At 63.6% G+C, this 454,282-nt stretch carries 423 protein-coding genes, 2 tRNA genes and 16 pseudogenes (2 of these 441 only partly in view); 242 read left to right on the top strand and 199 right to left on the bottom strand.

Going from position 1 to position 454,282, the window contains the following annotated elements; translation table 11 throughout:
* From ACVISU_RS10830 to ACVISU_RS10820, 3 genes are all read right to left on the bottom strand, one after another.
* Positions 1-1,352, bottom strand: the 5' portion of a protein-coding gene (locus ACVISU_RS10830) for a flavin-containing monooxygenase (protein ID WP_456706944.1). It extends 151 nt beyond the left edge of the window; 1,352 of the gene's 1,503 nt are visible here — the first part of the coding sequence; its start codon is at positions 1,350-1,352; its stop codon lies off the left edge, out of view.
* 71 nt (positions 1,353-1,423) lie between these two features.
* A complete protein-coding gene (locus tag ACVISU_RS10825) occupies positions 1,424-2,266 on the bottom strand; it encodes an AAA family ATPase (RefSeq protein WP_050406807.1) in 843 nt (280 codons plus the stop codon).
* 105 nt (positions 2,267-2,371) lie between these two features.
* A complete protein-coding gene (locus tag ACVISU_RS10820; protein WP_050406808.1) occupies positions 2,372-2,617 on the bottom strand; it encodes a GlsB/YeaQ/YmgE family stress response membrane protein in 246 nt (81 codons plus the stop codon).
* Between the two features lie 284 nt (positions 2,618-2,901).
* Between ACVISU_RS10820 and ACVISU_RS10815 the strand changes: the two genes are divergently transcribed.
* The 3 genes from ACVISU_RS10815 to sseA are packed head-to-tail and all read left to right on the top strand — an operon-like array spanning position 2,902 to position 5,434.
* On the top strand, positions 2,902-4,077 hold the full coding sequence (locus ACVISU_RS10815) for a vWA domain-containing protein (RefSeq protein WP_456710801.1): 1,176 nt from the start codon (positions 2,902-2,904) through the stop codon (positions 4,075-4,077).
* Positions 4,078-4,132: 55 nt separating this feature from the next.
* A complete protein-coding gene (locus ACVISU_RS10810) occupies positions 4,133-4,546 on the top strand; it encodes a rhodanese-like domain-containing protein (protein WP_050406810.1) in 414 nt (137 codons plus the stop codon).
* 30 nt (positions 4,547-4,576) lie between these two features.
* On the top strand, positions 4,577-5,434 hold the full coding sequence (gene sseA, locus ACVISU_RS10805) for a 3-mercaptopyruvate sulfurtransferase (protein WP_456706943.1): 858 nt from the start codon (positions 4,577-4,579) through the stop codon (positions 5,432-5,434).
* Positions 5,435-5,444: 10 nt separating this feature from the next.
* Here the strand turns inward: sseA and ACVISU_RS10800 are convergent, their stop codons facing one another.
* Positions 5,445-6,296 carry a hypothetical protein gene (locus ACVISU_RS10800; protein WP_456706942.1) on the bottom strand — a complete coding sequence of 284 codons (852 nt, stop codon included), beginning with the start codon at positions 6,294-6,296 and terminating at the stop codon, positions 5,445-5,447.
* 332 nt (positions 6,297-6,628) lie between these two features.
* Here ACVISU_RS10800 and ACVISU_RS10795 point away from each other — a divergent pair, with 332 nt between their 5' ends.
* Together ACVISU_RS10795 and ACVISU_RS10790 are read left to right on the top strand one after the other, a co-directional pair.
* Positions 6,629-7,864 carry a L,D-transpeptidase family protein gene (locus ACVISU_RS10795; RefSeq protein ID WP_456706941.1) on the top strand — a complete coding sequence of 412 codons (1,236 nt, stop codon included), beginning with the start codon at positions 6,629-6,631 and terminating at the stop codon, positions 7,862-7,864.
* Between the two features lie 364 nt (positions 7,865-8,228).
* Entirely contained in the window at positions 8,229-8,708 is a 480-nt protein-coding gene (locus ACVISU_RS10790) for a hypothetical protein (protein ID WP_456706940.1), read from the top strand.
* 9 nt (positions 8,709-8,717) lie between these two features.
* Here ACVISU_RS10790 and ACVISU_RS10785 read toward each other — a convergent pair whose 3' ends face one another.
* On the bottom strand, positions 8,718-9,680 hold the full coding sequence (locus ACVISU_RS10785) for a D-2-hydroxyacid dehydrogenase family protein (RefSeq protein WP_456706939.1): 963 nt from the start codon (positions 9,678-9,680) through the stop codon (positions 8,718-8,720).
* Between the two features lie 141 nt (positions 9,681-9,821).
* The gene (locus ACVISU_RS10780; protein ID WP_456706938.1) at positions 9,822-10,064 is read right to left on the bottom strand and encodes a hypothetical protein; all 243 of its coding nucleotides are present in this window, start codon (positions 10,062-10,064) and stop codon (positions 9,822-9,824) included.
* Positions 10,065-10,336: 272 nt separating this feature from the next.
* Between ACVISU_RS10780 and ettA the strand changes: the two genes are divergently transcribed.
* Positions 10,337-11,986: an energy-dependent translational throttle protein EttA gene (ettA, locus tag ACVISU_RS10775; RefSeq protein ID WP_050406816.1), complete on the top strand. Its 1,650-nt coding sequence runs from the start codon at positions 10,337-10,339 to the stop codon at positions 11,984-11,986.
* 165 nt (positions 11,987-12,151) lie between these two features.
* On the top strand, positions 12,152-12,736 hold the full coding sequence (locus ACVISU_RS10770) for a TIGR00645 family protein (protein WP_050406817.1): 585 nt from the start codon (positions 12,152-12,154) through the stop codon (positions 12,734-12,736).
* 18 nt (positions 12,737-12,754) lie between these two features.
* On the opposite strand, the gene ACVISU_RS10765 is transcribed toward ACVISU_RS10770, so the two are convergent.
* Together ACVISU_RS10765 and ACVISU_RS10760 are read right to left on the bottom strand one after the other, a co-directional pair.
* Positions 12,755-13,222, bottom strand: coding sequence for a hypothetical protein (locus ACVISU_RS10765; protein WP_456706937.1), 468 nt, complete (start codon positions 13,220-13,222; stop codon positions 12,755-12,757).
* Positions 13,182-13,931, bottom strand: a complete 750-nt coding sequence (locus ACVISU_RS10760) for a toll/interleukin-1 receptor domain-containing protein (RefSeq protein WP_456706936.1) — start codon at positions 13,929-13,931, stop codon at positions 13,182-13,184. Before ACVISU_RS10760 ends, ACVISU_RS10765 begins: the two co-directional genes overlap by 41 nt.
* Between ACVISU_RS10760 and ACVISU_RS10755 the strand changes: the two genes are divergently transcribed.
* Complete coding sequence (locus ACVISU_RS10755) at positions 13,930-15,189, top strand: lytic murein transglycosylase (RefSeq protein WP_456706935.1); 1,260 nt, start codon at positions 13,930-13,932, stop codon at positions 15,187-15,189. The genes ACVISU_RS10760 and ACVISU_RS10755 overlap by 2 nt on opposite strands.
* A 155-nt stretch (positions 15,190-15,344) precedes the next feature.
* Here the strand turns inward: ACVISU_RS10755 and ACVISU_RS10750 are convergent, their stop codons facing one another.
* On the bottom strand, positions 15,345-15,629 hold the full coding sequence (locus ACVISU_RS10750; RefSeq protein ID WP_050406820.1) for a hypothetical protein: 285 nt from the start codon (positions 15,627-15,629) through the stop codon (positions 15,345-15,347).
* A 236-nt stretch (positions 15,630-15,865) separates the two neighbouring features.
* A complete protein-coding gene (locus ACVISU_RS10745) occupies positions 15,866-16,171 on the bottom strand; it encodes a hypothetical protein (RefSeq protein ID WP_063695720.1) in 306 nt (101 codons plus the stop codon).
* Between the two features lie 378 nt (positions 16,172-16,549).
* Here ACVISU_RS10745 and ACVISU_RS10740 point away from each other — a divergent pair, with 378 nt between their 5' ends.
* Both ACVISU_RS10740 and bfr read left to right on the top strand, forming a co-directional pair.
* Positions 16,550-16,822: a (2Fe-2S)-binding protein gene (locus ACVISU_RS10740; protein WP_050406846.1), complete on the top strand. Its 273-nt coding sequence runs from the start codon at positions 16,550-16,552 to the stop codon at positions 16,820-16,822.
* Positions 16,823-17,023: 201 nt separating this feature from the next.
* On the top strand, positions 17,024-17,512 hold the full coding sequence (bfr, locus tag ACVISU_RS10735) for a bacterioferritin (protein WP_163155403.1): 489 nt from the start codon (positions 17,024-17,026) through the stop codon (positions 17,510-17,512).
* A gap of 95 nt (positions 17,513-17,607) precedes the next feature.
* Here the strand turns inward: bfr and ACVISU_RS10730 are convergent, their stop codons facing one another.
* The 6 genes and pseudogenes from ACVISU_RS10730 to ACVISU_RS10705 form a co-directional block, all read right to left on the bottom strand.
* On the bottom strand, positions 17,608-18,012 hold the full coding sequence (locus ACVISU_RS10730; protein ID WP_083992409.1) for a hypothetical protein: 405 nt from the start codon (positions 18,010-18,012) through the stop codon (positions 17,608-17,610).
* A gap of 178 nt (positions 18,013-18,190) precedes the next feature.
* The gene (locus ACVISU_RS10725; protein WP_456706934.1) at positions 18,191-18,544 is read right to left on the bottom strand and encodes a hypothetical protein; all 354 of its coding nucleotides are present in this window, start codon (positions 18,542-18,544) and stop codon (positions 18,191-18,193) included.
* 267 nt (positions 18,545-18,811) lie between these two features.
* Positions 18,812-19,360 (bottom strand): hypothetical protein, encoded by a 549-nt coding sequence (locus tag ACVISU_RS10720; protein WP_157113757.1) that lies wholly within the window; start codon positions 19,358-19,360, stop codon positions 18,812-18,814.
* A 9-nt stretch (positions 19,361-19,369) separates the two neighbouring features.
* On the bottom strand, positions 19,370-19,966 hold the full coding sequence (locus ACVISU_RS10715; protein ID WP_456706933.1) for a hypothetical protein: 597 nt from the start codon (positions 19,964-19,966) through the stop codon (positions 19,370-19,372).
* 126 nt (positions 19,967-20,092) lie between these two features.
* Positions 20,093-20,455 (bottom strand): annotated as a pseudogene (locus tag ACVISU_RS10710) (alpha/beta fold hydrolase); the annotation flags it as partial.
* Positions 20,456-20,586: 131 nt separating this feature from the next.
* The gene (locus ACVISU_RS10705) at positions 20,587-20,832 is read right to left on the bottom strand and encodes a DUF2188 domain-containing protein (RefSeq protein ID WP_016840968.1); all 246 of its coding nucleotides are present in this window, start codon (positions 20,830-20,832) and stop codon (positions 20,587-20,589) included.
* A 119-nt stretch (positions 20,833-20,951) separates the two neighbouring features.
* Between ACVISU_RS10705 and ACVISU_RS10700 the strand changes: the two genes are divergently transcribed.
* Together ACVISU_RS10700 and ACVISU_RS10695 are read left to right on the top strand one after the other, a co-directional pair.
* Positions 20,952-21,218, top strand: coding sequence for a DUF2277 domain-containing protein (locus ACVISU_RS10700; protein WP_050406827.1), 267 nt, complete (start codon positions 20,952-20,954; stop codon positions 21,216-21,218).
* Positions 21,219-21,404: 186 nt separating this feature from the next.
* Positions 21,405-21,632, top strand: a complete 228-nt coding sequence (locus ACVISU_RS10695; protein ID WP_050406828.1) for a hypothetical protein — start codon at positions 21,405-21,407, stop codon at positions 21,630-21,632.
* A 56-nt stretch (positions 21,633-21,688) separates the two neighbouring features.
* Here the strand turns inward: ACVISU_RS10695 and ACVISU_RS10690 are convergent, their stop codons facing one another.
* On the bottom strand, positions 21,689-22,213 hold the full coding sequence (locus ACVISU_RS10690) for a collagen-like protein (RefSeq protein WP_050406829.1): 525 nt from the start codon (positions 22,211-22,213) through the stop codon (positions 21,689-21,691).
* A gap of 129 nt (positions 22,214-22,342) precedes the next feature.
* Between ACVISU_RS10690 and ACVISU_RS10685 the strand changes: the two genes are divergently transcribed.
* Positions 22,343-23,317, top strand: a complete 975-nt coding sequence (locus tag ACVISU_RS10685) for a hypothetical protein (protein ID WP_456706932.1) — start codon at positions 22,343-22,345, stop codon at positions 23,315-23,317.
* Between the two features lie 280 nt (positions 23,318-23,597).
* Here ACVISU_RS10685 and ACVISU_RS10680 read toward each other — a convergent pair whose 3' ends face one another.
* Together ACVISU_RS10680 and ACVISU_RS10675 are read right to left on the bottom strand one after the other, a co-directional pair.
* Entirely contained in the window at positions 23,598-23,858 is a 261-nt protein-coding gene (locus tag ACVISU_RS10680; protein WP_021076090.1) for a helix-turn-helix domain-containing protein, read from the bottom strand.
* A gap of 170 nt (positions 23,859-24,028) precedes the next feature.
* On the bottom strand, positions 24,029-24,796 hold the full coding sequence (locus ACVISU_RS10675; RefSeq protein ID WP_456706931.1) for an SDR family NAD(P)-dependent oxidoreductase: 768 nt from the start codon (positions 24,794-24,796) through the stop codon (positions 24,029-24,031).
* 124 nt (positions 24,797-24,920) lie between these two features.
* Here ACVISU_RS10675 and ACVISU_RS10670 point away from each other — a divergent pair, with 124 nt between their 5' ends.
* Entirely contained in the window at positions 24,921-25,394 is a 474-nt protein-coding gene (locus tag ACVISU_RS10670) for a hypothetical protein (protein ID WP_456706930.1), read from the top strand.
* 84 nt (positions 25,395-25,478) lie between these two features.
* Here the strand turns inward: ACVISU_RS10670 and ACVISU_RS10665 are convergent, their stop codons facing one another.
* Entirely contained in the window at positions 25,479-25,733 is a 255-nt protein-coding gene (locus ACVISU_RS10665) for a hypothetical protein (protein WP_050406832.1), read from the bottom strand.
* Positions 25,734-25,998: 265 nt separating this feature from the next.
* Here ACVISU_RS10665 and ACVISU_RS10660 point away from each other — a divergent pair, with 265 nt between their 5' ends.
* Entirely contained in the window at positions 25,999-26,439 is a 441-nt protein-coding gene (locus ACVISU_RS10660) for a hypothetical protein (RefSeq protein WP_456706929.1), read from the top strand.
* Between the two features lie 1,016 nt (positions 26,440-27,455).
* On the opposite strand, the gene ACVISU_RS10655 is transcribed toward ACVISU_RS10660, so the two are convergent.
* The gene (locus ACVISU_RS10655) at positions 27,456-28,004 is read right to left on the bottom strand and encodes a fasciclin domain-containing protein (protein WP_456706928.1); all 549 of its coding nucleotides are present in this window, start codon (positions 28,002-28,004) and stop codon (positions 27,456-27,458) included.
* 305 nt (positions 28,005-28,309) lie between these two features.
* Between ACVISU_RS10655 and ACVISU_RS10650 the strand changes: the two genes are divergently transcribed.
* Positions 28,310-28,726, top strand: coding sequence for a TspO/MBR family protein (locus ACVISU_RS10650; RefSeq protein ID WP_456710800.1), 417 nt, complete (start codon positions 28,310-28,312; stop codon positions 28,724-28,726).
* A gap of 6 nt (positions 28,727-28,732) precedes the next feature.
* Here ACVISU_RS10650 and ACVISU_RS10645 read toward each other — a convergent pair whose 3' ends face one another.
* The 5 genes from ACVISU_RS10645 to ACVISU_RS10625 form a co-directional block, all read right to left on the bottom strand.
* Entirely contained in the window at positions 28,733-29,071 is a 339-nt protein-coding gene (locus tag ACVISU_RS10645) for a hypothetical protein (protein ID WP_244522235.1), read from the bottom strand.
* A 458-nt stretch (positions 29,072-29,529) separates the two neighbouring features.
* On the bottom strand, positions 29,530-30,111 hold the full coding sequence (locus tag ACVISU_RS10640; protein WP_050406836.1) for an NUDIX hydrolase: 582 nt from the start codon (positions 30,109-30,111) through the stop codon (positions 29,530-29,532).
* A gap of 19 nt (positions 30,112-30,130) precedes the next feature.
* Positions 30,131-30,571 (bottom strand): GNAT family acetyltransferase, encoded by a 441-nt coding sequence (locus ACVISU_RS10635; protein ID WP_456706927.1) that lies wholly within the window; start codon positions 30,569-30,571, stop codon positions 30,131-30,133.
* 14 nt (positions 30,572-30,585) lie between these two features.
* Complete coding sequence (locus tag ACVISU_RS10630; RefSeq protein ID WP_456706926.1) at positions 30,586-32,013, bottom strand: FAD-binding oxidoreductase; 1,428 nt, start codon at positions 32,011-32,013, stop codon at positions 30,586-30,588.
* A gap of 102 nt (positions 32,014-32,115) precedes the next feature.
* Positions 32,116-33,102 (bottom strand): L-threonylcarbamoyladenylate synthase, encoded by a 987-nt coding sequence (locus tag ACVISU_RS10625; RefSeq protein ID WP_456706925.1) that lies wholly within the window; start codon positions 33,100-33,102, stop codon positions 32,116-32,118.
* Positions 33,103-33,180: 78 nt separating this feature from the next.
* Here ACVISU_RS10625 and ACVISU_RS10620 point away from each other — a divergent pair.
* Positions 33,181-33,257: transfer RNA gene (locus tag ACVISU_RS10620), tRNA-Pro, on the top strand.
* A 135-nt stretch (positions 33,258-33,392) separates the two neighbouring features.
* Here the strand turns inward: ACVISU_RS10620 and ACVISU_RS10615 are convergent.
* Positions 33,393-33,824, bottom strand: a pseudogene (locus ACVISU_RS10615) (site-specific integrase); the annotation flags it as partial.
* A gap of 54 nt (positions 33,825-33,878) precedes the next feature.
* On the opposite strand from ACVISU_RS10615, the gene ACVISU_RS10610 reads away from it, so the two are divergent.
* Complete coding sequence (locus ACVISU_RS10610; RefSeq protein WP_456706924.1) at positions 33,879-34,301, top strand: hypothetical protein; 423 nt, start codon at positions 33,879-33,881, stop codon at positions 34,299-34,301.
* On the opposite strand, the gene ACVISU_RS10605 is transcribed toward ACVISU_RS10610, so the two are convergent.
* Positions 34,298-34,672: an excisionase gene (locus tag ACVISU_RS10605; RefSeq protein WP_456706923.1), complete on the bottom strand. Its 375-nt coding sequence runs from the start codon at positions 34,670-34,672 to the stop codon at positions 34,298-34,300. The two genes, ACVISU_RS10610 and ACVISU_RS10605, sit on opposite strands and share 4 nt — an antisense overlap.
* A 975-nt stretch (positions 34,673-35,647) precedes the next feature.
* On the opposite strand from ACVISU_RS10605, the gene ACVISU_RS10600 reads away from it, so the two are divergent.
* Complete coding sequence (locus tag ACVISU_RS10600; protein ID WP_163155369.1) at positions 35,648-35,971, top strand: DUF736 domain-containing protein; 324 nt, start codon at positions 35,648-35,650, stop codon at positions 35,969-35,971.
* Positions 35,972-36,132: 161 nt separating this feature from the next.
* Here ACVISU_RS10600 and ACVISU_RS10595 read toward each other — a convergent pair whose 3' ends face one another.
* Positions 36,133-36,768, bottom strand: coding sequence for an Lrp/AsnC family transcriptional regulator (locus ACVISU_RS10595; protein WP_456706922.1), 636 nt, complete (start codon positions 36,766-36,768; stop codon positions 36,133-36,135).
* 312 nt (positions 36,769-37,080) lie between these two features.
* Positions 37,081-38,487, bottom strand: coding sequence for a helix-turn-helix domain-containing protein (locus tag ACVISU_RS10590; protein WP_456706921.1), 1,407 nt, complete (start codon positions 38,485-38,487; stop codon positions 37,081-37,083).
* 132 nt (positions 38,488-38,619) lie between these two features.
* On the opposite strand from ACVISU_RS10590, the gene ACVISU_RS10585 reads away from it, so the two are divergent.
* The 15 genes from ACVISU_RS10585 (at position 38,620) to ACVISU_RS10515 (ending at position 54,396) form a co-directional block, all read left to right on the top strand.
* On the top strand, positions 38,620-40,149 hold the full coding sequence (locus ACVISU_RS10585) for an acyl-CoA carboxylase subunit beta (protein WP_456710799.1): 1,530 nt from the start codon (positions 38,620-38,622) through the stop codon (positions 40,147-40,149).
* A gap of 2 nt (positions 40,150-40,151) precedes the next feature.
* Entirely contained in the window at positions 40,152-42,167 is a 2,016-nt protein-coding gene (locus ACVISU_RS10580; protein ID WP_456706920.1) for an acetyl-CoA carboxylase biotin carboxylase subunit, read from the top strand.
* A 105-nt stretch (positions 42,168-42,272) separates the two neighbouring features.
* A complete protein-coding gene (locus ACVISU_RS10575; RefSeq protein ID WP_456706919.1) occupies positions 42,273-42,665 on the top strand; it encodes a hypothetical protein in 393 nt (130 codons plus the stop codon).
* Between the two features lie 84 nt (positions 42,666-42,749).
* The gene (locus ACVISU_RS10570; protein ID WP_456706918.1) at positions 42,750-43,109 is read left to right on the top strand and encodes a VOC family protein; all 360 of its coding nucleotides are present in this window, start codon (positions 42,750-42,752) and stop codon (positions 43,107-43,109) included.
* 46 nt (positions 43,110-43,155) lie between these two features.
* Complete coding sequence (locus ACVISU_RS10565; RefSeq protein WP_456706917.1) at positions 43,156-43,683, top strand: flavin reductase family protein; 528 nt, start codon at positions 43,156-43,158, stop codon at positions 43,681-43,683.
* Between the two features lie 299 nt (positions 43,684-43,982).
* Positions 43,983-44,852 (top strand): branched-chain amino acid ABC transporter permease, encoded by an 870-nt coding sequence (locus ACVISU_RS10560; RefSeq protein WP_456706916.1) that lies wholly within the window; start codon positions 43,983-43,985, stop codon positions 44,850-44,852.
* Complete coding sequence (locus ACVISU_RS10555; RefSeq protein WP_456706915.1) at positions 44,836-45,867, top strand: branched-chain amino acid ABC transporter permease; 1,032 nt, start codon at positions 44,836-44,838, stop codon at positions 45,865-45,867. The genes ACVISU_RS10560 and ACVISU_RS10555 overlap by 17 nt, the downstream gene beginning before the upstream one ends.
* Entirely contained in the window at positions 45,864-46,589 is a 726-nt protein-coding gene (locus tag ACVISU_RS10550; RefSeq protein WP_456706914.1) for an ABC transporter ATP-binding protein, read from the top strand. Before ACVISU_RS10555 ends, ACVISU_RS10550 begins: the two co-directional genes overlap by 4 nt.
* A gap of 55 nt (positions 46,590-46,644) precedes the next feature.
* Entirely contained in the window at positions 46,645-47,301 is a 657-nt protein-coding gene (locus ACVISU_RS10545; protein WP_456706913.1) for an ABC transporter ATP-binding protein, read from the top strand.
* Between the two features lie 162 nt (positions 47,302-47,463).
* The gene (locus ACVISU_RS10540) at positions 47,464-48,231 is read left to right on the top strand and encodes an enoyl-CoA hydratase/isomerase family protein (RefSeq protein ID WP_456706912.1); all 768 of its coding nucleotides are present in this window, start codon (positions 47,464-47,466) and stop codon (positions 48,229-48,231) included.
* A complete protein-coding gene (locus tag ACVISU_RS10535) occupies positions 48,232-49,014 on the top strand; it encodes a creatininase family protein (protein WP_456706911.1) in 783 nt (260 codons plus the stop codon).
* Between the two features lie 200 nt (positions 49,015-49,214).
* On the top strand, positions 49,215-50,345 hold the full coding sequence (locus ACVISU_RS10530) for an LLM class flavin-dependent oxidoreductase (protein ID WP_456706910.1): 1,131 nt from the start codon (positions 49,215-49,217) through the stop codon (positions 50,343-50,345).
* A 78-nt stretch (positions 50,346-50,423) separates the two neighbouring features.
* Positions 50,424-51,152: an enoyl-CoA hydratase/isomerase family protein gene (locus tag ACVISU_RS10525; protein WP_229191023.1), complete on the top strand. Its 729-nt coding sequence runs from the start codon at positions 50,424-50,426 to the stop codon at positions 51,150-51,152.
* Between the two features lies 1 nt (position 51,153).
* Positions 51,154-53,025: an AMP-dependent synthetase/ligase gene (locus ACVISU_RS10520; RefSeq protein WP_456706909.1), complete on the top strand. Its 1,872-nt coding sequence runs from the start codon at positions 51,154-51,156 to the stop codon at positions 53,023-53,025.
* A gap of 138 nt (positions 53,026-53,163) precedes the next feature.
* The gene (locus ACVISU_RS10515) at positions 53,164-54,396 is read left to right on the top strand and encodes an ABC transporter substrate-binding protein (protein WP_456706908.1); all 1,233 of its coding nucleotides are present in this window, start codon (positions 53,164-53,166) and stop codon (positions 54,394-54,396) included.
* 64 nt (positions 54,397-54,460) lie between these two features.
* On the opposite strand, the gene ACVISU_RS10510 is transcribed toward ACVISU_RS10515, so the two are convergent.
* Together ACVISU_RS10510 and ACVISU_RS10505 are read right to left on the bottom strand one after the other, a co-directional pair.
* Positions 54,461-55,324, bottom strand: coding sequence for an AraC family transcriptional regulator (locus ACVISU_RS10510; protein WP_456706907.1), 864 nt, complete (start codon positions 55,322-55,324; stop codon positions 54,461-54,463).
* A 1,249-nt stretch (positions 55,325-56,573) separates the two neighbouring features.
* Positions 56,574-57,041: a MarR family winged helix-turn-helix transcriptional regulator gene (locus ACVISU_RS10505; RefSeq protein ID WP_456706906.1), complete on the bottom strand. Its 468-nt coding sequence runs from the start codon at positions 57,039-57,041 to the stop codon at positions 56,574-56,576.
* 262 nt (positions 57,042-57,303) lie between these two features.
* Here ACVISU_RS10505 and ACVISU_RS10500 point away from each other — a divergent pair, with 262 nt between their 5' ends.
* From ACVISU_RS10500 to ACVISU_RS10460, 9 genes are all read left to right on the top strand, one after another.
* Positions 57,304-59,562 carry a xanthine dehydrogenase family protein molybdopterin-binding subunit gene (locus ACVISU_RS10500; RefSeq protein ID WP_456706905.1) on the top strand — a complete coding sequence of 753 codons (2,259 nt, stop codon included), beginning with the start codon at positions 57,304-57,306 and terminating at the stop codon, positions 59,560-59,562.
* Positions 59,563-59,566: 4 nt separating this feature from the next.
* Positions 59,567-60,016 carry a CoxG family protein gene (locus ACVISU_RS10495; RefSeq protein ID WP_456706904.1) on the top strand — a complete coding sequence of 150 codons (450 nt, stop codon included), beginning with the start codon at positions 59,567-59,569 and terminating at the stop codon, positions 60,014-60,016.
* A gap of 2 nt (positions 60,017-60,018) precedes the next feature.
* A complete protein-coding gene (locus ACVISU_RS10490; protein ID WP_456706903.1) occupies positions 60,019-60,894 on the top strand; it encodes an FAD binding domain-containing protein in 876 nt (291 codons plus the stop codon).
* Positions 60,891-61,370: a (2Fe-2S)-binding protein gene (locus ACVISU_RS10485; protein ID WP_456706902.1), complete on the top strand. Its 480-nt coding sequence runs from the start codon at positions 60,891-60,893 to the stop codon at positions 61,368-61,370. The genes ACVISU_RS10490 and ACVISU_RS10485 overlap by 4 nt, the downstream gene beginning before the upstream one ends.
* A gap of 38 nt (positions 61,371-61,408) precedes the next feature.
* Entirely contained in the window at positions 61,409-62,620 is a 1,212-nt protein-coding gene (locus ACVISU_RS10480; protein ID WP_456706901.1) for an FAD-dependent monooxygenase, read from the top strand.
* Positions 62,621-62,651: 31 nt separating this feature from the next.
* Entirely contained in the window at positions 62,652-63,368 is a 717-nt protein-coding gene (locus ACVISU_RS10475; protein ID WP_456706900.1) for an isochorismatase family protein, read from the top strand.
* Complete coding sequence (locus ACVISU_RS10470; RefSeq protein ID WP_456706899.1) at positions 63,365-64,177, top strand: alpha/beta fold hydrolase; 813 nt, start codon at positions 63,365-63,367, stop codon at positions 64,175-64,177. Before ACVISU_RS10475 ends, ACVISU_RS10470 begins: the two co-directional genes overlap by 4 nt.
* A gap of 60 nt (positions 64,178-64,237) precedes the next feature.
* On the top strand, positions 64,238-65,290 hold the full coding sequence (locus tag ACVISU_RS10465) for a leucyl aminopeptidase (RefSeq protein ID WP_456706898.1): 1,053 nt from the start codon (positions 64,238-64,240) through the stop codon (positions 65,288-65,290).
* A gap of 111 nt (positions 65,291-65,401) precedes the next feature.
* Entirely contained in the window at positions 65,402-66,751 is a 1,350-nt protein-coding gene (locus tag ACVISU_RS10460) for an MFS transporter (protein WP_456706897.1), read from the top strand.
* A gap of 330 nt (positions 66,752-67,081) precedes the next feature.
* Here ACVISU_RS10460 and dinB read toward each other — a convergent pair whose 3' ends face one another.
* The 4 genes and pseudogenes from dinB to ACVISU_RS10440 all read right to left on the bottom strand — a co-directional run bounded on the left by dinB (position 67,082) and on the right by ACVISU_RS10440 (position 69,596).
* Complete coding sequence (gene dinB, locus ACVISU_RS10455; RefSeq protein ID WP_456706896.1) at positions 67,082-68,185, bottom strand: DNA polymerase IV; 1,104 nt, start codon at positions 68,183-68,185, stop codon at positions 67,082-67,084.
* Positions 68,182-68,907 (bottom strand): SOS response-associated peptidase, encoded by a 726-nt coding sequence (locus ACVISU_RS10450; RefSeq protein ID WP_456706895.1) that lies wholly within the window; start codon positions 68,905-68,907, stop codon positions 68,182-68,184. The genes dinB and ACVISU_RS10450 overlap by 4 nt, the downstream gene beginning before the upstream one ends.
* Positions 68,908-68,910: 3 nt before the next feature.
* Positions 68,911-69,360, bottom strand: a pseudogene (locus ACVISU_RS10445) (hypothetical protein).
* A gap of 44 nt (positions 69,361-69,404) precedes the next feature.
* Positions 69,405-69,596, bottom strand: a complete 192-nt coding sequence (locus ACVISU_RS10440) for a hypothetical protein (RefSeq protein WP_456711001.1) — start codon at positions 69,594-69,596, stop codon at positions 69,405-69,407.
* A 172-nt stretch (positions 69,597-69,768) separates the two neighbouring features.
* On the opposite strand from ACVISU_RS10440, the gene ku (ACVISU_RS10435) reads away from it, so the two are divergent.
* Positions 69,769-70,698, top strand: a complete 930-nt coding sequence (gene ku, locus ACVISU_RS10435; RefSeq protein WP_456706894.1) for a non-homologous end joining protein Ku — start codon at positions 69,769-69,771, stop codon at positions 70,696-70,698.
* 134 nt (positions 70,699-70,832) lie between these two features.
* Here the strand turns inward: ku (ACVISU_RS10435) and ACVISU_RS10430 are convergent, their stop codons facing one another.
* The gene (locus ACVISU_RS10430) at positions 70,833-71,909 is read right to left on the bottom strand and encodes a PHP domain-containing protein (RefSeq protein WP_456706893.1); all 1,077 of its coding nucleotides are present in this window, start codon (positions 71,907-71,909) and stop codon (positions 70,833-70,835) included.
* A 244-nt stretch (positions 71,910-72,153) separates the two neighbouring features.
* Positions 72,154-72,453, bottom strand: a pseudogene (locus ACVISU_RS10425) (DNA polymerase/3'-5' exonuclease PolX); the annotation flags it as partial.
* Between the two features lie 527 nt (positions 72,454-72,980).
* Between ACVISU_RS10425 and ACVISU_RS10420 the strand changes: the two are divergent.
* Together ACVISU_RS10420 and ACVISU_RS10415 are read left to right on the top strand one after the other, a co-directional pair.
* Positions 72,981-73,478 carry an NUDIX domain-containing protein gene (locus tag ACVISU_RS10420; protein WP_456706892.1) on the top strand — a complete coding sequence of 166 codons (498 nt, stop codon included), beginning with the start codon at positions 72,981-72,983 and terminating at the stop codon, positions 73,476-73,478.
* Entirely contained in the window at positions 73,478-73,942 is a 465-nt protein-coding gene (locus ACVISU_RS10415) for a metallophosphoesterase family protein (RefSeq protein WP_456706891.1), read from the top strand. Before ACVISU_RS10420 ends, ACVISU_RS10415 begins: the two co-directional genes overlap by 1 nt.
* 21 nt (positions 73,943-73,963) lie before the next feature.
* Here the strand turns inward: ACVISU_RS10415 and ACVISU_RS10410 are convergent, their stop codons facing one another.
* Both ACVISU_RS10410 and ligD (ACVISU_RS10405) read right to left on the bottom strand, forming a co-directional pair.
* Entirely contained in the window at positions 73,964-74,527 is a 564-nt protein-coding gene (locus tag ACVISU_RS10410; protein WP_456706890.1) for an MOSC domain-containing protein, read from the bottom strand.
* A 261-nt stretch (positions 74,528-74,788) separates the two neighbouring features.
* Positions 74,789-75,736 (bottom strand): non-homologous end-joining DNA ligase, encoded by a 948-nt coding sequence (gene ligD / locus ACVISU_RS10405; protein ID WP_456710798.1) that lies wholly within the window; start codon positions 75,734-75,736, stop codon positions 74,789-74,791.
* A 143-nt stretch (positions 75,737-75,879) separates the two neighbouring features.
* On the opposite strand from ligD (ACVISU_RS10405), the gene ACVISU_RS10400 reads away from it, so the two are divergent.
* A complete protein-coding gene (locus ACVISU_RS10400) occupies positions 75,880-76,482 on the top strand; it encodes a cell envelope biogenesis protein TolA (RefSeq protein ID WP_456706889.1) in 603 nt (200 codons plus the stop codon).
* Positions 76,483-76,564: 82 nt separating this feature from the next.
* On the opposite strand, the gene ACVISU_RS10395 is transcribed toward ACVISU_RS10400, so the two are convergent.
* Both ACVISU_RS10395 and ligD (ACVISU_RS10390) read right to left on the bottom strand, forming a co-directional pair.
* Entirely contained in the window at positions 76,565-76,768 is a 204-nt protein-coding gene (locus ACVISU_RS10395; protein ID WP_456706888.1) for a hypothetical protein, read from the bottom strand.
* A 340-nt stretch (positions 76,769-77,108) separates the two neighbouring features.
* Complete coding sequence (gene ligD, locus ACVISU_RS10390; protein WP_456706887.1) at positions 77,109-78,029, bottom strand: non-homologous end-joining DNA ligase; 921 nt, start codon at positions 78,027-78,029, stop codon at positions 77,109-77,111.
* 103 nt (positions 78,030-78,132) lie between these two features.
* Between ligD (ACVISU_RS10390) and ACVISU_RS10385 the strand changes: the two genes are divergently transcribed.
* On the top strand, positions 78,133-78,321 hold the full coding sequence (locus ACVISU_RS10385) for a DUF3606 domain-containing protein (RefSeq protein WP_456706886.1): 189 nt from the start codon (positions 78,133-78,135) through the stop codon (positions 78,319-78,321).
* A 25-nt stretch (positions 78,322-78,346) separates the two neighbouring features.
* Here the strand turns inward: ACVISU_RS10385 and ACVISU_RS10380 are convergent, their stop codons facing one another.
* Positions 78,347-78,625, bottom strand: a complete 279-nt coding sequence (locus tag ACVISU_RS10380; RefSeq protein WP_456706885.1) for a hypothetical protein — start codon at positions 78,623-78,625, stop codon at positions 78,347-78,349.
* Positions 78,626-79,552: 927 nt separating this feature from the next.
* On the opposite strand from ACVISU_RS10380, the gene ACVISU_RS10375 reads away from it, so the two are divergent.
* The 4 genes from ACVISU_RS10375 (at position 79,553) to ACVISU_RS10360 (ending at position 84,523) form a co-directional block, all read left to right on the top strand.
* Entirely contained in the window at positions 79,553-81,565 is a 2,013-nt protein-coding gene (locus ACVISU_RS10375; protein WP_456706884.1) for a ParB/RepB/Spo0J family partition protein, read from the top strand.
* A gap of 717 nt (positions 81,566-82,282) precedes the next feature.
* Entirely contained in the window at positions 82,283-82,594 is a 312-nt protein-coding gene (locus ACVISU_RS10370; RefSeq protein ID WP_456706883.1) for a DUF736 domain-containing protein, read from the top strand.
* Positions 82,595-82,642: 48 nt separating this feature from the next.
* Positions 82,643-82,870, top strand: coding sequence for a hypothetical protein (locus ACVISU_RS10365; protein WP_456706882.1), 228 nt, complete (start codon positions 82,643-82,645; stop codon positions 82,868-82,870).
* Between the two features lie 594 nt (positions 82,871-83,464).
* On the top strand, positions 83,465-84,523 hold the full coding sequence (locus ACVISU_RS10360; RefSeq protein WP_456706881.1) for a serine hydrolase domain-containing protein: 1,059 nt from the start codon (positions 83,465-83,467) through the stop codon (positions 84,521-84,523).
* Positions 84,524-84,891: 368 nt separating this feature from the next.
* On the opposite strand, the gene ACVISU_RS10355 is transcribed toward ACVISU_RS10360, so the two are convergent.
* A complete protein-coding gene (locus tag ACVISU_RS10355; RefSeq protein WP_456706880.1) occupies positions 84,892-85,302 on the bottom strand; it encodes a hypothetical protein in 411 nt (136 codons plus the stop codon).
* A gap of 97 nt (positions 85,303-85,399) precedes the next feature.
* Here ACVISU_RS10355 and ACVISU_RS10350 point away from each other — a divergent pair, with 97 nt between their 5' ends.
* Together ACVISU_RS10350 and ACVISU_RS10345 are read left to right on the top strand one after the other, a co-directional pair.
* On the top strand, positions 85,400-85,612 hold the full coding sequence (locus ACVISU_RS10350) for a helix-turn-helix domain-containing protein (protein ID WP_456710797.1): 213 nt from the start codon (positions 85,400-85,402) through the stop codon (positions 85,610-85,612).
* Positions 85,613-86,265: 653 nt separating this feature from the next.
* Positions 86,266-86,778: a hypothetical protein gene (locus tag ACVISU_RS10345; protein ID WP_456706879.1), complete on the top strand. Its 513-nt coding sequence runs from the start codon at positions 86,266-86,268 to the stop codon at positions 86,776-86,778.
* Between the two features lie 1,475 nt (positions 86,779-88,253).
* Here ACVISU_RS10345 and ACVISU_RS10340 read toward each other — a convergent pair.
* Entirely contained in the window at positions 88,254-88,382 is a 129-nt protein-coding gene (locus tag ACVISU_RS10340) for a DUF3072 domain-containing protein (protein WP_456706878.1), read from the bottom strand.
* Positions 88,383-88,470: 88 nt separating this feature from the next.
* On the opposite strand from ACVISU_RS10340, the gene ACVISU_RS10335 reads away from it, so the two are divergent.
* Positions 88,471-88,701 (top strand): hypothetical protein, encoded by a 231-nt coding sequence (locus tag ACVISU_RS10335; protein ID WP_456706877.1) that lies wholly within the window; start codon positions 88,471-88,473, stop codon positions 88,699-88,701.
* A 400-nt stretch (positions 88,702-89,101) separates the two neighbouring features.
* On the opposite strand, the gene ACVISU_RS10330 is transcribed toward ACVISU_RS10335, so the two are convergent.
* From ACVISU_RS10330 to ACVISU_RS10285, 10 genes and pseudogenes are all read right to left on the bottom strand, one after another.
* The gene (locus ACVISU_RS10330) at positions 89,102-89,287 is read right to left on the bottom strand and encodes a hypothetical protein (RefSeq protein WP_456706876.1); all 186 of its coding nucleotides are present in this window, start codon (positions 89,285-89,287) and stop codon (positions 89,102-89,104) included.
* Complete coding sequence (locus ACVISU_RS10325; RefSeq protein ID WP_456706875.1) at positions 89,284-89,481, bottom strand: hypothetical protein; 198 nt, start codon at positions 89,479-89,481, stop codon at positions 89,284-89,286. The genes ACVISU_RS10330 and ACVISU_RS10325 overlap by 4 nt, the downstream gene beginning before the upstream one ends.
* Before the next feature lie 60 nt (positions 89,482-89,541).
* Positions 89,542-90,003, bottom strand: coding sequence for a hypothetical protein (locus ACVISU_RS10320; protein WP_456706874.1), 462 nt, complete (start codon positions 90,001-90,003; stop codon positions 89,542-89,544).
* Between the two features lie 789 nt (positions 90,004-90,792).
* Positions 90,793-91,014: pseudogene (locus ACVISU_RS10315) on the bottom strand (DUF3606 domain-containing protein); the annotation flags it as partial.
* A 1,339-nt stretch (positions 91,015-92,353) separates the two neighbouring features.
* Entirely contained in the window at positions 92,354-93,532 is a 1,179-nt protein-coding gene (locus tag ACVISU_RS10310; RefSeq protein WP_456706873.1) for a DUF2252 family protein, read from the bottom strand.
* Positions 93,533-93,924: 392 nt separating this feature from the next.
* The gene (locus ACVISU_RS10305; RefSeq protein ID WP_456706872.1) at positions 93,925-94,128 is read right to left on the bottom strand and encodes a DUF3606 domain-containing protein; all 204 of its coding nucleotides are present in this window, start codon (positions 94,126-94,128) and stop codon (positions 93,925-93,927) included.
* A 513-nt stretch (positions 94,129-94,641) separates the two neighbouring features.
* Entirely contained in the window at positions 94,642-94,857 is a 216-nt protein-coding gene (locus ACVISU_RS10300) for a hypothetical protein (RefSeq protein ID WP_456706871.1), read from the bottom strand.
* 469 nt (positions 94,858-95,326) lie between these two features.
* The gene (locus ACVISU_RS10295; RefSeq protein WP_456706870.1) at positions 95,327-95,560 is read right to left on the bottom strand and encodes a hypothetical protein; all 234 of its coding nucleotides are present in this window, start codon (positions 95,558-95,560) and stop codon (positions 95,327-95,329) included.
* Positions 95,561-95,775: 215 nt separating this feature from the next.
* The gene (locus ACVISU_RS10290) at positions 95,776-96,198 is read right to left on the bottom strand and encodes a zinc ribbon domain-containing protein (protein WP_456706869.1); all 423 of its coding nucleotides are present in this window, start codon (positions 96,196-96,198) and stop codon (positions 95,776-95,778) included.
* Between the two features lie 32 nt (positions 96,199-96,230).
* The gene (locus tag ACVISU_RS10285) at positions 96,231-96,740 is read right to left on the bottom strand and encodes a recombinase family protein (protein WP_456706868.1); all 510 of its coding nucleotides are present in this window, start codon (positions 96,738-96,740) and stop codon (positions 96,231-96,233) included.
* A 29-nt stretch (positions 96,741-96,769) separates the two neighbouring features.
* Here ACVISU_RS10285 and ACVISU_RS10280 point away from each other — a divergent pair, with 29 nt between their 5' ends.
* From ACVISU_RS10280 to ACVISU_RS10260, 5 genes are all read left to right on the top strand, one after another.
* Positions 96,770-96,943: a helix-turn-helix domain-containing protein gene (locus ACVISU_RS10280; protein ID WP_456710796.1), complete on the top strand. Its 174-nt coding sequence runs from the start codon at positions 96,770-96,772 to the stop codon at positions 96,941-96,943.
* 202 nt (positions 96,944-97,145) lie between these two features.
* Entirely contained in the window at positions 97,146-97,796 is a 651-nt protein-coding gene (locus tag ACVISU_RS10275; protein WP_456706867.1) for a helix-turn-helix domain-containing protein, read from the top strand.
* A gap of 137 nt (positions 97,797-97,933) precedes the next feature.
* Positions 97,934-98,197: a hypothetical protein gene (locus ACVISU_RS10270; protein WP_456706866.1), complete on the top strand. Its 264-nt coding sequence runs from the start codon at positions 97,934-97,936 to the stop codon at positions 98,195-98,197.
* A gap of 353 nt (positions 98,198-98,550) precedes the next feature.
* Entirely contained in the window at positions 98,551-100,914 is a 2,364-nt protein-coding gene (locus ACVISU_RS10265) for a PAS domain S-box protein (RefSeq protein ID WP_456706865.1), read from the top strand.
* Positions 100,915-101,146: 232 nt separating this feature from the next.
* Positions 101,147-102,490 (top strand): sensor histidine kinase, encoded by a 1,344-nt coding sequence (locus tag ACVISU_RS10260; RefSeq protein ID WP_456706864.1) that lies wholly within the window; start codon positions 101,147-101,149, stop codon positions 102,488-102,490.
* Between the two features lie 145 nt (positions 102,491-102,635).
* Here the strand turns inward: ACVISU_RS10260 and ACVISU_RS10255 are convergent, their stop codons facing one another.
* Positions 102,636-103,574, bottom strand: a complete 939-nt coding sequence (locus tag ACVISU_RS10255; protein WP_456706863.1) for an FAD-dependent oxidoreductase — start codon at positions 103,572-103,574, stop codon at positions 102,636-102,638.
* Positions 103,575-103,959: 385 nt separating this feature from the next.
* Between ACVISU_RS10255 and ACVISU_RS10250 the strand changes: the two genes are divergently transcribed.
* Positions 103,960-104,175, top strand: a complete 216-nt coding sequence (locus ACVISU_RS10250) for a DUF6894 family protein (RefSeq protein ID WP_456706862.1) — start codon at positions 103,960-103,962, stop codon at positions 104,173-104,175.
* Between the two features lie 258 nt (positions 104,176-104,433).
* Here ACVISU_RS10250 and ACVISU_RS10245 read toward each other — a convergent pair whose 3' ends face one another.
* Both ACVISU_RS10245 and ACVISU_RS10240 read right to left on the bottom strand, forming a co-directional pair.
* Entirely contained in the window at positions 104,434-104,823 is a 390-nt protein-coding gene (locus ACVISU_RS10245) for a PRC-barrel domain-containing protein (protein WP_456706861.1), read from the bottom strand.
* A gap of 14 nt (positions 104,824-104,837) precedes the next feature.
* Positions 104,838-105,062, bottom strand: coding sequence for a hypothetical protein (locus tag ACVISU_RS10240; protein ID WP_456710795.1), 225 nt, complete (start codon positions 105,060-105,062; stop codon positions 104,838-104,840).
* A gap of 638 nt (positions 105,063-105,700) precedes the next feature.
* Here ACVISU_RS10240 and ACVISU_RS10235 point away from each other — a divergent pair.
* Together ACVISU_RS10235 and ACVISU_RS10230 are read left to right on the top strand one after the other, a co-directional pair.
* Positions 105,701-105,886, top strand: coding sequence for a hypothetical protein (locus tag ACVISU_RS10235; protein WP_456706860.1), 186 nt, complete (start codon positions 105,701-105,703; stop codon positions 105,884-105,886).
* Between the two features lie 838 nt (positions 105,887-106,724).
* A complete protein-coding gene (locus tag ACVISU_RS10230) occupies positions 106,725-106,910 on the top strand; it encodes a hypothetical protein (RefSeq protein ID WP_456706859.1) in 186 nt (61 codons plus the stop codon).
* Between the two features lie 214 nt (positions 106,911-107,124).
* Here ACVISU_RS10230 and ACVISU_RS10225 read toward each other — a convergent pair whose 3' ends face one another.
* The 4 genes from ACVISU_RS10225 to ACVISU_RS10210 all read right to left on the bottom strand — a co-directional run bounded on the left by ACVISU_RS10225 (position 107,125) and on the right by ACVISU_RS10210 (position 109,403).
* On the bottom strand, positions 107,125-107,472 hold the full coding sequence (locus ACVISU_RS10225; RefSeq protein WP_456706858.1) for a hypothetical protein: 348 nt from the start codon (positions 107,470-107,472) through the stop codon (positions 107,125-107,127).
* Between the two features lie 303 nt (positions 107,473-107,775).
* On the bottom strand, positions 107,776-108,048 hold the full coding sequence (locus ACVISU_RS10220) for a hypothetical protein (protein WP_456706857.1): 273 nt from the start codon (positions 108,046-108,048) through the stop codon (positions 107,776-107,778).
* Positions 108,049-108,441: 393 nt separating this feature from the next.
* A complete protein-coding gene (locus tag ACVISU_RS10215) occupies positions 108,442-109,071 on the bottom strand; it encodes a hypothetical protein (protein WP_456706856.1) in 630 nt (209 codons plus the stop codon).
* An 11-nt stretch (positions 109,072-109,082) separates the two neighbouring features.
* Complete coding sequence (locus tag ACVISU_RS10210) at positions 109,083-109,403, bottom strand: hypothetical protein (protein WP_456706855.1); 321 nt, start codon at positions 109,401-109,403, stop codon at positions 109,083-109,085.
* A 105-nt stretch (positions 109,404-109,508) separates the two neighbouring features.
* Here ACVISU_RS10210 and ACVISU_RS10205 point away from each other — a divergent pair, with 105 nt between their 5' ends.
* The 4 genes and pseudogenes from ACVISU_RS10205 to ACVISU_RS10190 all read left to right on the top strand — a co-directional run bounded on the left by ACVISU_RS10205 (position 109,509) and on the right by ACVISU_RS10190 (position 111,736).
* Positions 109,509-109,865, top strand: a complete 357-nt coding sequence (locus tag ACVISU_RS10205) for a hypothetical protein (protein WP_456706854.1) — start codon at positions 109,509-109,511, stop codon at positions 109,863-109,865.
* A 204-nt stretch (positions 109,866-110,069) separates the two neighbouring features.
* Positions 110,070-110,270 (top strand): hypothetical protein, encoded by a 201-nt coding sequence (locus tag ACVISU_RS10200; protein WP_456706853.1) that lies wholly within the window; start codon positions 110,070-110,072, stop codon positions 110,268-110,270.
* Positions 110,271-110,285: 15 nt separating this feature from the next.
* A pseudogene (locus ACVISU_RS10195) lies at positions 110,286-110,702 on the top strand (hypothetical protein); the annotation flags it as partial.
* A gap of 209 nt (positions 110,703-110,911) precedes the next feature.
* The gene (locus ACVISU_RS10190; protein ID WP_456706852.1) at positions 110,912-111,736 is read left to right on the top strand and encodes a ribonuclease HII; all 825 of its coding nucleotides are present in this window, start codon (positions 110,912-110,914) and stop codon (positions 111,734-111,736) included.
* Between the two features lie 24 nt (positions 111,737-111,760).
* On the opposite strand, the gene ACVISU_RS10185 is transcribed toward ACVISU_RS10190, so the two are convergent.
* The 4 genes and pseudogenes from ACVISU_RS10185 to ACVISU_RS10170 form a co-directional block, all read right to left on the bottom strand.
* Positions 111,761-111,922, bottom strand: coding sequence for an ATP dependent DNA ligase (locus ACVISU_RS10185; RefSeq protein WP_456706851.1), 162 nt, complete (start codon positions 111,920-111,922; stop codon positions 111,761-111,763).
* Between the two features lie 52 nt (positions 111,923-111,974).
* Positions 111,975-112,671: pseudogene (locus ACVISU_RS10180) on the bottom strand (ATP-dependent DNA ligase); the annotation flags it as partial.
* A 1,011-nt stretch (positions 112,672-113,682) separates the two neighbouring features.
* On the bottom strand, positions 113,683-114,237 hold the full coding sequence (locus ACVISU_RS10175) for an alpha-amylase family glycosyl hydrolase (RefSeq protein WP_456706850.1): 555 nt from the start codon (positions 114,235-114,237) through the stop codon (positions 113,683-113,685).
* A gap of 168 nt (positions 114,238-114,405) precedes the next feature.
* A pseudogene (locus ACVISU_RS10170) lies at positions 114,406-115,265 on the bottom strand (alpha-amylase family glycosyl hydrolase).
* Between the two features lie 537 nt (positions 115,266-115,802).
* Here ACVISU_RS10170 and ACVISU_RS10165 point away from each other — a divergent pair.
* From ACVISU_RS10165 to ACVISU_RS10155, 3 genes are all read left to right on the top strand, one after another.
* Complete coding sequence (locus ACVISU_RS10165; protein WP_456710794.1) at positions 115,803-116,297, top strand: ferritin-like domain-containing protein; 495 nt, start codon at positions 115,803-115,805, stop codon at positions 116,295-116,297.
* Positions 116,298-116,400: 103 nt separating this feature from the next.
* Complete coding sequence (locus ACVISU_RS10160) at positions 116,401-116,625, top strand: hypothetical protein (RefSeq protein ID WP_456706849.1); 225 nt, start codon at positions 116,401-116,403, stop codon at positions 116,623-116,625.
* An 834-nt stretch (positions 116,626-117,459) separates the two neighbouring features.
* Complete coding sequence (locus ACVISU_RS10155; protein ID WP_456706848.1) at positions 117,460-117,918, top strand: hypothetical protein; 459 nt, start codon at positions 117,460-117,462, stop codon at positions 117,916-117,918.
* Positions 117,919-117,949: 31 nt separating this feature from the next.
* Here the strand turns inward: ACVISU_RS10155 and ku (ACVISU_RS10150) are convergent.
* Positions 117,950-118,797 (bottom strand): annotated as a pseudogene (gene ku, locus ACVISU_RS10150) (non-homologous end joining protein Ku).
* A 68-nt stretch (positions 118,798-118,865) separates the two neighbouring features.
* The gene (locus ACVISU_RS10145) at positions 118,866-119,141 is read right to left on the bottom strand and encodes a hypothetical protein (RefSeq protein ID WP_456706847.1); all 276 of its coding nucleotides are present in this window, start codon (positions 119,139-119,141) and stop codon (positions 118,866-118,868) included.
* A gap of 177 nt (positions 119,142-119,318) precedes the next feature.
* Here ACVISU_RS10145 and ACVISU_RS10140 point away from each other — a divergent pair.
* Positions 119,319-119,536: pseudogene (locus ACVISU_RS10140) on the top strand (DUF3606 domain-containing protein); the annotation flags it as partial.
* 60 nt (positions 119,537-119,596) lie between these two features.
* Here ACVISU_RS10140 and ACVISU_RS10135 read toward each other — a convergent pair.
* The 7 genes from ACVISU_RS10135 to ligD (ACVISU_RS10105) form a co-directional block, all read right to left on the bottom strand.
* Positions 119,597-119,833, bottom strand: coding sequence for a hypothetical protein (locus ACVISU_RS10135; RefSeq protein ID WP_456706846.1), 237 nt, complete (start codon positions 119,831-119,833; stop codon positions 119,597-119,599).
* Positions 119,834-120,483: 650 nt separating this feature from the next.
* Complete coding sequence (locus tag ACVISU_RS10130) at positions 120,484-120,675, bottom strand: hypothetical protein (protein WP_456706845.1); 192 nt, start codon at positions 120,673-120,675, stop codon at positions 120,484-120,486.
* Between the two features lie 122 nt (positions 120,676-120,797).
* Positions 120,798-121,025 (bottom strand): hypothetical protein, encoded by a 228-nt coding sequence (locus ACVISU_RS10125; protein ID WP_456706844.1) that lies wholly within the window; start codon positions 121,023-121,025, stop codon positions 120,798-120,800.
* Between the two features lie 401 nt (positions 121,026-121,426).
* Positions 121,427-121,612 (bottom strand): hypothetical protein, encoded by a 186-nt coding sequence (locus ACVISU_RS10120; RefSeq protein WP_456706843.1) that lies wholly within the window; start codon positions 121,610-121,612, stop codon positions 121,427-121,429.
* A gap of 127 nt (positions 121,613-121,739) precedes the next feature.
* Positions 121,740-121,922, bottom strand: a complete 183-nt coding sequence (locus tag ACVISU_RS10115; RefSeq protein ID WP_456706842.1) for a hypothetical protein — start codon at positions 121,920-121,922, stop codon at positions 121,740-121,742.
* Positions 121,923-122,106: 184 nt separating this feature from the next.
* Entirely contained in the window at positions 122,107-122,772 is a 666-nt protein-coding gene (locus tag ACVISU_RS10110) for an SOS response-associated peptidase (RefSeq protein WP_456706841.1), read from the bottom strand.
* Between the two features lie 217 nt (positions 122,773-122,989).
* On the bottom strand, positions 122,990-123,913 hold the full coding sequence (gene ligD, locus ACVISU_RS10105) for a non-homologous end-joining DNA ligase (protein WP_456706840.1): 924 nt from the start codon (positions 123,911-123,913) through the stop codon (positions 122,990-122,992).
* A 169-nt stretch (positions 123,914-124,082) separates the two neighbouring features.
* On the opposite strand from ligD (ACVISU_RS10105), the gene ACVISU_RS10100 reads away from it, so the two are divergent.
* Positions 124,083-124,307, top strand: coding sequence for a hypothetical protein (locus ACVISU_RS10100; protein WP_456706839.1), 225 nt, complete (start codon positions 124,083-124,085; stop codon positions 124,305-124,307).
* Between the two features lie 221 nt (positions 124,308-124,528).
* Here ACVISU_RS10100 and ACVISU_RS10095 read toward each other — a convergent pair whose 3' ends face one another.
* Positions 124,529-124,783, bottom strand: coding sequence for a hypothetical protein (locus tag ACVISU_RS10095; RefSeq protein ID WP_456706838.1), 255 nt, complete (start codon positions 124,781-124,783; stop codon positions 124,529-124,531).
* 817 nt (positions 124,784-125,600) lie between these two features.
* Here ACVISU_RS10095 and ACVISU_RS10090 point away from each other — a divergent pair.
* The 3 genes from ACVISU_RS10090 (at position 125,601) to ACVISU_RS10080 (ending at position 126,836) form a co-directional block, all read left to right on the top strand.
* The gene (locus ACVISU_RS10090; protein WP_456706837.1) at positions 125,601-125,762 is read left to right on the top strand and encodes a DUF2934 domain-containing protein; all 162 of its coding nucleotides are present in this window, start codon (positions 125,601-125,603) and stop codon (positions 125,760-125,762) included.
* 314 nt (positions 125,763-126,076) lie between these two features.
* Positions 126,077-126,280, top strand: a complete 204-nt coding sequence (locus tag ACVISU_RS10085; RefSeq protein ID WP_456706836.1) for a hypothetical protein — start codon at positions 126,077-126,079, stop codon at positions 126,278-126,280.
* 304 nt (positions 126,281-126,584) lie between these two features.
* Positions 126,585-126,836, top strand: coding sequence for a hypothetical protein (locus ACVISU_RS10080; protein ID WP_456706835.1), 252 nt, complete (start codon positions 126,585-126,587; stop codon positions 126,834-126,836).
* Positions 126,837-128,523: 1,687 nt separating this feature from the next.
* Here the strand turns inward: ACVISU_RS10080 and ACVISU_RS10075 are convergent.
* Together ACVISU_RS10075 and ACVISU_RS10070 are read right to left on the bottom strand one after the other, a co-directional pair.
* Positions 128,524-128,892: pseudogene (locus ACVISU_RS10075) on the bottom strand (SOS response-associated peptidase family protein); the annotation flags it as partial.
* 868 nt (positions 128,893-129,760) lie between these two features.
* Positions 129,761-131,044 (bottom strand): ATP-binding protein, encoded by a 1,284-nt coding sequence (locus ACVISU_RS10070; RefSeq protein ID WP_456706834.1) that lies wholly within the window; start codon positions 131,042-131,044, stop codon positions 129,761-129,763.
* Between the two features lie 133 nt (positions 131,045-131,177).
* On the opposite strand from ACVISU_RS10070, the gene ACVISU_RS10065 reads away from it, so the two are divergent.
* Positions 131,178-131,822: a response regulator transcription factor gene (locus tag ACVISU_RS10065; protein WP_456706833.1), complete on the top strand. Its 645-nt coding sequence runs from the start codon at positions 131,178-131,180 to the stop codon at positions 131,820-131,822.
* A gap of 2,057 nt (positions 131,823-133,879) precedes the next feature.
* Positions 133,880-134,311 (top strand): annotated as a pseudogene (locus tag ACVISU_RS10060) (Ku protein); the annotation flags it as partial.
* 743 nt (positions 134,312-135,054) lie between these two features.
* On the opposite strand, the gene ACVISU_RS10055 reads toward ACVISU_RS10060, so the two are convergent.
* Positions 135,055-135,330, bottom strand: a complete 276-nt coding sequence (locus tag ACVISU_RS10055; RefSeq protein ID WP_456706832.1) for a hypothetical protein — start codon at positions 135,328-135,330, stop codon at positions 135,055-135,057.
* Positions 135,331-136,040: 710 nt separating this feature from the next.
* Here ACVISU_RS10055 and ACVISU_RS10050 point away from each other — a divergent pair.
* Positions 136,041-136,244, top strand: coding sequence for a cold-shock protein (locus ACVISU_RS10050; RefSeq protein ID WP_456706831.1), 204 nt, complete (start codon positions 136,041-136,043; stop codon positions 136,242-136,244).
* Between the two features lie 145 nt (positions 136,245-136,389).
* Here ACVISU_RS10050 and ACVISU_RS10045 read toward each other — a convergent pair whose 3' ends face one another.
* Complete coding sequence (locus ACVISU_RS10045) at positions 136,390-136,545, bottom strand: hypothetical protein (protein ID WP_456706830.1); 156 nt, start codon at positions 136,543-136,545, stop codon at positions 136,390-136,392.
* A gap of 79 nt (positions 136,546-136,624) precedes the next feature.
* On the opposite strand from ACVISU_RS10045, the gene ACVISU_RS10040 reads away from it, so the two are divergent.
* On the top strand, positions 136,625-136,852 hold the full coding sequence (locus ACVISU_RS10040) for a hypothetical protein (RefSeq protein ID WP_456706829.1): 228 nt from the start codon (positions 136,625-136,627) through the stop codon (positions 136,850-136,852).
* 556 nt (positions 136,853-137,408) lie between these two features.
* On the opposite strand, the gene ACVISU_RS10035 is transcribed toward ACVISU_RS10040, so the two are convergent.
* The 4 genes from ACVISU_RS10035 to ACVISU_RS10020 all read right to left on the bottom strand — a co-directional run bounded on the left by ACVISU_RS10035 (position 137,409) and on the right by ACVISU_RS10020 (position 138,665).
* Positions 137,409-137,681, bottom strand: a complete 273-nt coding sequence (locus ACVISU_RS10035; protein ID WP_456706828.1) for a hypothetical protein — start codon at positions 137,679-137,681, stop codon at positions 137,409-137,411.
* On the bottom strand, positions 137,678-137,908 hold the full coding sequence (locus tag ACVISU_RS10030; RefSeq protein ID WP_456706827.1) for a hypothetical protein: 231 nt from the start codon (positions 137,906-137,908) through the stop codon (positions 137,678-137,680). The genes ACVISU_RS10035 and ACVISU_RS10030 overlap by 4 nt, the downstream gene beginning before the upstream one ends.
* Positions 137,909-138,223: 315 nt before the next feature.
* On the bottom strand, positions 138,224-138,445 hold the full coding sequence (locus ACVISU_RS10025) for a hypothetical protein (RefSeq protein ID WP_456706826.1): 222 nt from the start codon (positions 138,443-138,445) through the stop codon (positions 138,224-138,226).
* Between the two features lie 97 nt (positions 138,446-138,542).
* The gene (locus ACVISU_RS10020; RefSeq protein WP_456706825.1) at positions 138,543-138,665 is read right to left on the bottom strand and encodes a hypothetical protein; all 123 of its coding nucleotides are present in this window, start codon (positions 138,663-138,665) and stop codon (positions 138,543-138,545) included.
* A 411-nt stretch (positions 138,666-139,076) separates the two neighbouring features.
* Between ACVISU_RS10020 and ACVISU_RS10015 the strand changes: the two genes are divergently transcribed.
* A complete protein-coding gene (locus ACVISU_RS10015; RefSeq protein ID WP_157113680.1) occupies positions 139,077-139,241 on the top strand; it encodes a hypothetical protein in 165 nt (54 codons plus the stop codon).
* A gap of 690 nt (positions 139,242-139,931) precedes the next feature.
* On the opposite strand, the gene ACVISU_RS10010 is transcribed toward ACVISU_RS10015, so the two are convergent.
* Positions 139,932-141,764: an outer membrane protein assembly factor BamB family protein gene (locus tag ACVISU_RS10010; RefSeq protein WP_456706824.1), complete on the bottom strand. Its 1,833-nt coding sequence runs from the start codon at positions 141,762-141,764 to the stop codon at positions 139,932-139,934.
* Positions 141,765-142,034: 270 nt separating this feature from the next.
* On the opposite strand from ACVISU_RS10010, the gene ACVISU_RS10005 reads away from it, so the two are divergent.
* From ACVISU_RS10005 to ACVISU_RS09995, 3 genes are all read left to right on the top strand, one after another.
* On the top strand, positions 142,035-143,609 hold the full coding sequence (locus ACVISU_RS10005; protein WP_456706823.1) for a sugar ABC transporter ATP-binding protein: 1,575 nt from the start codon (positions 142,035-142,037) through the stop codon (positions 143,607-143,609).
* On the top strand, positions 143,606-144,598 hold the full coding sequence (locus ACVISU_RS10000) for an ABC transporter permease (protein WP_050401562.1): 993 nt from the start codon (positions 143,606-143,608) through the stop codon (positions 144,596-144,598). The genes ACVISU_RS10005 and ACVISU_RS10000 overlap by 4 nt, the downstream gene beginning before the upstream one ends.
* A 74-nt stretch (positions 144,599-144,672) precedes the next feature.
* Entirely contained in the window at positions 144,673-145,824 is a 1,152-nt protein-coding gene (locus ACVISU_RS09995; RefSeq protein WP_456706822.1) for a substrate-binding domain-containing protein, read from the top strand.
* Positions 145,825-145,904: 80 nt separating this feature from the next.
* Here the strand turns inward: ACVISU_RS09995 and ACVISU_RS09990 are convergent, their stop codons facing one another.
* Entirely contained in the window at positions 145,905-146,699 is a 795-nt protein-coding gene (locus ACVISU_RS09990; protein WP_050401560.1) for a DeoR/GlpR family DNA-binding transcription regulator, read from the bottom strand.
* A 350-nt stretch (positions 146,700-147,049) separates the two neighbouring features.
* On the opposite strand from ACVISU_RS09990, the gene deoC reads away from it, so the two are divergent.
* The 9 genes from deoC to serA all read left to right on the top strand — a co-directional run bounded on the left by deoC (position 147,050) and on the right by serA (position 158,014).
* A complete protein-coding gene (deoC, locus tag ACVISU_RS09985; protein ID WP_456706821.1) occupies positions 147,050-147,967 on the top strand; it encodes a deoxyribose-phosphate aldolase in 918 nt (305 codons plus the stop codon).
* Positions 147,968-147,977: 10 nt separating this feature from the next.
* The gene (locus tag ACVISU_RS09980; protein ID WP_456706820.1) at positions 147,978-150,365 is read left to right on the top strand and encodes an aldehyde dehydrogenase family protein; all 2,388 of its coding nucleotides are present in this window, start codon (positions 147,978-147,980) and stop codon (positions 150,363-150,365) included.
* 81 nt (positions 150,366-150,446) lie between these two features.
* Positions 150,447-150,902 carry an RbsD/FucU family protein gene (locus ACVISU_RS09975; RefSeq protein WP_050401557.1) on the top strand — a complete coding sequence of 152 codons (456 nt, stop codon included), beginning with the start codon at positions 150,447-150,449 and terminating at the stop codon, positions 150,900-150,902.
* A 4-nt stretch (positions 150,903-150,906) separates the two neighbouring features.
* Positions 150,907-151,830: a ribokinase gene (locus ACVISU_RS09970; RefSeq protein WP_456706819.1), complete on the top strand. Its 924-nt coding sequence runs from the start codon at positions 150,907-150,909 to the stop codon at positions 151,828-151,830.
* Positions 151,831-151,837: 7 nt separating this feature from the next.
* Positions 151,838-152,713 (top strand): carbohydrate ABC transporter permease, encoded by an 876-nt coding sequence (locus ACVISU_RS09965; protein WP_456706818.1) that lies wholly within the window; start codon positions 151,838-151,840, stop codon positions 152,711-152,713.
* A complete protein-coding gene (locus tag ACVISU_RS09960) occupies positions 152,710-153,747 on the top strand; it encodes a carbohydrate ABC transporter permease (protein WP_456706817.1) in 1,038 nt (345 codons plus the stop codon). The genes ACVISU_RS09965 and ACVISU_RS09960 overlap by 4 nt, the downstream gene beginning before the upstream one ends.
* 31 nt (positions 153,748-153,778) lie before the next feature.
* On the top strand, positions 153,779-155,236 hold the full coding sequence (locus tag ACVISU_RS09955; RefSeq protein WP_456710793.1) for an extracellular solute-binding protein: 1,458 nt from the start codon (positions 153,779-153,781) through the stop codon (positions 155,234-155,236).
* Between the two features lie 80 nt (positions 155,237-155,316).
* On the top strand, positions 155,317-156,408 hold the full coding sequence (locus ACVISU_RS09950; RefSeq protein ID WP_456706816.1) for an ABC transporter ATP-binding protein: 1,092 nt from the start codon (positions 155,317-155,319) through the stop codon (positions 156,406-156,408).
* A 352-nt stretch (positions 156,409-156,760) separates the two neighbouring features.
* A complete protein-coding gene (gene serA, locus ACVISU_RS09945; protein ID WP_050401552.1) occupies positions 156,761-158,014 on the top strand; it encodes a phosphoglycerate dehydrogenase in 1,254 nt (417 codons plus the stop codon).
* Positions 158,015-158,023: 9 nt separating this feature from the next.
* Here serA and ACVISU_RS09940 read toward each other — a convergent pair whose 3' ends face one another.
* Positions 158,024-159,460, bottom strand: coding sequence for a helix-turn-helix domain-containing protein (locus tag ACVISU_RS09940; RefSeq protein ID WP_050401551.1), 1,437 nt, complete (start codon positions 159,458-159,460; stop codon positions 158,024-158,026).
* A gap of 145 nt (positions 159,461-159,605) precedes the next feature.
* Here ACVISU_RS09940 and ACVISU_RS09935 point away from each other — a divergent pair, with 145 nt between their 5' ends.
* The gene (locus tag ACVISU_RS09935; RefSeq protein ID WP_456706815.1) at positions 159,606-161,243 is read left to right on the top strand and encodes an isocitrate lyase; all 1,638 of its coding nucleotides are present in this window, start codon (positions 159,606-159,608) and stop codon (positions 161,241-161,243) included.
* Between the two features lie 213 nt (positions 161,244-161,456).
* Positions 161,457-161,984, top strand: coding sequence for a DUF4269 domain-containing protein (locus ACVISU_RS09930; protein WP_050401549.1), 528 nt, complete (start codon positions 161,457-161,459; stop codon positions 161,982-161,984).
* Positions 161,985-161,993: 9 nt separating this feature from the next.
* On the opposite strand, the gene ACVISU_RS09925 is transcribed toward ACVISU_RS09930, so the two are convergent.
* The 7 genes from ACVISU_RS09925 to ACVISU_RS09895 form a co-directional block, all read right to left on the bottom strand.
* Positions 161,994-163,202: a PepSY-associated TM helix domain-containing protein gene (locus ACVISU_RS09925; RefSeq protein WP_456706814.1), complete on the bottom strand. Its 1,209-nt coding sequence runs from the start codon at positions 163,200-163,202 to the stop codon at positions 161,994-161,996.
* Positions 163,195-164,223, bottom strand: coding sequence for an extracellular solute-binding protein (locus tag ACVISU_RS09920; protein ID WP_456706813.1), 1,029 nt, complete (start codon positions 164,221-164,223; stop codon positions 163,195-163,197). Before ACVISU_RS09920 ends, ACVISU_RS09925 begins: the two co-directional genes overlap by 8 nt.
* A gap of 1 nt (position 164,224) precedes the next feature.
* Positions 164,225-166,555: a TonB-dependent siderophore receptor gene (locus tag ACVISU_RS09915; RefSeq protein ID WP_456710792.1), complete on the bottom strand. Its 2,331-nt coding sequence runs from the start codon at positions 166,553-166,555 to the stop codon at positions 164,225-164,227.
* A 280-nt stretch (positions 166,556-166,835) separates the two neighbouring features.
* The gene (locus ACVISU_RS09910; RefSeq protein ID WP_172803656.1) at positions 166,836-167,141 is read right to left on the bottom strand and encodes a hypothetical protein; all 306 of its coding nucleotides are present in this window, start codon (positions 167,139-167,141) and stop codon (positions 166,836-166,838) included.
* Between the two features lie 139 nt (positions 167,142-167,280).
* Positions 167,281-168,207 (bottom strand): acyl-CoA thioesterase, encoded by a 927-nt coding sequence (locus ACVISU_RS09905; RefSeq protein WP_456706812.1) that lies wholly within the window; start codon positions 168,205-168,207, stop codon positions 167,281-167,283.
* A gap of 5 nt (positions 168,208-168,212) precedes the next feature.
* Positions 168,213-169,328 (bottom strand): hypothetical protein, encoded by a 1,116-nt coding sequence (locus ACVISU_RS09900; protein ID WP_456706811.1) that lies wholly within the window; start codon positions 169,326-169,328, stop codon positions 168,213-168,215.
* A 54-nt stretch (positions 169,329-169,382) separates the two neighbouring features.
* Complete coding sequence (locus tag ACVISU_RS09895) at positions 169,383-170,606, bottom strand: ABC transporter substrate-binding protein (protein WP_456706810.1); 1,224 nt, start codon at positions 170,604-170,606, stop codon at positions 169,383-169,385.
* 205 nt (positions 170,607-170,811) lie between these two features.
* Between ACVISU_RS09895 and ACVISU_RS09890 the strand changes: the two genes are divergently transcribed.
* The 9 genes from ACVISU_RS09890 (at position 170,812) to ACVISU_RS09850 (ending at position 179,558) form a co-directional block, all read left to right on the top strand.
* On the top strand, positions 170,812-172,365 hold the full coding sequence (locus tag ACVISU_RS09890) for an acyl-CoA synthetase (RefSeq protein ID WP_456706809.1): 1,554 nt from the start codon (positions 170,812-170,814) through the stop codon (positions 172,363-172,365).
* On the top strand, positions 172,365-173,432 hold the full coding sequence (locus ACVISU_RS09885; protein ID WP_456706808.1) for a phosphotransferase family protein: 1,068 nt from the start codon (positions 172,365-172,367) through the stop codon (positions 173,430-173,432). The genes ACVISU_RS09890 and ACVISU_RS09885 overlap by 1 nt, the downstream gene beginning before the upstream one ends.
* The gene (locus tag ACVISU_RS09880) at positions 173,429-173,929 is read left to right on the top strand and encodes a hypothetical protein (RefSeq protein WP_456706807.1); all 501 of its coding nucleotides are present in this window, start codon (positions 173,429-173,431) and stop codon (positions 173,927-173,929) included. The genes ACVISU_RS09885 and ACVISU_RS09880 overlap by 4 nt, the downstream gene beginning before the upstream one ends.
* A gap of 186 nt (positions 173,930-174,115) precedes the next feature.
* Positions 174,116-175,375, top strand: a complete 1,260-nt coding sequence (locus tag ACVISU_RS09875) for an aromatic ring-hydroxylating oxygenase subunit alpha (RefSeq protein ID WP_456706806.1) — start codon at positions 174,116-174,118, stop codon at positions 175,373-175,375.
* A complete protein-coding gene (locus ACVISU_RS09870; RefSeq protein WP_050401537.1) occupies positions 175,375-175,872 on the top strand; it encodes an aromatic-ring-hydroxylating dioxygenase subunit beta in 498 nt (165 codons plus the stop codon). Before ACVISU_RS09875 ends, ACVISU_RS09870 begins: the two co-directional genes overlap by 1 nt.
* Positions 175,873-175,885: 13 nt before the next feature.
* Positions 175,886-176,680: an enoyl-CoA hydratase/isomerase family protein gene (locus ACVISU_RS09865; protein WP_456706805.1), complete on the top strand. Its 795-nt coding sequence runs from the start codon at positions 175,886-175,888 to the stop codon at positions 176,678-176,680.
* A gap of 1 nt (position 176,681) precedes the next feature.
* Positions 176,682-177,431 (top strand): SDR family NAD(P)-dependent oxidoreductase, encoded by a 750-nt coding sequence (locus ACVISU_RS09860; protein WP_456706804.1) that lies wholly within the window; start codon positions 176,682-176,684, stop codon positions 177,429-177,431.
* Position 177,432: 1 nt separating this feature from the next.
* Positions 177,433-178,368, top strand: a complete 936-nt coding sequence (locus ACVISU_RS09855) for an alpha/beta hydrolase (RefSeq protein ID WP_456706803.1) — start codon at positions 177,433-177,435, stop codon at positions 178,366-178,368.
* Positions 178,365-179,558 carry an acyl-CoA dehydrogenase family protein gene (locus tag ACVISU_RS09850; protein ID WP_083992345.1) on the top strand — a complete coding sequence of 398 codons (1,194 nt, stop codon included), beginning with the start codon at positions 178,365-178,367 and terminating at the stop codon, positions 179,556-179,558. The genes ACVISU_RS09855 and ACVISU_RS09850 overlap by 4 nt, the downstream gene beginning before the upstream one ends.
* Before the next feature lie 9 nt (positions 179,559-179,567).
* On the opposite strand, the gene ACVISU_RS09845 is transcribed toward ACVISU_RS09850, so the two are convergent.
* Genes ACVISU_RS09845 through ACVISU_RS09810 form a run of 8 tightly spaced genes read right to left on the bottom strand, consistent with a single transcriptional unit; the run spans position 179,568 to position 188,325 of the window.
* A complete protein-coding gene (locus ACVISU_RS09845; RefSeq protein ID WP_456706802.1) occupies positions 179,568-180,314 on the bottom strand; it encodes an NAD(P)H-dependent oxidoreductase in 747 nt (248 codons plus the stop codon).
* A gap of 4 nt (positions 180,315-180,318) precedes the next feature.
* Complete coding sequence (locus ACVISU_RS09840; protein ID WP_456706801.1) at positions 180,319-181,479, bottom strand: ABC transporter substrate-binding protein; 1,161 nt, start codon at positions 181,477-181,479, stop codon at positions 180,319-180,321.
* A 34-nt stretch (positions 181,480-181,513) separates the two neighbouring features.
* Complete coding sequence (locus tag ACVISU_RS09835; RefSeq protein ID WP_456706800.1) at positions 181,514-182,560, bottom strand: branched-chain amino acid ABC transporter permease; 1,047 nt, start codon at positions 182,558-182,560, stop codon at positions 181,514-181,516.
* Complete coding sequence (locus ACVISU_RS09830; RefSeq protein ID WP_456706799.1) at positions 182,560-183,432, bottom strand: branched-chain amino acid ABC transporter permease; 873 nt, start codon at positions 183,430-183,432, stop codon at positions 182,560-182,562. The genes ACVISU_RS09835 and ACVISU_RS09830 overlap by 1 nt, the downstream gene beginning before the upstream one ends.
* Positions 183,433-185,367, bottom strand: coding sequence for an AMP-dependent synthetase/ligase (locus tag ACVISU_RS09825; RefSeq protein WP_456706798.1), 1,935 nt, complete (start codon positions 185,365-185,367; stop codon positions 183,433-183,435). It lies immediately after the preceding gene.
* Positions 185,367-186,158, bottom strand: a complete 792-nt coding sequence (locus tag ACVISU_RS09820) for an ABC transporter ATP-binding protein (RefSeq protein ID WP_050401617.1) — start codon at positions 186,156-186,158, stop codon at positions 185,367-185,369. The genes ACVISU_RS09825 and ACVISU_RS09820 overlap by 1 nt, the downstream gene beginning before the upstream one ends.
* On the bottom strand, positions 186,155-187,009 hold the full coding sequence (locus ACVISU_RS09815; RefSeq protein WP_456706797.1) for an ABC transporter ATP-binding protein: 855 nt from the start codon (positions 187,007-187,009) through the stop codon (positions 186,155-186,157). The genes ACVISU_RS09820 and ACVISU_RS09815 overlap by 4 nt, the downstream gene beginning before the upstream one ends.
* 5 nt (positions 187,010-187,014) lie before the next feature.
* On the bottom strand, positions 187,015-188,325 hold the full coding sequence (locus tag ACVISU_RS09810) for a phytoene desaturase family protein (RefSeq protein WP_456706796.1): 1,311 nt from the start codon (positions 188,323-188,325) through the stop codon (positions 187,015-187,017).
* A gap of 251 nt (positions 188,326-188,576) precedes the next feature.
* On the opposite strand from ACVISU_RS09810, the gene ACVISU_RS09805 reads away from it, so the two are divergent.
* The 4 genes from ACVISU_RS09805 (at position 188,577) to ACVISU_RS09790 (ending at position 192,039) form a co-directional block, all read left to right on the top strand.
* Entirely contained in the window at positions 188,577-189,212 is a 636-nt protein-coding gene (locus ACVISU_RS09805; protein WP_050401527.1) for a TetR/AcrR family transcriptional regulator, read from the top strand.
* A 164-nt stretch (positions 189,213-189,376) separates the two neighbouring features.
* Entirely contained in the window at positions 189,377-189,865 is a 489-nt protein-coding gene (locus tag ACVISU_RS09800; protein WP_050401526.1) for a DUF417 family protein, read from the top strand.
* 530 nt (positions 189,866-190,395) lie between these two features.
* A complete protein-coding gene (locus tag ACVISU_RS09795) occupies positions 190,396-191,541 on the top strand; it encodes a serine hydrolase (protein ID WP_456706795.1) in 1,146 nt (381 codons plus the stop codon).
* A gap of 150 nt (positions 191,542-191,691) precedes the next feature.
* Positions 191,692-192,039, top strand: a complete 348-nt coding sequence (locus tag ACVISU_RS09790; RefSeq protein ID WP_456706794.1) for a hypothetical protein — start codon at positions 191,692-191,694, stop codon at positions 192,037-192,039.
* 7 nt (positions 192,040-192,046) lie between these two features.
* Here ACVISU_RS09790 and glgA read toward each other — a convergent pair whose 3' ends face one another.
* Together glgA and glgC are read right to left on the bottom strand one after the other, a co-directional pair.
* The gene (gene glgA / locus ACVISU_RS09785; protein ID WP_456706793.1) at positions 192,047-193,501 is read right to left on the bottom strand and encodes a glycogen synthase GlgA; all 1,455 of its coding nucleotides are present in this window, start codon (positions 193,499-193,501) and stop codon (positions 192,047-192,049) included.
* Positions 193,498-194,766, bottom strand: a complete 1,269-nt coding sequence (gene glgC, locus ACVISU_RS09780) for a glucose-1-phosphate adenylyltransferase (protein ID WP_050401523.1) — start codon at positions 194,764-194,766, stop codon at positions 193,498-193,500. The genes glgA and glgC overlap by 4 nt, the downstream gene beginning before the upstream one ends.
* 238 nt (positions 194,767-195,004) lie before the next feature.
* On the opposite strand from glgC, the gene ACVISU_RS09775 reads away from it, so the two are divergent.
* Positions 195,005-196,237 carry a rhodanese-like domain-containing protein gene (locus ACVISU_RS09775; RefSeq protein ID WP_050401522.1) on the top strand — a complete coding sequence of 411 codons (1,233 nt, stop codon included), beginning with the start codon at positions 195,005-195,007 and terminating at the stop codon, positions 196,235-196,237.
* A gap of 270 nt (positions 196,238-196,507) precedes the next feature.
* Here ACVISU_RS09775 and ACVISU_RS09770 read toward each other — a convergent pair whose 3' ends face one another.
* Both ACVISU_RS09770 and ACVISU_RS09765 read right to left on the bottom strand, forming a co-directional pair.
* The gene (locus ACVISU_RS09770) at positions 196,508-197,719 is read right to left on the bottom strand and encodes a serine hydrolase domain-containing protein (RefSeq protein ID WP_456710791.1); all 1,212 of its coding nucleotides are present in this window, start codon (positions 197,717-197,719) and stop codon (positions 196,508-196,510) included.
* Between the two features lie 176 nt (positions 197,720-197,895).
* Positions 197,896-199,272 (bottom strand): aminotransferase-like domain-containing protein, encoded by a 1,377-nt coding sequence (locus ACVISU_RS09765; protein ID WP_050401521.1) that lies wholly within the window; start codon positions 199,270-199,272, stop codon positions 197,896-197,898.
* Between the two features lie 96 nt (positions 199,273-199,368).
* On the opposite strand from ACVISU_RS09765, the gene ACVISU_RS09760 reads away from it, so the two are divergent.
* The gene (locus ACVISU_RS09760) at positions 199,369-199,788 is read left to right on the top strand and encodes a DUF983 domain-containing protein (RefSeq protein WP_050401520.1); all 420 of its coding nucleotides are present in this window, start codon (positions 199,369-199,371) and stop codon (positions 199,786-199,788) included.
* 106 nt (positions 199,789-199,894) lie between these two features.
* On the opposite strand, the gene ACVISU_RS09755 is transcribed toward ACVISU_RS09760, so the two are convergent.
* Positions 199,895-201,094, bottom strand: a complete 1,200-nt coding sequence (locus tag ACVISU_RS09755) for a multidrug effflux MFS transporter (RefSeq protein WP_430641594.1) — start codon at positions 201,092-201,094, stop codon at positions 199,895-199,897.
* 305 nt (positions 201,095-201,399) lie between these two features.
* Between ACVISU_RS09755 and ACVISU_RS09750 the strand changes: the two genes are divergently transcribed.
* Positions 201,400-202,734 carry an MFS transporter gene (locus ACVISU_RS09750; protein WP_050401518.1) on the top strand — a complete coding sequence of 445 codons (1,335 nt, stop codon included), beginning with the start codon at positions 201,400-201,402 and terminating at the stop codon, positions 202,732-202,734.
* 168 nt (positions 202,735-202,902) lie between these two features.
* Here ACVISU_RS09750 and ACVISU_RS09745 read toward each other — a convergent pair whose 3' ends face one another.
* From ACVISU_RS09745 to ACVISU_RS09730, 4 genes are all read right to left on the bottom strand, one after another.
* Positions 202,903-203,535, bottom strand: a complete 633-nt coding sequence (locus ACVISU_RS09745) for an aspartate/glutamate racemase family protein (RefSeq protein WP_050401517.1) — start codon at positions 203,533-203,535, stop codon at positions 202,903-202,905.
* A gap of 245 nt (positions 203,536-203,780) precedes the next feature.
* Positions 203,781-204,791 (bottom strand): amino acid ABC transporter substrate-binding protein, encoded by a 1,011-nt coding sequence (locus tag ACVISU_RS09740; protein ID WP_050401516.1) that lies wholly within the window; start codon positions 204,789-204,791, stop codon positions 203,781-203,783.
* Between the two features lie 12 nt (positions 204,792-204,803).
* Entirely contained in the window at positions 204,804-206,153 is a 1,350-nt protein-coding gene (locus ACVISU_RS09735; RefSeq protein ID WP_456706792.1) for an aspartate aminotransferase family protein, read from the bottom strand.
* Between the two features lie 5 nt (positions 206,154-206,158).
* Positions 206,159-207,034: a MurR/RpiR family transcriptional regulator gene (locus ACVISU_RS09730; protein ID WP_456706791.1), complete on the bottom strand. Its 876-nt coding sequence runs from the start codon at positions 207,032-207,034 to the stop codon at positions 206,159-206,161.
* Between the two features lie 108 nt (positions 207,035-207,142).
* Between ACVISU_RS09730 and ACVISU_RS09725 the strand changes: the two genes are divergently transcribed.
* Together ACVISU_RS09725 and ACVISU_RS09720 are read left to right on the top strand one after the other, a co-directional pair.
* The gene (locus ACVISU_RS09725) at positions 207,143-208,330 is read left to right on the top strand and encodes an amino acid ABC transporter permease (RefSeq protein ID WP_456706790.1); all 1,188 of its coding nucleotides are present in this window, start codon (positions 207,143-207,145) and stop codon (positions 208,328-208,330) included.
* 1 nt (position 208,331) lies between these two features.
* Entirely contained in the window at positions 208,332-209,453 is a 1,122-nt protein-coding gene (locus ACVISU_RS09720; RefSeq protein ID WP_050401512.1) for an amino acid ABC transporter permease, read from the top strand.
* Between the two features lie 302 nt (positions 209,454-209,755).
* Here ACVISU_RS09720 and ACVISU_RS09715 read toward each other — a convergent pair whose 3' ends face one another.
* The gene (locus tag ACVISU_RS09715) at positions 209,756-210,298 is read right to left on the bottom strand and encodes a hypothetical protein (RefSeq protein ID WP_456706789.1); all 543 of its coding nucleotides are present in this window, start codon (positions 210,296-210,298) and stop codon (positions 209,756-209,758) included.
* Between the two features lie 93 nt (positions 210,299-210,391).
* Here ACVISU_RS09715 and ACVISU_RS09710 point away from each other — a divergent pair, with 93 nt between their 5' ends.
* The 12 genes from ACVISU_RS09710 to hemC all read left to right on the top strand — a co-directional run bounded on the left by ACVISU_RS09710 (position 210,392) and on the right by hemC (position 223,495).
* Positions 210,392-211,186: a FadR/GntR family transcriptional regulator gene (locus tag ACVISU_RS09710; protein WP_050401510.1), complete on the top strand. Its 795-nt coding sequence runs from the start codon at positions 210,392-210,394 to the stop codon at positions 211,184-211,186.
* 43 nt (positions 211,187-211,229) lie between these two features.
* Complete coding sequence (locus tag ACVISU_RS09705; RefSeq protein WP_456706788.1) at positions 211,230-212,648, top strand: amidase family protein; 1,419 nt, start codon at positions 211,230-211,232, stop codon at positions 212,646-212,648.
* A gap of 41 nt (positions 212,649-212,689) precedes the next feature.
* Positions 212,690-214,135 carry an amidase family protein gene (locus ACVISU_RS09700; protein WP_456706787.1) on the top strand — a complete coding sequence of 482 codons (1,446 nt, stop codon included), beginning with the start codon at positions 212,690-212,692 and terminating at the stop codon, positions 214,133-214,135.
* A gap of 201 nt (positions 214,136-214,336) precedes the next feature.
* Entirely contained in the window at positions 214,337-215,557 is a 1,221-nt protein-coding gene (locus ACVISU_RS09695) for an ABC transporter substrate-binding protein (protein WP_456706786.1), read from the top strand.
* A 497-nt stretch (positions 215,558-216,054) separates the two neighbouring features.
* Positions 216,055-216,807 (top strand): 2-amino-5-chloromuconate deaminase CnbZ, encoded by a 753-nt coding sequence (cnbZ, locus tag ACVISU_RS09690; protein ID WP_456706785.1) that lies wholly within the window; start codon positions 216,055-216,057, stop codon positions 216,805-216,807.
* A 124-nt stretch (positions 216,808-216,931) separates the two neighbouring features.
* Positions 216,932-218,524: an FAD-dependent oxidoreductase gene (locus ACVISU_RS09685; RefSeq protein WP_456706784.1), complete on the top strand. Its 1,593-nt coding sequence runs from the start codon at positions 216,932-216,934 to the stop codon at positions 218,522-218,524.
* A complete protein-coding gene (locus ACVISU_RS09680; RefSeq protein WP_456706783.1) occupies positions 218,521-218,931 on the top strand; it encodes a c-type cytochrome in 411 nt (136 codons plus the stop codon). The genes ACVISU_RS09685 and ACVISU_RS09680 overlap by 4 nt, the downstream gene beginning before the upstream one ends.
* 19 nt (positions 218,932-218,950) lie before the next feature.
* Positions 218,951-219,439, top strand: a complete 489-nt coding sequence (locus tag ACVISU_RS09675; RefSeq protein WP_050401504.1) for a Rid family hydrolase — start codon at positions 218,951-218,953, stop codon at positions 219,437-219,439.
* 127 nt (positions 219,440-219,566) lie between these two features.
* A complete protein-coding gene (locus ACVISU_RS09670; RefSeq protein WP_456706782.1) occupies positions 219,567-220,982 on the top strand; it encodes a M20/M25/M40 family metallo-hydrolase in 1,416 nt (471 codons plus the stop codon).
* Entirely contained in the window at positions 220,982-221,800 is an 819-nt protein-coding gene (locus tag ACVISU_RS09665; RefSeq protein WP_456706781.1) for an aspartate dehydrogenase, read from the top strand. The genes ACVISU_RS09670 and ACVISU_RS09665 overlap by 1 nt, the downstream gene beginning before the upstream one ends.
* Entirely contained in the window at positions 221,800-222,420 is a 621-nt protein-coding gene (pncA, locus tag ACVISU_RS09660; RefSeq protein WP_456710790.1) for a bifunctional nicotinamidase/pyrazinamidase, read from the top strand. Before ACVISU_RS09665 ends, pncA begins: the two co-directional genes overlap by 1 nt.
* A 103-nt stretch (positions 222,421-222,523) precedes the next feature.
* Positions 222,524-223,495: a hydroxymethylbilane synthase gene (hemC, locus tag ACVISU_RS09655; protein ID WP_456710789.1), complete on the top strand. Its 972-nt coding sequence runs from the start codon at positions 222,524-222,526 to the stop codon at positions 223,493-223,495.
* Between the two features lie 26 nt (positions 223,496-223,521).
* Here hemC and ACVISU_RS09650 read toward each other — a convergent pair whose 3' ends face one another.
* Complete coding sequence (locus tag ACVISU_RS09650; RefSeq protein ID WP_456706780.1) at positions 223,522-224,310, bottom strand: crotonase/enoyl-CoA hydratase family protein; 789 nt, start codon at positions 224,308-224,310, stop codon at positions 223,522-223,524.
* Between the two features lie 32 nt (positions 224,311-224,342).
* Entirely contained in the window at positions 224,343-225,473 is a 1,131-nt protein-coding gene (locus ACVISU_RS09645; RefSeq protein WP_456706779.1) for an aromatic ring-hydroxylating oxygenase subunit alpha, read from the bottom strand.
* A gap of 167 nt (positions 225,474-225,640) precedes the next feature.
* Between ACVISU_RS09645 and ACVISU_RS09640 the strand changes: the two genes are divergently transcribed.
* A complete protein-coding gene (locus ACVISU_RS09640) occupies positions 225,641-226,591 on the top strand; it encodes a LysR substrate-binding domain-containing protein (RefSeq protein WP_456706778.1) in 951 nt (316 codons plus the stop codon).
* Here the strand turns inward: ACVISU_RS09640 and ACVISU_RS09635 are convergent.
* From ACVISU_RS09635 to ACVISU_RS09625, 3 genes are read right to left on the bottom strand one after another with little or no spacing between them, the layout of a single operon-like run.
* Entirely contained in the window at positions 226,588-227,280 is a 693-nt protein-coding gene (locus ACVISU_RS09635) for a DUF1045 domain-containing protein (RefSeq protein ID WP_456706777.1), read from the bottom strand. The two genes, ACVISU_RS09640 and ACVISU_RS09635, sit on opposite strands and share 4 nt — an antisense overlap.
* A gap of 20 nt (positions 227,281-227,300) precedes the next feature.
* The gene (locus ACVISU_RS09630) at positions 227,301-228,473 is read right to left on the bottom strand and encodes an alpha-D-ribose 1-methylphosphonate 5-triphosphate diphosphatase (protein ID WP_456706776.1); all 1,173 of its coding nucleotides are present in this window, start codon (positions 228,471-228,473) and stop codon (positions 227,301-227,303) included.
* Entirely contained in the window at positions 228,470-229,135 is a 666-nt protein-coding gene (locus ACVISU_RS09625; protein ID WP_456706775.1) for a chloramphenicol acetyltransferase, read from the bottom strand. Before ACVISU_RS09625 ends, ACVISU_RS09630 begins: the two co-directional genes overlap by 4 nt.
* 211 nt (positions 229,136-229,346) lie before the next feature.
* Here ACVISU_RS09625 and phnC point away from each other — a divergent pair, with 211 nt between their 5' ends.
* The 4 genes from phnC (at position 229,347) to phnE (ACVISU_RS09605) (ending at position 232,983) form a co-directional block, all read left to right on the top strand.
* A complete protein-coding gene (phnC, locus tag ACVISU_RS09620) occupies positions 229,347-230,162 on the top strand; it encodes a phosphonate ABC transporter ATP-binding protein (protein ID WP_063695643.1) in 816 nt (271 codons plus the stop codon).
* 76 nt (positions 230,163-230,238) lie between these two features.
* On the top strand, positions 230,239-231,171 hold the full coding sequence (gene phnD / locus ACVISU_RS09615; RefSeq protein WP_456706774.1) for a phosphonate ABC transporter substrate-binding protein: 933 nt from the start codon (positions 230,239-230,241) through the stop codon (positions 231,169-231,171).
* Positions 231,172-231,253: 82 nt separating this feature from the next.
* Positions 231,254-232,138, top strand: coding sequence for a phosphonate ABC transporter, permease protein PhnE (gene phnE, locus ACVISU_RS09610; RefSeq protein WP_456706773.1), 885 nt, complete (start codon positions 231,254-231,256; stop codon positions 232,136-232,138).
* A complete protein-coding gene (gene phnE / locus ACVISU_RS09605; protein ID WP_456706772.1) occupies positions 232,135-232,983 on the top strand; it encodes a phosphonate ABC transporter, permease protein PhnE in 849 nt (282 codons plus the stop codon). Before phnE (ACVISU_RS09610) ends, phnE (ACVISU_RS09605) begins: the two co-directional genes overlap by 4 nt.
* Positions 232,984-233,223: 240 nt before the next feature.
* On the opposite strand, the gene phnF is transcribed toward phnE (ACVISU_RS09605), so the two are convergent.
* Positions 233,224-233,949 (bottom strand): phosphonate metabolism transcriptional regulator PhnF, encoded by a 726-nt coding sequence (gene phnF, locus ACVISU_RS09600; RefSeq protein ID WP_456706771.1) that lies wholly within the window; start codon positions 233,947-233,949, stop codon positions 233,224-233,226.
* 104 nt (positions 233,950-234,053) lie between these two features.
* On the opposite strand from phnF, the gene phnG reads away from it, so the two are divergent.
* Genes phnG through ACVISU_RS09555 form a run of 9 tightly spaced genes read left to right on the top strand, consistent with a single transcriptional unit; the run spans position 234,054 to position 241,018 of the window.
* A complete protein-coding gene (phnG, locus tag ACVISU_RS09595; protein ID WP_456706770.1) occupies positions 234,054-234,515 on the top strand; it encodes a phosphonate C-P lyase system protein PhnG in 462 nt (153 codons plus the stop codon).
* Positions 234,516-234,519: 4 nt separating this feature from the next.
* Entirely contained in the window at positions 234,520-235,128 is a 609-nt protein-coding gene (gene phnH / locus ACVISU_RS09590; protein ID WP_050401489.1) for a phosphonate C-P lyase system protein PhnH, read from the top strand.
* A gap of 3 nt (positions 235,129-235,131) precedes the next feature.
* Positions 235,132-236,235: a carbon-phosphorus lyase complex subunit PhnI gene (locus ACVISU_RS09585; RefSeq protein WP_456706769.1), complete on the top strand. Its 1,104-nt coding sequence runs from the start codon at positions 235,132-235,134 to the stop codon at positions 236,233-236,235.
* A complete protein-coding gene (locus tag ACVISU_RS09580) occupies positions 236,232-237,116 on the top strand; it encodes an alpha-D-ribose 1-methylphosphonate 5-phosphate C-P-lyase PhnJ (protein ID WP_063695642.1) in 885 nt (294 codons plus the stop codon). The genes ACVISU_RS09585 and ACVISU_RS09580 overlap by 4 nt, the downstream gene beginning before the upstream one ends.
* Positions 237,109-237,906: a phosphonate C-P lyase system protein PhnK gene (gene phnK / locus ACVISU_RS09575; protein ID WP_456706768.1), complete on the top strand. Its 798-nt coding sequence runs from the start codon at positions 237,109-237,111 to the stop codon at positions 237,904-237,906. Before ACVISU_RS09580 ends, phnK begins: the two co-directional genes overlap by 8 nt.
* Positions 237,907-237,914: 8 nt before the next feature.
* Entirely contained in the window at positions 237,915-238,613 is a 699-nt protein-coding gene (gene phnL, locus ACVISU_RS09570; protein WP_050401486.1) for a phosphonate C-P lyase system protein PhnL, read from the top strand.
* A gap of 13 nt (positions 238,614-238,626) precedes the next feature.
* The gene (locus ACVISU_RS09565) at positions 238,627-239,781 is read left to right on the top strand and encodes an alpha-D-ribose 1-methylphosphonate 5-triphosphate diphosphatase (RefSeq protein WP_456706767.1); all 1,155 of its coding nucleotides are present in this window, start codon (positions 238,627-238,629) and stop codon (positions 239,779-239,781) included.
* A complete protein-coding gene (gene phnN, locus ACVISU_RS09560) occupies positions 239,778-240,371 on the top strand; it encodes a phosphonate metabolism protein/1,5-bisphosphokinase (PRPP-forming) PhnN (RefSeq protein ID WP_456706766.1) in 594 nt (197 codons plus the stop codon). The genes ACVISU_RS09565 and phnN overlap by 4 nt, the downstream gene beginning before the upstream one ends.
* Before the next feature lie 35 nt (positions 240,372-240,406).
* Positions 240,407-241,018, top strand: a complete 612-nt coding sequence (locus ACVISU_RS09555) for a pyridoxamine 5'-phosphate oxidase family protein (RefSeq protein WP_456706765.1) — start codon at positions 240,407-240,409, stop codon at positions 241,016-241,018.
* Positions 241,019-241,043: 25 nt separating this feature from the next.
* Here ACVISU_RS09555 and ACVISU_RS09550 read toward each other — a convergent pair.
* Together ACVISU_RS09550 and ACVISU_RS09545 are read right to left on the bottom strand one after the other, a co-directional pair.
* Positions 241,044-242,769: pseudogene (locus ACVISU_RS09550) on the bottom strand (SulP family inorganic anion transporter).
* A 53-nt stretch (positions 242,770-242,822) separates the two neighbouring features.
* Positions 242,823-243,422, bottom strand: a complete 600-nt coding sequence (locus tag ACVISU_RS09545) for a TetR/AcrR family transcriptional regulator (protein WP_050401481.1) — start codon at positions 243,420-243,422, stop codon at positions 242,823-242,825.
* A 204-nt stretch (positions 243,423-243,626) separates the two neighbouring features.
* On the opposite strand from ACVISU_RS09545, the gene ACVISU_RS09540 reads away from it, so the two are divergent.
* Positions 243,627-244,871, top strand: a complete 1,245-nt coding sequence (locus ACVISU_RS09540; RefSeq protein WP_050401480.1) for an efflux RND transporter periplasmic adaptor subunit — start codon at positions 243,627-243,629, stop codon at positions 244,869-244,871.
* A gap of 23 nt (positions 244,872-244,894) precedes the next feature.
* Positions 244,895-248,077 (top strand): efflux RND transporter permease subunit, encoded by a 3,183-nt coding sequence (locus tag ACVISU_RS09535; RefSeq protein ID WP_456706764.1) that lies wholly within the window; start codon positions 244,895-244,897, stop codon positions 248,075-248,077.
* Between the two features lie 134 nt (positions 248,078-248,211).
* Here the strand turns inward: ACVISU_RS09535 and ACVISU_RS09530 are convergent, their stop codons facing one another.
* The 4 genes from ACVISU_RS09530 to ACVISU_RS09515 form a co-directional block, all read right to left on the bottom strand.
* Complete coding sequence (locus tag ACVISU_RS09530; protein ID WP_050401479.1) at positions 248,212-248,430, bottom strand: hypothetical protein; 219 nt, start codon at positions 248,428-248,430, stop codon at positions 248,212-248,214.
* Positions 248,431-248,670: 240 nt separating this feature from the next.
* The gene (locus ACVISU_RS09525) at positions 248,671-249,471 is read right to left on the bottom strand and encodes an SDR family NAD(P)-dependent oxidoreductase (RefSeq protein WP_456706763.1); all 801 of its coding nucleotides are present in this window, start codon (positions 249,469-249,471) and stop codon (positions 248,671-248,673) included.
* Position 249,472: 1 nt separating this feature from the next.
* Entirely contained in the window at positions 249,473-250,027 is a 555-nt protein-coding gene (locus ACVISU_RS09520; protein WP_456706762.1) for a carboxymuconolactone decarboxylase family protein, read from the bottom strand.
* A 47-nt stretch (positions 250,028-250,074) separates the two neighbouring features.
* The gene (locus ACVISU_RS09515; RefSeq protein WP_456706761.1) at positions 250,075-251,025 is read right to left on the bottom strand and encodes a hypothetical protein; all 951 of its coding nucleotides are present in this window, start codon (positions 251,023-251,025) and stop codon (positions 250,075-250,077) included.
* A 203-nt stretch (positions 251,026-251,228) separates the two neighbouring features.
* On the opposite strand from ACVISU_RS09515, the gene ACVISU_RS09510 reads away from it, so the two are divergent.
* From ACVISU_RS09510 to ACVISU_RS09495, 4 genes are all read left to right on the top strand, one after another.
* Positions 251,229-254,702, top strand: coding sequence for an indolepyruvate ferredoxin oxidoreductase family protein (locus tag ACVISU_RS09510; protein ID WP_456706760.1), 3,474 nt, complete (start codon positions 251,229-251,231; stop codon positions 254,700-254,702).
* A gap of 237 nt (positions 254,703-254,939) precedes the next feature.
* The gene (locus tag ACVISU_RS09505; protein ID WP_456710788.1) at positions 254,940-255,305 is read left to right on the top strand and encodes a hypothetical protein; all 366 of its coding nucleotides are present in this window, start codon (positions 254,940-254,942) and stop codon (positions 255,303-255,305) included.
* 178 nt (positions 255,306-255,483) lie between these two features.
* Entirely contained in the window at positions 255,484-257,064 is a 1,581-nt protein-coding gene (locus tag ACVISU_RS09500; RefSeq protein WP_456706759.1) for an alkaline phosphatase D family protein, read from the top strand.
* A gap of 164 nt (positions 257,065-257,228) precedes the next feature.
* Positions 257,229-258,047, top strand: a complete 819-nt coding sequence (locus tag ACVISU_RS09495; protein WP_456706758.1) for an aldo/keto reductase — start codon at positions 257,229-257,231, stop codon at positions 258,045-258,047.
* A 92-nt stretch (positions 258,048-258,139) separates the two neighbouring features.
* Here ACVISU_RS09495 and ACVISU_RS09490 read toward each other — a convergent pair whose 3' ends face one another.
* Complete coding sequence (locus ACVISU_RS09490; protein ID WP_456706757.1) at positions 258,140-258,355, bottom strand: hypothetical protein; 216 nt, start codon at positions 258,353-258,355, stop codon at positions 258,140-258,142.
* Between the two features lie 228 nt (positions 258,356-258,583).
* Between ACVISU_RS09490 and ACVISU_RS09485 the strand changes: the two genes are divergently transcribed.
* From ACVISU_RS09485 to hpaD, 3 genes are read left to right on the top strand one after another with little or no spacing between them, the layout of a single operon-like run.
* The gene (locus ACVISU_RS09485; protein ID WP_456706756.1) at positions 258,584-259,864 is read left to right on the top strand and encodes an amidohydrolase family protein; all 1,281 of its coding nucleotides are present in this window, start codon (positions 258,584-258,586) and stop codon (positions 259,862-259,864) included.
* Positions 259,865-260,227, top strand: coding sequence for a helix-turn-helix domain-containing protein (locus ACVISU_RS09480; RefSeq protein WP_456706755.1), 363 nt, complete (start codon positions 259,865-259,867; stop codon positions 260,225-260,227).
* A gap of 23 nt (positions 260,228-260,250) precedes the next feature.
* Positions 260,251-261,105: a 3,4-dihydroxyphenylacetate 2,3-dioxygenase gene (hpaD, locus tag ACVISU_RS09475; RefSeq protein ID WP_050401611.1), complete on the top strand. Its 855-nt coding sequence runs from the start codon at positions 260,251-260,253 to the stop codon at positions 261,103-261,105.
* A gap of 111 nt (positions 261,106-261,216) precedes the next feature.
* Here hpaD and ACVISU_RS09470 read toward each other — a convergent pair whose 3' ends face one another.
* A complete protein-coding gene (locus ACVISU_RS09470) occupies positions 261,217-262,455 on the bottom strand; it encodes an aminotransferase-like domain-containing protein (protein ID WP_456706754.1) in 1,239 nt (412 codons plus the stop codon).
* A 61-nt stretch (positions 262,456-262,516) separates the two neighbouring features.
* The gene (locus tag ACVISU_RS09465) at positions 262,517-263,059 is read right to left on the bottom strand and encodes a DUF3124 domain-containing protein (RefSeq protein WP_430641591.1); all 543 of its coding nucleotides are present in this window, start codon (positions 263,057-263,059) and stop codon (positions 262,517-262,519) included.
* 59 nt (positions 263,060-263,118) lie between these two features.
* On the opposite strand from ACVISU_RS09465, the gene ACVISU_RS09460 reads away from it, so the two are divergent.
* The 4 genes from ACVISU_RS09460 (at position 263,119) to ACVISU_RS09445 (ending at position 268,504) form a co-directional block, all read left to right on the top strand.
* Positions 263,119-264,852, top strand: coding sequence for a cation:proton antiporter domain-containing protein (locus ACVISU_RS09460; protein ID WP_456706753.1), 1,734 nt, complete (start codon positions 263,119-263,121; stop codon positions 264,850-264,852).
* A 121-nt stretch (positions 264,853-264,973) separates the two neighbouring features.
* Complete coding sequence (ribB, locus tag ACVISU_RS09455; protein ID WP_050402376.1) at positions 264,974-266,050, top strand: 3,4-dihydroxy-2-butanone-4-phosphate synthase; 1,077 nt, start codon at positions 264,974-264,976, stop codon at positions 266,048-266,050.
* A 190-nt stretch (positions 266,051-266,240) separates the two neighbouring features.
* Positions 266,241-267,455 (top strand): acyl-CoA dehydrogenase, encoded by a 1,215-nt coding sequence (locus tag ACVISU_RS09450; RefSeq protein WP_050402375.1) that lies wholly within the window; start codon positions 266,241-266,243, stop codon positions 267,453-267,455.
* Between the two features lie 131 nt (positions 267,456-267,586).
* Positions 267,587-268,504, top strand: a complete 918-nt coding sequence (locus ACVISU_RS09445; protein WP_456706752.1) for an MBL fold metallo-hydrolase — start codon at positions 267,587-267,589, stop codon at positions 268,502-268,504.
* Between the two features lie 113 nt (positions 268,505-268,617).
* Here ACVISU_RS09445 and ACVISU_RS09440 read toward each other — a convergent pair whose 3' ends face one another.
* Both ACVISU_RS09440 and ACVISU_RS09435 read right to left on the bottom strand, forming a co-directional pair.
* Complete coding sequence (locus ACVISU_RS09440) at positions 268,618-269,475, bottom strand: DUF1499 domain-containing protein (protein WP_456706751.1); 858 nt, start codon at positions 269,473-269,475, stop codon at positions 268,618-268,620.
* A 310-nt stretch (positions 269,476-269,785) separates the two neighbouring features.
* Positions 269,786-271,414, bottom strand: coding sequence for a fatty-acid--CoA ligase (locus ACVISU_RS09435; RefSeq protein WP_050402373.1), 1,629 nt, complete (start codon positions 271,412-271,414; stop codon positions 269,786-269,788).
* 76 nt (positions 271,415-271,490) lie between these two features.
* Between ACVISU_RS09435 and ACVISU_RS09430 the strand changes: the two genes are divergently transcribed.
* Positions 271,491-272,681 carry an extensin family protein gene (locus ACVISU_RS09430; protein ID WP_456706750.1) on the top strand — a complete coding sequence of 397 codons (1,191 nt, stop codon included), beginning with the start codon at positions 271,491-271,493 and terminating at the stop codon, positions 272,679-272,681.
* Positions 272,682-272,704: 23 nt separating this feature from the next.
* Here the strand turns inward: ACVISU_RS09430 and ACVISU_RS09425 are convergent, their stop codons facing one another.
* Entirely contained in the window at positions 272,705-273,382 is a 678-nt protein-coding gene (locus ACVISU_RS09425) for a L,D-transpeptidase (RefSeq protein WP_050402387.1), read from the bottom strand.
* Positions 273,383-273,745: 363 nt separating this feature from the next.
* On the opposite strand from ACVISU_RS09425, the gene ACVISU_RS09420 reads away from it, so the two are divergent.
* Complete coding sequence (locus tag ACVISU_RS09420) at positions 273,746-274,723, top strand: magnesium transporter CorA family protein (protein ID WP_456706749.1); 978 nt, start codon at positions 273,746-273,748, stop codon at positions 274,721-274,723.
* Positions 274,724-274,852: 129 nt separating this feature from the next.
* Positions 274,853-275,074 (top strand): hypothetical protein, encoded by a 222-nt coding sequence (locus ACVISU_RS09415; protein ID WP_223969861.1) that lies wholly within the window; start codon positions 274,853-274,855, stop codon positions 275,072-275,074.
* Positions 275,075-275,210: 136 nt separating this feature from the next.
* On the opposite strand, the gene ACVISU_RS09410 is transcribed toward ACVISU_RS09415, so the two are convergent.
* Positions 275,211-275,963: an SDR family NAD(P)-dependent oxidoreductase gene (locus ACVISU_RS09410; protein ID WP_050402369.1), complete on the bottom strand. Its 753-nt coding sequence runs from the start codon at positions 275,961-275,963 to the stop codon at positions 275,211-275,213.
* A gap of 147 nt (positions 275,964-276,110) precedes the next feature.
* Positions 276,111-276,752, bottom strand: coding sequence for a pyridoxamine 5'-phosphate oxidase (gene pdxH / locus ACVISU_RS09405; RefSeq protein WP_063695639.1), 642 nt, complete (start codon positions 276,750-276,752; stop codon positions 276,111-276,113).
* 108 nt (positions 276,753-276,860) lie between these two features.
* On the opposite strand from pdxH, the gene ACVISU_RS09400 reads away from it, so the two are divergent.
* Both ACVISU_RS09400 and ACVISU_RS09395 read left to right on the top strand, forming a co-directional pair.
* Complete coding sequence (locus ACVISU_RS09400) at positions 276,861-277,268, top strand: RT0821/Lpp0805 family surface protein (RefSeq protein WP_050402386.1); 408 nt, start codon at positions 276,861-276,863, stop codon at positions 277,266-277,268.
* A gap of 211 nt (positions 277,269-277,479) precedes the next feature.
* Positions 277,480-278,439 (top strand): DnaJ C-terminal domain-containing protein, encoded by a 960-nt coding sequence (locus ACVISU_RS09395; protein ID WP_456706748.1) that lies wholly within the window; start codon positions 277,480-277,482, stop codon positions 278,437-278,439.
* Positions 278,440-278,828: 389 nt separating this feature from the next.
* Here the strand turns inward: ACVISU_RS09395 and ACVISU_RS09390 are convergent, their stop codons facing one another.
* Both ACVISU_RS09390 and ACVISU_RS09385 read right to left on the bottom strand, forming a co-directional pair.
* On the bottom strand, positions 278,829-279,593 hold the full coding sequence (locus tag ACVISU_RS09390; protein WP_456706747.1) for an anti-sigma factor family protein: 765 nt from the start codon (positions 279,591-279,593) through the stop codon (positions 278,829-278,831).
* Positions 279,594-279,660: 67 nt separating this feature from the next.
* Positions 279,661-280,149, bottom strand: a complete 489-nt coding sequence (locus tag ACVISU_RS09385; RefSeq protein WP_050402366.1) for a sigma-70 family RNA polymerase sigma factor — start codon at positions 280,147-280,149, stop codon at positions 279,661-279,663.
* A gap of 174 nt (positions 280,150-280,323) precedes the next feature.
* Between ACVISU_RS09385 and ACVISU_RS09380 the strand changes: the two genes are divergently transcribed.
* The 4 genes from ACVISU_RS09380 to ACVISU_RS09365 all read left to right on the top strand — a co-directional run bounded on the left by ACVISU_RS09380 (position 280,324) and on the right by ACVISU_RS09365 (position 284,228).
* Positions 280,324-280,923 (top strand): histidine phosphatase family protein, encoded by a 600-nt coding sequence (locus ACVISU_RS09380; RefSeq protein ID WP_456706746.1) that lies wholly within the window; start codon positions 280,324-280,326, stop codon positions 280,921-280,923.
* A gap of 75 nt (positions 280,924-280,998) precedes the next feature.
* A complete protein-coding gene (aroC, locus tag ACVISU_RS09375; RefSeq protein WP_456706745.1) occupies positions 280,999-282,087 on the top strand; it encodes a chorismate synthase in 1,089 nt (362 codons plus the stop codon).
* Between the two features lie 50 nt (positions 282,088-282,137).
* On the top strand, positions 282,138-283,331 hold the full coding sequence (locus ACVISU_RS09370) for an adenylate/guanylate cyclase domain-containing protein (RefSeq protein ID WP_050402364.1): 1,194 nt from the start codon (positions 282,138-282,140) through the stop codon (positions 283,329-283,331).
* A 12-nt stretch (positions 283,332-283,343) separates the two neighbouring features.
* The gene (locus ACVISU_RS09365; protein WP_456706744.1) at positions 283,344-284,228 is read left to right on the top strand and encodes a DMT family transporter; all 885 of its coding nucleotides are present in this window, start codon (positions 283,344-283,346) and stop codon (positions 284,226-284,228) included.
* Between the two features lie 6 nt (positions 284,229-284,234).
* On the opposite strand, the gene clpS is transcribed toward ACVISU_RS09365, so the two are convergent.
* Positions 284,235-284,540, bottom strand: coding sequence for an ATP-dependent Clp protease adapter ClpS (gene clpS / locus ACVISU_RS09360; RefSeq protein ID WP_050402363.1), 306 nt, complete (start codon positions 284,538-284,540; stop codon positions 284,235-284,237).
* 288 nt (positions 284,541-284,828) lie between these two features.
* On the opposite strand from clpS, the gene ACVISU_RS09355 reads away from it, so the two are divergent.
* A complete protein-coding gene (locus tag ACVISU_RS09355) occupies positions 284,829-285,677 on the top strand; it encodes a DUF1194 domain-containing protein (RefSeq protein ID WP_456706743.1) in 849 nt (282 codons plus the stop codon).
* Between the two features lie 96 nt (positions 285,678-285,773).
* Here the strand turns inward: ACVISU_RS09355 and ACVISU_RS09350 are convergent, their stop codons facing one another.
* The 9 genes from ACVISU_RS09350 to ACVISU_RS09310 all read right to left on the bottom strand — a co-directional run bounded on the left by ACVISU_RS09350 (position 285,774) and on the right by ACVISU_RS09310 (position 295,779).
* On the bottom strand, positions 285,774-286,598 hold the full coding sequence (locus tag ACVISU_RS09350) for a nucleotidyltransferase domain-containing protein (protein WP_456706742.1): 825 nt from the start codon (positions 286,596-286,598) through the stop codon (positions 285,774-285,776).
* Between the two features lie 53 nt (positions 286,599-286,651).
* Positions 286,652-287,893, bottom strand: coding sequence for a class I SAM-dependent RNA methyltransferase (locus ACVISU_RS09345; RefSeq protein ID WP_456706741.1), 1,242 nt, complete (start codon positions 287,891-287,893; stop codon positions 286,652-286,654).
* Complete coding sequence (locus ACVISU_RS09340; protein WP_456706740.1) at positions 287,886-288,659, bottom strand: TlyA family RNA methyltransferase; 774 nt, start codon at positions 288,657-288,659, stop codon at positions 287,886-287,888. Before ACVISU_RS09340 ends, ACVISU_RS09345 begins: the two co-directional genes overlap by 8 nt.
* A complete protein-coding gene (locus ACVISU_RS09335) occupies positions 288,656-289,219 on the bottom strand; it encodes a nucleoside 2-deoxyribosyltransferase (RefSeq protein ID WP_050402359.1) in 564 nt (187 codons plus the stop codon). The genes ACVISU_RS09340 and ACVISU_RS09335 overlap by 4 nt, the downstream gene beginning before the upstream one ends.
* A gap of 36 nt (positions 289,220-289,255) precedes the next feature.
* Positions 289,256-291,184, bottom strand: coding sequence for a 1-deoxy-D-xylulose-5-phosphate synthase (gene dxs / locus ACVISU_RS09330; protein WP_456706739.1), 1,929 nt, complete (start codon positions 291,182-291,184; stop codon positions 289,256-289,258).
* A 571-nt stretch (positions 291,185-291,755) separates the two neighbouring features.
* Positions 291,756-292,007, bottom strand: coding sequence for an exodeoxyribonuclease VII small subunit (locus tag ACVISU_RS09325; protein WP_050402357.1), 252 nt, complete (start codon positions 292,005-292,007; stop codon positions 291,756-291,758).
* Positions 292,008-292,132: 125 nt separating this feature from the next.
* The gene (locus ACVISU_RS09320; protein ID WP_456706738.1) at positions 292,133-293,059 is read right to left on the bottom strand and encodes a histone deacetylase family protein; all 927 of its coding nucleotides are present in this window, start codon (positions 293,057-293,059) and stop codon (positions 292,133-292,135) included.
* A 211-nt stretch (positions 293,060-293,270) separates the two neighbouring features.
* Positions 293,271-294,941 carry a bifunctional metallophosphatase/5'-nucleotidase gene (locus tag ACVISU_RS09315; RefSeq protein ID WP_456706737.1) on the bottom strand — a complete coding sequence of 557 codons (1,671 nt, stop codon included), beginning with the start codon at positions 294,939-294,941 and terminating at the stop codon, positions 293,271-293,273.
* A gap of 76 nt (positions 294,942-295,017) precedes the next feature.
* A complete protein-coding gene (locus ACVISU_RS09310) occupies positions 295,018-295,779 on the bottom strand; it encodes a crotonase/enoyl-CoA hydratase family protein (RefSeq protein WP_456710787.1) in 762 nt (253 codons plus the stop codon).
* Between the two features lie 402 nt (positions 295,780-296,181).
* Between ACVISU_RS09310 and paoA the strand changes: the two genes are divergently transcribed.
* From paoA to paoC, 3 genes are read left to right on the top strand one after another with little or no spacing between them, the layout of a single operon-like run.
* Positions 296,182-296,823 (top strand): aldehyde dehydrogenase iron-sulfur subunit PaoA, encoded by a 642-nt coding sequence (gene paoA, locus ACVISU_RS09305; protein ID WP_456710786.1) that lies wholly within the window; start codon positions 296,182-296,184, stop codon positions 296,821-296,823.
* Complete coding sequence (locus ACVISU_RS09300) at positions 296,820-297,770, top strand: FAD binding domain-containing protein (protein ID WP_456706736.1); 951 nt, start codon at positions 296,820-296,822, stop codon at positions 297,768-297,770. Before paoA ends, ACVISU_RS09300 begins: the two co-directional genes overlap by 4 nt.
* Before the next feature lie 15 nt (positions 297,771-297,785).
* The gene (paoC, locus tag ACVISU_RS09295; RefSeq protein ID WP_456706735.1) at positions 297,786-299,993 is read left to right on the top strand and encodes an aldehyde oxidoreductase molybdenum-binding subunit PaoC; all 2,208 of its coding nucleotides are present in this window, start codon (positions 297,786-297,788) and stop codon (positions 299,991-299,993) included.
* A 194-nt stretch (positions 299,994-300,187) separates the two neighbouring features.
* Here the strand turns inward: paoC and ACVISU_RS09290 are convergent, their stop codons facing one another.
* From ACVISU_RS09290 to ACVISU_RS09280, 3 genes are all read right to left on the bottom strand, one after another.
* Positions 300,188-300,916: an alpha/beta fold hydrolase gene (locus ACVISU_RS09290; protein WP_456706734.1), complete on the bottom strand. Its 729-nt coding sequence runs from the start codon at positions 300,914-300,916 to the stop codon at positions 300,188-300,190.
* A gap of 147 nt (positions 300,917-301,063) precedes the next feature.
* Positions 301,064-301,627, bottom strand: a complete 564-nt coding sequence (locus ACVISU_RS09285; RefSeq protein WP_456710785.1) for a DinB family protein — start codon at positions 301,625-301,627, stop codon at positions 301,064-301,066.
* Positions 301,628-301,635: 8 nt separating this feature from the next.
* Positions 301,636-302,538, bottom strand: a complete 903-nt coding sequence (locus ACVISU_RS09280) for a LysR substrate-binding domain-containing protein (protein WP_456706733.1) — start codon at positions 302,536-302,538, stop codon at positions 301,636-301,638.
* 185 nt (positions 302,539-302,723) lie between these two features.
* On the opposite strand from ACVISU_RS09280, the gene ACVISU_RS09275 reads away from it, so the two are divergent.
* The 3 genes from ACVISU_RS09275 to ACVISU_RS09265 all read left to right on the top strand — a co-directional run bounded on the left by ACVISU_RS09275 (position 302,724) and on the right by ACVISU_RS09265 (position 304,545).
* Positions 302,724-303,392: a hypothetical protein gene (locus ACVISU_RS09275; protein ID WP_456706732.1), complete on the top strand. Its 669-nt coding sequence runs from the start codon at positions 302,724-302,726 to the stop codon at positions 303,390-303,392.
* A 26-nt stretch (positions 303,393-303,418) separates the two neighbouring features.
* A complete protein-coding gene (locus ACVISU_RS09270; RefSeq protein ID WP_456706731.1) occupies positions 303,419-303,607 on the top strand; it encodes a hypothetical protein in 189 nt (62 codons plus the stop codon).
* Between the two features lie 245 nt (positions 303,608-303,852).
* Positions 303,853-304,545 carry a VOC family protein gene (locus ACVISU_RS09265; protein WP_456706730.1) on the top strand — a complete coding sequence of 231 codons (693 nt, stop codon included), beginning with the start codon at positions 303,853-303,855 and terminating at the stop codon, positions 304,543-304,545.
* Positions 304,546-304,631: 86 nt separating this feature from the next.
* Here ACVISU_RS09265 and ACVISU_RS09260 read toward each other — a convergent pair whose 3' ends face one another.
* The gene (locus ACVISU_RS09260; RefSeq protein WP_456706729.1) at positions 304,632-306,410 is read right to left on the bottom strand and encodes an acyl-CoA dehydrogenase; all 1,779 of its coding nucleotides are present in this window, start codon (positions 306,408-306,410) and stop codon (positions 304,632-304,634) included.
* Positions 306,411-306,631: 221 nt separating this feature from the next.
* On the opposite strand from ACVISU_RS09260, the gene ACVISU_RS09255 reads away from it, so the two are divergent.
* Positions 306,632-306,706 (top strand) — tRNA-Gln (locus tag ACVISU_RS09255).
* A gap of 445 nt (positions 306,707-307,151) precedes the next feature.
* Here the strand turns inward: ACVISU_RS09255 and ACVISU_RS09250 are convergent.
* Positions 307,152-307,457 carry a hypothetical protein gene (locus ACVISU_RS09250; RefSeq protein WP_456706728.1) on the bottom strand — a complete coding sequence of 102 codons (306 nt, stop codon included), beginning with the start codon at positions 307,455-307,457 and terminating at the stop codon, positions 307,152-307,154.
* 410 nt (positions 307,458-307,867) lie between these two features.
* On the opposite strand from ACVISU_RS09250, the gene ACVISU_RS09245 reads away from it, so the two are divergent.
* The 6 genes and pseudogenes from ACVISU_RS09245 to ACVISU_RS09220 form a co-directional block, all read left to right on the top strand.
* Positions 307,868-308,554: a TonB C-terminal domain-containing protein gene (locus ACVISU_RS09245; RefSeq protein WP_456706727.1), complete on the top strand. Its 687-nt coding sequence runs from the start codon at positions 307,868-307,870 to the stop codon at positions 308,552-308,554.
* Positions 308,551-309,093, top strand: coding sequence for an RNA polymerase sigma factor (locus ACVISU_RS09240; RefSeq protein ID WP_050402345.1), 543 nt, complete (start codon positions 308,551-308,553; stop codon positions 309,091-309,093). The genes ACVISU_RS09245 and ACVISU_RS09240 overlap by 4 nt, the downstream gene beginning before the upstream one ends.
* A 62-nt stretch (positions 309,094-309,155) precedes the next feature.
* Positions 309,156-310,136: a FecR family protein gene (locus ACVISU_RS09235; RefSeq protein WP_456706726.1), complete on the top strand. Its 981-nt coding sequence runs from the start codon at positions 309,156-309,158 to the stop codon at positions 310,134-310,136.
* A 196-nt stretch (positions 310,137-310,332) separates the two neighbouring features.
* Positions 310,333-314,226: a two-partner secretion domain-containing protein gene (locus tag ACVISU_RS09230; protein ID WP_456706725.1), complete on the top strand. Its 3,894-nt coding sequence runs from the start codon at positions 310,333-310,335 to the stop codon at positions 314,224-314,226.
* 10 nt (positions 314,227-314,236) lie between these two features.
* Positions 314,237-322,459, top strand: a complete 8,223-nt coding sequence (locus tag ACVISU_RS09225; RefSeq protein ID WP_456710784.1) for a filamentous haemagglutinin family protein — start codon at positions 314,237-314,239, stop codon at positions 322,457-322,459.
* Between the two features lie 778 nt (positions 322,460-323,237).
* Positions 323,238-323,800, top strand: a pseudogene (locus ACVISU_RS09220) (ArdC family protein); the annotation flags it as partial.
* Between the two features lie 158 nt (positions 323,801-323,958).
* Here ACVISU_RS09220 and ACVISU_RS09215 read toward each other — a convergent pair.
* On the bottom strand, positions 323,959-324,861 hold the full coding sequence (locus ACVISU_RS09215) for a LysR substrate-binding domain-containing protein (RefSeq protein ID WP_050404173.1): 903 nt from the start codon (positions 324,859-324,861) through the stop codon (positions 323,959-323,961).
* Between the two features lie 113 nt (positions 324,862-324,974).
* On the opposite strand from ACVISU_RS09215, the gene metC reads away from it, so the two are divergent.
* Genes metC through ACVISU_RS09190 form a run of 5 tightly spaced genes read left to right on the top strand, consistent with a single transcriptional unit; the run spans position 324,975 to position 329,480 of the window.
* Positions 324,975-326,180 carry a cystathionine beta-lyase gene (gene metC / locus ACVISU_RS09210; protein WP_456706724.1) on the top strand — a complete coding sequence of 402 codons (1,206 nt, stop codon included), beginning with the start codon at positions 324,975-324,977 and terminating at the stop codon, positions 326,178-326,180.
* Between the two features lie 28 nt (positions 326,181-326,208).
* The gene (locus tag ACVISU_RS09205; RefSeq protein ID WP_050404175.1) at positions 326,209-327,048 is read left to right on the top strand and encodes a transporter substrate-binding domain-containing protein; all 840 of its coding nucleotides are present in this window, start codon (positions 326,209-326,211) and stop codon (positions 327,046-327,048) included.
* Complete coding sequence (locus ACVISU_RS09200; protein WP_456706723.1) at positions 327,048-327,692, top strand: amino acid ABC transporter permease; 645 nt, start codon at positions 327,048-327,050, stop codon at positions 327,690-327,692. Before ACVISU_RS09205 ends, ACVISU_RS09200 begins: the two co-directional genes overlap by 1 nt.
* Positions 327,692-328,462 (top strand): amino acid ABC transporter ATP-binding protein, encoded by a 771-nt coding sequence (locus ACVISU_RS09195; protein ID WP_456706722.1) that lies wholly within the window; start codon positions 327,692-327,694, stop codon positions 328,460-328,462. The genes ACVISU_RS09200 and ACVISU_RS09195 overlap by 1 nt, the downstream gene beginning before the upstream one ends.
* 10 nt (positions 328,463-328,472) lie before the next feature.
* On the top strand, positions 328,473-329,480 hold the full coding sequence (locus ACVISU_RS09190; protein WP_456706721.1) for a succinylglutamate desuccinylase/aspartoacylase family protein: 1,008 nt from the start codon (positions 328,473-328,475) through the stop codon (positions 329,478-329,480).
* A 733-nt stretch (positions 329,481-330,213) separates the two neighbouring features.
* Here the strand turns inward: ACVISU_RS09190 and aspT (ACVISU_RS09185) are convergent.
* Entirely contained in the window at positions 330,214-331,908 is a 1,695-nt protein-coding gene (gene aspT, locus ACVISU_RS09185; RefSeq protein ID WP_456706720.1) for an aspartate-alanine antiporter, read from the bottom strand.
* Positions 331,909-331,923: 15 nt separating this feature from the next.
* Positions 331,924-333,615 carry an aspartate-alanine antiporter gene (gene aspT / locus ACVISU_RS09180; RefSeq protein ID WP_456706719.1) on the bottom strand — a complete coding sequence of 564 codons (1,692 nt, stop codon included), beginning with the start codon at positions 333,613-333,615 and terminating at the stop codon, positions 331,924-331,926.
* 335 nt (positions 333,616-333,950) lie between these two features.
* Here aspT (ACVISU_RS09180) and aspD point away from each other — a divergent pair, with 335 nt between their 5' ends.
* The 3 genes from aspD to ACVISU_RS09165 all read left to right on the top strand — a co-directional run bounded on the left by aspD (position 333,951) and on the right by ACVISU_RS09165 (position 336,364).
* Positions 333,951-335,582, top strand: a complete 1,632-nt coding sequence (aspD, locus tag ACVISU_RS09175; RefSeq protein ID WP_050404181.1) for an aspartate 4-decarboxylase — start codon at positions 333,951-333,953, stop codon at positions 335,580-335,582.
* 196 nt (positions 335,583-335,778) lie between these two features.
* Positions 335,779-335,967, top strand: coding sequence for a hypothetical protein (locus tag ACVISU_RS09170; protein WP_050404182.1), 189 nt, complete (start codon positions 335,779-335,781; stop codon positions 335,965-335,967).
* Positions 335,968-336,046: 79 nt separating this feature from the next.
* Complete coding sequence (locus ACVISU_RS09165) at positions 336,047-336,364, top strand: hypothetical protein (RefSeq protein ID WP_050404183.1); 318 nt, start codon at positions 336,047-336,049, stop codon at positions 336,362-336,364.
* Positions 336,365-336,400: 36 nt separating this feature from the next.
* Here the strand turns inward: ACVISU_RS09165 and ACVISU_RS09160 are convergent, their stop codons facing one another.
* Positions 336,401-336,796 (bottom strand): hypothetical protein, encoded by a 396-nt coding sequence (locus tag ACVISU_RS09160; RefSeq protein ID WP_456706718.1) that lies wholly within the window; start codon positions 336,794-336,796, stop codon positions 336,401-336,403.
* Between the two features lie 162 nt (positions 336,797-336,958).
* Here ACVISU_RS09160 and ACVISU_RS09155 point away from each other — a divergent pair, with 162 nt between their 5' ends.
* Positions 336,959-338,038: an AI-2E family transporter gene (locus ACVISU_RS09155; RefSeq protein ID WP_050404185.1), complete on the top strand. Its 1,080-nt coding sequence runs from the start codon at positions 336,959-336,961 to the stop codon at positions 338,036-338,038.
* Positions 338,035-338,469 carry a potassium channel family protein gene (locus ACVISU_RS09150; RefSeq protein ID WP_456706717.1) on the top strand — a complete coding sequence of 145 codons (435 nt, stop codon included), beginning with the start codon at positions 338,035-338,037 and terminating at the stop codon, positions 338,467-338,469. Before ACVISU_RS09155 ends, ACVISU_RS09150 begins: the two co-directional genes overlap by 4 nt.
* A gap of 8 nt (positions 338,470-338,477) precedes the next feature.
* On the opposite strand, the gene ACVISU_RS09145 is transcribed toward ACVISU_RS09150, so the two are convergent.
* Entirely contained in the window at positions 338,478-339,146 is a 669-nt protein-coding gene (locus tag ACVISU_RS09145) for a helix-turn-helix domain-containing protein (protein ID WP_456706716.1), read from the bottom strand.
* 244 nt (positions 339,147-339,390) lie between these two features.
* On the opposite strand from ACVISU_RS09145, the gene ACVISU_RS09140 reads away from it, so the two are divergent.
* The 3 genes from ACVISU_RS09140 (at position 339,391) to ACVISU_RS09130 (ending at position 342,493) form a co-directional block, all read left to right on the top strand.
* A complete protein-coding gene (locus ACVISU_RS09140) occupies positions 339,391-341,235 on the top strand; it encodes a sensor histidine kinase (RefSeq protein ID WP_456706715.1) in 1,845 nt (614 codons plus the stop codon).
* A gap of 67 nt (positions 341,236-341,302) precedes the next feature.
* Positions 341,303-341,935 (top strand): response regulator transcription factor, encoded by a 633-nt coding sequence (locus tag ACVISU_RS09135; protein ID WP_456706714.1) that lies wholly within the window; start codon positions 341,303-341,305, stop codon positions 341,933-341,935.
* A gap of 54 nt (positions 341,936-341,989) precedes the next feature.
* Complete coding sequence (locus tag ACVISU_RS09130; RefSeq protein ID WP_456706713.1) at positions 341,990-342,493, top strand: response regulator; 504 nt, start codon at positions 341,990-341,992, stop codon at positions 342,491-342,493.
* 16 nt (positions 342,494-342,509) lie between these two features.
* Here the strand turns inward: ACVISU_RS09130 and ACVISU_RS09125 are convergent, their stop codons facing one another.
* Both ACVISU_RS09125 and ACVISU_RS09120 read right to left on the bottom strand, forming a co-directional pair.
* A complete protein-coding gene (locus ACVISU_RS09125; RefSeq protein WP_456706712.1) occupies positions 342,510-343,070 on the bottom strand; it encodes an invasion associated locus B family protein in 561 nt (186 codons plus the stop codon).
* Positions 343,071-343,124: 54 nt separating this feature from the next.
* A complete protein-coding gene (locus ACVISU_RS09120; RefSeq protein WP_050404190.1) occupies positions 343,125-344,012 on the bottom strand; it encodes an alpha/beta hydrolase family protein in 888 nt (295 codons plus the stop codon).
* Positions 344,013-344,174: 162 nt separating this feature from the next.
* Between ACVISU_RS09120 and ACVISU_RS09115 the strand changes: the two genes are divergently transcribed.
* The 3 genes from ACVISU_RS09115 to ACVISU_RS09105 all read left to right on the top strand — a co-directional run bounded on the left by ACVISU_RS09115 (position 344,175) and on the right by ACVISU_RS09105 (position 349,314).
* The gene (locus ACVISU_RS09115; protein ID WP_456706711.1) at positions 344,175-345,869 is read left to right on the top strand and encodes a SulP family inorganic anion transporter; all 1,695 of its coding nucleotides are present in this window, start codon (positions 344,175-344,177) and stop codon (positions 345,867-345,869) included.
* A gap of 175 nt (positions 345,870-346,044) precedes the next feature.
* Positions 346,045-348,795 carry a decarboxylase gene (locus tag ACVISU_RS09110; RefSeq protein WP_456706710.1) on the top strand — a complete coding sequence of 917 codons (2,751 nt, stop codon included), beginning with the start codon at positions 346,045-346,047 and terminating at the stop codon, positions 348,793-348,795.
* Between the two features lie 84 nt (positions 348,796-348,879).
* On the top strand, positions 348,880-349,314 hold the full coding sequence (locus ACVISU_RS09105; RefSeq protein WP_456706709.1) for a hypothetical protein: 435 nt from the start codon (positions 348,880-348,882) through the stop codon (positions 349,312-349,314).
* A gap of 39 nt (positions 349,315-349,353) precedes the next feature.
* Here ACVISU_RS09105 and ppk2 read toward each other — a convergent pair whose 3' ends face one another.
* Both ppk2 and ACVISU_RS09095 read right to left on the bottom strand, forming a co-directional pair.
* Positions 349,354-350,154 carry a polyphosphate kinase 2 gene (gene ppk2, locus ACVISU_RS09100; RefSeq protein WP_050404193.1) on the bottom strand — a complete coding sequence of 267 codons (801 nt, stop codon included), beginning with the start codon at positions 350,152-350,154 and terminating at the stop codon, positions 349,354-349,356.
* Between the two features lie 25 nt (positions 350,155-350,179).
* The gene (locus ACVISU_RS09095; RefSeq protein WP_456706708.1) at positions 350,180-350,632 is read right to left on the bottom strand and encodes a hypothetical protein; all 453 of its coding nucleotides are present in this window, start codon (positions 350,630-350,632) and stop codon (positions 350,180-350,182) included.
* A gap of 155 nt (positions 350,633-350,787) precedes the next feature.
* On the opposite strand from ACVISU_RS09095, the gene ACVISU_RS09090 reads away from it, so the two are divergent.
* The 7 genes from ACVISU_RS09090 to ACVISU_RS09060 all read left to right on the top strand — a co-directional run bounded on the left by ACVISU_RS09090 (position 350,788) and on the right by ACVISU_RS09060 (position 357,450).
* Positions 350,788-351,231: a hypothetical protein gene (locus ACVISU_RS09090; RefSeq protein WP_456706707.1), complete on the top strand. Its 444-nt coding sequence runs from the start codon at positions 350,788-350,790 to the stop codon at positions 351,229-351,231.
* Positions 351,224-352,456 carry an HlyD family secretion protein gene (locus ACVISU_RS09085; RefSeq protein WP_456706706.1) on the top strand — a complete coding sequence of 411 codons (1,233 nt, stop codon included), beginning with the start codon at positions 351,224-351,226 and terminating at the stop codon, positions 352,454-352,456. Before ACVISU_RS09090 ends, ACVISU_RS09085 begins: the two co-directional genes overlap by 8 nt.
* A 24-nt stretch (positions 352,457-352,480) precedes the next feature.
* Positions 352,481-352,894 (top strand): hypothetical protein, encoded by a 414-nt coding sequence (locus ACVISU_RS09080; protein WP_456706705.1) that lies wholly within the window; start codon positions 352,481-352,483, stop codon positions 352,892-352,894.
* 150 nt (positions 352,895-353,044) lie between these two features.
* Positions 353,045-354,310 (top strand): TAXI family TRAP transporter solute-binding subunit, encoded by a 1,266-nt coding sequence (locus ACVISU_RS09075; protein WP_456710783.1) that lies wholly within the window; start codon positions 353,045-353,047, stop codon positions 354,308-354,310.
* An 86-nt stretch (positions 354,311-354,396) separates the two neighbouring features.
* On the top strand, positions 354,397-356,070 hold the full coding sequence (locus ACVISU_RS09070) for a DUF3300 domain-containing protein (RefSeq protein ID WP_456706704.1): 1,674 nt from the start codon (positions 354,397-354,399) through the stop codon (positions 356,068-356,070).
* Entirely contained in the window at positions 356,067-356,999 is a 933-nt protein-coding gene (locus tag ACVISU_RS09065) for a DUF2950 domain-containing protein (RefSeq protein WP_050404198.1), read from the top strand. Before ACVISU_RS09070 ends, ACVISU_RS09065 begins: the two co-directional genes overlap by 4 nt.
* Positions 357,000-357,027: 28 nt before the next feature.
* Positions 357,028-357,450, top strand: a complete 423-nt coding sequence (locus ACVISU_RS09060) for a hypothetical protein (protein WP_456706703.1) — start codon at positions 357,028-357,030, stop codon at positions 357,448-357,450.
* A 337-nt stretch (positions 357,451-357,787) separates the two neighbouring features.
* Here the strand turns inward: ACVISU_RS09060 and ACVISU_RS09055 are convergent, their stop codons facing one another.
* Positions 357,788-357,916: a hypothetical protein gene (locus ACVISU_RS09055; RefSeq protein ID WP_456706702.1), complete on the bottom strand. Its 129-nt coding sequence runs from the start codon at positions 357,914-357,916 to the stop codon at positions 357,788-357,790.
* 144 nt (positions 357,917-358,060) lie between these two features.
* On the opposite strand from ACVISU_RS09055, the gene ACVISU_RS09050 reads away from it, so the two are divergent.
* The 3 genes from ACVISU_RS09050 (at position 358,061) to ACVISU_RS09040 (ending at position 364,693) form a co-directional block, all read left to right on the top strand.
* Positions 358,061-360,913, top strand: a complete 2,853-nt coding sequence (locus ACVISU_RS09050; RefSeq protein WP_456706701.1) for a DEAD/DEAH box helicase — start codon at positions 358,061-358,063, stop codon at positions 360,911-360,913.
* 784 nt (positions 360,914-361,697) lie between these two features.
* A complete protein-coding gene (locus ACVISU_RS09045; protein ID WP_456706700.1) occupies positions 361,698-363,248 on the top strand; it encodes a porin in 1,551 nt (516 codons plus the stop codon).
* Positions 363,249-363,982: 734 nt separating this feature from the next.
* Positions 363,983-364,693, top strand: a complete 711-nt coding sequence (locus ACVISU_RS09040) for a hypothetical protein (RefSeq protein ID WP_456706699.1) — start codon at positions 363,983-363,985, stop codon at positions 364,691-364,693.
* A gap of 27 nt (positions 364,694-364,720) precedes the next feature.
* Here ACVISU_RS09040 and ACVISU_RS09035 read toward each other — a convergent pair whose 3' ends face one another.
* Positions 364,721-365,503, bottom strand: coding sequence for a tetratricopeptide repeat protein (locus tag ACVISU_RS09035; protein WP_050404201.1), 783 nt, complete (start codon positions 365,501-365,503; stop codon positions 364,721-364,723).
* Positions 365,504-365,806: 303 nt separating this feature from the next.
* Positions 365,807-366,841 (bottom strand): LLM class flavin-dependent oxidoreductase, encoded by a 1,035-nt coding sequence (locus tag ACVISU_RS09030; protein WP_456706698.1) that lies wholly within the window; start codon positions 366,839-366,841, stop codon positions 365,807-365,809.
* Between the two features lie 116 nt (positions 366,842-366,957).
* Between ACVISU_RS09030 and ACVISU_RS09025 the strand changes: the two genes are divergently transcribed.
* A complete protein-coding gene (locus ACVISU_RS09025; protein ID WP_456706697.1) occupies positions 366,958-367,080 on the top strand; it encodes a hypothetical protein in 123 nt (40 codons plus the stop codon).
* Positions 367,081-367,084: 4 nt separating this feature from the next.
* Here the strand turns inward: ACVISU_RS09025 and ACVISU_RS09020 are convergent, their stop codons facing one another.
* The 3 genes from ACVISU_RS09020 to ACVISU_RS09010 form a co-directional block, all read right to left on the bottom strand.
* Positions 367,085-368,008 (bottom strand): glutathione S-transferase family protein, encoded by a 924-nt coding sequence (locus tag ACVISU_RS09020; protein ID WP_456706696.1) that lies wholly within the window; start codon positions 368,006-368,008, stop codon positions 367,085-367,087.
* 108 nt (positions 368,009-368,116) lie between these two features.
* Positions 368,117-368,875, bottom strand: coding sequence for an SDR family NAD(P)-dependent oxidoreductase (locus tag ACVISU_RS09015; protein WP_456706695.1), 759 nt, complete (start codon positions 368,873-368,875; stop codon positions 368,117-368,119).
* A 37-nt stretch (positions 368,876-368,912) separates the two neighbouring features.
* A complete protein-coding gene (locus ACVISU_RS09010; protein ID WP_456706694.1) occupies positions 368,913-369,509 on the bottom strand; it encodes a TetR/AcrR family transcriptional regulator in 597 nt (198 codons plus the stop codon).
* A gap of 78 nt (positions 369,510-369,587) precedes the next feature.
* Here ACVISU_RS09010 and ACVISU_RS09005 point away from each other — a divergent pair, with 78 nt between their 5' ends.
* Both ACVISU_RS09005 and ACVISU_RS09000 read left to right on the top strand, forming a co-directional pair.
* Entirely contained in the window at positions 369,588-370,376 is a 789-nt protein-coding gene (locus tag ACVISU_RS09005; RefSeq protein WP_050404205.1) for a crotonase/enoyl-CoA hydratase family protein, read from the top strand.
* Between the two features lie 51 nt (positions 370,377-370,427).
* Positions 370,428-371,435 (top strand): division plane positioning ATPase MipZ, encoded by a 1,008-nt coding sequence (locus ACVISU_RS09000; protein WP_456706693.1) that lies wholly within the window; start codon positions 370,428-370,430, stop codon positions 371,433-371,435.
* A 21-nt stretch (positions 371,436-371,456) separates the two neighbouring features.
* On the opposite strand, the gene ACVISU_RS08995 is transcribed toward ACVISU_RS09000, so the two are convergent.
* The 4 genes from ACVISU_RS08995 to ACVISU_RS08980 form a co-directional block, all read right to left on the bottom strand.
* Positions 371,457-372,908, bottom strand: coding sequence for a hypothetical protein (locus tag ACVISU_RS08995; RefSeq protein ID WP_456706692.1), 1,452 nt, complete (start codon positions 372,906-372,908; stop codon positions 371,457-371,459).
* A gap of 117 nt (positions 372,909-373,025) precedes the next feature.
* Positions 373,026-373,880 carry a sugar phosphate isomerase/epimerase family protein gene (locus ACVISU_RS08990; RefSeq protein WP_456706691.1) on the bottom strand — a complete coding sequence of 285 codons (855 nt, stop codon included), beginning with the start codon at positions 373,878-373,880 and terminating at the stop codon, positions 373,026-373,028.
* A 3-nt stretch (positions 373,881-373,883) separates the two neighbouring features.
* The gene (locus tag ACVISU_RS08985) at positions 373,884-375,230 is read right to left on the bottom strand and encodes an MFS transporter (protein ID WP_456706690.1); all 1,347 of its coding nucleotides are present in this window, start codon (positions 375,228-375,230) and stop codon (positions 373,884-373,886) included.
* 125 nt (positions 375,231-375,355) lie between these two features.
* The gene (locus ACVISU_RS08980) at positions 375,356-376,228 is read right to left on the bottom strand and encodes a phytanoyl-CoA dioxygenase family protein (protein ID WP_050404209.1); all 873 of its coding nucleotides are present in this window, start codon (positions 376,226-376,228) and stop codon (positions 375,356-375,358) included.
* 99 nt (positions 376,229-376,327) lie between these two features.
* Here ACVISU_RS08980 and ACVISU_RS08975 point away from each other — a divergent pair, with 99 nt between their 5' ends.
* On the top strand, positions 376,328-377,338 hold the full coding sequence (locus ACVISU_RS08975; protein ID WP_456706689.1) for a LacI family DNA-binding transcriptional regulator: 1,011 nt from the start codon (positions 376,328-376,330) through the stop codon (positions 377,336-377,338).
* 183 nt (positions 377,339-377,521) lie between these two features.
* Here the strand turns inward: ACVISU_RS08975 and ACVISU_RS08970 are convergent, their stop codons facing one another.
* The 8 genes from ACVISU_RS08970 to ACVISU_RS08935 all read right to left on the bottom strand — a co-directional run bounded on the left by ACVISU_RS08970 (position 377,522) and on the right by ACVISU_RS08935 (position 385,916).
* The gene (locus tag ACVISU_RS08970) at positions 377,522-378,055 is read right to left on the bottom strand and encodes an NADH-quinone oxidoreductase subunit B family protein (RefSeq protein WP_050404211.1); all 534 of its coding nucleotides are present in this window, start codon (positions 378,053-378,055) and stop codon (positions 377,522-377,524) included.
* Positions 378,056-378,067: 12 nt separating this feature from the next.
* On the bottom strand, positions 378,068-379,579 hold the full coding sequence (locus ACVISU_RS08965; protein WP_456706688.1) for a hydrogenase large subunit: 1,512 nt from the start codon (positions 379,577-379,579) through the stop codon (positions 378,068-378,070).
* A gap of 16 nt (positions 379,580-379,595) precedes the next feature.
* On the bottom strand, positions 379,596-381,044 hold the full coding sequence (locus ACVISU_RS08960; protein WP_456706687.1) for a hydrogenase 4 subunit F: 1,449 nt from the start codon (positions 381,042-381,044) through the stop codon (positions 379,596-379,598).
* On the bottom strand, positions 381,041-381,703 hold the full coding sequence (locus ACVISU_RS08955; RefSeq protein WP_050404214.1) for a hydrogenase-4 component E: 663 nt from the start codon (positions 381,701-381,703) through the stop codon (positions 381,041-381,043). Before ACVISU_RS08955 ends, ACVISU_RS08960 begins: the two co-directional genes overlap by 4 nt.
* The gene (locus ACVISU_RS08950) at positions 381,703-382,659 is read right to left on the bottom strand and encodes a respiratory chain complex I subunit 1 family protein (RefSeq protein WP_050404215.1); all 957 of its coding nucleotides are present in this window, start codon (positions 382,657-382,659) and stop codon (positions 381,703-381,705) included. The genes ACVISU_RS08955 and ACVISU_RS08950 overlap by 1 nt, the downstream gene beginning before the upstream one ends.
* Complete coding sequence (hyfB, locus tag ACVISU_RS08945; protein ID WP_456706686.1) at positions 382,650-384,665, bottom strand: hydrogenase 4 subunit B; 2,016 nt, start codon at positions 384,663-384,665, stop codon at positions 382,650-382,652. Before hyfB ends, ACVISU_RS08950 begins: the two co-directional genes overlap by 10 nt.
* Positions 384,662-384,934: a helix-turn-helix domain-containing protein gene (locus ACVISU_RS08940; RefSeq protein WP_050404217.1), complete on the bottom strand. Its 273-nt coding sequence runs from the start codon at positions 384,932-384,934 to the stop codon at positions 384,662-384,664. The genes hyfB and ACVISU_RS08940 overlap by 4 nt, the downstream gene beginning before the upstream one ends.
* 154 nt (positions 384,935-385,088) lie before the next feature.
* A complete protein-coding gene (locus tag ACVISU_RS08935) occupies positions 385,089-385,916 on the bottom strand; it encodes a CHAD domain-containing protein (RefSeq protein WP_456706685.1) in 828 nt (275 codons plus the stop codon).
* 376 nt (positions 385,917-386,292) lie between these two features.
* Between ACVISU_RS08935 and ACVISU_RS08930 the strand changes: the two genes are divergently transcribed.
* The 3 genes from ACVISU_RS08930 (at position 386,293) to ACVISU_RS08920 (ending at position 388,569) form a co-directional block, all read left to right on the top strand.
* Positions 386,293-386,727 carry a MarR family winged helix-turn-helix transcriptional regulator gene (locus tag ACVISU_RS08930; protein ID WP_050404219.1) on the top strand — a complete coding sequence of 145 codons (435 nt, stop codon included), beginning with the start codon at positions 386,293-386,295 and terminating at the stop codon, positions 386,725-386,727.
* Positions 386,728-386,804: 77 nt separating this feature from the next.
* Positions 386,805-387,572, top strand: coding sequence for an enoyl-CoA hydratase-related protein (locus ACVISU_RS08925; RefSeq protein ID WP_456706684.1), 768 nt, complete (start codon positions 386,805-386,807; stop codon positions 387,570-387,572).
* Between the two features lie 106 nt (positions 387,573-387,678).
* Complete coding sequence (locus tag ACVISU_RS08920) at positions 387,679-388,569, top strand: aldose 1-epimerase family protein (RefSeq protein WP_456706683.1); 891 nt, start codon at positions 387,679-387,681, stop codon at positions 388,567-388,569.
* 21 nt (positions 388,570-388,590) lie between these two features.
* On the opposite strand, the gene ACVISU_RS08915 is transcribed toward ACVISU_RS08920, so the two are convergent.
* Both ACVISU_RS08915 and ACVISU_RS08910 read right to left on the bottom strand, forming a co-directional pair.
* On the bottom strand, positions 388,591-388,794 hold the full coding sequence (locus tag ACVISU_RS08915) for a hypothetical protein (protein WP_456706682.1): 204 nt from the start codon (positions 388,792-388,794) through the stop codon (positions 388,591-388,593).
* Between the two features lie 132 nt (positions 388,795-388,926).
* Positions 388,927-389,661 (bottom strand): SDR family NAD(P)-dependent oxidoreductase, encoded by a 735-nt coding sequence (locus ACVISU_RS08910; protein WP_456706681.1) that lies wholly within the window; start codon positions 389,659-389,661, stop codon positions 388,927-388,929.
* A 200-nt stretch (positions 389,662-389,861) separates the two neighbouring features.
* On the opposite strand from ACVISU_RS08910, the gene ACVISU_RS08905 reads away from it, so the two are divergent.
* From ACVISU_RS08905 to ACVISU_RS08895, 3 genes are all read left to right on the top strand, one after another.
* Positions 389,862-390,275 (top strand): DUF3830 family protein, encoded by a 414-nt coding sequence (locus ACVISU_RS08905; RefSeq protein ID WP_021077459.1) that lies wholly within the window; start codon positions 389,862-389,864, stop codon positions 390,273-390,275.
* 1 nt (position 390,276) lies between these two features.
* Positions 390,277-391,215 carry an allantoinase PuuE gene (puuE, locus tag ACVISU_RS08900; protein ID WP_050404221.1) on the top strand — a complete coding sequence of 313 codons (939 nt, stop codon included), beginning with the start codon at positions 390,277-390,279 and terminating at the stop codon, positions 391,213-391,215.
* A 139-nt stretch (positions 391,216-391,354) separates the two neighbouring features.
* Positions 391,355-392,497: a mechanosensitive ion channel family protein gene (locus tag ACVISU_RS08895; protein ID WP_456706680.1), complete on the top strand. Its 1,143-nt coding sequence runs from the start codon at positions 391,355-391,357 to the stop codon at positions 392,495-392,497.
* Between the two features lie 13 nt (positions 392,498-392,510).
* Here ACVISU_RS08895 and ACVISU_RS08890 read toward each other — a convergent pair whose 3' ends face one another.
* From ACVISU_RS08890 to ACVISU_RS08870, 5 genes are read right to left on the bottom strand one after another with little or no spacing between them, the layout of a single operon-like run.
* On the bottom strand, positions 392,511-394,043 hold the full coding sequence (locus tag ACVISU_RS08890; RefSeq protein ID WP_083992309.1) for an ABC transporter ATP-binding protein: 1,533 nt from the start codon (positions 394,041-394,043) through the stop codon (positions 392,511-392,513).
* Complete coding sequence (biuH, locus tag ACVISU_RS08885) at positions 394,040-394,723, bottom strand: biuret amidohydrolase (RefSeq protein ID WP_456706679.1); 684 nt, start codon at positions 394,721-394,723, stop codon at positions 394,040-394,042. The genes ACVISU_RS08890 and biuH overlap by 4 nt, the downstream gene beginning before the upstream one ends.
* 18 nt (positions 394,724-394,741) lie before the next feature.
* Positions 394,742-395,668, bottom strand: coding sequence for an ABC transporter permease (locus ACVISU_RS08880; protein WP_063695580.1), 927 nt, complete (start codon positions 395,666-395,668; stop codon positions 394,742-394,744).
* Between the two features lies 1 nt (position 395,669).
* Positions 395,670-396,779, bottom strand: coding sequence for an ABC transporter permease (locus tag ACVISU_RS08875; protein WP_456706678.1), 1,110 nt, complete (start codon positions 396,777-396,779; stop codon positions 395,670-395,672).
* Positions 396,776-397,885 carry a BMP family ABC transporter substrate-binding protein gene (locus ACVISU_RS08870; RefSeq protein WP_456706677.1) on the bottom strand — a complete coding sequence of 370 codons (1,110 nt, stop codon included), beginning with the start codon at positions 397,883-397,885 and terminating at the stop codon, positions 396,776-396,778. The genes ACVISU_RS08875 and ACVISU_RS08870 overlap by 4 nt, the downstream gene beginning before the upstream one ends.
* Positions 397,886-398,256: 371 nt before the next feature.
* Between ACVISU_RS08870 and ACVISU_RS08865 the strand changes: the two genes are divergently transcribed.
* The 3 genes from ACVISU_RS08865 (at position 398,257) to ACVISU_RS08855 (ending at position 401,287) form a co-directional block, all read left to right on the top strand.
* A complete protein-coding gene (locus ACVISU_RS08865; RefSeq protein ID WP_456706676.1) occupies positions 398,257-399,528 on the top strand; it encodes an allantoate amidohydrolase in 1,272 nt (423 codons plus the stop codon).
* A 149-nt stretch (positions 399,529-399,677) separates the two neighbouring features.
* Positions 399,678-400,916, top strand: coding sequence for an ATP-binding protein (locus ACVISU_RS08860; RefSeq protein ID WP_456706675.1), 1,239 nt, complete (start codon positions 399,678-399,680; stop codon positions 400,914-400,916).
* 149 nt (positions 400,917-401,065) lie between these two features.
* Positions 401,066-401,287 carry a hypothetical protein gene (locus tag ACVISU_RS08855; protein WP_050404228.1) on the top strand — a complete coding sequence of 74 codons (222 nt, stop codon included), beginning with the start codon at positions 401,066-401,068 and terminating at the stop codon, positions 401,285-401,287.
* On the opposite strand, the gene ACVISU_RS08850 is transcribed toward ACVISU_RS08855, so the two are convergent.
* A complete protein-coding gene (locus ACVISU_RS08850; RefSeq protein WP_456706674.1) occupies positions 401,235-402,206 on the bottom strand; it encodes a LysR substrate-binding domain-containing protein in 972 nt (323 codons plus the stop codon). The genes ACVISU_RS08855 and ACVISU_RS08850 overlap by 53 nt on opposite strands.
* Before the next feature lie 86 nt (positions 402,207-402,292).
* On the opposite strand from ACVISU_RS08850, the gene ACVISU_RS08845 reads away from it, so the two are divergent.
* Positions 402,293-403,375, top strand: a complete 1,083-nt coding sequence (locus ACVISU_RS08845; protein ID WP_050404230.1) for a YeiH family protein — start codon at positions 402,293-402,295, stop codon at positions 403,373-403,375.
* Positions 403,376-403,388: 13 nt separating this feature from the next.
* On the opposite strand, the gene ACVISU_RS08840 is transcribed toward ACVISU_RS08845, so the two are convergent.
* Complete coding sequence (locus ACVISU_RS08840; RefSeq protein WP_050404231.1) at positions 403,389-404,402, bottom strand: formamidase; 1,014 nt, start codon at positions 404,400-404,402, stop codon at positions 403,389-403,391.
* Positions 404,403-404,696: 294 nt separating this feature from the next.
* Here ACVISU_RS08840 and ACVISU_RS08835 point away from each other — a divergent pair, with 294 nt between their 5' ends.
* Complete coding sequence (locus tag ACVISU_RS08835) at positions 404,697-405,374, top strand: cysteine hydrolase family protein (RefSeq protein WP_456706673.1); 678 nt, start codon at positions 404,697-404,699, stop codon at positions 405,372-405,374.
* Positions 405,375-406,009: 635 nt separating this feature from the next.
* Here ACVISU_RS08835 and ACVISU_RS08830 read toward each other — a convergent pair.
* Positions 406,010-407,698: an aspartate:alanine exchanger family transporter gene (locus ACVISU_RS08830; protein ID WP_456706672.1), complete on the bottom strand. Its 1,689-nt coding sequence runs from the start codon at positions 407,696-407,698 to the stop codon at positions 406,010-406,012.
* Positions 407,699-408,229: 531 nt separating this feature from the next.
* On the opposite strand from ACVISU_RS08830, the pseudogene ACVISU_RS08825 reads away from it, so the two are divergent.
* Positions 408,230-408,397, top strand: a pseudogene (locus ACVISU_RS08825) (cysteine hydrolase); the annotation flags it as partial.
* Positions 408,398-408,758: 361 nt separating this feature from the next.
* Here the strand turns inward: ACVISU_RS08825 and ACVISU_RS08820 are convergent.
* The 4 genes from ACVISU_RS08820 to ACVISU_RS08805 form a co-directional block, all read right to left on the bottom strand.
* Positions 408,759-409,583 carry a carbohydrate ABC transporter permease gene (locus ACVISU_RS08820; protein WP_050404234.1) on the bottom strand — a complete coding sequence of 275 codons (825 nt, stop codon included), beginning with the start codon at positions 409,581-409,583 and terminating at the stop codon, positions 408,759-408,761.
* Positions 409,580-410,518 (bottom strand): carbohydrate ABC transporter permease, encoded by a 939-nt coding sequence (locus ACVISU_RS08815; RefSeq protein WP_050404235.1) that lies wholly within the window; start codon positions 410,516-410,518, stop codon positions 409,580-409,582. Before ACVISU_RS08815 ends, ACVISU_RS08820 begins: the two co-directional genes overlap by 4 nt.
* Positions 410,515-411,837: an ABC transporter substrate-binding protein gene (locus tag ACVISU_RS08810; protein ID WP_456706671.1), complete on the bottom strand. Its 1,323-nt coding sequence runs from the start codon at positions 411,835-411,837 to the stop codon at positions 410,515-410,517. The genes ACVISU_RS08815 and ACVISU_RS08810 overlap by 4 nt, the downstream gene beginning before the upstream one ends.
* Positions 411,838-411,953: 116 nt before the next feature.
* Positions 411,954-412,808 (bottom strand): VOC family protein, encoded by an 855-nt coding sequence (locus ACVISU_RS08805; protein WP_456706670.1) that lies wholly within the window; start codon positions 412,806-412,808, stop codon positions 411,954-411,956.
* A 78-nt stretch (positions 412,809-412,886) separates the two neighbouring features.
* Here ACVISU_RS08805 and ACVISU_RS08800 point away from each other — a divergent pair, with 78 nt between their 5' ends.
* Positions 412,887-414,260, top strand: coding sequence for an NAD(P)/FAD-dependent oxidoreductase (locus tag ACVISU_RS08800; protein ID WP_456710782.1), 1,374 nt, complete (start codon positions 412,887-412,889; stop codon positions 414,258-414,260).
* A gap of 9 nt (positions 414,261-414,269) precedes the next feature.
* Here ACVISU_RS08800 and ACVISU_RS08795 read toward each other — a convergent pair whose 3' ends face one another.
* The 4 genes from ACVISU_RS08795 to ACVISU_RS08780 all read right to left on the bottom strand — a co-directional run bounded on the left by ACVISU_RS08795 (position 414,270) and on the right by ACVISU_RS08780 (position 419,459).
* Entirely contained in the window at positions 414,270-415,895 is a 1,626-nt protein-coding gene (locus ACVISU_RS08795; protein WP_456706669.1) for an ABC transporter ATP-binding protein, read from the bottom strand.
* A complete protein-coding gene (locus ACVISU_RS08790; protein ID WP_050404238.1) occupies positions 415,892-416,722 on the bottom strand; it encodes an ABC transporter permease in 831 nt (276 codons plus the stop codon). Before ACVISU_RS08790 ends, ACVISU_RS08795 begins: the two co-directional genes overlap by 4 nt.
* 2 nt (positions 416,723-416,724) lie before the next feature.
* Positions 416,725-417,702, bottom strand: a complete 978-nt coding sequence (locus ACVISU_RS08785) for an ABC transporter permease (RefSeq protein ID WP_456706668.1) — start codon at positions 417,700-417,702, stop codon at positions 416,725-416,727.
* Between the two features lie 143 nt (positions 417,703-417,845).
* Complete coding sequence (locus tag ACVISU_RS08780) at positions 417,846-419,459, bottom strand: ABC transporter substrate-binding protein (RefSeq protein ID WP_050404240.1); 1,614 nt, start codon at positions 419,457-419,459, stop codon at positions 417,846-417,848.
* Positions 419,460-419,893: 434 nt separating this feature from the next.
* On the opposite strand from ACVISU_RS08780, the gene ACVISU_RS08775 reads away from it, so the two are divergent.
* Positions 419,894-420,193 carry an HU family DNA-binding protein gene (locus ACVISU_RS08775; protein ID WP_021077434.1) on the top strand — a complete coding sequence of 100 codons (300 nt, stop codon included), beginning with the start codon at positions 419,894-419,896 and terminating at the stop codon, positions 420,191-420,193.
* 121 nt (positions 420,194-420,314) lie between these two features.
* Here ACVISU_RS08775 and ACVISU_RS08770 read toward each other — a convergent pair whose 3' ends face one another.
* Both ACVISU_RS08770 and ACVISU_RS08765 read right to left on the bottom strand, forming a co-directional pair.
* A complete protein-coding gene (locus ACVISU_RS08770) occupies positions 420,315-421,094 on the bottom strand; it encodes an SDR family oxidoreductase (RefSeq protein ID WP_050404241.1) in 780 nt (259 codons plus the stop codon).
* 324 nt (positions 421,095-421,418) lie between these two features.
* Positions 421,419-422,405 carry an ABC transporter substrate-binding protein gene (locus tag ACVISU_RS08765; RefSeq protein ID WP_456706667.1) on the bottom strand — a complete coding sequence of 329 codons (987 nt, stop codon included), beginning with the start codon at positions 422,403-422,405 and terminating at the stop codon, positions 421,419-421,421.
* A gap of 473 nt (positions 422,406-422,878) precedes the next feature.
* Between ACVISU_RS08765 and ACVISU_RS08760 the strand changes: the two genes are divergently transcribed.
* The 11 genes from ACVISU_RS08760 (at position 422,879) to ACVISU_RS08710 (ending at position 436,726) form a co-directional block, all read left to right on the top strand.
* Entirely contained in the window at positions 422,879-423,973 is a 1,095-nt protein-coding gene (locus ACVISU_RS08760; protein ID WP_456706666.1) for an ABC transporter substrate-binding protein, read from the top strand.
* On the top strand, positions 423,951-424,967 hold the full coding sequence (locus tag ACVISU_RS08755; protein ID WP_456706665.1) for an ABC transporter permease: 1,017 nt from the start codon (positions 423,951-423,953) through the stop codon (positions 424,965-424,967). Before ACVISU_RS08760 ends, ACVISU_RS08755 begins: the two co-directional genes overlap by 23 nt.
* The gene (locus ACVISU_RS08750) at positions 424,961-425,758 is read left to right on the top strand and encodes an ABC transporter ATP-binding protein (protein WP_456706664.1); all 798 of its coding nucleotides are present in this window, start codon (positions 424,961-424,963) and stop codon (positions 425,756-425,758) included. The genes ACVISU_RS08755 and ACVISU_RS08750 overlap by 7 nt, the downstream gene beginning before the upstream one ends.
* Positions 425,752-426,924: an acyl-CoA dehydrogenase family protein gene (locus ACVISU_RS08745; RefSeq protein WP_456706663.1), complete on the top strand. Its 1,173-nt coding sequence runs from the start codon at positions 425,752-425,754 to the stop codon at positions 426,922-426,924. Before ACVISU_RS08750 ends, ACVISU_RS08745 begins: the two co-directional genes overlap by 7 nt.
* Positions 426,925-426,957: 33 nt before the next feature.
* On the top strand, positions 426,958-428,052 hold the full coding sequence (locus ACVISU_RS08740) for an LLM class flavin-dependent oxidoreductase (protein WP_050404245.1): 1,095 nt from the start codon (positions 426,958-426,960) through the stop codon (positions 428,050-428,052).
* Complete coding sequence (locus ACVISU_RS08735; RefSeq protein WP_050404246.1) at positions 428,049-428,990, top strand: ABC transporter substrate-binding protein; 942 nt, start codon at positions 428,049-428,051, stop codon at positions 428,988-428,990. The genes ACVISU_RS08740 and ACVISU_RS08735 overlap by 4 nt, the downstream gene beginning before the upstream one ends.
* 399 nt (positions 428,991-429,389) lie before the next feature.
* Positions 429,390-430,235 (top strand): CmcJ/NvfI family oxidoreductase, encoded by an 846-nt coding sequence (locus tag ACVISU_RS08730; RefSeq protein WP_456706662.1) that lies wholly within the window; start codon positions 429,390-429,392, stop codon positions 430,233-430,235.
* A 157-nt stretch (positions 430,236-430,392) separates the two neighbouring features.
* A complete protein-coding gene (locus ACVISU_RS08725; RefSeq protein WP_456706661.1) occupies positions 430,393-431,652 on the top strand; it encodes an MFS transporter in 1,260 nt (419 codons plus the stop codon).
* Positions 431,653-431,681: 29 nt separating this feature from the next.
* The gene (locus ACVISU_RS08720; protein ID WP_456706660.1) at positions 431,682-433,340 is read left to right on the top strand and encodes a hydantoinase B/oxoprolinase family protein; all 1,659 of its coding nucleotides are present in this window, start codon (positions 431,682-431,684) and stop codon (positions 433,338-433,340) included.
* Between the two features lie 7 nt (positions 433,341-433,347).
* Positions 433,348-435,387, top strand: coding sequence for a hydantoinase/oxoprolinase family protein (locus ACVISU_RS08715; protein WP_456706659.1), 2,040 nt, complete (start codon positions 433,348-433,350; stop codon positions 435,385-435,387).
* Positions 435,388-435,493: 106 nt separating this feature from the next.
* Positions 435,494-436,726, top strand: coding sequence for an ABC transporter substrate-binding protein (locus tag ACVISU_RS08710; protein WP_456706658.1), 1,233 nt, complete (start codon positions 435,494-435,496; stop codon positions 436,724-436,726).
* Between the two features lie 177 nt (positions 436,727-436,903).
* Here the strand turns inward: ACVISU_RS08710 and ACVISU_RS08705 are convergent, their stop codons facing one another.
* Complete coding sequence (locus ACVISU_RS08705) at positions 436,904-438,118, bottom strand: mandelate racemase/muconate lactonizing enzyme family protein (RefSeq protein ID WP_456706657.1); 1,215 nt, start codon at positions 438,116-438,118, stop codon at positions 436,904-436,906.
* Positions 438,119-438,454: 336 nt separating this feature from the next.
* Positions 438,455-439,696 carry an amidohydrolase family protein gene (locus tag ACVISU_RS08700; RefSeq protein ID WP_456706656.1) on the bottom strand — a complete coding sequence of 414 codons (1,242 nt, stop codon included), beginning with the start codon at positions 439,694-439,696 and terminating at the stop codon, positions 438,455-438,457.
* A gap of 154 nt (positions 439,697-439,850) precedes the next feature.
* On the opposite strand from ACVISU_RS08700, the gene ACVISU_RS08695 reads away from it, so the two are divergent.
* A complete protein-coding gene (locus ACVISU_RS08695) occupies positions 439,851-440,270 on the top strand; it encodes a nuclear transport factor 2 family protein (RefSeq protein WP_456706655.1) in 420 nt (139 codons plus the stop codon).
* A gap of 117 nt (positions 440,271-440,387) precedes the next feature.
* On the opposite strand, the gene ACVISU_RS08690 is transcribed toward ACVISU_RS08695, so the two are convergent.
* A complete protein-coding gene (locus ACVISU_RS08690; RefSeq protein WP_456706654.1) occupies positions 440,388-441,146 on the bottom strand; it encodes a GntR family transcriptional regulator in 759 nt (252 codons plus the stop codon).
* 203 nt (positions 441,147-441,349) lie between these two features.
* Between ACVISU_RS08690 and ACVISU_RS08685 the strand changes: the two genes are divergently transcribed.
* The 12 genes and pseudogenes from ACVISU_RS08685 to ACVISU_RS08630 all read left to right on the top strand — a co-directional run.
* Complete coding sequence (locus ACVISU_RS08685; RefSeq protein WP_456706653.1) at positions 441,350-442,204, top strand: ABC transporter ATP-binding protein; 855 nt, start codon at positions 441,350-441,352, stop codon at positions 442,202-442,204.
* A gap of 2 nt (positions 442,205-442,206) precedes the next feature.
* Positions 442,207-442,983 (top strand): ABC transporter permease, encoded by a 777-nt coding sequence (locus ACVISU_RS08680; protein WP_050405874.1) that lies wholly within the window; start codon positions 442,207-442,209, stop codon positions 442,981-442,983.
* 42 nt (positions 442,984-443,025) lie between these two features.
* Complete coding sequence (locus ACVISU_RS08675; RefSeq protein ID WP_456706652.1) at positions 443,026-444,051, top strand: ABC transporter substrate-binding protein; 1,026 nt, start codon at positions 443,026-443,028, stop codon at positions 444,049-444,051.
* A 94-nt stretch (positions 444,052-444,145) separates the two neighbouring features.
* Positions 444,146-445,361, top strand: a pseudogene (locus ACVISU_RS08670) (amidohydrolase family protein); the annotation flags it as partial.
* Positions 445,362-445,406: 45 nt separating this feature from the next.
* A complete protein-coding gene (locus ACVISU_RS08665; protein ID WP_456711000.1) occupies positions 445,407-445,631 on the top strand; it encodes a hypothetical protein in 225 nt (74 codons plus the stop codon).
* A gap of 176 nt (positions 445,632-445,807) precedes the next feature.
* The gene (locus ACVISU_RS08660; protein WP_456706651.1) at positions 445,808-448,231 is read left to right on the top strand and encodes a CaiB/BaiF CoA transferase family protein; all 2,424 of its coding nucleotides are present in this window, start codon (positions 445,808-445,810) and stop codon (positions 448,229-448,231) included.
* Positions 448,231-449,307: an ABC transporter ATP-binding protein gene (locus tag ACVISU_RS08655; protein WP_456706650.1), complete on the top strand. Its 1,077-nt coding sequence runs from the start codon at positions 448,231-448,233 to the stop codon at positions 449,305-449,307. Before ACVISU_RS08660 ends, ACVISU_RS08655 begins: the two co-directional genes overlap by 1 nt.
* Positions 449,304-450,326, top strand: coding sequence for an ABC transporter ATP-binding protein (locus ACVISU_RS08650; protein ID WP_456706649.1), 1,023 nt, complete (start codon positions 449,304-449,306; stop codon positions 450,324-450,326). The genes ACVISU_RS08655 and ACVISU_RS08650 overlap by 4 nt, the downstream gene beginning before the upstream one ends.
* The gene (locus ACVISU_RS08645; RefSeq protein WP_456706648.1) at positions 450,323-451,870 is read left to right on the top strand and encodes an ABC transporter substrate-binding protein; all 1,548 of its coding nucleotides are present in this window, start codon (positions 450,323-450,325) and stop codon (positions 451,868-451,870) included. The genes ACVISU_RS08650 and ACVISU_RS08645 overlap by 4 nt, the downstream gene beginning before the upstream one ends.
* 3 nt (positions 451,871-451,873) lie before the next feature.
* Complete coding sequence (locus ACVISU_RS08640) at positions 451,874-452,830, top strand: ABC transporter permease (protein ID WP_456706647.1); 957 nt, start codon at positions 451,874-451,876, stop codon at positions 452,828-452,830.
* Complete coding sequence (locus ACVISU_RS08635) at positions 452,827-453,711, top strand: ABC transporter permease (RefSeq protein ID WP_456706646.1); 885 nt, start codon at positions 452,827-452,829, stop codon at positions 453,709-453,711. The genes ACVISU_RS08640 and ACVISU_RS08635 overlap by 4 nt, the downstream gene beginning before the upstream one ends.
* A 17-nt stretch (positions 453,712-453,728) precedes the next feature.
* Positions 453,729-454,282, top strand: partial view of a carboxyl transferase domain-containing protein gene (locus tag ACVISU_RS08630; protein WP_456706645.1) — the 5' portion only. Its footprint extends 2,749 nt past the window's final position; 554 of the gene's 3,303 nt are visible here — the first part of the coding sequence; its start codon is at positions 453,729-453,731; its stop codon lies beyond the right edge, outside the window.

Here is a 454,282-nt window from a genome sequence, read left to right as displayed (position 1 = left end):
TCCGGATCGATCCACGGCAGCAGCGGCATGTTATGGTCTTCGGGGCGCAGCGCCGGCGTCACCTTCTTCGCGCCGGTCGCCTTCATGTGCTTGAGCATGCGGCAGACGAAGTCGCCGACCAGGTCGACGCGCAGGGTCCAGCTGGCGCGGAAATAGCCGAACACCCAGACGAGGTTCGGCACACCGGTGAACATCATGCCGCGATAGGTCACGGTATCCTTGAAGTCGAGCGGCTTGCCGTCGATCGCGAAGTCGATGCCGCCATTGGCGGAGAGGTGGAAGCCGGTCGCGGTGATGATGATGTCGGCTTCGAGCTCCTTGCCGGATTTGAGCAGGATGCCCTTCTCGGTGAAGCGGTCGATCTCGTCGGTGACGACGGAGGCCTTGCCGCTCTTGATGGCCTGGAACAGATCGGCATCAGGGACGAAGGCGATGCGCTGCCGCCACGGCCGGTAGCTCGGCGTGAAATGCGTGGCGATATCGTAGTCCTTGCCGAGAACGGCCTCGACCGCGGCCAGCAAGTCCTTCTTGGCCCCCTCGGGGTCGGCGAAGGTGCGCTTGGTGAAGGCGTCCTGCTCGAACAGGATCTTGCGCCTGACGATCTCGTGGATCCAGGCCTCGTCGACCTGCAGCCGGCGCAGCTCCTCGGCGATCTCGATCGCGTTGCGGCCGGTCCGGAAATAGGTCGGCGAACGCTGCAGCATGGTGACATGGCCGGCGTCATTGGCCATCGCCGGAATCAATGTCGCAGCGGTCGCGCCGGAGCCGATCACGATGACGCGCTTGCCCTTGTAGGCGAGGTCGTCGGGCCAGGTCTGCGGATGCACCACCGTGCCCTTGAACTTCGCCATGTCGGTCCATTCGGGCGTATAGCCCGCGTCGTGGCGGTAATAGCCTTGGCACATCCAGAAGAAGTTGGTGGTGAAGCGCAGCCGCTCGCCGGTATCGATCCGCGTCGCGTCGATGGTCCAGAGATTGGTCTCGTTCGACCAGTTCGCGGCGGTGATGGTGTGGCGATAGCGGATGTGGCGGGCGAGATCGTTCTCGTCGATCACCTCGCCCATGTATTTCAGGATCTCGGCTGCGCTCGCGATCGGCGCGCTGGTCCACGGCTTGAAGCGATAGCCGAAGGTGTGCAGGTCGCTGTCGGAGCGGATGCCGGGATAGCGGTGGGTCGACCAGGTGCCGCCGAAGGTCTTCTGCGTCTCCAGCACCACGAAGCTGGTGCCCGGGCATTGCGTGGTGAGGTGGTAGGCGGCGCCGACGCCGGAGATGCCGGCGCCTGCGATCAGGACGTCGAAATGCTCTGTGGTGACGGGCTCGGCGGCGCGGATTTGGGTCTGGACGTTCATCTTCCCTGGTCTTCTTCTTGGTTGGAGCGGTCAGCAAAACGCCGGAGCGGATGCCCCGGCGTTTGCATGAACTAGACTTCGCGGCGGCTGAGGAACGCCAGCCGCTCGAACAGGTGCACGTCCTGTTCGTTCTTGAGCAGCGCGCCATGCAGCGGCGGGATCAGCTTGCGCGGATCGCGCTCCCTGAGCATCTCGGGCGTGATGTCCTCGTTCAAGAGCAGCTTGAGCCAGTCGAGCAGCTCGGAGGTCGAGGGCTTCTTCTTCAGGCCCGGCACCTCGCGGACCTCGAAGAAGATGCGCAGCGCCTCTTCCACCAGCCGCTTCTTGATGCCGGGGAAGTGCACGTCGACGATCTTGCCCATCGTGTCGGCGTCGGGGAACTTGATGTAGTGGAAGAAGCAGCGGCGCAGGAACGCGTCCGGCAGTTCCTTCTCGTTGTTCGACGTGATCATCACGATCGGGCGCAGCTTCGCCTTGATGGTCTCGCCGGTCTCGTAGACGTGGAATTCCATGCGGTCGAGTTCGAGCAAGAGGTCGTTGGGGAATTCGATGTCGGCCTTGTCGATCTCGTCGATCAGCAGCACCGGGCGCTTCTCGTTGGTGAAGGCCTCCCACAGCTTGCCGCGCTTGATGTAGTTCTTGATGTCGGACACGCGCGCGTCGCCGAGCTGGCTGTCGCGCAGGCGCGACACCGCGTCGTATTCGTAAAGGCCCTGCTGCGCCTTGGTGGTCGACTTGATGTGCCAGGTCAGAAGCGGCGCATCGATCGCCTTGGCGACTTCCTCGGCCAGCACGGTCTTGCCGGTGCCGGGCTCGCCTTTCACCAGCAGCGGGCGCTCGAGCACGATGGCGGCATTGACGGCGACCTTGAGGTCATCGGTGGCGACGTAGTCCTTGGTACCCGTGAATTTCATCTATCTGGTTGCCTTGCTTCGTTCGTCGGCCGCATGGTTCTCCACTTCGGCCTCAACATGAAACGACCGCCTTCGCAGCGGCCGTCGGGAATGCAAATTGTTCGATCAGGCTCGCCTGATCAGCGACAGGATCACCAGCACGACAACAGCACCGATGGTCGCGTTGACGATGTCGCGGATTGCGCTGCTGCCGAGGCTGACGCCAAGGCGGGGCAACAGCCAGCTTGCGACCAGCGCGCCGATGATGCCGACGACGATGTTGCCGATCAGACCGAAGCCCGCGCCGCGCACGATCAGCCCAGCGAGCCAGCCGGCAATCGCACCGATCACCAGTGCCGCAATGATGCCCATTCAAACGTCCTGCCCAATGTCTTGTCAGGCGCAATTGTAATTGAAAAAGCCGGGCGGTCTAGGGCGGATTCCGCAGCGCAGCGGTACCCTGAACGGCGCGGCACGCATGGAATGTCGACCGTCATGTTTCCGTCACGCGGAATGACCGCTGCACGGATACGCGGCGGGCGTCGTTGAATGGACCCCGCGGGACGCGGCGCAGGGGACCAAATCAGGGCGGATCGCCGGTCCCGGCATGGCTCGGCCCCTTGACGCCACCGGCCCCGCGGGCGATCTAGGTGAGTATGTTCCTGCAGTTCTTCACATCGCTGCGCGACGCCCAGGTCCCCGTGACGCTGCGGGAATATCTGACCTTGATGGAAGCGCTTGACGCCGATCTCGCCGAACAGACCGTCGAGAACTTCTACTATTTGTCGCGCGCCGCCCTGGTGAAGGACGAGCGCAATCTCGACAAGTTCGACCGCGTGTTCGGCACCGTGTTCAAGGGGCTCGAGAGCCTGCTCGACGCCATGGGCAAGGCGGAGATCCCCGAGGAGTGGCTGAAGAAGCTCGCCGAGAAGTATCTCACCGAGGAAGAGAAGAAGCAGATCGAGGCCATGGGCTGGGACAAGCTCATGGAGACCTTGAAGAAGCGCCTCGAGGAACAGAAGGGCCGTCACCAGGGCGGCAGCAAATGGATCGGCACCGCCGGCACCTCGCCGTTCGGCGCCCACGGCTATAATCCCGAGGGCGTGCGGATCGGCCAGGAGAAGAACCGCAACAACCGCGCCGTCAAGGTGTGGGACAAGCGCGAGTTCAAGGATCTCGACGGCAATGTCGAGCTCGGCATCCGCAACATCAAGGTCGCGCTGCGGCGGCTGCGCAAGTTCGCGCGCACCGGCGCGCCCGACGAACTCGACCTCGACACCACGATCAAGGAGACCGCCAACCACGGCTATCTCGACGTGCACATGCGGCCCGAGCGGCGCAACGCGGTCAAGGTGCTGGTGTTCTTCGATATCGGCGGCTCGATGGATTCGCATATCGAGCAGGTCGAGGAGCTGTTCTCGGCCGCCAAGAGCGAATTCAAGCACATGGAGTATTTCTACTTCCACAACTGCCTCTATGAAGGCGTCTGGAAGCTGAACAAGCGGCGCTTCACCGATCGCACGCCGACCTGGGACGTGCTGCACAAGTACCCGCACGACTACAAGGTGGTGTTCGTCGGCGACGCCTCGATGTCGCCTTACGAGATCATGGTGCCCGGCGGCTCGGTCGAGCATGTCAACGAGGAGGCCGGCTCGGTCTGGCTCGACCGCATCACCCGCACCTATCCGCATGCGGTGTGGCTCAATCCGGTGGCACAGAAGCACTGGGACTATTCGGAATCGACCACCATCATCCGCCGCCTGTTCTCCGAGCGCATGTATCCGATCACGATCGAGGGGCTGGAGAACGCAATGCGGGAGCTGGTGCGCTAACCGCACAAGGCGTCGCGCGCCGGCGGGCGTGCCAACAACATCCAGGGAGAGCCCCATGCCCCAGAACATCCATCGCGGCATCAAGGTGATGATCGACGAGGCCAATGCCGAGATCGAGACCATCAGCGCGGCCGATGCGATCACGCTGATCGGCAAGAACGACGTCGTGATCGTCGACATCCGCGATCCCCGCGAGATCGAGCGCGACGGCAAGATTCCCGGCGCATTCTCCTGCACCCGCGGCATGCTCGAGTTCTGGATCGATCCGAACAGCCCCTACGCCAAGCCGATCTTCCAGGAAGACAAGAAGTTCATCTTCCACTGCGCCGGCGGCATGCGCTCGGCGCTCGCCGCCAAGACCGCGAAGGACATGGGCCTGAAGCCGGTCGCCCATATGGGCGGCGGCTTCGCCGCCTGGCGCGAGGCCGGCGGTCCGATCGAGGCGTGGGAGCCGAAGAAGAAGGGCTGAAATGCCTTTCGCCCGCAAGGACATCAGATCATGACCGCAACCGACGATCCGCTCGTTTCGACCGAATGGCTGGCTGCGCATCTCGGCGACGCCAACGTCAAGGTGCTCGACGCGACCTTCAAGCTGCCCGGCGTGCTGCCGCTGCCGAAGGACGATTATCTCGCCGCGCATCTGCCCGGCGCGGTGTTCTTCGACGTCGATGCCGTGTCGGATCACTCCAATCCGCTGCCGCACATGTTTCCGAGCGCCGAACAGTTCGGCCGCGACGTCGGCGCGCTCGGCGTCAGCAATGCCGACACTGTCGTGATCTATGATGCCGGCGGCTGGGTCGCGGCACCGCGCGCCTGGTGGATGTTCCTGTCCTATGGCCATCGCAACGTGCGTATCCTCAACGGCGGCCTGAAGAAGTGGCGCGCCGAGGGCAGGGCGGTCGAGAGCGGCGAGGTGAAGCCGAAGCCCGCGACTTTCAAGGCGAGCTACGATCCGAGGCGTGTGCGCAGCATCGAGCAGATGATCGCCAATGTCGAAAGCCGTGCCGAGCAGGTGATCGATGCGCGCGCCGCCGAGCGCTTCGAGGGCCGCGCGGCCGAGCCGCGGCCGGGTATCCGCGCCGGCCACATCCCGGGCGCCCGCAACGTGCCCTACAACCAATTGTTCGATGCCGCGAGCGGCGAGATGAAGCCGCTCGACGATCTGCGCAAGTCGTTCAGCGGTGCCGGCGTCAAGCTCGACGCACCGATCGTGACGAGCTGCGGCTCGGGCGTCTCGGCCGGCGTGCTCACGCTGGCGCTCTACCGGCTCGGTGTCACCGACACCGCGCTCTATGACGGCTCGTGGTCGGAATGGGGACAGGCGAGCGGCCCGCCGATCGCGACGGGGCCGGCCTAAAGCTGCAGGATCAACGCCGCGTAAGCGGCACCGGGATCGTGTTGCCGAACGGGTCGAGCTGCTGCTGCTGAACCGCCTGCCGGACCGGCGCCGCGCGGACGACGCGCCGCCGCTGCTTGCGATGCGCCGGCTTGCTGGCCGCGCGGCGCTCCGGCTTCTTCGCCTCACCGACCTTCGGCGCCCCCGGCGCTTCGACGACGACTTCGGGGCCGCCCAGCGTTGCGATCCTGGTCGCGGCTGCGATCGCCTCGGGTGACGGCGGCGGCGCCGGCTCCGGCACAGCTATCGCAGGTGCCGGTGCTGCGAGCGCAGGTTCATTGGGTGTGGCTGGCGGATCGGCCACCGCGGCGACCTTGGGCTCGGTTGGCTCCGGTGTCGCTTCCGCGGAAGCCGGCGCCGGCTGCGATGCGGGCGAGGGATCCGCAGCGAGGGCCTGGGGAGCGGCTTCGGCGGACTGCGCTGGCGCTGGCGGCTCCGCGGCCTGAGGTTCCGGCTTGGGCTTGGGCGGCACGGTCGGGGACGAGTCTTCCACCTGCACCGTGGCGATCTTCGCCGGCTCGGCAGGTGGCGCGGCTTCGACGGAAGCAACCGGCTCGGATGCGGCAACTGGCTCGGACGGCATCGAGGGCGCCGGGGCGTCGGCCGCGGTCTTGTCCGCCGGCGACTCGACCCGAACCATCGCGAGCACCGGCGGTGTCTCCGGTTGTTGCACGAATTGCGGCTCGGGCGGGGCCCGGCGGGCGGGAATGCTGGCGAATTCCTCATGCGCCGCGCGAAACAGCGCGGCTGCGCCTAGCCCGAACACCAGAAGCGACGTGGCCAGCACGATCGCGGCGAACAAGAAACGAAGGCCGGGGAGCATGGGCGCGGGTTCCCCCTTCTGCGGGAGGGTCTCTGGTGTCGAGGGAACGCGGTGACCACACTAATAAGAAAGCCGGCGTCGCGAGAGCGAATCAGGCCGATTCGAAGATATCGCAACCCTCCGAGACTGTTTGTTACAAAATGCGCGTGATTGATGACTTTGGGCAGGTGGACAGACATTCCCGACCCATGAGACATCTTTGCCGCAGCGTTGATGCCAAATCACAAAAGCCCGAAATGGCCCGGATTTCGCGGATTTGTCTTGAATGCGCCGCTATCTTCCTGCATTGGGCCGTTAACAGTCCGGTGTGGCTTGGGGACTATAATAGAGCAATGATGATCAACCGCATTCTGACGATTTGCGCTGCCGCGGCTCTCGGCGTGGCAGGAACCTCGTTCGCGCATGCGCAGCAGGGTTATCCGGCCCCGCAGGGCACGGCCTATTCGACCGCCCCCCAGCCCTATCCGCCGGGTAGCATGCCGGACTTCGATGCGCTCAATGACGACGACGGGCAGGATTCGGCGGCGCTGCCGCCGCCCGGCCCAGTGATGTCGCCGAACGACCCGCGCTATGGCCGCCCATCGACCTATTCCGATCGCGGTGCGCCGACTGGTCCCGTGATGTCGCCGGACGATCCGCGCTACGGCCGTCCGATGAACGCTCCCCCGGTCTATTCCGACCGCGGCGCGCCGACCGGTCCGGTGATGTCTCCCGATGATCCGCGCTATGGCCGTCCGATGGGGCCGCCGCCGGTGATCTACGGCGACCGTCCGGGCGCGCAGCAAGCCAATCGCGACAACGGTGTTCCGGCCGCCGGCGTGTCCTATGGTGACGACCGCGGCGGGATGCGTCCGCCCGAAGGCGTGACCGGAGCCGTGCCGCGGCAGCAGGCGCCGGTCGATGCCAATGGCAAGCCGGTGCAGATCGCGGCGCTGCCGCCTGACGAGCAGCCGGAAGACGGCACGGCGCAACTGGCCCCCAATCTGCGTCGCCAGGAAGTGGCGTTCGCCACCAAGGAACCGGCCGGCACGATCGTGGTCGATACGCCGAACACTTACCTCTATTACATCCTGGGCAATGGCCGGGCGATCCGCTACGGCGTCCGCGTCGGGCGCGACGGCTTCACCTGGACCGGCGTGCAGAAGATCACCCGCAAGGCCGAATGGCCGGATTGGCATCCGCCGACCGAGATGATCGAGCGTCAGCCCTATCTGCCGCGCTTCATGGCCGGCGGACCCGGCAACCCGCTCGGCGCCCGCGCGATGTATCTCGGCTCGACCGTGTACCGCATTCACGGCACCAACCAGCCGTCGACCATCGGCAAGTTCGTCTCGTCGGGCTGCATCGGCATGCTGAACGACGACGTCTCGGACCTGTTCGAGCGCGCCAAGGTCGGCACCCGCGTGGTCGTGCTGCCCGGTGGCCCGCCGCCGGGAACGACAACGGCTTCCGCAGCGCCGCCGCCCAATCCGATGGCCCCCGCGCCGACACAGGCTCAGGCCGCGCCGCTGCCCGGCACGCAGCCGACCTCGGTGCAGCCGCTGCCCGCGCCGGTCACGGTGCGCTAGGCCGACCGGCAAACCCGTCATTGAAAAAGGCGCGCGAACAGCGCGCCTTTTTTGTTGCAACAAGCCAGCCTGTTCCGACGTTGTCGCGGTGAGTCAATGCGATGCTGGAATCCCGCCTGGTCTATCCTCCGCTGAACACGCCGAAGCCGGTTGCCGATGACGTGTGGATCGTCGACGGACCGGTGATCCGGTTCGGTCCGCGCGGGCTCAGGATGCCGTTTCCGACCCGCGCCACGATCCTACGTCTGCCGGGCGCGCAGCTCTTCATTCACTCGCCGACGCCGCTCGTGGATGAACTCAAGGCCGAGATCGCGCGGCTGGGTACGCCGAGCTGGATCATCGGGCCGAACCGCCTGCACTATTGGTGGTACCCGAGTGGCATGCGGCCTATCCCGACGCGCGCGTCTTTCTCGCGCGGGGAATCGCGGAGCAGGCCGGCGACCGGCTCGCGCTTGATGGTGAGCCGCTCGAGGCGCGATCTGGCTATCCGTGGGACGAGTGGATCGCGACGCTCCCGGTGGCCGGCAGCTATATGACCGAGGTCGTGTTCTTCCATCTGAAATCGCGGACCCTGCTGCTGACCGACCTGATCGAGAACTTTGAAGCCGAACGGATTGGTTCGCCGTTGATGCGACTGCTGACCTGGATCGGCGGCGTGCGCGATCCGGACGGCAGCACGCCGCGCGACATGCGATTGACCTTCCGGCGTGACAAGGCGGCGCTGAAGGCGGCCGTCGCCTGCATGCTCGGATGGGACCCGGAACGGATCATCCTCGCCCATGGCCGCTGGTATGAACGAAACGGCCGCGCCGAGCTTGAGCGCGCGTTCCGCTGGGCCAAGTAGGGCTTCGGCTCAGGCCAGCCGCCGCGGCGGCTCGCTGCCTTTGGTGAAGGCATCAATGCACGCGACCATCTGCTGATAATGCGCCTGCAGGCTCTCGCGCGTCGCGTAGCCGAGATGCGGCGTGATCACGACATTGTCGAGCTTGCGGAGCGGATGATCCGATGGCAGCGGCTCGACCGAGAACACGTCGATGCCGGCGCCGGCGATCTTCTTCTCGCGCAGCGCCGCGAGCAGGGCGTCCTCGTCGACGATCGGCCCGCGCGCGGTGTTGACGAGATAGGCCGACGGCTTCATGCGGGCGAGATCGGCGGCGCCGACCAGCCCGCGCGAGCGCGGGCTCAGCACGACGTGGATGGTGATGATGTCTGATGTCGCGAACAACTCGTCCTTGCTGGCGTAGCCGACGCCGGCCTCCTTGCACTTCTCCGGCGTCAAATTGGGACTCCAGGCGATCACGTTCATGCCGAACGCCTTGGCCATGCCGGCGACCTTGCTGCCGAGCTTGCCGAGGCCGATGACGCCGAGCGTCTTGCCCTCGATCTCGGTGCCGGCAAAGCTCTGCCACGCCTCGCCGGCATGCATCCGCGCATTCTCGCGGCCGATGCCGCGGGTCAATTCCAGGATCAGGCCGATGGTCAGGGGCGCGGTGGGATCGCGGCTATATTGAGTGCCGCACAGCACCACCTTGCGCGCCTTGGCGGCCTCCATGTCGATCCCGGCGTTGCGCATGCCCGACGTGATCAGGAGCTTCAGCCTGGGCAACGCGTCGAGCAGGCTCTTGGGGAACGGCGTGCGCTCGCGCATCGCGCAGATGATCTCGAAATCCTTCAACTTGGCCGCGGCTTCCGCCTCGCTCGCGAACGGCTGGTCGAACACGGTGACCTCGACGCGGTCCTCGACCTGTGGCCAGTCGGCCAGCGAGCGCGCGATGTCGAAATAGTCGTCGAGGATTGCACAGCGGAGCCGCGTCATCGGAAGTCCATTCAGGGTGAGGGCGACGGCGGAAAATCAACCGTCGGAGAGCCCCGGATGGTCGCGCGCAATCGGCAGGTGCGCAAGCGGGCGCGGTTTCAAAAAGCGGCGATTGCCGCGCCGCTCAGGATTGCTTGCGGCTCAGGATGGCTTGCGTGCCTTCGCGGTGCGGATGTCGGCGAGCATCGAGCGGACCGCCGGCGACAGCGCCATCTGCTTGGCACGGCAGGCCGGACCCGGGCCGCGCATATAGTGCAGTTCCGGCCGGTAGGGATTGAAAGCCCTGGCAACGAAGGCCCGCCAGAAGGCGCTGAATTCGGCGAACAGCGTCGCCTCGCGTTTGGTCGTCGGACGCGAAAGAGGGGCTGAAATGATGGTAGCCATGGTGTGGCCTCAACTGTTCTGGTCGCGGTTCTGCCGCGAAAATCGCCGTTTTCCGGCGTTGAGAACGAGTTTTGGCCTGATTTATTAAAAGATAGTTTCAATTGTCGTGATTCGGCGCGCGCATGGTGTCGAACCGGTATCACCCGTGGCGAATGGACGGAACGTGGTGAACGGATGGAAAACGCACCCCCCGCGGTTGCGCTTTCGGGGGCCGGCCGTTACATCGGCGGCAGCAAAATTTCCACAAATCGGATCAATTCCAGGGACAGCGGATGGCTCGCCAGTTCATCTATTTCATGCAGGGTCTGACCAAGGCGTACCCGACCCGCAAGGTGCTCGATAACATCCATCTGAGCTTCTACCCGGACGCCAAGATCGGCGTGCTCGGCGTCAACGGCTCGGGCAAATCGACGCTGCTCAAGATCATGGCCGGCCTCGACAAGGAATATAGCGGCGAGGCCTGGGTCGCCGAGGGCGCCCGCGTCGGCTATCTCGAGCAGGAGCCGCAGCTCGATCCCAAGCTCTCGGTTCGTGAAAACGTCATGCAGGGCGTCGCCAAGCAGAAGGCGATCCTCGACCGCTACAACGAGCTCGCCGTCAATTACTCGGACGAGACCGCCGACGAGATGACAAAACTGCAGGACGAGATCGAGGCACAGGGCCTGTGGGATCTCGACAGCAAGGTCGACCAGGCGATGGATGCGCTGCGCTGCCCGCCCGACGATGCCGATGTCACAAAACTGTCGGGCGGTGAACGCCGCCGCGTCGCGCTGTGCCGGCTGCTGCTCGACCAGCCCGAATTGCTGCTGCTGGACGAACCGACCAACCATCTCGACGCCGAATCTGTGTCATGGCTGGAAGGCCATCTGCGCAACTATCCCGGCGCGATCCTGATCGTGACCCACGACCGCTACTTCCTCGACAACGTCACCGGCTGGATCCTCGAGCTCGACCGCGGTCGCGGCATACCATACGAGGGCAATTATTCGTCCTGGCTGGTGCAGAAGCAGAAGCGGCTCGAGCAGGAAGGCCGCGAGGACGCCGCGCACCAGAAGACGCTGGCGCGCGAGCAGGAATGGGTGGCGTCCTCGCCGAAGGCCCGCCAGGCCAAGTCGAAGGCGCGCTACCAGCGCTATGAGGAGCTGCTCAAGCAGGCGAGCGAGAAGCAGACCCAGACCGCGCAGATCATCATCCCGGTGGCCGAGCGGCTCGGCGCCAACGTTGTCGACTTCGAGGGCCTCAGCAAGGGTTTTGGCGATCGGCTGCTGATCGACGATCTCAGCTTCAAGCTGCCGCCCGGCGGCATCGTCGGCGTGATCGGCGCCAACGGCGCCGGCAAGACCACCCTGTTCAAGATGATCACCAAGCAGGAGATGCCCGACAAGGGTACCATCACGGTCGGCGAGACCGTGCATCTCGGCTATGTCGACCAGTCGCGTGACGCGCTCGATGGCAAGAAGACGGTGTGGGAAGAAATCTCCGGCGGCAACGAGCTGATCCTGCTCGGCAAGAAGGAAGTCAACTCGCGCGGCTACTGCTCGGCGTTCAACTTCAAGGGCGCCGACCAGCAGAAGAAGGTCGGCGCGCTGTCGGGCGGTGAACGCAACCGCGTCCATCTCGCCAAGATGCTGAAGTCGGGCGCCAACGTGCTGCTGCTCGACGAACCGACCAACGACCTCGACGTCGACACGCTGCGCGCGCTGGAAGAGGCGCTGGAGGATTTTGCCGGTTGCGCCGTCATCATCAGCCACGATCGCTGGTTCCTCGACCGCATCGCGACCCACATCCTGGCCTTCGAGGGCGACAGCCATGTCGAATGGTTCGAGGGCAACTTCCAGGACTACGAAAAGGACAAGATGCGCCGGCTCGGCCAGGACAGCATCATTCCGCACCGCGTGAAGTACAAGAAGCTGACGCGGTGATCGATTCAAGCGGTCGAGCGCGGCCATCGCGGCGCGTTCGACCGCTCCTCGTTGCAGGATCGTGACGGCATCGCGGCGCAATCTGCGGCCAGTTGTCGCTTTTCAAGCGCACGGGAATGCGTAGATAGAGCGCTCCGCAATTCTCAATTTCGCGAGCCCTCCAACATGTCCGCACTATCAGACGCGCGCGCCCCCCTGAAGGGCCGGTCGCTGCGTCCCGTTCCCATGCTGATCTTCGGATCGCGCTGGCTGCAATTGCCGCTCTATGTCGGCCTCATCATCGCCCAGGGCGTCTATGTCGTGCTGTTCCTGAAGGAGTTGTGGCACCTGTTCGCCCATGCCTTCGATTTCAGCGAGCAACAGATCATGCTGGCCGTGCTCGGCCTGATCGACGTCGTGATGATCTCGAACCTGCTGGTGATGGTGATCGTCGGCGGCTACGAGACCTTCGTGTCGCGGCTCAATCTGCAGGGACATCCGGACGAGCCGGAATGGCTCAGCCACGTCAATGCCAGCGTGCTGAAGATCAAGCTGGCGATGGCCATCATCGGCATCTCCTCGATCCATCTGCTGCGCACCTTCATCGAGGCCGGTGCGCTGTCGTCCGGCAAGGGCACCTACACCGAGACCGGCGTAATGTGGCAGACCATCATCCACTGCGTCTTCATCCTGTCTGCGATCGGCATCGCCATCGTCGACAAGCTGTCGAACGACTCGATCGAGGGCGCCAAGCAGCAGGGTGGGCATTAGGCGATAGCACGCGCGGCGTCAGCGCGCCGCGCGTGAGCCGAACAAGGCCGGCGCGGATCTGCCAAGCCATTCGGGGATCTGCGCCGCACCGCGCGGAAATCCGCGGGCCAGGGCAAGGATGAACGCGGTCTGCCAGACGCCGAACAGCACCAGCCAGCCGAGCAGGGTCGGCAGCCTGATGATTGCACCGTAAATGGTGCCGGCCGCGATGGCGGCGATCCAGGTCACCACGACGCTGTCGATCCGCCTGAACGCCGGGTTGGTCAGCAGCACGCCGAGAATGGTGATCGCGCCGCCGACCGCGCCGCCGATGCCGCCGATCAGATAACCCATCAGCGGGTTGTTGCCGAGCGTTTCCGTGATCTGGGCCGGGCTCGCGGCGTTGCCGTCGGCCGGGACGGTCTTCGCGTACTGGCCGAGCGCCTGCAGCGTGATGGCGCTGGCATCATATGCCGCGATCCATGCCGCGGTCGTGATTGCGACCACCAGCGCCAGCTGGAACCGGTCCCTGGCGCCGGAACACGACGTTGCACGTCGCGATCGCCGCGCCGAAGATCACCCCGGGCAGGATCGTGATCCCGCCCGCGTCGGAGACGACGAAAGAGTATTGCAGGACGTTGAGCGCGTAGGTCGTGACCAGGCTGCACACGATGGCGGACGCGAGCGCCAGCACGACAAAGGGCAAGTTCGGCCGGTCGCCCGACTGCTCGTCCTTGGCCGCCAGCATGCGGTCCACGGCGGCCCGCGTCTCGGCCGCGGCGCTGCCCTGCGGCTCGAGGATCGTGACCGCCTTGAGATAGTTCGGGACCTGGTCGAGCGGGGTCGGCGCCATCATCACCGGCAGCACGCGGTTGCTCGGGTTCGGCCATTTCCCCTTGGCAAAGGCGAGCTCGCTCAAGGTGTAGCGTCCCTTGGTCACCGATTCCGGACTGATCAGGAACACCATAAAATCGCTGCTTTCGATGGCTTTTTCGACCCGCGCATCGAAGCTGTCGCCCGGCGGGAGATCGTCGTGCGAAAAGAAAACGTCATGGTCGCAATTGCGCAGGGACTGAGCGATGTTGTCAGCCTGCGATTCCAGTTCGGAGGGAAATGACAAAAATATGCGCATGGCAAAACTTACCACCCAGAATTGAATTCTGACATTGCCGAATCCACGTTGCAATGCCTGTTTCCGCGAGGTGAGATCGATCATGAAATCGATCACGAAGTCGATCACGAAATGGCCAGCCACTATCGTCGCATGCGCGGTGCTGCTGCTGTGTGCGCCGCTGCAGCGGCCCGCATTCGCCGCCGACGCTGCGTTCACCCAGTTCATCGCCTCGCTGTGGCCGGAGGCCAAGGCGGCGGGCGTGTCGCGCGAAACCTTCGATCGCGAGACCCGCGGGCTCGAGCCCGACTACAAGCTGCCGGACCTGATCCTGCCCGGGCGTCCCAAGACCGGCGCGCCGGCGCAGGCCGAGTTCGTGCAGGTGCCGGCCGACTACATTAAGGAAGCCTCGATCGCCCGGCTCGCCGCGGAGGGGCAGCGGCTGTTGCAGAAGTATCGTCCGTCGCTCGATGCGATCGAGAAGCGGTTCGGCGTTCCCGCGACCATCGTGCTGGCGATCTGGGGCCGCGAGACCGACTACGGCCGCTATTCGCTGCCCTACGACACGCTCCGCGTGGTGGCGACGCAGGCCTATGTTGGCCGCCGCAAGGATCAGTACCGCACCGAGTTCATCCTCGCGCTGAAGATCCTCAGTGAGGGCGCCGTGACGCGCAAGGAGCTGCGCTCATCCTGGGCGGGCGCGACCGGCTACACCCAGTTCCTGCCGTCGGAGTATTACAAGCACGGCGTCGACCTCGACGGCGACGGCAAGGTCGACATCTGGCATTCGGTGCCGGATGCGCTCGCCTCCGCCGCGCAACAGCTCGTCAACAAGGGCTGGCAGCCCGGCGTGCGCTGGGCCTACGAGGTCACGGCACCCGCCAATGCCGACTGCACGATGGGCGTGCCCGAGGTGACAAAGCCGATCAGCCAGTGGCTGCGGGCGGGCTTCGTGCCGGTGCGCGGCGCGAGGCTCAGCGCCACCGAGCAGGCGCAATCGGCCTCGCTGCTGCAGCCTGAAGGCATCTACGGTCCGGCCTTCCTGACCACGCCGAACTACTTCGTGATCAAGGAGTACAATTTCTCCGATCTCTACGTGCTGTTCGTCGGCCATCTCGCCGACCGCATGACGAGCCCGCAGCCATTCGCGACGCCATGGGCGGCGTCGAAGCAGCTGCGCTCGGCCGATGTCGAGGCGATGCAGCAGCAGCTGACGAAGATCGGACTGTACAAGGACAAGCTCGACGGCAAGGCCGGGATGCAGACCCGTGCCGCGCTCGGCGCCTATCAGAAGCAGGCCGGGCTGAAGGTCGATTGCTGGCCGAGCGAGGCGGTGCTGCGCGCGATGAACGGGCAGCGCTAGCGCATGATCCGGAAAAGTGCGCAGCGGTTTTCCGATAAGATCATGCGCAAACAAAGGGCTCTCTAAGGACGACCGCCAGGACTGCTTCGCGGCAGAAAACAAAAACCCGGCCGCAAGGCCGGGTTTTCGAGTGTGATGCTGATAGCGTCGATCGATCAGTCGCAAACCTGGATGCGACGGAAGCGCCAGCCGTAGCCGTCCCAGAAGCGCTCACGAACCCAGCGGCACGGAGCTTCTTCGACGTAGGTCGGGGCCGGTGCAACATAGACCGGGGCGGGACGGGCGCCTGCGATCGCGCCGCCCAGCAGGGCGCCGCCGATCAGGCCGCCGGCAACGCCGGCCGCGACGGCGCCGCCGTCACCAGCCTTGGCAGCCGGAGCAACCGCCAGCGAACCGGCAAGCGTGGTAACGGCGACGAGGGCAGCTAAAGTCTTCTTCATGTCTTTGGCTCTCCTGGAAGATGGTGGCGTCGTGGTCCGGCGCCGGGTTTAGGTGACTCACACGCTGATCTCGAACTGCTGTCTTGCTAAACAGCGCAGAACAGTCAACCGAAAGTAAACGTCCGCAGGCTCATCGCGCAGAAAAGCGGTTTTTTCTGGCCTATTACAGCAGACGTCCCGGAGAAACAGTCGGTTTTCCGGGACATCTGGTTCGAATTAATCGAGATGAACGGCGATCAATCGCAAACGCGGACGCGGCGAACACGCCAAGTGTAGCCGTCCCAGAACCGCTGGCGCTGCCAGAAGCAATCGGGACCGTAGCCGGGCTCGGCGACATAGGCCGGACCGGGCGCGTAGTAGCCATAGCCCGGACCGTAATAGCCATTCTGCGAAGCGATCGCGCCGCCGACGATGGCGCCACCGATCAATCCCGCAGCGACGCCGGCGGCGACACCGCGTTGTGCCTGGGCGGGGGCGGGCACCGCCACGGCCGATGCCGCCAGAGTGGCGGCGGCGCAAAGCGCCAGCAATGTCTTCTTCATGACCTCACCTTTCTCACGGGAGCAGGGACAGCGTGCGTAGGCGATCTGTCTCGCCCTTGAGGGTTCCATATTCCGCTTGAATGATCAATGAACGACGCCGCCGTATTCGCGTCCAAATGCTTGCAGCTTTTGGCATATCTTGCAACGCACAAGCTCGTAGCCGCAGTGAACCGGTACGTGTGGCGACGGCAGCCTGGATTGGACCGGCCCGACCGGTTTCTCATTTCCGAAAGGAGGGGTCGACCGATTTAGATTCATTCCAATATGAATCCCGCATCAGTTTGGAATTGCTACAAGAACGGCTTTTTCCTTTTGCATCCGGCCGGGGCCGACAATATCCATATTGGCGAGCATCACCCGTTGGACCCGCCTCCTCTGATGATTGTCTGTTCCTGTAACGTCCTCAGCGACCACGATGTCCGCAATGCCGTCAATGGCGGCGGGTCTGTGACACGAAACGCAAAGCAGGTGTATGGCTGCCTCGGCTGTAGCGCCGAATGTGGCCGCTGCGCGCGCACCATCAAGGCGATCATCGACGAGGCGCTTGGCCCCTGCGCCAAGGCCTGCTGCTCCGGTTGCCCGCACAGCACCCATCCGCACGCCGCCAATGAAGACGCCGAGCCGGCCGAATTCGCGCTCGCGGCCTGCTAGGCCACTTTCGGTTCTCATCAAAAGAGAACCGAAGCTTTCCCGCTTTCTTCACGCGATCCGGCTGCCACGCCGCTGGAAATACCCCAAATCCGGTTATCCACGCGCTGCTTCCGCGAAGGGTTGCTCTCTCCGGTAATCTGACTTAGAAGCGTTCTAAACTTAAGCGCTGGCCGGTTTCGGCCACGACAGGCGGAGTGGATCATGCAAGGCGACCCGAAGGTCATCGATTATCTGAACAAGGGGTTGCGCAGCGAACTGACCGCCATCAACCAGTACTGGCTGCACTACCGGATGCTCAACAATTGGGGCCTCCTGGAGATGGCCAAGGTCTGGCGCAAGGAGTCCATCGAGGAGATGGAGCACGCCGACAAATTCGTCGACCGCATCCTGTTCCTCGACGGCTTCCCGAACCTGCAGGTGCTCGATCCGCTGAAGATCGGCCAGGACGTCAAGGAGATCATCGAGTGCGACCTGGCCGCCGAGATCGGCGCCCGCACGCTCTACCAGGAGGCGGCGACCTACTGCCACGGCGTCAAGGACTATGTCAGCCGCGACCTGTTCGAGCGGCTGATGAAGGACGAGGAAGACCACATCGATTTCCTCGAGACCCAGCTCGACCTGATCAAGCGCATCGGTCTTGAGCTCTACACCCAGAAACACGTCGGTCATCTGAAGGGCGAGGAGTCCTGATCGGCTCCTTCGCGCTCGGAAGAGTGGCTTTCAAAATGCGAGAGGCCGTCCTTGCGGGCGGCCTCTTCGTTTCGCGATCAGGATGGAGTGATCGGTCAATAGCAGCGGATGATGTTGATGGTGCGATCGCCGTCGCGGCCGGGCACCGTCACGCTCTCGGTGGGGCAGCTCGACACGTAGGGCCGATCCGACGGCACCACGGCCGGCGGATAGCGATGCGCCCAATCCCAGGGCACGTCCTGGGTGTAGGTGTAGCGAACGTCGTTCGATGCCGGCGCCGGCGCCGGGACCTCGGCGGCGAACGGAACGCCGGCAACGGCGTCCTCGTAATATCCGCTCGTCCCCGGCAACACGATGCCGGGCACCCGCACATGATGACGGAAGGCCGGGTGATGCGCGGAAAACGTGCCGCGCGGCGCCGTTCCGGATCTCGCATAGGTCTCGGTCGAGGAAGCGAGCAGCAGCGCTGCAACGCCAAGGGAAGCGATCAGGGACGCCATTAGCGCCCCATATGTTCGATACGCCATCCTTCGAAAGCACATGGCACGCACCAATCGATTGCGGAGCATTCTGCAGACGCTAGGCCGCGCCCGAGGGCGCCCGCAAACTCATCCTTAATTATTGGTTAAAAAGTAAGGTTAACAGAAGGTATCTGTTTCAAATTGGCGCGACTGCGCCTCAGACCGCATCCGCCGGAACGAAGCAGCTGATGATGATGTTGCCGCGGTGGTGCACGTACCACACCACCGCCTCGCCGACCGGGTTGCCGCGATCGCGGATGATCGCGCGCTCCGGCACCATCATCCATTCGCCCTCGATCGGCACCCAGTAGGCGCCGCCGCGAACGTCATAGCTCGTGCGATGGCCGTCGGAGATATCGCAGCACGGCACGCCGTTCGGGGCGATCACGCTCTTGAACCAGGCGCGGATATCTGATGGCACGTTGTCGTATTGGCCGTTGTCGAACGCCAGCGCTGCGCCCGCCATCATGGCGAGCCACGCAAGCACCGCGCCATGCGTGAGTCTTCGCATTGCATCCCTCCGCGACAGCCTTGTGCGTGATGCGCGCGCATCGTCTCGCGCGCGAATCCGATGTTGGCGCGATTAGGCACGATCCGCACACGAGATGCATGCTCAAAGAATGAGCGAGCAGCGCCGTTGTCCGTGATGCAGTGCGGAATCGCCGCTCAGGCCGGCTTGTTCGCGCGCGCCTTCTTCGCAGGCTTTGCCGCGATATTGTCCCGGGCCATTGTGAGCGCGCTGCTCTCATTCGCTCGGCATATCACGTCCGAGCTGCGGTCACACGCCGGTCAGATCGTAGAATGCAGCGATCAGACGGGTGATCTCGGTGGAGTTTGCGATCACCAGCGCGAGATCATCCTTTTCGGCCTTGCCGGACTGAATCCGCTCCAGGGCTTCGCTCGATTGCCTGACGATCGCGGCGATCCTGCGCAACAGGTCCTCGCGCGTAACGATCTTGCTCAGGTCGGTGCCGGTGTATTTCTGCAGGGTCCGCAACCTGGTCTGGTCGAAAGGCTGCTTGAATGCACGAGATCCAGCCTGATCGACCAGAATCTTGTAGGAGGCGTCATATCCCTCCTTCGCCGAGTTCAGCGCGCGCCGGACCGCTTCTGGATTTTGCTCGGCGATCCCGCCGAGAACGCCGTTGCCGGCCGCACAGTTCGCTCGCGCCAGGTTTGAGATCGGCTGGGCGACCTGCCTGTCCTGATCGGCTTGTCGTCCCTTGCTGATCAAATCTTCGACGGTGTCGGCGAACGCGATGCGGCTGGCGCCGGTGCAGCAGACAACCACCATGATTGCGAGAGTAGCTATCCTTCGCACCAGCATCGTCGCCTCCTACTGAATCTTGTTCTGTTCGCAGATCTTTTCGACTGCCGGCAGCTTGACTCCGCTGAGTGCGAAGCCTTCCTTGCGAAACTTCGGGCAGGCTTGGGTTGCGATCGCGCGCCAGGATTCCGCGGAAATGCCACCGTGCCGGTAGAGATCGTAGATGTTGGAGAATTTTGCGTCGTACAGTCCGGCATAGGATTGCATCTTGTCGGACGGCGCATCGATCACGGCGCGGAAGAAATCCGTATAGTCCGACTGCATCTTGTAATCATTGTTGGTCCGATAGAAGTCGATCGCATTCATGATCTGAACGATCGCGATGCCGGCCCCGATGGCTGCAACGAAGAGGGCCAGCCAAGGCACGGCGCGGTCCTGAGGGCGCGCCAATGCCAGCCTGAGCGCGTCGATCTCGCGCGTCAGGCCGCCGTTCTGCAACTGTGTTTCCTTCAGCACGGCCTGCTGTGTCACGGCGACCGGATCGACGAGCACCGTGCCATCAGGCGCCGTCTCGCTGGACAAGCGTCCATCGGCAATCATCGCATCCAGATCGGCAATCGAAAAAGGGCTGGTCTGGGCAGCCTGGTCCCTGGAAATGCCGGGCATCGTTGCTCCGAAACGCGGCTACTGGGCAATGCAGTCATTATACTTATGATGGCATTTTATGTAAAGACAACGATAGGAAGAACGACGGTCCGGGCTGCAAATTGCGGCTGCCGGCCGTATGCTCTCTTACATCGTACGTTGCGGCGCGCTCTGCAGCAGCTCGAGCAATTGCCTGGCATAGTATCTTGCATCGCCGGTCGTGAAGTGGCCGCGCGTCTCGCTGCTCGCCGGGATCAGATAGACCTTGCCATTCTTGATCCGCTTCACCGCCCCCTCGGTGACGCCGGTCTTCGGCGGATTGCGCTCGCCGTCGGCCGCGTTGATCGCAAGCACGCTGGCCTCGATCTTCTCCAGTCCCGCCGGCGGATCGTAATCGTGCGAGGCCTCCCATTGATAGATGTAGTCGTTGGCGTCTGCGGTGACCGGCAATGCCAGCTGGTCATCGACCATCCTGTCGGCTTGCGGCGCTGACGGCGCCGGCGCCTGGTAGCATGCTTGAACCGCCGTCGCTGCGGCGAAGGCCGCTGCCGGGTGCAAACGGGCGATGCCCGCCGAGCAGCTCAGGCAATGCGCACCTGCTCGCATCGCCTTGCGGGCCAGCTCGGCCTGCTGCTGCCCTGCTAGCGTCCGTCCTCGACCTCGGTCTCCGGGCGATCGTTGCCGGAGGCGGTTTCGGTCAGCCATTTGCCGTCCGACGTCTCGTACTGGATCGCCTCGGTGCGCCCCGGAACGCGCTGCTCGTTAGCGGCGCGCCGGGCGGCGGCAAGCGCCGCGGCATGGGTTGGAAACGGCTCCGAGAACACCCCGTTGACGGTATAGGCCCAGCCGCCATCGTGCTGGACGACCTTGTAGATCACGTGGCTCATCCGGAACCTCGTTCGCGCCGTGGACGATGAGGCTGCCAGAATAGACCACGATGTCGTATTTTGCAGCAGCCGATCGTCTTTGAGACACGAGCCCCGAAATGCGGGCAAGGGAGACCGATATGTGCCGTAATATCAAGACGCTGTTCAACTTCGAGCCGCCTGCCACCGAGGACGAGATCCACGCCTCGGCGTTGCAATTCGTGCGCAAATTGTCCGGCTTCAACAAGCCGTCGCAGTCCAATGAGGCCGCCTTCAATCTTGCCGTGACCGAGGTCTCGGACGCCGCCCGCAGGCTGCTGATCTCGCTGCACACCACGGCGCCGGCGCGTGATCGCGAGGTGGAGGCGGAAAAGGCGAGGGAGCGTTCGCGGCTGCGGTTCGGCTAAAGCGCGATGAGATGGGGTTGAATCGTGATCGCGCTTTAGCTTCTTGTTTGCGCATGATCTTTTCGGAAAACCGCCTCACACTTTTCCGGATCATGCTCTAGGACGAGCCATACCGTGACGCAGGTCACGGTGAGGCGCTGCGCTCCCGGGGATCATGGCCGTTCACCCCGACCCGGGAGCACCGCCATGAAGCCCGCCGCCCCGCTCACTTTGTGTTCGATTGCGTTCGCCGTGCTCTGGACCTGCGGCATGCTGTGGTCGAGCGGCACGATCGACCTCACCAACGTCATTATCCTGTCGGCCTGCGGGGCGTTCGCGGGTGTTGCCTGGCATTACGCGATGCGCTGGGTCTTCCAGCTCATGCAGCTCGGCCGGCCTTCCGACCCTCCGGCCAATCCGGGCGCGGAGCGCTGAACGTCAAGCGCGACGCGGACAGCGCCGGCCGGGTCGTGGCGTGGTGACAAGACGGGTTACTTCTTGTCCTTCTTGCGGTGCTTCTTCTTTTTCTTGCGATCGTCGTCCTCGTCGTCATCATCAGCGAAATCGATCGCGTCGTCGAGGGCGATCGCTTCCGCTGCCGCGCGTTCGGCGGCATCGCGTTCGGCGAGCTCTGCGGCTTCACGCTCCTTGGTGCGCTTGTAGTCTTCCCAGGCGTCGAAGATCAGGTGCAGCCACGGCATCACCTGCTCGATCGACGGCAATTGGCCGGGCGGGCCGGCTTCACCGCGCGGGCCGGCCGGGCCCTGCGGGCCCTGTGGACCAGCTTCGCCGCGCGGACCCTGCACGCCAGCCTTGCCTTGCGCCCCCGGCTTGCCCTGGGGGCCTGCCTTACCGACCGGGCCTTGCTTGCCCTGAGGACCCGGCTTGCCGCGCGCACCTTCCGGCCCCGGGCGTCCCGGATGTCCCTGAGGACCGGGCTTTCCCGGCTCGCCTTGACGGCCCTGCGGCCCCTGCGCTCCTCGTGCCCCCCGGCGGGAAACTGTCTCGTCAGCCACTGATATGCTCCGTCGCGATGTGAAGCCGCTTGTAACAGAGGTTGGACGACGGCTTCAATTCTGCCCGGCGGCGCCGATGCAAGCGATCAACAGTCATAATTCGATGCGAAGATCGTGACGGAGGACGCGTTGCGGTTTCTGAACGGCAGGTACGGCGCAGCATCGCAACCGCTCGACATCGTCGTGGCACGCCAACACGTGCGCGACGACGCAGCCCTTCGCGGCACGGGTGTGCTCGAGCTCTATGAGGAGCTGTTCCCGCCAACCGAGCGCGACAGCTCCGAAGACATCGTGCGCTGGGTGCTGTCGGACGATGTCGGAGAGCGGCGACAGTTCAGCGTCGGCAGTCAGGCAATCTCATATCGTCTCGACTCGCGCTGCTTCATCCTGCGCGCCGGCGGGCACGCGATCGGGCTCGGCTTCTTCACCTACGATCACGCAAGCGACCTGATCTTCTGCAATTACGTCGGTGTTGCGAAGGCGTGGCGCGGCGGCGGCCTGGCGCGCGCGTTCTATCGCCAGATGATCGTCATGCTCGATGCGCTGTTTCCGCGCAACATCGGCGTGGTGCTCGAGGTCGAGCCGTTCGATCGCGATCGCGTGGCTGCGATCGTCGGCGACCTCGAGCGGGCGGGCAGGCGAGAGCTTGCTGCGGACGAGCAGGACGAGATCCGCCGGTTGCTGCGCGTGAGCTGGTACGACAAGCTCGACCATGCCGTGTTCTGCGACGCGCGGACCACGCAGCCACTGCTGTGCCGCTCACCATGCCTCGATCCCTGCCTGCCGTCATCGCATTGGGCAGGAGGCGAAGAAAATTACTGGCTGATGTGGCAGGCGCGGGCCGGCGTGCCCTCCGCAAAGAGGCCCGCAAGTGAGTTCTGGCAAGTTGCCGTCACCGCGATCTACATCGAGATCCTCGCAAAGTCCCTCGTCGATGACGATCCGAACGGACGCCGCGACTATTGGGACTATGCGACCACGCTGGTGGCCGAGACGCTGCAACGGACAGCGACGACCGACGTGCATTTCGCGCGCTGCCTCGGTGAGGAGGACGGCGCGTTGTTGTCGCGCTGGCGGCGTCTTGCCATCGACCTGCCGATCTGAGCTAGAGCATGATCCGGAAAAGTGCGAAGCGGTTTTCCCTCGCGACAAACGCGGAACGCGTTTGCGCGGAGATCATGCTCAAACGACAAGCTGAAGCGCGATGACGATTCAACACAATCGCATCGCGCTTTAGGTCTACTGCGTCACAACCGGTCCATCCCCTCATCCTAAGAGGAGCCCGCGAAGCGGGGCGTCTCGAAGTACGAGGCCACCGGCCGGGCCTCATGGTTCGACACGCGCTTCGCGCTCCTCACCGTGAGGGATTCCTGACACAGCAGAACTAGGCCGCGGCGTGCTCGCTGTGCGGCACGTCGATGCCGTCGGCCGAATATTCCCGGATCTTGTTCCGCAAGGTCCGGACCGACAGTCCGAGCACGCGCGCGGCACGGGTGCGGTTGCCGTCGCAGCGCGCGAGCGTTTGCAGCACCAGTTCCCGCTCGACCTCATCGACGGTCGCACCGATCAGCAATGGAACGATTTCATTTGGAGCCAGCGACGGCAGCAGCGCTTCCGGCGACGGTACGGTGGACGCGTAAGACATGAACTCCTCCCGATCAACGCCCGCCTCGTCGATGAGGCGGAGACATCGAGAAACCAACTACCCCGTAGATCCACGGTGTGCCGGTTTGGTTAACAAGACCTTAACGCGCCGCTAACTCCCTGCTTTGTAAGCAAAATACCCAGAAATCGCCACGATTGCGGTTCCATCGGTCACAATGTCCGGTAACCGCCATCCACCATCACGATTGATCCCGAGACATAGGCCGACAGGTCCGAGGCGAGGAAGATCGCAGGCCCGACGATGTCTTCCGGCTTGCCGGCGCGGCCGAGCGGGGTGTGATCCATGAAGACCTTCACGAGGTCGGGATTGGTGGCGCGCACCTTCTCGTTCAGCGGCGTTTCGATGAAGCCGGGGCCGATCGCGTTGACGCGCACGCCGTCCTTGCCGAGCTCGGCGGCAAGCGCCTTGGTGAACCCGAGCACGCCGTGCTTGGAGGCGGTGTAGGCCGGCGAGCTCGGCGTGCGCAGATGCACGAAGGACTGGATCGAGCCGATGTTGACGATGCGTCCCTTGTTCTTGCGCAGCGGTGCGAGGAAGGAATGCGTCACGTTGAAGACGCCGGTGAGATTGATCGAGATGATGTCTTCCCAATCCTTGATCACGGCCTCGTCGGTTCCGAGCATGCCGTTGCGGCGCGCGATGCCGGCATTGTTGACCAGGATCGAGACGGAGCCAACCTTGTCGGCGACCTGCTTCGCCATCGCGACGCAGGCGTCGCGATCGGTCACGTCGAGCGCAAAGCTCTCAGCCTTGCCGCCGGCGTTGCGGATCTCCTTGGCCGCTTCGGCCGCCGCATCGCCGTTCATGTCGAGCAGCACCACGCGCGCGCCCTCTCGGCCATAGCCCAGAGCGATGGCGCGCCCGATGCCCGAGCCTGCGCCGGTGATGACGGCGATGTGATTGTCGAGAAGGGCCATGGCGTTTCCTCGTTCTGATTTGTAAGCGTTGTCGACAACACTATTCAAAACTGCCCCAACCGAAACGCCAAGCCGCGTTTGCGCGTTGCTGTCATCCGGATTCGGATGACAGTACGGACCGATCATGGACCCGCATATCAGACACTGGAAAGTTGCGATCGAGCGCTTCTGCGCGTCGCCCGATCCCGACTATCGCGAGATGGTCAGGCTGATCGCCGAGATCGCCACGACCGACATCGACGACACGCTGCGGCATGCGGCCGCACAGGTGCTGCCGATCCTGCGCCACGCGGCGCTGAAATCAGCCGACCGCCGCACCAGATCGATGGCGATGCGCCGTCTCGGCATCGTTAGCGATGCGTTGCACATGCTGTCTGCGCCGCAGTTCGGCCGGCGTGGTTTGACGCCGAAGGCGCTGACGCAGGAAGAGCGCTACCGGCAATTGCTTGGCCTGCCGTTCGGTCGCCGCCTCGCCGCGAACGAGGTCCATCAGGCGTTCAAGCGCGCGGCCAAGACGGTGCATCCTGATGGCGGCGGCAACGGCGCGGCGTTCCTCGAACTCGCCGCCGCGCGTGACGCGCTGATCAAGCATCACTGACGTCAGATCACGTGATACCTGACAGCACAAGGGCGGACGCCGCGCTGCTGCCGCGTGCCCGCCCTCTGCGCGATCGGGAATCGCTCAGAACGAGCAGGTGCCGTTGTTGAGGAGACCGGTCTTGTAGCTGAACGCGGCGTCGAAGGTCGGCAGCTCCTCGCTGACGACGGCGAAATTCGCCGGCCATGGCGTGGTCGGGATGCTCTGGTCCCAGATCTGGCAGAAGCCGGTGTCCTGCCAGCGGATCAGATGATAGGGCGTGGCGCTGGCCGGGCTTGCCGCGGCAAGCACGGACACGGTGGCGGCAATGACGGCACAGGCAATCGCAAGACGACGCATGGGAAATCTCCGGTTTGAATATGTGAATGCTCGGCGGGGAAATCCCGGAGCTCAGGGGTCGATCGCCCCGGACATGCAGTGAGTGTGGCAACCCCGGGACCAGGTTCAACACCGTTTGCGCGGACATTTCCGTCACCGATGGGCGCCTGTTGTGCCAAATTGCGCCTGACGACGCGCTTGCTACAGTCGGCGCGTCGCGATTCGTGCCGCCTCGCGACACGCGCAAATCGACGTGAACCAATCGACGATCCTGGGGAAACCGCACATGAAATTTTCATCCACCCTTCGCGCCGCGCTGGTCGCACTGCTGGCCTTCACGGGCCTCGCGTTCTCCACTGCCGCGCGCGCCGACAGCGGCTTCGTGACGCTCACGATCTACAAGGCCGGATGGTTCATCGGCGGCTCCGGCGGCAGCGGCGTGCTGACGTTCCGCGGCCGCTCCTATCGGCTGTCCACCGGTGGTCTCGACTACGGCCTGGTGTTCGGCGGCTCCAAGACCGTGCTGCGCGGCCGCGTCAGCAACATCAACCGTCCGTCCGACGTCGCCGGCGTCTACGGCGCGGCGGGCGCCGGGCTTGCCCTCGGCCGCGGCGCCCGTGCGATCGTGCTGACCAATCAGAAGGGCGCCGTGCTCGAGCTGACCGGCCACCAGGTCGGCCTGATGGCCAACGCCGATCTGAGCGGGCTTGCGATCACGATGCAGTAGGGTTGACGGTGTGGAGCGGGGCCAGCGACAGCTGATCGTCGAGCCCAGCCCACATCTGCAGCTTGGGTGGACGCGATCCATCTCCGTCACCCCCGCGCAATGGCATTGCCATTGCGCGGGATGACGGGACTTGTGGAACTGGTACCGTGACAGCGGCGAATGCCCGGGCAGGCCGGGCCCGGGCAGTCGCCGATCATCTCCCAAGCCGTTCCATGCATTTTCCGGTATCTGTCTCGCGTCCCAGGAACAAGTGTTCACTTTGTAACTTAAGACTCGTGCGTCACGGGACGGGTCTGATGAGTGCAATAAGGTCGCAAAGCGAGGAGATGGAAAAGCTGCCGGCCAAGCTGTGCCGCTGCGGCAGGCAGCCGGAGCTGGTCCGGACCATGCTCAGCGTGCAGACCGGCCGCCAAGTCCGCATGTTCGAATGCAGATGCGGTGAACGCACGTGGGACGATTAGGGCGGCTTCGATTGGGCGGCCTCTCCACGAGGCGAACGACAGATCGGCTGACCGCCCGACGGACGCCGGGTACCGGCCGAAAAGCCACAGGCCGAAACAAAGCGGCCAATTCTTAGGAACGGTTGCGGGTCGGGAAAATTAACCGAGCGTGGATGCGTTCCCGGCCCCCAAGTTGGCGCATTCACTTTCAGTCCCGGCGCTCCTCCCCGGAGTGCCGGGACTTATTATTTGCTGTTTGGCAACGGCTTCGCCGACGAGCAGCTCGTCGACCGCGCAAAAGCGTGGCGCCGCTAAGCCACGCGGACGGCGCATTGCCTTCATGCCGCGGCGTGCACTGCGCCTGGATCACCGCCCGCTGATAAAATTCAAAGCAGGTGGTAAAGCCTTCCGACGCATCGTTCCAGCACGAGGAGGCTGCCGGGCAGGGCGGCCAATGGTGTCCGCATCGTTCCTGTCCGTCGATCGCTCTGTTGCTGAGTTGCGGTGACGGTGCACTCAACGTCGCGTTCGCGGTCTAGTGCGCCGTCACTGCAATAACGATCACTCCGACAGACCTCAGCTTGCCGGCATCAGCACCGAATTGACGACGTGAATGACGCCGTTCGACTGGTTGACGTCCGGGATTGTCACGGTCGCTGCGCCGCCTTTGGCGTCGACGATCATCACCTTGCCGCCGGTCTTCCGTACCCTCAGCGGCTCGCCCTCGACGGTGATCAGGGTCTGTCCGTCCATCAGCTGATCGGCGTTCAGCTTGCCGGGAACGACATGGTACGTCAAAATCCTGGTGAGCGTCGCCTTGTTCTCGGGCCTCACGAGTGTCTCGACCGTCCCCTTGGGAAGCTTGCGGAACGCTGCATTGGTCGGTGCGAACACGGTAAAAGGTCCCGGTCCCGACAGCGTGTCGACAAGCCCTGCAGCCTTGACCGCCGCGACCAGCGTCGTGTGATCCTTCGAATTTACGGCGTTGGCGACGATCGTCTTCGACGGATACATCGCAGCGCCTCCGACCATCACGGTCTTTTCCTTGGCCGAGGCTTCAGGCAATGGACCTGCAAACGCGATCAGCACGGCAGTCGCGGCAGAGCCAAGCACGGAAAGTTTCATGTGAGCGTCTCCATTCGTGAGGTCGGGCATTGCCCGTTTGCAATCGATGCGATGTGTACGAGGCGCGCCACAGTCGAATGACGGTGGACCATCGCGCGAAAATCAGGACGCAGATCGCGCCTTGACTTCACGTGGAACGCTGCCTGAATGCTCCCGGATCACCGTTCGCAGATAAATTGCGAAACGGGTGATCCAGCCTCATCGAGCCTTCGTTTCACCAGCACGGAATCGTCGGGAAGGGCAGTCATGATGTCTGGCATCGTGATACATCGCTCATGAGGTTTGGAAGGCTGGTCTTGTTCGTCGTGGCAGTGCTCGGGGCCGGTTTTGCCATGGGGTATCTGAACAGGCCCGATGTCTGGTACGCAGCCCTGAACAAGGCTGCGTTCAATCCGCCCAACTGGGTGTTCGCTCCGGCTTGGTCGATCATCTACTTGTTGATCGCCATCGCGGGCTGGCGTGTTTGGGAGCGGGCTTTGCGCATCAGCCGGCGAATCTGGTTGACGCAACTGGCTCTGAACTTCGCCTGGTCGCCGATATTCTTCAGCTTGCACCGGCCCCTCACGGCGCTTGCCGTCATCCTTGCCTTGTTGTCCGCAATCGTCATCTTCCAGGTCACGACGTGGAAGGCAGACAAGGTCAGTGCCCTTCTCTTCGCCCCTTACGCATGCTGGGTGGCGTTCGCCTCGCTGCTGAATGTCGAGATCGTCCGCCTGAATTAGCGGATGTCACACTTCCCTGGCGCACCGAAGCCACTCCGTGTAGGCCTCGCCCCAGCTGGGCGGGCGGCCATGATAGAAATGATGGACACGCCCGGTGCCGAGCGACCTGTGGCTCACCATCGCCCTTCGATGCGCGCCGTCCCTGATGTAAGCCCGCATGCTGTTCTCGTCTGTCCACACCGTGACTGTGTGGTAATAGCCGTTCGCGACCCTTGCCGACACGGAAACGTTGCCCGGCGCCCGGCGTGCCTGCGCCAGGCATCTGAGCGTATGCCACCAGAACGGCACCAGCTTGATCCGACTGGCCGGCTTGAACCCCGTAACGGAGACGAAAACCCCGATCATCGATCATCCGTGAGCACGATCCCGATGCGGCCGACATGCGGGCAGCGGCGAATACAGCATGGGAACCGATGCAGATACGCCTTGGATCGGTGTTTGGATCACCAGGTCCTGCAAAGCCGCCGGGATCTCACGGCATCGATACAGGCCGGTGCCGTATTAAGGTGGCATCCCATTGGCGATCTAGAGCTTTGTCGAGCGAAGTGACCACCGGCTTCCGTGAAGAAAAGCCCGTCGAGACAAGATTCTAGAGCCCCGTCCGATTGCATCGGAACGGAAATGGCTCCAGGGGCCAGCGCGCGACCGGGTGATTTCGGAATATTGGAAATGTATCCGTGAGTTGCCCGACGTGTCAAGTCGAGCGCCGGCCCATTGCCGGCTACTGTGCATGGGGTTGTTTTCGATATTTTGTCTAGCTGATGGCGTGAGCCGCCTCGGTCCACGCAGGGACGGCGCAGCGTTCACCTGAACAAATGCAGCGCTGCGTATTGCAGCAGCATGATGGTCTTGCCGTCGACGATGCGACCATCGCCGATCATGGCGAGCGCATCGTCGATCGCAAGCTCCAGCACCTCGATGTCCTCGCCCTCGTCGGCGAGTCCGCCGCCATCGCTGACGCGCATCGCGGCGTCGTATTCGGCGACGAAGAAATGCAGCTTCTCGGTCACCGCACCCGGCGTCATGAAGGCTTCGAACACCTTGCGCACATGTGCGAGCCGGTAGCCGGTCTCTTCCTCCGCCTCGGCGCGGATGCGCGCCTCCGGCGCGGCGTCGTCGAGCATGCCGGCGGCGGCCTCGATCAGGAGATCGTCATAGCCGTTGGCGAACGCGGGATAGCGGAACTGGCGCACCAGCACCACGGTGCGGGTCTTCAGATTGTAGGGCAACAGCGCCGCGCCGTTTCCGCGGTCATAGACCTCGCGCACCTGGGTCTGCCATTCGCCATTGCTGCGGCGGTAATCGAAGGTCGCGCTCTTCAGCTCGTAGCGGCGTTTCGACAGCAGCTCGACGTCCTTGACGCGGACGCGGTCGGCGATGCTCATGCGTCGATCCTCAGTTCTATCACGGAATAGCTTCGCGACCGTCGAGCCATTTGGCCAGCATCACCGAGGTCGATTCCTCATAGCCGAGCGATTGATAGAAGCCGCCCGCCTTGGCGTTCTCGCGACGCACCAGCAATTGCAGCTTCGGCACGCCGGCATTGCGCAGCCAGTCCTCGGCGGCCGCCATGATGGCGCGGCCAAGCCCTTTGCCCTGGCAGTTGGGATCGACGGCGACGTAATAGACCCAGCCGCGATGGCCGTCATGGCCGACCATCGCAGTTGCGACGATCGTGCCCGAGCTGTGGCCGACCAGGATGGCGGAGCTTGGCCCGCGCCGTGCCAGCGCGATGTCGGCGGCCGGATCGTTCCAAGGCCGGGTCAGGCCGCACGCCTGCCACAGCGCGACGACAGCGCCGACGTCGGCGTCGGTGATCTCTGCAATGGCGAGGGAGGCGGGCATTGTCGCCTGCACGGTCACAGCACCTTGCCCGGGTTCATGATGCCGAGCGGATCGAGCATCGCCTTGACCTGCCGCATCAGCTCGATCGCGACCTTGTCCTTGACGTCAGGCAGCTCGTCGCGCTTGAGCACGCCGATGCCATGCTCGGCCGAGATCGAGCCGCCCATCCGCAGCACGATCTCGAACACCACGGCGTTGACGTCGTGCCAGCGCGCCAGGAAGTCGGCCGCGTTGGCGCCGACCGGCTGGCTGATATTGTAGTGGATGTTGCCGTCGCCGAGATGGCCGAACGGCACCGGCCGCGCCCCCGGGATCAGCTTCACGACCGCCGCGTTGGCCTCTTCGATGAAGGCGGGCACGGCCGCGACCGGCACCGAGATGTCGTGCTTGATCGAGCCGCCTTCCGGCTTCTGCGCTGCCGACATCTCGTCGCGCAGCTTCCAGAACGCCTGGCGCTGGCTCAGATTGGCGGCGATGACGGCGTCGTCGACGATGCCGTCTTCCATGCCCTGGGCGAGGATCGCCTCCAGCGCATCGCGGGCGTCGTCGCGCGACGACGACAATTCCATCAGCACGTACCAGGGATGCTTGCTCTCCAGCGGATCGCGGATGTCGATGCCGTGGCGGATCGAGAAGTCGACCGCGATGTCGGCGAGCAATTCGAAACTCGTCAGGCTGCCGGCCGCCTCGTTGCGCGAGATCGACAGCAGCTTCAATGCCGCCGCGGGCGATTTCAGGCCGACATAGGCGGTCTCGACCGCGCGCGGCTTCGGAAACAGCTTCAAGGTTGCCGCGGTGATGATGCCGAGCGTGCCTTCGGCGCCGATGAAGAGGTTGCGCAGATCGTAGCCGGTGTTGTCCTTCTTCAGCTTCGACAAGGCGTTGAGTACGCGGCCATCCGCGAGCACGACCTCGACGCCGAGCGCCATCTCGCGCGCCACGCCATAGGCGAGCGCGCCGGTGCCGCCGGCATTGGTCGAGAGGTTGCCGCCGATGGTGCAGCTGCCCTCGGCACCGAGCGACAGCGGGAACAGCCGGTCGACGTCGGCTGCCTTCTGCTGCGCGATCTGCAGCACGACGCCGGCCTCGCAGGTCATGGTGTTGGATTCGACATCGATGTCGCGGATCTTGTCGAGGCGCCGCAGCGACACCACGACCTCGCCATTGTGCGGCGTCTGGCCGCCGACGAGGCCCGTGTTGCCGCCCTGCGGCACCAGCGCGATCCGGTGCTCGCTCGCAAGCTTGCAGATCGCGGCGACTTCGGCGGTCGAGCCCGGCCGCAGCACCAGCGGCGAGCGGCCGTGAAACAGGTCGCGCTCCTCGGTGACGTAAGGCGCGATGTCGGCGGTATCGGTCACGGCATATTTGTCGCCGACGATGGCGCGGAATCTTGCAAGCAATTCGGGCGGAAGCGGCGGCACCGCTGATTGGACGGTGTTCATTTCTTCTTGGTCTTTCACTCAGTCGGGATCTTTATTGTGGCATGACCGCGGCGCAAACGCCTGGGGTCTGTCGCGCGGACAACCGGCTGGCACATTTCCGGATCAACGTCCAACCGCTGCGCGGCGCAGCCGGTCGTTGATGGCTTCGCCGAGCCCGTCCTCGGGTATGGGCATCACTGCGATAGCATCCGCGTTTCTCTTGTCGAGCGTGCGAAGGTAGCCGAACAGATTGGCAGCGGCCTCGGCCAGATCGCCGCGCTCGGACAGGTTCATCTCGACGGAGGCGCATTCGCGCCGCGCGACCTTGACCGGTCCGAACGACAGCAAGGCTTCGCCGACATGGACATCGATGGCATTGAGCCGCACCGGCGTCCGCGGCGCATAATGCGAGGCGAGCATGCCCGGGGCGATCGGCTGAGCGTCGCTTTCGGCATCCTGCGGCGGCGATCGCAAGGGATGGCCGAGCACGCGCTCGATCTCGGCGCGCGTCAGCCCGCCCGGCCGCAGCAGCACCGGATCGGAGAAGCAGCCGACGATGGTGGATTCGACGCCGACCTCGACGGGGCCGCCATCGACGATCATGTCGATCCGGCCCGCCAGATCGCCGTTCACATGCTCGGCCGTGGTGGGCGAGACGTGGCCGGAGAGATTGGCCGACGGTGCTACCACAGCACCGCCGAAGGCCTTGATGATATCGCGCGCCACCTTGTGGGCCGGAATGCGGATCGCGACCGTATCGAGCCCGGCGGTCGCGAGTTCGGCGACCGGGCAGGAGAGCGCCTTCGGCAGCACCAGGGTCAGGGGACCGGGCCAGAATGCTTCCGCCAGTCGTAACGCCTGCCCGTCGAACAGGGCGATCCGGCGCGCGGCGCCGAGATCGGCGACATGGGCGATCAGCGGATTGAAGGCCGGCCGGCCCTTGGCCTGATAGAGCCGGGCGATCGCGGCGGCGTTGCCGGCGTCGGCGCCGAGGCCATAAACCGTCTCGGTCGGAAACGCCACCAGGCCGCCCTCGGCCAGAACCCCGGCCGCGGTCGCCGTGGCGGCGGCGCCGGCGGGCAAAACGTGCGTTTTCAGGCCTGTATCCACTGTGACTCAATTCCTCAATTGGTTGCCTTTGGTCCCTTGCGGTCCCCGAAACCCGACGCTATAAGCCGGCCTCCTAGTCGGAGTGTGGCTCAGCCCGGTAGAGCACTGCGTTCGGGACGCAGGGGTCGCAGGTTCGAATCCTGCCACTCCGACCAGATTTCCTTAGGTTTTTTCTTCTCATCGGTGGCTGTTCCCAAGTCAACCACCGATTTGACCACCGAAACATACCGCGCTTTCTGGCCAATGGCTGCCGCCGCCCCGTGCAAATGATCGGGATGGTGATGGCCATAGGTTTCCTGCAGGACCTCCGCCGACATGCCGAGGAACCCGGCTGCCTCCCAAATCGGCACGCCGCGCTGCATCAACCAGGTCGCTGCCGTGTGGCGCAACGTGTGCGGAGTGACTTTCCCGGGTAACCTGGCCAGATCCACGGCAGATTTGAAGCCTTTCTTCACGGAAGCGACCGGCTTGCCATTGAACTCGACGAAGCAGGTGTTGATCAGCTTCCGGTCTTGCCAACGACGCAAATGAGCCAATAGCCGGGGTGGGAGCGGGGCTGGCGTCTGACGCTTCTTGGTAGCTCGCTTCCCGATCGGCCTTCGGTAGAAGATACCACGCTCGAGATCGACGTACGAGTGTCCAAGCTCGGGGTAAGGCGATGCCGCCGCGATTGCCCCGGCCCTGGTGCCGGTGTAGAGGCCGATCAGGATAAATCTGGCCACGTGTCGCAGCGGCCGGCGGTCTGTCCGGACCGGGTTGCCCCTTGAGCTGCCGGCATGGACGGTCTGCTTTTCGCGATAGCGCCAACATTGCCAAATCAGGGCCGCCGCCTCGCTGCGTGTCAGCCATCGGTCGCGTGCCTCACCTTTTGCCGGGAGGGATACGCGAACCGTGCCGCGGTGAAATCCCTCCTTTGCATGATGGTTGATCGCGGCACGAAAAGTCTCGAGGTCACGACGCGCGCCGCCCCGGCTGCCGCGATGTTTGACGTAACCGGCACAGGTTTGCGCGTTGACTGCCGCCAGCTTCTTGCCGCCCCAGAAGTCATTAAGCCGGTCGATCCTCGCTTCGATTTCAAACTGATCACCGGGCTCGCCGATATCGGTCAGATAGATCGACAGCACGTCGGCGCAATCGATGTCGTCGATATCTCGTCGGCTGCGCTCCGGTTGGTATTTTTGCGCGATGTAGTCTGCTAGCGCTTGCTCTGCTTTCTGCGGAGGCTTTGTTTCAGACGCGCTCGCAATGCATCCTGTGGCGATATGCCGGTCGCCGTCTTTGATAATCCAAACGGACTGGGCGACGAGGTCGCCTCCGCGATACCGTGCTTTGCGTCTGTAGAGCCGGGCTCCTTTGCTTGGACGCGGCATAATTCCCTCATTCTCTCTATATGAAAGAGTGTCGTGTAATCCTTGCCTGCAATGCGCTCGATGACGAGCCTTCCGCGAGAACTCTCTCTGCGCAACCCGGAGGCGGTCATCGAACCATCGGGAAATGCCACGGCCGCTGCTACAGAAAGCCGAAGCGGATCATGCAGACCAACAGCTTCGCGGTGCTTTGTGTCGATCATGTCAGCGGCATCGCGAAATCGCGAACGCATTGACGATGATCGGGCCTTAGGCGAGTGACATTCTTGTTTCTCTGATTGTTTAGAGCGTGTGTTTGTCTCGGGGGTGACGGGAGCCGGACATGTTATCCTGCATTGATCAAAGGTGCGGCCCTGATCAGCGTTGCCGCTTTTGATCAGCCGCCCCGTGGTGCTGGACGTCTCGGGATTGTCAGAGCCCATCGGCACATACAATCAACCCGTGGACGGCAACTCAATTGCGACGAGCCGCAGTTTGGGCCGACATGAGCGGGCAGGAAGAATGCCTGGGACGGAAGCGCCAGCGTTAGCTTAGGTGCGGATATCGATCACTTTTGCGAAGGGCCTCATTTTCACGTTGTTCGTTTCGGCTAAATTTCAATTGGTCAATCTTTGCTACCGTCAACGGTGCGGGCGAAACAGGCTCGACGAAGTTGGCCGCTGACCTGGCTATGCGCAGCGATTCACACGCCGGCCGATAGGTCTATCCGGTTCAACAATATGCGGCGCTTACTGGGCCGGGGCAGTCCACCCGTACGCAATCGCAGAATGGGTTCCTTGAACCCAATTGCGGGCTCGACACGGCTTGCTAGATTCTATCGGGTTGGATGTTTTGTCGCTACTGGTAGATTCGACAGGTGGGGCTCGGCCTGACGGCCCCATGGGTGCTCTTCGGTTCGGGATCCCGGTGCGCTCGATGTCTGTCTTGCCGCTGCTTCGGGGACGATTTCCCTGCTCATGGCTGTACGACCTATGGCAACCGTCCCGCCGTCCGAAACCCTCGCATGCTTCTTTTTTCCCCGCCGGCAAGCCGGCTCCTCGCGGCCGCTTCGCTGCAAAAAAGGCGCGAGCTCGGGTGCGCCGCTGACGCTTCGCCCCAGGGGTTCGGCGGCGTTCCGGCCGCCATGACGGTCTCGCCATCGCAGGGGATCCGCCCTGCGGCAGCGAAGGAGACAGACCATGACTGCGATCGGATTCGTCACCCGCAACGACAACGGCGGCTTTAGGGGCGAGCTCAAGACCTTGTCCATCCGAGCCCACATCGACATCGTTCCCAACAGCGCCAAGTCGACTGAGGCTCAGCCGGACTTCCGCATCCTCGCCCAGGGCGTTGAGATCGGAGCCGGCTGGATTCGGCGTGGCGAAAGCAGCGGCAAGGACTACGTCAGCCTGTCACTTGCGGCACCTGAACTCGGGTCTCGCAAGCTCTACGCCAACCTTGGCCGAGCCGTCGGCTTGGGCGACGACAACGGCTTTTTCCTGATCTGGAATCCCGGCGACTAGCCCGGGATCTTGGGCTCCCGCACCTCGCGCGGGAGCCTTTCTCCAGCGGCCAGCTTAAGCGTGCGCGATCGAACGCCGAACGGCATTCGATGTTTGTGCGTTGGGCAAAAAAGCACGAACAACGAGCGCAAGGTCGAGACTGTTCTCCTGCGCGGCTTTGCCTAAGGAAGGCTTGAGGGGTACTGCCCGTCACCCCGCGAAATCCGCGAAGTCTCGAGATTCATGCCGCCATCGATCCTCGCCTGGGGCGAGGCGTCGTAATGCTGTTTGGCGGGCCTGTCGAGGCGCCTGGAAGAGCTGCACGGCTTGACCTGAACTGGCCGGTTCGTGTCGATAGGGAGCACCGTCTTGTGGGAAATCCGCTTCAGGGCCAGGTTCGAGCGAATGCTCGAAACGCCGGTTATGCGGGAGAGCTTGTTTACGATGAGATCCTCGAGAGCCTCGATATCAGACACCATAACACGAAGAAGATAATCGTTGTCGCCGGTCATGAGATAACATTCCATCACCTCGCCAAGGCGATCGATTGAACGCGTAAAGCTCTCGAGTGATGGCTGGGCCTGCCTTTCAAGCTTTACTTGTATGAATGCTGTAACGCCGATGCCGAGAACTGCGGGATCCAGCACCGCAATTCGCCGGTCAATGACCCCGAGTTTTTCGAGCGTTCGAACTCGAGCGAGACACGGAGACGGTGAGAGATTGACGCGGGAAGCGAGTTCAACGTTGGTCAAACTTGCGTTCTGCTGCAGTTCATTCAAGATCTTTATGTCGATCCTGTCCAAAGCCGTCGTCGTCATTTCATTCTCCCATGGGCAAGCATTCGTCGTCCCATCGAGGCCCGGCCCCTCGCGTTATTCCGCGAGGTGACATCTCGATGAAACAAATGCTATCTCTCGCCCGGGCGTGTAGAATTTCGATAAAATGACGACTTGTATCGAAAAACGGTCAATCTGATCTTGCCGCCCGAACATGTGGCCCGCGCGCAGTTGGCGGCTGCCGTCGTGATGAGCAACGCGATTGCAATCTGTGCACTGATCCGGTCGCGGGAACTGAACCGGTCCCAGCCCAGCCCGCGGTCATTGGAGGGCCCGGCTTTGTCGTCGACGAATCTAGCCGGGTAATTGGTAGGGCAGTATGTCCCTGCGATCGCGGTCTATTCTCAATCTGCTCTTGAGCGGCGGGATCGCGCGTTGAGGACAGTTGGTCCGTTCGCAGATTCGACAAGAAATTCCGATCGGATCGAAAGTGCCTTTGCTTGTGAGCTCAAGCCCGTCTGCATATACGAAATCTTTTGCATAGGAGACTTCGCATCCCAGCGCGATGGCATAGCGCGGGCGAGGAGAGCCGAAGCCGCCCCGGCCTTTCGAAAGTTCGGTTGCGATGCAAAGAAATCGAATGCCGTCCGGTGTCTCGGCGAGTTGCCGAATGATTTGGCTTGGGGCCTCGAATGCCTGGTGCGCATTCCAGAGCGGGCAGGCGGCTCCGTAGCGTGCAAATTGCAGTTTTGCCGCGCTGTGGCGTTTGGTGATGTTCCCGGCGCGGTCCAATCGGGCGAAGAAAACGGGCACCCCCTTCGAGCCCTGCCGTTGAAGCGTCGACAGGCGATGAGCAACCTGCTCCAGGCTTGCGCCGAACCTGGTCGCGAGCAATTCGAGATCGTGCCGCAGCTCTCGAGCGGATTGCAGGAATCGTTGGTACGGTAGAACGAGGGCGCCCGCAAAATAGTTTCGCAATCCGGCGGCGCACACGTTTCGGGCATCGACTGATCGAAATGTAGCTTTATCTGCAATCTGACCAATCCGCTCTTCTTGTTCGAGAGCTGCGATTTGCAGGGCGATCTGGAAGGTCCGGGTTGGTGTCGGCAGATATTGGCTCAGAAACAGCGTGCGCGATGCGCGATCGAATTGCCGCAATGAAGTCTCGTTCGGGCCGCTCTGGCGAATCCGTACGCCATGTTTCGCTTCCAGGTAGCTGATCAACGCGGTCGTCGGGTTGCTGTCGGGAATATTCAGCCGGTCGGCAAGAGCCTCGGCAGCGGTATCCAACTCATCGACGTAATTGTCGACCAGGTGAAAAAAATCGCGAACTTCCTCATAAGCCGTCGGTTCTCCCGCCAGGTTGGCGATCTGGCTATCCAGGCTGGCGAGTTGCTCGCTGTTGCGCCGATATGCCTGATGCGCGTTCAGGAGCGCTTGAGCAAAACCGGGAGCGTTCTGAACCACCAGCTTCAACTCTTGTATGCTGGGCGCGTAGGAGGCGAAGATCGGATCAGCCAATGACTCGGCCAGCATCGAAATGACTTTGTCGCTGTCGTTGAGCGACAAAGAGCTCAGGTCGACCTGAAATTTTTCGGCAAGCAGCACCAGCACGGAGGCCGAGACCGGCCGCTGATTGTTCTCGATCTGGTTCAGGTAACTGAGCGAGATTCCCAGCCGCTCCGCGAATGCCGCCTGGGTGAGCATTTTGCTCTCCCTTACCTCGCGGAATCTGCGGCCGATATAAAGCTTTCCTGCCATTTGCAACTTCGCAATTTGCTGTTTTCATTTCTGTAACATGTGCAAATGTGCGTCTTCAAGCCTTCTCGGGCCTCGGATCGCTTGTGTATGGCGGGGTAAGACCTGCTCGCGGACCCACCGGGGTGTTGTGTGATCTCCACAATTGAAGCTCTTGAAGAACGTCGCGCCGGCGCCAAATTGGGCGGCGGCGAAAAGCGAATCGAGGCGCAGCACGCCCGCGGCAAGCTGACGGCCCGCGAGCGGATCGAGCTGTTGCTGGACAAGGGCTCGTTCGAGGAATTCGACATGTTCGTCGAGCACCGCTCGATCGAGTTCGGCATGGAGAAGAGCAAGATCCCCGGCGACGGCGTCGTCACCGGCTGGGGCACCGTCAACGGCCGCAAGACCTTCGTGTTCGCCAAGGACTTCACGGTGTTCGGCGGCTCGCTCTCCGAAACGCACGCGCTGAAGATCACAAAACTTCAGGACATGGCGATGAAGGCGAGGGCGCCGATCATCGGCCTCTATGACGCCGGCGGCGCGCGCATCCAGGAGGGTGTCGCGGCCTTGGCCGGCTATTCCTATGTGTTCCGCCGCAACGTCATTGCGTCAGGCGTGATCCCGCAGATCTCCGTCATCATGGGCCCCTGCGCCGGCGGCGACGTCTATTCGCCCGCGATGACCGACTTCATCTTCATGGTGAAGAACACCAGCTACATGTTCGTCACCGGCCCCGACGTGGTGAAGACCGTCACCAACGAGGTGGTGACCGCGGAGGAACTCGGCGGCGCCTCGGTGCACGCGACGCGCTCCTCGATCGCCGACGGCGCCTTCGAGAACGACGTCGACGCGCTGTTGCAGATGCGCCGGCTGATCGACTTCCTGCCGTCGAATAATTCGGATGGCGTGCCGGAATGGCCGAGCTTCGATTCCATCGAGCGGGTCGACAATTCGCTCGACACGCTGATCCCCGACAATCCGAACAAGCCCTACGACATGAAGGAGCTGATCCTGAAGGTCGTCGACGAGGGCGACTTCTTCGAGATATCGGAGACCTTCGCCAAGAACATCGTCACCGGCTTCGGCCGCATCGCCGGCCGCACGGTCGGCTTCGTCGCCAACCAGCCGATGGTGCTGGCGGGCGTGCTCGACTCGGATGCTTCGCGCAAGGCCGCGCGCTTCGTGCGGTTCTGCGACGCCTTCAACATCCCGATCGTCACCTTCGTCGACGTGCCGGGGTTCCTGCCGGGCACCGCGCAGGAATATGGCGGCCTGATCAAGCACGGCGCCAAGCTGCTGTTCGCCTATTCGCAGTGCACGGTGCCGCTCGTCACCATCATCACCCGCAAGGCCTATGGCGGCGCCTTCGACGTGATGGCCTCGAAGGAGATCGGCGCCGACATGAACTACGCCTGGCCGACCGCCCAGATCGCGGTGATGGGCGCCAAGGGCGCGGTCGAGATCATCTTCCGCTCCGACATCGGCGACCCCGACAAGATCGCGGCGCGAACCAAGGAATACGAAGACCGCTTCCTGTCCCCCTTCATCGCCGCCGAGCGCGGCTACATCGACGACGTCATCATGCCGCATTCAACAAGAAAGCGGATCGCGCGGGCGCTGGCGATGCTCAGCGATAAGAAGGTCGAGATCCCCGCGAAGAAACACGACAACCTGCCTCTGTGATCATGTTCAAGAAAATCCTGATCGCCAACCGCGGCGAGATCGCCTGCCGGGTCATCAAGACTGCGCGCCGTATGGGAATTGAGACGGTCGCCGTCTACTCCGAGGCCGACCGCGACGCGCTGCATGTCGAGATGGCCGACGAGGCCGCGCTGATCGGCCCGCCCGCTGCGGCCGAGAGCTATCTTCTGATCGACAAGATCGTCGAGGCCTGCCGCAAGACCGGCGCGCAGGCGGTGCACCCAGGCTACGGCTTCCTGTCCGAGCGCGAGGCGTTTCCGCGTGCATTGGAAGCCGCCGGCATCGTCTTCATCGGCCCCAACCCCGGCGCCATCGCCGCGATGGGCGACAAGATCGAATCCAAGAAGGCCGCTGCGAAGGCGAAAGTCTCGACCGTGCCGGGCCATCTCGGCGTCATCGAGGACGACAAGCACGCCGTCCAGATCGCCGACGAGATCGGCTATCCCGTGATGATCAAGGCCTCGGCCGGCGGCGGCGGCAAGGGCATGCGCATCGCGCATTCCAAGGCCGAGGTCGCCGAGGGCTTCAACCTCGCCAAGGCCGAGGCGAAGTCGTCGTTCGGCGACGACCGCGTGTTCATCGAGAAATTCATCGTCGATCCTCGGCACATCGAGATCCAGGTGCTCGGCGACAAGCATGGCAATGTGATCTATCTCGGCGAGCGCGAGTGCTCGATCCAGCGCCGCAACCAGAAGGTCATCGAGGAGGCGCCGTCGCCGCTGCTCGACGAGACCACCCGCTGCAAGATGGGCGAGCAGGCGGTCGCGCTGGCCAAGGCGGTTAACTACGATTCGGCCGGCACAGTGGAATTCGTCGCCGGCCAGGACAAGAGCTTCTACTTCCTGGAGATGAACACCCGCCTGCAGGTCGAGCATCCCGTCACCGAGCTGATCACCGGCATCGACCTCGTCGAGCAGATGATCCGCGTCGCGGCCGGCGAAAGGCTCGCGATCGCGCAGAAGGACGTCACGCTGACCGGCTGGGCGGTGGAATCCCGCGTCTATGCCGAGGATCCGTTCCGCAACTTCCTGCCCTCGATCGGCCGCCTGGTGAAGTACCGTCCGCCGGCCGAGGCCAGCCATGACGGCATCACCATCCGCAATGACACCGGCGTGCAGGAAGGCGGCGAGATCTCGATCCATTACGATCCGATGATCGCCAAGCTCGTTACCCACGCGCCGTCGCGCGCGGCGGCGATCGAGGCGCAGGCGACCGCGCTCGACGCGTTCTATGTCGACGGTATCAGGCACAACATTCCGTTCCTGTCGGCGCTGATGAACCATCCGCGCTGGCGCGAGGGCCGGCTCTCGACCGGCTTCATCGCGGAAGAATTCCCGAAGGGATTTTCCGCGCGTGCCCCCGAGGGCGAGATCGCGCGGCGTCTCGCGGCAGTCGGTGCCGCGATCGATCACGTGCTGGGCGAACGCAAGCGGCAGATATCCGGCCAGATGGGCGGCCGCGTGGTGCAGCGCGAGCGCCGCCGCGCGGTATGGCTCGACCGAGCCGAGATCGCGCTCGATGTCGCGCGCGAGGACGACGCCATCGCGGTGCGCTTCATCGGCACCGACGGGTTGCCGGGCAATCCGCACAATCTGGTGTCCAGCTGGGCGCCGGGCGAGCCGGTCTGGCAAGGTGCCATCGACGGCAATTTCGTCGCCGTCCAGGTGCGGGCCATCAACAACGGCTTCCGTCTCGCGCATCAGGGTTTTGAGGTGCCGGTCTATGTCTTCACCGAGACCGAAGCGACCTCGGCGCGGCTGATGCCGCTGGTCTCGGCCGCCGACACTGGCAAGAAGTTGCTGTGCCCGATGCCGGGTCTCGTGGTGTCGATCGCGGTGACCGAGGGGCAGGAGGTCAAGGCCGGCGAGACGCTCGCGGTCGTGGAAGCCATGAAGATGCAGAACGTGCTGCGCGCCGAGCGCGATGGCACGGTCAAGAAGATCCACGCCGCCGCCGGCGCCACGCTCGCAGTCGATGCGCTGATCCTGGAGTTCGCCTGACAATAGGGATCGCGATCTTCGCATTCTACCGTAAGGAGATGTCGGCAACCCAAGGCGGAAAAAGGGCGACCGCCCTCATATGCAACGGGCTGCGGGCGATCAAGGTTGACCAATTTCTTGCCTGCATCTGGCTTTCAGTCAGCGCCACATCAACGCGTAGCGCAGTTCCACGATACGAGAAAGCTTGTTCGCATATGCGCGAATGCGCCGGCAGGGTCCAATAAAGGAAAAATCGGTTATCGGATAACTCGCGAGCTGCGCAAGCGCTCAGCGGCGGCGGGTTCACACGTATTCAACGGATCAGCGTCAGGCAAATCGCAATCGGCGCAAGCGATGCTACGCGCTCGAACGCTCTGCCGAAAAAACGGCAGGGTTGCGAATGACGCCATGAATCGTCTCTCGTCGTCGCATGCGCTGGAAATTAAACAAGCCGGCCTGGATAGTCTGCAGCATATTATGCTGATGGGCGATGCGCGCGGTGAAATCTTCGAACATTAATGCCGACCGGGCGGCGCAAGTATCATCATACAAGCGTGGCCGGAGGTCACGGATTGATGGTGCGCTCGGAATTGAAAGCAAGCGATGAAGCTCAAGCACATCTATCTTACCGCGCAGGAACCTGAAGCGTTAGCCCGCTTCTATGAAGCGCTTGGACTGGCGATCCGCTTTGCCGACGGCGCCAAATGGATTCAATTCGCCGGAGAGAAGGCCGCCTTCTGCATCGCAGGCCCCGGAGAGTCGGCCTCCGAAGGGGCTCGGAACGCGGTCGTCGTATTTGAAGTGGATGATCTGGAGCTGACACTCGATCGGGCTCGCGCCCTGGGAGCCGAGATTTTCAGCGAAGTGCGGGACATGGGGGCGCATGGTCGTGTGGCTTGCTTGAAGGATCCGCAAAACAACACGATCCAGCTCTTTCAAGCGTCGAAGAAGCAGGGCGGCTAGCCGGCTCCGGGCAACTCGGTTCGAGTATTTGCGGGAATCCATCACCATGAACTTCCGAGTGTCACCGATGCCAAACCAACCATCCCCGGTGTTCAGCAGCGCGGAATTCCGGAGCGCAATGCGCCACGTGCCCGGTGCGGTATCTATCGTGACGACGGGTGTGCGACCGGGCAGACACGGTTTGACGTTGACGGCCGGGTGCTCATTGTCAACCGAACCATCGAGCGTGCTCGTTTGCGTCAACAAGACCGCCGGGGGCCACGACACAATAAAGCAGAGCGGATCATTTTGCTGGAACATTCTCACGGCGGATCACGCTGAACTCGCAAAGAAGTTTGCCGGGCAAGACGGAAGCAAGGGCGACATACGCTTTGCTGACGGTTTGTGGCGTCAGCTCACGACAGGTGCGCCGAGCCTCATCGAGGCAATTTGCAGCTTCGACTGTCGCGTCTCCGGTTCGTACGATGCCGGCAGCCATACGATCTTCGTCGGCGAAGTTGTTGCCCAAACGACCAACCTCGATCGCGAGCCGCTTGTCTACGTAAACGGTGAATTCACCGTACCGAAGCATTAGAGGGTCCGGCGCATGGGCTGCCGAATGAGTGTCGCACTCAGTGAGAATAGCGCCCGGACGCCGACCGCGAATGCGAAGCAAAGGCTCAGGTCATAGGGTCCGGCGGCCAAGAGGATATCTGTCGCAAACGCAGGAGAAATACCAATGCGGGGGAACAAGTTCGCTGACCAGATCAGGTCGGAATTTTGCGCCGGGGTGGTCTCGATCCCGTCCGAGCGCGGCCAGCCGCGGCTAGCAGTCCGTCTGAGTGTTGCGGTGTCCAATACCCGGCATTCGCTCGCGCCAGTCAGTGGTTGCTGATGCTCTCGCTCTGGCTCAATGTTCTTGCGAGCGGCATTCTGCTCGGTCTCGTTTACGGCCTCGTCGCATTGGGCCTCACCATTATATTCGGCGTCATGCGCGTCGTAAATTTTGCTCACGGCGAGATGGTCGTGTTCGGTGTCTACATCGGCTACTGGACGGTTCGCCTGTGGAACGTGCCAATCATCGTGGCGGCAGCTATCGCTGCGGTCGTGATGTTCGTCTTCGGATATCTGTTGGAAGCGCTGATTGTAAGTCGGTTCGTAAACCGGCCGCATCACTATCAATTCATTGTTTTCATCGGCCTGTCGTTGCTCTTTAGCGGAACCCAGTTGGTCGCGTTCGGGCCGGATCCGCGTCCAACTGCCTCGCAGCTGTCGTTTCAGACCGTGTCTCTCGGCCTTGTGACGCTCGACCTGGCGAGAGTGCAGGCGGCAGCGACCGCCGGGCTGCTTATAGCTCTGCTCGGAGCTTATCTGAAGTTCTCCTCGTTCGGCCGCTCGCTGCGGGCGGCGGCGGACAATCGTTTGGGCGGCCTCATCGTTGGACTGAACATTCCACGAGTCTATGCGGTTACCTTTGGCATCGGGGCAGCTTGCGCAGGGGTCGCCGGCGCCCTGATATCTCCCCTGTTCGACGCTCAACCATATCTCGCCGTCGATTTCACTCTCCTTGCTTTCGTGACGGTCATCGTGGGCGGGCTTGGCAGCTTTGGCGGAGCACTCCTCGGAGGTCTGGTGATCGGCGTTGCCGAGGCAATCGCGGCGTTGATGTTCACGCCTTCGATGAAGACGGCGCTTCCTTACGCGCTGCTGATCATCATCCTGGTTTTCCGTCCGAGGGGGTTTTTTGGTGCAAAAGAAATTTGACCGTGGGCTGGAAAGGACACGGTGGCTTGCTGGGATAGCGGTCTTCGCTGTCCTGGGATTGGTCGGGACGCTGGCAAATCCGTACGTCATCTCGCTGATGACGATCGTATTGTTGTTCACCTTCCTCGGACAGTCCTGGAACCTGATGCTTGGGATCGGCGGGCAGCTATCGATCGGTCACGCACTTTTTGTCGGGCTGGGAGCCTATTCCGTCGGTGTCCTCTACGTAAAGTACGGCATTTCGCCTTGGGTCGGGCTCTTGACCGGAATGATCCTCGCCGGATCCGTTGGCGCGTCGATCGCCTGGTTGAGCTTTCGGTTCGAGGTTCGCGGTATCTATTTCGCGCTGCTCACGATTGCCGCCGCCGAGTTCGCCAGGATCATGTTCAGTGGCTGGGAGTTCGTGGGCGCAATGCAGGGATTGTTCTTTCCTGCGCCAACAGGCGGGATTGAGATCTCCATGCTTCGCGGCGATGCCCGCTTCTACTACTTCGTCGCGCTTGCACTGGCGGCGTTGGGAATAATCGGAACCGAATTCATTTCACGATCCTACCTCGGATACGTATGGCGGGCGATGCGCGACGACGAATCGGCCGCACGCGCGCTCGGCGTCCGGACGTTCCAGCACAAGATTCTCGTGATCTCGCTATCGGCTGCAACGGCCGCCGCCGGCGGCGGCGTTCTGGCGCTCGTGCAAGGGTCGATATTCCCGGACTCAATCATGGGGATGGGGCTATCGGTAGACGTCCTGATAGGGCCCGTAGTCGGGGGGCTGGGGACCACGTTCGGTCCGCTGGTCGGGTCGCTCGCCGCGATTCCGCTCAATCACTTGATGAGCGCGCTCGGCGACAGTCTCCGGATCCCGGGACTGAACAATATTACCTACGGTGTTGTCCTGATCTCGGTCGTCTGGTTCCTGCCAGACGGCATCTGGCCGGCGATTGCGCGCTTTTGCAAAGCTATCCAGGCGCCACCCACGGCATGGCTGTGGCAGTCCCGAAAGGTCGAAGAATGACAGCCCTGCTTGAGGTCGAGAACCTGTCCCGATCGTTCGGAGGCCTGGTCGCGGTGAAGGATGTAAGCTTCTCACTTCGAGCGGGGCGGATCACAGCGCTGATCGGACCGAATGGAGCGGGAAAGACGACATGCTTCAACCTGGTCGCTGGTGCCCTGAAGCCGACCGGCGGCCGGGTGCTGTTCGAAGGCCGCCAGATCGACAATTCGCCACCCGAGACTGTTTGCAGGATGGGTATCGCGCGAACATTTCAGATCGTGCGGCCGATGCGTGACATGTCGGTGCTTGAGAATGCCATGATCGGAGCCTTCAGCTGGACCAGAAACGTAAGCGAGGCCAGATCGAAGGCGTACGAGTCACTTGAAAGCGTTGGTCTGGCCGCCAAGGCCCATGCAAGGACGGATCAATTAACGCTGCCGGACCGGAAAATGCTGGAAACGGCCAAGGCGCTGTCGACCCGGCCCAAATTGCTGTTGCTGGACGAGGTTATGGCGGGTCTGAGACCGACTGAAGCTGCGGGTATCGTAGGCGTACTGCAGAAGCTTGCCGAAGGTGGATTGACGATCCTCCTTGTCGAGCACGTCATGCGCATCGTGATGGAAGTTGCCTCGCATGTGGTGGTGTTGCATCACGGCGCCAAGATCGCAGAGGGACCTCCCGGAGAGGTGGTTGCAGATCCGAAAGTCCTCGAGAGCTACCTGGGGGCAGGCTTCCATGCTTAGTGGTGCGCTTTTGACGATCGACGGACTTTGTGTCGCGTACGATGGATCCTGCGCTTTGAACGGCGTCTCCCTGCAGATCCACAAAGGCGAATTGATCTGCGTCGTTGGCGCGAACGGTGCGGGGAAGACCTCACTCATCAGATCAATCTCGGGCATCGTTCGGTCGTCGAGCGGTGCCATCAAAATGAACGGTGTTGATATCACCGGGATGCCGCCATGGGAGATCTGCGAGCGCGGCATTGCCCAGGTCGCGGAAGGTCGGCAGATATTCGGAAGTCTTTCTGTGGAAGAAAACCTGCTCCTCGGAGGGGCGCTGAAGCGCGCGAAGGGCGGGCAGTCCGAAACGCTCGACTTCGTTTATCAATTGTTTGAAAAGCTTCGTGAGCGCCAGGGGCAATTGGGCGGTACGCTATCGGGCGGCGAGCAGCAGATGCTGGCTATCGGCCGTGCAATCATGTCAAAGCCCGAGGTCGTCATGTTTGACGAGCCTTCCATCGGGCTGTCGCCCGCGCTGACGGACGTCATGTTTCGTGTGGTGAAGTCCCTGCACGAGCAGGGAGCCACGGTCCTGCTGGTAGAGCAGAATGTGGCGAAATCGCTTGCGTTGGCCAGTCGCGGCTACGTTCTGGAGAACGGCTCAATCGTGCTCCACGGATCCAGCGACGAGTTGCTGAACAATCCCGAGATTCAGCGCGCTTATCTTGGACTGTAACGGTCCTGTGGCGCGACCAGCCCGTCATCCGAAAAGGCGGCCGAACGGTCGCGGCAGAAGATGCCGCGAAATAGCCCGGGCGCGACCATTTGTGTCGAGCAGCGGCGTCGGGGAAGGGGTGTCCCGCAACCAATTCCACAAGGCCTCGCCTAGGCTATTTCCATGGAAGCCGATGACGCCATTCTGATCGAACGCGACCGCGATGTGGTCACCATGACCATGAACAGGCCGCCGGCAAACGCACTGAACAACGCGCTTGTTAGCCGGCTGCTGGACACGTTTCGCGCATTGTCTCGCGAGGCGTCGCCGCCGGGCATTGTCCTGACCGGCCAGGGCGAGCGCTTCTTCAGCGCGGGCGGAGACATAAAGGAGGTCGCCGGCATCGAAATATCGCGGCCTCGGATGAGGAGCTTCCACGCGCTTCTTTGCGAGATGGAGAGATACCCCGCGCCCTTCGTGTGTGCCGTGCGTGGATACGCCGTTGGCGGGGCCTTGGAGTTCCTTCTTCACGCCGACTACGTCGTAGCGAACCATGAATGCAAAGTCGGGTTCCCGGAAATCAACCACGGCCTGTTGCCTGCAGCCAAGGGAATCCGGAAGGCAGTGCAGAAGCTTGGGCTTCGTGAGGCGCAGGCATTGCTCTACTGGGGCGACTTGACCGACGCCAAAAAGGCACTCCAAATTGGGGCGATCAACGAGATCGCAAGCACCGCGGAAGTGATGGTGAGAGCCGGGGAGGTATGCAGGCATCTTCGTGGAAAGGAGCGCAAGCTGTTTACGGCGATCAAGCGTTCGCTGAACCTGACGGGCCAAATGGACGATGCTGCGCTCGAGGCGGTGACGATCGAGGATCTTGCGGCCTATCTGGTAGACGATAGTTCGGCACAGGCGCGTTCGCTCTTCCTGTCGAAACAGCCGAGGAAAGCGTGAATGACCGCACCGGCATTGCCTGATGAGCTCCGTCTTGAACTGCTGAGCTTCGAACAGGTATCGGCTGCCCTTGCTGCGGGGGCATCGACCGTCCTGATACCCTGCGGAGCTGTGGAGCAACATGGACCGCACCTTCCGCTCTGCATGGATGCGGATCATGCAGACGCCATCGCGGCAAGCCTGGCGCGGCAGCTGGGACGTACCCTGATCGCTCCCACCATCAAGGTCGGCTGTTCAGCCCATCATCTGGTCTTCCCGGGGACGATCTCCATTCGTCCGGAGACGTTCGAATCGATCTGCCTGGATTATTGCACAAGTCTCGCGAGGCACGGCTTCAGGCGCATTCTGCTGTTCTCAGGCCATATCGGGAATTTTCCCGCGCTCCAGGAGATGCTTCCCCGGCTGAGGAGCGCCGTTCCGGTAGACGTCGAGATCGACGCGTACTGCGATGCCGTTGCCTGGATCGAGAGATGGCGAAGCGCCGTCGAGCAAGCGGGTGGTGACCCGAATGCTGTTGGAGGACATGCCGATATCGCGGAGACGTCGCTCATGATGTTGCTCCGCCCCGACAGCGTCAGGCTCGATCGGTTCGAGGTCGGGCATCTCGGTGCGCTATCCGAGGAGCAGCTTCAGGCAATGTGGAGAAACGGGATCAAGTCCGTCACGGCCAACGGCATCATCGGCAACCCGTTCGGCTCGACGGCGGGGATCGGCGAGCGATGTCTCGCGGCGATAACAGATCTTCTGGCTGTCTCGTTTGGAAGCCAAAGCAACGCCGTCTGAATCTCTCGTGCTCCTCCTCAGATGGACGCCGAGAATGATTGTCGCGCCACGTTCAGCGGCGTTGGCTGCGAAAGGGCAGGCGTTGACTGCTCACAGCACAAAATTTGGAAAGTCATCTAACTGCGTGGCGCATTCGAACAAAAATGTTGCCGCGCCCATGAAATGCTTCGCCATCTTGACACTCCATGAGGATCCAGAAGATGGCACTTACGTTCGGGTTTTGGTCGGAGCAAGAAACCCAGGTCGGGCAGAGCTATGCCCGCCGGCTCCATGAACTCGTGGACGAGGTGCGTCTGGCCGAAAAGGTCGGATTCGACTGCGTCGCGCTTTCCGAGCAGCACGTTGCGCTCGGCGGCATCTCGAGCTCCGCGCCGGAGGTCGTCTACGGGTACCTTGCAGCCGTTACGTCGCGCGTGAAGCTGAGGTCAGCGGTGACGCTGATGCCCCAGAAGATCAATCATGCCTTGCGATCGGCGGAGCGATTGGCAGTAACCGACATCCTGTCGCATGGCCGCATGGAATTCTACGCCGGCCGGGCCAACACGACCATCGCCATGCGCGCCTTCAACGTTGATCCGAGCGAAACTCTCGCTCAGATGGAGGAAGGCATCGCGCTCCTGAAGAAATCGATGCGCGAAGATATCTTCACCTTCGAAGGCAAGTACTATCAGATCCCGCCGCGGATGCTGGTGCCCAAGCCGATACAGAAGCCGCATCCGGTGATCGGCATCGCTGCGACCAGCGAGCGGAGCCACAGCTGGGCCGGATCCGAAGGCCTCGCCGTCATGAGTAACTGCATCTACCAGGGATGGGAGGTCCAGGAAAAGCTTCTAAACACTTACCGTCGCGGCTGGAAGCGTGACGAGCAAGGTCCGCTCGATCGGCCGCGCATCGGCATTCCGCTTTTCTTCGGCATCGGGTCAACCGATCAGAAAGCGAAGGACGATTACGCTGAGCCCCTCATGCACTATGCGAGGATTTCGACTGACGCCTATCCCCGTCTCGCAAAGCTCGCCGACGACTATGCGTATATGAGCGAGAGCGTGCCAGCCATGGAGCGCGCGGGAAAGGACTGGGACTACTTGCTCAACCACTCCGCGACAACGGTCTGCGGAAGCCCGGACACCGTCATTCGTCAGATCGAGAAGTTTCAGGCGATGGGCGTCGACGAGGTGCTTCTCCATCTCGACTCCGTCGATCACGAGAAGATCATGCAAGCGATCGACATGTGCGGCCGCTATGTGATCCCCCACTTCAACGATAGGAACAATGTCGTCCGGCCTACGGAAGATATTCTCGGACAGATCCGCGCCATGCGACCGCAGAAGTAAGCCAACCGGAACAAATGGAAGATAGCCATGTCGAAGCAGAACTACAAATATCTGATCGTCGAGAAGCGGCCGAGCGGTGTGGCCATCGTCACGATGAACCGGCCGGAGATCCTCAATGCGATCAATTGGGATATGCACAGCGAGCTCGAACGGGTCTTCGTCGAGCTGGACGAGGACAAGGCGGTCCGCGCGATCGTTCTGACGGGGGCGGGGCGGGGGTTCTGTTCGGGCGGCGATCAGAAAACGCTCGACAAGAGTCCGATCCCGTCGCCGACCCGGGGCGGACGCCATCTGATCCGGAACATGCTGGAGGTCGAGGCGCCGATCATCGCCGCGGTCAACGGCGTCGCGGTCGGTCTCGGGGCAACTCTCGCCTTGTTCTGCGATGTCATATTCGCCAGTCCGGCCGCGAGGTTTGCCGATACGCATGTTACCGCAGGCGTGGTCGCGGGCGATGGCGGCGCGGTGATGTGGCCACTGCTGATGGGACCCGTCCGGGCGAAGCACTACCTGATGACCGGTGACTTCATCTCCGCGGAAAAGGCCGCGTCCATCGGCATGATCAACGAGGTGATTTCGAACAGGGACGTCAAGGATGCTGCAATCGAGTACGCAGAGATGCTCGCGAGCGGCCCAAGAGAATCTATCATCTGGACCAAGTATTGCGTGAACAAGATCATCAAGCAGTACGCGCATCTGCTCCTTGACACCTCGACCGCCCTCGAGACGATCACCTTTGCCGCGCCCGACCGGCGCGATGCCGTGGCCGCCTTCGCTGAAAAGCGCAAGCGCTTCGCGGAGCGTTGAGGTGAGCGCCGAGGGTTTTGCGTCAGGCGCCCAACTCGCCGACGTGACCATTCCGCAGCTCCTGAGCCGGCGGAGGGTGGAGCTTTCTGACGAGATCGCGTTCAAGCAAAAACGTCGCGGTGAGTGGATTGCCACGACCTGGAAGCAGTATTCGGACGAGGTGGCCAAGTTGGCGGCGACTCTGCAAAAGGCTGGATTCGAACGCGGCGATCGCGCGGCGATCATGGGGGATGTGTCCCAGGAATGGCTTCTTGCGGACATGGCGATCATTTGTGCCGGCGGCATCATGGTCGGCGTCTACTTCACCTCATCGGCGGAGGAGGTCGGCTATTATCTGGGCGACTCCGGAACGTCGTTCATGTTCGTTGGCAGTGAACATCAGCTCGGTACCGTCCTTGCATCGGGCCATGCTGACCAGTTGAAAAGAATCATCGTGCTCGATCCCGCGTGGAAGAAGACAGGCGGGCCGGCGAACGTCGTCTCTCTTCATGACTTCTGGAGCGAAACATCGATTGACGCCGACATCTTTCTTAAGGAGCAGGTCGCAAAAGCAAAGGCGAGCGACCTGACCAGCATCGGATACACGTCCGGCACGACGGGATTTCCGAAGGGAGCGATGCTGACCCATCTGTCGCTGCTTGCTGGTGCGCACAGCGTAACCCTGTTCACGTCGAAGTTGCGCTCCGATGTCCACCGTGTCGTCGTGCACCTGCCGATGTCACACACGGTGGCACGCGCACAGGCAACGACACTGCCTCTGCTCATCCGCCTGGTGCCGTATTTCGGCGAGAACAGCGCAGAGTTCGCTCAAACCGTCAAGGAAGTGAAGCCGACCTACTTCATGGCTCCGCCGCGGTTCTTCCAGCGGTATGCCACCCAGATCCTCAGCAAGGTTCACGCCGGGTCCGAGAAGCAGAAGCAGGACTATCAGCTCGCGATGACTATCGCCCGCAAGGCCCTTGATGATCGTCAGGCCGGAGGCGTGCCGGACCCGTTCATTTCCGGCCTCTTTGCCGTGTGCCAGCAACAGGTCTTCCGTCCGCTGCTTGGTGAGGTCGGGTTCGAGGAACTCACGGTCGCATACACCTCGTCCGCGGCGATGCCTCCCGAGCTGATGTCGCTGTGGCAGCTATGGGGATTGCAGCTGAAGGAATGTTACGGACAGACGGAACTGGTCGGCGCCAATCTGGTGCAGATGGCGGAATGGCCGGAAGCTGGCACCGTGGGCGTACCCCTGCGGGATCCGGCTTGGGAGACCGCTGTTCTCGAAGACGGGGAAATGATTGTCAGGGGACCCGGACTTTTTGTCGGTTACTGGAATAAGCCGGAAGAAACCAAATCCGCTCTGCGCGATGGCTGGCTCTACACCGGAGACATCGTGGATGTCGATTCGACGGGCCTCTTCAGGCTGGTCGATCGAAAAAAGGAGATCATCAACACTTCCAATGGAAAATCCATCAGCCCGACGCAGATCGAAAACGAGCTCAGGCGCAGCCCGTTTATCTCTGAGGCGGCTGTGCTTGGAGAAGGAAAGAAGTACCTCACCGCGCTGATCGAGGTGAACGCGACCGCGACGATGGATTGGGCCAGATCGCACGGTCTTCGCGTCGAGCGGTACTCGGAACTGGCAAGCTCCGAAATCGTGGTGCGGATGATCGAAGCAGAGATCGGCAAGGCGAATGGCAGGCTTGCCAGGGCCGAGCAGATCAAGGCGTTCCGGATATTGCCGGAAGAGCTTTCTCCCGAGAACGGCATGATGACGCCGACTCGAAAGAAGCGTCGGAAGCAGATCATGGAGAGGTATCGGTCGTTGATCGATACGCTTTATGACGAGAGCGAAGACAACCTCGTCAAGGCGGAAGTCAAACCCTGAGCCAAACTACGCAGTCGGCGCATCTCGTGAAGCGCCGAGCGCGAGTGCTTGTCCTGGCGCGATAGCGCCTCATTGTTCGTCGAGCGCGGCTGTCAGACCGCATCCGGTATTCTTGCAGCCAACCAAAGGGGAAACTACATGAGAAAGCATATCGAAAGCGGTTTGACCCGTCGGTCCTTGATCGGTAGCGGAATTGGCGCCGCAGTCGGACTCGCATCGTGGCAGTCAAGAGCGGCCAGCCCGGCCAAGGTCCGCGTCGGCGCAATCAATCCGAGCAGTGGCGTCCTGGCGTTTCCGGGGCAGGCTTGCCTACGCGGCATCGATGTCGGTGCGAAGTTCGCAAAGGAGAAGTTCGGTATAGAGCTGGAAATCATCCACGCGGACACGCAAAGCCGGCCGGAAAACGGACGGATTGCCGCCGAGAACCTGATCAGGCAGGGGTGCACGGTACTTATCGGCGCGTGGGATTCCGGAGCAACCATCTCCGCGCTTCAGGCCGCCGAGGCCGCAAAAGTGCCTATGGTCGTTCACATCGCGAGCGCGACCCAGGTGACCTCTCAAGGATTCACCGAGGTGTTCAGGTACTACCCGACGTCGCTGACCATCGTCAGGAAGTCGCTCATGGAGCTGAAGTCCATCCTGTCCTCGATCAAGGACGCTCCAACAAGCGCCGCCGTCATGCACCTCAACAATACGATGGGACAGTCGACCGCGGCGAGCATCGATCAGGCCTGGAAGGAGGTCGAAGTGCCCCTCAGGATTGCCGAGTATATTCCATACGATGAAAGAGCCAAGGATCTCTCGGTCGAGGTTGCAAAAGCCAAAGCGTCAGGCGCGGACGCGTTGGTCTCCGTGACCCGCGTCAACGACGCCATCATGATCATTCGGGAATGCACCAAGCAGGGGTGGAATCCCAAAATGATCTTCTCCCCCAACTCGAATGGCGCGCAGGACAAAGCGTATTATGACGCGTTGGGCAAGTACGGCGACGGCGCGATACTCTCGACCCTGTGGTACAATCCGAAGGCGCCTGACGCCGCGGCGATCCTGAAGAGATTTGCGTCCGATTATCCAAATGACTGGGTCGACGGGAATTCAGGCTGTGCCTTCGAAGCTGTTCAGATTGTTGCGGACGCCGTAAGCCGCGCCGGTTCTTCCGAATCCGCTGCGATCCACGCCGCGCTAAAAGCAACGGACATGACGCCTATCCTGATGTCCAGCGGCAAGATCAAGTTCGACGCCAATGGCCAGAATATGGGCAGCGACGTGACCATGCTTCAAGGGCAGAACGGGAAGCCTCGCGTGGTGGCGCCGCAGTCGGTCGCCGAAGCTTCGCTCCAATACCCTCTCGTACCTTTCAACACGCGATAGGAGACGCCGCGAGCTGCGGCCCCAGCTTGCGATGTTGGGAGCCAGGGCTGCCGGGCGAGAGTCTTCAAGCCGAGGGCTCACGGCCGACGAAGCTGGATCGCTCGGCAAGGAAGCGGCGCGGACTCTTGCCCATCGCCTTCTTGAACATGGTTATGAAGGCGCTGGGGGTTTCATAGCCCAGATCGAGCGAGACGGCCTGAACGGAATATCCCGCAGACAGCCTCTGCAGCGCGACGAGGATGTGAAGGCGCTGTCGCCAGCGTCCAAACGTCATCCCGGTTTCCTTCAAGACCAGGCGAGCGAAGGTCCGGACACTCATCGCATATCTGGTCGCCAATTCGTCGATCGTGCTGCGATCGCCGGGGTCATTGAGCAGCGATGCCGCGAGATGCTGAAGCCGGCTGTCGGTGGAGATGGGCAAGTACATCTGTTCGGTGGACATCTGCACCAATTCGTCGAGCAGCACGCGTCCGAGCCGGCTGGTCGGCCCCTCGACTGGATACAGGGGAGGAAAAACGGAGAGCCGATGGATCAGTTCACGGACGAGCGATGATATCGTGAACGTGCAGCACGTGCTCGGAAGCGTACTCGCCTGCGGATCGATGAAGACGACGTAGACCTTTCCATTGTCCGAGACGCAATTGCTATGCATGACGCCTGCCGGTATCCACACGGCACCCTGCGGCGGAACGATCCATAGTCCGCCGGGGGCACGACACATCACCGATCCATGTGAAGCGACAACGAGTTGCCCTTTCTTGTGTGAGTGGAGCGGAAGCTCGTCATTGTCTTCACCGGTTTCGATGCAGAATGAGGTGATCGGCCGATCGAACTGATCCGGATCAATCGGATCGTAGTTGATCCGAAGCTCGGGCAAATTCATTCTGGCAAAACCAGGATCCATTTCGGACGTGGACAACATGCTCATCGAATTCGCTCGCTACTGGCTACGGCTCCCGCAATTCAGGAGGCGGAGATAAGGGGCGCGCCTGGAGTCCGGGCGACGATAGCGCTCCGGGAAATGCTCGTCACCGAAAAGTAACGCGAGGATGCAAGAATCTGATCCTGCGGGTTAGCCTCGTTCCTTCCCGGATGGTGACTGTCACGGCCGCTCATCGACTGGCTCCGCGATGGGGAAAACAACCGGAAGGCTCAACGCAGGGAGCTGCTGCGACAAGACACGTCTCACGGCGCCAGACCGCAACCCCCGCCCCGACGGTGGAAAATGCCGCGTTCCCGCGCCAATTGGGTCCACCGATCGCGCTTGTCCGCAGGGGTATTCGCCGGAAAATGCCGCGACCCCCGATGCTACCATTTCGCAGAAAGCTGGCACGGGCGTGTTGCCGATTGGAAGGCGAGAGCCAGGCCCGCGCAGGCCGTGACGTCGAAAGACAGAAGGCCGCGCCGTGCGATCGTTCGGGGGCAGTTGAATATGGTGGAGGATAATCGAACTGTCTTCTGCATATCCTTGAGCGCTCAGGAGCTGGAGTTCGCGGTAGCATGCCGTGACTTTGTTCTGCAGAAGAAACCCGAACTCAGATCGTCCATCGTTTTAGCGGACAATATGCTTTCGATCGCTGACCAGCCACATGTCCGGCAGGCATTCATGGAATTGGGCCTGGCTAGATTCGTCCGCGTTCTGCGGCTCGCGATCGTGGGTAAAGCGATCGCGGTCAGGAGAGCACCCAGATTGCTGTTCGATCTCGCACGCTTCAGGACAAAAATTGTCCGGGCCCTGCGCAGGCGCGCGGGATAGCCGCTCAGGGATCGGCGTCGATCGATCGTGCGATGCAGGCGACATTCGGTAGATGGCCGGTGATGGGCTCCATCAATTGTTTTGATCGTGCCTTCATCGGCTACGACCCAACTGGCCTTCGGTCCATGCAGCATGGCGCGCCGATCTGGCTCATCCCGGCCTTGTCACGCGAAAATGCCGGAAGCTAGCGCAGTTCCGCCTTCTTCAGCACAAAATGCCGGCCGGCATACCGGATAGTTCTGTCGCGGAGATCGTTCGTTGGGCTGTCTTCGATCGAGATCCGCGTTCGGCGTTTGCGAAGGATCCACATCCTTCGCGTCCTCCCTGGACTTGGCCCGGCTCGTGCCGGGCCATTTTTTTGCCCGGCGGCGGCTGAAGCGCTTACGGGATCAGCTTGTCGGCCGGCTCAGCGCTGTGGGGCTCAGCGGCGTATGATTTTCTTCAAGATCTCGGTCAGGGTCCGAAATTCTTCCCTCGTCAACGGGGCAAATGTCTCGCCGGAAATCTCAGCAATGGTCTCGATCGCAGCGTCCGCCGTCCGCCTCCCTTTATCCGTTAGTTCGATCTGCCGTCGTCGTGGATCCAGAGGATCCTTGGAGCTCTTGATCAGCCCGCGCGATTTGAGGCGATTGATGACGCCAGTGATCGTTGCTGAATCATAGTGGATCAGTCGGCCCAGGTGATTTTGAGAACATGATCCGACTTCCCTCAGTTTCGCCAGCGTCGAGAATTGGGGCGGGGTTAGTTCTTCGATCATTTTCGCGACAAAGATCGATGTGTGGGTACGGAGCGCGACGCGCAACAGGAATCCTGGTGCATCGTCCAACCTGTAAGACTGTGCGGTCTCTTTCGGCTTCTCCGTCGGAGCCGTCTTGGTTTTCGGTTGCACGATTTTCGTCCTCTTGCGGCACGTGGCCGTGGCTCGGCTTGAACAAAGCTGGATGGCTTCATTTGTGTACATTCGTTGCCCCTAAGAATCCATGCCGTCTGACCGCGAGCCCTATCCGTCCGGCGGATAGGGGTATCACTCGTATACGAGTGTAGCGCTTGCATACGAGTGATAATTGGGGTAGAGGTTGGGGATCGCCCCCTGGGAGGAGCCGCGCAGGCTTCCTGACCATCGGCTGTGACCTCGCACCCCGGATCCGAGCATGTCGGTGACTGACAGTATGAGTGCCGTACGACCCGACCTCATCGAGAAGGTTACGGGGCGGGCAGAATACGTTACCGACCTCGTGATCCCGGGGATGCTGCACGGCTTTGTGGTTCGTTCGCCGGCTCCTCACGCGCGCATCTCGTCGATTGACGTGAGCGTCGCCAGGTCCGTAGCAGGGGTCGTCGACGTGCTCATCGGAGCGGATGTCGTCTCGTTGGGTTGCTGGGGTGTCGTGCTCAAGGACCGGCCGATCATGGCAATCGACCGGGTGCGGTATGTGGGCGAGCCGGTCGCCGTCGTGATCGCTGAGACTATCGAGATCGCCGAAGCCGCCGCGGAGCTTGTCGACGTCGCGTACGACGAACTCCCGCACGCAACGACCATCCGTGAAGCGATGATGGCGGATGCGCCGCTCATCCATGAGCATCACGAAAACCTCGAAGACTTCTACTTCAAGGGCGGCGCCCGGCCGACACCGGGCAGCAACATCTTCCACACTTACAGGAACAACGTCGGAGATGTTGAAGCTGCGGAGGCGGTCGCGGCGCACGTTCACGAGGACCACTTCACGTTTCCGGCAATCTCGCATTTCGCGATGGAGCCGCATGCGGTCATCGCCGACTTCCGGGGAGACTTTCTGACGGTCTGGGCAGGTGCGCAGACGCCGACCGCGGTTCAGAAGGTGCTCTCCAGGCTGTTTGGCCTGGCGCTGGCCAAGGTCCGCGTGATCGTCCCGTTCCTTGGCGGGGGATTCGGCGGCAAGGCATCCGTCAAGATCGAACCATTGGTCGCCGCCGCGTCCTGGAAGGTGCGCCGCCCGGTTCGGGTGGCTCAATCCATAGCTGAATCGATGCTCACCTGCCGAAGGCTCGGCGCTGACATCACGATTCGCACCGCGGTCGATGCCAATGGACGGATCCTCGCGAAGAGCGCCAGGCTTCTGCTCGACGGCGGAGCGTATTCAGATACGGGCTCAGCAGTCGCCACGAAATCGGCGAACCGCATCATGGGCCCATACGTGGTGCCGAACATGCGGCTCGAAGCATGTGCGGTTTACACGAACACCGTCCCTGGCGCGGCGTTCCGCTCAATCGGTGGCCCACAGGCGGTTTGGGCCAAGGAATCGCACATGGACAATGTGGCTGCGGCAATCGGCATGGACCCGACCGAGTTCCGCATGCTGAACCTGGCCTCCCGTGGCGAGCGCATCCGCCCCGACCTGCGCGCGCTCGACATGGACATGAGCGAGTTGATCGGCCGGGTGAGGCGGTCGTTCGCGCCGGACGCGCAACCCTCCAACCGCAAGGCGCAAGGATTGGCACTTGCCGCAACCGATCCGGCGAATACGCCGACCAGCAACGCGATTGTGCGTCTCAAGATCGATGGGTCGATTCTCGTTGCGGTCTCCAGCATCGAGGTTGGTCAGGGTGCGCACGCGACGATGGCCCAAATCGCGGCGCAGACATTGAAGCAGAAGATGTCTGCGGTCACCGTCCTGCGCTCGGATACAGCGGTCGCCCCTTACGACTGGGGTACCGGCGCGAGCCGCTCGACCGTCGTCGTCGGCCTCTCTGTCGAGAGCGCCGCTCTCGACGCAGCCGATCAGATCCTCGACATGGTTGCAGAGGTCTGGGAGCTTCCCCGCGCCGGCCTGTCACTCGTCGAGGGAGGCGTCTCGACCGGTCCAGACGTTCTCACTTTCCATCAGATATTTCACCGCAGCCTGGGTGTCGATTCGGGAGAAGTCGTCGGCCGCGGCGCCATCACGCCGCGCTCGAAGAAAGGCTCCCTGGCGGAGTCACCTCTGTTCTGGGAGACAGCCGCGGGTCTCGCAGAGATCGTGGTCGATGAGGAAACCGGCGAGATCCGTGTGCCTCGGTACGCCAGCGCCGCCGACGTCGGCCGTGTGATCAATCGCCTCGCTGCGGAAGGTCAGGATGAGGGCGCTGCTGTCATGGGGCTCGGTCACGCGCTTCACGAGGCGCTCGAGTTCGAGGACGGGCAACCCGTCAACGCGACGCCGATCGATTATTCGATCCCGCGGATCACCGACGTGCCGCCCTCGTTCGACACGATACTTGTCGAAAACGGCGACGGCCCCGGGCCTGGCGGCGCCAAAGGAATGGGCGAGGGAGCGATCCTGCCGGTCGCACCGGCGATCGCCAACGCGCTGTTCGCCGCCTACGGCGTCCGAATAACCGATCTGCCGATGACACCCGAAAAAGTGTGGCGCGCACTCCGGAAGAGGAACTGAATTCATGGAATTCAACATGTCAATGGCGGTGCCGGCGACCCCGGCGCAGCTTTGGAGCACGCTGCTCGACGTTCCACGCATATCGAGCTGCATTCCCGGGTGCGAAAGCGTCGAGGAAATCCAGCGGCTTGCAACCTACAAAGCGACCGTCAAGCAGAAGATCGGTCCTTTCAAGCTCGAAGTGCCGGCTGACATCATCGTTGAATCGATTACCGAGCCGTCTCACGTGCGTACCCGCGCTACGGGCCGCGACAAGATCACAGGAACGCGGCTGGCCGTTGTCCTCGACGTGACCGTCACGCAGGCCGGTTCTGGGTCCACATTTGCCGTGGACGCGAAAGTCGACGTGCAGGGCCGGCTTGCGAGCATGGGGTTCGGCATCATCAAGCGCCGGGTCGATCAGAACTTCGAAGAGTTCGAGAGGCGGCTCAAAGAAATGCTGGGCGCGGCCTGATCATGCTGCCGTCACCCTTCCAATTCGAGCGGCCTTCGACGATTGCCGATGCCGTGCGTGCCGTCGGCGATTCCGGGGACGGTATGTTCTACGCCGGCGGGACCGAATTGCTGCTCGCGCTGAAAATGCGCGTCATCCGTACAGACCGCCTCATCGACATCAAGGGTATCCCCGGGCTCGATTGCATTGCCGTCAACGGCATGAACGAGATCGAGATCGGCGCGCGCTGCACGCACAGAAAGATCAGCGGCAATCCCGTTATCCACAAGCAGGTGCCGGCGCTCGCGTCGCTCTGCGCCGAGGTCGCAAACATCAGGGTCCGGAACGTTGGAACAATCGGCGGCAATCTCTGCTTCGGAGAGCCTCACGCCGATCCGCCGACGATGCTCGCCGCTCTCAACGCACGGCTGGTGCTCGAGGGATCCCGGGGGACGCGTGAAGTTCACGCTGATGATTTCATCCGAAGCGAAATGGAAACGGTGCGCGAGCCTGACGAGCTGCTGAGAGTGATCGTGTTCCCGCGGCCCGCGGGACCCGTAACCTATCGCAGGTTCAAGCATGGTGAGAGGCCTTCCGTGAACGTCGCGATGGCCTGGTCACTGAACGCCGGCGGAAGCACGATCAGGAGCGCCCGTGTGCGGGTCGGTGCGCTCGGTTCGCGGCCACAGCCTTTGCCGGTCGTCGAGGATGCCCTCCGAAACGTAGGGGTCACAGAGGCCCGTCAGGCGATTGAGACCGCTCTTCCCGCAGCCTTGGATCAGCTTGAAGTCAACGCCGATCGGCATGGGGGATCCGATTACAAGCGTCACCTTGCAGGCGTGCTTCTGCTGCGTAACGCCGATGAGGCTGTCATCGCCGGCGGGAGCTGGCTGAAATGACACAAGTATTGGCGATCTCCTTCTCGTTGAACGGCAAGACGATCGCCGTCGACGTCCCGGCCCATATGCTCCTGATCGACCTCATCCGGGATCGTTTGGACCTGAAGGGAACGAAACGTTCCTGCGACATGGAAGTATGCGGCGCTTGCACGGTGCTTCTCGATGGCGAGCCGATCTCGAGCTGCACCACGCTCGCGGTCGATGTGGACCGGCGCGACGTCACTACAATCGAGGGTGTCACGCCGCCGGACGGGCTATCCCCGATCCAGCAGGCGTTCGTGCTTCATGGCGGCCTGCAGTGTGGCTTCTGCACGCCCGGGTTCATCATGGCGGTCACGGCGCTCTTGAGGACCACGCCACATCCGACTGACGCGGAAATCCGGCACTATCTCGACGGCAATCTTTGCCGCTGCACCGGTTACACCAAGATTTTCGAAGCCGTGAAGAGCCTTGCGGTCCGGCGGGATGCCGCTTGAAACCGCGCGAGACGGCGCAGCTACTTTCTGGAGGTACCATGAGTATTGATCAGGTCAAAAGAACGAGCGTCTTGATTGCGGGCGCGGGCATCGGCGGCTTGGCGATGGCGTTATCGCTGCTTCGACGCGGGATCGATTGCGACGTTTTCGAGCAGGCGTCCGAGCTGCGTGAAGTCGGCGCCGGCCTTTGGGTCTCGATGAACGGCGTGCGCGTACTTCGCGATCTCGGCCTCGCCGAACAAGTCGAACAGAATTGCATCGCGGCCGAGCGACGTTCCATCCGGCTCTGGAACACCGGTGAAACGTGGTCGCTGTATGACCGGTCCACCGACGCAGCCCGTAACCAACCCTACCTTCTGCTGCGCGCGCACCTGTTGAAGATCCTTGTCGACGGTGTACGGCGATTGAAGCCGGACGCCATCCATCTGAACGCCCATGTTGTCGGATTCAGCCAGAGCCGGGACGGGATTCGACTTCGGCTCGCGGACGGCCGCGAGGTCGAAGGTCGGGCGCTGATCGGCGCCGACGGTTCGCATTCGAAGGTCCGAACCGGGCTGATCGGCCAGATCGAAAGCCAGTACACCAACGCAATCGCCTGGCGTGGTCTGGTGCCGGTCGACCGGCTCGAGCCGCATCAGCGCGAGCCCGTGGTGTCGACATGGATTGGGCCGAACGCACATGTCACGGCATATCCGGTCCGCTGGCAGAACACGGAATTGATGACGTTCTCGGGGCAGGTCGATCGCAACGACTGGCTCCTGGAATCCTGGTCGGAGAAGGGGTCTGTCGAGGAGTGCCTGAAGGACTTCGTGGGCTGGCATCCCGACATCATCGCGCTCGTCAGCGACGTCGAAAGCCTTCACAAATGGGGCCTGTTCGTGCGGCCCACGCTGGCTGGTTGGTCGCAAGGACGGGTCACGCTTCTTGGAGATGCGTGCCACTCCATGCTGCCATATCTCGGTCAGGGAGTGAACATGGCGTTGGAGGACGCCTCCGTTCTCGCCCGGTGCCTCGAGCAGCACCCAAGCGATCCTGCGAGAGCTTTCCAGACATATCAAAGCCTGCGCCTGGATCGCACAACCAGGGTTGCGAACTCCGCGGCTGGGATGCTGCCGATCTTTCATAACCCGGCGCTATCCAGGGCCGAAACGGCGGGAGACTACATCAGGACGCAGTGGGCGCCGGAAGCGACCGCCGCTCGTTACGACTGGATCTACCAGTACGACGCGACCGCCATTCCTCTTCATTGACATCTCTCCCCACGAGCACCGGTGCACAAGGATGATCGGCAAAGCGCAGCCCTGGGACAGGGTGATACCGCTCGAAGAGCGCGAGACCTACGCGATCGCAGGATTGGGTGGCGCGGCTGGATTCGGCAAGCGGCCCGCGCTGCTGGTGATTGACGTGCAGTACCGCTCGGTCGGTGACCGGCCGATGCCGATCCGCGAGGCGATCAAGCAATATCCAACCAGCTGCGGTGAGGCTGGTTGGCAGGCCATAGCGCAGATTGCCGATCTGATGCGGTTGTTTCGCGGCAGAAGATGGCCGGTGATATTTCCGCATGTCGCCTGCAAGGTCAGCCATGACCAGGGGGCATTCGCGGCAAAAATTCCAGCCATCATGCAGATTCCGCCCGAGGGCTACGACTTTGTTCGCGAGGTGGCTCCAGAGCCGGGAGAGCTGCTGCTGCCAAAGACGCAGGCAAGCGCGTTCTTCGGCACCCCGCTCACGACATATCTCGTCGGGGCCGGGATCGATTCACTGGTGGTGACCGGCTGCACGACAAGCGGCTGCGTCCGGGCATCGGTCGTCGATGCATGCGCGCTAAATTTCAAATCGGTCGTGCCGAGCGATGCTGTCTACGATCGTTCGCCGACTTCGCACGCCGTCAACCTGTTCGATATAGCCAGCAAGTACGCAGATGTGATGCCCACCTCGGAAGTCACCGAGCGGCTTCATGCGCTGCCAGCCGATCGTACGCAGGATCGCCCGACATGAGTGTCGCCCAGGTCTCCGGTCTGCTCTACGGCGCTCACGTGCGCGCAAATGGCGTCCGCCAGCATTACCTGCGCTTCGGCGGAGCCGGTCCTGCCATCATCATCCTCCCGGGCATCTCGACGGCCGCGGCACAATGGGCGTTCATCGCGGAACGTCTGTGCATCGGACATGACGTCTATGTACTCGACGTCCGGGGACGCGGCCTTTCCGAAAGCGGGCCGCATCTCAATTATTCGCTGGATGCCTGCGCCTCGGATCTGGTCGCATTCGCCGAGGCGCTGGAAATAGGCGCGTATACCCTGCTCGGCCACTCCATGGGCGCCCGGATCGGAATTCGTGCCGCGCGCTGGCGGCCATCGTCCATGAGACAGTTGATCCTGGTCGATCCTCCGGTCTCCGGCCCCGGACGCCGCGCCTATCCAAGTCCGATCGGGCCTCTTCTGAAGCTGCTTCATAGCGCAAGGCTTGGAGAAGCGGACGCGGCGCTGCGAAGCCCCTCCGCGCCGCGCTGGCCCGAAAAGCACATCCGTGCCCGGGCCGAGTGGATGCACACCTGCGACGAGCGCGCCCTGATCGAAAGTCACAAGGGTTTTCATCACGATGACATTCACAACGATCTCGCCAACCTCAGCGTCCGCACCTGGCTGCTCGTTGCAGGCAAAGGCGACGTCATCCGTCCCGAAGATGAGAGAGAGATTCAACGATTATTGCCGTCCATCGAGATCAAGCGACTGGAGAGCGCAGGTCACCAAATGCACATCGACGACACGGAAGGCTTCCTTTCGATCGTCAGTGACGTCCTCGCCTGACCGCTCGAAAGACCGGTCGGAGCGCTGCGATTACATGCCCGGCAAAGGAGATGACTGAAGATGACCCGGCAACGCATCGATGTTGATATGCTCGAACTGTTCAAGGCCGAACTTGCACTCTGCAAGGTGAGCGAAGGCGAGGTCGTGGCTGTCCTGAGCGGCGGCGAGGATCAGTCGGAGTATGCCCAGACGTTCATGCTGGCCGCGCGGAGCCTTGGCGCGACAACTTTCCACCTCAATGTTCCAAAGTACGGCCAGAGCAAGGTTGCGGGCCAGCAGGGCAGACACGCGCTGAGCGGCAACCAGCCGGCGATCGACACGCTCAAGCGCGTGGACATGGTGATTGATCTTCTGGGCCTGCTGTTCTCGCGCGAGCAACTCGAAATTCAGGAGGCAGGCACGCGCATTCTGCGCGTCATGGAGCCGTTCCACATTCTCAAGAAGATGTTCCCGACTGAGGATCTCCGCCGGCGGACCGAGCTCTCACGAACGCTCCTGCAGTCAGCCAGAACCATGCGCATCACGTCGCCGGGCGGAACGGATGTGACCTACGGCCTAAAGCAATATCCGGTCATTTCCGAGTACGGATACACCGATGAACCGGGCCGCTGGGATCATTTCCCGTCAGGATTTGCTTTCACGCAGGCCACGGATGGGGACGTCAACGGCACTGTCGTCCTGATGCCGGGCGACATTCTCTGCGCATTCAAGCGCTACATCCAGTCTCCGGTCACGCTCACCATCAAGGACGGCTACATCGTCGACCTCAAGGGCGAAGGCACCGACGCGACGCTCATCAGGAGCTATATCGACAGTTTCGGCGATCCGCGAGGTTGGGCAATCTCGCATATCGGGTGGGGATCGAATGAGCGCGCCGACTGGCACCATATAGCTGCATCTCAGCAACTCGCGTCGGAGCACATCATGAACGCGCTTTCCTTTTATGGAAACGTTCTGTTCTCGACGGGACCGAATACCGAGCTTGGCGGCACGAACGACACGCCGTGTCATCTCGATATCCCGCTTCGCGGCTGCAGTCTCTGGCTCGACGATATTCACATCCTCGACAAGGGCGAGTTTGCCTACCCGGAGTTGAGGGCGCCCGGCCGCTAGGCCTCGGCATCGAACCGGGACCCGGAGTCGCAATTGCGGTTCCCAATGACGCGGAAAGCGCTTCGGCGACGATCATCCACTGTTCAGCTCTTTCAACGGGAAACGCATTGCATGTCTAAGACCGTCTCAGGTGTGGAAGATTACACGGCCAGGCAACGCTATTCGATCATGATCTCGGCGATGCTGGGATACATTCTCGACTTCTACGACGTCCTGATCTTTCCGTTTCTGCTGCCAGCGATCCAGCGGTCAATGTCGCTATCGTTGACCGAGATCGGCTCCCTGCAGGCCCTGACGCTCTTCGGATCAGCGATCGGCGGGGCCCTGTTCGGCGTCATCGGTGATCGCCTTGGCCGAAAGACCTCGCTTCAGCTCACGATCGCGCTGTTCTCGGTCGCGGCGATTATTTCCGCGTTCGCATGGAATTACTGGTCGCTTGCGGTGCTGCGGTTCATCACCGGCATCGGTCTTGGCGGCGAGTACGGCGTTGGCATGGTGCTCTTCAACGAGGCCTGGAAAAAAGGCAGCCGCGGCCTGGGCGCGGCTGCGCTTCAGGGCTGCGCCGTGATCGCATCGTCCACGGCGTCGATCGTCGGAATCTGGCTTATCGCGACGTTCAGCGACGAGTGGAGCTGGCGCATCGGCCTGCTGAGCGGCGGAATGCCGATCCTGCTGATCATCTTCATCCGCTTCTTCATGCCTGAATCGAAAATCTGGCTGGAGTACGAGGCGCAACGCAAGGCCGGTCAGGTTGCAGAGGCGGCCCGCACGCTTCCCCTGGCGGATCTGTTTCGCAACGGGCTGGCGCGCCAGACCGTCACTGCCTGCGTGTGGCTGATGAGCTACATGCTTTGCTACTACAGCGTCGTCTCCTTCATTCCGACGCTGTTGCTCCGGGACATGCACACGCCGGGCGACGTGGTTCGCACCACGGCCGTTCTTCTTTCCGTGGTCAGCGGCATTTGCTATCTCGCCAACGGCTTTTTCAACGACAGGGCTGGCCGCCGATTCGGTGCTCTCGTGCCGGCGTTGTTCTGGATCGGATCCCTGGTTGGCATGGCGGTATGGGGAGGTCAGCTCTATGCCGGCTCGAAGACCGAGTGGCCGATGTTCTGGCTCTATATCGGTTTCGGGATTGGCAACGTTGCGCTCGGCGTGACGGGCGTCTGGATCTCGGAGCTCTATCCGGTCAATTTGCGCGCGACGGCGGTGTCCACGTTCTATATGGGCGGTCGTGGTCTTGGCAGCATCGCGCCGGTTATCGTGCCCCTTGCGGCCGCTCATTTCGGCGGAAGCCTGCTGAACGGCATGGTCGCCGTGGCCCTTCCCGCCGCAACTGTCTTCGTTCTGGCCTCTCTTCTGCTTCCTGAGACGCTCGGTCGGGATTTGTCTGCGAAGGGCTTCAAGGCCGATGCGGACTCGGAGCCAGCGATGAAGGCTGCTCCCGTCTCGAGCGTATGATGCGCTCGTGAAAGACGCGCGGCGAGATGAGAGCTTGTCGCGCTCATCTCGCCGGCCCGGCGCGGAAGGTGGCACTCGGTACAGGGCTCGTCGATACGGACAAATGACGCCTGGTCGAGGCCTTCAATGCATCGATCAAGACTCGGCCAGCACCGTCTTCTTCATGCGTGTGCCGCTGCCCCGATCGCAGGTGTTGCCGCCGGCCGATCCTCGGCGCCCCTGCCGAACCTGTTGCAACCATGCGATAGTGCTGCTTGGGCAATTCGGATTCCCGCGGCATGGCGATTGGCCGTATCGTCCGGATTTGGCGGTGTCCGTTAGCCGCGACCTTCAGATCGGCAGGTCAAGTTGCGGCGCCGCATCGTCGTTCTGTAGGGACGAAAGCGAAACCCCCAGCAGCCGGACTGACCTGGAAAAGGGCATCTCGTTTTGAAGGAGCGCGATCGACAGTCGCTCGAGTTCTGCGCGGCTTGAAACCGCAGCAGGTACCGACCTGCTGCGCGTGATGATCTCGAAATCGTTGAACTTTACCTTGAGGGTCACCGTTCGGCCACGCGCTGCCTTGTCTTCACAGTGCCGCCAGACCTTGTCGATGAGTGGCTGCAGTTCGGCGGCCAATGTCTGGAATTCCGTCAAATCGCTTGTGAAGGTGGTCTCTGCGCCGACCGACTTCCGGATTCGATCGGCGCGGACCTCACGATGATCAACGCCCCTTGAGATCCAATAGTAGTACGCGCCGGCCTTGCCGAAATTGGCTTGCATGAATGCGAGCGACTGATTGCGCATATCGAGCCCCGTGTAGAGACCCAGGGCATTCATCCTGGCGCCGGTCGCAGGACCAATGCCGTGGAATTTGCCGACGGTCAGGGTTTCCACAAATGCCGGGCCCATTTCAGGCGTGATGACGTACTGGCCATTCGGCTTGCGGTGATCCGATGCGAGTTTTGCCAGAAACTTGTTGTATGAGATGCCGGCCGAAGCGTTGAGACCTGTCTCGGCCTTGATCTTGGCCCGGATAGCGAGCGCGACGTCGCGCGCCCATGGGATGCGTTGCAGGTTGTCGGTCACGTCGAGATAGGCCTCGTCGAGCGACAGGGGCTCGATAATCGGTGTGTGTTCTGCGAAGATGTCGCGGATCTGCTGCGAGATGGCCTTGTAGATCTCGAAGCGCGGCTTGACGAACATCAGATCGGGACATTGTCGTTTTGCCGTGACGGACGGCATGGCCGAACGAACTCCGAACTTTCTGGCCTCATAGCTGGCTGCCGCCACGACGCCGCGTTCGCGGGATCCTCCGACGGCAACCGGCTTGCCACGCAGGTCTGGATTGTCCCGCTGCTCGACGGACGCATAGAATGCGTCCATGTCGATGTGGATGATCTTGCGCTGCCTGACCGGCGCAACCGCCTGGTCGTCATCGATCTCGATGGTCACGTCCCGAGCCCGGCTGTATCTTCCTTGACGCCGCGGGCGACGACCCGAAGTGTTCCGTCGGCAAGCGGCCGCTGCAATTTCAGTGCCTCGTCCGGAGGTGCCGTCATCCAGACGTCTACCTCCACCGGCGATGTGAGGATCACCGGCATCGCCTTCGGATGAATGGCACCGACCTCTGCATTGGGCTCCGTCGTCAGGAACGCGTAGAGGTCATTGGTCGTCTCGCCTTCCTTGACCTTCCGGACGGACGTCCAGCTGGTCCAGATGCCGGCGAAGCAGGCGAGGGGACGGCTCTCGTCGAGCGCGAACCAGATATCGCCGCCCTCAGCCTTATTGAACTCGCTGAAGGAGTTGAACGGCACCACGCAGCGGTTTTCGGGGCCGAGCCATCTCGTCCAATGCTTGCTCTTTACGTTGCGGATATTGGTCGTGCCGCCGTCCGGCTCCATCCGCAGCAATTCCTTGAATTCGACCGCCTTGCCTTTCGCCTCGAGCTTTGCCGCGCGCTTTTTGGTTGCTTCCATCATGGCGTGCTGCGAAGACGGCATGCCCCACCGTGCCGTCGCGAGTTCGCGGCCCTCGGCCCCATTGCGCACGATCGGCGCCTTGTAATCGGGAAAGACCCCTGGCATCGGCGCCAGATTGCCAATGTACCGGTTCACGACGCGGAACAGCGCGGCGATGGCGGCTTGATTGGTCGTGATCGAGTAGAGATTGCACATCGGTCAGGCTTCGGTCCGAGAGTGGCGCGGCTGCCCCGCCAATTGTAACAGAGTCGCAGAGGGACGCCGGCCGGCCGTGCTGCATTTTCGGCAGCGCAGCCGGCTGGCGAGATCATGTACGAAGGTGGCCCGCGGATTCTTCATCGCCGTGAGGTCAACGTCACTTGGCGTCTTGCAAGCTTCGCATCTGATTTCGAGCTAGGTGAAGCCTCCATTTAAGGCCTGGTCGATCGTCGGGGAGGGATCGATAGGCTCTCCGTCGGACCACATGCGTTCGTTCCAGCTCTCGCACAGCAGCTTGTCCGCCTGCTGGATGAGCGCTTCCCCCTTTGCCCGCATTTCTGCCGATCGGGTGGCCAGGATGTTGGCCATTGCGCGCGCCTTACCAAGTTCCTTTTTCAGCGCCTTGCGGCCGCTGCCCGACAAGGGCGTAGGGTGATATTTCGGGGTCATCCGGACACCGGCGCAAAGAGATCCGATCGGCGACCTGATGCTGGCTACGGCGTCTCGAACGCCGGCCAGCACCCGTCTTCTTCATGCCTGCCGGTGCGCTGCTGGCAGGTGTTGTCGAGCAGCCGCTGCGCGACGTCCTTCCAGGCTGCGTTGCGGCCATACAACCGGACTGCATCGGCGCTCTGGATTTCCACGGTCCGCTCGCAGCGGCGGCCCATCTGTTTCGGGGTCGGCATGCGCCAGCTCGCGGGTCGGTCGGTCATGTCCGAATTAGAACATAACAAGAACAAATGTCGAGTCCGACCAGCCAGCCGCTTAGAAAATTCCTCCCGTAGGACGGGTCGCGATGTCGGAACCAAGCCGGGTCGTTCGTCTTGAATCCGTTATCAGTATCGGAGTTCCCTCGGCATGGCCCCCCGCGCTAACTGGAAAGGCTTCCTGCGTCTTTCCCTCGTCACCTGTCCGGTCGCGCTCTATCCGGCCACGTCGGAATCCGAGAAGGTCTCCTTCAACCAGTTGAACCGAAAGACCGGCCACCGGATCAAATATGCCAAGGTCGATGCCGACACCGGCGAGGAGGTCGACAACGAGGACATTGTCAAGGGCTACAAGGTGGACGACGACAGCTTCGTCGAGGTGACCAAGGAGGAGCTCGAGAACGTCGCGCTGGAATCGACGCGAACCATCGAAATCGACGAGTTCGTCGACCGCAGCGAGATCGATCCGCGATATCTCATTCGCCCCTACTACCTGCGTCCGGACGGAAAAGTCGGGCACGATGCCTTTGCTGTCATTCGGGAAACCATCCGCGAGATGAACAAGGTCGCGATTGGTCGCGTGGTGCTGACCAATCGGGAGCACATCATCGCGCTGGAGCCGCTGGACAAGGGGTTGATGGGGACGCTGTTGCGCTATCCGTACGAAGTCCGTTCCGCCGATGAGTATTTCGACGACATCCAGGATGTCAAAGTCACCAAGGACATGCTCGAACTAGCCAAGCACATCGTCAATCAAAAGTCGGGTCACTTCGAGCCGGACAAGTTCCAAGACCAGTATGAAACCGCCCTCATCGATCTCATCAACCAGAAGCGAGCGGGTAAACCCATCACAGCAAAGGCGCGTCCTCGCGGCGAGAACGTGGTGGACCTGATGGACGCGCTACGCAAGAGCATTGGAAGAGAGGGAGCCGCGACAGAGGCACCCAAGAAATCAGGCAAAAAGCCGCGTAAGGCCGCCACTGGGCAGAAGGAAATGCTGATGCCGATCGCAGGCAAGAAGCCGGCGAAAGAGGCTTCGGCGAAGAAGCCGGCGGCCAAGCCGCAGCGGAAGTCGGCTTGAGCATATCGTGAAGCATCCGGATTTTTCTCCGAAGTGTGGATGCAACATTCTGGTGTCGAAATACGACCGAGAGTTAATCACGGACGATAGGTTCTGAATAAACCATTGGTGGTTATTTATCGCTCTCGGCAGGACTACGCGGCCCGTGCGCCTGCGCGTCCCCTGTGTTTTAGGTAGCGGAGGATGTCCGGCAACGACATCGCGTTCAAAACCCGATTCGGCGATACACCGCCCTTGCGCGCCATCTCGACGCCCCAGTGCATGTGGTCGAGTTCGCGGATCGAATGAGCATCCGGATTGATACTCATCATGCAGCCGAAGTCTAAAGCCGCCTGGTGCCATCGCCAGTCAAGATCCAGCCTCCAGGGATGGGCGTTGATCTCGACGGCAACGTCATTCCTGGCGCAGGCGCGCAACACCTTTTCGATGTCGATGTCGTATCCGGGGCGGCGCTGGAGCTGGCGTCCCGTCATATGTCCGATGATCCTCGTATAACGATTGGAAATGGCTCGCAGAAGCCGGTCGGTTTGCGCTTTCCGATCCAGCTTGAAGCGGCCGTGGATGCTGGCGACCACGAAATCGAACCGATCGAGGACATCGTCGGGATAGTCCAGGGAGCCGTCGGCCAGGATGTCGGATTCGATCCCCTTCAGGATCCGGAATTCCTTTCCGAACTTCCTGTTGAGCCGGTCGGCCTCGCGGTGCTGCTCCTCGATCTGCTCGACCGAGAGCCCCCCGGCGTAGTGTGCGGACTTGGAATGGTCCGCCACTCCGAAATATTGATAACCGCGCTTTCGCGTGGCGTTCGCCATCGTCTCGAGTGTCTCTGTGCCATCGGACGCGTCGGTATGACAGTGCAGAATTCCGTGAAGATCGCCGTCGGTGACGAGCTCGGGCAGTTTGCCCCTTAGCGCCCGTTCGATCTCGCCGCGCCCTTCGCGCAGTTCGGGCTCGATGAACGGCAGGCCGAGCGCGTCGTAGATGTCCGCTTCCTTCGCCGCCATTATGCGCCGGCCCTTCCGGAGGCCGTCTGTTTGCAGCGTCATGCCCTTGCGCTGGGCGAGCGTGCGAAGCTGTTCGAGGTGTTCGGCCGATCCGGTCGCTTGCAGCAGCGTGGCTCCAAAATGTTTTCGGTCGGTGAGGTGGACCTTCAGTCCCGAAGAATTCAGAGCCGTGGGGGCGTCTTCGTCTTTGGCAGTTTTCTGCGACAAGGACGAGTTCGGCCACCAGTTCGCAGCCGCGCCGGAAGTCGCCGGCGACGGCGATGTGCTTTAGGTCGGGGCGCAACTTTGCAAGGGATGCCTGCGCATGTTCGATCAGGGCCGCGGCGCGATGCAGATGCAATCGGCCTTCGCCGCTCTTTGCGATCGGAAGATTCTGCAGGATCTTGGTCTGAAGCGACGCGCCAAGTCCTTTGGCCTTACGGATTCGATCGTCCCTGGCGGCGGCTTCAAGCTCCGCCAACGAGGCGATTCCAAGGTCCTTGTGAAGCCGCAGTACCTTCTCCGGCCTCAGCCCGGGCACCGTCAGCATCTCGAGTACGCCGGCGGGGATCTCCTTGCGCAGCTTCTCCAGGCTTGGATGGCTGCCCGTCCGATGAAGCTTGGAAATGATGTCGGCAATGGCTTCGCCAACGCCCGGAATTTCGGTGAGCCGGTCCTCCTCGATCAACGTTTCGAGTGGGATTGCGAGCGCTGCGACATTGTCGGCGGCGCGGGCATAGGCCTTGGCACGGTAGGGATTGCCGCCCCGCATGGCGGTGCGTTGCGCGTACTCGCGCAGGAGTTTTGCTACTTGCTGGGCCTCAGCGACGGCCACTCAGCGGCCTCCCGTCGCCCTCAGTCCGCTCCGTGTGGTCGAGCGGACGAAACGCATTGTTCGGTACCGAACCTGAGCCCAGCGATTTCTCAAGCTTCTGTGCCGCTCGGAAATCGTCCATGTGATGCAGGTTCGGGCCGAACGCGGCCTCCTTCATCAGGAGGTGGTATACTCTGCCTACCACGGCCTGGAGATGCTTCATTCTTCCGAGCGGCATCGCCCGTGCCTTGCAGAGGGCTCGGATGGCGTGGGCCCTAAAATAGTGGAAAGCATCCGACATATCGATCTAACGTTTGTCCTGATTTTTTGTTCTTGTCGGAGCCCCGTGCGGGTTTGGCTCCAATCTGAGGATCGCACTTGAGGGTCGGTCATCAGCAGAGGAAAGAGAACGAGACGCTATCGGAACCGACCCATGTCGTTCGTCTTGATTCCAGGCCTACCCCGAGACGGAGTTTTGAGCACCGATGGCTCCCCGCAGAAATTCGACGAGATCGACAGTGAGCGCGGGCATTCTGGCTTACCGTGAAGGAGGTCGCGGGCTCGAAGTGCTGCTCGTACATCCTGGCGGTCCGTTCTGGCGCAACAAGGATAGGGGCGCCTGGTCTATCCCAAAGGGCGAAATCGATGCACTGGACGATCCAGAGCAGGTCGCGCGACGCGAGTTTGCCGAGGAACTCGGCCACACTGCCTCGGTTGGTCGGCTGCAAGAACTAGGGGAGGTCCGACAGCAAGGCGGGAAGCGCGTCATGGCATTCGCCGGAGAGGGCCATTTTGACGCGGCGGAGCTCACCAGCAATACCTTCGATATCGAATGGCCGCCCCGAAGCGGACGGCGGCAGAGCTTTCCCGAAGTCGACCGTGCGGAATGGTTCGATATCGAGTCTGCACGCACGAAAATACTTTCCGGGCAGGTCGAGCTTCTCGATCGACTTTTGGCGATCGTGGGTGAGAGCGCTGGGTAATGAGCTTCAGGATTGGAATCATTTCGGACACGCACGGCCTGTTGAGGCCCGAGGCGGAGCGACGCCTAACGGGGGTCGACAACATCGTTCATGCTGGTGATATAGGCCGGCCCGAGATCGTCGACGCGCTTCGCCGGATTGCGCCCGTCACCGCCATCCGTGGAAACGTGGACAGCGGCGCATGGGCCCGCGAATATCCCGACACGAAGCTCGTCCGTCTGGCGGGGAAGGCGATCTATGTCCTGCACGACCTGAAGACGCTGCAGGCCGATCCCGGCGCGGCGATTGATGTGATCGTCTCCGGGCATTCCCACGTACCGAAGATCGAGACGGTCGGCGGCGTTCTCTACCTCAATCCCGGTAGCGCAGGACCGCGGCGATTCAACCTTCCGATCACGGTTGCGACGCTCGAAATCACACCCGAGGGCTTGCGACCGGAAATCCACGATCTTGGAGGCGGCTGAACACGCAGCGGCGAAGGGAGTTCACAGCGGAGGAAGAGGCCGATGAGGGCAATCCGGAAGGACGGCACGGATGGGATCGCCTGGTGATATTTCGCCGCCTTCGGACACAACCGCCATGACGCCAGCCCGGAATGGCGGATTCGGCGTTTCGGCTAGTAATCGGCTTTTCAATCCGGACTTGAAGCGATCGATGAGAATGCAGGGCGTGCGGAGGCCAGTGAGCCGAATGTTCACCGAGGCGCCGATGCGGAATTGTGTATTGAGAGGCAACCTCTCGAGATCGAGCCCGGTCGTCGTGATGTTCTCGCCGAGATCCCCGGGGCCAACGTCAAAGCCCGAGTTTCGCAGTGCCTTGTACAGTTCGCTCGGGATGAGGTGAACCTGCCGCAGGTTTGGTGCCCGGGGGTTTTGGCGCGCCAGATATCGATGCCGGACTAACTGGCCGTAGTGGGCGTCGCCTTCGACGCCTTTTCCCGTCTTCAGAACGATGGAGAGGCAGGGAGTCTTGCTGAACCGATGCTTGGCGTCGATCGCAACAGTGACGACTGATCCTTGTAGAGCAGGGAATTCCAGGAGGTGGTCCATTGATCCGTCGGACTGGAGGGGGCGTTGTCGCGGCGACGATGCCGCGCGGCATGGAGTTCGCTTTGTTGCTCGCGAGCTGGAGCGATCAGGGACGTTATCCCACCGGCTCGCAGACCTTCGTCGGACGCTGCTTCGGTCATGATTCATCTTTGCTTCGTCGGAGCAGGATTCCTCATCCAGGCGCCGGCCGAAATCCACCCTCGTACATAATGGGCAAATGCGCAAATGCGTTCCGTTTGCCGGTTCGGACCGAAGGGATCGCTATTTACGTGAACGTTCTCGCTCGCGCACGACATCCTTCGCCCGCTTGTCGGACCTGAGCCCGAGATAGACGGGCTGGCGGAGCTCGCCTTTGCTGGTCCACTCCGCGAATTTGACCTCGGCGACCAGCGAAGGCCTGACCCATGTCGTGGCGGCCTCGTCCTTCACTTTGGCAGGAAAGGGTGACTTCGGGGCCGTCAGTTTCACGAGCCTGGCATGGAGGTCTTCCAGGACCTTGTGGCTGAAGCCAGTGCCGACATGTCCGATGTAGCGCCATGCGTCGCCTTCCCGCACGGCAAGGACCAGGGCGCCGAAGAACGGCCTGGTGCGCCTGGGCGCCGTGAAGCCGGCGATCACCACTTCCTGCCGCTTTGCCGTCTTGATCTTCAGCCAATCGGGGGTCCGGCTGCCGGACGCATACCCGCTGTTGGCGCGCTTTGCCATGATGCCTTCAAGGCCCTTCCGCTCGGCCTCGGCGAAGAATTTTGTGCCGTTGCCTTTACGGTGAGCGCTAAAGGCGATCAGCTTGTTGCGCGGCAGAATTGCCTTCAACCGCTTCTTGCGCTCGAGGAGCGGGTGGTTGCGCAAGTCCGCTCCGTTCTCAAACATGAGATCGAAGGCGCAGTACAGCAGCTTCGCCTCATGCCGCAGCGCGTTTTGAAGCAGCTGGAAATGCGAAACGCCGTCCTTACCGAGCGCGACAAGCTCGCCATCGATGACGGCGTCGCCCTTCACGCCCTCCAGCGCTTTGGCGACCTCAATATAGCTGCGGCTGATGATCTTGCCGTTGCGGCTGTAGAGCGCAACCTTGCCTTTCCGGATTTCCGCGATCATCCGGAAGCCGTCGTACTTGTCCTCGAATACCCAGCCGGGGTCATCGAACGGCGCGTCGGTGAGCGTGGCGAGCATCGGCTGCAGGCGCTTGGGCAGGGTCGACGTCCGGCTCATTCGAGGCCAATCCTTAAAAGCAGGTTGCGAAATGCATGGACGTCCTTCAAGGATTAGGGAACGTTTCGGGGCAGCGTCGTGTTCCGAAAGCATCGTGGCTTGCGAGACCTCGAGGATTGACCGGGCGAGGGCGGATCAGACCGATGGCCAGAAAACTGAAAACCTACCAGACCTCTCTCGGCTTCTTCGATCTGGCGATCGCCGCTCCCTCCATGAAAGCGGCCCTCGAAGCCTGGGGCGCCGACAGCAATCTCTTCCATCAGGGCGCGGCGAAGGAAAGCGGCGATCCGGACGTCATCGAGGCTGCCATGGCTGCGCCGGGCGTCGTTCTGAAGAGACCCGTCGGTTCCAACGGGCCATTCAGGGAGCATGCCGAGTTACCTACTGACCTTGCCAGCGGCAGTTTAAAGAAGACGGGCCGCCGTCAACCGCGGAAGCCTTCTAGGCGGACCCAGGACGATGCGGCCGATCGGAAGGCTGCACTTGCTTTCGAGAAGGAGCAGCAGCGGCGGGAGCGCGAACGTGCCAAGGAAGAGGCCGACCGGCAGAAGGAGCGCGAGCGACGGCAGCACGCCGTCGACAGGGCGCAAGGTGTCTTCGACGCGGCCCGTCGCAAGCACGAAGGAAAGGCCGCTGACATCCAACGACAGTTCGAGGTTCTTGAGGAAAGTGCGAGGGACGAGGAAGCGCGTTGGGAAAGGGAGAAGGCCCGCTTGGAAGCCGCATTACGACGGGCACGAGGTTGAATCTCGAAGCGAGCATCTCGAGACTACGCCTGATTGGCCGCCCAGATCGGAAATCGCCAATCCAAACTGCCAGATCTTCAGCTTAACCGTTGCTGTCTTCCCGCAAGATGCGCTCAAGATCATCCTCGAAGATATTCTGCGTTGCTTCGAAGAGAGCCAGGAGCTTCAGAGCTTCCTCGGTATTTGCACCGCGCTTGCGGATCACCATTTTTCTGCTTTTCGACGATCTGACGTCCTCCGGCAACATGGCGGCGGGGAGGATGAAACGTTCGGACTCATGAGACATTGGTGGCTCAAGGCGGCAGCGCGATCGGTCTCTCAGCCACCGGTGGGCGCGGCAAGTGCCTTTGCCGTGATGACTGGATCATATGCCGCGTCAAGAGTTCGGATACTGGCCAATTCAAGCTAGATCACTGAGATTGGCATCGCCCGGGGTGCTCGGATTCAGCGATCGCTTGTAAACTATCGGTGGGAAACCGCCCGTGCTGCGGCCTGATTGACCTTTGCGCGGTCCCGCCTGTCCTCCGGCGACAGCTCCATCAACGCTCGATGGAGCTCCGCGGGGATCGTCAGAGGACTATCAAGCGGCTTCTCCACCCACGGCCAGAAGCGGTCAAAGGCGTCCATTACAGATCCTCCCGGAGCCCCCTGAAGAAGGGGTGGCGGACTTTCCCCTCCGCCGATTTCGCGCGGTACTCTATCTCGGCCAGCAGCTTGGGCTCGACCCAGATTCCTTTGTGGGCAATCCGCTTTGCATAAGGCTGCGTCTCGCGGATCAGCGGCATCAGACGCTTCTGAAGGTCGGTAGCTGACGCCTTGTTGAACCCATGGTCCACCTTCCCGGCATAGACCAGATCGTCGCCCTTGCGCCGGCCGACATAAAGCCCGTCCCACTTCGTCCCATCGAGTGCGAAGCCGGCAATGGTCAGCGTCTCACGCTGCACGCAGGTTTTTTTGACCCAGTCATTTGTGCGTCCCTTCGGGTAGGCGCTGTCCCGGACCTTCGAGACGACGCCTTCGAGGCCGAGCTTGCAGGCATGTACAAACATCTCGCGACCCTCTATCTCGAAGCTTTCGCTGAATTGGATGTCGGTGCCGCCTACAATCTTCTTGAGTTCGGCCTTTCGCTGAAAAAGCGGTAGCTTCCGGATGTCGCGGCCGTTCAGATAGAGCAGATCGAATGCTACGAGCACGATGGTCTTCGATTTGCCCTTGAGCTCGTTCTGCAGGACCGAGAAGTCGGTCGTGCCGTCGGCAGCCGGTACCACGATCTCGCCGTCGACCACCGCCGAGTTCGCCTTGATGCGCCAGGCGTCGTGAGCGACCTTCTTGAAGCGATGCGTCCAATCGTGGCCGCGCCGGGTAAAGATCTTCGCCGTTTCGTTGCCCACATGGACCTGAACACGGTAACCATCGAACTTGATTTCGTGAATCCAGCGCTCTCCGGACGGCACCTTCTCGATCAAGGTGGCCAGGGCCGGTTCGATGAAGCCGGGCAGCGGCGCCTTGGCGCCGATAGCCGCCGGCTTTTTACGCTGAAACGCCACTGAAGAACTCCACGCTACAGCCGATTCAAATTGGCACAGTTCGAATCGTTCCGGAACCTCGGAATCCCTGTCGCGTTGCGTCGATGTACGACAGGAGACAGCCATGGCAGTAGCGAAGAAGAGCAAGACAGCGCGCGGACGAAAGCAGGACCGAGCGCGGGTGGCCGGCGGGCAGGACTATGAAGTGCGGTACGAGGCGAAGAAGACTGGAAAGTCGGCGCTGGCGGTGAAAAAGGCCGTCAAGAAGGTCGGCAACGCGCGCAAGCGCGTGGAGAAACGGCTAGGCCGCTGAGCACGAGACGGGTCGGCGTGGTTGCTTAGCGCCGGTCCTCCTCGCCAGAAGGGCATTCCGGGCAGGTATCACCGATCCCGTCCAGCACGTCGCGAACCGCGGCTTCCGCTGCATCAGAGGAGAGGGCTGTTGGCGGGTCTCGACGTGCGATATCGAGGGCCCGCTCTCGCGCATGCGGGTCGGCGCGGTCCTTCATCCAACCGTGCTCCTCACACTCTCGGATAGCACCCGCTTCCTGGAGCACGTTGATGGCCCATCCGCGCAGCGTACGTATCGGCGGCCTTCGTTCACTCGTCGTCAGCATCGAAATGGCTCCCGATACGACGAATCGTTGTGTCCGCCATTCGTTCCCTTCCTACCACAACGGGATTCTCAACGGCGGAGCTCAAACTGCAGAGTTCCATGCCCGGCCGCGGCGAACTGTTCTCTCTCAGTGGGGAGCCGGCTGAAGGCCGACATTTGCGAAGGGACGACGCCAGGCGGGTAAGAAGAGTTGAAGAGGTGATCTCCGTGGATTCCGGATTTTTAATCTATCATGCGCAGACAATAGCGCCCGGCGGAGCCCAGATTCTCTGAATTACATCTTCGTGGTTTTCCGCTTGGGCGCGTGCGGCAATGACCGCAGCGGGCTCTTGTGCACCGAGCCGCGTAGCGTCTCGGCCATCCCGGCTGCGATCCCTCGCGCAACTATAGATGTATCACGTATAGATATATAATGTGTCGCTCGCCGGAGGCACTCGCCCGCGGGCCCCGCCGTCATTGCATGCCGGCGTCGCTATCGCTGTCCCGCGCTCGGGTGCCTTGTTGACCGGTCTCGCGACCGCAGTCGCCTCGGTGCCCGCGGGCATTGCATGCCCGCGTCGCTATCACTGCCCTGTCGTCGGCTGCCCTTTGATCTTATCACTCCTGGCTTGATTTCACTTCTTTCGGGTTGCGCAGCGCTCTCATCGTCGAGGCTATGGGGCGCTGCCCCTCGCGCGCGCCAGGGTGAAGCGCCGGCTTATGCCGGCGCCGACCCGAGCGGTCTCCCCGGTCTTCCGCGCTGTTTTCATTCTGCCGACCTTGGACGACGTGGCATGCGCTTGTGCAGACCCGCTTCTCGCGAAGCGGCCCTTCGGGCGGGTGATACCCCTCCGCCCGGGTCGCCCTGGCACTTGCTACCCCCGGTCTCGCCGACGGGCAGGGGCGCAGGCGCGGAGTGCGCCTTGCACCCATGTAAGCAAAAGGAAGAATGATCATGTCGGCCAAATCAATTGGAATACCTGATGGAACTGAGGTTCGCATTCCGCTCGGCAAGCTCAAGAAGTCTCCGAAGAATGCGCGCAAGACGCCGCACAGCGAGGCGGCGATCGAGGCTTTGGCGGCGAGCATCGCCGCCAAAGGCATCCTGCAGAATCTGGTCGTCGAGCCGGAGGTCGATGACGAGGGGGCAGCCACTGGGTTCTTCTGCGTGACCATCGGGGAGGGCAGGCGGCTGGCCCAGCTGCTGCGGGTCAAGCGCAAGGAGATCAAGAAGAACGAGCCGATCCGCTGCGTCATTGATACCGCGAACGACCCCCACGAAATCAGCCTGGACGAGAATGTCACCCGGAAGAAGATGCATCCGGCCGACGAGTTCGAGGCATTCCGGAAGCTCGCGGATGAGCGTGGGCTCGGTGCGGAGGAGATCGCGGCCCGCTTCGGTGTCACCGCGCATGTGGTGCGGCAACGCCTGCGGCTCGGCGCGGTGTCGCCCAGATTGGTGCAGCTCTATCGCGACGGCGATCTGACCCTTGAGCAGCTGATGGCGTTTGCCATCACGGATGATCATGCCCGGCAGGAGGCCGTTTATAAGCGCCTCCCCTTCGATCCGGATGCCAGTACCATCCGCCGTCTGCTCACCGAAACCCACGTTCCTGCCACGGATCGGCGCGCGCGGTTCGTCGGGCTCGAGGCCTATACGGAGGCGGGCGGCACCGTGCTGCGTGACCTCTTTACCGAGGATCGCGGCGGCTATCTGGAAGACGTCGCGCTGCTCGATCTCTTGGTGACGGCAAGGCTCGGCCGCGAGGCCGATACCTTGCGGGCGGCCGAGGGATGGAAGTGGACGGAAGCCCATCTCGACTTCCCGCATGCCCATGGCATGCGCCGGGTCTACCCGCATCCGGTCGAGCTGTCGGCGGAGGATCAGGCCGCTCTTCTGGCAGTCCAGAACGAGTTCGACCGGCTGACCGAGCAGCATCAGACGGCCGAGGAACTGCCGGACGACGTGGACGCACGGTTCGGTGAACTGGAGTCCGAGATCGTGCGGCTGGAGGCGAAACAACAGGCCTACGATGCCGCCGACGTCGCGCGCGGCGGCGCCTTTGTGGTCCTCAATCACGACGGCACGGTGCGGGTCGAGCGGGGTTTTATTCGCCCGGAGGACGAAAAGCCCGGGGCCGAAACCGACCCCGAGAGTGGCGCCGAGGCGCGGGATGAAGAGGACGGAGGAGGCGAGGAGGGCGCGCCGGATGACGAAGACGACGAGGGCGCGAGCGACGAGGACGACGAGGATCAGAAGCTGTCCGACGCTCTCATTCGCGACCTGACCGCGCACCGAACCTTGGGGCTGCGCCTCAATTTGAGCGAGCAGCCTGACGTCGCCATCGTGGCGGTCACCCATGCACTTGCCGCCCAAATCTTCTATGTCGGCGCGGCCGCGCATGTGGCCGGCATCCAGCCGGTGAAGACCGATCTGGCCGCTCATGCGGACGGGATCGAGGACACACCCGCCGGCAAGCTGTGGTCGGATCGCCATGCCAATTGGGCACGGCAGATGCCCAAGGACGTCGCCGGACTGTGGGAGTTCGTGGCCGAGCTCGACCACGACAGCCGCATGGCGCTGTTCGCGTATTGCGTCGCGTTCACGGTCAATGCGGTCAAATTGCCGTTCGACCGGAGGCCGCGTGCGCTGGCGGCGGGCCGCCGTCTGGCCGAGGCCGTGGCCCTCGACATGACCGCCTACTGGCACCCGACGGTGCGCAGTTATCTTGGCCGCGTCACCAAGGCGAACATCCTGGAAGCTGTCCGCGAAGGCGTCGGCGGGGAGGCGGCGGAGCGCCTCTCGGACATGAAAAAGGCCGACATGGCGCAGTCCGCCGAGCAGCTGCTGGCCGCAACTGACTGGCTGCCGTCGCTGCTGCGAACGGCCGTGCCGCAGGGGCAAGCCGATGCGCAAAGCAAGGTGGAGGGCTCTGAACCGCATCCGCAAGCAGCTGAGTGAAACCCTCGCCGGGGCCGCGTGGGCGGCCCCGGCGTGATCAAAAATTGTGGCCGCGCACCTGACGGCGCGCGGCCGGTTCACCGGTGCAAAGCGGCAATTTCCACGCAAGCCCTCCTTCCGATCGACGGCACGATTCAGCAGATCGACGTAGATTACTGCAGCCAGGTGGCTGTACCGCGTACCCGTCGACCTTCACCAGCGAGGCGCAGACCGGTGCCGGAAAACTCAGATCGTGCCTTCACCGTGCCTGTCGAGAGCGCATTAGGGCGGACAATAGCTCTGGCGGTGTGACCGGTTTTCCATGCGAACATCTGGCGGGTTCCCATGCGCTAATCCGGCTGAGTCTTCACTGGCATTGATGTGCGGATATCGCCTTGATCGAGCCGGTGTAGCCGTTACCAAAGCGGTGTAGCCGGCCGTCGCCACGGAAATCTCCTTCAGTTTCCGTCATGGGGCTCGGGTCCAACGCAGTCACGATTGGGCTGATCAGGCCCGGGGGACGGCAAGCGCCTCGATCGCCTTCCCGCAACAGCTCACGCCTGCTTTTTTCCCCTGCCGCGAAGTGGCGGCATTCCTCGCGGAAAGACAAAAAAGCAGGCTTTCGCCGTCCTCCGCTGGCGCTGCGGGCCTAAAGGCTGCGGGCCGATCGCTCCCCGGGCAAGGGATCGCCATCGAGGCTGCGATGGACGCGGCCCGAGCAAACAGACGGAGATAATCATGGCGACCATCGGCACTTTCACCGCTTCCGACAACGGCTACACCGGCTCGATCAAGACGCTGACGCTCAACATCAAGGCCAAGCTCGTCGCATCCGAAAAGGACAACGACAAGGCTCCCGACTACCGGATCTTCGCCGGCGCGACCGAGTTCGGCGCCGCCTGGAAGAAGACCGTCCGCGACAGCGAGCGCGAATACCTCTCGGTCAAGCTCGACGATCCGAGCTTCCCGGCCCCGATCTACGCCTCGCTGGTCAGGATCGAAGGTGAGGACGGTTTCAGTCTGATCTGGTCCCGTCGCAGCGGCGACTGATCGGCCGCAACCATCGGCCCCGCCTCCTCGGAGGCGGGGCTTTCTTGCGTGCTTGCGCTGCTTTGGCAGGAGGCTGAAGCGCATTTTGCTATCGGAAAAGAGGGCTTCGTCGCGAGCAAAAATGCGATCGATGCGACGGATTTTTGCGCGGTACTTCGAGTTCAACGGACGGAATTTCACGTCGGATCTGGTTCGATTTTCGACGTCCGCAGGTGGCATTTCGTCGGCTTCCAGGTGCGCCGACGCACCGTTGCGGCGGCGAAATTGTGCCGTTGAAGAGCGTGCAAACCCGCACGGCGCACCGGGATTCGCGCGGTCGGCGATGTTGCGTGACGTCGATGCAATTGCCTCGTCGCGGCAGAGAGAGGAAGCGTGAGCGGGGTGAACGTGAAGAATAGGAGAGCGCAAGATAAAAGCACTGGCGCCGAAGGGCGACTAAGTGATTGTCTGCACATCCAAGAGTTAGCGTTATTGGCGCGCTACGCGTCGCCACAACGTCTTCAAGTGACTTAGTCTTCGCGAAAGTCTTATCGGCATACTCCGTTCGGGGTTTTCGTGCGGAAGATTCTGGAATCGTGCCGCCCGCGGTGAATGCGAATTCCCGGAATGGACTTCATACCGATGGAGCCCGCCTCGTTGCGGTCGCTCCCAAGTTACGTCCAACCATTCTCGGGACTGCTTTGATCGGGTGCTACGGTTTGGCACCCGCTGAAGCTTCTCTGAGTTGTGATGCGCGCGCTCTTCCAAAGGACGAGCGATTAGGACGATAAGACGGGGGCGTAAATCGAGGCTTGACCGCGCGTTAGATCCAGCCTGCAATATCTCGCCGAACGGCTCGCAGATTTCATCTCCGGTAGGTTTTGAGCATCCATGTCAGACTGGCTCTCTTCTGCGCTCGATTACATTCCCACCTGGGTTGATTATCAGCGGGAACTATTCGATCAACCAGGTGTCTCGCTGGCGATCGCTTGCAAGGGGCAGGTGCTGCTTGAGCACGCGAGCGGTATGGCCGATCTTGCAACCCGCGAACCACTCACTCCTCGTCATCGCTTTCGCGTCGCCTCGCATTCGAAGACGTTCACTGCGGCTGGGATCATGTTGTTGCGCGAGCGCGGCAAAGTTCGGCTTGACGACCGCCTGGGTCAGTATCTGGCAAATCTTACGCCGGAGGTTTCTGACGTCACCATTTTGCAACTGCTTTCGCATGCCGCTGGCCTGACCCGCGATGGGCTCGACAGCGGTCAGTTCTCGGACCGCCGGCCTTTCCTCAGTGAGACGGAGTTTCGTGCCGATCTCTCTGCGCCGCAGCCCCTCGCGGCCGGCGTCACGTTCAAATACTCCAATCACGGCTTCGCGCTGCTAGGCAAAGTCATCGAGAAAGTGACGGGTGAGTCCTATGGGCGCTGGATCTATGATCAGGTCGTTGTCCCAGCCGGTCTCACAGAGACGACGCCTGACTTCGATCCGATCGTCTGTCGTCCATTCGCCCGTGGCCATTCGACCCGCCAACCCTATGGTCGGCGTTTCGTCATCCCAGGCGACAATGTGACGAACGATATGGCTTCGGCGACAGGTTTTACGGCAACCGCCGGTGACCTCGCGCGGTTTGTCGGTCAGCTTTCTCCCGGAGCCCAATCGAGCGTTTTGACGGCGGCAAGCCGCCGCGAGATGACGCGGCGCCATTGGCGCGATGCCCACTCGCAATTGGAGCGCTACTATGGTCTGGGTACGATTTCCGGTTCGCCAGGGCCTTGGAGTTGGGTCGGTCATGCCGGTGGTTTCCAGGGAACGTTGCACAGTGGTTCTGCCGGAGCAGGATATTGCGATCAGCATCCTCACCAATGCCATAGACGGTCTAGCGAACGTCTGGTTCGAGAGCGTGATTCACATCCTAAAGACCGTGCGCGATCTCGGCGCCCCAGTAGCTGAGACTGCTCACTGGCGCGGCCGCTGGTGGACCCTGTGGGGTCCTTTGGATCTTGCCCGGGAAAGACAGGGCGTTGGTTGCGACGCCTAGCCAACTGTCTCCTTTCCTGGATGCGACCGAACTAAGTCCATCCGGGATCGACGAGGCGGTCGTTACGTCGGCGCAGGCATTCGGCGATCTGGGCGAGGCCTGCCGCCTCATCCGTGGCCCTGCTGGCATGATCGAGGAGGTCACGATCGGCGGGAAGCACTTGGTGACTGAAGACGCGATCAAGTCCGAAGTTCAGCACCGGTACCAGCCGAGCTCAGGCGCAGTTTCGACGGCGTTTTGTCTCGATGGATGTTAAGGCGCCTTGAAGTTGAGTTGGGCGTCAATTATTCGACGCCCGATCTATGGCGGTTCTTACCAAGGCGATCGCGCGTTCGAGCCGGCTGAATAGAAGTGCGAGGTCTTCCGGGGTCGCCTCCTCCATTCGCAGCGTTTCCGCACTCAATGTTTCTCTCACAAGGTCGTCAATTGAAGAGACGATCCCCGCTGCCTGGCCAAGTTCACCAAGGACGTTCGGAGTTGATAATCCTGGGACAATCTCGCCAGATGGCGTGATGCGTACCGACAGCATGGTTCTCGAGAGCAGGGCTTTCTCGACAGTCTCCACTGGCAGATCGACAGCCGAAACGACCGCCCCGTCCAACCGATACCCAAACCGGTATACGCCGGCGTGAGGCGAGGTCGCGTTGGGTGCTTCAATGAAGGGCTCTAGGTCGTACGCCTGAGGCTTCATAACGTCTCGATAGTTGCGCGCTGTCTATATCGCAAAAAAGAGGCGATATGGACTATATTCCCTAGAGACTATATGCCCCATCGTGCCCGATCCTGCAATGCAGGATTGGTGCAGCATCGTAGGGGGAAATGTGCGACGGCTGCGGCAATCGAGACGCATGACGCAAGAGGAACTCGCCTTCGAGGCGCAAATAGATCTAACTTACGTCGGTGGCATTGAGCGGGGCCGCCGCAATCCCAGTTTGTTGGTCATGGCGAGAATCGCGCGGGCGCTGTCCGTTCCCCTCACCAAACTGTTTGTTGAATCCTGAAATCGGCAAGGGCGACGAGACTAACGCAGAGGACACCGTAGAGATGGAGCTCACTCTGATTGGGGTAGCGGTCTGTTGAGTGTGCGCAAGGAGCCCTGTCGATCTAACGGACGCGCAGTAAAGTCGGCTTCCATCGACGGATAAGGGGCGTACCGATTGAATCCCTGACCTGATGAATGTCCTGCAACTCAACTCGCGACGAACGCGCCGATGCTGGGATCACACCATACCGTTGAGCAACGCAAGGGCGCTTTTTCCGCTTTAGATTGCGGATTTTTTACCGTATCGTTCGTTTCGGGTGACGTCTAAGACGATGCGATCATTAGAGAAATGGTCGGTGGCGACGCGTCTGGTGCGCGTCTGCGCAACCGGTCGGCCTCGCCTAGTATTTTGAGGGTCCAATTGGGGCTTGCTACATGCCCATCAAAGTTTTCGGTCCACTGGTGGGCACGTCCCAGCCGGAATCGCACACTGGAGCAGCCGTTTTCGCGAAGGTACTCGCCATGACGTCTGGACCGGAAATACCCCGTGGACCACGCCGGAAGCGGGCACGGGGCGAAAAGACCCGGCCACGCAATCCTAGCCGGCTGACCGTCGGTCAGCACGTCTTCCCGGCCAAGAGCATCGAGCGTTTTGTCGGTGCGGACGGTCGCGTGTCTACACAGCTGCTGGAACGCAACAAATCGGTCCGGGCGAAGCCAAATAACCCAATTTTTTGTGCCGATCGTTCATGGGACCAACGGGCCGAAACTGGATTTATGAAACAGATCGAAGATGCGTTCCAAGCTGCAGTAGGAACCCTGCTCGAGGGGAAGGCAGCGAGTGTATCAGCCGAGGCCAGGCCCGCGATCGATCGGATGTATTCGCTTTGGTACTGGCGTGCTCGCTACCGAGACCTGGAATCGCAGGAAATCGAACTCAAGGGGATTGTTGGCAGCGTCCTCACGCTTGAGCAGGAGGAGAACCTAGCTAGAGAGCAACGGGTACATGTTCGCCCGAGCAAGTGGGAAGATGCCGGCGCGCCAGATGAACGGCGTGACGTTGATGATCCGCACAAACCGCTACGCAGATCAGCTCGCAACCGCCGTGCCGAGATGGAGCGTCATCGTCCCGCAGACCGGGATTGCTTCGATGGGTTTGATTTGACTGTTGGGTCGCTGATTTAGAACGGCCGCTATTATTTTGCTGCTCGTTGGCGATAGGCATCAATCATCGCCGTTGTCACGTCGTGAGGATAGCAAAGCGGTGTTGCTCCTCCCGGACGGGAATAGGCACTTCGGCCACCGCAAGCCCGGCCGTTGCGCATGGTATCATCCGGACACGCACACGGATGGCCCGTCGCATAATACTGATCCCGGCTCGCCTTGATCAGGATTGCCGCTATGGCCGCGACAGTTAGTGCTACCTCCACCTTCCGCTTGGCTTCAGCGGGCTTCTCGGCATCCCGTGATGCCTCGCGAACGGGTGCGAGAGGCGTGGGCTTGGCGATGCTGTGAGCGGCCGGTGTGGGCGCTACGGTGGTAGGTTGCAGGGATGAAGGATTGGGAGTCTCTGCGAACGCCACCGCTCTGGCCGACGCTACGGCAGGCGGGGAGCTCACATGAGGCGTAACCTGTCGGCCTAAGGCAAACGCCCCAAGCGCAGTCACAACCAAAAGTACGGCGACAACTCCCCCCTTCATGCGCGCGAATATTCACCTCTGAGGTGTCGTTCGCAAGCATACGAATGTCGAATAGCAACCCGGGAAAAAAGGCCCCGCGCTAAAAAGGGGCGCGGAGCCTTCAGGTCGAACCCTCAGTTTCAAGGACGAACTAGAACGGCCCTAAGTTTTATTGCGCGTGGTCGGTACGTGCCGACCCACTCGATGCGTCCCTCGCCAGACTTCGACAATGTTTCTGTCCAGGAATTTGCGGGCGGCTGATAGGGCCTCGTCATCGGACATGCATGTGACGTTGATGGACGGTGCATCAATGTGGCCTTGATCATCCAGAATGTAGATTCGGTGCTCGTTCAAAAGAGGGTCCACCCACGCGCGTTAAAAGATGCGCCGGGAACTCGCCCAAGTCAGTTACACAGGTTAATTTCGCTTACTTGCGGAACGAGATGCATGCGGCATCGGTTAATTTTATGTCCGATGTTTTCCCGCCGGGTACGTCGGACATAAGTATGTAGACTTGGCCTCGGTGTTCCCCTCACTGGGGCCGTTTCTTTGCGGACGCCCAGACTTCCGATGATATGAAACGGGCCGCCAACTGAGGCGGCCTATTTCTCTCCCAGCAATTTGCCGGTCGCCTTATTGATGAAGTGTATATTGGCGCAGGCTGGGCACTCGACGGCCTCATAGCCCACTTCGCCAGCGTCCTCGTCGTCCAACAAATGCTGTACGTTTTCACCGGTGGTCGGGCATCGAAATATGATCGGCTTTGCCATGGGCACGGATGTGACTCGGTCGCTGCATCCTATGACTTGACGCCCGTCAACGCCCCGTTTTCATACGGAGACGCTGAGAGTTGATCTGCCGCAGGAATTGCCCCCGATGGTCCACTCGACCGGCCAACGAGTAGCATGAGATTACGTTCCTACCGTTCCACCCCGGCCTCAGCCCGCATCTTCTCGATCAAGTCAGATGCTTCGGCCTTGGTCAGTCGCGGTTGGGCAGAGGCTTGTGAGCCTGCTCGGCGAGAGTTTTGAGATAGGACGCTTGAGCTCCGGTCATCGGATCGTCGCCGGATACCCAGTCTTTGGGGTCTTTCTCGGTGTTATCTGCCATCGTGATCTCCTTTCCCCGATTAACATCCGGCTGGACTTTATGTTCCTTATTTGTTCTAGTACGCTTTCTCTCATCGGTAGGAGCGGCGATGCCGGACCTAGAGTTCATCCGCGGCGAAATCGAGCGCATGCGCGTGCAAGTAGGCCGACAACGGAAAGAGATATTGACACTGGCGCGCGCCGGGATCGCGACCAACTCAGCGGAAGCCCTGCTGCAGCGCATGCTCGACAAGATCAATGCGCTCTGCCTTGAGCGCGACCGGCTCAAGGCCGCGCTGCCCAAGTCGAAAGGCAAGGTCCTCGGTGGACCAAACTGGTAAAGTTGGGCGCGCGTCCATTTTCACTAATCCACCGTGGCTATGGACAGGCCGAGAATTTGGATAGCATCTCAACCGGGAAGCGAGGAGGGGCTGTGTCTCGGAAGATCGGTAAGGTTGCCCCGGCAACCGGACTGAGCCTGCTGGAACGTCTTCGGCGCGTCGAGACATGGCGTCGGAGCCGCTTCGAGCGTCTGCTTGCGACTCTTCCGGACAACCGTACGAGAGATCGTGCTATCAGGGCGGCGCGGCTGTATTTAGCCGTTGGCGTTCGCATCCAAGCCATAGAACGCGGCATTGAGCTTTCGTGCCATGACCCACTGACTTCGCTTCGCATGCAGTGATTGACGACCCAGACTGACACACTGCTGTGCTCGAATTGTCGCACAAGAGGCAGCGCGGCTTACTCCCCTATGCCGGCACTGTCGGCAGCCAGCGCTATTTCAACTTGGTCCGCGAGGTTCGCAAAGTGTTCGGCGAGGCGTGTGTATAACGCTCGCTTGGCTTTGTTGGTCGCGAGATCGCGCACAAGAGCGGCCTCCGCGGCATCGCGGCGCAGTTTCTCAAGGCTTGCGACCATGTCCTTCATTCGGGCGACGGCGGCGCGTTGAGCCGTTCGACTAACTGGATCGCCTCATCCATCTGGCGGGCCTTCGTGAGGAGTGCCTCGCGCTGCTCGCCGGGCGGCAAAGTGTCCGCTTTCTGCCGGAGTCGTGCGGCCTCCTCGGCGAGGCGAGCCTCCAGCGGTGTAGCGTGCTTAGTGCGGCGGCGTGGAACAGTCATTAGCAGTTCTCCCTAAAGCGAGATTTATCTCCCCTGGGAACTTACGCCAGATTTTTATTTTCATTTTGCGGAGGAACTATCTGGATCGAGGTGCTTCGGCCTGTTCCACAGTTGCAGCAGTGCCGCCCGGGGGACGCTTCCCAGTGCGCGACACTTCGTGCAAACCAATCGACTAGCTAGATCGTGCACGCAGGTGGTGGGCACGTGCCGCAGGGCGGCAAGATCGACATCACGTTTCGCCCCGCACCGACTGCACTTTATCTCAAGCCATACGAGCCCAGCATTCAGGGCCTGATCTATCGTAGGGCTGGGATCGACGGGGCTACCATCAGACCACATGCGTTCGTTCCACGACTGACAGTCTAAGCCATCAGCCTCCCGGATCAGGGCCTCGCCCTGAGCACGCTTTTCCGCCGCGCGTTCGGCGAGGATCGTGGCCATAGCGCGGGCCTTGCGCAGCTCCTTCGAGAGAGCCTTGCGTTCGCCGCCACTGAGTGGAGTAGGGTGGTGTTTCAGGGCCATCGCCCATTCTGGACAAGCGGGCCAAGCTTCGCAATCGGTCCGAGGGTAGGTCAAGTAAAAGGCCCCAACGCGCAAGAGCGCCGGGGCCTTTTGGACTAACTTGCACCTATTCAGCGATGAGGCGCTGTCCGAGTGCCGCCCTGATCGCTGCCCGGGCCGGAGCCGCCTTGACCCGATGCGTCGGGAGCTACCGTTCCACGCCGCGACCTGTCGTTGCTCATTCCAACCGTGCCGCTGGTTCTGGACCTTCGATCCGTGTTGCCCATGGAGCCTCGCTCCATGTTGTTCATGCCAGGCCTCTCAGTCTGGGGCTGCGGTCCGGTGCCTTGCGCGAAAGCCGGGCCACACACGAGGGTGGTCGTCGCGACTGCAATCAACAGTTTCTTCATTTTGCATTCTCCGTGTCTTTGCGAAGGGCCAACGGAGCCGAGCAATCAACGTTCCTCGGCATACATTTCAATGTCGTGAAGGGAATTTTGAAACTAACGCCGATGAAAATCGTGACCGCGGATCGCTCAAGCACTGGCGATAATAAAGCGAAGGACAAAGTAGGCGCTGAAAGCCACCGCGGCGGTGGCTGCTATCGCAATCAGGATGCGCCACACTTCAACGGCTCTGTGATGGTTCTCAGGTTTGTGCTCGATCACACGCTCCATGACTACCGAGGGGCGCTAGTCTCTGCGCGCGAAGTCGGTCCCAGTCCCCCGGGAGGCGCAAGGGGCTGGGGCCGACGGCTCAGGTGCTGACCTAGAGCTGAAGTTGGGAACGGTGCTGTCTCGGGGGACGTTCCTAACGCTTCGACGATTTCCTCGCCTTCTTGGGTTTTGCGAAGCCGAGGCTTGTCTCGATCCGCGTGCGCAGATTGCCGACCTTCTTGATGGTCTTCTTGATTGCAGGCGTGGACCGGCGCGTCTTCTTGGCCTCGTGATCGACCTCATACTTCTGACCGCCAGCAACGCGCGCCCGATCCTGATTGCGACCGCGTGCTGTCTGCTTTTTCTTTGCTGCTAAGCGCCTCCCGCTGTGTTCTTGAAGCTCGAAACAAGGCCGGGGCCTCTCGGTTCCAACGCGGATAGCGGGCAAAACTCTAGCTCTGGGGTCGGCCTGTTGACCTCGGTGCTATATTCGGCGGGCACCATTTGAGTCGCGAGCCCGCACCATGCCAAGCAAGCCCCAACGTAAACTTCCGCTGAATGCTGCTCGTCCTGCCTATAGGACGCTTGCAGGCTGGGCATTGGGAACCCTGATCGACGAGGGCGCTGTCGTCGAATGCCCGCACCATGGCCACCGGATCGACCGCGCTGACCCCGACGCTTGGAACCGGGCGAGGGCGGAGGCGTGGCGTAATCCTTTCCCCGGAGCGTCGCCGGAGGCCTGCATCGCAGCGCTCGACGAGATTGCCCGGGGCATCGGCGATAGCTGCCCGGATTGCTGATCACGGACTCCACTTCGGCAGGACACGTCTTATATTCGGACTCACCCCCGCAAGGTGTAGGCCAGTCCGCTCGGCGGACGGCGCCCATCTTGAGGCGGGCCTCACTGGCGCGGCCGTGAGGGCTGCCGTGAGGGGACTTCCGTCCGGCTCGGGGTTTCGGTGCGAGCCGAGTCAACCGGACGTGACGGCTCCGGACGTCGATTGCCGCGCGCCATCCACTCCGCAAGGCGATTTAGACTTCGCCGCCATGCCTGCGAAGCTTGTGCTGACCGAGTATCATCGTTCATGGCTCCCTCGCTCATGTCGGCGGCTGCAAGCCGGGAGATCGGAGCCACTCCTCTATATTGGATGCGGTCTCCGCCTGTCTGGCCTTTTTAAGAGCGGCATGCTTGGCCTCGCCAATCGGCAATTCCTGAGCCATCGCTCTGAGGCGCTGCGCTTCGTCGCAGAGGCGTTCATGGAGGGATTGAGACTGTTTGAAACGACGACGCACGATCCGTGGCTCCCATCGGTGATGAGAACGCCATCACCGCGCTCCCGCCCTCCAACGGAAGGGACAGCGCATGGTCATCAAGCGGTGATGGGATGTAAACTGTCGGGTCGGGTAGAAAGTTTCTATATCGTGCGTTAGCTTGCGGGAACTTTGATCGTCCTGCAATTGCCCGTCGAACGCCCTCCGAGCGCACCATAAACCCAACAGGGATCCTTTTTGTTGGCACAGCATGCCACTGGACGGTTCAGCGGACTCGACCAATGTTAGTGGGGAGCCAAGATGTGACCGATAAGGTTTGGTCGCAAAGCTTATCAGTCGGCGTATTCCATAACATTCGATGGGCGAACGCGAATCGTTTCAAAATTGTGAATGCGGCTTCCCTCAGGCGCCAAATCTGACCCGATGGTGTGGCCACTTTGCGTCTAGGCCACCAAAGCAAATCGACGACAGTGTTCAAGATAAGCTGCTTCGTGCGACGCAACCAAGGAAACGACGCTGCTCCAGAGCCAACTTGGCGCGTCCAGCGACTTGCTCTTGGATCCGGCAAGCGTTCGAAGCCATCGCTTTCGCTCTGCACCGTCCATCTGGCGCCCATGTGCCTTGCCCACGACCGTCGCTAGATACTTAGCAACATCCTCAGCTTCATCTTGAGCCATAGAATCGAAATCGAATTTCAAATCTTGCGGCAGCAGCTCCCGAATGAATACCGAGCGGTTTCCGATACTGCCGGCCACCATCCGTTCTCCCAGGTTTGGCGAAAGATTTTTAGCTCCCTCGACGACTCGGTCGCCATTCGACTTGGGCATGCGAGTCTTCTTGTACCGCGGAGCCGATGCCGTCACCGCTTCCTTGATATCCATCAACGCGTATTCGGCCGACCGGCCTGATCCGACTTTGACCAAAACGGCGTAGCGCAAAAGCCCAAGCGAGCTGCAGCCCTTTACCCAGTAAGCAGCATCGGCGACTTTGAGCCGGCAATCATCCTTGCGCGATTTGAGCGTTGTGATCAGATGCTGAAGGGGGCTAGTTGCAAACAGCTTCTTGATTCGTTGGCGTTCCGAGTCCGATATCGAAAGAAACTTTTTGCCTAGCGGGATCGTGGGTTTTGTGTTTCGGATCCGCTCTTCAGCGAGTTGCTTCCAGGTGCGCCGTGCTGACTGCCGCACCACCAGGCGGATTGTTTTCGGCATGTCGCGCAAATCGTCTTCTGAACGAAGCGCCTCCTCATAGCCTGCGATCATTGCTTCCATCATCTTGGCCGCGGTGACACCGGGTAGGTTGGAGCCCCGCGAGGCTGTCGTGAGCGACAAAGCCAGGCGGATCAGGTCGTGAGACGGATTGCCAATCACGGTCTGGTCAAGATCACGTATCTGTACCCGTATCTTGCCATCTGCGTCCGCCAGAGGCCCCAAATTGCCTGCGTGACAATCGCCGCAGATCCAGACCGGAGGCCCCTCCGGCAAAGTGCCTCGTCGTTGAGCGTCCAGCCACTCATAGAACTTGACCGTGCTTCCGCGAACATAAGCGTGGGCCGAACGGGCCATCTTCAGCGTTTGTTGTGTCTTTAGAATGCCTTGCCGCGTCGAATCCTGGTTGCTCACACAAACCTCTCCAGCCCAACCGAAATAGGTTCCGCCGGATGGAACTTCACGGCAGCGTTAAAGTTCCGCCGGCTTGAGATGGCGGGCTGCGCATTACCGGGGCCGGCGCCTCCGCGGCGCGGTGGCGAACCTTAGCCCAAGAACCTTAGCTCTGGGCCGCACCGCGGCTTCACTTCGGTTCATCTCCACGGCAATGTCGACGGCGTAACGGCCTTCAGCGATGAGCTTTTGCAGAGTGCCGTCTTCAGCGGGATCCCAGGGTCGGTTCTTCGGCATCGTGATGCAAATCAGTCTTTGAGGCCAATTCGTACTGGTGAGCCTTCTCCAGCAGTGCGTCTCTAATCGGGCCGGGCGGAAGAAGAGCGGCCTGTCTTCGTGCTTCGTGTGCACATTCAGAGCTGACTTCTTGCTCTCTCGTCATGGCTCGCCTCCAGCTCCTTGCGGACGGCCGCAGCAGAATTCCCGACTTTATCGACCGCCTTACGAAGCTCTTCCTTTGAGACACCGAGCGCGTGAGCCCAGCATTTCATTTGATCAGGCGCGTGCACGTTGATCTTTGAACGCTCAAACTGATCTTTCTTTGTAAGGCCGTCCATTCCCGAATAACCCGGGATCGGGCGCTCCGTTCCTAAGTAGGAACCGGCCGCCGCTTCCTTGAGCAGGTGCGGGCACTGCAAAAGCAGTATGGAAGCGACCGGACCTATCGGCAAAAGCGCGTGTAAAAGGCAAATCTCAAGTTCAAACGCCGTTCGCGTCAGCCTCGGTCTGATTTGGAAGGTCAGCCAGCTTCGATCGCTCGAAAGGCGTCACAGCTGGAGAAACCCAAGGGCCTGATCGCGAGTAAAGCGCAGCGCGGGGGCACCTGACTCCGGCCGATCAACCAGGCCTCACCGTCGCAAGAAGCACGCTAGTTCTTCCTGGGTGGGTCTCCGAGAGAACCCCGCTCACATCTGGCTCCGCTACGCCCTGATCAATATCATCGGAGCTGTTGCACGCGCATCTCATGCCTGCGCCACACTGGCAACCCCTCGGGTCTTTCGTCCAGGCTAGGAGTGGATGGTTTTCGCAGACCCAGCCCAGACCGCCGCAGATCGGACAATTGGGGTTGATCATGCCGCGAGCAGACGCTTGTAGCGCCGGTAAGCGTCAATGGCGTTGTTCGCAAGCATCAGCGGCCGATGCTCACCAGCCCGCGCCATGTCGTCGATATTTCGGAGAAGGAAGCGGCTCGCGTCGGCTGCGTCTGTGATTTCGCCGGAGCGCTCGAGGAAGTCCCAGGCGATCTGAATGGACTTCTCCACGAGGACTGGCAGCGGCTCGCTCATAGAAGCAAAACAAGCCTCGAGCTCGACGGTTCCTTTTACGACATACACCTGGCCGGCGGCAGATCCGCCGAAAGGATCGCGCTCATCTTCCTAAGCTCTGACGGTACGTCGGTCAGAGAGCGATCGTCGTGAACGGTGCACAATTGCGTCGCACAACGAGGTTCGGGCTTTCGAAGGAAGCTAACGAACGTAAATTAGTCACAGGCTCACAGGGCGGGACCGGCCACATGCGGCGGACACTGCTGATCAATCCTTTCCATCTGCTCGCCGAAACGCCCGGCCAGCGCGCGGATCCGCCTCAAAGATACACACCGGTGTGCGATCGTTGCGGCTCAGATGACATTGTTTGTCACGCAACGATCCAGTGGAGCAATGAGGCTCAAGACTGGCAATTGACGAGTACGTTCGGGCAGCCGGCGCACTGCAATCGCTGTAAATCGCCGTGCGGCATGGAATGGCTTGCGTTCAGCTAGTCACGTGCGGCCATCTGCTGCAAGAGAGGTTCTTGCTGGTCCCACTCGACTGGAAGCGACTTGAGCAATTTTGCCAGGTCAAGCCCGACGGGTTGTTGGCCGTTGAGAATTGCTTCCGTGAGCGTTGGCGAGAGCAGCGTCAGGCGGAGCACCCGGCAGAGGTAGGATTCGTTGATCTTCTCGGCCTTTGCCAATTCGCGGACTGAAGTAAATAGGTTCGACTCGATCATGCCCCGCCATCGATGAGCGCGAACGTGCGCCTTGATCATGGTGTTGTCGATGCGTGTGGGAGCCGGGGACCAGGGCGATGCGTCAGCCGGGGTAACAACGCGCTTCCGACCTCCCTGTCGGCGGAGCGCAATTGGGATGCTCACAACAATCGAGCGTCCATCACGGCTCAATCTGGGGCGGCCGGGTGAGCCGATGGTGATGGGAGCTGGGCGAGTCATTCCGCGGCCTGTAGGAGGTTTGGCTGTGTAGTGAGTTGGGCGGTTAATGAAGTGAGCCCCTCAACCCTAAGGGTGGTGTCCAGACTGTTAGACCTAATATCGGCACGTTCAACGAACAGCTCAACAATGCGAGCTTGCTCGGCCGGGAATAGCTCATTCCATAATTCGTCAAACCCGACTAGCGCGTCGCGGACTTCGTTTTCAGTAACGTCCTTGCGCTGCTTGCGGGCTGCACGCCAAGTCTGCACGATCACCTCAGGCGTTTGGAGTAGAAGGCGAACTTGATCAACGACGATACGCTCGATCTCGGCAGCCGGCACCATTCTGACCGGACAGTCGGACCTGCCCTGCTTCAGAGCTGTCTGGCTGATGTAGTAGCGGTAGAGCCGGCCAGATTTCCGTGTGTTGGTTGGCGTCATGGCTGCCCCGTCAGGAGCGAAGAGGAGGCCTCTCAGCAGCGCTGGCGATCGCGCGCGGCATTGTTCGCCCGCTTGCGGGGGCTCTCCTTCAAGATGCCATGCACCTGGTCCCAGAGCTTGCGATCGATAATCGCTTCGTGCTCGCCGGGATAAGATGTGCCTTTGTGCACGGCTTCGCCGATATAGACCCTGTTGTGAAGGATCTTGTACAGGACGCCCTTGTCGAGCACGTGGCCGTATCGGTTTTTCGCGCCGGCGGCGACGAGTTCGCGAGCCAGCAGCGTTGCCGACTTAAGTTGGACGAAACGTTGAAAAATTGACCGCACCCGTTCAGCATCTTGCTCATGGACGAGTAGCTTGCGATCGCGGACCTCGTAGCCGAGGGGTGTCCAGCCTCCCATCCATTTGCCACGCTTGCGGGACGCGGCAACCTTGTCACGGATGCGCTCACCGATAACCTCCCGTTCGAACTGGGCAAACGTGATCAGGATGTTCAAGGCCATGCGGCCCATGGCGTCTTTGGTATTGAAGGACTGAGTCACGGAGACGAAGGTCGCTCCGTGCTGCTCGAATAGCCGAAATTCTGAACCTCTCCATTCGCACGCTGCAGTCGTGGCGTCTCCGAAGCGCCGGTCCGCCGTTTGTGCAGGTTGGCCGCGCCGTCCGATACCGCCGACGCGATCTAATTGGCTGGATCGAAGCGAACACCTGCGGCGGATCCGTGGAGCGTCAGTCGTGCAGATAAAGCTCCCTGACCCATCAAGCGATCATTCGGACGAAGAGCCGAAAACATATTCGGTATATCTGGGGCGTGAGCGACTCGGACGCTTTGTTCGCATTGGTCGGAATGAGTTCGATGCGTTCGACCGGGGCGACCAACCGTTGGGCACCTTCCCCAAACAAAAAGAAGCGGTTAGCGCAATTCGTGCAGCAGTGGATCGATGCCTATGAGTTGGCAAGCCACCGCCTGGGCGATCAAGCAGAAAACCGGATCAGCGAGGCGCAAAGCAGTTTTGCTTGCGCTTGCCAACTACGCGGACGCGGACGGAGTCTGTTGGTCTTCCCAGGAGAGGCTCGCCAGGGACACCGAGCAGTCCGTTGATTCCGTTCAGCGTCATTCAAATGCACTAGAGGAGCTAAAGCTCATCAAGCGAGAAGCCATGCCAAAGCGACGGGGGCACTACGCTGGCTATCGCTATAGCCTGGCCATGCACGCAGACCAACGAGAGGGGACAGAAATGGGTTCGCAAGCGCTCGGCTTGCGGTCCGACCAGGCCGCAAAATGTCGAGAGCCCACGCCGCAGAGCCTGCGGTACAAACCTTCCATAGAACCTTCAGATAAACATTCACGCACAAAAGGCTCCTTCGAGGGCGTGGAAGCCCGCCTCAAGGCCTTCCAGGCAAAGCAGGAGTCCGTGGAGGTCATTCAACATCGGATAGCTCAAAGGATTGGCTATGATGGCTGGCTTGTTCTGGGCGATATGAATGACAACCAGCGCCAACGGCTCACCAGACTCGAGCGTCAGGGCAATTTGGACGATCAGACGCTTCGCAGCGTGGTGTTTGCGGCGCGCAGCCTGGCGCGATCGCAAGGGTGACGGGCGCGGAGGCCCGGGGGGGCGAAAGTCTAGGACGCCCCGACCACCCGACCGGTGTGGGTGGTTCGTACGCAAAGTTCTGGAATTAAATACAAAAAGCCACACGTAGGCGTCCATTAAGACGACGGAGAATATGCATGATCAAGCGGAAACACTCGCCTGAAACCAAAGCTCGCATGGCAGAACTTATGCGCTCGCGTAGTGCCGAAATAAGCAGGCTTACCAAGGAGCGAATGGCAGATCCTGAAGTGAGGAAGCGAATTCGAGATGGGATGCAAGCCGCTTCGGGAGAGGCGACGGAAATTCAGGTGCTCCGGATGGCCTGGGCGGCTGCGCGGCCATCTGCTCGAACTCGGTTTCTTACCGAGTTGACGAAGGCCGATGAAGATCGACAAGAATGAAAAGAATGTGCAGGGTGGAGGCAGCTGCCAAAATCATCGAGGGACGGTTCAGCAGATCAGTTCGTCGATCCCTACCTGACCAGTGCGGCACCGCAGCCTAGTGTCCTGGCGCGGGAAGCTGGGTCACCTTCCTTTGGTCGGCCAGCGGCTGACTTCTTCCATAACATCCCATACACGAAGCCTATCATGCTTGAGGTGGCGGTGGTCGCGGATACCTGCCATCAAGAACAGGATGCTGCCCTTGCGCAATCGGTGGCTCTTTTCAGTACCGCACCATTTCTACGGAACCGAATTGATCGGGCGGTGTTTCTCTAAATTAGGTCCTAACCCGAGGGGTCAGGGATAGGATTGGCATGGACACCTCAAACCGCTTCGAAGCCGCACAGACTAGCGACGACCGGTACCGTCTTCTCGTCGAAGCAATCACTGATTACGCGATCTACATGCTGGATCGCGAGGGTCGCGTGACCAGTTGGAACCCCGGCGCCAGGCGCTTCAAGGGGTATGAAGCGGATGAGATCATTGGTCGACATTTCTCGACCTTTTACACAGATGCTGAACGGTCGCAGAACGTGCCTGCAAAAGCGCTGGCAGAGGCCGAGCGTACCGGTCGTTTCGAGCGCGAAGGCTGGCGCGTTCGCAAGGACGGCTCTCAGTTCTGGGCGCATGTTGTCATCGACGCGATCCGCTCGCCTCAGGGAGAGCTTGTCGGCTTCGCCAAAATCACCCGCGACTTGACCGAGCGAAAGGCTGCCGAGACAAAGCTGCGCGAAAGCGAAGAACAGTTCCGATTGCTGGTTCAAAGTGTTACCGACTACGCCATCTTCATGCTAGATACCAGCGGCCACGTGGCGAGTTGGAACGCCGGCGCGCAGCACATTAAAGGTTATGCCCCTGAAGAGATCATAGGCCGGCACTTTTCCGACTTCTACACGGAAGCCGACCGCGCCGCTGGGCTGCCGCGGATTGGCCTGGAGACGGCAACGCAAAACGGACGCTGGGAGCACGAAGGCCAACGGGTCCGAAAGGACGGCACTGTGTTCTGGGCACACGTCGTAATCGACGCAATACGGGACGAAACAGGCACCCTCCTCGGCTTTGCCAAGATTACACGAGATGTCACCGAACGGCGCGAGGCGGAAGCCGCGCTGCACGCTGCGCAGGCGACCATGATCCGCTCGCAGAAGCTGGAAGCGATCGGGCAGCTCACCGGTGGCGTTGCTCACGACTTCAATAACTTGCTCCAGGTCATCGGTGGAAACCTGCAACTGCTGAGCAAAGACATAGTGGGCAATCCCCGGGCCGAGATGCGGGTCCAAAACGCCCTCGGCGGTGTCGCCCGCGGCGCGAAACTTGCCTCTCAATTGCTTGCCTTCGCGAGGCGACAGCCGTTGGAGCCAAGAGTTGTGAACGCCGGCCGTCTCATCAAGAACATGGACGAGATGCTTCGTCGCGCCCTCGGTGGAGAGATCGAAGTCGAAACGGTGGTCGCGGGTGGACTGTGGAACAGCCTCGTCGATCCAGATCAACTGGAAAATGCGGTCTTGAACCTCGCAATCAACGCTCGCGACGCCATGAATGGCGAAGGCCGGCTCACGATCGAGGCAAGCAATGCCTTCCTCGACGACGAATATGTCCGCCAGCATGACGAATTGTCTGCGGGGCAATACGTGATGATCGCGGTCACCGATACCGGCGTCGGCATTCCGCCAGATATTCTGGAACGTGTCTATGAACCATTCTTCACAACCAAGACGGAGGACAAGGGCACGGGCCTCGGCCTCGCTATGGTTTACGGCTTCCTCAAGCAGTCCGGCGGACACGTTAAAATCTACAGCGAGGTCGGTGCCGGGACTACGGTCAAACTATACTTCCCGCGAGCGGTAGCGAGCGAAGACACGCTAATCGGGGCTCCGGCCGGTGAGGTTCGAGGCGGAGAGGAAACCGTACTCGTGGTTGAAGATGACGATGAGGTTCGCGAGGTTGCGGTCTCGATGCTCAGCGAGCTCGGCTACCGCGTGGTTAAGGCGCGAGATGCGGCAAGCGCACTCGTCGTCGTGGACAGTGGCATTCCGATAGACCTGATATTCACCGACGTGATGATGCCCGGCAGCCTGCGTAGCCCGGCCTTGGCGCGAAAGGCCAAGGAGCGATTGCCCAACGTCGCCGTACTATTCACATCCGGCTACACGCAGAACGCCATCGTGCACGGCGGACGGCTCGATCCCGGGGTGGAGCTCCTGGCCAAGCCTTACACGCGCGAGGCACTCGCGCGGAAAATCAGACACGTATTGGCGAATCAAGCTCAACGGCGCGTGGCTCAAGGGTCACAACACTCGGCCCATGCAAAGACTATTAGGGATGCGACCGTGTTGCTCGTCGAAGACGACCCGCTCATCCGCCTAACGACGACGGAGATGCTGAGCGACATCGGGTGCGAGGTAAAAGAGGCCAGCACGGCACAGGAGGCCCTGAAGATCCTTGATGAGCAACCTGTGGACGTTTTACTTACGGATGTCGGCCTTCCTGGAGTCTCGGGACTGCAGCTCGCAAGGGACGTCCAGGCGCGTCGGCCCGATCTACGCTTGGTTCTCGCAACAGGTGACAGCGGAGTAAAAGCTGAAGCCGCACGACTGGGCGCGCTATTAATCGTGAAGCCTTACACCCCAGAGTCTCTCCGCCAGGGGTTGGAAAATGCGATGAAGAACCTTCGCTGACTAGATTTGCCTCGCTTGATGGCTAACATAGCCCGCCGGGCGCATCTCCCTGCCGTCCGCCGCCCGCGGCATTTGTCGTCAATGACCAGCCAGTCGCGCGGGCCCCTCAGGCAATAAGGAGCTGCAAGTATTTAAAAGCGGCCTCTTTTGGGGTAAAAATGTCCCAACCGAGCCATCTCTCGTCTTTAACTGCGGCCGTCGTAGAGAGAGGAGATGGCACGAGCGAGGGCGGATGTCGGACGATCGTTTGGATGGGCTTAGTCGGATTGCGCTTGCCGCGTTGGTCGACGCCATCCCACAACTTGCGTGGATCGCAGACGCCTCCGGCGACAGATATTGGTACAATCGTCGCTGGTACGAGTACACGGGCACTGATTTCGAACAGATGCGAGGCTGGGGTTGGCAGAAGGTTCATCACCCAGACCATGTGGATCGCGTCGTCGCGAAGATGAAAGTGTCATTCGCAAACGGGACGCCGTGGGAAGACACGTTTCCGTTGCGGGGTAGGGACGGCACTTATCGATGGTTTCTTGCGCAAGCGCTTCCATTTCGTGATTCCGCGGGCCAGATAATTCGTTGGTGCGGAACGAACACTGATATTACTGAGCGCAGAGAGATCGAGAACGCGCTTCGCGATAGCGAAGAGCAGCTGAGATTACTTGCCTCGATAGTCCACTCAAGCGATGACATCATCGTAAGCAAAACTTTGGATGGCATCATCTCGAGCTGGAACGAAGGTGCCGAACGCGCGTTCGGTTACATGGCGGCGGAGGCAATCGGACAGCCCATTACAATCGTCATTCCGGAAAGCCGCCATGCTGAGGAACGGGAAATACTGTCAAAGGTACGGCGCGGAGAACGCATCGAACATTTCGAGACAATTCGTCAGCGTAAAGATGGTACGCAGATTGTGGTTTCTTTGACTGTTTCTCCTATCAAAAACATAGCGGGCGTTATCGTTGGCGCTTCTAAGATCGCTCGCGACATTACCGAGCAGAAACGCGTACAGGAGCGAATTTCCGTACTTGCACGGGAGGCCGAGCACCGAAGCAAGAATGTGCTCGCCAATGTGAGCGCTATGGTCAATCTGTCGCGGGCCGATTCTGTCGATGAACTAAAACAGTCGGTGCAGGGACGCATCCAGGCTCTCGCGAACGTTCATTCGCTTTTTGCAGCGAGTCGCTGGATCGGAGCGGAACTGACGCTGATCCTGAAGCAGGAGATGGCCCCCTATTCATTTGGCGCGAATGATCGGGTTCGCACGAACGGACCGCAAGTATTGCTTGAACCGGACCTGGCGCAAGCGATTGCCATTGTCGTCCACGAATTGGTGACGAACGCTTCTAAATACGGCGCTCTATCCACAAGCCACGGCTGTATTGACGTGACGTGGTCCGATTCCGACCGGAAGTTGCAGCTTGTCTGGGCTGAGAGCAATGGTCCGAAAGTGGAGGCGCCGAGCCATACAGGCTTTGGTAGCAAAATCATTCAGGTAATGGCTGTCGAGCGAAAGGGAGCCGTGACTTTTGATTGGCGTCCCGAGGGGATGGTGTGCCGGATTAGTTTTCCGCTTTGATCGTATGTCGGCGACGACCTGCTCCTCAAGGTACGCTCACGGATTCCTTGGAGCTCAATGTGAACCGCAGCGGCGAGCGTTCTGCGATCACCTGGCCGGTAAAGCTGAGCAGGCGCTGGAGTGTCAAGGCGCAGGAATATCCCAATCAGGCAAACGCTGCCTCGCGTTCAGGGGGAGCATGATTGCAGGTCTGCTGCTCTTTTGGCGTGGAGCGTTCTTCGGTGATGATGGCAAAGCTCGACAGTTGCGCGGGTCCAAAGGCCGTCGATATAGCAACGTCCGCAGCATCGCGACCTCGCGCAATCACAATACGACCGATGCGCGGATGATTGTGTCGAGCATCGAAGGTGTACCATCGGCCGCCAAGATAGGCTTCAAAACAAGCACTGAAGTCCATTGGGGCAGGATCTTTTGGGACACCAATGTCGCCGAGATAACCTGTGCAATAACGAGCGGGAATGTTGAGGCATCGACAAAGTGTGATGGCTAGATGAGTAAAATCCCGGCATACGCCTCGTTGTTCGTCATGTCCCTCCGCGGCTGTTCGATCGCAGCGCGCATGGTGATAGCCGAACTCGAGCCGGTTATGGACATAGTCGCAGACGGCCTTGGCGAAGCCAATGGCAACCTGCGCCGGGTCGAAGTATCTGTCGTCACCTATCCTCATCGCCGCTTCAACGCCTGTCGGCTTCAAGAATGGATTGAGCCGATTGGCCTCCTCTGGAGAGACCAACTCGACATCAAGGCCCATGCGGCGACCTCGCTCAAGGTCGCCCTTGATAACCTGCGCGTCTTGCGGGCGACGTGCGATTCTGAGGCTGCGCGAGTGCACCCAATCTAGAGGCTGCCCGGTTTCTTCCGTGAACGTTTCGATCTTCCGACATGCGTCCTTGATGAGGCCGATCATTAAGTCGCCTTTGCGAACGCAGCTCACCATGCCTGCCGCGCGGGGTGACGTTTGCGATCCGATCTCATGCTTATCGATCAGAGCGACGCTGAGACCTTTGCGTTTGCTGAGGTAGTAGGCAGTCGCCGCGCCCAATGCGCCAGAACCAACAATAATCGCGTCGGCCTTGCTAATCATGGTGCAAAGCCCTCGACATACAATGGCGATGACCAAGATTAACACGCGGCGGGGGCCATGACCACTACGCTGTCCTAGGGCCGCGTGACCTTGTTCGCCAACCGCTCTGCAAGTCCGACGGGATGTCTTTGGCGGCTGATCGCCGATTCATGCAGCTTCCTAGTCAATTGCTGTTCGTAGCGGATCGCGGCCTGGCTCGGCTTTCTGATATCGAGAGCCTGGTCTGCCGCCCCCGATGCTCTGGTTCTTGTTGATGATGTTGGTAGGGCGAGACCAGACCGCGCCCCAGGAAATACTTCTTTCACGTTCGACACGAAACGATCACGCGCGACCATGAGGGGAAGAGCTGGCAGACCGACTTGCTGCTTGGAGCGAGGCAACGTTCATGGCGGGTCGGATGCTGCAAGACGTTGACGGCAAACTTAAGCCGGGCCGCGATTGGGAAATGGAAGTCACCGACGAATTTTCCCGGCCGCTTTTCCGCTTGGTGATTTCCGCTCAACAGCCCTCCATGGCAGGAGGACGAGGGAGGCGCGCGATTGAGCCCCGCTTCCAAGCTCGCATCCGGTCGTCTGCGAAAAGGGATGGCCGGCGCGGATGAACGGAGATGAGGAGGCGAGACCGTAGCCGCGCCATGACCCGCGTCGACGTCGTCCCGAAGCGTGCCTCAAGAACGTGGAACGACAATCGAAAGGAGGATTTTCGTACTTCCCAACCTTCGCATCCGAAGCGAACAAAAAACCCCAGTCTTCCGAGGCTTTCTCGTTAGGGGTGCACTCGGTCACCACTTTTGGCGATCGTACCAGTCGTTGACTTCCTTTTCGGCCTGATCCTTACAATCCATTTCTGAACTCCCGCTTTACTTGCCTTCGGGAATCCAAGTGGTGCTCGCACGATCATACTTGAAACGAGGAGCGTTCTTGAGATCGTCCTTTGTATCGTCGAGCGTGAGGTACCATTTGTCGTCCTTCTTTTCGGCCTTTACCGCAGTGAAGGGTACGATCACGTCCTTTTCGCCGGCACCCAGAAAGCCACCGACCCCGATGACGAGGCCGGTCGCCTTGCCCGACTTGTCCACGAGAACGTCGTCGATGCTCCCACTCTTCGACTCCTTAGGATCATAGACGTTCTGTTTGTAGTAGTTCGTGACCGTCCAGCTTTCCGTTGGAGCGGCCACCATGGTAGTTTCCGCATGTGCGCCAGAGGCGAGTGCTGCCGCCGCGATGTACCCGATAACAAGATTTTTCATTGGATCTTCGCCGCTCAGTTGGATGTGCAGACCTTGATGCTCTTCATGCCCGTCTCTGCCTCAGAGCGCGTCTTGTAAACGGTATCGCCGTTCACGACCGTCGTCTCAGATGTAGTCGGCTTCGTCTCGGTGATGGTGCACTTCTTGGTCTCCACGTCCTGTACGACGTAGTACGAGTCAGCGGCGAACGCCGGGGTAACAAAGGCGGCGATGACGGAAGTCGCTACAATAGCTTTAATGTTCTGATGTTTCTCCTCCAGTTGGCCGTGCTGACGGCGACTGAGGGAACTGAACAGCAGAGGAAAGGTTCCTTCTGGTGGAAGGCGCTTCGGTCCCGGTGAATGAAAAGCGTGGACCCGGAAAACTACACGAGCAACAAGTCGCCGAGTCTGCCATGCATAAGTAAATGCAGGAACCACCATCCTGCCTCAGACTAGGCAGCATGTTCAGGTTCGATCACACGGATGGTGTGGAGTACAGCTTCGTCGGACTGGCGGCCGGATCGTCCATCGCGCTTGTCGTCAGCGTGATCTGTCTCCTCATCTGGTGACGCTCGCCACCTCCAGGCGTCGCCCACGGCCCCAGCTAGTTTCCACGCTGGGGCCGTTCCTTTCTTTTTCAGGCGAATAGGGTGTTTCGGCCACTGACGCTTTGACCCAACACCTTTGCTGTGGCCCCGTTGACGAAGTGCATATCGGAGCAGGGCGGGGCAATCGACTGCCTCGTAGGCCCCATCATAGTCTTCCAGGAAATGCTGGACGTTTTCGCTCGTGATTGGGCACAGAAATACAGAAATATGAGCGGCTTGACCATGATTTAGAAAGAGGGCGCCGACCCGGCGTCCTTACCCCGCTAGCTCTCTTAGGATGCGGTCGCGGTGCTGAATGTGGAGCACCTGGCACGAGTAGAAGTTTCCGAGCAGTTTCCTGGCTTGCGTCAGGTCGTGACCATGATCGGCGAGCAGCTCTATAAGCTCTTCTTGTTCCGCAATGTGCTTCTTGCCTTGCTCAACGTGCCGCTCGGCTTGCTCCAAATGCTGAAGCTGCATTTCGCGATGTGCTGATCGAAGGTCGTCCGGCATTCGCCGCGCTCGCACGCTTATGCAGGCGGGAGCGCGCTCGGTCTCTCAGCCACCGACGCCTACGGGCAGAGCCTCGGTCGGTGATAGCGGGATAATGAGCCGATGTGGCATGCGTTGCAAGTAGCTTACTTTGGGTACGCAATCAGCTCCCACTTCGCGTCTTCCTCGGTCGGGAACGGCTCGTGCGTTTTGTGCCCGGCGAAAGTAGCCGGGATGCTCTCGAACAAGAGCTTCAACGATGCCCCTACCAATTTGAGGGTGCGCTCCAACCGCTCGGAGTCATCCGGCGGGCGGTAGATTAGGCGGTCATTCGCTACGATGCAGGAACTGTGACGCATGGACAAGCCTCGGAACCAAGCTGGGATCGTGGTAGATCACCGCGCAAAAATAAATAACATGGGTTGCATTCGACAAGGCTAACGTCGAGGAACGGGCAAGTGAGTTCGGTTGGTCAAATGCGCTGCGGTGGCCAAGAGCGTGGGCTCAACTCCACTTGCCTCAGCCGGTCCTTCCGCTCGGGCCGTTTCTCGTCAGGCCAGCGGATCTTTCCTCAACTGGAGCATCCTAATCCGCTCTCGTGTGAGTGAACAGCTTGGCTTCCAAAGTTTCATCATTCGAACTTGCGCGAAAATTGCCGGGGTGGCCAGTTCTCCACCTTGACCAATGCGGATACCTGACGCCTCGATAGGGGCGATCTGGCCGCTTCATGAAGAAGGCAGTCCTTAGAAATCATTTCCGAACTGCTTATGCGCTTCACTTATGTAAATGGATGGGAGCGATGCAACCCCTATGGTGCCGGCATTCAATTAAGGGACGCGCCATGTATGGCACCGAAGTTACGGCATTGCTGCGCACAATATTGGACGAGGTCTGTACTGTTTCCGCCGGTAACAGAACCAAAGCTTACGTTGCGTCAAAGCTGCTTGAAACAGCAGCAAACGGCAAGACGACTGCCAGCGATTTGAGAGACGCCGGGCTCCGCGCTCTCGAACAATGCCCGGTCTGACCACCGAGAAAATTGCACTTTGCTTGCTTATGCTGGCTTTTTACTTAGGGCTTGTGTGGATTACGCTTGCCCAATTCAGGCGCCTCGATGCAATCATCTCCGAAGACGCTCCGTGGCACTCCAGGCGCATGCGGTGGCCGTTATCGGAGGCGGTTCGCGAGCCCGCTCCTAAACCAGCCGCAGGCTTAGCTGCCGGCAATTGCCGATGTGCCGGTCAATGATGCCATGCAGCCGCGCCGGCCCTCAGTCTGCCGCAGGTCGCAGCGCCGCTGGATCTCGCGGGCGACGTCCTCGGAGACATCCTCGGACCCAGCGCTGGCGGTGTTGAAGCCGACGACCCGAGCGGGTCAGAATATTCGCCGGCCGTCAGGTCCTGAATGACCGTTTCGAGATCGGCCGCCTTGAGGTCGGCTTCGCTCCATGCCTGGCCGATCGGGTCGAAGTCGCCGGCCACCAGGTAGACGGTCTGATCGGTCGAAGGGACGATCGACGGAATCCAGCCAGTCCGGCGCATACGCAATTTCACGCGATGAACAGCCTCAAGATAGGGGCCGCAGCGCATCGAGGCCAATCCGGTGGTTAAAATGCCACGGTGATCGGATGGCCTTTGCTGCTCAGCTGACGCAATGTAGCGAAGCGCTCCGCGCTAGACCAGCATGGCAAGCTGCAGCGCCGCGATGCCCGAAATGATGGAGTACGCAGAGGCTGCTGACGATGAGCGTGAGCCAAAGCTGATCCATGTTCATGAAATCAGGAGAGGAGCGCATCGTCCCTGGGTAGGGAGCGCTTCGCGCTGATCTCGGAACAATCGGAAAACGTGCCATAGAGCTGTGCAAGGTCGGAGGTACTCGCAGCACTCCGCCCCTCACCCTCGACCGAGCACCTCTCCTGTAGCCCTGTTGACTAAGTGCATATTGGCGCACGCCGGGCAGTCTACTGCGTCATAAGCATCCTCTTCGCCCGTATCATAGTCTTCCAGGAAATGCTGGACGTTTTCGCATCTGCGTAGATGCTGGACTATTTTCCGATATTCTTCGACGGTCTCTCGCGCAAACTGGCGCAGTTGTCTCGACTTGAGTGCGTCGAGATCGCGTTCAATGCTTTCTATCAAGGCTTCGGCTTCCTCAAATGTCTTCATGGCCGCTGGCATTCGCTTTTTAGCTCCGGTCCTCAACTATAAGGATACCGCGTCGAAGCAACGTTGATCTGGCTCAAAGGGGCAAGCGGCCTTACTCTCTTGCCGTCTCACTGCGAGGGGTGGAACTTCTCGTTCAACTTCTCCGTCTGGAGCCGTTTCGCCTGCCTCAGTTCGGCGGACAATTGGCGCAACCTGAAAGTGGCAATCGCTATCGTTGAACGGAACCGTGACGCCTGGTCCTAATCGCATCGGGTCACGCCCGATTTTTAGTTGCCGACCCGCGGCCACGCGCCGAGGGCTTTTTCCAGTCCGTGATTCTACGGAGTCGAAAAGGCCCCGACCGGAGGAGAAGCGCGTCGGGGCCTTCGAGGCGAACTGCGGAAAGTGAGCCGATTAGCGGCCTAGTCCTGTCCCTTCGCCATAGAGCTCCCGCTCGCGCTGTATCTGGTCGCTGCTGAGTGGCTGTGCCGCCGGATCGAAGCCCTTCCATCCGGACTGCTGCCACGTCGCCGTGCGCTTGCTCATGTCGACTGATGACTGGTCGAGCACTGCCTCTGCTCGACTGCGATTCTGGTCGTTCACGCGCACAGAGACGAGTGTTCCGCCACGACGCACGCCCTCGGCGTATCGCGAAGCGTCTTCTTCCGGAACGCCCGCTTGGGTTAGCGCGCCGATGATCCCCCCCGTTGCGGCGCCCGCGGCAGCACCGGCTGCTGTGGAGACGAGCCATCCAGCGGCGACGACCGGTCCAACGCCAGGAATTGCAAGCAGCCCGAGGCCGGCGAGCAGACCCGCGGCTCCGCCCAGTCCTGCGCCGATGCCTGCACCCGCGCCGGCGCCTTCTGCCCGGTCGTCGACGCCATCGCGGTCTCGATCGACTTTGCCACCCCGGCCATGCCAGCCCTCTCCGTTGTTTTCAACGACGCTGATATCGGAAGAGGGGACGCCGCTCTGCTCCAGTTGCCGGACGACACGTTCGGCGTCGGCATAGTTGTCATAGAGGCGAGAAATCGTGGTTGTCATGCTGGTCTCCTTCAATTCGCCGGGTTCACGTTGCCCTGGAAGTCCAGGCTGACCTCGGTTTGTTTGTCGCCTTTCTTGGCCTTGCCTCGCCAGACGCCGCTGTCGTCCTTTTTGAGATCGGACACATCGGAATAGCCGGCGGCCTCGATCCGCGACTTCGCCTGGCCCTCAGTGAAGCTGTTTCGGCCCGCCACCGGTGCAGTCGAGTTGTTTTCGCCCGAACGATTGACGGCGCTGTTGTTCGGGCCGTTCTGCGCCGGCTGTGTTTGCGCCGACACCGATGCTGAGCTCAGCAGAGCTGCCGTGGATATGATAACGAACACTCGCAACATATTTTTTTGTCCTCTGGCTTGGTGATTGCCGAGGGCAAATGAACGACAATTCGATTGGTTGCTAAGTGCGTTAAGCGGTGGCGGATCAGATGGATCGCTTATCGTATGTTAAAGAGCGAGGTCGTTCCCGGTCTGCGTGATCCTCACGATTGCTCTCCCAGCCAGTTGATCGAGGTGCAGGACGGCATTTCCCGGCGTGATCGCGGCGTCCTCAAGATCACCACCACCTCCGGTCAGCCGCCCTCGGCGCTCGGGATGTTGGAGCGCTACGCGGAACTCGATGCTCCCGAGGAGATGCAGCGAACCTTGTACGAGGGACGGGACTGGTGCGCCTCCGTACTACAGAGCCACGCTTCCTATCCCTCGCTGATCTACTTCCGGTCGGTCGGCACCGGCGCCGGCTGGCCAGGCGCGCTGGGCAGCCTCATGGACCCTCGCGCTGATCTTCGAACTTCTGCTTGACGATCCGAAGAGCCGGGCAGCTGCCGTCCTGTTGCGCGACGAGGGACTGCGTCTCGTTCGAGATATTGCTGGGCTGATCGGCCTTGAGCCGAGAAGCGCCCGACCGACGACGTTCGAGGTCGACACTGTCTGCAGGCGGCTTTCTGCGGCCGGATACAGGCTCAAGTCGGGTTACGATGGGGCTTTCCCGGACGGGGGGCGCCCATGTTTGACTCGGCAACTACCGCGCTTTTGCGCGCGGTCCTCGATGAAGTCTGCGAATGCGTCTCGCAGCGCGAGATCGGTGTACGTACCCACGTTGCCTCGAAGATTTTGGAGGCTGCAACCAGGGGCGAGGTTGCTCCGGAAGCTCTCAAGCGGGTCGGTCACGATGCCCTCTCGCACGCGCCAACGATGTGGCGCTGATCCGGAGGAGCGGGCGTGAACTTCCAGGTGACAGTCCTCAAGATCCTGGCGGCTTATCCGGAAGGGTTTGCCGTGATGGAGGACCTCAAGAGGGACATGGCGATTCTGACGACCAGCGGTCGCGATTGGGCAGATCGGACCAGGCGCCTTGCGGCGCGGGTCCCGGATCTCGACATCTGGTCGCAAGGGCTGGTCGAACGCATCAGCGGCGGATGGAGGCTGACTTCCAAGGGGCGGGAAGTGCTGGAGTTCATGGAAGCCCGGCCGATGCCGGAGCCAATCCAAGCGATGGCAATCAGCGAGATCACCGTACCGAATATAGAACAAATGCCGGTTCCTCCGCTGCGGCAGGCGGCCGAGCGTGCCAAGCGGCGGCGCGAGCGCAGAGGACGCCGCCGCGAGGCCCGTGAACGAGCGAGGGCTAACGCCTCAGCTCGGCCAAAAAAATGGCGCAAGGACGAATACATGAGTTCGTTCCGCTCAAAGGTCGGTGGTAGCGCAAAATATCCGAAGCTCAATGAGAGCGGATCGGGTTCCTTTCGAAGGGGCTCTTCGCGGTTAATGGGGCGGTAAGCTATCAGACAATCGCCTCAAAGTTCACCGACACGATCCCCGACAGTCAGGCTTTCACCAAGTCCGCTATGACCCAATATTCCCTCGACGTCTTGCGTCACCGTTATGTCGTCGAGAAAAGGCCACTCGAGGCTAACGTGGAGCAGATCTTGCGCGCCGACAGCCGCGCGGGAGCGCGTGCCATTTTGGCTGCGATCGATAAGCGCCGCTTTGAAAATAGGTCCGAGGGGCAGCGGCTCCGCAAGATGCTTCGCTTCGAGACCTCACTTTGGAAAAGCGGCCATTTTGCCGTGGCAGGCGTGGATGAGGCCGGAATGAGCCCTCTCGCCGGGCCAGTTTCCGCTGCCGCCGTGATCCTGAAACCCGGAACGCGGATAGTCGGGATCGACGACTCGAAGAAGCTCGACGCCGCGGCTCGGGAAGAACTCGCGAAGGAGATCAAGGAAAAAGCAGAGAGTTGGTGTGTAGCGTTCGTCGAGGTCGAGGAGATTGACGCGATCAACATCTATTGGGCAGGCATCCAGGCTATGCAGCGTGCAGTCCGGGGGCTAGCGTTGACGCCGCAGCACTTGCTGATCGATGCGAAGCGGTTGAAGGAAATCGATATCCCTCAGCAGGCCATCATTAAAGGCGACGGCAAGTCCGCCAGCATCGCCGCCGCCTCGATCCTCGCGAAAGTCGAGCGCGACAATGTAATGCGAGCGCTAGACGTGAATCACCCTGGCTACGGATTCGCGGATCATAAGGGCTACCCCGTGCCGGCTCACTATGGAGCACTCGCCAGGCTCGGTGCATGCGCAGCTCACCGGAGATCGTTCGGACCTGTACGAAAAGCTCTGGGGTTGCCGCCCCTGCCGCCGTGGCCTTCGGCATCCGAGCGAGATGCCGGCTGAACCGTACGCTTCGTCTCGGCGGCGTTATTTTCGCGACCACTTCTTCTCGCGAACGACGTCCTTGGCGTTTTTGTCGGACCGGAGGCCGAGGTAGACCGGCTGGCGCAGCTCGCCCTTGCTGGTCCACTCCGCGAACTTCACTTCCGCGACTAACCAAGGGCGGACCCAGGTCGTGACGACGCTCATCCTTCACTTTGTCAGGGAAGGGCGACTTTGCTCTCTTGAGCCTCACGAGCTTGCAGTGAAGCTCTTCGAGAACTTGGTGGCTGAAGCCGGTACCGACGTGGCCGATGTACCGCCAGCCATCGTCTTCGCGCACCGCCAGCACGAGGGCACCGAAGAAATGCCGTGTTCGCCGAGGCGCCGTGAAGCCGGCGATCACTACCTCCTGTCGCTGAGCGGTCTTCACCTTCAGCCAACCGGTGGTCCGGCCTCCGGACGCATACGCGCTATCGGCTCGTTTCGCCATGATGCCTTCAAGGCCTTTCTTTCCGGCCTCCCGCGAAAAACTGTTTGCCGTCGGCTTTTCGGTGCCGGCTGAATGCGATCAGCTTGTGGCGCGGCAGGATGGCCTTCAGCCTTTCCTTGCGTTCGAGGAGAGGAAGCTTTCGGAGGTCTTCGCCATCGACGAACATGAGATCGAAGGCGCAATACAAAGGCTTGGCTTCGTGTTTCAACGCATTCTGTAGCAACTGGAAGTGCGAGTTTCCGTCCTTGCCGATAGCAACGAGCTCGCCGTCGACCACGACATCACCCTTCACGCTCTCCAGGGCCTGTGCGACCTCCACATATGAATGGCTGATGATCTTGACGTTGCGGCTGTACAAGGCCACCCTGCCCCCGCGGATCTCGGCGACCATCCGGAATCCGTCGTACTTGTCCTCAAACACCCAATCGGGATCGTCGAAGGGAGCATCAGTGAGCGTGGCCAGCATCGGTTGCAGACGTTTAGGCAAGGTCGACTTTCGGCTCATTTCGAGGCTGGCCGATCGAGAGTGCTCCCATGGGCTCGGCCGGCCCGAAAAACACTGAACACGCGCGTCCGAACCAAAACGAAAGCTTTCCAAAGCTTCGCGAACCAAGGGATCGTGAGAAGCTTCGGCTTCACGATGACGAAAAGCCGCTCGACCACCAGAAGGCTGAACGCGTAGCACGCCACGATCATCGTCGTCCCGGTGATCCAATGGCCCTCTCCCGCGAACGCTACCGCGACGAGCTTCAGCGGCTCTACGGTAGCTGTCGGGATCGCCAGCAAGAAGAGCGATGGGTAGGGGCCGAGTCCTTCGATCGACCGTCTTAAGCTCATGGCGTGCTCCTCCGGGCAAAAGAACGACGGCAGCCTTCGGATTGTTCCAGGTAACGGAACGTACGTCGCCAGTTCTCGTTTAGAGTGTGCGGGGGCTTGAGAAGGAACAGGGCGCGACCATCTAATACGAAGGAAAGTTCACGAGGCGTCCCGCTTGGAGAACGAGGTGACTGCCTGGCGTAACCCTCCGTTCCAGAGACAAGGGACCGCGATAGGCAAAGTGCATGTGGTCCGTTCTCAAAACGTGTGATCTCGCGGACCGGTCCGACAGCGAACCGAACGTTACCTGTCGCACGGCCCTGACGGCGCTGCCAGAAAGGTTGGACGGTCACACATCGAACGCACAAGCGGCGGATGGAAGATCACACCCGAAGGACGGGTTGTCCTCGAGGTCAAGAAGGCCAGCCCGACGCGTGGAAGACGACCAGTCGCCTATATTCGAGGATACAACCGCGACCTCGCCGGCGCCCATTCCTCCGCTGCGGCAGTTTGCTGGAAAAGCAGACATGCCGGTCAAGGGGATGTGTCGATGCAGCGTACCCTCGATCACGTGGCGCGGCCGTTCGCCGCCGTTCAACACGGCACCAACTATAATGCTTCGCAGACATACAGAGATGTAAACCACCATTGCAGCGAGCGGTCAGACCGCAAGCTCTACGACAATGCCTTCATTGGCACGAAGCAATGTCGGCTCCTGCAAAATCTGCGAAGTCGAATCGAGATATGTCGTCAACAGCAGCGTGCCGCCGTTGCATCCATTGAGATAACGCGGCTCTCCACTGGTGGTCAGGCCGATCAAGACGGCGCGGTCGTTGAGAACGCGCTTAAAACGGAGCACATCGTGCTCGGCGCGGATCGGATGATAGTCGCCTTGCTGCAAACAAGGATGCTGCTGACGAAGCCGGATCAAGTTTCGGTACAGTTGAAGCACGGAGCGTTTGTCGTCGCGCTGTTGTGCCACATTTCGTGCGCCGTTCGATTCCAGAGGCAGCCATGGTTCACCCCTGGTGAAGCCGCCGTTCGGGCTGCCGTCCCAGCGCATTGGCGCACGCTCCGGATCGGGGCCGAGCTCGTAGCCGCCGACAAGCTTCTCGAAGGGATCGCGGAGGCGGTCGGGGGGAATGTGCACCCGTTCGCGGGCGATCTCGTCTCCCATGTAGAAAAATGTCGTGCCCTTCAGCGTGAACAGGAGCATGGCGAGGATGCGAGCTTGGTCCTCGCCGAGCTTGCTTGCGACGCGGTGCTTGTCGTGGCCGCCCGATCACCCAGCACGGCCACGCGTCCTGGGGTAGGGCATTGAGATAGGCATCAATGGTAGCCTGCAGTGACGGCGCATCCCAAGGCGAATCGAGCAGTGCGAAATTCAGCGGCAAGTGCAGGCGAGGAAAGTCGTTGCCATAGAAGTGCCCGATACGGTCGGTCTTGCCCTGCACCTCGCCGCACAGCAGCCGGTCCGGAAACTCGTCGAGCACACTGCGAATGAACTCGGTGCAGCGCATCGTCTGCGGCCGATCGTCGGTGAAGACCGGCTTGTAAGCTGCGGCGGCGGAGTGCTCTCGTTGGCTTCCGGATTTTGCGGATTGTCGCGCAGCATCTCATCCTTGATCAGCACGGCACTGGCGTCGACGCGAAAGCCGTCTACGCCACGCTCCAGCCAGAACTTCATGCCCTCGGCGATGGCTGCCTTCACGGCGTCATTGCGCCAATTCAGATCTGGCTGCTCTTTCAGGAAAAGATGGTAGTAGTATTGCCGGCGGGCCTCGCACCATTCACAGGCGCTGCCGCCGAACAGGCTGCGCCAATTATTCGGCGGACCTCCCGTGACCCCGCCCAGATGTACCAGTCCGCTTTGGCATTGTTGCGGGAACTGCGGCTATCGGCGAACCAAGTGTGCTTGTCCGAAGTGTGATTGGGAACGAGGTCGAGCACGATGCGGATGCCGGCTTCATGGCACGTGCGAACCAGGAGGTCGAATTCGCCAAGGCTGCCGATCGACGGATCAACCGCACAGAAATCGGCGATGTCATAGCCGAGATCGAGGAAAGGGCTCGGATAGATCGGCGTCAGCCACAGTGTGTCGACCCCGAGCCATTGCAGATAATCCAGGCGGGAAGACAAGCCGCGAAGATCGCCCTTGCCATCGCCATCACTGTCCTGGAATGAGTGCGGAACGATCTCGTAGGTGACCGCACCCTTCCACCATCCACTTTTGGAAGTCTCCATCGTCAGACCAGTCAGCTCCGACTTCGATCCGATGTTCGTCAACGGGGCAGATCAACTCGCGTTCCTATCCGAATCGGCAGCGCGATTCCAGCTGGGCTCTGGCGGATGCTCGGCTCGGGGATCACGCTCGTGCAGCAGCCCAGAGAGGTCGTGGCGAAGTGCGCGGTGGCCGCGCACCCCTGTTTCGAAGGCCGTTTCCTCGGTATCGCGCGGCATATCCGTATCCAGTAATATATTGATCTTCTTGGTGGCCCCGGCGGGATTCGGACGTGCAATGACCCCACCCTGCATGACGGCGATGTGGCCGAGCCATGCAGCGCGAAGCCGGCAACGGTCAGCGCTGGGCACGCATCTTCTTCATCCAGTCGCGGCTGCGTGTATCAGTCGGGTAGATGCTGCCGGCGAGCTTCGGGCGAGCTTGCGGGCATGGGCGAACATCTCGAGGCCGTCGACCTCGAAGCTTTCGCTAAATCTGGGGTAGGAACGTTGATTTATCCGGGCTGTTTTCTCTTTCAGTTAATCTATTGGAGAAAAGAGATGACACAGACAGCTCGCGACATCTTCGTTGTCGGATTGAGAAACGCGCACGCGATGGAGATCCAGGCGCGTGAACTGATGGAACGGCAATCGGAGCGGCTGGACGGCTATCCAGAGGTAAAGCAAAAACTTGCCAACCATCTTGAGGAGACGAAGGTACAACTGGCCAGGTTGGAGAAGTGCCTGGAAACGTGCGGGGAAACCACCTCAACGCTGAAGGATGCTACGCAGTCTGTCGCGGCAAACATGATGGCCATGGCTCATTCAATGGCGGGCGATGAGGTCCTAAAGAATACGTTCGCCAACAATGCCTTCGAGCACTTCGAGATAGCCGCCTACAAGTCACTTTTGGCACTTTGCCCCGCAGCCGGCATGGAGGCCGCACGAGCTCCGCTCGAGGCGTCGCTTCGTGAGGAGGAGAGCATGGCTGCCTGGATCGACGCGAATGTCGAAAAGGTCACAATGGACTACGTGGCCCATGAGAAGGCCGCCTAGCAAGTAGCACGCATGAGCGCCGCGACATGCGAGGACCGACCATTTCCCCGATGTCGCGATGCTCGTTCGGGCTATGCTTGATAACCGTGGGGAGGAGAGCCGTATGAACATGAAAGAAGCCGCGGCGATGACGGAAGCCTCGGGGCTACTGGAGCAGGAGGACGGCAGCGGCGAGACTTCCGAGACGCCCCGTCCACACCCCCAGCAGCCTTCGCAGGATGTTACGCTGCGCTGGGCCGAGCAGCTTCGGGAGCTTACCAGGAAGGCGCCGTTGCAGGCGCTCTTAGTCGCCTTCCTGATCGGGATGTGGGTCGCGCGCCGACGCTAACGGAATCCGCGAACCGGCGCCTCATGGCCAGGAAGCTCAGGACATTTCAGACCTCACTGGGTTTCTACGATCTTGCGATCGCGGCCCCATCGATGAAAGCGGCCCTCGACGCATGGGGTGCCGGAAGCAACCTCTTCACCAAGGCCTCACCAAGGCGACGGACGACCCGGATGTTGTGGCAGCAACCATGTCCAACCGGGTGTGGTGCTCAAACGTCCTGCTGGCTCGACCGGGCAATTCGGCGAACATTCAGACCTCCCTTCCGACCTGGACTTGGGTCATACGCCGACCGTCCGGAGAAGCGCCGGTCCAAGCCGCCGAAGCGAGCGGCTCCAAAGATCAGTGAAAAGGCCGCACGCAGGGCCGCCGCCGATTTCGAGAAGGAGCAGAAGCGGCGTGAGGCCAACCGCCGGCGCGAGGACGCCCCAGGCAACGCGATCGCGAGCGGCGCGAGAAGGCGACGGCTAAGGCCGAAACCGCGCTGGAAAAAGCCGAGCGTGGGCATGCAAAAAGGCGGCGGTCCTTCAGGGCGAAGCCGAAGCTATCGAGAAACGCTCGCGGGCTGAGGCCGACAGATGGGAAAAGGAAAACGAGCGGCTGCAAGCCGCACTGCGGCCGGCGCGGGGTTAATATGCCGAGGAGCGTTCGATACTTGTCTTGCGCAACGCGCGAAGCTGAATGCCGCCTTCCAAGCGAACAGCGGGTCGGGCGGGTCGTTTGGCATTCAGTCGTCTTGAAGAGAGTACGAAGCCGGCCGACACAGCGGCCCCGGTAGATTAGGAACGATAAAGGCTGCACGAGAATTACGCGTGTCTTCAACTAAGGAGAACGCCGATGAAATCAACCCTAGCTGCGGCAGCCTTGCTAGTAGTGCTCGGGTCGCCATCGCTTGCGCAAACAACTGCGCCCACCAACAGCTCACAAATGGATGCTGCATCGAGCAAAAACGATCGAAACAGCCCGGCGGATCCCGCCTGGAATAGCTCCCAGAGTCAGGATGCAGACGCAACTCAGAAAATCCGCCAAGATCTTGAGAAGGCGGGCTTCACAGATGTGAAGGTCGTCGCACGTTCGTTCGTCGTGCAGGCGAAATCGAGCGACGGCAATCCGGTCCTCATGACAATCGGGCCGCATGGGATGTCGGTATTTGAGGCTATGAGCGAGGCAAGTAGCAATTCAGGGACCGTGGGCAAGAGTTCTGGGTCGGCGGGTGCGTCCGAGCCGAATCCTCCTGCGTCCCAAACCCAAAACTCAGGCTCTTCGAACAGCCAACAAAACGGATCGCAGCAATAGCTCGCGCTGGGAAGGCACGGCCGGATAGGCACTAGCCCGCTTTGCGCCGAGGCTTGGCCGGAGCTTTCTTCCCCTTAGTGGATTTCGCCGCCGGCGCGGCCTTGCTACTGCTCTGAATGCTCTGCTTCAGGGCGTCCATCAGATTGAAGACGTTGCTCGGCGCGTGCTTCCGCGTCGCTGCAATGGGCTGCCCCTTGCGCTTCTGGTCGAGCAGCTCCTGCAGCGCCTGCTCGTAGTGGTCCTCGAATTTGTCCGGCTCGAAGTGTCCCGACTTCTGCTCGACGATATGCTTGGCCAGATCCAGCATATCCTTGGTGATCTTCACATCCTGGATGTCGTTGAAATATTCGGCTGAATCGCGCACTTCATAGGGGTAGCGCAGCAGCATGCCCATTAGACCTTTGTCGCGCGCCTCTAGCGCGATGACATGCTCGCGGTTGGTCAGCACGACGCGGGCGAGGGCGACCTTGTCGAGCGAGCGGATGGTTTCCGGATGACGGCGTAGGCGTCGTGGCCAACCTTGCCGTCGGGCACGATGTAATAGGGACGGACCAAATAGAGATCATCGATCTCCTTCTTCGGCACGAACTCGTCGATCTCGATCGTGCGCGTGGATTCGAGGGCAATGTTCTCAAGCTCGTCCTTGGTGACCTCGAGGTACTGATCCTTGTCGACCTGATAGCCCTTGATGATGTCTTCGTTGGCGACCTCTTCGCCGGTGTCGGCGTCAACCTTGAGGTAGCGGATCCGATGGCCGGTGTTCTTGTTGATCTGGTTGAAGCTGATCTTGTCGGCTTCAGACGTCGCCGGGAACAGTGCGATCGGGCACGTGACAAGCGATAGCCGTAAAAAGCCCTTCCAGTTGGCGCGCGGGGCCATACTCAAAACTCCACTTGTACCCAATGACCCAAATATAGGCAGAGGCCGCGGGAAGTGGAGTCCGCCCGTCAGCATTCAGGGCAGGTGTCGCCGACGCTGCGCAGCACTTCGTCGATCGCGGCCTGGCTCTGCTCAGGCGTGGTGCCGGGGAAGGGATGGTTCCAGGCCGCCTCGCGGGCCTGGTTCCGTGCCTCTGGATCGGCGCGGTCGATGGCATGGCCGTGGTGTTCGCATTCGCGCACCGCGTGATGCTCGATGAGAGTGCTGAGCGCCCAGCCCTTCAGGGTGCGATAAGCGGGTCGGGAGGCCTGCAGAGGCAGGCGACGTTGTGCATTGCTCTTCATGCCGTGGTCTCGAATCAATCGACACCGCTGGTTATAGCATCTGCGTCAATCGCCGCTCGGCGCAGGCAAGGGTTATGCCCGCTATGCTGGTTAGGAACCAACGCCGGTGAGTCGCAGTTCCCGGATTTGCCACAAAACGAGTGCGGTGGATGAGCGAGGCTAGAATGAGCAAAGAAAGCGAAGAAGCAAACGGCGCGCGGTCGCAAGCAGGACCGGGCACGGGTCGCCGGGGGCAAGACTACGAAGTCAGCTACGAGGCGAAAAAGACCGGGAAGTCTGCCGCCTCTGTGAAGAAGGCGGTCAAGAAGGTCGGCAATAGCCGTAAGCAAGTGGAGCGTCGGCTCGGATCGGCAATGAAGAAGTCGCTAGGCGCGACGCGGTCGAGGTCACGTTAACCTCTGCGAGCGAGGGAGCCGTTAGTATGCGCCTCGGTAGGCGCCCCAGCGTTTAGGATTTTAGTCGCGATCAATCCTATGAACGTCACCCGGCTCCAGATGCAAATCCGCGAACAGTTTCTGCTGCTCTGGCGTCAGTGGAATGTCCAACACGTCCGCAGTCCAGCCCTCTGGGACGGCGGCAAGCACGAGGGTGGTCGCTTGGCTTGGCTTTGCCAGCGCTATCCAAATTTGCGTTCGCCTGTCGTCGCCAGTTACCTCGACGACGGTGAAGGATGTACCGAACGACTGGGCCATTTCGTTCAATACACTAACGCGCCCCTTGTTTCTATTCCGACGCGCCGTCCCCTCGACCGCGATTCACCTTTAAACCTTCATGCAAAGTGCCCAGCGTCTTGGGCGGCTGTAGTCCTGGCGATCTCAGCCACTCATTGATGTGCGAGGCCGTTTCCGCTTGACGGGCGCGTCTAAGATATAACTCGCGCTGGGTGCCTGGAGGCAGTTCTGCTGCAGCTTCTTTGAACCTCGTGGCCTCTTCAGCCAATCGCTCTTCGAATGTCTTGGTATGCTTGGTTCGGTTGCGACGCTTGATCACGCTGCACCTTTCTGTTGGAGAAGGCGGGAGCGCAAAGCGGCGATCTCATCACCGATAGGAGCCACGGGTCGGGCGGTGATGGTCCACGACTAACAAATGGGCAGTTTGGTTGCTATAACGTGCGTTAAGTCATTGAAATTTTTTGAGAACCACTCAAGTTTGGCGAGTTACTCATTTTACTCAGAGCCTCGCAGGCGCATCCGATCAGAAAGGAGCCAGCTCTAATTCGCGCTGCTGCAATACTCCGCCACTCATCCATCAGCTTGCGTCGCTTCTCCAGCGCAGAGAGACGACGTCGTCTTCGCGACCTTGGCAATAGAAGTCGAATTTTGGCATGACCCGAAGGTAGTTATTATGAGCCGGGTTTGCGAGTTGCCAGCCGCTTCGCCAGAGCCTCGGCTTCTTCTTTTGTCAGCTTCTCTGCGAATGCCCCGTCCTTTTCTATCTGGGCTGGTCCTTTGAGTTCGTTGTCGTAGACCATCCAGCCCTTGCCACCTTGCCGAACGAGGAACCGACCCCGCATCGGGCGTCCAATAATTTCCATTGCAAACCACCTGTAAAAACCAGTTCGGTAGCTAGCTCGCAGAATGGTGTACCCGGCATTGAAGTATGTGAATCGCGAGTATGAACTTTAGGCGAACAGGTCTTTGCCTGCCTGGTTCATCCTCACGAAGGTCCCGCTCTCGTGGTATTCGAGCCAGCCTTGGCTGATCGCGTGCTGCAGCCCAGCCAGTATTCGGCCGGCGTCGCCTTGTCCTGGTAGAGCATCGGATAGTTGATCTTCTCGATGTAGATCCTGCCGTCCTGGATTGGCTCGAACGCCCGCGCATGCTCCATGATCCTGCGCGCAGTCTTCTCGGGGTCGGAGTAGGGATTGTCGCCGGCGTATTTCATTCTCACTTGGCTTTAGTTGACGGAAGCAACGAAGCGATTCTCCATTCGCTTTAGTCGTAAAGCCCGGCCCAGTGGTGAACAAGCTTTCCGCATTGCCGGCAAGCAAAGGACCCGGAGGTGTTGGTGTGGGTCGCACTCCGCTCCTGGACCGCTGAATAGAGGATACGGCAGCCGGTACAAGTCAGTCGGCAAACTACGCGCTTGCGCAACTCCAACACCATCACCAATAGGGGCGCCGGTGTGAAAGCGCTTCGTTCACTGACCTGGTCAATGCTTTAGATGGCTCATCTCTTACGTGAATGCGGCCTTGAAGATCAATCCCCGTTCCGTGCGGGGTCGATGGACAGCACCAAGCCGAAGATGCTGAACAGGGTTAGCACGGCAATGCCTGAAAGAGGGCGTCAGGTTTTGTCGGGAGACCCGACGGCGCGCAGCATCTTATCTGCCCTCGTGCCCGGTGGCTCGACCACAAGGCTGTCGAATTCCATCTTGGACGAAGCCTTAATCACGGGATCGGCGGGCAGGCAGTCGTTGGGGGCGTACCACGGCGCCTTTTCAATGGCTCCGCCTTCCAGCGCCTTCGCCATCAATTGGCCGATCTCAGGTCCGGTCAATGGGACGAGACTGCCATCCTCATGCTTGTAGAGCTGGGGGCAGAAATAGAGCGCGTGGATCCGCGGGTCATAGCCGTCCAGAACGAGGAAGTATTCCGGCTTACAAAAAAAGCCTTCGCTTCTTCACCAGCTGCCGGTCCTGCGTAGTGAGGGCAACACGCAGCTTTTCGCGTTCGTGCCCGACGATGGTTGCGGCTTCCAGAAGAATGAGCCAGTCCTTCGTATTCGCGTTGTCCTCATGGATGGAGACTAGAGTTCCTTGCTGTCTACCGAAGATACTCATGCGCTCCATCCGAATTCAGGCCGACATAAGTTCGGGCCGGGCTCCAAGAGATGCGTCCGCCGGCGGGGTCGACGACCGATAGCATCGACGGCCCCGAGCGCCGTCACCGCTTCCTTAAGCGTATGCACGACCAACCCGGAAAGTCCACCGTCGATCGCCTCAGGCACCGACCCGCTTTGAGACCTTAAACAGCCGACAAGAGATCTTCTTTGTCAGGTCCGCGCATCACAATCTTCAGTGCGTCGTCGCCCAATGGCCGCTGCAACGCTTTCGCTTCATCCCACGGCGCCCGCATCCAGACGTCCCGTTCTTCCTCGGTGGTCAGGATCACAGGCATAGCCTTGGGGTGGATGGGCTCGACGATCGCATTCGGCATGGTGGTGAGAAATCCATAGACGAGGTGAGGGCCGGGGATGGGCTTGGACTTCGTGCCCCGCTCGCCCTTGAACTCGGTCCAGATGCCAGCGAACGAGGTGAGCGGCCGGTCATCGCTGAGCGCGAACCACACCACGTCCTTTTTCTTGGTCTCCGGGTTTGGCTCCGGCGCGTACTCGGCGAAGCTGTTGAATGGCGCGAGGCATCGGTTCTCGGGCTTGAGCCAGCCTCGCCAGTGCGGCGACAACGTGTTGCGGATGTTGGTGACGGCCGGGCCGCCCGTGCGCGGCGGAGAGGGCATGCCCCACCGCATCAGGACCATCTCGCGCTCGTCACCAGCGTTGCGGATGACCGGGGCAGGGTAGTCGGGAAACACTCCCGGCATAGGCGCAAGGTTGCCGACAAAGCGGTTGACGACGCGGAACAAATTCAGGATGGCGGCTTGGTTGGTCGTGATCGAGTAGAGATTACACATGAGAACGACAGTATCAGGTTAGGGCCGTTCTGGCTTGCCGGTTATGTTCTGAAAGCACCGAGGCAGCCGAGGCACCTCGCCATCATCCGGCTTGTTGCAGGCCGAGCAGGCGCGCCAGCGCCGCCGCAGGTGCAGGCATGTGGTCCGGTCCGAGGCTGGTCATGGTGACGCTCGCGCACCCAGCCGGTATCGTCGCAGAGGATGCAGGCCGGCTCACTCATAAGTCCTCCCTGACACCGCGGAAGAATGGATGCCGCACCTTGCCCTCGGCTGATTTCGCGCGGTACTCGATCTCGGCAAGGATCTTTGGCTCGACCCAGATTCCCTTGTGCCGGATACGCTTGGTGTAGGGCTGCGTCTTGCGGATCAGCGGGGTTAAGCGCTTACGCAAATCAGCGGCCGATGCCTTGTCGAAGCCGTGGTCGACCTTGCCGGCATAGAGCAGTGCGTCGCCCTCGCGCCGGCCGACATAGATGCCATCCCAATCATTGCCGTCGATAGCAAAGCCGGCGATGGTCAGTGTCTCGCGCTGGGCGCACGTCTTCTTGACCCAGTCGCGGCTGCGGGTGCCGGTCGGGTAGGGGCTGTCGGCGACCTTCGATACGACGCCCTCATATCCGAGCTTGCAGGCGTGGGCGAGCATCTCGGGGCCGTCGACCTCGAAGCTTTCGCTGAACTGGATGTTGGTGCTAGCAATGAGCTTCTTCAGCACGGCCTTGCGTTCCTTCAGCGGCAGCTTCCGGAGATCCCGACCGTTGAGATAGAGCAGATCGAAGGCCACCAGCACGATCCTGGTCGAGTGGCCGCGCAACTCGTTCTGCAACACCGAGAAATCGGCGGTGCCATCTGCAGCCGGAACGACGATCTCACCGTCGATGATCGCCGAGGCGGCCGAGATGTGCCAGGCATCTTCGGCGACCTTCTTGTAGCGCTTGGTCCAGTCGTGGCCGCGGCGGGTGAAGATCTTCACTTCCTCGTTGGCGAGGTGGACCTGGACGCGGTAGCCATCGAACTTGATCTCGTGGATCCAACGGGTACCGCGCGGCACCCTGTCGATCGGCGTCGCCAGCGCAGGCGAGATGAAGCCGGGGAAGAGCGCCTTCGCTCCGATCGTCTCGGGCTTCCTCCGCTGAACCGCCACAACGGAACTCCACAAACGATGAGCTGATCCAAACTGTCACAGTCGGAATCGTTCCGGTCCGCAATTGGAACTGGCGATCTTACCTTGCGTTTTGCCAGAACGACAGCGAAGCGGCTCACCGCGAAGCCGACGCGGAGGTCCGCCTGGCCCTGCCAATAAGGAGAGCCGCATGGACATAAAAGAAACCTCGGCCATGACGGAAGCTTCTGGGCTAATCGAGGAGCAGGACGGCAGCAGTCGGACTTTCGAAACGCCCGGTCGCCAGCCGCGGCAGCCTTCGCAGGACGTTGCTCTGCGCTGGGCCGAGCGCTTGCGTGAGGTTGCCGTGAAAGCGCCCCTGCAGTCGCTCTTCGTCGCCTTCCTGATCGGGATCTGGGTCGCCCGGCGGCGCTAACCGAATCAGCCAACCGGCATGCCTCATGGCCAGAAGCTCATAACGTTTCTGAGCCCATGGCTCTCAGCAGCTGCATTGCTGACCAATTGATAGGATTCAGGACGTGCGCGAGATGGTCAATCCACGGTACGTTCTGGTCGGCGGGCGCACGCATCGCACGTCCCGCATAAATGGTCCCGACGCTCTTTGGCGGCGGGACCAAAATTCGGGTCAACGTAGCACTACATCGATTTCTTATGGCGCTTATGAGAACTGCTCTTCATTCCCGTTCCGCTCTTCATCCCACCCTTTTCGGCAGTGTCATTGGCCGTTGCGCCAGGATTTGCCGACGACGGGCTGCTTGAAGCGCCCTGACCGCTCTTCTGAGAGGGCGAGTTGCCACCCCCACCGCCACCGCCGCCTCCACCTTGAGCGAACGCGGCTGCAATCGATCCAAAGATAAACGCCGTCGCCAAAACCACTTTCGTGATTTTCATGGGTATTCCTCCGAATGTGCCCCATCCGGCAAGCCAATCGGGTCCGAGTCGTTCCTAAAAGGGGCGGTGAAGGGAGCGCAGCACGCGGCGCAGCTAATAGCTGCCAGGTGAGGCCAAGGAGGCTCGTCCGTGCGGTTTTGACGACGACGTGAGCTGCTCCTGCATGCGCTTGCTGGGGCCTCAGCAGTTGCTCGACGCGCCGCCGGGTACTTGGGAGGCACCGCTAGTGCGGCGCCCCCTTAGCGCTCTGGAACGGACCGGATGCAGATGGAGTGCGAACGACTATCTCGAGAGGGCGAACACTACCGTGGGGCCAAAGAGACCGCAGATGACTTGTTCACACGCTATTTTGTTGAGCGGATGGGGCACAATTATCCCGTCCTTGCGGCTAGCGACGCGGCCCTCGCGGCTTCCCAAGAAGTGGAAGCGGAATCGAACGATCGGCGCGACCAGCCGGATCCTTCAGGCTCTTAGTTTTCGGTGCTCGCCGCTAGTCGTAGGACAGGGCTTGATCGGGTCGGCTGAACGCCTTCCTCTCATCATGCAGACTTGGCTTCAGCGACTGCGCCCTTCGCTATAGGAACGCGGTGTTCCGTCCAGAGTTAGTTCACCATGACCAGTGAGCGTACAGGCAACTATAGAGGATGCCGTCGGTTCGCTTGGAATTTCCTTCATGGTTCCGGCGAGATTATTGATGGCTATGAAGCAACCAATTTCCTCGTGGCCTAGGAAAGCTCGCGCTGGCTGGTGAGCGGCGCAAACTTATGCTGGCGAACCGCGCCATCGATGCCTACCGGCGGAGCAGGACGCAAGCCGCATGAACAAACGGATTGACGAGGCGGTAGCGGTGCGAGCTTATGAGCTGTGGGAAAAAGCGGGAAAGCCCGATGGTCGCGACGAAGAATTTTGGCGCTTGGCCGAGCAGGAGTTGATCAACGAAGACCGATCCTCACCGCTCCGAACGCCTGACACCCTGTAATCAGTCCGAAGTGCCCGACCAGCGAAACCGGGCCTGAACGTCGGAAGGGTACCGAGGCGGCGGTGAACCTGATCCGACGTTTGATTCCTATCAAAATTGATAGTCCCACAAACGTTCGCCGCGGTGAGCGGGCCAGGCAGCTCGCTGACGGTCACGCATAAAGCTTCGGGAAGGTTCTCCTCGCATCAAACGCCCGAGCGGTTGGCCACCTCAGAGCGGACCTATTGAAGTTCTAGCTCGACGATTTGGGGAACCTATAGCTTACATGAAACTTACATTTCCGTTCCGCAGGAACCTAGCTGGGAGGGGAATGCATGGGTCAGGTACGCCGTCGCGTCAAGCAAACCAACTCACTTGAAGAGCGCCTTTTCGAGCGAGCCAAGGAACTATGCGACCAAGCCGCAATGCTGGCCCCAGGGATCGAGAAGGAAGCGCTGTTGAAGCTGGCGCGGCAAGCTGAGGCTGGTGCAAGCATGACCGAATGGCTGCGCGGTCCCAGACTACGGTCTACGATATGAACCGATCCGCGGAGCCCAGCAACGCGCTAAAAATGGCGGCTGGAGTGTCTGTTTTGCTCACCCTATTGCTCCTGGGTTTTTTCTTTATCGCGTTTTAGCGTAAGGGCGGCTCGATTGGTGGCGCTTCCACTCTCCCCAAGCTGCTGGCGGGGGCTGCTTTCCATTCGACCCCGGAGTTCTCCGGATACATCCATAAAAACTCTTTAAAGCCGCGCTGCGATCCTGGTTATCGATGGATCAAGACCCGCCACGGGAACGGCTCGTGCCCTTGTTGAGGCGCGGTTACGTTCGACTGGCGGGTTGGATGGTACGCGACAACAGAACGGTGGAGGCAAGCCGATTGCCGGAGCCGACGCGGACCGAAGCGCCAGCTAGAATCGTCACGACATCCGGAGCCGCCCAGACCTTAAAGGAGCGTGATTTCATGAAGGGCTTGTTGCTCGCTTTCGGCATCCTTTTGGCACTTTACGTCGCCGACCAGCATTTCAACCACGGTCAGTACACCGACGCCGTCCAGCGTATGGCGGCTCAGATGAGACATTCGTTCGGACCGTAAGGCCGTGCCAGCATAGCGCCATGCAATGTTCGTTACAGGCCGGCGCCGACGTCGATTCCGTATCGCGCAAGGGCGATCGACAGCACCAAACCGAAAAGGCTGAATAGAGTGACCACCGCAAGGCTCGACATCGGCCGGTGCGTGGCCCGGAGATCCGTTACGGGCTTCGAAAGAGCAACCACCTGAAATTCTCCCCAAATCGAATGCGGAGAGGTTAGTAGTTAAATATTACCAGCGGATTGCGCCGATTGTTTCAATTGCGCTTCGCCGAAACGCAGCCGCCCCGCTTAAGCGGATCGCGCTCGGCATGAAACGCCTGCATCTTCGCAGCAAACCTGCGGCCGCCTCCGGTCGGATCTATTTTCGCGTGATCGGCAGCACCGCAAGATAGGTCCGAGGTACCGGATTGGCGAGAGCGCCGCCGCACACGACATCACGCCCGACGGCGTAGTTTTCGGCGCAAAACGCGCCTTGTACTGAGCGCCAACATCAATGACCTGTGCGATGATCCCGCGTGCCTGTTTCGGGATAATTGCTGGCTCCGCACGCGTAGCTCACTCCGCAGTGTCGGCCGTTGTCAGCGCGCGACGCGTTGGTGACGGACACTCCGCCTTCACCTTGCGTAGAGCCGCGGTGGTCGCGGACAACAGCCACTTGTGGCGCAGCGAAAGAATGGGTGCTCATGCCTCCGCCGTGACCGCCTGCGAAAGCCGACGATCCCGAGAAAAGTGCGATAGTGGCACCAACCGCAGCAATATACCTGTTCATCTGATCGCTCCCTGCTGACCGGATCATTCCGGCGATGGGAGACCTTATGTCCAAGCCTTGATGCACGATGTGACCGACGTCACGTTGAGCGTTGACCTTAGCTCGCGCCGGTTTGGCGAGTTCCAGATAAACCAATTGTGCATTGTTCTGGGAGGGGAAATTTGTGGAAAGTCGGTACACGCGGCGGCATGCTACAACGCTTGCGGAACTACAGCACCAGCGCCCCGTAGGGGCGCTGGTGTTTTTTTATGAGGATCGGTGCTGTCCTGAAGGGAGCGCGATTGATCTCTGGACCCGGTGGCTTCCTGCTGACCTTTAGTCGGTCCAAGTACGGTCTCCACACCGCTCGCATTCAAACGTATGAATGACAACTCCGCTCTCGGATTCCATGATTGTTCGGACAAGGGTGAGCCTAGCGCTGCAAAAGCGGCAGTCATGATGCGATCGGTCCGGAACAGTGGCGATCTTCTCAGCTCGAAATAGGTCCACGCCAACCGAGCCATTGGTTTTTGAAATGAAGTCGCGATACGTTACAATCGTCTCGCAAATGCTCGATCAGCATCGGCCGCCCCCACAGAAAAAGGCATTCGAACCCCTAACGGGTTCAAGTGGGAGAACACTGCGAACGTTACAGCGATTCCAACCCCCCGCGGTGTTGCGCGATACCCACTGTGGACAACAATACAATATGGCCACATCCGATTCGGTCGCGATTGCGGAGGCCCTTCGCCTCCCTAGAGGGTCTCGATCGGTCTTCAGGTGATCACGACCAGGGCACAACGCTGCCCGCTTAAAATACACACGGGCAGCGTTGGCTCTAGCCCCAGGATTAAAGTGCAAAATCCTGACGAGTAGAGAACTGCGTTAGCGTGCAAACGTTTCTTACCTAGGGAGGGGTACCCCCGTGGCCGTGCCCTCATTAGGGGCCCGGGATGTTTTGCTTCGCTTGGCCGCGGGCGAAGATCTTCAGCATATCGTTGGGCAATGGACGCTGAATCCCTTCGCCTCATCCTACGGAACGCGCATCCAGACATTGCGCTCCTCGTCGGTCGTCAAGATCACGGGCATAGACATAGGTGGATGAACTCGACCATCGCATTCGGCGCGGTGGTGAGAAATCCGTAGACGAGGTGGGCTGGTATCGGCTTCGACTTGGTCCAACGATCGCCATTAAACTCGGTCCAGATGCCGGCGAAGGCCGTCAGCGGCCGATCATCAGCGAGGGCGAACCAAACGACATCCTTTTTCTTCGTCTCGGGGGCGGTTCCGGGGCGTATTCGGCGAAATTGACGGATAAATGGCTTATCGAAACTCATGGTCAGAAACTGAGCTGATCCGTCATCGCGTGTTGATCAAACTCCGCTCCAATGCGGGCAAAAGCGGAATGACAAAGAGCACGTTCGTTTTCTGTCTGCGCATTGAGAGCTTGCCGGCCTTGATGTGCTGGCGCCCCACTCGAACAACGTCGGCGGCGGCAGCAGGCAGCGGTTTCTTTTAAGGCTGAAACAGGGGGCCCAATTCCCCTATCCGATTAGAAGCGGCTCGTCCTGAATGGACGGGTCACTTCTGCGCACGAGAGCGTTGCCGGAGTTCTGGCGGTCGTGACAGTGCGCAAGCTAGGAGTTGGCTTTATGGCTTTGAGCTTGGTGAAGGTGCCGGCGGCTGAGGCGCCGGCGCAGGTTGATCCAGAGAGGTGATTGGCTGATCTGCGGAATGCGTTCCCGGCATTCGCGAGTTTTTCAGCGGCTTCCTCTCGAGCTGAACGTTACACCGATGAAAGAGCGATCAAAGACATCGGATGCAGCGAGGCTCACTCACAGTTCTATTGAGCGGTCGGCGTCCGCCCTGGATGCGTCCGTCGAGTTGGCTATTGGTCGACGACATGCTCAGATCGAGCCAGTGGCGGATCGATCGCGAGCCCACTCGCAATCTTGAGGAACAATGTTTTCGATGCTGCATCGCGCCGGCATGACATGTCCGAAATGCACCGGCTTGATGAAGGTTGGCCTCGACACTCAGTTCGTCTGCGAGCCCTGTCGCGAATATGTGTTCGTATTTGTCGTCACGTTACGGTTTCACACCGGTCGCGACCGTGCTCAAGGAGTTCGGGTCTGGTCGCGGAGGCCCAACCGGGAACGCGCGTTAAGAATACTCGGTCACTGTGCGTCATGATGGTCGAGCGGAAGCCCGCAGCGGACGATGGTCTTGCCTTGCTCGCGGCATAGCTGCAGGTCTCCATCGAGCGCACGCGCGCGTTCGTGCATACCGGTCAGGCCTCTGCCGAACGTCAGGTCTTGTGGCAGGCCAATGCCGTCGTCGGAGATCTCTATCTCGATCTGATCTTCGTTGACCGTCGCCGTGACGTCCATTTCTGTCGCGTTGGCATGCCGGAGCACGTTTGTCACACCCTCCTGGATCACGCGATAGGTAGTTTGCGCGAGCAGGCCGTCGAGGTCATTCAAGCGATGATCGATCCGGGATGTCACTTGGAGATTGGGGGCCTGGGATTGCGCATTGCGCAGCAGTGCTTGCACGCTGGCAGCCAATCCCAGTTCCGCAATGTAGACCGGGCTCAGGCCCTCCAGCACACGCCGGTTCGCCTGCTGCAGGGCCTCCGTCGCGGCGAGAATGCCGTGCGCTGGCGAACCTGGCTCGGGAGGACCTTCGGCCTCTGGGTCGGACAGCGCCGTCGCGTTGGCGCGGATCGCGAACAGAAGCGGGCCCAGCTCGTCGTGCAGCTCCCGTGCCAGTTCGCGGCGCTCGTCGTCCTGGACTGCGACCAGTTTGCGCAGCAGATCTCGGTTGTCGCGGCTGAGGCGCTTCAGCGTCGCGGCGAGCTCGTTTGCCTCCGCGCAACTCTTGCGGATCTCGGGTGGGCCCGCCAGCGGGATCGCGGCATCGTAAACGCCGTTGCGCATCCGGGTCAGTCCTGCACCGAGCTGCTCCAGGGGACGAAGCGCCGAGCCTGTCGTGAAATAGGCGCTGAGCCCGGCGAGTAGCATCAACGCTGCGCTCGAGCCGGCTATGGCCAGGAAGCCCACCCATTTTTCCAGGATCTCGGCCGACAGGTCCGGTCTAAAGACGATATCACCGACATGCGCCGTTCGGATTGCGACCGGATGGCTTGAGCCGAGCTCGGGAATCTGCAGCAGGGCGGTAAACCAGGCGGGAACGCTGCCACGGTAAGTGTCCGAGGCCGCGCCCTGCCAGTCGGCACCCGACGGCACGAACGCTATCGCGGCAGGCGCGCGGAGGGAGGTTGCGAACGCATTGAGCGTCTGTTGCGGATTGTCCGCGGCCGCAAGCGCAGCATTCAGCGCCTCGGCTACGCGCTGTGCAGAGCGGGCGCCCTGGGCATTCTCATCCTCGAACTGCTCAGGCGAGAAGGTCTGCAGTGCAAGGCCGCCGAGGAGCAGTGCGCCGACAACCATTGCGGCCATGGGCAACAACAGCCGTGCGCGAAGCGAGCGGCGGTTCCACAGTCGGTTCAAAATTCTTGGCACTGCGGGCTCCGTTCGGCGATTCTTCTCTTTTAATTTCCGCGCGAAGTTCTATTTTGGCTGAGGAGGAAGCGTGCACGATACGGCCAAATCAGCCACGAGGATATTGATCGTCGACGACCATCCCGTGGTGGTGTCGGGCTGCCGATCCCTGTTCGCCTCAGACAAGACGGTGAAGATCGACGAGGCCGCGGACGCTAAAGCCGGTCATCGAGCTTTCCTGCAGAAGCGGCCAGATGTGACCGTTATCGATATTAAGCTCCCCGACGTTTCCGGGTTCGAGCTGCTCCGTAAGATTCGCAAGGAAGATCCGGACGCCCTCGTCATCATGTTCAGCATGAATGACGATCCCGCATTCGTCGTGCGGGCTGTGGAGATGGGTGCGCAAGGCTATCTGTCGAAGAGCGACGATCCTCGCCTGTTCGTGAAGGCGGTGCGCAAGGTCGCGGCCGGGGAGCGGTTCGTTTCGCCACATCTCGCCGAGGCGATTGCTTTCGGCGGTGCCGCGATCAAGGCAAACCCGGCCTCGCAGATGTCGGCGCGAGAACTGGAAATCCTTCGGTTGCTTGGTCGTGGCGACAAGATCGTCGACGTCGCATCGGCGCTGGGCATCTCCTATAAGACCGTTGCCAACACCACATCTCTGCTCAAGCAGAAGCTCGGCGCGAAGAGCCATTCCGACCTGGTGCGGATCGCCGTCGAAATGGAACTTAGCTGACCCTGCCGCGAATTGAGCTGGCCGCGTCAATGGGAGGGCCAGTCCTTCATTGGAATACGGGTTGCATTCTCGGGGCAATGGAAGCGACGAATGCACCTTCCAGCAGCTTTGATTTGAAAGGCTCCGGACGGCTCACCACCGGGGCAATGACCAGCCTTGCCATTCCCCTAGCCCATCCGAATCGCGGTAGCTCGCAACGCGCTGACCGCGCTGGGCAAACCGTGGGCTTCTGTCGCGCTGCGCGTGCCGGGTCGGCCTTGCATGTCGCGCGATTTGCTCAGGTGCCTTAGGCGGGTCGGCTTCTGCGACAGCCGCGGGCCGCGGTGCGGGAGCTTGGGCAGTGACGGGAGCCGAGGGCGCGGGTGAGGCGGAGACGAGCGGTGCGCTTGTATCCATCCGTATCGCTTCCGGCCATTTGTGCCGCGAGTGAATGCGGATCGTTGCGCGGTCGATGTCGTTGAGGGCAACGGCAGCTGGTGGTGCCGGAAAGTACCAATCCGCGACAAACAGCAAACCGAGCAGCATCGCGCTTGTAAACAGCAAGTATCGAAACAGAGGCATCAAACCGTCCATAATTCCGGACCGCATATCGGCACCGGCGCCGACTAACGGGAAAAAGCGGCAATCGTTCCTGGCGTCTTTCTCGCCGAAAAGAGGCCACCGCTTGGCGGCCTCTTCGTCTAACCGGTAAACTGACTACAAAGCGATCTACCTGTCGCCCGCGCCAATAGCCGCGACCCTCGTGCTCGCGGAAAGTGAACCGTCCGTGCGGTCTCCACCGCAGCTTGTCCTCGTGGACAACGACGCGAGGGCCCCTCGGATAATCCCAACCTAGTGGGTGTGCCAGCACACTTGCCCAGAGCATACGATCACAGCAGATGCGCTCATCGCGGAGGCAACCAGGAAGCCGCCCCAAGAATCGCGCCGACGGTCGTTCTGCCAATCAGTTTCATGTCATCACTCCTCACTCGCAACCTTTCCCCGTGCGCCAACACTTCGGATTCAAGGCTGTTGCTGGCTTTCGGGAATAATATGCAACTCAGCTGGGAACTGTCGGCCCGTGCCGCGGTTGATGGCCTGTGCTTGGCACACAATCAACTTCCCCAATGGCTCCGGTGCAGTTCCTCGGCTGCGCCGGAGCTAACGTTTGCGTCCGAGCCTAAGCGAAGAATGTCGTTTCGAAGGTTACCATGTGGCACGCATAGTTTGTGACAGCAGACATAATGGAAGACTCGCGCTAGAGCGGCGCCCGGACGTGTTGGGCAGCCGGCAACGTGAGGCTCTTTGCGGCTCTCGATTGCACAAATAGGCCGGAGGTTACGATCAGGGCTAGAGAGAAAAAAGCCACCACCGACATGCATGCAAACTGATCACCAGCGCCCATCCCAGCCATTCCACGTTTGTTTCAAGCCGTGAACGTCGCAGGTATCAGTTCGTTCCCTGGATTGGGAAAAACCGGCAATGCTCTCGGTAGAGGGAGCCCTATGCGACCTCGCATCAGGCGCTCGCGCAGGACACGGCATTTCAGAAGGAGGTCGTTAAATGCGGCGAAGGCGTTGGGGAAGGCCATGAAGCTCCCGCGTGCCGGTAACCAGTCTCTATCGGCCGATGCCGCGCATCCCGCGACGGAACGACGTGGTCTGGATCGGAAATTTGGGGCGATGGAGAGCGCGCAACCGACGAATTCCTCATCTCCCCTGCGTCACAGCTGGGATTGCGCGGCGAAATTCACGGCGTGCGCTACTCGGAGGCCGCATTGCGTGTGATCGAGGCGGCGGGCATGGATTATTGCGGCTGGTTGCCGGCACATCGTGCGCCTGCGGCGTTCGCGGCCGCACGTGCAACGGTCCATGTGCCACGCGGCCCCTACGTGCAAGCGCTGCCCGGCATACCGACCATCGTCGAAATTCCAATTCGGATTGATCAGAGCAACGCGGGTCATGCCGAGGCTCCCTTGTGTACGACGGATGGCCCGAACCGGCCGTCGAGCCAGGCATGCAGCGACTGCAAGCCCTCGCGCAGCGGGACCTTCGGCGTCCAACCCAACAATTTGGTGAGCGCGCGTCGTCCTGACGAACCGGGAGCACGTCATCGCCCTTGAAGCTCGCGAGAAGGGGCTCATGGGCATGCTGCTGCGCTATCCCTACGAGGTTCGCGACTCGGCCGAGTATTTCGACGACGTTCAAGACGTGAAGATCACCAAGGATATGCTCGATCTGGCGAAGCACATCGTCGAGCAGAAGTCAGGCCACTTCGAGCCCGACAAGTTCGAGGATCATTATGAGGCTGCGCTGACGGAGCTGCTCAATGCGAAGCAGAAGGGCTTGCCGGTGAGGGCTGCTAAGAGGCAGGCTCCCAGCAACGTTGTAGACGCCATGGATGCGCTCAAGAAGAGCATCGACAACGGAGCGAGAACGCCAGCCAAGGCCGCTCAGAAGCCCGCTAAGGCGGCCAAGAAGGCCCCGGCCAAGAAGCGCAAGGCCGGGTGAGCCGGAGGTTCTCCTACCCAAAGGAACTGCTCACTTCTTCAGTAGGTTGTTCCAAACTTTACCAGTCACAGGACCGACAAACGTTCCTGTCTTCATGCAGGTCTCACCGGCTTGTTTGCAGCCCGCCTCAATGTTTTTGCCGCCAGCGGCTGAAATGCATTTCTGCACGGCCGCAGAGCATGTGGTCGCCATTGCCCCGGAGGGTGCGATAGTCGTTAGCGCCAGAGCTAGAAATGTAAATCGCATAATGATCCTCTGGTAGGTGAGCTGAAGGTTAGTGCAGCTAATTGGTTCTTGGATGATAGCCGACACCCAGCCGGACGTAATCGGGATTGGGTGAAAGTGACGTGCGCGCAGCGGGAGACCTTGACCTTGGCGGGCTTCTCAAGTCGCTGATCCGCAAGACGCAACCCTTCACCGGGCGCATCGCACACGAGGCGTTGCGTCGAGCCCCCTGGCTAATGGCGCAGATCGAGTATCGGGCCCAAGCAGACGAGGGGAAGGCTCGGGATCCCTTCTTCAAGGGCCTGAGAGAGGATTTTGAAGGCTGGAGTTCCTGTATCCGACGTGGTGCGGTGAGCTTGCGGTGTCTGCAAGGATGCTTCGGTACGCCCAAGGCTCTGTGCGATCTCGCGCATGGTTTTACCCTGCCTGCGGGAGTTCGAGGAGTTTCTATTCCTCCTCAACGCTCCACTGCATAATCTTCCAGCCGCCTTCGACGTGGCGCATCGGCGTCGCTTATTTCACTTCGCCAGTGGTCGGCGTGTTTTCAGGATTTGCGCCCCGCCAGCCTTTGGGATCACAGTGTCCTTCATATTGGTGGGGGGCATGTTCGGTAGCACCTCGACCTTGTTCTCCGGCTTGAGCGCGGCGCAGTCCATGCCGTAAATGAGCTCACCCTTGGCAGATTGTCCGATAGGCTTGCATTCCTGCAGGGCAGTGGAATCGACCCCTTTGTCGTCAGCAAGTGCTGGTGAAATGAGCAGCGATAGAGATAGCGCCGCAGCGATCCTGAGCATAGGTTTCTCCTAATCAATCAATTTGCCTCAACCCGGGATCGCGCCGCTAGTTCCGAGACGCACGGTTGGGGCCTCGGAGTCGAGCAGGGTCTTGTCATGGCCCTAGCCCGAAGTCGGGCCTCTTTGGAACATGCTGATCCAAAAAAGTACGCCGCAGGGCCCGAAATGGTTTGTCCCGGCCGCGCCCGTCATTCCCCCCACTGGGGCTCTGAAATTCCCAGTCTCCGTTACCTAGCAGGCTTACAGCGAAATGGCTGTTGCCTCACTCACACAGCCTCTAAGAGAGGAGCCGACGCCAGGGCCTAAGCGCCAGCTCCTCCGAAACGAGACTGTACTCAACTATTCCCCAGATCAGTCCCGTCCCTTCGAGGAGCCTGCGCCGATCTGCTTGCTGATTTGCTATCGGCCTCATCTCGGCCGGAAGTGAATTGCAAGGAAGCAACATCGTTTTTCGGCAACAGGAAAAAACGCCGCCGGTCTCAGAAATACATGCCCGGCGGCGTTCACTCCAAAACCTGGGCCCTGAAAATTCCCAAGCGCCAGATGACTCTCAGCATTGCCACTTGTTCCCGGGTGGCGCTGCCTAAATTGAAGGGCCTGCCAGAGGTCGATAGCCGGCCGGGGTCACGCTCGGCCGGTTTTTCTTGCAGATGGCCGCGCTGTCGACTTAGGCTCTACCACCATTCACCATTTTAAAGGGAGAGAGCGACGTGGCGACAGGTACCGTGAAATGGTTCAATCCAGTCAAAGGATTTGGATTTATCCAGCCCGACAGCGGCGGCAAGGACGTGTTCGTACACATTTCAGCGGTCGAGAAGGCGGGACTGAGCACTCTCAACGAGGGAGCAAAGGTCAGCTACGAAGAGCGGGAAAACCGCGGCAAGACATCAGCTGAAAACCTCAGGGTGGGCTGAACGTCATCAGGAACAAGTGGCAATGCCGGGAGTCATACTTATGCTCCCGCGAAGATCGCCCCCCCCGACCGGGAGCTTTCAACGGCCCTGGCGCTCCCCGCGCTGGGGTCGCTTCTTTTTGTGGGTAGATTGTGGGTTATTCCAACTAATCATTCAAGACGATGACGCCGGCGGCCGCCGCTAGTGCCGCCGAGCGGGCGTTCTCGTTAAAATGATAATGCGCTTGCCGCAGCAGCCAAGCTTCGTCGTCCGCGGGCACGTCCCGCCAGCCGTCCAGCGAGCGCCCGACTTCATTTACCATTATCGGGAAAATCTGGAACCTTGGGCCCAGGTCGCTGTTTCGCAATGACTACTTTGACGTCCATTGGAGGAGAACTGAAATGAAGAAACTCGTTGTATGCGGTGCCCTCGCAGCTTTCGCATTTGCTACGCAGGCAGCCAGCGCAGCTGAGTTCTACATCGTGCGCGATGCCAGCACCAAGAAGTGCACGGTCGTCGACACCAAGCCGACGACCACAACCACGACTGTAGTGGGCGATGGCGTTTACAAGACGAAGACGGAAGCTGAGTCCGCGGTGAAGACCACCAAGGTCTGCACTGAGCAGTAAACCTGGATCACCCATAGTGGAGGCATAGGAATGCCCGTAATCTTATTGTGGGGGATTCCCACGCTTATTGTTGTTGGCGGTGCTGGATACTGGTTAGTTCACATGCACTAGTGCCATTTGATCAGAAGCGGCTCGTCCCAAATGGACGGGCCGTTTTGGCGCTACGTATCCACAGCACGCTGAGCCGGCCAAGTCGCGGTGATATCTTCGCTGCGGACAAACGGCGGTCTCATCATGCAATCGAGCTGATGCAGGCGCGGTGGTGATCGCGCGAAACCCGGCAACTTCTAACACGCCGATCGGCACAGTACCTGGGTCTCGAACGCGACGACCTACGCCTGCGCGTTGCCTGATCCAGCCGACCTGGACATCGCCATAAAACCGTTCCAGCTATCGCGATGCGGATCCCTGGAGGGCGGCCGAGAAGCGTTCAGCTGGCGTGGTCCGCGCGCCGCGTCTTGCAGCGGGGGAACGCAGTCATACGGCCTCTGTTGAGAACAGGAAATAGCCCGTCACATTGATAGCCATGACTTTTTCCCTCGCTTCGCGGGTAGTCTCAGAGGGCGGTAGTTAATGCAGCCTGCGTTGTTGACAAACTGTCAAGACGTCCGAAGCGCTCGCGCGCCGCCGCAACCGCCCTTTCGTACGGAGCATAGACAATGAACGAGCGCAACTTCGATGCCATCAACATCGGCCCCTCGCTGGGGCCGTTTCTTGTCAGGCCAGGAGATCTGCCTGGCTTGAGCATCCTCACGAAGGTTCCGCTCTCGTGGTACTCGAACCAGCCGTTGCTCGGCGGGAGACGCTGCAATGAAATCGTGTCGCTCACCAATCGAATCGGACCGAGTACCGCTGCTTCAGCCGCAGTTCGGTGGCCTTTGCCGAGATGAGGACCTGCGCTTGATCGGCGCCATCACGCATGACGGGCACCAAAGTCCAATCAGTCCCGGAGGGGATGATTTCGACGTGGCAGACATGCTCTCCGCCCGGGAGACTGCGCAGCTCGCGCAGAGCGATGAGTTCGAGATTTTTCGCGCATGCCATTGTGACGGGCACGGGAGGGCTCCTGGCCTTTCATGCGGATGAACTCGGACTGCCCCGTGCTGTTCCATTCGATACCCTGACGCAGGGGTCTGGCCAGCCGGAGGACGCTGCGATCCTGCAAAGGATCTGGCGGAGCAGGCAAAGAATCCTATGCGAGTCAGCACATAATCTTGAAGTCGGAGAACGTCGTTCTAGAATGCTGCCAGCGCGCCGTTTTTGTGCATCGATCTCACGGACCTGGGATAGGTCGAGAATCCGTCGGCATGTCTGCGACGGCCGTACTACGGCCTGTCTTCAGCCCTGATCCTCTAAGACTTGCCCGGCGCCCTAATCGGCGTCGATTGTCTTCGCGTTCGATGAACGCGGAACGGGTGCCACCTTCTTTAGTGGCTTCTGTCCCGGTGGTCTCGGCTCCGTCTTCTCCAGCTCTGCCTCAAATCGCTTCTGCCGCGATCGGGCAATCAGGCCGGCCAGCACCATCACGAAACCTGTAGCGATCATCGCATAGGGGGCCAAGTTCTTCAGCGAGACCGAAGCCAATTCGCTCACTCGAAGCTCCGCGCCATCGCCGGACGCGAGTCTGATCCAGTGCAGGAAGCGCTCACCGTGGTAGAGGGCGAGGTGGCCGGGCGACGCGAAGTCTGCTTCATTTTCCCTCGTGCCGGTGCTGCTGGAGAACGAGGCGCCCTTTAATGAGTTCGGCCTGCTCCTTGGTAAGTTTCTCGGCGATATCGCCGTTCTTGAGAAGAGCGGGGCCCTTCTCGGTCATAAACCATCCAGCCGGTGGTTCCAATTCGAACGAGGAACCTGGCCTGCATAGGCAGTTCAGCGTAATTCACTGGATACCCCAATTGACACATGCAATCTGCACATTGGGGCATTTGGCGAGCGCCGCGGTCATTTCACTATGTGAATCGCAGTAGTCGATTTTAAGCGAACTAGTTACCCGTTACAGCAACAACGCTGACGTGCATACTTAAATGCGGTCGCCTGCCAAGCGGCGCAGACTAAAGCGTATGTTCGATCAGATTGAGGTTGTTGAATACGTGGTGCTCAGCTTCGGGCTGATGGGGCTCGCCGTGAGCGCGGCCTTCTTCCTCCTCATGTCCTGAAGCCAGCCAAAGGAGAGGCCGTTTCTTATCAAGGCGAACTGGTCGCTCCTAGCGTGCAGGAAAACGCCATGGAAGACATGGTATCGAGCGTGAAGAAGCTTCGCGCTGAAGCCGATCTGGCGCACCAGATCGCTATGAGCGCTACGGACGATAAAAAGCGCGAGCTATACGAACGCCTGGCGGCTCACTTTAGGCAAGTGGCTGTCGAGATTGAAAAGGCGATAAGCGACTAGGCAAGTGAATAGAAGAAAACCGACCATGCTGGGGATCTCGAATTCGCTCGCGCGTTACGAAGTTACGAATGGCCTCACGCACACGATCGGATGATGTACGGCAGGTTGGTTGGTGTGGGGAAAGGCGGTAGCGCTCTAGCGACTCGAACCTCCGACGGATCGTTATGCACACCGTCGGTTTCGCTGGTTTAAGATCCGACGCCAACCACCGATTGACCACCGAAACCCCGTGAACAAACAGCGATAAAGGTGGTCAATCAGGATCGACCTTCATTGTTTTTGTTGATTTTTTCGACCGCTGATTACGTTCGGGACGCAGGGGTCGCAGGTTCGAATCCTGCCACTCCGACCATCTTTCCAAGCACTTATAGTTTCTGTGTTTTTTGCGCGCAACGACATGCGCGTCGATTTGTGGCGCGGCAGCCATGTCGGTCGATCTCGTGAGACATGTCCCTGCTATCGGGGAATCGCAACAGCGAGCCGCTCCGATTCTACGGCGCTCGGAACCTGACAAGGGACGATTGTTGGGCGCGGAGTAAGCGGCCCCTGACGTGATGTTGCGTAGCACGTCACCAAGCACCAGAAGGCCTCCCGTCGGATCTATCAGCCGATCCTGGCCGACATCAAAGCACGAATAGTCCGTCGCGAGTAGTGCTCAACGTGCCAGCGCAAATCCGAAAATAGCAGTTGTCAGGGCGTGCCGACCTCGAAGGCCAGCAGCACGTTGCCGGGCAGGCCGCCCCATTGCGCATAGCCTGAATTGACATACAGCATGCCGTCGACGACGACCGATCCGGGCCCGTCCATGGCGCCGCCACGGGCCGGAACACCATTCACCGTCGTATAGTCGCGCGCGGTGTCGATCTCCCAAAGCAGCCGCGCATCATCGGTGGCATAGGCGCGCAGGAAGCCGCTCACGCCGCCCGAGAAGACGACGCCGGGAATGAGAGTGACCGCTGCGGAGAGGGCGGGGCTACATTGGGGGCGGTCGCCGCAGGCAACCGGCGCCACCTGCATTTCGATTTTCCCGGTCGCAAGATCGAGTCCGAACAGGCCGCCGCCTTCGCTCGAGCTGAGGCGCCTCGAGCCGTCTCTCAAAAACCGCACGTCGGAATTGGCGACATAGATTCGGTCCTGGTCCGCGGCGGAGCCCCATTCGGTCCCTCCCAACGGGCCACCTTGGCCGATCCGCGTCTGCCACAGGATCTTGCCCTCATGGTCGGGATCGAGTGCATGTACGACGCCGGATTTCTGGCCGATGACCAGCTCGCGTTGACCGTCATGCAAGGTCACCAGGATGGGCGATTGTCCGAAATCGTGGTCGGGGCCGCGGTCCTGCGGACAGTTGCTCTGGTCGGTGCCGAAGCACGCGACGACGAAGCTGTCCTTGGGTGTTGCCTGCTGATGCCAAAGCATTCGCCCGGTCGCGAGATCAAGCGCGAGGATGGCATCGCTGGTGTCGGTCGCCGGATCGGCATAGCTGTTCGATGTCGCGACATAGAGCGCCTGGCGCTCCACATCGATCGTCGGTGCGGACCAGACCGACGCGCCGGCCGGACCGAAGAGCTGGGTCCCGATGGCGTTGGTCCGGGTGGGATGCGGAGCTTCTGAAATGCTGTAGGTCTTCCATATCTGCGCGCCGGTTTCGGCCTTCAGCGCAACGACGCTGCCGCGAAACGTGCAGCATTGGTAGGTTGGCCGGGACCCCGTGGCCTCCTCGATCGATGACACCCCGAGATAGACGACGCCGGAATAGAAGGTTGGCGCACCGGTGATCCGGGCAGCCGGATGATCCTCGACCTTGCTTTTCCAGATCAGCGCACCGGTCGTCGCATTCACCGCGTAGACGTTGGCGAGCACATCGCCGAAGAAAATCGCGGACTGGCCGTTTTTCATCGGCGCAAAACTGATGGCCGCCCTGACCGGTGCGTCGGTCGGAAACACCCAGCGGGTGCATCCGGTTTTGGCATCGAGGGCGTGCACCTTGCGGTCGCCGCCGCCGACGAACAGCAAGCCGCCGATGACCGTCGGCTGAGCGAAGGCGACCGACGTGTCAGGAAACCCGAACGCCCACTTCAGACGCAGCCGCGGGACCTGGTCTGGCGCGAGGCCGGCCATCGCCGCCGGCTGAAACCGGCTGTTGCTGAGATCCACGCCCCAGCCGTTCCACCGTGGTCCGTCGATCGGCTGCGGGAAACCGGCCTCGCCCTGCGCGCATTGGCCTGCACTGTCGGCCGACGCCTGCGAGGCAGTCTTGCCGGTGACGAGCGAGGCGATCGCCGCCCTCTCGTCATTGGTCAGCCCCTGCGCGAAGGATGCCATCGCACCGGTGGTGATCGCACCGAGAACCTCATCGAACGACTTCGATTGCAGCGCGGTGCGGCTCGGGGCGCGGATATCGGTGTTGCTGCTGTCGTGACACTGCGCGCAGCGTTGTGCGTAGAGCGCGGCTCCGCCTTGCTGCGCCGTCGCAGGAAGGCAAGGCGAGATCAGGGCGACGGCAATCGCGGCACTCAGTTTCATCGTGATGCACCGGTATTGGCTTTGATGAGGTGAGCGACGGCAGCCTAGCACAACCTGCCGGCTTCCACTGTGCATGGGGAGGCCGCTCGCGTGTGTCGGGGGTGCCGGGCCTGATCGCCACCGGCCGGTCCCCAAATCGGGCGCCCGACGGCGCGATCTCCCATGGACAGCCCACCCGATGTGATAGAATTATAACACAATAAGTTGCAAAAATAACACGATGTCATCATCGCATCAGCGTCTCGCGCGGGCGACGGGAGGAGGATGGAATTGTCCGGTTCGATCGCGGCAGAGCCCCGGCCGTCGGCGTCGCTCTTGATGGTCGGTGGCATCAACAAGCGCTTCGGCGGCGTGCGCGCGCTGCGCGACGTCAACCTCGAGGTCGTCTCCGGCGAGGTTCACGCGCTGCTGGGCGAGAACGGCGCCGGAAAATCCACGCTGATCAAGATCCTCAGCGGTGTTCATGCCGCCGACAGCGGCACGATCGAGATCGCGGGCAGAGCCGCGACGTTCGACAGCCCGGCAAGATCGCGCGAGGCGGGGATCGCCGTCGTCTATCAGGACCTCAGTCTCGTCGAGTCCCTGAGCGTCGCCGACAATCTGCTGCTCGGCCGCGAGCCGCGTGCGCGGTTCGGCTTTGTCCGCAAGCGCGAGCTGATGACCAGGGCCGAGACGTTCCTGAGCGAGCTCGGCATTCCGCTCGATACCAAGGCGACGGTCGGCTCCCTGCCGTTCGCCTATCGCCAGATGACGGAGATCGCCAAGGCGTTGATGGGCGAGGTGCGGCTGTTGATCCTCGATGAGCCGACCTCCTCGCTGACCTCGGATGAGGTCCGCATCCTGTTCGATGCGATCGGCAAGGCGACGCGCCGCGGCGTCGGCGTGATCTACGTGACGCATCGGCTCAACGAGGTGTTCGAGATCTCGCAGCGTGTCACGGTGCTGCGCGACGGCGCCAATGCCGGCACCTTCGTCACTGCCGATACCGACATGAAGCGGCTGGTGAATGCCATCATCGGAACCGATCGGTCGGCGCCGGCAGTATCGCGGGCCGCACCAGCGGCAGCGCGCACGTTCGATTCAGCGCCGGTTCTGTCCCTGTCGGGCGTCTCCAACGACCGGCTGTCCGCCGTTGACTTGTCGGTGATGAAGGGTGAAATCCACGGCCTTGCCGGTTTGATCGGCAGCGGGCGCACGGAGGTACTGGAGACCATCTTCGGGCTTCGGCCGGCCGGGAGCGGCACGCTCGAGATCGACGGCCGGCCGTGGCTGCCGAAGAGCGCTGCGGATGCGATCGAACAGGGCGTCGCGCTGGTGCCCGAGGATCGGCATGTGCAGGGCCTGGTCCTCGATCATTCGATCGAACGCAACATCACGTTGCCGCGGATTCCGCATTTCTCGCGCTGGGGCTTCATGCAGCAACGCGCCGCCGCGCGGCGTGCGGAAACGGCCGTCGCGCGGCTTTCGGTGAAGGCGCAAGGTGCGTCCAGCCTGGTCAGGACGCTGTCCGGCGGCAACCAGCAGAAGGTCGTGTTCGGAAAATGGAACGATCCACGGCCGCGCGTGCTGCTGCTCGACGAGCCGACGGTCGGCGTCGACGTCGGCGCCCGCGAGGAAATCTACGGCGTGATCCGCAATGCCGCCCGCGAAGGGACTGGAGTCCTGATCGTCTCGTCGGATCTCGTCGAATTGATCGAACTCTGCGACCGCATCTCCGTGATCGTCAACGGACGCGTGGCGCGGACGCTCAATCGCGGCGAGATCGATGATGCCGAAGAGCTGCATCATCTCCTGCAGATCTACCAGGCTTCAGGACAAGGCGTATTGCAAGAGCTGCCCGCATGACCGAACTCACCGCGCCCAATGTCGTCGCCGCGTCGACCCGAACCGATCGGCGCCGCAAGCTGTTGCAGAATCTGCTGCGGGGCGAGCGCCCCTACATGCTGTACCTTGCCTTCGTCGTGCTGCTGGTCGTGTTCAGCCTGTCATCGCCGTGGTTCCTGTCGGTGGACAATTTCCTGAATATCGGACGCCAGACCACGCTGGTGTCGATCATCGCGGTCGGCATGACATTCGTGATCATCGCACGTCAGATCGATCTGTCGGTCGCATCGACACTGGCGCTGTCGGGCATGGCGGCTGCGCTCGCCATGAGCCAGATCAGCAACAGCTGGATCGTCGGCGCCGCCGCCGGGCTCGGCACCGGCGCGCTGGTCGGGCTGCTCAACGGCATCCTGACCACGCAGCTCTCGATCCCGTCCTTCCTGGTCACGCTGGGATCGCTGAGCATGGCGCGGGGGCTGGCGATGATGGTGACCAACACCAAGCCGGTCATCATCACCAACGAGACCTATTTCGCAATCTTCGGCGAAGGCACGTTTTTGGGCATACCGGTTCCGATCGCCTGGACGCTGGTGGCGATGATCGTCGGCATCCTGCTGCTGCACTACAACGTGTTCGGCCGTCGCATCTATGCGGTCGGCGGCAATCCGACCGCAGCGCTCTATTCCGGCATCAACACCAAATGGGTGACGACCGCGGCCTTTGTGCTGACCGGCGCGCTGGCCGGGCTTGCGGCGCTGGTGCTGTCCGCGCGCTCGCACGCCGCGCGGCCCGACGTCGTGCAGGGCATGGAGCTCGACGTCATTGCCGCCGTGATCCTCGGCGGCTGCAGCCTGTTCGGCGGGCGCGGCTACATCCTCGGAACGCTGTTCGGCAGCCTAATCATCGGCACGCTCAATAACGGCCTCGTGCTGCTCGGCGTCAGCTCGCCGCTGCAGCTAGTCATCAAGGGAGCGATCATCGTCGCCGCGGTCGCCTTCACGAAGCGCTAGAGCACGACCCGGAAAAGTGTAGGGGCAAGGTCGCCGGCCTCCGGTCAATCGGCGACCAAAAAAGGGAGGAAACAATGAAGCCAATCTTGCGACAAACCCTGCCGCTGACCGCGCTGATCGCGGCGACGGCCATTTCGATCGCCCCCTCGGCGCGCGCCGAAGTGCCGGCAACCTGCGTCAAGGGCGTCGATCTCGCGACGCTTGGACCGAAATCGATCGTCGGCCAGGGGCCGCACGGCGAGAAGGCTGCCTCGCCCGAGGTGCTCGCGCTGTCGGACGCCGACGCCGCCAAGGTCAAGGAGAAGCATTTCAAGGTCGGCATCTCGATGCAGACCGTCAACCTCGACTGGGCGCAGCTGCAGATCCAGGGCATCACCGATACGCTGAAGAAGTACGGCGTGACGGTGACCGGCGTCGCATCTGCCGAATATCAGGTCGACAAGCAGATCGCCGACATCGAGAACACCATCCAGCAGCATCCGGACGGCATCATCTCGATTCCGGTCGATTTCACCGCGACCGCACCGACCTACAAGAAGGTCGCCAAGGCCGGCATCAAGCTGGTGCTGATGGACAGCATTCCGACCGGTCTGAAACATCCCGAGGAATACGCCTCGATGATTTCGGCGGACAATTTGGGCAACGGGCAAATCGCAGCCCAGATCCTGGCCTCCTGCATGCCGCAGGGCGGCACCATCGGCCTCGTCAATTTCGGTGTCGTCTATTTCAGCACCAACGAGCGCACCAAGGGCATCCGCGAGTGGATGCAGAAGAACCGTCCCGACATCAAGATGAAGCAGGTCGACTTCACCGACCCTCCGAAAGTGTCGCAGATCGCGGGTGACTTCCTCACCGGCAATCCTGACATCAAGGGCCTGTACGCGGTCTGGGATCAGCCGGCGCTCGATACGCTGAGCTCGATGCGCGCGCAGGGCATCGACATTCCCGTCACGACCGTCGACCTCGGCTTGCAATCGGCGATCGAGATCGCCAAAGGCGGGCCGCTGAAGGCGACCGGGTCGCAACGCCCCTATGATCAGGGCGTCGCGGAGGCGATGGCGATGATGAATGCGTTGCTGGGCAAGGAAACGCCGGCCTGGGTCGGCGTGCAGTCGCTGCCGGTGACGCAGTCCAATGTGCTGGAATCCTACAAGACGGTGTTCAAGAAGGAGCCGCCGCCGGAGCTGACCGACGTCTGCAACAAGGCGAAGCCGGCCTGCAACTAAGCCGAAGGAGTTCGATGCGTGGTCCCGCGAGCCCGCGCATCGTATGCAGCCTGATCCGGGCGTGCCAGCCCCCGCCCGGGTCAGGTTGCGCTGGTGACGTACTCGACGGGAAGGCTGCGGAAGTGCTTGCGCATGTCCGCTGACGCCGCGCCACCGACGATGATCCGCGAGAACGCGCCGATATCGGAGAAGAACGCCGATTTGAGGCTGCCGAGCTTGCTCGCGTCGATGACGAGGATGCTCTCCATCGCGGTCTCGATGACGGCCTGCTTGACGGCGACTTCGTGAAAATTCGAGCAGCTCGCGCCGCGGGTCCAGTGCACGCCGCCGGCGGAGATGAAGGCCTTGTTGATGCCGAGCCGCCGCAGATAGGACAGGCCGTCGTCCGATGCAAACGACTGCGACGAGGGATGGTAGAGCCCGCCCATCAGCATCACCTGCGTGGCCGGCCGCCGCGTCACGATCGAGGCCACGTTCATCGAATAGCAGATCACCGAGAGCGGCAGATCCTCGGGCAGGCAGTCCGCCAGCGATTGCATCGTGGTGCCGCAGTCGATGAAGATCGTATCGCCTTCCTTGATGGAGGCGGCGGCAGCCCGACAGGCGAGACGCTTGTCCTGGGTGTGCTGGTCGATCTCCTGCTCGAACGTGTACTTGATCCCGGTCGGCGACGCGGCATTGACGACGTAGCCGCCGAGCAAGGCGAGTGCGGCTTCCGGACCGGCAAGGTCGCGCCGCACCGTCATTTCGGAAACCTTGAGAAGCTCGGCGGCGTCCTTCAGATGCAGCGCGCCACTCGATTCGACGGCGCGGCGCAGCCTCTGCAGGCGCTGGACGCGTGTCTCGCTTGGTCGTGCGTTGGAAGTTTCAGCCATTTTGTTCGCCGAGCTTGCTTATCCGATTGACAATGATCTTACAATGTTGTGAGTTTAGCAACGTCGATTTGTTATAATAATAACATCCAGTCCGGGCGGGCTGATCCGGTGACGAGACGACGTCGTTCTCGGCATGCGGCAAAGCCCGCGGCAAGGTCAGAGGAGGATCACATGTTGCGATCGGCACATTCAATCTATCTGGCCGCCCCGTCGATTCGCTAGGACTGCACGGCGCCGCCATGACGCAAAGCGTCTTCATACAAAATCCATCCCCGTTGGCCGTGCAATCGCCTTCCCCGGGAGGCGAGCATATTCCTCCGCTGCCGCGCAACAGCGGCCGTGCGTTAGAGATGGACTGGATCGACGACATCAGGATCAACCTGTCGGCCGCCGAACGCCGGGTTGCGAGCCTGCCGGGCCGGCGAACCGTGAAGAAGGACGCGCAGGCGGCGTGGCTGCTCAAGGCAGTCACCTGCATCGACCTGACGACGCTCAACGGCGACGATACGACCGAGCGGGTCAAGCGCCTCTGCGCCAAGGCCAAGGCGCCCGTGCGCGGCGATGTCATGGAGAAGCTCGGCTTTGTCGGGCGCGCCCTGCATACCGGCGCAGTGTGTGTCTACCATCGGTTCGTCGGCGCAGCTGTCGAAGCGCTCCATGGATCCGGCATCCCGGTCGCTGCGGTCTCGACCGGGTTTCCCGCAGGCCTCGTGCCGCATGAGCTGAAGCTGAAGGAGATCGAGGCCTCAGTCCGCGACGGCGCGCAGGAGATCGACATCGTCATCACGCGCGAGCACGTGCTGACCGGCGATTGGCGGGCGCTTTACGCCGAGGTCCGGGATTTCCGCGCGGTCTGCGACAACGCGCATCTGAAGACGATCCTGGCCACGGGCGACCTCAAGACGCTGCGCAATGTCGCCAAGGCCTCGATGGTCTGCATGATGGCCGGTGCCGACTTCATCAAGACCTCCACCGGCAAGGAGGGCGTGAACGCGACGCTGCCGGTGACGCTGGCGATGCTGCGGATGATCCGGATCTATCAGGAGCGCACCGGCTACAAGATCGGCTTCAAGCCGGCCGGCGGCATCTCGACGGCAAAGGACGTGCTCACCTACCAGTTCCTGATGAAGGAGGAATTGGGGCGCGACTGGCTCGAGCCGGATCTGTTCCGCATCGGCGCCTCCAGCCTGCTCGCCGACATCGAGCGGCAGCTCGAGCATCATGTGACCGGCCGCTACTCGGCTTTCAACCGCCACCCCGTGGGATGAGACTCCAGCGATGAGCGTCGCAAACTATTTCGAGACCATGGAGTATGGCCCCGCGCCCGAGGCGGATGGCGAGGCGCGCGCCTGGCTGGCGCGACATGGCGCCACGTTCGGGCATTTCATCGCCGGCAAGTTCACAGCGCCGCATGCGAGCAAACATCTCACGACAAGCGAGCCTGCCACCGGCAAGACGCTGGCGCGCATCGCGCAGGGCGACGCTACCGATGTCGAGGCGGCGGTCAGCGCCGCGCGCACCGCGCAAGTCGCGTGGGCCAAGCTTGGCGGTCACGGCCGCGCGCGTCATCTCTATGCGTTGGCGCGGATGCTGCAGCGTCACGCCCGGCTGTTCGCCGTGCTGGAGGCGATCGACAACGGCAAGCCGATCCGCGAAACTCGCGATCTCGACGTGCCGCTCGCCGCGCGTCATTTCTACTATCACGCGGGCTGGGCGCAGTTGCAGGACCGTGAATTCGCCGATCAGGTGCCGATCGGCGTGATCGGCCAGATCATTCCGTGGAATTTCCCGCTGCTGATGCTGGCCTGGAAAATCGCGCCGGCGCTCGCCGCGGGCAACACCGTGGTGCTGAAGCCGGCGGAGTTCACCTCGCTCACCGCGCTGCTGTTCGCCGAACTGTCTGCGGACGCCGGGCTACCGCCGGGCGTGCTCAACGTCGTCACCGGCGACGGCGCGACGGGTGCACTGCTGGTAGAAAGTCCCGGTGTCGATAAGATCGCCTTCACAGGCTCGACCGAGGTCGGGCGGCTGATCCGCCAGTCGACCGCAGGGACCGGAAAATCGCTGACGCTGGAGCTCGGCGGCAAGTCGCCGTTCATCGTGTTCGACGATGCCGATATCGATGGCGCGGTGGAAGGCGTGGTCGACGCCATCTGGTTCAACCAGGGCCAGGTCTGCTGCGCCGGCTCGCGGCTGCTGCTCCAGGAAGGCATTGCGGAGACCTTCCGCAGGCGGCTGATCCGCCGCATGGAGACGCTTCGCGTCGGCATGCCGCTCGACAAGGCGATCGACATGGGCGCGGTGGTCGCCCCCGTGCAGCTCGAGCGGATCAAGGCATTGGTCGAGACCGGGGTGAAGGAGGGCGCCGAGAAATATCAGGCGTCCGCCGCGCTCCCGGCGGAAGGATGCTTCTATCCGCCGACCCTGCTCTGGAACGTGCACCCATCCTCGACGGTTGCGACCGAGGAGATTTTCGGGCCGGTGCTGGTGGCGATGACATTCCGCACGCCGGACGAGGCCGTGATGCTCGCCAACAACACGCGCTACGGCCTTGCCGCGAGCGTGTGGAGCGAGACGATCGGGCTTGCGCTCGACATCGCGCCGAAACTGCTGGCGGGCGTGGTCTGGGTCAATGCGACCAACCTGTTCGACGCCAGCGTCGGCTTCGGCGGCTATCGCGAGTCCGGCTTCGGCCGCGAGGGCGGTCGTGAAGGCATGTACGAGTATCTCAAGCCGAAGGCCTGGAGCGGGCGCAAGGCGCGGGCCAAGGCATCGCCGCTGCCGACGGCGTCCGCTGCTGGCGCCGGATTTGACGTGCCGCCGATCGATAGGACCGCAAAACTGTTCGTTGGCGGCAAGCAGGTGCGTCCGGACGGCAATTATTCGCGCGCGGTGCTCTCGCCGAAGGGCCGGCGTCTCGGCGAAGCCGGCGAGGGCAATCGCAAGGATATCCGCAATGCTGTGGCCGCGGCGCGCTCCGCCGAGGGCTGGGCGCGGGCGACGTCGCATAATCGTGCCCAGATCCTCTACTACCTTGCCGAGAATCTCTCCGCGCGCGACGACGAGTTCGCCCGGCGCATCGCCGACATGACCGGCATTTCGGCAGCAAAGGCGCGCGCGGAAGTCGATGCCAGCATCGAGCGGCTGTTCAGCTATGGCGCCTGGGCGGACAAATTCGAAGGGGCCATCCATGCGCCGCCGCTGCGCGGCGTGGCGCTGGCGATGCATGAGCCGATCGGCGTGGTCGGTGTCGCCTGTCCAGACGAGGCGCCGCTGCTTGCCTTCATCAGCCTCGTGGCGCCGCTGATTGCGATGGGCAACCGGGTCGTCGCTGTACCGAGCGAGCGGCATCCGCTCGCCGCAACCGACTTCTACCAGGTGCTCGAGACCTCGGACGTGCCGGGCGGCGTGGTCAACATCGTCACCGGTGACCGCAATGAGCTGGTCAAGGTCCTTGCCGAGCATGACGATGTCGACGCGCTCTGGGCGTTCGGATCGCAGGACGCCTCGACGGCGGCCGAACGATACTCGATCGGCAATCTCAAGCGCACGCTGGTCGATCACGGCCACGCGATCGACTGGTACGACAAGGCGGCGAGCGAGGGGCCGATCCTGCTCCGCCATGCGGTGCAGGTGAAGAACATCTGGATTCCGTATGGTGACTAGAGGCGTCTCGCGACGGTGATACGATTGAGGGATCCGGACCGTCAGAGTCCGGCGATTTTGAAGACAAGGGAGGGACGCAACATGCTCAAGGGCATCAATCCACTGCTCAATGCCGACGTGCTCTATGCCCTGCGGGCGATGGGGCACGGCGATCGCCTGGTGGTGTGCGACACCAATTTCCCGGCCGACTCGATCGCGCGTCAGAGCGTGCTCGGCCGGCTGCTGCGCATCGATAATGTGAGTGCCGCCAAGGCGGTCGAAGCCGTTCTCTCCGTGATGCCGCTCGATACATTCGTGGACGATGCCGCTGTTCGCATGGAGATCGTCGGGCAGCCTCAGGAAGTGCCCGCCGTGCAGCGCGAGGTGCAGGCCGCGATCGATCGCGCCGAAGGACGATCATGGCCGCTGGTCGGCGTCGAGCGCCATGCATTCTACGAGAAGGCCAAGGCGGCCTATTGCGTGATCGCGACCGGCGAGCGGCGCTTCTACGGCTGCTTCCTGTTCAGCAAGGGCGTCATCGCGCCGGACGGGGAGTGACAACATGAGCAAGAAAGGCGTCGCCGTCCTCGGCGTCTTCGTCGTCGACCTCGCGTTCCGCGCCGGCAACATGCCGGCGATCGGCGAGACCATCGCCGGCTCGGGATTCGCGATGGGGCCCGGCGGCAAGGGATCCAACCAGGCTGTCGCGGCCGCACGGGCCGGTGCCAGCGTGAGCTTCATCTCGCGGATCGGCAGCGACGCTTTCGGCGAGCTTGCGATCAAGACCTGGGAGGTCGAGGGAATCCGGCCGCGCGTCGCCAGGACGGCGGACGCGCCGACCGGCGCGGCATTCATCTACGTCCACGAGACACGCGGCGATAATGCGATCATCGTGGTGCCGGGCGCAGCGGGCGGGATCGGTCCGGCCGATGTCGATGCGGTGGCGGACGCCATCCGCGACTCCAGCGTGTTCGTGACCCAGCTCGAGCAACCGGTCGATGCGGCGCGGCGCGGGCTCGAGATCGCGCGCGCCGCCGGCAGCATCACGGTGTTCAACCCGGCGCCGGCCATCAAGTTCGATAGCAGCCTGTTTGCGCTCTGCGATTATGTCGTTCCTAACGAGACCGAAGCTGAAGGGTTGACCGGCATTGCGGTGAGCGATCTCGCCGGCGCCCGCCGCGCCGGCGATGCCTTGCTGGCGAAAGGCGCCGGAACGGCGTTGATCACACTCGGCGAGCGCGGCGCGTTGTTTCATGCGCGGGACCGCTCGCTGCACGTGCCGCCGTTTGCCGCCGGCAAGGTGGTCGAGACCACCGGCGCGGGGGACGCCTTCGTCGGCGGCTTCGCGGCGGCGCTCGCGGACGGTGCTGACCCGCTCGAGGCCGCGCGGTTCGGGTCGGCCACGGCCGGCATCTCGGTGACGCGGCCGGGCACCGCGCCCGCTATGCCGCAGCGCGCGGAGATCGACGCGCTGCTGAAGGGATGATCGCGCGATGATGCGGAACGATCCGATCAAGCATGTCTTCATCTGGCCGGCGGTGCTCGTCGTGCTGGCGATCTCGATCTTTCCGCTGATCTATTCGCTCACCACGAGCTTCCTGAGCTATCGCCTGATTCCGCCGATCCCGCCGCGGGTGGTCTGGCTCGGCAATTATGCCACGCTGTTGCAGGAGCCGCGGTTCTGGAGTGCGCTATTCACGACGACGCTGATCGCCTTCATCGCGGTCGCCTTGCAATACGCGATCGGTTTCGGCGTCGCCCTGGCGCTGAATGCGCGGGTGCCGGGCGAACGGCTGTTTCGTGTCGCCCTGCTGCTGCCGATGCTGCTCGCGCCCGTCGCGGTCGCGCTGGTCGCGCGCATGATGTTCAACCCGACGATGGGGCCGCTCAACCAGCTGCTGTCGAAGTTCGGTCTGGTCAACCTGCCGTTCCTCACCAATGGACATTGGGCGCTCGCCTGCATCATCGCGGTCGAGGTCTGGCAATGGACCCCGTTCGTGATCCTGATGATGCTGGCCGGTCTGCAGACGCTTCCCGAAGACGTCTATGAGGCCGCCGAGCTCGAGAATGCCAGCGCCTGGCAGCAGTTCTGGGGCATCACCTTTCCGATGCTGCTGCCGATCTCGGCCGCGATCGTCTTCATCCGCCTGATCGAGAGCTACAAGATCATGGACACGGTGTTCGTGATGACGGGCGGCGGGCCGGGCGTCGACACCGAGACGCTGACCCTGTTCGCCTATCAGGAGGGCTTCAAGAAGTTCAATCTCGGCTACACGTCGGCGCTCAGCTTCCTGTTCCTGATTGCGATCACGATCATCGGCGTCGCCTATCTGGCGCTGCTGCGGCCGCATCTGGAGAAGCGCCGATGAGCGGACATGGCTTGACCGGACTGTCGCCATGGAGCCGCCGCGTTGTCGCCGTCGGCGTTTTCCTCTGGTGCCTGATCACAGTATTCCCGCTCTATTGGGTGGTGGTGACCGCGTTCAAGACGCCGCCGGGCGTGGTCGGCGGGCCGACCTATCTGCCGTTCATCGACTTCACGCCGACCTTGCAGCCCTTCATCGATCTCTATCAGGGGATCCGCGGCGAGTTCTTCCGGACCTTCCTCAACTCGACGATCGTGGGCCTGTCGGCGGCGGCAATCGCGACCGCGATTGGCGCGATGGCGGCCTACGCGCTGGTGCGGTTCGAATTCAAGGTCCGCCTTGGTGCGGGGCTCGTGTTCTTCGTGCTCGCGCTCGGCGGCTATCTGCTGTTCAACGCGACGTTCGGATTCACCCGCCCGCAGGCTTTGTTGCTCGCGTTTCCGATCGCGCTGGTCGCTGCCGTCGTCGCCAATCGGCTGCCGTTGCCCGGGCCGATCCTCGGCAATGAGGACATCCTGTTCTGGTTCGTCAGCCAGCGCATGTTCCCGCCGATCGTCACCGCCTTTGCGCTGTATCTGCTCTACAGCGAGATCGGCCGGCTCGGCTTCCAGTTGATCGACAGCTTCGTCGGCCTGACGCTGTGCTACGTCGCCTTCTCGCTGCCGATCGTGGTCTGGCTGATGCGCGATTTCTTCGAGGCGGTGCCGATCGAGGTCGAAGAGGCGGCGATGGTCGACAACGTGCCGAGCTGGCGCATCTTCTTCGGCATCGTGATGCCGATGTTGATGAACGGGCTGCTGGCGACGTTCATGATCACGCTGGCCTTCGTCTGGAATGAGTTCCTGTTCGCGCTGTTCCTGACCAATTCCAGATGGCAGACGCTGCCCATCCTGGTGGCGGGACAGAACAGCCAGCGCGGCGACGAATGGTGGGCGATCTCGGCTGCGGCGCTCGTCGCAATCGTTCCCATGATGATCATGGCGGGCCTGCTCAGCCGGATGATGCGGTCGGGCCTGCTGCTCGGGGCCATCAAATAGCAAAAAACTGTGTAGGGAGGATGAGACGATGTTGCGACGAAAGTTCCTGATGCTGACCACCGCGCTGGCGATGGCCTGTGCCGCGAGCCAGGCGAATGCGGCCTGTAGTCCGGATTACACCGGCGTCACCCTGACGGTGGCGTCGCAGACCGGACCGTATATCGCCTCCGCGCTCAAGCTTGGCGCTGACGAATGGGCCAAGAAGACCTGCGGCAAGGTCAATGTCGTCGAGTTTCCGTGGTCCGAGCTCTATCCGAAGATCGCGACATCGCTCACGGCGTCGGACGCGACGTTCGATCTCGTCAGCTTCGCGCCGGCCTGGCTGCCCGACTTCGTTCCCTATCTCAGCGAGATGCCGAAAGAGATGCAGTCCGGCAAGGACTGGGACGACATCGAGCCGGCCTATCGCGAACGGCTGATGGTGTGGGAAGGCAAGATCTACTCGCAATCGATGGACGGCGACGTCCACACCTATACCTACCGCACCGACCTGTTCGGCGATCCCAAGGAAAAGGACGCGTTCAAGGCCAAATACGGCTACGACCTCGCGCCGCCGAAGACCTGGAAGCAGTATCTCGACATTGCGGAGTTCTTCCAGCGGCCGGACAAGGGCCTGTGGGGAACGGCGGAAGCCTTCCGCCGCGGTGGTCAGCAGTTCTGGTTCTTCTTCAGCCACGCGGCCGCCTACACCAACAATCCGAACTATCCGGGCGCGATGTTCTTCGACCCCGAGACGATGGACGCGCAGATCAACAACCCGGGCTGGGTGAAGGGGCTCGAGGAATACATCCGCGCGTCGAAGCTCGGGCCGCCCAACGCGCTGAACTTCTCGTTCGGCGAGGTGAACGCTGCCGTGGCCGGCGGCCAGGTGGCGGAATCGATCGGCTGGGGCGACACGGGTGTCATCGCGGCCGACCCGAAGCAGTCGAAGATCTCGGGCAAGGTCGGCTCGGCGATGCTGCCCGGTTCGGACGAGATCTGGAACGCCAAGACCAAGAAGTGGGACAAATTCCCGAGCGTGCTTCCGGGCCCGTTCATGGCATTCGGCGGCTGGCAGATCGCGGTGCCGAAGGCCGGCAAGAACCAGCAGGCGGCGTGGGATTTCGTCAAGACGCTGACGAGCCCCGAGGTGTCGGGCCAGGCGGCGATCACCGGAGGCAGCGGCGTCAATCCCTATCGCAAATCGCACACCGCCAACCTGCAACTGTGGCGCAAGATATTCTCGCCGGAAGAGGCCAAGGAATATCTCGGCGCGCAGTCGGACTCCATCAACGCCAAGAACGTCGCGCTCGACATGCGGCTGCCGGGCTACTTCTCCTACACCGAGGTGGTGGAGATCGAACTCGGCAAGGCGCTGGCCGGCCAGACCACGCCGCAGGCGGCGCTCGATGCGATGGCCAAGGAGTGGAACCGGCTGACCGACGAGTTCGGCCGGGCCAAGCAGCTCGCGGCCTATCGTGCGGCGATGGGCCTGCCGCCCAAGAACTAGCTTTCAACCGAGGCGTCCCGGATGATGCGCGAGCCTCATCCGGGACTTGACTTGCCGTCGAAGGGACGGAAAAGGATTCCATGGCGCACGTCGAGATCGAGAACGTCAGCAAGGCATACGGACCCTACAAGATCATCGAAGGGCTCGACCTCAAGGTGGCCGACGAGGAGTTCGTCGTGCTGGTCGGCCCGTCCGGCTGCGGCAAGACCACGACATTGCGCATGATTGCGGGACTGGAGGCCGTCACCGAAGGGACCATCCGCATCGGCAGCCGCGACGTCACGCAGTTGCGCCCGGGCCTGCGCAACTGCGCGATGGTGTTCCAGAACTACGCGCTCTATCCGCACATGACGGTCGGCGAGAACATCGGCTATGGCATGAAGGTGCGGGGCGAGTCGCGCGCCAGCATCGAGAAGGCCGTGGGTGACGTGGCGCGCGTCCTAGACCTCGAGCAATATCTGCAACGCCGGCCCAAGCAGCTTTCCGGCGGACAGCGCCAGCGCGTCGCGATCGGCCGTGCCATCGTGCGCAGCCCGGATGTGTTTCTGTTCGACGAGCCGTTGTCCAATCTCGACGCCAAGCTCCGCATCGAGATGCGGACCGAGATCAAGGCGCTGCATCGCCGGCTCGCCAAGACCATTGTCTACGTCACGCACGATCAGGTCGAAGCCATGACGATGGCCGATCGCGTCGTGGTGATGAACAAAGGCCGGATCGAGCAGGCCGCCGATCCGATCACGATCTACGAGAAGCCCTCTAACCTGTTCGTCGCGGGCTTCATGGGTGCGCCCAGCATGAATTTCATCCATGGCGAAATCGTAGCCCGCGACGGCGCGCTCACCTTCACCGAGCCGTCCGGTACGGCGTTGAGATTTCCCAAATCGCGAGAGGCAGCCTATGCGGGCAGCGTCGGCAAGCCCGTGGTGCTCGGCGTGCGGCCCGATCATGTGTTGCCGCAAGGCGCGCCGGCGGGTTCTTCGATCCGCCTGCTCGTGAAAGACGTGGAGCCGCTGGGGCCGCACACGCTCGTGATCGGGACCGTCGGCGCATTCGCGTTCACGGCGCAGATGCCGGTCGGCGTCGCCGCCGAGCCGGATCACGTCATCGACGTCGCGCTCGATCTCGAGCGAACGCATCTGTTCGACAAGACGTCAGGGGCGGCTATTTGCTGATCTGCTCTCGCAACGGCAGCAGGCTTGCCGGCACTGGAAAGAAGAGACCAGCGCTCCGGACATAACGCTCGGCCCCGAGCAGGGTACGACTGAGATTGACCTCCGGCTGGCGAGCCAGAGTGGGCGTTCGAACGCCCTCGGAGCCGCAACGGGGGCTTTACCGGCGAATTGACCAGAACATGGGCTGAATCGGTTCCTGCCCTGCATCTGGGCGCGAATCGAGGCGGCTTCATCGGAAATCGCACGGCGAGCCGCCCATGGCGGCTTCTGACGCGATTGTTTTCCATGTTATCACCTGATCCGTCGAAACTGCCCGTGCATGACCTGCACGAGCCCACGAGCCTGGATATTGATGATGTTGTCGCTTCCCAAGACCAAAATACGCGTGCTCCTGCTGGAGGGCGTGAATGATTCCGCGGTCCGGATGTTCGAGGCGAACGGCTATACCGAGCTGCAACGTCTGCCCAAGGCGCTGGGGCCCAAAGAGCTCAAGCAAGCGCTGTCGGGCATCCATATGCTGGGAATTCGGTCGCGGACGCAGTTGACCGCAGAAATCCTCGAGGCCGCCGACCGATTGCTCGTCGTCGGCTGCTTTTCGGTCGGCACCAATCAGGTTGATCTCGACGCCGCGCGAAAGCTCGGAATCCCCGTGTTCAACGCGCCATACTCCAACACCCGCAGCGTGGCGGAGCTGACCATCGCCGAGATCGTCATGCTGTTCCGCCGGATCTTTCCGCGTTCGGTCTCTGCGCATGCCGGCGGCTGGGACAAGTCTGCCGAGGGTAGCCGCGAGGTGCGCGGCAAGACGCTGGGCATCGTCGGCTACGGCAACATCGGCTCGCAGCTGTCGAACCTCGCCGAAGCCATGGGTATGCGCGTGATCTATTTCGATCAGACCGACAAGCTCCGCCACGGCAATACCGAGCCCGCTGAGTCGCTTGACGCGCTGCTCGCAGCAAGCGACGTCGTATCGCTGCACGTGCCGGAGACGCCGGCCACCGCCAACATGATCGGCGCAGCCCAGCTCCAGCTGATGAAGCGTGAAGCCTATCTGATCAACAATTCGCGCGGCACCGTGGTCGACCTCGATGCGCTGGCGAGCGCCCTGCGCGAGGAGCGGCTGGCGGGTGCCGCGGTCGACGTGTTTCCGATCGAGCCGGTGTCGAACGAGGCGCGTTTCGTCTCGCCGTTGCAGGGCCTGCCCAATGTGATTCTCACGCCGCATGTCGGCGGTTCGACGGAAGAAGCGCAGGATCGCATCGGCGGAGAAGTCGCGCGCAAGCTGATCGATTATTCCGATGTCGGGTCGACGTTCGGCGCGGTCAATTTTCCGCAGGTGCAATTGCCGGCGCGGCCGACCGGCACTCGCTTCATCCATGTTCACCGCAACGTTCCAGGCGTCATGCGTCAGGTCAACGACGCGGTTTCCCGGCACGGGATCAACATCCTGGCACAATATCTCCAAACCGATCCGGAAGTCGGCTATGTCGTGCTCGAAACCGACGTTGTCGGCGGTGAGGGCGAGGCACTGCTCGCCGATCTGAGAGCCATCGACGGCACCATCCGCGCGCGGGTGCTGTACGACCAGACCCGGCCGCAGGGCTGATCGACCGCGTCAATCCGCCGAGAAGCCGAACGGAACGCTCGAGGTTCTGAAATCGTCGGGGAGAATCTCCCGTCCGATCGGCGGCGCCGACCGCGCCGCGCATCTCGGGCGATGGCAGACCCGGCATGCGACGCCGATCGGGGTCGGCTCGTCCGCGTTCGGCCCCTGTCCGTCGCGCGTATAGATCAACTGGCCGGCATGCTCGGCGGCGCAGCCGATCGCGATCGCACGCTCGACGCGGATGGCGCCGAACGCGCCGCCGCCGGCGGTCACGGTGCGGGCGATCGAGAAGAACCGCTGACCGTCGGGCAATTCCAGCCATTGCGTCACGATCTGCCGCGGCGTCTTGAAGATATCGTGCACCGACCATAGCGGACAGGCGCCGCCGTGCTTGGCAAACGGGAAGCCGGCGCCGTCGAGCAGCTTGGAAATGTTGCCGGCGGGATCGACGCGGATCAGGAAGAACGGCACCTTCTCGAGCCCCGGCCGCTGCAGGGTCGTGACGCGGTGCGCGGTCTGCTCGAAGCTGGTGCCGAACTGGCGCGCCAGCGCCTCGAGATCGTAACGGCGCGTCTCGACCGCTTTAGCAAACACCGAGTACGGCATGATGAGCGCGGCCGCCGCATAGGCCGCGAGTGCGCGGCGGGCCAGCAACTCGGCGCTCTTGCTGGTAAACTTGCCGTCTTCCACCGCCGCGCTGATCTCGCCTTCCAGTTCCAGATAGGCGAGTTGCTTGGCGAGCTGGAAATTGAGGCCCGCGGTATCGAGCGAATCCTCGAGCAGCAATTGCCTGCGATGCAGGTCCAGTCGCCTGACTGAACCGAGCATGACGTTGGGCGGCAAATAGCGGACCTGGAGCTTGTGACGCTCGCGAAGCCGTTCGATGAATCCGGCCGGGCCCGCAGGTTCGTGGACCAGGCGCTCGGCGGCATCGTCGAGGTTGGCGAAGTTGTTGCGGCGCGCGGCGAGGAATCGCCTGACCTCCGCGACGGGATCGTTGGCGTCAAAATTCTCGCCCGGCAGCAAGGCAGCTCCCGCCAGATCCGGTGCGCGCCGCTCGGCAAGCGCCAGCTGCTCTTCGCGATAGGCGGTGTAAAGGCGCAGGAAGGCTTCGGTCATTCCGGGATAGCTGACCGCGAGGTCGCTGACCTCGAGCGCGGGGATGTCGATGTCGGCGAACATCGGCTCCTTCAAGATCGACTGCATGCGCGCGGTGTGATCGGCGCCGCCGTCGCCGGCGAGGTCGGCCAGATCGATCTTGTAGGTGCGGGCCAGACGAAGCAGCATGTCGGCCGTCACCGGCCGCTGATTGCGTTCCAGCAGCGCGACATAGGGGGCCGAGATTTCGAGGTCGGCGGCCATGTCGGCCTGGGTCAGCCCGAGGTCGCGCCGCAGCCGTCGCAGCCGCGGGCCCATGAAAACGGAACGGGCGCTTGAGGTTACCATTGTCTCATCCAAGACTTGTAAAATTCTTACAACAATACATCGGTATCTTGTAAGTTATGACAAGTTTTCCGCGCCAGGTCTAGCTCCCGATGACGCCGCGCGTCACAAACGGTGCAGTTATTTCGTCACCGAAGGGATCACGGACATGAACTTCCAACCGCGCGGGATCAGCGACCGGGCCATCCAGGGACCGGCTTCGTATCAGAGCGAGATTGAGGCGGCCGAAGCGCTGCTCAAGACCAAAGACACCTGGAACGGCGTCACCGCCGAGGCCGTGGCGCGCATGCGCCTGCAAAACCGCTTCAAGACCGGTCTGGATGTTGCCCGCTACACGGCTGCGCTGATGCGCGCCGACATGGCCGCCTATGATGCCGACAGCACCAAGTACACCCAGTCGCTCGGCTGCTGGCACGGCTTCATCGCCCAGCAGAAGCTGATCTCGGTCAAGAAGCACTTCGGCAATACCGACCGCCGTTACCTCTATCTCTCCGGCTGGATGATCGCTGCGCTGCGTTCCGAATTCGGCCCGCTGCCCGACCAGTCGATGCACGAGAAGACCTCGGTGCCGGCGCTGATCGAAGAGCTCTACACCTTCCTGCGCCAGGCGGATTCCCGTGAGCTCAACGACATCTTCCGCGCGCTCGATGCGGCGCGCAAGGAAGGCGACAAGGCGAAGGAAAAGGCGCTGATCGAGAAGATCGACAACTTCCAGACCCACGTCGTGCCCGTCATCGCCGACATCGATGCCGGCTTCGGCAATGCCGAGGCGACCTACCTGCTCGCCAAGAAGATGATCGAGGCGGGCGCCTGCGCGCTGCAGATCGAGAACCAGGTCTCCGACGAGAAGCAGTGCGGCCACCAGGACGGCAAGGTCACCGTGCCGCACGAGGTGTTCATCGCCAAGATTCGCGCCTGCCGCCACGCATTCCTCGAGCTCGGCGTCGAAGACGGCATCATCGTGACCCGTACCGACTCGCTCGGTGCCGGCCTGACCCAGCAGATCGCTGTGAGCCACAAGCCCGGCGACATCGGCGACCAGTACAACAGCTTCCTCGATTGCGAGGAAGTGACGGCTGCCAATGCGCGCAACGGCGACGTCATCATCAACCAGAACGGCAAGATGATGCGTCCGAAGCGGCTGCCTTCCAATCTCTACCAGTTCCGCCCCGGCACCGGCGCGGATCGTTGCGTGCTCGACTGCATCACCTCGCTGCAGAACGGCGCCGACCTGCTCTGGATCGAGACCGAGAAGCCGCATATCGAGCAGATCGCCTCGATGGTCGACCGCATCCGCAAGGTCATCCCGAACGCCAAGCTTGCCTACAACAACTCGCCGTCGTTCAACTGGACCCTCAACTTCCGTTGGCAGGTCTACGACGCGATGAAGGAAGCCGGCCAGGACGTCAGCAAGTACAACCGCGCCGAACTGATGAAGGCGGAGTACGACGACACCCCGCTGGCCAAGGAAGCCGACGAGCGTATCCGCACCTTCCAGGCGGATTCGGCCAAGCGCGCCGGCATCTTCCATCACCTGATCACGCTGCCGACCTATCACACCGCTGCGCTGTCGACCGACAATCTCGCGAAGGAGTATTTCGGCGAGCAGGGCATGCTGGGCTACGTCAAGAATGTGCAGCGCGCGGAGATCCGTCAGGGCATCGCTTGCGTCAAGCATCAGAACATGGCGGGCTCCGACATCGGCGACGATCACAAGGAGTACTTCGCCGGTGAGGCTGCCCTCAAGGCGGGCGGCGCCCACAACACGATGAACCAGTTCGGCTAATTTTTCGACGGGTCATAGCGACCATCGGCTGGACAGGCGGGATTGCGAGGCAGTCCCGCCTGTTCTCTATTTGGCGGGGCGGTTTCGACCATGCTGACGCGGTCGGGATCGACCCGTTCCGCTTGCAAACCCTCTCAAGGCCTCGAGCATGTGTGGAGGTTCACGTATTCCACGCGCGCATGATACCCTACGAACTTGAGGGAATGCCGTGCGATGGCTATCGGGCACTACGCATCTGCCGTCACCAGCTCCGCCGTGATGGAGCGGCTCAAGCCGTTCGATCCACGCGTCGTCGGAACGCTGCCGCTCGACCTGGCCGTAGCCGGCAGCGACATCGATGTCGTCTGTCATGCGTTCGATCCGGACGCGTTTGCCGAGACCGTCTGGGCCCACTATCGATCGGCCGCTGATTTCGCCCTCTACCGATGGACCTCGGAAGCGCGGCCGGTGATTGCCCGATTCGTGTGGGACGGTTGGCCGTTCGAACTGTTCGGTGACCGGCGCCCGGTCGACCGGCAGCCGGGCTGGATTCATTTCGATGTCGAACGGCGGTTGCTTGCGCTAGATGACGGACGGCTGCGGCGAGCCGTCGGCAAATTGCGGGCGGACGGCCTCAAGACCGAGCCTGCGTTCGCCGCCGTGCTCGGGATATCGGGCGATCCCTATCGTGGATTGCTCGAACTCGCGACTGAAACGGACAACGCATTGCGGGCACGGCTCGCGGCGTGCGGCCTCGGCTGATGGCGCGGTCTATTCGCCCGGAACGAGGCGGCCCATCGGCGGCCGAACGAGGCGCCGGTGCTTGCGGCGCGACAGATAGAGCAGCAAGCCGGTCACGGCGAACAATGGCATCATGGCGGCGGCCAGCATGAAGGCGAGCTTGCCGGGCCACCCCAGGATGGCGCCGCGGTGTATGTCGAGCACGCCGGCAAGGACACGCTCGCCGAACGTCTTGTCCGCGTAGCGATCCGACGAGATCACGTGCCCGGTGACGGCATCGATCCGGAATTCGTCACGCACGCTCTCGAGCGACGAATCCCGTGGCCATGACCGCACGCGCACGGCCGTGCCCGCGCCGGCCGGCAGGGTCAACAGGACCCGCCCGTAATCGTTCTTCTCTTGCTGCAGGAACGTGGTCCAGACCCGATCGAAGGCGAGCGATTTTGCCTCGGCGCTGCTGTCGGTCTTGGCCTCGCGCTTGTCCGCAGCCGCGCCGCGCGGTGGCTTGGGCTGCATCCCAGCATCCGTGGGCTGAGGCCGCGCCAGGAGCCAGTTGGCGCCGGCCTTGTACCACTCGAACGAGTACCACAGGCCGGTCAGCGTCATCACCAGATAGACCGGCAGCACCCAGGTGCCGATCACGGCGTGCAGCGAGCGGTGCAGGCCGCGCCCGCGCAGGCCGAGGTTCGGCTTCAGCCATATCTTCACGCTGCGCGCGCGATGCGGCCAGCGCAGCACGAGGCCGGTGATCAGCATCACGATCAGGCCAATCGCGGCAGTGCCGGTGATCTTGCGTCCCATGCCGTTGCCGTCGCCGGCCAACAGCAGCCAGCGATGCAGCTTGCGGACGGTCGCGAAGAAGTCCTCGCCGGACGGCGAGCCGAGCACATGTCCGTCATAGGGGTCGACATAGACCGAGGATGGCCGCGCGCCGCCTTCGCTGCGGGCGAAGCGGATGCGTGCGGCCGCTGACGGGTCGCTTGCCATCGTCACGGCGGAGCCCCTGCCGAAGTCGCCCGCCGACTGCAGCCGTGTGACCAGCTCATCCGGTGTCAGCCGCCGCCTCGCACTGGCGTCGACGCGCATGATGTGGCTGTTCAGGCTGGCCTCGATCTCGTCCTCGAAGGCCATCGTCGCGCCGGTGAGGCCGACCACCGCCCACAGCAGCGCCAGCGCGAGGCCGGCGAGGGAATGGACCTGCAGCAGCGCGGCCTTGATTGGGCGTCGGACATCACTCATCGAATCCGGCCTTTCGGATCAGGGCGATTGCGGCAGCCTGATGTGAAGCGATCTGGTCAATCGGCAGAGCATCGGCAGCGAACGATCCGATTTCCGCCACGATCGGCGCCTGCTTTGCGGTCTCCAGCACCGGGTATTCCAGCTCGGCGGCGGAGAAGATCGTCTGGGCCTCGGGTGTGACGAGGAATTCGAGGAACGCGCGCGCCGCGGCCGGATGCGGCGCGTGGCGGGCGATCGCGGCACCCGTCAGGTTGACGTGACTGCCGCCGCCCGCGAACGCCGTCGGCACCGCCTTCACGGTCTCCGCCCATCCGCGCCAGTCATTGCCTTCGCGGCCGTCGCGAAGCTGCGCGAGCGCGACCGTGTTGCCGATCCCGATGTCGCAACGTCCTTCCGCGATCTCGCGGACCACGTCGTTGTCCTTGCCGGCCGGCTTGTGGGCAAGATTGTGCTTCAGTCCGCCAAGCCAGCTCTCCGTCGCATCTGTTCCGTGATGCGCGAGGTAGGCCGCGATCAGCGCGACATTGTTCTGGTGCGCAGCCGGCCGCATGCACAGCTTGCCATGCCATTTGGGATCGGCGAGCTCTTCATAGGTGATCGCGGCGAGCGCGTCATCCTTGCGTGCGAACACCACACGCGGACGGATTGCGAGCGCGATCCACTGGCTGCCGTCGCCGCCGCGCAGGTTCGCCGGCACCGCCCGCTCGAGGGGCGGTGATGCCAGCGCCTGCGTCAGCCCGCGCGCGGCAAGCTGGGCCGTCTTGTCGAGACCGATGGTCAGCAGGACATCCGCGGCGGAATTGTCGCCCTCGGACATCAGTCGCTTGACCAGGCTGTCCTCGACGAAGACGGTCGTGACCTTGGTGCCGGTCGCTGCCGTGAACGCCGCGACGGCAGGCTCGAGCAGATTGGCTTCGCGGGTGGAGTAGAGCGTCAGCTCGTCGGCGCGGACCGCGGTGCAGGCGTACGCGAGCGCGGCCAGAGCGGCCAGCAGTCCGATCGCTATCCGTGCCGTGGCCATGCTAGAATTTCACCGTCGCCGAGAGCGAGAAACGCCGCGCGTCGCCCATCGCCACGGCCAGATTGCTGACGGCCGAGGGATAATAGACGGTGTCGAACAGGTTCTTGACGTTGAACTGGTAGATCACCGGGAACGCCTGGACCTTGGTCTCGTAGGTGGCGAAGACATCCGCGACGGTGTAGGCCGGCAGCGCGAAGCTGTTGGCGGCATCGCCGGGCCGGTCGCCGACATAGCGCGCGCCGCCGCCGAGACGCAGCCGACCAGGCAGCGTGGTGCCGAAATCATAGACCAGATAGAGCGAGGCGGTGTTGAGCGCGACGTTCTGCAGCGCCTTGCCGACGAGCACCGGATCGTCGGTGACGCGCGCGTCGGTATAGCCGTAGCTCCCGATCATACTCCAATTGTCGGTCAGCCTGCCGGTCACGTCGAGTTCGACACCGCGGGAGCGAACCTTGCCCGCGGTGCGGTACTCGACGATGCCGGTCGCAGCGTTGAGCTGCGAGACCAGCACGTTCTTCTTGTCGATGTCGTAAAGCGCAAGCGTGCCGGAGATACGCTTGTTGAAGTCGAACTTGACGCCGGTCTCCCACTGGGTGCCCTCTTCCGGGGCGATGTTGGAGCCGATCACGACGCCGCCGCTGAGCGGTGCAATGGTCGAGGTCGGCTTCAGCGACTGGGTGTAGCTCGCATAGAGCGAGACCTCGTCGGTGAGCTTGAGAATCGCGCCGCCGAGCGGCAGCGCCTTGTCCTGCGAGACGTTGGTGTTGGTGATGAAGGGGCGTCCCTTGCCCGCGATCTGGTCGTATTCCATGTAGCGCACGCCGCCGACCAGCGCGAAGCGCTCGGTCAGGTGCACCGTGTCCTGGAAGAACAGCGACCACTGGCCGAGCTTGTCGGTCTGGGCGCTGTCGGTAGCGGACACCGTGGTGCCCGGCGTGATCAGGCCATAGGCCGGATTGTAGAAGTTGAAGCTCGGCGTCGCCTGCCGGATCAGATTGTCGCGGTAGATCGTGCGATACTGGCCGTCGCCGCCGAACAGCACCTCGTTGCGGATGCTGCCGAGCCAGACATTGCCCTGCAGATAGGAGGTGCCGTAGCTCGCATTGCTGAGCGAGCCCTGCGTGCCGTCATTGCTGCGGGTCTCGACGCCGGTCTTGGTATTGATGCCGGTGATGCGAAGCTGGTTGGCGCTGAATGTCTCGGTGTTGTAGCTGTAGGCCGCGAACAGCTTCCAGTCCTGGTTCAGGCGGTGTTCGACCGAGGCCTGCATCAGGTCGGAAGTGCCCCACACGTTGTTGAAGGGCTCGTCGAGCCGGCGCGTCGCCGGGATCGCTAGCGGCGCCTTGGTCGCGGAATCGAATGCCGTGCCGCGGTCGAACGGCGTGATGAACTCGCGGTGCTCGTAATTCAGCTGCACGGTGGTGCTGTCGCCGTACCAGGCCAGCGATGGCGCCACCAGCATTTCGCGGTGACGGCCGAAATTGCGCCAATAGTCCTCGCTCACGCCATAGCCGATGAAGCGATAGGCGAGGCCGCCATTGCCGATCGGGCCGGTAATGTCGATGTTGCCGTCGGCGCCGTTTTTGTTGTTGGCGAAGGTCGAGCCGAGCAGGGTGACCGAGCCATGTTGATAGAGCTCGGGGCGCTTGCTGATGGTGTTGACGATGCCGCCGGGATCCATGATGCCGTAGAGCAGCGATGCCGGGCCTTTCAGCACCTCGACGCTCTCGACCGCCGTGTTGAGGCTGCGACCCTGCACCAGCGGCATGCCGTTGCGCATGATCGAGCCGTCGCGGTTGTCGCCGAAGCCGCGGCGCATCACCGCATCCTGGGTGCCGGCCAAAGTGTTGCCCTGGGTGACACCGCTGACATTGGCGAGCGCGTCATCGAGATTGCGCGGCAGCTGATCCTTCAGCACCTGCTCAGGCACGATGTTGACGGTTTGCGCGGTGTCGAGCGGTGAGGCGCCGCTGCGCAAGGTGGTCGAGCTCGGCATCGCGCGATAGTGCAGCTTGGCTTCGTTCAGCATGGCGGCGGCAGCGGCAGCGCGCTCCGAAGGTGTCGGTGGCGCCGGTTGCGCATTTCGACTGCGCTGCCGTGCCGCGGCGGCCGCCTGCGTTCGCTGCGCCGGCTTCGCCGCAGCGGCGGGCTTGCGCTTCTGTGTTGGTTGGTCGACCGTGACCGGCGGCAAGGGGACGCTCGATTGGGCGCTTGCCGGCGTCACCGCGGAGGAGATATCGGCGATAAGGAATGCCGCGCCGATCAGCAGGTGGGTGCGGCCCTTGTCGGCGGCATTTCGACGGTCGCCGACATTCCGGCCATCAGCATTCACAGGCACTCTTGCACTTCCGATTCACACGAACGTATTCACCTCGCGCCTCTAGCAGTCGGCGCGCGCGAAAAGAACCGGAGCAGACTTGAATCCCTCTAACCGGATTGGATTTGAATCGTTCTAAGACGCGATGGGGCTCGCGCTTGTGGGCGAGCCCCGCATCTCATGTTTGATTGTCACGTTAGAGCGTCAAATGGTCGCGCGATCCTGGCTTGAGGTCAGCGGCCGTTGCCCTGTCACGCCTCAAGCGTAGGATCGCTCGTGTGAGGCGCGATGCGCCTCATGACATCGCGAGGCTTACGGGCGCCGAGCCGACCATTCCCGTGCTCACGCCGTCGCGTGCCATCGATTCAATCGTGCCCCAGTTCTCGCGGAAAATCCGCGCCGCCTCGTCGGCGCTTTCCGCCTGGATCGTCAGGCTGCACGCGCGTCTCGCGCCGTTGCTGGCGAGCTGGAAGTAAAGGACGTATCCAGGCGATTCCGCATTCCGTGCGCCCGAGACTGCCTGCTGCATGGTGGTTTTCCCCAATCGTGTTCTTGTTGCGTCGCCCGCAGACAGGATTTGACAGCGATGCGGCGCCTTCATGATTCAAAGTGCGCAATCGGCATGATTGCGCATTTTGTCTGGCGGTGTTGCCGGGATTCAACAGGTGATGGAACCGATAGCTGGCAACGGCTGCAACTCAGCCGCGATCACGACATGCGCTCAACTATCACGGCGTGGCTTACGCATCCCCGTCGGGATGCACCATCAAGGTTTCCTGGATCGAGGTCGCGAGCATGGCCCCATCGCGGCCATGGACGCGCGCGATCGACAGCCCGCGGCCACCATCGGCGCAGGGGCTCTCGGTTTCGACATGCATCCAGGCGTCGGGCGAAAATGCGCGATGAAACCAGATGCAATGGTTGAGGCTCGACAGATAAAGTGGCGCGCGCTCCTGCAGGTCGCGGAGATGGCCGCTGACGCTGGAGAAGTTGAGCCACCAATCCGAGAGATAGGCGAACACCGCGGCCTGGGTGCGCGAACCGGCGGCGAGCGGTTGTCGGCATCTGATCCAGAAGCGCAGGCGTGGCTCTGCCGTCGCGGCCGACAGCTGACGTTCGATCTCGGGGATGCGGAAATCCATGCTGGGCTTGATGTGCTGCGAATACGGACCGAGCGGTCGCAACTGTGCCATCAGCCCGTCGGGGATCGTGGTCAGATCGGGCAGGCTCTCAGGATCCTCCAACGGCGCGAACGGCACCGCGTGCCGCGGGCCCGGCTGCGGTGCGCAAAACGTCGCCTGCGCGCTCAGCACGGTGTGCCCGTTGCCCTGGTTGCCGACGACATGACGCGACGAGAACCGCTTGCCATCCTGCAGGACCGTCGCGTCAAATGTGATGCGCCGGGTGGGATCGGCGCCGCGCAGGAACAACAGCTGCAGCATCGCCGCCGGGCGATCTTCGGGCGCGCTGAGCGTCGCGGCCATCATGGCCTGGCCAAGGATCTGGCCGCCGTAAGAGCGCCCGTTGAGATTGCCGTCGCCGAAGCGGCTGCGATAGCGCAGCGGGGCGACGGTCTCGAGCGAGACCAGCGCCTCCGCCGCCTTGCCATCCCAAGGATCGCACGCGGTATCGACACCCTGCGCGATGCGCGTGCCTTGCCCGTCCATCCCGATCACATCGCCGGGAATTTCTGAGGTCCCGGATAGAGCGGATAGCCGGCGGCGACGCCATACTCGCTGATGCCAAATCCGGTCTCGGTGCCGCTCTCGAGCCGGACGACATGGTCCGATAGCGTGCGCGCGACAGCGCGCGTCGCCGCGTCGTCGAGGTTCCAGATGTCGTGCGCGGCATGGTTCTCGCCGCGGTCGTCGCCATGGGTCCAGCCTTGCAGGCCGCCATACATGCCGGCCTTCAGATAAAATCGGGTCGGTAGCCCGTGCATCCTGACGCGGCGCGGCTCGCCGCGATCGAAGCTGAAAGTGAAGTCGGCCGCCGTGATGGTCTGGCCGAGCGGATCGTCGGCCCATTCGATCCTGTGCTCGACCGAAGTCACCTCGCGATGCGAAACCGATCCGTCAGCTTCGCGGCGGAACTCGGTGCCCGAGAGATAATGCGGCTTGCCCGGCGTACGCTCCTTGATGAAGATCGATAGCGCCGACGTCTCGAACTGGAACATCGACCAGGTCCAGAAGAAATTGCGATGGGTTGCAACCGGCGGCGTGGTCTCGTCGGTGCGCATCTCCGAGCGCAGGCCCCAGGAGCGGTCGCGCTGTCCCCACCATAGTTCCGGCTCGATGTCGTAGCGCTTGCCGTCGGCGACGATCCAGCCGCGCCAGCGGCCGAATTGCGAGACGCGCGCAAGGTCCTCCTCGACGACGCCGTTGCGCTCGCGAAAATTCTGCTTCTCCTGTGCCGCAGGAAAGCTTGCCTTGAACTCGAGCTCAAAGCTGATTCCGGACGGATTGTCGGCGAGCGAGACCCTGTGCAGGCTGTTGCCCTCGACGATCTCGATCCTGAGGCCGCCGACTTCCGTCTCCAGTGGACGTGTCCCGAGCCGGCGCGAGGCACGGAAATTGTGCTGGCGGCGGCCGATCGTGATGCCGGCAAACCCGTCCATCACGTTGCGATTCGGGTAATAGCCGAGCCCGATGTCGATCAGCAGCTTGCGGTCGTCGATCGGATGTGCGGTGTACCAGTAGCGTTCGGTGAACCTGACATCGCCGCCGCCTGCCTTGGCAAACGGCTGCGGCGTCTGATGGCCGATGAGATCGTCCTGGGCTGTCAGCATTGTTCTTGTCCTTGTGTTTGAGCCGGTTCGGTCAGTCGGATGGGCGGAGCGGGATCAGTCCTTGGCCGGGCCCGCGCCCACGATGTCGCCGAACAGCACCCAGGTCTTGCCGTCGAAGCGGGCGAAGCGGCGCTCGGTGATCGCGGCGTAATCCTGCGGCGTGGTCTGGATCGTGATGCCCGGAAGCAGCATCGGCAGCTCGATGCCGCTGAGGTTGGTGGCCTGCTTCAGCACGTTCTCCCGCGTGAGATTGTCGCCGCAGCGCTGCAGGATGATGGCGCCGAGCTGGGCCGTCGTGTAGCCGGTCACCGCGATCACGTCGTTCGGGTCCATTCCCGGCATGTATTTGGCGGCGAAGGCGAGATAGTCGGTCATGCCCTTGTCGTTGGTCCAGGCTGGATCGTTCGGCGTCTTGTAGGATGTCGTGGTCAGGATTCCGCTCGAGGCCTCGATGCCCGCCGGCACCAGCACGCCCGCAATCGAATTGGCGGTAGAGCCGAGGAAGATCAGCGGCTTCCAGCCGAGCTCATGGATCTTGCGGATCGCCATCGAGGCGAATTTGTTCTGAGCGGCGATCAGGATGGTGTCGGCGCCGGATGCCTTCAGATTCACGATCTGCGAGTCGATCGTGGGCTCGGTCGACTGATACATCGCCTCCTTGACGATCATCGTGTCGGCTTTCGTACCCAGCCCTTCCTTCAAGCCAAGCACAAAATCCTTGCCGATGTCGTCGGCCTGCAGCAACACGCCGATCTTGGCGTCGGGCTTCTCGCGCAGCACGTAGCGGGCAATGATCCGGGATTCGTTGACGTAGGTCGGCGAGTAGGGCGTCGTCCAGGGAAACTGCTTCGGGTCGTTCCAGCGGGTGCCGCCGCTCTGCACGAGCAGTTGCGGGACGCCGTTGCTGTTGAGATATTTCTGGATCGCGGCGTTGGTCGGCGTGCCGAACGGCGCCATGATCGCGAGCACCTTGTCGTTCTCGACCAGCGCGCGCGTGACCTCCACGGTTTTGGGCGGGCTGTAGGCGTCATCGCGGATCACGAAATTGATGTGGCGGCCGTTGATGCCGCCCTTTTCGTTCAGCATCGTGAAATAGGCGAGCATGGTCTTCGGGAAGCTCGCATAGATCGACGCCGGTCCGCTGTAGGGCGCGTTGGCGCCGAGCAATATTTCGGTGTCGCTGACCCCGGGACCATAGGCCTTCTGGGCGTTCGCTGTTCCGAGCGCGCCGGTGAGCGCGAACGCCCACACGGCAAGCGTTGTGATTGGCTTCCGCATCTTCCCCTCCCATGACGCCCTCTTTTGCGGGGCTCGTTGATCCCTGCGGCGGTGCCCTCAAGGGCTTTACCGGTCGCGTCGGCCATGCAATAATAGACCGTCTGTCCGGATTATCAACTGGAGAATTTCCGGGCGGCAGATCGGCTTCACGCATGACGGAAACATCCGCAGGTGTGCGCGGCCGGATGGCGGTTGAGGAGGAAACATGAAGCTGACGCAAGCGCTTATCTCGGCGGTGCAGTTGCGCAAGGATTCACCGGGCACCATCCACGCCGGACGGTCGCGAAGCTGGAAGGAGATCGGACAACGCGTCGCCTGCGCCGCGGGCGGGTTGCGGCGGCTCGGCATCGAGGCAGGCGATCGCGTGGCGATCCTTGCGCACAACAGCGATCTCTATATCGAAGCGCTCTATGCCATCGCTTGGGCGGGCGCGGTCGCGGTGCCGCTCAATACGCGTTGGGCGGTCGCCGAGAATGCTTACGCGATCGACGATTCCACGCCAAAACTGCTGCTGGTCGACAAGGCCTTTGCCGAGATCGCATCGGGCCTGCGCGGCGCGAAATCACTCACCGCGATGGTCTGTCTGGACGAGGGACGGGTCCCCGAAGGGATGCAGGGCTATGACGAACTCGTCGCGCATGCGCCGATCGAGGATGCATCCGGCGCCTACAACGATCTCGCAGGCATCTTCTACACCGGCGGCACCACCGGCTTTCCCAAGGGCGTGATGCTTTCGCATGCCAACATCATCTATGAATCGCTGGTCTGGATCTATGCGCTCCGGTTCCGCGAGGACACGCGGTATCTACATTCGGCCGGGATGTTTCATCTGGCCGGCACCTCGCCGATGATCGCGCTCACGCTGGTGGGCGGCACCCACGTCACGATCCCGAAATTCGAGCCCGAGCTCGCGATGAAGACGATTGCCGAGCATAAGGTCGATTACTGCCTGTTCGTGCCGACCATGCTCAACATGATGCTCAATCATCCGTCGTTCGGCACGTATGACCTGAGCAGCGTCAGGGATTGCGAGTATGGCGCCTCGCCGATGCCGGATGCGCTGCTGGTCAAGCTGATGCGCGTTCTGCCGAGCTGGCGCTTCCACCAGGGCTACGGCATGACCGAGAGCGCGGCGCTGGCGACCATCTTGCCGTGGGAATACCACGCGCTGGAGGGACCGCTGGCGAGCAAGCGCAAATCAGCCGGGCGCGCGGCGCCTGGTGTCGAAATCCGCATCATCGACCCCGCGGGCAACGAAGTGCCGCGCGGCACGGTCGGCGAGATCGCGATCCGCGGCGCCGGCGTGATGCTCGGCTACTGGCGGAAGCCCGAGGAGAGCGCACGCGTGCTGCGCAATGGCTGGCTGCACACCGGCGACGGCGCCTGGATGGACGAGGACGGCTTCGTCTACATCGTCGATCGCCTCAAGGACATGATCGTCTCCGGCGGCGAGAACGTATATTCGGGAGAAGTGGAGAACGCGATCTTCCAGCACGAGCACGTCAAGGAATGCGCTGTCATTGCGATACCAGATCCGCAATGGGGCGAGGCAGTGCACGCGATCGTCGTGCCGAAGGACGGCGCGCAGCTCGATTCCGACATGGTGATCGCGCATTGCCGCACCCTGATCGCGGGCTACAAGTGCCCACGCTCGGTCGACATCCGTCTCGAACCGCTGCCGCTGACCGGTTCCGGCAAGATCATGAAGTCGGCGCTGCGCCAGGAGAAGTGGCAGGGCTATGCGAGGTCGGTCAATTGATGCAGGACGTTGCGAAACGACCCGATGATGTGTCGGCCGCGCCGGAGCTTCTTCGTCAGGTCGCGGTCAATGACAACGTGGTGCAAACGGCGCTCGCACAGCATCTGTCGCGGATCTCCGGGAGCCGGACGGAGATCACGAGCTTTGGCCGCAAATCATCCGGCTTCTCGTGGATCACCTATGCTTTCGTGGCGCGTTCTGCGGCCGACGGGGATCGCAAACTGATCCTGCGCGTCGGTCCGCCGAACGGGCTGTTTGCACCTTACTCCGTGCTGCCGCAAGTCCATGCATTGCAGTCGCTGGCCGGCAGCGGCGTGCCGGTTCCGGCGTTGGTGTCGTCAGAACAGCACGGCGCCGAGATCGGCTTTCCCTTCTTCATCTGCACCCATGTCGAGGGCGACGTTCCCGCGCCATGGGCGGCGAGCGAGCTCGATCCGGACCGCAAGCGTGCGATCGCCCGGCAATTCGTCGAGATCCTGGCATCGCTGCACCGGATCGATACGGGCACAACGCCATTTGCATCGATGCAACTGGGCGGAGAACGCGCCGAAGTCCGCGCGATCGCCGGCTGGCGCGCTTCGCTGGCGCGTCCGACCGCGCGCTATTATCCGCTGCTCGATTGGGGCGGGCGCTGGCTTGAGAACAACTGCCCGCAGCCGCCATGCCGCACCATCGTGCATGGCGACTACCGGATCGGTAACTTCATCGAGCGCAACGGGCGGATCACCGCCATCCTCGATTGGGAGCTCGCGCACCTCGGCGATCCCCATGAGGATCTGGCCTGGGCGATGATGCCGACCTTCAATGCCGGGAGCCGGAGGCTCTATGGCGTGCTCGAGCGCGCCGAGGTGATTGATCTCTATCAGCGCGCCTCAGGCATTGCGGTGTCGGACAAGAGTCTCGCCTTCTACGAGGCCTACGCGCTGTATCAGGCGGCGGCGATCCAGATGTGCGCGGTGCGCGCCTTCGAGGTCGATCGCTTCAACGACATGCGGCTTGCCGTGATGGCAAGCCAGATGCCCTCGATCGTGCGGGCCTTCGAACGCGCATTGGAAGCCGCGGCATGAGTGCATCCTTCGAACGGCTGATCGACGGCATCGTCGATGCCCTGCAAAGCCATGTCGTGCCGAACAGCCGTGACGATTTCGTCCGCGGCCAGGTGTTTTCGGCGATCTATGCGCTGAACGGCCTGAAGCTCGCAGCCGATTGGAAGGCTGGACCGCTGCTTGAGCAGGTGCGTCTGCAGGACGATACTTTTGCTGCGGTCAAACGATTGGCTGACGGCATGGCGCATCCGGAGCTTCCGGCGACGCCGCGCATCGGGGGCGATCTGCTGGACGTCGCCGCGATCGAGGCGATGCGGGACGATGGCGACCGGCAACTGGGACAGCTTCTGCTCTGGGCGAGCGGCGAGGGCGCGCGTGCGGCCAATCGCGATGTCGCGGGGATCGAGCGGCTGCTGCGCCGGGCGATCTGCGACCAGCTCAAGATCGAGCTTGCGACGACGCCGAAGTCGATGCTGCAGCAAATCGCAGGCGGTGATAGCGGCGCGGCGCAGGGCTGAGATGGTTGCGTCGCCAACTACCGGTGATTGCATCGTTGCGCGCTGTTCCGGCGATCGGCGCTGGGTTCGCAAAGAAGCTTGCCCGCTCGTCGCGCCCGTGCTATTTATTGACCGAACGGTCGTTCGGATTATTATTGGCGGCCGGTGAAAGCATCCGCGCAAGCGGCCGGCGAGGGAGACGGAGCGATGAATATGATGACCGGCGTCTCGCCATGGGAGCGGCTGATCCGACCCGACCGGGTGCACGGATCGCTCTACACCGATCCGGAGATCTTCGAGGCCGAACTCAAGAACATCTGGTACCGGACCTGGGTCTATGTCGGGCACGAGAGCGAGGTGCCCAACGCCAACGACTACGTCGTCAAGTCGATCGGCCCGCAATCCGTGATCATGACGCGCGACGAGCAGGGCAAGGTCAATCTGCTGCTCAACCGCTGCTCGCATCGCGGCAACCAGGTCTGCTCTTTCGAGCGCGGCAATGCGCGCTCCTTCACCTGTCCGTTCCATTCCTGGACCTTCGCCAATGACGGCCGCCTGGTCGGCTATGCCTTCCCGGACGGCTACGAGGGGCAGGACAAGGCGCAGCTGGCGCTCGGGCGAGTGACGCGCGTCGAGTCCTATCGCGGCTTCGTGTTCGGCTCGTTCGCGGCCGATGGCCCGACCCTGAGGGAACATCTCGGCGGCGCCGCCGAGACTATCGATCGCCTGGTACGATCGTCGCCGGAGGGCGAGGTCGAGATCACCGCGGGCTTCCTCAAGCACCGCGTCAAGGCGAACTGGAAGTTCATCCTGGAGAACGAGTGCGACGGCTATCACCCGGCCTTCGTGCACACCTCGATCTTCGGTGTCGCCGACAGCATGATCGGCAAGCTCTATGGCGGCGCCTCGACCGCGCTGACCCGAGACTACGGCAACGGCCATACCGAGATCGATCTGCGGCCCGAGTTCCGCAAGCGCGACGCGCCGATGAGCTGGTTCGGCACCAGCGAGGAGCGGTTGCCGGACTATACAGCGCGGATGAAGGCCGCCTATGGCGATACCGCGGCGCGCGAGATCATGATCGACGGCACGCCGCATGTGATGATCTTCCCGAACCTGTTCATCGCCGAGATCCAGATGTTCGTGATCCAGCCGCTCGGCGTCGACGACAGCGTGCAGCATGTCACCGCACTGCAGTTCAAGGGCGCGCCCGACCTGAACCGGAGGCTGCGCCAGCAGACCATGGGCTCGGTCGGCCCGGCCGGCTTCCTGCTGGCAGATGATTCCGAAATGTACGAGCGCTGCCATCGCGGCGTGCTGGCGCGCAATCCGGAATGGATCTTCCTTGGCCGCGGCGAGAAGCGCCAGCGGCAGGACGAGCTCGGCTTCACGGTCGGCCACGTCACGGACGAGGTGCCGTCGCGCGGCATCTGGACCCATTATCGCAAGCTGATGGAGCCGGCCTGATGTTGTCGCGCGAGAGCAGCGCCACGTTGATGTGCGCCGTCACCGCCTTCCTCTATCGCGAGGCGCGATTGCAGGACGAGCATCAGTACGAGGCCTGGGAGAGGCTCTGGACCGACGACGGGATCTATTGGGTGCCGGCCAATGGCGCCGACATCGATCCGGAGCGGCAGATGTCGATCATCTACGACAACCGTTCGCGGATCGCGCTGCGCGTTCGGCAATTGATGACCGGCAAGCACTTCACCCAGACGCCGCAGTCGAACCTGCGCCGGCTGGTCTCCAACATCGAGCTGATGGACGAGCAGCCGGACGATGGCGATATCGCGGTAGCCAGCAACAGCCTGATCTTCGAATCGAGCCTGCGCGACGACACGCTGTGGGCGGCGCGCAACGAATACCGGCTGCGCCATGTCGACGGCGAATTGCGGATGGCCAGCAAGAAGGTCATCCTCGTCAACAACGACAAGGCGATCTACACGCTGTCATTCCTGGTCTAGGGAAGGTCTCGCCATGATCGACAAGGGTCCCGTCCTGCTCGACATCACCGACGGCATCGCGCGGCTGCGGCTCAACCGGCCTGACGCGGCCAACGGCATGAGCGCCGAGCTCCTGAGCGCGCTGTGCGACGCCATCATGGTCTGTCACGGCCATCCGGATCTTCGCGTCGTGCTGCTGAGCGGCGAGGGCACGAACTTTTGTGCCGGCGGCGATGTCCGCGCCTTTGCCTCCAAGGGCGAGAAGCTGCCGGACTATATCCGCCAGGCCACCGCGTACCTTCAGAATGCAGTGACCGGATTGCTGCGGCTGGAGGCGCCAGTGATCGCCTCGGTGCAGGGCTTCGCGGCGGGGGGCGGCGGCTTCGGCCTGGTCTGCGCGTCCGACATCGTGATCGCGGCGGAATCGGCAAAATTCCTCGCCGGCGCGACGCGGGTGGCGATGGCGCCGGATGCTGGCGTCTCGGTGACGTTGTCGCGGTTGGTCGGCCTGCGGCGGGCGATGTCGATCCTGCTGACCAACCCGGTGATCCCGGCCGCCGAGGCGCTGCAAATGGGCATCGTCACGAAGGTCGTGCCCGATGTCGAGCTTGCCGCTGCATCGCTTGCGCTGGCGCGCGAGCTTGCGGCCGGTGCACCGAAAGCGCTGGCGGCAACCAAGCGCCTGGTCTGGGCCGGCACCGGCAGCAGCATCGAGCAATGCCTGTCGGAAGAGGCGCGCACCGTCGCCGAGCTCTCGGGGATGGCCGATGCGCGCGAAGGGCTCGCCGCGGTGATCGAGCGGCGCAAGCCGGTATTCAAGGGGCGCTGACGTGGCGGCCTTGCCATTCGGACGTCTCGATGGCCGCCGCGCCTTCGTCTCCGGCGGTGCGCGCGGCATCGGCGCCGCGATCGTGCGCAGTTTTGCCGGCGCGGGCGCCAGGGTCGTGATCGCCGATCTCGACGTCGCCACGGCCGCGGAACTTGCGCGGGAGACCGGCGGAGTGGCTGCCGGGCTCGATGTCAGCGATGCCACGGCCGTGCAAGCCGTGATGGCGCAGGACGGCCCGTTCGACATCGTCGTCAACAATGCCGGCATCGATCAGCATGCCTTCTTCACCGACACGTCAGCAGAGGACTGGACGCGCCTGATCGCGGTCAATCTCACCTCGGTGCTGGCCTGCACCCACGCGGCGCTGCCGGCGATGCAGGCGGCGCGGTTCGGCCGCATCATCAATGTCACCTCGGAGGCGGCCCGGCTCGGCTCGAAGGGCGGCGCGGTCTATTCCGCGGCCAAGGGCGGCGTGATCTCCTTCACCCGGAGCATCGCGCGCGAGAATGCGCGCTTTCGGATCACCGCGAACGCAATCGCGCCGGGGCCGATCCGCACGCCGATGCTGGAACAGGCCGTCGCAAAGTGCGGCGACAAGATCCTGCAGGCGATGACTGGCGCGACGCTGCTCGGACGGCTCGGCGAGCCGGAGGAGGTTGCGGCCGCCGCGCTGTTCCTGGCGTCCGACCAGGCCGCCTATGTCACCGGCGAGACGCTCGGCGTGTCCGGCGGCATGGGCATCGGCGGCTGAGATGGCGAGCGGCGGCGACGATATCGCAATCGATCCGGTCGAACGCGCGATCGAGCGCTTGCGTGCGATCTATCGCAGCTGGACCCGCGACACCACCGTCGCGCAGATGCGTAGCGACTGGGATGCGGCCTTCGACGGCTGCTCGGTGCCGGTGATGTGCCAGCCGGTCTCCGCCGGCGGCGTCGACGGCGAATGGCTCGTCCCGTCGGGCGCACCGCACGACAAGGCGATCCTCTATTTTCACGGCGGCGGTTTCCGCATCGGTTCGGTCGCCTCGCATCGCGACCTGGCCGCGCGAATTGCCGATGCGTCCGGCTGCCGTGTGCTTTCGATCAATTATCGCCTGGCGCCGGAGCACCGGTTTCCGGCGGCGCTCGATGACGTACTGGCTGCCTACCACTATCTGCGCCGCCAAGGGCTGCGTCCTGCCGATATCGTCTTCGCCGGCGACTCCGCCGGCGGCAATCTTGTGCTCGCTACGATGCTCGCGGCGAGGGATCGCCGCCTGCCGCTCCCCGCTGCCGGCGCGCTGATGTCGCCCTGGACCGATCTCACCGCGAGCGGCGCAAGCTACGAGAGCCGGGCTGAGGCCGATCCGATCCATCAGCGCGCGATGATTCTGGCGCTGGCGAGGAACTATCTCGGCAAGGACGGCGATCCCCGTAATCCATTGGCTTCGCCGCTCTATGCCGATCTCACTCGTCTGCCACCGCTCCTTGTTCAGGTTGGCGACCGCGAAACCGTGCGCGACGATTCGGTTGACCTTGCCGCGCGGGCCAGGGCCGCAGGCTGTGAAGTCGAACTCCAGGTCTGGGACGGCATGATTCACGTGTTCCAGATGTTCCCCGAGATTCCGCACGCGCGCGAGGCGATCGCATCCCTTGCAGCTTTTCTGCGCAGCCATCTTCACATCAGCTACGAGAGGGCACCACAATGAACGTCATGACCTCTGATCCGTGCCAGCTCGTTGAGACCGAATTCCATTTCCCGGAGCCGCCCAATCTGCCCGAGGAACTGCGTATGCTGCGCGAGCAGGTCCGCCGCTTCGTCGAGAAGGAGGTGGTGCCGCATGCCGAGGCGTGGGAGCGCGACGGCAAGATCCCGCGCGAGATTTATCGCCGCATGGGTGCGCTCGGTTTCCTCGGCATGCGCCATGCGACGGAGTATGGCGGCACCGATATGGGACCGTTGGCCTCGATGGTGTTCGCCGAGGAGCTCGGGCGCTCGAGCTTCGGCGGCTTCACCTCGTCGATCCTTGTTCATACCGACATGTCCGCGGTGCACATCAGCCTGCGCGGCACGCCGGAACAGAAGCAGAGATATCTGCCCGCGATCATCCGCGGCGAGACGGTCTGCTCGATCGCCGTGACCGAGCCCGACGCCGGCTCGGATGTTGCCGGCCTCAAGACGCGCGCGCGGCGCGAGGGCGATCATTGGGTGATCAACGGCGCCAAGATGTTCATCACCAACGCGGTCTATGGCGACATCCTGATCGTCGCCGCGCGTACCGATCCGCATGCCAAGGGCAGCCGCGGCATCTCGCTGTTCATCCTCGAGCGCAACACGCCGGGCATCACGGCAACCAAGCTCGACAAGCATGGCTGGCTCTGCTCGGACACCGCGGAGCTCGGCTTCCAGGACGTGCGCGTGCCGGCGGAAAACCTGCTCGGCGAGGAGAACAAGGGTTTCTATGGCATCATGGAGACGTTCCAGAACGAGCGCATCTGCATCGGCGGCATCTGCGCAGGCGAGTCGGCCAAGGCGATCGAGCTGACGACGAACTATGTGAAGACGCGGCAGGCATTCGGCGGCCCGCTCTGGAACCAGCAGGGCGTGCGGCTGAAGCTCGCCCAGCTCGCCGCGAAGGCGGCAGCGGCACGGGCGCTCGCCTATCAGGCCGCCGAGCTCGCGGCGGCCGGGAAGGATTGTCTTCGCGAAGTATCGATGGTGAAGGCGCTGTCGCCTGAGGTGCTGCACGAGGTCGTGCATGGCTGCCTGCAATTGCACGGCGGCTCAGGCTTCATGCGCGGCACGCCGATCGAGCGCATGGCGCGCGACGCGCGGGTCCTGACGATCGGCGGCGGCGCCACCGAAGTGATGCTGGAGGAAGTCGCCAAGCGGATGTGAGCGATTGACCTACGGCGCCGTCGGCTTGCCCTGCCCAACAGTCCTTGGCGTGATCCCCGGCTTCAGCCGCCAATCCTGGCCGAAATCCGCAAGCGGATGGAAGAACAACGGCTCGGCGATCTCGATTTGACGCAGCCGCTCGGCGTAGTCGTCGAGGTAGCGATGTCGCGTCGCCTCGTCGACGAAGTTCACCGAATACGACACGAAGGGCGGCAGCACCTTGCAGCCGGCATAGGCCAGGGTGCCATTCTGGATCGGCCACAGCACCACGTCGAGCGCGCCGACCAGCCCGTCGGGTGCGCACATTCCAGGATAGGCGGCGGTTGAGGTCACGACCATGGCGCGGCGGCCGGCAAGGCCGCCGGTGTCGTAACGGCGGCCGGCGCCATAGACCGCACCATTGACGAACACGCGGTCGATCCAGCCCTTCATGATGGCGGGAACCGAGAACCACCATAGCGGAAACTGCAGGATTAGCATGTCGCACCACAGCAGCTTCTCGATCTCGGCGGCGATGTCGCCGCTGAGCGCCCCCTGTTGCAGATTGTATTTCTGCTCGCGGTCATATTGCAGCCGGTCAGGGAACCGCCGCTCGCCAAAGTCTTCGGCGGTCGCCACCGGGTTGAAGCGCATGGCATAGAGATCGGAGATCCTGACCATATGCCCGAGTGCGCTCAGTTCCGCCACCGACCGCGCCAGCAGTGCGGCGTTGAACGACTGCGCCTCCTGATGGGCAAAGACGATCAGGACCTTCATGGTTCTAGTTCACCGGCTTGAAGCTGAGCGTCGCCGTGTCGGCCTGCATGATCTGCAGCTTCTGGTTGGAGAAGCGGACGCCGGGTCCGAAGCTGATCGGCGCCATCACGCCGGTCTCGACATTCCTGGTCTTCTCCAGCTCGGAGATGGTGCAGGCCCAGGTCGGTTGCTTGCCGCAGCGCTCGATCGCCGCGATCAGCACTTTGGCGGCAGCATAGCCGGTCATGGTGTAGCGGTTGATGCCCTTGAACTCGGCCTCCGACACCAGCGGCCTGGCCTTCTCGAGGAACGCCTTGCCGGCGGCGCCCGCGAACGGTTCGACATAGTCGACCGCGTAGATGCCGTCGCCGGCCGGGCCCATCAGCTTCAGCACCGGTTCGACGCGGCCGGGCCAGAAGATGCCGGTCACCGGCTTGATGCCGAGCTTCTCGATCTCCTTCATCATCGCGATGTTCTCGGCGATGATGCCGCCGGCCAGGAACACCTCGGCGCCGGATTCCTTCAGTTGCAGCATGTCGGACGAGAAGTCCTGCTGGCCCTTCTTGTAGTTGCCGCTGTAGACGACATTCAGCTTCTTGGCCTTGACCACCGAATCGAAGCCGTCGCGCACAGCCACACCGTAATCGTCGTCCTGGGTGATCAGTCCCCATTTCTTGCCCGGGTTCTTGTCAGCGAGGAAGTTGACGAGATCGACGATGCCTTCCTCGTAGGATTGGCCGACCACGAACACGTTCTTGCGCGGCGGCTCCCACAGCGGCTTGACGGGCCCGACGTCGATGACCGTCGGAATGCCCGACTTCTCCAGCAGCGGCATCACCGCGATCGATTGGCCGGAGCCGGAGATGCCGATCATTGCAAATGCCTTGTCGACGTCGATCACCTTCTTGACGCCCTGGATGGTGCGCGCGGTGACGTAGCCGTCGTCTTCCAGCACATACTTGATCTTGCGGCCGTTGATCCCGCCGGCGGCGTTAGCTTCTGCGATCGCGATCTTGTGGCCGATCGAGGCCGCGACGCCGAGCAACGCGGGCGGCCCGGTCAGGGGCTCGACGTCGCCGATCAGGATCTCGGTGTCGGTGATCCCGGGATCGGCGGCGGCAGCAGGGCCGATGGCAAGAGAGGCCGTGGAAAGCAGCAGCGCGGCTGCCGCCAGATGTCTGATCATTGTCTCCTCCTCATGGTGTTACGTGTTTTTTTTGTTAGTAGCGCAGCGGCCAGTGCACCCAGGCCCGCTTGATGTCGTGCCAGGCGCCGACCAGTCCGCGGGGCTGGAAGCGCAGGAACAGGATGATGACCAGGCCGTAGAGCATGCTCTTCAGCTCCTGCGCCCCGGTCGTGAAGGTTGCGTCCATCTGCGCGCTGAACAGGCTGAAGACGAGCCTGGTCGCCTCCGGCAGCAGCACGATCAAGATGGTGCCGAGCACGGCGCCGAGCGCCGAGCCGAGGCCGCCGACGATCAGGATCGCCAGCGCCTCGATCGAGAGCAGGAACGGAAAGCCTTCGACGCTGACGAAGGACAGATAGATGCCGTAGAGCGCGCCGGCGATGCCGGTGATGAAGGCCGAGGTAACGAAGGCGTACAGCTTGTAGGCGTGCAGGTTGATACCCATCACGCGGGCCGCGGTGTCGTTGTCGCGGATCGCGACGAAGGCGCGGCCGACCCGGCTGCGGCGGATGTTGAGGGTGGCGAACAGCGTGAGCGCCGCGACGACCAGGCAGAGATAGGTAAAAGCCGCGTCGCTGTCGAAGCTGATGCCGAGGATCTCCGGCCGCTGCACCTGAATGCCCCGGGCGCCGTTGGTCAGCCAGCGCATCTCGAGGATCACGGTGTTGATGATGAACGAGAAGGCGAGCGTGGTGATGGCGAGATAGAGCCCCTTGAGCCGCAGCGATGGCGCGCCGACGATCAGGCTCGCCAGCGCCGGCACCACGCCGGCGCCGAGGAAGCCGACCAGTGGTGGCATGTGGTACTTCGAGACCAGCACCGCGTAGGCATAGGCGCCGGTGACGAGGAAGCCGACATGGCCGAGCGAAATGAGGCCGGTGTAGCCGGTCAGGATGTTGAGCCCGAGCGCGCCGGTCGTCGTGATCAGGATGATCATCAGGAACGACAACGCGTAAGAGTTCAGTAGATAGGGCGCTGCGATCAGTGCCAGCAGCAGCACGGCCGACCAGAGCCACACTGGCGGAGAGTCGATCAGCGCGACGAGTTCGCCATAGGTTTGCTTGTAATCACCGGTCCGCATCACACCCTCTCGATGTCGCGCTCGCCGAAAATGCCGAACGGGCGGACCATCAGGACGACGATGATCATGGCGAAGCCCGCCACCTCCTTCATTCCGGAGCTGAGATAACCACCGGCGAGGTTTTCGGTGATGCCGATCAGGAGGCCGCCGAGGCCGGAGCCGAGCACGGCATCGAGCCCGCCGAGGATCGTGGCCGGAAACGCCTTCAGCCCGAGCTGGAACATCGCTGGCGACAGGTCATAGGACAGCGCGAAGAACACGCCGCCGATGCCGGCGATCACCGACGACGCCGCCCAGGCCAGCGCATGGACCTTTGTGGCGCTGATGCCCATCAACAGCGCGGTGCGATCGTCGGACGCGACCGCGCGCATCGCGACGCCGACCTTGCTGTAGCGGAAGAACGCCCAGATCGCAGCAAGCAGCGCCAGCAGCGTGACGATGACGGCGATTTGCCCGGTGCGCAGCCCGATGCCGCCGAGGTGGACGATGCCGCGGCCCATGCCGATGTCGAGTGCGTGCGGATAGGCGTCCCAGACGAAATTGATCGCCGAGCGCAGGATCACAGCAAGCCCGATCGTGACCATCACGGTCGCGAACACCGGCTCGCCCAGCATCGGCCGCATCACCAGCCGCTCGATGACGAGGCCGAGCACGACCGCCGCCAGGATCGCGCCGATTGCGACGACGAAAACATTGCCGCTGACCGTGGTCGAGATCGTCCAGGCGATATAGGCCGTGATCATGGTCATCTCGCCCTGCGCGAAATTGACCAGCCCGGTGGATTTGTAGATCACCGCAAAGCCCATCGCGATCAGGCCGTAGATCGCGCCGATCGCGAGCCCGGAGATCAGCAGCTCGATGAGATACTGCATTCAACCCTCCGCCTGGTAGATGATGGCAAGCTCGCGCGCGAACTTCTTCTCGATCATGGCGCGGCGCACTTTCTGTGTGGCGGTGAGCTCGCCATCGTCATGGTCAAGCTCCTTCTCGAGGATGGCGAAGCGCCGGATGTTCTCGACCCGGGCGAAGCGCTTGTTGGTCTCGCCCACGATGCGCTCGACCAGCTCGTGCACTTCAGGCAGCTGCGACAGCGACTTGTAGTTGGTGTAGGCCAGCGCCCGATCGCGGGCCCAGCGGCCGACATTGTCGTAGTCGACCTGGACGATGGCGCCGAGATACTTCTTGGCCTCGCCGACCACGATCGCTTCCTTGATGAATTCGGAATCCTTCAGCGCGTTTTCGATCTCGGACGGGGCGATGTTCTTGCCGCCAGCGGTGATGATGATCGCCTTCTTGCGGTCGACCACGGCGATCTCGCCGCTGTCGAGGATGTCGATGATGTCGCCGGTGCGCAGCCAGCCGCCTTGTTCCAGCGAGGCTGTCGACGCCTTCTCGTCGAGGAAGTACCCTTTGAAGACGCCGGGGTTGCGCAACAGAATTTCGCCGTCGGCCTCGCACTTCCACTCGGTCTGCGGCAGCGGCACGCCGCAGCCGCCGATCCTATGGTGGCTCTCGGTCTGGATGAAGGCGACGCCGCCGCTTTCGGTGAGGCCATAGCCCTGCGATACCGGGCGGCCGATGATGTCGAAGAAGCGCAACGTCTCCGGCGAGATCGAAGCGCCGGCGCACAGCCGGTGCCGGCTATAAGCAAAGCCGAGATGGCGCTGCAGATTACGGAACATCAGGAGATAAAGCAGCCCGTAGGCGGCACGATCGAGCACATTGGCCTTGCCGGCCTGCCGGCGATCGGACAGCGTGCGGCCCCAGGCGAGGCAGGCCTTGGTGAAGCCCTGCCGCAGCCGGCCGCTTTCGCCAAGGCGAAACAAAAAGCCCTGTTGCAGCTTCTCGTAGATGCGGGGCACGCCGACGAAGAAGGTCGGCGCGATCTCGCGGATGTTGATCGCGACCGTATCGATCGACTCGGCAAAGGACACGGTGCCGCCGAGCACCAGATGCGTCACCGTGCCGTAGCAGCGCTCGGCGACGTGGCACAGCGGCAGATAGCTGACCGCCTCGAGCGGCTTGTCAGCGATCCCGACGGTCTTGGCGTAGGCATAGGCGGCGTAGACGAGATTGCGGTGGGTCAGCATCGCGCCCTTGGGCGGGCCCGTCGTGCCGGAGGTGTAGACGAGGATGCAGACATCGTCGGGCGCGCCCTGGCCGATCAGGCGGTCGAGAGTAACATTGGCCTCCGGGTTCGCCTCGGCGTAGGCCTTGCCGCGTTCGCACAGTGCGTCGAACGACATCAGTTCCGATTGCCGGTAGTGCCGCAGGCCCTTCATGTCGATGCAGACGATGGCCTCGAGGTCCGGCAGGCCGCCATTATTGGCCATCGCATCGAGCACCTTGTCGGTCTGCTCCTGATCGCCGGTAACGACGATACGGGCACCCGAGTGCTTGACGATATATTGCAGCTCGACCCAGGGATTGGTCGGATAGATGCCGACCGCGACCGCGCCGATCATTTGGGCGCCAAGATCGGCATAAAACCATTCCGGCGTGTTCTCACCGGCGATCGCGACACGGTCGCCGGACTTGATGCCGAGCGAGAGCAGGCCGAGCGCGACCGCGCGCGCGGTCTCGTAATAGTGCTGCCAGGAATAGGGATTCCAGATGCCGTAATCCTTCTCCCGCAGCGCCAGCGCATCGCCATGCATGGCGGCACGCTGCCGCAGCAATTGCGGGATGGTGATGGCGGCATCTGCAAGCGCCGCCCGCAGCGCATCGGCTCCTGCCACGGTTGCGATGCGCGGGGCGCTGGCTTGCAGCGGCGGATGGGTGGTGCGCAGGCTGTCCATCGTCGACATCAGGCGCCCGCCTTCATCGCTTCGGCGCGCTGGCCGCCGAGATAGGCGTCCGCGACGGCCGGATCGCGCCTGATTTCGTCGGGCGTGCCCTCGGCGATCTTGCGGCCGAAATTGAGCACATGGATGCGGTCGGAGATGTCCATCACGATGCGCATCTCGTGCTCGATCATCACGACGGTGATGCCGAGCTCGTCGCGGATATCGAGCACGAAGCGCGCGATGTCCTCGGTCTCCTCCTGGTTCATGCCGGAAACCATCTCATCGAGCAGCAGCAGTTTCGGCTCGCAGGCGAGCGCGCGGGCAAGTTCGACGCGCTTCTGCTGGCCGTAAGACAGCGTGCCGACCACGGCGTCCCTGACATGCTCGATCTCGAGGAACTCGATGATGTGCTCGACGCGCTGCCGGGCCGCGATCTCCTCCTTGCGGGTGCGGCCGAAGAACACCACGGCGTCGAGCACGGTCGAGCGCAGATGGGTGTGGCGTCCGGTCAGGATGTTCTCGACCACGGTGCCGTGCTTGAACAGCGCCAGATTCTGGAAGGTGCGGCCGATCCCGACGGCGGCGAACTTCCATGGCGATATGGTCGCAAGGTCGATGCCGTCGAACCTGATGCGGCCGCCGCTCGGCCGCAGCACGCCTGAAATCATGTTGAACAGCGTGGTCTTCCCAGCGCCGTTCGGGCCGATCACGCTGCAGATCTCGCCGGGTGCGACACGCAGGCTGACATCGGCGACTGCGTGCAGGCCGCCGAAGCGTTTTGACAGGTTCTCGACTGTAAGCAGCGTCGTCACGACAGCCACCGCTTGCGGCGCTTGTAGTGCTTGACGTCGCGCAGGCTCTTGCGGCCAGTGGAGGAGACGCCGAGATAGAACTCCTGGACATCCTCATTGGCGGTGAGCTTCTTTGCCGTACCGTCGAGCACGACGCGGCCGGTCTCCAGGATGTAGCCGTAGTCGGCGATGTCGAGCGCGCGCTGCGCGTTCTGCTCGACCAAGAGCACCGTCATCTTCAGCTCATCGCGCAACCGGACGATCACCTCATAGATGCGGTCGATGATCAGCGGCGCGAGGCCGAGCGAGGGCTCGTCGAGCGCCAGCAACGCCGGATCGGTCATCAGCGCGCGGCCGATCGCGAGCATCTGCTGCTCGCCGCCGGACATATAGCCGGCGATCTGGTCGCGCCGCTCGTAGAGCCGCGGAAACAGCGCAAACACCTTGTCGCGGCGCTCGCGTGCTTCGGCGCCGGTCCTGATGTAGCCGCCCATCTGCAGGTTTTCGTCGATGGTCAGCGCCGCGAACACGCGGCGGCCCTCCGGCACCTGCACGATGCCGCGGCGGACCAGCTCGTCTGGCGCGAGTCGATGCACCTCGTCGTGGCGGAAGCGGATGCTGCCGTTCTCGATCACGCCTTCCTCGGTGTAGAGGATTCCGGACATCGCTTTCAGCAGTGTCGACTTGCCGGCACCGTTGGAGCCGAGCAGGGCGACGATGTTGCCCTCGGGCACTGCGATCGAGACATCGCGGATCGCCTCGATCGCGTTGTCGTAGACGATCCGGATGTTGCGGAATTCGAGCAAGGCATCCAGCGCCGGCACGGCGTGGGGCGCTGCCTGCGGCATCGGATGCGGGATGGTCGTCGGCATCGTGCTCAGACCCGGCCGGCTGATCGACGCGGCCGCGCGGCGAAGATCGCATCGGTCACGATCTTGGCGGTCTCGGCGCAAGCCTGGGTGCCGCCATTGCCGTATTGCTTCACCGCATCGCCGACGCACCACAGGCCTTCGATGCCGGTCTCGCGCGGCAGGTCGTAACCGGCACAGCTGCGTTGCGCCGGCCAATCGTCGCGCATCACCCGGATCGACAGGATTCTTGCCTGGTCGAAATTGCCGAACTGCTCGCGAAGATCTTCGAGCGCGAGCGCGACTTCGGTATCGGCGTCGAAATCCCCGAGCGCCGGCACCGGCACGGCATATGCGACGTAAAGATGCCAGCCGGGCGGCGCCAGTTCGGGGCAGGTGGCGGTGAGGTTCGCCATGTTGCAGAGCCGGCGCGTCTTGCCGAAGGTGACGATGCCGGGATGGTTGATCAGCGGCTCGCGGCTCGCGACGTTGATGACGATATTGGCGGCCGGGCGAAGGTCGTTCTTGACCTTCGCGATGTAATCAGCCGGGAACGCCGCGCTGCCGGCCAGCGCGACAGTGGCCTTCGGTCCAGCATTGCTGATGACGAGATCGGTGTCGATCCGCGTCTTTTCGCCGTTGCGCAGCACTGTGACGCCCTCGACGCGGCCGTTGGCGGTGTGGATCGTGGTCGCGGGCGTTCCGAGCCAGATGTCGCCATTGCGCCGGATCGCGCTCCCAAGACTGTTCCAGACGCCGATCGTGCCCTGCGGGCAGAAGCCGAACTTCTTGAAGGCGCCCTTGCTGGTGAAGTAGGTGAGGAAGGCGCGGGCCGGCAGCTCGGCGGCGTTGCAGGCGAAGATCGCCGCGCAGAGATTGCGGAACAGCGCGTGCACGGTGGCGTTGCTGGTGTAGCCCTTCAGCCAGTCCTCGGTCGATTGCCGCCCGTCGGGCAGGTTGCCGGAGCGGGCATCGGCGAATTTCTCCAGGATGCGCGAGGCTTGCTTGGTCAGCTGCCCGAGCAGCAGCGACCAGCCGCCGCGGCCGACATCGATCACCTTGCCGTCGATGAAGAACGAGCTCGCAGGCTCCGGCGCGCGGATATCGAGCTGGGCGCCGACGGTGTGGAAGGTTTCCTCGAACACGCCGCCGAACTCGATTGCGATCGCGCCAATATTGACCTTGAAGCCGTCGATCTCCTCGGTCGAGGCGCGTCCGCCGAGCCGATCCTTGTCGTCGACGACGAGGGTATGCAGCCCGCCATGGGCGAGACGCGCCGCGGCGCACAGCCCGCCGGCCCCGGCTCCGATCACGACAGCATCGACCTTCTGAGAATCCACGGGCAGCCTCCCTCGATGCCGCCGGGTTGGTCCCGGCGTGCAATCCGCTTGCTTGATGGCGGGCACTCTAATATAATCCGACCGGTCGTTCAAATTATTTTTTGACGCAGGTCAATGAACCGGCGTGGCTTACTCGATCAGTTCTGGTGGATGGTGCCCGCAAAGAGGAGGAGGGCGTGGAGCTGAGGTAGTATAGAGAGACGGGCGCCGTCCGATTCCGGCGGCCCCGAAGGTGCGCAAGAGAGAATGTAATGGCGCGGACGCGCTCAGAAAATTACGACGAGATCCAGCGGGGCATCCTCACCACCGCCTGCGGCCTGTTCGCACGGCAGGGCTACATGCGCGCCTCGATCGCCGACCTTGCGGATGCCTGCAAGCTGTCGCGCGGCGCGCTGTATCACTATTTCGACTCCAAGGAAGCGATCCTGTTCGCGATCCTCGATGCACATATCCGCGAGATGATCGCCGACGTCGAGGCCGCGATGGCCGGCAAGACGGCGACGCTGGAGCAGTTCCGCGCCGCGATCCAGGCCATCGTCGCGCTCAATGCGCGCTCGAGCGACGAGCAGCGCGTCATCCTCAACGACCTCTCGTTCCTCGGCGAGACCGAGCAGGATGCGATCAAGGCGCTGGAGCGTCAGCTGGTCGACACGGTCTCGGACCTCCTGGTCAAGCTCGACAAGGAAGGCAAGATCGTCAAGCGAACCAAGAAGATCTACAGCATGATGCTGTTCGGCATCCTGAACTTCAGCCACACTTGGTACGATCCGAAGGGCGGCGTCGACCCCGGCGAGTTCGCCGACATGGTGGTGGACCTGTTCCTGTACGGCTTCACGATGCCTGTGCCGGCAAAGGATGCCGCGCGGCCGCTGCGCCAGCGCGCGTGAGGCCGTCGCCGCGGCGGCGACCGCCCTTCACCCCGTCCGCACATTCTTGTGAAGGCTGCTGCCGGTCCCGTGCGTAACGCGCCTGGAGGCAGGCTGCGTAGTCCTGCCAAGAGCGCCGCAGCCGCGGCCGATGGTGGCACCGTAGCAAGGAAAGAAACATCCGCATGGATCTGTCGTTCAAAATCGCCGAACACGGCGAGGGGTCTTATCGTTTGCTTGCGATCCTGCGCTGGGTCATGGTGGTGATCTTCGTGTCGTTCGGCATGCAGAAGTTCACGCTGCAGTCGGCGCAAGGCATCGTGCAATTCATCAGCAACAGCCCGTTCGTCTCGTGGCTGTCAGTGTTCGGCCTTCGCGGCGAGGCTTATGTGCTCGGCGTCACGGAGTTCGGCATTGCCGTGCTGCTTGCCGCCGGCGCGTTCAGCCCGATCCTGTCTGCGATCGGCGCCTTGATGGGCGTGATCACCTTTGCAGTGACTTGGTCGTTCTTCTTCACGACACCGGGTGTAGTGAAATGGAGCCTGTCGACCGACCCGATGGCCTGGAATCTGGCTGGCGAGTTCCTGTTCAAGGACATCGTGCTGCTCTGTGTCTGCCTGGTGCTGCTGCTGGCGTCGTTGCCGCGGTCGATCGTCGGGTCGCGCGCGACATAAGTCTCACACGTGGTGTGATCGATGGTTAATCCACGCCTAACCGCGCATCGCTTGTATCGGGCATCTGGAACAGGACAATTCGTCACACGCAGCCGTGTCTTGTAAATCGAACCTGATGGGCCTACTCAACCGTTGATTGACGAATTGTTGCTAGTAAGAAACCGTCCCCGATCGGGAGCGGAATGTGGCGAGACCAGATATATCGGCGGCGAGAGCGGTAAGCGTTGGTATTGCCTCTCCGTCGCGGCACGCTCCCCGCATTTTTAAATGCACCGCATTTCTTAGTTCCATTGCAGTTCCCGCGCCGTGGCTGGAGTGGGAGGGCGGTCGCGATCGCGGTTTCCGGCAGTGACCGCCGGAACAGCGATCGGGCCGCCCCTTCCCGGACGGAACGGGTAACGGTGAAACACGCACGATCGTGAACTCGGGCGCGTGAATTGCACCCGGCAGGATCACGGTGTCGCCATCTCTGGATGGCTGAACAGCTTCTCCTGCCGGTCACTTCAAAACGGCGTCCCGATTCGTTCTTCATGAAACACTGGACTTTCAGACAATGGCTCTTCGCCCGGATCGCGGCTGTCCTGCTTGCCGTTGCCGCCAGCGTGCTGACGGCAGCGCGGGCTGATCCCGACATGGATGCGCAGATCAGGGACATCGTCACGACGGAATTGGCGCCGACCGCAACCGCGGTCGATCCGGGTGGCCTGGCCGCGGCGGTCTATGCTGGTGGTCGGGTCGCCTTCTTCAACTACGGCTTCGCTGACGCAGCGGCAAAGCGGCCGGTCACCTCCGACACGCTGTTCAACCTCGCCTCGCTGCGCAAGCTGTTCGAGGCGACACTGGTCGCACTCGGCACCGAGCGCGGCGAATTGCGGCTGGACGATCCCGTCGGCAAGTATCTGCCCGAGTTGCACGCCGGCTATGTCGGCCGCGTCACCATCGGCGAGCTCGTCAACCATACATCGGGGCTGCTGCTGCCGACCGATCATCCGCCCTGGCCGAACGAGAGCTTCAGCCGCGATCAGTTCATCGCGATGCTCAATGCCTGGACGCCCCAGAAAGGGCAGCAGCCGGGCAAGCAGCGCGTCTACAGCCATGCCGGCTATGTCCTGCTGCAGCTGGTGCTGGAGCAGCGCTATCGCATGCCGATCGCGACATTGATCGAGAGTCGCATCCTCAAGCCGCTCGGCATGACCTCGACCTTCGTTCCGGACCGCGACGAGGACAATCGCGCGGCGATGCCGCCGGAGATCATGCAGCGCATGGTCCAGGGCTACGCCCACGACGGCACGGCGATCGGTCCACCCGGCAATCAGCAGAGCTATTACGATTTTCCCGGCACCGGCCAAATGTTCTCGTCGGCGCGCGATCTCGGCATCTTGCTGCGCGCCTGTCTCGACGGCGCGGTAATCGATCCGCAACTGCGCGCGGCATTGCAGATGACCATGCGCGAGAGCTTTCGTGTCGATGCGGAGTTTGGGCAGGCGATGGCGTGGGAGCATGTGCGGCTGGACGGCGTCACCGTCATCGACAAGCCCGGCGGTCTCAACAATGCCTCGGCCTATATCGGCCTGGTGCCGGCGCGCCGGTTCGGCATCGTGCTGCTCGCCAATCGCGGCGACTATCCGCACGAGATCGCGCGCTACAGGATTCTGCCGGCACTCGCGCGGCTCTAACCAAACCAGAATAGCCTAGCGACGCTGCGTGCCAATCCGATGACACGGCCTGCGCGGCCGGGCAGGGGGTGCATGCAAAAACTGTCATGGCGCGGAACCGAGATCGGCCGTATAAGCCGGTAGCTTCTTCTCCTGCTTGAAGAGGCTGATATGACTGATTTACATAATCCCGATTTGCACGCTCCTGATCTACACGCTCCTGATCTTCACGCTTGGCTTTCGCGACAGCCGCACGGCTTGCGAACCTTCAGGACCTTCCAGCAAAAACTCGAGACCCTGGGCAAGAACGACCCGGAGCAACGCGGCGTTTGCCGGCTGCTGAGCGGTCTCGTCGGCAATTACGTCGAAATCTTCGACGAGGAGCCGCTGCCCGTCGCGGTCGCCGACCGTGCCTATGGCCGGCTGCTCGATCTCGTCGCGAGCCTCGATCTCAAGGGCAATCCCGACCGGCGCCTGGCCGATATCAACCGCATCGCGTCCTGCGATCTGTTGAATTGATCGCGCTTCATCCCCGCGCCGCGGCGAGCTCGCGGTAGAGCGCAGCGTAGCGGCCGGCGCGATTGTGCCAGGAGACATCGGTGGCCATGCCGGCCTGTTGCAGCCGGCGCCAGGTCACCTTGTCGTTGAACAGCAGGTTCGCCGTGCGCAGGCCGTGGGCGAGCGCCTCCGAGGTCACGGGCGCGAATTTGACGCCGGTTGCGGCACTGCCTGTGATCGCGGCATCGTCGAAGCCCAGCACGGTGTCGGCAAGGCCGCCGACATTGGCAACGATCGGGACCGCGCCGTAGCGCAGCGCGCAGAGCTGGGTGAGGCCGCACGGCTCGAACCGCGACGGCACCGCAAGCGCATCAGAGCCTGCCTGGATCAGATGCGCCAGTGCCTCGTCATAGCCGATCACGACCGCGATCCGCCCCGGATTGTCGCGCGCCAGCGCGGCGTAGCGATCCTGCAGGTCGCGATCGCCGCTGCCGAGCAGCGCGAGTTGAATGCCTTCGCCGAGCAATGTCGGAATGTTCTCCAGCAGCAGGTCGAGGCCCTTCTGCCACGACAGCCGGCTGATGACGCCGAGCAGCATCGCATCCGGCGCCGGATCGAGCCCGAAGCGTCGCTGCAGCGCCGCCTTGTTGGCTGCGCGCCCGGCCGTGTCCCCGGCGCTGAAGCGCGCTGCGATGTCGGGATCGGTGGCCGGATTCCATACATCGATGTCGATGCCGTTGAGAATTCCGCTCAGCACGCCGGCGCGTTCGCGCAGCAGGCCGCCGAGTCCCATGCCGCCTTCGTCGCTCTGGATCTCCTGCGCATAGGTCGGCGACACCGTAGTGATGCGGTCGGCGAATTGCAGGCCGGCCTTCAGCAAACTAATGGTGCCGTAATATTCGACGCCGTGCAGCGAATATGCCTCACCGGGCAGGCCGAACGTCGCCAGCATGTCCGGCGGGAATTGCCCCTGATAAGCGAGGTTGTGCACGGTCATCACCGTGCCCGGCCGCTTTTGGCCGCCATAATGCACATAGGCCGGCGCGAGTCCGGCTTGCCAATCATGCGCATGCACGATGTCGGGCACGAAGCTCTCGATTGCACCCCGGCCGATTTCGGCCGCCATCCGCGACAGCGCCGCGAAGCGGATGCCGTTGTCGGGCCAGTCGCGTCCGTCGGGAGCGAGATAGGGATTGCCGGGGCGCGCATAGAGATGCGGCGCGTCGAGAGCGAGAAGATCGATGCCGCCATGCGAGCCGCCGATCAGGCGGATCGGCCCGCCGTAGAACTCGCCCCAGTGCAGCAGCGTTTCCGACGCGGCGAGTGCCTTCAGCACGGCCGGATAGCCGGGCACCAGCGTCCGCGTCGTGACGCCGTGCTGCCCGAGCGCCGCCGGCAGCGCGCCGACCACGTCGGCAAGGCCGCCGGTCTTGACGATCGGGTAGACTTCCGAGGCGACCGCGAGGACGCGGATGGGTGTCATGTCTCGAGCCTGTCGATCATCGACTGGGTGATCAGCGTGATCCCGTTCTCGGTGGTGCGGAAGCGCTTGCCGTCGAACTCGGGATCCTCGCCGACCACGAGCCCTTCCGGAATCCGCACGCCGCGATCGATCACGACGTTTCTGAGCCGTGCGCCGCGGCCGACATTCACATAGGGCATGATCACCGCGTTCTCGACATTGGCGTAGGAATTGACGTGGACGCCGGTGAACAGCAGCGAGCGGCGCAGCGACGCGCCCGAGATGATGCAGGCGCCCGAGACCAGCGAGGTCACGGCCTGGCCGCGGCGGCCTTCCTCATCGTGAACGAACTTGGCGGGCGGAGTGATCTCGGCATAGGTCCAGATCGGCCACGACCGATCATAGAGATCGAGCTCCGGAACGACATCGGTGAGGTCGATGTTGGCGCCCCAATAGGCATCGACGGTGCCGGCGTCGCGCCAGTAGGCGCGCGGATCGTCGCCGGAGCGGACGCAGGAATCGTTGAACTGATGGGCGATCGCGCGGCCGTGTTTGACGATGTAGGGAATGATGTCCTTGCCGAAATCGTGCGCCGAGTTCGGGTCGGCGGCATCGCGGCGCAATTCGTCGAACAGGAATTCCGAGTTGAAGACATAGATGCCCATGCTGGCGAGCGACTTGTCGGGCTTGCCGGGCATCGGCGGCGGATCGGCCGGTTTCTCCAGGAACGACTGGATCAGGCCGGTCTCGTCGATATGCATGATGCCGAAGCCGGAGGATTCCGCGCGCGGCATCTCGAGGCAGCCGACCGTGACATCGGCGCCGCTCTCGACATGCTGCTTCAGCATGATCTCGTAGTCCATCTTGTAGACATGGTCGCCGGCCAGCACGAGAATGTACTTGGTGCCGTGCGCCTCGATGATGTCGATGTTCTGATAGACCGCGTCCGCCGTGCCGACATACCACATCGTCTCGGAGACGCGCTGGCTCGCGGGCAGGATGTCGAAGCTCTCGTTTCGTTCCGGGCGGAAGAAGTTCCAGCCGCCCTGCAGATGGCGGATCAGGCTGTGCGCCTTGTACTGGGTCGCCACCGCGATGCGGCGGATGCCCGAGTTCACCGCGTTGGAAAGCGCGAAATCGATGATGCGGGATTTGCCGCCGAAATACACCGCCGGCTTGGCGCGCCTGTCGGTGAGCTCCTGAAGTCTGCTGCCGCGTCCGCCGGCCAACACGAAAGCGAGGGCGTGACGCGACAATGGTTCATTTCCGACTGATCTCACGGTCATCCTCCCAGAACTTCAGGCCGGCCCCGCTGCCTTCTCTCGTCCGGAAGGCCTGATCGGCGCCAACGGGGCCGATTGGAACGTAGCAAGCGCGCCCCGGTTGAGCAAAGCGGGATGACAGACTTTCGTTCCCGCAACCCCTTCTCGTGAAGATCGGGGTTGCGGGCGGGTTAAGGCTATTGACGGCGCGCGATTTCGGCCTAGAGCAGGCCTGCGCATTTCCTGCCCAGGCCAGCATCTCATGACAGTTTCTTCCGTCACGCCCCAGACCGTCCGTGCAAAGCTGCTGCTGCGCCAGGAGATTGCGCTGCTCGACGTCAGGCACGAGGCGGACTTCGCCACCGGCCATCCGCTGTTTGCCGCCAACATGGCGGCGGACCGGATCGCGTTCGAAGCCGAGTTGCGGCTGCCGCGCAAGGACGTGCCGATCGTGCTCTATGACAATGGCGAGGACCTCGTCGCTGCCGCGGCCGGCGAGTTGCGCACCTTTGGCTACAGCAACGTCGCGGCGCTTGCCGGCGGCTTGCAGGGCTGGAAGGCGGCCGGCTACGAGGTATTCGAGGACGTCAATTCCTACGCCAAGGCCTTTGGCGAACTGGTCGAGTCGCGCCGGCACACGCCGTCGCTGAGCGCCGACGAGGTCGCCGCGCTGATCTCGGACAAGGCCAATATCGCGATCCTCGATGTGCGTCGGTTCGACGAATATGCCACCATGAACATCCCGGGCTCGGTCAGCGTGCCCGGCGCCGAGCTGGTGCTGCGCGCAGGGCGCGCGGCGCCCGATCCCGACACCACCATCATCGTCAACTGCGCCGGCCGCACCCGCTCGATCATCGGCACGCAATCGCTGATCAATGCCGGACTGCCGAACAAGGTGCGGGCGCTGCGCAACGGCACGATCGGCTGGACGCTGGCCAAACACCAGCTCGAGCACGGCGCCGGCAAGCGCGGCGACGTCGGGCCGTTCGAGGGCGCCGCCGACAATGCACGCGACGTGGCCTATCGCGCCGGCGTCCGTCACATCGGCGCCGCTGAACTCGCCGCGCTGCAAGGTGATGCGCAGCGCACGCTGTATCGCTTCGATGTGCGCGACGCCGAGGAATACGCCGCCGGGCATCTGGCTGGTTTCCGGCATTATGCGGGCGGCCAGCTGGTGCAGGAAATCGACATGGCCGCCCCGGTGCGCGGCGGGCGCATCGTGCTGACCGACGACAGGAGCATCCGTGCCGACATGACGGCGTCCTGGCTCGCGCAGATGGGCTGGGAGGTCTATGTGCTCGACGGCGGCTATGAGGGCCGACTCGAAGTCGGACCGCCGCGCGTCGTGCCGCGGCCCGATCCCGCGCACCGCTACCGGCGCCCCTATGAAGGCACCGGCGTCGCGGAGCAGGCGATGCAGGCCTATCTCGATTGGGAGTATGGCCTGGTCGACCAGCTGCGCCGTGACGGCACGCACGGGTTTTACGTGATCTAGCCGCTGAAGTGTGACGGCGGCGCGACCGCACCGGTGCCGAGTTGTTGGGGCACGCCGCCAAAATATCGAAAACAACCCCATGCACAGTAGCCGGTGGCTGCCGGCGTTCGACATGGCGGCTTGACACGTCGGGCAACTCAGCGTTATATTTCCATTATTCCGAAATCGTGCAGACGTCTCTCGCATGGTCATCACTCGACCATGCGCATGCGGGCAATTCAGTATTCCAGAGATCGCGGAGCTCGCAATGACGGACGCGCTGATAGTGATTTAGTCCGGGCCGAACGCGTCGTAGACCAGCTTGCGGAACGCCGGCGTGATGCGCTGGCGCTCGTTCTGGGTCTGCTCGAGCATGATGTAGATCATGTCGAGCTTCGGATCGACGCCGAAATAGGTGCCGCTGCCGCTGTCCCATTTCAACTCGCCGATCGAGCCGGGCGGCGGTGGCTTGGCAATGCCGGGATCGGTGCGCACGGCGATGCCGTAGCCGTAACCAAAACCGTCACCGGGGAAGTACCAGTAGTCGCGGCCGACGCCGGAGCCCGGCCCGATATGGTCCGTGGTCATGGTCTTGAAAGCCGTGGGGCTGAGATAGCGCTTGCCGTCGAGCTCGCCGCCATTGAGTAGCATCTGCGCAAACCGCGCGTAATCGAGAATGGTCGACACCAGGCCGCCGCCGCCGGATTCCCACTCCGGGTGCGCGCGCCGGTCGTTTTCCCCCTCGATCAGGATGGTGTCGGAGGGCAGCGGCTCGGCCAGCCGCGATCGTTCGGTCTCGGCATCGAGCACAAATCTTGTGTCGTTCATCTTCAGGGGATCGAAGATGCGCTCCTTCTCGAACTGATAGAGCGACTTGCCCGTCACGATCTCGATCACCCGGCCGAGCACGTCGGTGGAATGACCGTAGCGCCACATCGTGCCCGGTTGCCGCGACAGCGGCAGCCTGGCCAGCCGCGCCACGAATTCCTTGTTGTCGAACTTGCCGTCGAACAGATGGCCTGCGCGGTAGAGCTTCTGGATCCAGTCGGCGCCGATATATTCGTAGGTGATGCCCGAGGTGTGCCGCATCAGGTCCTCGATCGTGACCGGGCGGATCGGCGGCACCAGTTCGAGCTTGCCGAGATCGTTGCCGCCATCCGGCTCGATGCCGACCATCACGTCGGCGAAGGCCGGAATGTATTTCGACAGCGGATCCTGCGGCGACAGTCTGCCTTCATCGACCAGCATCATGGCGGCGGTGTTGGTGATCGGCTTGGTCATCGAATGCAGCGCGAACATCGTGTCCGGCCGCATCGGCGACTTGGTCGTGACGTCGCGATAGCCGAAGGTTTTCAGGTAGACCGGCTTGCCGTGCTGCTGGATCAGGATGACCGCGCCCGGAATCTTTCCTGTCGCAACCTCGTTGTCGAAGAACGCGGTGATGCGTTCGAGCTTCTCCGGCGACGGGGCAGGGGCGTCGGTGGCGTGCGCCACGCCGGACATGACAAATGCAAGACACACGATCGCACTCGCCGCTCCGCGAAGTGTCCGCACGACATATCTGCACGACATTGAAAAGCCCGCCCCCGCCTGCTGCATCGAACGCCGCGGTTTTAGCGCAGACGTCCCCGCACCATAATCATTTTCGAGCGAGTTTATTCCCTGACGATGGTCGAAATTCATACAATTTGCATGGCGCCGACCGGCGAACGCACGGCATTCGACAGCACCTGCAGCGCCTGGCTCAGTTCGGCGCGGTTGCGTGCGGCGCCCAGCGAGACGCGCAGGCCGCGCGGCGCTGCGTCGCCTGTCGCGAACGCATCTTCGCCGACCACGGCAAGGCCGTTGCGCATCAGATGCGACAGCAGGTCGGTGCCGTCGAAATGTTTCGGCAGCGGCATCCAGAGATGGTGGCTCGCCGGCCGCGCCGCATAGGCGACGCCCTTGAGGAAACGGGCCGCGAGCTGCTGGCGCGCGGCCGCCTCGTTGCGGATGGCGCGGATGATCTCAGTGGCGACGCCGGAGCGCAGCCATTGCGTGACCAGCGCGACCATCAGCGATGGCGGCATTTGCATGGTGGCCTGCATGCCGGCGCGCATCCGCTGCTCGGCGCTCGCGTCCGGTGCCAGCAGATAGGCGACGCGCAATGCGGGCGCGATGCACTTGGCGATGCTCGCGGCAAGGTAGGTGCGTTCCGGAATCAAGCTGGCGATCGGCGCCATTTGTGGTTCGAGCGGGCCGTAGACGTCGTCCTCGATCAGGACGCAGCCGCGCTTCCTGATGATGTCCGCAATTGCCTTGCGTCGTGCCGCGCCCATCGTCGCGGTGGTCGGGTTCTGCTGCGTCGGCACCAGATAGACCGCCTTCGGCTTGTGCTTGCGGCAGGCCTCATCCAGCGCGTCGGGCCGCGCGCCCTCGGCGTCCATCGCAATGCCGACGAGGCGGATATCGAGCCGCGCCGCGGCAGCCTTGATGCCGGGAAACGTCAACGCCTCCGTCAGCACGACGTCGCCGGGCGAGGTCAGCGCCAGCAGGGCGTTGAAGATGATCGCCTGCGAACCCGGATAGATCACGATGTGGTCGGCCGATGCGTTCGGCACGCGCGGCTGCAGCCACGCGGCGCCGGCCTCGCGTTCCTCGGCGGTGCCGCCCGGACGCGTATAGCCGAGATAGGCCGAAAACCCGGCCTCGGAACGGATGTTGCCAAGTCCCTGTGCGATGCGCAGGTCGAGATTGGCCTCGACGGGTTGCGGCGGCAGGTTCATTGAAAGGTCGATGTTGACGGGCGCTGCCAGCTCGGACGCCGCGCGCGCGGTGGTCTCCGAAACGAAGGTGCCCTGACCTACCCGGGCATCGAGCAGCCCGCGCCGCCGCGCCTCGCCATAGGCGCGCGTCACCGTGGTGAGGTCGATGCCGAGCGCCGTCGCCAGCGCGCGGTGGGTCGGCAGCCGCTGGCCGCGCACCAGACGTCCGCTCGCGATATCGGCCGCCAGCGCGTCAACGATGCGCAGGAACATCGGGCCGTGCCATTCCGAAACTGTAGGGATCCAATCCATGCAATCCAGCGGCTTTGTCTTTGATTGTATGCTACATAGGGCATATTGTATGGATCATCAGATCAGGTCAAGGACAACGGCGAAAGGAAAACGACAATGACCGAGACGGTTTCCCTGCCTAAGGCAATGTTGCGCGGTTTTGCGATGAAGTGCCCGAACTGCGGGCAGGGCCATCTGTTCGGCCGCTTCCTTAAAGTTGCTGACCATTGCGAGGTCTGCGGCGAGGACTTCACCCCGCAGCGCGCCGACGATTTCCCGGCCTATCTCGTGATCGTCGTGGTCGGCCACATCGTGGTGCCGGCGCTGCTGTGGATGGAGATGACCTACGCGCCGCCGGCCTGGTTGCAGCTCGCGATCTGGCTGCCGTTCACGCTGTTCAGCGCACTCGGCCTGTTGCAGCCGACCAAGGGCGCGATCGTCGGGCTGCAATGGCAGCTCGGGATGGAGGGATTTGCGGCGACGCGGCGGGTGGCGGCGCCGGTGCGGGCCAACGTTGGACGGACTCGCGAAGCCTGACGCGATCTCAAAATCGTAGCCCGGATGGAGCGTAGCGAAATCCGGGGCTCGTGCCGCAGGCAAAACCGTCCCGGATTGCGCTTCGCTGCATCCGGGCTACGTACCGTCAAATCGGATGATGATGCGGCCGGAACATGCGGCCCTTCTCCGTCACCAGCACCACGGCGAGCGCCGCCAGCGTGCAGAGGAAAAAGCCGGTCGCGAACGGCAGCAGCGTGCCATCGTAATCCTGGCCGATCGTGGTGCCGACGCCGATCCCGAGCAGGGTTGTGATGGTGCCGTAGAGCGAGGAGGCGGTGCCGGCGATCTTGCCTTGCGGCTCCATCGCGAGCGCCGTGAAGTTCGCCATCATCAGCCCGAACGCGAACATCATCAGGACTGACAGCACCATGAACAGCGCCAGCGACAGCGTGTCGGTCTTCACCGCGAGGAACAGCGCGCCGGCGACCACGGCAAAGCCGGTCAGCGCGGCGTGCGAGATCACCCGCATGCCGATGCGGCCGACGATGCGCGAATTGAGGAAGCCGGCGATCGCGACGCCGACCGCGCAGGCGGCGAAGGCGACCGGGAAATAATGTCCGAGCTTGAAGATCTCGGTGAAGATCTGCTGCGAGGAGAACACGAAGGCAAACAGCGAGCCCTGCACGCCGCCGGCGGCGAGCGCATAGCCGAGCGTCTGGCGGTTGGTGACGGTCTGGCGGAACGCGGACAGCACCTCCGGGATTGCCAGCGACTTGCGCAGCTCCTTAGGCAGCGTCTCCGGCATTCGCACTGCGCTCCAAGCCAGCGCGATCACGCCGTAGATCATCAACAGCACGAAGATGCCGCGCCAGTGCGTCAGCAGCATCACGGCCTGGCCGAATGACGGCGCGATCACGGGTACCGCGATGAACACCATCATCGCCAGCGACATTACGCTCGCCATCCGCCGTCCGGCGTAGCAGTCGCGCACGATCGAGGTCGCGATCACGCGGGTCGCGGCGGTGCCGAGCCCTTGCAGCGCGCGCGCCAGTAGCAGCGTCTCGAACGAGGGCGCCATGATCGCGAGCAGGCCGGCTATGGTGTAGACGGTCATGCCGCCGAGCAGCACCGGGCGGCGGCCGAAGCGGTCCGACAGCGGGCCCATCACGAACTGGCCGACGCCGAAGCCGACCAGGAAGATCGACAGCACCATCTGCGGGCGATTGGCGTCGGCGATCTGGAACGCGGAGCGGATGTTCGGCAGCGCCGGCAGCATCATGTCCATCGCCAGCGGGTTGAGCGCCATGATGGAGGCGATGACGACGACGAATTCCGGAAAGCCCATCGGGCGGTGGCCTGAGGAAACCCAGGCATCGGCATTGATGTCAGACACTTAGCAACCTCTTGGGAATCCTCGCATCGTAACGATCTTGTTGCGGTGCACAATCGGCGTTTCGGGATGGCTGCCCGCCGGTCACGGGTGAGGTAGCCCGGTCCGGGGCGCGCGGGCTCGCGCATTATCGTTGCTGCTGCAACTATTTAACTCGTGCCGCGCGAAAACCTCTGCTATCCCGGTACCAGCATCCGTGCGGGACGGGCGCATCGCGCCGACCGCGCCCGCACGGCCAAGAACGGGTTTGGGGAGGCCACATGTCCATCGAAATCTCCGCGCGCTCGCGCGGCGCTACGCTGTCGGATGAGGAGCGCAAGGTCCTCACCGCAACGCTCGTCGGCACCACGATCGAGTGGTACGACTTCTTCGTCTACGCGCAGGCCGCCGGCCTGGTGTTCGGTGCGCTGTTCTTCGCGCCGATGAACGCCAACAATCCGCTGTTGGCGCAGATCGTCTCGTTCGCGACGCTCGGCCTCTCCTTCCTGTTCCGTCCGCTCGGGGCCATCGTCTGCGGCCATCTCGGCGACCGCTTCGGGCGCAAGAACATGCTGGTCGTCACGCTGCTGCTGATGGGTGCTGCGACCGCGCTGGTCGGCCTGCTGCCGACCTATGCCCAGATCGGCGCCTGGGCGCCGGCACTGCTTATTCTTCTGCGCATCCTGCAGGGCTTCTCGGCCGGCGGCGAGTGGGGCGGCGCGGCGCTGATGTCGGTGGAGTCGGCGCCCGTCGACAAGCGCAGCTTCTTCGGCTCGTTTCCGCAGGTCGGCACGCCGCTCGGCATGATCCTGGCAACCGGCGTGCTGTGGGTGCTGACCACCACGCTCGGCAAGCAGGCGATGATCGAGTGGGGCTGGCGGATTCCGTTCCTGCTCTCGATCCTGCTGATCGTCGTCGGCATCGTGATCCGCCGCACCGTCGAGGAGTCGCCGGTGTTCAAGGCGATGCAGCGCCGGCACAAGGAATCCTCCGCGCCGCTCCGCGACCTGACGCGCAATCATGCCAAGGAGATCCTGCGCACCGCGTTGATCTTCATGGCCAACAACGCGGCCGGATATATCCTGATCGCTTTCATCATCAGCTACGGCGCCAACACGCTGAAGATGCCATCGGAGCAGCTGCTCTTGATCGGCACGCTGGCGGCGGTCAGTTGGTTCATCTTCACGCTGCTCGGCGGCATCCTCGGCGACAGGATCGGCCGCGTGCGCTGCTTCCAGATCGGCTACGGCCTGATGGTGCTGTGGGCGGTGCCGATGTGGTTCCTGATCGACAGCAAGAATCTCCTGCTGTTCTTCATCAGCGCCGTCGGCCTCACCATCGCGCTCGGCCTGTCCTACGGCCCCCAGGCCGCGCTCTATGCCGAACTGTTCCCGGCCAAGGTCCGCTATTCCGGTGTCTCGATCGGCTACGCGCTCGGCGCCATCTTCGGCGGCGCCTTCGCACCGATGATCGCGCAATGGATCATCGGCACCTACGGCGAGTCGTGGCGGGTCGGCGTGTATATCGGGCTGCTGGCGCTGATCTCGCTGATCGCGGTGTCGACGATCAAGGATCCGCAAGGCGTCGATCTGAATGTGAATGATGCGGGCGCGTAGGCGACGACTTTGTGTGATTGCGAGGATCTCGCGACAGAGTTGCAAAGCAATTTTGCGCTGAAGCGACGAAGCAATCCATCGATCCGGGTATGCGGTAAAATGGATTGCTTCGCGGAACCTGTCATCGGGCGCGCGTTCGCGCGACCCGTTGGCTCGCAATGACGGGGATCATGCCCCAAGCATCGCCTTCAGTTTCTTGACCGCGCTGTCGGGCGTCGTCAGCACCTCGCGGCCGGTGGCATCAGTGACGCGCTCAGCCGCCGGCGCCATGCTGTATTGCGCGAGCGCGATCAGGTCGCAGTCGCGCAAATCCGTGGCTGCCTCGACCACGATGCGGTCGTGCTCGGCGCGGTCGCCGCGATCGAGCGCCGCCAGCGCGCCCTCGGCGAGTTTCGGCACCAGCGTGACCTCTGGCGGAAATTCCGGCGGCATCGACACCAGCGTCGGCGGGAAGGTCGAGAGCAGGCCGATGCGCTTCCCCTTCGCCGCCGCCTGCTCGATCATCGCCTCGTTCGGCTTCAGCACCGGCATCGGCGCGTGCGCGCGCGCCACCGCCTCGATGCAGGGGCCGAACGCCGAGCAGGTGAAGAGGATGCCGTCAGCGCCGGTGCTGACCGCGTAGCGGCCCATGGCAAGAAACCGCTCGGTCATGCGCTCGGTGAGCTTGCCGTCGCGCGCGAGGTCGGCCGAGAGGCTGTCGTCGAGCAAGTTCATCAGCCGCGCCTCCGGCCAATGCTTTGCGAATGACGCTTCGATCGGCACGATCGAGTGCTTCAGGGCGTGAATGAGCGTGATGCGCATGGGGTCGCTACTTCTGCTCCCTCTCCGCTCTTCGCGGGGGCGAGACGAGCGAAGCTCGCTCTTAGAGGGTTAGGGTGAGGGGGCTCCCCCCGCGTGCGGGGGATGTCAGAGGCTATGAAACTATCAACCTCGTCATTGCGAGGAGCGATAGCGACGAAGCAATCCATCTCTCTACTTGTGCCGCGATGGATTGCTTCGCTTCGCTCGCAATGACGGAAGGGATAGATTCGAGATCTTTCAGATCATCATTTGAACGGGATCGCGTACATCAAGCCGCCCTTGCTCCAGGTGGCGTTGAGGCCGCGCTCGAGTTTCAGGGGGCTGGCCTTGCCGACATTGCGCTCGAAGATCTCGCCGTAATTGCCGCCGGCCTTGATCGCCCCGACCAGCCATTTGTTGTCGAGGCCGAGCCGCGAGCCGAGATCGCCGGATGCGCCGAGCAGGCGCTGGACCGCCGGGACCTGCGACTTCGCCATCTCGTCGACATTGGCCTGCGTCACGCCGAGCTCTTCGGCTTCGACCAGGCCATAGTGCAGCCAGGTGATGATGTCACTCCACACTTCGTCGCCGTTGCGGGTGAACGGGCCGAGCGGCTCCTTGCTGATGGTCTGCGGCAGCACGACATAGTCGTCGGCCTTCGGCGCCGCGGTCGCGACTGCGCCGGCGAGCGCGGAGGCGTCCTGGGTCATGGCATCGCAGCGGCCGCCGAAGAAGGTCTGGTACATGGTGTCGGGGCGATCGAACACCAAAGGCTTCCAGTCGATGCCGTTGGCGCGGCCGTAGTCGCCGAGCGTCACCTCATGCGTAGTGCCCTGCGCGACGCAGACGGTGGCGCCCTTGAGATCCTTCAGCTCCTTCACGCCGAGGTCCTTCTTCACCACAAAGCCCTGGCCGTCGTAGAAATTGACCGGGCCCTGGCGCAGGCCGAGCGTGGTGCCGCGCAAGTAAGTCTGCGTCGAGTTGCGGTAGAGCACGTCGATCTCGCCGGACTGCAGCGCGGTGAAGCGGTTCTGCGCGGTCAGCGCTACGTAGCGCACCTTGCTGGCATCGCCGAGCACGCCGGCGGCAAGCGCGCGGCAATAGTCGACGTCGAGGCCCTTGAAGTTGCCCTGCGAGTCCGGCGCCGAGAAGCCGGCAAAGCCGGTCGAGACGCCGCACACCAGCGTGCCGCGCTGCTTGACGGTGTCGAGCGTCGCCGCGCTTGCGCCGGTGATGCTTGCAGCAAGAACGGTTGCAGTGATCAATGCCCTGTACATTCTGTCCTCCTCCTAATGTCCAATGTCCCTGAGCGCGCTGTCGACCGCAGCGCCGAGCCTTTCGACGATCATGTCGATGTCGCCGGACGTTGCGATATAGGGCGGGGCGAGCAGCACATGGTCGCCGCGCTGGCCGTCGGCGGTGCCGCCCGAGGGATAGCAGCCGAGGCCGCCGGCAAACGCCGCGGACTTGATCCGCTGATGCAGCTTCAGCTTGGGGTCGAACGACTGCCGCGTGCCGCGGTCGGCCACCAGCTCGATGCCCCAGAACAGGCCGCGGCCCCTGATGTCGCCGACATGGCGGTGATTGCCGAAGCGTTCGATCAGCCGCTGCTCGAGCTGGCGGCCGCGCTCCTTGACCTGGTCGAGCAGCTTCTCCTCGCTGATCACCTTCTGCACCTCGAGCGCGGCGGCGCAGGCGAGCGGATGCGCCAGATAAGTATGACCGTGCTGGAACGCGCCGGAGCCGTTGCGCACGGTGTCGACGATGGCACCGCTCGCGAGCATCGCGCCGATCGGCTGGTAGCCGCCGCCGAGCCCCTTGGCGACCGCCTGGATGTCGGGCGAGATGCCTTCCTGCTCCCACGCATGCAGCGTGCCGGTGCGGCCCATGCCGCACATCACCTCGTCGAGGATCAAGAGCGCGCCGTGACGGTTGCAGATCTCGCGCACCGCCTTGAAGTAACCCTCCGGCGCCGGCACGCAGCCGGCGGTGGCGCCGACCACGGGTTCGGCGATGAAGGCGGCAACGTTCTCGGGGCCGAGCCGCTGGAATCCGGCCTCGAGCTCGGCGGCGAGCCTCGCGACGAAGGCGGCCTCCGATTCATCGTCGCGTTTCTCGTGATAGGCAAAAGCGGGGGTGACGTGACTGAACGAGGGCGACAGCAGCGGCGCATAGGGCTCGCGGCGCCAGGCATTGCCGCCGGCCGACAGCGCACCGAGCGTGTTGCCGTGATAGCTCTGGCGGCGCGCGATGAAGCGGGCGCGCTGCGGCTCGCCGCGCTCGATGAAATATTGCCGCGCCAGCTTGATCGAGGCCTCGATCGCCTCCGACCCGCCGCTGACGAAATGGACATAGCCGAGGCCGCCGGGCTCGTGGCCGACCAGCCGTTCGGCGAGCTCTTCCGCGGGCTCCGACGAGAAGAAGCCGGTGTGGGCATAGGCAATTTTTGATGCCTGCTTGGCGATCGCGGCAAGAATCCGTGGGTGCTGATGGCCGAGGCACGAGACCGCGGCGCCGCCGGAGGAATCCAGGATGCGGTGGCCGTCCTCCGCGATCAACCAGACGCCTTCACCGCCAATCGCCTTCGGTGGGGTCTCGCGCAGGCTGCGATGCATCACGCGGCTCTTGTTGGCGGCCATGATACTTATCCTTTCTCGACGAAATATTGCGACATCTCGGCAAGCCGGCCCTCGGTCTCCTCCAGCTTGCGTTTTGCATTTGCGCCACCCAGCGTGAAGGCGACGGCGGCAAGCGACTGCGCCACCGCGATCGCGCCGGTCAGGCTCGGGAAGAAGCCGGGCGAGGCGGCGGCCTCGAACAGCAGAAGATGATCGGCGCCCTCGGCCATCGGCGCGCTGATGGTATCGGCGATCGCGATCAGCGTGGCGCGCGCCTGATGCGCCGCGCGCGCTGTCTCGACGCTCACCGAGGTGTAAGGCGCAAAGCCGATCACGACCACGGCGTCGTCGGCGCGGAAGGCGCCGTGGTCGAGATCGAACGGGCCGGAACCGCCGACCAGCTGCACGGCGTCGGGGCGGAACAGGCGAAGCTGGTAGGTCAAGAGTTCCGCGACGCTGCGGCAGCTGCGAAAGCCCGTGATCCAGATCCGGTCGGCGGCGTGCAGCGCACGTGCTGCGTCGGCGATCGCACTCGCGGAAATCCGCGCCAGCCCCGCGGCTTCAGCCTCGATCTTGTCGTGCACCAGTTTGACATCGGCGTTCGGCCCGGCGCGGCGGCTCTTGGCGCGGCCGGAGAACGGCGAGCCCTGCGCCGGCCGTCGCGCCTCGGTCAGTGCGGCGCGCAATTCGTCCCAGCCGGAATAGCCGAGCGCCTTGGCAAGACGGGTGAAGGATGCAGGATCGGCGCCGGCGACCGCGGCGAGCTCGCGCATCGAGCGGGTGGTGGCGTCGTAATCATTGGCTGCGACAAACCGACCGACCTCCTGCAAACGCATCGGCAGCGACGGCAATGCGCTGCACAATTCGTTCAGGGGCGATGGTTTCGGCTGAGCCTGGGCCATGAAACATATGTTGCACAAACATTGATTTGGTGCAACATATGAAGTGCGCAGACCCGAATATGCTCTCGCGCATGGCAGAAGATCGCTTCTCACCGGGATCCTTGTGCTGTGACGACATCGACGCCGAAACGCCCTCCCTCGCGACACTGGCGGCTTTCGCTCAGCGATCCCCGCGTCGCCGGCCTGTTCTGGCAGGTCCTGGTGGTCGCCATCGCGGTCGCGATCGTCACCTTTCTGTGGTCGAACGCGGTTCACAATCTCTCGGTGCGGCGCATCTCGACCGGCTTTGCCTTCCTCGGCCGCGAAGCCGGCATGCCGATCGCGGACTCGTGGATCGACTACACGCCGAAGGACACCTATCTGCGCGCCTTCATCGTCGGCATCGTCAACACGCTGCGCGTTGCCGTGATCGGCATCATATTGGCCACCGTGATCGGCACGCTGGTCGGCATCGCGCGGCTGTCGTCGAACTGGCTCTTGGCGCGGCTTGCCGCCGTCTATGTCGAGGTGCTGCGCGACCTGCCGCTGCTGCTGCAGCTGCTGTTCTGGTACGTGCTGATGCAGGGGCTGCCGGCGGCGCGCCAGGCCTGGAAGCCGGTCGAGGGCGTGTTCCTGTCCAACCGCGGGCTCATCCTGCCGTCGGTGCCGATGCATGAGGCCAATTGGTGGACGGTCCTGGCGCTGGTCGCAGGCCTCATCGCGTTCCATCTCGTCAGGCGCCGCCTGATCGCGCAGCAGATGCGCGATGGCCGCGCGCGGCCGGCCTGGCCTTACGCGCTCGGGCTCGTCGTCGCGCTGCCCGCGCTGGTGTCGTGGCTTGTGGGCGCGAGCTGGAGCATCACGCTGCCGGAGCTGCGCGGCTTCAACTTCGTCGGCGGCCTGACCCTGGCGCCCGAATATTTCGCGCTGCTGATCGCGCTCGTCACCTATACCTCGGCGTTCATCGCCGAGATCGTGCGCAGCGGCATCCAGGCGGTGCCGCGCGGCCAGTCGGAGGCCGCCAAGGCGCTCGGGCTGAAGCACGGCTTCGTGCTGCAGCACATCGTGCTGCCGCAGGCGCTGCGCGTCATCATCCCGCCGATGACCAGCCAGTATTTGAACCTGACGAAAAACTCCTCGCTCGCGGTCGCGGTCGGCTATCAGGACATCGTCTCGATCGCCAACACCACGCTGAACCAGACCGGGCAGGCGATCGAGTCGATCGCGCTGATCATGATGGTGTTCCTCACCATCAGCCTCGGCATCAGCCTGTTCATGAACTGGTACAATGCGCGGATCGCGCTGGTGGAGCGCTGACATGAGTTCGGTCGCCCACCTTCCGCAGGATCCGCTGCCGATCGCGCCACGGCCCGCACCCCGGGCGCTGGGCGGTCAGTTCACCGCCTGGCTGCGTGCCAACCTGTTCGCGTCGATCCCGTCCAGCATCATGACGCTGGTGATGCTTTTCCTGCTCGGCAAGGCGCTCATCGGTCTCTGGCAATGGGGCATTGCCAACGCGATCTGGACCGTCTCCGGAAACGACACCAGCGCCTGCCGCGCGCTGCGCGGCGCCGGCGCCTGCTGGGCCGTCGTGCCCGAGAAGTACCGCTTCATCTTGTTCGGCACCTATCCGTTCGACGAGCAGTGGCGGCCGGCACTCGTGGTCGTGATCTTCATCGCGCTGTTCGCGGTGTCGAGCCGCCGCAGCTTCTGGCGCAAGGAGCTGTTCCTGCTGTGGGCCGCCGCCCTGATCGTGATCGGTTGTTTGATGTGGGGCGGCTTCCTCGGCCTCAGCTTCGTCACCCAGGACCGCTGGGGCGGACTGCCGGTGACCCTGATCCTCGCGACCTTCGGGCTCGCCTTCGGCTTCCCGCTCGGCATCCTAGTCGCGCTCGGCCGCCGCTCGAAGCTGCCGGCGATCCGCTCGCTCTGCGTGCTCTATGTCGAATTGATCCGCGGCGTGCCGCTGATCAGCCTGTTGTTCATGGCGAGTGTGATGTTCCCGTTATTCATGCCCGACGGCGTCAACATCGACAAACTGCTGCGCGCGCAGATCGCCTTCATCCTCTATGCCGGCGCCTATCTCGCGGAGGTGGTGCGCGGCGGCCTGCAGGCGGTGCCGCGCGGACAGTATGAGGCCGCCGACGCGCTCGGGCTGTCGTACTGGGAGAAGAACGCGCTGATCGTGCTGCCGCAGGCGATCCGCCACGTCATCCCGCCGCTGGTCAACACCTTCATCGCCTTTTTCAAGGACACCAGCCTGGTGCTGATCATCGGCATTTTCGATCTCCTGACCACCGCCAAGACCGCGATCGTCGATCCGGCCTGGCAGTCCTTCAGCGTCGAGGTCTACATCTTCGTCGGGGTGATCTACTTCGTGTTCTGCTTTGCGATGTCGCGCTACAGCCGCAGGCTTGAGGCGCAGCGCGGAACGAACTGAGCGATCTGGACTCGCCGCCGTTTGCTCCGCTCACATGCTGCATCTCCCATGCCGGGCATATCGCAACTTCCTGCTTTGATTTTTGCAACGGCCCGTTCTGGCCTTAAGGATGCGGCAACCAAAAATTTGGCCCATGGCTGGCGCAGAGCGCGGCTGGCACAGAGTGCACTTGGCGCTGTTCCGCCCGTAACTTATCTTGAAGGCGATTGGATTCGCGAGCGCGCGCGATGAGAGAAGTTCATTGTTTGCGTGGGCATTGTCCTGCTTGGACCGAGCGCCGCGCAATGGTTGTCGCTACTTTTTCATACGTATGCATGGTGCCCGCCTGACGGGGCTTTTTTCTGATTTGTTGCACGCCAATGGCCGAAGACGACGACGTCTATCCGGAGAGCTCCCGAAGCCAGGTCCTCGATGCCCTGCAACGGTTTTCGACCGATGAGCTTCTTCAACTCCTTGCGGAGATCGAGCAGTTCTTGCACTTTGAAGCCAAGCCTCGCCGGCCCAGCCTGCGACTGGCGGGGGGCACCGACGTGAATGAGTCCATCGCGCGCGTAAACATCGACCACCACCTGGATCTGTTGAAACGTCCGGATCTTCCAACCGGCACAAGATCGCTGCTCAACAAGCGGTTGCTCGAGGAAGAAGACAAGCTCGGCCGCCGACGCGAGCAACTCGAGTTTGCCGAAAGCAGGGCCATAATGTGCCGGGATCGTGCAGATCGTCAGCGGCGTCTGACGGAATCGTTCGCGCCTGGTTCGGTTGACCGGGAGCAGGCCGAACGGCTGCTCGTCAATTTCGACGCGCTTGCCCAGCTCGTCGAAGGATTCTGTCGCCAGATGCGCCACGCCGTGAGCCAAAGTCCGCTTTGAGGGCAGGATTGTCCCCTTGAGGCCACTGGAGGCTTGCCAAGCTGTCTCGATCCTATTTATGATCATAAAATGGATAAATCGGCTCTGCCCTCCCTGGACCCGTCGCGGCGCGCCGCGATCAAGCGCAAGCGTTCGGACGCGGTCGCCGATCTGATCCGCAGCCACATCTTCCAGGCCGGCTTGCAGCCGAACGATCGGCTGCCGCAGGAGGTCGAGCTGATCGAGATGTTCGGTTGCAGCCGCTCGACCATCCGCGAGGCGCTCAAATCGCTGGAAGTGCAGGGGCTGGTGCAGAACACCACGGGTCCCGGCGGCGGCGCGCGGGTGGCGCCGGTGTCGATCAACCGGATCGTCGGCCTGCTCAGCAACTACTTTTATTTCCAGTCGATCTCGACCGCGCAGATCTACCAGATCCGCCGCCTGATCGAGCCGGAGCTCGCCTTCAGCGTGGTGGGCCACCTCACGCCGGCGCATTTCGCCGCGCTCGACAAGGCGATCGCGGTGCAGGAGCATCATCCCGGCGGCATTGCCGACTGGGAGCACCACCGCCACGCCGAGATCGATTTCCACGACATCCTGATCGAGGCCTGTCCCAATCCGTTGCTCGGCCTGGTCGCCCGCTTCGTCAACGAGGCGATCCGGCATTTGATCGGCAAGCTCGGCGTGCAGGAATTCGCATCCAGCTTCACCTGCGAGAACATCGAGTTTCACAAGCGCCTGATGGCCGCGTTCCGCTCCGGCAACGCCGCGCGTGCCCGGCGCGTGATGCTCGAGCATGTGCTGAGCGCCGAAGCGGTGGTCGTCCCCGCGGAGGACCGGCGCATGGATCTGCCGGTCTTTCACCAGCCGTTGCGGCTCGACTGAACCGCACCGGATGACGGTTGCATACGCGTTGGAGGGAACAACAATGGTCACGCGGCGCGAGAATGAATTGTGGAGCTGGTCGGCGGTCGATCTGGCGCGGTCGATCGCGACGCGCGCGATCTCGAGCCGGGAGGCCGTGCAATCCAGCCTCGACCGGATCGCTGCGGTCAATCCGGCGCTGAACGCCGCCGTCGAGGTGCTGGCGGACGAAGCGCTGGCCGCGGCGGATAGCGCAGATGATGCGGTGAAGACAGGCGCGGAGCTCGGCGCGCTGCATGGCGTACCGGTCACCATCAAGGTCAACGTCGATCAACGCGGCCACGCCACCACCAACGGCGTCGTCGCCTTCCGCGACGTGATCGCCACCGATGACAGCCCGGTCGTCGCGAATTTCCGCAAGGCGGGCGCCGTCATCGTCGGCCGCACCAACACGCCAGCGTTCTCGCACCGCTGGTTCACCAACAACGATCTGCACGGCGCGACCTACAATCCCTGGGGCCGGCACCTGACGCCGGGCGGCTCCAGCGGCGGCGCGGCGTCGGCGGTCGCTTCCGGCATGGGCGCGATCGCGCATGGCAATGATTTCGGCGGCTCGATCCGCTATCCCGCCTATGCCTGCGGCGTCGCCGGTCTGCGCCCGACGCCGGGCCGAATTCCCTCATTCAATCCGTCGGCGACAACAGATCGTCCGATCACCGCGCAGATGATGTCGGTGCAGGGGCCGCTCGCGCGCTCGGTCGCCGATCTGCGCGCTGGTCTCGCCGCGATGGCGCAACCGGATGCGCGCGACGGCACGTGGCTGCCGGTACCCCTGCAGGGCGCGCCGCTCAAGCGTCCGGTCGGCGTTGCGATCGCGGCGACGCCGTTCGGCGACGAAGCGCCGGAGGTCAGCGCAGCGATGCGGGCCGCCGGCCGCTGGCTTGCGGAAGCCGGCTTTGCGGTGGAGGAGACCACCCCGCCGCGGCTCGCGGAGGCCGCCGATCTCTGGCATCGCCTCGTCATCAATGAGGAGCGGCGCGTGCTGGCGCCGATGATCCGCAAGTTCGGCGACGACCGCAGCCGCTACAATCTGGACGGCCATATCGCCTATGCACCCGAGCTCAACGGCGATCAGGTGCTGGCCTGCTTCGAGCAGCGGCTTTCGATCGTGCGGGCCTGGCAGCTGTTCCAGGAACGGTGCCCGGTCATCATCCTGCCGGTCTCGGCGCAACTGCCGTTTCGCTTCGATCAGGATCAGGAAGACGCAACGGTCGTGCGGGCGCTGCTCGATGCGCAGCGGCCGCTGCTCGCCGTCCCCGCGCTCGGCTTTCCGTCGGTCGTGGTGCCGACGGGGACCGCCGGCGGCGTGCCGGTCGGGGTTCAGGTGATCGCCGGCCGCTTCCGCGAGGATGTCTGTCTCACTGTTGCCGAGGTGATCGAGGCGCGCGCCTCGACGCTGACGCCGATCGACCCACGCGACTGAAGGCACGCGGTTTTCGAAGCCAACAACAAGCACTGAGCATCATGGGAGAGCACAACGTGACGACTACACCGATCTGGCAATGGTCCGCCGTGGAGACGGCGACGGCGATCAGGAAAGGCGAAGTGACGTCGGAGCAGGTGGTTCGCGCCCATCTCGACCGCAAGAAGGAAGCCAACCCGGCGCTCAACGCCGTCGTCGTCGATCTCGGCGACGCTGCGCTGAAGGCGGCCAGGTCCGCCGACGAGACGCTGGCGGCGAGCAAGACGAAGGGCGACGCGGTCGGGCCGCTGCACGGCGTGCCGGTCACCATCAAGATCAACATCGACGTCGAAGGCCAGGCCAATTCCAACGGCGTGGTTGCCTTCAAGGACAATATCGCGCCGGGCGACTCGCCGGTGACGGCCAATCTCAAGAAGGCCGGCGCCATCATCATCGGCCTGACCAACACGCCGGAATTCTCGCTGCGCGGCTTCACCGACAATCCGCTGCACGGCCTGACCCGCAATCCCTGGAATGCGGAGGTGACCTGCGGCGGATCCTCCGGCGGCGCCGGCGCGTCGATCGCGGCCGGCATCGGCACCATTGCGCATGGCAACGACATCGGCGGCTCGCTGCGCTGGCCGGCGCATTGCAACGGCATCGCCACCATCAAGCCGACCCAGGGCCGGATTCCGGCGTTCAATCCCAGCGCCACGGCGGAACGGCCGTTGATGGCGCAATTCATGTCGTCGCAGGGACCGCTGGCGCGCCACGTCGCCGACGTCCGCCTCGGCCTCGAGGTGATGGCACGGCGCGACCCGCGCGATCCCTGGTACGTTCCGGCGCCATTGACCGGGCCGAAGCCCGCCGCACCGGTCAAGGTCGCGCTCGCAAAGATCCCCGAGGACATGGTGACCGATCGCGGCGTGATCGCGCTTCAGCGCAAGGCGGCCGATCATCTGGCCGATACGGGCTACGCAGTCAGCGAGGTCGAGGTACCCGATCTCAACAAGGTCTGGCAGCTCTGGTGCGACCTGATCATGACCGAGACCCGCATCCTGCAGCAGGAGCAGATGTTGGCGACCTCCAGCGCCGACTTCCAGAAGACGTTCCGCGGCTTCATGGCGCTGGCCAATCCGCTGGATCAGGCCGGCTACATGAAGGCGATCGCCGAACGCTCGCGCCACATCAGGAGCTGGATGACCTTCCTCGAGCAATATCCGCTGGTGCTGATGCCGACTTCGGTGCGCAAGACGCCGGAGGTCAATGCCGATCTCGGCGGCGACCAGCGCGTCAAGGACTTGTTCTGGAACGATCTGCGCTTCATCTCGTCGATCAACGTGCTGGGGCTGCCGGCGGCCGTGGTGCCGGTCGGCCTGCATGAGGGATTGCCGGTGGGCGTCCAGATCGTCGGCTCGCGCTATCGCGAGGACATGTGCCTCGATGCGGCCGACGCGATCGAGCGCAAGGTCGGCATTCTGACGCGGCAGTTGTGGGAGCGGCGCTGAGGCGATCGCGAAACCATTCAGCACTATAGGGAACGCCGCGGCTAAATTTCGTCGCGGCGTTCGCACGACCTGCGACGCCGCATGTTCCTCCTCCCGGAATTCTCGCGCTGAATCGCAGAGCGCCATGCTGGCCGCGGGGTTGCCCGCGACCCCTGATTCCTTCAGGAGTTCGTCCGAACCATCCGAATCCCTGGGAACGAAATGTCCACCACGAAACGCTCGCCTGTCCTGATCGCAATCGCTGCCGCGTGTCTCTCTCTTGCCGCCGGCGCGGCTCGCGCGGAGGACGGTGTCCTGCGCGTCGGCATCATCACCGACATGAGCGGGCAATATTCCGACGGCAACGGCCCGGGTTCGGTGATCGCGGCGCAAATGGCCGCGGAGGAGATCGGCGGCACGGTCGCCGGACGGAAGATCGAGATCATCTCGGCGGACCACCAGAACAAGCCTGACGTGGCGACCGGCATCGTGCGCAACTGGATCGACAACAAGGGTGTCGACGTGATCGCCGAAGGCGTCAACTCGGCGGTGGCGCTCGCGATCCAGACCGTGACGCGCGAACGCAAGAAGCTGTTCCTGATCTCGGGCTCCGGTTCGTCCGACCTGACCGGCAAGCAGTGCTCGCCGACCAGCGTGCAGTGGACCTACGACACCTATGCGTCCTCGAACGCGACGGCGAAGGCCGTGGTCGCGCGCGGCGGCACGCCCTGGTTCTTCCTCACCGCGGACTATGCGTTCGGCCAGGCGCTGGAGCGCGACGCCAGCAAGGCCGTGACATCGGCCGGCGGAAAGGTGCTGGGCGCGGTCCGCCATCCGTTCGACACCGCCGATTTCTCCTCCTTCCTGCTGCAGGCGCAGTCGTCCGGCGCAAAAATCCTGGCGCTCGCCAACGCCGGCTCCGACTTCCGCAACGCGGTGTCGCAGGCCGACGAGTTCAACATCCGCGCCAGCATGCAGCTCGTCGCGCTGCAGGTGACGCTCACCGACGTGCCGGCGCTCGGCCTCGCGCATGCCCACGATCTGCTGTTCACCGATTCCTTTTATTGGGATCGCACACCCGAGACCCGCGTCTTCGCCCAGGAGTTTTTCAAGCGGCATGGCGCGATGCCGACGGCCTACCAGGCCGGCGTCAACTCGGCGCTGCGGCATTATTTCAAGGCGGTCGCCGCCACCAACTCGGCGGATTCGGAGACCGTGATCGCGCAGATGCGCAAGACCCCTGTGAATGATTTCTTCGCCCAGAACGGCGTCGTGCGCGAGGACGGCCGCATGGTACACGACATGTACCTGATGCGCATCAAGAAGCCGGAAGAGTCCAAGAGCAAGTGGGATCTCTACGAATATCTGGCGACGGTGCCGGGCGACCAGGCCTTCCGTCCGCTCGATGAAGGCGGTTGCCCCTACGTCGCCAAGGCGCATTAAGGGCGCGAGATGCCGCGGAACGTTGTGAGTTGAGCACGTCTCTTGGGCTCCCTCTCAACTTGCGGGAGAGGGTGGGGTGAGGGGTGGCCCCGGGCGCGACGATCGATGAGGGCGCGCCCTCGCAATTTCGTTCGCTTGCTGTTTGATAAATTCGGAGAGAGCCCGCCGTGTGGCACCCCTCTCCCTAACCCTCTCCCGCAACGGGAGAGGGAACCCGGCCGCCGGTGCCCGCCTCACGTGCGCGCGCCCACTGCGTTGCCCCGCGGCGCAAGCCCTTTCGCTTTCCCTGCGCCCTCTTCGAGGTGAAAAGGGGGAACGAGATGCAGGCCTCGGCAAATCATGCCGCGAGAAACCGAACGTTTGGCTCGGCGGCTGCGCAAAGCATTGTCGTCCCTGCGAAAGCAGGGACTGGTAACCAGCGGTGATGACATCGCAATATTCCACCGTATCCTCCCTGGCAGAACATCATCGCGACGAACGCATCCAACAGAGGCACCATGACCAACACCATCGAGGCTCCCGACGGCGGCTACCGCTTCATGCCTGGCGTCAGTCAGTATTCCTGTGGCATCGGTGCGCTGCCCGGTTATGCCATCGAGCGAGCCAGGTTCTCCGAGCCTGTGCCGCTGAGCGCGGGCTTCGAGAAGATTGCCGACATCATCAAAGGCGCCGGCCGTCCGTTGACCGCGTTCGCTGCGTGCGAACTGCGCTCGCCGGCGCCGTTCACCGAGGACGGGTTCAAGGCCTTCAACGAGATCTACATCAAGACGCTGATCGCCTGGGGCGTGATGCGCGACGGCGTCAATCCGGTGGCGCGCAGCAATGTCTGTCCACAACTCGATCCGCCCGCGGAGCCGTCGTTCCACGCCTTCTGCTACACGGTGCCGGCGGCGAAGGACGCACCGACGAGCTTCGTCGTCGCCGGCAGCGGCGAGTCGGTCGAGGGCAAGGCCAACTATCGCGATCACACCGTCGCGCTCGGCGATACCAGCCAGGCCGGCATCCTGGCCAAAGCCAAATTCGTACTTGGCGAGATGGAACGCCGGATGAGCGCGTTCGGCGCCTCCTGGCGCGACACCACCGCGGTGCAGCTCTACACCGTGCATGACGCCTACCCAGTGCTCGAAAGCGAGCTCGGCCGCCGCGGCGCACTGCGCAACGGCCTGACCTGGCATTTCGACCGGCCGCCGGTGGTCGGGCTCGACTTCGAAATGGACTGCCGGCGCGTGCAACTCGAACGCGTGGTGTGATGGTTCGGTCGCGTGACGCATCAAAAGCGCGTGTGGGTGCATGTGCAAGCGCGTGCGCTTTCTTGACACGGGTCGCGTCAACCGTTTCCCTTCGCCATCGAAACCAGTGGCTGGGTGAACGCGGGTGCAGAACGAATCTGTGATCAGGCGGCGGGATTTGCTGGCGCTGATCGGGACCATCGCCGGCAGTTCGGCGATGTATCAGGCGATGACGAGCCTCGGCTTCGCATCCGAGTCCGCCTACAAGGGGCCGCTCAAGCTCGCGGGCGATGTGAAGGGCGCTTCGGTGCTGATTCTCGGCGCGGGGCTTGCCGGCATGACGGCGGCGCTGGAGCTGCGCAAGGCCGGCTATAAGGTCCAGATCCTCGAATTCAACAACCGCGCCGGCGGCCGCAACTGGACGATCCGCGGCGGCGACAGCTTTACCGAGCTCGGCGGCTTCAAGCAGACCTGCCAGTTCGAGCAGGGGCTCTATCTCAATCCCGGCCCGTGGCGGATTCCCTATCATCATCGCGCGCTGCTCGACTATTGCCGCCGGCTCAACGTGACGCTGGAACCCTTCATCCAGCTCAACCACAATGCCTATGTGCACGCGACGCGCGCATTCGACGGCAAGCCGCAACGCTTTCGCAGCATCAAGGCGGATTTCCAGGGCGGGGTTTCGGAGCTGCTGGCGAAAGTCGGCCAGCAGGGCAGGCTCGACGAGTTCGTCAGCAAGGAAGATCAGGAGATCCTGCTGCAGGCGCTGCGCGATTGGGGCGCGCTGGATCGCGACTACAAGTACAATGCCAATCTGCGCTCCGCCGACGTCCGCGGTTATGCGCGCGATCCCGGCGGCGGCCTGATGGGCGATCCGTTGCCCAGCGACCCGGTCTCGCTGCAGGAACTGCTGCGGTCGCGGATGTGGCGCTATCTGCAGTCCTACGCGCGCTACGATTTCCAGACCACTCTGTTCCAGCCGGTCGGCGGCATGGACATGATCGGCAAGGCGTTCGTGCGCGAGGTCGGCGATCTCATCCGCTACAACGCCAAGGTGACACAGATCCAGCAGAACGGCTCGGGCGTCACCGTGAGCTATGTCGACACCGCCAGTCCCTCAGCGGTGCAGCAGGCGACCGCCGACTGGTGCATCTGCACCATCCCGCTGCCGATCCTGAGCCAGCTGCCGCTCGACGTCAGCGGGCCGATGAAGAATGCGATCGATTCCTTGCCCTACGCCGCCTCGGTGAAGGTCGGGCTGCAGTTCAAGCGGCGGTTCTGGGAAGAGGACGAGGCGATCTACGGCGGCATCAGCTACACCGACCTGCCGATCCGCAATATCGGTTATCCCAATTATGGCTTCAACCGCGGCGGCCGCGGCGTCCTGCTTGGCGCTTATCTGTATGAGGGCGCCAATTCCTTCGAGTTCACCGCCATGACACCGGCCGAACGGGTCGCCAGCGCCGTCGAGTTCGGCGCCAAGATCCATCCGCAGTACAAGAGCGAGTTCGAGAACGGCGTCGCGGTGGCGTGGCATCGGGTGCCGTTCACGCTCGGCTGCGCCGGCGAGTGGACCGAAGCCGGACGGGCGCAGCATTACCGCAATCTCTGCCAGATCGACGGCCGCATCGCGCTGGCGGGCGAGCACGCTTCGCAGCTTCCGGCCTGGCAGGAGGGCGCCATCCTGTCGGCGCTCGATGCCATTACCCGATTGCACGAACGTGTGGTGAAGACATGAAGGTGCGGACAGCAACATCCGTGATCGCGGCGCTGGCGCTCATGTCGGCGACCGCGGCGCTTGGCGAGGACAGCGGGGCGGGCAAGCGCACCTTCTCTTCGGGCTATCGTTTCGTGGAAATGACCGGCGAAGAGCTGTTCGGCAATGTCTGCCAGGGCTGCCACATGCCGGATGCGACGGGCGCGAGCGGCGCCGGCAGCTATCCCTCGCTCGCCGGCAACAAGAGTCTCGAAACCGGCAGCTATCCGATCTACCTCGTCGTCAACGGCCGCCGCGGCATGCCGGCATTCGGCGACATGATGACCGATGGTCAGGTCGCCGCGGTTGTGAATTATCTGCGGACGCACTTCGGCAACAGCTATCAGGACGCGGTGACGACCAAGGACGTCCAGGACGCCCGCCGCTAACCATTTTGGAGAGAGTTCGATGAAGTTCATCGGTATCGTGTTGGGCGCCGCACTGTCGGCGATAGCAACTGCCGCTTCGGCTGACGTGGTCAGGCATCCGATTCCCAACTCGACATTCCCGATCGCGCAGGCCGTGACCGTCACCGGCAACACCACGACGGTCTATGTCAGCGGCCAGGTGCCGCCGGTCATCAACAAGGATGCCGATCCGTCGAGCCCGCAGGCCTATGGCGACACCAAGACGCAGACCGTCGGCGTGCTGGGCCGCATCAAGGCCATCCTGGAAGGCCAGGGGCTCGGCATGGGCGACGTCGTCAAGATGCAGGTATTCCTGGTGCACAGCGCGGCGGCGCCGATGGACTTCAAGGCCTTCATGGAGGGCTACACCCAGTTCTTCGGCGGCAGCCAGCCGAACCTGCCGGCGCGCTCGGTGGTCGGCGTCGCCGCACTTGCCAATCCCGGCTTCCTGGTCGAGATCGAGGTGATCGCGGTCAAGGATGCGAAATAAGGACCCCAAATAGCGTGCGCGAAAGCGCTGGGCATGCGCGCGGAAATTGAAGGGCTCGGCGTCTTGCCAAAACGCGTGCTGCCTGTCTGAATTCGCGCCCGAGATGGTGGAATTCTGGGAGAGCACGATGTCGCACAAGACCCGAAACATGGTTCGATCGCTGCAGCTTGCGGCAGCGGTCGCGCCGCTCCTGCTCGCGTCCGGCGCCGGCGCGCAGGGACTGACCGAGCAGCAGCAATTCGCCCGCGGCATCTACCAGGAGCTGGTCGAGATCAACACGACCACCGCGACCGGCGACACCCAGAAGGCGGCCGAGGCGATGGGCGCGCGGCTCCGGGCCGCGGGCTTCCCCGAGAGCGACGTGCACGTGTTCTCGCCGGCGCCTCACAAGGGCAATCTGGTGGCGCGGCTGCACGGCTCCGGCGCGCGCAAGCCGATCCTCCTGGTTGCCCATATCGACGTCGTCCCTGCGCTTCGCGAGGACTGGACGGTCGACCCGTTCAAGCTCACCGAGCAGGACGGCTATTTCTACGGCCGCGGCTCCGGCGACGACAAGTATATGGCGTCGGCCTTCATCACCAATCTGATCCGCTACAAGAAGGAGGGCTACAAGCCCGATCGCGACATCATCGTCGCGCTCGAGACCGACGAGGAGATCCTCGATGCCAACGCTCTCGGCATCCAGTGGCTGATCAAGAACCACCGCGACCTGATCGATGCCGAGTTCGCGCTCAACGAAGGCGGCGGCGTCGGCCTGAAGAACGGCAAGGCGATCCGTAACAGCGTGCAGACCAGCGAGAAGGTCTCGATCGGCTACCTGCTCACGGTGAAGGATCGTGGTGGCCACAGCTCGCTGCCGCGCAAGGACAATGCGATCTATCGGCTCGCCGAGGGCCTGGTGCGGCTCTCCAAATACGACTTCCCGATGAATCTCAACGAGACGACCCGGATCTACTTCGCCAAGACCGCCGAGGTCGACAAGTCGCATGCCGACGATATCAAGGCGATCCTTGCGCCGCAGCCTGACCCGGCGGCGCTGGCGCGGTTGTCGGAGAATCCGGGCTACAACGCGCAGCTCCGCACCACCTGTGTCGCGACCATGCTGGAGGGCGGCCACGCCATCAATGCGCTGCCGCAGCTGGCAACCGCCAAGGTGAACTGCCGGATCCTGCCCGGCGAGCCGGTCGAAGGCGTTGAGGCGACGATTGAGCGGGTGCTCGCCGACAAGCAGATCGAGGTGACCCCGACCGGCAAGGCCGTTCTGAGCCCGCCGTCACCGCTGAACGAGGAGGTGATGGGATCGATCGAGAAGCTGTCGAAGTTCTGGCCCGATGCCGAAATCGTCCCCGTGATGAGCACCGGCGCCACCGACGGCAGCTATCTGCGCAATGCCGGGATTCCGACCTACGGCCATTCCGGGCTAGGATCCGATGTCGACGACAACCGTGCCCACGGCAAGGACGAGCGCGTGCTGGTCAAGTCGTTCTACGAGGGCGAGGAATATCTCTATCGTCTGGTCAAAATGCTCGCTGGCGGGAAATGATGGCTGACAGCAAGACGAAGACGCGGGTTGCGGTCGCCGGCCTCGGCGCAATCGGCACGGACGTCGTCAAGGCGCTCGATCGGAGCATCGAAGGCCTGACCTTGGTCGCGGTGTCCGCGAACAGCCCCGACAAGCACCGCGCCTGGGTCGAAGGTCTCAAGTCTGCGCCGAAGCTGGTGCCGATCGAAGAGCTCGCTGATGTCGCCGACATCGTGGTCGAGTGCGCGCCGAGCAAGGTCGTGCGCGCGATCGTGGCGCCGGTGGTCGCGCGCGGCAAGACCGCCGTCGTGCTCAGCGTCGGCGCGCTGTTGCAGAATGAGGACCTGATCGATCTCGCCAAAGCCCATGGCGGCCAGATCATCGTGCCGACCGGCGCGCTGATCGGGCTCGATGCGGTGACCGCGGCGGCGATCGGTACCATCCATTCGGCGAAGCTGGTGACTAGAAAGCCGGTCGCGGGCCTGGTCGGCGCGCCGCATCTGGTCGAGAACAACATCCGGATCGAAGGCATCACCGAGCCGCTGCGCATCTTCGAGGGCAGTGCGCGCGACGCCGCAAAGGGCTTTCCGGCCAATCTCAACGTCGCCGTGGCGCTGTCGCTCGCCGGCATCGGCCCCGATCGCACAAGGGTCGAGATCTGGGCGGATCCGACGGTGACGCGCAACACCCACCGCATCGAGGTCGATTCCGATTCCGCACGGTTCTCGATGATGATCGAGAACATCCCCTCGGACAACCCCAAGACCGGCCGCATCACCGCGCTGTCGGTGATCGCCTGCCTGCGCAAGCTGCGCGCATCGTTGCGGATCGGCACGTGATGCACATCCAGCCCGACGATCTCTTGCTGATCATCGACGTGCAGAACGATTTCTGCCCCGGCGGCGCGCTGGCGGTGGCCGACGGCGATGCCGTGGTGCCCGTGGTCAACCGGCTCGCGGCGCACTTCGATCATGTCGTGTTGACCCAGGATTGGCATCCAGCGGGTCACAGCTCGTTTGCGACCTCGCATCCGGGCGCGGCGGCATTTTCATCGATCACCATGCCCTATGGGCCGCAGACGCTGTGGCCGGATCATTGCATCCAGGGCACTGCGGGCGCCGCGTTTCGTCCGGACCTTGCGACCGAGCGGGCCGAGCTCGTGATCCGCAAGGGGTTCCGGGCCGCGATCGATTCCTATTCGGCGTTCTTCGAGAATGACCGGACAACTCCGACCGGGCTCGCCGGCTATCTGCGCGAGCGTGGGTTCAGGCGGGTCGTGATGGCCGGCCTCGCCACGGATTTTTGTGTGCAGTATTCGGCGCTCGATGCGCGGCGGCTCGGATTCGAGACCGCGGTCGTGCTGCCGGGCTGCCGCGGCATCGATCTCGGCGGTTCGCTTGCCGCTGCCACCACCGCGATGCGCGAGGCCGGCGTGGCGCTGGTCGAGGAGATTCCCTGAGCGTGGCCAAGCCGGGGCAAAAACCATTGTTTTGACTGACCTTTTGTTCTAATCCCCAGCCGTTGATGATCACGCCAGCGGAGCTTTCGTGTCGGGACAGGTTTTGCGGATAGGGACGCGCAAGAGCGCGATGGCGCTCGCGCAGACGGACGAGGTCGCGCGGCTGCTGCGCGCCTCGGCGAGCGACCTTGCCGTCGAAATCGTCAAGTTCGAGACCCGCGGCGACCAGGACCAGACCAGCAAGCTGCTGCGTCACGGCGGCAAGGGCGGTGCCTTCGTCGCCGAGATCCGCCAAGCCATGCGATCGGGCACGCTGCAGGCGGCGATGCATTCGCTGAAGGACGTGCCGGGCAATGAGGAGACGCCGGGTCTCGTCCTCGCGGCGATGCTGGCGCGCGACGCCGCCAATGACAGTCTCGTGCTGCGGCCGGGCCTGTCGCTGGAGACGCTCCGCGCCGCGCGCGGCAAGGGCTTCATGATCGGCACCAACGCGGTGCGCCGCGCGGCCTATCTGCGCCGGCTGTTTCCGGAAGCGACCGTGATCCATTATCGCGGCGCCGCCGACACGCGAGTTGCAAAGCTGGATCGCGGCGACAAGCAGCGGCTGCCCGATGGCGGCGAGGCGGGGCCGGCGGATGCGCTTGTGATGGCGCGTTCCGGCCTCGAGCGCATCGGCATGACCGCGCGCATCGCCCATGATTTCTCCGTCGACGAGATGCTGCCGGCCGTGGGCCAGGGCATCGTTGCGGTCGAGTGCGTCGAGACCGACTGGGCGACGCGGGCGCGCCTTGCTGCAATCGACAATGCGCCGTCGCGGCTTGCCGCCGAGGCCGAGCGCGAGGTGCTGTGGGTGCTCAACGGCCATTGCAATTCGCCGATCGCCGGCCACGCCACGCTCGCCGGAGGCGAGCTGACCCTGCGCGCCTCGGTGCTCGACGAGGCCGGTGCCGGCTTCATCCAGGTGACCCGGCGTGGACCGGCGGACCGGCCGCGCGAACTCGGCCGCGCCGTCGGCATGGACCTGCTCGCGAAGGGCGCCGCCGAGATCATCGCGCGGACCCGGGTGGAGGAATAGCGTCGGCCGTCGTCGCGATCGGTTTCTCAGGCGATGTCGGCGAAATCGCCGTGGCGGCCCTTGCCCGCTGCGAAGCGGCGTGCGCCGGCCTCGGTCTCGCCGCTCGCGACCGTCGCAAGCCCGAGACGAAACTCGTTCAGCGTGGCCTGCTCCCAGCCGAGCTCCCATTGCTCGATCGCGGAGAGCCGGTCGCTGCGCAGCGCCGCCTGCGGCAGACGGCACAGATCATGGGCGAGGCTGCGCGCCTCGGCGAGCGCCGTGCCTGACGCGACCACGCGGTTGACGAGCCCGATCCGCCCGGCCTCTTCGCCGGAGACGCCGCGTCCGGTCAGGATCATGTCCATCGCGCGGCTGTGCCCGAGCAGCCGCGGCAGGCGCACGGTGCCGAGATCCATCAACGGCACGCCGAAGCGCCGGCAATAGACGCCGAAGATGGCATCGGTTGCTGCGACGCGGAAATCGCACCAGATCGCAAGCTCGAGCCCGCCCGCCACGGCCGGCCCCTCCACGGCGGCGATCACCGGCTTCGACAGCTTCATCCGCGTCGGGCCCATCGGCCCGTCGCCGTTCTCGACGCGGTGGCCGCGATGACCGGCCGCGGTGCGCTTGAGGTCGAAGCCGGCGCAGAACGCGCCGCCAGCGCCGGTCAGGATTGCGACCGACAGCGACGGATCGCGGTCGAAGGCACGAAACGCCTGCGCCAACCCCTGCGCGGTCTCCGGATTGACCGCATTGCGCGCCTCGTCATAGCGATCGATGGTCACGATCGCGATGGCCTGCTCGGTTCGGTATTTGACGGCCGGATGGTCCAGCATGCTCTGTCCTCGATAGGTAATGTTGGAGCGGATCAGCGGGCGTCCGTGCGGCTCTCGATGGCCGCAGCCAGGTTCTGGTGAAAACGCCTGATCGCGGCTTCGAACAGGCCGAAGGTGAAGTGGGCATTGGCCCGGGTTGCGAGCCCGCGCTGCGCGGCGCAGGCCATCTCGCGATCCTCGGCCGCGCCTGCGGTGACGAAGTCGCGTCCCTGGGCGACCGCGGCGCGGCCATCCTCGGCGGCGATCTGGTTCGACAGGGTATAGGTGACGAGCCGAGTGCGGTCCACCGCCAGCGGCTCAAGCACGGTCATCAGCCGGTTGGTCGGGAAGGTCGACAGCATCACGTTCGCAAACAGGTGATAGACATGCGTCAGCATGCCAGTCGTCCTGCGTTCGGCGGGCGGTACGTTGCGCAGCTTCTCGATGCGCCGATAGGGGAAGCTGATCCGGCTGTTGCGGCCGAACGATTCGATCACGTTGAGATTGTCGTATTGCAGCGGATAGAACGTATCCTGATGCGTCGACCGGATGTGATAGCCTTCGAGGAACCCTTCCGCGACAATCTTCCAGTTGGCTTCGACTTCCTGCGTCGTGGTCGCGTAGAGCTTCCAGTCGTCACCGAACAGCGTCGGCATGTCGCCGGCGTCCGACGTGGCAGCGGGACCGTCCTGCGAGACGAACACCAGGCCGTCGCGCTCGATGCAGGTGACCGGCACGAGGCCGTGCGCGCTCCTGTCGAGGCCGGGAAAGCCGTAATCATCGGGGATGCCGCGGAGCCGGCCGTCGAGGCCGTAGGTCCAGCCGTGATAGCGGCAGGTCAGCGCCTTCCGGCATCCGGCGCCGTCGACCAGCTGCACGCCGCGGTGGCGGCACGCATTGCGGAACGCGCGTGCGATGCCGTCTGCGCCGCGGATCGCGACAACGGGCGTCAGCGCCGCGTCGCGCGCGACATAGGCGCCGATCTCGGCGAGCGCGGCCGACGGGCAGAACGGCGTCAGCGTGCGGCGGAACACATGTTCGATCTCGGCCGCGAAGCGATCTTGCGACAGATAATGCGCGACGGGTTCATGCCAGACGCCGTCGCTGAGATCGGTTGATCTGGTATCGATATGCCTGAGGATGCGATCGACGATGGATGCTTCGTCCGCGAGCTGTGTCGTCATCGCCGTCCCGCTCTGTCGGCCGGGCTTGCCGCCGGTCCGCTTCGAGCGAAAGGATTTCGCATTGAGCCTCGCGCGACAAGCGAAACGAACCGGGTTCGGATGAATGACATTCATCCGAATTGATTTTTCGCGGGACATCGACAGTGGCCGGCCGCTAGGATCGGCGCATGAGCAGGAACAACCCGAAGCCGGGGCGCCGGCGACCATTGCAGGGAAGGGACGACCTCGCGGCAGCGAGTCTTCGGCCGGCGCATCTCCTGGCCCTGCAAGCGTTCGACGTCGCGGTCAGGCTCGGCAGCTTCAAGGAGGCTGCCGGCGTCCTGAATGTCAGCGCCTCGGCGATCAGCCATCGCATCCGCAATCTCGAAGTCCATCTCGGCGCCGCGCTGTTTCACCGCGCCCATCGCGTCGTTCGGCCGACCCATGCCGGCGAGAAGCTGGCGGCTGCGAGCGGTCGCGCATTCGCGTTGCTGGCCCAGGCGGAGTCGGCCGTCGAGGCGGCCGGCCAGCACCGGCTGCGGCTGAAGGTGCTGCCGCAGTTCGCGTCGGCCTGGCTGATCCCGCGGCTATCCTCGTTTCTCACCCGGCATTCCGGGATCGATCTTGCGATCGAGACCTCGAACCGCAATGTCGATTTCGATACCGAGACTTTTGATGCCGGCATCAGCTTCGGCCCCGACAAGCCCGAAGGCGTCGTCGCAAATCGCCTGATGGAGGTGAGGACCGTTCCGGTCGCGGCGCCGGCGCTGGCGCGGCGGTTGAAGCTGCGCACCACCGCCGACCTCGGCCGCGCCGCGCTGATCCATGTGACGACGTTCCCCGCAGCCTGGCCGCTCTGGTTCAGGCATGCCGGCGAGCCCGTGCCGCTCGCAACGCGCGCGGTCTCGGTCGACAGCTTTGTGGCCGCGCTGCAGGCCGCCGAACGCGGCGCGGGCGTTGCGCTCGCGCTCGAACCCTTCATCGCCGAGAGTGAACGGCGCGGGACGATCCGCCGGCTGCTGCCGGTCGGCCATGTGACCGGCAGCTACTGGCTGGTTCATCCGCCGGGCGCGCAGCGCAATCGTGCGCTGCAGACATTCAAGAAGTGGTTGCTGGCCGAGCTGGCGCCGCCGAATTAGCTCGCCTGCAACGGCCAGCTGCCGATGATCCGGAAGCGCGATGCGCCATCCGTCTGCTTGAACAGCGCGATGCGGTCGATCGAGAGCGTCGCAAGGTCGATCGCCGCGAAGCGCTCGCGCAGCCGCGCCACGATCGGGCCGCGCCGCTCCTCGCTCAGCCGTCCGGTCAGCGTCATGTGAAAGCGGAATTCCTCCATGACGTACGGATAGCCCCAGCGATCGAGATAATCGCGCTGCCGTTCCGTGAGCCGTTCGGGCTTGCGCCGCGCGCGATCTTGCGGCGTGAGCGGCGCACGGAAGGTGTCGAATTCGGTGACGCAGTCGGCGGCAAGCTGTTGCAGATCATCGGAACGGCTCGACGGGATCACGGCAATGAAGCCGCTGATCGCATCGACGACAGGTTCGATCACCGGAATGCGCCGCGCACGGCCGGCGAAGGCGGCGCAGGCGTCGAGAAGCTCGAACTCGTTCCGGCCATCGGCGAGCACGGTCGGCGCTTTCAGCGTGGCGTGAAAACCATATTTGCGCGGATCCTCCGTCACCTCGCGCCAGTCGGGCGTGACGCCGGCGGGAAACGGCAGGTCGTCGCCCGACACGGCGTCGTAGCCGAGCAGCGTCGAGCCGAAGCGGTGCAGGGCGCTGTCGGGTGACGGCGCATAATAGATCGCGTAGCGCGGAGTGTTGGCCATGGCGGCAGAATAGGTCCTGACTATGCTGCCGCAACCGTCTTGCGCGGTGCCAGTGAATGGACGAGGCAGTTCGCGTCCGCCAGATGCACCAGCCGTCCCGCCGCGATCACGGCGATGATGCGCGGCCGCAGCGGCACCTTGTCGTCGACGACGATGATGTCGGCGCGGCGGCCGGCAGCGAGCACGCCGCGGTCGGCGAGCCCTGCCGCGCGTGCCGGCGCCGACGAGATCAGGTCCCAGGCCTTGGTCAGCGGCAGGATGCCGTCGCCGGCGAGGCGGAAGGCGGCGAGCAGTTGCGCGGGATAATAATAGTCCGACGCCAGCACCGAGCAGAGGCCGTGTGCGATCATGTCGGATGCCCTGGTCCAGCCGGTGTGGCTGCCGCCGCGCACCACATTGGGCGCGCCGAACACGATGAAGTCGCCCGCGGCCGCGGCATCGCGCGCGGTCTCTTCATTGACGGGGAATTCGGCGATCGTGGCGCCCAGTGCGCGAAACTCCTGGCGCATCGCCGGACTGTTGTCGTCATGCGAGAGCATCCGAATGTTGACCGCGCGTGCAGCGGCAGCCAGTCGCGCGATCGAGGCTGGCACCTCGGGACGACGCGCCACGACCCGATCGAGCATGTCGTTGACGGCCTCGAGCGAGAGCCCGGCGCGTTCGGCCAGCTGGTTGCGCTTCTTCGGCTTGACGTTGCTGTGGTCGTTGAAGGCGAACAGGTCGATGCGGCCTTCGCCGAGCCATTGAATGATCTCGGCCTCGGCGTCGAGATTATGGGTCTCGTGGCGCAGATGGAAGCGGGTATCGGCGGCGAGCTGCGGCCGCAGCGCCTCGATCGCATCGAGCAGCTTGCGCGCATTCTCCGCGCTGCGCAGGCCGGGCTCCCACGACCAGGTCGTGCCATGGAAGACGGTGGTGATGCCGTTGGCGATCGCCTGCCGGTCGCTGTCGATCAGCGCCACGTCGGTCGGGAAGTCGACGCCGGGGCGCGGCATCATCTGCCGCTCGAACGCGTCGCCATGCAAATCGATGATGCCGGGCAGCACCAGGAGGCCGCCGGCATCGATGTAGAGCGCGGCGCGGCCCTGCTCGGCGTCGAGCGCGCCGATGTCGCGGCCCGAGGTCCGCAGCGAGGTCTCGACCAAGGCACCGTCAACCAGCGTGCGACCGCCTTCAATGAAAATGTCCGTCACGATGCGGCGCTCCGTTGTTTGTCGTGCGATTGGGATACGGCCTCGGCCTCGTACTTGTCGAGGAATTCCTCGACCGCGAGCTTGCGAAAGTCGGGCAGGGCACGCCGAAGTGTTTCGTGATCCCAGTTCCACCATGCGAGCGCGGTGAGGCGATCCGCGACCGTGTCCGAAAACCGCCGCTTGACCGGACGCGCCGGATTACCGGCAACGATGGTATAGGCGGGCACATCCTTGGTCACGATCGCGCCGGCGGCGACGACCGCGCCGGTTCCGATGTTCCGCCCAGGCAGCACGACCGCGCCATGACCGATCCAGACGTCATGGCCGATATTCACATGATGCGTACGTCGCCAGTTGAAGAAGTCGGTGTCGTCGCTCTCGCCGGGAAAATAGGCGCTGGCGCGGTAGGTGAAATGCGCCTGGGTCGCGCGATGCATCGGGTGGTTGCCGGGATTGATCCGGGTCATCGCCGCGATCGAGCAGAACTTGCCGATCGAGGTGTAGGTGATCTGGCTGTCGTTCACGACGTAAGAATAGTCATCCATGCTGACCTCAAGCAGGATCGTGCGCGCGCCGACCTCGGTATATCTGCCGAGCTTGCTCTCGCGCACCGCCGCGGTCGGGTCGATCGTCGGCACAACCGAGAGTGTTTTTCCGGCCATCAGGGCCTCCGCAAATCATCAGGAATCTTGTGCTTCCGGGGGGATGCGCGTTCGTCATCTGGATGCTTGATGACAACATCATGACGTTGCGATGACGGCAAGGGATCAGCAAAGACGGGTGTGAACGATCGCCGCACCGCAGCGCCAGCGTCACATAACTGTAAAACGCCGGGGATAGCGATGGCCCAAGGTGACGCGGTTGGAGCATTGCATGCTGGTGGTGGAAGGTTTGACGTGCCGGTTCGGCACAAAAGCCGCTGTCGATAACGCATCCTTTTCGATCGCGCCGGGCAGTTTCGTCGGCGTGATCGGGCGCTCCGGTGCCGGCAAGTCGACGTTGTTGCGGATGATCAACCGTCTCGCCGATCCGACCTCCGGCCGTATCCTGTTCGAAGGCACCGACGTCACGGCGCTGCGCGGCAAGGAGCTGCGGCAGTGGCGGGCGCGCTCGGCGATGATCTTCCAGCAGTTCAATCTCGTCGGCCGTCTCGACGTGCTGACCAACGTGCTGATGGGCCGGCTTGCCCAGATCCCGTCCTGGCGTTCGCTGGCGCAGGTCTGGCCGGAGCAGGACAGGGCGCTTGCGCTGTCCGCGCTCGATCAGTTCGACATCGCCCAGCTCGCGGCGCAACGCGCCGACCAGCTTTCCGGCGGCCAGCAGCAGCGCGTCGCGATCGCCCGCGCGCTGGTGCAGGAGCCCGACATCATTCTCGCCGACGAGCCGATCGCCTCGCTCGACCCGCGCAACACCAAGATCGTGATGGACGCACTGCTGCGCATCAACAAGCATTTCGGCATCACGGTGCTCTGCAATCTGCACTCGCTCGATCTCGCACGAACCTATTGCGACCGGCTGATCGGCATGGCGGCAGGGCGCGTGGTGTTCGACGGCGCCCCGGCGGCGCTCACCGACCAAATCGCGCGCGAGCTCTATGACCTCGAGGCCAATGACGTCATGGGCGGCGCGCCAATGCCCGCGCCCGACGGCACGACGGTTCCGGCGCTCGGCACCGCTGCCGCGGCCTGAGCGGCGCGCATTTTCCAATCTGCGAGGCCGGGCGTTTTGCCTGGCCAACAGGTGTAACTACAAAAGAGGGGTAGTCATGTTCACTCGTCGCATCATTCTGGCCGGCGCCGCCGTGCTGGCGTTCACCGGCTCGGCATTCGCGCAGGACTGGAAAGCAAAATATCCCGAGCTCACCTTCGCGGTGGTGCCGGCCGAGAACGCCTCCGGCGTCACCGAGCGCTGGACGCCGTTCACGGCCTATCTGTCCAAGGAGCTCGGCGTGAAGGTCACGCTGCGCATTGCCAACGACTACGCGGCCGTCATCGAAGGCCAGCGCGCCGGCAACATCCAGATCGCCAGCTACGGCTCGGCCTCGTTCGCCCGCGCGCGGCTGACCGGCGTCAAGACCGACGCCTTCGCCAACGACATGAACGCCGACGGTTCGACCGGCTACTATTCGGTGTTCTTCGTCAAGGCTTCCAGTCCCTACAAGAAGGTGGAAGACCTGAAGGGCAAGAACCTCGGCCTGGTCGATCCGAACTCGACCTCGGGCAACAACGTGCCGCGCTTCGAGCTCGACAAGATGGGCATCCATGATGCCGAGGGCTTTTTCGGGAAGGTCGTGTTCACCGGCAGCCACGAGAACGCGATCCTCGCCCTGGCGCAGGGCACCGTCGACATGGCGGCCAACCAGTGCACCAACGAGGATGACTCGACGCTCGCGCAGATGTTGACCAAGGGCATGCTGAAGAACGCCGACGGCTCGGCGATGAAGAAGGAGGATTTCCGGATCATCAACAAGTCGTCGCCCATCATCAACGGCCCCTACGCCTACAATTCCGACCTTCCGGAAGACCTGAAGGCGGCGATCGCCAAGGCCTTCTTCGAAGCGCCGACCAAGGACAAGGCCGCCTTCGACCGTCTATCCGACGGCCAGAAGAAGGGCTTCCATCCGGCCACGACCAAGGATTGGGACAGCACGATCGAACTGATCAAGTTCGTCGACCGACTGCGCAAGAAGGCGAGCTGATCGCGCGCCTGACGTCACGAGGGCCGGGCGCATGGCCCGGCCCTTTCTCTCCACTCAACTCCGAACCGGACTGCAAGCGCCGATGGCGACCGCCGTATCCATTCTTCCAGCGCAGCAACTGGCGACGCTGGAGGGCGCCTACCGCAAGTCCGTCGCACGCAAGCGGTCGAAGGCCGCGCTGGCAACGGCGGCATTCTGCGCGGTGCTGGTGATCGCAGCGTTCGGCGCGGAAGTGAACCTGCGCACGCTGTTCACCTATTTCGGCAATTTCGTCAGTTATTTTGATCGCATCCTGACGCTGGATTCCGGCGCGCGGGTCTGGACCGATCCCGCCGAATGGTTCTGGGGGTGGCACAAATGGCTGAAGATGCTCGGCGAGACGATCCTGATCAGCTATGTCGGCACGCTCACGGGTGCCGTGCTCGCCTTCGCACTCAATTTCTTCGCGGCCCAGAATACGTCGCCGGGCTCGTGGGTCCGTTTCACGGTCCGTCGCCTGCTGGAATTCGCCCGCACCGTGCCCGGCATCGTGTTCGCGCTGATCTTCGTGATCGCCTTCGGTCTCGGGCCGATGGCCGGCGTGCTCGCGATCGCGATCCACACCACCGGGGCGCTCGGCAAGCTGTTTGCCGAGATCGTCGAGAACGCCGACATGAAGCCGGTCGAGGGCATCCGCTCCACCGGCGCGAGCTGGCTGTCCTGCATGCGCTTTGCCGTGTTGCCGCAGGTCTCGGCGGGCTACGCCAGCTATGCGCTGCTGCGCTTCGAGATCAACGTCCGCGAAGCTTCCGTGATGGGCTTCGTCGGCGCCGGCGGCATAGGTCAGGAGCTCGTGGTCGCGATCCGCAAATTCTACTATTCCGACGTCAGCGCGATCCTCATCACCATCATCGTCACCGTCTTCATCATCGACATCTCGACCGGCTGGCTGCGCGGCCGGCTGTTCGGCAAGGAGACCCGGCGATGAGCCAGCTGCCGAGGCCGGACACCGCGGAACTGCGCGCGAAATATCCCGGCGTGTTCGATCGTCCCGCGTCGGCACGGCTGGCGATGCCGGCGATGATCGCCGCGGCGTTCGCGATCTTCGTCTACGGTCTGGTCGATCTCGACTTCTCGCCCACGAAGCTGATCTCGGGGATGAGCCAACTCGGCTGGATCGCCATGCTGATGATCCCGCCGAATCCCGGCACGTCGTTCCCGCTCTACATGCAGGCGCTCGGCGAGACGCTTTCGATCGCGCTGCTCGGCACTACGCTCGCGGCGCTGCTCGCGCTGCCCGTGAGCCTGCTGGCCGCACGCAACATCATCCCCTCGAACCTGATCCGCTTTCCGGTGCGCCGCTTCTTGGATTCGATCCGCGGCGTCGATACACTGATCTGGGCGCTGGTCTGGATCAACGTGGTCGGCCTCGGTCCGTTCGCCGGCGTGCTGGCGATCATGGTCTCCGACTTCGGCGCGTTCGGAAAATTGTTCTCGGAGGCGATCGAGGCGGCGGACCGCAAGCAGGTCGAGGGCATCCGCGCCTCCGGCGGCAACGCGCTGCATGAAATCCGCTTCGGCCTGCTGCCGCAGGTGCTGCCCGTGATCGCCGGCCAGGTACTTTATTTCATCGAGTCGAACACCCGTTCGGCCACCATCATCGGCATCGTCGGCGCCGGCGGCATCGGCCTGCAGCTCGCCGAGCAGATCCGCGTGCTGGAATGGCAGAAGGTGTCGTTCCTGATCCTGATGATCTTGATCGCGGTCGCCGCGATCGACTTCATCTCGAGCAAGCTGCGCTTTGCCATCATCGGTCAAAGGGCGGTGGTGTAGCTTGCCGCGCGCTCAAGCCTTCTCCCCTTGTGGGAGAAGGTGGCGCGAAGCGCCGGATGAGGGGTATCGCTCAGCGAATTCAGAAGCCGACGTGTCCGGGGAGAGATACCCCTCACCCGGATCGCATCTGGCGATGCGACATAGCCGAAGCTTCGCTTCGGCGTTCTTGAGGACGGCCGCCGTAGGCGGCCTAAGCCTCTCCCGCAAGGGGAGAGCTGCCCCGTCAGTGCGCCGGCACAGTCAGCCGTTCTCGACCAGAAACTCCACCCGCTCGGCGGCGAAGCGCGAGCGCTTGGTCGCCAGCGGCTGGTCCAGCATGTCGACGTCGGTGGCGTCGACCACCAGCACCGGCCGGCCCAGCGGCAGATCGAGCCGTGCGGCGTCGGTCGCATCGACGATCGCCGCGGTGATCCGGGTCGACGAACGGCGGTAGTCCTTGACGCCGTAGTGCCCGAGCAGCTTGGTCATCGAGCGAACATTGGCGAAGACGTTGCCGGCATCGGGAAACCGCTCGGCCGACAGCCAGGTGGTCGAGACGCAGATCGGCGTCCGGTCGGCGAGCCGCACCGCTTCGATCCGGGTCAGCGGCGCGCCGATCTTCAGGCCGAGCTCGCGCGCGATCTCGCGGTTGGCGACGTCGCTGCCGGCATCGATGAGCTGGCCGCGCGGCTCGTGGCCGCCGGCACCGACGATCTCGGAGAATCGCGTGCGTGAACGCAGCGGGTAGGCGAGGCGCTGGGCCTCGACATAGGTGCCGCTGCCGCGCTCGGCGCGCACCAGGCCGCGCTCCGCCAATGCGGCGAGCGCCCGCCGCACGGTGTGGCGATTGACGCGGTAAGTCTCGGCGATCTCCATCTCGCCGGGCAGCTTTTCGCCCGCGGCAAAGCGGCCGTCAGCGATGCCGCGCTCGATGCCGTCGGCGACCTGCCGCCACAAGGCGACGCCGGAACTTTCCTGCATGCTCATGGCGCGGTGATACCAGAAATCTTTGGTTTGTCACGAAACAGTCATGGCGCTCGGCTATCAAGTTGTCTATTATCATAGACAACTTGATACAAGCAAGGTTGCCCATGAGCTTGACCGGACCAGACAGCAAACAGGCCCAGCGCAAGGCGGCGATGACCGTGCTGGCGCACTCCGCCGCGGCCGACATCGCAGGCCGGCTCGCGGCGATCGCTGTGCCTAGCCATCAGAACCTGCGCGAGCCGGAGAACGGCCTCGTGATGCTGCGCGGGCGGATCGGCGGCGACGGTGCGCCGTTCAATCTTGGCGAGGCGACGGTGTCGCGCGCAGCGGTGCGGCTTGCGAGCGGCGAGGTCGGCTTCGGCTACACGCTCGGCCGCGATGCGCACAAGGCGCAGATGATCGCGCTGTGCGACGCCATGGTGCAGTCGGCGGCATTGTCCGGCGAGGTGGAGACCAAGGTGATCGCGCCGCTGCGCGTCGCCATGAATGCCGAACGCGCCCGCAAGGCCGCCGAGACCGCGGCAACGCGGGTCGATTTCTACACGATGGTGCGCGGTGAGGGGTGATGCAATGACGACGATTGCCGAAATGCCCGCAGGCTTTGCCGACAAGGTGCTGTCGGCGCAATCCACGTTCCGCTCCGTGATGGACGCGATGGCGCGTCCGGGCAGCGTGCAGCGCGTCGCCGCCAGCGTCGGAACGCCGGCCGGTATGATGCGCGGCTCGGCCGCGATCGCGCTGACGCTGTTCGATCACGACACGCCGATCTGGCTCGATGCCGCGATGTCGGCGACGCCGGACGTCGCCCGTTGGCTGAAGTTCCACGCCAGCGCGCCGGTGGTTGCGGATTCCGCGATCGCAAGCTTCGCGCTGATCGGCGATGCCGCGAACCTGCCGGCGCTGGAGCGCTTCGCGTTCGGCAGCAGCGAATATCCTGACCGGTCGACCACGCTGATCCTGCAGGTCGACAGCCTGACGCAGGGTCCGGCCTTCGAGCTGAAAGGCCCCGGCATCGACGGCAGCGCGCTGCTGCAGGCGATGATCAAGCCGCGCGACCTGTTCCAGCGGCTGTCGATCAACGAAGCCCTGTTCCCGCGCGGCATCGATGTCGTGCTGGTCCATGACGACAATATTGTCGCGATCCCGCGCACCACGCGGCTGATCGCAAGCGGAGTGTGAGCGATGTATGTAGCTGTCAAGGGAGGCGAGCGCGCCATCGAGAACGCTCATCGGCTGCTCGCGCATGAGCGGCGCGGCGATCGCGATGTCGCCGAGGTGACGCTGGCGCAGATCTCCGAACAGCTCGCGCTCGGGGTCGACCGGGTGATGACCGAAGGCTCGCTCTATGATCGCGAGCTCGCGGCGCTCGCGATCAAGCAGGCGCGCGGCGACATGATCGAAGCGATCTTCCTGGTTCGCGCCTTCCGCGCCACGCTGCCGCGCTTCGGCGCCACCGAGCCTGTCAATACCGGCGAGATGCAGGTGCGGCGGCGCATCTCCTCGACCTTCAAGGATGTTCCGGGCGGCCAGATCCTGGGGCCGACCTTTGACTACACCCATCGCCTGCTCGATCCGCAGCTCGCGGAAGGCTTTGTGCCGGAGCAGCCGGCGATCGCGGAGGCCTCGCAGGCGGCGACGCCGCGGGTCACCGACATTCTCGGCCGCGATGGTTTGATCGAACCGTCACCGCAGGCAGATGGCGACGCGCCGGTCGGCGACCTCACGCGCGAACCGCTGAGCTTTCCGGCCGATCGCGATCTGCGGCTGCAGAATCTGGCGCGTGGCGACGAGGGTTTTCTGCTCGCGCTCGGCTATTCGACGCAGCGCGGCTATGGCCGCAACCATCCCTTCGCCGGCGAGATCCGCTTCGGCGAGGTCGAGGTCGAGTTCTTTGCCGAGGATGTCGGCTTCGCCGTGCCGCTCGGCTCGATCGAGCTGACCGAGTGCCAGATGGTCAACCAGTTCAAGGGCTCGACATCAGAGGCGCCGTGCTTCACCCGCGGCTATGGCCTTGCCTTCGGCCAGAGCGAGCGCAAGACCATGTCGATGGCGCTGGTCGACCGTGCGCTGCGTGCGGGCGAACTCGGCGAGGAGGTCGGCGCGCCGGCGCAGGACGAGGAATTCGTGATGTCGCACTCCGACAATGTCCAGTCGACCGGCTTCGTCGAGCATCTCAAGCTGCCGCACTACGTCGACTTCCAGTCCGAGCTCGGCCTGCTCCGCAAGTTGCGGCAGGAGTTCGCGGAGGCCAACGAGGCCGTTGAAATGCAGGAGGCCGCGGAATGAATGCGCCGACATACAATTTCGCCTATCTCGACGAGCAGACCAAGCGGATGATCCGCCGCGCCATCCTGAAGGCGATCGCGATCCCCGGCTATCAGGTGCCGTTCGCGAGCCGCGAGATGCCGATGCCCTATGGCTGGGGCACCGGCGGCGTGCAGGTGACGGCGGCGATCCTCGGTCCCGACGACGTGCTGAAGGTGATCGACCAGGGCTCGGACGACACCACCAACGCGATCTCGATCCGAAAATTCTTCGGCAAGACCGCGGGCGTCGCGACCACGACCTCGACGATGGACGCGACCGTGATCCAGACCCGGCACCGGATTCCCGAGGCGTCACTGCACGCCGGACAGGTACTGGTCTATCAGGTGCCGATCCCCGAGCCGCTGCGTTTCCTGGAGCCGCGCGAGACCGAGACGCGGCGCATGCACGCGCTCGCCGAATACGGGCTGATGCACGTCAAGCTTTACGAGGACATCGCGCGCTTCGGCCACATCGCGACCGCCTACGCCTATCCGGTGAAGGTGAACGCGCGCTACGTGATGGACCCGTCGCCGACGCCGAAATTCGACAATCCGAAGATGGACAATTGCGCGGCGCTGCAGCTGTTCGGCGCCGGCCGGGAGAAGCGCATCTATGCGATCCCGCCCTACACGACGGTGGTGTCACTGGATTTCGAGGATCACCCGTTCACGCGCTACCGCTTCAACGCGCCCTGCGCGCTGTGCGGCGCGGACAATTCCTATCTCGACGAGATCGTCACCGACGACAGAGGCGGGCGGATGTTCGTCTGCTCCGACACCGACTTCTGCGAGCAGCGCCAGGCCGCCGGCCATCACGGCACCGAGAGCGCGGCGCCGCACAAGGAGAAGGCGCATGTCTGAGCTGGCAAACTTCGACGACGATCAGCCACTGCTGGTGGCCGAAGGGCTCGGCAAGAATTACGGCCGGCTTGCGGCCTGCCGCGACGTTTCGTTCGCGCTCTATCCCGGTGAGGTGCTGGCGATCGTCGGCGAGTCCGGGTCGGGCAAGTCGACGCTGCTGCAGCTGCTCTCGGCGCAGCTTACGCCGAGCGCGGGACGGGTATCCTACCGGATGCGCGACGGCGTGCTGCGCGATCTCGCCGAACTCGGCGAGGCGGAGCGGCGCTTCCTGTTCCGCACCGACTGGGGCTTCGTGCATCAGGACCCGGCGCAGGGCCTGCGCATGGGCGTCTCGGCCGGCGCCAATGTCGGCGAGCGGCTGATGGCTGTGGGGTGGAATCACTACGGCCGGATCCGCGATACCGCATCGACCTGGCTGGATCGGGTCGAGATCGATATCGGCCGCATCGACGATGCGCCGAAGACCTATTCGGGCGGCATGCGGCAGCGGCTGCAGATCGCGCGCAACCTCGTCACCGAGCCGCGGCTGGTGTTCATGGACGAACCGACCGGCGGCCTCGACGTCTCGGTGCAGGCGCGCCTGCTGGATCTGATGCGCAACCTGGTCGGCGAGCTTGGTCTTGCCGCCATCGTCGTGACCCATGATCTCGCGGTCGCGCGCCTGCTGTCGCATCGCGTGATGGTCATGAAGGGTGGCCGCGTCATCGAGACTGGACTCACCGACCAGGTGCTCGACGATCCCCGCGAGCCCTATACCCAGCTGCTCGTTTCCTCGATACTTCCGCCATGAGCTTGCCAATGACCGCGATGATCGAACTTGCCAACGCCGAGAAGACCTTCACCATGCATCTGCAGGGCGGCGTAGAGCTGCCCGTGGTGCGCGGCGTCTCGTTCCACGTCGAGCCGGGCGAATGCGTAGTGCTGTCGGGCCCGTCGGGCGCCGGAAAATCCTCGATCCTGAAGATGATTTTCGGCAATTACCGCTGCGACAGCGGCCGGATCGGCATCCGTCACCAGGGCAAGGTCGTCGATCTCGCGACCGCCGAGCCGCGCCAGGTGCTGAGCATCCGCCGCTCGACCATCGGCTATGTCAGTCAGTTCCTGCGCGCGGTGCCGCGGGTCGCGACCATCGACGTCGTCGCCGAGCCGCTGATCGTCAACGGTGTGGCGCGCGAGGAAGCCCGCGAGCGCGCCGGCAGACTACTGCGCCGGCTCAACATTCCGGAGCGGCTTTGGACCTTGCCGCCCTCGACCTTCTCCGGCGGCGAGCAGCAGCGCGTCAATATCGCGCGCGGGTTCATCTCCGACCTGCCGATTCTGCTGCTCGACGAGCCGACCGCTTCGCTCGATGCGGCGAATCGCGCAGTGGTGGTCGAGCTGATTGCGGAGAAAAAGACCAAGGGCGTCGCGATGGTCGCGATTGTCCATGACGACGAAATCCGTCATCTGATCGCCGACCGCATCGTCGACGTGACCTCGTTCGCCGCTGCCGCCTGAAGGACCGTTTGAAATGACCGCCAAGCAAGACACCATCATCGGCAACGCCCGGCTGGTCCTCGCCGATCGCGTGATCGATCAGGGCTGGGTTGCGATATCGGACGGCAGGATCGCGGAGTTCGGCGAGGGCAGGGCGCCCGCGGCCGCCGAGGATGCTGCCGGCGATCTGCTGATGCCCGGGCTGATCGAGCTGCACACCGACCATCTCGAGATGCACTACGTGCCGCGGCCGAAGGTGTTCTGGAATCCGGTCGCGGCCGTGATCTCCTATGACGGGCAGCTCGCGACCTCGGGCATCACCACCGTTTTGGACTCATTGCGGGTCTGGCGCGAGGACGGCGCGGAGGATGTCGACGGCCGCGCCGGCATATTGGCGGCGGCGATCTCGGCCGCGCGCGAGGAGAATCTGCTGCGCGCCGATCACTTCCTGCATCTGCGCTGCGAAGTGCCGATGCCTGATGTCGTCGCCGAGGCCAAGGAGCTGATCGACCGGCCCGACGTGCGGCTGATGTCGCTGATGGATCATACGCCGGGCCAGCGCCAGTTCCGCGACGAGGTCAAGCTGCGCGACTACTACCGCGGCAAGGGCGGCGGCATGACCGACGCCCAGCTCGACGTGCTGTTCGCGCGGCGCTTCGCCTATCAGAAGGAATATGCCGTCGCCAACACCCGCGCGATCGTCGCGCTGGCGCATGAGTACAGGATTCCGCTGGCGAGCCATGACGACACCACGGATGAAAACGTGGTCGACGCCGTCAACGACAAGGTCGCGGTCGCGGAATTCCCGACCACGATGGAAGCGGCGCGCGGGCTGCACGCTGCCGGCATCGACATCCTGATGGGCGCGCCGAACGTGGTGCGCGGCGGCTCACATTCCGGCAACATCGCCGCCGTCGATCTTGCCAATGAGGGCATGCTCGATATCCTGTCGTCGGACTACATCCCCTCCAGCCTGCTGATGGCGGCGCTGCAGCTGCCGCGGCATGTGCCGGCGATCGATCTCGCCTCCGCCGTCCGCACCGTGACCAAGACGCCGGCCGAGGCGGTCGGCCTCACCGATCGCGGCGAGATCGCGGTCGGCCGGCGTGCCGATCTGATCCGCGTCCACGTCGCGCGCGACCTGCCGGTCGTGCGCAGCGTCTGGCGCGAAGGGGGGAGGGTCGCGTGACCGACACGCCGGTCATCGCCGGGCCGCGCACAGCGATCGGTCCTGGCCGGTTGATCCTGGTGGTCGGCCCGAGCGGCGCCGGCAAGGATACGCTGCTGGGGCTCGCGAAGGCGGCCTGCGCAGGTGACCGTGACATCGTGTTTTCCCGCCGCCTGATCACGCGCCAGGCCTCGGCGTCGGAGGACAATGAAGAGGTCGGTGCGGAAGCCTTCCAGCGCGCGATCGCCGCCGGCGACTACGCCATGCATTGGGAAGCGCACGGCCATCGCTATGCGTTGTCGCGGGCGATCAACGACGAAATCCGTGCCGGGCGCACCGTGATCGCGAACGTTTCGCGCATGGTGATCGCGGCAGCGCGCCGCAACTATGCCAACGCGGTCGTAGTGTCGGTCACGGCGCCGCCGGACGTGCTCGCGGCGCGGCTGGCGGCGCGGGCGCGCAGCAGCGACGGCCTGCTCGCGCAGCGGCTGGCGCGCACCGTGGACGAGAGCACATCGACGCCCGATTTCACCATCGTCAATTCCGGCACCGCCGAGTATCACGCGCGACAGCTTGTCCGCATCATCAAGGGCGAACGCTGGGACGGCTAGCAAGAGACGATCAACCACAGAGGAGAACAGCACGAATGTCGGTGATTTCCACGATCGAGCAGCTTGAGGCGATCTACGGCTTCCCGAACGACGCATCGACCGTGAAGGTCGCCGATCACGTGACGCCGCTCTATCGTGTGCTCATCGAGAAGTCGCCATTCGTGTCGCTTGCGACCTCGGGCCCGGAAGGGCTCGATTGCTCGCCGCGCGGCGACCTGCCGGGCTTCGTGCGCATCCATGATGCGAAGACGCTGATGATGCCGGATCGCCGCGGCAACAATCGTTGCGATTCGCTGCGCAACATCGTCCGCGATCCTCGCGTCGGGCTGCTGTTCCTGATCCCAGGCTCGGGCAGCACGCTACGCGTCAACGGCCGCGCCTATGTCACGGCCGAGCCGGAGCTGCTGGCTTCGTTCGAGATGGAGGGCAAGGCACCGCGCACGGTGATCGTGATGAATGTGGATGAAATCTATTTCCAGTGCGCCCGCGCGATCGTGCGCTCCGACCTCTGGAACCCGGACAAGCGGATCGACCCGAAGGCCCTGCCAACGCCCGGTCAGATCCTTGCCGAGATGAGCGAGCACACGGTTGGCGGCGAGAAATACGATCGCGAATGGCCGGAACGCGCGCGGCAGACGATGTGGTGATCCGCGCAGATGGCTGGGGAACGAACTAGGCGCCAGCCCGGTCTTCCCAGTCCTCCCAGGTCACGTCGTCATTGATCTCGAGGTAGCGCGCAACGGCAACGCCGATGGTTGGGAAGAAGTTGTTCTCGCCGAGCTGCGCCAGCAGGCCGAATTTCTTCAGCTTGTCCTTGACGGGGTCCTTGAGCTCGGCGAAGCACAGCTCGATCTTCTGTGCGTGCAACGCCTCGTCGAGCTCGGCGAGAATGTCACCGGCGGTCACGTCGACGCTGGTGACAGGTTCGGCCGCGACCACCAGCCAGCGCACCGGCGTCGGGGATTTCGCCACAGCATCCAGCGCGCGCTCCTTGAAGAACTCGGCATTGGCAAAGAACAGCGGCGCATCCCACCGGAACAGCACCAGCCCGGGGATCTGGCGCGCATCCGGGTATCGCGTGATGTCGTGATAGCCCTTCACGCCAGAGGCGCGGCCCAGCACGGCGGAATGCGGCCGCCAGCCGTCCCACAGGAACTCGACGATGGCGAGCACGATGGCGAGGCCTATTCCGGGAATCACGCCTAGCACGGCCACGCCGACAAAGCAGACCATCGATAGCCAGAACTCCCACTGCTGAATGCGGTAGATCCGCATGAGGTCGCTGATCTCGAACAGGCCGAGCGCGGCCGCGATCACGACGGCGGCCAGCGCGGCGTTGGGCAGGTGCTGGAGCAGGTTCGGCGCCATCAGCAGCAGAAAGGCGATGGCGAGCGCGCCGATGACGCTGGTCAATTGGGTGCGCGCGCCCCGCAGCTTCAGCGACGGGCGTGCGTGAGCTGCTGCTGCTGATCGGAAAGCCCTGAAAGAATCCGGCGGCCAGATTGGCAGCGCCGAGCCCCACCATCTCCTGGTTGGGATCGACGCGATCGCCCAATCTTGCCGCGTAGGACCGCGAGAGCACACTGGTGTCGGCGAATGAAACCAGCGCGACGGCGCAAGCGCCGATCAGCACCTGCGCGATATCGCCATAGCCGATCCGGGGAATGGCGAAACCCGGCAGGCCTTGGGGAAGCTGGCCCAGAACCTTCACGCCATAGCGCGCCCCGAGACCGAGCACACCGGTGACGACCGTCGCCGCAACAACGGCAATCAGAATGCTCGGCAACCGCTTTTTGCGCGCGAGCAGCAGGATCGCCGCCAACGTCGCAAGGCCGATCGCGAGCGTGACCCAATTTGTCTCTCCGTCAAGGATCGCGCCGACGATCGCCCAGAGGCTGCGCAGCGGTCCATCACCGTCGATGGAGAACCCGAACAGCTTCGGCAGCTGGCTGATCAGAACGGTCAAGGCGATTCCGTTCATGTAGCCGTAGCGGATCGGCTTGGAGAGAAGCTCGGTCAGGAATCCCAACCGCGCGATGCCGGCTGCGATGCAAATCGTTCCGGAGACGACCGCCATCATGGCGGCCAAGGTTACCGCGCGCATCGGATCGCCGCCCGATAGCGGAGCGACGACGCCAAGGATAACGGCTGCAAGCGCCGAGTCCGGTCCCAGGACGAGGATGCGGCTCGGCCCGAACAAGGCATAGGCGAGGAGCGGGATGATCGTCGCATAAAGTCCGTAGATGCCGGGCAAGCCCGACGCTTCCGCATAGGCGATGCCGACCGGCACCAGCATGGTCGCGAGCACAAGCCCGGCGAAGATGTCGTGTGGAAGCCAAGCCCCCTGATATCGACGGAGGGTGTTGAGACCTGGCAGCCAGCCGGTTAATTGATTCATCGCCGGTCACTCCCAACCCCGTTGCAGCTCGCATGCGCTTGGCGTGAACCGCTCTACCCCTTCGTCTGCTCCTCAAACGCCTTCAGCGACACCGCCGCGATCTCGCGCAGCGTCTCGCGGTTAGCACCCGAGGAGGCCATCACGCACATGCCTGATGTCACCGCGGAGAGATAACGGGCAAGCATGGCCGGATCGGCGTTGTCGCCGAGGTCGCGTTCGGCCTTGGCGCGGACAAAGCGTTCGCGCAACTGGTCCTCGGTGCGGGTGCGGCGCGCCGCCAGTTCGAATGGAACGTTTTCCGAGCCGGTGCCGCAGGCAAGGCCGCCCTGGACCAGCAGACAGCCGGGCGGGTTGGCGGGATCGGTCTGGGCGTCCGCGTGCTCCATCAGAAATCGTTCGGCCACCTTGCGCGCGGTGGAGGCGCCCAGAACCTTTTCCATCCAGGCGTCGCGCTTTTCGGTGTAGCGGTCGAGCGCGGCCTTCAGCAGGCCTTCCTTGCTGCCGAAGGCGGCATAAAGGCTGGGCGGATTGATGCTCATCGCCTCGGTGAGCTGCGCGATCGTGGCGCCTTCGTAACCGTGGCGCCAGAATACGTCCATGGCCCGGTCCAAAGCGGCGTCCGCGTCGAAGGCGCGGGGGCGTCCCATTCCCATTTTTCGTTGCTCCGTAAGCCGGGTGCCGTTTCTGTGACGAATTGTCCCTGGCTTATCCTCTTGTTGCACGTGATGTTTTTCCGCGTCTTCCCACTTCCCCACGGATGAGATAATAAATTCATAGTGCTCGATACATAAGTATCTTGCGAACCGGCGTCCAGCTCCACATTTGTAGCGAACACTACAGATATCTGGAGCGCGTAAATGCCTTCGTCAATCCAAAACCCCCCTTCCGGCCGTTTCCGGCGCATCGTCGGCGGTGTCGTGATCCTTGGTGCCCTCGCGGTGGCCGGTTCGATCGCGACCGGCCATTATTTCCATGCCGCACAGGCGACCGCGTCAGCTGCCGCCCCTGAACCGGCGGTGCCGGTGACCGTCGCCGTGATCCAGCCGCGCCCGACCACCCTGTTCGATGACTTCTCGGGCCGGCTCGAGGCCGTCGATCGCGTCCAGCTCCGGCCGCGGGTGGCGGGCGCAATCCTTTCGACCAACTTCACCGAGGGCGCGCTGGTGAAGTCCGGCGACATCCTGTTCAAGATCGACCCCGCGCCCTACGCGGCCGAGGTCGACCGGGCCCAGGCACAGCTCGAGGCCGCCAAGGCCCGCGTGGTGTTCACCACGAGCGAGGTCGAGCGCGGCGCCCAGCTGGTCGGCAACAACATCGTCACCAAGCGCGATTTCGACCAGCGCGACAACGCCAATCGCGAGGCGATCGCCAACGTCAAGGCTGCCGAAGCCGCGTTGCAGACCGCAAAGCTCAATCTCGACTACACCGAAGTCCGCGCACCGGTCGACGGCCGGGTCGGCAGGATCGAGGTCACGGTCGGCAACCTCGTCGCGGCGGGCACCTCGTCGCCCGTCCTGACCTCGCTGGTCTCGGTCAATCCGATCTATGCGAGCTTCGATGCCGATGAGGAAGTCGTGCTGCGCGCGCTGAACTCGATCGCGGATGCCTCCGGCAAGCGCGGCAACCTCGATCAGATCCCGGTCGAGATGGTCACCTCGGGCGGCCTCAGCGCCAAGGGCCACATTCAGCTCATCGACAACCAGGTCAACGGGCAGAGCGGCACCATCCGCGTCCGCGCCGTGTTCAAGAACGAAGACGGCCGGCTGATCCCGGGACAGTTCGCCCGCGTCCGCATGGGCCAACCCAAGCAGCAGACCTTGGTGCTGATCGACGAGCGCGCGGTCGGTACCGACCAGGACAAGAAATTCGTGATGCTGGTCGGCGACGACAGCCGCGCGGTCTATCGCTCCGTCACGCTTGGCGGCGCGGTCGATGGCCTGCGGATCGTCACCGCCGGCCTGAAATCCGGCGACCGCATCGTCGTCAACGGCCTGCAGCGCGTGCGCCCCGGCGCACTTCTGAAGATGGAAGTCGCCGAGATGGGCGCGCGCGGCATGCAGCAGGCATCTACCGAAACCAACCAGCACGTCGTGCAGCGCTAGGCGCTGCACGCGGGGGCGGAGCCATGAATCTCTCCAAATTCTTCATCGACCGGCCGATCTTCGCCGGCGTGCTATCGATCCTGATCTTCCTGGCCGGCCTGATCTCGCTGGTGGCGATGCCGATCTCGGAATATCCCGATGTGGTGCCGCCGTCGGTCGTGGTGCGCGCGACCTATCCCGGCGCCAATCCGAAGGTGATCGCCGAGACGGTGGCAACGCCGATCGAGGAGCAGATCAACGGCGTCGAGGGCATGCTCTACATGTCGAGCCAAGCGACCACCGACGGCGCGATGACGCTGACGGTGACGTTCCGGCTCGGCACCGACCCCGACAAGGCAACGCAGCTTGTGCAGAACCGCGTGCAGCAGGCCGAGCCGCGCCTGCCGGCCGTGGTGCGCCAGCTCGGCATCATCACCAAGAAGAGCTCGCCCGACCTCACCATGGTCGTGCATCTGCTGTCGCCGAATAACCGCTACGACATGACGTATCTGCGCAACTATGCAGTGCTCAACGTCAAGGACCGGCTGGCGCGGATCGACGGTGTCGGCGACGTCCAGCTCTATGGCGCCGGCGACTATTCGATGCGGGTCTGGGTCGATCCGCAGAAGGCCGCCGAGCATTCGCTGACCGCGAGCGACGTGGTGCGCGCGATCCAGGCCCAGAACGTCGAGGCCGCGGCCGGCGTGGTCGGCTCCTCGCCGAGCGTCAGGGGCCTCGACCTCCAGCTCTCCGTCAATGCCGAGGGCCGGCTGTCGACCGAGGAGCAGTTCGGCGACATCGTGGTGAAGACCGGCTCTAGCGGCGAAGTGGTGCGGCTGCGCGACGTCGCGCGGATCGAGCTCGGCGCCTCCGAATACGGCCTGCGCTCGCTGCTCGACAACAAGCAGGCGGTCGCCATCCCGATCTTCCAGGCCCCGGGCTCCAATGCGCTCGAGATCTCAGACCATGTCCGCGCGACGATGGCCGAGATCAAGAAGAACATGCCGGAAGGCGTGTCGTACCAGATCGTCTACGACCCCACGCAATTCGTGCGCTCCTCGATCGAGGCCGTCATCCACACACTGCTCGAGGCCATCGCGCTCGTCGTGCTGGTCGTGATCCTGTTCCTGCAGACCTGGCGTGCGTCGATCATTCCGCTGATCGCGGTGCCGGTGTCGATCGTCGGCACCTTCGCGGTGATGCATGTGTTCGGCTTCTCGATCAATGCGCTCAGCCTGTTCGGCCTGGTGCTGGCGATCGGCATCGTGGTCGACGACGCCATCGTCGTGGTCGAGAACGTCGAGCGCAACATCGAATCCGGCCTGTCGCCACGCGACGCCACCAACCAGGCGATGCGGGAAGTGTCCGGCCCGATCATCGCGATCGCGCTGGTCCTGATCGCGGTGTTCGTGCCGCTCGCCTTCATCTCCGGTCTCACCGGACAGTTCTACAAGCAGTTCGCGCTGACCATCGCGATCTCGACCGTGATCTCGGCGATCAACTCGCTGACGCTGTCGCCGGCGCTGTCGGCGCTGCTGCTGAAGGGCCATCACGAGCCAAAGGACTGGCTGACCCGGATCATGGAGCGGTCGCTCGGCTGGTTCTTCCGCGGCTTCAACAAGGTTTTCACGAAGTCGTCGGAAAACTACGGCCGCACCGTCACCAAGGTGATCTACGGCAAGGCCGTGGTGATCGGACTCTATGTGCTGCTGATCGGCTTGACCGGCGTGCTGTTCAAGCAGGTGCCGAGCGGCTTCGTGCCGGGCCAGGACAAGCAGTATCTGGTCGGCTTTGCCCGGCTGCCCGACGGCGCCACGCTCGACCGCACCGAGGAAGTGATCCGCAAGATGAGCGACATTGCGCTCACGCAGCCGGGTGTCGAGAGCTCGGTGGCGTTTCCCGGCCTGTCGATCTCCGGCTTCACCAACTCGTCGAACGCCGGCATCGTGTTCTCGACGCTGAAGCCGTTCGAGGAGCGCAAGGATCCGTCGCTCAGCGGTCCGGCGATCGCGATGGCGCTGAACAAGAAATATGCCGGGATCCAGGATGCCTTCATCGCCATGTTCCCGCCGCCGCCGGTCAACGGCCTCGGCACGATCGGCGGCTTCAAGCTGCAGATCGAGGACCGCGCCGGCCTCGGCTACGAGGCGCTGAACGACGCGACCAAGGCGTTCATGGCGGCGATGCAGAAGGCGCCGGAGATCGCCGGCGTGTTCTCGAGCTTCCAGGTCAACGTGCCGCAGCTGTTCGCCGACATCGACCGCACCAAGGCGTTGCAGCTCGGCGTGCCGGTCACGGAGGTCTTCAACACGCTGCAGATCTATCTCGGCTCCTACTACGTCAACGACTTCAATAAATTCGGCCGCACCTATTCGGTCTATGTGCAGGCGGACGCGCCCTTCCGCGCGCGCGCCGATGACATCAGGCAGTTGAAGGTGCGTTCGTCGTCGGGCGACATGGTGCCGCTGTCGGCGCTGCTGAAAGTCCGCCAGAGCGCGGGTCCGGAACGCGCCATCCGCTATAACGGCTTCCTGTCGTCGGACATCAATGCCGCCGCGGCGCCCGGCTATTCCTCCGGCCAGGCGCAGGAGGCAGCCACCCGGATCGCCGCCGAAACGCTGCCGCCGGGCTTCGCCTTCGAATGGACCGACCTGACCTATCAGGAGTTCATTGCCGGCAATTCCGGAATCTGGGTGTTTCCGCTCGCGATCCTGCTGGTGTTCCTGGTGCTCGCCGCGCTCTATGAGAGCCTGGCGCTGCCGCTCTCGATCATCATGATCGTGCCGATGGGCCTGTTGGCGGCGATGTTCGGCGTCTGGCTGTCCAAGGGCGACAACAACGTCTTCACCCAGATCGGCCTGATCGTGCTGGTCGGATTGTCGGCCAAGAACGCCATCCTGATCGTCGAGTTCGCGCGTGAGCTCGAATTCGCCGGGCGCTCGCCGATCCGCGCCGCGATCGAGGCGAGCCGCTTAAGGCTGCGTCCGATCCTGATGACGTCGATGGCGTTCATCATGGGCGTGCTGCCGCTGGTGCTGTCGACCGGCGCGGGCTCGGAGATGCGGCGCGCGATGGGCGTCGCGGTGTTCTCCGGCATGATCGGCGTCACGGTGTTCGGCCTGTTCCTGACGCCGGTGTTCTATGTACTGCTGCGCACCGTCACCGGGATGAAGCCGCTGACCCAGCACGGCGAGGCGACCATTCCCGGAAAAGCACACGCGGCATGATGCCGCGTGTGCAGGGCGTTCTCGATCGAAATGGATACCGGTTCGGGTAAAGAAAACGCGTCAAAACAAGAAACGAGAGCTTCGGTTTCGATCTATTCAAAACTGAAGCTCTCGTTGGTGTCAGTTGGCGGGAATCAGGCCGCGATATCCAGCAGCAGGAGTGACGAGCCGCGGACCAGCACCTTGCGGCCTGCGGGCGTCAGTTCAAACGACTCGCCGCGCACGGCGACATAGCCGAGCGTGATCAGGCTTTCGACGGCGAACCGGTTCAGCCGTGAAGGGTTTGCTGCGGGAGCCCGCAACGCTTTCAATGCATCCCACTGATCTGGTCTGAGTTCGAATTCTTCGCTCATCGGTCTAGTCGCTCCAATAGACTTGGGCTGCCAGATACCGGGCGCAGATGAATTTCGTGCGACCATAACGAGTCAGGATTTCGATTTATGTGGAAGCGTCGTCACATCGCCGTGTCATTGGAATACTTCAATTTTTTTCGAATCATTGCGCTGCACAACACATGACATCGTCACAGTGATTAACCGCAAATGATTACATAGGTTAACGCCTGGGGTTAATTGGGTTGTTGGCCGTACCGATTAACCGCGCCGCACACTCGCGCCGCCGTCGACCGGCAACGTCACACCGGTGATGAAATTCGCCTCGTCGGAGGCGAGAAACAGCGCAGCGTTGGCGACGTCCCAGCCGGTGCCCATCTTGTGACGCAGCGGCACCTTGCTGTCGCGCTCGGCCTCGACCTCGGCGCGGCTCTTCTTGAATTCGCGCGCGCGTGTGTCCACCGCCATCGGCGTGTTCATCAATCCCGGGAGGATCACGTTGGCGCGAATGCCATATTGCGCATTCTGGTAGGCGAGCTGCTCGGTGAAGGCGATCATCGCCGACTTGGTCGCCTTGTAGGCGACATAGGGATAGGTCGTGATCGCGGCCATCGACGAGATGTTGATGATCGAGCCGCTCTGCTGCTGGCGCATGATCGGGATCACGTGCTTGGCGGCGAGGATGCAGCTCTTCAGGTTGATTGCGACGCAGCGGTCGAACGCCTCCTCGGTGATGTCGAGCAGCTCGGCGTCGCCGCCGGAGAGGCTGACGCCGACATTGTTGTGCAGGATATCGACGCTGCCCCAGCGGCCATGCGCATCCGCCACCATCGCCTTGATGTCGGCATTCCTGGTGACGTCCGCCTTGAAGGCGATCGCCGTGCCGCCCTTGGCCGCGATCAGCTCGACGGTCTCCTGCGCCGATGCCAGATTGTGATCGACGCACAGCACCCTGGCGCCTTCGCGCGCGAAGGTCAGCGCGGTGGCGCGGCCGTTGCCGATGCCCTCGCCGGGGCTCTGGCCGGCGCCGACGACGATGGCGACGCGATCGTTGAGGCGCATGTCACTTCACTCCCGGGATCGGGTACTGCTGCAGTACCTCTCTGTAGCTTGGCTCGTTGTCGATCTGCATGGTGGCGAGCACGCGCACCACGGCGCAGTAGAACGCGATGGTCAGCACCAGGTCGGTCATGTGCTCGTCGGACAGCTCTCGCTTGATCTCGGCGAAGGTCGCCTCCGACATCGCCAGCTCGCGCGCTATCTCGCGGGCCCCCTTGAGGATCGCCTTGGCCAGCGGCTCGAGCTGCGACGGCTCGCCCGCGGTCTCGGCGATCAGGCCCTTGATGTCCGCGTCGGTGACACCGAACTCCTTGCCGATCTTCACATGGTGGGTGAACTCGTATTCCGACTTCTCGAGCCAGCCGACCTGAAGGATCGCAAGCTCGCGCAGCCGCGAATCGAGCTTGCTCTTGAAACGGATATAGCCGCCGATGCCGTTGAAGGCGCGCGCCATGTCCGGCGAGTTCACCAGCAGCTTGTGCAAATTGGTGTTGCGCTTGAGCATGTCGCGATACTCGGGAGCGACCTGATCGGCTTCGAGATAGGGCAGGCGGGCCATTGTTGTTGTCCTTGGTTCGGCGGCTTGCGGGTGAGTTGGCTGTCGCGTCAGCCGTAAAGCGCTTTGTGCTCGCTTTCGTAGTTGGCGTAGGAATCCTTCATGCTGGCGCCGTTCAGCAGCATGGTCGCGACCACGGCGTTGTCGGCATCGAACACGGTCGAGCGCACCCACATGCTCTCGGTACGCTTGCTGCCCGAGAGCGCAACAACCTCGCGCTCGACCCAATAGGTCTCGCCCGGGAACAGTGGCCCGCGCAGCAGGCGGATCTCCTGGTCGGCGAACAGTCCGACGGCCGGACCGCGGACCGGCAGCCGGTCCTCGCGCGCGCGGTACTGGAACAGCACGCTCAGCATCTCCATCGGGATGATGGCGCGGCCCCAGGGATTGTGCTCCAGCGAATAATAGTCCGAAGGCTCGGTGATCACCTTGAGCTTGTCGGCCAGCGAGAACGGATAGAGATCGCCCATGTTCTGGTCGAAATCCATCCTGATCGCCTGCCGCGGCGTCTTCATGCCGATCTTGATGTCGGCGAGGATCACGGGATCGGCCAGCGGCCTCAATTCGCCGAGCCGGCGGCTCAGCGCCGTCTCGCTGCCGTCACCGTCGATCGAGGCGGTGCCGCGCAGGATCTCGGTGCCGTCCCGCTTGATCATCCCGATGGTGCAAACGGTCTGGCCCGGCTTCGGCTTCTCGATCTGGGCCTGCACCTCCTCGCCTTCGAACACCGGATTGCGATAGTGCGCCGACAGGCATCCGGTCATGAACCAGGCCCGGCCCCAGATCCGCTCGCACAGTGGAGCGAACTGGCTGAAATGGTTCGGTCCCTCGATCGTGCCGCCGCGGAAGCCGAGCTTCTGCGCGGTTGCATCGTCGTGGATCGAGGCGTGGGAGTCGTAGGTCTGGGCCTGCAGCATCTGCTTCGGGCTGCGCCAGGGACCCACCAACAAACCGCCGTTCTCCACGATTTCCGTCGTGAACGCGGATTCGACTTTGATCATCCTTGGTCTCCTTTTGCGCGCCACCGTTTCAAAGATGCCGGGCTTCGGCAAGGCCTCGCGCGCTCGGCGGAGATATGTGCTGCGGCCATGGAACGGGGCTGTTCATGCATAACAAAATCAGTGCATGCTGATGCATGATCATTCGGAAGATAATGAGACCGGTTCGGACCGGCGTGACCTGATCGGCGGGGAGCCTGAAACTGATGGCGTTGATGGAAGTTGGACTGGACGACAAGTACCGGTTGGATACCAAACGAATCTTCCTCTCCGGTACCCAGGCTCTGGTCCGATTGCCCATGTTGCAGCGCGAACGCGACCGCGCGCATGGGCTGAACACCGCGGGTTTCATCTCCGGTTACCGCGGCTCGCCGCTCGGCATGTATGACCACGCGCTGTGGCGGGCGAAATCCTTCCTCAAGGAGCATGACATCGCTTTCGTTCCCGGCCTCAACGAGGATCTGGCGGCGACCGCGGTGTGGGGTAGCCAGCAGGTCGGCATGTTCCCCGGCGCCAAGGTCGATGGTGTGTTCGGCATCTGGTACGGCAAGGGCCCCGGCGTCGATCGTTCGCTCGATGCGCTCAAGCACGCCAATTCGGCCGGCACCTCGCCGAATGGCGGCGTGATCGCGCTCGCCGGCGACGACCATGGCTGCCAGTCCTCCACTCTGGCGCATCAGAGCGAGCAGGTGTTCGCCTCGGCGCTGATGCCGGTGGTCAATCCGGCGACGCTGCAGGACTATCTCGACCTCGGCATCCTCGGCTTCGCGCTGTCGCGCTATTCCGGTTGCTGGGTCGGCTTCAAGGCGATCTCGGAGACGGTGGAAAGCTCGGCCTCGATCGTCAGCGATCCCGATCGCATCAAGATCATCATGCCCGACGATTTCGAGATGCCGCCGGGCGGGCTGTCGATCCGCTGGCCGGATCCGCCGCTGGAGGCCGAGCGCCGGTTGCATGGGCCCAAGATGGAGGCGGTCGCGGCGTTCGCCCGCGCCAACCGGTTCGATCGCATCGTGCTGGATTCAAAGCCGGCGCGGCTCGGCATCATGGCGACCGGCAAGGCCTATCTCGATCTGCGCCAGGCACTCGCCGATCTCGGCATCACCGACGCCGATGCGCAGGCGCTGGGCCTGCGCATCTACAAGGTGGCGCTGACCTGGCCGCTGGAAGCGCGCGGCGCGCGGGACTTCGCCGAAGGCCTGCAGGACGTGCTGGTCGTCGAGGAGAAGCGCGGCTTCATCGAGGACCAGCTGGTTCGCATCCTCTACAACATGGATGCCTCGAAGCGTCCATCGGTAGTCGGCAAGCGTGACGAGAGCGGCGCGCCGTTGCTGCCGAGCGAGGGCGAACTGACGCCGACCATGGTGGCGGCCGCGGTGGTCGCACGGCTGCGCAAGCTCGGCCACCACAGCCCGCTGCTGGAGCAGCGGCTGGCCAAACTCGAGGCGCTCGATCGCCCGGCCGAAGGCACTGGCACGGCGAAGCTGCAGCGTACGCCGTATTTCTGCTCGGGCTGCCCGCACAATTCCTCGACCAAGATTCCCGAGGGCAGCCGCGCCATGGCCGGCATCGGCTGTCACGGCATGGCGCTGTCGGTGCCGAACCGCAACACCCAGACCATCTCGCATATGGGCGCCGAGGGCGTGAGCTGGATCGGGCAGGCGCCGTTCACCAGCGAACAGCACGTGTTCCAGAATCTCGGCGACGGCACCTACACGCATTCCGGCCTGCTGGCGCTGCGCGCGGCGGCTGCGGCCGGCGTCAACATCACCTACAAGATCCTCTACAACGACGCGGTGGCGATGACCGGCGGCCAGCCCGCGGAGGGCGGCTTTACGGTGGCGCAGATCGCGCATCAGGTCTGGGCGGAGGGCACCAAGAAGCTTGCGATCGTCTCCGACGATCCCGACAAATATCCCGCCAATTACTTCCCGTCCGGCGCAACCATCCACCATCGCCGCGAGCTCGATGCCGTGCAGCGCACCTTGCGCGAGATCCAGGGCCTCACCGTCCTGATCTACGACCAGACCTGCGCCGCGGAGAAGCGCCGCCGCCGCAAGCGCGGGCTGTTTCCCGATCCGGCCAAGCGCGTCTTCATCAACGAGCGCGTCTGCGAAGGCTGCGGCGACTGCTCGGTGGCGTCGAACTGCGTCTCGGTGCAGCCGCTGGAGACGGAGCTCGGCCGCAAGCGCCGCATCGACCAGTCGAACTGCAACAAGGATTTCTCCTGCATCGAGGGCTTCTGCCCGAGCTTCGTGATGGTGCAGGATCCCAAGCTGCGCAAGGCCGACCGCACCGCCGCCGATCCCAAGGCGCTGTTCGCGGATTTGCCGACGCCGTCCGCGGCTGCGCTCAGCAATCCCTACAACATCCTGATCACGGGCATCGGCGGCACCGGCGTCATCACCATCGGCGCGCTGCTCGGCATGGCCGCGCATGTCGAGGGGCTCGCCTGCTCGACGCTCGACTTCACCGGCCTGTCGCAGAAGAACGGCGCGGTCATGAGCCACGTCCGGCTCGCACCCTCGTCCGACATGCTGACCACGGTCCGCATCGCGCCCGGCAATGCCAATCTGATCCTCGGCTGCGACCTCGTCGTCGCCACCAGCGTGCCGGCGCTGAGCCGCGCCGAGCGCGGCGTCACCCGCGCCGTCGTCAACGCGGACCTGCTGCCAACCGCGAGTTTCGTGATCGATCCGGACATCGACTTTGAAGCCAGTTCGATGCGCGATGCGCTGAACGGCGCGGTCCGGCCCGACGATCTCGACATCCTCGATGCCACCGGGCTTGCCACCGCGCTGATGGGCGACAGCATCGCGACCAACGCCTTCATGCTCGGCTTCGCATTCCAGCGCGGCGCGATCCCGCTGTCGCTCGAGGCCATCCTGAAGGCGATCGAGCTCAACGGCGCCGCGATCGAGATGAACAAGACCGCATTCTCGTGGGGCCGGCTCGCCGCGCATGATCTGCAGCGCGTGGTCAGCGCCGCGCGCTTCAAGAACGCAGGCACCGCACCCGCCAAGAAGACGCTGGACGAAGCGATCGCGTTCCGCGCCAAGTTCCTTACCGACTATCAGGACGCGGCCTACGCCAAGCGCTATCTCGACGACGTCGCGCGCGTCCGCGCAGCCGAAGCCGCAGCAGCGCCGGGCTCGCAGGACCTGACCGAGGCCTTCGCCAAGGGCCTGTTCAAGCTGATGGCCTACAAGGACGAGTACGAGGTCGCGCGGCTCTATTCCGACGGCGAGTTCAGCAAGGCGCTGAGAGAGCAGTTCGAGGGCAATTCCGGCCTGAAGGTGCTGCTGGCGCCGCCGCTGCTGGCGCAGCGCGATCCCGTCACCGGTCGCTTGCAGAAGCGCGAGTTCGGGCCGTGGATCTTCAAGGCGTTCGGCCTGCTGGCCGGGCTGAAGGGCCTGCGCGGCACCGCGTTCGACATTTTCGGCTATACTGCCGAGCGCAAGATGGAGCGCGCGCTGCCGGTGGAGTACTCATCGATGGTCCTGCGTCACCTCGACGGCAAGAAGCCGCTCGATTTGCCGCGGCTGGTGGCGCTGGCGAAGGCAGCGGACCTCGTGCGCGGCTACGGCCACATCAAGGAAGGCAATGTCGCGCGGTTCCGCACCGAATGCGCGCGGCTGGAGCGTGCGATCGGCCAGCCGCTGGCGCAGGCGGCGGAGTAGGGCAGAGGGGTTTCGAGCGACGCCGCTACCGGTTGGCGTGAACGGGGCCGCGGAACTTTCCTCGGCCGCCCTGGTTGACCGATAACCCGCCCGCAACCAGCGGCTGGATTTGCGCGGCCGGGCTCCTACATGATGGCTGTTCCGTTCGAGTAGTTTCAGGAGGCCCTTTTGACGGTCCTGAAAAGCGTTTTTGTTGCAAGTGTTTGTACCGCGTGCCTGGCTTGGGGCGGCGCGGCGATGGCCGACGACCACCGCCCGGGCGAATTCCTCAGCCTCGATCTCTCCCGCGCCGTGCTTTCCCCGAGGCCGCTCGGCCCCCCGGCGCAGTTCGAGCCGGTTCCGGTCGAGGCGAAGGGCGACCATGGCCCCGATCAGCATGCGAATGTCGAGCCGCAGATTGAGGAGCCGAAAGTCGCGCCGAAGAAGCCCGTCCGCACGACCCGGGTAACGCCACAACCTGAGAAGAAGCGCGCGACCGCACACGTGCATGCTCGCGCCAAGCTCGCACGTCGGCACTCGAACCCGCTCGACGCCGAAGCCCGCGACACAAGGATCCAGACCTGGCCCTGCCGCACCGGCGGCATCTGTAACTGGCAGCGGTGAGATCCTCAGGATGACGGGCTTGGCGTTTGAGCGCTCCAGCCGAACAACACGTTCCGATCTCAATCTCCCCCGAGTCACACCGCCGTCGCAAAACCGTCGGCCCAGAGTCAAGAAACCGTAAGGGCGGAGTCAAACGGCGCAGGCAAAACCTTCGTTGCGATTCGACGAAGGTTATTCGATGCCGACAGCGATCTCCGCGAAGAGGCGAGGCCTCACAAGGCGTCAGCTTCTGGTGCGCTCGGCGTCGACGGCCGCGCTGGCAGGACTGGGCGCGCTGGCAAGGCCCTATTTGAGCCGCGCCGCGGACCGGCCCGCGATCGCGGGCATCCAGTCCGGCGACGTTGCCAGCGATTCCGCCGTCATCTGGGCCCGGGCCGATCGCGCCGCGCGGATGCAGATCGAATGCGCCGCGGTCGAGAGCTTTGCTACTATCCTGCGCAGCGTGACCGCCGACGCGCTGGCCGAGCGCGACTTCACCGCAAGGCTGCTGCTCGACGACCTGCCGCCGGGCCAGGACCTGTTCTATCGCGTCCGCTTCGAGGATCGCGACGGCATCGCCGGCGAAAGCCGGGTCGGGCATTTCCGCACCGCGCCGGCCGACCGCCGCTCGGTCTCGTTCGTCTGGTCGGGCGACGTGGTGGGGCAGGGCTGGGGCATCGACCCCGCGCGCGGCGGCCTGCGCAGCTACCGCACCATGCTGAACGAACGCCCGGATTTCTTCATCCATTCCGGCGATCACATCTATGCGGATTGCACGGTGCCGTCGGAGCAGGCGCTGCCGAATGGCGAGGTCTGGCGCAATGTCGTCACGGAGGAGAAATCCGTCGTCGCGCACAGCCTCAAAGAGTTTCGCGGCAACTACAAATACAACTGGCTCGACGAGAATTTCCGCGCCTTCCACGCCGAGGTCCCGATGTTCGCGCAATGGGACGATCACGAGGTGGCCGACGACTGGTCGCCGATCGGCACTGCTGACGCGACCGGCTATGATACGGACGGCACCTCGCGCCTGGTGGCGCGGGCGCGCCGTGCCTTCCATGAATTCATGCCGATGCGGTTGATGCCGGAGCGCGATGGCCGGGTCTATCGCAAGATCGCCTACGGGCCGCTGCTCGACGTCTTCCTCATCGATATGCGCTCGTACCGCGATTCCAGCTGGAACAAGCAGGGCAATCCCGACCAGGCGTTCATCCTCGGCGAGAGCCAACTCGCCTGGCTGAAGCGGGAGCTGGTGGCGTCGGACGCCGTTTGGAAGGTGATCGCGGCGGACCTGCCGATCGGCCTCGTCAGCCTCGATGCGGTGGCGCTCGGCGATGGCCCGCCTGAGCGCCGCGAGCACGAGATCGCCGACTTGCTGTCCTTCATGAAGCGCGCCGGCGTCCGCAACACGCTGTGGCTCACCGCCGACATGCACTACACCGCCGCGCATCATTATGATCCGAACCGGGCGGTGTTCCAGGAGTTCGAGCCGTTCTGGGAGTTCGTCACCGGCCCGCTGCACGCCGGCACCTGGTCGCCGGGCGAGCTGGACAATACCTTTGGCCCGAAGGCGATGTACCAGAAGGGCTGCACGGCCGAGCAGGGCGACAATCTCGCGCCGTGCTTCGGCCTGCAATTCTTTGGCCGCGTCGATATCGACGGCAGGACCGGCGTGATGAAAGTGACGCTGAAAGACGTCGACAACCATGATCTCTGGTCGGTCGACATCGAGCCGCGGCCGGATGCGCGGCCCGGCCAGATCATGGCGGAACATATTTAGGCTCGCATAGGCCGTCGCGACATCTTGATTGCGGGCGCCTTGCCCAACGTGGCGGTTTGCGGGCAGACTGTGCGCCGGCAGTTCTGCCAATTTCATTCCTTACAGACCATTTGCTGGCGTGACGTCGTCGATGACATCGGCGTCCCACGCGTCAGGAGCTATCCATGGACAATCTGCAGACACAGGGCATCAGCCTGCCGCAGCTCGGGCTCGGCACCTTCCGCATGCAGGGCGATGCCTGCCGCGCGGCGGTCGAGAGCGCGCTCGGGCTCGGTTACCGGCATATCGACACCGCCGAGATGTACGGCAATGAGGAGGCGATCGGGGCCGCTATCGCGGACGCCAAGATCGCGCGCAAGGACCTGCATGTGACCACCAAGGTCTGGCACGAGAACCTCGCTCCGGATGCGATCCGGAAAGCGTTCGACGCGAGCCTGAACAAGCTGCGGCTCGATCACGTCGACCTCTATCTGGTGCACTGGCCGTCGCGGAACATGAAGTTGCCGGCCGTGTTCGAGACGCTGATGAAGCTGAAGGAGGAAGGCCGTACCCGCGCGATCGGTGTCGCCAATTTTACTACCGCGCTGCTCAAGACCGTGGTCGAGGACATCAAGGCGCCGATCGCCTGTAACCAGATCGAATACCACGCGATGCTGGACCAGACGGCGGTGCGGAAATATCTCGCGGCAAAATCGATCCCGCTGGTGGCCTATTGCCCGCTGGCGCAGGGCCGTTTCGCGACCGACGAGACGCTGGCGAAAATCGGCAGCAAGCATAATGCAACGGCAGCGCAGGTGGCGCTGAAATGGCTGCTCGACCAGGACGGCGTTGCGGCGATTCCGAAAGCCTCGCGCGCCGAGAGCCAAAAGGCCAATCTCGATGCGCTCAAGGTCAGGCTGGACGATGACGACCGCAAGGCGATCGCCGCGCTGCGCAAGGACATGCGCTGCGTCAATCCGGGCTTTGCTCCGGCGTGGGACTAAATCCCGAGAGCACCTGATCAGGACGAAGAACGAGAAAATGGCTCCGCGAGGAGCCATTTTCCGTTGTGTCGGTCTTTCGTGTCTGCCGATGGTTAATAACGATCGCGCCTGATGACCACTGCGCGGTCATTGTCGTGATGCCAGCCGCGATGCCAGCCATGGTCATGGCGCATCTCGGCGCGCGCGCCCCAGCCATGGTCCCAGTGGTGATGGCCGCGCTTGATCACGACGGTCTCGGCGCTCGCGATCGATGGAACGGCTATCGCAAGCGCACCAATCGCCGCAACAACAAAACCAATCTTTTTCATTTCATCCTCCTCAAATGATGCGAGGAGAAAACCGTGCAGATATCGGAACGTTCCTCAGGAACCGGTGGAGTTTTCTGAACGCTTGTTCAGCAACTGCCGCAGCGCAACGCACGAGTGCGTTCGCTGGGCGACTGAGCAATGAGCGTTATCGCCTCTTTCGGCGGCCTTGCTTAACCACTGCGTCCGACGCATCATCGCGCCACAAAAATCAATGTTCGGGGGGACGTTGTGAGCAAATTTTCACGCCGGGATTTTTTGAAGGGTACGGGATCGGCCGCTGCTGCCGCCATCGCGGGGCCGGCCGCTGCGGCGATGGGACCGGACGACAAGTTCGACCTCGTGATCAGGAACGGCGACGTGATCGATCCCAGCCAGTCGCTGCGCGGCAGGCGCGACATCGGCATTCGCTGGGGCCTGATCGAAGCGATCGAGGACGAGATCCCGGCCGCGCGCGCCGTCAAGACCATCGACGCGTCGGGCAAGCTCGTGATGCCGGGCCTCGTCGATCTGCACTGCCACGTCTACCCGTACGGCTCGGCGATCGGGATTCCCGCCGACGAGCTGGTGCAATTCCAGGGCACCACGACCGTCGTCTCGGCCGGCGATGCCGGCGTCAACAATCTCGCGGCGCTGCGGCGCTTCATCGTGGCGCAGTCGCGGACGCGGATCTTCGCCTTCCTCCATATCGCCAATAACGGCCTGTCGGCCTTCCCGGTGGCCGAGCTCTACAACATCGACAACGCCCAGGTCGAAGCCTGCGCCATGGCGCTGGCCGAAAACCCTGACTTCCTGATCGGGGTCAAGGTGCGGATGTCGGAGAACGTCATCTTCAAGCACGGCATCGAGCCGCTGAAGCGTGGCATCCAGGCCTGCGAGATGTGCGGCTGGCCGGCTCGGATGATGGTGCATATCGGCGGCGTCGAGACCAGGGAGTTGATGTCCGGCATCCTCGATCTGCTGCGGCCGGGCGATATCCTCACCCACGCCTATTCCGGCGCGCCGAACATGTCTGGTGCCTTCACCAACATCGTGCAGGACGGCAAGCTGCTGCCGGCGGCGCTCGCCGCCAAGCAGCGCGGCGTGCTGTTCGATGTCGGCCACGGCGGCGGCAGCTTCGATTTCACGGTGGCCGAGATCGCGATCCCTGCCGGCTGCACCCCCGACACGATCTCCTCCGACATCCACGTCTTCTCCGGCAACTCGCCCGGCATCCCGTTCCTGCCGAACGTGATGAGCAAGTTCCTGGCGATGGGCTCCTCGCTGGATCAGGTGGTGGCGATGGCGACCTCGGTGCCGGCGCGGATCATCAACCGCACCCCGAAAATCGGCACCTTGCAGCGCGGCGCGCCCGGCGATGTCGCGATCATGGACCTGATCGAAGGACCGGTCACCTTCGTCGACACCCGCAACAATAAGCGCGACGGCAATCTGCTGCTGAAGCCGGTGCAGACCGTGGTCAACGGCGTGCCGTTCGGCCGGCCCTATCAGGCGCCGTTTTCGGTACGATAAGTGGCAGGCCCCGCCGGTTTCCTGTCATTGATCCGCGTCAAGGACAGGAAATCCCGCTCGTCGATGATGAGCAATCAAAAGGGGCATGTCGTGACCGGAAATAGTTCCTCCATAGACCGATCGGCACGTTCGTCCAGGCCTGGCGTTGAGTCGTTTTCCGAAAGCGATTTCCTGCGGCAACTGGGCGAGGCCATGCGGGGGGCGCGGGCGAATATCGGCATGACGCGTCGCGAACTGGCCCGCCGATCCGGCGTGTCGCAGCGCTACATTGCTCTCATAGAGGCAGGCAAAGGCAACGTCTCGATCGTGCTGCTGCTGCGCATTCTGAATGCGTTCCGCAGCGACGCCCCCAAGGCGGCCTGACAAGCAAGGGGATGATCGCGTCGATGGGTGAACTCGTTCTCGCTGCCAAGGTCAGCCACGTACCATCCCTGATGCTGTCGGAACGTTCGGATCACCCGCTGCATGACGCGAGGGCCGGCGCGGTCGCGGCATTGCACGAACTCGGCCGCCGCGCCAGGGACCGCGATGTATCCACCTTCGTGGTGTTCGATACCCATTGGCTGTCCAATTTCGGCTACCACGTCAACGCCAATGCCCGGCATCGCGGCTCGTTCACGAGCCACGAGGCGCCGCAGATGATCAAGGACCTGCGCTACGACTGGCCGGGGAATACTGCGCTTGGAGAGGCGATTGCACGCGAAGCGGCGGGCGATGGGCTCAATGTGATGGCGCACCGGGTCGAAAGCCTCGGTCTTGAATACGGCACCATCGTCCCGATGCACTACCTGAACCAGGATGGCCGGGCCAAGGTCGTCTCCGTCGCATCGCCGCTGTTCACGTCGATCGAGGAGAGCAGGCTGCTCGGCGAAGCGACCCGCCGTGCGGTTGCGCTGTCCGGCGAGCGGGTCGCGCTGCTCGCCAGCGGATCGCTGTCGCATCGGCTGTTGCCGAACAAGCAGCTCGGGCCCGAAGCCTGGACGTCAATCGCCAGCGAATTCAACCGGCAGGTCGATTTGCGCGTTCTCGAGCTGTGGCAGCAGCGCCGTTACCGGGAGTTCCTCGACATGCTTCCGGATTACGCCACAAGGTGCAACGGCGAGGGCGGAATGGCCGATACCATCATGCTGTTTGCCGCGCTGGGCTGGTACGATTTCCGCGGCGCCGCCGAGCAACTCTGCGACTACTTCCCGTCGAGCGGCAGCGGACAGGTGCATGTGGAGTTTCACCTGGCCGCGTGAGGCGGCGAATGTGGCCTGCTAAAGCGCGATGAGGTCTGGTTGCAGCGTCATCGGGCTTTTTGCTTTGGCATGATCTTCGGAAAACCGCTTCGCACTTTTTCTGAGCATGCTCTAGCCGCGCTTCTCCACATTGCTGCTGCGTGCGGGCACGCCGAACTCCTTGCGGCACACCTCGGCCAGCACGGCGACGCCCTCCCGGATCTGCTCGTGCGAGGGGCTGGCGAAGCAGAGGCGGAGCCGGCTGGTGGAATGCGCCTTGCTGGTCGACCATTCCGGTCCCGGATTGATCGAGACGCCGGCGGCAAGTGCCGCCTGATAGAGCTTCATGGTGTCGACATTGTCGGGCAGCTTGACCCAGAGGAAGATGCCGCCCTTCGGGGCCTCGAATTCGGCCGACGTGCCGAACTGCTCGTTCAGCGCCTCCATCAGCGTGTCGAGCTTGGCGCGCAGTCCGCGCGTCAGTTTGGGCACATGGGTCGCGAAATGCGGCGTGCAATATTCCGACAGCACCATCTGCTCCAGCGCGCCGGAGCCGGCATCGGTCTTCATCGGCAGCATCCGCGACATGATCTCCCAGGGCGCGACGATGAAGCCGACCCGCAGCGCCGGCGCGATCGACTTCGAGAACGAGCCGATATGGATCACGCCGCCATGCTTGCTCATGGCATAGATCGCGGGCGGCCGCTCACCGTTCCAGATCAGATCGGCATAGCAATCGTCCTCGAAGATCGGGACGCCGTATTCCTTGGACAACTTCAGCATCTCGGCGCGGCGGCTCTCGGGGAGGATCGAGCCGGTCGGGTTCTGCACCGTCGGGATGGTGTAGATGTATTTCGGCGTGATACCGCGCCGCCTGTGGTCGGCGAGCGCTGCTGCCAGCGCATCGATCCGGATGCCATCGCCGTCGAGAGGGATGCCGACCGCACTGACGCCGAGCCGGGTCAGCCGGTTCAGCGAGCCCTGGTAGGTCTCCTGCTCGATCAGCACGGTGTCGCCCTTGGCGAGCAGCGTCTGATTGACCAGGTCGAGCGCCTGCAGCGAGCCGGAGACGATCATGATCTCCTCCGGCGTGCAGGCGATGCCGGCATCGCGCTTCAGCTTCTCGGTGAGGAACTGGCGGAGCGGCAGATAGCCCTGCGGCCCGTGCGCGAGGTTATAGGTCGCCAGATTCCTGCCCTCGCGCTTCAGCACGGCATTGACCGCTTCCAGCAACCCGTCGACCGGGACCTGATCGGGGTCGTTGTTGCCGCCGACGAAGGAGTATTTGGCAAGCCCGGTCCATCGCGCAGCCGGCGCAGGCAGGCCGGCCGGAAGCAGCGGTGCAAAGTCGAACTGGGCTGAGGTGGACATGGACGTTTCGCTCCGTGTTGTTGTCGTTGAGAAGGTCCGCGGGAAGCGGCCTCCTGTGAAGTCAGTTCTTGCCGGTCAGCCTGATCGGCCGACCCTGGCTGATGAAGGCGTAGTGCCCGGCGCCGACGCTGCCGACCATCAATGCCTCGACCGCCGGTTCCGCGATCTCGCCGGCGGCCGCCCAATCCACCACGAAATTCGCGCCGGTGCCGCCGCGGGTATCTGACGTGGCGATCGCGACCTCGATGGTCGCAAACGGTTTTAGCGCGACCGGCGATTTGAGGTAGCTCTCCACCATCCTGCCTGCCGTGTCGAAATAGGCAATCCGCTTCAGCACCAGCGGCTTCGTCTCGGAGGCGTTGTGCACGCTGAGCGTCGCCGAGAAATCGGCCCTGAGCTTGCCCTGGCTCATCGACACGCTGGAATACACCGGCACGTAGAATGCACCGGATGCGGTGAGGCCTTCCGACGGCACCGCCGTCAGCGAGTTCGCGAAATTTTGTTCAATACTTGCCGAGGATTGTGCTAGCGCCTCCGTCATGCGCACGGTGAGCAGGCAGAGCAGAACTGCCAGAAAAATGCCGCCTGCGCGGATGTGACACATTGCTCGGTTGATCCTCACGCCCGGCCCTCTAGGTTGCGGCAACAGGAAGTCTTTGACGCATGCATGAACTGATTCCCGATATCACGCTCTGTATCCTGTTTGCCTGGGGGATTGGGCTATTGGCCCATTTCTCCCGGCAACCGCTGATACTGGCCTACCTTATCGCCGGCTTTTTCATTGGTCCATTCGGCATGGGCTGGGTCAAGTCCCAGGAATCGATCAGCGTCATCTCCGAGCTCGGCTTGATCTTCATGCTGTTCATGATCGGGCTGGAAATCGACCTCAAGAAGATCATCCGTGCCGGCAAGGTGATCCTGTTCGCCGGCGCCGGCGAACTGATCGGCGGCTGCCTGATCGGCGCGGCGTTCTTTGCCGGGATCGGGCTTGCGATCGGCGGCGGCAAGTTCGATGCGGTCTATCTCTGCGTCGCCTGCGCGCTGTCCTCGACCGTCATCATCGTCAAGGTGCTCTACGAGAAGCGCGAGCTGGACACGCTGCCGGGCCGCATCACGCTCGGCGTGCTGGTGCTGCAGGACATCTTTGCGATCCTGTTCCTGGCGGTGCAGCCGAGCCTCGACAATCTGCAAATCAGCGTCGTGCTGCTGTCGATCGCCCGCGTTGCGGTGCTGGTCGCAACGGCGCTGGTGCTCAGCCGCTACGTGCTGCCGCGGCTGTTCCACCAGATCGCGCGGCGGCCCGAGCTCGTGCTGCTCGGTGCGCTCGCCTGGTGCTTCCTGATCGGCGAGATCGCCGAGCGGCTGCATCTGTCGCGCGAGATGGGCTCGCTGGTCGCCGGCGTCTCGATCTCGACCTTTCCCTACGCGCTCGACGTCACCGCCAAGGTCACGACGCTGCGGGATTTCTTCATCACGCTGTTCTTCGTCGCGCTCGGCATGACGATCCCGATCCCGGGCTTGCAGGTGATCTGGCTCGCGCTTGTGATCGCGGCCTTCACGGTGATGAGCCGCCTGGTCACGACATTCACGCCGCTCTATCTGATGAAGCAGGGGCTGCGCGCCAGCCTGCTGCCGGCGATCAATCTGGCGCAGATCTCCGAGTTCTCGCTGGTGGTGATCCAGACCGGCGTCGCCGCCAACCATATCAGCGCCGAAACCGCGAACGCGGCCTCTTTCGCCTTCGTGGTGCTGGCGGTGCTTTCGACCTTCGCGATGGGCCGCAGCGACCAGATCGTGCGCGGCCTGATCGGCCCGTTGAAGCGGATCGGGCTGCGCGACCTCGACCAGGAGGGTGAAGGCCGCGGCGAGGCCGCCCAGGAGGGCGGGCATGGCGAGATCCGCCGCATCGTCATCCTCGGCTTTTTCCGTGCCGCAAGTGCGTTGATCAGCCAGATCGAGCGGCAGAACCAGTCGCTGCTCGAGCAGATCAGCGTCATCGATTTCAACCCGCTGGTGTTCCGCACGCTGACCGACCGCGGCATGCACGTGATCTATGGCGACATCAGCAATGTCGATACGCTGGTGCATGCCGGGATCGGCAAGGCCGAGATCATCATCCTGAGCGTGCCGGATTTCCTGCTGGTCGGCGCCGACAATGAGAAGCTGGTGCGCCACGTCCGCGCCCTCAATCCGACCGCGAAGGTCGTCGCCACCGCGGACCTCCTGAGCGGCGTCGACGACCTCTATGCGGCCGGCGCCGACTACGTCACGGTGACCCGGCTCAGCGACGCCGGCGAGCTCTATTCGGTGATCGAGGCCGCCGACGCCGGTCTGCTCGACGACAAGCGCGCCGAGCTGGACGCCCAGCTCAGCGACCGGCGCGAGGTGCTGCCGTAGGGGACCGTGCTTGTCACGCGCTGGTATGCCTGCCGGACGCATGGCGGGTTGCATAATGATACTGGCGCTGACATCGGAACCCGGCTAATCCACTGCCTGCATAAAGCGAGATGTCAGGACAATGGCCGATACGATCCAGGAAGTGCTGCAAGCCTTTGCGAAGGGTGAACTCGTCGTCGTCACCGACGATGACGATCGGGAAGGCGAGGGCGATTTGATCGTCGCGGCGTCGTTCTGCACGGCGGAAAAGATGGCCTTCATCATCCGTCACACCTCCGGCATCGTGTGCGCGCCGATCACCACCGAGGACGCCCGCCGGCTGCGGCTCGATCCGATGGTGGCGCACAACGAGTCCAACCACACCACGGCCTTCACCGTCTCGATCGACTACAAGCCCGATGGCGGCACCGGCATCTCGGCCGACGAACGCGCCTCCTGCTGCCGCGCGCTCGCCAATCCGAATGCCGGCGCCAACGATTTCGCGCGGCCCGGCCACATCTTCCCGCTGATCGCGCGCGATGGCGGCGTGTTGCTGCGCTCCGGTCACACCGAAGCGGCGGTCGATCTGTGCCGGCTCTCGGGCCTGCCGCCGGTCGGCGTCATCAGCGAGCTGATGAACGACGATGGAACCGTGATGAAGGGCGAGCAGGTCGCGAAATTCGCCGCTGCCCACAAGCTCAAGCATGTCACGATCGCGGACATGATCGCCTATCGCCAGGCGCGCGAGAAGCTGATCGAGCGGGTCGCGACCTTCACCACCGAAAGCCCGATCGGCCCGCTGCAAGGCTATGCCTATCGCTCGCCGTTCGACGAGATCATGCACGCCGCCTTCGTCTACAACGGCATCGGCGACGGCCGGGACGTGCTGACCCGGCTGCACAAGCCCAATATCGTGACCGACCTCTTCACCGGTCCGGCACGGATGGAAGCCGTGCTGCGGCACTTCAAGGATGCCGGCCGCGGCGTGCTGGTCTATCTGCGCGACGGTGCAGCCGGAGTTCCGGTGCAGCCGGTGAGCGAGCAGAAATCGGCGGAGGCCGATCGCAACAAGCAATGGCGCGAGGTCGGCGTCGGCGCGCAGATCCTGCGCGATCTCGGCATCACCTCGATCCGGCACCTGACCTCGTCGGTGCACGACTACAAGGGTCTGTCCGGTTTCGGCATCGAGATCGTGTCGAACGAGAGGCTGGAGTGCTAGCACCCGTCATTCCCGGGCTCGCGAAGCGAGAACCACAGGGGCGGGATTGCGCCCCGGGGAATCTCGAAATTCCGGGTTCGATGCCATGCATCGCCCCGGAAGGACGGTGAGAGGATCACCAATTGCGCTTCGCAGCATAGCGCTTTAATTTATCCGCCAATTTCCGAGTGACGATGCGAAAGGATGTTTCATGAGCGTGCGCCCCCAGGCCAAGGACAAGCCGGCTGCCGCCAGCTTTCAGTGGGATGATCCGTTCCTGCTCGACGACCAGCTCACCGAAGACGAGCGCCTGATCCGCGACACCGCGCGGGCCTATGCGCAGGACAAGCTGTTGCCGCGGGTCACCAAGGCCTATCTGGAAGAAAAGACCGACCGCGAGATATTCAACGAGATGGGCGAGCTCGGCCTGATCGGCGTGACGCTGCCCGAGGAATATGGCTGCGCCAATGCGAGCTACGTGGCGTATGGCCTGGTGGCGCGCGAGATCGAGCGCGTCGATAGCGGCTATCGCTCGATGAACTCGGTGCAGTCGTCGCTGGTGATGTACCCGATTTACGCCTATGGCGACGAAAACCAGCGCAAGAAATATCTCCCGAAGCTTGCGACCGGGGAATGGGTCGGCTGCTTCGGCCTGACCGAGCCGGACGCCGGTTCCGATCCCGGCGGCATGAAGACCCGCGCCGAGAAGGTCGCCGACGGCTACAAGCTGAACGGTGCCAAGATGTGGATTTCGAATGCGCCGATCGCCGACGTGTTCGTGGTGTGGGCCAAGTCGGCCGCCCATGACAACCAGATCCGCGGCTTCATCCTCGAGAAGGGCATGAAGGGCCTGTCGGCGCCGAAGGTCGGCGGCAAGCTCAGCTTGCGCGCCTCGATCACCGGCGAGATCGTGCTCGACAACGTGGTGGTGCCGGAAAGCGCCCTGCTGCCCAACGTCTCCGGCCTCAAGGGTCCGTTCGGCTGCCTCAACCGCGCCCGCTACGGCATCTCCTGGGGTGCGCTCGGCGCCGCCGAGGACTGCATGCACCGCGCGCGGCAATACACGCTCGACCGCAAGCAGTTCAACCGGCCGCTCGCCGCGACCCAGCTGGTGCAGAAGAAGCTCGCCGACATGGAGACCGAGATCGCGCTCGGCCTGCAGGCCTCGTTGCGCGTCGGCCGCCTGATGGACGAGGGCAAGATGGCGCCCGAGATGATCTCGATCGTCAAGCGCAACAATTGCGGCAAGTCGCTCGACATCGCCCGCATGGCTCGCGACATGCACGGCGGCAACGGCATCCAGATCGAGTATCACGTGATGCGCCACGCCGCGAATCTCGAGACGGTCAACACCTATGAGGGCACGCACGACGTCCACGCGCTGATCCTCGGCCGCGCCATCACCGGCATCCAGGCGTTCTCGTAAGGGACGCCATCCCCGACAGCGTAGGATGGGTAGAGCGAAGCGAAACCCATCTTACTGCCCACCATGCGGCTGGCATGATGGGTTTCGCTGCGCTCTACCCATCCTGCAAGATCGCATTCGGGGCACCTCCCATGGCCGACAACGACGACGTCCCGTTCAACCGCGAATTTCCGCTGCAGCCCGGTGTGGTCGAACAGGTCCGCCCCGGCGTGCGCCGCGTGCTCTGCAACAATCCAAGCCCGTTCACCTTTACCGGCACGGTCAGCTACATCGTCGGTGAGGGCAAGGTCGCGATCATCGATCCCGGTCCCGACGATGCGGCGCATGCCAAGGCGCTGCTCGATGCGGTCAGGGGCGAGACCGTGACCCACATCCTGGTCACCCATACCCATCGCGACCACTCGCCGAACACGCCGCGGATCAAGGCCGCGACTGGTGCGCCCGTCTATGCCGAGGGGCCGCACCGCGCCTCGCGCCCGCGCTTCGAGAGCGAGAAGCACAATCCGGAATCCGGCGCCGACCGCGATTTCCGGCCCGACATCGAGGTCAAGCACGGCGACGTCATCGAGGGTGCGGGCTTCGCGCTGGAGGCGGTGGCAACCCCCGGCCACACCGCCAATCACCTGGCGTTCGCCTGGGCCGAGCGCAGCATCAATTTCGTCGGCGACCATGTGATGGGCTGGTCGACCTCGATCGTGGCGCCGCCCGACGGCTCGATGATCGATTACATGGCCTCGCTGGAGCGGCTGGAGCAGCGTCCCGAGCAGCTCTATCTCTCCGGCCATGGTCCGGAGATTCCGGAAGGCCCGCGCTTTGTCCGCTTCCTGGCGCGGCATCGCCGCGCGCGCGAGGCGTCGATCCTGCATCGCCTGGCCAAGGGCGAGGCCGACATCCCGACCATGGTGCGAGCGATTTATATCGGGCTCGATCCGCGCCTCGCCAATGCCGCCGGCTATTCGGTGCTGGCGCATCTGGAGGACTTGGTCGCGCGCGGTGTCGTGGCGACTGATGGCGATCCCGTAATCGGCGGCACGTACCGGATGGCCTGACTCGTCATTCCGGGGCGTGCGAAGCACGAGCCCGGAATCCATCAGACCGCAGGCTGTGTCGTGAAATGGATTCCGGGTTCATCGCTGCGCGATGTTCTGGAATGACGGGTGAATTATTTCTTCACCGACTTCGCCGGCGGCGCCTTGGGCGCGACCGGGGCTGCCTTCTTGGCAGGCTTCGAATTGTCGTTCTCGGCGGCGGCGTTGAGGTCCTCGATCAGCTTTTTGACCCGCGCGGCGTTGCTGCCGAGATCGGTGTCGAAATAGCGCGAGGCGGAGCGGATATCGACGCGCGAGTCCTCGTCATCGGGCGTGACCCGGATCGAGACGTCCTCGCGGAAACCCATGATCGGCGTGCGTGCCACCGCCTCGATGCGGCCGATCCGGCGCGGCGGCTGCGGCGCGCGTGCGTCGATGACGAGCCATTTGCGGCGGTTCACCAGCCGCAGGGTCATCTCATAGGCGCGGTCGACCGGGGTTTCCAACTCGACGGTCTCGATATCTGGATAGGCGGCGCGCTGCCGCTCGGCGGAAGCGAGGCCGGCGTAGGCGGCCGGATTGGTGCCTTCCCCGGTGCGCAGCCGCGCCAGCGCCTCGAATTTTGGCGGGTCGATCGGATCGGTGGTGACGTCGTAGAGCCGCGGCAGCTTGCGGTATTGATAGGTCAGGTAGCCCGGGTAGGCGAGGATTGCGGCGTCGATCAGGAAAGCGAGCAGGATCCGGCCCATGCCGCGGGTGCCGTTCTGCCAGATCGCAGCGAAGGCGGCCAGCCCGAGCAGGATCGACAGGCCGGCGAGGCCCAGCGCGCCGAAGAAGGTCGCCAGCGCCGGTTTGACCTCCAGGAACCCGAAGCGGACGATGATGATCGAGACCACCACCGCGACGACGGAGAAGATGGCGAGATTGCGCGACCAAGTGGCGAGACCGGACACGGGCTCCTGCTGGTAGGGAGCGGAAAACCTGCGCGCCATCGTCGAATAATCTGCCGGTTGAGATTGCCCCCGGCGACCTCAGCCGCCGCCAATGACCCGTGTGAGACCACGGACCTGCGGCGAATTCAAGGGATTTGGGCGTGATGTGGCGGTCGACACCTCCCTTCTCCCCTTGTGGGAGAAGGTGGCCATAGGCGGCCTTTGGCCGCCGTCCTTCGAAATGGAGGCCGATGCCTTGCATCGGCTAAGCGTAGTCCGCGACGGATGAGGGGTCTCTATCCGCGGAGAGAACCCCTCACCCGCCTCGCTTTGCTCGGCACCCTCTCCCACAAGGGGAGAGGGTGAATTCTCATGCCGCGGCGGTCGGGAAAGTGTAGTCCTTGAACTGGTCGCGCAGCGCCGTCTTCAGGATCTTGCCGGTCGCGGTGTGGGGAATGCCGTCGACGAAGGCGACATCGTCGGGCATCCACCACTTGGCGATCTTGCCGTCCATGAACTTCAGGATGTCCTCGCGCGTGGCGCTCTGGCCCTGCTTGAGCTGCACGATCAGCAGCGGCCGCTCATCCCATTTGGGGTGATGGACGCCGATCACGGCGGCTTCCGCCACCGCGGGATGGCCGACCGCGAGGTTTTCCAGATCGATCGAGGAGATCCATTCGCCGCCGGACTTGATCACGTCCTTGGAGCGGTCGGTGATCCGCATGTAGCCGTGCTCGTCCATCGTCGAGACGTCGCCGGTGTCGAAGAAGCCGGCATCGTCGAGGATGTTGGCATCGACGCGGAAATAGGCCTTGGCGATGGCGGGGCCGGAGACCTTGAGACGGCCGAAGGTCTTGCCGTCCCACGGCAGCTCCTTGCCGGCATCGTCGGTGATCTTCATCTCGACGCCGAACGGCGGATAGCCCTGGGTCTGCAGGATGTCGAGCCGCTCCTCGCCGGTGCGTTCGGTGAACGGCGGCTTCAGCGTCGCCAGCGTGCCGAGCGGGCTCATCTCGGTCATGCCCCAAGCGTGCCGCACCTGGCTGCCCATGTCGAGGAACGCCTTGATCATCGAGCGCGGCATCGCCGAGCCGCCGCAGATCACCATTTGCAGATCCGGCAGCTTGAGATTGTTGGCGGCCATGTATTGCAGCAGCATCAGCCACACCGTCGGGACGCCCGCGGTATGGGTGACCTTCTCGGTCGACAGCAATTCGTACACCGAGGCGCCGTCGAGCTTTGGGCCCGGCATCACGAGCTTGGTGCCCATCGACGGTGCGGAGAAGGCGATGCCCCAGCTGTTGGCATGGAACAAGGGCACCACCGGAAGCATTGTGTCCGAGGCGGAGGTGCCGAGCGCGTCCTTCGAGTTGGCCATCAGCGCGTGCAACACGTTGGACCGGTGCGAATACAGGACACCCTTGGGATCGCCCGTCGTGCCGGAGGTGTAGCACATCGCCGCGGCGGTGTTCTCGTCGAAGGTCTTCCACTTGAACTTGCCGTCGGATGCCGCGATCCAGTCCTCATAGGCGACCGCGTTCTTCAGCGAGGTCTGCGGCATGTGCGCCTTGTCGGTCAGCACCACGTAGCGCTCGACGCTCGGCAGCTGGCTGGCGATCTTCTCCAGCACCGGAACGAAGGTGAGGTCGGTGATGACGATGCGGTCCTGGGCGTGGTTGACGATCCAGGCGATCTGTTCCGGAAACAGTCGTGGATTGACCGTATGGCAGATCGCGCCGATCCCCATGATGCCGTACCACACCTCGAGGTGGCGCCAGGTGTTCCAGGCGATGGTGGCGACGCGGTCGCCGAGGTTGATGCCGTCGCGCTCCAGGCTCTGCGAGACCTTCAGCGCGCGGGCGTGAATTTGGGCATAGTTGGTGCGATGAATGGGGCCTTCGACCGACCGGGTCACGACTTCCTGCGTGCCGTGATATTTGGCGGCGTGCTCAATAATCTTGTGACACAGCAAGGGCCAATCTTGCATCAAGCCAAGCATACGCAAATCCCTCCTCGATCCTCACGCATGATCTGCCGGCATCTTGGGCGGCCGGCAGTAAAATCATGGAACTGACATGAACTGTAGCGCGGAGAAAGCAAGCCGAAAATGGCCTGATGGCGCGTTTCGTCGCGGGCGCGCGGCAATGGTTACCGCTGCCGCCGCGCTGCTGTGCCTTGGCATGCAAGCGGGGCCCGCCGGGGCCACCCGCGGCGCGCCGAGCTTTCCATGGGACGATCTGCTTGGCATCCGGCCGCACCGGGCACACAAGGCGGTCCGCCGCTCGGCGGTGCCGCTGCCAAAGCCGCGTCCGGCAGAGGCGCCGGCGGCAGCGGAAGGGCCGCCAGCAGACCAGGCGCCGCCTGCGGCCGAGCCCGCGCCGCCCGCGGCCGAGACGCAGCCTCCGGCGGTTGCGACACCCGGCGAAACGGCCAAGCCGGCCGAAGTTGCAAAACCGGTGGAGCCGCCCAGGCCGCAGCTATCGGCCTGCCGGCAGGCCCTCACCGAGGAGATCGCGATCGCACCGAGCATTCCGGATATCCATGGCGCCGGCGGCTGCGGCGGCGAGGATCTGGTGCGGCTCGAGGCCATCGTGCTGCCCGACAAGCGCAAGGTCGCAGTCAAGCCCGCGGCGATCCTCCGCTGCAAGATGGCAAGTGCGGTCGCCGACTGGGTCCGCACCGATATCGCGCCGCTGGCGCAGAGCCTCGGGGGCGGGATCAGCAACCTCGACAATTTCGACTCGTTCGAGTGCCGCGGCCGCAATCGCGTCGTTGGCGCGCAGCTCTCCGAACATGGCCGCGCCAATGCGCTCGACGTCCGCGCCCTCGGTCTTGCCAACGGCAAATCGATCTCGCTGACCGACCGCAGCGTGCCACGCGATCTGCGCGAGACCGTGCTGCATTCGGTCTGCGCCCGCTTCTCCACCGTGCTCGGCCCGGGCTCGGACTGGTACCACGAGGACCACATCCATCTCGACCTGACGGAGCGTCGCAACAATTACCGGATCTGCCAGTGGAATGTTTACGATCCGCTGCCGCGTGTCGCGCCGCTGTTGCCGGCCGGGCGCCCCGAAGCGGCGCCGCCGCGCGAGGTCGCGGCTAAATCAGACGGGTCCAAGCCGGACTCATCCAAGCCGGACGAAGCCGACCGCGGCAAGGCCGATGAGTCGGATGCGGCGAAATCAGATGATGCGGCCGCGCCTGAAGGCGCTGCCGAGACCAAGCCGCGGCCAACAAAAAAGCGCCGGCAAAGCCGGCGCCTTTGATCGCGATTGCGACGTGACTGGGATCAGTAGGGAACGTTGCCGCCGCCCTGCAGCGCCATCTGCGGCTTGTAGGGCGAGTCGCCGTGCTTCGGCTCCAGCACCACGACGATGGTGCCGAGCTTGACGCGGTTGTAGAGGTCGATGACGTCCTCGTTGGTCATGCGGATGCAGCCCGAGGAGATCGACGAACCGATGTATTCCGGCTGGTTGGTGCCGTGGATGCGGAACAGCGTGTCCTTGCCGCCCGAGTAGAGATACATCGCGCGCGAGCCCATCGGATTGTCCGGGCCGGGTGCCACGAAGGTCGGAACGCCGAGGCGCGAGATTTCACCTGGGGTGGGATGCCAGGCCGGCCATTCGGTCATGCTGCCGACCTTGGCAATGCCGGACCAGGCCATGGCTTCCTCGCCGACGGTGATGCCGTAGCGGATCGCCTTGCCGTCGTTCAGCACGTAGTAGAGGTAATGATTGTCGGAATCGACCACGATCGAGCCGGGGGCTTCCTTACGGTGATACTCGACGATGGCGCGGCGGAACGGCTCGGCTACCGGCGTCTTGACGTAGGTGGTCTTGGCCAGCAGTTCCTTGTCACGCGGCTTGAAGGCTGCAGTGTTGGTTGCCTCATAGGTCGTGGCCTGCATGCAGCCTGACAACATCAGGCCTGCGGCCAGTATCCCAAAGGTAACTTTGAACGACGACATGATTACGTTCCAATCGAAAATCCGCGTCTCCAAGCGCCACGATTGCGCCCCAAACGCCACGATTCCATGAACCGCATTATTGCCCGAAACGTGCCATTATTCCCAGAGTTTAGATGCCTTTGCCGCATCGCGGGACCTCGCCTGTGGCTTTTTTGCCGCAAGTCTTCTGGTGTGGGGCCAGTTTTTGTGCAAACAGGCAACGGTCGTTCAATCGAAGCCGCTTCAACGTCACGCTCACCGCCGCCCGGCCGCCACAAGGTGGATGTCCGGTTAATCGCCCGGTCATGAAGCGCCAGCCAGAATCGCGCTAGATCGACGGGTCTTGCCAACCCTTTTTTCCAATCCTGTGTCTCGGAGCTCGTGATGCTGTCGGTGTTCGTTCCCTCCGATTACTCCCTCAAGAAGGCCGCTGCGACCGACCTCGGCGCGCTGCCGGAGGGGGCGGTCTGGGTCGATCTGGTGAACCCGACCGTCGAGGAGGACCGGGCCGTCGAGAAGCTCGCCGGGATCGCGGTTCCAACCCGGGAAGACATGCAGGAGATCGAGATCTCCAGCCGGCTCTATATCGAGAACAGCGCGCGCTACATGACCGCGACGCTGATGTGCCAATCCGACACCGACATGCCGCGGACCACGGCGGTCACCTTCATCCTGACCAGCCATCGCCTGGTCACGGTGCGCTACGACCTGCCGAAACCGTTCGCGCTGGTCGAGAACAAACTGGCCCGGGCCTGTGCCCCCGGCATCACCGGCGAGCAGGTGCTGATGGAACTGCTGGATGCGGTGATCGACCGCTGCGCGGACCTGCTGGAGCGCTGCGGCGCCGACATCGACCAGGTCTCCCACGACATCTTCGAGCCGGAGAGCGAACGCCACGGCCACGCCAAGCAATATTCGCAGATCCTGATCGCGATCGGCCGCAAGGGCGACCTGACCTCGAAGGTCCGCGAAAGCCTGGTCTCGATCGGCCGCCTCGTCACGTTCCTTTCGGCTGTCGTGGAGGGCGTGAAATGGTCCAAGGACATGCGCGAGCAGCTCAAGACCATGCAGCGTGACGTCGCCTCACTGACCGACCACGCGTCCTATCTCTCCAACAAGATCACCTTCGTGCTCGACGCCATGCTCGGCGTGGTCAATCTGGAACAGAACAACATCATCAAGCTGTTCTCTGTGATGGCGGTGGTGCTTATGCCGCCGACGCTGATCGCCTCGATCTACGGCATGAATTTCAAAATCATGCCGGAACTCGAATGGACACACGGCTATCCAATCGCGCTGGTGATGATGCTGTTCGCTGCGATCGTGCCGTACTGGATATTCAGGTGGAAGAAGTGGCTGTAACCGGTTCCATACGTCGCGTTTTGGGACGCGTTTTCTGCCTTATTTCCTCTGCTAAAATTTGAGCGTTGCGCTGAACGTTTGGGCGAAACTTGTCTGCGATAACGCCCGCCTCGAAGCCGGAGGACAGCAATGGTTGAGAAGATCATAACGCCACGGCGTAACGTCATCGACTTTGCGCGCTATCAACAGGACCGCGCAGCAGGCAAGGTGCAGGCGATTTCGCCGAGACTTTGCCGTTACTGTGGCGCTGCGATGTTGGATGGCGAGGACGAAGACGAATGCTCCAGCGCGTTGAACGACATCGCGCTGCAACCGTTTGAGAAGAAGTCTCGCCGGTTCTACGCCGACTAGAGGCTGAGGCCTATCGGAGGCAGAAGCCTCGTCTGCGTCGTTACGCCTGCAATCGAAGCAATCCTTGGAGTACGGCCGCGGCGGCGGCCGGGATCGCCTCGAACCTCTCTCCCCCGAATTTACATCCAGGGCAAGCTCAGACGTGCTGACCACCGTTAATGTGGATTTCCGCACCGTTCACATAAGAGCTGGTCTCCGTACAGAGAACGTAAATGATCTTGGCGACCTCGTCCGGGGTGCCGAGCCGGTGCATCGGGATCTGCTGATCGACGATCTTCTCGGTGCCCGGCGACAGGATCGAGGTATCGATCTCACCTGGCGCGATCGCGTTGACGCGAACGCCGACGCGGCCGAAGTCCGAGGCCATCTCGCGCGTCAATGCCGCAAGCGCCGCCTTCGACGTCGCGTAGGCCGCGCCGGCAAACGGATGGACGCGCGAGCCGGCGATCGAGGTGACGTTCACCACCGCGCCCTTGGCGTGCTTCAATTCCTCGATCAGCCCGCGCGCGATCATGATCGGCGCGAAGAAGTTGACGTGGAAGACGTGGGTCCAGGTCTCGATGTCGGTGTCCATGGTGCCGAGCCGGCCGCCGCCCGCAGCTTTCGGCGAGATCGCAGCATTGTTGACCAGCGCGTGCAGCTCGTCGTTGTCCAGCCGCTGCCGAATTTCCGAGATCGCGCGCACGGTGTCGTCATGGCTGCCGAGGTCGACCTCGATGTGATCCTCCGGCCCGGCGCCCCAGGGGCAAACCTCCGGGAACGCATGCCGCGACAGCGTGATGACGCGCCAGCCGGCGGATGAAAACCGGATCGCGGTGGCATGGCCGATGCCGCGGCTCGCGCCGGTCAGGAGCAGCGTGCGCCGCGGTGCATTGGAGGGGCGGGTCATCGACAGTTTCTTTCGTTTTCGCCGCGCGCGGCGCCGTGCCTGATATCGACATCTTCGAACGATTGGGGATCGGGACGTCGATGGCCGGGGTCATCTTACACGAAGACCCGCTTCGTGCTTTCGCCCTTCCATGACGGTCGCGGTTTTTCAGGGATAGAGCCGCACCTTCGACCACGCGCTGCCGGCGCCGTCGCGGCGGAATTCGATGCGGTCGTGCAGGCGGTACGGGCGGTCGTGCCAGAACTCGAAGCGCTGCGGCGTGATCCGCCAGCCGCTCCAGCCCGGCGGACGCGGCACCTCGCCGATGACGTATTTCGCGCCGGCCTTGGCGATCGCCTGCTCGAAGGCGAAGCGGCTCTCCAGCGGCTGCGATTGCTTGCTGGCCCAGGCGCCGATCTGCGCCTGCTTCGGCCGGGTGGCGAAATAGGCGTCGGCCTCGGCATCGGTCACCGGCGTCACCAGCCCGCGGATGCGCACCTGGCGGCGCAGCGATTTCCAGTGAAACAGTAAAGCGGCCTTAGGGTTTGCGGCCAATTCGCGGCCCTTGGCGCTGGCAATATGGCTGTAGAACACGAAGCCGTCCGCATCGAAGCCCTTCATCAGCACCATCCGCACGTCGGGCAGCCCGTCGGCATCGACGGTGGCGAGCGCCATCGCGTTCGGATCGTTCGGCTCGGACTTGGCCGCTTCCGCAAACCATTCGCCGAACAGGGCGAACGGCTCCTCCGCCGCGGTGAAATCACCCGATGTTAACGGTGTCGGGTGTTTGATGGAGGTCGTGTCGGTCATGTCAGGAGTCCCGATTTGCATTCCCCCGCGTCCGAGAGCGCGTTTCTAGCCCTATATAGGGCATGGGGGCGCGTTGGCCTATCGGCGATCCATCCCGCGGGCGCGGTGGTGACCTTGATCCTGATCGGCGTCGGCGCCAGCGGCTGCAGCCTGTCGCGCACCGATGCCTTCGCCAAACTGGACGACACGGATGTGACGGGCTCAATCAGCCTGACCCGGGTCAACACGGCGATGCCGACCGACAGCGATCTTGCCTTCGCCCGCAACGCCGCCTCCGACGTGCTCACCAAGGGCGACAAGGATTCCAGCCAGCCCTGGGAAAATCCCCAGACCGGCGCGCGCGGCTCGGTGACGCCGTTGGCCCAGGCCTATGCGGGCGAGGATGGCAAGACGTGCCGGGATTTCCTTGCCAGCTATGTTAATGGAGCCACCGAGACTTGGCTGCAGGGCGCTGCCTGCAAGGCCGGACAGGGGCGCTGGCAAATCCAGAGCATGAAGCCCTGGAGCAAGTCCTGAAAGTTCCGGCCGATGCCGCCGGTCGCGTTTTCGAGCGAAGGCGCGGCTGGGGTGAAGAAACGGCTCAGAACGATAATCTCAGCCCCATTCTGATCGATCGGAGCGGAAAGGCGCTAGTTGCAAAAATGCCACTGAGTCCCCACATGAAGACAAAGCGGGCCCGGATGGGTTCCCGGCCAGAACTGATTTTCCCGTGAAGGAGACGTGACGGATGCGTGACCCCTATGAGGTCTTGGGGGTGCAGCGGAGCGCCAGCGCTGCGACGATCAAGAGCGCCTATCGCAAGCTCGCCAAGAAGCATCACCCTGATAACAACAAGAACGATCCGAAGGCGGCTGCCCGCTTTGCCGAGATCAACGCGGCCAACGAGATCGTTGGCGATGAGGACAAGCGCAAGCAGTTCGACCGCGGCGAGATCGATGCCGAAGGCAAGCCGCGCTTCCAGGGCTTCCCTGGCGGCGGCGCCGGCGGCCGTGCCGGTCCCGGCGGCTTCGAGTACAGTTTCCGCGGCGGCCCCGGCGGTGGCATGGGTGGCGGCAGCTTCGAGGACATCCTCAACAGTATGTTCGGCAACGCTGCGCGTGGCGGTGGCGGTGCGCGCGGCGGACGGGCCAGCCCGTTTGAATTCGATGGCGGCGGGGTCGGCGTCGACCTCGACCTTTCGGTAGCGATGACGGTATCGCTGGAGGAATCGATGAGGGGCGGCGACAAGCGCGTCCGCCTGCCGACCGGCCGCGAGCTCAACGTCAAGATTCCGCCCGGCGTAACCGCGGGCCAGCAGATCCGGCTGAAGGGGCAGGGCGACACCGCGCCAGGCCATCCGCCCGGCGACCTCCTGATCACGATCTCGATCGCGCCGCATCCGTTCTTCAAGGTCGACGGCAACGATCTCCGGATCGATCTGCCTGTGACCCTCTACGAGGCGGTGCTGGGCGGCAAGGTCCGGGTGCCGACGCTCGGCAGCGCGGTCGAACTGTCGATCCCGAAGAACACCTCGAGCGGCCGTACCTTCCGCCTCAAGGGCAAGGGGCTGGCGAAGGCGGGGACCGTCGGCGACCTCTACGTCACGACCCGCATCATCCTTCCCGACGGGAACGATGCCGAGCTTGAGGCATTGATGCAGACGTGGCGGGAGCGAAATTCCTACAATCCGCGCAGCGATCTCGGCTGACCGCCGGGAGCGCGCCCCAAAAGACGCTATAGACGCGAAACTGCACTACCCCGGACTCTATCGGGGTAGACGCGGCCGTTGCGAGAGCGTCAATGGATGACCGGCCGTCCGACGTCCAAATCTGCGGCGTGCAGATCGGACTGCGGAAAAAAAGTGCGGCCTCGAGAGGGGGACCAGCGCGGTACACAAAACCCCAATCGAGGCCGCGTGCGCCGATCGGCGGATCGGGCGCGGATCATCTTCGCGTGAGCATCCGGTACGACAATGAGACGCGTCCATGACGCGAATCGAAATTTTCGATGTCGGAATTGGGACGCCGAGTGAGGCTGGATTCACTTACTCGAAACGGCACAATGCTCGCGGCTGATCTCCCGTAAATCTACGGGAGATCAGCCGCCGTTCTTCTCCATCTGGTCGTAGACGGCCCGCGCGACCTGGGTCAGGCGCGTGCGGTCGGTGCCGCCGCTGACGACATAGGCAACGCCACGATCGGCCCAGAACAGCGCGCCGTCGTTGCCCTGCACGGCATAGCGCATCTGGGTCGCCTCGGTTCTCGCCTTCGCGGTGTAGACCGTGAAGCGCTCGCCGGACGTGCTCTCATACATCAGGAACGAAGCCGGCCCGCTCGGCCCCGGCAGCAGGCGGCCGCCGACCAGCTTCAGCCCGGTGAGGTCGGGCGCCCGGACGTCCCAGCCGCAGCGCTTGGTCAGCCATTGCTGCAGATGATCGCGCTCGCTGCCGGGCACCTCGACCGGATGACGGACCTCGACCACGTAGAGCCGGTGCGCATCCAGCGCATCGAGCGTGAAGCTCTGGAAGGTCGACGGCGCAGCGGTCGCGCCGCGCGCGATCCAGCCGACGCCGCCGCCGGCGATGAAGGCCATCAGCGTCGCCGCCACCGCGCCATAGACCCAGCGACGCGGCTGGCGCACCAGCCGCTCGAGTTCGAGCCGCTTCGGCACCGCCTCGTCCAGCACGGTGTCGTAGCGCGCATGCAGCATCTCGGCCATCGCACGCCATGACTGCACCCGTGCCGCGTCGTCGGGATGCGTGGCGAGCCACACCTCGACATCGCCGCGGCGTTCGGCCGGCAGTTCGTTGTCGACGTAAGCGTGCAGCTCGTCTTCGGTGACGGGGATGTTCGGATCGGTCATATCAGTCGTCTCTGCCAAATCTCGTTCGAAAATCGCTCATGCGTAATGCCTGTCATCGCGCACAGTATCATTTCACCCGCCTCAGCGCCGGGCGCTGGCCCTCGATCGAGGCCCGCACATGGGCGCGCGCGCGGGCGAGGCGGGACATCACCGTGCCGATCGGCACGCCCTGAATATCGGCGACCTCCCGGTAGCTCATGCCCTCCAGCATCACGAGCAGCAGCACCGAACGTTGCTCCTCGACCAGCGTCGACAGCGCGCGCTCGATGTCGCGTCCCTCGGCCTCGGTGCCGCTGGCGTCGGCATTGTTGTCGAGCAGCGGCATCAGGGGCGGCCGCCGCGCCAGCGAGCGCCGCCGGTTCTTGTTCAAATTGGTCAGGATCGTGTAGAGCCAGCTCCTGACGTCGCCGCCGAGAAACAGCCGCTCCGAGCGCAGCGCGCGCACCAGCGTGTCCTGCACCAAATCGTCGGCGATATCCGTGTCACGCACCAGCGCGCGCGCATAGCGGCGGAGCGCCGGAATCATGGCTTCGACACTTTGACGAAACGCGGTCATGCATCCCAGTCTTCGATGGTCTCGGCGATAGCCGCCTTATCAAACATAACACCCTGACGGCGTGGCTATTCCGGTTGCGCCGACCTGTGCGCATGGCGCCTCCGCTGCGGCCGATTAGGGCTTGTCGCCAGCCGAAGTGCTGGTGTACCTCCGGGCCGGAAAAATGCGAAGCGAATGCCGGTGCCAACGATCTACTACATCCGTCACGGCGAGACCTCATGGAACGCCGAAGCCCGGCTTCAGGGCGTGCAGGATATTGCTCTCAACGAGCGCGGCCGCGTCCAGGCGGCACACGCCGGCCGCATCCTCGCCGATCTCCTGGTGCGCGACGGCCGTGACAAGACGACGCTGCCGTTCGTCGCGAGCCCGCTGATCCGGGCGCGCGCGACCATGGAGCTGGTGCGCAGCGAGCTTGGCCTGCCGCCGGGCGACTACACCCTCGACGCGCGGCTGCGCGAGATCGCCTACGGAACGTGGGAAGGCTCGACGCTGGCGCAGGCAAAGGCCGCCGACCCCGTCGTCTATGCCCGCCGCCTTGCCGAGAAGTGGCAGGTCGCGCCGGAGGGCGGCGAGAGCTATGTCGACGTGCAGGCGCGGATGACCGAATGGTACGGCTCGGTGACCTCGGACACGGTCGCCGTCGCCCATGGCGGCACCGCGCGGGCGCTGATGGTGGCGCTCGGCTTCGAGACCCCGGCCTCGGCCGCCGACCTTACGATCGAGCAGGGCGCGGTCTACGTGTTCGGCGCGGCGGGCCTGCGGAAACATAGTTAAGGGCACCGGGTCAGCCGCGTCCTGGGGGTCATGAAACCCGTTTGACGCTGCCGACCCTGCGCGTTACGACACGCCATGTCCTTCAATACTTTCGGCCATATGTTCCGAGTCACGACCTTCGGCGAAAGCCATGGGGTCGCGATCGGCTGCGTGGTGGATGGCTGTCCGCCGATGATCCCGCTGACGGTGGAGGAGATCCAGCACGATCTCGACCGCCGCCGGCCCGGCCAGTCGCGCTTCACCACCCAGCGCCAGGAGCCGGATGCGGTGAAGATCCTGTCCGGCGTGATGGCGCATCCGGAAAGCGGCGTGCAGGTGACGACCGGAACGCCGATCGCGCTCCTGATCGAGAACACCGACCAGCGCTCGAAGGATTATTCCGAGATCAAGGACAAATTCCGCCCCGGCCATGCCGACTTCACCTATGAGGCGAAATACGGCCTGCGCGACTATCGCGGCGGCGGGCGCTCGTCCGCGCGCGAGACCGCGACCCGCGTCGCAGCCGGTGCGATCGCGCGCAAGGTCCTGCCCGAGGTGAAGGTGCGCGGCGCGCTGGTGCAGATGGGGCCGCACAAGATCGACCGCGAGAAGTGGGACTGGGACGAGATCGCCAACAACCCGTTCTTCTGTCCCGACAAGGACAAGGCGGCGTTCTTCGAAAGCTATCTCGACGGCATCAGGAAGAGCGGCTCCTCGATCGGCGCGGTCATCGAGGTCGTCGCCGAGGGCGTGCCGGCCGGGCTCGGCGCGCCGATCTATGCAAAACTCGATAGCGATCTGGCTGCGGCGATGATGAGCATCAACGCCGTCAAGGGCGTCGAGATCGGCGCCGGCTTCGGCGCGGCCGAACTGTCCGGCGAGGAGAACGCCGACGAGATGCGGACCGGCAACAATGGGACGCGTTTCCTGTCCAACCATGCCGGCGGTGTGCTCGGCGGCATCTCGACCGGCCAGCCGGTGGTGGTGCGCTTCGCCGTCAAGCCGACGTCCTCGATCCTGACCACGCGCCGGACCGTGGACCGCAAGGGCGCCGATACCGACATCCTGACCAAGGGCCGCCACGACCCCTGCGTCGGCATCCGCGCGGTGCCGGTGGGCGAGGCCATGATGGCCTGCGTGCTGGCGGATCATTTTCTGCGCGACCGCGGGCAGACCGGGCGCTGAACCCCTGTATAATGGCAAGTGCCGGTTCGCCTGCTCGCCTGGGGAATGCCATGAACGCGTCGGAGCTTCGGGACATCATCGCGTGGATGATCGGCGGCGCGCGATCGGCGCCGACCCCGGCGCAGATGATGGCCGAATGCTGCGAACGCCTGGTGCGGGCCGGGCTGCCCTTGTGGCGGATCGGCGTCTTCGTGCGCACGCTACATCCCGAGATCTACGGCCGCCATTTCATCTGGAAGCCGGGCGCCGAGGTCGACACCGGCAGCGTTGATCACAACATCGAGGACACCCCGGAATTTGCCGTCAGCCCGCTGGCGATCGTTCTCAAGCAGGGCGTCGAGGTGCGCGCGCGACTCGACGACCCCGCCAGCAGACGCTTTCCCATTATCGTCGACCTGCAGGCGGAGGGCGTCACTGACTACATCGGCTTGCCGCTGATCAACACCGCCGGTCCCCCGAACGCCTCGAGCTGGACCACCAAGCAGCCGGGCGGCTTCACCGACGAGCAGCTCGATGCGATCCGCTCGATCACCGTCCCGCTGTCGCGCTATATCGAGATCGTCACGTTGCGCCGAACCGCCTCGCTGCTGCTCGACACATACGTCGGCAACCGGGCCGGCGAGCGCATCATGGGCGGTCAGATCCGACGCGGCCATGCCGACACGATGGATGCCGCGATCTGGCTGTCCGACCTGCGCGGCTTCACCGCGCTGTCCGACCGCTTGCCGTCCGAGACCGTCGTGGAGATACTCAACCTCTATTTCGATTGCCAGGTCACCGCGATCCGCGACCATGGCGGCGAGGTGCTCAAGTTCATGGGTGACGGACTGCTCGCGGTGTTCCCGGTCGACGAATATCTCGGCGACGAGGTGCAGGTGTGCTCGCGGGTGCTGGAGGCGGCGCGCGCATCCCGTGCCGGGGTCGAGGCGCTGCAATTCCCCAATGGCGACGCCGTCGAGCGCTTCCGCTTCGGCGTCGCGCTGCATCTCGGGCGCGTGCTCTATGGCAATATCGGCGGCGGCAACCGACTCGACTTCACCTGCATCGGTCCGGCGGTCAATCTCGCCGCGCGGCTCGAGAAGATCGCCGGCCGTCTCGGCCGCACCGTCGTGGCCTCCGAGCGCTTCGCCGGCATTCACGACGGCGGCTGGAGCGATCTCGGCGAGTTTCCGATCGCGGGATTTGCCAAGGCCGAACGGGTCTACGGCCTGTTCGACGAGGCGCCGGTTGCCGCTGCGAGCTAGCGACAGTGCCACGTGACTGACGCAGCCGCGCAGCATCGCATCGGGATCGCGCTGGTCGTGGCGGCAGCGGCTGCCTGGAGCACCGCGCCGTTCTTCACCCGGCTGCTGCACTTCGATTCCTGGACCATCCTGTTCTGGCGCGGTCTGTTCGGGGGCGGCGCGATCGCGCTGTTCCTGGTCGCGACGCAAGGCCGCCGTGGCGTGCGCGATCTCGTCGCGATGCCCGCGAGCGGATGGCTCGTGGCCGGCCTCTCGACCTTCGGCATGGTGACGTTCATTCCGGCGCTGCAACTGACCAGCGTCGCCAATGTCGCCATTCTCATCGCGATGCAGCCGTTTGCAGCGGCTGCGATCGCCTGGCTTTGGCTCGGCGAGCGGGCGCGGCCCGGCACATTGCTGGCGAGCCTCGTCGCGCTCGCGGGGGTGGCCATCACCGTCAGCGGCGCCGGCGGCATCACGGATTACAGGGGTATCGGCCTTGCCTGCGTCATGGTGCTGGCGATCTCCCTGATGACGGTGGTGATCCGGCGGCACAAGGGTACGCCGATGATTGCCGCGGCGGCGCTCTCGAACTTTCTCGGCAGCGCCGTCAGCTTGCCGTTGGGGCTCGGCATCGGCGCGGTCAGCAGCGCCGATCTCGACGTGCTTGCGATGTTCGGCGCATGCCAGGTCGGTCTCGGCCTCACCCTGTTCACGGTCGGCTCGAGGTTGCTGCCGTCAGCGCAGGCTTCGCTGATCGCAACGCTCGAGACGCCGCTGATGCCGTTCTGGGTGTGGCTGGCGTTCGCCGAGGTGCCGTCGCTCCGTGCCGTGATCGGCGGCGCGCTGGTGATGGGGGCGGTCGTCGCCGACATTGTGCTCGGCCAGCGGGCGCAGCCCGCGCCAGCGGAGCGATGAGGGCCGCTACTCCTCGGGCTCGGTGGTGAACAGCAGCGGATAGCCCTTGGCGCGGCCGGCATCGGTGGCGCGGGTCGCCTTGGTCTCCGCGACATCCCTGGTGAACACCGCAACCACGCAGACGCCGCGCTGGTGCGCGGTCAGCATCACTTTGTAGGCCTGATCGTCGGTCATGCGGAATTCGCCCTTCAGCACGGTGACCACGAATTCCCGCGGCGTGTAGTCGTCGTTGACCAGGATCACCTTGTGCAGGCGTGGCCGCTCGACCTTGGTCTTGGTCCTGGTTTTCGGCTTGGCGACGGTATCGGGCATCGCACTCCCTCGCGATTGCTCCCTAAGAATACCGTCTTCCCGCGCGTGTTGGAACCGTTCGATTTGCACGGCGTCATTGCGGCAACGGCACGGCGCGCGTTGCCTCATGCATGGCAAGTGTTGACTGGTCTGCAATCGACGAGCCTGCAGGCGTCCAACTTGCAGGCCCCTAACTTGCAGGCCTCTAACTTGCAGGCCTCTAACTTGAATGTGAAGGACAGATGATATCTGCGCTTTTCGGCGCCTGATTTGCGTGTCACCATGACAGGACACGACGGGAGGGCCGCAATGCGCTGGTATGTCTCGATCGGAGCGGTGCTTGTCGCGGGCATGTTGGCCAGCGGCGATGTGGCCGGTGTTGCCGCGCCCGGCCCGGGAACACAGACAGGCCGGCTGGCCGAAAAGGAATCCACGCCGAGCGTCGACATCGAGTTGATCATCGCGGTTGACGTCTCCTATTCGATGGACATGGACGAGCTCGCGATCCAGCGCGAGGGCTATGCGCAAGCGATCGTTTCCAAGGAATTCCTGCAGGCGCTGAAGGCCGGCCCGAACGGCAAGATCTCGATCACCTATTTCGAGTGGGCCGCCTCCAACGACCAGAAGGTCATCATTCCCTGGCGGGTGATCGACGGCCCCGAATCCGCCGATGCGGTCTCCGCCGAGATCATGAAGACGCCGGTGCGCCGCGCCTCGCGCACCTCGATCTCGGGCGCGATCTATTTCGCGATCCCGATGTTCGACGAGAATCCGCATCGCGGCCTGCGCCGCGTGATCGATATCTCTGGCGACGGTCCCAACAACAACGGCACGCCGATCACGCCTGCGCGCGATGCGGCGCTCGACAAGGGCATCGTCATCAACGGCCTGCCGATCATGGTGAAGGAGCCGTCCTACTCGACGATGGATATCGAAAATCTCGACTGGTACTACGAGGACTGCGTGATCGGCGGGCCGGGCTCCTTCGTGGTGTCGATCAAGGATCGCGAGAAGTTCAAGGAGGCGATCCGCACCAAACTGCTGCTCGAGGTCGCCGGCCGTACCCCCGAGCGCCCGATCGTGCGGACCGCAGAGAAGGAGCCGCGAGTCAGTTGCACGATCGGCGAGAAGATCTGGCAGGATCGCTGGGGACGGTAGCGCTCGCGCAGGCCTGGTAGAGCGAAGCGAAACCCATCAGTTCTCAACGCGGTGACAGCTTGATGGGTTTCGCTGCGCTCTACCCACCCTGCGGGACTACAATATCTTCCGAACGTCATTCTCGAGCTCGCGCAAGGTCTGCAACGCGGCTGCATGCTGCCCGGCTCCGATCTGCCGCCAGACCTCGGCGACGCGCCTGGCGAGGTCGCGAACCGTCACCGGAAAATTCGCCGCCTCTGCCAGCGCGCCCTTCTCGTTGATCAGATACTGCCCGTTCAGGGCAAACAGCACCTGCGCGATACACGCCAGCGCGCGATAGGCGCAGCCGGCGATCTGCGTGCCGTCGCCGCGCGGCACGGCGAGCTCGGCATTCTCGATTGCGAACAAGATTTCCCATTGAAAGCGCCGGATCAACGCCTCGCGCAGCGCGGGCGGGTAGGGCACAGTCTTGGATTTCATCGCCGCGACGCGGCCATCGGGATCATGCAGGGCGCGGCACAGCGCGACCTCGCCCATCCAGATCGCCGTACAGAAGCCGTGCGGATGGCCCGGCTGGTAGTGCATGCTGATCTCGCCGTTTCGGCAAGCATCGATCACCGCCGAGACCTCATCGAGGCTGCGGTAGAGCAGATCGACCTTTTGGCCGCCGATCCTGAGCCAGGCGCCGCCGACGATCCACGGACCCCAATCGCCGACCGGCGTCACATGGGCGGTCGTGGGATCGTCGACGAGGGCCGTCACCGCTGCGCGCAGCCGGTCGATATCCAGCGCGGTGCTGTTCCGATAGTAGAGGCCGAGATCGGTGTCGGAGGCGTGGCCCGCCGTGCCGCGCGCCCGCGAGCCGCCGAGCACGATGGCGGCGACGCCCGGCACGTCGGCCAGCACGGGAATGATGCGTGCGAGCAGCGAATCGTGGGACATGAGATGCGGATTATATCGAGACCGCCGCCTGCTGCGATAGTCGCCGCAATGCCTCAGCGCGCGAAGCGCGCCACCAGTTCGACATGTGGGGTGTGGCGGAACTGATCGACCGGAGTGACGGCTGATATCTTGTAGCCGCCATCGATCAGGATTTTTGCGTCGCGCGCAAACGTCGCGACGTTGCAGGACACCGCGACGATCACCGGCACCTTGCTCGCCGCAAGCTGGGTGACCTGGGCCTGCGCGCCCTGTCGCGGCGGATCGAACACGACGGCGTCATAGTCGCGCAATTCCTGCGGCATCAGCGGGCGGCGGAACAGGTCGCGCGCCTCGGCCTTGAGCGGCTTCAGCCCCAACGTCGATTGCGCGGCCTTCTGTAGCGCCGCGATCGCGCCGGCGTCGTTGTCGAAGGCCGCGATCCGCACCTTCTCGGCGAGGCGGAGCGCAAACGGACCGACGCCGCAAAACAGATCGGCGACGTGCTTGGCGCGTCCGCAGCGCTCGCGAACCAGCGCCGCCAGCGTCTCCTCGCCCTTGACGGTTGCCTGCAGGAACGAGCCCGGCGGCAGCACGACCTTGGCCTTGCCGATGGCAACCTCGGGCGAACCACGCTGCAGCACCAGTTCGCCATGCCGGGTCAGCCGCGCCAGCCGGTGTTTCTCGGCGACCCGCGACAGCGTGGTGATCAGGCTGGTCGGCAGCGCGCCGGAGCCGCGCACGTCGATGTCGAGCCCGTTGAGGGTCGCGGTCACCTGGATATCGAGCGGCCTGCCGATCGCGATCAGCGGCTCGGCTGTGGCCCAGGCGGCCTCGAGCGCGCCATCGAGCGCCGGATCGAGGATCGGACAGTGGTCGACCGGGATGATGTCATGCGAACCGGCCGCAGCGAAGCCGACCTTGAGCACCTCGTGGGTCCCCATGCGTCCGTGCAGCGTGATGCGACGGCGGCCCGCGCCATGGGAGTCGAGCAGCGGCGCGACGTCGGTCGCGACCTTTGCCTGCGCCAGCGTCTCGACCACGATGTTGCGCTTCCAGGCGTGGTAGGGCGCGTCATTCCAGTGCTGGATCGCGCAGCCGCCGCAGACGCCGAAATGCGGGCAGAACGGCGCGATCCGCTCGGGGCTTTGCTGCGTCACCCGGATCAGCCGCCGCCGGTCGGGATGATTGCCCGGGACGTCTTCGACCTCGACGGTCTCGCCGGCCAGCGTATAGGGCACGAAGATCGACTGCGCGGCGTTGATCGCGATGCCGTCGCCGCGATGGCCGACATGGTCGATGGTGAGTAGCTCAGCCACGGCGCGCGCCAAGGAAGAACTCGATATTGCCGTCGCCGCCCGTGATCGACGACGGGAACACCTGGATGTCGGTGCAGCCGAGCGAGCCGGCAAAGGCGGCGATGTCGTCGCAGATCTCCTGGTGCACCATCGCGTTGCGGATGACGCCGCGCTTGGCGTGTTTGCGCGCCGCTTCGAATTGCGGCTTGATCAGCGCGAGCAGATGCATCGGGGCTGCTGCCAGCGACAGCGCCACCGGCAGCACCAGCTTCAGCGAGATGAAGCTGACATCGATCACGACGACGTCGGGCCGCGCCGGCAGCCGCTTGCCCTCGAAATTCCTGATGTCGGTCTCCTCCATGGAGATGATCTTCGGATGCCCCTGCAGCGAGGGATGCAGCTGGCCGTGGCCGACATCGATGGCGAAGACGAGGCTCGCGCCGTTGGCGAGCAGCACTTCGGTGAACCCGCCTGTCGAAGCGCCGACATCGAGGCAGACATGGCCCTCGACGTCGATCGGATAGTGCTCGAGCGCGCCGGCGAGCTTGACGCCGCCACGCGAGACATAGGGATGCGCCGGCTCGGCCGTGAGTTCGGCGCCGGGCGCGACGAGCTCGGATGCCTTCGCAATCTGCTTGCCGTCGGCGGTGACGAGGCCGGCGTCGATCGCGGCACGCGCCCGCGCCCGGCTCTCGAACAGGCCGCGCTCGACCAGCAGCACGTCGATGCGCCTGCCGGCTGAGGCGCTGTTGTCATTGTCGCCTGCCTTGGTCACTTGCTTGGTCATTTGGCGCCCTGCCGGCGCTGTGCGGCGGCGAGCCGCACGCAGGCCTCGAAGGAGGTGAGGTCGTGCCAGAGGTCGGCCGCAGGCTCCCGCGGGGTCACCAGCGGGCTGCCGTGCAGATCGAGCGCGTGCATCATCATCAGATTGTCGGGCAAGCCAAACTCTTCCACCGTCAGCCCCTCCGCGTCGATCAGGCGTCCGTCGGATGCCGGAACGACCTGCTGCAGCCGCGCCACGCGATTGGCGTAGGACGTGGGATCGTTCGAATAGGCGAGGCACAGCTTGCCGCGTCCCGCCATGTAGCCGAGTTCGTAGACGGTGCCTGCGTCGGCACTGGGGCCGCGAAACGGCGTCAAATTGGCGATGACGGCGTCGGCAGACTCCATCATCGCCTCGTTGCTTTTGAAGATGGTGAGCGAGGCGCCCACGGCCGTGGGATTGATGCTGTTGTCGAGCGGATACAGCCCGGTCAGCCCGTGATAGGCGCAAACCTCCGCCTTGCGGCGGCCGATCTCCACGGCGTCCGGCAGGAACACGTCAGGACCTGCCAGATAGATCTTCATGAACTTGCCGGCACCCGCAGGTGCCGCCCGAAGCGATTACGCGAGCTTGACGGTCTCGGTCTTGTAGTCCTTGCCGAGGGTCTCGAACACCTTGGCAACGATGCTCTTGGCGTCGAGACCCGCACGGGCATACATCGCCGCCGGTATGTCGTGGTCGAGGAACACGTCGGGCAAGATCATCGAGCGGAACTTGAGCATGCCGCTGTCGAGCATCGCGTTGTCGGACAGGAACTGCATGACATGCGAGCCGAAGCCGCCGATCGAGCCTTCCTCGATCGTGATCAGGATCTCATGGTCGCGGGCGAGCTTCATGATCATTTCCTCGTCGAGCGGCTTCATGAAGCGCGCGTCGGCGATCGTGGCGGAGAGGCCGTGGGCAGCAAGCTCGTCGGCCGCCTTCTCGCACTCGGCGAGGCGGGTGCCGAACGACAGCAGCGCGACCTGCTTGCCCTCGCGAATGATGCGGCCCTTGCCGATCGGCAGCGGAACGCCGACTTCCGGCATCTCGACGCCGCGGCCTTCGCCGCGCGGATAGCGCAGCGCGCTCGGACGATCGTTGATCGCAACCTGGGTCGCCACCATGTGGACCATTTCCGCCTCGTCGGAGGCGGCCATGATCACCATGTTCGGCAGACAGCCGAGATAGGCGTTGTCGAACGAGCCGGCATGGGTCGCGCCGTCAGCACCGACCAGGCCGGCGCGGTCGATCGCGAAGCGGACCGGAAGGCTCTGGATCGCGACGTCATGGACCACCTGGTCATAGCCGCGCTGTAGGAAGGTCGAGTAGATCGCGCAGAACGGCTTGTAACCTTCGGTGGCGAGGCCGGCGGCGAAGGTCACCGCGTGCTGTTCGGCAATGCCGACGTCGAAGGTGCGCTCCGGGAAGGCTTTGTTGAAGATGTCGACGCCGGTGCCCGACGGCATCGCCGCGGTGATGGCGACGATCTTGTCGTCCTTCTGGGCTTCCTTGACGAGGCTCTGGCCGAACACGTTCTGGTAGGCCGGCGCATTCGGCTTGGCCTTGGCCTGGGTGCCGGTCGCGACGTCGAACTTGACGACGGCATGGTACTTGTCGGCGGAAGCCTCGGCCGGGCCGTAGCCCTTGCCCTTTTGGGTCACGACGTGAACGAGGATCGGCCCGGTCTCCATGTCGCGGACGTTCTTCAGCACCGGCAGCAGGTGGTCGAGGTTATGACCGTCGATCGGGCCGACATAATAGAAGCCGAGCTCCTCGAACAGCGTGCCGCCGTCCATCATGAAGCCGCGGGAATATTCCTCGACGCGGTTGGCGCGGTTGGCGAGGATCTTCGGCAGGCGCTTGTTGATCTGCTTGGCGGCCTCGCGCAGCGAGCGGTAGGTCTTGCCGGAGTAGAGGCGCGACAGATAGGCGCTCATCGCGCCGACCGGCGGCGCGATCGACATGTCGTTGTCGTTGAGGATCACGATCAGGCGCGAGTTCATTGCGCCGGCGTTGTTCATCGCCTCATAGGCCATGCCCGCCGACATCGCGCCGTCACCGATCACGGCGATGACGTTGTTCTTGCCGCCGGAGAGATCGCGCGCCACGGCCATGCCGAGGCCGGCCGAGATCGAGGTCGAGGAGTGCGCGGCGCCGAACGGATCGTAGTCGCTCTCGGTGCGCTTGGTGAACCCGGAGAGGCCGCCGCCGGTGCGCAGGGTGCGGATGCGGTCGCGACGACCGGTCAGGATCTTGTGCGGATAGGCCTGGTGGCCGACGTCCCAGATCAGGCGGTCGCGCGGGGTGTCGAAGATGTAGTGGATGGCGGTGGTCAGCTCGACCACGCCGAGGCCGGCGCCGAAATGGCCGCCGGTCACCGACACCGCGTCGATGGTTTCCTGGCGGAGCTCGTCGGCAACCTGCCGCACCTGCTCGACCTTCAGCTTGCGCAGGTCATCCGGCGTGTGAATAGTGTCAAGAAGCGGCGTTTTACTAAATGTGGTCACAGCGAATTTCCAATTTTTGCCTGTCGGAACGAACGGCCCGACGCGAGATGGGTTGGCGCGCTCACCGCGCAGCGAATGCCAGACACTGGGTGCCGTCCCGGCAGGCCCTGCCTGGTTGTAAGCCTAGATTCACTCCGGATTGGACCACGTGATATGCATCACCTTGGTCGCTCTTCACCCGTCCCGGTTCAGTTTTGTCGAACCATTTGAGGTGCATGCCGCCCGAAAATCCGGGCCGCCCGCCACCCTCAAATGCCCATAGAACTGGAAGCATTACACCAAAGCCGCAGCCAAAGCCAACCCGATAGGCGGTGCAGGGTTCCTATGCGTTGTCCTGAAAAGCCTAGGCTTTTCAATGCTTGGGCTGGGACCGGGTTCCATTTTGGCTATTTTAGCGGCAGCCGGGAGGGTCCGGATCGGCCTGATTCGCAGCCACACCCGGTCGCCGCGGTCGCGGCGCGGCGTGGTGAACCGATAGAAATGCGCAGCAACAATCGCCCGCTATAGCGGACATCGGACCGCACGATCCGGCGTATCGCCGAGCCCTGTCGCTCGAAACGCTCTGGTGGCGCTACTGGACGTCGAGCGGCTCGGTGCCGTTCGGTTGGCCCGAGGCGTCGGTGGTGATCTTGTCGACGCGGGCTTCGGCCTGGCGCAGCAATTCCTCGCAGCGCCGCTTCAGCGCCTCGCCGCGCTCATAGATCGCGACCGATTCCTCAAGCGGGACCTTGCCGTCCTCAAGCCGCTTGACGATCGATTCGAGTTCCTCGATCGCGCGTTCAAAGGAGAGCTTCTTGACGTCGGCTTGAGTATTTTCGGCCATTATATGTTCCCAGTGCGCCGATCGGACCGTGATCGGATCTCGTCGTCCAAACATGACCCGTCGCAGGCCATGCTTGCCCCGGCGCAGAATCAATCGAATTTTTGCGGGCGTATTGTGGCGGGGTTTTACGCGCCCATCAATGCGGTGACGTGAGATGCCACCGACTCTTTCAGGCCCTCGAGGTCGTAGCCGCCCTCCAGCACGGAGACGACGCGGCCGCCGGCGCTCTTGTCGGCGAGGTCCATCAGCTTGCGCGTGACCCAGCCGAAATCCTCGCCGGTCAGGTTGATCGAGGCCAAGGGATCGCGGTGATGCGCATCGAAGCCCGCCGAGATGACGACGAGCTCTGGGGAAAACTTCTCGAGCTGCGGCAGGATCAGGTTCTCGAAGGCGGCGCGGAATTTGGCGCCGCCATCGCCGGGCGCCAGCGGCGCGTTGACGACGGTGTCGTGCTCACCGCGCTCGCCGGCAGCTCCGGTGCCGGGGAACAGCGGCATCTGATGCGTCGAGCAGTACATCACGGTCGGATCGGCCCAGAAGATATCCTGCGTGCCGTTGCCGTGATGGACGTCGAAATCGATGATCGCAGCGCGCTTGATGCCGTATTTGCGCTGCGCGTGGCGCGCGGCGATCGCGACGTTGTCGAAGAAGCAGAAGCCCATCGGCGTCGATTTCTCGGCGTGATGCCCGGGCGGGCGCACCGCGACGAAGGCGTTCTGATGCTTGCCCGCCATGACCGCATCGGTCGCCGCCACCGCGCCGCCGACGCCGCGCATCACGGCTTCCCAGGTGCCCGGCGACATCGAGGTGTCGCCGTCGATATAGATCATGCCGGAGGTCGGCGCGATGTGGCGCAGCTCGCCGACATAGTGCTCGCCGTGACAGAGCAGCACGGTGTCGAGGTCACCTTCCGGCGCGAGGTCGCGCACCAGCGCCTTGAAACGCTCTTCGCCGAGCACCTCGGCAACCGCGCGCAGCCGGTCGGGGCGTTCGGGATGTCCGGGTGGGGTCAAATGGTCGAGGCAGGCGGGGTGCGTCAGAAGCAGTGTCATGCAAATTCCCGGCGCAATGGGGGCGCGTGCGAGGAGTACCCGTAATCTAGGCCGTTAGCGGCCCCCCGGAAAGGCCTAGATTAAGGCAAGCTCATTCCTCGTCATTGCGAGCGAAGCGAAGCAATCGATTGCCCGCGCACGGAAGCATGGATTGCTTCGTCACTGCGCTCCTCGCAATGACGGGCAGAGTGTTCCCTATGCGAAGCCTTACTCAGTTGATCCGCTCGATCCGCTTGCCGGCCGCCGGTCCGACCGGGCTGTTGGCCTTGAAATAGGCATAGAGCGCATCGACGTCGTAGATGCCGAACTGTTGCGCTGTTCCTTCCTTGAACACCGTGAAGCCGTCGCCGCCTTCGGCGAGATAATTGTTCACGGTGACGCGATAGCTCGCGGCCGGGTCGATCGGCTTGCCGTCGAGCGACATCCGCGCGGCGATGATGCGCGCACCATCGCCCTTGCTCGCATCCCATGCATAGGCAAAGCCCTTCGAGACCTGCAGGGGGCGCGGCCGTTTCGGGTCGGCCCATTGCTGCTCCAGCACGTCCTTGAGCTGCTTGCCGGTCAGCGTCATCGTCACCAACTGGTTGCGGAACGGTTGGCTGGCGAAGATGTCGGCATAGGTGATGGCGCCGTCCTCGCGCTTGACGATGTCGGTGCGTACGCCGCCGGGATTGGTGAAGGCGATCACCGCGTTGCCGTTCGGCTCGGAGCTCGTGGCGCGCAGCTGCGCGTCGGCGACGATATCGCCGAGCACGCTTTCGCCGGTCTCGGCGGGCGTACGCGACAGTGTTTCGGTGACCGAGCCGGCCGCGCGGTTGGCGATCGGCGCGGCCAGCCGGTCATAGGATTCCAGGAGCGCGCTCTGCTCCGGGTCCTTGGCGGTGGCTGAAATCTTCACGATGGTGTTGTCGGCCTTGGCGCTGGTCACGTCATGGCTGTTCGGATCGAGCTGAAGGTCGATCGCGGTGACCAGCGTGCCGTATTTGTCGCCCGATGTGACCAGCCGCCCGTCGATCTCGCAGACATAGGCCTGGTGGGTATGGCCGGAGATCACGACGTCGACCGCGCGATCGAATTTCTTGACGATGTCGACGATCGGCCCGGAGATGCCGGGGCATTCATTGTAGTCGCCGGTCGGAAAGCCGCCTTCGTGGATCAGCACCACGATCGCCTCGACGCCTTTCGCCTTCAGCTCGGGGATCAGCGCGTTAACGGTGTCGGCCTCGTCGCGGAATTCGAGGCTGGCGACGCCGGCCGGCGACACCAGGTTCGGCGTGTTCTTTAGCGTCAGCCCGATAAAGGCCACCGAAATGCCGTCGAACTCCTTGACCTCGTAGGGCGGAAACACCGGCTTGCCGGAGACCTTGTCGATCGTGGAGGCGGCCAGATAACGGAATTTGGCCCCCAGGAAGGGGTGCGGCCCCTGGCATCTGTCGACCGGGTGGCAGCCGCCATTCTGCATCCGCAAGAGCTCGTCCTTGCCTTCGTCGAACTCGTGATTTCCGACCGACGAGATCGCAAGCCCCATCATGGAGAGCGACTCGATGGTCGGCTCGTCGTGGAACATGGCCGACAAAAACGGGCTCGCGCCGATCAGGTCGCCGGCCGCGACGAAGACGTTGTTCTTGTGGCCTTCACGCAGCTGCTTGACGACGGTTGCCAATCGCTCGGCGCCGCCGGCGGGCACCATGATCTTTTTGGTCGCATCAGCCGGATCGGTGATGCGGATGCCGCCCGGCGGCGGCCGCAGATAGCCGTGGAAATCGTTGATCGCGAGGACGCGCAGGTTCACCGGCGCTGCGGTCTGCGCCTGGCAGGGACTTGCCGCGGCAAGGCCAAGTGCGCAGAGCGCGGCGAGGGGCGTAAGGCGGTGCTGTCTCATGACCTGTCCATGGCGTGCACGATCATGGAACACACGATCATGGCGCGACGCCACTACAATTTTGCGACGCTTCGTTTCAAGCCTTCGTGCGCGCCATGAAGGCCTTGAAGGCGCCGATCGCTTCCGTGGAGCGCATCCGCTCGCTGAACAAATGGTTCTCCTGCTCGATGCGGCGGGTGACGTCCTCCGGCGGCAGCCGGATCAGGCGGCGCGAGATCGCCACCGCCTCGGCCGGCAGTGCACAGATTTCGCGCGCCACCTTGTGCGCCTCAACCTCGGCATGCCCCGGCGCCACCACGGTGTTGACGAAACCAGCGACGCGGGCGTCGTCGGCCGACATGGTGCGGCCCATCACCAGCATCGCAAAGGCGCGCTGGTGGCCCATCGTCCGCGGCATCAGCAGGCTGGAGGCGCCTTCCGGCACCAGACCGAAATTGGAGAACGGCGTCGAGAACAGCGCAGTCTTGCTCGCCAGCACATAGTCGCAGTGAAACAGCATCGTGGTGCCGATGCCCATCGCGACGCCGTCGACGGCGGCGATGATCGGCTTCACATTGTGGGCCAGTGAATACAGGAGCTTGACCAGGTCGGACGCGGGTGGCGTCTCGCCGGTCGAGGTGCCCTGCGCGAGCAGGTCCTCGATGTCGTTGCCCGCGGTGAACACGCCGGAGCCGCCGGTGATGATCAGGCAGCGGATCTTCGGATTGTTCTGCGCCTTGTCGATAGCGTCGCTGATCGCGCGAAACATCTCCTGGGTGATCGCGTTCTTCTTCTCGGGCCTGCGCAGCCGGATTACGCGTGTGGCGGCTTCGTCGGTGACTATGACATGCGCGGTCATCAGGCAGTCCCGGAGTGAGCGGTTCGAGTGTCGGCCGGCAGCGCCGCCGGCGGAGGTCGCGATCGCCATCCTACATGATCCCGTGCAGGTCCCAAGTGTTCTGGATCGCTTTTCCCCCTGTGCGAGCATGAGGCCGGCGCAATGCAGTTAACCGGAATGTCGTGATTTCGGGGCGAGGGACGTTGGTCGTAGGCTGGATGGTGCACGACGATGCTACCGGTGGCGGCGGTCGCGCCATCTTGGCGCACATCGCCCGCCCGCAGCCGCCGTGGCGCTCCCGAGCAGTTTAGCCTTCCGCGAGAAACATTCCGCTCGCCGCGGCATTTCCCCTCAACTGACAGACCGAGCCGACCCGTCGTTGTCGTGGTTCCGCGTTCGGCTGACCATGAGGATCGTGGCAGCATGCAGATATCCGGACGTTTGGAACTATCCCGGCGCCATATGTTGATCGTTGGCGCCGCCTCGCTTGTGGCGTCGTCGATCGCAACACCGCAGCCTGCTGCCGCCCAATCTGTACCGACCGGAGAGCCCGTGATGACGCGAGTATCCTTTGACGTGAACGGCGAAACACATCAGCTCGAGCTCGATACCAGGACCACGCTGCTCGATGCCCTGCGCGAGCACCTGCATCTGACCGGCACCAAGAAGGGTTGCGACCACGGCCAATGCGGTGCGTGCACGGTGATCGTCGACGGGCGGCGGATCAATTCGTGCCTGACGCTTGCCGTGATGCACCAGGGCGACGAGATCACGACAATCGAGGGCCTCGGCACACCGGACGGTCTGCACCCGCTGCAGGCGGCGTTCGTCGAGCACGACGGCTATCAATGCGGCTACTGCACGCCGGGCCAGATCTGCTCGGCGGTCGCTGTTCTCGCCGAGGTCAAGGCCGGCATCCCGAGCCATGTCACGGCAGATTTGAATGCGCCAGTGCGGTTGAGCAATGCCGAACTCCGCGAGCGCATGAGCGGTAACATCTGCCGCTGCGGCGCCTATTCCAACATCGCCGAGGCGATCAGCGAGGTTGCCGGGAGGAGTGCATGAGAGCATTCAGCTACGAGCGTGCCACTTCGCCGGGCGCGGCGGCCACGGCCGCTGCCAGCACCGCGAACGCCAAATTCATCGCCGGCGGCACCAATCTGCTCGACCTGATGAAACTCGAGATCGAGACGCCGGCGCATCTGATCGACGTCAACGACCTTGCGCTCGACCGGATCGAGCAAACCGCGGACGGCGGTTTGCGGATCGGCGCCCTGGTGCGCAACACCGATCTGGCGGCGGATGCCCGCGTGCGGCGAGACTATGGCGTGCTGTCGCGTGCGCTGCTTGCCGGCGCCTCTGGCCAGCTGCGCAACAAGGCGACGACCGCCGGCAATCTGCTGCAGCGGACGCGCTGTCCCTATTTCTACGACACCGATCTGCCTTGCAACAAGCGCAAGCCCGGCAGCGGCTGCGCGGCGATCGGCGGCTTCAGCCGCCAGCTTGCCGTGGTCGGTGCGAGCGAGGCCTGCATCGCGACCCATCCGAGCGACATGGCGGTGGCGATGCGCGCGCTCGACGCCGTGGTCGAGACCGTGCGGCCCGATGGCGCTACGCGCAGCATCCCGATCGCGGACCTGCATCGGCTACCCGGCGATAGCCCTGAGATCGAAACCGTCCTGCAGCCCGGTGAGCTGATCACCGCGGTGGCGCTGCCAAAGCCGGTCGGCGGCAAGCAGGCCTATCGCAAGGTGCGCGACCGCGCCTCCTATGCATTCGCGCTGGTCTCGGTCGCCGCGATCGTGCAGCCGGACGGCACTGGCCGCGTCGCGCTCGGCGGTGTCGCCCACAAACCGTGGCGGCTCGAGGCGGCGGAAGCAAAATTGCCTGATGGCGCCAAGGCCGTCGCCGCGCGGCTATTTGCCGATGCAAAGCCGACCAAGGACAATGCGTACAAGCTGCAACTCGCCGAGCGAACCCTGGCGGCGGTGTTGCGCGAGGCCAGAGCTTAAGAAGGGCTTGAGATCATGCGATTTGAACATCCCGCGACCTTCAATCCAATCGACCAGCTCAAGGTGATCGGCCATCCGACCAGCCGGATCGAAGGACCGCTGAAGACCACCGGCACCGCGCCTTACGCTTATGAGCGCCACGACGTCGTGACCAACCAAGCCTATGGCTATGTTGTCGGATCGGCCATCGGCAAAGGTCGGATCGCAGCGATCGATCTTGAGGCCGCAAACGCGGCGCCCGGTGTGCTCGCCATCGTCACCGCCGAGAACGCAGGCAAGCTCGGCAAAGGCGAGCGCAACGCGGCGCCGCTGCTCGGCGGCCCCGAGATCGCGCATTACCACCAGGCCGTCGCCGTCGTCGTCGCCGGGACTTTCGAACAAGCCCGCGCCGCGGCGCAACTGGTCCGGATCGATTACGTCAAGGGCGATGGCAAATTCGATCTTGCCGCGGCCATCGACGCCGCCGGGACGCCGACGCCGTCATTCGGCGGCCCGGCCGATACCGCGGTCGGCGATTTCGCCGTCTCCTTCGCCGCGGCGCCCGTGCAGCTCGACGCCACCTACACCACACCGGATCAGGGCCACGCGATGATGGAGCCGCATGCATCGATCGCGGCCTGGGACGACGGCAAACTCACGGTCTGGACCTCCAACCAAATGATTGCCTGGGGCGCGGAGGACATGGCCAAGACGCTTGGCATTCCGAAGGAGAATGTCCGCCTGGTGTCGCCCTATATCGGCGGCGGCTTCGGCGGAAAGCTGTTCCTGCGCGCCGACGTATTGCTCGCCGCGCTCGGCGCCCGCGCAGCAGGCCGTCCAGTCAAGGTCGCGCTGCAACGTCCGCTGATGTTCAACAACACCACGCATCGTCCGGCGACGATCCAGCGCATCCGCATCGGTGCCGAGCGCGATGGCAGGATCACCGCGATCGGGCACGAAAGCTGGTCCGGCAACGTCAAGGACGGCGAGCCCGAGATGGCGGTCAGTCAGACGCGGCTGCTCTATGCCGGCGCCAACCGGATGACGGCGACGCGGCTCGCGGCGCTCGATCTGCCCGAGGGCAACGCGATGCGCGCGCCCGGCGAGGCCTCCGGCATGATGGCACTCGAGATCGCGATCGACGAACTCGCCGACAAGCTCGGCATCGATCCGGTCGTGCTGCGCATCCGCAACGATACCCAGGTCGACCCCGAGCATCCAGAGCGGCACTTCTCGCAGCGGCAACTAGTGCAATGCTTGAGCGATGGCGCGGCGCGGTTCGGCTGGGACAAGCGCGACCCGAAGCCCGGCCAAATCCGCGACGGGCGCTGGCTGGTCGGCATGGGCGTTGCCGCAGCGTTCCGCAACAATCTCGTCACCAAATCGGCCGCGCGCGTTCGTCTCGACCAGCAGGGCACCGTGATAGTCGAGACCGACATGACCGACATCGGCACCGGCTCCTACACCATCATCGCGCAGACCGCGGCCGAGATGATGGGCGTGCCGCTGGAGAGGATCGTGGTGCGGCTTGGCGATTCCGACTTTCCGGTGTCCTGTGGCTCCGGTGGGCAATGGGGCGGCAACAACTCCACCGCTGGCGTTTATGCCGCCTGCGTCAAGTTGCGCGAGAGCATTGCGCAGAAGCTCGGCTTCAACTCGGAAGAGGCGGAATTCGCCGATGGCGTGGTCCGATCGGGTAATCGCAGCGCGCCGCTGGCGCAGGCAGCCGGCCAAGGCGATCTCGTGGCCGAGGACGCTATCGAGTACGGCGACCTCGCCAAGACCTATCAGCAATCGACCTTCGGGGCGCATTTCGTCGAGGTCGGCGTCGATGCCGACACCGCGGAAATCCGGGTGCGGCGAATGCTTGCGGTCTGCGCGGCGGGCCGCATCCTCAATCCGAAGGCGGCGCGCAGTCAGGTGATCGGCGCGATGACGATGGGTGTCGGCGCCGCGCTAATGGAGGATCTGGTGGTCGACAAGCGTCATGGCCTGTTCATCACGCACGACCTCGCCGCCTATGAGGTGCCGGTGCATGCCGACATCCCGCATCAGGACGTGATCTTCCTCGACGAGACCGATCCGATGTCATCGCCAATGAAGGCCAAGGGCGTCGCCGAGCTCGGCATTTGTGGCGTCGCCGCCGCGGTCGCCAACGCGGTCCATAACGCCACCGGCGTGCGGGTGCGCGACTACCCGATCACGCTCGACAAGCTGCTTGCGGGGATGCCGGAGCCGGTCTAGCGCGGGGGACGCTTCACCCCGCCCCGCGTGCGGGGAGAGGTCGGAACGCATTGCTGGATGCGTTCCGGGTGAGGGGGAGCCTCCGCACACAGCTATCAACGTTTATATAGAGAAAGTCCCTCAGCACACCGTCTCCCCCGTGAAGGACGGGGGGGAGCACAGCGGAGTCGGGGGCGCTGTTCGACCTAAACGCTCTAGCCGCGCCCGACGAACGAGCCGATGCCGCGGCCGATTGCGTCGCCGTGCTGAAGCAGCGCGCCGAGATGGTCGCCGGGGACCGACATCGTATACAGGCCATTCTCCGCGGCAAAACGCTGCATTGGCGCGTGCGGTCCGTCGTCCTGCCCGTTCCAGAGCAGCACCGGTACCCGCGAGGACAGCACGGCGTCCTTGGCGCCGTCGACCTGGCCGAGCGCATTGAAGCAGGCGCGCACGCCGTCCTCGAGATCGGGCGTCACCCATTCGGCGAGTTCCGGTACGGTGCGGCGGGCAAAGGTGATGAAGGCGCCGTAGGTCAGCGGGCCGGCATTGCCGCGCGGCAGCCCGGTGAGAAAATCCCAGCCGCCGATCGAAAGCGACGCCAGCCGCGTTGGGAAGAACCGGGCGACGCCGACCGCGACCCAGCCGCCCATCGAATGTCCCACCACATGCGCCCGTTCATCGCCGAGATCGTCGATCACGGCGACGACATCGCCGGCGCGCTGTGCCTGATTATAGAAGGCCGGATCGGTAGGCTTGTCGCTCAGGCCATGTCCAAGCGAATCGACACAGGCGACACGGAAGCGATCGGCAAGCGCGTCGACCACGCCACACTGCTTCCAGCTTGCGGCGTCGAGCAACAGGCCGTGCTGCAGCACGATCAACGGCCCGGATCCCTCGACGGTGTAATGGATGCGCTGGCCCCGATGATTGGCGAAAGGCATTGACAGAGTTCCCCACGTTTCACCACAGGTGAGCGCGGAGACGTCGGTATTCAAGGCCTTGTTCCGGATCGGGAACCATTCCACGGTAACCGGCGGGACCTGTCATTTGAAGGCGTTTCGAGCGAGGTGGATACCCAGAACGGTGCACTAGCCGCCCCAGACGGTGGCCTCGCTCCAGCCGAGATCCTTGAACTCGGCGGCCCGGAGCGGCGCCTCGCCGGCGGCGAAGAATTCGTCGAGCTGCGGCGGTTTGACTGTGGTCTCGGACAACATCGCGTGGGCCTGGCCGCGGTGATGGATCTGGTGCTGAAACAGATGCATCAGCAGGCGGTCGCGCCGCTCGGTCTGCACGGAAGTGTCGCGATTGACCTTCACCACATCATCGAGCCGTTCGGGCGTCAGCGCATCGCAGTGAGCGATCAGGCGCCGGTCGATCGCGCCTTGCGCAGCCTGCAGCGCCGCGACCGCCGGGTAGGGCACCTCGTTCGCCCACGCCTGCGGCCCGAGCCAGCCGCCTTCCAGCGCGTCGACGTAGAAGAGATCGATGACGTAGATGTGGTTCAGCGTCGCCTGCAGGCTCGGGAAGAACCCGGTCCGCGCAGCGGCGAACTCCGCCTGGCCGAGGCCGGCGCATGCCGTGAGCAGGCGATGATTGGCCCAGGCGTTGTTGTAAGCAAAGGCGCGAAAGGTCTGAACGAGGCCCGCTGGCATATCGGTCCTCACTGCTTGTTTCCGGCCGGCGCCGTGGCCAGCCGGCCGACCCGCGACAGCAACAGCTTCAGGATCGGGGATTTGTTGGCCTTGTGATAGGCGATCACGAGATCCAGCGTCGGTGCTTGGCCCTGCACCGGCCGGGTGGTGATGCTGTCGGGCAGATAGCGCGCGGTGTAGGCCGGCAGCAGCATCACGCCATGCGTCGAGGTGATCATCGATATTGCGTGCACAACATTATGCACCTCGTGCTCCGGCCTCGGATCGATGCCGGCGCGGTTGAAATAGTCCAGCACGGCGCGGCGCACCGCCGGCGCGGATTTGGACGGCAGATAGAAGGTCTCGTCCGTGACGTGTTCCGGCGCGACGGCTGACTGCGCCGCCAGCCGATGGTTGCTCGGAAGTACGAACACTAGCGGATCGGTGCGCACGCGCTTGTACGCCAGGTCCTCCATGCTCTCGTCGGCCCGCATGAAGGCCGCATCGAGCTTGCGTCGCATCAGGGCCTTGGCGAGCAGGGGCGAGTAATCGCTCGACAGGCGGATGTCGATGCCGGGAAATCCCTCGCGCAACACGCGGGTCACCTCGGGCAGCAGATCGATTTCGGCGCCCGACAGGAAGCCGAGCGAGAAGACGGGCTTTGGCGGCTGGGCTGCGCGCAGCGCCGCTTCCTTGGCGGCCTCGGCCTGCAACAGCGCCATGCGGGCATGGTCGAGAAACGCCTTGCCTGCGGCGGTCAGCTCGATGCCCTGAGCGCCGCGATTCAAGAGTTGCACGCCGACCTCTTGTTCGAGATCGCGAATCTGCCGACTGAGGGAAGGCTGCGAGGTGTGGAGTTTCTGTTCGGCGGCGACCGTCAGGCTGCCGGCATCGGCCACGGCAACGAAGTAGCGCAGATGCCGGAGCTCCATCGCAATCTCCCAATCACGGCCTGCCCAATCGCGCTGCCATCTCTTGTGGGCATATCTCGCAGGCATGGGGCCAGCTTACAAAGTCTTTTTCAAGCCGGCCAGCGCCCACTATAGCGAAGCATATTCCCAGCGCGGCTCTGCCTCGCGGGCAGAGGAGCGTCGCGAGGCCAGCCTCGAGCTTGTGCATGCGGATCAGCCTCGGAGCATTGCTGTTGTCGCTGCTGGTGCTGACGGGGCTCGGCCGTGTCGCCGCGCAATCTCCCGGCATTCAAACGAGGGCAAGCGCCATGGATACGGACGTCGCGACGATCAAGCAGGCACTTGCCGGAAACTGGGAGAGCATCGCGCCCGAGATCCGGCCGAGCAAGAATCCGGACGGCTCGATCAAGCCGTTCTATCTCAAACGCGCCTTCACCTATCAGTCCTCCGACCGGTTCGAGCTCGTGGTCGTCAACTCGGCCGATCCGTACGGCAAGGTGCCGCTGGCGCGGATCAGGATCGTCGGGCACATGCAGTGGCAGGGCGCACACCCGATCGCACCGGGTGCGACGAAGGTCGATTTCGTTGCCGACGAGGCTTACGAGGTCACGCCGCTGGCGCAGGGCTTTGTCGACGTGCTCAACAAGGTCGCGGTCGCCGGCTACGCGCCGTGGGCGGTCGATGTGCCGCAGAGCATCTTCGGCAAGTCGTTCCTCCCCTTCGGCCTCAAGGAAGGGACCAACTTCATGGAATACGACCTGGTCTATCTCAGGGGCGACCTGCTATTCTGGGGTGCTCGCAATGTCGACGGCCGCGGATTCGACACCGAGCAGAATCGTCCGACCAATCTGCAGATCCCGCTGGTCCGCAAGTAGCCTGATATTCTCAAGGGAGCGAAGCCATGAATGCGTCGAACCAGGATCGCCGCGTCCAGTTCGTGCTCGCCGCGTTCGATATCCTGTTCAACAAGCGCGATTATGCCGCCGAGCGGCTCCGGTCGCCGCGCTACATCCAGCACAGCGCACATTGCGCCCGGCCGGGACGGGCTGTTCGGTCTCGTCAAGGGCTTGCCCGCGACGCTGCGCTATGAGAACCATGTCGACGCGGCGAGCGGCGCTTCCGTCATTCTGCACGGTTCAGCGGTCATGGTCTGCCGGCGGCATCAGTCGTCGCCGACATCGTGCGCATCGAGGGTGGCGTGCTCGCCGAGCACTGGGACGTCATCCAGGACGAGGCGACGCGCGAACAGTCGCGCAGCGGCTTGCCGATGTTTGGTGATCGCTTTCCCGGTTGAGCCGGTCCGGCGAGCGCGCACGGCGGCTGGGGAAACCGGGCATGCAACTCGCGAAGAACGTGATCGACGTCGGCCTTTCCACCAACAATCTGGAGCCGATGCTGCGGTTCTGGCAGCAGGACGCCGGCGTTCGCTTCGACCACGTGTTGCCGATCCGGCGCGGGCAGAAGCAATACCGGCATGACGTGCAAGGCTCGGTCATCAAGCTCAACCATCATGTCGAGCCGCTGGGCGATGCAGCGCCGAGCGGCTATCGCGAACTGATCATCGCGCGAGAGGGCGTTGGAGCGCCGCAGCGCATGGCCGATCCCGACGGTAACAGCGTTTGCCTGGTGGCGCCCGGGCATGACGGCATCACCCAGATTGCGGTTTCCATGGCGGTGCGCGACCTCGCCGCGCATCGCAGGTTCTACGGCGACATTCTCGGCTTCGCCGAGCAATCCTGGTCTGACGGTCCGGCGTTCCGCCTCGGCGACAGCCTGATCCTGCTCAGTGAAGATCGTGGCGCAACCGCCGATCCGGTTCGCGGCGCGCGCGGCTGGCGCTACATCACGCTGCAGGTCGCCGATATCGACGCCGTGCATGGCGAGCTGCGCGCCAAGGGCGTGCGCGAGGGCCTCGCGCCGGTGACGCTTGGCGAGGTCGCGCGGATCTCCATGATCCTCGATCCCGACGGCAACTGGATCGAACTGTCGCGCCGTGCATCGATCGTCGGCAGCTTGTCCGATCACTAGGCGGACGTGTGCATCAAACGAACGGACACCGCCTGTGGCGCGTACAACGCTCTGCGCCTTCTCTCGCAATCACAGCGGAAAGGGTCCTAGCCCGCCAGCACTGCGTCCGCGCCGGTCACCGCCTCGGCGCTCTCCGTCACCGTCTTTTCCAGCGACGGCGCCTGCACCGAGACGTTCTCGGCGAAGAAGCGCGCCAGTGCGACGTAGCGCTGCGGTTCGGCTTCGCCGTTTGCTTTCGCAGCCAGCGCCTCGCCGGCAAGCATGCAGCCGCCGAGCGTGGCGCCGAACAGCCGCAGATAGGGCGTCGCGCCGGCCAGCGCCTCGTTCGGCGCGGAGGCCAGCCGCTCGAGCAGCCATTTGCTGGTGCGCTCGAGCGCGGCGTGGGCGTCGCGGAGCTTCGCGCCGGTGGTGCCGAACGCCGGATCGTTGGAGGTTTCGACCTGCTTGATGGTGGCGGCGAGCTCGTCGAGCAGCGCCCACACCGAAGCGCCGCCATTGGCGCCGAGCTTGCGGGTGACGAGGTCGATCGACTGGATGCCGTTGGTGCCCTCATAGATCGAGGTGATGCGGGCATCGCGGTAATGCTGCGCGGCGCCGGTCTCCTCGATGAAGCCCATGCCGCCATGGACCTGCACGCCGAGATAGGCGACCTCGTTGCCGATGTCGGTGGAGAATGCCTTGGCGATCGGGGTCAGCAATGCGCCGCGCGCCGCGGCATCCGCGCGGACCTTGGCGTCCTTGGCGCGTACCGAGACGTCGAGCGCGACCGCGGTGGCGTAGCAGATCGTGCGCGCCGCCGCCGTCATGCTGCGCATCTGCATCAGCATGCGCTTGACGTCGGGATGCACGATGATCGGATCCATCCCGTCGCCCTTGTGGCCGATCGCTTTTCCCTGCCGGCGCTCCTGCGCATAGGCCAGCGCCTGCTGATAGGCGCGGTCGGCGATGCCGACGCCTTCGAGGCCGACGCCGAGCCGGGCCTGGTTCATCATCGTGAACATGCAGCGCATGCCGGCGTTTTCCTCGCCGATCAGAAAGCCGATCGCGCCGCCCTTGTCGCCCATGGTCATGGTGCAGGTCGGCGAGGCGTGCATGCCGAGCTTGTGCTCGACGCCGGAGGCATGGATGTCGTTGCGCTCGCCGAGCGAGCCGTCGGCATTGACCAAGAATTTCGGAACCAGGAACAGCGAGATTCCCTTGGTGCCGGCGGGCGCGTCGGGCAATCGTGCCAGCACGAAATGCACGATGTTGTCGGTCATGTCGTGCTCGCCATAGGTGATGAAGATCTTGGTGCCCTTGAGGCGGTAGGTGCCGTCGCTTGCCCGTTCGGCGCGGGTGCGCAGCGCGCCGACGTCGGAGCCGGCGTTGGGCTCGGTGAGCTGCATGGTGCCTGTCCATTCGCCGGTGACGAGCTTCTCGAGATAGACCTTCTTCAACTCGGCGCTGCCATGGGCCTCGAGCGCCTCGATCGCGGACAGCGTCAGCAAGGGGCAGAGGCCGAAGGCGACGTTCGATGCGCTCCAGATCTCGGTGCAGGCAGCGTTGATCGCGAGCGGAAGGCCTTGGCCGCCGAACGCTTCCGGTCCCGACACCGCGTTCCATCCCGCAGCGGTCCAGCGCTGATAGGCGTCGGGCCAGCCCGGCGCGGTGGTCACCTTGCCGTTGTCGAGCTTGATGCCGTGTTCGTCGCCGACCGTGTTCAGCGGCGCCAGCACGTCGGAGGCGAACTTGCCGGCTTCCTCCAGCACCGCGGCGGTGATGTCGCCGTCGAAATCGCCGTAGTGGCCGGCCGCCAGGGCGGCTGCGAGCCCCGCACCATGGTTGAGGGACAGCAGGATATCGTTGATCGGCGCACGGTAGGTCATGGCGTTACTCCCGACGAGGCGTTTGGAAATTGTCTTCCCATGAAACAAGCGGGCTCTCAACTGTCCGAGCGGACATCGCGCGGTCTGTTTCGGCCATCGCGGCCTCGCCCTATGATAAAGGCGGCCGGCATCAACCCGCGGCTTTCGTGCCTTTTCGCGCGTCGCCCTGTTGAAAAGGCCGGACTCACCCTATAGACCGGCGTGGCCTTCGATCGGCGCGTTGGGGCGTAGCCAAGCGGTAAGGCAGCGGATTTTGATTCCGCCATTCGGAGGTTCGATCCCTCCCGCCCCAGCCATAGATAAGCATCTGAATTAGTTACGTAAATTAGATTTGCTACGTCGGAGATTTTTAGGCGGTTGGAAATTCGATTCACCCCGCATTTGGAAATTCTGTGCCGGGTTTGTCTTCCGATGAATCGACCGCGGATAATCACGCCAGAATTGAGCGCCGCTCAATCGGCCGCCGATTGGATGTCAGAATTCGGTTGGGGAATTCGAGCTTTCGACAAGTCCGATTGCGACCTGGCGCGATGCCGGCAGCTAAAATGCCACCTGCGATTTGCCGCGCTGAGCGAAGGTTGAAGTCTATCTCTGCGAGCCCGTTCCGGTCTTGGTCGCTGGAGACAGTTGGCGCGTCTCATCTTGAGCCGAGGCCGCTTCGTCAACAACCTGATCGAGCTCCTTTTGCTCTAGGAGATGCGCGTGGCGTTTCCGGGTCGCAGCTAACGCTCGTGCCATCGTCTACTTAGCGTAGCCGCGATAGGCCTGTGCGGTCTTGTGCCCAGAGAGTGCGCGTCCCTGACCGTCTGTCAGCTCGGCTTCCTCGAGCTCTGTCATGCCGCCGTGTCGACAGGCGTCAAGCGTGAACAGTTTCGATACGCCATCGATCTTCTTGCGCATCTGCTGCACGACCTTCTCCATGCCGGGATAGGACCATACTTTGGCGTCGCCCTTGCGCTCACCCCGTTCGATCCGGCGCATGATCAACGGAACGCCAAGCTTCGGCAGATGGCCCAAAACCTCCTCCGCTTCGGCATAAAACTTCACGATCTCTCCTTCGAGGATCTCTTCGAGCGGGTGTCAGACCAGCGCCTTGTTTTTGTGGTGCTCGATACGCACCGCATGAGGCCAGTCAAGTGAAAAACCCAGCTACCACGTTCTCAGGCCGCTGCAGCCATTCAAAAACAGATCACCGCCACAGCCGCGGGCTCAGGCCGGCCTTCCTTGATGCAGCCCCATGCGAACTCATTCTCGCGGCATTGTAGGGCGCGCAGCGGCTGCCGCCGTCGTTAGCAGATTGTCATATTCTATTCTTATATTGCGGGTGCCCTGGGGTTCCGACGGACACTGCATCGATCATCGGCACGTCAAACTTATCCTGCCGGGGCGGGTCAAATGCGGTGTCTTCAAGCTCCTCTTTGTGTCGATAGATTGCGCTGCGCACGAGTCATTATCCGATGTGGCAGCGTTTTCTTGCGCTGATCATAGGCACTGTCGTTGCCGGAAATATCCAAACGGTGACGATGGCCGAGAGTCTTGAATCAAGTCGGGCATCGGCGCCTGTCGACTTTGATATCGGCGCCCAACCTCTGGCCGCCGCGCTGGACGCCTACAGTGCTGCTTCGGGACTTCAGGTCGTCTACGATGCCACCCTGGCCGCAGGCCGCCGCGGGCAAGCCGTCAGGGGATCGGTCAAGCCTGATATGGCGCTCCAGCTTCTGCTCGAGGGAACCGGTCTGGTCGCGATCTATGTCGGGACCAATGCCTTCACGATCGCTCCGATGGTGGCGGAGCGACAAACGACACCAATACACCTCTTCAAGCCATATCTTGCGAGTGTCCAGAGCCGTGTTGAGGAAGTATTCTGTCGCTCTGCGCTGACCGCACCGGGCAGCTATCGGATCAAGTTCAGGTTCTGGATCGGCCCTGCCGGAGAAGTCTTGCAGCCCCAATTGCTTGGTTCAACAGATGACGACGCGCGTGACCAGGCTATTGCTGCAATGTTGCGCGCTGTTGTGATTGGCCGGCCGCCACCGCCGGACATGCCGCAGCCCGTTACAATGGCGGTATCGGCTCGCCCACCTTCCGAGACCGGAGACTGCGTTGCCTCGGACCCGAGACGCCGGGGATTGGTTGCACGATGACCGAAACGACCTGGACGACGCTCCGGCAATTGCTGGTGGAGCGTTACGATGAGCTTCGCCGGCACCTCGCGCGGCGTCTCGGAGATGAGAAGGCGCGTGAGACACTTCACGAGACGTGGCTGCATTTGCGCGACAAGAGCGGCCCGGGTGTGATCGATCGCCCGATCGGCTATCTGCTGCGCAGCGCGGTCAATCTTGCGATCAGCCGGGAGCGCCAGGAGACGCGCCGCATCAAGCGGTTCGAGGTGCAGCCGATGCTCGAGATCGCCGACGCGGCGCCCGGGCCGGAGCGCGAGGTCGAATCGCGGCAGCAGATTGCGCACCTGGAGCAGGTGCTCGAGGAACTCACGCCGCGCCGCCGGACGATCCTGCTCGCATCCCGCCTGGAAGGCGCGCCGCTCCGGGAAATCGCCGAGCGTCTTGGGGTTTCGCAGCGCTTGGTGGAGCTTGAGCTGAAAGCCGCGCTCGAGCATTGCGCCAGGCGGTTTAATAAAAAGGTCACAAGGCGTTTCGGTCCGGCACCGCGGGAAACGTCCTGATAGGAGAGGGTCCGAGTGTCGCGTATTTGGATGGAAGTGCTGTCGAGGGAAACGCCCGACCGATGACACGTAACGACGAACCGTCGGAGGAGCTGACCGCGATCGAGAGCGAGGCGCTTGCACGCGTCCAGCGGCTTGGATCGGGTCAAGCCACCTGGCGGGACATTGAGGAAACCAGGCATTGGGGAGGCCAAAGCACCGCTCATTCGGAGGCGCTCGCACAGGCCAGCCTGCTGTGGGATCAGCTCGGCCCGGCCGGCGCCAACCTATTGAAGCGGCGTGGCGATTCCATGCTGGGGGATATCCGGCGGCAGCCACGCATGACGCGGCGGGCAGTGCTCGGCGGCGCACTGGCGACGTCGGCCGCCGCGTATCTCGTGGTGTCGCCGCCGCTGCAGCTGTGGCCGTCGCTGCAGGACGTGATGACGGATTATCGCACCGCTGCTGGCGAGCAGCGCAAGCTCGCGATCGATGGCGGTGTCAAGGTGACGATGAACACCGGAACCAGCGTCAATGTTCAGTCGGACGAAGCCAGCTTCGATCGCATCGAGATCCTGACCGGGGAAGCCGTAATCGCGACAGCTTCGGTGAGCCGCGAGCTGCGCGTGGTTGCCGGTGACGGCGAGATGAGTGCGCGGCAGGCGCAGTTCAACGTCCGTCATGAGCAGCGCAACACCTGCGTGACATGTCTCGAAGGTGAGGTCCAGGTCACCCGTCACGGCGCCGTCGCGGCGCTGCGCGCGGGGCAACAGGTGAGCTATGCAGCGCTTGGTCTCGCGGCGCCAATGTCGGTCGATCCCGCCGAGGTGACAGCCTGGCGCGACGGAATGCTGATCTTTCATGACGCTCCGCTCGGCAACGTCGTGACCGAAATCAACCGTTACCGATCGGGCAAGGTCATGGTGACGAACGCGGAATTGGAACGCCGTCTCGTCAACGGCCGGTTCCGCATCGACAATGTCGATGGCATCCTGGCCATGTTCCAGCAGATCTTTGGCGCGAAGGCGCGGCATCTGCCCGGCGGCATTGTGCTGCTGAGCTGATGTCGAGCGAACCCATGAAAGCGCGGATCGCCTGTGCGCAGGAATTGTGAGCAGGTTGCGATTTTGTCGTTCGGTCCCGCCGATCCAATGGCGTCCTTGGGGACGAGAAGCCTGACATGCGGTGAAGCCGTATGGCGAGCATCTGCGCAGATCGGATCTGTGCATCCCTCCGTCCGTTGTTCCCGGGGAATATCCCATGCCGTCTCGCCGGAAAGCCATCCGCCGTTCTCGTCTTGACCTGCGTGGGGTCGCGCCGCTTCCTCCGCGGCAGCGGATCGGACTGGTATCCCGTTCCGTGCTGCTCGCCGGAACGAGCACGCTGGCGCTGCTGCTGAGCGGGCTTGAGGACGCTTCCGCGCGGCCGTTCGGCAATTTCGCGACGACGACGTCGGCGCCGGCGATCGCCAGCGACGCGGCAACCGCCGCGGCCCGGCAGGCGACGGAAGTCGCCAGGCAAAGCCAGGGCGCGCTGATGCGGGCGACCCAGGCCATCCAGGGGCTGCAGGCCGCGCAGTCCGCCGCACGCAGCGCCGCCGCGGCCTCGCAGCGATCGGCCACGTTGCCGCAGGTCGCGGTGCCGAACGGCCTCGGGCCGGGCGGGCTTCAGGTGGCGCCGGGCGCTGCGCCCGGCTCGGGCCTCTGGCAAGGCGCCGCGCTGCCGAGCCAGAGCGCCAGCGGCGGCCAGACCACGGTCACCGTCAATCAGACCGCGCCGCAGGCGATCCTCAACTGGCAGAGCTTCAACGTCGGCAGCCAGACCACGCTCAATTTCAACCAGCAGGCCGGCAACTGGACCGCGCTCAATCGCGTCGTCGGCAACATCGGACCGAGCCAGATCCTCGGCCGCATCACCGCGCCCGGCCAGGTGCTGGTGATCAACCAGAACGGCATCATCTTCGGCGGCGCCAGCCAGATCAATGTCGGTTCGCTGATCGCCTCGACCGCCAACATCACCGATGGCCAATTCCTCGCCAATGGGCTCTATTCGATCCAGAGCGGCACGACCTATCTGCCGAGCTTCACCGGCGCCGGCGGCAAGATCGTGGTCGAGAGCGGCGCGCTGATCACCACCAATGCGCCGTCCTCGGTCACGTCAGGCGGCGGCTTCGTGCTCATGATGGGCACCGAGGTCGACAATGCCGGCGCCATCACTACGCCGAAGGGCCAGACCCAGTTCGCGGCCGGCGACGATTTCATCCTGCGTGCCGGCTACGGCACCAACACCAACCAGAACTCGACTACCCGCGGCAACGAGATCGCGCCGCTGCTGCGCAGCGGCAGCGCCAGCGGGACCGTCACCAACACCGGTCTCGTCCTCGCCCAGCAGGGCGACATCACGCTGGCCGGGCATGCCGTCACCCAGGACGGCATTGTTCTCTCCACCACCTCGGTCAATCAGCGCGGCAGCATCCATCTGCTCAACTCGACGTCCGACGCCACCGGCAGCATTACGCTGACCAACAACGGCATCAGCCTGATCCTGCCGGAGACCGATGCCGCAGCCGCGCTGGTTTCGGGCATCGATCCGAGTGTGACCGCGTTCAATTCGCAGCGCGATGCCCTGATCGCCTCGGCCAAGCCGAACCTGCTGGCGACCGGCCAGTTCGACAACCTCTCGACATTGGCCGATCGGCCCGATCAGTCGCGCATCGAAATCGTCACCGGCGGCACCATCGATTTCAGGAACGGCTCGCTGACCATGGCGCAGGGCGGCCAGGTGACGGCCTCCGCCGGCAAGCGGGTGTTCGCCGAGACCGGCGCCGTGATCGACGTCTCCGGCACCACCGGCACCGTGCTGCCGGCGTCCGCCAACATGGTCAAGGTCAACGTCCAGGGCAACGAGCTGCGCGACAGTCCGCAGAACCGCGACAGCGGCACGCTCATCAACAGCAACATGTGGATCGACGCCCGCGATCTCACCTTGGTGCCGGCCGGCACCGGCGGCTATGCGACCGACCGCTACTACACCGCCGGCGGCCTGCTCGAGGTGTCGGGCTATCTGAACAACACCGGCCACAGGATCGGCGAATGGACCGCGCTCGGCGGCACCATCACCCTGTCTGCGCCGGAGGTGGTGGCGCAGCGCGGCGCGATCTTCAATATCTCCGGCGGCGCGGTGCAGTACCAGGGCGGCTATGTGCAGCAGACGATGCTGCTCGGCAGTGACGGCCGCATCTACAATGCCGACAATGCGCCGGCCAATTTGACCTATGTCGCGGTGGCCAACGGCTTCATCGTCAATCACGCCCACTGGAACGTCGTCGAGGTCTATCTCAGCCCGTTCGGCAAAGGCGGCTCGCGCTGGGAGAACGGCTATACCGTGGGCCGCGACGCCGGCAGCCTCGTTCTCGCGACCCCGACCTCGATCTTCGAGGGCACGATCCTCGCCGGTGTGATCGACGGCGAAACCCAGATCGCCAAACGCCCGGCCGGCGTCACCGACGGCTACAAGTTGACCCAGAACACCGTGCCGCTCGCCGGCACGCTGGCGCTCGGGCAGTACAACGGCTACGGCCTCGCCGGCGCCTACACCACCGATGTGACGTTCGGCAATATCGCGCCGGTGTCGGGCAATCTCGGCTTGACGTCGGCGCTGCCATCCGACCGCACCAACACGGCCTGGTTCGACGCGCCGACGCTCAACAGCTTCGGCCTCGGCGGCGTTCAACATCAACACATCAAACAAGATCGCGATCAATGCACCGCTCGAGTTCTCGGCCGGGGCGCAGGTCAAGCTGATCGCGCCGACCGTCGATATCGCAGCCGACATCATCGCGCGCTCCGGCAGCGTCACGGTCAGCAACATCCTCAACACCGCGACCGGCACGGTCACGCTGACCAATGCGGCGGGGGGCGCAGCGCTGACGCTGGAATCCGGCGCGACCATCGATACGCGTGGCCTCTGGGTCAATGCGCAGACCGATCCGACGAGCGCATCAGGTCTCGGCTTCCTCGACGGCGGCAACGTCACCTTCGATTCCACCGGCGACGTGACGCTCGCCGGTGGCAGCGCGATCGATGTCTCATCGGGCGGAGCCATTCTTGCCAACGGCAAGACCCGAGGCGGCAAGGGCGGCAATGTCACCCTCATCGCCGTGGATCCCGCCGGCGGCGGCACCGCCGTCAATGGAACGTTGACGCTCGGCAGCAGCATTCGTGCGGCCGGCGTCAGCGGCGGAGGCACACTGACCATCTCGACGCCGGGGACCGTGGTCATCAGCGATCAAGCAAGCCTGTTCGGCGGCACGCTGCAAGCGAACACGCCCGCGAAGGCGAACCTCGTCCTGGCGCAGCCGCTGACGATTCCCGCCGGCCAGCCGCTGCCGATGCCGTACAGCACGGTGCTGACGCAGACGCCTCTCGATACACCGCTGCCGGGCGGCGTTGTGCCAGGAGATCAGCGCACGGATGGCAGCGGGCAGAACGGCGTCACCGTTCAACAGGATTGGATCGTGCCGACTGGCATGTCGGCCATCGATTACAATACTCTCACAAACTACACGTCCGGCCAGACGATTCCGGCGGGCACGAACGTTTCCGCTTTCGGTGGCGCCTTCCCGGTCGGCTATGTCGTCCCGTCCGGGACATTTCCGAATGGCATCAGAACGACGGCCTTCACCTACACGATTGCCGCCGGGAATGTGAGCTCGACGGCCACCACGTATGCGCCCGGCGCCGTGATCCCTGCCGGAACCAGCCTCGGCGTCACCGTCGCGGTCCAGTCGCCGGTCGTCCTCACACCAAGCCTCTTCGCATCCGGTTTCGCCAACTACGACGTCAACGGCGGGACCGAGACGCTGGTGACGAATGGGACGGCCGTTGCGCCGACCATGCCGGTCTACCGGTTCACGGCCAGCAGCTACGCCGCGCGGAGCGGTGCCGATCCGGCAACGGCACTGACGTTGTGGCAGCCGCCGCTGTTCACCGAAAACCCGCTGAGCGCGACGCTGACGCAGCGGACCGGCGCCAGCGTAACGCTGCATGCATTGATCAAGGGCGGCCTGGAACACGGCGGCGGCCCGATCGTGATCGGCGACGGTGCGTCGATCACGGTCGATCCCGGTCAGAGCATCAAGCTCGATGCCTATAATCAGATCACGATGGACGGCCGGCTGACCGCGCATGGTGGCAGCATCACGCTGATCAACGAGTCCGACAATTCACTGGAGGCCTCGCGCAACTTCGACGCATACGGCCAAGGCCGTGCCCTGTCGCTCTGGATCGGCGCAAACGCCGCGCTCGACGTGTCGGGCGCGGCTTACACGGCCACTGACAATGCGGGGCGGGCCTATGGCACCGTCACCGATGGCGGCAGCATCAACCTGGGCGGCGCAACCGGCTTCGTAATCGTCCGGCCCGGCGCCGAACTCAACGCCGACGGCGCCAACATCACCGTCAATTCCGCTGCCGGCATGTCACCAAATGCGGTCGGCAGCGCGCAGGCGCTCGTGAGCAATGGCGGCTCCATCGCGCTCAGCTCGTCGAGCGGCCTCTATCTCGACGGCAATATTCACGCCGCGGCCGGCGGTGCAGGGGGGGCGGGCGGCAGCCTGTCGATCTCGTTGCTCAGCGCAGTCTTCCCCGCCGACGGCTCCTTCGTGCCGGCAAATGCGCTTGTACCCAGCACGATCATCGTGACCCAGACGCACCAAGCGTTGCTGCCCGTCGACATCGCACCGGGGACCGATGCTTCGAACCTGACATTCGGCCAGGCCTTGGTCAGTGCCGACATGGTCAAGGCCGGCGGCTTCGGCAATCTGTTGCTGAGCTCGGGCGACTACATGCAGTTCTCCGGCAATGTGTCGCTCGCGCTTGGCCAAAGCATTACGCTCACGGCTGCGGCCTTCACGTCGGGCGCCGCGGTGCCGGGCCTGCCGGTGCCCGTCGGCTCGCCGAGCCAGCCAGATCCTTCCGCGCCGATTCCGACCGGCGATGTCCTGCTGTCGGCGCCCTATGTATTGCTGCGCGAACCAGTGGCAACCACCGCCGGATTCATCGGCAATCCCGGCTCGGCCGGCGTGCCGAGCAGGGCGAGTTTCGAGGTCGATGCCAACCAGATCGACGTGCAGGGGGTGATCCAGTTCTCCGCGTCCTCGCCGAACAGCATGTATGCGCCCGGCTTTGCCGACATCAGGTTCGTGAGCAAAGGCGACATCCGCTTCCTGGGCATCCCCACGCCGGGGCAGCCGACGAGGCTCTCGACCGACTGGAATCTTGAACTCATCGCCGCCCAGCTCTATCCGGCCACGGGCGTTGTCGCGATCGTCACCGCCGGGCAGAATAATTTTACCGCTGCGCAGTTGGATCAGCCGCCCACGCTGACCATCGGCCGCAGCACCGACACCATTCCGGATGCACCGCTATCCGTATTCGGCAGCCTCGCGCTCGCCGCGCCAATTGTCGAACAGGGCGGCATCGTCCGTGCGCCATTCGGCAGCGTCGTGCTCGGCAACAACAATCCGTTCGACAACCGAATTCCGACGCAACGGGTCGACGTGCTGCCGGGCAGCCTGACCTCGGTCTCGATGGCGGGCATGACCATCCCTTATGGCGGCACCGTCGATGGCGTGACCTACAGCTACAACGGCGCGAGTGTTCGTCCAATCGGGCTGACTAACCTGACCTCGGAAGGCAATCCGCTCTCCGGCATCATGCTGGATGGGCAATCGGTCAACGTCCAGGGCGGCGCCACGCTCGACCTGTCCGGTGGCGGAAATCTGACCGGCGCGGGCTTCATCTCGGGCCGCGGCGGCTCGGTCAACGTGCTCAACACGCCGCTGATCAACGCCAACCCGGCTACGCCTGTCAGCAAGGCAAGCGACAAGGTCTATGCCATTTTGCCCGGCTACACGTCGGCCTATGCGCCCGTTGCGCCGGAAAATGGCGCCGGCGATCCGGCGATCGGCCAGCAGATCACGATTCCGGCAGGCGTGCCGGGCCTGCCTGCCGGCACCTACACGCTGTTGCCGTCGAACTACGCGCTATTGTCCGGGGCTTATCGCATCGAACTTGGTGCGGCCGCGCGCACGCCGATCAGCAGTCCAGTTGCGGTCGGCAACGGCACCTACGCGGTCTCCGCCTACACGGGGGTTGCCAATACCGGGATCAGAAGCGCACTTGCATCTCAGGCGTTGATCACAGCCGGAGCAGCGGTACGCAAGTATTCTCAATACAATGAGCAGAACTACAGCGACTTCCTGATCGCGAACACGACGCAGTTCGGCGGCGTGCGGCCACTGCTGCCTGCGGACGGCAAGACGCTGGTCGTCGCGTTCGAGCAGCCATCGACGACGCCGGCTGCAGAGGCATTGTCGTTCGAGGGCACCGCATTGTTCCAACCCGGCCAAGGCGGCTTTGCCGGCCAGCTGCTCACCCGCGGCGTCGGCGAGATCTACGCCGATGCTCCGACCGCGGGCTTTGCCGGCGTATCGGTCCGTGCGGCAGACCTGGATGCGATCGGCGCGCCGCGGTTGATCGTCAACGGCTACGACGCCATCGTCAACGGCACGGTGACCTATATCGGCGGGAGCGACATCTTCATCCGCGACGGGGTTACGCTGACGGCAAGTGAAGTGTTCCTAGTCGGCGGCAATATCACGATCGGCAACAACGTCACGCTCAGCACCATCGGGCAGGGGCCCGCGCCGTTCGACTCCACCTCCCTCGGCATGAGCTACACCACCGCCAGCGGCACCACGGTGCTGGCGCTGTCGAACGGCAACCTCAATTTTCTCGGGTCGAACGGAGGTTCCGGTTCGATCACGATCGGTGCCAACTCGCAGCTCTATTCCGAAGGCACGCTGGTGTTCGCCACCAACGGTGCATCGAGCATCGATCCGTCCGCGCATTTCGGATCGCGCAACATCACGCTCGCGGTCGGCAGCATCAATATCGGGGACAGCGGTACGATTGCCGCGGCCGGCGCGCCGGCCGGCTTCCTTTTCAATCAGGCCCTGTTCGATGTGCTCGTGCACGGCGACCCCACCCATGCCGCGCCGGCGCCGGAGAGGATCACGCTGAGCGCGGCGAGTTCCGTCAACCTGTTCGGTTCGGCCGGACTCGACGCCACCGGCACCGGCATCAATCTCGTGCTGAATACGCCGGCGATCTACGGCTACGGCAGCGCGGGCGATACCGCGACCATTGCAGCTGGCAAGATCACCTGGAACGGTATCGCCGGCGCGACCCCGCCGGCGCTTGGCGCGGGTGGACTTGGGAGCGGTCTCGGCACGCTCAATCTCGTCGCAAGCGAGATCGACCTCGGCAAGTTCGCATCGCTGGACTCGACCACCCCGAGCCGCGTCATCTACGGCTTCGACAACGTCAATTTCACCGCGAGCTCGCAGATCGTCTCCGCCGGCAACAGCTCGCTCTACGTCTTCCAGGCGCCGAGCACGGCGGCCGGCGCGGTGTTCGGCCAAAGCGGCACCGGCGGCAATTTGACGCTGTCGACGCCGCTGCTGACCGGCACGCAGAAGTCGATCATGAACTACACCGCCGGCGGCGCGCTTGATATCACCGTGCCCGCGGGGCTCGCGCCGAGCGCGGCGACCTCCACGGTCTCCGGCGCCGAGATCGACCTGACCGGCGACAGCGTTGCGATCGCCAGCACCGTCCTGTTGCCGAGCGGCAAGCTGGTGGTGAACGCGACCAACGGCATCTCGCTCGGCAGCGCCAGCCGCATCGACCTCTCCGGCCAGCCCTCGACGATCCAGCGAGCGACCGTCTACGGCTTCGGCGGCACCGCGATCTTCACCACCAGCCAGGGCGGATTCACGCAGGCGGCCGGCTCGGTGATCGATGTGTCCGCTACCAACGCCAGCGCGGGATCGATCAGCGTCAGTGCGCGTAACGGCACCGTTTCGTTCGGCGGTCGCCTCGTCGGCAGTGCCACCGGCAGCAACACCAGCGGCGATTTCAGCGTCACCGCCGCGAACATGAGCAGCGCCGATTTCGCCGCGCTCAATGCTCTCCTGACTCAAGGCGGCTTGTTCGACGCCCGCAGCTTTGACATCAGGACCGGTGACCTCGTGATCGGCGACGGCGTCAAGGCGCACAGCGTGACCGTGTCGGTCGACAGCGGCGGCTTGATTGTCGCCGGCACGATCGACGCCAGCGGCGCCGCCCCCGGCATGATCCGCCTTTCCGCCGGCAACGGCCTCACGCTTGCATCGAACTCCGCGCTCGATGTTCACGGCACGGTGCTGCAGACGGACAGCTACGGCCAGCCGATCGAGGCCAAGAACCGTGGCCATATCGAATTGACGGCGGCGGGCGGTGCGCTCACGTTGTCTTCGGGCGCAACCATGGATCTCTCGACGCCAGACGGCATTGCTTACGGTGACGTAGTGCTGAACGCGCAGCGCACCGGCGAAACCTCTGGTGACATCGCGATCAGCGCCTCAGGCTCGCTCACGATCAAGGGAGCGAACAGTATCGCGCTCAATGCGTTCTGGACCTACGACCTGCCTGCTGGCAGCACCATCAACCAGGCAACGCTCGATGGTTACGACGTGGCGAGCACGGCGTTCATCAACGCGGCGCTCGGCAATACGCGCCTGACGGCGAACTTAGCCGGTTTGTCCGCCTACGGCAGCAGGTTCCATCTGCGTCCGGGTGTCGAAATCACCTCGAGCGGCGACCTTTCGACGTCGGGCAACATCGACCTCTCGATATATCGCTACGGACCGAGTGCGGATACCAATACGGCGTCGGCGACCTACGGTGCGGGAGAGCCGATGGCTCTCGTGGTTCGCGCCGCCGGCAATTTCGCCGTCAATGGAAGCATCTCGGACGGCTTCCAGATGGCAGGCGAGGCGCCAGCGCTCTATTCGGCGGTTGCCGACATCACCGTGAGTTCTGCCTTCCGGATTGTCCGCACAAACTATCTGTTGAGCATTGGTCAGACGGTGCAAACGACTGCCGCCTGGACTGTTCCGACAAGCTGGGGCCTGTTGGTGCCGTTCTATCCGAGGGACCTAAGCGGCCATCGCTATGCCCCCGGGCAGACCATTCCGGCCAATACTATTCTTAACCTGGTGGTCGTTCCGGTCTCCGAGGCATCTTCCGTCGGCGGCGTATTCGCCGCGCCGTCGGGGCCCGCCATCCCGGCCGCAAGCGACGGTACCTCGCCTTGGTCCACCATGTTGGCGAGCGGTTCGCAATCTGCATCGCTGCGCCTGGCGGCCGGCGCCGACCTCTCCGCCGCCGACCAACGCGCGCTGCAACCGGCTCGCGCGCTCAACGGCGGGGGCAATCTGACGCTCAACGATCCCGCCTACAGCGACTCCGTCAATGGCACCTTCTTCAGTGTGGTTCGCACCGGCACCGGCAGTCTCGAACTGCTCGCTGGCGGCAGCTTCAGCGAAGCAACCCCCTATGGCGTCTACACCGCGGGCACGCAAGCGGCCCCGGTTCTGGTTAACGGCCGCAATCCCTACGACCTGGTCGGCGCGATCCGAAGCGACGTCACGCATGCCTGGTATCCGGAGCATGGCGGCGATCTGCTGCTCGTCGCGCAACAGGATGTCACGGGCTATATCGCGACCGCCGACAACACGTCTCACTATGTCGACTCGAATCGGATCGGCAACTGGCTGCAAACCCAGGGCGGCGGCGGGCTGTCGGCTGATCCGACCGCGTGGTGGATCAACTTCGGCACCTTCGTCAAGGCCGACCAGAGTGCATCCGGCCCTTCGCTCGTCGGCTTCCAGGGGATCGGCACGCTCGGCGGCGGCAACCTCACCGTCATCGCGGGCCGCAATGCCGGCGCGTCCGACGGCGGCGGCGCAAACACCTCGACAGGGCTCGACCTTGCGGTCGCTTCGACCGGGCGGCTGTTGCCGAACGGGACGTTGCTGCAGACCGGCGGCGGCGACCTGACGCTGAGCGTCGGAGGCATTCTTAATCCGATGAACGCGCTCACCGCCTCGGGGGCTTTGGTGCCGGATTATTTCGGTTCGGTCGCCGACTTGCGCGGCAACATCACCGTTCGTGCCGGGGCGGTCGGAGACGTGGCGCAAAATGGCAGGAGCGGAGGCGCCTCGTCGGTCGATCCGCGCACGCTCGATCCCTTGACCTTCAAGGATTCGATGAAGACGCAGGGTCCGACGTTCACGCCGGGCGACGGCACGGTCAGCATCACGACGCGCGGGGACCTCGTGATCGGCGGGGCGAGCGACGCCGGCATGGCGGCACCGGTCAGCGTGAATGGCGGGCCCTACACCCAGGTCAACGGCGACGGATCGACCACGCTGATGAGTTCGGGCGGGCGCACCAATTTCACGCTGTGGACGTCAGCCACCGCGATCGATCTCTACGCGGCGGGCGGCGATGTGGCGCTATTGGCGGGAGACAGCGCCGGCAGGCAGAACGCGAACGGCTTCTATCCGGGAACGCTGATCGTGGCAGCCGCCAACGGCGATATCCGCTTTGGCGGGGGTCTCTCGATCGAGATGATACCGTCGCAATACGGCCAGCTCGATTTGCTGGCGGCGGGCTCGATCTACGGGCAGGGCCAGGTACTGTCGATGTCGGGCGCCGACATGACCTCACTCGCGACGCCGCTCCATCCGGTGCTCGACCTCGGCGCGACAAGAACCAACGCGTCGCCGGACGCGGCCTACCGCACCAAGCCTTTCAATCCGATCGCCTTCGGCGAGGACACGCCCGTCTCCAACCTGCATCAGGGGGATACCCAGCCCGCGCGGGTCTATGCGGGGGTCGATATCGACGATCTCGAGCTTGGGGCGACGCTGAGCATGTTCCGCAGTGCCTCCAGCGGCTTCTTTCCTCTGCACAGCACCTGGTATCTTGCGGCCAAGCCGTTCGAAGTGATCGCCGGCCGCGACATCGTCGGCCTCGGTGCTGTGCCGGATGTGTTCTTCAACACCGATCCCGCCAGTGTTTCGCTGATACAGGCCGGCCGCGACATCATCTACCAGTCGGTCAACGTGGCCGGTCCGGGCCTGCTTCAGATCCAGGCCGGCCGTAACCTGTACCAGGGCTATTATGGTTCACTGACCAGCGTCGGCGACGTCGTCAACCCTGCCAACAATGCGGGCGGCGCCGGCATCACGGTGCTGACCGGCGTCGGCGCGAACGGCCCGGACTACGCCGATTTCGCGAAGCGCTATTTCGATCCGGCCAATCAGCTGGCAAGCGACGGCACACCGCTCGCTGGCAGCGGCAAGGTGGTGCATGCCTATGGCGCCGAGCTGTTGGCATGGCTCCAGAAGCGTTACGGCTACAGCGGAAGCGCAGCCGATGCGCTCGCCTTTTTCCTGGCGCTGCCGAGCGAGCAGCAGGGCGTGTTCGTCCGCCAGGTGTTCTATGAAGAACTCACCCTCGGCGGTCGCGAGTATAATGATACGGCCGGGCCGCGTTACAAGAGCTATCTGCGCGGCCGCGAGGCGATCGCGATGCTGTTTCCCGACCAGTATGCGAACGGCAGGCCGCTCACTTACTCAGGCGGGCTTACGATGTTCAGCGGCTTCGCGAAGGACGCTTCCAACAATCCGTATCAGGCCGATACCGGTATCCACACCCAGTACGGCGGCGCGATCCAGGTCCTCAATCCGGGCGGGCAAACCATCCTCGGTGTTGAAGGCCTTGTGCCGGGCGCAGGTTCAGGCCTGATCACGCAGGGACGCGACAGTCCGATCGACATCTATTCGCTCGGCAGCATCCTGCTCGGCCAGAGCCGCATCATGACGACCTTCGGCGGCGACATCCTCGCCTGGTCCGCCACCGGCGACATCAACGCCGGCCGCGGCTCGAAGACCACCACGATCTTCACGCCGCCGCTGCTGAGCCATGACAGCTACGGCAATGTCACGCTGTCGCCGGCTGCGCCAGCGAGCGGCGCCGGCATTGCCGCGCTGGCGACCATCCCGGGCACGCCGCCGAGCGACGTTGACCTGATCGCGCCGCTCGGCACCATCGATGCGGGCGAAGCCGGCATCCGCGTCTCCGGCAACGTCAATCTCGCCGCGTTGCAAGTCATCAATGCTGCCAACATCCAGGTGCAGGGCACCTCGACCGGCATTCCGACGGTGCAGGGACCGCCGGTCGCTGCGCTGACAGCCGCGTCAAACACCACCGCAGCCAGCCAGCAAGCCGCTGCGCCGCCGCCAAAGACGAATGACCAGCCTTCGATCATTATCGTCGAGGTCATGGGTTACGGCGGCGGCGACGGCACCCCGTCCGAGGCGACGCCGGAGCAGCAGCGCAACCCGCGCGACAGGCGGACCTACAACGAGAACAGTGCTTTCCAGGTCATCGGGCTGGGTGACTTGACTGGGTCTCCGCACGGCAATCGTTGATCGGGGAGAAAATCGGGACCGCAGTTGCGGGAAGTCGGGTCGGGATGCACGAACATCGACAGCGTCGGCACGCCGTCATGCTGCAAGCGGCGCGCGACAGGCGGAGCTCGGTCTTTCGCCGCGCCAAATGAAGCGCCCAAACCCGCGAAACAACCGACTCTAAAGATGGCTTCGCTCAGGGCTCCAGCTTCATCTCATGGATGTCCAAAGATTACAGTGCAATTTCAATGTTATAGGAGTTCGCAGTTTTGTTCTGGGTGGCGCGCCATAAATCTCAATGACTTAGATTCATTTTGGCAAAGTCGTCGAATATCGGTTGATGAGCTTCGGCGAACGTTGGCGAACTCGGCCAAGCTAATCAGCAGGCTCAACAGCCCTCATTGAGGGGAGCAGATCGGAGTATCGCGGGGCCAAGCAATGGTGACGACTAGGCACGGGCGGTCTCTTCGGTTGAGAGAAACGGCGATTGCTTGACTGCCAGTTTGCTCAGCAAACGATCCGGCTCACCAACTCGATTCCGCTGTTCGTTCTCGGCGCCATTTTTCGATGTACTCCATTGTGGCGGTCGACCGCGCCAATCTGGGCTTTGCGAGGCCTTCATTCACAGCAAGTAGCCAGTCTGCAATGATAAGTTGCGAGGCCCGGACGCGCCGACGGATAGAGTTCATATACATAGAGTGCCGGCCGGGTTCTGCCGTGACGGGTTACAGGCTGCGAGAGAGGCTCGCGGCGCCCGTCGCGGAGATCCGCGATGTCCAGACACCATCTTCGGGCGTGCGCCGGCGCGGCGTCGTTGGCCATGCCGAAAAGCGCCGCGACCGGCCGTCAATACAGCGGCATCAAGGTTCTCACTGCCACCGAACGCGCATTCACAGGCCAGAGCTGGCTTACGTTCCGCCAGGCGCTGTCATTCCGTGGTCACGTCCGCAAGGGCGAGCGAGGGACCACCGTTGTTTATGCCGACCGCTTTGTACCAGTCGACGAAAAGCGGCGCGCCAGCGAAACAGTCGACGATGCGCAGGCCATCCCGTTGCTGAAGCGCTTCACGGTGTTCAACATCGATCAGTGCGATGGCTTACCTTCTGAGATCGCAGTGACGGCGCCACCTCCGCCGTCGGGCCTCATCGCGCCAGATGTTGAATACCTGATCAAGGCGAGCGGGATCGACTTCCGCATTTGCGGCAATCGCGCCTTCTACGTGCCGGCGGAGGACTACAGGTGCCGCCACCGCAAACCTATCTCGAGCCGATCAACTGGCATCGAACGGCCTTGCACGAGTTGGCGCATGCCAGCGGCCATGCATCGCGTCTCAACCGCGTCGCTGGCGAGCAAGGGTCGCGGATTATCTCCTCCGTTTCGTTACCAACTTCGCTCCAACTGCAGCCTCCGAAGCGGGAATCGGCGACCACAAAGCCGCGACATGGTTCACCGACCGCTCCCGCCGTATCCTCACTAAGGGCAGCGGCCACGTCGTCGACACCCGGACGAACTCCAAGCCGTCAACCGGCGCCTTTGAAGCTAAAATAGCTGCGCGCTTTCAAGAGCTCGTCAATCATGCCTTTGTAGGTTTGAGAGGTGCGGATGTCTTCGCGAAACAGAAGCACGCTGCGGAACTCGATCTGCGGCCGAAGTGGCCGCAAAATCAACCCAGTGTCAGTGAGACCCGCAGCGGAGGTCGGATTCACCATGCCAATTCCGACGCCTGCGAGAACCAGCGCACACACCGTTATAGAACTCGGCGTTTCCGCCACGATCTGCGGCCGGATATCCTGATTTCGCAGCACCGCCTCCAACCGGTGCCGCGCGCGGTCCTCGGGCGCCAAGGCAATGAAATTGCGCTTATGCAAATCGGCGGCTTCAACGAACGGCTTTTTGGCAAGTGGATGGCCGGGGGGTAGCGCGCAGACCGCGTGCACCATCCCAAAGTCCTGGTGGTGTACACCAGTGAGATCGACCTCGTCGGCGGCCAACCCCATATGAAAGCTTCCGCTGACCACCAGTTCCCGAACCATGGACGAGGCGTGAATCTGCAGCGTCAGCGGAATACGGGGATGCCGCTTCTGAAACGCGCGGATTGCACGAGGCACGAGCGTGTTACCGAGGGCCGACAGGCTTGCGATGCGGATCGCGCCCATGCCGAAATCCCTAATGCGCGCGGCCTCGGCGCGCAGCTTGTCGAGACCGACAAAAGCTTTGTCGACTTCAGTGAAGAGAAGGCTTCCCTCGGCGGTCGGCGTCAACCGACCACTCGTTCGGTCGAAAAGGGGAAAACCGACAGATTTCTCGAGTTCAGCAATCGCGCGGCTCACCGCCGGCTGAGTTATGTCGAGCATTTTCGCGGCGCGCGAAGCCGAGCCCGAGATGATGACGGCCCGGAATGTATCGATCTGCCGATAGTGCATCGCTCAGCCTATAAGATGAACTCATAGGTCTATACCATTACGTCAATTGAATGCATACCCCAGCTGGCTATCCTCGATCCGATCCTATCCGATCCGATCCGAGCCGAGGTTCCATGCATGATCTGACACGCTGCGTCCATCATCCTGCCGTCTCACATGAAGGTTTCGCCAGCCTGGCAGTCCCAACCTATCGCGCCTCGACCATTGTCTATCCCGATCCGCAATCTTTCGCCGAACGGTCCAAGCGCGGTCCGGATGGATACAGTTACGGCCTGCACGGCACGCCGACAACGCGGACGCTAGAAGCTCAACTAACGGAACTGCACGGGGGTATCCGGACCGTGTTGGTACCTTCGGGCCAGGCCGCGGTGACGGTCGTTTTTCTTTCCGTACTAAAGCCCGGCGACAAGGTGCTCATCCCCGATACGGTCTATCCGCCGGTGCGCCGGTTTTGTTCGGACTATCTAGTGCCGCGCGGCATCCTGTTCGAGGTCTATGATCCCCTGATTGGTGCCGATATTGCCGGTCTCATCGATGACCGGACCCGTCTGATCTGGGTGGAGTCGCCGGGCTCCGGCACCATGGAAGTCCAGGATGTGCCGGCGATCGTTCGCGCCGCCAAGGCGCGGGGCGTGCTGGTCGGCTGTGATAACACCTGGGCCAGCCCGCTCTTGTTTAAGCCGTTGAAGCATGGCGTCGACTTTGCGGCGGAGGCGCTCACGAAATACGTCGGCGGCCATTCTGATCTTTTGCTTGGATCGATCACCGTGGCCGACCTCGAACTCCGCAATGCGCTCAAGGACACCATGCGCATGCTCGGCATTGGCGTCTCGCCAGACGAGGGATCCCTTGCTCTACGCGGCATCGAGACGATGGGCGTGCGCGTCAAGCACATGGGACACGTTTCCGAAAAGTTCGCGAGACTTCTCGGCGCCTTTCCCGCCGTGGAAAACGTCCTCCATCCGTGCCTGCCATCCTGTCCCGGCCACGACATCTGGGTACGCGATTTTGCGGGCTCCAGTGCGGTGTTCAGCATTCAGCTGAGGCCCGAATTTAGAAATCGGCTGGCGGCGGGATTGTCCGCTCTCAGAATTTTCGCAATCGGCGCATCCTGGGGGGGCACGAGAAGCCTGATTGCGCCAATGAACATGGAAGGCGATCGCAGCGTGCGGCCCTGGGACGAAGCCCGTCCTCTGATACGCATCAGTGTCGGTCTCGAAGATCCCGAGGATCTCTGGCTCGATCTCGTTCACTTCTTTGAAGCGCTTCAGCTAAGGCGATCGGGCGTTGAGACAGCTCGCGATCGCTCGAACGTCTAACCTACTAGCTGTCACAGGGAGAGCACGCATGAAGTCGAAGTATGTCCCATTGCTGTTCGCATCGTCATTGGCCGCTTTGGCTATCACCTCACCGGCATTCGCTGACAACGATACTAAGCTGGCGAGCATTCGAAGCAAGGGCGTCATGCGTGTCGCAATCACCCAGACAAGTCCTCCTTGGACCTATCTCGGAGATGACAATCAGCCTGCCGGTTACGACGTCGAAGTTGTCAAGGAAGTTGCCAAACGTATGGGCGTCGCCAAGTTGGAATTCGTTATCGACAGTTACAAGAATTTTGTCGAAGGGTTGGAAGCGGACAAATACGATACGGTCTTCAACGATCTATCGCCGACCAAAGAACGCAGTCTGCGCGTGGATTTTGCCGAGCCCTATGGCGTAGAGGACTTTCGCATTTTCGTTAAAGCCGGCAACAAATCCATTCGCGGCATAAACGATCTCAAAGGAAAATCGGTCGGCGTCACCACGGGTAGCGCCAATGAGGCATGGTCAATCTCGCATCTGCCGGGCGCGACCATCAAGGGATACGATAATGGCAGCTTCATCTTTCAGGATTTGAACAACGGCCGGCTCGACGCCGTGATCATCTCTCATTTCGGCGGGCTGAAATACGCGAAGGCAACAAATATGGGCGTCGAGGAAGCCAGTGATCCTCTGACTTATTCGATCGCTGCGCCAGCGTTGCGCAAGGGTGAGCCATCGCTCAAGGCGGCGCTCAGTTCGGCGATCAAGTCAATGTCAGGGGATGGAACACTCGACAGTTTTGCCCATCGTCTAACGGGCGTGACCTATTCGATCACGCAGGCGATTGCGACGGCACAAAAAGAAGCAGCCGGAGAATCGCAATAATGGATCTCTTCCTGCGCGCGTTGCCGTTGTTTGCAATGGCGCTTCCCATCACATTATTTCTGGGAACGTCGTCCTTCATTTTCGGGTCTGTGTTGGGAATGCTGGTCGCGCTCATGCGGTTGTCGGGAGTGACACTGTTGCGATGGGGCGCCTTCGCCTATGTTTCCATCTTTCGCGGAACGCCGTTGCTGGTGCAGATCCTGCTCGTCTATTTCGGGCTTCCGCGCCTGGGCATTGTACTCAATCCGCTTGCGTCTGCCATTCTGGCGCTAACGTTATTCTCGGCGTCGTATTTGAGCGAGAATTTCCGCTCCGGCATCCTTGCCGTTGAAAAGGGACAATGGGAGGCAGCCGCAACCCTCGGGATGAGCCGCATCAAGACATTCACACGGATAATTATGCCGCAGGCGCTTCGCATCGCTACGCCGACAGTGGGCAGTCGTCTGATCGCACTGATGAAAGACACCTCCCTCGCATCGACGGTCACGGTGGTAGAACTCACGCGCGTCGCCGAACAGGTGGGAGCAGCGAGCTTCCGCTACCTCGATATGTTTCTCATGGTCGGCGTGATCTACTGGACCATCAATCAGCTTCTGACCGTCCTGCAAATGATAATTGAAGACCGCCTGTCGAGGCACATGTGATGACATCGACCGATCAAGATTTGGTTTGCGTCTCTAATCTCACTAAGCGCTTTGGCGATCTCGAGGTGCTTAAAGGCATCGATTTTTCCGTCCGGGCCGGGGAAGTCGTCGTTATCGTCGGACCCTCCGGTTCCGGCAAGACGACGCTATTGCGGTCGCTCAATTTTTTGGAAATGCCGACATCGGGTTCGGTTTCCGTCTGCGGCGTCGAGGCGGTGTTCGAAGGCGGCAAGTGTATATCGCCGCATGCTGCAAGGCTCTTTCGCGACATCCGATCCAAAACCGCTATGGTGTTCCAGAGTTTCAATCTTTTTCCGCATATGACCGCGCTCCAAAACGTCATCGAAGGCCTCGTCAGCGTCAAGAATGTTAAGAGACCGGAAGCCGCCGACGAAGGCAAGCGGCTCCTCACTCTGATGGGGTTGATGGACAAAATCGATGTCTACCCCTCAAGGCTTTCGGGCGGCCAGAAGCAGCGAGTCGCCATTGCCCGCAGTCTTGCCATGAAACCGGAGGTCATGTTGTTCGATGAGCCGACATCGGCATTGGATCCCGAACTTCGAGGCGAAGTGCTGGCTGTGATGCGGGACATCGCCAAGTCAGGGACAACCATGATTGTTGTGACTCATGAGATGCAGTTTGCGCGCGATATAGCCGATCAGGTCGTTTTCATGGATAATGGGGTTATCGTCGAAACCAATCCTCCTGAGCGCTTCTTCGGCGCTTCGGAAAACATGCGCGTTCGCGCCTTCCTCAACGGAATTGGGTGATGGATCGATGATGAAAAGTCGGATCTGGACGGAAATCGATTTCGGCAAAACGGGCGTGCAATCCGACTTTGCCCGAGTGCCTTATTCCTCTAACACCTCGGCCTACGGCTGGATTCCCGTGCCCATGGTCTGCATCAATGGGCAAAGCGGCCCAACAGCGTTGTTTACCGCGGGTACGCATGGTGATGAATATGAGGGACAAGTGGCCCTTCTCAAACTCGCTCGCGAACTTTCGTCGGCCAAAATTGCCGGACGTGTTATCATTCTTCCCGCGTTGAATCAGCCCGCCGTGGCTGCGGGACGCCGCAATTCACCATTGGACGACGGTAACCTCAATCGTCTGTTTCCAGGCGACGCCCAAGGCACGCCGACAGAAATGATCGCGCATTATGTGGTCACCGAATTATTGTCTATGGCAGATGTGATTATCGACCTTCATTCGGGCGGCTCGTCGCTTGATCATTTGCCATTGGCGCTGGCCCGCGAAGGGAAGGCCGAGGAAGAAACAAAGCAGATCCATCGCCTTCTCAGAAGTTTTGCAGCGCCCTTCAGTGTTATCACCAAGGGCACTGGGGGAGGAGCGGCGAGCACGCTTTATGCAGCTGCCGAGCAGCTTGGTGTTCCCGCCATCACGACGGAGCTAGGCAGCGGAACGACGCTTTCGCGGCAAGGGCTGGAATTAGCCGAAGCCGGACTTCGACGCGTGCTGCGCGACTACGGGATCGCGCCTGATCTGGACGTCGTTCAAGCGCCTGTCACGCGCTTCGCGCGATCTTTGGGACCAGCGAGTTCGATTTTTGCTGTCCATGCCGGTCTGTTCGAGCCCTTCGTGGAGCTTGGACAGGCGGTGACGCGCGGACAAGTGGCTGGAAACCTGCACCGTCTCGACGACCCCCTGGCGAACCCATCGGTGCTGACTTTCAAAGCCGATGGCATCGTTTGCTGGCGCCGATTTCCGACATTAACCGCGGCAGGTGATGCTCTGTATGGAATGATGTCAAACTCAATCGAAGAATGATTGTTACGGGCGCGGATCAGCCGAATCTGAGCCCGATCATCTCGGCAATCGTGAAACGCCCAACCGGCCGTGATGTCCCGATTCTCGTTACCGCAAAAAGCATGACTGACGGCGGCGTTTTGCGTGATCTGTTCGAGCATGACAATAGCGGACATTTGCAAGACGTTGCCTTGTTGGACCGCCTTGTCACCGACAAGCTGAAATGGAAGCCGAACAGGTCGCCACCGAAGGCTGGAAGTGGATTTCGGTGGCGGTCGACTTCCCCTACGGCCATGCCAAACGTGCGTCGAAAGCCTCGATAAGTCGTTCCCACAATCGGAGGCAAGGAAGTACCGGCATATTTTCGTACGGACCGATGGGTCGGAAATGGCGGGGTAGCGCAAGGGCTGGCGCTCGCAAAATCCCTCGGAGCCAAAGTATCGGTCATCTTCGTCGTGGAGCGCTCCTTTCGGAAATAGGAGCACGGAATGGCGAGATGCTCGCAGGATACGCCGAGGTGCGCAAGGAACGGGCCGCCAGCGCACTGGATCGCGCGGTGCTTGCGGCCAAGGAGGCCGGGTGCTCTTGCGAGACGATTCAAGTGGGGAGCCGGCAATCCCATTGGGGCATCATGCACCGGCCAAGGATAGGGCTGCGACCTCATGGTCACGTTCTCGCGCGGGCGCAGCGGACTTTCCGCGCTTCTGATCGGCAGTGTAACCATGTTTGGCTATGCCACTACGTGCGCGTCGGCTCATCCAGCGAAAACCACCACCATGACCGATCCCCAGGTGGTTAGCAGAATGTTTGAGATCGGATAAGCGGGCGTATAGCCCAGCACTACCACCGAGCTGCCGGAGTGCTCCTGGATCGCGGCCATCGCAGCCGTGACCGTCTGCGCTCCGGTCAATGCGCCGAGCAGGAGGATCGAATTCATGTGCAGCACGAAATGACCGAAGCAGAAGCCGACGATCTGCGGCAACAGGGTCACGATCATGCCGCCCAGAAGCAAGCCGATGCCCGCCTCGCGGATGGCGGAAAGGAAAATCGGCCCCGCATGAATCCCGGTCAGGCCGACAAAAGCCGCCAGTCCGAGCGACGTCATCAGGCTGATGGCGCCATCCGGGATCCGGCCGAAATACGGCAGACGAGTGCGGAGATAGCCGACCAGAAGTCCGGCGAGCAGAGTGCCGACGCTGGTGCTCAGTGAGATCGTGATACCGCTAACCGTAAAACTCACGAGAACGCCAACGAGCCCGCCGAGGAAAATCGCGAGCCCCAGCACGACGAAATCGATGCTGGTGCTCGGCGCGATGATGACCCCGATGCTCTTGGCCGCATTCTGCACCACCGGCTCAGGACCTACGAGGCGAAGCAGATCGCCGCGCTGCAGGACCACGCCGGCCGCGATCGGGAGCGATTCACCACCTCGGCTCAATGAGCGCAAATAGAGGCCGCGCGCCCAGTTCTGTTCCGAGGCCTGCCCGAGACTCATCCCCGCAAGCTTGGGATTGATCAGGAACACATCAGCCGGGACCAGAGGGATATCGAGCAGTTCCCGGTCCTCCACCTCCGCGCCGCGCGGTTCGATCAGTTCCACGATCATCTGGCGCGGCGCGGACACCGCGACAACATCGCCTGCCGCGAGCATTGTTCCGGGGTCCGCCTCGAGGATGTGCTCGGCGCGTCGGATGCGGTGAATAAAGACGCGTTGCCCGGGGACGCGCGCTTCGGCGGCGGCAACCGTCAGTCCGGCGATCGCCGCGTGGTCATCAAGGCGGTAGGCGCGCAGCTCGAACTTGCGCCAGGCGGACGCCAGGTCAGGCCGGGCGCGCGTGATGCCCAGGGTTCGTTCTAATTTGAGCGCCTCGGTCTTCAGATCGATCTTCAGCAGCGCCGGAACGACGATCGTGCAGAACGTGATCACGCCGGCATAGCCGAAGATGTAGCAGACCGCATCGGCCACTGCGATGTGCGAGACAAACAGCGCGCGCTGAGCGTCGGACACGGGCAGCGAATTGACGGCGTCGGTCGCCGTACCCATTGCAGCGCTCTGGCTGAGTGCGCCGGACAGGAGTCCGGCGGCAAAGCCGGGGTCAAGTCGCAGCACGTGTGCCACGACGATCGCGGCGGCAAGACCGGTGAGGCTCACGACGACAGCCATCAGCATCGGCTTCAGCCCATCGCGCTTCATCGCCAACACGAATTGCGGGCCGACCGAATAGCCCACCCCGAACAGGAACAGCAGGAACAAGAACGATTTGGTCATGCCGGAGACCGGCACATGCGCGAAATCGCCGACCGCAAGGCCCGCGAACAGCGCCCCCGTGACTGGGCCAAGGCTGAAAGCGCCGATCCTGAAGCTTCCGATCCAGTAGCCCGCGGCGATCACCAGGAACAGCGCGAGCTCTGGATAACGGACGAGGAACTGCTGCAGCCAGATCAACATCGTCGCGCGCTGCGGCTATGTCATCATCATCACCAGCACCATGCCCCAGATGGTCAGCAGCGTGTTTCCGACCGCGTAAGTGACGGTATAGCCGAGGCCGGGAATCTGGCTCTTGGCGCGATCGTTGATCATGCCGAGCGAAGCAGTCGTCGTGCGCGCGCCGGAGCAGCATCCGAGCAGGATCGCGTCGTGGAAGCGGAACAGGTATTTGCCGACGAACATCGCCAGAATCAGCGGCACGGTGGTCACCACGACGCCCCACAGGAAGAGGCTGAAGCCGAGCTTTTGCAGTCCGGCGACAAATCCCGGCCCCGAGGAGATGCCGACCACGGCAATGAAGACGTTCAGGCCGACCGAGTTCATGAACCACACGGTGGGTGACGGGATGCGACCGAACGTCGGGTGCACGGACCGGAGCCAGCCGAAGAACAGGCCCGAGATCAGCGCGCCGCCGGAGGTGGAGAGGGTGAGCGGCACGCTTCCGATCTTGTAGACGAAGGCACCGACAAGGGCGCCGATCGCAATTGCCGCGCCGATGAAGGCGACGTCGGCAATGTCGGTCGCACGATCCGGGCGGCCCAGCATCTTTGTGGTGGCCGCGACATCGGACGTGCGGCCGACCAGGGTGACGATGTCACCGCGGTTGATCTTCGTGTTCGGCAAGATCGGAATCTCGGTCGCGATCGCGCCGCGGGCGATCCTGCGCAGGAAAACGCCGCGGGCGCCCGGTTCTTTCGCCAGTTGCTCCAGCGTCTTGCCATCGACGTCCTTGCTGGTCACGTAGATATCGACGCCCTCGATCGGCACCGCCAGCAGCTCGCGATCGTCGACTTCCTCGGCCTGCTCGCCGATCAGCTGCACGAGCACATCGCGGCGGCCCGCTACGGCAACGACGTCGCCGGCGTGAATCACGGTGTCGGAGGTCGCCTCCTCGATCTTCCCTCCTTGCCGCAGCCGGAGGACGAAGACGCGATGATCAGGAATCAGTGCTTCAACCTGTGCGACCGTCTTGCCGACCACAGGTCCGCGTTCGCGAACGCGGTAGGCGCGCAAATCGAACTGGTGCCAGGCCGTTCCAGGGCCGCCCAGCTCCTTTTTGCCGCCGTGCTGCTCTTCGTATTTCTTGCATGCGGTCTCGAGATCGATGCCGAGCAGCGCCGGTCCGAGCAGCGCCAGCACGATCGCCGACCCGACCGTGCCGAAGATGTAGGTTACGGCGTAGGCGACCGGCATGGCATCGAGCAGCTTCTTGGCTTCGTCCGCGGGCAGGCCAAGGCGATTGATGGCGTCGGTCGCGAGCCCCATCGATGCTGAGATCGTCTGCGAGCCGGCATAGAGCCCGACGGCCGACCCGACGTCGTAGCCGGCGAGCTTCGCGCCGAGATACGCCGAGAGCAGACAGAAGACACAAACCACGGCCGCGAAGACAGCCTGCGGAATGCCGTCCTGCGCGATGCCACGCACGAATTGTGGTCCGACGCCGTATCCGATCGCAAACAGGAACATCAGGAAGAAGAACGGCTTCAGTGGACCGGAAATCGTGATTCCGATCTGGCCGATGATGACCGCGGCGACCAGCGTCGCGGTGACTGCGCCCAGGCCGAGGCCCTTGTAGGTGAAGGATCCGAAATAGTAGCCGAGGGCCAGCGAAAGGAAGATCGCGATTTCGGGATAGGTGCGGAGCGTTTGGAAGAACCAATTGATCATGATGTCACCCGTTCATGCTGTCCCGGGGCTTCGGCATGCGATCGCTTCGATCTCGCGGGGTAGCCGAAGAGGGCGAGCAACCGTATCGACCGACATCAGACGGCGGCTGGGGATGACGATGTTGATCTATGTCAACCGCAACTGCCAGAGCCGCGTGATTCCATTGTCTTGCCGACAACGCATCCGTGCGCCTCCGTGATCGCAAGGCCTGCACGAGACCGTTGACATAGATCAAGCCTCGTCAGCGGCTGCCGATCATGCTGCGCGCGATTGCGCAGGCGACAGAGCCTGTCGTTTCCATTCCACCAGCTTGCATCGCCCCGGGAGTGTCAAAAATGGCCGATCTTCTGACCTTAAAGAAATTCGAGGCGCTGAGCCCGTTCGAGATCAAGGATGAGCTGATCAACCTCGCGAAGAGCAATTCGAAGCGCAGTCAGATGCCCTTCCTGAACGCCGGCCGGGGCAACCCCAACTGGATCGCCACGACGCCGCGCGAGGGCTTCTTCCTGCTCGGCCAATTCGCCGTCACCGAGAGCAAGCGGGTGATGGAGCATCCGGCGGGGATCGGCGGCATGCCGCAGGCAAAGGGCATTGCTGGGCGGTTCGAGGCCTGGCTCGCACAGCACAAGGACATGCCGGGCGCGAGCTTCCTGACAGAGATGCTGCCCTTTGCGGTGAAGAAATTCGGTTTCGATCCCGACGCCTTTGTCCACGAACTGGTCGATTCGATCATCGGCGACAATTACCCGGTGCCCGACCGCATGCTGGTGCACAACGAAAAGATCGTGCACGAATATTTGATGTGGGCAGTCTGCGGCGAGCCCCGGCCGGCCGGGAAGTTCGACATCTATGCCGTCGAGGGCGGTACGGCGGCGATGTGCTACCTGTTCAAGTCGCTGAAGGCCAATCGTTTGCTGGTGCCTGGTGATACAATTGCGCTGGCTACGCCGATTTTCACACCCTACATCGAGATGACGCATCTGGAAGATTACGATCTGAAGGTCGTTCAGATCAGGGCTCCTCAGGAAAACAAATTCCAGTTCACCGACGAGGAAATCAGGAAGCTGGAGGATCCGAAGGTCAAGGCCTTTTTCGTCGTCAATCCGTCCAACCCTCCGGGGATGGCGTTGAGCAAGGAGACGGTCGCCAAATTGGCCAATCTGGTCAGGACCAAGCGCCCCGACCTGATGATCCTCACCGACGATGTCTACGGAACCTTCGTGCACGACTTCCGCTCGCTGCTCGGCGAGCTGCCGCACAACACCATCGGCGTCTACTCCTATTCGAAATACTTCGGCTGCACCGGATGGCGGCTCGGGGCCATCGCCATCCACGAGGACAACATCTTCGACAAGAAGATCGCCAATCTTCCGGACGAGGCCGTGAAAGCGCTCGACAAGCGCTATGGGCCGCTGACGCTTGAGCCGCGCAAGCTCAAGCTGATCGATCGCATCGTCGCCGACAGCCGCGACGTGGCGCTCAATCACACCGCCGGATTGTCGTTGCCGCAACAGGTGATGATGAGCCTGTTTTCGCTCTCGGAAATGATGGACGTGAACAAGGCCTATCAGGCTGCCTGCATGGAAATCGTCAACAAGCGCCTGTGGTCACTGCTCGACGGGCTCGGTCTTGCAGACAAGCTAGTCCCGAATCCGAACTACGATGCCTATTACGCCCTGATCGATTTCGAGTTCTGGGCCCGAAAGAACATCGGCGACGATGCCGTTGAATACTTGAAGAAGAATGTTCACCCGCTGGACCTAGCGTTCAGGCTGGCCGAAGCTCACGGAATCGTGCTGCTGAACGGAGGCGGCTTCGATGCACCCGAGTGGTCACTTCGTGTATCGCTTGCGAACCTCCCTGACGATGTCTACGACGATATCGGTCGAGGCGTCCGGACCATCGCCAGAGGCTATCGCGATGCCTATGAGGCGGCGACCGGGACCCAGGGCGGCGCGCGGCGTTGAGTTATCCAGCTGATTGAACCGTGGTTGGCGCCCCGGCGCGAAAGCTGTCGCGGATGATGCTGCCCAGGCGTTCGCCATTGAGGCGTCGGGCCGTCAACCCGGCGATATAGTCCGATTGGGTGAGCCTGCTTGTCGCACGCCAGACGGATTGTTTGGCACAAGCTGCACTGGTCATTCGTGGTATCCGTGATCTACCATGATCATCATGGAGAACGGCAGCGACATATTTCGGCGAACGTTTCACGCCCGGGAGGCGGGCGACGTACGCAATTGGCTGCATCGCCGGCTTGAAGCGATCGACGGCGATTTTGTTTTCAGGATAACGGTCGTGCTGGCCGGGATGCTGTCGACTGTCGCGTTTGCCTTCGGCTTGCTGTCGCTCTGAGCCTTCCGTCCGGAGCGAACGAACTCATGTCGGCGATGAGTTGGCCGCCTGCAGCTCAAGGCCCAGCCGGTGGCGATCAATGCGCTTCAAAATAGCGGCACATTCGACCGGACGCCGGACCCGTCCGGCGGCAAGGGCAGGGATCGGCGCCGCGGCCGCGATTGCGCTGTTCTGCTGTGCGCAGCAGACCGTCGCGTTGCCGCTGACGCCTTTCGGTTCCGAGACCCAGGCTCGGCGGCATTGTCCTGGCGATACCGTGGTCTGGCTCGATTTTCGCCGGGGACGCTACTACTTCAAGGGGCAGAGCCGCTACGCCAGAGGCTTCGACGGCGGTTTCGTGTGCGGGACCGAAGCCCGAGAGAGCGGCTACCGTCGTTCGTTGTTCGGCCTGCGATGACTTCACCCTGAGCGAGCCAGGCGCCCGACGGTCGATTCACCAACCGTAGTAACGCGGCTGGGCGTAGTAGGCCGGCGAATAGCCGTAGCCGTAACCTGCGCCAGGCGGACAATAGCCGTATCCGGAGCCATAGCCGTATCCGCCGTAATAGGGATATCCGCTGTAGGCCGAACTCGCGATAGCTCCGCCAACGATCGCACCGGCAGCGGCCGCGCCCCAGCCGCGATAGCCCCAGCCGCCATAGCCTCCTCTCCAACCGCGATAGCCCCAGCCACCGCGCCAGCCACCACCCCAACGGACCTGAACGGCGTCGTTGTCGACCGCGCTCTTCATGGCAGCGATGTTGGTCGGTAGTGGCGCCGCCTGGCTCACGCCAATCCCGACCGTGCTCGCAAGCAGGGTCAGAGCCAGCAAGGTTTTGGTGTTCTTCATGACATCCTCCAGATCTGGGTGACGCGCGCAACTGTCATCGAAGCGCCGGAGGCAAACCTGTCAGCCCGCGCCATTCGACGCTTGATCTGGATCAAGCAGCGTCTGTCGAGTCGATGGCACCGCTTCCCATCTGCCTGCTGACGCGCAATCGAAAGCACGCTCTTGAAAACCATTCGCCAGCTCGTGGCCGGAGATGAATTCATCCAGCTCGCAATTCGTCTCGGATTGTTGGCGCTGCTGATCTACTGGTCGTTCGTCCTGGTCCGCCCGTTCGTGCCGATCCTGGCCTGGAGCGTGGTGCTCGCGGTTGCGCTGTATCCGGTGTTCAACTGGCTCACCGGCATGCTTGGAGGCCATACAGGCATCGCGGCCCTCGTGCTGACCTTGACCGCCTTGGCAATCGTCATCGGACCGGCGGCCTGGCTCGGAATCGGGGCAGTGGAGGGGGTGAGGGAGCTCGCCGAACAACTGAGCGCCGGCAACGTCGTCGTGCCATCGCCAATGCCGGAGATCAAGGATTGGCCGTTGATCGGCGGCCCGCTCTATGACTTCTGGGATCGGGCCTCGACCAATCTGCGCGCCGTGCTGCGGGAAGCCGTGCCGCATCTCAAGCCCCTGGCCGGGATCCTGTTTGCGTTTGCGAGCAATGCCGGGGTCGGGGCGCTGAAGTTTCTGTTGGCGGTGGTCGTGGCCGGGTTTCTGTTTCCGAACGGACGGCAGCTTGCCGCCGCGTGCCGCGGCTTCTTGTCCCGTATCGTGCCGGAGCAGAGCGAGCACTTCCTCGATCTTGCCGGCGCGACCATCCGGGCCGTCTCCCAAGGCGTGATCGGCGTCGCCGTCCTGCAATCATTGCTGGCCGGCGTCGGCTTCAAGCTGGCGGGCATTCCGAACGCCGGCCTGCTGGCGTTCGTCGTGATGCTGCTGGCGATCGTGCAGATCGGAGCGGCGATCGTGCTGTTCCCCGTCATCATCTGGCTCTGGTCGACCAAAGACTTCACGACGGCGCTCGCGCTGACGCTGTTCTTCCTGGTGGTCGGCGTCCTCGACAATGTGCTGAAGCCGCTGGTGATGGGGCGAGGCCTGACCACGCCGGCGCTCGTCATCTTTGTCGGGGTGATCGGCGGGACGCTCGCCCATGGCATTGTGGGGCTGTTCATCGGCCCGATCATTCTCGCGGTCGCCTGGGAGTTGATCACGGCGTGGATCCGCGACGACCGTGCCCGCCCGGCAGGCGCGCGATGACACTGCTGCAACTCATCGTGGGATCGACGGTCAGCGCGATCAATATCGTGTTGCACTCGTTGTTCACCGTCATGGTAATCCGGCTGGTGCGGAACGTCGCCCTCAGCTCCCCGGGCCGGTTTGGATTGCTGCTCAGCGGTGTGATGGTTGCGACCGCGCTGAGCCTGATGGTGGCTCACACGCTGGAGATCATGGTGTGGTCACTGGCCTATTATGCAATGAGTGCAGCACCCGAGGGTAGCGATCTGATCTATTTCGCCTTTGTGAACTACACCACGCTTGGCTACGGCGACGTGACCCCGGTGAAGGCATGGCTGTTGCTCGGACCGATGGCTGCCATGAACGGCATTCTGATGTTCGGCTGGTCGACGGCGGTGCTGTTCGAGGTGCTGCAAAAGACCATCGAGCGTCACGGGATGCGGTCCTCGTAGCGTCCCGCTCAGTCGTCCAGCCTGGAGAGCTGGTCGCGGTCAACCAGCATGATTTCACGCTGGTTCGAGCCGAGGAAATTGAGCGCTCCGTAGGCGTGCAGCTTGGATAGCGCCCGCGAGACGGTCTCCAGAGTGAGTCCGAGATAGTCGGCGATATCACGCCGGCACATCGGCAGGGCGACGACGCCGACACCGGTCAGCCGGCGATCCATTTCGAGCAGGAACGCGGCCACCCGCTCCAACGCTGTCTTGCGGCCGAGCAACAGCATGTGGTCTTCGGCATGCTGCAGGTTGCTGGTGGTCATGATTAGCAGGTTGCGAGCCAGCGCGGAATCGGAATGCGCCACCCGTTCGAGACTGCTCCGCCTGATCAGGCGCACATCGGTGTCGACGATCGCTTCGGCTGTGAAGCGATGGAATTCGGTATTCTCAAGGCCGAAAATGTCTCCGACGAGATGAAAAGCGCCGATCTGGCGCCGTCCGTCGGAGAGCAGCTTGTAGCTACGGGCAGCTCCTGAAAGCACCTGGTAGACATATTCCGCGGGCTCGCTCTCGCCGTAGATCTCGGCGCCCCTTCTGTAATGGAATTCGCTGGTGATGAAGGTGGCGTGCGGAGCGGTCAGCCCACCGAGGACGCTCGGTACATCGGCCGGTCTGACATTGATGCGAGCGAACATGGACCAACTCTCTGTACGATGACTTGCGGCGCGGGTCGCGCCTCGAAATGCTTGTCCGCGCGCAATGACTACGACACCTCCCGACCGGGGCTCTATTGATCTTGAGGCCATTGTCCCAAAGGACAGGGGCGGAATGCGGCAATTTGTTCGTAATTGCTACGCAAGTCCTGGACTACTTTTCAATTTTCACGACGATAGCCTGGTGCTAGCTTTCTGAACCACTGGTCTTCGGGCTCCGAACGCTATGGGCAAGGCAATTCGGCTCTCTGGACTGATCATCCTGCTGGCTACGTTGCTGGCGCCGGCTGGTCTCGCGGCGCAAGAGACACGTCGGCATTCCATGCTGGTGCTGGACCAGTCCGATCGGCGGGACGCCTTCTACTATCAGGTTTTCGCCGGACTGCGCGATGCCGTGAGCGCGCACGGTCACGCTCCGACCACCGTCTATACCGAAAGTCTCGATCTCAATCGCTTCGGCGGTGAGACCTATCAGGACGGTTTCCGCAGATTTCTCGAGGAGAAATATCGGGACCGGCCGATCGGCGTCGTGGTTGCCGTTGGCGCAGCGGCGCTTGAGCTTGCGATCCGCTGGCGCCCCCAGCTCTGGCCCAATACGCCGATCGTCTTCGCACTGGTCGAGGAAGCCGACTTCAGGCGAATGCGACCGCCTCCCGATGTCACCGGCGGCATACTCAGCCTGAAGTTCAAGGATGCCGTCACGGCCGCGCGAGCCGTCGTGCCCAAGCTCAATACCGTCGTGGTGGTTGGCGCGGATTGGGAACAGCAGGTCCTGTTTCACAACTGGAAGGACCAGGTTGCGGCCGGCATCCCGGGCCTCGACATTGTCGAGATCGTCGGACGTCCGATGCCTGACGTCATCGAACAGCTCGCCGCGCTTCCCGACCACAGCGCGATCATTTACACCGGCCTCTACAGCGACGGTAAGGGTAACTACTATCCGCCCTCGGATGCCCTCGCCGCTGTCGCAGCGAAGGCACATCGTCCGATCGTAGTCGCGGCGGAGACGTTGCTCGAGCCGGGCGGCATCGGCGGATTTGTCATCGTGCCGTCCCTGATCGGCGCCGACGCGGCACAGCGGGCGCTGCGGATACTGGATGGCGAAGCGCCGGAGAGCCTGCCGCCGTCGGTCATCGATGCCGTGAAACCGATCTTCAATTGGCGTCAGATGCGGCGCTGGAACGTGAGCGAAGCCAATCTGCCGCAAGGCAGCGAAATTCGCTTCCGCGAACCGAGTTTTCTTGAAAGATATCGTTGGCGCGCGATTGCGCTCGGCACCGCGCTGCTGGTCCAGACCTTGCTGATTGGATTCCTGCTGCACGAGCGGCTTATGCGGCGCAAGGCGGAGGTCGACGCCAGCAATCAGCAGTCCCAGCTTGCCCACATCAATCGTCAGGCGACCGCCGGAGAGCTGTCGTCCTCGATCGCCCATGAGCTCAATCAGCCGCTCGGCTCGATCTTGACCAATGCGGAGAGCGCGGAGCTGATCCTCAGTTCGCCCGCGCCGGACCTTCAGGAGGTGCGGGAGATCATTTCCGACATCAAGCGCGACGATCTGCGCGCGAGCGAGGTGATCCGACGGATGCGCAGCCTGCTGAAGCGTGCGCCGTTCGAGAAGAAGGAGATCGACCTGAACCAGACCATGCGGGAGGCTTTCGACTTCCTCAAGCTGCAGGCCTCGGCGCGCAATGTCGCGATCTACCTGCAGACGTCGCCGCAGACCCTGTGGGTGAAGGGTGACCCGGTTCAGTTGCAGCAGGTTATCCTCAACCTCGCGGTCAACAGCATGGACGCGATGGCCAAAATGCCATACGGGCGCACGATCATCGGGCGTACCGAAGTCAACGGCGCGGCGTCGGCCGTGATTTCGATCTGCGATTCCGGTCCCGGAATTCCCCAGGAGCGGCTGAACGAGATTTTCGATCCGTTCTTCACCACCAAAGAGCAGGGAATGGGCATCGGCCTGTCAATCGCCAGGACGATCGTGCTGGCGCATAGCGGTCAAATCTGGGCCGAGAACCAATCGGGCGGCGGAGCGGCTTTCCATCTTTCATTGCCGCTGGCGGCATAGTCCGTTTGGGCTCTTCCTTCGGCAGGAGGCCGTGCTAATTTAAAGCGGTCGTGGAGGAGAGAGGGCAATGCACGCTTACGTGCATATTGTCGACGACGACGCCTCGTTTCGCACAGCGCTCGAGCGGCGGCTCAAGCTCGCCGGCTACCAGGTTGCGACATATGCATCGGCCCGGCAACTGCTCGATCAATTGCCAGGCGACGAAGAAGCCGGCTGTATCCTGCTGGACGTTCGCATTCCCGGAATGAGTGGCCCGGAGCTGCAGACTCGTCTTAACGAGCTGGAGTCGACGCTTCCGATCGTCTTCCTCACCGGACATGCCGACACCGCGACCACCGTGCAGGCGATCAAGGCTGGAGCCGAGGATTTTCTGACCAAGCCGATCGCGTCGGGACAGCTGATCGAGGCAATCAATCGCGCCGTTGCCCGACACGAGCTGGTCCGCAGCCGGCGAACCAGGCTCGACGCGCTTCGCGCGCTGCTGGCGAGGTTGACGCCACGCGAGCGGCAGGTGTTCGATCAGATCGTGCGCGGTCGGATCAACAAGCAGATCGCCTATGAGCTCGGTACCACGGAGCGCACCATCAAGGCGCATCGTCACCAGGTCATGGAGAAGATGCAGGTGCAGTCGCTTGCCGAACTGGTCTCGATCGCCGAGCGGCTCGGCGCGCGGGAGCTCGATGATGAGGTCAAGGGTTGACCGGTGCGGGCGGCCTAAGGCGGTCCATGTCCCATGGTACAATATGAAAGCTCTGTGACGGCGCGTATTTCCAATATTGGCCGCGACGATGTCGCGCGCCGGCGAGACGTCGATGCGTCCGTCGCCAAGGCGCGGACGCTGGGCATCACGTCGAGATTCAGCGATAAGGTAGAGGCGCCCGATTTGCCGACCGCGAAAATTGTCCTCGTCGTAGACGATAATCCGTCGATGCTCCGCGGAATTGGGCGGCTGCTACGGGAATGCGGATTTGCATCCAGATTGTTCGAGAGCGGAAATGCCTTGTTGATGGATGGTGAGTTGGATTGCGCATTGTGCCTGATCCTGGACGTCAATCTCAGCGATGGTTCAGGGATTGAACTGCGACACCGCCTGACGGATCGGGGCATCGAGGTTCCCGTCATCTACATCACCGGAAATGACAACCCGGCGACGCGCATGGCCGCAATGGCATCGGGATGCGTGGCCTATCTGACCAAGCCGTTCACGGCAAAATCGCTGATGCAGCCGATCGAACAATTGCTGGCTGGGGTGGTCTAGCGATCGCGGGTCTCGATCATTCGTCAATGGCCTGGTCGAGTGTCAGCGCCGGTGCGCCCTTGCGCACGGTCGCAAAGCCGCCGAGTGGCACAGATGTCGTCACCGTCAGAATGCTGGTGTCGACCACGTCGATCGCGAGCGCCTTTCCGCCGTCCATTTCCTCGATCAGCCTGGGATCGGCAATATCAGCCGCAATACACATGTTGCTCAGGCACCAGGTATAAGGCATGCGATGGACCTGCTGCTGGTCAACGGACAGTTTGACCCCGGCTTGCAGGTACATCCCGACCGGAAGGAACAGCTGGAGACGGGAAGACCCGTCTTCGCGCTCGATCAGATCGACGCGAACGGCGGTCTGGCCGGTCCCGAAAGTGCCGGTGATCGTCGTTCGGCATAATGTCTTGGCGCCGCCTGCGGTGAAGCAGAGCTTCCGCCAATCGCCAAATTTGACGTCCCGCGCCACGCGTGCGCCTCGCGAGACGACCTCGGCGCCGTCCTTGACTGCCGCGGGCGGCGGGGGCGACTGCTGGCTGTGCGCAGCGCTGGTGCCGGCAACGAACAGCAGCGACGTCGCCAAGGCACCGTACAGGGTACGAGATCGGACCATGGGCACTCCTCCAGCAAATTGCGCCTAGCGAACCTTGTCGAGAAATCGCTCGACCAATGGCGACCAGATGGGAATGGAATCGGGAGAACCGATCAGGAAATGCCCTTCGTCGCCGAATGGCGGCAACAGGTGGTACTCGGCTCGGCCACCGGCGCTCGTGAACGCTTCATACATTCGCTTCGAGAGGGCCGGACCGAAGAAGGTGTCGTTCTCGATGTAGAGCCACAGCATGGGTACCCGTGACGTATGGCCGAAGAAGCCGGTCGCTTTGACCAAACGATCGGGATTGCAATTGTTGTTGGGCTTGCCATCGACCCGGCCGCCGCGGCCGGCTGCAAAGGTGATGATGGCCTTGACTTGCGGAGGATTGAGGCTCGACAGTGCGATTGCGGCCCAACCACCGGCCGATTGCCCGACGACGATGACGCCATCCCGCAGGGTGCGCTGTTCGGCGGCCATGTAGTCGATGATCCAGAGATCGACCTGGGCGACCGCGAGGCCCGGATCGAGGAAATTGGGATTGCTGCATTTCCCGACCTTGGAAAAGAACGGACCATAGAGACCGCGTTCCGGAATATCGATGGCCGCCGCGCCGTAGCCGGTACCGACTGGCGCAATCACGAGATAACCGCGCCGTGCAAACCACATCGCGGCGTCGCGAAACTCGACCAGCGGGAAGAAGCTCCGATCCCTAGCGTTCAGCGACACGCCATGATTCATGATGACCAGCGGGAAGGGGCCGTCACCCACCGGGCGGACTAGGTAGGCGAACATCGGCAGTGGGAGCGGCAGTGCCCAGATCTCCTCCTGGATGCGTTGGGATGCGCCTTGGTCATCGGTATGTGCCGGAGCGGTCAGGCCAAGCAGCACAACGGTTGCGGTTGCGAGGATCCGTAAGCGGTGCTGACGCATGCCATGCGCTCCAGCGGTCGTCCGGCAAACGTGTGGGTCACGATAATCAAGCCGAGCCTGGTGAGAAGCACATCGCCGGCAACGAGGTTTGATCTGAGTCAACGAGTATCGGCCCTTGCGGCGCGACGACATCCGACCATTGCGTTTCATATGGCGGGCATGATGTCGGTCCAGGATGAGACGAGCTGGATCCGCTGGTTTCCGCCGGCGAATTGGCTCGCTGGCTATCGCGGATCCTGGCTCGGAGCGGATGCGATCGCCGGAGTCACGCTGGCGGCCTACGCGATTCCGGTGTCGCTGGCATACGCCGGGCTCGCCGGCCTGCCGCCGCAGATCGGCGTCTACGGCTATCTGCTTGGCGGCACGGGCTACGCCTTGTTCGGCTCGTCCCGGCAGCTCGCGGTGGGACCGACCTCGGCGATCTCGCTGATGATTGCCGGCGCCGTTGGCATACTCGCCGGCGGCGATGCCACGCGTTATGAACAAATCGTCAGCCTCGTTGCCTTCAGCGTCGCGGTGCTCTGCGTGATTGCCTGGCTGTTCAAGCTCAGCCTGCTGGTACGGTTGATCAGCGATAGCATCCTGGTCGGCTTCAAGGCCGGGGCCGGGCTCACCATCATCATGAGCCAGCTGCCGAGCCTGTTCGGCGTAGCGGGCGGCGGCCACAATTTCTTCGACCGTGCGATCAAGATCGCCGGCCAGCTCGGCGATACAAGGCCACTGGTGCTCGGAATTGGTGTGGCTGCGACCATGCTGCTCCTGCTCGGCGAGCGCAGGCTGCCCGGAAAGCCCGTCGGGCTCGCCGTGGTCGCGCTCTCGATCCTCACCGTCTCCATCCTTGGCCTTGCGGAAATAGGATTGCCGGTGACCGGAAAGATTCCGACCGGATTGCCGGCGCTCGCGCTGCCGACGTTCGGCCTGCTCGAATTTGACGACCTCTTTCCGATTGCCGCCGGATGCCTGGTGCTGGCCTATGTGGAAGGTGTGTCCGCTGCGCGAAGCTTCGCGGCAAAGCACGGCTACCCGCTGAATGTCCGGCAGGAGTTCTTGGGACTCGGCGCGGCCAATCTCGCTGCAGCGTTGGGGCATGGCTATCCCGTCGCCGGCGGCCTGTCGCAGTCGGCGGTCAATGACGCTGCCGGCGCCCGGACGCCCTTGGCTCTCGTATTCTGCTCTGTGACCCTTGCACTCTGCCTGCTGTTCTTCACCGGTCTTCTAACCAATCTGCCGAAGACCGTGCTTGCCGCGATCGTCTTTTCGGCGGTCTACAAATTGGTCGATATTCGAGCACTCGCCCGAATGTGGCGGATCAGCCGGATCGATTTCTATGCGGCGGTCATCGCACTCGTATCCGTGCTGTTCCTCGGAATCCTGCAGGGCGTGCTGCTGGCGGCCGCCGCCTCGATCTTCCTCCTGCTGCTGCGAGCGTCCCAACCCAACGTCGCGTTTCTTGGCCGTCTCCCGGGTAGCGGCCGCTATTCCGACCGGGCGCGCCATGACGGCGTGGAGCCGCTAAACGGGGTGGTCGCCTTTCGCCCTGAGACCTCGTTGCTTTATGTCAATGCCGAGACGATCTTCGAAGCGGTGCTGACCGCACTGCAGACGTCCCCCAACGTCAAGCTGGTGGCCTGTGACCTGTCGGCCTCGCCATTCATCGACCTGGCGGGGTCGCGCATGCTGCACGATCTCCACCAGGAACTCACATCGCGCGGAATCACGTTCTGCATTGTCGGCGCACACGCGCAGTTGCGCGATCTGCTTCAGGCGGATGGTCTTGCCGACAAGACCGACAGCGGAGACTGGATGCGCACGCTCGACATCGTATTGAGCAGCAGAATGGCATCGGCAAGCCACTGACGCCTGTGGCGGGGCGGGCCGCTCCCGGCTCCAGCTCGGTTGCATCGCAAGATATCCCGGTCGCTCAGCCAATAGGGTTTGTCTCAATCTGGTTGCGGCTTGACTTGGATCAAGCCGGGCGGTGGGCACCGTTCCTACGATTGGAGCGAACCAGCGCCAAAATCGGGAGATATCGATGGCCAACGACGCGAAGCCGGCACAGCAGCGCATCGACCAGTTCTTCTCCGGACCCGGCGGGCGCGCGGACAATTGGCGCGATCTGGTCGAGGCGGCAAAGGCGTGGAGCGGCGGCGGCGACCGTGCGCCGTATGACGCGGCGCTGTCGGCGATTGCGGTCACGGAGGAGTTTCACGGCTACCCGGGCCTGCGCTTGATGACGGCGCTGAAGGAAGCCGCGGCGGCGGGCGACGTCGCCGCCTCGCATATGCTCGCGGCGCGGATCGCGCAGGCGCTTCAGACAAAATCGTTCCGCCAGCATGCCGGTGACTGGAGCACGCAGGACGACGGCAACGGCGACGTTCCGGATTTGCTCCCACCAACGCTCGGACATTCGGCTGCGCGCCGTCCCTACTTCGAGACCCTGATCGTGACGGGAGTGCCTGCCAGCAACTGGCCGGGACTCCTGGCGGAATGGCGCAAGCTGCGGCGTCCGTTCGACGCCTTCATCTATGAGCCTGTGGTCGTCGGCAGCCTCGAGGACGCGTTCTGCGCCACCATCCTGAACCCCAATATTGCAGCGGTCGTGATCAATGAGGGCTTCGCCCTGCGTTCGCGTCACGACGCGCCGGTGCTTCGATCCATGATGACCGCGATGGGGCTCAGCCATGAATCCGACGCGTCTGCATTGGGGCTGGCTCACATCCTGAAGCGGGTTCGTCCGGAGCTCGACATCTACCTGATGTCGAACCGCGACGTGGAAACCATCGCTGGCAATCCCGCGGCCGACGTGGTGCGCCGGGTGTTCTACTCGGTCGAGGATATCCTCGAACTGCACCTTTCAATCCTCGAAGGCGTACAGGATCGCTTCGACACGCCGTTCTTCGACAATCTGAAGAAATACGCGCAGCGGCCGATCGGGACCTTCCACGCGCTGCCGATCGCACGGGGCAAGTCGGTCTTCAAGTCCGACTGGATCCGCGACATGGGTGAATTTTACGGGCTGAACCTGTTCCTGGCCGAGAGCAGCGCCACCACCGGCGGCCTCGACAGCATGCTGGAGCCGACCGGCAACATCAAGAAGGCGCAGGAGAAGGCCGCACGCGCGCTCGGCGCAGATCGCGTCTACTTTGTCACCAACGGCACCTCGACCTCGAACAAGATGGCGGTGCAGGCGCTGCTGGGTCCCGGCGACATCGCGATCGTCGATCGCAACTGCCACAAGTCGCACCACTACGGCATGGTGCTCGCCGGCGCGCAGCCGCTCTACGTCGAGGCTTTCCCGATGACGGAATACTCGATGTACGGCGCGGTGCCCCTGAAGACGATCAAGCAGGCGCTGCTGAACGCAAAGGCCGATGGCCGGCTCGACCGGGTCAAGATGATCGACCTGACCAATTGCACCTTCGACGGTCACATATACAACACTCGGCGGGTGATGGAGGAATGCCTCGCGATCAAGCCCGACCTGATCTTCCTCTGGGATGAGGCCTGGTTCGGCTTCGCGCGGTTCTCGCCATTCCTGCGGCGGCGAACCGCGATGGGCGCGGCGAACGAGATCGAAGCCTGGATGCGCGATCCAAAATCGGTTGCCGCCTACGAGAAGCAACAGGCCGAGCTCGGCAAGAACCCGTCGGACGAGGTGCTGCTCAAGACCAGGCTTATTCCTGATCCGCGTCAGATCCGGTTGCGGGTCTACCAGACCAACTCGACGCACAAGTCGATGTCGGCGATTCGGCAGGGCTCGATGCTGGCGGTCAAGGACATCGAGTTTCACACGGTCGAAGCGCAGTTCAAGGAAGCCGTATTCACGCACGCATCGACCAGTCCGAACCAGCAGCTGATTGCAAGCCTCGACGTCTCGCGGCGCCAGATGGAGCTCGAAGGTTACGGACTAGTGGCCAATGCCATGGAAATCGCGTTTGCCATACGCAATGCGGTCAACACCAATCCACTGATCTCCAAGTATTTCCGTGTCCTCGGCGCGGACGCGATGGTGCCGAAGCAATATCGCCAGAGCGGGTTCACCGATTACCTCGCTGATGGCACCAACTGGGCGAGCGCGCTGAAGAGTTTAAACGACGACGAGTTTTGCCTCGATCCGACCCGCATGACGCTGGTCTGCGGCACGGCCGGCTACGACGGAACGCAGTTCAAGGGTCTGCTTGCCAGCCGCTACAACATCCAGGTCAACAAGACCTCGCGTAACTCTGTCCTGATCCAGTCCAACATCAACAACACGCGGAGCGACGTCGCGCATCTGGTCCGGGTGCTGGCCGAAATCTCCGGCGAAATCGATCGCGGCCTGGCCAAAGGCGGAGCGAACGCCAGGGTCGATTTCGACATGCGGGTCAACAGTCTGATGAAGGACGTGCCCGACCTGCCGAACTTCTCGCATTTCCACGAGGCCTATCGCGGCGATGCGGGCACGAAGACGAACGAAGGTGACATCCGCAGCGGGTTCTATTCAGCCTATGATGCTGCCGGATGTGAATACATTCGCTTGAACGATCCCGAGATCGACCGGCGCCTGAAGAACGGTCCGGCTCTCGTCTCCGCGAGCTTCGTGATCCCGTATCCGCCGGGCTTCCCGATCATGGTCCCTGGCCAGGTCATCACGCAGGAGACCATCGACTTCATGCGCAAGCTCGATGTGAAGGAGATCCATGGCTATGACGCGGCCGAGGGTCTGAAGCTCGTGACCACCGAGGCGCTGGCCAGGATGGGCAGGCCGCGGGCAGCCGCGCCGAAGCTGAAGGCTGCGTCATAAGGGGAAGATATCCCGCAAGGCGCCTTCGCATTCTTGCGGCGATGATCCTTGCGCAACAGGTCGTAACGCAACCGGAGGGACACTATGAGGAAAGTGGGTTTGATCGGAGCTCTTGCTGCACTGTTGTTGGGATTGGCCGGCTTCAGCACACCGTCGCTGGCCGAAACCGGCTCGGTCGCCGTCATCTTCACCAAGGGTGGCTTCATCGTCGGTGTCGGAGGTGGCGAGGGCGTCTTGACCCTGCGCGGCAAGCACTATCCGTTCACGGTATCGGGCATGAGCGTCGGCTTCACGATCGGCGCCTCGACCACCAAGCTTGTCGGTCGCGCCTTCAACCTCAGAGGCCCCGCGTCGATCGAAGGCTCCTACAGCGCGGCAGGCGCCGGCGGGGCGATCGCCGCGGGTGCCGGCGGCGTGCAGTTGCAGAATGCCAATGGCGTGATCTTGCAGCTTAGCGGGCCCAAGGTGGGTGCCGAGGTATCGGCCGCGGTGGGCGGCGTTTCCATCCGCTTGAAATAGGTCTGAAAGACTAGGCCGCGCCCTGCGCGGCCTCGTCTTTCAATAGCGTTCTTCGACGAACTTCATCCCGCGCAGACCGGCTTGATCGTTGTAGCGACCCTTGTTGGAGCGTCTGGGCAGCTTGACTTTGTCGCGTTTGATCCGTCCGTGCGGAATTGTCTTCAGCAGAAACGAGATGCAGTTCAGCCGCGCCCGCCGCTTGTCGTCGGAGCGGATGATGTGCCAGGGCGCGTGCTTCGAGCTCGTCGCCTTGAACATCAGATCGCGTGCCCGGGAATAATCGTACCAGCGCCGGTAGGATTCCGTGTCCATCGGGCTCAGCTTCCATTGCCGCAGCGGATCGTCGATCCGGGCCCTGAAGCGGCGTTCCTGCTCGTCCATCCCGACCTCGAGCCACAGCTTGATCAGGATGATGCCGCCCTCGATGATGTACTGCTCCATCTGCGGGCAAAGCGAGAGGAAGCGCTTGTGCTCCGCCGGCGTGCAGAATCCCATCACGTATTCGACGCCTGCGCGATTGTACCAGCTACGATCGAAGATCACGATCTCGCCGGCAGCCGGAAATTGCTGCATGTAGCGCTGGAGAAAGAGCTGGGTCTTTTCACGGTCAGATGGTGCCGGGAGGGCCACCACGCGAAACACGCGCGGGCTGACCTTCTCGGTCAGGGCCTTGATGGTTCCGCCCTTGCCGGCCGCATCGCGTCCCTCGAACAGGATGATGACCCTGAGCTTGTGAGTCTGCACCCATTCTTGCAGATGGCAGAGCTTGACCTGCAGCTTTTGCAGCTCTTCCTCATAATCCTTGCGCTTCATCTTCTCTGCGGACTTGTCTTTCGCCATCGATACCCGTCCGTCGTTTGAACTCTTAGCCCCAGGCAATGACGATGCCGATGTCGCCGGGCATGCCACCGGGGTAGTCGACGACCTGGTAGCGGATGCGGTAGCCACGCGGCTGCAGATAGTCCGCCCAGAGCTGGTATATTTCCTTGGGAATGCCCGTCAGCGTCTTCTCCCAGCCAGCCTCCATCTGATTGATGGCCCGCCCGTTGTCGGTGCACAGCGTGTTGGGGAAGCGATAGACCTGCACTTCAGTCAGTCCGTTGCGCACCGCGCGCTGAATCACGGTCGAGGCCAGCTTGACCTTCTCGTCCTCGCTGAGGCCGGACGGCTTGCTCAACCGCTCGATCAGGGCGCGCTTCTCGGCCTCAACAGCCGCCGCGCGCTTGGCATGCTCCTCTGCCTTTTCCGTTTCCTTAAGCGCTGCCTGCTTCTGGATCTCGTGCGCGTTCGGGATCAGGTCATCGATTTTCTCTCGCATGGCTGGGGTCTCCTGGGCCCGATCTTCCACCGTGCCTGCGAACGGTAGGGGCGAGCCGACCAGCTTCCTTGATCCAGATCAAGCAAGCGCGGTAGGATGATCAGCAGTGTCGATCAAGATTTGCCTGCGGTTATGTTGCAACCGGGAGACTTGGCTTGAACGAACAAATCCATCCGGCAGCCCCGCATCATCTGCCGTTCTTCATTCCCGGCGCCGACGGGTCGGATACCCTGATGGTGGTGATGGGCATCTTCCTTGTAGCGACTGTCCTGTGGGTCGGCACGCTCTACTGGAAACTGCACAGCCTGCCGGAACGCATGGCGCACAAAAGCCAGAAGCTTCAGTTTGAATTCGTCGCCGTCCTCGGCCTGATATCGCTTTTCACCCACATGCATATCTTCTGGATCGCCGGCCTGCTGCTGGCACTCATCGACCTGCCGGATTTCGGCACGCCGATCCGCAGCATTGCCGGCTCCGTCGAGCGCATCGCTGATGCCACGCCGGGCGCGCCCGCTGCCGAACCGGAATCCGAAGCCGCATCTGACAGCAGCCCCGACGCCCGGACGCCCTCGAAGCAGGAGGTGCACGACCATGCTTGAGCTCATGATCTGCTCGCTGGTGACGATCCTGCCGGATTACCTCTACCGCCGCTATCGGCAAGGCAAGCGGTTCGGCAAGGAGATCACGTTCTTTTCCGTCTGGTACGAACTGAGATGGGGGATCACCGGCTGCCTGATGCTTACGATCTCGCTGATCACGATGATCTTCTACTTCCATCCATCGACAACCTCCGCGGCGATCTACTTCAGGACCGTGCCGATCCTGCCCGAAGGTTCCGGCCGGGTCGTCGAGGTCAATGTCGACTTCACCGCGCCGGTGAAGAAGGGCGACGTCCTGTTCCGGCTCGATAGTTCGAAGCAAGAGGCTGCGCTCGAGACAGCCAAGCGAAAGGTCGCCGAAGTCGATGCGTCGCTGGTCTCGGCGCAGGCCGACGTCGTCAAGGCGGATGCTCAGATCGGGGAGGCGAAAGCATCCTTGCAGCAAGCCAAGGATGAACTGGACGTGAAGAGCGACTTGCAGCGCCGCAATCCGGGCATCGTGCCGCAACGGGACATCGAAAAGCTGCAGGTGCTGGTTGACCAGCGGCAATCCGGCGTCGACGCGGCCAATGCCGTCAAGGAATCGGCGGCGTTGCGCGTCTCCACGTTGTTGCCGGCCGAGAAGGCGAGCGCCGAGGCCGCGCGCGCGCAGGCGCAAGTGGACCTCGACAAGACCTTCGTCCGTGCCGGCGTCGATGGCCGTGTCGAACAATTCCTGGTTCGCCCCGGCGACCTCGTCGCCCAGATCATGCGGCCGGCCGGAATCATGATACCGAACGAGGCGGGCCGCAACAAGTTACAGGCAGGATTCGGGCAGATCGAGGCCCAGGTGATGAAGCCCGGCATGATCGCGGAAGCCGCCTGCATGTCGAAACCCTGGGTGATCATTCCTCTGGTTGTCACCAGCGTTCAGGATTTCATCGCCGCCGGCCAGTTTCGCGCCAGCGAGCTGTTGATCGACCCGCAGAACCTGCAACAACCAGGTTCGATCCTCGTATTCCTCGAGCCGCTCTATAAAAACGGCCTTGACGGCGTGACACCAGGCAGCACCTGCATCGTCAATGCCTACACGAGCAACCATGACCAGATCGCCGATCCGAAAACCGGCGCGTTGAAGGGCTTCGCCCTGCACGCCGTCGATGCGACGGCCCTCGTTCATGCATTGCTGCTTCGGATCCAGGCTCTGCTGCTACCGATCAAGACGCTGGTGCTCAGTGGCCACTGACGGGCGCGAACAGGGAGACAGCAGATGAAGCCGGATGGCAAGCTTCGCGCAATCGTGGTGACGGGCATGATCTTCGCATTGCCGGATCATGCGCTCGCGTTCGATCTCGCCGGCGCTTGGGCCACGAGCGCGAACCAATGCGGCAAGGTGTTCGCCCGCAAGGGCAGGGCAAACCAGGTCACGTTCACGAATTTCTCCGGGGTCTATGGCGGCGGCTTCATCGCAGAGGCCGATCGCCTGAGGGGCAAGTTCGAGAACTGCAAGATCAAATCGCGCAAAGATGACGGCAAGGACATCAATATCATCGTGGGTTGCGCTTCGGGGATCATGGTGTCCAACGTGCAGTTCTTCCTCAAGGTCGTCGACGACGACACCATCACGCGCGAGTTTCCGGGTATCGAGGGGATGCAGGTCTCCTATTATCGCTGCAAGCTCTAGCGGCATGCAGCCTTTGACCAAATTCCGCGGCTCGATATATTGAGCGTTGTGAAGCAAAATCCGATCACCGGATTGACCGAGTAGCGCGCCGTGGATCCGAGCAATTTGCCAAGGTCGTTGCGCATCGCCCTGGTCGCCGGGCTCGTGCTGATGCTCGCGGGGGCCACTTTGTTGGCCTATCGCTGGTATCTTCGGCCGACAACGCTCACGGTGGCGGTCGGTTCGCTCGATGGCGAGGCGAACAAGCTCGTTTCGGCGATCGCCGGCAAGCTCACGGAGTCGAAGGCCACGGTCCGGCTTCGCCTGGTCCAGACCACGGGGCCGCTCGAGTCTGCCGCTGCGTTCGCGTCCGGAAAGGTTGATCTCGCGGTGGTGCGTGGCGATGTCGGCGACCTGTCACAGGCCCAGGCCGTGACCGTGCTGGCCCATGCCGCCGTGCTGATCGTTGCTCCGCCCGGGGTTTCGATATCTGACGTGACGGAGCTGAAGCGCACCACGCTCGGCGTGATCGGGGTCGACACCAATCAGAAGCTGATCAAGGTGTTGTCGGGCGAATACGATCTTGCGCGCGCAGGCGTGACGTTCAAGCCGCTTCTGCCCTCGGACGCGCGCCGGGCGCTGGAAACTAAGGAAGTCCGCGCCATCCTGCTCGTGATTCCTCTGACCGAGAAATATCTGTCCCTCCTGCGGGGCGTTGTCCCGCACACATCGCGAACCGGCCCCGTGATGATTGCCATCGAGTCCGCGGGCGCGATTGCAGAAAAGGAGCGCGCCTACGAAAGCTTTGACGTGCCAAAGGGAACATTGCGGGGCTCGCCGCCAATTCCTCCCGATGACCTGACGACACTGCGGACCTCATTCTACCTGGTGGCGCAGAAGACGCTCGGCAACGACCTGATCGGCGACCTGACTCAGTCGATCATGACCGCACGGCACGATCTGCTTGCTGAATTGCCCGGGCTGGCGCAGATCGTGACGCCCGACACCGACGCGGACGCCTACATCCCCGTACATCCAGGCGCTGCCGCGTTCTACGAAGGGACCCGGGAGAGCTTTCTCGATCAATGGGGAAATGCGATTTTCCTGGCGCCGATGATCGCTGGGGGCCTTGCATCGGTGCTTGCCGCCGCCTGGAAATTTCTCCGGCCGGCCGAGACCCCGAGCCGCAAGGAAGCGCTCGACATGCTTTATGCGCTGGGACCTCGGATCCGGGCGGCCGAGCATGTGCCGGAACTGGAAGAGATCGAGCGGGAAATCGACCAGGTGCTGCGGATGCAGCGCAGCCGGCCGGTCGGGGACGACAAGGGCGAGCGTGCCGTCACCGCGGTGAACGTTGCGGCCCATCGGCTCGAAAGTCTGATCCACGATCGCCGTGCCCATCTTGCGTTGCGGCAAGCGGACCAGGTCGGAAGCTGAGCGAGCTGGCGCTTTCCTTGATCTCGATCAAGGGGCGGACGTGGCCGTGCCCGATGCTGTCGACCGTCGTGTCGATGGAGGTGGCCATGTTCCGTTGGGGCAAGACCCTGCTTGCGGTTGCGCTGGTGTCGGTGACATCAGTTGCGGTAGTCGCGCAAACCGCTGACAAGCCGCCGGTCCAGGCCAGCCAGCCGACCGCGGCAGCGGCGCAGCCGGCTGATCAGTTGCTGAAGCCCGAGCAGCTAGAAGCACTGGTGGCGCCGATCGCGCTCTATCCGGACTCGCTGCTCGCCAACGTATTGGCGGCTTCGACCTATCCGCTGGAGGTGGTGCAGGCCGATCGCTGGCTGAAGGAGCGCAAGAGCCTGAAAGGCGACGCGCTGAAGGCCGAGGTCGAGAAGCAAGCTTGGGATGACAGCGTCAAGGCGCTTGCGAGCACCGCCGACGTGCTCGCGATGATGAGCGACAAGATCGACTGGACGAAGAATCTCAGCGATGCGGTGCTGGCCCAGCAGGCCGACGTGATGGACGCGATCCAGCGCCTGCGCAGCAAGGCGCAGGCGAACAACAAGCTAGTGACAACCAAGCAGCAGAAGGTCAGCGTCCAGACCCAGGAGAACAAACAGGTCATCGTTATCGAGCAGACCGATCCGGACACGGTCTACGTGCCGTATTACGATCCCGCCACTGTCTACGGCACCTGGCCTTACGCTGAATACCCGCCGTACTATTTCGGCTATCCGTCCTATATCGGTGCCGGTGTCATCGCGGCAGGCCTGGCCTTCGGCACAGGATGGGCGATCGGACGCTGGGGCAATTACTGGGGCGGCGGCTGCAACTGGGGCAATCGCAACGTCTATGTCAATCACCGGACCGCCAACATCGCAAATGGCTGGCAGCACAATTCCGCGCATCGCCAGGGCGTTCGCTACAACAACAGCAGTGTGCAGCAGCGCTTCGGCGGCAACACCAACCGGGCCGGTGTCAGCGACCGGATGAACTACCGCGGCCGCGACGGTCAGCAGGTCCTCAACCCCGGCGGCGATCGGCAAGGCGCGGACCGCGCAGGCGACCGGGCGGGAGACCGCGGTGGTGATCGCGGCGGAGACCGTGCCAAGGGTGGCGACCGTGCCGGTGCAACCGATCGTGCCAAGGGTGGCGACCGTGCCGGTGCAACCGATCGTGCCAAGGGTGGCGACCGCAGGGGGACCAGCAACAAGGGCGGTGGCGATCGCGCAAAGGCCGCCAACCGAGGCAATACGGGCAATCGCGCGGCTGCGGCAAACCGTGGCGGCGGTGGGAACCGCGGCGGTGCCATGAACGTGTCGTCCGGACGGGCAGCTGCGGCGGCGTCGGCGCGCGGGCGATCGAGCATGGCCAGCATGCCGCGCGGCGGCGGCGCAAGCTTCGCCGGCCGCGGTGGCGGCGGAGGTGGTTTCCGAGGCGGTGGAGGAGGTGGTGGCTTCCGTGGCGGCGGGGGTGGACGGCGTTCCGACATCGCGCTCAAGCACGATATCGAGCTGCTTGGATATCTCGCCAACGGCCTCGGCTATTACCGTTTCAGCTATCTCGGCAGCAGCAAAGCCTATGTCGGCGTGATGGCACAGGAAGTCGAGCAAGCAATGCCGGCGGCGGTGACACGCGGCGCCGACGGCTATCTCAGGGTCTATTACGACAAGCTCGGGCTCAAATTCCGCAGCTACCACGACTGGCTTGCCGCCGGTGCCAAGATTCCATCTCCGTCGGAGGCTTCACGATGACAGGCACTTCGTACTTGCGATTGGATCGCCTGGCTTTGATCGGCATCACGGTGGTAGCGGCATTCGTCTTGCTGCTAGCTCCGGCTCGCGCCCAGCAAGGCTTCCCCAATCCGGAAGATGCGGCATCGGCGCTGGCAGCGGCCGTCAAGGCCGGTACGAGCCGGGCCATGCTGAAGGTGCTGGGTCGCGATGCTGCCGACATCATCGAGTCCGGCGACGATGTCGCCGACGCCAATGCGCGAGAGCGCTTCCTGTCGGCCTACGACGCCAGGCACTCGATCAAGGCCGACGGCAACAAGAAGGCCACCCTGATACTGGGGCCGGACGATTTCCCGTTCCCGATCCCCCTCGTCAACAATCAGGACGGCTGGAGTTTCGACGCGGCTGCGGGACGTCGCGAAATCCTCTACCGCAGGATCGGCCGCAACGAGCTTGCGGCGATCCAGACTTGTCTCGCCTATGTCGACGCGCAGAATGAATATGCCGAGAAGGATCGCGGCGAGGGCGTGGGCACCTATGCCCAGCGCATCGTCAGCAGGCCGGGCAAGACCGACGGATTGTTCTGGCGCGACGACAAGGATCCGAGCCCGCTCGGTGAGCTGGCGGCCCAGGCCGCGGCGGAAGGCTACAAGGTCGGCGAGCAGGCCGAGCCGTACCACGGATACTACTATCGCATCCTGAAGGCCCAGGGCTCCGATGCTCCGGGCGGTGCGCTGAACTATGTCGTGAAGGGCAAGATGATCGGTGGATTTGCACTGGTCGCCTGGCCCGCCGAGTACGGCAATTCCGGCGTCATGACGTTCCTGGTCAACCACGCAGGCATTGTCTACCAGAAGGACCTCGGCCCACGCACCGATTTTCTCGCCAAGCGCATGATCGCTTTCGATCCGGATCACACCTGGAAGAAAGTGGATCTTACCAATCCTTGAACGAGGAGGAGCTGCCGCGATGCGATGCATGATCCGCTCCGTCGTATTGGCGCTCGTGGCGATGGTCTCGTTGGTCACGCCATGCTCGGCGCAGGCGACCGGTCATGTCCAAGTCAAGTTCGTGAAGGCAGCTCTCGTCGTGGGCGGCGGCGGAGGGAGCGGCACGCTCATCTACCGCGGCCGTCACTATCGGTTCATCGTGTCCGGCTTCAGCCTCGGCGTAAGCGCGGGTGCCTCAGTGACCTGGCTGGAAGGTACTGCCTCAGGCATCAGGGAGGTCAACGATTTCGCCGGCAGCTATACGCTGGTCGGAGGAGGCGGTGCGTGGGCCGCCGGTGTCGGCGGCGTGAGCATGCGAAATGAACACGGTGTTCTGCTTACGCTCAAAGGGCCGAAAGCAGGACTGGAATTTGCGGCAAATCTGGGCGGGCTTACCATCTCGCTCAGATGAACTTCACGGCACATGCAAGACGATTCGGGCGTCACTCCGCGCGGCCTGATCCGATGTGCGGGTTGAGTTACAATAAGGACGGTGGCGCGGAGCGAGACATCCCCAACGCCGCAATTGATCCCGAACCCGACGCTATCCAACGCGAGTGCGAGACTGTATTGAGGTCGCCGGCTGCGGGCGTCGGGGGGCGCCGGCGGTCCGCGATCGACCTCGGCTGCTTGTTACCGGGCGATCGAACTTGCGCAATAACGATGGATTTGACGTGGCGAAGACCAAGAAGGCCCGCGCGGCTGCTGGCGCGAAGAAGAACAGCAAGGGATCGACGCGTTCCGGGATCTCATCCTCCTCGCCACTCGGCATGCTGGCGCTGCATCTTCTCGAGCAGTGGAAGAACTCCGGGCGTGACGGCATCGTCTTCCTTGCGGACAGCGAGAACAGGGCGGAGCGCCTCGGCAGCGTGCTGCATTCGCTCGATCCTTCGCTCGAGGTGCTGGTGTTTCCGAGGCTGAATACCTTGCCGTTCGACGGGCTGGAGCCGTCGCGCGAGATCGCCGGCCGGCGGAGCTCGGTGTTGCGGCGTCTTGCGAAGAGCAGGAAGCCGGTCTTCCTGGTGTCGACGGCCGAGGCGATCATGGAGCGGTTGCCGCTGCCCGCCAGCTGGGGCCGCCTCAGCATCAGCCTGAAGGTCGGTGCGCGCCATTCCGAGCAGGATCTCAAGGATCGTCTGGAAGCTCTGGGATACGATCTCGACGAAGAGGCGGATTATCCCGGAAGCGTCCTGTTCCACGGCATGACGTTCGAAGTGTTTCCTGCCGGCGCGCTTGGGCCGTTCAGGATCGAGCATTCCAATGGCGTGATCCGCAGGATCGCGGGGGTGGATCCCAACGAACACGACGTCGTCTTCGATACGGAGGAGCTGCTGATCGATCCGATGTCGGAACGGATCGCATTGGGAGGCAAGCGGGCCCAGCGGGCGGCGCTGCCGGATTATTGTCAGCGCGCCCGCTGGATCGCTGACGCGGGCGTCGCAGGTCACGCCGACAGCTGGCTGAGCACGATCAAGGAGGCGGCCGGCCGCAGAGAGGCGGACCGCGAGTATTTTGCGCCCGCCGACTGGAAGCGGCTGACCAAGCGCATGACTGCGCTGCCTCGCAAGGCGGCGTTCACTCCGACGCCTGATTTCTCGAAGGTGGCCTCGTCGCGAAAAGCGCTCCGCGCATTCGTCGCCGACACGCAGCGCGCCGGATCGCGGCTGCTGTTTGTTGCGGCGGTGGAGGACGACCTGCGCGCGATGGAGCGCATGAGCGGGATCAAGGCGGAGCGCGTCGCAGATTGGAGCGAGGCGGCGAAGGGGCGGAGCGGCGAAGCGGCATTGCTGGCTGACTTCGACACCGGCTTCGTCGGTTCTGGCCGCAAGCCGCTTGTCGTCGTGACGGCGACCGACGTGCTCGGCAGCCGCGCGCATCATCCGCAGCCGATGGCCAGAGCCTGGAGTGCGGCTTTCGATCATCCCGACGTGCCGGACCGCGGCGCGGTCGTCGTTCATCTGCAGCGCGGGCTGGCCGTGCTCGATGGTTTGCAAACCTACGACCTGGGGAAGGAATCATCGCGCGAGATGATCCGCCTGGCATTCGCCGGCGATGACGCCGTGCTCGTTCCGCCCGCCGACCTTGCGCTGATCTGGCCGTATGCGGCCGAGCGCGGCAGACTGACACTGGACAAAGCGGACGGAAGCACGTGGTGGGCGCGACGCACCAAAGCGGAGCAGGAGATTCAGCTTGCCGCCAAGGCGCTTGCCAAACACATCGCGCAGCGCCGCCGCCGGCGCGCGCCCAAGCTGGTCGCTCCCGGTCCCGCATACGAGCGGTTCGTCGCGCGCTTTCCGTATTTCACGACAGTCGACCAGGCAAAGGCAATCCGGGACGTGCTGGATGATCTTGCATCGGGTCATCCGATGGACCGGGTGGTCTGCGGCGATGTCGGGTTTGGCAAGACCGAGGTTGCGTTGCGCGCGGCGGCGGCGGTTGCCCTGTCAGGCAAGCAGGTTGCCGTCGTCGTGCCGACGACCGTTCTGGCAAGACAGCACGTCGCAACGTTCCGCAAACGGTTCGCGCCGCTCGGCATCGACGTCGGCAGCTTGTCACGCGCAACGTCGGCTGCGGAGATGAAGCAGACGAAGCAAGCTCTGCGAAGCGGAAAGATGAAGGTCGTGGTCGGCACCCAGGCGATCACCGCGAAGGACGTCAAATTCGCCAGGCTGAGCCTCGTCATTGTCGACGAAGAGCAACACTTCGGGGCGGCGGAGAAGGCCAAGCTTTCGGGCCTGGCGAAGAGCGTCCATACGCTCTGGATGAGTGCTACGCCGATCCCGCGCACGCTTGCGGCAGGTCTCGCCGGATTCAGGGACCTCAGCGTGATCGCATCCCCGCCGGTGCATCGGCTTCCGGTCGTGACCAAGATTGCGCCGCTTTCGGATGCCGCTATTGCCGCCGCCCTGCTGCGCGAGCAGCGACGTCACGGACAGAGTTTCCTGATCTGTCCGCGCATCCAGGACCTAGATCCGCTGCTGGCGCGCGTGCAGGCGGTGGCCCCGGAGCTGCGCATCGTTTGCCTGCATGGCAGGCTGCCGGCCGACGAGCTTGACGACCGAATGATGAGCTTCGTCGAAGGCGAGGCCGACGTGTTGCTCGCGACCAACATCGTGGAAAGCGGTCTCGACATTCCCCGGGCGAACACCATCGTGGTCTGTTGGCCGGAGAAGTTTGGTCTGGCGCAGCTCCACCAACTCAGGGGGCGGGTGGGACGCGGCGGCACGCGCGCCTTCGCGTACATGCTGACGGAAACGAATTCGGAGCAATCGGGCAAGCGGTTAGCCGTTCTCGAGGAGTTCAGCAAACCAGGCGCCGGTTTCGCGATCAGCGAGCGCGATCTGGACCTCAGAGGTGCGGGGGATCTGCTTTCCGAGCGGCAATCCGGCCACGTGCAGGTATTCGGGCCGGTGCTCTACAGCCACCTTCTGAAACAGGCTTCGGAAAAGACCAACGACCGGGCTGCGGATCTTTGGGTGCCCGATCTCAACCTTCCACTCGCGGATCTGCTGCCCAGGAGTTACGTGCAATCGGAATCGATGCGCCTCGAAATCTATGGCCGCGTCGCGCGGTGCCGGAGCGAAGACGATCTGGAAGATCTGGAGGAAGAGACCTCTCGCCGTTTCGGCAAGCTGCCGTCGGCCGGGAGGGATTTCTTCACGGCGGCAAGGCTCAGGATTGATTGCAAGCGGCGAGGTATCGTGAGGCTCGACGTCGGGCCGGAGGCCGTCGCAGCGACGTTCCTCCCGGGGCGGCTGCCGAAATCCAGAGCACGATCATTACAACGCGACGGCGATCGCGTTTTTTACTCAGGCAAGACCAACGAACCGCCGTTCGAGCGGATCGATGATCTGCTCGATATATTGGACGAGTGAGTACGACGTTACTCCTGGCCACGCCTTCATCGTCGGTATTCCCTGACGCGAACGATCACGCCGCCGCTTCGCGGCTCGTGCTCTCTCTTTTCAGCGACGGACTTCATCGCGCGGCGGCTGCAGAGAACAAATCGACTGATTCCGTCCGCTGACATCGCCGTGACATGTAGCGCCGGTAGTGCAGATGCGAGGCGGTCCGTCCGCCGTCTTCCAGCCTGCTCCGAGCAATCGGAATGCCCCCTTCCAGGTGTGAGTCGACGGTATCTGGAGCGGGCTATGTCGTTCAGATACCGGCATTTTTGAGCTCAAATATTGTGCACGGAGCCGGAATCAGCGGCGCCGGAGCGGGCTTCGATTTTCGCTTTCTCAGTAGGAATACGCGTTTTGCACATCGTTCCGCCCGGTGTTGCCCAAACTTGTGCCCGCTAGCGGTATCTCAAATATTTCCGTTGTATTTCAATGACTTGACGAAATACCGCAGTTCAAATGCCCGTGATATTTGTGCAACATTTGCCCGAAAACAGCCGTAACTTACCTCAACGCGAGCGGTCTTTTGTTGCGTGATCGGGGGCCTTCTGTCTCATATGGAACTGCGACGGAGGGGGGCATCCCAAGGTCGTCCCGTTCTAGGTGGTTCGCTTAAGTCCCTCGCGTTCATGCGGGTGTGTCCGAAGGCGCGAAGCGACTGAGCGGGGATTTAAGGGACAAAGGGAACCAACCTGAGGGTGTTGCTACCCGGCGGAACCGGAACCTTCCCTGAGAAAGAGCAACTTGGAGGTTTAACATGAAGATGGTTAAGAGCCTTATCCTCGGCTCGGCGGCGGCTCTCGTCGCGGTCGGCGGAGCTCAGGCGGCCGATCTTCCCGTCAAGGCCAAAGCGGTCGAGTACGTGAAGGTTTGCTCCCTGTATGGTCCCGGTTTCTATTACATCCCGGGCACCGATACCTGTATCAAGCTGGGCGGCTACCTGCGCGTCGACGTCCTGGCGAACACCAACTCGGACCACACCGGCAACACCTCGGGTGCCGCCGGCGCACAGAACCGGTTCACCAACGGCTACACCTGGCGCTCTCGTGAAGACCTGAACATCGATACGCGCACCGCGACCGAGTACGGCGTCGTCCGCACCTTCTTCGATGCGACGTTCTCGTGGACGACGGACACCTACGCTGGTCTGGGCACCGGCGCGACCGTTTACTCGCCGATCGGTACGGTTGGTGCGCCGAACAACGCTGGTTCGGGCAACGTGGCCGCCGGTACCGTCGGCGTCTACTACGCCTTCATCCAGTTCGCCGGCTTCACCATGGGTAAGGCGGTCTCGCAGTTCTCGGCTCCGTGGGCCAACTATCCGGGCAACAACTTCGACGGTCTCGTCGGCGGCGGCGGTACGATCACTGGTGTGAACCAGTTCACCTACACCGCTCAGTTCGGCAACGGCGTGTCGCTGTCTCTGTCGGCTCAGGATCAGACGGCCTACTATCAGGCTGGCGTGAACAACATCCTCGCGGGTGGCGCTTACGGCACCAGCGACTACGCCGGCACGATTTCGCCGGACCTCGTCGCGATGCTGCGCGTCGACCAGGCTTGGGGTCTGTTCCAGGCGTCGTTCGCGGCGCATGACAACCACGCGGCCTACTACGGCGGCACTGAGTTGACCGGTCATCCGGACGACAAGTGGGGCTGGGCTGGTCAGTTGGCCTTGTCGATCAAGAACATCCCGACCGGACCTGGCGACACCATCAACTTGCAGGGCGTCTACACCAACGGTGCGACGCGCTACAACATTCAGGACCTCGCTGGTTCGGCTGGTGCCAACACCATTTATGGTGGAACCAATCTGCCGGGCGTGTACCAGAGCGTTGGTCTCGGTATTGCTCCTGACAGCGTGTTCGGTGCCATCGGCGGCGTGAACACCGGGCAGCAGCTGGTCACGACCTGGGGTTTCCGCGGTGCATACGTGCACAACTGGAACCCCTACTGGAACACCTCGATCTACGGTGCTTATGCCGGCATCACCTACAACGATACGGCTAAGACCCTGCTCTGCGGCGTCGGTGGCGTGGGCGGCTCGGTCCGTACCACCCTCAATGCTCTGGGCGGCGCGATCACCACCTGCAACCCCGACTACAACATCGCGCAGATTGGTACCCAGACCCAGTGGACCCCGGTCAAGAACCTGACTTTCACGGCAGACCTGACCTACACCCACCTGGATCAGAAGTACGCTGGTACGGTCTCGGCGCCCAGCGCCACGATCGGCAAGCCTGCTGCTCTTTACGAGCTGAAGGACCAGAATACGGTTACCCTGCTGCTCCGCGCTCAGCGCAACTGGTAATACCGGTTGATCTGACTGCAAGCTAACAGAGCCCCCGGTGGAAACGCCGGGGGTTTTTGCTTTACCCGGTGGTGACTGCTCACTAGCCATTTTTCTTTCGCGCGACGTCATAATTGGGTCATTGACGCAGACCAATCCACGGCGGACGTTTGTCCTGCCATGACGGTAGCCCAACAAATAGTTCGTATAATCCGCGAGCAGCCAGGTCTCACAGAGCGCCAACTTGCTGAGCGCATCTTCGGGGAGGGAGCCTCCATACAGCGCGTCAATCCAACGTGCCGAAAGTTAGTGGCGATGGGTTGGCTGCAACGGCATGGCCGAGGATGGGCGGCGGATCCGTTCACCTATCATCCTGCGAAACCTAACCTCTGAGCCGAGAGAGTTCGGCTGATCCGTTTATCGCGATGAAGGGCTATCGCAAGGATTCGAAATTGCCCATAGGGAGGCGTCGATAAGGCGAGTTACAAATTGATCTAACGCTCGTTAAACGAACGCTCCAGCATAACGAGATTCTATGACGTTGAAGCTTGCTCTCCCCCCGGAATTCCATAAACCGACAAAGAACTTTTAAGCCCATAGTTGTTCCGCTGGTGTGTGTCAGAGCCAACAAAAGGCCCTGTCCTCCAGCCACTTCTTAGTCTGCTAGCGACCGTAGACGTTCACGCTTGTTCGCGAAAACACGCTTTAATGGCTGCGACGCATTGATGTCGTCCATCAGGAGATCGGAGCGCCCAATGTCCACCACCAACAGGCTGACGCTCAATTTCCGCTGCCCGGCGGAGCTTGAGGGGCTGATACCGCGGCCCATTCCGGCAGCGCAGGGCATTCCCGACTGGCTCAAGGCCATGCCTGCGACGGCCTTCTCTTCGATCAACCTGCACGACGAGGACACCATCAAGCGCTGCCCGCCATTCGTGGACGCGATGACCTGCGGGTTCCTGCTGCCGCTGGTCTGCGATCTCAAGGTCGAGGATGGCGAAATCACCTGGGACCACGACCTGCCGCCGGGAGGCACACCCGAATTTCCGCGTTCGCCGATCGGATTTCACGATCCGGGTCAGGTCAGCGGCACACCATTGTTCGAAGCGGGCCGCTTCTTTCTCAAATTCCACAATCTGTGGACCGTCGAGGCGCCCGAAGGCTACGCGATCTACTTCACGCATCCCGTCAACCGCTTCGACCTGCCGTTCACCACACTCAGCGGCCTGGTCAATTCCGACCTCTATACCGACAATTGGGTGCACTTCCCGGCATACTGGCACGACCGGAATTTCCGAGGTGTCCTCCCGAAGGGGACCCCCATCGCGCAATGCATTCCGGTCAAACGAGACGACTGGATCGCAGAGACATCTTCCTTCACCGCGGAACAAGCCAAGCGCGTCGGTGAATTCCGGAGTGAGCTCAAGCGCCAGCCCAACCTCTACCGCAGAAAATTCAGGGCCTGAGGCGCGACGAGATTTCGTTCAATCCGCTCAGCCTGCTTCCCCGCCGAGGAATTTCGCAGCGTCGCTCTGCGCGAAGAAGAAGCGGCCACGCGATCCCGCGGCCATGACGAACGCCGCGCGTCCCAGAAGCTGGGGCTGACCACGAATGACGGAACGCAGCTCCGCTTCGGCAGCGTCCCGCTCACCCTGCTCGAATAGCGATGTGGCAAGGTAGGCGCGGGTCGAGCGATCATCGGGGTACTGGGCAAGCACGCGACGGAACGCATCGGCGGCCGCGGTGTAGTCGCCGTGCAGGATCAGGACCCGCCCGAGTTGGTTGAGAACGTCGGGGCGTCCCGGCGCAGCATCGCGCGCGGCGGTCAGGACACGCGCAGCCCGCGCGAAGTCATTGGTATCATGCAGCAGCCGCCCGAGATCAAGCTTCAGATCGACGCTGTCAGGGGCCAGCGCGAGGCCGGCCTCGACCGTGCTGATCGCCTCGTCGTATTGACCGGCCTTGGCAAGCTGCCCGGCGAGTTCCTGAAATGAAGGGAGATATGGCGGGCGGCGTGCAACCGTGCGCCGAAGCTGTGCCAAGCCGTCCGTGGCCCGCCCCGCACCGCACAACAATGCGCCAAGCAACGTCTCGACCTCGCCATCGTCGCCGCGGCGCGCAACCCGCTCGAGCGGCGCAATCGCCTCGGCTTCCCGCTTCTGTCCCCTCAAAGCATGGGCGAGCAGAAGCGCCGCGTTCCTGTCTGTGCGGCTGGATTTCAGGATATTGACTGCAATCTGCTCCGCCTGAGCGAATTGCTGCGTTCGTAACGCCATTGCGCCTTGTTGCAGCGCTTGAGCGAGGAAATTGTTTTGCCTGCCACTCACGGGAAGCTTCCGGAGAATGCGAGAGAGAATGTCATTCGGACTTAGCCTGCGCCCCTCTGCGCGTCCATCAACAGTCTCGTGAAAGCACGACATGATGACAACCGGAGCAATCCGCTTGCCAGAACACCCTGACCATGATGCTCAAAGTCCAGCGCAACTGGTGGATCCCGGTCGACCACTGAGATGATCTAACAGAGCCCCCGGCGCTAAAACGCCGGGGGTTTTTGCCTTTCAAGAGCTGGCTCTCGTCGATCAGGCGGCGAGCATGTCGCGCACCATCGGCACCACCTTGCTGCCGTAGAGCTCGATGCTCTTCATCAGTTTCTCGTGCGGCAGCGGCCCCGCCGAATATTTCAGCTGGAAGCGCGCCGCGCCGAGCGCCTTCACGGTCGCCGCGATCTTGCGGGCGACGGTTTCCGGCGCGCCGACATAGAGCGACCCATGCTCGGCCTCGGCGACGAACTCGTCGCGGCCCATCGGCGGCCAGCCGCGCTCCTTGCCGATTCGGTCGCGCATCACCTTGTAGTCGGGCCACAGCTCCTCGCGGGCCTGTGCGTCGGTCTCGGCGACGTAGCCTGGCGAATGCACACCGATCGGCTGCGGCGTCCGGCCGAACTGCTGGTAGGCGCGCTGGTGCAGGTCGACATAGGGCGCAAACCGCTTGGGATCGCCGCCGATGATCGCGAGCATCAGCGGCAGGTCGTAATGCGCCGCGCGCACCACCGATTCGGGGCTCCCGCCGACGCCGATCCAGGTCTTGAGCCGGCCGTGCTCGACCGGCGGATAGACCGACTGGCCCTTGAGCGGCGGCCGCAGCTTGCCTTCCCAGCTCACCGGCTCCTGCTTCAGGAGCTCGGTGAACAAATTGAGCTTCTCCTCGAACAGCTCGTTGTATTGCCTGAGGTCGAAGCCGAACAGCGGGAACGACTCGGTGAACGAGCCGCGGCCGAGGATCACCTCGGCGCGGCCGTTCGAGACCGCGTCGACGGTGGCGAAGCGCTGGAACACGCGGATCGGATCGTCCGAGCTGAGCACGGTCACCGCGGAGCCGAGGCGGATGTTCTGGGTGCGCGCGGCGATCGCCGCCAGCACGGTCTCGGGAGAGGAGATCGCAAAGTCGGCCCGGTGGTGCTCGCCGAGCCCGATGAAATCGATCCCGAGCTGATCGGCCAGCACCGCTTCGTCGACGACGTTGCGGATCACCTGGGCGTGGGGCAGCGGCGCGCCGGCCGCACCCTTGGTGACGTCGCCGAATGTGTCGAGCCCGAATTCGAGAGAGGTCGTCATCGCATAGTCCAGTTGTCGGCGTGGCGGAGCATCCGCCACGGGCCACCCATCGCACGCGGGCCGAAAGGTCGTGGTGCTGCGGAGATATCCGCAAGCCTGCGCTGTGGAGCCTCTGGTTGGAGATGCAGCAGAACTATGGCCTGTTCGCCGACCGGCAAGGTCACGTCGCGAAACGCAGCGTTTCCAGGCCGCTTGTATCCGGCCGTGGTTTCGAGGCTGCGGCGATCAGCCCGCGGTGACCAGTCAGCCCGGGATGACCAGGAAGCCGGCCCGCGGGAAATGCACCACCACCTCGCCTGTGCGATCGTCTGACCGGCGGATCGCGATGTGCTGTGCCGACAGCGAGACGATCTCGCCGCGGACCGGGACCTTGCCGTAGTCATCCGGCATCACGCTGACGATATCGCCGGGCTTGCGGCCGTTCGGATCCGCGGGGTCGCCGAAAACCGGCGACTCCGGCTGCGCCTTCGCCGCGATCTCGAGCGCGTCGGCCGACGATATCTCCGTGCGCGTGCCGTGGCCGATGGCGCGGATGCGCTGCTCCCAGGCCGCAACGCGCGGGAAGTGCTTCATGATCTCGTCCATCGTGGCGAGGCTCTGCCGCGCGTACCACACGTTCATGTAAGCGTTGACGTCGGCGAGGCTGAACTCGCCGAACAGCCATGATCGGCCATCGCCGAGTTGCGTCTCGATCCAGTCGACATTGGCGCGGAACTGGTCGCGCATCTGCGGCAGCGCTGCAGTCATGGCGGCGACGTCGAACTTGGCGCCGCGCAGCTTCTCGCGATCCGCGATGAATTCCTGCGGGACCTTGTCGCCGATGAAGCCGAATACGAGGTTCACCGTGCTCTGGAAGAACGGCCGGTCGCTCCACATGCCGAGCGCCCAAGGCATCCCGGCATTGCCGGCGGGAAACAGCGTCGGCACCGGATAGCGCCGCTCCAGCTCGCGGACGATGATCTGGGTGTCGCAATAGATGTCCGCGCCGATCTGCATCGTCGGCGTGCGGCGATAGCCGCCGGTCATCGGCATCAGGTCCGGCCGCGGCATGATGCGGGAGATCCGCACCGACTTCCAGGCCAGCTTCTTGAATCCGAAGATGACGCGGATCTTCTCGGAGAACGGCGATTGATCGAAATGATGCAGGATCGGCATGGGCTGCGACATGGCCTTCTCCCGGGATATGGGCGTGATCTCCTCGGATATGGCCACTTAGCCTGACAAGATTTCGCGGGATCGCAACCCATTTCTCCCCGGAAAATGACGCGCGCGCCGTCAGAACGGCTCCGCCCATGGCCGCAGGTCGAGCTCCAGCGTCCATGCACTGCGATGCTGGTGATGCAGCACCCAATAGGCGTCCGCGATCGCCGCGATGTTGAGCAGCCCATCCGGCCCGCGGTCGTCCTTCAATTGCGGACGCAGGCTCAGCAGGCGATCGCCCTCGATGCCGCCGTCGACCACGACATGGCCGACATGGATGCCTTGCGGCCCGAATTCCCGCGCCACGCTCTGCGCCAGCGCCCGTAGCGCGGCCTTGGCGGAGGCGAACGGTGCGTAATTGGCCTTGCCGCGCAGGGATCCGCTGGCGCCGGTGAACACCAGCGTGCCGCCGCCGCGCGCCAGCAGGGCGGGGATGGCGGCCTGCGCGAGCTGGAAGCCGCCGAGCGCGTGCTCGCGCCAGTGCTCCTCGAAGCGCTGCTCGCTGACCTTGAGAAACGGCGCCGGCCGGTTGGAGCCGGCGTTGTGCACCGCCATCGCGAGCGGCGCGAGCTTCCCGGCCGCCTCGACGAAGCGGGCGGCACCCGCTGCCGTCGAGGCATCGCCGACGACATGGGTGACCCTGGCGCCGCTTGCTGCGAGCTCGGCCGCAGTCGCGGCGAGCTTCTCGGCATTGCGCCCGGCGATCGCGACGGGATAGCCGCCGGCCGCAAAGCGGCGCGCAATCGCGGCGCCGAGGCCGTTGGATGCGCCGACGCCGGCGATCAGCACGCTGCCTTGCACCGCGGTCGGCTCGAGGTTGGATCGGTCGTTCATGGCTTGCTCCATCCAGGTGCCCGCGGTGCAGGCGACATCATTCGTCGGACGCCATCGCGACGATGCCGTCGCGCACCGTGCGCAGAACCGCGTCGGATCGCTTCGGATCGGTCAGCACGCGCGAGATCGCAAGCGCGCCGACCATCGCGCTGACCGCGACGATCGCACGGGAATCGTCATCGTCGCCGAACGTCTCGGCGACCTTGGCGATGAAGGACTCGATGTGCGGCTCCATCACCGCGCGGCATTGTTCGTCGGCGCGGCCGACATCGGAGATCAGCGCGCCGATCGCGCAGCCCGACTTGGACGAGTCGCGATGGGCGCGGCTGAGATAGCTTCGCACCAGGGCGTTGACGCTGACCGGCTTGTCGGGATCGCGCGCTGCGTGCGCCGAAGCTTCGCCTGCATTTAGCGCCTGCTGCAGCGCCGCGGCGATCAGCTCGGAACGCGAGGCAAAATGCCCATAGAAGCCGCCATGGGTCAGCTTCACCTGCTGCATCAGGCTGCCAATGCTGAGCGCGTCGAGCCCCTTGTCGCGGATCTGGCTCGCCGCCTCGTTCAGAATCCGCTCACGGCTCCTGGCCTTGTCGGCCTGGGAATGGCCCATGTCGGTCAACCCCTGTTTGACTCTCATTCTGGATTATGACCATCATGCATCTGGATGACAAGCATCATCCAGAAAAATTGTCAGTCACAAGGCAGGGAGGAGCAGATGTCCGGCAGCGCGAGCGAGGGGCGGGTCCGTCACGAGCGGCACGACCGCATCTTGAAGATCATCATCGACAATCCCGCGAAGAAGAATGCCTTCAGCCCGGAGATGATGGCTGAGCTGTCCGACGCGCTGACACTGCTCGACACTGACGACGGTCTCTGGGTCGGCGTGCTCTGTGCCGCCGGCGGCAGTTTCACCGCAGGCCTCGACATGCCGAAATTCTTCGGTCCGACCGCGTCGCGCAAGCCGCTGCCGGAGGGCAACGTCGATCCGTTCGGATTGTCGAAGCGGTGCCGCAAGCCGATCATCACGGCGGTGCAGGGCATCGTGTTCACCGTCGGCATCGAGATGATGCTGGCCGGCGATATCGTTATTGCCGCGGACGACAGCCGCTTCTGCCAGATGGAGGCGAAGCGCGGCATCGCGCCGCTGGCCGGGGCGCATTTCCGCTACATCAGCCGCGCCGGTTGGGGCGATGCGATGTATCACCTCCTGCTGTGCGACGAGTTCACCGCCGCGGAAGCGCATCGGATCGGCCTCGTGCAGGAAGTCGTGCCGGCCGGTCAGCAGATCGAACGGGCGATGGCGCTAGCCGAGATCATCGCGCGCAACGCGCCGCTCGGAATCCAGGTGACGAAAGAGGCCGGCCGCAAGTTCATCGAAGCCGGCGAGCAGGCGGCGATTGCGATCATCCCGCAGATCCGCGAACGCGTGCTCAACACGGCTGACGCGGCCGAGGGCATCAAGTCATTCGTGGAGCGCCGGGCCGCGGTGTTCCAGGGACGCTAATCCCAGGGCGCAAGCCTAGCGAGACACGCTGCGTTCACGATACGTGCACGGATGGCGGCTGTGACAATGTTGTCGCAGCCGCATCTATTTCGATCGCGACGACCGTACGACGACTCTTGTCGGGATTCATCGAATCAGGGAGATTCGAATCCATTCATTAAATTCGATTTCGTCCCGCTTTCACTCAAGCGTCCGGTATGGATTCCCATGACAAACGCACGAGTAATTGTAATCGGAAATAACAAGGGCGGCTCGGGCAAGTCGACAATTGCCATGCACGTCGCCATCGCGCTGATCAAGGCAGGTCAGCGTGTCGCCACCATCGATCTCGACAACAAGCAGAAGTCGCTGACGCATTACGTCGAGAACCGTCGGGATTGGGCGCGGGAAACCTCGCTGGATCTTGGTATTCCCGCACACATGTGCTTCGAGACGGTGAGCGGCCGGAGCAGCGAGGTCGAGACGCTCGGGCGCAGCGCACTTGGTGAGATCGTCGAGCGGCTCAGCCGGTCGCATGATTTCGTCGTCATCGACTGCCCCGGCCACGACACCTATCTGACGACGTTCACGCATTCGCTGGCCAACACGCTGATTACGCCGCTGAACGACAGCTTCGTCGACTTCGACGTGCTCGGCACCGTCGATCCGAACGACTTCAAGGTGACCGGGATCAGCCATTATTCGAAGATGGTGGAGGAAGCGCGCCGCGAGCGCAGCGCGCACGATCAGCCGGCATTCGAGTGGGTGGTGCTGCGCAACCGCCTCTCGACGCTCGGATCGCGCAACAAGCGTCTGGTCGGCGAGGCCCTCAGCGAACTGTCGAAGACGCTGAATTTCCGCCTGGTCGACGGCCTGGCCGAGCGCGTGATCTTCCGCGAGTTCTATCCACGCGGACTGACCGCGGTCGACGATGTCAATCAGCTCGCGCTCGGCGGCCGGCCGACCATGTCGCACGTCACCGCATGGCTTGAGATGGAGCGACTGATGACGGCGATCATGCTCAGCCATCTGGTGGCGCGCCCGGCGGAGTCGGTCGACGCCAACCGCGACGCGGCATAGGCGAGGTCGGATCGCTGATCGCTACCGGCAGTCGGCGTTGCCCGCATTGGCAACGGTCAGGAACGTGATCGTTGCGGGAGCGAAGACGATCGCTCCAGCGGGAGCCGGCTCGCCATTCAGGGCGGGCAGCTGATCGGAAGGCCCGAGCGCAAGCGTGTTGCCGTTGAGCCGAACATTGCCGTCGACAAGCCTTTCGCTCGCCAATGTGTAGCGTTGCGAGGCCGCCGGCAGTGTCAGCCTGCGCCGCATCCGCCGATCATTGTTGATGACGAGCAGGGCCATTCCATCAGGCGCATCACGCGCGCAATGTGCATAGACGTGCAGACCAGGCTGCTCGGCGACGCGGGCATCGAGCACGGTGGTTCCCATGAGCCGTCGCCATAGCAGCGCGGCCCAGTAGTTCGGCCGCGGCAGATGGTTTTCCTCGTCGAGCAGCCCGTAGTCGCTCGCGGCAAGCGTGTTGTGCATTACCACCTGAACGCCGGCCTTGGCGAGCCGCCCGAGCTGATCGAGATAGCGGAACGTATCGGTGAAGGTCGCGGCCCAGGGATTGCCGCCGCATGCAGTCTCCGCGGTCTCGGTCAGCCAGATCGGCTTGCCCGGCGCAAGCCGGTCGCGCAGCGCTCGGTAGAAGGCGAATGTCCTGCCGGTTCGTGACAGCCATTGGTCCGACAATGCCCGCGTCGCCGTGCGATCGCCGGCGCATCGCGCCGAGAGCGCGCCATAATGATGGTAGGAGACCGCGTCGATGCCTTGTGCCGAGACGGTGAAGCGCGCTCGAGCATCCGCGCCGGTGCCGATCGTGCCCGGGCCGAGGATCGCCACGTCGGGTGCGGCCTCCTTCATGAATGCGCGGAACGTTGCAAAATCGCGGCCGTAGGCTGCGGCATCGTAGTGCTCGGGGGCGCTGCCGATGGCCGGCAGATCGGGCTCGTTCATGAACTCAGCTGCAGCGATCTGGCCGCCGGTCGATTTCGTGAAAGCGAGAAGTTGCCCGGCCTGTTCGGAGGTCCATCGCCCTCCAGCGTCACGCGTGCCGGTGCTGATCGCAAAGGACGTGACGATGGGAGCGCCGACGGCAAGCGAGAAGTCGATCACGTCCCGCCACTGCTGTCGCGTCAGCACGCCCTTGAAGCCAGCCGGCGGCGCAGCCAGTGGCGCGTCGGAATCCGCAAAGAACGTGCTGTTGGCCCAGGTCCCGCTGACGCGTAGGTATGCGGGCGCGAGAGCCGCTGCGAGCTTGCGTAGCCGGCCATCGTGCAGATCGATCGGCGTGCGCGCCGCGAACCGTTCCGGCTTTGCACCCGGCCTTGCGGCGGCATAGGGCTTCCAGAATTGCCCGCCGGTCACCTCAACCATCTCGATGTTGTAGGACTGGAAGCGCGGGTCGATGGTCGCGACGCGAGGCATCGTCGCGACGTCAAGCGTCGGTTCTGCCGCGGTTGCCCTCGCGTAGACGAAGACGGCGGCCATGGCCCAGGCGACGCATGCGATGCGGCGACGCGGATATGCGCTTACGACGCGCACGGCTCCTCGCGGCGTTCGAGTTGCGGTGGCTCACAATGCCGCCGCGATCCGCCTGAATCAACGCTATGTCCCGCCCTGCGGCTCGTTCGCGATGCGATCCCACAACGCGCGGATCATGCCCTTCATGACCAGCGCGTCCTGCCAGCGGTCGGACAATTCCCGGCCGTCGGGCCCGGTGATGGCATAGGGCGGGGGGCCGAGCTCGCACAGGAATGTCAGCGTCGCATCGGCGCCGGCGCGCTTCCGCCAGGAGCGGATGCCGTAGTCCCACCAGTCCATGAACAGCGACACCCAGTCCCGATGCTGCGGAAAGCCGGGCGAAATCTGCACCTGCTCGCGGCTCGCGATGCGGCCGTGGATGCCCCAGGCATGGTCGAGGATGCGATGGATCATCGCATGATTGACGTCGTCGACCGGCCAGGCGAATTCACGTCCGACCAGATAGTGCGAGAGATCGGCAGTCAGCCGCAGATCGGGAAAGCAGTCGAGCAGATCGAGCGTGAACAACAGGTCGGTCGTCATGCGGTCGCGATGGGTCTCGACATGCACGGCGACGCCGGCCTCCGCGGCGAGCCGTCGCCAGCCCTCGAGCAGCGGGACGCAATCGGCAAGCCGGCGCGGCCGAACGTCTGGCTGCAGGTTGACATGATCGGCGCCGAGTTCGGCGACCAGCTCCAGCACCGGCTTCAGGTCGTCGACGTTCTTCGGATAGCATTGCGCCTGCCAGATCATGCCGTGCGCGCGCAGGAAACTCGTCACCTCGCGCGCAAAGCTAGGAGCGATGAAGCGCACGCCGGCGCCGTCAAACCCGGCATCGCGGATCATCGCGAGCTGGGTTTGCAGCGGCCATTCGTCCTCATCGGCCAGCCGCCGCTCCATCGCCCAGAGCGACTGCAGGACGCGCAGCTGCTGCGTCACCGATCAGGCCCGCGCCGGGATCGCCGCGGGCAGCTCGGCCTGTTCGCTCATGTCGGCGGCGATGTTCTCCTGATAGGTCTCCGGACCGATCCAGATCGCAATCACCGTGCAGGCCGACAGGAACATCGCGTAGCAGGCGACCGGCCACCAGGTGCCGTAAGCCGCCACCAGTGCGGTGGCGACGAACGGCGCCGGGCCGCCCGACAGCAGCGAGCCGAGCTCGCGCGCGAAGGCAAAGCCGGCGAAGCGACGCTGCGGCGGGAACAGTTCGGCGAAATACGCCGCCTGCGGCCCGAACATTGCCGCCGTCACCACGGCGCGCGCCAGTATGAAGGCGAGCGCGATCATGATCCACTCCTTGGTGCCCACCATCCAGAAGAACGGGAAGGCGAGCGCGACGCCGGCAAGTGCGCCGAACATGTAGACCGGCCGCCGTCCGATCCGGTCAGACAAGGCGGCAAAGCCGAGGATCGCAAACAGCTCGACCGTGAAGGCCAGCATCAGCGCGCTGAGCGCATCGGCTTTCGGCACGCCGAGTGCAGTAATGACGTAGCTCAGCCCGAATACCGGGAAGAAATAGCCGAGTCCGTTTTCGGCCATGCGCGCGCCGAGCACGACGAAGAAGTTGCGCGGGTGCCGGCGCAGCGCCTCCATCGCGGGATTGCTCTCGACCTTGCCGCGCGCCACCACCGCATCGGTATAAACCGGCGTCTCGGTGATGCGCACGCGGACGAAGATGCCGACCACGATGAGCAGGAAGCTCTCCAGGAAGGGTAGGCGCCAACCCCAGCTCATCAGCTGCTCGCGCGGCAGCATCGTCACCAGCGCGAAGGCGCCGGCAGCGAGCAGATTGCCGACGGAAACACCGAGCGGCGCGAAGCCGCCCCAGAAGCCACGATGCTTCGGCGGCGCGTTCTCGACGAGGTAGATCACCGCGCCGCCATACTCGGCGCCGGCGCCGAGGCCCTGGATGACGCGCATCGCGACCAGCAGGATCGGCGCCCAGATTCCGATCTGTGCATAGGTCGGCAGGAAGCCGATCGCGGTGGTGCCGATGCCGATCATCAGCAGCGTTGCGACCAGCACTGGCTTGCGGCCGTAGCGATCGCCGAGGATGCCGAACAAGAGGCCGCCGAACGGCCGCACCACGAAGCCGACGCCGAAGGTCAGGAACGACAGCAGCGTGCCGACGACAGGATCGCTCTTCGGAAAGAACAGCTCGCCGAACACCAGTGCGGCCGCCGTGCCGTAGAGGAAGAAGTCGTACCACTCGAGCGCGGAGCCGATGCTAGCGGCCAGGATCACACGCAGGCGCGATGTGCGAGCACCATCTCTTGCCATCTCGGTCATTCGTTTCCCCGTTATGTCTGTTTTTATGGTCATTTTGATCGAGCACGATCTCCGCGTTTGCCGCGTGGGATCGTGCCCGTGAAATCAGCAATGCCCGCGGCTGGCCGCGGGCATCGTCGTCAGTCTCAGGCGGCGCGCGTGAAATACGATTTCTTCGACGCCGACTGCGTCTCGTAGATCGATCCTTGTCGCTTGGCCGGCGGCAGCGGCATCCGCACCGGCACGTCGGTCAGCCGCGGGGTGACCACCGGCGGCCCCGCCAGCAGCCGGCTGTTGAACTCGTCGAAATCCTTCACGCCCATCAGCGGCCAGGCGTCGCTGGCCGCCACTTCATAGAGCAGCAGATTGCGCGGCCGGTTCGACGTGTTGGTCGCCGAGCCGTGCAGCGCGCGGACGTGGTGGAACGACATGCTGCCGGCCTTGCCCATGCAGGGCACCGCGCGCTTGATGTCGTCCTGGATCAGGTCCGGATCGATCAGCCCGGCGAAACAGCCGTCCTCGCCGTGATGATCCCACATCGTATCGCCGGTGTGCGATCCCGGCGTCACCAGCATCGGGCCGTTCTCGATGTCGCAATCGTCGAGCAGCACGCCGATCGCGAGGATGTCGTCATTGGTGTGCGGATAGAACGCCCAGTCCTGATGCCACTCGACCGGCGAGCCGTATTGCGCCGACTTCATGTTGAGCTTGGAGCCATGCAGCCGGAGTCCGGGACCGATCAACTTCATCAGGATCGAGATCACAGCCGGGCTGCGGACGATTTCGTCGAAGATCGGGTGCACCTTGTGCGGCGCCTTGATGCGGCGGACGCGCGGATTGTCCGGCGTGTGGCCGGGCTCGAGGTCGTAGACGTCGGTGTGCTCGGTCACGGCAGAGGCCCCGGCGACCAGTTCCGCGAGCACGGTACGCACCCTGGCGAGGGTCTCTTGGTTGAGCACCTCGGGGACCACGATCACACCGTCGCGTTTGTAGGCTTCGGCCTGTTCGTCCGAAATCATGCCGTTTCTCCCTTATTTGCTTCATGTTAGCGCTAACATTGAGCAATGCTAGCGCTAACATCATGGCTTGGCAATCCGGAATCGTGCAGGCTCCGGCCTATGAGCTCCGAACTAACCGCCCCTGGGACCGGCCCGGCCGGTGCCGCGCCCACCCTTTCAGAGGTGGCCAAGCGCGCCGGCGTCTCCTCGATCACGGTGAGCCGGGTGGTGCGAATGCCGGACCTGGTCGCCCCTGAGACGAAGGCGCGGGTCGAGCGGGCGATGCGCGACCTCGGCTATGTCCCGAACCTGGTCGCAGGCGCGCTGGCGAGCGCGCGGACCAACTCGGTCGGCGTGCTGGTGCCGACCATCGCCAACGCGATCTTTGCCGACACGGTGCAAGGTCTGTCCGACAAGCTCGAACCGCTCGGCTTCTCGGTGATCCTGGCGCAGTCGCGCTACGATGCGACGCGCGAGGACCGCATGCTGGCGGCGCTGCTGTCGCGCAGGCCGGAGGCGATCATCATGGTCGGCTCGCCCGCGACGGAGGAGGGCAGTCGCCTGCTGCGCAATGCGCGGATTCCGATCGTCGAGACCTGGGATCTGCCGGCCAATCCGATCGATGCGGTCGCGGGCTTCGACAATTACAAGGCCGGTGTCGCGGTCGCCAAGCATCTGGTTGCGCAAGGGCGCAAGCAGCTCGCCTTCATCGGCGGCGACGATCCGCGCGGCACGCGGCGCTGGTTCGGCTTCAGGGACGAGGCGCTGGCCAGCGGCCTCTCCGAGCCGCGCCGGCTGATCCTCGACCGCAAGGACTCCGGCAGCGTGGCGGCGCATGCACGCCTGCCCGGCGTCGATGCGGTGTTCGCCGCCAACGATGCGCATGCGATCGGCTTCATGTCCGGGCTGCGCAAGGCCGGCCTGCTGCGTGACGGGCCTGCGACAGTGCAGCCGGTCGCCGTCATCGGGCTCGGCGATCTCGAGATGGGCCAGCTGATCTCGCCGACATTGAGCACGATCAGCGTGCATGGCGATGCGATCGGCCGCACCGCGGCGACACTGACACTGGAGCGCGGTGGCGAGCGCCGCATCGATCTCGGCTTCGAGCTGGTGCTGCGCGACAGCGGCTAAAGCGCGATGAGTTTGGATCGAATCGGTTCGGCCACGGATTCGGCTCACCTCTCCCCGATGGGAGAGGTCGATTTGCGAAGCAAATCGGGTGAGGGGCTGCAGCTCCACAGAGAGACCGTAACCCCTCACCCGGCGCTTCGCGCCGACCTCTCCCAAGGGAGAGGTAAATCTGCGCGCGTGCTCTCACCGTGCCGCGACGCCGGAGTCCACCGCCTCGAGCAGACCGATGAGGCCGCGTAGAATGGCTATCGGCGAAGGTGGACAACCCGGAATGTGGAGATCGACGGGAACGACCGCGGAGACCCCGCCGACCACCGCATAGCTGCCGGCAAAGCATCCGCCATCCCTTGCGCAATCGCCCGCAGCGACGACCCATTTGGGATCTGGCGTCGCCCGGTATGTGCGCTCCAGCGCCTCGCGCATGTTGTTCGTGACCGGACCTGTGACGAGCAGGACATCGGCGTGGCGGGGCGAGGCCACGAACCGGATTCCGAACCGTTCGACGTCGTAATAGGCATTGCCGAGCGCGTGAATCTCCAGCTCGCATCCGTTGCACGAGCCCGCATCAACCTCGCGGATCGAGAGGCTGCGGCCGAGACGGCGTCGTGCGGTGCGGCCGACCGCGGCCGCGAGCTCTGCAAGCGCCGCATCGTCCGGCCGCGGCGCCTGTTCGGTCAATGGCTGGCGAAACAGGCTCTCGAACAAAAGTTTGCGCATCGCCCCCGGTCCTCAGAGGTCCTGCCCCGAATAGGAGCAGTTGAACGATTTGTTGCAGAGTGGGAAGTCCGCCACGATGTTGCCTTCGATGGCCGCCTCGAGCAGGGGCCATTGAAACCATGACGGATCGCGCAGATGACATCGGTCGATCCGATCGCCGTTCAGGCGGAGCCAGACCAGGATGTCGCCCCGGAAACCTTCGACCAGCGCGATGCCTTCGGCCGCTTCGCTCGCAGCCCGCAGCGACACCCTGACCGGGCCGGCCTCGAGGCCAACGAGGATCTGGTACGCCAGCGCAAGGCTCTGCTCGACCTCGCGGATCCGGATCCAGACCCGGGCGTTGACGTCGCCGTCGCCGAGAACAGGGACTTCGAAACGCAAGCCATCATAGGGGAGATAGCCGGGCTTGCGTCGGGCATCATGGTCGCGGCCGCTCGCACGCCCGACATAGCCGCCGGCGGCGAATTGCCGGGCGAGCGCCGCGGTCACGATGCCGGTGCCGACGGTGCGATCCTGCAACGAGGCGGTGTTGTCGTAGAGTTCGATCAGCGCAGGGAAATGCCGGCGAATCTGGTCGAGCGCGGCCCGGATTGCGTTGGGTCCATCGCCGGCGATGTCGCGCGCCACGCCGCCGGGAACGACAAGGTCGCGCATCAGGCGGTGGCCGAATGCAGCGTCGGCCGCGCGCAATACAGCTTCGCGCAGCACGGCGCAATGCGCCTGCATCAGTGCAAATGACGCGTCGTTGCAGATCGCACCGATGTCGCCGAGGTGATTGGCCAGTCGCTCGAACTCGGCCATCAGTGCGCGCAGCAAGACCGCGCGGGGCGGCACCGCGATCTGCTGCGCGGCCTCGACCGCTTGCGCGAATGCCAGCGCATAGGCGACCGTGCTGTCGCCGGAGACCCGGCCGGCGAGGCGCGCGGCCTGCTCGACGGCGCTCCCCGTCATCAGTCCTTCGACGCCCTTGTGGGTGTAGCCGAGCCGCTGCTCGAGGCGGACCACCGTCTCCCCGCTCGCCGTAAAGCGGAAATGTCCGGGCTCGATGATGCCGGCATGCACCGGGCCGACCGAAATCTGATGCAGACCGTCGCCTTCGGCCGGAAGGAATTGATAAGGCGCCGGATCCGGTGCTGCATCGAGGCGCTCGCCCAGCGGGAAACGCATCGGCCATCGGCCATGATCGAGCCAGGGACGGGGATCCGGCGTGCCCGCGGCCTGAAGCCCGAACAGGTCGTGGATGGTGCGCTCCAGGCGAAGCGCCGGAGGATGGCAGGCCGCGACCGAGGGGAAGCGGCGGTCGGGACAATCGAGGCTGACCACGCCGATGTCGGAGGTGCGCTCGTCGAGGATGGCCATATGCACGCAGGATGGTTCGCCCCAAAGCCCGAGCAGGCTCAAGTCGCCATCGGCGAGGGCGCCGGCGGCGGCACGCCAGGCATCGCTGTCCACCACCGCACGCGGCCATGGATGGTGCCGTTCGACCTTGCGGCCTGCCCGGATCAAATCGATCAACGTCGGCATATCCCGTTCTCCCTCGCTAACCCAGGAGGTTGGCGACGTGCTGGAACCAGACGACGAGCGGTCCCGGAAGGTAGATGCCCGCAGTCAGCACCAGCGCGAAATGCGCGAACATCGGCAGATAGGATGCATCAGCCGGCGCGGCACTGCCGCGCGGCTCGCCGAACGCAAGGCTGGTCAGGCGCAGGATCAGCGCGCCGAAGGCGAGCAGCAGGCCGAACACCAGCGGGATGGCGAGCAGCGGCTGGCGTGCGAACGTGGAGCTGACGATCAGAAATTCGCTCATGAAGATGCCGAGCGGCGGCAGGCCGGCGATCGCGATCACGCCGATCACGAGACTCCAGCCGAGGGCCGGATGGGATTCAGTCAGGCCGCGAATGTTGGCGATCCGCTGCGTGCCCTTCACCTGTGCGATGTGGCCGACGGCGTAGAAGATCCCCGACTTGGTGAGGCTGTGCATCACCATGTGCAACAGGCCGGCGAAGTTGGCGAGCGGCCCGCCCATCCCGAACGCAAACACGATGATGCCCATGTGCTCGATCGAGGAATAGGCGAACAGCCGTTTGATGTCGCGGCGGCGGTAAAGCATGAAGGCCGCGAACAGCAGCGAGGTCAGTCCCATCGTCACCATCAGCGGGCCCGGCGATATCGCATCCGGATTGACGGCGAGCAGGATCTTGAAGCGGAGCACCGCATAGAGCGCGACATTGAGCAAGAGGCCGGACAGCACGGCGGAAATCGGCGTCGGTCCTTCGGCATGCGCGTCGGGAAGCCAGGCGTGCAGCGGCGCCAGGCCAACCTTGGTGCCGTATCCGAGCAGCAGGAAGATGAAGGCGACGTTGAGCAATGCCGGATCGAAGGTTGCGGCGCGGCTGATCAACACCGTCCAGACCATGGCGTCCTGGCCCTCGCCGATGACCGGCAGCGCGGCCATGTACACCAGGATGGTGCCGAACAGCGCGAGCGCGATGCCGACGCTGCCGAGGATGAAATACTTCCAGGCTGCTTCCAGCGCCGCATGGGTCCGATAGATGCCGACCATCAGGACGGTGGTGAGCGTGGCGACCTCGACCGCGACCCACATCAGGCCGATATTGTTCGACACGAATGCGAGGTTCATGCCGAACATCATGACCTGATACATCGCATGGTAGAATCGCAGATAGCCCGGCGTCAGTCGTCCGGTCTCGAGTTCGTGGGCGATGTAGCTCGCGCTGAACACGCTCGTGGTGAACCCCACGAAGCTGTTGAGCACGATGAAGACGATGTTGAGGTCGTCGATCAGCAGGTACTGGCCGGGCTGCGGGCGCTCGATGACGAGCAGCGAAAGTGCCGCCAGAAAGGTGCCGAGGCTGGCCAGGATATTGAGCGCCGCGGTCAGCCGGTAACCGGGCAGCGCCGCAAGCACGGCCGCGGCACAGATCGGTATCAGGAGAATCCAGGCGACGGCATCCGACGCGGCGGTCATCGACGCTCCCCCCTGAATTCATCGAGCGCGCCGACGTCGACGGTGTCGAACCGCTCCCGAATCCGGAACAGGAACACGCCGATGACGATGAATGCGATCAGGATAGAGAACGCCACGCTGATCTCGACGACGAGCGGCATGCCCTTGGCGCCGGTCGCGGCCAGCACCAAGCCGTTCTCCAGCGACATGAAGCCGACGACCTGGCTGACGGCGTTGCGACGCGTCACCATGACGAGCAGTCCCAGCAATACCACCGACAGCGCGAAGGCGAGGTCTTCGCGCGCCAGCGGATCGGCGGCGCCGGTCACGCGGAGCATCACCATCATCGAAAGCGCGACGAGCCCCATGCCTGCCAGCATGGTCAGGCCGATACCTACCGAGGTCTCGATATCGCGATGAATACCGAGCTGCTTGACGATCCGGTGCAGCGCCACCGGGATGATGGTCGCCTTGAAGACCAGCGCGATCACGGCCGTTACGTAGAGATGCGGTGCGTTCTGGACGAATGCCTGCCAGGCCACGGAAAGCGCGAGCACCACTGCATGCAACGCGAAGATGTTGAGCAGCGCATACAGGCGGTCCTGGTAGAGCATCATGAAGCTGATCAGGACGAGCCCGCCGGCGAGCAGATGGGCGATGTCGAAGGCGAGGTTGTGCATCAGAAGCCCCGTGACACGAAACGAAGCAGCGTACCGAGCAGGCCGAGCATGAGCGCGGCGCCGAGGAACTCGGGGACACGGAAAACCCGCACCTTCGCCGTCGCGGTCTCGAACACGGCAAGCAGGAAGCTTGCGACCGCAAGCTTGAGGATATAGGCGGCAACGCTCACCAGATAGGACAGCGGACCCGCGCCTTCGGTGGTGATCCGCCAGGGGAAGAACACGCAGATGATCAGCGAGATGTAGAGCAGCAGCTTGAGGAAGGCGCCGAACTCGATCATGGCGAGGTGACGTCCGGAATATTCGAGGATCATCGCCTCGTGCACCATGGTCAGCTCCAGATGCGTCGCCGGGTTGTCGACCGGAATGCGGGCATTCTCGGCGAGCGCCACCATGATGAGGGCGATCATCGCCATGCCGAGCGAAACGCGCAGTCCGACTTCCGACGACGCCATGAAGGTCGCGACCGTCGACAGCTGGGTCGAGCCGGCAATCAGCGCGACGCAGAACACCATCAGCAGCATGGCCGGCTCGGCCAGCGCGGCGATCATCACCTCGCGGCTGGAGCCGATGCCGCCGAAGCTGGTGCCGACATCCATGCCGGCAAGCGCGAGGAAGAAGCGCGCGCTGCCGAGCAGGGCGACGATCGCGATCAGGTCGGCGCTCCAGCTGAACTCCAGGCCGGTTGCGAATGTCGGGACCAGCGCCGCGGCGACCCAGATGGCCGCGAACGTCACATAAGGCGTGACGCGGAACAGCCAGGATGCGTTTTCGGCGAGCACCACCTCCTTGCGCAGCAACCGCAGCAGATCGCGATAGGGTTGGAAGACCGACGGTCCCCTCCGGCGCAGCAGGCGGGCCTTGACCTTGCGCACGACGCCGGTCAGGAGCGGCGCGAGCAGCAGCACGAGCGCCATCTGGCCCAGCTGAACAAAGATGTCCGAGATCACGACCATATCGCGAGCACCAGCAGCAATGTGATCAGGGTTGCAAACACCAGACTGAGGTAGCGGCGGATGGTCAGGAACTGGAGCTGGTTCAGCCGATCGGCGAAGAACCAGACGACTTCGGTGACGGGCGTGTACAGCCGCTCCCAGACCAGATCGTGCATCTCGACCTTGAAGCGGGCCGGCCGCAATTCGCCCGGCGCGGGCATGTCGACATGCTCGCGGGCCTGGAAAACCAGGGTGCCGAACACGCGGCGGATCGGCTGGACGAAGCTCGTTCCGGAATACTGCGCCGCCGGCGTCGGATCGGTGAAGCCACAGCCCCAGGCCGGTCCGCGCCGGATCGCGCGCGACGCAAAGCGATGGATGAAATACACCGCAAGCGACGCCGCCGCAGTGATGAATACAAACACGAGCAATCCGTTGTAGGAACTGCGGCTCTCCGCGATCGGCGCGATCGAAAGCCAGGGATCGTCCGCCTGGAGCGGCATCCGGTGGCCGGTCATGGCCTGCGCGACCGGCGAGAGCGCGTCGATCACCAGGCCCGGCAGAATGCCGGCGAGGAAGCAGAGCGCGGCGAGGCAGAACATCGCGGCAAGCGAATAGCGATCGACCTCGCCGGCGGCTTCCGCGGCCGGGCTGCGCGCGCGGCCGAGAAATGTGATTCCGAAGGCCTTGACGAAGCATGCGGCGGCGAGCGCCGCCGCCAGCGCCAGCAAGGCGCCGACCGCGGGCACCATGATCTTCAGCACCCATTGCGGCAGATCGGGGCTCTGGAGGACGGCTTGAAACATCAGCCATTCGGAAACGAACCCGTTGAACGGCGGAAGCGCCGAGATAGCGACGCAGCCGACGAGAAAGGCGAAGCTCGTGAGCGGCATGCGGTGGATCAGGCCGCCGAGCTTCTCCATGTCGCGTTCGCCGGTCGACATCAGCACGGCGCCGGCCCCGAAGAACAGCAGGCTCTTGAAGAACGAATGGTTGAGCACATGGAACAGCGCGGCCGTGAAGGCGAGGGCCGCGGCCAGGCCGAGGCCGCTCGCCTGAAATGCCAGCGCAAGGCCGAGGCTTGCGAAGATGACGCCGATGTTCTCGATCGTGCTGTAGGCGAGCAGGCGCTTGAGATCCTTCTCCATCAATGCGTAGAGGATGCCCATCACGGCGGTCGCGCCGCCGAGGATGAGCACGACGGCACCGGCTGACCAGCTAGGCGGCCCGAGCAGATCGAACACGACGCGGATGAATCCGTAGATGGCGACCTTCGTCATCACCCCGCTCATCAGCGCCGAGACATGGCTCGGTGCTGCGGGATGGGCCAGCGGCAGCCACACATGCAATGGAACCAGGCCGGCCTTCGATCCGGCGCCGAGCAGCATCAGCGCGAGCACCAGTGCGGCTTCGGACGGGGTGTGCTGGGCGGTGCGGATAGCCACAAAACTATAGCTCCCGCCCGCTCCCGCCAGCAGGCCGAAAGCGAGCAACAGGGCCAGCGTCCCGAAGCTTGCCATCACGAGATAGACATAGCCTGCGCGCGTGTTGTCTGCCTCACGGTGATGCGCCATGACGAGCGCCCAGGATGCGAGCGACATGAATTCCCAGCATAGCAGATAGGTGAACGCATCGTCGGCCAGCACAACGAGGTTCATTCCGGCCAGGAACGCCGGAAAGAAGGGCAGGATGCGCTTTGGCGCTGACTCGTGATTGCCATAGCCGAGGCCATAAAGACTTGCGGCCGCACCGCCGAGATTGACCACTGCGAGAAAGAATGCGGCGAGCGCGTCGAGGCGGAAATGCGATCCCAGCCACGGCAAGCCGACAGGTAATGTCAGTGCGGTCGTGCCGGGGTGGGCGATGAGCGCGAACAGGGCGCCAGCCAATGCGACCAACGAGATCGCAAAGGTCGTGCCGTAGACAATGGCCGTCGATCGACGCGATCCGCCTGCTGCGATCGCGAGAGCGGTCGTTCCCAGCAGTGCAGCAACACACCAGACCTGCTGAGTGACCGCCGGGATCATGTCTGCACCTTGGGCGAGCCGGATCCGGCCTTCAATCGCACGCCGCGGCCGCCGCCGTTGCTGGCGGCACCCTCGTTGATGACTTCGACCCCGGCCGTGCCGAGCGCGTCGATCAGTTTCACAAGCGAATCGACATTGCCTCGGATGGTGCCCTCGCTCGCCTCCATGCGCTGGATGGTTGGCACCGAAAGTCCGGACAGCTCGGCGAGCTGCCGTTGGTCGATGCCGAGCAAGGCTCTGGCAGCTCGTAGCTGGGCCGCGGTGATCATCGATTGAGGCCGAGAGTCGAGTTTATTTGAATATCAGTTATGCACAATAAGTAGTAATGCTACAAGAGTAATAAATAATGTTTCATACATCAATTCTGGGCGGCCGGAGCTTGGGCCGCAGCGGCGCGCCGACGGAAGATGCACGGCTGCGCGCTCAATCGGAGATTTTTCGGTAGATCGCCGCGGCGCGGCGCAGCAGCCGGCCCTTGCGCTTCCGCGCGTGCATGCGCTGGTGCTTGGCCTTGCGCTGCCGGGCGCGTTGCGCCAGCGCATCGGCGCTCTCGAACAACTCGCGACGCACCTCGTCATCGTTCAATTCGCCCAGCAGCTGCTGTCCCTTGCGCAGATGCTTCAGGACGGTCCGCCATGACGCGTATTCGTCGGGAGGCAATCCGCCTTCCGAGAACTCGATGGCGTAGCGCAGCCGCTTGCTGGCAAGCCGGACACGGTGCCGCTTGTTCTTGCCCATGCCCTGCAGCCCGCGGCTCTTCTGGCACAGCTTGCCATGCCACCGTGCCAGCCGGCGTGCATGAGACACCGACACCGGCACGGCCCGCCGTTGCGCGGCACGGCGGTCCTGCCGCGTGGTCCAGGGGCCGCTGCCGACCCAGTCCCACATGCCGTCGAACCATTGCCAGTAACGGTCGCTCTGCAAGGCTTCCTTGAGGGCTTCGAACGCATCGGCGCGTGCCGTCCTGAGCATCAGTTCTTCCGGCAAGCCCTTGCTGTTCTCGATCGCGACGTCGAGATCGCGCGTCGCACCCAGATGCGCGCTCAGCCACTTCAGCTCGGACTTCAGCCGCTTCCATTCGGTGTCCGCCACCATCGGGCCGTAGAAGGCGACCGCGGCCTTCAGCCGCGTCAGTGCAATACGGGTCTGGTGGAGCGCAGCCGGGTCGCCATTGCTCACGGCCTCGTGGTTGGTCGCGACTTCCTCGAGACATTCAGACAGGATCAGGCGAAACGCGGTTTCGCAACGCATGGCTTCGCTGAGGTGGCGCGGCCGCTTTGGGCGGACAACGCGCCCCCTGTCCGGACTTGCCGCTGACGTCATGACACTCCCGTGGCGCCGCCGCAGTCGCAACGCGACACATGGCTCCGGGCGGAAGATTTCCCGTTTGATCGTTGTCGATCAAGGGTTTTCTGCTGGGACGCAATGCAGCGATCCAGCGGCGCAATCAAAATGTCGCAATCAATCCTGTCGCGGGGGCTCATTCCAGTCAAGTGCGGAGCTCGCACTGTCGGAGGCGCCGGAGTTTTGGCGCTGCCGCAGAACGTGACAGTGGATTTCGGCAATCATCAGATATTTCGCGCGCGAAACATCTTGATATTTCGCATGCGAAATATATAACAACGCCATGAAAGCGGAACACCGGCTGATCTTTCTCCTGACCGTGGCCTATCGGCGGCTGCAGCGCGCCATCGACCAGGAGACGGCCGCGCACGACCTGACGTCGGCGCAGGCGGGCGTGCTGTTCTTCCTCGGGCGCAACGACGGCGCGCTGATCGGCGACGTCTCGCAGGCGCTCGACATCGTGCCGTCGGCGATGACAGGACTCGCCGACCGGATGGAGCGTGCCGGCCTCGTCAAGCGCCGCCGCGACGGTGAGGACGGGCGCAGTCAGCGGCTGCATCTGACCGCGGCGGGGCAGGAACTCGGCAAGCGCGCCGCAACCAGGACCCGGGTGATCAACAATCGCCTGATGGACGGATTTTCGGAAGCCGAGATCGACGTGGTGTCGCGCTGGCTGACCAGCCTGCAAGACAAGTTTCCGAAGGACAAAGACGGCTAGCGCGCCTTCAGGCGAAACGGGTACCAGTTCGCGTCAAGCAGACGCATCAAACAGGAAGCAAGCAACAGGAGCGAGAGATGAGTGAAGTGGTCGTAGCGCTGGACGGTGGCGTTCTCACCGTGACGATGGCGCGTCCGGACAAGAAAAACGCGATCACCAACGCGATGTATGGCGCGATGGCCGACGCGCTCGAGCGCGCGGAAAGCGATACTGCGATCCGCGCCGTGCTGCTGCAGGGCGACGGCGACAGCTTTACCGCAGGCAATGACCTTGCCGATTTCGCGGCGGTGTCGCGCGGCGTGCAGGGCGAGCGTCACGTGTCGCGCTTCCTCGCCGGGCTTGCCAAGGCGACGCGGCCGCTGGTTGCCGCGGTGCAGGGCAATGCGGTCGGGATCGGCACCACCATGCTGCTGCATTGCGACCTCGTCTACCTCGCGCCGACCGCGCGGCTGATCACACCGTTCGTCAATCTCGCGCTGGTGCCGGAAGCGGCCTCGACCTATCTGCTGCCGCAGCGCATCGGCCATGCGCGGGCCTATGCGATGTTCGCGCTCGGCGAGCCGGTCGAGGCGGAGACCGCGGTCTCCATCGGCCTTGCCAATGCCGTGGTGCCGCTTGCGGATCTCCGCGCCAAGGCACGTGCGGCGGCGGACGCGCTGGCGAAGCGGCCGTTCGGCTCGCTCCAGCACACCAAGGCCTTGATGCGGGATCCCGCAGGGATCAGCGCGCAAATGGCGCGCGAGAGCGAAATCTTCCAGCAGCGGCTGATGAGTGCGGAAGCCCGCGAGGCCTTCGCCGCCTTTGCCGAGCGCCGCCAGCCTGATTTTTCCAGGATCGCCGGGTAGGCAAGCAGGGCCGCCCCGCCGGGGCGGCCCGATCGCTTTGGGGTTGACGGCATCGCCAGCATCGAACATCTCCTGTCGGGGCATGACGCAACCCGCGAGGCGAGGCATGGGCGACAGTTACACGCTGCGCGGCGATGGAATCGCCGCAATCATTCAAGCCCAGGGCGCCGAACTGTCGTCGCTCAGGAATGCCCAAGGCACCGAATTGCTGTGGCAGGCCGGCGCGCAATGGCCGCGCCACGCGCCGATCCTGTTCCCGATCGTCGGCCGGCTGAAGGACGACACGCTGCGCCACAACGGCAAGACCTATCCGATGACGCAGCACGGCTTTGCGCGCGATCGCCGCTTTGTCTGGGTCGAGCAGGGATCGCGATCGTGCAAGCTCGCACTCACCGACGATGCGGAAGCGCGCGCACGCTATCCTTTCGCGTTCAGGCTGGAGGTCACCTACACCGTCGGTGACGCCGATCTCGACGTCGCCTTCGACGTCGTCAACACCGGCGACGACATCCTGCCCGCCTCGCTCGGCGGTCATCCCGCTTTCAACTGGCCGCTGGTGCAGGGACTGCCGAAGGAGGCTTACACGCTGACCTTCGGCAAGGCTGAACGCGCGCCGATCCGGCGATTGACGGGTGGATTGATGCGCCAGCAGCCTGAACCCAATCCGGTCAAGGGCAGAACGCTTGCGCTGTCGGAGGAACAGTTCGATGACGACGCGATGGTCTTCGATCAGGTCGCAAGTACATCGATCCTCTTCACGGCGACACTGGGCCCAGCAGCAGCCACCCAAGGCCCGGCGATCGAAATGTCCTGGCGCGGCTTCCGCGAGCTCGGCATCTGGTCGAAGCCTGGCGGCGCGCCGTTCCTCTGCATCGAGCCGTGGCACGGCTTTGCCAGCCCCGCGGAATTCGACGGTGAGTTCGCCGACAAGCCCGGCCTGATGCACATTGCGCCGGGCGCACGTCGGTCGCTGGGCTATCGCATTCGCGTCAGCTGAGGGGCCGTTTTCCCGATCGGCTCAATGCGCTGCGCGGGTGCTGAGCACGCTCGTGATGGCGCCGACCGATGGCGGGTTTTCATGCGCCCAAGTCTCGTGCGCGGCCAGGTCGCGATAGTGTTCGGCCATGCGCAGCAGCCGCTCCCGGATCCCGGCATTTGCCTCGTCCTTGGCCTGATCGGCCAGCTGCGCGGCGCGTTCGAGAAGCGTTTTCGGATCGATCACGACAGGCTCCAAATCCGGTTTCGCCTAGCGGACAACTGTTACAGCCAAGCACAGTTCCTGCCATGGTTTGATGACAACGCCGGTGATGCGCCGCAGGTCCAACGTTCGATGCCGTCGAGGCTGCTCGGGAACCTAGTTGAACGCCATGCCGCCGCTCATCGCGATAGTCTGACCGGTCATGTAGGGATTGTTGACCAGCAGCATCACGGCCTGTGCGACTTCCTCGGCGGTGCCGAAGCGGCCGATCGGGATCCGGCTGAGGAGGCCGCTCTGTCCTTTCATCATGTCGGTCTCGATCAGCGACGGCGCGACGGCGTTGACGGTGATGCCCTCTTTGACGAGGCGCGCGGCATAGCCGCGGGTCATGCCCTCCATCGCCGCCTTCGACGCGTTGTAGTGCGGCCCGATCGCGCCGCCGCCGCGCGCCGCGCCCGAGGAGATGTTGACGATGCGGCCCCATTTCCGGGTGCGCATCATCGGCAGCACGGCCTGCGTGCAGAGAAATGCCGATTTGAGGTTCACCGCGATGGTGCGGTCGAAATCCTCTTCAGTGAGATCGTCGACACCCCTGACGATGGCGATGCCGGCATTGTTGACGAGGATGTCGACCGGGCCGAGCTCGGATTTGGCGCGCGCGACGAGGCCCGTGACGGCCGCCGCATCCGAGACGTCGGCGGCGATCGCCACGGCCCGGCCGCCGGCAGCGATGATGCCCTTTGCCAGCGTCTCCGCTTCAGCCGACCGCTCGCGGTAATTGATGGCGACGGCAGCACCAGCCTCCGCCAGCATCTTGACGATGGCCGCACCAATGCCGCGCGAGCCGCCGGTCACCAGCGCCACATGTCCGTGAAGGCTGTTTGTCGTCATCGGCCGTCCTCCCTTGCGAATGCGGAGAGGTTCGCAAACGGGGAGCCGGGGAGCAACGCAACCCTGCTCAAATCTGCGTTGCCGCAGGCGCTCTTGCGGGCAAAAAACCGGCATCCGGAGCCGGAATCGGCCTTGCGTCCGGCGCGGGCCGGCGTCAAAGGTTGCGGCATCATTCTGTCCAGCCCACCCACGAGAGTTCGATGAGCAAACTGATTGTCCGTGCCGGCGATTTCACCTTTGACGCCCGTTTCGAGGAACAGCTCGCGCCGAAGACGGTCGCCGCGTTCCGCAAGGCGATGCCGTTCGAGAGCCAGGCGATCCATGTGCGCTGGAGCGGCGAGGGCGTCTGGATGCCGCTCGGCGATCTCGACTTTGGCGTCTCCTACGAGAACCACACCAGCTATCCAGCGCCGGGCCAGATCATCCTCTACCCGGGCGGCATCAGCGAGACCGAGATCCTGCTCGCCTATGGCGGCGTGCATTTCGCCAGCAAGATGGGCCAGCTCGCCGGCAATCATTTCATCACGCTGACCTCGGGGCTGGAGAACCTCACCGCGTTCGGCAAGACCGTGTTGTGGAAGGGCGCGCAGAACATCCGCTTCGAGGAAATCTGATGTGACCGAGGCCCGCTATCCGCGCGATCTCCGCGGCTACGGCCGCAATCCGCCGGATCCGAAATGGCCCGACGCGGCGCGCGTTGCCGTGCAGTTCGTGGTCAATTTCGAGGAGGGCGGCGAGAACAACATCCTGCACGGCGATCGTGCCTCGGAAGCGTTCCTGTCCGACGTGCTGGGCGCGCAGCCTTGGGTCGGCCAGCGACACGCCAATATCGAGACCATGTTCGAATACGGCTCGCGCGCCGGCTTCTGGCGGCTGTGGCGGATGTTCACCGAGCGCAAGCTGCCGGCCACGGTATTCGGCGTCGCGATGGCGCTGAAGCGCAATCCGGATGTCGTCGCGGCGATGCAGGAAGCAGGCTGGGATATCGCCAGCCACAGCCTGCGCTGGGTCGAGCACAAGGACATGTCTGAGGACGAGGAGCGCGCGGAGATCGGCCGCGCCATCGCCGTGCACACCGAGGCGACCGGCGCGCGGCCGCTCGGCTGGTACACCGGCCGCTCCTCGATCAACACGCTGCGGCTTCTGATGGAGGCGGGCGGCCTGCGCTATCTCTGCGATTCCTATGCCGACGATCTGCCGTACTGGATCAAGGCCGCCGGCACCGAGCCGCATCTCGTAATCCCCTACACGCTCGACGCCAACGACATGCGCTTCATCAACCCGCAGGGCTTTGGCGGCGGCGACGAGTTCTACACCTATCTGAAGGACAGTTTTGACGTGCTCTATGCCGAGGGCGCAACGTCACCCAAGATGATGTCGGTCGGCCTGCACTGCCGCGTCGTTGGCCGTCCCGGCCGCGCTGCCGCGCTGATGCGCTTCCTCGATTACATCCAGAAGCACGACCACGTCTGGGTGCCGACCCGGCTTCAGATCGCCGAGCACTGGCACGCCAATCTGAAGCATCTCGCAGCGGACGCGTTCGAGATCGCCTAGCGCGGTTCCGCGTCAGCCGATCCAACGCCGCATCCCGAGTGTCCGAGTTGCACCGAACGAATTGCTGCGTTGCACAGACGTCAGAAGCGATCCGGGATTCCGCGCGTTAGCGGCCTGCAATGCGGGAGCAGGCGGGTTGATGCGGAATATCCTTGCCGAAGTGGAACACACGTTTCGATGGGTTCCCGATTGGGTCGTAGGTCTCGGCCTGATTACGGGCGCGATCGTCGTTGCGCTCATCGTTCACTCGATCGCGCAGCGTCTCGTCCATCGGATGGTTGGATCGAAGAACTCGGTCGCGCCGTTGCTGCTCGACCGGACATCGGGGCCGTCACGGCTGGCGCTGTGTCTTGCCGCCGTCGCGCTGGTGCTACCGCTGGCGCCGCTCGACGATCTGCTGCGGCAGACGCTCAGCCATGTCTTCGGCGTCGCCGTGATCGCGCTGGTTGGTTGGATCTCGATCCGGGCCGTCGATATGGCGTCGGCCAGGTATCTCGACAGATTTCGCCTCGACGTCGCCGAGAATTTCCTGGCGCGCAAGCACGTCACCCAGGTCCGCGTCTTCAAGCGGGTCACCGACACGCTGATCGTCATCATTGCGGTTTCCACCGCGCTGATGACATTCGACTCGGTCCGGCAATACGGCGTCAGCCTGTTCGCTTCTGCCGGCGCCGCCGGCTTGATCGTCGGCCTTGCGGCAAGGCCGCTGCTCAGCAATCTGATCGCCGGTGTGCAGATCGCTGTCACACAGCCGATCCGGATCGAGGACGCCGTCATCATCGAGAACGAGTGGGGCTGGGTCGAGGACATCGCCTCGACCTATGTCGTGATCCGGCTGTGGGACTGGCGGCGCATGGTGGTGCCGCTGTCCTATTTCATCGAGCGTCCGTTCCAGAACTGGACGCGGGACGCGCAATCGCTGATCGGCGCAATCGCGCTGCATGTCGACTACAGCGCCGACGTGCCGGCGATCCGCAAGCGGCTGGAGCAGGTGGCCAAGGAGTCGCGGCTCTGGGACGGCGCCGTCGTCAATCTGCAGGTGATCGACACCCATCCGCGCACCATCGAGCTGCGCGCGCTGGTCAGCGCACGCAATGCGCCACAGTCCTGGGACTTGCGCTGCGAAATCCGCGAGAAGCTGCTGGCGTTCATCCGCGACGACATGCCTGACGCGCTGCCGCGGGATCGGGCGATCCTCGCGCCTGCCGTCGATGATTTCGGCCGGGCGTTCCTGCGCGGTGCGCCGGCACGGCAGCGCGGGGCGGCGCCGTCAGGCAACTAGCCCATGACCTGCTTCAGTGCCCGGCCATATGCCGGCCGATCTCCGTGAGGTCGGCCTCGCTGGCGCGGGCCTCGTGCACGAACGCGCCGTGGAACATCACGACCAGCCGGTCCGATAATTCCAGCAGCTCGTCGAGGTCTTCGCTGACCAAGAGCACCGCAGCGCCCCGATTGCGCGCCGCCATGATCTCGGCGTGGATCTGCGCCACCGCCGCGAAATCGAGCCCGAAGCACGGATTGGCCGCGATCAGGACCTCGACGTCGCCCGAGAGCTCGCGCGCCAGCACCGCGCGCTGCACATTGCCGCCCGACAGCGCCGCGATCGGCGTCTCCGGCGTGCGGGTCTTGATCTTGTAGCGGTTGATCTTGCGTTCGGCGTCTTCGCGGAACGCCGACCGATCCAGCCACCAGCCGCCGCGTGCGAACGGGGCGCGGTCGAACTCGCGGAAGGCGATGTTGTCGGCGACGCTCATGCCGCCGACGCAGGCGTTCTTCAGCGGCTCCTCGGGCAGCAGCGACATCTTGTGGCGGCGCATCTCCTCGCGGCTCGCCGCATAGGCTTCGCCCTGGACGCGGATCACGCCGCTCTCGGCTTCGCGCTGGCCGGCCAGCACCTCGACCAGCTGGCGCTGGCCGTTGCCGGACACGCCGGCGATGCCGACGATCTCGCCGCTCTTCACCGTCAGCGACACGCCGTGCACGGCGATCGCGCCGGCATCGTCGAGCGCGGTGAGCTTGTCGAGCTCGAGCCGCGGCGCGCCGGTCTCGCCGGTGCGCGGCGGCTGCACGGTCAGCTGCTCGGCGCCGATCATGGTGCGGGCCATCTCGTCGGGCGTGAGGTCGGCAACGCGGCCGGTGCCGGCGAGCTTGCCGCGGCGCAGGATCGTGACGTCATCGGCAAACGCCATCACCTCGCGGAACTTGTGTGTGATCATCAGGATGGTCAGTTCGCCCGCGACCACCATGGCGCGCAGCATGCCGAGCACCTCGTCGGCCTCGCCCGGCGTCAGCACCGAGGTCGGCTCATCCAGGATCAGGAAGCGGCGCTTCAGATAGAGCTGCTTGAGGATTTCGCATTTCTGCCGCTCGCCGGCGGAGATGTCGGAGACCTTTGCGTCGAGCGGCACCTTGAACGGCATCCGCGAAAGGAAGGCCTCGAGCTCCTTCTTCTCCTTGCGCCAGTCGACCACGGAAGGCACATCGTCGCGCGCCAGCACCAGGTTTTCGGCGACCGTCATCGCCGGCACCAGCGTGAAATGCTGGTAGACCATGCCGAGCCCGAGCGCATGCGCGTCCTTGGGATTGGCGATGGCCTGCTGGCGATCGCCGACGATGATATCGCCCTCGGTCGCGTGGTAATAGCCCATGATGCACTTGACGAGCGTGCTCTTGCCGGCGCCGTTCTCGCCGAGCAGCGCGTGGAACGAGCCCGGGCGCACCTTGAGCTCGACATTGTCGAGCGCAAGGAAGTCGCCGAACCGCATCGTCATGGCGATGGCGTCGACGCCGAACGCGCCTGTGGGTAGCGGCGGTTCGCCGATGATCACGACAGCGCCCCGATCAGATCGGCGGACTTCGTCACCGCGCCGAACACACCGCCCTGCATCTTGATCATCTTCAGCGCATGGTCGTGGTTGCTCCTGTCGGTCGCGCCGCAGCAATCCTCCACCAGCACGCATTCGAAGCCGCGATCGTTGGCCTCGCGCATCGTGGTGTGGACGCAGACGTCGGTGGTGATGCCGGTCAGCACGATATTCTCGATGCCGCGCAGCCGCAGCATCAGCTCGAGATCGGTGGCGCAGAACGAGCCCTTGCCGGGCTTGTCGATAATGGGTTCGCCCGGCAGCGGCGCGAGATCGGGAATGATCTCCCAGCCCGGCTCGCCGCGCACCAGGATGCGGCCGCACGGGCCGGGATCGCCGATGCCGGCGCCGATCTGGCGCGAGCGCCAGCGCTTGTTGGCGGGCAGGTCGGCGAGATCAGGCCGGTGGCCTTCGCGGGTGTGGATGATGTGAAAGCCCTGCGCGCGCATCGCCGCGAGCAGCTTCCTGATGGGCTCGATCGGCGCACGGGTCAGCGAGAGGTCGTAGCCCATCTTGTCGACATAGCCGCCGACGCCGCAGAAATCGGTCTGCATGTCGATGATGATCAGCGCGGTATTCTCTGGCCGCAAATCGCCATTATAGGGCCAGGCGTAGGGCTCGGACTTGATGAAGCGCTCGGACATGGAATGATCTCGCTGGCTCTATCGGGTGATCGACAATTCGGCGGGCGCGCCGGTCAGCGTGCGCTTCGGCGAGCAGGTAATGATCATGATCGCCAAGGTGAGGATGTAGGGCGCGGCGTTGAACAGATGATAGCCGGAGGTGATGCCGACCGATTGCAGCGCGGGCCCGAGGGCTGCGGCGCCGCCGAACGCAAGCGAGGCCCACAGGCACAGCATCGGATCCCAACGCGCGAAGATCACCAGCGCCACCGCCGTGATGCCCTGTCCGGAGGAGAGGCCTTCGTTCCAGCTGCCGGGATAGAACAACGACAGGAACGAGCCGCCGATGCCGGCGAGGAAACCGCCGACCATGGTGGCGCGCAAGCGGATCAATAACACGGAATGGCCCATCGCGCGCGCCGCGTCGGCGCTCTCGCCGGCGGTGCGGATCAACAGGCCCCAGCGCGTGGTTTTGAACGCCCAGTACAGCAGCGGTGCGATCGCGACGCCGATCAGGAACAGCACGTTGATGCGCAGCGCCGCGCGCACCTGCGGCACGTCGCTCCACCAGCCGAAATCGATCGCCGGCAGCCGTGCCGCGGTCGGCTCGATCAGCGGCTTGCCGAGGAAGAACGCCAAGCCAGTTCCGAGCAGCATCAGCGCGATGCCGACCGCGATGTCGTTGACGCGCGGCAGCGAGCAGATGCCGGCATGCAGCGCGCCGAACAGCGCGCCGGTGATCCCGGCCGCGAGCACGCCGAGCCAAGGCGAACCGGAGAGATAGGAGATGCCGTAGGCGCTCATCGCGCCCATCACCAGCGTGCCCTCGAGGCCGAGATTGATGCGGCCGCTTCGCTCGGTGATGCACTCGCCGAGGCTGACGAACAGGAACGGCGTCGAGACGCGGATGGCGCCGCCGAACACGGCGAGCGGAACGGTCCAGAGCCCGAGCGATGCGTCCGCCATGTCAGGACTTTCCCTTCAGGAAGCCGATCCGCCCGTAGAGCGCGTCGCTCGCCAGGACGAACACGAAGATGATGCCTTGCAACACCAGCACCGAGGCGTCGGGCAGGCCGAGCCGCCGCTGCAACAGGCCGCCGGAGGCCGAGATGCCGCCGAGCAGGATCGCCACCGGAATGATCGCGAGCGGATTCTGCCGCGCCAGGAACGCGACAAGGATGCCGGTGAAGCCGTAGCCGGCCGCGAGGTTGGCATTGGTGCGGCCCTGCACGGCCGCGACCTCGATCATGCCGGCGAGGCCCGCGCTGCTGCCGGCAAGGAAGCAGACGGTCAGGATCAGCTTGCCGACCGAGAGCCCGACGATCTTGGCGGCGCGGATGTTGCCGCCGGCAACCCGCGCGGCGAAGCCGAAGGTGGTGTGATAGATCAGGATGTAGGCGGCGACGGCCGCAACAAGGCCGAACACCAGCCCCCAGTGCACGTCGGTGCCGGGAATGGTGCCGATCATGTTGGCGGCGCCGATCTCGCGGGTCGACGGCTTGTTGAGGCTCGCCGGATCGCGCATCGGTCCCTCGACCAGATGGTTCAGAACCGCGAGCGCGATATAGACCAGCAGCAGGCTCGAGATCGTCTCGTTGACCCCGCGATATTGCCGCAAGCCCCCGGACAGCGTGATCCAGAGACCGCCGCCGATCATGCCCGCGATGACCATCGCGACCTGCACCACGATCGGCGCCGCGCCCTGCAGCGCCAGCGCTGCCGATGTCGCCGCCAGCGCGCCGATCAGCAGCGCGCCTTCGCCGCCGATGATCACCATGCCGAGCTGCGCCGGCAGCGCCGTGCACAGCGCGGTCAGGATCAACGGCGCGGCGCGGGTCAGCGTGTTCTGCCAGGAGAACCACGTTCCGAACGCGCCGTAATACATGTAGAAATAGAGGTCGAGCGGGTTCTTGCCGTAGAGTGCGATGAAGCCGCCGAACACCGCGAGCGCGCCGACCAGCGCCGCGCCCGGGATCAGGATGTATTCGATGCTCGCGCCGTAGCGCTGGAGGAAACCGGGATCGGCGGCCGGAGCAACGCCGGCCGCCTCCACCGATTCCGCCGCCTCGGTCGTCACGCGGTGGCTCCGATCACGCCCTCGACCAGATAGTCCATCTTCTCGAGTTCGGGATCCTGCTGGCCGCGGTCGGTGCCGGAAGCAATCACCGTCTTGCCCTTGTTGTCGGCGATCGGACCCTTGAAGATGGTGTAGTCGCCGGACATGAACTTGGCCTTGACGTCGTCGGCAGCTTTGCGCGCCTCCGCCGAGACCATCTCGCCATAGGGCGAGACCTTGACGATCTCTTCCTTGAGGCCGCCGCGATAGAAGTTCGGGATCGCCTCTCCAGCCACGATCATCTTGACGAATTTCGGATAGAGCGCTTCCCAATTCCATTCGGCGCCGGTGAGATAGGCCTTCGGCGCCAGCGGCGACTGGTTGACGTGATAGCCGCACACCATCGCGCCGCGGCGCGCTGCGTTCTCGACCATCGTCTTCGGTCCGTCGACATGGCAGGTCAGCACGTCGACGCCCTGGTCGATCAGGCTGTTGGTGGCCTCGGCTTCCTTAACCGGCATCGACCAGTCGCCGGTGAAGATCACCTGCGTGGTCGCCTTGGGATTGGCGAGCCGGGCGCCGAGCGTGAACGCGTTGATGTTGCGCAGCACCTGCGGGATCGGCTTGGCCGCGACGAAGCCGAGCTTGCCGCTCTTGGTCGAATAGCCGGCGACGATGCCGGAGATGTATTGCGCCTCGTCGATGTAGCCGAAATAGCTGCCGGCGTTCTTCGGGTCCTTGTCTGACCACAGGCCGCCGCAATGCTCGAAGCGCAGCTTCGGAAATTTGGCCGCCATCTTGAGAACGTGCGGGTTGTAGTAGCCGAACGAGGTCGGGAACAAGAGTGTGGCACCGTCGAGGTTGATCATGGACTCGATGGTCTTCTCGACCGCATCGGTCTCCGGCACCTTCTCTTCCTCGACCACCTTGATGCCGGGAAGCTTCTTCAGCGCCGCGGCGCCCTGCGCGTGGGCCTGGTTGTAGCCGTAGTCGTCGCGCGACCCGACATAGATGAATCCGACCGTGGTTTCCGCTGCCGCTGCGCCGCGAACGCCGAGCGTGCTGCCGAGCGCCAATGCTGCGCTTCCCTGCAATAAATGCCTTCTTGAAATCCTGCCAAAATCCATCGCCTGCTCCCTCCGGCGGGCCGGCCCGCCTGTCCTTGCCGCAGCCGCCATAACGGCGGCGCTTGACGGAGTGTCGCAAGCTTCGTGCCAGAGCCTGTTTGGCGATCACAATTCCATAAGTGTTTGAATATGAAATAGAACGTTGAACGGCATGTGGCGGTTCGGACCGCGATCGGCGTCGATTTGCCTATTTTTCGAGCTATCTATCGGTGTTGTATGCAATACCGTTAAGCAGTCGCTAACCGCCGGACGGCCGATGCGAGTCCTAATGGGACGGATGCTCAAACCGCGATTTGCCGGCTGGTGAATCGGATCGGGCCTGCTACGAGTGAGGCGGGCTGCAGCGCCGGGGCGGACTGATGGGAAACAGCATGAGCGAGACCAAACCGTCCTCGAATCCGTCGTCCCTTGGCGAGGAGATCGTGGCGCGGATTGATCAACTCGCGGCGATCTCCGAGACGCCGGAGCATCTGGCGCGCGTCTTCCTCACCGACGAGCATCGCAAGGCGGCCGATCTCATCCTGTCGTGGATGCGCGAGGCCGGCATGAGCGCGCATCTCGACGCCATCGGCAATGTCTGCGGCCGCTACGAGGGTGAGCGGCCAGGCCTGCCGGCCCTGATGCTCGGTTCGCACTACGACACCGTGCGCGACGCCGGCCGGTGGGACGGCCCGCTCGGTGTCATCACCGCGATCGCCTGCGTCGCCGATCTCAACCGGCGCGGCAGGCGGCTGCCGTTCGCGATCGAGATCGTGGGTTTTGCCGACGAGGAGGGCGTGCGCTTCGCCTCGACCCTGCTCGGCAGCCGCGCGGTCGCCGGCACCTTCGACGAGAGCGTGCTCAACACGCGCGATCGCGCCGGCACCTCGATGCGCGATGCGCTGATTCAATTCGGGCTCGATCCCGATCACATCGGCAAGGCGGCGCGCGCCCGCCGCGAGCTGCTCGGCTATGTCGAGCTGCACATCGAGCAGGGGCCGGTGCTGGAACAGAACGCGTTGCCGGTCGGCGTCGTATCAGCGATTTCAGGCGCGACGCGGCTCGCTGCCAATCTCACCGGCGTCGCCGGCCACGCCGGCACCGTGCCGATGAAGCTGCGGCGCGATGCGCTGGCCGGCGCTGCCGAATGCATCGTTGCGATCGAGCAATTCTGCAGGAGCGACGAGGCCGGCCTGGTCGGCACCGTCGGCTACATCAACGCCATGCCCGGCGCCACCAACGTGATCCCCGGAAAGGTCTCGTTCACAATGGACATCCGCTCCCAGAGCGACACGCATCGCAAGCGTGCTGTCGCCGATATCGTGCGGCAGATCGAGGCGATCGCAAGGCGTCGCGAGCTCGCCTTGCAGATCGACGTCACCCACGAGAACCACAGTGTGCCCTGCGCGCCATGGCTCAAGACGCAGATCGCCGCGGCGGTCGCGGCCGAGGGGCACGCCGTGTTCGAGCTGCCGAGCGGCGCCGGCCACGACGGCATGGCGATGGTCGATGTCGCCGATATCGGCATGATCTTCGTGCGCTGCCGCGGCGGGATCAGCCACAATCCCGCCGAGCATGTCGAGCTCGCCGACGCCGACACCGGCGCGCGCGTGCTGCTGCGCCTCGTCGAGAATTTCCGAGCGCACGGTACAGTGAATAGCTGAGGCCGCCGCGAGGCGGCAGGTACCGATCCCGGCTCCGCCAACCTCAACCCGTGCCGATTCTGGACAGGGCCGACGCCAATGCCGGCTTGGCTCCGCCTATTGCGGGAACATCGTGAACCGCTAGACTTGGCGTCAACGGGGGGAAGGACATGCAGTCGTCCGTCGTCCAGGACGTTCAGTTCCCAAAGCAACCGGCGCTGCAGCTGATCTATGACACGGCGCCGATCGGTCTTGCTTACCTCTCTCCGGATTGCCGTTACCTCCAGATCAACCAGCGGCTCACCGAGATATGTGGCATCTCGGTCGAAGGCCATCTCGGACGCACGGTGCATGATTGCGTGCCCGGACTCGCCACCGCGGTCGAGGGCATCGTTCGCTCGATCATGGAGACCGGAGAACCCGTGACCGGCGTCGAGGTGTACGGCCAGCGTCCGGGCCACAATGACGAACGATGCTGGATCACGCATTGGCATCCGCAGCGCGAGCCGAACGGCAGCATCGTCGGGGTCAACGTCGCGGCCGAAGAGATCACCGACCGCAAGCGCAGCGAACGCGAGATCCGCGCCGCGCGCGATGCAGCCGAGAAGGCCTTGCATCATTTGCAGGAGACCCAGGCGTCGCTGATCGAAGCGGAAAAACTTGCGGCGCTGGGTAGGCTGGTGGCCGGCGTCGCGCATGAGATCAACAGTCCGGTCGGCACCAGCCTCACGGTCGCCTCGGTGCTGGAGCAGAAATGCGCCGCCTTCGCCGCCGAGGCCGCGCGCGGCAAGCTGAAGCGCTCGACCCTCAGTGATTTCATCGAGGTGGTCGAAAGCGCGTCGGCGCTTTTGGTCGGCAACCTCAAGCGCGCGGCGGACCTGGTGCAATCCTTCAAGCAGGTGGCGGTCGATCGCAGCTATTTCGACCGCAGCCAGTTCGATCTCGGCGAGATGACCGAGCAGGTGCTTTCGAATTTGCGTCCGGCCTTGCCGAAGAACAATCTGGCGCTCGGGGTCGATTGCCCGTCCGGTCTTGCGATGAACAGCTATCCCGGCCCGTACGGCCAGGCGCTGACCAATCTGTTCGTCAACTCGGTCGTGCACGCATTTCCGGACGGCAAGGGCGGCACCATCACGATCCGGCTGCGCGCGCTGGGTACCGACCAGGTGGAGATCCTGTTCACCGACGATGGCTGCGGGATGAGCCACGACGTGCTGCGGCAGGCCTTCGATCCCTTCTTCACCACGCGCCGCGACATCGGCCGCATCGGGCTCGGCCTCCACATCGTGCACAACATCGTCACGAACCGGCTGGGCGGCGAGCTCCTTCTGGACAGCGCCCCGGGCATGGGAACCAGCGTGCGGATCACGCTGCCGCGCCTGGCGCCGCAGCGCGCGATCGATCATTGAGGCCGGACTGGCGGGCTGAGAAGGAAATGCTCTCCGGCTTTCGGGCTGGAAAACGTCCTTCCAAGGTACCGGCGCAAAAGGCACTCCGTGACCCTTGCTTCTGCCCCCGTCGTCGCGACATTGTTGCGGTATTCTTTGATGGTACGACGATGAGCCAATCCGCATTCGAGCCCTTCGGTGAGCCGGTTCCCGCGGTCGATTCCTCGGCCGCGAGCGAGGGCCTGTCGAAATGGCTGAAGACCGCGGGCACCAGCGTGTTCTGGGTGCTGGTGGTCGGCATCGTGCTGGCGCGCGCGGTCTATTTCGAGCCCGGCGTGTTCAGCTTCGAGCACGCGATTGCGTGGGCGCAGGGTCTGTTCGCCGCGCTTTAGCCGCCGGCATGCGCGGCGCCGTCTTCGCGGCCCGCGTCTCCCGAATGATCCCCTCGAACGCCACCGCCGCCGGCACGTCGAGCCGGCCGGGCGATTTGAGCTGCCATAGCGTGCGTTCGATATGGACGCCCTTGATCGGGATCACCTTCAGCTTTCCGAGCTTCACCTGATCGTCGATGGTCGCGATCGACACGATGGCGACGCCGACGCCTGAGGCCACCGCCTGCTTGATCGCCTCGGTGCTGCCGATCTCGAGCGTGCGCTGCGGCTCGACGCGGTGAGCGGCGAGCGCCTGCGCGACCACCTCGCGCGTGCCCGAGCCGGGCTCACGCACGATCAGGATCTCGTCGTTCAGTGACCGGACGTCGATCGGGCCTGCGGCGGCCGCGAAGCGGTGATCGGGCGCTGCGATCAAGACCATCACGTCGGCGCGCCAGGCTTCGCTGGTCAGGTTTTCGTCCTCGACCGGCCCCTCGACCAGCGCGATCTCGATCTCATGCCCCAGCATCAACGCGGCAATATCAGAGGTGTTGGCGCTGACGACATGCAGGTCGATGCCGGGAAAGGCGCGGTGGAACACGCCGAGATATTCCGGGATCATGTAGGTCGCGATCGTGGTGCTGGCGCCGATCCGCAGCGAGCCGCTGTCGAGGTTGCGCAGCGCCTGCAATTCGTCCTCGGCGGCGCGCTCGGCCGCGAACAGCGTCTCGGCATGGCGGGCCAGCGCCGCGCCCTCGCGGGTCGGGCGCACGCCCTTCGGGGTGCGGTCGAGCAGCCGGCAGCCGACCTGCAGTTCGAAATCCCGCACGCCCTTGGAGATCGCCGGCTGGCTGATGTGCAGCAGATCGGCGGCGCGGGAGAAGCTTCCAGTTCTCGCCACGGCCGCGAACAGGCGGAGCAGGTGCAGGTTGAGGGACATAACTTCTCTCTATCGGGGCAGTTCGAAAAGATATTAGCCAAGAGGCGCCCGTAGGCGCATAAAATCTTCTCTGAAAAGAGGATTTCGTGCCGCAACAAGAACAAGACCAGGGGCAGAAGCAGGGCGTGCTGAGGCGCGTATTCCTGCTCATTCCGGGCATTCTGCTCTGCGGGGTGGTCACGATTGTCTCGCTCGGCATCCAGGCCGCCGAAGAGCGGGTTTTCGAGCACCCCTATATCGAGGCCCTGGTCGTTGCGATCCTGCTCGGCATGGCGGTCCGCACCGCCTGGGAGCCCGCGGAGCGCTGGCGCTCGGGCATCGCCTTCAGCGCCAAGCAGCTGCTCGAGGTCGCGGTGATGCTGCTCGGCGCGTCCATCAGCTTCGCCGCGATCCTGGCCTCGGGCTGGCTCCTGATCGGCGCGATCGCGCTGACCGTCGTCATCATGCTGGCGGTGAGCTATGGCCTCGCCCGCCTGCTCGGGCTCAAGGCCAAGCTCGCGATCCTGATCGCCTGCGGCAACTCGATCTGCGGCAACTCCGCGATTGCGGCGGTAGCGCCGGTGATCGAGGCCGATGGCGATGACATCGCCTCGTCGATCTCGTTCACCGCCATTCTCGGCGTGCTGATGGTGCTCGGCCTGCCGCTGCTGATCCCGCTCTTGAAGCTGACGGCGACGCAATACGGCATCCTCGCCGGCCTCACGGTCTATGCCGTGCCGCAGGTGCTGGCGGCGACCGTGCCGGCCGGCATCGTCTCGACCCAGATCGGCACGCTGGTGAAGCTGGTGCGCGTCCTGATGCTGGGCCCGATCGTGGTTACCCTTTCGCTGCTCGTGGCGCGGCGGCGCAAGGCAGGCACCGAGGCCGGCACGGCCGAGGAGGGTCCTGCAAAGGCAGCCGCGATCAGCCCGTTCAAGCTGGTGCCCTGGTTCATCATCGGCTTTTTGGTGCTGGCCGCCCTGCGTTCGTTCCAGCTGGTGCCCGACATCGCAATCGCGCCGGTGACGAAGACGGCCGCGATTCTCACCGTGGTGTCGATGGCCGCGCTCGGGCTCGGCGTCGATGTGCGCGTGCTCTCGACCGTCGGCGGCCGCGTGACGGCGGCCGTCACGCTGTCGCTGATGCTGCTGCTGGCCCTGAGCATCGGCCTCGTGCACTTCTTCAAGTAGCCGCGAGGGGGCGCTACTCGGCGGCCTTCGCGGTCTTGCCGAACAGCCGGGTCGGTGCAGGAAAGCCGCAGGACGTGCCGTCGGTGATCTTGACCTGGTCTTCCCAGGGCAGGCGGAAGCGGCCGGACACCATGTCCTGCATGAAGGTGTAGGGGCAATCCATCGCGCCGCCCTTCACCGCGACATAGCCGCGGTGCCAGAGTTGATAGATGTTGTTCTCGACGCCCCAGTTGATCCGCGCCTCGCGCACGAGGTCGGGCCGCACCTCGGCGGTGATGATCTCGTCGGCCCGCCCCGTGGTCCCGTGCGCGATGATGCTGCCGTCGAAATTGACGATCATGCCTTCGCCCATCGAATCGAACGAGCCGTCCGAGCCGCACATGCAGACATTGGCCGTCACCATCAGGTTCTGGAACGCGTTGGCCTGGTTGGTGAAGCGCCAGCTGTCGCGGATCGGCGCGGTGTAGCCTGCGGTGCGGATCATGATCTCGGCGCCCTTGTAGGCGCATTCGCGGGCCATCTCCGGGAACATGCCGTCGTGGCAGATGATCAGCGCGATCTTCGCGCCCTTCGGCCCGTCGATCACGGGAATGCCGATGTCGCCCGGCTCCCACGGCTCGACCGGAATCCAGGGATGGAATTTGCGGTAGTAGAGCTTGATCTCGCCGTGATCGTCGATGATCAGCCCGGAATTGTAGGGGTTGCCGTGCGGATTGAACTCCATGATGGAGAAGCAGCCCCAGATCTTGTTGTCGATGCAGGCCATCTTGAACGCCGCAACTTCAGGCCCGTCGAGCCGGCACATGATCTCCGGGTTGGTATCCATCGATAAACCATGCAGCGAATACTCCGGGAAGACGACCAGATCCATGGTGGCGAGATTGCGCCGCGCCTTGCCGACCATCCAGACGATGCGCTCGGTCTGCCGTGCCAGATCGGCCTTGGTCGCGACCGCGGGCAGCTGCAGCTGCACCAGTCCGATCACCACGCCGTTGGGTGATTTGTTGAGGCCGCCAAGTCCATTCATGCCTGTCCTCCCGCCTGTTTGAAATGGGCTGTCTTTCGCGAACGATGGTTTTCGTTCGGTCGGGCTTCCCGTCCGGCTTCCGGTTAGCAACGATCATGCCAGCAAGATCGAACGACCGGCAAATCAGGTGCCGGTGAGAGCGCGGGAGGATGGCGCGGAGAACGGCTGCGCGCGTGTCCCAACAGATTGAGATGCCGGACGTTTCGGGCGTTGCGGTCGGCGGGCGTATCATTGCGCGATGGCACGCGGTTTGCTTAATCAGGCGCAGGTCTTCTCGCAGTCGGGGTGTGCGTCATGGCGAATTCAAGCGGGACAATCGCGGCGGAGCCGGCGCCGATCACGCTGGACTGGAGCAGGACCGCGCTCGTCATCATCGACATGCAGCGCGATTTCATGGAGCCGGGCGGCTTCGGCGAAACGCTCGGCAACGACGTCAGCCAGCTTGCCCGTGCGGTGCAGCCGATCGCCGCGGTGCTCGCGGCAGTGCGTGACGCCGGCTTGCTCGTGGTCCATACCCGCGAGGGCCATCTGCCCGATCTCTCCGATGCGCCGCCGGCGAAAGTCGAGCGCGGCGCGCCGTCGCTGCGGATCGGCGATCCCGGACCGATGGGGCGGATCCTGATCCGCGGCGAGGCCGGACACGACATCATCCCCGAGCTTTATCCGCTCGAGAGCGAGATCGTGATCGACAAGTCGGGCAAGGGCGCGTTCTACGCCACCGAATTCGGCGACATCCTGCAGAAATACGGCATCGAGAATCTCCTGGTCTGCGGCGTCACCACCGAGGTCTGCGTCAACACCACGGTGCGCGAGGCCAACGACCGCGGCTACCGCTGCGTCGTGATCTCCGACGGCTGCGCGTCCTACTTCCCGGAATTCCACGAGATGGGCCTGAAGATGATCAAGGCCCAGGGCGGCATCTTTGGTTGGGTCACCGATTCAGCCGCGGTGCTGCAGGCACTGACTGGTTAAAGCGCGATGAGATTGAGTTGAATCGTCATCGCGCTTTAGCTCCTTGTTTGAGCATGATCTTCTCGGAAAACCGCTTCACACTTTTCCGGATCATGCTCTAGAATGCTTCCTCGTTAGCAACGCCCACGCGCGCCAACAGCACGCAGCGGCCGAACTCTGATGGTCTGGCTCCCCGGCCCAGGCCTTCTTGTTCATCATCGGCTAGCATCTCGAGTTGTTTTGCGAGCCCCGAAAGGCTGTTGGCGATGTTACGCAGCACATTCGCCTGCTTTGGGGAGACTGCGCGGTCTTTTGATTGACTCCTGTAGCTCCGGGCCAAGTCTCGGCATTCCGCTGCTGTTAGCACCAAAGGGCTCCGCGTCAATCCAGACAAAAAGGCCGCCGGCCCTTGGGGAAGCCAGCGGCCCTGGGGCAGGGTATTGCTCGCGTAGTGGGGGCTACGCGCTTTCTGATTAGCCCACCCACCGCCGGCCAACTTGAGCGAGATCAACTCCGCTTCCACGTGGGGCGCGCGGCCGGGTAACGTCCTGTTGTTGGCTTATGGTCCAACCGGACTTCGCGGCAACGCTCCGAAGCCGAACATCAATCGCTCCGGCCGACGAAATCGATCAGACAGCAGACGATGTGACAAGCCCTCAGCCGCCATATGTGCTGGCCACGATGATCGGGCCGAGCACGGTCAAGATCACATTGCCAACGGCGTAGGGAACGGCAACGCCGAGGACCGGGGTCTGGCTCTCCGCCATCTCGCAGGCGCCGGTTACGGCGGCATCGACGGTCATCGCGCCTGCCAGCGCGCCGCAGGTCACCACGGGATTCATGCGTAGCACGTAAAAGGCAAACAGTGTGGCGACCACCAGTGGCACGATGGTAATGACAAGGCCCATGCCGACAAGCATCAGGCCGTGCGCCTGTATCGCGGTCCAGGCGGCTGCGCCGTTGCCAAGACCTATCGCCGCGATGAAGCCGCCCAGTCCGACATCGATCAGCGTTTGCTGCGCGGCCGGCGGCAGCGCGCCTATGGTTGGCCGGCGCGAACGCAACCAGCCGCAGACGAGGCCGGCGATCAGCGCGCCGCCGCCGCCACCAAGAGTGAGCGCGACGCCGCCAACTTTAATACTGGCAAGACCCGCCAGCAGGCCGACGGCGATACCGGCGGCAAGGAAGGCGATATCGGCGCGGTCGCCTGTCCGCAGGATCTGGCCGACGTTGCCGGCGGCTCGCTCGATATTCCTTGTGCTGCCGACCAACGTCATGACGTCACCCACATAGACACGCGTATCCGCGCTCAACGGCACTTCGCGGCCCATCCGCGTCAGCGCACGCAGGAAGACGCCGCGCGCATTGCCGCCGACCTGTTCGGCCACGTCTCTGAGCGACCGACCGTGAAGCTTGCGATTGTCGACCAGCACTTCGATCACATTGCCGGGAATTGCCTTGAGGATCTCGTCGGCGTCGATTTCGTTGCCTATGATAGGTCTGGCGGCGACGAGGGCTGCGGTGCGTCCGGCGATGACGATGTTGTCGCCAGCCTCCAGCGCGGTGTCCAGATGCGGCTCTATGTCGATCCCTTGACGAACGATGCGTTCAACGACGGTTCGGCTGCCGATTTGCTCCTCAATCGATTTGACCGATCGCCCAGCGGCGGTCGACACGAGATAGGCGCGAGCTTGAAACTTCCGGTACGAGAGATTTTCGGCTGGCGGTGCTTCGCCCCCGGCAAGCTCGGCTTCCAGCTTCTTGGCCTCGGCTTTAAGGTCGACGCGCATCAGCTTCGGTGCGACGAACGGTACAAATAGCAGTGTCAGAATGTAGCCGAGCACATAGGTGACGGCGTAGCCGGCTGCGATATTGGCTTCCTGCTGCTTCAGCACGTCGTCTGGCAGGCCGAGCTGGGCCAGCGCGCCCGACGCGGTGCCGATAACGGAGGATTGCGTCAGCGCACCCGCGGCGATTCCCGATGCCGTGCCAGGATCAAGTCTGAAGCTGAATGCGAACGCAAGCACGATCAGAAGCCCGGTGCCTCCCAGCACCAGCGCCATCGCGACCTGCGCCAGCGTACGCAGGCTGAGCGAAGCGAAGAACTCAGGCCCGGAGCGGTAGCCGATCGTGAATACAAAGAGGCTGAAGAGGATGACGCGGAGCACGGGAGGGAATGCAAAGCTGCCAAACTGCCCGATCAGCACCGCCACGACGAGAACACATGCCGTGGTCCCGATCGCAAATCCGTGAATCTTGACGCGGCCCAGGATCGTGCCGACGGCAATGGCCAACAGCAAGAAGATTTCCGGAGCAGCGGAAATGATCCACCTGATGGTGCTCATATTGCATTTCTCCTGACCAGCCTTGCGGGAGTGTAATTCCGGAAATTCAAGGGATTGCTTGATTCATATCAAGCGGAGGCATGCAGCGCTTGCGAGGGAAGAGCGGACGCCGTTGCCTCACTCGTCGGCTGGCCAGTGCCTTGCGCGGCTCGTCGACACAACGCGGATAGCCGTCCCGCGAAGTGTTCTCATCTGCCGCGCGTCAGGGTTCGGCTTAAGAATTCCGGCGAATTCAGCTGGGAGAGCGGGAAACTCAACGCCCAAGACTGAGTAAGAGGACTCCAAAGATTTGACGCGGCTCAAAATTGTCTGATGCCTTGAGCAGTATGATTCAGCTCCAAGACGCGGGAGTTGTCTCATGGACGACGAAATCCTTTATACGGCGAGCATTGTGATCTTGGGACTAACCCCATTTGCGTTCGCTGCGATCGCAATCTTTATGTGAGAAGCTGGCCTCGGTTCGCGGTTTCTTCATTTCTGCGCATCGGCTAACGGCCCAAAGGCGGAGACCGAGACGTCGGATCCCGCGCCGCTGTCAACACCGCGGCGGCCAACGACCGCGGCTAACGCTGCGTCGTGATCTCTGACGGCTGCGCATCCTACTTCCCGGAATTCGACGAGATGGGCCTGAAGATGATCGGGGCCCAGGGCGGGATCTTTGGCTGGGTCGCCGATTCAGCCGCGCTGCTGGAGGCACTGGCTGGCTGGAGCGTGCGACGGCGAAGACACTCCGATCCTCTTACGCTTGCGGAAAGGAGAAGAGTTCGTAGCCCGGATGCAGCGCAGCGAAATCCGGGACCGGTCTCCGCGGCCCGGAATCCCGGATTGCGCTGCGCTGCATCCGGGCTACTGGCCCGGCGGAGCGGCGGCAGAAGTTCACCTCACCCTTGGGTAAGCGCAGCCTGCCGCACAATTTCGGAATATTAGAAATATATCCCTGAGTTGCCCGACGTGTCAAGTTGCCTGATCGAGCACCGGCTGCCGCCAGCTACTGTGCATGGGGTTGTTTTCGATATTTTGGCAGCGGCCCCCTGCGACAGCCCGATATCATCATCTTGCCCTAGCCGCCTTTCACCGCGCCCGCGGTGAGACCGGCGACGATCTGGCGCTGCGCCATCACGGTGAGCAGCAGCACCGGTGCCGTCACGATCAGCGCTGCGGCGGCGAGCGGGCCCCAGCTCAGCTGGTCGAACGAGATCATGTTGTAGACCGCGACCGGCAGCGTGCGGGTCTCGCGCCCGGCCAGCACGATGCCGAAGACGAAGTTGTTCCAGGAGAAGATCACCGCGAGGATGAAGGCGACCGCGAGCCCGGGCCTCGCGATCGGCAGCGCGACATGGCGGAACACCTGCCAGCGCGTGGCGCCGTCGATCAGCGCGGCTTCCTCGAGCTCCAGCGGCGTGGTCTCGAAATAGCCGATCATGATCCAGATCACGATCGGCACCGTGACCACGAGGTGGATGATGATCTGCGGCACCAGCGTGCCGAGCAGGCCGAGCCACTGGAACAGCAGGAACAGCGGGATCAGATACGAGAGGCCCGGCGTGATGCGCGCGATCAGGATCACGATCGCCGATTTATGTGCGGCCATCCGCGCAATGCCGTAGCCCGCGGGCACGCCGACCAGCATCGCAAGCGCGGTGGCGCAGCCGGTGACGACGAGGCTGTTGCTGAAATAGGTCAGGAAGCGGTTGGATGCGAACACATCGGCATAGTTCCTCCAGGCGAAATGCTCCGGGATGAACACCGGCGGATAGGAGGCGTTGTCGATCTCGAATTTCAGCGACAGCGAGGCCATCCAGAGGAAGAACAGGATCGCCGGCGAGACGATGACGAACACCGACAGCCACAGCCCGATCCGGCCGAGGATAGCGCGCGGGTTCATGCCTCGCTCCCGAGCTGCGACGTCCACAGCAGGCGCTTGCGCAAGTAGAGCAGCAGCGCCGCCAGCGCCACGATCAGCAGGAAGAACACCACCGCGATCGCCGAGCCGTAGCCGAGGTCGTAATAGACGAAGGCGACGCTGTAGAGATAGACGTTGATGGTCTCCGACGCCGATCCCGGTCCGCCTTGCGTGATCGCGAAGATGATGTCGAAGCTCTTCACCGCGTCGATCATGCGGATCATCCCGGCGATGAACAGGAACGGCATGATGAGAGGAAGCGTGATGAAGCGGAACACCTGCCAGAAATTGGCGCCGTCGATCTGCGCGCTCTCATAGGGCTCGGTCGGGATCGCGGCGAGGCCGCCGAGCACGATCAGCATCACCAGCGGCGTCCATTGCCAGGTCTCGACCAGCACCAGCGAGGGGATCACCGTCGTCGGGTTGAACACCCAGAGCTGCGGCGGCAGGCCGACCAGCGACAGCAGATAGTTCAGGATGCCGAGCTGCGGGTGGAACATCATGGTCCACACCAGCGCGATCGCCACCGGGGTCGCCATCATCGGCATGATGAAGATGCCGCGCAGGAAGCCGCGCGCGGCGAATTTCTGATGAAACACCACCGCCGCCAGCGTGCCGAACACCAGCGGCAGCACCACCGACAGCGCGGTGTAGGACAGCGTGTGCCCGACCGCCTCGACGAAGCGCGGATCGGTCGGCAGCCGCAAATAGTTGGCGAGCCCGACGAAGACGGTCGGCGAGCCGACCTTCCATTCCTGCAGGCTCATCCAGATCGTGAACACCCATGGAAAGATGATCACCGCCAGCACCACGACGAGTGCCGGGATCACGAACGGCCAGTAGGACGGCGGCCGCCATTCACGCGCCGGCGGCTGGTTCTCGACCGCCGCCAGCTCAGCCTGTGTCACCACGCTCACGCTTTTTCACTGCGCTCCAGGATGGGGCGGAATTGCTCGTGTGCCTTCTTCAACTCGGTGGCGGGATCGGCGCCCGACAGGGTCGCGGTCAGCGCCGCGCCGACGATGTCGCGGAATTCGGCGACCGGGATGATGACGGGCAGGCCGAGCTTCGAGATCTTGGCGGAATCGACCACCGATTGCAGCCATTCCTTGGTCTTGACGCCCTTGGCGACCTCGGCGTCGTCGACGATCGAATTGCGGAACGGCACGCCGCCGCCGGCCTGCAGCAGGCGCGCGCCCTGTCCCTTCGAAACCACCCATTGGCAGAGCAGATAGGCGGCTTCCTTGTTCTTGCTGGCCGCGGCGATGCCGACGCCGTCGCCATAGGTCGAGGAGAACTTGCCCTTGGGGCCGGCGGGCACCAGCGTGTAGCCGACCTTGCCGACGACGCGCGAGGCGGCGGGGTCTTCCAGTGGCGGCGCCCAGCCGTCGGCGTCGATCCACATCGCCGCGCGGCCTTGTGTGAACGAGGCCATCGACTCCATCCAGTTGAAGCCGGCGACGCCGGGCGGCGCGCATTTCGTCAGCAGCCGCTGATAGAGTTTCGTGGCCTCGATCGCCTCGGGGCCGTCGGTCAGGATGTTGCCCTTGGCATCGAGGAATTCGCCGCCATAGTTCAGATAGAAGTTGGTCCACATCGCCATGTTGGCGTTGCGCAGGCCGCGGCCGACGAAGCCGTAGATGCCTTCCTTGGGATCGGTCAGCTTTTCGGCGGCGACCACCATCTCATCCAGCGTCTTCGGGACCTCGACGCCCTTCTTCTGGAACAGCTCCTTGTTGTAGTAGAGGATGAAATAGTCGACCGACCATGGCAGCGACAGCATCTGGCCCTTGTCGTTGCGCGCATATTGCAGGCCGGCGGCCGAGAAATCGCTCTCGACGAGGTCCGGCAGCGTCATGCTCGGATCCTTGAGGTAGCCCGACATGTCGGCGAGCCAGCCGGCCTTCTCGAATTGCCGCTTCTGCACGTGATAGCTCAGATGCACGACGTCGAAGCTCGGCTTGCCCGACGACAGCTCGATCACGCATTTCTGGCGCTGCTGCTGCTCGGGGACCTGCTCGGATTCGACCTTGATGCCGGTGAGCTCGGTGAATTCCTTGATGTATTTTTGCAGATTGTCGCCGCGCGGTCCCTTGACGAGGCTGACTTCCAGCGTGGTGCCGGAATATTTCTTCCAGTTGACCTCGGCACGGGCCGGAAAACCGGTCAATCCAACGGCGCCCGCGGCGGCGGTGCCGGCAAGCATCTGCCGGCGCGAGATCAGGTGATGCGACATTCTTCCCTCCCAGGACGGTTCTTGTTTGGGAGAGATACTAGCGTCTCAACTTTCCGTGCCTAGCCCCCACATGCGCGGCGCCGCTGCATAACGTTGCGCCGCGCATGGTATGGCAGTTATGCCTTGACGAAGGCGAGCAGGGTGCCGTTCGCCGCCGCCGGCGGCACGGTGATGCCGCCGCTGCTCTTGACGCCGGCAGAGCCCAGCGCCTTCTCGGTGGCGGCGAGGTCGGCCGCGATCACGAGACCGGCGCCGCCGCGCTCGGGCAGGCCATCCAGCGATACGCCGGGATAGCGCTTGCCGAGCTGGTCCCTGGTCAGGAACACGAGTTCGGCGCGATCGCCGCCGGACGGCACCGCAACCGCACTGTCGGAATCATTCCTGACCGCGATATCGATCATCCTGGAGAGATGCGCGGCGTCGGTTGCGGGATCGGGCGAGACGATCAGCACCTGCTTGAGACGTTTTGCCCCATTGGCGTGCGTCATCAATTCGGGAATCCACACCGTCTCGCGGGTCTTGTGCTGGCAGGCGAAGATCCGGACGCCGCCCGGCGCCTCGGCGGTCGGCCACTGGAAGGTGCGGAATTTCGCCGCCGAGACGGTGCCGTTCGGCAAGGTCACTGGGCGCTCGAAATCGGTCGGCCCGACCGGCGGATAGCCGCGCGCGCGGATCTCCTCGGCACCGGCGGTGGAATCGACGGCGGTGAACGCGATGCGTTCGATGCCTTCGCCGCGCTTCTCGAGGAAGGCGCGCGCCGGCGCATTGTGTTCGGTCGGCGTCAGCACGCCGAGCAATTCCATGTAGTCGGGGTCGAACATGATGGTGTAATTGCCCGATCCCATATGCGCGCTATGGGTGCCGCGCGGCGACACGGTGAAGCCGAGCCGCCTGTAGTTCTCGGCGGCCTTGTCGAGGTCCTTCACCATGACCACGGCGTGATCGATTCCAATGACGTTCTTGAGTGCCACTTGTTGTCTTCCCGGCTGAAATAGGAGAGTAGAGTAAAGCTAACCAGAATGGCCGGGCGCCCGCAAGAAAGGATCATGATGAGCAGCAATGCCGTGCGCTGGCCCAATTCGCTCTGGGCAGCAGTGACGCCTTCAGGCCCTGATTGTCCCGAATTGACCGGTGCGCAGCAAGCCGATGTCGTCATCATCGGCGGCGGCTTCACGGGCCTGTCGACCGCGCTGCATCTGCGCGAGGCCAATGTCGACGTCGCGATCGTCGAGGCCGCCGAGCCGGGCTGGGGCGCGTCCGGCCGCAACAACGGCCAGGTGATCCCGACGCTGTCGCGCCCGGATCCCGATGACATCATCAAGCGACACGGCGCTGCCGGCGAGCGCTTCGTCGCGATGCTGCGCGACTGCGCGGCCATGCTGTTCGACGTCGTCAAGCGCTACAATATCGAGGCCGAGCAGGAGCAGCCGGGCTGGGTGCAGCCGGTGCATTCGCCTGGCCGTATCAAGATCGCCGAGAGGCGGGTGCAGCAATGGTCGAAATTCGGCGCGCCGGTCGAAACGCTGTCGCGCGACCAGACCAGGGACATGCTCGGCTCGGATGCCTGGTACGGCGGTTTCTGGAACAGGACCGGCGGTCACGTCAATCCGCTGGCGCTGGCGCGGGGCCTTGCGCGGACCGTGCTCGACCTCGGCGCGCGGATCTATGCCCGTTCGCCCGCGCTGAGCTTCGAGCGTCGCGGCGATCGCTGGGTGGTGAAGACCGAGCGGGGCGAGATCTCCGGCCGCGCGCTGGTGGTCGCAACCAATGCCTATAGCGGCGAGTTCGCGAAATCGCTGGTGCCCGAGATCGCGACCGAGGTGATGCCGGTGCTGTCGTGGCAGATGGCGACGCAGCCGGTGTCGGACAATGTCCGCAAGACCATCATCCCCGGCAGGCAGGCGATGTCGGATACCCATGGCGAGCTGTATTTCGCGCGCTACGACGCCCGCAATCGCCTCGTCACCGGCGGGGCCGTGCTCGGTCCGGGCGACAAGACCGGGCGGCTCAAGACACGAGTGACCGAGCGGTTGCAGCGCCTGTGGCCGCAGATCGGCGACGTCTCCTTCGACTATGTCTGGAACGGCTATGTCGGGATGACCGCGGATTTCCTGCCGCGCATGCATCGGCTCGGACCGAACGCCTATGGCTGGACCGGCTGCAACGGTCGCGCCGTCGCGCTGACGATTCCGCTCGGCCGCGAACTGGCGAAAGCGGTGCAGGGCGTGCCGGAAAGCGAGCTGGCGCTGCCGTTCACCGAGCCGGTGCAGTACATGGCGCACGGACTGCTGCGCAAGCTCGCGCCCTGGATGCTGGTGCTGTACCGGCAGCGCGATGCGCAGGAGCTGGTCAAGGGCGATCGCTTCGAGCTGCTGCGTTGGGCGGAGCATTTGCTCGCCTCGCGCCGCTCGCAGCAAAGGTGAGCGGCCCGATCAGGCGATCAAGGCATCGCGCTTGCGCGTGAAGTCGCCGCCGGGGATCGCCGACAGCAGCGCCTGCGTATAGGGATGCTGCGGCCGGCCGAACACCTCGGCGGTCAGCCCTTGCTCGACCACGGCGCCGTCCTTCATCACGGCGACGAGATCGCAGATCTGCGCCGCGACCCGCAGATCGTGTGTGATGAAGATGATGGAGAGGCCGAGCTGCTGGCGCAGTTCGGCGAGCAACCTCAGGACTTGGGCCTGCAACGAGACGTCGAGCGCCGAGACCGGCTCGTCCGCCACCAGCACATCGGGCTTCAGCGCCAGTGCCCGTGCGAGCCCGATGCGCTGGCGCTGGCCGCCGGAGAATTCATGCGGGAATCTGTCGCCGGCGGACGGATCGAGGCCGACCAGTTCGAACAGTTGTCGGGCTTCGGCGATCGCGATCGCCCGATCGGCGCCGTGCACGATCGGTCCCTGCGCCACCAGCTCGGCCGCCTTGCGGCGCGGATTGAGCGAGGCGAACGGATCCTGGAACACCATCTGGATGTGCCGGGTCGCGCGCCTGATCTCTTCGCGGCCGAGCCTCGCCCAGTCCTTGCCGTTGAGCACGATCGATCCGCTGTCGGGATCGATCAGCCGGACGATGCAGCGCGCCAGCGTCGATTTGCCCGATCCGGATTCGCCGACGATGCCGAGCGTCGCGCCGCGCGGCAGGCGCAGCGAGACGTTCTTCACTGCCTCAGTCACTCGTGCGCCGCGGCCGAGGAAGCCGCCGGTGCGGTAGGTTTTCGAGACGCCGTCGATGGTCAGAATGTCCTTGCCGGAGAGGATGCGCGGCGGCGGCGCCGTCAGCGGCGGGACCGCCGCGATCAGCTGCCTGGTATAGACATGCTGCGGGTCGTTCAGCACCTTGTCGGCCGTGCCTTGCTCGACGATCGCGCCGTGCTGCATCACCACGACGCGGTCGGCGATCTCGGCCACCACGCCGAAATCATGGGTGATGAACAGCACCGCCGTCTTCTTGCGCTGCTGCAGATCGCGGATCAGCTTCAGGATCTGCGCCTGCGTCGTGACGTCGAGCGCGGTGGTCGGCTCGTCGGCGATCAAGAGCTTCGGATCCAGCGCCAGCGCCATCGCAATCATGGCGCGCTGGCGCTGGCCGCCAGACAGCTCGTGCGGATAGGCCTTTGCGGCGGCCTTGGGATCGGGGATGCGCACGTCCTCAAGCAGCGCGAGCACGCGCCCATTGATCTCGGCTTTCGAGAGAGCGGTGTGGATCGCAAACATCTCGCCGATCTGGTCGCCGATGGTGCGCAGCGGATTGAGCGCCGTCATCGGCTCCTGGAAGATCATCGCAATCCCGGCGCCGCGCACCTCGCGCATTTCGGCGCTATCTGCGGCGCAGAGGTCGCGGCCGTCGAACATCATGCGGCCCCGTTCGATCGTGACCTCATTCGGCAGCAGCCGCATGATGGCGTTCGCCATCATCGATTTGCCGGAGCCGGACTCGCCGACCACGCAGAGGATCTCGTTGGAGGCGACCGAGAGGGAGACATCGGACAACGCATGCGGCCGGTCGGCGCCCTTGGGCAGGCGCACCGTCAGGCCGTCGAGCGAAAGGACGGTGTCGCTCATCGGCTCTTCAGCCTCGGATTGAGTGCATCGTTGAGGCCCTGGCCGACCAGCGACACCGCGAGCACGGTGACGAGGATCGCAATGCCGGGGATCGCCGAGACGTACCACTGCACCCGGAGCACGTCGCGGCCGAGTCCGATCAGATTGCCCCAGGAGGCGACGTTGGGATCGGACAGCCTCAGGAACGCCAGCGCGCTTTCCAATAGGATTGCGACCGCCATCACCACGCTGGCATAGACGATCACGGGCGGCAGCGCGTTGGGAAGGATCTCGCCGAGAATCAGCTGAAGGTCTTTCATGCCGAGCGTCTTGCCGGCCTGGACGAATTCGCGGTTGCGCAGCGACAGGAACTCGGCGCGGGTCAGCCGCGCCGGCGCCGGCCACGACACCACGCCGACCGCAATCGTCACCGTGGTCAAGGTCGAGCCGAACACCGCGACCAGCACCAGTAGCAGCACGAAGTTCGGCAAGGTCTGGAACGCTTCCGTGATCCGCATCAGAACGTTGTCGACCCAGCCACCGTAATAGCCGGCGAAGGCGCCGACCAGGATGCCGATCAGAATCGCGATCACGGTGGCGACGCCGCCGATCAAGAGCGATATCCGCGCGCCGTAGAAGATCTGCGCGGCGATGTCGCGGCCGGAATTGTCGGTACCCAGCAGGAAGCGCGGGTTGGAGAACGGCCAGACTAGCGGCCGGCCCGCCAGGGCGAGCGGATCGCGCGGATAGAGGAAGCTGGCGCTGACCGCCATTGCGACGATCAGCAGCAGCAGGATCAGGCCGATCACGGCGGCCGGGCTGCGGAAGTAGCGTTTCGCCGCGTCCATCGTCAGCCCTCCGCCGCGATGCGGGGATCGAGCCGTGCGTAGAGCAGGTCGACCACGAAGTTCACGACAATGACCAGCAGCGCCGACACGAAGACGATGCCGAGCAAGGTGTTGAGGTCGCGCTGCACCACGGATTCATAGGCGAGGCGGCCGAGGCCGGGCAGCGAGAACACGCTCTCGACCACGACCGAGCCGCCGAGCATGGTGCCGGCCTGCAACCCGATCAGCGTCACCATCGGCAGCAGCGCGTTGCGCAGCACGTGGCGGGTGATGACATGGGTCTCGTCCAGACCCTTGGCGCGGGCGGTGCGGACGAAATCGAGGTTCAGGACCTCGAGCATCGAGGCGCGCATGATGCGCAGATAGATCGCCAGGAAGATCAGCCCGAGCGTCAGCGTCGGCAGCACCAGATGCGCGGCGATATCGAGCACGCCCCGGACTCCGGTCTGTACCGTTCCGATGTCCTGGAAACCGCCGGATGGCAGCCATTGCAGATAGACCGAGAACACCACGATCGCCATCAGCCCGAACCAGAACGAAGGGGTCGCATAGAAGATCAGGCCGAGTGTCGAAATCAGGGTGTCCGGCCAGCGGTTGACGCCGCGCGCGGCGATCACACCGAACAGGAGGCCGAAGAAGAACGCGAACGACAGCGAGGCGGTCATCAACAGGATGGTCGGCGGCAGCCGTTCCAGGATCACGGTCGCGACCGGCTTGCCGTAGATCGAGGAGAACCCGAGGTCGAGCCGCACCAGGTGCCACAGATAGTTGCCGAGCTGCGCCGGAACCGAGAGGTCGAGCCCGTAGAATTTGCGCAGCTGTTGCGCGGTCGCGGCGTCGCCGCCGCCCATCTGCGCCATCAGCGCATCGACGGTGTCGCCCGGCGCGAACTGCAACAGCAGGAACACGCCGATCAGGATCAGGAACAGGGTCGGGATCGAGGCGGCCAGCCGCCGCCCCGCAAGGCTCAGGATACGCATGACTTTTACTCTGTCATTGCGAGCGAAGCGAAGCAATCCATCGCGCAGCGCGCGCGGAAGGATGGATTGCTTCGTCGCTTTCGCTCCTCGCAATGACGGTGTGGATGGATCCGCGCTCCATTGAGATTGAAACTGCGGTCAACTCACGCGCTCAGCCAAAGATCGTGCCAGCTCGCCGAGCCCCAGCGCGGGGTGTTGGAGTGGTTGCGCGCCTTGGCCGTGATCACGGTGACGAAGATCTGCTCGATCGGCATCCAGACCGGCAGCTCGGTGTTCACCTCCTTGACGAAATCGGCATAGAGCGCCTTGCGCTTCACCGGATCGACCTCGGTCGCGGCATCGTCGATGGTCTTGTCGACCGTCTTGTCCTCCCAACCCCACTGGTTGGTCCACGGCGCGCCCTTGGGCTGGCCGGAGCGGTACCACACCGTGGTCGAGACCGCGGGGTCGTTACGGTACTGGTGCCAGCCGGTGGCGAGATCGAAGGCGTGGTCGTCATAGACCTGCTTGAGGAAGCCGCCGCCGTCGTTGCGCACGATGTCGACCTGGATGCCGACTTCGCCGAGCGACTGCTGAATGAAGGTCGACCACAGCGAGATGTCCTCGCCCCACGGCGCCGGCAGCAGTTTCAGCGCGAAGCGGTTGCCGCCGGTGGCCTTGAAGCCGGCCTCATCCAGCAGGGCGATCGCCTTGGCCTTGTCGTAAGGGTATTGCGGTGTGTTCGGTCCGGGATAGAAATCGGTGGAGGTCGACGGGATCGGGCCGGTGCCGAGCTTGGCGAAATCGCCCAAAAAGTTCTCGATGAAGAACGGCACGTTGATCGCATGCGCGATGGCGCGGCGGACGCGGATGTCGGACAGTTCCTTGCGGCGGAAGTTGAACTCGATGGTGTTGGTGCGGGCGTTGCCCTCATTGCCCTTGGTCTGGACGATGAAGCGCTTGTCCTTGCCGAGCCGGGCCATGTCCGAGATCGTCAGCCCCGAGAACGGGCTGTAGTGCAGTTCGCCGGCCTCCATCTGCGCGGCCGCGGCGGCGCGGTCGGTGATCACCTTCCAGACGATGCGGTCGAGATAGGGGGCGTTCGGACGCCAGTAGTCGGGGTTGCGTTCAGCGATGATGTATTGGCCGCGCTCGTATTTGACGAATTTGAACGGGCCGGTGCCGACCGGCGCCAGATTGGTCGGGTTCTGCCTGATGTCGCCGCTCTCATAGAGATGCTTGGCCGAGACGTAGCCGAGGTCGGGCAGGGCGCGCAGCAGCAGGTTCAGCGGCATCGGCCGCTCGTAGCGGAAGATCGCGGTCTGGGGATCGGGTGTATCGACCGAGGTGAGGAACAGCTGCAGCGTCGATCCGTAGTTCAGGATCTTCTTCCACATGTTCATCGCGGTGAAGGCGACGTCCTCCGAGGTGAACGGCTTGCCGTCGTGCCAGGTGATGCCCTTGCGCAGCTTGAAGGTGACGGTCTTGCCGTCCGGCGTCGCCTCCCAGCTCTCGGCGAGCACGCCGACCGGCTGGCCGCTGGCGTCGAGGTCGACCAGATTCTCCTGGATCTTTCCGCCGATGATGTAGACGCCGGTCGAGGCCTGGATGCTCGGGTTCAGCTGGCGCTGCTCGGCGCCGTAATGGACGTTGAACACGCCGCCCTTGCGCGGGGTTTCCTGCGCGAATGCCCGCATCGGATTGATGACGTTGGCCGCAATCGCGGCCGAGGTCAGCAGGGCCGTGCGGCGGTTGATCTCGAGGCGGGACAAATCCATACGCGGGGTCTCCAGAACATACATAAAGGCTTGCGGCAGGGGCCGGCCGATCGGCCGTGGCGCCCTTTACGATGTTACGATGGAATGGGAACCCGAGTCATTTTCTAATGCCTCGGTCTTTTGGAGGATCGTTTCCGAAACCTGAAGTGGCGCGCTGCGACGCGCCGCAACCCGAACAGTACGCAACATTGTCGCGCGCGGGCGGCGCGGGATGCGTCGAGTGATTCTCTCGGAGGGGGGCCGTTTCGGGAGCCCCGAAGCCGCGCAAACGCTGTAATTTTAGGGGTCGGAAGCGAATTGACTGAAGAAAACACTGGAAAAAACCCTGATTCGGGGGCTGTCCACAGCGATATTGTCGTGGCGAGTGCAGAAAACACTGTTTTTCTCGGCGTTTTCCGCCATATCGTGCCCACTCCAGAATCAATGGAGCAACCATGGCTACCCAACTGTCGAAGTCGCAAGTGATCGAGAAGATCGCGACCACCACCGAACTCTCCAAGCGCGACGTCAAGAACGTTTTGGACTCGCTCGTCGATGTCGGCCACAAGGAGCTGAAGAAGGCCGGGGTGTTCCTCGTCCCCGGCTTCGCGAAGTTCGTTGTGGTCAAGAAGCCTGCGACCAAGGCGCGCAAGGGCACTAACCCCTTCACCGGCGAAGAGATGATGTTCAAGGCCAAGCCGGCCCGGAAGATCGTCCGCGCACGGCCGGTCAAGGCCGCCAAGGACGCGGTTTAAGATGGAAAGGCCTCCGGTGACGGAGGCCTTTTGCTTTTGAGCCGTCGCTACCTGCCCTAGGTTGCTGCCTGCCAAAGCAAGACCCTGGAGCTTCGACTTCGGCTGGATCGAAGCCGAAGCTCTAGACCACCGGCGACCGGCCACCATCGACATTGATGGCGGTGCCGGTGATGTAGGAGCCTTGCTCCGAGGCCAGGAAGCAGGCGAGGTTGGCGAACTCCTCCGCCGTGCCGATCCGGCCGAGCGGCGTGCCCTTGGCAAGGTTCTTGGCGAACTCCCCGAAATCGGTGTCCGGCGCTTGGGCGGCGTGCCGCTTGACCCACTGATCACTCATGATCAGCCCGACCAGGAGCGCATTCACCAGGATGTTGTGCTCGCCGCCTTCATTGGCCATGACCTTGGTCAGGGCCATGCCCGCGGCGCGCGACACCGAGGTCGGCGCGGAATTGCCGGCCGGCGCCTTGGCGAAGGTGTTGAGCACGTTGATGATGCGGCCCCATTTGCGCTGCTTCATGCCCGGCCACACCAGCCGGCTGAAGCGGATCGCAGCGAACAGTTTCAGGTCGAGGTCTTCCTGCCAGGCTTCGTCGCTGATGCTCTCGAACGCCAGCGTGCGCGCGGTGCCCGCGTTGTTGACCAGCACGTCGATCTTGCCGAGGTCGGCGACGATCTGGTCGTGAGCCTTGTTGATGTCGGCGGCTTTCGCGACGTCGCAGACGTAGTCGCGCACCACGAGGCCGTCCCTGGCGAGTGCCTCGCGCGCCGCTGCGAGATCGGCCGCGCCGCGGGCGAGGATCGCGACCTTGGCGCCGGATTCCGCAAACCGCCGTGCCACCGCGATCCCGATGCCCTTGCTGCCGCCGGTGACCACCGCGACGCGGTCCTTCATGGATAGGTTCATTGTTGTTCTCCCTGGGGCTGGCCCTCGGAGAACGCTATCAAACCGACAGCGCGACCAACAAGGTCATGCAGAGCAGGTGTGCTGTGACGATGATCGCGAGATGGAGCGGGCCGGACACCTGTCTGCTGTGGCTCTGCATGTGCGTTCTCCCGGTTGCGCGGTGAGGCGAGCACCGCTGCCTGTCTCCCTCCCCCTGGAAGGGGGAGGGCCGGGTGGGGGTTTGCTCTCCACGGACGCCGGCGCTCGCGGAGGCAGGATCCCCACCCGGTTTGCGCTTTCGCGCAATCCGACCTCCCCTTTTCAAGGGGAGGTGAAGAACCGCCGCTAGTTCAGGCTCGCGCCGGCGGTAAAGCTGCGGTCGACGGCCTTGCTAACATCCAGCGTCTTGCCGAGGATACCGTAGCGCGTGGCGCGGTCGGAGGCGGCCTGAACCTCCTTCACCACGGCCTCGTCGATCGCGATCGGGCTCGTCTTCTGTGCGGTGTAGGCGGCGAGCAGCACGTCTTCCGGCAGTTTCGTAAGTTCGGCCGTGCTCTTCGCGTATTCGGCAAGATGGTCGAGCGACCACAGCCGCGCCTTGTTCAGCCGCTGTACGAGGTCCTGCACCGCCGCGCGCTTGGTCGCGATCGCATTGTCGGAGGCGACGATGAAAGTGACGGTCGGTGTCAGCCCCTCGCCGTCGGCGACCACGCGCGCGTTGTCCTTCAGCGTCGCGTAGGAGACGTAGGGCTCCCACACCGCCCAGCCGTCGATCGAACCGGCAACGAGCGCGATCTTGGCGTCGACCGGGCCGAGCGGGGCGAAGCTGGCATCCTCGATCTTGTTGCCGGCCTTCTCCAAGGTCGCGTCGATCAGGAACTGGCCCCAGCCGCCGCGGGTGCCGGCGAGGCGCTTGCCCTTCAAATCGGCTGCGGTCTTGATCGGCGAATCCGCCCGCACCAGGATCGCCTGGGTCTTCGGATCGGCGCGCGTGCCACCGATTGCCTTGATCGGTGCGCCCGCGGCATAGACCGTGAGGAAGGCGAGGTCGCCGGTGTAGCCGACGTCGAGCGCACCGGCATTGAGTGCTTCGAGGATCGGCGCTGCGGCCGGGAATTCCGACCATTCGATCTTGTAGGGCAGGTCCTTGGCGAAGCCGGAAATCTCGAGCAGCGAGCGGTTGCCGCCCTTCTGGTCGCCGACGCGCAGCACGATCGGGTCTGCCGCGAACGCCGCGGCCGACGTCGACAGCGTGATCACGGCGGTGATCAGCGCGGCCGCGGTGCGGCGTGTGAGAGTGTTGGGAGAACCCGAGCGGGTCAGTTTGGGCATATGCATTTTCTTTCTGATTCATTCACTGCTCGTCGGGAAGCGCGGCAGCGTTCGAGCAAGTCTATGAGCAAGCCGTTCGCCGTCAACGAAACGGAAAACTGAAATCAGCCCGCGCGCAGCAAGGATGATCTCGCCGGACCGTCATGCGTAGAAGACATCGCGCAAGCGGCGATGTTTCGCTCAAATTTGGTGCAACCGGAGGCGTTCTGTTTCAGGTCTGCGCCGTTATGAGGGCGAAAATCCTTTCATCGTCGCGCGCTACGATCGTGGAGAGTTCGGCTGCCGCGCCGACCACATTCGAAATTCCATTTCATTGACGATGAAGTTGCCGCGCCGCATCATTCCCGGGTTGCTTTGAGTGCAATAGCGCCGGAGAAATCCGCTTTTTCTGAACCATGAGCTTCGAACGACGGGGCGCGCAGACGGAGGCGTTTGCGCGCGGGGCGGAGCATTGCCGAATGCAGGAGTGATGAATGTCTGTCGACAACAAGAAGACGGTGATGGATCGCCGCACCTTGCTCCGCGCGGGCGCCGCCGCAGCCCTTGCGGCGCCGATCGGGGCCTATCACGCGCAGGCCTTCGCGCCGCGGGCGATCACGCCGGCGATCGATTTCTCCGAATTTCCGATCTGCAAGACCGCATCCGATGCGCCGCCGTTGACCGGCGCGCCGCGCAAGCTGAAACTGTCCTGGAACGCCGGCGCGGTCTGCCTTGCGCCGCTGCCGGTTGCCATCGACCACGGCTTCTTCCAGAAGCAGAATCTCGACGTCGAGCTCGTCAACTATTCCGGCTCGACCGACCAGCTGCTGGAGGCCATCGCCACCGGCAAGAGCGATGCCGGGCTCGGCATGGCGCTGCGCTGGCTGAAGCCGCTCGAGCAGGGCTTCGACGTCAAGATCGCCGCCGGCACCCATGGCGGCTGCATGCGCGTCCTGACCCGGACCAATTCCGGTGTCGACAAGCTCGCCGATCTCAAGGGCAAGATCGTCGCGGTCGGCGATCTCGCAGGTCCTGACAAGAACTTCTTCTCGATCCAGCTCTCCAAGCTCGGCATCGATCCGGTCAGGGATGTCGACTGGCGCGCCTATCCCGGCAATCTCCTGAACGTCGCGGTCGAGAAGGGCGAGGTGCAGGCCTTCCTGTCGTCGGACCCGCTGGCCTATCTCTGGCTCAAGGACACGCAGTACAAAGAGGTCGCCTCCAACCTCGACGGCGAGTACCGCGACAAGAGCTGCTGCATCGTCGGCCTGCGCGGCAGCCTGGTGCGCGAAGAACCGCACGTCGCGCGCGCCATCACCCAGGCGCTGCTCGATGCCGCGATGTTTACGTCGCAGAATCCGGACAAGGCGGCAAAGTCGTTCCAGCCCTATGCGCCGAAGGCGGCGAGCCTCGCCGATCTCGAGGCGATGGCGCGCTACCACACTCATCACCATCATCCGACCGGCGAGGTGCTGAAGCGCGAGCTCAAGGGCTACGCCGACGACCTGAAATCGGTGCAGGTGTTCAAGCAGAGCACCGACACGGCCAAATTCGCGGAGCGGATCTATGTCGACGTATTCAGTGTCTGACACGGCGGCCGCCGCCGCGCCGCGCGCCGCGGTCACCTTCTCGAATCTGTCCGGCAGCTATGGTGTCGGGCTTGCGGCGAGCCTCGTCTGGCTCGCGTTCGGGCTGTCATGCCTCTATTGGCCCGATGTCGGCGACTGGTCGCGAACCTCTTCGCTCGGCATCGGCGCGATCGTCATCGCGGCCTTCATCCTGTTCGGCACGTTCAGCGCCGATTATCTCGGCGGCGCCGGGCAGGCGCTGCGCAAGCGCGCACCATGGCTGGTGGCGTTCGGCGCCTTCATCACGCTGTGGGAGGTTGCGACCGCGAAATTCGCCTGGCTGCCGCTGCCGTTCTTCCCGCCGCCGCAGTCGATCCTCGAGGTCTATACCGACGATCTGCCGAAACTGCTCGACAGCGTGTTCGCCTCGATCAAGCTGCAGCTGGGCGGTTACATCATCGGCGCGACCGTCGGCTTCATCACGGGCGTCTCGATCGGCTGGTCGCAGAAGATCGGTTACTGGGTGCATCCGGTGCTGCGCTTCATCGGGCCGTTGCCGGCGACCGCCTGGTTGCCGATCGCGTTCTTCACCTTCCCGTCGAGCTGGAGCGCCTCGACCTTCCTGATCGCGCTCGCCACCGGCTTCCCGGTGACGGTGCTGACCTGGTCCGGCGTGGCGAGCGTCAGCAGCGCCTATTACGACGTCGCGCGCACGCTCGGCGCCAAGCCGTCGTTCCTGGTGCTGAAAGTCGCGATCCCCGCCGCGCTGCCGCATGTGTTCGTCGGCCTGTTCATGGGGCTCGGCTCGTCCTTTGCGGTGCTCGTGGTCGCCGAGATGATCGGCGTCAAGGCCGGCCTCGGCTGGTACCTGCAATGGGCGCAAGGCTGGGCGGCCTATGCCAACATGTACGCGGCGCTGATCGTGATGTCGCTGCTCTGCTCCGGCGCGATCACGCTGCTGTTCAAGACCCGTGATCGCCTGCTGGTCTGGCAGAAGGGCGTCGTCAAATGGTAGTGCAATCCGCCGCCGAAGCGATCACCTATCCCGCGGTCGGCGCCAAGCTCGATATCGAAGGCGTCAGCCACGCGTTCGATATCGACGGCGCTGTGCTGCCGGTGCTCGACAATGTGAACCTTTCGATCGTGCCGGGCGAGTTCGTCGCGCTGCTCGGCCCGTCCGGCTGCGGGAAGTCGACCCTGCTGCGGCTGGTCGCAGGGCTGGAGAAGCCGCGCAGCGGCTCGCTGCGCGAGGATGAGGTCCGCATCAGTGGTCCGCACCCATCGCGCGTCGTCGTGTTCCAGGACCCGACGCTGTTTCCGTGGCGCTCGGTGTGGGACAATGTCGCGCTCGGGCTGGAAGCGCAGGGCATCCTGAAGGCGCAGCGGCATCGGGTCGATGCCGTGATCGAGCTGGTCGGGCTGTCGTCGTTCCGCAACGCCTATCCGCACCAGCTCTCGGGCGGCATGGCGCAGCGCGTGGCGCTGGCGCGCGCGCTGGTCAATGATCCGAAGATCCTCGTGCTCGACGAGCCGCTCGGCAAGCTCGACTCGCTGACGCGGATCGCGATGCAGGCCGAACTCGTGGCGCTGTGGCAGCGCAAGGGTTTTACCACGCTGCTCGTCACTCACGACGTCGAGGAAGCGCTGGTGCTCGCCAACCGCGTCATCGTGCTCTCCGATCGTCCGGCGCGGATCAAGGCCGACATCGCGGTCGCCCGGCCATATCCGCGGCATCGCGGCGATCCATATTTGGCTGATCTGCGCAAGCAGATCCTCGGCCTGCTCGGACTGGAGGCGACATGGTGACGACAGCGGCGCGGGAGCTGCCGCCAGCGAACGAGCCTGAGCACATCGCGCGCGCATTGCGGCTCGCCGAGGTGTTTGCCGCGCGCGCCCCCGCACATGATCGCGACGCCAGCTTTCCGTTCGAGAATTTCGCCGATCTCTCGCGCGAAGGCCTGCTGGCGCTGACGGTACCCGCCGCGCTCGGCGGCGCAGGTGCCGGTGCCCGCGATGCCACGCGCGTGCTCGGCATCATCGGCAAGGCCGATCCGTCGACCGCGCTGGTGCTGTCGATGCATTACATCCAGCATCTGGTGATGGCGCGCAGCACGCGCTGGCCTACCCGGCTGTCGCGCAAGCTTGCGAAGGAGACGGTCGAGGGCGTGGCGTTGATCAACGCGCTCCGCGTCGAACCCGAGTTGGGCTCGCCCGCGCGCGGCGGCCTGCCGGCGACCACGGCGCGGCGTACCGAGACCGGCTGGCGGCTGACCGGCCGCAAGATCTATTCGACCGGCGCGCCGATCCTGAAATGGTATTCGGTCTGGGCGAAGACCGACGAGCAGGACGCCCGTGTCGGCCTGTTTCTGGTTCCTGCCGGATTGCCGGGAACGCGGATCGAGCAGACCTGGGATCATCTCGGCCTGCGCGCCAGCGGCAGCCACACCGTGGTCTTCGACGACGTCGTGTTCCCGCTGGATTACGAGATCGACGTCCGCAAGCTCGACGACTGGAAGGTTCCTGACGTCACCCAGGCGACCGTGCACGCGATCTTCGTCGCCGCGATCTATGACGGCATCGCCCGCGCCGCGCGCGACTGGCTGGTCAAGTTCCTCAACGAGCGGGTGCCGGCCAATCTCGGCGCGCCGCTGGCGACGCTGCCGCGCATGCAGGAGGTGGTCGGCGGCATCGAGGCCCGGCTTGCGGTCAATGCCCGCCTGATCGACAGCTTCGCCGCCGATTTCGATAACGGCTTCCCGCTGTCCGCGATCGAGTCTAACATCATCAAGCTGACGGTGACCAATAACGCCGCAGCAGTGGTGGAGGATGCCTTGTCGCTGACCAGTAATCACGGCCTGTCGCGAACCAACCCGCTGGAGCGGCACTACCGCGACGTGCTGTGCGGCCGCGTCCATACCCCGCAAGACGATGCCACCCGCGTCTCCGCCGGACGCTTCGCGCTGGGCGTCTGAAAACAACAGCCAACAATAACGGAGTTGCCAGTCATGCCGGTCGAGTTCATCGGCTTCATCACCAACAACAATTCGTCCGAGACCATCGTCCGGTCCGGCCCGGTACTCGATCCGCCCTATATCGAGACGGTGGCGAAGGCCCATGAGCTCGCCGGCTTCGACCGCGCGCTGCTGGCGTTCCACTCGACCACGCCCGATGCGCTGCAGGTCGCGCAGCATGTCCTGACCATCACCAAGCAGCTGAAAGTGATGATCGCGCAGCGGCCGGGCTTCACGGCGCCGACGCTGCTGGCGCGCCAGCTTGCGACGCTGGATCAGTTCTATGGCGGCCGCGTCTCGCTGCACGTCATCACCGGCGGCAACGCCATCGAGCTGCGCCAGGACGGCAACACGCTCGACGACAAGGACGAGCGCTACGCCCGCACCAGCGAGTTCCTCGATATCGTGCGGCTGGAGTGGACCAGCGAGAAGCCGTTCAACTACAGCGGCAAGTATTACAACGTCGAAAACGGCTTCTCGCAGGTGAAGCCGTTGCAGAAGGGCGGCATCTACACCTTCGTCGGCGGCGGCTCGGACGCCGCGGTCGAGGTCGCGGGCAAGCATGCCGACACGTTCGCGCTGTGGGGCGAATCCTATGCGCAGGTGCGCGACGTCACCGCGCGGGTTCGCGCCGCGGCGGCCAAGCACGGCCGGCCGACGCCACGCTTCAGCCTGTCGGTGCGGCCGATCCTCGCCGACACCGAGGAGAAGGCATGGGCGAAGGCGGAGCATATCCTCGCGCGCGCCACCGCGTTACAGGACCAGACCGGCTACCGTCGTCCCAATCACGCGACCGACGGCGCAAAGCGGCTCTTGGCGCTGGCCGATCAGGGTACACGCATCGACAAGCGGCTGTGGACGGAGATCGCAAAGCTCACCGGCGCCAACAGCAATACCACCGCGCTGGTCGGTACGCCCGAGCAGGTCGCCGATGTGTTCGCGGACTACTATGATCTTGGTGTCAGCCATTTCCTGATCCGTGGCTTCGATCCGCTGGTCGATGCCATCGACTATGGCCGCGAGCTGATCCCGCTCACGCGCAAGCTGATCGAAGCGCGCGACCAGCAGCGCGGGATCGCCGCCGAATGATCCGTCTCATTGTCGCGGCGGCGCTTGCGCTCGCCGCCATCGACGCCGCCTTCGCGCAAGTGACGCTGCGCGTCGGCGACCAGAAGGGCAATTCGCAGGCCGTGATGGAAGCGGCCGGCGTGCTCAAGGACGTTCCCTACAGGATCGAGTGGAAGGAGTTCGCCGCCGCGGCGCCGCTGCTGGAGGCGATTGGCGCCGGCGCGATCGATACTGGTCTCGTCGGTGACGCGCCGTTCACGTTCGCGGCTGCCGCGAAGATTCCGGTCAAGGCGATCGCGGCGGTGCGGCAATCGCGCGACGGGCTTGCGATCGTGGTGCCGGAGAATTCCGCGATCAAGAGCTTCGACGATCTGCGCGGCAAGAAGATCGCAACCGGCCGCGGCTCGATCGGCCATCAGCTAATCCTGGCGGCGCTGGAGTCCAAGGGCTGGCAGGCGAGCGACGTGCAGATCGTGTTCCTCGCGCCGTCGGATGCCAAGGTCGCCTACACGCAAGGCTCGGTCGATGCCTGGTCGACCTGGGAGCCGTATGTCAGCCAGGAAGAGGTGCTGTTCAAGTCGCGCCGCGTGATCACGGCCGACGGCATCACGCCCGGTCTTGGCTTCCAGGTCGCAACGCCTGATGCCATCAAGGACAAGCGCGCCGAGCTCGAGGATTTCGTGCGGCGGCTGGCAGCCGCGCGCGCCTGGTCGCAGAACAATATCGAGGGCTACGCTGCGACCTGGGGCCGGCTGATGAACATCCCGCCCGCGGTGGCGGTGAACTGGCTGACGCGGGCCAAGATCCGCATCGCGCCGATCGACGACAGCGTGGTGGCCGACGAGCAGAAGACCATCGACCTCTACGACCGCTGGGGCCTGATCCGGCAGAAGATCAACGCGGCCAATGTCGTCGACCGGTCGTTTGGCGCGGCGGTGGAGAAGGGCGCCGGGCTGTAGCTTTGCGAATGCGCGATCTCTGCTGCTTGCTGCACATCTTGAGAGAGCGCGGCGTGTGACACCCCCTCTCCCTAACCCTCCCCCGCAAGGGAGGAGGGAACCCTTCCGTTGGTGCCTTCCTCACATCGATGCAGCTAGCGCAGGATGTTTACCTTCGTGAGGTGAACACATTGGTCGGGCTTCCTCTTGCGGGGGAGGGCTGGGGAGAGGGGTAAGCCGCGGGCGCGCCTGTTGGCGTGATCGCGAAATAACCATCCACTTCGCGATGGCGACGCCGGAAGGATTTTTCCGGTTTCTTACCGGGGGGACTAGCAACGTTGCTATTTTCCGGACGCCCTTGCGGCGTCGTCCGGCACCGCCAAGATCAAACAGACGAACAATCGAGTCCGGGAGATCACCGTGGGCCTTCAAGAAACTCGCATCGAGTCGCTGCCGTTTGTGACCGCTGAACTGAATTATCTCGCGCCGACGCCGGGCAAGCCCCGGACCTACGCTTTCGATCCGCCGCCCGGCGAACCCAAATCCACCGCGCTGCCCGAACCTCGCAATGTCCCGATCTTCGACGGGCGCCTGATCGCCGACAGCTTCTCGCTCGACCGCGAGGGCTTTGCGCTGGTCAAGCATCCGACCATCGTGAAGGATTATTACGACGACAACGAAGTCCGCAACGTCTACTACCGGGCCGTCGAAGCCTTCCTCAAGGCAACGCTGAAGGCGGATCGCGTCTTCATCTTCGATCATACCGTGCGCAAGCGGGTCGAAGGTGCGGCCGATATCCGCGGCGGCGGCCCGCGCCAGCCCGCAACCCGGGTCCATGTCGACCAGACCGCCGTCTCCGGCCGCAACCGGGTGTTCGAGCATTTGCCGGACGAGGCTGAGCAACTCGTCAAGGGCCGCGTCCAGGTGATCAATCTGTGGCGCCCGATCCGTGGCCCGTTGCGCGATTCACCGCTCGCGATGGCCGACGGCACCACGGTCGCCCCGGAGGATCTGGTCGCCTCCGACCTGATCTACCCGAACCGCAGCGGCGAGACCTATTCGGTGAAGTACAATCCGAACCATCGCTGGTTCTACATTCCCGAGATGACGCCGGACGAGGCGATCCTGCTGAAGTGCTACGATTCGGCGACCGACGGCCGGACCCGGTTCGGGCCGCATACCGCCTTCGTCGACCCGACCACGCCTGCGGACGCCGCGCCGCGCGAGAGCATCGAGCTGCGGACGCTGGTGTTCCATAAGCAGTAGCAGTCATCACAGGTGCGCTCCCTCTCCCGCTTGCAAGCGGGAGAGGTGAAATGAGCCTGCGGATAGGCTGAACCCACCAGCTCTGCCGCCAAAGTTGGCACCATCAGCCCAATAATGTTACGCCCGCCCCCGCAACTGCTCGGGGAAAGGGCTGCTCATGGACGGCGTGGTGACGAAGGAAGCAGCGGGGATCGGGTTCCGCGCCCTGGTCCTTGCACTTCTGGCATTGGCCTCTGGCCACATGCTGTCGACGCTGCTGCGCACGATCCCTGCGATCAGCCTCGATCTGATGGCGCGAGATTTCGGCACCTCGCCGCAGGCGCTGGCGAGCCTCACCTCGATCTATCATTTCTCCTTTGCCGCCTCGCAAATCCCGGTTGGCGCCGCGATGGACCGTTTCGGCGTGCGGCCGGTGTCGCTGAGCCTTCTCGGAGGTACCGTGGTCGGGACTTTGGTCTCGGCGCTCGCCACGGGCCGTGCGAGCTTTGTGCTCGGGCAACTGATGCTCGGCATCGCCACCTCCGGCATGCTGATGTGCCCGATGACGCTGGCGGCCAAGCAGATGTCGGCGGCGAAGTTCGGCCTGTGGTCCGGCCTGATCCTCTCGATCGGCAATATCGGCATGCTGCTGTCGGCAAGCCCGCTGGCCTTCGTGGTCGATCAGTTCGGCTGGCGCGCCGGCTTCTGGGGCTCGGCCGGCTTCGGCATTGTGGTGCTGATCGCGGTGTTCGCGCTGGTGCCGCGGCAGCCGGCGGCGCATGCCGATGATTCCTCGCCCTTGCTGCAGATGGCCGAGGTGTTGCGGCTCGGCCTGTCGCGCGGCCTGCGCGGACTGATCGCGCTGTCGCTGGTGTCGCTCGGTGCCTCGCTGGTGCTGCGCGGCCTATGGGGCGGGCCGTGGCTGATGGATATGAAGGGGCTCAGCCGCATCGAGGCCGGCAATGTGCTCGGCCTGTTCACGCTGGCGATGATCATTGGCCCGGCCTGTATCGGCGCCATCGATCGCAAGTTCGGGCATCGCCGCACCATGGTGGCGTCGACCCATGCCATTGCCGCGGTGCTGCTGGTGCTGATGGCCGCCGGCGCGCCGCACTTCCCGGTCTCGAACCTGCTCGGCGTTGCCGTGATGCCGGTGCAATATGACCTGGTGCTGCTGGTTCTGATCGGGTTTGCGACCTCGGCGCAGCCGCTGATCTACGGCATGACGCGGCAACTCGTCGCCGCCAAGGACACCGGCAAGGCGCTGTCGTCGGTCAATCTCGCGTTCTTCCTCGGCGCGGCGCTGCTGCAATTCAGCACCGCTGGCGTTGCCGCGCTGTTCGGGCTGCCCGCGGTGCTGCTGTTCATCGCCGGTGCGCTGGTGATCGGCATCGTGCTGTTTTGGCTCTATACCTCGGCGGCGGTGGCGATAAGATAGCGGTCTGTTCCACCGCTCCCGGAAATCACGTGTCCACGCCTGCCAAGATCGATCCGATTACCCGTTCCGTCGTCCAACACCGCCTGTCGTCGATCGTGAAGGAGATGGGCGAAGCCATGCTTCGCACCTCCTATTCGCAGATCCTCAATTCCAGTCGCGATTTCTCGCTGGCGATCTGCGACACCCGCGGGCGGCTGATCGCGCAGGCCGACCATATCCCGGTGCATGTCGGCGCCCTGCCGTGGGCGACGCTCGCGGTCGAGGAACGCTTCAAGGATGTCGCGCCCGGCGACGTCATTCTGCTCAACGACCCCTATCAGGGCGGCAGCCATCTGCCTGATCTCACCGCCTTCGTGCCGGTGTTCGACGGCGGCAAGCGATTGCTCTGGACCATCGTGCGCGCGCATCAGAGCGACATTGGCGGCGCCACCCATGGCGCCTACAATCCGGCCGCGACCGAGATCTACCAGGAAGGCATCCGGATTCCGCCGATCAAGCTCTACGAGGCCGGCAAGCCGCGCGAGGACCTGCTCGACCTGCTGGCGCTCAACATCCGCAATCCCCGTGAATTCCGCGGCGACCTTGCGGCGATGCTGGGTGCCGCGCATCTCGGCGAGCGGCGCGTGTCGAAGCTGTTCAGCGAGTTCGGCGCGGACACCGTCGCGGCCGCGATCGAGGCGATCCTCGATGCCACCGAGCAGCAGACCCGCGCCGTGGTATCGACCTGGAAGGACGGCGTGTTCTACGGCGAGGCGCTGCTCGACGATGACGGCCACGGCCGCACCGACATCAAGATCGCCGCCAAGGTGACGAAAAAGGGCAGCGACATCGAAGTCGATCTCACCGGTTCCGATTCGCAGTCGACCAGTTTCGTCAACTCGTCGCATGCCAACATGCAGGCTGCGGTCGCGATGGCGTTTGCCTATCTGATCGACGCCGATATCCCGAAGAACACCGGCGCGCTGCGGCCGCTGAAGGTGGTGGCGAAGCAAGGCACCATCGTGTGGGCCGATCCCGGCCGTCCCGTGACCTTGTGTACCAGCCATCCCTCCAACGAGATCGTCGAGGCCATCATCAAGGCGATGTCGGCGTCCTGCCCGGATCGCGTGATGGGCGGCTGGGGCCGCAGATTCCGCATCGCGATCCAGGGCGAGGATCCGCGCAACGGGCGCAATTTCATCTGGCACATGTTCCAGGCGCGGCCCGGCGGCGGCGCATCGCCGGGCGGTGACGGTTATTCCTCGATCGGTGAGTGGCACTCGGTGGGCGGACTCAAATTCGGCAGCATCGAGGTTGCCGAGGTGCGCTTTCCCTTGCATTTCCGCCAGCATGAGTTCCGACCGGATTCCGGTGGCGACGGCCAGCATCGCGGCGGGCTCGGCGTCGCGCTCGACATGGTGCTGGAGACTGAGAAACTCGCCAAGGGCAACACCGCCGGCGACGGCGCGCGCCACGGCCCCTGCGGCATGCTCGGCGGCAAGGACGGCCAGCCGCATCGCTACCGCCTCCTGTCGGAAGGCCGCGCGCCGCGGGTGCTGAAGACCAAGGAGGTCGGCATCGAGCTGCGCCCCGGCGATTGCCTGGAGATCCGCTCGTCCGGCGGTGGGGGCTGGGGGCCGCCCGAGAAGCGCTCGGCGGAAGCGCGGGCGCGCGACGCAGAGCAGGGTCTGGTTTCGAAGGCGGTATAGGGCAGCGATGTACACGATTGGGGTTGACGTCGGCGGCACTTACACCGACCTGGTTGCAACGGATCAAACCGGGCGCACCGTGTTCGCGAAATCACCATCCACGCCGGCCGATCAGTCGGTCGGCGTCATGGCGGGACTCGAAGAGCTGGCGCGCCGCCTCGGCGTCACGCGCGCGGCGATGCTGGCTGCGACCGATCGGCTGGTGCACGGCACGACGGTTGCGACCAATGCGCTGCTGGAACGCAAGGGCGCCAAAGTCGCGCTCTTGACCACCGAGGGCCATCGCGACGTCGTCGAGATGCGCGAGGGACTAAAGCCGGATCGCTACGATCTGCGCACGCCGCCGCCCGAGCCGCTGGTGCCGCGCGAGCGGCGCTTCGGTGTACGCGAGCGGCTGAAGGCCGACGGCAGCGCCGCGGTTGCGCTCGATGCCGCAGCGCTCGGCGATGTCATCGCCGAGGTGAAGCGGTCGGGCGCGAACTCGGTCGCGGTCTGCTTCCTGCACGCCTATCTGAATCCGGCGCATGAGCTCGCCGCGGTCGAGCGGCTTAGCAAGGAGCTGCCCGATGTCAGCGTGTCGCGCTCGAGCGACGTGCTGCCGCAGATTAAGGAATACGAGCGCGTCTCGACCACCATCGTGAACGCCTATGTCGCGCCGACGGTGCGGCGCTATCTCACCAATCTGGAGCGCAGCCTGCACGAGGCCGGCTTCAAGGGCTCGCTGTTCGTCGTGCTGTCGCATGGCGGCATGGCGCCGGTCGAGGAGGCCTCGCGGCTCGCCGCGGGCACCGTGCTGTCGGGCCCGGCCGGCGGCATTTCCGGCAGCCGCCGCTGCGCCGAGATGCTCGGGATTCCCGATCTCGTGCCGTTCGACATGGGCGGCACTTCGACCGACATCTCGCTGATCGCGGACGGCGAGGCGTCGCTGTCGGCCGACGGCATGCTGGCCGGCCAGCGCATCGCGTTGCGCAGCCTCGATATCGCCAGCATCGCGGCGGGCGGCGGCTCGATCGCCGGCGTCGACGGCAGCCGCACCTTGCGGGTCGGGCCGGAGAGCGCGGGCTCGGTGCCGGGGCCGGCCTGCTACGGCAATGGCGGCCTGGCCGCGACCGTTACCGATGCCAATGTCGTGCTCGGCTATCTCGATGCGAGCGCCTTCATGGGCGGTGCACGGCCGCTCGATCGCGCGGCATCGGAAGCCGCGGTCGACCGGATCGCCGAAGCGCTCGAATTGTCGCGGATCGAGGCCGCCGCCGGCATCTACAAGATGATCAACCTGAAGATGGCCGACGGCATCCGCCTGATGACCTTGCGCCGCGGCGTCGATCCCCGAAAATTCGCGCTGCTCAGCTTCGGCGGCGCCGCCGGCATGCATGCGGCCGAGGTCGCGCGCGAGCTCGAGATCAAGCGCATTATCGTGCCGACGGTCGCCTCCGTGCTGTCGGCCTGGGGCATGCTGACCAGCGATCTGCGCTATGAGGTCAGCCGGACCCATTACGGCACGGGGCGCATTTCCGCCGGCGAGGTGAGGGCGCTGTTCGCCGGACTGGAAGAGCAGGCGGCCGGCCGCTTGCGCGACTGGTTCAAGGGCGACATCGCGATCGAGCGCTCGGCCGAGATGCGCTATGGCGAGCAGGTGTTCGAAATCGACGTGCCGCTCGGCGACCTCGACCTCGGCGCCGCGGATCTCGTGGCGCAGATCGAGGAGCGTTTCCATCGCCGCCACGAGGACCTCTACACCTATGCCTCGCGCGGGCAGGAGGTGGTGTTCGTCAACGCCCGCGTGGCCGCGGTCGGCAAGGTCGCGCCCGGCGGCGGCGGTGTTGGTGAGGCCGCCTCAGCCGCACCCTGCGTGCCGCGCGGCAAGCGGCAGGCCTGGCTCGGCGCCTGGCGCGAGGTGCCGGTCTATGCGCTCGACGATCTCAAGCCCGGCCACGCGCTGGCCGGTCCCGCGATCATCGAGGCCGAAACCACCACGGTTTTGGTCGATAGCGGCGATCGTATTACGGTCAACCCGCTGGGCTGGCTCGACATAACATTGCGCTGAGCGCCGTCTCCGCCATCAACAATTCATTTTTCCGGCATTGGCTTGGGCGATAAGCTCTGCGCGCTGGGAGGGAGCGCCGGTCGGTGCCGGCGTTGTGGCGATGTTGATGCAAACAACAAGACAAACTGCGCTTTCGATATCACTGGCCTTCGCAGCTGTTCTCGCGACGGCGCCGCTGCACGCCCAGCAGGCGCAGGACGCGGCCGGCGGCGAGATCCGCGTCGGTAACGTGATGCCCTACACCGGGCCTCTCGCGGCGTTCGCGACCATCGGGCGCGCCGAAGCGGCTTATTTCGACATGGTCAACGAGCATGGCGGCATCAACGGCCGCAAGGTCAGGTTCATCTCGGTCGATGACAGCTCCAATCCGAAGACCGCAGTCGAGCAGACCCGCGATCTCGTCGAGAAACAGGACGTGCTGTTGATGTTCGGCTCGTTCGGCACGCCGAGCAACCTCGCCGTCCGGAAGTACCTCAACGAGAAGAACATCCCGCAGCTGTTCGTCGCCTCCGGCGACGAAGAGTGGGCACATCCGAAAACCTTTCCCTGGACCATGGGCTGGCAGCCGACCTTCCGCGCCGAGGGCCGGATCTATGCCAACTACATCCAGGCGGCGTATCCCTCGCGCAAGATCGCGGTGCTGTGGCAGAACGACCAGTTCGGCCGCGACCTGTTCAGGGGATTGCAAGAAGGGCTCGGCGATACCGCGGGCATGATCGTCGCCGATCTCGCCTTCGACGCATCGGAGACCAGGATCGAGAACCAACTCGGGATATTGAAGGACTCCGGCGCCGACATCCTCGTTTTCGACGGCGCGCCGGCGATCGCGGCGCGCGCGATCCGCATCGTGGCCGGGATGGATTGGCATCCGGTGTTCATCCTCGACAATGCCTCGGCCTCGATCGCCAGCGCGCTGCAGCCAGCTGGCCTGCAGAATTCTCTGGGCGTGATCTCGACCTCGTTCCTGAAGGATGCCGGCGACGCTTCCTGGAAGAACGATCCGCAGATCAAGGCGTGGGACGCCTTCATGGACAAGTACTATCCCGACGGCGACAAGGACGACATCTACGCCGTGTTCGGCTATGCCGCCGCCGACACGCTGATGCAGGTGCTGCGCCAGTGCGGCGACGATTTGTCGCGCGCGAACATCATGCGGCAGGCCGCTTCGCTGAAGGATTATCAAAGTCCGATCGCGCTGCCCGGGATCGTGATCAACACCGGGCCGAAGGATTTCCGTCCGATCAAGCAGATGCGGCTGGTGCAGTTCGACGGCAACGCCTGGCAGCCGATCGGCGACGTGATCGAGAGCGCGTTCACACCGGTGCGCGAGGATAATTGAGCACCGCAGCCGCTCCAACACCGTCACCCTGAGGAGGCCGCGCAGCGGCCGTCTCGAAGGGGCGACGGCCCGGCTAAGTGGCCGTGCATCCTTCGAGGCTCGCCCAGCGGCGCAATTGCGCCGCAAGGCTCGCACCTCAGGATGACGGAGCAAAAGTGGTGCTGTTGGCGATAAGCGCTACTTCTTCAACCCGTAATTCAGCAGCCCGCCCTTGTTCTTCGGCGGATGCGCGCGCAGGCCTTCCTCGTTCGGCTCGGTGCCCCAGCCCGGGCGATCCGGGATCACGAGATGGCCGTCGACGAACTCCGGCACGTGGGTGAACAGCTCGTGGTCCCAGGCCAGCCGATCGATGTCGGTCTCCATGATCCTTAAGTTCGGCACCGCGGCGCAGAAATGCGCGTTCATCATGGTGCAGAGGTGGCCGTAGAAATTATGCGGCGCGACGTTGACCTCGAAATGCTCGGCGGCGGCGGCGATCTTCATCGATTGCCAGACCCCGTTCCACGGCGTGTCGATGATCGCGACGTCCATCGCCTGCTCGGAGAAGTAGGGCAGGAATTCGCGCAGGCCGAGCAGCGTCTCGCAGGATGAGATCGGGTGCGGGCTCTGGCGGCGGATATAGCCGAGCGCCTGCGGGTTGAAGGTGTCGATCTCGACCCAGAACATGTCCATCTTCTCGATGGCGCGCAGGATCTTCAGATAGCCTTCGGTCTTGGCGTTGAAGTTGAGGTCGAGCAGCAGGTCGACATCCGGCCCCGCGCCGTCGCGGATCGCCTCCAGATGCATGCAGAGATTGCGCAGCACGGTTCGATCGACATTGATCTCGGGCTGGAACGGCGAGCCGAAGCCGGGGCGCCAGCCTTGCGGTTTGCCGTCCGTGTAGACGAAGATGTTGGTCTTCATCGCCGAGAATTTCTTCTCGCGCACCTCGGCGCCGATCGCCTTGACGCCGTCGAGGTCGGTGATGGCGGGCTTGTACCAGTCGGGGTGATTGATGCGCCAGGTCGCGCAATGCGACCAGTAGACCCGCACGCGGTCGCGGATCTTGCCGCCGAGCAGATCGTAGCAGGGCACGCCGAGCGCCTTGGCCTTGACGTCGAGCAGCGCGTTCTCGATGGCGCCTAACGCCAGCGCCACCACGCCGCCGGCGGCGGGGCGGGTTGCGGCGAACAGCTCGACATGGATCCGCTCGTGCTCGAACGCGTTCTTGCCGACAACGCGTGCCGATAGCCGCTCGATCGCCGCGGTCACGCCGGGCGCGCCGAAGCCTTCGTCATATTCGCTCCAGCCGACCAGCCCGTCCGTGGTCGTCACCTTGACGAAATGATAATTCCGCCAGCCGGCATCGCAGGCGAGCGTCTCGACGCTTTTGATCGTGGTGGATTTGCTCATGGTTTCCTGCCCGGGCCGTTGTTGATGTTGGGAAGTACCAACAACGGATCGGCCGAGGCGTCAATTCGCGCCAGGGCAGGGCGACAATGCAGCCCCGTCATTGCGAGGAGCGTAAGTGACGAAGCAATCCATCTTTCCCCGAGCGATGCGATGGATCGCTTCGCTACCCTCGCAATGACGGGGAGCGAACGTATGCACCAGCCGTCACCCTGAGGAGCGCGCTCTTGCGCGCGTCTCGAAGGGTCGACGGCCGGCTCTCTCCGTGTGGGTCTAGCGGGGCCGTGCATCCTTCGAGACGCCGCTTCGCGGCTCCTCGGGATGACGGTGAGGGAGTGTTCAGCTCTGAGGCCGGAACAATGTCGGCCGCTGCCGTTCGAACGTCTTGCGGCCGCGCTTGAAGCCCATCAGCACGTCGGGCAGTTCCGCGATGGCGTTGGTTCCGCTGTCGGTGTCGAGCACGACGATGTCGGCGGGATGGCCGACCGCGATGCCGTAATCCCTGAGGTTCATCAGCCGCGCCGGCAGTTCGGTGACGAGGTCGAGGCAGGTGTCGAACTCGCCGATTCCGGCATGCGCGGCGTTGGCGTAGAGATTGGCCATCCGCAGCAGCGAGGCATCGCCGAACGGTGTGAAGGGATTTTGCACGTTGTTGGTCGCGACCGAGCAGAGCACGCCATCGGCGACCAGCCGATGTGCGGCGGTCATGCCGCGCGGGGCGTTGTGGGTGGCGTCGCGCCCCATCAGATAGAGGTCGGTCGCCGGCAGCACGGTGACTGCGACGCCGGCCGCGGCGAGCCGCGTGCTGGCCGCCCTCAGGCTGTCAGGCGGCAATGCGGATAGTTTGGTCGCGTGCCCGATCGCGACGCGTCCCTGATAGTTGCGCCGCTCGGTCTGCCGGCAGACCTCCTCCATGTGCGACCACGACGGATCGAGGTCGAAGTCGAGATGGAAGTCGACGTCGATGTCGAACTCCTGCGCCAGATCGAAGATGCGCGCAATGTGCGCGTTCGGATCGGTGTCGACATAGGGGCAGCCGCCGATCGCTTCGGCGCCGTCGTTGAGGGCCGTAACCAGCAACTCGTCGGCGCCGGGATCGTTGGTCAGGCCCTCCTGCGGGAAGACGCAGAGCGACAGATCGAGCGCCCAGGCATAGTCACGCTTCAGCGCCTTCACCGCCTCGAAGCCGCGCAGGCCGATCCGCGGATCGATCTCGACATGGCTCCGCATTCGCGTGGTGCCCGCGGTGATCGCGCGCTCGATCACTTTCGAGCCGCGCGCATAGACGTCCTCGACCGTGAAGTCGCGCTTCATGGCCGACACCGCGCGGATCGCTTCCGCGAGGCTGGCGTGGTCGTGGCCGCAGCGGCCGAGCAGGCAGGCCTTGTCGAGGTGGATATGGGTGTCGACGAAGCCCGGCAGCACCAGCCGTCCGCCCAGATCGACCTCGACGGCCTCGCAGGCCAGCTGCGGCGCGATCGCGGCGATCCGGCCATCGGCGATGCCGATATCGACCGCCGACGCGGAGCCGCGCGTCGCGGCACGACGGAGGACCAAGTCGAAGGCAGGTTTCGCGTTCATCGGAGGAGGCGACATGGGCTGGTTTGAGCCTAGCGGAAGGGCGGGGAAGGAGCAGCACCAGATTGTGTGCAGATTGACTGCCGAATTGTCTAAAAAAGATGCATACACTTTTTCAGCCAGATTGTAGAGTCCTGATCATGCCAGGAGGCCCGCCATGCCCGTCACCGCCAAAGCCGACGCCCGCCCGATGTCCGATGCCGAGATCGTCGAGGCCTATCTGACGGCGTCGATGATCCCCGATCCCGACGCGGCCGCGGCCTTCATGAAGCCGGGCACGGCGATCACCTTCACCGGCGGCCGCGAATTCGACCATCCGCGCGGGCCGACCGGCTTCAACGCCAGGCGCTATCGCTGGGTGAAAAAGAAGATGGACCGCTTCGACGTCTGCCCCGGCGCCGGCGAGACCGTCGTCTACAGCGTCGGCACGCTCTACGGCGAATGGATCGACGGCACGCCGTTCGAAGGCAACCGCTACGTCGACCGCTTCGTGGTGAAGGGCGGGCAGATCGTCAAGATGGACGTCTGGAACGACAGTGCCGAGCGGATTTTGCTGCAGCGGGGGATCGAGGCGTAGGGAACGCGCAGCCGTCATTGCGAGGAGCGAAGCGACGAAGCAATCCATGTCACGGCAAGCGGCGCGATGGATTGCTTCGCTTCGCTCGCAATGACGGGGATAGAGTCGAGGCAACTGTCAGCGCCGCGCGGCCTTCGGCAGCTTCACCACCTTCTCGCCGCTCGCCTCGTCGGCGTAGGGCGCGAGGATATCCAGCAGATCGCGGCCGCGCTGCGGGCTCGGTGCGACCAGCGCGCGCGTCGCCACGGAATCCAGGTGGTGGTGCATCAGCTCCATCGCCTTCGCCACATCGCCCTTCACCAGCGCCGCGATGATCGCCCGATGCTCGTTGATCGCGCATTCCGATGAATGCGGCCGGCTGTACAGCGACAGCGTCAGGCAGCAGCGGTAGGCGACCTCGCTGACGTAGCGCACCAGGATCGGGCTGCTCGTCATGTGGGCGAGCAGGATGTGGAATTCGGTGGCGAGCCGGATCGACACCGCGTCGGTGCCGTCGCGGGCACGATCCTCGGCGTCGACATGGGCGGTGAGTTCGGCGATCTGCGGTTTGGTCAGCTTGCCCGCGAGCTGCCGCACCACCAGCCGCTCCAGCTCGATGCGGATGTCGAAGGCATCGCGCGCCTCCTGCCAGCTCGGTGTTGCAACGACCGCGATCCGGTTCCGGCGCAGCTCGACGAGGCCCTCCGCGGCCAGTTGGCCGAGCGCATGGCGCGCGATGGTGCGGCTGACGCCGAAACGCTCGCCGAGCGAATCCTCCGGCAGCTTGGCGCCGGGCTCCAATGCCTGCTCGATGATCGCGCGCCGCAATGCACGGCAGATCACGCTGACCTTGTCGGTCGATTCAGCCGTTTTGCTGGTGCGGTCGCGCCCCGCCATTGCCGCGAATCCTTCTCGAAAGGTGCTTAGAACGCCTCTTTATCATACCGCAAAAACAATCGACCGCCCGAATTGCATGCAGTTCTGGCTGTGGATTGCCCAAAAGGAAGCCGGCTCTCCAAGGCACTAGGCGCGCGATCCCCCTGATTTCCAACGGGTTCGGCACTGGCATCCAGCTTGCATGCACTTTGCCCGTGATGCGCATGCAACCAAACTCCGAATTTGCCGGCGAGCCGATGGCCGCCGGATCCGCGCCGACTGCGATCGAGCTGTCGGAGGCCTCCGTCACCTTCGGCCGCGGCGCCCGTGCCGTGCCGGCCCTGTCGACCACCACGCTGCGGATCGCCGACGGCGAGTTCGTGGCGCTGGTCGGGCCATCCGGCTGCGGCAAGTCCACCATCCTGCGGCTGGTCAGTGGCCTGGCGCGGCCGACCACCGGCGTCGTCATCGTTGGCGGCCGCGAGGTCGCGGCGCGGGCGATGCGGGTCGGCATGGCGTTCCAGAACCCGACCATGCTGCCGTGGATGACGATCGAGAAGAACATCATGCTGCCGCTGAAGATCGTCGAGCCGTTCCGCTCGCAATTCCGCAGGCTGCGCAAGACCGAATTCCGCGACAAGGCCAATGCGCTGCTGGAGCAGGTCGGGCTGAAGGGGTTCGGCGGCCGCTATCCCTGGCAGCTCTCGGGCGGCATGCTCCAGCGCGCCAATCTGTGCCGGGCGCTGATCCACGAGCCGCGCATGCTGCTGCTCGACGAGCCGTTCGGCGCGCTCGACCAGTTCACCCGCGAGGAGCTGTGGGGGATCCTGCAAGAGCTATGGATCACCCACAAGCCGACCGTGCTCCTGGTCACCCACGATTTGCGCGAGGCCGGCTTCCTCGCCAGCCGCATCTGCGTGATGAGCGCGCGTCCCGGCCGCATCCTCGATGATTCCAGAGTCGATTTCGCCCGCCCGCGCACCGTGACGATGACGTTCGAGCCCGACTTCGTCGCGCTCAACCAGAAACTCCGCGCCTTCATCGTCGATGCGCGCACCGCGGCGCGCGAGGGAGCCTGACCATGCCCATGTCAGACATCAGGCAGAAGGCCTGGTCGGCGGCCCTGATCGTGCTGTTCTTCGTCGCCTGGGAATTGTTCTGCCTGATGACGGGCATGTCGGACCTGGTGCTGCCGCGACCGTCGCAGATCTTCGTCACGCTGTTCGAGAAATTCCCGATCCTCTGGCCGCACATCATCCAGACATTGCTGACGACCATGATCGGCTTCGTGCTCGGCGTGGCGCTGGGCGTTGCGCTGGGCGCGGTGATCGGGGTGTCGAAAACCGCTTATGATACCTGCTATCCGCTGCTGGTCGGCTTCTCCTCGATTCCGAAAGTGGCGGTGGTGCCGATCTTCGTGCTGTGGTTCGGCTCCGGCACCGTACCGGCAGTGCTCACCTCGCTGTCGATCTGCTTCTTCCCGATCGTCGTCAACATCGCCACCGGCCTTGCCACCACCGAGCCCGAGCTCGAGGACGTGCTGAAGGCGCTCGGCGCCAGCAAGTTCGACATCCTGTGGAATGTCGGCTTGCCGCGGACGATGCCGTTCTTCTTTGCCTCGCTGAAGGTCGCGGTGTCCTACGCCTTTGTCGGCGCGGTGCTGTCGGAAACCGTGGCTTCGAACCGCGGCATCGGCAACGTCATGATGACCGCATCCTCCAATTTCAACGTGCCGCTGGTGTTCGCCGGGCTGTTCGTGCTCGCCGGCCTCGGCGTCGCGCTCTACGTCCTGTTCTCGCTGATCGAGGGCCGGGTGACGGGCTGGGCGACGCGCAAGGACAACGTCATCGCCACCTGAATCGTTTCGTCATCGCCGTTCACTGGAGTTGAGGAGGTCGTCATGCTGAAGACAATAAGCGCTGCACTATTGGGATTGGCCGTGGTCGCGGGGCCCGCGCGCGCCGAGGACACCACCATCAAGTTCACGCTGGGCTGGAAGACGCAAGGCTCGGACGCTGCGTTCTTCTACGCCAAGGACAACGGCTATTTCAAAGAGGAAGGCCTCAACGTCGTGATCGACCAGGGCGAGGGCTCCGGCGCGACGGTGACGCGCATCATGTCGGGTGCCTATGACGCCGGCTTCGGCGACATCAACGCGATCATCCAGAACGCCGCAACCAAGCCGCAGGATGCGCCTGTGATGGTCTACATGATGTGGAACCAGCCGCCATTCGCGATCGTCGCCAAGAATTCGAGCGGCATCAAGTCGATCAAGGATTTCGAGGGCCGTACGCTCGGCGGCGCGCAGGGCACGCCGACCACGCGGCTGCTGCCGGTGTTCGTGCACAAGAACGGGCTCGACGGCGAGAAGATCAAGATCTCCAATATGGCGCCGAACCTGCAGGAGCCGATGCTGATCAAGGGCGACATCGACGCCGCGCTGGTGTTCAACATCACCAGCTACTTCAACCTGGTGCTCAACCGCCAGGACCCCGACAAGGACTTCAAATGGTTCTCATTCGGCGACTACGGGCTCGATCTCTATTCCAACGGCGTGATGGTCTCGCGCAAGCTGATTGCCGCGAACCCGAAGGCGGTAGCCGGCCTCGTCCGCGCCATCAACAAGGGCGCGATCGCGGTCGCCAGGGACCAGAACGCCGCGATGAAGGCGGCGCTCAACTACGACAATCTGATCAATGTCGAGGTCGAGAAGCGCCGGCTGCAATATTCCTTCGAGAAACTGATCGTTTCGCCGGAGATGAAGGACATCGGGATCGGCGACGTCAGGGACGACCGCATGGCGCGCGCCATCGGCTTCATCGTCGAAGGCTACCAGCTCGCCCGCACGCCGACGCCGGCCGAGGTGTTCTCGCGCGAGTTCCTGCCGCCGCGCACGGAGCGCGAGCTGGTGTATACTGCGAACTGACTGGCCCGTCATTGCGAGGAGCCAACGGGTCGCGCGACGCGCGCCCGATGACAGGCTCCGCGGCGAAGCAATCCATCTTTCCGCATGCGGAGGCATGGATTGCTTCGCTTCGCTCGCAATGGCGACCAAGCGGAGCATGTTGATGAACGTCACGGCAACTCGTCTGTTCAGCGGTTCTGACCAGGGCATCCGCAAGAACGTCATGCTCCGTCACGTCGACGGCGTCATTACCGAGATATCCGAAGCCGCGCGCCCGGAGGCCGCCCCACGCTCTCTGATCCTCCCGGCCTTCATCAACGCCCACGACCACGCCCGCCCGCGCGCATCTTCGTTCGGCGCGGTCGGCATGCCCCTGGAGAGCTGGATCCTGCGCACGGTGGTCGGCACGCCGGTCGATCCCTATCTTACCGCAGCGTCGGCGCTTGCCCGCGCAGCGCAGGCCGGCTGCGCGGCGATGATGGTGCACTACACTCGGCCGAGCGGCACCATGCCGTTGCTCGACGAGGTCAAGGCGATCGGCCGCGCCGCCGGCGATGTCGGCATCCGCATCGCCTTTGCCATCGCGGTGCGCGACCAGAATCCGATCGTCTATGGCGACAGCGAGCCGGTGCTGGCAGGGCTCGCCAGCGACGAGCGCAAGACGATCGAGGAGCTGTTCGTCCGCACACCGATGTCGCCGAAAGCCTACATCGAGCTGACCGATGCGATTGCCGCCGCGATCGGCGGGCCGAAGGTCGACGTGCAGCTTGGTCCTGCTGGCGTGCAGTGGTGCTCGAAGCCGCTGCTGGAAGCGGTTGCCGAGAATTCCGCGCAGACCGGCCGCCGCGTCCACATGCATCTGCTCGAGACGATCTATCAGCGTGCCTGGGCTGATGAGCGCTTTCCCGGCGGCATCGTCCGCTATCTCCGCGACATCGGCTTGCTCTCCGAACGGCTGACGCTGGCGCATTGCATCCACGCCCGGCCCGACGAGATCGAGATGATCGCGGCGTCGGGCGCGCGCATCGTCACCAATTTCTCCTCCAAACCTGCATCTGCGCTCCGGCCTGGCGCCGATCGCCGCCGCGCACGCGTGCGGCTGCGCCATCGCGGTCGGCGTCGACGGCCTGGCGCTCGACGAAGACGACGACGTGCTGCGCGAGATGCGGCTGGTGCAGATGATGCACGGCGGCCTCGGCTTCAACCGAACGTGGACACCGCAGGAGTTTTTTGCGCTCGCGATCCGCAATGGCCGCCGCGCCACCGGTGCGCCCGGCACCGGCGAGCTCGCCGTCGGCGCGCCGGCCGATTTCGTCAGCATCGATCTCGACCGGCTGGAGCGCGATCAGATTGTTGATGCTGATCCGCTCGACCTCTTGTTCGCACGCGGCAATGCGTCGCTGCTCTCTGAGCTTGTGGTCGATGGTCGCACCGTCGCCCAGGCCGGCCGGTGCCTTGGTGTTGACCTTCCCGCCATTGAGCAGGAACTGCGCGGCATCCATCGCGCGAGCGCGGCCACATACGCGCATGTCTTGCGCGCATGGCCGCGACTGTCGCATCGGCTGCAAGGCTGGTTCGAAGCGCAACTGACCTGCAATTAGCTGCACAATCCACGCTTCGCGCTGCGCAGCAGCGCCGATCATGCACACGCTAATTCCGTCAAGCGGAAGAAAATTCCACTTGCATCACACAGTCGGCGCGGCTTCAAGTTCAACTCAACAAAGAAACTGAATCAGCCGCTGTCTCCGGCTGGTCATGTTGTTCGCGAGGAAGCCTGATGGGTGCGTTGTCGCATCTGCGGATTGTCGAGATCGGAAGTGCAGCGGCGACGAGCTATTGCGCGCGGCTGTTCGCCGATTTCGGCGCCGACGTGCAGAAGGTCGAGCCGCCGGAGGGTGATCCGCTCCGCCGCACCGCGCCGCTGACGCCGCAGGGGCACAGCGCGTGGTTTGCGTTTCTCAATTTCAACAAATCGAGTGTCGTGCTCCAACAGGGCGACGCCGCGCGCCTGCGCGAGCTGGTCACGGGCTGCGACATCCTGCTCGACGGGCGCGGCATCGCTGCGGCGGATTGTCCCGACATCGAACTCGCTGCGATCAAGCGCGACAACCCGGGCCTGATCCATCTCGATCTCAGTTGGTTCGGCGATCGCGGTCCCTATGCCGATTTCGCGGCAACCGACTCCACGATCCGCGCGCTCACCGGCCTCGTGAAGCTGGTCGGACCCGAGCAGGGACCACCGATGCACGCGCCGGATTTTCAGACCGGGATCCTCGGTGGGCTGTGGGGCTTCATCGCTGCGGCGTCTTCGGTGCTGGGACGTATGCAGGACGGGCGCGGCCGCGAAAGCCATCTCAGCCTGTTCGAGGCCTCTATCGCCGTCACCGAATACATCATGTTCGAGGCGTTCCAGCGCGGCGACATCATGCGGCGGATCGGCGTCAACCGGTTCTGGCCGACCTTTCCGGTCGGCATCTACGAGACCAAACAGGGCTGGCTCGGCGTTACCACGGTGACCCCGGCGCAGTGGCGCGCGTTCTGTGAGATGCTCGGGCTCGATGAGCTGCGCGACGATCCGACGCTGGTCATGGGCGTCGACCGGCTGCGCCACGTCGCCGAAATCGAAGGCAGGATCCTGCCGAAGCTGAAGCAGCGCACCGCGCAGGAATGGTTCACTGAAGGCCTCAAGCGCAAGATCCCGATCGTGCCGGTGCCGGAGATATCGGACCTGATCGCCGATGAAGAGAAACTTGCGCGCGGTGCCATCGTTCCGATCACGGTCGGTGACGAGGCCGGCTTCTCCGCCGGCACGATGCAGCGGCTGACGGCAACGCCGCCGCTGCGGGGCGGCCGGGTACCCGATCTCGGTGAGCAGCAGGCGAGGCGTGAGGCCGCGCCGCGTGTGTCGGGGCCGAAGCCGGCTCCGACCGATCGCCTCCCGCTCGAGGGCATCCGCGTCGTCGACTTCTCGATGGGCTGGGCCGGGCCGATCTGCACCCGCACGCTCGCCGATCTCGGCGCCGACGTCATCAAGATCGAGGCGACGCAATATCCGGACTGGTGGCGCGGCGTCGACCGCCGTCCGGCCTATGTGCTGGAGCAGATGTACGAGAAGTCGGTGCGCTACTGCATCATGAACCGCAACAAGCGCGGTATCACGCTCGATCTGACCCGGCCGAAGGGGCTTGCGCTCGCAAAACGCCTGCTCGCCGATGCCGACCTCGTGGTCGACAATTATTCGGTCGAGGTGCTGCCCAAGCTCGGCCTCGGCTACGAGGTGCTGAGCAAGCTCAATCCGAAGCTCGTGATGATGTCGATGTCGGCGTTCGGCGCGGGCAGCGTGCACCGCGATTGCCGCGCCTATGGCTCGACCCTGGAGCAGGGCTCCGGCCTGCCCAGCGTGGTCGGCGATCCCGGCGGCCCGCCGGTGATGAGCCACACCGCGTTCGGCGACGCCGTCGGCGGCCTCAACGGCGCTGCCGCGGTGTTGACCGCGCTGATCCATGCAAAACTCACAGGGCAGGGCCAGTTCATCGATCTCGCACAGATCGAATGCATGATGCCGTTCGCCGCACCCTGGATCGTCGCGCATTCGATCGACGGCAAGCCGCCGTCCAAATTTGGCAACCGCCATCCCGATTTCGTGCCGCATGGCTGCTTTCGCTGCGAAGGCGACGACAACTGGATCGTGGTCGCGGTATCCGACGACGCGATGTGGCCGAGACTCGCGCGGCTGCTCGGCCGCGAGGATTGGGCGGCGGACGACACGCTCAGGACGGCCGCGGGCCGCCGCGCGATCGAGGCCGAGATCGAGGCTGCGATCACGGCATGGACCTCGAACCGCGAGGCCGATGCGGCGATGGCCGCACTGCAATCTGCTGGGGTCGCCTCCGGCGTGGCCCGCCTGCCGATCGATCTGCTTGACGACCCGCAGCTTGACGCCCGCGGCTTCATTCAGCAGGTCGATCGCGCCTTCATCGGCAAGCATCCGCAGCCATCGATGCCGTTCCGCGAAGGCGATGCGCCGTTTGCGATCCGCTCGGTGCCGCCGACGCTCGGCGAGCACAATCGCGAGATTCTTTCCGGCATGCTCGGCCTCTCCGACGCCGAGCTGGAAGAGCTCACCCGCGAGGGCATCATCGGCACCGAGATGCTGATGGAGGAGCAGCTGGTGAAAGAGAAGAAGCGGGCGGCGGGCTGATGGCAGCAGGGCCACCGGCACAGCGCAGGACGGAGGTTGCGCGCGACGGCGCACAGCCGCTGCTGTCCGTGCGCGGGCTCGGCATCCGCTTCAAGACCACGCAGGGCATCTGGCAGGCGACGCGGCGGATCGATTTCGATATCGCGCCGGGCGAGCGCGTCGGCATCGTCGGCGAGAGCGGCTGCGGCAAGACCATCACCGGCCTGTCGATCCTGCGGTTGTTGCCGGGCAACTTCGCCGGGCTCGACGGCAAGATCCTGTTCGACGGCACCGATCTCGCCTCCTGCAGCGCGCGACAGATGCGCGCCATCCGGGGCAAGCGGATCGCGATGATCTTCCAGGAGCCGATGAGCGCGCTGGATCCGGTCTTCACCGTCGGCCACCAGATCGCCGAGACGCTGCGCGTCCATACCGATGTCAGCTACGAGGAAGCCCGCGCCAAAACGCTGGAGATGCTCCGCCGCGTCGGCATCGCCTCGCCGGAGCGACGGATCGACGACTATCCGCACCAGCTCTCCGGCGGCATGCGCCAGCGCGTGATGATCGCGGCGAGCCTGATCTGCGGGCCGCAGCTGCTGATCGCGGACGAGCCGACCACCGCGCTCGACGTCACCGTGCAGGCGCAGATTCTCGAGCTGCTGCGCGACATCAGCGAGACCTCGAAGACCGCGCTGATGCTGATCACCCACGATCTCGGCGTCGTCGCCGAGACCTGCACGCGGATGATTACGATGTATGCCGGCGAGGTGATCGAGGACGCCACCGTCGACGAGGCGCTGGTGCGGCCGCTGCATCCCTATACGTCCGGCCTGTTGCGCTCGCTGCCGCATCTGAGCCCGCGCCACGGCCGGCTGCCGTCGATCCCCGGCCGGGTGCCGTCGATCGCGGAGATGCCGGCCGGCTGCCGCTTCCGTGCCCGCTGCGCCCATGCGGCCGAAGGCTGCGAGGCCGAGCAGAAATTGCAGGATGCCGGCGGCGGCCGCAAGGTGCGCTGCTGGCGCTTTGCCGAGCTCAATCTGCCGGGCGCGCTGCACCCGCCCGATACGCCTACTGCTGCGAAGGTCGCGACGCAATGACCGCGGCATCCGCTGAACAACGCGACGAGCCCATCGTCTCGGTGCGCGACCTCCAGGTTCGCTTCCAGACCTCGGACCGCCGTGCCACCGTGAAGGCGGTCGACGGCGTCAATTTCGACGTTCGCCGCGGCGAGACCTTCGGCATCATCGGTGAGTCCGGCTCGGGCAAGACCACGATCGGCCGCGCGCTGGTGTTCCTGCTGAACCCCAGCGCCGGCGCCATCCTGCATGACGGCATCGACCCGATGGCACTGTCGCGCCGGGAATTTCAAAATCATCGCCGTGACTACCAGATCATCTTCCAGGATCCAAATGCCGCGCTGAATCCACGCATGACAATCCTTGCGTCCGTGCTGGAGCCGCTGGAGCTTGCCGGTGTCGGCAGCCGAATCGAGCGCGAGCGGCAGGCGCGCGAGGCATTGGAGCGCGTCGGCCTGCCGCAGGAGTTCGGCGAGCGTTATCCGCATCAGCTGTCCGGTGGCCAGAAGCAGCGCGTCGTGATCGCGCGTGCACTGACGCTGAAGCCGAAACTGATCGTCTGCGACGAAGTGGTGGCCGCGCTCGACATGTCGATCCGCGGCGACGTGCTCAACCTGTTTGCCGATCTGCAGCGCGATCTCGGCCTGACCTACGTCTTCATCACCCACGATCTCGCCGTGGTGTCGCATATCAGCGAGCGCGTTGCGGTGATGTATCTCGGCCAGTTCGTCGAGCTTGGGCCCACTGAAGAGGTCGCCGAGCGGCCGCTGCATCCCTACACAATCGCGCTGCTGTCGGCCGAGCCGCGGCCGCTGCCGTCGTCGATGCGACAGGAGAGTCGCATCGTATTGCAGGGGGAGGTGCCGAGCCCGATCGATCCGCCGGCGGGGTGCCGCTTCCGCACCCGCTGCCCGCACGCGCAGCCGCTCTGCACCGAGCGCGTGCCGGAGTGGCGCGAGCTGATGCCCGATCACTGGGTGGCCTGTCATTTCGCCGACCGCCCGAATTATTTGCCCAACGTACCGGAGAGAACGCCATGACGATGACGACACGACGCGAGGCCATGGCGCTGATCTCGGGCGCGCTGGCGAGCACCACGCTTGGCGGCCGCGCCTTCGCACAAAGCGCGCCGAAGAAGGGCGGCACCTTGCGGATCTCGGCGCCGGCCAATCCGTCGAGCCTCGATCCGGCGACCGGCGGCGCCGGCTCCGACCACGCCTTCCTGTTCACGATGTACGACACGCTGACCGAATGGGAGTTCGACACGCTGAAGCCGAAGCCGGGGCTTGCCGAGAGCTGGAAGTTTACCGATCCGAATACGCTGGTGCTCAACATCCGCTCAGGTGTCACCTTCCATGACGGTACGCCGCTCGATGCGGAAGCCGTCAAGTTCAACCTCGATCGCAACCGGAGCGATGCGAAGTCGAACATCAAGGCCGATTTGTTGTCGGTGGAGGCGGTCGAAGTCACCGGCCCGCAGCAGGTGACCTTGAAGCTGAAGACGCCGGATACCGCGCTGCCGGGCATCCTCTCCGATCGCGCCGGCATGATGGTGTCGCCGACCGCCCTGAAGGCAGCTGACGGTGGCGTCGTGACCCGCAAGCCGGTTGGCGCCGGTGCTTATGTGTTCGTGAGCTGGGCCGACGGCGAAAAGATCGTGGTCAAGCGCAACGAGAAATACTGGAAGCCGAACCGGCCCTATCCGGACGGCATCGAATTCTCGATCATTCCGGAACTGACGACGGGGGCGCGCTCGGTTTCCGCGGGCCAGAACGACCTGATCTACCAGCTGCCGCCGCGGCAGAAGGCGATCATCGAACGCGCGTCGAGCGTCAAGGTGGTGCACGGCCCGACGCTCTACGTGTTCCAGATCTTCCTGAACTGGGCCAAGCCGCCATTCGACAATGTCAAGGTCCGCCAGGCGCTGAACTTCGCGATCGATCGCGAGGCCTTCGTCAAGGCTGCGCTCGCCGGCCTCGCCGAGCCGGCCTGCATGAACTTGCCGAAGGCGCACTGGGCTTATGATGCCGAGGTCGCAAAGCTCTATCCTTACGATCCCGACAAGGCGCGCAAGCTGCTAGCAGAAGCCGATTTCAAGGAAGGCACCCCGATCGAGATCGGCGGCTACACCGATCAGGATTCGGTGCAGCGCGAGGAGATCCTGATCGAGCAATTGCGCAAGGCCGGTATCAACGTGAAGTTCGTCAACGGAACGGTCGCGGAAGCCTCTGCTGCATTCTTCGGTGCGGAGAAGAAGGGTGCCGGCTTGCTCTCGGCCTGGACCGGGCGGCCCGACCCGAGCCTCACTTATTCGCTGATGTTTACCAGGGAAGCCTATTACAATGCCGGCCGCGCCTCGGTGCCTCCGGAGCTCGAGGCCGCAATCAAGGACTCGCGCGCCTCGGAGGATATCGAGGTCCGGCGCAAGGCCTTCGCCGCCGTGCAACGGCTGGTGATGGAAAACGCCTTCGTGGTGCCGCTCGCGTTCCAGTTCGAACTGGTCGCCATGAACAAGAAGGTGCAAGGCTATCGGCCGAACCTGCTCGGCAAGCCGAAATACGACGACGTCTGGCTGGAGAGTTAATCGATGGCGCGACGGTCACCGGTCAAGGTCATCGGCAGCCGCCTGTTGCAGGCGCTGCCCGTGATCGTGCTCGCGACCTTGATGGTGTTCGCGTTGCTCAAGCTGGTGCCCGGCGACATCGCCGTGACGCTGGCAGGTGACAACGCCACCGATGCGCGGATCACCGAGATCAGGCAGCTCTACGGCCTCGACCGGCCGTTCCTGGTGCAATACGGCGCCTGGCTCGGCCATGTCGTGCAGGGCGACCTCTCGCAATCGCTGCTGACCGGCGAGAAGGTCGCCGATTCGATCGGGCGCGCCTTCCCGAATACGCTCTTGATCGTCGTGATCGCGCTGATGCTGGCAGTGGTCACCGGCATTCCGATGGGCGTGATCGCCGCGATCAAGCCGAACGGCTGGATCGACAAGCTGATCAGCATGATCGCTTCGCTCGGCGTCGCGGTGCCCGGCTTCTGGCTTGCGATGATCCTGGTGGCGGAGTTCTCGCTGAAGCTGAACTGGCTGCCGGCGACCGGCGCGAAATCCTTCAGCGCCTCGCCGATCGATGCCATCAGGCACGCGCTGCTGCCGGGGATCGCGATCGCGGCCTATGGCATGGCGGAGGTGGCGCGCCAGTTGCGCGGCGCGTTGCTGGAGGTGCTGTCATCGCAATATGTCCGCACGCTGCATGCCAAGGGCCTGTCGATGTCGCGGATTCTCTGGCAACACGGCCTGAAGAATGTCGGCGTCAATCTGCTGACGATCATCAGCCTTTTGGTCAATCGCATGCTGGCGGCGACCGTCGTGATCGAGGCGGTGTTCGCGATTCCCGGCCTCGGCAGCCTGATCGTGCGCGGCGCGATCCAGCGCGATTTCCCGATCGTGCAAGGCGTCGTCTTCACCATGGTGGTGGTGGTGATCGTGGTCAATCTGGTCACCGATCTCTTGTGTGCCGCTGTCGATCCGAGGATCGAGCAATGACCGACACGGCGCTCGCCTTTCCGAAGGCTCCGGCCAGGCCGACCCGGCTGCGGCGTTTGCTGCGCTGGCTCGCCGGTGATCTCCGTGCGGCGCTGTCGATCCTGGTGCTGTCTGTGCTCGTCATCGTCGCGATCGGCGCGCCCTGGATCGCGCCCTATGCGCCGACCGCGCAGGACGTCAACAACATGCTGGCGCCGCCGGGGCCTGCGCATCTGCTCGGCACCGACGATCTCGGCCGCGATGTGTTCTCGCGCCTGATCTACGGCGCGCCGGCCACCGTCTATGCCAGCCTGCTCGCGGTCGGCGTTGCGGTCCTGATCGGGCTGCCGGTCGGCCTCGTCGCCGGCTATTTCGGCGGCTGGATCGACGACATCATCAGCCGCATCATCGACACCTTCCTGTCGTTCCCCGCCATCGTGCTGGCGATCGCCGTCACCGGTGCGCTCGGCATCGGGCTCACCAACGGCATGATCGCGATCGGCATCACGATGTTTCCGGCGCTGGCGCGCATCGTCCGCGCCCGCACCCTGATCGTGCGGCAGGAGCTCTATGTCGATGCTTCCCGCGGCTTCGGCGCGCCGACCTGGCATATCCTTGTACGACATGTGCTGCCGAACACGCTGCAGCCGGTCATCGTGCAGGTGACCTTGCTGCTCGCAGCGGCGCTGCTGGCGGAGGCCAGCCTGTCGTTCCTCGGCCTCGGCATCCAGCCGCCGGACCCGAGCTGGGGCGCCATGCTGGCGCGTGCCTATCAATATATGGAAATCGCTCCGGAGCAGATGTATGCGCCGGGCGTTGCCATTCTCGTCGTCTCGCTGGCGTTCAACGCGCTGGGCGAATCCTTGCGTGTCGTGCTCGATCCCACGATGAAGGATCGCTGACCTCTGGTGGAATGATCATGTCGTTCAAGAAATTACTGATTGCCAACCGCGGTGAGATCGCGATCCGCATTGCCCGCGCCGCCGCCGAGAGCGGCATCGCGACGGTCGCGATCTATCCCGCCGACGATGCGGCCTCGCTGCATGTCCGATCCGCCGACGCGAGCCACGAGATCCCGGGCCGCGGCGCACGGGCCTATCTCGACATCGAGGCTGTCATCACGGCCGCCAAGGCCACGGGTTGCGACGCGCTGCATCCGGGCTACGGCTTCCTCAGCGAGAACACAGAGCTGGCGCGGCGCTGTGCCGACGAGAAGATCACCTTCGTCGGCCCGTCTCCGGACGCGCTCGATCTGTTCGGCGACAAGGCCAAGGCAAAGGCGCTGGCTAAAAAGTGCGATGTGCCGATCATTGCCGGCACGTCGGGTGCAACGACACTCGACGAGGCAAAGGCCTTCTTCGCCTCGCTCGGCGCCAATGCCGCCGTGATGGTCAAGGCGATCGCCGGCGGTGGCGGGCGCGGCATGCGCGTGGTTGAGGACCTGGCGAAGCTGGATGAAGCTTATGCGCGCTG

It is taken from the genome of Bradyrhizobium sp. USDA 4452 (assembly GCF_054063575.1).
Note: the sequence above shows the minus strand (reverse complement) of the source record. Positions and strands in the feature narration are given on the sequence as shown.

Coding starts and splice junctions, on each gene's coding strand:
- ACVISU_RS10825 (WP_050406807.1), bottom strand. CDS start 2,266: ATGAAATTCACGGGTACCAAGGACTACGTCGCCACCGATGACCTCAAG.
- ACVISU_RS10820 (WP_050406808.1), bottom strand. CDS start 2,617: ATGGGCATCATTGCGGCACTGGTGATCGGTGCGATTGCCGGCTGGCTC.
- ACVISU_RS10815 (WP_456710801.1), top strand. CDS start 2,902: ATGTTCCTGCAGTTCTTCACATCGCTGCGCGACGCCCAGGTCCCCGTG.
- ACVISU_RS10810 (WP_050406810.1), top strand. CDS start 4,133: ATGCCCCAGAACATCCATCGCGGCATCAAGGTGATGATCGACGAGGCC.
- sseA (WP_456706943.1), top strand. CDS start 4,577: ATGACCGCAACCGACGATCCGCTCGTTTCGACCGAATGGCTGGCTGCG.
- ACVISU_RS10800 (WP_456706942.1), bottom strand. CDS start 6,296: ATGCTCCCCGGCCTTCGTTTCTTGTTCGCCGCGATCGTGCTGGCCACG.
- ACVISU_RS10795 (WP_456706941.1), top strand. CDS start 6,629: ATGATGATCAACCGCATTCTGACGATTTGCGCTGCCGCGGCTCTCGGC.
- ACVISU_RS10785 (WP_456706939.1), bottom strand. CDS start 9,680: ATGACGCGGCTCCGCTGTGCAATCCTCGACGACTATTTCGACATCGCG.
- ACVISU_RS10780 (WP_456706938.1), bottom strand. CDS start 10,064: ATGGCTACCATCATTTCAGCCCCTCTTTCGCGTCCGACGACCAAACGC.
- ettA (WP_050406816.1), top strand. CDS start 10,337: ATGGCTCGCCAGTTCATCTATTTCATGCAGGGTCTGACCAAGGCGTAC.
- ACVISU_RS10770 (WP_050406817.1), top strand. CDS start 12,152: ATGTCCGCACTATCAGACGCGCGCGCCCCCCTGAAGGGCCGGTCGCTG.
- ACVISU_RS10755 (WP_456706935.1), top strand. CDS start 13,930: ATGAAATCGATCACGAAGTCGATCACGAAATGGCCAGCCACTATCGTC.
- ACVISU_RS10760 (WP_456706936.1), bottom strand. CDS start 13,931: ATGATCGATCTCACCTCGCGGAAACAGGCATTGCAACGTGGATTCGGC.
- ACVISU_RS10750 (WP_050406820.1), bottom strand. CDS start 15,629: ATGAAGAAGACTTTAGCTGCCCTCGTCGCCGTTACCACGCTTGCCGGT.
- ACVISU_RS10745 (WP_063695720.1), bottom strand. CDS start 16,171: ATGAAGAAGACATTGCTGGCGCTTTGCGCCGCCGCCACTCTGGCGGCA.
- ACVISU_RS10740 (WP_050406846.1), top strand. CDS start 16,550: ATGATTGTCTGTTCCTGTAACGTCCTCAGCGACCACGATGTCCGCAAT.
- bfr (WP_163155403.1), top strand. CDS start 17,024: ATGCAAGGCGACCCGAAGGTCATCGATTATCTGAACAAGGGGTTGCGC.
- ACVISU_RS10730 (WP_083992409.1), bottom strand. CDS start 18,012: ATGGCGTCCCTGATCGCTTCCCTTGGCGTTGCAGCGCTGCTGCTCGCT.
- ACVISU_RS10725 (WP_456706934.1), bottom strand. CDS start 18,544: ATGCGAAGACTCACGCATGGCGCGGTGCTTGCGTGGCTCGCCATGATG.
- ACVISU_RS10720 (WP_157113757.1), bottom strand. CDS start 19,360: ATGCTGGTGCGAAGGATAGCTACTCTCGCAATCATGGTGGTTGTCTGC.
- ACVISU_RS10715 (WP_456706933.1), bottom strand. CDS start 19,966: ATGCCCGGCATTTCCAGGGACCAGGCTGCCCAGACCAGCCCTTTTTCG.
- ACVISU_RS10705 (WP_016840968.1), bottom strand. CDS start 20,832: ATGAGCCACGTGATCTACAAGGTCGTCCAGCACGATGGCGGCTGGGCC.
- ACVISU_RS10700 (WP_050406827.1), top strand. CDS start 20,952: ATGTGCCGTAATATCAAGACGCTGTTCAACTTCGAGCCGCCTGCCACC.
- ACVISU_RS10695 (WP_050406828.1), top strand. CDS start 21,405: ATGAAGCCCGCCGCCCCGCTCACTTTGTGTTCGATTGCGTTCGCCGTG.
- ACVISU_RS10680 (WP_021076090.1), bottom strand. CDS start 23,858: ATGTCTTACGCGTCCACCGTACCGTCGCCGGAAGCGCTGCTGCCGTCG.
- ACVISU_RS10675 (WP_456706931.1), bottom strand. CDS start 24,796: ATGGCCCTTCTCGACAATCACATCGCCGTCATCACCGGCGCAGGCTCG.
- ACVISU_RS10670 (WP_456706930.1), top strand. CDS start 24,921: ATGGACCCGCATATCAGACACTGGAAAGTTGCGATCGAGCGCTTCTGC.
- ACVISU_RS10665 (WP_050406832.1), bottom strand. CDS start 25,733: ATGCGTCGTCTTGCGATTGCCTGTGCCGTCATTGCCGCCACCGTGTCC.
- ACVISU_RS10660 (WP_456706929.1), top strand. CDS start 25,999: ATGAAATTTTCATCCACCCTTCGCGCCGCGCTGGTCGCACTGCTGGCC.
- ACVISU_RS10655 (WP_456706928.1), bottom strand. CDS start 28,004: ATGAAACTTTCCGTGCTTGGCTCTGCCGCGACTGCCGTGCTGATCGCG.
- ACVISU_RS10645 (WP_244522235.1), bottom strand. CDS start 29,071: ATGATCGGGGTTTTCGTCTCCGTTACGGGGTTCAAGCCGGCCAGTCGG.
- ACVISU_RS10640 (WP_050406836.1), bottom strand. CDS start 30,111: ATGAGCATCGCCGACCGCGTCCGCGTCAAGGACGTCGAGCTGCTGTCG.
- ACVISU_RS10635 (WP_456706927.1), bottom strand. CDS start 30,571: ATGCCCGCCTCCCTCGCCATTGCAGAGATCACCGACGCCGACGTCGGC.
- ACVISU_RS10630 (WP_456706926.1), bottom strand. CDS start 32,013: ATGAACACCGTCCAATCAGCGGTGCCGCCGCTTCCGCCCGAATTGCTT.
- ACVISU_RS10610 (WP_456706924.1), top strand. CDS start 33,879: ATGGACGGTCTGCTTTTCGCGATAGCGCCAACATTGCCAAATCAGGGC.
- ACVISU_RS10605 (WP_456706923.1), bottom strand. CDS start 34,672: ATGATCGACACAAAGCACCGCGAAGCTGTTGGTCTGCATGATCCGCTT.
- ACVISU_RS10600 (WP_163155369.1), top strand. CDS start 35,648: ATGACTGCGATCGGATTCGTCACCCGCAACGACAACGGCGGCTTTAGG.
- ACVISU_RS10595 (WP_456706922.1), bottom strand. CDS start 36,768: ATGACGACGACGGCTTTGGACAGGATCGACATAAAGATCTTGAATGAA.
- ACVISU_RS10590 (WP_456706921.1), bottom strand. CDS start 38,487: ATGGCAGGAAAGCTTTATATCGGCCGCAGATTCCGCGAGGTAAGGGAG.
- ACVISU_RS10580 (WP_456706920.1), top strand. CDS start 40,152: ATGTTCAAGAAAATCCTGATCGCCAACCGCGGCGAGATCGCCTGCCGG.
- ACVISU_RS10570 (WP_456706918.1), top strand. CDS start 42,750: ATGAAGCTCAAGCACATCTATCTTACCGCGCAGGAACCTGAAGCGTTA.
- ACVISU_RS10565 (WP_456706917.1), top strand. CDS start 43,156: ATGAACTTCCGAGTGTCACCGATGCCAAACCAACCATCCCCGGTGTTC.
- ACVISU_RS10560 (WP_456706916.1), top strand. CDS start 43,983: ATGCTCTCGCTCTGGCTCAATGTTCTTGCGAGCGGCATTCTGCTCGGT.
- ACVISU_RS10550 (WP_456706914.1), top strand. CDS start 45,864: ATGACAGCCCTGCTTGAGGTCGAGAACCTGTCCCGATCGTTCGGAGGC.
- ACVISU_RS10540 (WP_456706912.1), top strand. CDS start 47,464: ATGGAAGCCGATGACGCCATTCTGATCGAACGCGACCGCGATGTGGTC.
- ACVISU_RS10535 (WP_456706911.1), top strand. CDS start 48,232: ATGACCGCACCGGCATTGCCTGATGAGCTCCGTCTTGAACTGCTGAGC.
- ACVISU_RS10530 (WP_456706910.1), top strand. CDS start 49,215: ATGGCACTTACGTTCGGGTTTTGGTCGGAGCAAGAAACCCAGGTCGGG.
- ACVISU_RS10515 (WP_456706908.1), top strand. CDS start 53,164: ATGAGAAAGCATATCGAAAGCGGTTTGACCCGTCGGTCCTTGATCGGT.
- ACVISU_RS10510 (WP_456706907.1), bottom strand. CDS start 55,324: ATGAGCATGTTGTCCACGTCCGAAATGGATCCTGGTTTTGCCAGAATG.
- ACVISU_RS10500 (WP_456706905.1), top strand. CDS start 57,304: ATGTCGGTGACTGACAGTATGAGTGCCGTACGACCCGACCTCATCGAG.
- ACVISU_RS10495 (WP_456706904.1), top strand. CDS start 59,567: ATGGAATTCAACATGTCAATGGCGGTGCCGGCGACCCCGGCGCAGCTT.
- ACVISU_RS10490 (WP_456706903.1), top strand. CDS start 60,019: ATGCTGCCGTCACCCTTCCAATTCGAGCGGCCTTCGACGATTGCCGAT.
- ACVISU_RS10485 (WP_456706902.1), top strand. CDS start 60,891: ATGACACAAGTATTGGCGATCTCCTTCTCGTTGAACGGCAAGACGATC.
- ACVISU_RS10480 (WP_456706901.1), top strand. CDS start 61,409: ATGAGTATTGATCAGGTCAAAAGAACGAGCGTCTTGATTGCGGGCGCG.
- ACVISU_RS10475 (WP_456706900.1), top strand. CDS start 62,652: ATGATCGGCAAAGCGCAGCCCTGGGACAGGGTGATACCGCTCGAAGAG.
- ACVISU_RS10470 (WP_456706899.1), top strand. CDS start 63,365: ATGAGTGTCGCCCAGGTCTCCGGTCTGCTCTACGGCGCTCACGTGCGC.
- ACVISU_RS10465 (WP_456706898.1), top strand. CDS start 64,238: ATGACCCGGCAACGCATCGATGTTGATATGCTCGAACTGTTCAAGGCC.
- ACVISU_RS10460 (WP_456706897.1), top strand. CDS start 65,402: ATGTCTAAGACCGTCTCAGGTGTGGAAGATTACACGGCCAGGCAACGC.
- ACVISU_RS10450 (WP_456706895.1), bottom strand. CDS start 68,907: ATGTGCAATCTCTACTCGATCACGACCAATCAAGCCGCCATCGCCGCG.
- ACVISU_RS10440 (WP_456711001.1), bottom strand. CDS start 69,596: ATGCCGACCCCGAAACAGATGGGCCGCCGCTGCGAGCGGACCGTGGAA.
- ku (WP_456706894.1), top strand. CDS start 69,769: ATGGCCCCCCGCGCTAACTGGAAAGGCTTCCTGCGTCTTTCCCTCGTC.
- ACVISU_RS10420 (WP_456706892.1), top strand. CDS start 72,981: ATGGCTCCCCGCAGAAATTCGACGAGATCGACAGTGAGCGCGGGCATT.
- ACVISU_RS10415 (WP_456706891.1), top strand. CDS start 73,478: ATGAGCTTCAGGATTGGAATCATTTCGGACACGCACGGCCTGTTGAGG.
- ACVISU_RS10410 (WP_456706890.1), bottom strand. CDS start 74,527: ATGGACCACCTCCTGGAATTCCCTGCTCTACAAGGATCAGTCGTCACT.
- ligD (WP_456710798.1), bottom strand. CDS start 75,736: ATGAGCCGGACGTCGACCCTGCCCAAGCGCCTGCAGCCGATGCTCGCC.
- ACVISU_RS10400 (WP_456706889.1), top strand. CDS start 75,880: ATGGCCAGAAAACTGAAAACCTACCAGACCTCTCTCGGCTTCTTCGAT.
- ACVISU_RS10395 (WP_456706888.1), bottom strand. CDS start 76,768: ATGTCTCATGAGTCCGAACGTTTCATCCTCCCCGCCGCCATGTTGCCG.
- ACVISU_RS10385 (WP_456706886.1), top strand. CDS start 78,133: ATGGCAGTAGCGAAGAAGAGCAAGACAGCGCGCGGACGAAAGCAGGAC.
- ACVISU_RS10380 (WP_456706885.1), bottom strand. CDS start 78,625: ATGCTGACGACGAGTGAACGAAGGCCGCCGATACGTACGCTGCGCGGA.
- ACVISU_RS10375 (WP_456706884.1), top strand. CDS start 79,553: ATGATCATGTCGGCCAAATCAATTGGAATACCTGATGGAACTGAGGTT.
- ACVISU_RS10370 (WP_456706883.1), top strand. CDS start 82,283: ATGGCGACCATCGGCACTTTCACCGCTTCCGACAACGGCTACACCGGC.
- ACVISU_RS10360 (WP_456706881.1), top strand. CDS start 83,465: ATGTCAGACTGGCTCTCTTCTGCGCTCGATTACATTCCCACCTGGGTT.
- ACVISU_RS10355 (WP_456706880.1), bottom strand. CDS start 85,302: ATGAAGCCTCAGGCGTACGACCTAGAGCCCTTCATTGAAGCACCCAAC.
- ACVISU_RS10350 (WP_456710797.1), top strand. CDS start 85,400: ATGCAGGATTGGTGCAGCATCGTAGGGGGAAATGTGCGACGGCTGCGG.
- ACVISU_RS10340 (WP_456706878.1), bottom strand. CDS start 88,382: ATGGCAGATAACACCGAGAAAGACCCCAAAGACTGGGTATCCGGCGAC.
- ACVISU_RS10335 (WP_456706877.1), top strand. CDS start 88,471: ATGCCGGACCTAGAGTTCATCCGCGGCGAAATCGAGCGCATGCGCGTG.
- ACVISU_RS10330 (WP_456706876.1), bottom strand. CDS start 89,287: ATGAAGGACATGGTCGCAAGCCTTGAGAAACTGCGCCGCGATGCCGCG.
- ACVISU_RS10325 (WP_456706875.1), bottom strand. CDS start 89,481: ATGACTGTTCCACGCCGCCGCACTAAGCACGCTACACCGCTGGAGGCT.
- ACVISU_RS10320 (WP_456706874.1), bottom strand. CDS start 90,003: ATGGCCCTGAAACACCACCCTACTCCACTCAGTGGCGGCGAACGCAAG.
- ACVISU_RS10305 (WP_456706872.1), bottom strand. CDS start 94,128: ATGGACGGCCTTACAAAGAAAGATCAGTTTGAGCGTTCAAAGATCAAC.
- ACVISU_RS10300 (WP_456706871.1), bottom strand. CDS start 94,857: ATGAGCGAGCCGCTGCCAGTCCTCGTGGAGAAGTCCATTCAGATCGCC.
- ACVISU_RS10295 (WP_456706870.1), bottom strand. CDS start 95,560: ATGATCGAGTCGAACCTATTTACTTCAGTCCGCGAATTGGCAAAGGCC.
- ACVISU_RS10290 (WP_456706869.1), bottom strand. CDS start 96,198: ATGACGCCAACCAACACACGGAAATCTGGCCGGCTCTACCGCTACTAC.
- ACVISU_RS10275 (WP_456706867.1), top strand. CDS start 97,146: ATGAGTTGGCAAGCCACCGCCTGGGCGATCAAGCAGAAAACCGGATCA.
- ACVISU_RS10270 (WP_456706866.1), top strand. CDS start 97,934: ATGATCAAGCGGAAACACTCGCCTGAAACCAAAGCTCGCATGGCAGAA.
- ACVISU_RS10265 (WP_456706865.1), top strand. CDS start 98,551: ATGGACACCTCAAACCGCTTCGAAGCCGCACAGACTAGCGACGACCGG.
- ACVISU_RS10260 (WP_456706864.1), top strand. CDS start 101,147: ATGTCGGACGATCGTTTGGATGGGCTTAGTCGGATTGCGCTTGCCGCG.
- ACVISU_RS10255 (WP_456706863.1), bottom strand. CDS start 103,574: ATGATTAGCAAGGCCGACGCGATTATTGTTGGTTCTGGCGCATTGGGC.
- ACVISU_RS10250 (WP_456706862.1), top strand. CDS start 103,960: ATGGCGGGTCGGATGCTGCAAGACGTTGACGGCAAACTTAAGCCGGGC.
- ACVISU_RS10245 (WP_456706861.1), bottom strand. CDS start 104,823: ATGAAAAATCTTGTTATCGGGTACATCGCGGCGGCAGCACTCGCCTCT.
- ACVISU_RS10230 (WP_456706859.1), top strand. CDS start 106,725: ATGTATGGCACCGAAGTTACGGCATTGCTGCGCACAATATTGGACGAG.
- ACVISU_RS10225 (WP_456706858.1), bottom strand. CDS start 107,472: ATGCGCTGCGGCCCCTATCTTGAGGCTGTTCATCGCGTGAAATTGCGT.
- ACVISU_RS10220 (WP_456706857.1), bottom strand. CDS start 108,048: ATGAAGACATTTGAGGAAGCCGAAGCCTTGATAGAAAGCATTGAACGC.
- ACVISU_RS10215 (WP_456706856.1), bottom strand. CDS start 109,071: ATGACAACCACGATTTCTCGCCTCTATGACAACTATGCCGACGCCGAA.
- ACVISU_RS10210 (WP_456706855.1), bottom strand. CDS start 109,403: ATGTTGCGAGTGTTCGTTATCATATCCACGGCAGCTCTGCTGAGCTCA.
- ACVISU_RS10205 (WP_456706854.1), top strand. CDS start 109,509: ATGTTAAAGAGCGAGGTCGTTCCCGGTCTGCGTGATCCTCACGATTGC.
- ACVISU_RS10200 (WP_456706853.1), top strand. CDS start 110,070: ATGTTTGACTCGGCAACTACCGCGCTTTTGCGCGCGGTCCTCGATGAA.
- ACVISU_RS10190 (WP_456706852.1), top strand. CDS start 110,912: ATGACCCAATATTCCCTCGACGTCTTGCGTCACCGTTATGTCGTCGAG.
- ACVISU_RS10185 (WP_456706851.1), bottom strand. CDS start 111,922: ATGAGCGTCGTCACGACCTGGGTCCGCCCTTGGTTAGTCGCGGAAGTG.
- ACVISU_RS10175 (WP_456706850.1), bottom strand. CDS start 114,237: ATGCTCCTGTTCACGCTGAAGGGCACGACATTTTTCTACATGGGAGAC.
- ACVISU_RS10165 (WP_456710794.1), top strand. CDS start 115,803: ATGACACAGACAGCTCGCGACATCTTCGTTGTCGGATTGAGAAACGCG.
- ACVISU_RS10160 (WP_456706849.1), top strand. CDS start 116,401: ATGAACATGAAAGAAGCCGCGGCGATGACGGAAGCCTCGGGGCTACTG.
- ACVISU_RS10155 (WP_456706848.1), top strand. CDS start 117,460: ATGAAATCAACCCTAGCTGCGGCAGCCTTGCTAGTAGTGCTCGGGTCG.
- ACVISU_RS10145 (WP_456706847.1), bottom strand. CDS start 119,141: ATGAAGAGCAATGCACAACGTCGCCTGCCTCTGCAGGCCTCCCGACCC.
- ACVISU_RS10135 (WP_456706846.1), bottom strand. CDS start 119,833: ATGGCCCAGTCGTTCGGTACATCCTTCACCGTCGTCGAGGTAACTGGC.
- ACVISU_RS10130 (WP_456706845.1), bottom strand. CDS start 120,675: ATGGAAATTATTGGACGCCCGATGCGGGGTCGGTTCCTCGTTCGGCAA.
- ACVISU_RS10125 (WP_456706844.1), bottom strand. CDS start 121,025: ATGAAATACGCCGGCGACAATCCCTACTCCGACCCCGAGAAGACTGCG.
- ACVISU_RS10120 (WP_456706843.1), bottom strand. CDS start 121,612: ATGGCGAAGGCGCTGGAAGGCGGAGCCATTGAAAAGGCGCCGTGGTAC.
- ACVISU_RS10115 (WP_456706842.1), bottom strand. CDS start 121,922: ATGAGTATCTTCGGTAGACAGCAAGGAACTCTAGTCTCCATCCATGAG.
- ACVISU_RS10110 (WP_456706841.1), bottom strand. CDS start 122,772: ATGTGTAATCTCTACTCGATCACGACCAACCAAGCCGCCATCCTGAAT.
- ACVISU_RS10100 (WP_456706839.1), top strand. CDS start 124,083: ATGGACATAAAAGAAACCTCGGCCATGACGGAAGCTTCTGGGCTAATC.
- ACVISU_RS10095 (WP_456706838.1), bottom strand. CDS start 124,783: ATGAAAATCACGAAAGTGGTTTTGGCGACGGCGTTTATCTTTGGATCG.
- ACVISU_RS10090 (WP_456706837.1), top strand. CDS start 125,601: ATGAACAAACGGATTGACGAGGCGGTAGCGGTGCGAGCTTATGAGCTG.
- ACVISU_RS10085 (WP_456706836.1), top strand. CDS start 126,077: ATGGGTCAGGTACGCCGTCGCGTCAAGCAAACCAACTCACTTGAAGAG.
- ACVISU_RS10080 (WP_456706835.1), top strand. CDS start 126,585: ATGGTACGCGACAACAGAACGGTGGAGGCAAGCCGATTGCCGGAGCCG.
- ACVISU_RS10070 (WP_456706834.1), bottom strand. CDS start 131,044: ATGGCCGCAATGGTTGTCGGCGCACTGCTCCTCGGCGGCCTTGCACTG.
- ACVISU_RS10055 (WP_456706832.1), bottom strand. CDS start 135,330: ATGCTCAGGATCGCTGCGGCGCTATCTCTATCGCTGCTCATTTCACCA.
- ACVISU_RS10045 (WP_456706830.1), bottom strand. CDS start 136,545: ATGGTAAATGAAGTCGGGCGCTCGCTGGACGGCTGGCGGGACGTGCCC.
- ACVISU_RS10040 (WP_456706829.1), top strand. CDS start 136,625: ATGAAGAAACTCGTTGTATGCGGTGCCCTCGCAGCTTTCGCATTTGCT.
- ACVISU_RS10020 (WP_456706825.1), bottom strand. CDS start 138,665: ATGACCGAGAAGGGCCCCGCTCTTCTCAAGAACGGCGATATCGCCGAG.
- ACVISU_RS10015 (WP_157113680.1), top strand. CDS start 139,077: ATGGAAGACATGGTATCGAGCGTGAAGAAGCTTCGCGCTGAAGCCGAT.
- ACVISU_RS10010 (WP_456706824.1), bottom strand. CDS start 141,764: ATGAAACTGAGTGCCGCGATTGCCGTCGCCCTGATCTCGCCTTGCCTT.
- ACVISU_RS10000 (WP_050401562.1), top strand. CDS start 143,606: ATGACCGAACTCACCGCGCCCAATGTCGTCGCCGCGTCGACCCGAACC.
- ACVISU_RS09995 (WP_456706822.1), top strand. CDS start 144,673: ATGAAGCCAATCTTGCGACAAACCCTGCCGCTGACCGCGCTGATCGCG.
- ACVISU_RS09990 (WP_050401560.1), bottom strand. CDS start 146,699: ATGGCTGAAACTTCCAACGCACGACCAAGCGAGACACGCGTCCAGCGC.
- deoC (WP_456706821.1), top strand. CDS start 147,050: ATGGACTGGATCGACGACATCAGGATCAACCTGTCGGCCGCCGAACGC.
- ACVISU_RS09980 (WP_456706820.1), top strand. CDS start 147,978: ATGAGCGTCGCAAACTATTTCGAGACCATGGAGTATGGCCCCGCGCCC.
- ACVISU_RS09975 (WP_050401557.1), top strand. CDS start 150,447: ATGCTCAAGGGCATCAATCCACTGCTCAATGCCGACGTGCTCTATGCC.
- ACVISU_RS09970 (WP_456706819.1), top strand. CDS start 150,907: ATGAGCAAGAAAGGCGTCGCCGTCCTCGGCGTCTTCGTCGTCGACCTC.
- ACVISU_RS09965 (WP_456706818.1), top strand. CDS start 151,838: ATGATGCGGAACGATCCGATCAAGCATGTCTTCATCTGGCCGGCGGTG.
- ACVISU_RS09960 (WP_456706817.1), top strand. CDS start 152,710: ATGAGCGGACATGGCTTGACCGGACTGTCGCCATGGAGCCGCCGCGTT.
- ACVISU_RS09950 (WP_456706816.1), top strand. CDS start 155,317: ATGGCGCACGTCGAGATCGAGAACGTCAGCAAGGCATACGGACCCTAC.
- serA (WP_050401552.1), top strand. CDS start 156,761: ATGATGTTGTCGCTTCCCAAGACCAAAATACGCGTGCTCCTGCTGGAG.
- ACVISU_RS09940 (WP_050401551.1), bottom strand. CDS start 159,460: ATGGTAACCTCAAGCGCCCGTTCCGTTTTCATGGGCCCGCGGCTGCGA.
- ACVISU_RS09935 (WP_456706815.1), top strand. CDS start 159,606: ATGAACTTCCAACCGCGCGGGATCAGCGACCGGGCCATCCAGGGACCG.
- ACVISU_RS09930 (WP_050401549.1), top strand. CDS start 161,457: ATGGCTATCGGGCACTACGCATCTGCCGTCACCAGCTCCGCCGTGATG.
- ACVISU_RS09925 (WP_456706814.1), bottom strand. CDS start 163,202: ATGAGTGATGTCCGACGCCCAATCAAGGCCGCGCTGCTGCAGGTCCAT.
- ACVISU_RS09920 (WP_456706813.1), bottom strand. CDS start 164,223: ATGGCCACGGCACGGATAGCGATCGGACTGCTGGCCGCTCTGGCCGCG.
- ACVISU_RS09910 (WP_172803656.1), bottom strand. CDS start 167,141: ATGAAGGCGCCGCATCGCTGTCAAATCCTGTCTGCGGGCGACGCAACA.
- ACVISU_RS09905 (WP_456706812.1), bottom strand. CDS start 168,207: ATGGACGGGCAAGGCACGCGCATCGCGCAGGGTGTCGATACCGCGTGC.
- ACVISU_RS09900 (WP_456706811.1), bottom strand. CDS start 169,328: ATGCTGACAGCCCAGGACGATCTCATCGGCCATCAGACGCCGCAGCCG.
- ACVISU_RS09895 (WP_456706810.1), bottom strand. CDS start 170,606: ATGCGGAAGCCAATCACAACGCTTGCCGTGTGGGCGTTCGCGCTCACC.
- ACVISU_RS09890 (WP_456706809.1), top strand. CDS start 170,812: ATGAAGCTGACGCAAGCGCTTATCTCGGCGGTGCAGTTGCGCAAGGAT.
- ACVISU_RS09885 (WP_456706808.1), top strand. CDS start 172,365: ATGCAGGACGTTGCGAAACGACCCGATGATGTGTCGGCCGCGCCGGAG.
- ACVISU_RS09880 (WP_456706807.1), top strand. CDS start 173,429: ATGAGTGCATCCTTCGAACGGCTGATCGACGGCATCGTCGATGCCCTG.
- ACVISU_RS09875 (WP_456706806.1), top strand. CDS start 174,116: ATGAATATGATGACCGGCGTCTCGCCATGGGAGCGGCTGATCCGACCC.
- ACVISU_RS09870 (WP_050401537.1), top strand. CDS start 175,375: ATGTTGTCGCGCGAGAGCAGCGCCACGTTGATGTGCGCCGTCACCGCC.
- ACVISU_RS09865 (WP_456706805.1), top strand. CDS start 175,886: ATGATCGACAAGGGTCCCGTCCTGCTCGACATCACCGACGGCATCGCG.
- ACVISU_RS09855 (WP_456706803.1), top strand. CDS start 177,433: ATGGCGAGCGGCGGCGACGATATCGCAATCGATCCGGTCGAACGCGCG.
- ACVISU_RS09850 (WP_083992345.1), top strand. CDS start 178,365: ATGAACGTCATGACCTCTGATCCGTGCCAGCTCGTTGAGACCGAATTC.
- ACVISU_RS09845 (WP_456706802.1), bottom strand. CDS start 180,314: ATGAAGGTCCTGATCGTCTTTGCCCATCAGGAGGCGCAGTCGTTCAAC.
- ACVISU_RS09840 (WP_456706801.1), bottom strand. CDS start 181,479: ATGATCAGACATCTGGCGGCAGCCGCGCTGCTGCTTTCCACGGCCTCT.
- ACVISU_RS09835 (WP_456706800.1), bottom strand. CDS start 182,560: ATGCGGACCGGTGATTACAAGCAAACCTATGGCGAACTCGTCGCGCTG.
- ACVISU_RS09830 (WP_456706799.1), bottom strand. CDS start 183,432: ATGCAGTATCTCATCGAGCTGCTGATCTCCGGGCTCGCGATCGGCGCG.
- ACVISU_RS09825 (WP_456706798.1), bottom strand. CDS start 185,367: ATGTCGACGATGGACAGCCTGCGCACCACCCATCCGCCGCTGCAAGCC.
- ACVISU_RS09815 (WP_456706797.1), bottom strand. CDS start 187,009: ATGCCGACGACCATCCCGCATCCGATGCCGCAGGCAGCGCCCCACGCC.
- ACVISU_RS09805 (WP_050401527.1), top strand. CDS start 188,577: ATGGCGCGGACGCGCTCAGAAAATTACGACGAGATCCAGCGGGGCATC.
- ACVISU_RS09800 (WP_050401526.1), top strand. CDS start 189,377: ATGGATCTGTCGTTCAAAATCGCCGAACACGGCGAGGGGTCTTATCGT.
- ACVISU_RS09795 (WP_456706795.1), top strand. CDS start 190,396: ATGAAACACTGGACTTTCAGACAATGGCTCTTCGCCCGGATCGCGGCT.
- ACVISU_RS09790 (WP_456706794.1), top strand. CDS start 191,692: ATGACTGATTTACATAATCCCGATTTGCACGCTCCTGATCTACACGCT.
- glgA (WP_456706793.1), bottom strand. CDS start 193,501: ATGACACCCATCCGCGTCCTCGCGGTCGCCTCGGAAGTCTACCCGATC.
- glgC (WP_050401523.1), bottom strand. CDS start 194,766: ATGACCGTGAGATCAGTCGGAAATGAACCATTGTCGCGTCACGCCCTC.
- ACVISU_RS09775 (WP_050401522.1), top strand. CDS start 195,005: ATGACAGTTTCTTCCGTCACGCCCCAGACCGTCCGTGCAAAGCTGCTG.
- ACVISU_RS09770 (WP_456710791.1), bottom strand. CDS start 197,719: ATGTCCGGCGTGGCGCACGCCACCGACGCCCCTGCCCCGTCGCCGGAG.
- ACVISU_RS09765 (WP_050401521.1), bottom strand. CDS start 199,272: ATGGATTGGATCCCTACAGTTTCGGAATGGCACGGCCCGATGTTCCTG.
- ACVISU_RS09760 (WP_050401520.1), top strand. CDS start 199,369: ATGACCGAGACGGTTTCCCTGCCTAAGGCAATGTTGCGCGGTTTTGCG.
- ACVISU_RS09755 (WP_430641594.1), bottom strand. CDS start 201,094: ATGGGCTTTCCGGAATTCGTCGTCGTCATCGCCTCCATCATGGCGCTC.
- ACVISU_RS09750 (WP_050401518.1), top strand. CDS start 201,400: ATGTCCATCGAAATCTCCGCGCGCTCGCGCGGCGCTACGCTGTCGGAT.
- ACVISU_RS09745 (WP_050401517.1), bottom strand. CDS start 203,535: ATGCGCATCACGCTCATTCACGCCCTGAAGCACTCGATCGTGCCGATC.
- ACVISU_RS09740 (WP_050401516.1), bottom strand. CDS start 204,791: ATGTACAGGGCATTGATCACTGCAACCGTTCTTGCTGCAAGCATCACC.
- ACVISU_RS09735 (WP_456706792.1), bottom strand. CDS start 206,153: ATGGCCGCCAACAAGAGCCGCGTGATGCATCGCAGCCTGCGCGAGACC.
- ACVISU_RS09730 (WP_456706791.1), bottom strand. CDS start 207,034: ATGGCCCAGGCTCAGCCGAAACCATCGCCCCTGAACGAATTGTGCAGC.
- ACVISU_RS09720 (WP_050401512.1), top strand. CDS start 208,332: ATGAGTTCGGTCGCCCACCTTCCGCAGGATCCGCTGCCGATCGCGCCA.
- ACVISU_RS09710 (WP_050401510.1), top strand. CDS start 210,392: ATGGATAAATCGGCTCTGCCCTCCCTGGACCCGTCGCGGCGCGCCGCG.
- ACVISU_RS09705 (WP_456706788.1), top strand. CDS start 211,230: ATGGTCACGCGGCGCGAGAATGAATTGTGGAGCTGGTCGGCGGTCGAT.
- ACVISU_RS09700 (WP_456706787.1), top strand. CDS start 212,690: ATGGGAGAGCACAACGTGACGACTACACCGATCTGGCAATGGTCCGCC.
- ACVISU_RS09695 (WP_456706786.1), top strand. CDS start 214,337: ATGTCCACCACGAAACGCTCGCCTGTCCTGATCGCAATCGCTGCCGCG.
- cnbZ (WP_456706785.1), top strand. CDS start 216,055: ATGACCAACACCATCGAGGCTCCCGACGGCGGCTACCGCTTCATGCCT.
- ACVISU_RS09680 (WP_456706783.1), top strand. CDS start 218,521: ATGAAGGTGCGGACAGCAACATCCGTGATCGCGGCGCTGGCGCTCATG.
- ACVISU_RS09675 (WP_050401504.1), top strand. CDS start 218,951: ATGAAGTTCATCGGTATCGTGTTGGGCGCCGCACTGTCGGCGATAGCA.
- ACVISU_RS09670 (WP_456706782.1), top strand. CDS start 219,567: ATGTCGCACAAGACCCGAAACATGGTTCGATCGCTGCAGCTTGCGGCA.
- ACVISU_RS09665 (WP_456706781.1), top strand. CDS start 220,982: ATGGCTGACAGCAAGACGAAGACGCGGGTTGCGGTCGCCGGCCTCGGC.
- pncA (WP_456710790.1), top strand. CDS start 221,800: ATGCACATCCAGCCCGACGATCTCTTGCTGATCATCGACGTGCAGAAC.
- ACVISU_RS09650 (WP_456706780.1), bottom strand. CDS start 224,310: ATGCTGGACCATCCGGCCGTCAAATACCGAACCGAGCAGGCCATCGCG.
- ACVISU_RS09645 (WP_456706779.1), bottom strand. CDS start 225,473: ATGACGACACAGCTCGCGGACGAAGCATCCATCGTCGATCGCATCCTC.
- ACVISU_RS09640 (WP_456706778.1), top strand. CDS start 225,641: ATGAGCAGGAACAACCCGAAGCCGGGGCGCCGGCGACCATTGCAGGGA.
- ACVISU_RS09635 (WP_456706777.1), bottom strand. CDS start 227,280: ATGGCCAACACTCCGCGCTACGCGATCTATTATGCGCCGTCACCCGAC.
- ACVISU_RS09625 (WP_456706775.1), bottom strand. CDS start 229,135: ATGGCCGGAAAAACACTCTCGGTTGTGCCGACGATCGACCCGACCGCG.
- phnC (WP_063695643.1), top strand. CDS start 229,347: ATGCTGGTGGTGGAAGGTTTGACGTGCCGGTTCGGCACAAAAGCCGCT.
- phnD (WP_456706774.1), top strand. CDS start 230,239: ATGTTCACTCGTCGCATCATTCTGGCCGGCGCCGCCGTGCTGGCGTTC.
- phnE (WP_456706773.1), top strand. CDS start 231,254: ATGGCGACCGCCGTATCCATTCTTCCAGCGCAGCAACTGGCGACGCTG.
- phnE (WP_456706772.1), top strand. CDS start 232,135: ATGAGCCAGCTGCCGAGGCCGGACACCGCGGAACTGCGCGCGAAATAT.
- phnF (WP_456706771.1), bottom strand. CDS start 233,949: ATGAGCATGCAGGAAAGTTCCGGCGTCGCCTTGTGGCGGCAGGTCGCC.
- phnG (WP_456706770.1), top strand. CDS start 234,054: ATGAGCTTGACCGGACCAGACAGCAAACAGGCCCAGCGCAAGGCGGCG.
- phnH (WP_050401489.1), top strand. CDS start 234,520: ATGACGACGATTGCCGAAATGCCCGCAGGCTTTGCCGACAAGGTGCTG.
- ACVISU_RS09585 (WP_456706769.1), top strand. CDS start 235,132: ATGTATGTAGCTGTCAAGGGAGGCGAGCGCGCCATCGAGAACGCTCAT.
- ACVISU_RS09580 (WP_063695642.1), top strand. CDS start 236,232: ATGAATGCGCCGACATACAATTTCGCCTATCTCGACGAGCAGACCAAG.
- phnK (WP_456706768.1), top strand. CDS start 237,109: ATGTCTGAGCTGGCAAACTTCGACGACGATCAGCCACTGCTGGTGGCC.
- phnL (WP_050401486.1), top strand. CDS start 237,915: ATGACCGCGATGATCGAACTTGCCAACGCCGAGAAGACCTTCACCATG.
- ACVISU_RS09565 (WP_456706767.1), top strand. CDS start 238,627: ATGACCGCCAAGCAAGACACCATCATCGGCAACGCCCGGCTGGTCCTC.
- ACVISU_RS09555 (WP_456706765.1), top strand. CDS start 240,407: ATGTCGGTGATTTCCACGATCGAGCAGCTTGAGGCGATCTACGGCTTC.
- ACVISU_RS09545 (WP_050401481.1), bottom strand. CDS start 243,422: ATGGGAATGGGACGCCCCCGCGCCTTCGACGCGGACGCCGCTTTGGAC.
- ACVISU_RS09540 (WP_050401480.1), top strand. CDS start 243,627: ATGCCTTCGTCAATCCAAAACCCCCCTTCCGGCCGTTTCCGGCGCATC.
- ACVISU_RS09535 (WP_456706764.1), top strand. CDS start 244,895: ATGAATCTCTCCAAATTCTTCATCGACCGGCCGATCTTCGCCGGCGTG.
- ACVISU_RS09530 (WP_050401479.1), bottom strand. CDS start 248,430: ATGAGCGAAGAATTCGAACTCAGACCAGATCAGTGGGATGCATTGAAA.
- ACVISU_RS09525 (WP_456706763.1), bottom strand. CDS start 249,471: ATGCGCCTCAACGATCGCGTCGCCATCGTCGTCGGCGCCGGCCAGAGC.
- ACVISU_RS09520 (WP_456706762.1), bottom strand. CDS start 250,027: ATGGCCCGCCTGCCCTATCTCGAAGCCGATCAGGTCGCTCCCGAGTAT.
- ACVISU_RS09515 (WP_456706761.1), bottom strand. CDS start 251,025: ATGATCAAAGTCGAATCCGCGTTCACGACGGAAATCGTGGAGAACGGC.
- ACVISU_RS09510 (WP_456706760.1), top strand. CDS start 251,229: ATGGCGTTGATGGAAGTTGGACTGGACGACAAGTACCGGTTGGATACC.
- ACVISU_RS09505 (WP_456710788.1), top strand. CDS start 254,940: ATGGCCGACGACCACCGCCCGGGCGAATTCCTCAGCCTCGATCTCTCC.
- ACVISU_RS09500 (WP_456706759.1), top strand. CDS start 255,484: ATGCCGACAGCGATCTCCGCGAAGAGGCGAGGCCTCACAAGGCGTCAG.
- ACVISU_RS09495 (WP_456706758.1), top strand. CDS start 257,229: ATGGACAATCTGCAGACACAGGGCATCAGCCTGCCGCAGCTCGGGCTC.
- ACVISU_RS09490 (WP_456706757.1), bottom strand. CDS start 258,355: ATGAAAAAGATTGGTTTTGTTGTTGCGGCGATTGGTGCGCTTGCGATA.
- hpaD (WP_050401611.1), top strand. CDS start 260,251: ATGGGTGAACTCGTTCTCGCTGCCAAGGTCAGCCACGTACCATCCCTG.
- ACVISU_RS09470 (WP_456706754.1), bottom strand. CDS start 262,455: ATGTCCACCTCAGCCCAGTTCGACTTTGCACCGCTGCTTCCGGCCGGC.
- ACVISU_RS09465 (WP_430641591.1), bottom strand. CDS start 263,059: ATGTGTCACATCCGCGCAGGCGGCATTTTTCTGGCAGTTCTGCTCTGC.
- ACVISU_RS09460 (WP_456706753.1), top strand. CDS start 263,119: ATGCATGAACTGATTCCCGATATCACGCTCTGTATCCTGTTTGCCTGG.
- ribB (WP_050402376.1), top strand. CDS start 264,974: ATGGCCGATACGATCCAGGAAGTGCTGCAAGCCTTTGCGAAGGGTGAA.
- ACVISU_RS09450 (WP_050402375.1), top strand. CDS start 266,241: ATGAGCGTGCGCCCCCAGGCCAAGGACAAGCCGGCTGCCGCCAGCTTT.
- ACVISU_RS09445 (WP_456706752.1), top strand. CDS start 267,587: ATGGCCGACAACGACGACGTCCCGTTCAACCGCGAATTTCCGCTGCAG.
- ACVISU_RS09440 (WP_456706751.1), bottom strand. CDS start 269,475: ATGGCGCGCAGGTTTTCCGCTCCCTACCAGCAGGAGCCCGTGTCCGGT.
- ACVISU_RS09435 (WP_050402373.1), bottom strand. CDS start 271,414: ATGCTTGGCTTGATGCAAGATTGGCCCTTGCTGTGTCACAAGATTATT.
- ACVISU_RS09430 (WP_456706750.1), top strand. CDS start 271,491: ATGAACTGTAGCGCGGAGAAAGCAAGCCGAAAATGGCCTGATGGCGCG.
- ACVISU_RS09425 (WP_050402387.1), bottom strand. CDS start 273,382: ATGTCGTCGTTCAAAGTTACCTTTGGGATACTGGCCGCAGGCCTGATG.
- ACVISU_RS09420 (WP_456706749.1), top strand. CDS start 273,746: ATGCTGTCGGTGTTCGTTCCCTCCGATTACTCCCTCAAGAAGGCCGCT.
- ACVISU_RS09415 (WP_223969861.1), top strand. CDS start 274,853: ATGGTTGAGAAGATCATAACGCCACGGCGTAACGTCATCGACTTTGCG.
- ACVISU_RS09410 (WP_050402369.1), bottom strand. CDS start 275,963: ATGACCCGCCCCTCCAATGCACCGCGGCGCACGCTGCTCCTGACCGGC.
- pdxH (WP_063695639.1), bottom strand. CDS start 276,752: ATGACCGACACGACCTCCATCAAACACCCGACACCGTTAACATCGGGT.
- ACVISU_RS09395 (WP_456706748.1), top strand. CDS start 277,480: ATGCGTGACCCCTATGAGGTCTTGGGGGTGCAGCGGAGCGCCAGCGCT.
- ACVISU_RS09390 (WP_456706747.1), bottom strand. CDS start 279,593: ATGACCGATCCGAACATCCCCGTCACCGAAGACGAGCTGCACGCTTAC.
- ACVISU_RS09385 (WP_050402366.1), bottom strand. CDS start 280,149: ATGACCGCGTTTCGTCAAAGTGTCGAAGCCATGATTCCGGCGCTCCGC.
- ACVISU_RS09380 (WP_456706746.1), top strand. CDS start 280,324: ATGCCGGTGCCAACGATCTACTACATCCGTCACGGCGAGACCTCATGG.
- aroC (WP_456706745.1), top strand. CDS start 280,999: ATGTCCTTCAATACTTTCGGCCATATGTTCCGAGTCACGACCTTCGGC.
- ACVISU_RS09370 (WP_050402364.1), top strand. CDS start 282,138: ATGAACGCGTCGGAGCTTCGGGACATCATCGCGTGGATGATCGGCGGC.
- clpS (WP_050402363.1), bottom strand. CDS start 284,540: ATGCCCGATACCGTCGCCAAGCCGAAAACCAGGACCAAGACCAAGGTC.
- ACVISU_RS09355 (WP_456706743.1), top strand. CDS start 284,829: ATGCGCTGGTATGTCTCGATCGGAGCGGTGCTTGTCGCGGGCATGTTG.
- ACVISU_RS09350 (WP_456706742.1), bottom strand. CDS start 286,598: ATGTCCCACGATTCGCTGCTCGCACGCATCATTCCCGTGCTGGCCGAC.
- ACVISU_RS09340 (WP_456706740.1), bottom strand. CDS start 288,659: ATGACCAAGCAAGTGACCAAGGCAGGCGACAATGACAACAGCGCCTCA.
- ACVISU_RS09335 (WP_050402359.1), bottom strand. CDS start 289,219: ATGAAGATCTATCTGGCAGGTCCTGACGTGTTCCTGCCGGACGCCGTG.
- ACVISU_RS09325 (WP_050402357.1), bottom strand. CDS start 292,007: ATGGCCGAAAATACTCAAGCCGACGTCAAGAAGCTCTCCTTTGAACGC.
- ACVISU_RS09320 (WP_456706738.1), bottom strand. CDS start 293,059: ATGACACTGCTTCTGACGCACCCCGCCTGCCTCGACCATTTGACCCCA.
- ACVISU_RS09315 (WP_456706737.1), bottom strand. CDS start 294,941: ATGAGACAGCACCGCCTTACGCCCCTCGCCGCGCTCTGCGCACTTGGC.
- ACVISU_RS09310 (WP_456710787.1), bottom strand. CDS start 295,779: ATGACCGCGCATGTCATAGTCACCGACGAAGCCGCCACACGCGTAATC.
- paoA (WP_456710786.1), top strand. CDS start 296,182: ATGCAGATATCCGGACGTTTGGAACTATCCCGGCGCCATATGTTGATC.
- ACVISU_RS09300 (WP_456706736.1), top strand. CDS start 296,820: ATGAGAGCATTCAGCTACGAGCGTGCCACTTCGCCGGGCGCGGCGGCC.
- paoC (WP_456706735.1), top strand. CDS start 297,786: ATGCGATTTGAACATCCCGCGACCTTCAATCCAATCGACCAGCTCAAG.
- ACVISU_RS09290 (WP_456706734.1), bottom strand. CDS start 300,916: ATGCCTTTCGCCAATCATCGGGGCCAGCGCATCCATTACACCGTCGAG.
- ACVISU_RS09285 (WP_456710785.1), bottom strand. CDS start 301,627: ATGCCAGCGGGCCTCGTTCAGACCTTTCGCGCCTTTGCTTACAACAAC.
- ACVISU_RS09280 (WP_456706733.1), bottom strand. CDS start 302,538: ATGGAGCTCCGGCATCTGCGCTACTTCGTTGCCGTGGCCGATGCCGGC.
- ACVISU_RS09275 (WP_456706732.1), top strand. CDS start 302,724: ATGCGGATCAGCCTCGGAGCATTGCTGTTGTCGCTGCTGGTGCTGACG.
- ACVISU_RS09270 (WP_456706731.1), top strand. CDS start 303,419: ATGAATGCGTCGAACCAGGATCGCCGCGTCCAGTTCGTGCTCGCCGCG.
- ACVISU_RS09265 (WP_456706730.1), top strand. CDS start 303,853: ATGCAACTCGCGAAGAACGTGATCGACGTCGGCCTTTCCACCAACAAT.
- ACVISU_RS09260 (WP_456706729.1), bottom strand. CDS start 306,410: ATGACCTACCGTGCGCCGATCAACGATATCCTGCTGTCCCTCAACCAT.
- ACVISU_RS09245 (WP_456706727.1), top strand. CDS start 307,868: ATGTGGCAGCGTTTTCTTGCGCTGATCATAGGCACTGTCGTTGCCGGA.
- ACVISU_RS09240 (WP_050402345.1), top strand. CDS start 308,551: ATGACCGAAACGACCTGGACGACGCTCCGGCAATTGCTGGTGGAGCGT.
- ACVISU_RS09235 (WP_456706726.1), top strand. CDS start 309,156: ATGACACGTAACGACGAACCGTCGGAGGAGCTGACCGCGATCGAGAGC.
- ACVISU_RS09230 (WP_456706725.1), top strand. CDS start 310,333: ATGCCGTCTCGCCGGAAAGCCATCCGCCGTTCTCGTCTTGACCTGCGT.
- ACVISU_RS09225 (WP_456710784.1), top strand. CDS start 314,237: ATGGACGGCCGGCTGACCGCGCATGGTGGCAGCATCACGCTGATCAAC.
- ACVISU_RS09215 (WP_050404173.1), bottom strand. CDS start 324,861: ATGCACTATCGGCAGATCGATACATTCCGGGCCGTCATCATCTCGGGC.
- metC (WP_456706724.1), top strand. CDS start 324,975: ATGCATGATCTGACACGCTGCGTCCATCATCCTGCCGTCTCACATGAA.
- ACVISU_RS09205 (WP_050404175.1), top strand. CDS start 326,209: ATGAAGTCGAAGTATGTCCCATTGCTGTTCGCATCGTCATTGGCCGCT.
- ACVISU_RS09200 (WP_456706723.1), top strand. CDS start 327,048: ATGGATCTCTTCCTGCGCGCGTTGCCGTTGTTTGCAATGGCGCTTCCC.
- ACVISU_RS09195 (WP_456706722.1), top strand. CDS start 327,692: ATGACATCGACCGATCAAGATTTGGTTTGCGTCTCTAATCTCACTAAG.
- ACVISU_RS09190 (WP_456706721.1), top strand. CDS start 328,473: ATGAAAAGTCGGATCTGGACGGAAATCGATTTCGGCAAAACGGGCGTG.
- aspT (WP_456706720.1), bottom strand. CDS start 331,908: ATGTTGATCTGGCTGCAGCAGTTCCTCGTCCGTTATCCAGAGCTCGCG.
- aspT (WP_456706719.1), bottom strand. CDS start 333,615: ATGATCAATTGGTTCTTCCAAACGCTCCGCACCTATCCCGAAATCGCG.
- aspD (WP_050404181.1), top strand. CDS start 333,951: ATGGCCGATCTTCTGACCTTAAAGAAATTCGAGGCGCTGAGCCCGTTC.
- ACVISU_RS09170 (WP_050404182.1), top strand. CDS start 335,779: ATGATCATCATGGAGAACGGCAGCGACATATTTCGGCGAACGTTTCAC.
- ACVISU_RS09165 (WP_050404183.1), top strand. CDS start 336,047: ATGCGCTTCAAAATAGCGGCACATTCGACCGGACGCCGGACCCGTCCG.
- ACVISU_RS09160 (WP_456706718.1), bottom strand. CDS start 336,796: ATGAAGAACACCAAAACCTTGCTGGCTCTGACCCTGCTTGCGAGCACG.
- ACVISU_RS09150 (WP_456706717.1), top strand. CDS start 338,035: ATGACACTGCTGCAACTCATCGTGGGATCGACGGTCAGCGCGATCAAT.
- ACVISU_RS09145 (WP_456706716.1), bottom strand. CDS start 339,146: ATGTTCGCTCGCATCAATGTCAGACCGGCCGATGTACCGAGCGTCCTC.
- ACVISU_RS09140 (WP_456706715.1), top strand. CDS start 339,391: ATGGGCAAGGCAATTCGGCTCTCTGGACTGATCATCCTGCTGGCTACG.
- ACVISU_RS09135 (WP_456706714.1), top strand. CDS start 341,303: ATGCACGCTTACGTGCATATTGTCGACGACGACGCCTCGTTTCGCACA.
- ACVISU_RS09120 (WP_050404190.1), bottom strand. CDS start 344,012: ATGCGTCAGCACCGCTTACGGATCCTCGCAACCGCAACCGTTGTGCTG.
- ACVISU_RS09115 (WP_456706711.1), top strand. CDS start 344,175: ATGTCGGTCCAGGATGAGACGAGCTGGATCCGCTGGTTTCCGCCGGCG.
- ACVISU_RS09110 (WP_456706710.1), top strand. CDS start 346,045: ATGGCCAACGACGCGAAGCCGGCACAGCAGCGCATCGACCAGTTCTTC.
- ACVISU_RS09105 (WP_456706709.1), top strand. CDS start 348,880: ATGAGGAAAGTGGGTTTGATCGGAGCTCTTGCTGCACTGTTGTTGGGA.
- ppk2 (WP_050404193.1), bottom strand. CDS start 350,154: ATGGCGAAAGACAAGTCCGCAGAGAAGATGAAGCGCAAGGATTATGAG.
- ACVISU_RS09095 (WP_456706708.1), bottom strand. CDS start 350,632: ATGCGAGAGAAAATCGATGACCTGATCCCGAACGCGCACGAGATCCAG.
- ACVISU_RS09085 (WP_456706706.1), top strand. CDS start 351,224: ATGCTTGAGCTCATGATCTGCTCGCTGGTGACGATCCTGCCGGATTAC.
- ACVISU_RS09080 (WP_456706705.1), top strand. CDS start 352,481: ATGAAGCCGGATGGCAAGCTTCGCGCAATCGTGGTGACGGGCATGATC.
- ACVISU_RS09075 (WP_456710783.1), top strand. CDS start 353,045: ATGCTCGCGGGGGCCACTTTGTTGGCCTATCGCTGGTATCTTCGGCCG.
- ACVISU_RS09070 (WP_456706704.1), top strand. CDS start 354,397: ATGTTCCGTTGGGGCAAGACCCTGCTTGCGGTTGCGCTGGTGTCGGTG.
- ACVISU_RS09065 (WP_050404198.1), top strand. CDS start 356,067: ATGACAGGCACTTCGTACTTGCGATTGGATCGCCTGGCTTTGATCGGC.
- ACVISU_RS09060 (WP_456706703.1), top strand. CDS start 357,028: ATGATCCGCTCCGTCGTATTGGCGCTCGTGGCGATGGTCTCGTTGGTC.
- ACVISU_RS09055 (WP_456706702.1), bottom strand. CDS start 357,916: ATGCAGCACGCTGCCGAGGCGCTCCGCCCTGTTCTCGCTGTCCGCAAG.
- ACVISU_RS09045 (WP_456706700.1), top strand. CDS start 361,698: ATGAAGATGGTTAAGAGCCTTATCCTCGGCTCGGCGGCGGCTCTCGTC.
- ACVISU_RS09040 (WP_456706699.1), top strand. CDS start 363,983: ATGTCCACCACCAACAGGCTGACGCTCAATTTCCGCTGCCCGGCGGAG.
- ACVISU_RS09035 (WP_050404201.1), bottom strand. CDS start 365,503: ATGGCGTTACGAACGCAGCAATTCGCTCAGGCGGAGCAGATTGCAGTC.
- ACVISU_RS09030 (WP_456706698.1), bottom strand. CDS start 366,841: ATGACGACCTCTCTCGAATTCGGGCTCGACACATTCGGCGACGTCACC.
- ACVISU_RS09020 (WP_456706696.1), bottom strand. CDS start 368,008: ATGTCGCAGCCCATGCCGATCCTGCATCATTTCGATCAATCGCCGTTC.
- ACVISU_RS09015 (WP_456706695.1), bottom strand. CDS start 368,875: ATGAACGACCGATCCAACCTCGAGCCGACCGCGGTGCAAGGCAGCGTG.
- ACVISU_RS09010 (WP_456706694.1), bottom strand. CDS start 369,509: ATGAGAGTCAAACAGGGGTTGACCGACATGGGCCATTCCCAGGCCGAC.
- ACVISU_RS09005 (WP_050404205.1), top strand. CDS start 369,588: ATGTCCGGCAGCGCGAGCGAGGGGCGGGTCCGTCACGAGCGGCACGAC.
- ACVISU_RS09000 (WP_456706693.1), top strand. CDS start 370,428: ATGGCGGCTGTGACAATGTTGTCGCAGCCGCATCTATTTCGATCGCGA.
- ACVISU_RS08995 (WP_456706692.1), bottom strand. CDS start 372,908: ATGGCCGCCGTCTTCGTCTACGCGAGGGCAACCGCGGCAGAACCGACG.
- ACVISU_RS08985 (WP_456706690.1), bottom strand. CDS start 375,230: ATGACCGAGATGGCAAGAGATGGTGCTCGCACATCGCGCCTGCGTGTG.
- ACVISU_RS08980 (WP_050404209.1), bottom strand. CDS start 376,228: ATGATTTCGGACGAACAGGCCGAAGCCTACAAACGCGACGGTGTGATC.
- ACVISU_RS08975 (WP_456706689.1), top strand. CDS start 376,328: ATGAGCTCCGAACTAACCGCCCCTGGGACCGGCCCGGCCGGTGCCGCG.
- ACVISU_RS08970 (WP_050404211.1), bottom strand. CDS start 378,055: ATGCGCAAACTTTTGTTCGAGAGCCTGTTTCGCCAGCCATTGACCGAA.
- ACVISU_RS08965 (WP_456706688.1), bottom strand. CDS start 379,579: ATGCCGACGTTGATCGATTTGATCCGGGCAGGCCGCAAGGTCGAACGG.
- ACVISU_RS08960 (WP_456706687.1), bottom strand. CDS start 381,044: ATGACCGCCGCGTCGGATGCCGTCGCCTGGATTCTCCTGATACCGATC.
- ACVISU_RS08955 (WP_050404214.1), bottom strand. CDS start 381,703: ATGCACAACCTCGCCTTCGACATCGCCCATCTGCTCGCCGGCGGGCTC.
- ACVISU_RS08950 (WP_050404215.1), bottom strand. CDS start 382,659: ATGGTCGTGATCTCGGACATCTTTGTTCAGCTGGGCCAGATGGCGCTC.
- hyfB (WP_456706686.1), bottom strand. CDS start 384,665: ATGATCCCGGCGGTCACTCAGCAGGTCTGGTGTGTTGCTGCACTGCTG.
- ACVISU_RS08940 (WP_050404217.1), bottom strand. CDS start 384,934: ATGATCACCGCGGCCCAGCTACGAGCTGCCAGAGCCTTGCTCGGCATC.
- ACVISU_RS08935 (WP_456706685.1), bottom strand. CDS start 385,916: ATGCGTTGCGAAACCGCGTTTCGCCTGATCCTGTCTGAATGTCTCGAG.
- ACVISU_RS08930 (WP_050404219.1), top strand. CDS start 386,293: ATGAAAGCGGAACACCGGCTGATCTTTCTCCTGACCGTGGCCTATCGG.
- ACVISU_RS08925 (WP_456706684.1), top strand. CDS start 386,805: ATGAGTGAAGTGGTCGTAGCGCTGGACGGTGGCGTTCTCACCGTGACG.
- ACVISU_RS08920 (WP_456706683.1), top strand. CDS start 387,679: ATGGGCGACAGTTACACGCTGCGCGGCGATGGAATCGCCGCAATCATT.
- ACVISU_RS08910 (WP_456706681.1), bottom strand. CDS start 389,661: ATGACGACAAACAGCCTTCACGGACATGTGGCGCTGGTGACCGGCGGC.
- ACVISU_RS08905 (WP_021077459.1), top strand. CDS start 389,862: ATGAGCAAACTGATTGTCCGTGCCGGCGATTTCACCTTTGACGCCCGT.
- ACVISU_RS08895 (WP_456706680.1), top strand. CDS start 391,355: ATGCGGAATATCCTTGCCGAAGTGGAACACACGTTTCGATGGGTTCCC.
- biuH (WP_456706679.1), bottom strand. CDS start 394,723: ATGTCCGAGCGCTTCATCAAGTCCGAGCCCTACGCCTGGCCCTATAAT.
- ACVISU_RS08880 (WP_063695580.1), bottom strand. CDS start 395,668: ATGGCGGACGCATCGCTCGGGCTCTGGACCGTTCCGCTCGCCGTGTTC.
- ACVISU_RS08870 (WP_456706677.1), bottom strand. CDS start 397,885: ATGGATTTTGGCAGGATTTCAAGAAGGCATTTATTGCAGGGAAGCGCA.
- ACVISU_RS08865 (WP_456706676.1), top strand. CDS start 398,257: ATGAGCGAGACCAAACCGTCCTCGAATCCGTCGTCCCTTGGCGAGGAG.
- ACVISU_RS08860 (WP_456706675.1), top strand. CDS start 399,678: ATGCAGTCGTCCGTCGTCCAGGACGTTCAGTTCCCAAAGCAACCGGCG.
- ACVISU_RS08855 (WP_050404228.1), top strand. CDS start 401,066: ATGAGCCAATCCGCATTCGAGCCCTTCGGTGAGCCGGTTCCCGCGGTC.
- ACVISU_RS08850 (WP_456706674.1), bottom strand. CDS start 402,206: ATGTCCCTCAACCTGCACCTGCTCCGCCTGTTCGCGGCCGTGGCGAGA.
- ACVISU_RS08840 (WP_050404231.1), bottom strand. CDS start 404,402: ATGAATGGACTTGGCGGCCTCAACAAATCACCCAACGGCGTGGTGATC.
- ACVISU_RS08835 (WP_456706673.1), top strand. CDS start 404,697: ATGGCGAATTCAAGCGGGACAATCGCGGCGGAGCCGGCGCCGATCACG.
- ACVISU_RS08830 (WP_456706672.1), bottom strand. CDS start 407,698: ATGAGCACCATCAGGTGGATCATTTCCGCTGCTCCGGAAATCTTCTTG.
- ACVISU_RS08820 (WP_050404234.1), bottom strand. CDS start 409,583: ATGAACCCGCGCGCTATCCTCGGCCGGATCGGGCTGTGGCTGTCGGTG.
- ACVISU_RS08810 (WP_456706671.1), bottom strand. CDS start 411,837: ATGTCGCATCACCTGATCTCGCGCCGGCAGATGCTTGCCGGCACCGCC.
- ACVISU_RS08800 (WP_456710782.1), top strand. CDS start 412,887: ATGAGCAGCAATGCCGTGCGCTGGCCCAATTCGCTCTGGGCAGCAGTG.
- ACVISU_RS08795 (WP_456706669.1), bottom strand. CDS start 415,895: ATGAGCGACACCGTCCTTTCGCTCGACGGCCTGACGGTGCGCCTGCCC.
- ACVISU_RS08790 (WP_050404238.1), bottom strand. CDS start 416,722: ATGGACGCGGCGAAACGCTACTTCCGCAGCCCGGCCGCCGTGATCGGC.
- ACVISU_RS08785 (WP_456706668.1), bottom strand. CDS start 417,702: ATGCGTATCCTGAGCCTTGCGGGGCGGCGGCTGGCCGCCTCGATCCCG.
- ACVISU_RS08780 (WP_050404240.1), bottom strand. CDS start 419,459: ATGGATTTGTCCCGCCTCGAGATCAACCGCCGCACGGCCCTGCTGACC.
- ACVISU_RS08775 (WP_021077434.1), top strand. CDS start 419,894: ATGGCTACCCAACTGTCGAAGTCGCAAGTGATCGAGAAGATCGCGACC.
- ACVISU_RS08770 (WP_050404241.1), bottom strand. CDS start 421,094: ATGAACCTATCCATGAAGGACCGCGTCGCGGTGGTCACCGGCGGCAGC.
- ACVISU_RS08765 (WP_456706667.1), bottom strand. CDS start 422,405: ATGCCCAAACTGACCCGCTCGGGTTCTCCCAACACTCTCACACGCCGC.
- ACVISU_RS08760 (WP_456706666.1), top strand. CDS start 422,879: ATGTCTGTCGACAACAAGAAGACGGTGATGGATCGCCGCACCTTGCTC.
- ACVISU_RS08755 (WP_456706665.1), top strand. CDS start 423,951: ATGTCGACGTATTCAGTGTCTGACACGGCGGCCGCCGCCGCGCCGCGC.
- ACVISU_RS08750 (WP_456706664.1), top strand. CDS start 424,961: ATGGTAGTGCAATCCGCCGCCGAAGCGATCACCTATCCCGCGGTCGGC.
- ACVISU_RS08745 (WP_456706663.1), top strand. CDS start 425,752: ATGGTGACGACAGCGGCGCGGGAGCTGCCGCCAGCGAACGAGCCTGAG.
- ACVISU_RS08740 (WP_050404245.1), top strand. CDS start 426,958: ATGCCGGTCGAGTTCATCGGCTTCATCACCAACAACAATTCGTCCGAG.
- ACVISU_RS08735 (WP_050404246.1), top strand. CDS start 428,049: ATGATCCGTCTCATTGTCGCGGCGGCGCTTGCGCTCGCCGCCATCGAC.
- ACVISU_RS08725 (WP_456706661.1), top strand. CDS start 430,393: ATGGACGGCGTGGTGACGAAGGAAGCAGCGGGGATCGGGTTCCGCGCC.
- ACVISU_RS08715 (WP_456706659.1), top strand. CDS start 433,348: ATGTACACGATTGGGGTTGACGTCGGCGGCACTTACACCGACCTGGTT.
- ACVISU_RS08710 (WP_456706658.1), top strand. CDS start 435,494: ATGCAAACAACAAGACAAACTGCGCTTTCGATATCACTGGCCTTCGCA.
- ACVISU_RS08705 (WP_456706657.1), bottom strand. CDS start 438,118: ATGAGCAAATCCACCACGATCAAAAGCGTCGAGACGCTCGCCTGCGAT.
- ACVISU_RS08700 (WP_456706656.1), bottom strand. CDS start 439,696: ATGAACGCGAAACCTGCCTTCGACTTGGTCCTCCGTCGTGCCGCGACG.
- ACVISU_RS08695 (WP_456706655.1), top strand. CDS start 439,851: ATGCCCGTCACCGCCAAAGCCGACGCCCGCCCGATGTCCGATGCCGAG.
- ACVISU_RS08690 (WP_456706654.1), bottom strand. CDS start 441,146: ATGGCGGGGCGCGACCGCACCAGCAAAACGGCTGAATCGACCGACAAG.
- ACVISU_RS08685 (WP_456706653.1), top strand. CDS start 441,350: ATGCAACCAAACTCCGAATTTGCCGGCGAGCCGATGGCCGCCGGATCC.
- ACVISU_RS08680 (WP_050405874.1), top strand. CDS start 442,207: ATGCCCATGTCAGACATCAGGCAGAAGGCCTGGTCGGCGGCCCTGATC.
- ACVISU_RS08675 (WP_456706652.1), top strand. CDS start 443,026: ATGCTGAAGACAATAAGCGCTGCACTATTGGGATTGGCCGTGGTCGCG.
- ACVISU_RS08660 (WP_456706651.1), top strand. CDS start 445,808: ATGGGTGCGTTGTCGCATCTGCGGATTGTCGAGATCGGAAGTGCAGCG.
- ACVISU_RS08655 (WP_456706650.1), top strand. CDS start 448,231: ATGGCAGCAGGGCCACCGGCACAGCGCAGGACGGAGGTTGCGCGCGAC.
- ACVISU_RS08650 (WP_456706649.1), top strand. CDS start 449,304: ATGACCGCGGCATCCGCTGAACAACGCGACGAGCCCATCGTCTCGGTG.
- ACVISU_RS08645 (WP_456706648.1), top strand. CDS start 450,323: ATGACGATGACGACACGACGCGAGGCCATGGCGCTGATCTCGGGCGCG.
- ACVISU_RS08640 (WP_456706647.1), top strand. CDS start 451,874: ATGGCGCGACGGTCACCGGTCAAGGTCATCGGCAGCCGCCTGTTGCAG.
- ACVISU_RS08635 (WP_456706646.1), top strand. CDS start 452,827: ATGACCGACACGGCGCTCGCCTTTCCGAAGGCTCCGGCCAGGCCGACC.